At 72.6% G+C, this 457,843-nt stretch carries 444 protein-coding genes, 4 tRNA genes, 10 pseudogenes and 5 riboswitches (2 of these 463 only partly in view); of the genes and pseudogenes, 261 read left to right on the top strand and 197 right to left on the bottom strand.

The window, feature by feature from the left end:
• The 3 genes in view from OG218_RS10385 to OG218_RS10375 are tightly spaced (at most 58 nt apart) and all read right to left on the bottom strand, a layout consistent with a single transcriptional unit that may run on beyond the window.
• Nucleotides 1–110, bottom strand: partial view of an HAD family hydrolase gene (locus tag OG218_RS10385; protein ID WP_328296229.1) — the 5' portion only. It extends 595 nt beyond the left edge of the window; 110 of the gene's 705 nt are visible here — the first part of the coding sequence; the start codon lies at nt 108–110; the stop codon falls past the left edge of the window.
• 5 nt (nt 111–115) lie between these two features.
• On the bottom strand, nt 116–586 hold the full coding sequence (locus OG218_RS10380) for a DUF4383 domain-containing protein (protein ID WP_328293142.1): 471 nt from the start codon (nt 584–586) through the stop codon (nt 116–118).
• Between the two features lie 58 nt (nt 587–644).
• Nucleotides 645–1,736 carry an FUSC family protein gene (locus tag OG218_RS10375; RefSeq protein ID WP_328293141.1) on the bottom strand — a complete coding sequence of 364 codons (1,092 nt, stop codon included), beginning with the start codon at nt 1,734–1,736 and terminating at the stop codon, nt 645–647.
• Between the two features lie 61 nt (nt 1,737–1,797).
• Between OG218_RS10375 and purD the strand changes: the two genes are divergently transcribed.
• From purD to OG218_RS10350, 5 genes are read left to right on the top strand one after another with little or no spacing between them, the layout of a single operon-like run.
• Nucleotides 1,798–3,081: a phosphoribosylamine--glycine ligase gene (gene purD / locus OG218_RS10370; RefSeq protein ID WP_442906485.1), complete on the top strand. Its 1,284-nt coding sequence runs from the start codon at nt 1,798–1,800 to the stop codon at nt 3,079–3,081.
• Nucleotides 3,078–3,956, top strand: coding sequence for a phosphoribosylaminoimidazolesuccinocarboxamide synthase (locus tag OG218_RS10365; protein WP_328293139.1), 879 nt, complete (start codon nt 3,078–3,080; stop codon nt 3,954–3,956). Before purD ends, OG218_RS10365 begins: the two co-directional genes overlap by 4 nt.
• Before the next feature lie 58 nt (nt 3,957–4,014).
• On the top strand, nt 4,015–4,797 hold the full coding sequence (locus OG218_RS10360; protein ID WP_328293138.1) for a DUF4253 domain-containing protein: 783 nt from the start codon (nt 4,015–4,017) through the stop codon (nt 4,795–4,797).
• A complete protein-coding gene (locus OG218_RS10355; RefSeq protein WP_328293137.1) occupies nt 4,788–5,213 on the top strand; it encodes a CidA/LrgA family protein in 426 nt (141 codons plus the stop codon). Before OG218_RS10360 ends, OG218_RS10355 begins: the two co-directional genes overlap by 10 nt.
• Nucleotides 5,210–5,905: an LrgB family protein gene (locus OG218_RS10350; RefSeq protein WP_328293136.1), complete on the top strand. Its 696-nt coding sequence runs from the start codon at nt 5,210–5,212 to the stop codon at nt 5,903–5,905. Before OG218_RS10355 ends, OG218_RS10350 begins: the two co-directional genes overlap by 4 nt.
• Before the next feature lie 24 nt (nt 5,906–5,929).
• Here OG218_RS10350 and OG218_RS10345 read toward each other — a convergent pair whose 3' ends face one another.
• Nucleotides 5,930–6,964, bottom strand: a complete 1,035-nt coding sequence (locus OG218_RS10345; RefSeq protein WP_328293135.1) for an aminoglycoside phosphotransferase — start codon at nt 6,962–6,964, stop codon at nt 5,930–5,932.
• Nucleotides 6,965–7,024: 60 nt separating this feature from the next.
• Between OG218_RS10345 and OG218_RS10340 the strand changes: the two genes are divergently transcribed.
• Entirely contained in the window at nt 7,025–7,933 is a 909-nt protein-coding gene (locus OG218_RS10340; RefSeq protein WP_328293134.1) for an ABC transporter substrate-binding protein, read from the top strand.
• A 66-nt stretch (nt 7,934–7,999) separates the two neighbouring features.
• Here OG218_RS10340 and OG218_RS10335 read toward each other — a convergent pair whose 3' ends face one another.
• Nucleotides 8,000–9,514, bottom strand: coding sequence for an MFS transporter (locus OG218_RS10335; protein ID WP_328293133.1), 1,515 nt, complete (start codon nt 9,512–9,514; stop codon nt 8,000–8,002).
• A 139-nt stretch (nt 9,515–9,653) separates the two neighbouring features.
• Between OG218_RS10335 and OG218_RS10330 the strand changes: the two genes are divergently transcribed.
• Entirely contained in the window at nt 9,654–10,298 is a 645-nt protein-coding gene (locus tag OG218_RS10330; protein WP_328293132.1) for a TetR/AcrR family transcriptional regulator, read from the top strand.
• A 19-nt stretch (nt 10,299–10,317) separates the two neighbouring features.
• Here OG218_RS10330 and OG218_RS10325 read toward each other — a convergent pair.
• Nucleotides 10,318–10,554: pseudogene (locus OG218_RS10325) on the bottom strand (IS5/IS1182 family transposase); the annotation flags it as partial.
• Nucleotides 10,555–10,722: 168 nt separating this feature from the next.
• Here OG218_RS10325 and OG218_RS10320 point away from each other — a divergent pair.
• The 3 genes from OG218_RS10320 to OG218_RS10310 all read left to right on the top strand — a co-directional run bounded on the left by OG218_RS10320 (nt 10,723) and on the right by OG218_RS10310 (nt 11,979).
• Nucleotides 10,723–11,013 (top strand): DUF2089 family protein, encoded by a 291-nt coding sequence (locus tag OG218_RS10320; RefSeq protein WP_328293131.1) that lies wholly within the window; start codon nt 10,723–10,725, stop codon nt 11,011–11,013.
• Nucleotides 11,010–11,327, top strand: coding sequence for a hypothetical protein (locus tag OG218_RS10315; RefSeq protein WP_328293130.1), 318 nt, complete (start codon nt 11,010–11,012; stop codon nt 11,325–11,327). The genes OG218_RS10320 and OG218_RS10315 overlap by 4 nt, the downstream gene beginning before the upstream one ends.
• Nucleotides 11,328–11,508: 181 nt before the next feature.
• Complete coding sequence (locus OG218_RS10310) at nt 11,509–11,979, top strand: hypothetical protein (RefSeq protein ID WP_328293129.1); 471 nt, start codon at nt 11,509–11,511, stop codon at nt 11,977–11,979.
• On the opposite strand, the gene OG218_RS10305 is transcribed toward OG218_RS10310, so the two are convergent.
• The 8 genes from OG218_RS10305 to OG218_RS10270 form a co-directional block, all read right to left on the bottom strand.
• The gene (locus OG218_RS10305) at nt 11,939–12,388 is read right to left on the bottom strand and encodes a hypothetical protein (RefSeq protein WP_328293128.1); all 450 of its coding nucleotides are present in this window, start codon (nt 12,386–12,388) and stop codon (nt 11,939–11,941) included. The genes OG218_RS10310 and OG218_RS10305 overlap by 41 nt on opposite strands.
• 182 nt (nt 12,389–12,570) lie before the next feature.
• On the bottom strand, nt 12,571–13,200 hold the full coding sequence (locus OG218_RS10300) for a TetR/AcrR family transcriptional regulator (protein WP_328293127.1): 630 nt from the start codon (nt 13,198–13,200) through the stop codon (nt 12,571–12,573).
• An 85-nt stretch (nt 13,201–13,285) separates the two neighbouring features.
• Nucleotides 13,286–14,158, bottom strand: coding sequence for an MBL fold metallo-hydrolase (locus tag OG218_RS10295; RefSeq protein ID WP_328293126.1), 873 nt, complete (start codon nt 14,156–14,158; stop codon nt 13,286–13,288).
• The gene (locus OG218_RS10290) at nt 14,155–15,423 is read right to left on the bottom strand and encodes an MFS transporter (RefSeq protein ID WP_328293125.1); all 1,269 of its coding nucleotides are present in this window, start codon (nt 15,421–15,423) and stop codon (nt 14,155–14,157) included. The genes OG218_RS10295 and OG218_RS10290 overlap by 4 nt, the downstream gene beginning before the upstream one ends.
• A 54-nt stretch (nt 15,424–15,477) precedes the next feature.
• Complete coding sequence (locus OG218_RS10285; protein WP_328293124.1) at nt 15,478–16,224, bottom strand: SDR family NAD(P)-dependent oxidoreductase; 747 nt, start codon at nt 16,222–16,224, stop codon at nt 15,478–15,480.
• A gap of 153 nt (nt 16,225–16,377) precedes the next feature.
• Nucleotides 16,378–16,890 carry a nuclear transport factor 2 family protein gene (locus tag OG218_RS10280; protein WP_328293123.1) on the bottom strand — a complete coding sequence of 171 codons (513 nt, stop codon included), beginning with the start codon at nt 16,888–16,890 and terminating at the stop codon, nt 16,378–16,380.
• A gap of 23 nt (nt 16,891–16,913) precedes the next feature.
• Nucleotides 16,914–18,344 carry an FAD-binding oxidoreductase gene (locus tag OG218_RS10275; RefSeq protein WP_328293122.1) on the bottom strand — a complete coding sequence of 477 codons (1,431 nt, stop codon included), beginning with the start codon at nt 18,342–18,344 and terminating at the stop codon, nt 16,914–16,916.
• A 128-nt stretch (nt 18,345–18,472) separates the two neighbouring features.
• Nucleotides 18,473–19,267: an MBL fold metallo-hydrolase gene (locus OG218_RS10270; protein ID WP_328293121.1), complete on the bottom strand. Its 795-nt coding sequence runs from the start codon at nt 19,265–19,267 to the stop codon at nt 18,473–18,475.
• Nucleotides 19,268–19,574: 307 nt separating this feature from the next.
• Here OG218_RS10270 and OG218_RS10265 point away from each other — a divergent pair, with 307 nt between their 5' ends.
• Together OG218_RS10265 and OG218_RS10260 are read left to right on the top strand one after the other, a co-directional pair.
• Complete coding sequence (locus OG218_RS10265) at nt 19,575–20,891, top strand: glycosyltransferase (RefSeq protein ID WP_328293120.1); 1,317 nt, start codon at nt 19,575–19,577, stop codon at nt 20,889–20,891.
• Nucleotides 20,888–22,072, top strand: coding sequence for an acyl-CoA dehydrogenase family protein (locus tag OG218_RS10260; protein WP_328293119.1), 1,185 nt, complete (start codon nt 20,888–20,890; stop codon nt 22,070–22,072). Before OG218_RS10265 ends, OG218_RS10260 begins: the two co-directional genes overlap by 4 nt.
• A 36-nt stretch (nt 22,073–22,108) precedes the next feature.
• On the opposite strand, the gene OG218_RS10255 is transcribed toward OG218_RS10260, so the two are convergent.
• A complete protein-coding gene (locus OG218_RS10255; protein WP_328293118.1) occupies nt 22,109–23,305 on the bottom strand; it encodes a PucR family transcriptional regulator in 1,197 nt (398 codons plus the stop codon).
• A gap of 138 nt (nt 23,306–23,443) precedes the next feature.
• Here OG218_RS10255 and OG218_RS10250 point away from each other — a divergent pair, with 138 nt between their 5' ends.
• A complete protein-coding gene (locus OG218_RS10250) occupies nt 23,444–25,453 on the top strand; it encodes an AfsR/SARP family transcriptional regulator (protein WP_328293117.1) in 2,010 nt (669 codons plus the stop codon).
• A gap of 33 nt (nt 25,454–25,486) precedes the next feature.
• Here the strand turns inward: OG218_RS10250 and OG218_RS10245 are convergent, their stop codons facing one another.
• Nucleotides 25,487–25,996, bottom strand: coding sequence for an Lrp/AsnC family transcriptional regulator (locus OG218_RS10245; protein ID WP_328293116.1), 510 nt, complete (start codon nt 25,994–25,996; stop codon nt 25,487–25,489).
• 113 nt (nt 25,997–26,109) lie between these two features.
• Between OG218_RS10245 and ald the strand changes: the two genes are divergently transcribed.
• Nucleotides 26,110–27,228, top strand: coding sequence for an alanine dehydrogenase (gene ald, locus OG218_RS10240; protein WP_328293115.1), 1,119 nt, complete (start codon nt 26,110–26,112; stop codon nt 27,226–27,228).
• Nucleotides 27,229–27,237: 9 nt separating this feature from the next.
• Here ald and OG218_RS10235 read toward each other — a convergent pair whose 3' ends face one another.
• On the bottom strand, nt 27,238–28,389 hold the full coding sequence (locus OG218_RS10235) for a glutamate--cysteine ligase (RefSeq protein WP_328293114.1): 1,152 nt from the start codon (nt 28,387–28,389) through the stop codon (nt 27,238–27,240).
• 64 nt (nt 28,390–28,453) lie between these two features.
• On the opposite strand from OG218_RS10235, the gene OG218_RS10230 reads away from it, so the two are divergent.
• Nucleotides 28,454–29,872 (top strand): dihydrolipoyl dehydrogenase family protein, encoded by a 1,419-nt coding sequence (locus OG218_RS10230; protein WP_328293113.1) that lies wholly within the window; start codon nt 28,454–28,456, stop codon nt 29,870–29,872.
• 86 nt (nt 29,873–29,958) lie between these two features.
• On the opposite strand, the gene OG218_RS10225 is transcribed toward OG218_RS10230, so the two are convergent.
• Both OG218_RS10225 and OG218_RS10220 read right to left on the bottom strand, forming a co-directional pair.
• Nucleotides 29,959–30,828, bottom strand: a complete 870-nt coding sequence (locus tag OG218_RS10225; RefSeq protein ID WP_328293112.1) for an aminodeoxychorismate lyase — start codon at nt 30,826–30,828, stop codon at nt 29,959–29,961.
• 31 nt (nt 30,829–30,859) lie between these two features.
• Nucleotides 30,860–31,744, bottom strand: a complete 885-nt coding sequence (locus OG218_RS10220) for a LysR family transcriptional regulator (RefSeq protein ID WP_328293111.1) — start codon at nt 31,742–31,744, stop codon at nt 30,860–30,862.
• 95 nt (nt 31,745–31,839) lie between these two features.
• On the opposite strand from OG218_RS10220, the gene OG218_RS10215 reads away from it, so the two are divergent.
• Both OG218_RS10215 and OG218_RS10210 read left to right on the top strand, forming a co-directional pair.
• Nucleotides 31,840–32,202 (top strand): nuclear transport factor 2 family protein, encoded by a 363-nt coding sequence (locus tag OG218_RS10215; RefSeq protein ID WP_328293110.1) that lies wholly within the window; start codon nt 31,840–31,842, stop codon nt 32,200–32,202.
• Nucleotides 32,203–32,249: 47 nt separating this feature from the next.
• A complete protein-coding gene (locus tag OG218_RS10210) occupies nt 32,250–34,700 on the top strand; it encodes an excinuclease ABC subunit UvrA (protein WP_328293109.1) in 2,451 nt (816 codons plus the stop codon).
• On the opposite strand, the gene OG218_RS10205 is transcribed toward OG218_RS10210, so the two are convergent.
• On the bottom strand, nt 34,690–35,334 hold the full coding sequence (locus tag OG218_RS10205; RefSeq protein ID WP_328293108.1) for an MBL fold metallo-hydrolase: 645 nt from the start codon (nt 35,332–35,334) through the stop codon (nt 34,690–34,692). The two genes, OG218_RS10210 and OG218_RS10205, sit on opposite strands and share 11 nt — an antisense overlap.
• A gap of 124 nt (nt 35,335–35,458) precedes the next feature.
• On the opposite strand from OG218_RS10205, the gene OG218_RS10200 reads away from it, so the two are divergent.
• The 4 genes from OG218_RS10200 to allB are packed head-to-tail and all read left to right on the top strand — an operon-like array spanning nt 35,459 to nt 39,780.
• Nucleotides 35,459–36,949, top strand: a complete 1,491-nt coding sequence (locus OG218_RS10200) for an NCS1 family nucleobase:cation symporter-1 (protein ID WP_328293107.1) — start codon at nt 35,459–35,461, stop codon at nt 36,947–36,949.
• Complete coding sequence (locus tag OG218_RS10195; protein ID WP_328293106.1) at nt 36,949–37,716, top strand: aspartate/glutamate racemase family protein; 768 nt, start codon at nt 36,949–36,951, stop codon at nt 37,714–37,716. Before OG218_RS10200 ends, OG218_RS10195 begins: the two co-directional genes overlap by 1 nt.
• 13 nt (nt 37,717–37,729) lie before the next feature.
• Nucleotides 37,730–38,440, top strand: coding sequence for a GntR family transcriptional regulator (locus OG218_RS10190; RefSeq protein WP_328293105.1), 711 nt, complete (start codon nt 37,730–37,732; stop codon nt 38,438–38,440).
• A gap of 14 nt (nt 38,441–38,454) precedes the next feature.
• The gene (gene allB, locus OG218_RS10185) at nt 38,455–39,780 is read left to right on the top strand and encodes an allantoinase AllB (protein ID WP_380162374.1); all 1,326 of its coding nucleotides are present in this window, start codon (nt 38,455–38,457) and stop codon (nt 39,778–39,780) included.
• Here allB and OG218_RS10180 read toward each other — a convergent pair.
• Nucleotides 39,767–41,293, bottom strand: coding sequence for a PucR family transcriptional regulator (locus tag OG218_RS10180; RefSeq protein WP_328293103.1), 1,527 nt, complete (start codon nt 41,291–41,293; stop codon nt 39,767–39,769). The genes allB and OG218_RS10180 overlap by 14 nt on opposite strands.
• 164 nt (nt 41,294–41,457) lie before the next feature.
• Between OG218_RS10180 and OG218_RS10175 the strand changes: the two genes are divergently transcribed.
• Nucleotides 41,458–42,858, top strand: coding sequence for an aspartate aminotransferase family protein (locus OG218_RS10175; RefSeq protein ID WP_328293102.1), 1,401 nt, complete (start codon nt 41,458–41,460; stop codon nt 42,856–42,858).
• A 106-nt stretch (nt 42,859–42,964) separates the two neighbouring features.
• A complete protein-coding gene (locus OG218_RS10170) occupies nt 42,965–43,624 on the top strand; it encodes a GNAT family N-acetyltransferase (RefSeq protein ID WP_328293101.1) in 660 nt (219 codons plus the stop codon).
• On the opposite strand, the gene OG218_RS10165 is transcribed toward OG218_RS10170, so the two are convergent.
• Genes OG218_RS10165 through OG218_RS10150 form a run of 4 tightly spaced genes read right to left on the bottom strand, consistent with a single transcriptional unit; the run spans nt 43,578 to nt 48,560 of the window.
• Nucleotides 43,578–44,858: an MFS transporter gene (locus OG218_RS10165; RefSeq protein ID WP_328293100.1), complete on the bottom strand. Its 1,281-nt coding sequence runs from the start codon at nt 44,856–44,858 to the stop codon at nt 43,578–43,580. The genes OG218_RS10170 and OG218_RS10165 overlap by 47 nt on opposite strands.
• Nucleotides 44,855–46,291: an aldehyde dehydrogenase family protein gene (locus OG218_RS10160; RefSeq protein WP_328293099.1), complete on the bottom strand. Its 1,437-nt coding sequence runs from the start codon at nt 46,289–46,291 to the stop codon at nt 44,855–44,857. The genes OG218_RS10165 and OG218_RS10160 overlap by 4 nt, the downstream gene beginning before the upstream one ends.
• A complete protein-coding gene (locus OG218_RS10155) occupies nt 46,288–47,205 on the bottom strand; it encodes an SDR family NAD(P)-dependent oxidoreductase (protein WP_328293098.1) in 918 nt (305 codons plus the stop codon). Before OG218_RS10155 ends, OG218_RS10160 begins: the two co-directional genes overlap by 4 nt.
• The gene (locus tag OG218_RS10150) at nt 47,202–48,560 is read right to left on the bottom strand and encodes a flavin-containing monooxygenase (RefSeq protein ID WP_328293097.1); all 1,359 of its coding nucleotides are present in this window, start codon (nt 48,558–48,560) and stop codon (nt 47,202–47,204) included. The genes OG218_RS10155 and OG218_RS10150 overlap by 4 nt, the downstream gene beginning before the upstream one ends.
• A 141-nt stretch (nt 48,561–48,701) precedes the next feature.
• Between OG218_RS10150 and OG218_RS10145 the strand changes: the two genes are divergently transcribed.
• The gene (locus tag OG218_RS10145; RefSeq protein ID WP_328293096.1) at nt 48,702–49,328 is read left to right on the top strand and encodes a TetR/AcrR family transcriptional regulator; all 627 of its coding nucleotides are present in this window, start codon (nt 48,702–48,704) and stop codon (nt 49,326–49,328) included.
• 6 nt (nt 49,329–49,334) lie between these two features.
• Here OG218_RS10145 and OG218_RS10140 read toward each other — a convergent pair whose 3' ends face one another.
• Nucleotides 49,335–50,165, bottom strand: a complete 831-nt coding sequence (locus tag OG218_RS10140) for a PhzF family phenazine biosynthesis protein (protein ID WP_328293095.1) — start codon at nt 50,163–50,165, stop codon at nt 49,335–49,337.
• Nucleotides 50,166–50,174: 9 nt separating this feature from the next.
• A complete protein-coding gene (locus OG218_RS10135) occupies nt 50,175–51,014 on the bottom strand; it encodes a LysR family transcriptional regulator (protein WP_328293094.1) in 840 nt (279 codons plus the stop codon).
• 94 nt (nt 51,015–51,108) lie between these two features.
• Here OG218_RS10135 and OG218_RS10130 point away from each other — a divergent pair, with 94 nt between their 5' ends.
• Nucleotides 51,109–51,840: an SDR family oxidoreductase gene (locus OG218_RS10130; RefSeq protein WP_328293093.1), complete on the top strand. Its 732-nt coding sequence runs from the start codon at nt 51,109–51,111 to the stop codon at nt 51,838–51,840.
• A 6-nt stretch (nt 51,841–51,846) separates the two neighbouring features.
• On the opposite strand, the gene OG218_RS10125 is transcribed toward OG218_RS10130, so the two are convergent.
• Nucleotides 51,847–52,899: an acetamidase/formamidase family protein gene (locus tag OG218_RS10125; protein WP_328293092.1), complete on the bottom strand. Its 1,053-nt coding sequence runs from the start codon at nt 52,897–52,899 to the stop codon at nt 51,847–51,849.
• Nucleotides 52,900–53,036: 137 nt separating this feature from the next.
• On the opposite strand from OG218_RS10125, the gene OG218_RS10120 reads away from it, so the two are divergent.
• Genes OG218_RS10120 through OG218_RS10110 form a run of 3 tightly spaced genes read left to right on the top strand, consistent with a single transcriptional unit; the run spans nt 53,037 to nt 56,304 of the window.
• Nucleotides 53,037–54,230 carry a pyridoxal-phosphate-dependent aminotransferase family protein gene (locus OG218_RS10120; RefSeq protein ID WP_380162376.1) on the top strand — a complete coding sequence of 398 codons (1,194 nt, stop codon included), beginning with the start codon at nt 53,037–53,039 and terminating at the stop codon, nt 54,228–54,230.
• A gap of 17 nt (nt 54,231–54,247) precedes the next feature.
• Nucleotides 54,248–55,456, top strand: coding sequence for an allantoate amidohydrolase (locus OG218_RS10115; RefSeq protein WP_442906484.1), 1,209 nt, complete (start codon nt 54,248–54,250; stop codon nt 55,454–55,456).
• A 26-nt stretch (nt 55,457–55,482) separates the two neighbouring features.
• The gene (locus OG218_RS10110; protein ID WP_328293089.1) at nt 55,483–56,304 is read left to right on the top strand and encodes a MurR/RpiR family transcriptional regulator; all 822 of its coding nucleotides are present in this window, start codon (nt 55,483–55,485) and stop codon (nt 56,302–56,304) included.
• A gap of 134 nt (nt 56,305–56,438) precedes the next feature.
• Here OG218_RS10110 and OG218_RS10105 read toward each other — a convergent pair whose 3' ends face one another.
• Complete coding sequence (locus OG218_RS10105) at nt 56,439–57,209, bottom strand: SDR family oxidoreductase (RefSeq protein ID WP_328293088.1); 771 nt, start codon at nt 57,207–57,209, stop codon at nt 56,439–56,441.
• Between the two features lie 140 nt (nt 57,210–57,349).
• Here OG218_RS10105 and OG218_RS10100 point away from each other — a divergent pair, with 140 nt between their 5' ends.
• Nucleotides 57,350–58,783, top strand: coding sequence for a sugar porter family MFS transporter (locus OG218_RS10100; protein WP_328293087.1), 1,434 nt, complete (start codon nt 57,350–57,352; stop codon nt 58,781–58,783).
• Nucleotides 58,784–58,817: 34 nt separating this feature from the next.
• On the opposite strand, the gene OG218_RS10095 is transcribed toward OG218_RS10100, so the two are convergent.
• On the bottom strand, nt 58,818–59,705 hold the full coding sequence (locus OG218_RS10095) for an alpha/beta hydrolase (protein WP_328293086.1): 888 nt from the start codon (nt 59,703–59,705) through the stop codon (nt 58,818–58,820).
• Between the two features lie 114 nt (nt 59,706–59,819).
• Entirely contained in the window at nt 59,820–61,298 is a 1,479-nt protein-coding gene (locus OG218_RS10090; RefSeq protein ID WP_328293085.1) for a GGDEF domain-containing protein, read from the bottom strand.
• A gap of 123 nt (nt 61,299–61,421) precedes the next feature.
• Between OG218_RS10090 and purS the strand changes: the two genes are divergently transcribed.
• The 4 genes from purS to OG218_RS10070 are packed head-to-tail and all read left to right on the top strand — an operon-like array spanning nt 61,422 to nt 65,802.
• Nucleotides 61,422–61,694, top strand: a complete 273-nt coding sequence (purS, locus tag OG218_RS10085) for a phosphoribosylformylglycinamidine synthase subunit PurS (protein ID WP_328293084.1) — start codon at nt 61,422–61,424, stop codon at nt 61,692–61,694.
• The gene (gene purQ / locus OG218_RS10080) at nt 61,691–62,368 is read left to right on the top strand and encodes a phosphoribosylformylglycinamidine synthase subunit PurQ (RefSeq protein WP_328293083.1); all 678 of its coding nucleotides are present in this window, start codon (nt 61,691–61,693) and stop codon (nt 62,366–62,368) included. Before purS ends, purQ begins: the two co-directional genes overlap by 4 nt.
• A complete protein-coding gene (gene purL, locus OG218_RS10075; RefSeq protein WP_328293082.1) occupies nt 62,365–64,677 on the top strand; it encodes a phosphoribosylformylglycinamidine synthase subunit PurL in 2,313 nt (770 codons plus the stop codon). The genes purQ and purL overlap by 4 nt, the downstream gene beginning before the upstream one ends.
• A gap of 45 nt (nt 64,678–64,722) precedes the next feature.
• Complete coding sequence (locus OG218_RS10070; protein ID WP_328293081.1) at nt 64,723–65,802, top strand: Gfo/Idh/MocA family protein; 1,080 nt, start codon at nt 64,723–64,725, stop codon at nt 65,800–65,802.
• A gap of 45 nt (nt 65,803–65,847) precedes the next feature.
• Here the strand turns inward: OG218_RS10070 and OG218_RS10065 are convergent, their stop codons facing one another.
• On the bottom strand, nt 65,848–66,411 hold the full coding sequence (locus OG218_RS10065) for a TetR/AcrR family transcriptional regulator (protein ID WP_328293080.1): 564 nt from the start codon (nt 66,409–66,411) through the stop codon (nt 65,848–65,850).
• A gap of 84 nt (nt 66,412–66,495) precedes the next feature.
• On the opposite strand from OG218_RS10065, the gene OG218_RS10060 reads away from it, so the two are divergent.
• From OG218_RS10060 to OG218_RS10045, 4 genes are all read left to right on the top strand, one after another.
• Entirely contained in the window at nt 66,496–67,389 is an 894-nt protein-coding gene (locus OG218_RS10060; protein ID WP_328293079.1) for an SDR family oxidoreductase, read from the top strand.
• Nucleotides 67,390–67,408: 19 nt separating this feature from the next.
• On the top strand, nt 67,409–68,107 hold the full coding sequence (locus tag OG218_RS10055; RefSeq protein ID WP_328293078.1) for a copper homeostasis protein CutC: 699 nt from the start codon (nt 67,409–67,411) through the stop codon (nt 68,105–68,107).
• An 8-nt stretch (nt 68,108–68,115) separates the two neighbouring features.
• Complete coding sequence (locus OG218_RS10050) at nt 68,116–69,006, top strand: aminoglycoside phosphotransferase family protein (RefSeq protein WP_442906483.1); 891 nt, start codon at nt 68,116–68,118, stop codon at nt 69,004–69,006.
• Between the two features lie 225 nt (nt 69,007–69,231).
• On the top strand, nt 69,232–69,600 hold the full coding sequence (locus tag OG218_RS10045) for a hypothetical protein (RefSeq protein WP_328293076.1): 369 nt from the start codon (nt 69,232–69,234) through the stop codon (nt 69,598–69,600).
• A 16-nt stretch (nt 69,601–69,616) separates the two neighbouring features.
• Here the strand turns inward: OG218_RS10045 and OG218_RS10040 are convergent, their stop codons facing one another.
• Both OG218_RS10040 and OG218_RS10035 read right to left on the bottom strand, forming a co-directional pair.
• Complete coding sequence (locus tag OG218_RS10040; RefSeq protein WP_328293075.1) at nt 69,617–69,970, bottom strand: VOC family protein; 354 nt, start codon at nt 69,968–69,970, stop codon at nt 69,617–69,619.
• Nucleotides 69,971–70,016: 46 nt separating this feature from the next.
• Nucleotides 70,017–70,493 (bottom strand): heme-degrading domain-containing protein, encoded by a 477-nt coding sequence (locus tag OG218_RS10035; RefSeq protein ID WP_328293074.1) that lies wholly within the window; start codon nt 70,491–70,493, stop codon nt 70,017–70,019.
• 174 nt (nt 70,494–70,667) lie between these two features.
• On the opposite strand from OG218_RS10035, the gene OG218_RS10030 reads away from it, so the two are divergent.
• The gene (locus OG218_RS10030) at nt 70,668–72,140 is read left to right on the top strand and encodes a sugar porter family MFS transporter (RefSeq protein ID WP_328293073.1); all 1,473 of its coding nucleotides are present in this window, start codon (nt 70,668–70,670) and stop codon (nt 72,138–72,140) included.
• Here the strand turns inward: OG218_RS10030 and OG218_RS10025 are convergent.
• The gene (locus tag OG218_RS10025; RefSeq protein ID WP_328293072.1) at nt 72,107–72,688 is read right to left on the bottom strand and encodes a TetR/AcrR family transcriptional regulator; all 582 of its coding nucleotides are present in this window, start codon (nt 72,686–72,688) and stop codon (nt 72,107–72,109) included. The two genes, OG218_RS10030 and OG218_RS10025, sit on opposite strands and share 34 nt — an antisense overlap.
• 76 nt (nt 72,689–72,764) lie before the next feature.
• Between OG218_RS10025 and OG218_RS10020 the strand changes: the two genes are divergently transcribed.
• Nucleotides 72,765–73,793 carry a saccharopine dehydrogenase NADP-binding domain-containing protein gene (locus OG218_RS10020; RefSeq protein ID WP_328293071.1) on the top strand — a complete coding sequence of 343 codons (1,029 nt, stop codon included), beginning with the start codon at nt 72,765–72,767 and terminating at the stop codon, nt 73,791–73,793.
• Nucleotides 73,794–73,796: 3 nt separating this feature from the next.
• Here OG218_RS10020 and OG218_RS10015 read toward each other — a convergent pair whose 3' ends face one another.
• Nucleotides 73,797–74,534 carry a GntR family transcriptional regulator gene (locus OG218_RS10015; protein ID WP_380260580.1) on the bottom strand — a complete coding sequence of 246 codons (738 nt, stop codon included), beginning with the start codon at nt 74,532–74,534 and terminating at the stop codon, nt 73,797–73,799.
• Nucleotides 74,535–74,776: 242 nt separating this feature from the next.
• Between OG218_RS10015 and iolC the strand changes: the two genes are divergently transcribed.
• The 11 genes from iolC to OG218_RS09960 all read left to right on the top strand — a co-directional run bounded on the left by iolC (nt 74,777) and on the right by OG218_RS09960 (nt 86,758).
• Entirely contained in the window at nt 74,777–75,718 is a 942-nt protein-coding gene (iolC, locus tag OG218_RS10010) for a 5-dehydro-2-deoxygluconokinase (protein ID WP_380260966.1), read from the top strand.
• Nucleotides 75,711–76,595: a Cgl0159 family (beta/alpha)8-fold protein gene (locus OG218_RS10005; RefSeq protein ID WP_328293068.1), complete on the top strand. Its 885-nt coding sequence runs from the start codon at nt 75,711–75,713 to the stop codon at nt 76,593–76,595. The genes iolC and OG218_RS10005 overlap by 8 nt, the downstream gene beginning before the upstream one ends.
• A 10-nt stretch (nt 76,596–76,605) precedes the next feature.
• Nucleotides 76,606–77,523, top strand: coding sequence for a 5-deoxy-glucuronate isomerase (iolB, locus tag OG218_RS10000; protein WP_328293067.1), 918 nt, complete (start codon nt 76,606–76,608; stop codon nt 77,521–77,523).
• Between the two features lie 16 nt (nt 77,524–77,539).
• Nucleotides 77,540–79,465 (top strand): 3D-(3,5/4)-trihydroxycyclohexane-1,2-dione acylhydrolase (decyclizing), encoded by a 1,926-nt coding sequence (gene iolD, locus OG218_RS09995; RefSeq protein ID WP_328293066.1) that lies wholly within the window; start codon nt 77,540–77,542, stop codon nt 79,463–79,465.
• Between the two features lie 206 nt (nt 79,466–79,671).
• Entirely contained in the window at nt 79,672–80,574 is a 903-nt protein-coding gene (locus tag OG218_RS09990; protein WP_328293065.1) for a TIM barrel protein, read from the top strand.
• 191 nt (nt 80,575–80,765) lie between these two features.
• Nucleotides 80,766–81,746 carry an ABC transporter permease gene (locus tag OG218_RS09985; RefSeq protein WP_380162386.1) on the top strand — a complete coding sequence of 327 codons (981 nt, stop codon included), beginning with the start codon at nt 80,766–80,768 and terminating at the stop codon, nt 81,744–81,746.
• Between the two features lie 5 nt (nt 81,747–81,751).
• Nucleotides 81,752–82,579, top strand: coding sequence for an ATP-binding cassette domain-containing protein (locus OG218_RS09980; RefSeq protein ID WP_328293063.1), 828 nt, complete (start codon nt 81,752–81,754; stop codon nt 82,577–82,579).
• 41 nt (nt 82,580–82,620) lie between these two features.
• The gene (locus OG218_RS09975) at nt 82,621–83,679 is read left to right on the top strand and encodes a Gfo/Idh/MocA family protein (protein ID WP_328293062.1); all 1,059 of its coding nucleotides are present in this window, start codon (nt 82,621–82,623) and stop codon (nt 83,677–83,679) included.
• A gap of 47 nt (nt 83,680–83,726) precedes the next feature.
• Nucleotides 83,727–84,581: a sugar phosphate isomerase/epimerase family protein gene (locus OG218_RS09970; RefSeq protein WP_442906482.1), complete on the top strand. Its 855-nt coding sequence runs from the start codon at nt 83,727–83,729 to the stop codon at nt 84,579–84,581.
• A gap of 145 nt (nt 84,582–84,726) precedes the next feature.
• Complete coding sequence (locus tag OG218_RS09965; RefSeq protein WP_328293060.1) at nt 84,727–85,728, top strand: substrate-binding domain-containing protein; 1,002 nt, start codon at nt 84,727–84,729, stop codon at nt 85,726–85,728.
• 118 nt (nt 85,729–85,846) lie between these two features.
• On the top strand, nt 85,847–86,758 hold the full coding sequence (locus OG218_RS09960; RefSeq protein ID WP_328293059.1) for an NAD-dependent epimerase/dehydratase family protein: 912 nt from the start codon (nt 85,847–85,849) through the stop codon (nt 86,756–86,758).
• Between the two features lie 84 nt (nt 86,759–86,842).
• Here the strand turns inward: OG218_RS09960 and OG218_RS09955 are convergent, their stop codons facing one another.
• Nucleotides 86,843–87,583 carry an SDR family oxidoreductase gene (locus OG218_RS09955; protein WP_328293058.1) on the bottom strand — a complete coding sequence of 247 codons (741 nt, stop codon included), beginning with the start codon at nt 87,581–87,583 and terminating at the stop codon, nt 86,843–86,845.
• Between the two features lie 116 nt (nt 87,584–87,699).
• Here OG218_RS09955 and sigJ point away from each other — a divergent pair, with 116 nt between their 5' ends.
• On the top strand, nt 87,700–88,701 hold the full coding sequence (sigJ, locus tag OG218_RS09950) for an RNA polymerase sigma factor SigJ (protein WP_328293057.1): 1,002 nt from the start codon (nt 87,700–87,702) through the stop codon (nt 88,699–88,701).
• Here the strand turns inward: sigJ and OG218_RS09945 are convergent.
• Genes OG218_RS09945 through OG218_RS09930 form a run of 4 tightly spaced genes read right to left on the bottom strand, consistent with a single transcriptional unit; the run spans nt 88,594 to nt 92,298 of the window.
• On the bottom strand, nt 88,594–89,508 hold the full coding sequence (locus tag OG218_RS09945; RefSeq protein WP_328293056.1) for an NAD-dependent epimerase/dehydratase family protein: 915 nt from the start codon (nt 89,506–89,508) through the stop codon (nt 88,594–88,596). The genes sigJ and OG218_RS09945 overlap by 108 nt on opposite strands.
• 11 nt (nt 89,509–89,519) lie before the next feature.
• Nucleotides 89,520–89,960, bottom strand: coding sequence for a MerR family transcriptional regulator (locus OG218_RS09940; RefSeq protein WP_328293055.1), 441 nt, complete (start codon nt 89,958–89,960; stop codon nt 89,520–89,522).
• Nucleotides 89,961–90,003: 43 nt separating this feature from the next.
• Nucleotides 90,004–91,212, bottom strand: a complete 1,209-nt coding sequence (locus OG218_RS09935; protein WP_328293054.1) for an FAD-binding domain-containing protein — start codon at nt 91,210–91,212, stop codon at nt 90,004–90,006.
• A 48-nt stretch (nt 91,213–91,260) separates the two neighbouring features.
• A complete protein-coding gene (locus OG218_RS09930) occupies nt 91,261–92,298 on the bottom strand; it encodes a LacI family DNA-binding transcriptional regulator (RefSeq protein ID WP_328293053.1) in 1,038 nt (345 codons plus the stop codon).
• A gap of 86 nt (nt 92,299–92,384) precedes the next feature.
• On the opposite strand from OG218_RS09930, the gene OG218_RS09925 reads away from it, so the two are divergent.
• Nucleotides 92,385–93,317: a sugar phosphate isomerase/epimerase family protein gene (locus OG218_RS09925; protein WP_328293052.1), complete on the top strand. Its 933-nt coding sequence runs from the start codon at nt 92,385–92,387 to the stop codon at nt 93,315–93,317.
• A gap of 5 nt (nt 93,318–93,322) precedes the next feature.
• Nucleotides 93,323–94,321 carry a Gfo/Idh/MocA family oxidoreductase gene (locus OG218_RS09920; RefSeq protein WP_328293051.1) on the top strand — a complete coding sequence of 333 codons (999 nt, stop codon included), beginning with the start codon at nt 93,323–93,325 and terminating at the stop codon, nt 94,319–94,321.
• 89 nt (nt 94,322–94,410) lie between these two features.
• Here the strand turns inward: OG218_RS09920 and OG218_RS09915 are convergent, their stop codons facing one another.
• Nucleotides 94,411–95,409: a sugar phosphate isomerase/epimerase family protein gene (locus OG218_RS09915; protein ID WP_328293050.1), complete on the bottom strand. Its 999-nt coding sequence runs from the start codon at nt 95,407–95,409 to the stop codon at nt 94,411–94,413.
• A gap of 13 nt (nt 95,410–95,422) precedes the next feature.
• The gene (locus tag OG218_RS09910; RefSeq protein WP_328293049.1) at nt 95,423–96,643 is read right to left on the bottom strand and encodes a Gfo/Idh/MocA family protein; all 1,221 of its coding nucleotides are present in this window, start codon (nt 96,641–96,643) and stop codon (nt 95,423–95,425) included.
• A gap of 134 nt (nt 96,644–96,777) precedes the next feature.
• Here OG218_RS09910 and OG218_RS09905 point away from each other — a divergent pair, with 134 nt between their 5' ends.
• From OG218_RS09905 to OG218_RS09890, 4 genes are all read left to right on the top strand, one after another.
• The gene (locus OG218_RS09905) at nt 96,778–97,791 is read left to right on the top strand and encodes a LacI family DNA-binding transcriptional regulator (RefSeq protein WP_328293048.1); all 1,014 of its coding nucleotides are present in this window, start codon (nt 96,778–96,780) and stop codon (nt 97,789–97,791) included.
• A 25-nt stretch (nt 97,792–97,816) separates the two neighbouring features.
• Nucleotides 97,817–98,206, top strand: coding sequence for a tautomerase family protein (locus OG218_RS09900; RefSeq protein ID WP_328293047.1), 390 nt, complete (start codon nt 97,817–97,819; stop codon nt 98,204–98,206).
• Nucleotides 98,207–98,292: 86 nt separating this feature from the next.
• Nucleotides 98,293–98,387: riboswitch (glycine riboswitch) on the top strand.
• A 1-nt stretch (nt 98,388) separates the two neighbouring features.
• Nucleotides 98,389–98,478: riboswitch (glycine riboswitch) on the top strand.
• 44 nt (nt 98,479–98,522) lie between these two features.
• The gene (gcvT, locus tag OG218_RS09895) at nt 98,523–99,647 is read left to right on the top strand and encodes a glycine cleavage system aminomethyltransferase GcvT (RefSeq protein WP_328293046.1); all 1,125 of its coding nucleotides are present in this window, start codon (nt 98,523–98,525) and stop codon (nt 99,645–99,647) included.
• 30 nt (nt 99,648–99,677) lie between these two features.
• A complete protein-coding gene (locus OG218_RS09890; protein WP_442906481.1) occupies nt 99,678–101,066 on the top strand; it encodes an L-serine ammonia-lyase in 1,389 nt (462 codons plus the stop codon).
• On the opposite strand, the gene OG218_RS09885 is transcribed toward OG218_RS09890, so the two are convergent.
• A complete protein-coding gene (locus tag OG218_RS09885; protein ID WP_328293044.1) occupies nt 101,047–101,976 on the bottom strand; it encodes a LysR family transcriptional regulator in 930 nt (309 codons plus the stop codon). The genes OG218_RS09890 and OG218_RS09885 overlap by 20 nt on opposite strands.
• 87 nt (nt 101,977–102,063) lie before the next feature.
• Here OG218_RS09885 and OG218_RS09880 point away from each other — a divergent pair, with 87 nt between their 5' ends.
• The 6 genes from OG218_RS09880 (at nt 102,064) to purM (ending at nt 107,073) form a co-directional block, all read left to right on the top strand.
• Nucleotides 102,064–103,335, top strand: coding sequence for an MFS transporter (locus OG218_RS09880; RefSeq protein ID WP_328293043.1), 1,272 nt, complete (start codon nt 102,064–102,066; stop codon nt 103,333–103,335).
• A gap of 10 nt (nt 103,336–103,345) precedes the next feature.
• On the top strand, nt 103,346–103,573 hold the full coding sequence (locus OG218_RS09875) for a hypothetical protein (protein ID WP_328293042.1): 228 nt from the start codon (nt 103,346–103,348) through the stop codon (nt 103,571–103,573).
• Between the two features lie 31 nt (nt 103,574–103,604).
• Entirely contained in the window at nt 103,605–103,997 is a 393-nt protein-coding gene (locus OG218_RS09870) for a sterol carrier family protein (protein ID WP_328293041.1), read from the top strand.
• Nucleotides 103,994–104,350 carry a hypothetical protein gene (locus OG218_RS09865; RefSeq protein ID WP_328293040.1) on the top strand — a complete coding sequence of 119 codons (357 nt, stop codon included), beginning with the start codon at nt 103,994–103,996 and terminating at the stop codon, nt 104,348–104,350. The genes OG218_RS09870 and OG218_RS09865 overlap by 4 nt, the downstream gene beginning before the upstream one ends.
• Nucleotides 104,351–104,413: 63 nt before the next feature.
• Complete coding sequence (gene purF / locus OG218_RS09860; RefSeq protein ID WP_328293039.1) at nt 104,414–105,958, top strand: amidophosphoribosyltransferase; 1,545 nt, start codon at nt 104,414–104,416, stop codon at nt 105,956–105,958.
• The gene (gene purM, locus OG218_RS09855; protein ID WP_328293038.1) at nt 105,955–107,073 is read left to right on the top strand and encodes a phosphoribosylformylglycinamidine cyclo-ligase; all 1,119 of its coding nucleotides are present in this window, start codon (nt 105,955–105,957) and stop codon (nt 107,071–107,073) included. Before purF ends, purM begins: the two co-directional genes overlap by 4 nt.
• A gap of 76 nt (nt 107,074–107,149) precedes the next feature.
• Here purM and OG218_RS09850 read toward each other — a convergent pair whose 3' ends face one another.
• On the bottom strand, nt 107,150–107,410 hold the full coding sequence (locus tag OG218_RS09850) for a DUF3073 domain-containing protein (protein ID WP_328293037.1): 261 nt from the start codon (nt 107,408–107,410) through the stop codon (nt 107,150–107,152).
• 184 nt (nt 107,411–107,594) lie between these two features.
• Between OG218_RS09850 and xylB the strand changes: the two genes are divergently transcribed.
• Entirely contained in the window at nt 107,595–109,028 is a 1,434-nt protein-coding gene (gene xylB / locus OG218_RS09845; protein ID WP_328293036.1) for a xylulokinase, read from the top strand.
• 24 nt (nt 109,029–109,052) lie between these two features.
• On the opposite strand, the gene OG218_RS09840 is transcribed toward xylB, so the two are convergent.
• From OG218_RS09840 to OG218_RS09820, 5 genes are all read right to left on the bottom strand, one after another.
• Nucleotides 109,053–109,922: a GGDEF domain-containing protein gene (locus OG218_RS09840; RefSeq protein ID WP_328293035.1), complete on the bottom strand. Its 870-nt coding sequence runs from the start codon at nt 109,920–109,922 to the stop codon at nt 109,053–109,055.
• A complete protein-coding gene (locus OG218_RS09835; protein ID WP_328293034.1) occupies nt 109,919–110,239 on the bottom strand; it encodes a hypothetical protein in 321 nt (106 codons plus the stop codon). The genes OG218_RS09840 and OG218_RS09835 overlap by 4 nt, the downstream gene beginning before the upstream one ends.
• Before the next feature lie 115 nt (nt 110,240–110,354).
• A tRNA-Phe gene (locus OG218_RS09830) sits at nt 110,355–110,427 on the bottom strand.
• 29 nt (nt 110,428–110,456) lie between these two features.
• Nucleotides 110,457–110,530, bottom strand: a tRNA-Asp gene (locus OG218_RS09825).
• 111 nt (nt 110,531–110,641) lie between these two features.
• Nucleotides 110,642–110,714, bottom strand: a tRNA-Glu gene (locus OG218_RS09820).
• A 92-nt stretch (nt 110,715–110,806) separates the two neighbouring features.
• On the opposite strand from OG218_RS09820, the gene OG218_RS09815 reads away from it, so the two are divergent.
• Complete coding sequence (locus OG218_RS09815) at nt 110,807–111,892, top strand: PHP domain-containing protein (RefSeq protein WP_328293033.1); 1,086 nt, start codon at nt 110,807–110,809, stop codon at nt 111,890–111,892.
• Here the strand turns inward: OG218_RS09815 and OG218_RS09810 are convergent.
• The gene (locus tag OG218_RS09810) at nt 111,825–112,715 is read right to left on the bottom strand and encodes a helix-turn-helix transcriptional regulator (protein WP_442906378.1); all 891 of its coding nucleotides are present in this window, start codon (nt 112,713–112,715) and stop codon (nt 111,825–111,827) included. The genes OG218_RS09815 and OG218_RS09810 overlap by 68 nt on opposite strands.
• Nucleotides 112,716–112,825: 110 nt before the next feature.
• On the opposite strand from OG218_RS09810, the gene OG218_RS09805 reads away from it, so the two are divergent.
• Nucleotides 112,826–113,521 (top strand): SDR family NAD(P)-dependent oxidoreductase, encoded by a 696-nt coding sequence (locus tag OG218_RS09805; protein WP_328293031.1) that lies wholly within the window; start codon nt 112,826–112,828, stop codon nt 113,519–113,521.
• A gap of 65 nt (nt 113,522–113,586) precedes the next feature.
• Here the strand turns inward: OG218_RS09805 and OG218_RS09800 are convergent, their stop codons facing one another.
• Nucleotides 113,587–114,780 carry a phytanoyl-CoA dioxygenase family protein gene (locus tag OG218_RS09800; RefSeq protein WP_328293030.1) on the bottom strand — a complete coding sequence of 398 codons (1,194 nt, stop codon included), beginning with the start codon at nt 114,778–114,780 and terminating at the stop codon, nt 113,587–113,589.
• 124 nt (nt 114,781–114,904) lie between these two features.
• Here OG218_RS09800 and OG218_RS09795 point away from each other — a divergent pair, with 124 nt between their 5' ends.
• The gene (locus OG218_RS09795) at nt 114,905–115,939 is read left to right on the top strand and encodes a LacI family DNA-binding transcriptional regulator (protein WP_442906479.1); all 1,035 of its coding nucleotides are present in this window, start codon (nt 114,905–114,907) and stop codon (nt 115,937–115,939) included.
• Nucleotides 115,940–116,129: 190 nt separating this feature from the next.
• On the top strand, nt 116,130–117,854 hold the full coding sequence (gene argS / locus OG218_RS09790; RefSeq protein WP_328293028.1) for an arginine--tRNA ligase: 1,725 nt from the start codon (nt 116,130–116,132) through the stop codon (nt 117,852–117,854).
• Nucleotides 117,855–117,946: 92 nt separating this feature from the next.
• Here argS and OG218_RS09785 read toward each other — a convergent pair whose 3' ends face one another.
• The 5 genes from OG218_RS09785 to OG218_RS09765 form a co-directional block, all read right to left on the bottom strand.
• Nucleotides 117,947–118,189 carry a hypothetical protein gene (locus OG218_RS09785; protein WP_328293027.1) on the bottom strand — a complete coding sequence of 81 codons (243 nt, stop codon included), beginning with the start codon at nt 118,187–118,189 and terminating at the stop codon, nt 117,947–117,949.
• Nucleotides 118,190–118,227: 38 nt separating this feature from the next.
• A complete protein-coding gene (locus OG218_RS09780) occupies nt 118,228–119,277 on the bottom strand; it encodes a lipoate--protein ligase family protein (protein ID WP_328293026.1) in 1,050 nt (349 codons plus the stop codon).
• Between the two features lie 9 nt (nt 119,278–119,286).
• Nucleotides 119,287–121,611 carry a diguanylate cyclase gene (locus OG218_RS09775; protein ID WP_328293025.1) on the bottom strand — a complete coding sequence of 775 codons (2,325 nt, stop codon included), beginning with the start codon at nt 121,609–121,611 and terminating at the stop codon, nt 119,287–119,289.
• A gap of 62 nt (nt 121,612–121,673) precedes the next feature.
• The gene (locus OG218_RS09770) at nt 121,674–123,632 is read right to left on the bottom strand and encodes an acyl-CoA dehydrogenase family protein (protein ID WP_328293024.1); all 1,959 of its coding nucleotides are present in this window, start codon (nt 123,630–123,632) and stop codon (nt 121,674–121,676) included.
• Nucleotides 123,629–124,273: a TetR/AcrR family transcriptional regulator gene (locus tag OG218_RS09765; protein WP_328293023.1), complete on the bottom strand. Its 645-nt coding sequence runs from the start codon at nt 124,271–124,273 to the stop codon at nt 123,629–123,631. The genes OG218_RS09770 and OG218_RS09765 overlap by 4 nt, the downstream gene beginning before the upstream one ends.
• Nucleotides 124,274–124,335: 62 nt before the next feature.
• Here OG218_RS09765 and OG218_RS09760 point away from each other — a divergent pair, with 62 nt between their 5' ends.
• From OG218_RS09760 to OG218_RS09725, 8 genes are all read left to right on the top strand, one after another.
• A complete protein-coding gene (locus tag OG218_RS09760) occupies nt 124,336–125,589 on the top strand; it encodes an acetyl-CoA C-acetyltransferase (RefSeq protein ID WP_328293022.1) in 1,254 nt (417 codons plus the stop codon).
• Nucleotides 125,589–126,911 carry a 3-oxoacyl-ACP reductase gene (locus tag OG218_RS09755; protein ID WP_328293021.1) on the top strand — a complete coding sequence of 441 codons (1,323 nt, stop codon included), beginning with the start codon at nt 125,589–125,591 and terminating at the stop codon, nt 126,909–126,911. Before OG218_RS09760 ends, OG218_RS09755 begins: the two co-directional genes overlap by 1 nt.
• Nucleotides 126,911–127,753 (top strand): MaoC family dehydratase, encoded by an 843-nt coding sequence (locus OG218_RS09750; RefSeq protein WP_328293020.1) that lies wholly within the window; start codon nt 126,911–126,913, stop codon nt 127,751–127,753. Before OG218_RS09755 ends, OG218_RS09750 begins: the two co-directional genes overlap by 1 nt.
• A gap of 50 nt (nt 127,754–127,803) precedes the next feature.
• Nucleotides 127,804–128,034, top strand: a complete 231-nt coding sequence (locus tag OG218_RS09745) for a hypothetical protein (RefSeq protein WP_328293019.1) — start codon at nt 127,804–127,806, stop codon at nt 128,032–128,034.
• 288 nt (nt 128,035–128,322) lie between these two features.
• Nucleotides 128,323–129,237, top strand: coding sequence for an ABC transporter ATP-binding protein (locus tag OG218_RS09740; protein ID WP_328293018.1), 915 nt, complete (start codon nt 128,323–128,325; stop codon nt 129,235–129,237).
• The gene (locus OG218_RS09735; protein ID WP_328293017.1) at nt 129,237–130,040 is read left to right on the top strand and encodes an ABC transporter permease; all 804 of its coding nucleotides are present in this window, start codon (nt 129,237–129,239) and stop codon (nt 130,038–130,040) included. Before OG218_RS09740 ends, OG218_RS09735 begins: the two co-directional genes overlap by 1 nt.
• A 20-nt stretch (nt 130,041–130,060) precedes the next feature.
• Nucleotides 130,061–131,191 (top strand): sensor histidine kinase, encoded by a 1,131-nt coding sequence (locus OG218_RS09730; RefSeq protein ID WP_328293016.1) that lies wholly within the window; start codon nt 130,061–130,063, stop codon nt 131,189–131,191.
• Nucleotides 131,188–131,817, top strand: coding sequence for a response regulator transcription factor (locus tag OG218_RS09725; RefSeq protein WP_328293015.1), 630 nt, complete (start codon nt 131,188–131,190; stop codon nt 131,815–131,817). The genes OG218_RS09730 and OG218_RS09725 overlap by 4 nt, the downstream gene beginning before the upstream one ends.
• Before the next feature lie 149 nt (nt 131,818–131,966).
• On the opposite strand, the pseudogene OG218_RS26625 reads toward OG218_RS09725, so the two are convergent.
• Nucleotides 131,967–132,089 (bottom strand): annotated as a pseudogene (locus OG218_RS26625) (IS3 family transposase); the annotation flags it as partial.
• A gap of 826 nt (nt 132,090–132,915) precedes the next feature.
• On the opposite strand from OG218_RS26625, the gene OG218_RS09715 reads away from it, so the two are divergent.
• The 3 genes from OG218_RS09715 to OG218_RS09705 all read left to right on the top strand — a co-directional run bounded on the left by OG218_RS09715 (nt 132,916) and on the right by OG218_RS09705 (nt 135,041).
• Nucleotides 132,916–133,632: a signal peptidase I gene (locus OG218_RS09715; protein ID WP_328293014.1), complete on the top strand. Its 717-nt coding sequence runs from the start codon at nt 132,916–132,918 to the stop codon at nt 133,630–133,632.
• Nucleotides 133,619–134,368, top strand: coding sequence for a TasA family protein (locus OG218_RS09710; protein WP_328293013.1), 750 nt, complete (start codon nt 133,619–133,621; stop codon nt 134,366–134,368). Before OG218_RS09715 ends, OG218_RS09710 begins: the two co-directional genes overlap by 14 nt.
• A 217-nt stretch (nt 134,369–134,585) precedes the next feature.
• Nucleotides 134,586–135,041: a hypothetical protein gene (locus OG218_RS09705; RefSeq protein WP_328293012.1), complete on the top strand. Its 456-nt coding sequence runs from the start codon at nt 134,586–134,588 to the stop codon at nt 135,039–135,041.
• A gap of 258 nt (nt 135,042–135,299) precedes the next feature.
• On the opposite strand, the gene OG218_RS09700 is transcribed toward OG218_RS09705, so the two are convergent.
• Nucleotides 135,300–135,704: a transposase gene (locus tag OG218_RS09700; RefSeq protein WP_328293011.1), complete on the bottom strand. Its 405-nt coding sequence runs from the start codon at nt 135,702–135,704 to the stop codon at nt 135,300–135,302.
• Between the two features lie 97 nt (nt 135,705–135,801).
• Between OG218_RS09700 and OG218_RS09695 the strand changes: the two genes are divergently transcribed.
• From OG218_RS09695 to OG218_RS09690, 3 genes and pseudogenes are all read left to right on the top strand, one after another.
• Nucleotides 135,802–136,536, top strand: coding sequence for an SDR family NAD(P)-dependent oxidoreductase (locus OG218_RS09695; protein WP_328293010.1), 735 nt, complete (start codon nt 135,802–135,804; stop codon nt 136,534–136,536).
• A gap of 42 nt (nt 136,537–136,578) precedes the next feature.
• Nucleotides 136,579–136,870: pseudogene (locus OG218_RS26620) on the top strand (ketoacyl reductase); the annotation flags it as partial.
• A gap of 28 nt (nt 136,871–136,898) precedes the next feature.
• On the top strand, nt 136,899–138,206 hold the full coding sequence (locus OG218_RS09690; protein WP_328293009.1) for an MFS transporter: 1,308 nt from the start codon (nt 136,899–136,901) through the stop codon (nt 138,204–138,206).
• On the opposite strand, the gene OG218_RS09685 is transcribed toward OG218_RS09690, so the two are convergent.
• Both OG218_RS09685 and OG218_RS09680 read right to left on the bottom strand, forming a co-directional pair.
• Nucleotides 138,203–138,778, bottom strand: coding sequence for a hypothetical protein (locus tag OG218_RS09685; protein WP_328293008.1), 576 nt, complete (start codon nt 138,776–138,778; stop codon nt 138,203–138,205). The genes OG218_RS09690 and OG218_RS09685 overlap by 4 nt on opposite strands.
• 22 nt (nt 138,779–138,800) lie before the next feature.
• Complete coding sequence (locus OG218_RS09680; protein ID WP_328293007.1) at nt 138,801–139,142, bottom strand: nuclear transport factor 2 family protein; 342 nt, start codon at nt 139,140–139,142, stop codon at nt 138,801–138,803.
• 49 nt (nt 139,143–139,191) lie between these two features.
• Here OG218_RS09680 and OG218_RS09675 point away from each other — a divergent pair, with 49 nt between their 5' ends.
• Entirely contained in the window at nt 139,192–140,364 is a 1,173-nt protein-coding gene (locus OG218_RS09675) for a winged helix DNA-binding domain-containing protein (protein WP_328293006.1), read from the top strand.
• Nucleotide 140,365: 1 nt separating this feature from the next.
• Here OG218_RS09675 and OG218_RS09670 read toward each other — a convergent pair whose 3' ends face one another.
• Together OG218_RS09670 and OG218_RS09665 are read right to left on the bottom strand one after the other, a co-directional pair.
• Complete coding sequence (locus OG218_RS09670) at nt 140,366–140,983, bottom strand: MBL fold metallo-hydrolase (protein ID WP_328293005.1); 618 nt, start codon at nt 140,981–140,983, stop codon at nt 140,366–140,368.
• A gap of 27 nt (nt 140,984–141,010) precedes the next feature.
• Nucleotides 141,011–141,247: a hypothetical protein gene (locus OG218_RS09665; protein WP_328293004.1), complete on the bottom strand. Its 237-nt coding sequence runs from the start codon at nt 141,245–141,247 to the stop codon at nt 141,011–141,013.
• Nucleotides 141,248–141,432: 185 nt separating this feature from the next.
• On the opposite strand from OG218_RS09665, the gene OG218_RS09660 reads away from it, so the two are divergent.
• Genes OG218_RS09660 through OG218_RS09650 form a run of 3 tightly spaced genes read left to right on the top strand, consistent with a single transcriptional unit; the run spans nt 141,433 to nt 145,025 of the window.
• Nucleotides 141,433–141,603: a hypothetical protein gene (locus OG218_RS09660; RefSeq protein WP_328293003.1), complete on the top strand. Its 171-nt coding sequence runs from the start codon at nt 141,433–141,435 to the stop codon at nt 141,601–141,603.
• Nucleotides 141,604–141,641: 38 nt separating this feature from the next.
• The gene (locus OG218_RS09655) at nt 141,642–144,533 is read left to right on the top strand and encodes a helix-turn-helix transcriptional regulator (protein WP_328293002.1); all 2,892 of its coding nucleotides are present in this window, start codon (nt 141,642–141,644) and stop codon (nt 144,531–144,533) included.
• A gap of 24 nt (nt 144,534–144,557) precedes the next feature.
• Nucleotides 144,558–145,025, top strand: coding sequence for a YbaK/EbsC family protein (locus OG218_RS09650; protein WP_328293001.1), 468 nt, complete (start codon nt 144,558–144,560; stop codon nt 145,023–145,025).
• 77 nt (nt 145,026–145,102) lie between these two features.
• On the opposite strand, the gene argG is transcribed toward OG218_RS09650, so the two are convergent.
• The gene (gene argG, locus OG218_RS09645; protein WP_328293000.1) at nt 145,103–146,515 is read right to left on the bottom strand and encodes an argininosuccinate synthase; all 1,413 of its coding nucleotides are present in this window, start codon (nt 146,513–146,515) and stop codon (nt 145,103–145,105) included.
• Between the two features lie 65 nt (nt 146,516–146,580).
• Nucleotides 146,581–147,471, bottom strand: a complete 891-nt coding sequence (locus OG218_RS09640; protein ID WP_328292999.1) for an aldo/keto reductase — start codon at nt 147,469–147,471, stop codon at nt 146,581–146,583.
• 90 nt (nt 147,472–147,561) lie between these two features.
• On the opposite strand from OG218_RS09640, the gene OG218_RS09635 reads away from it, so the two are divergent.
• Entirely contained in the window at nt 147,562–148,128 is a 567-nt protein-coding gene (locus OG218_RS09635; RefSeq protein ID WP_328292998.1) for a TetR/AcrR family transcriptional regulator, read from the top strand.
• On the opposite strand, the gene OG218_RS09630 is transcribed toward OG218_RS09635, so the two are convergent.
• Together OG218_RS09630 and OG218_RS09625 are read right to left on the bottom strand one after the other, a co-directional pair.
• Nucleotides 148,129–149,448, bottom strand: a complete 1,320-nt coding sequence (locus OG218_RS09630) for an FAD-binding oxidoreductase (protein ID WP_328292997.1) — start codon at nt 149,446–149,448, stop codon at nt 148,129–148,131.
• Nucleotides 149,445–149,714 (bottom strand): helix-turn-helix domain-containing protein, encoded by a 270-nt coding sequence (locus tag OG218_RS09625; protein ID WP_328292996.1) that lies wholly within the window; start codon nt 149,712–149,714, stop codon nt 149,445–149,447. Before OG218_RS09625 ends, OG218_RS09630 begins: the two co-directional genes overlap by 4 nt.
• A gap of 57 nt (nt 149,715–149,771) precedes the next feature.
• On the opposite strand from OG218_RS09625, the gene map reads away from it, so the two are divergent.
• The 4 genes from map (at nt 149,772) to OG218_RS09605 (ending at nt 153,615) form a co-directional block, all read left to right on the top strand.
• Nucleotides 149,772–150,539 carry a type I methionyl aminopeptidase gene (gene map / locus OG218_RS09620; protein WP_328292995.1) on the top strand — a complete coding sequence of 256 codons (768 nt, stop codon included), beginning with the start codon at nt 149,772–149,774 and terminating at the stop codon, nt 150,537–150,539.
• A 102-nt stretch (nt 150,540–150,641) separates the two neighbouring features.
• Nucleotides 150,642–151,805 (top strand): enolase C-terminal domain-like protein, encoded by a 1,164-nt coding sequence (locus tag OG218_RS09615; RefSeq protein ID WP_328292994.1) that lies wholly within the window; start codon nt 150,642–150,644, stop codon nt 151,803–151,805.
• 36 nt (nt 151,806–151,841) lie between these two features.
• A complete protein-coding gene (locus OG218_RS09610) occupies nt 151,842–153,095 on the top strand; it encodes a hypothetical protein (RefSeq protein WP_328292993.1) in 1,254 nt (417 codons plus the stop codon).
• Between the two features lies 1 nt (nt 153,096).
• Complete coding sequence (locus OG218_RS09605) at nt 153,097–153,615, top strand: GNAT family N-acetyltransferase (RefSeq protein ID WP_328292992.1); 519 nt, start codon at nt 153,097–153,099, stop codon at nt 153,613–153,615.
• A gap of 24 nt (nt 153,616–153,639) precedes the next feature.
• On the opposite strand, the gene OG218_RS09600 is transcribed toward OG218_RS09605, so the two are convergent.
• On the bottom strand, nt 153,640–154,143 hold the full coding sequence (locus OG218_RS09600; protein WP_328292991.1) for an AAA family ATPase: 504 nt from the start codon (nt 154,141–154,143) through the stop codon (nt 153,640–153,642).
• A gap of 100 nt (nt 154,144–154,243) precedes the next feature.
• On the opposite strand from OG218_RS09600, the gene OG218_RS09595 reads away from it, so the two are divergent.
• Nucleotides 154,244–155,134 carry a helix-turn-helix transcriptional regulator gene (locus OG218_RS09595; protein ID WP_328292990.1) on the top strand — a complete coding sequence of 297 codons (891 nt, stop codon included), beginning with the start codon at nt 154,244–154,246 and terminating at the stop codon, nt 155,132–155,134.
• On the opposite strand, the gene OG218_RS09590 is transcribed toward OG218_RS09595, so the two are convergent.
• Nucleotides 155,074–155,997 (bottom strand): MurR/RpiR family transcriptional regulator, encoded by a 924-nt coding sequence (locus OG218_RS09590; RefSeq protein ID WP_328292989.1) that lies wholly within the window; start codon nt 155,995–155,997, stop codon nt 155,074–155,076. The two genes, OG218_RS09595 and OG218_RS09590, sit on opposite strands and share 61 nt — an antisense overlap.
• A gap of 97 nt (nt 155,998–156,094) precedes the next feature.
• Here OG218_RS09590 and OG218_RS09585 point away from each other — a divergent pair, with 97 nt between their 5' ends.
• Together OG218_RS09585 and nagA are read left to right on the top strand one after the other, a co-directional pair.
• A complete protein-coding gene (locus OG218_RS09585; RefSeq protein ID WP_328292988.1) occupies nt 156,095–157,135 on the top strand; it encodes an SIS domain-containing protein in 1,041 nt (346 codons plus the stop codon).
• Nucleotides 157,132–158,229 carry an N-acetylglucosamine-6-phosphate deacetylase gene (nagA, locus tag OG218_RS09580; RefSeq protein WP_328292987.1) on the top strand — a complete coding sequence of 366 codons (1,098 nt, stop codon included), beginning with the start codon at nt 157,132–157,134 and terminating at the stop codon, nt 158,227–158,229. Before OG218_RS09585 ends, nagA begins: the two co-directional genes overlap by 4 nt.
• Before the next feature lie 4 nt (nt 158,230–158,233).
• On the opposite strand, the gene OG218_RS09575 is transcribed toward nagA, so the two are convergent.
• A complete protein-coding gene (locus OG218_RS09575; RefSeq protein WP_328292986.1) occupies nt 158,234–159,760 on the bottom strand; it encodes an APC family permease in 1,527 nt (508 codons plus the stop codon).
• Between the two features lie 144 nt (nt 159,761–159,904).
• Here OG218_RS09575 and OG218_RS09570 point away from each other — a divergent pair, with 144 nt between their 5' ends.
• On the top strand, nt 159,905–161,866 hold the full coding sequence (locus OG218_RS09570) for a primary-amine oxidase (RefSeq protein ID WP_442906478.1): 1,962 nt from the start codon (nt 159,905–159,907) through the stop codon (nt 161,864–161,866).
• An 11-nt stretch (nt 161,867–161,877) separates the two neighbouring features.
• On the opposite strand, the gene OG218_RS09565 is transcribed toward OG218_RS09570, so the two are convergent.
• Nucleotides 161,878–163,260: an NAD(P)/FAD-dependent oxidoreductase gene (locus OG218_RS09565; protein ID WP_442906477.1), complete on the bottom strand. Its 1,383-nt coding sequence runs from the start codon at nt 163,258–163,260 to the stop codon at nt 161,878–161,880.
• A 96-nt stretch (nt 163,261–163,356) separates the two neighbouring features.
• Here OG218_RS09565 and OG218_RS09560 point away from each other — a divergent pair, with 96 nt between their 5' ends.
• The 9 genes from OG218_RS09560 (at nt 163,357) to OG218_RS09520 (ending at nt 173,537) form a co-directional block, all read left to right on the top strand.
• On the top strand, nt 163,357–163,824 hold the full coding sequence (locus OG218_RS09560; RefSeq protein WP_328292983.1) for an Lrp/AsnC family transcriptional regulator: 468 nt from the start codon (nt 163,357–163,359) through the stop codon (nt 163,822–163,824).
• 75 nt (nt 163,825–163,899) lie between these two features.
• Entirely contained in the window at nt 163,900–165,294 is a 1,395-nt protein-coding gene (locus OG218_RS09555) for an aspartate aminotransferase family protein (protein ID WP_328292982.1), read from the top strand.
• Nucleotides 165,291–166,652 carry an NAD(P)/FAD-dependent oxidoreductase gene (locus OG218_RS09550; RefSeq protein ID WP_328292981.1) on the top strand — a complete coding sequence of 454 codons (1,362 nt, stop codon included), beginning with the start codon at nt 165,291–165,293 and terminating at the stop codon, nt 166,650–166,652. Before OG218_RS09555 ends, OG218_RS09550 begins: the two co-directional genes overlap by 4 nt.
• A gap of 178 nt (nt 166,653–166,830) precedes the next feature.
• Entirely contained in the window at nt 166,831–168,516 is a 1,686-nt protein-coding gene (locus tag OG218_RS09545; protein ID WP_328292980.1) for an amidohydrolase, read from the top strand.
• Nucleotides 168,513–169,643, top strand: a complete 1,131-nt coding sequence (locus OG218_RS09540; RefSeq protein ID WP_328292979.1) for an ABC transporter ATP-binding protein — start codon at nt 168,513–168,515, stop codon at nt 169,641–169,643. Before OG218_RS09545 ends, OG218_RS09540 begins: the two co-directional genes overlap by 4 nt.
• 26 nt (nt 169,644–169,669) lie before the next feature.
• On the top strand, nt 169,670–170,845 hold the full coding sequence (locus tag OG218_RS09535) for a polyamine ABC transporter substrate-binding protein (RefSeq protein WP_328292978.1): 1,176 nt from the start codon (nt 169,670–169,672) through the stop codon (nt 170,843–170,845).
• Nucleotides 170,845–171,738, top strand: a complete 894-nt coding sequence (locus tag OG218_RS09530; protein WP_328292977.1) for an ABC transporter permease — start codon at nt 170,845–170,847, stop codon at nt 171,736–171,738. The genes OG218_RS09535 and OG218_RS09530 overlap by 1 nt, the downstream gene beginning before the upstream one ends.
• Nucleotides 171,735–172,622: an ABC transporter permease gene (locus OG218_RS09525; protein ID WP_328292976.1), complete on the top strand. Its 888-nt coding sequence runs from the start codon at nt 171,735–171,737 to the stop codon at nt 172,620–172,622. The genes OG218_RS09530 and OG218_RS09525 overlap by 4 nt, the downstream gene beginning before the upstream one ends.
• A gap of 90 nt (nt 172,623–172,712) precedes the next feature.
• Complete coding sequence (locus tag OG218_RS09520) at nt 172,713–173,537, top strand: universal stress protein (RefSeq protein ID WP_328292975.1); 825 nt, start codon at nt 172,713–172,715, stop codon at nt 173,535–173,537.
• Nucleotides 173,538–173,546: 9 nt separating this feature from the next.
• Here the strand turns inward: OG218_RS09520 and OG218_RS09515 are convergent, their stop codons facing one another.
• Nucleotides 173,547–173,942, bottom strand: a complete 396-nt coding sequence (locus tag OG218_RS09515) for an ATP-binding protein (RefSeq protein WP_328292974.1) — start codon at nt 173,940–173,942, stop codon at nt 173,547–173,549.
• 337 nt (nt 173,943–174,279) lie between these two features.
• Here OG218_RS09515 and OG218_RS09510 point away from each other — a divergent pair, with 337 nt between their 5' ends.
• From OG218_RS09510 to OG218_RS09480, 7 genes are all read left to right on the top strand, one after another.
• Nucleotides 174,280–175,323, top strand: a complete 1,044-nt coding sequence (locus OG218_RS09510; protein ID WP_328292973.1) for a LacI family DNA-binding transcriptional regulator — start codon at nt 174,280–174,282, stop codon at nt 175,321–175,323.
• 124 nt (nt 175,324–175,447) lie between these two features.
• Nucleotides 175,448–176,422: an ABC transporter substrate-binding protein gene (locus OG218_RS09505; RefSeq protein WP_328292972.1), complete on the top strand. Its 975-nt coding sequence runs from the start codon at nt 175,448–175,450 to the stop codon at nt 176,420–176,422.
• Between the two features lie 54 nt (nt 176,423–176,476).
• Nucleotides 176,477–178,027 carry a sugar ABC transporter ATP-binding protein gene (locus OG218_RS09500; protein WP_328292971.1) on the top strand — a complete coding sequence of 517 codons (1,551 nt, stop codon included), beginning with the start codon at nt 176,477–176,479 and terminating at the stop codon, nt 178,025–178,027.
• Nucleotides 178,024–179,094 (top strand): ABC transporter permease, encoded by a 1,071-nt coding sequence (locus tag OG218_RS09495; protein ID WP_328292970.1) that lies wholly within the window; start codon nt 178,024–178,026, stop codon nt 179,092–179,094. The genes OG218_RS09500 and OG218_RS09495 overlap by 4 nt, the downstream gene beginning before the upstream one ends.
• Nucleotides 179,091–180,143, top strand: a complete 1,053-nt coding sequence (locus OG218_RS09490; RefSeq protein ID WP_328292969.1) for an ABC transporter permease subunit — start codon at nt 179,091–179,093, stop codon at nt 180,141–180,143. Before OG218_RS09495 ends, OG218_RS09490 begins: the two co-directional genes overlap by 4 nt.
• 202 nt (nt 180,144–180,345) lie before the next feature.
• Nucleotides 180,346–180,642 carry a type II toxin-antitoxin system Phd/YefM family antitoxin gene (locus tag OG218_RS09485; protein WP_328292968.1) on the top strand — a complete coding sequence of 99 codons (297 nt, stop codon included), beginning with the start codon at nt 180,346–180,348 and terminating at the stop codon, nt 180,640–180,642.
• Entirely contained in the window at nt 180,639–181,022 is a 384-nt protein-coding gene (locus OG218_RS09480; protein ID WP_328292967.1) for a PIN domain-containing protein, read from the top strand. Before OG218_RS09485 ends, OG218_RS09480 begins: the two co-directional genes overlap by 4 nt.
• A 680-nt stretch (nt 181,023–181,702) precedes the next feature.
• Here the strand turns inward: OG218_RS09480 and OG218_RS09475 are convergent.
• The 5 genes from OG218_RS09475 to OG218_RS09455 form a co-directional block, all read right to left on the bottom strand.
• Nucleotides 181,703–182,029 (bottom strand): hypothetical protein, encoded by a 327-nt coding sequence (locus OG218_RS09475; RefSeq protein WP_328292966.1) that lies wholly within the window; start codon nt 182,027–182,029, stop codon nt 181,703–181,705.
• 142 nt (nt 182,030–182,171) lie between these two features.
• Entirely contained in the window at nt 182,172–182,702 is a 531-nt protein-coding gene (locus OG218_RS09470; protein WP_328292965.1) for a hypothetical protein, read from the bottom strand.
• A 315-nt stretch (nt 182,703–183,017) separates the two neighbouring features.
• A complete protein-coding gene (locus OG218_RS09465; RefSeq protein ID WP_442906476.1) occupies nt 183,018–184,238 on the bottom strand; it encodes a saccharopine dehydrogenase family protein in 1,221 nt (406 codons plus the stop codon).
• Nucleotides 184,239–184,688: 450 nt separating this feature from the next.
• Nucleotides 184,689–185,750 carry a helix-turn-helix transcriptional regulator gene (locus OG218_RS09460; protein WP_328292963.1) on the bottom strand — a complete coding sequence of 354 codons (1,062 nt, stop codon included), beginning with the start codon at nt 185,748–185,750 and terminating at the stop codon, nt 184,689–184,691.
• A gap of 79 nt (nt 185,751–185,829) precedes the next feature.
• The gene (locus tag OG218_RS09455) at nt 185,830–186,261 is read right to left on the bottom strand and encodes a VOC family protein (protein WP_328292962.1); all 432 of its coding nucleotides are present in this window, start codon (nt 186,259–186,261) and stop codon (nt 185,830–185,832) included.
• A 196-nt stretch (nt 186,262–186,457) separates the two neighbouring features.
• On the opposite strand from OG218_RS09455, the gene OG218_RS09450 reads away from it, so the two are divergent.
• On the top strand, nt 186,458–186,757 hold the full coding sequence (locus tag OG218_RS09450) for a hypothetical protein (RefSeq protein ID WP_328292961.1): 300 nt from the start codon (nt 186,458–186,460) through the stop codon (nt 186,755–186,757).
• Here the strand turns inward: OG218_RS09450 and OG218_RS09445 are convergent.
• Nucleotides 186,744–187,178, bottom strand: coding sequence for a RidA family protein (locus tag OG218_RS09445; RefSeq protein ID WP_442906377.1), 435 nt, complete (start codon nt 187,176–187,178; stop codon nt 186,744–186,746). The two genes, OG218_RS09450 and OG218_RS09445, sit on opposite strands and share 14 nt — an antisense overlap.
• Between OG218_RS09445 and OG218_RS09440 the strand changes: the two genes are divergently transcribed.
• Nucleotides 187,177–187,710 carry a cysteine hydrolase family protein gene (locus tag OG218_RS09440; protein ID WP_328292959.1) on the top strand — a complete coding sequence of 178 codons (534 nt, stop codon included), beginning with the start codon at nt 187,177–187,179 and terminating at the stop codon, nt 187,708–187,710. The two genes, OG218_RS09445 and OG218_RS09440, sit on opposite strands and share 2 nt — an antisense overlap.
• Here OG218_RS09440 and OG218_RS09435 read toward each other — a convergent pair.
• Together OG218_RS09435 and OG218_RS09430 are read right to left on the bottom strand one after the other, a co-directional pair.
• Nucleotides 187,668–188,408, bottom strand: a complete 741-nt coding sequence (locus tag OG218_RS09435; protein ID WP_328292958.1) for a FadR/GntR family transcriptional regulator — start codon at nt 188,406–188,408, stop codon at nt 187,668–187,670. The genes OG218_RS09440 and OG218_RS09435 overlap by 43 nt on opposite strands.
• Entirely contained in the window at nt 188,405–189,121 is a 717-nt protein-coding gene (locus OG218_RS09430) for an SDR family oxidoreductase (protein ID WP_328292957.1), read from the bottom strand. The genes OG218_RS09435 and OG218_RS09430 overlap by 4 nt, the downstream gene beginning before the upstream one ends.
• Before the next feature lie 63 nt (nt 189,122–189,184).
• On the opposite strand from OG218_RS09430, the gene OG218_RS09425 reads away from it, so the two are divergent.
• From OG218_RS09425 to OG218_RS09415, 3 genes are all read left to right on the top strand, one after another.
• Nucleotides 189,185–189,937 (top strand): SDR family NAD(P)-dependent oxidoreductase, encoded by a 753-nt coding sequence (locus OG218_RS09425; protein WP_328292956.1) that lies wholly within the window; start codon nt 189,185–189,187, stop codon nt 189,935–189,937.
• Between the two features lie 150 nt (nt 189,938–190,087).
• Entirely contained in the window at nt 190,088–190,633 is a 546-nt protein-coding gene (locus tag OG218_RS09420; RefSeq protein WP_328292955.1) for a hypothetical protein, read from the top strand.
• A gap of 64 nt (nt 190,634–190,697) precedes the next feature.
• Nucleotides 190,698–191,870: an MFS transporter gene (locus tag OG218_RS09415; protein WP_328292954.1), complete on the top strand. Its 1,173-nt coding sequence runs from the start codon at nt 190,698–190,700 to the stop codon at nt 191,868–191,870.
• A gap of 72 nt (nt 191,871–191,942) precedes the next feature.
• Here the strand turns inward: OG218_RS09415 and OG218_RS09410 are convergent, their stop codons facing one another.
• Complete coding sequence (locus OG218_RS09410) at nt 191,943–192,764, bottom strand: IclR family transcriptional regulator (protein WP_328292953.1); 822 nt, start codon at nt 192,762–192,764, stop codon at nt 191,943–191,945.
• Nucleotides 192,765–193,016: 252 nt separating this feature from the next.
• Nucleotides 193,017–193,946, bottom strand: a complete 930-nt coding sequence (locus OG218_RS09405) for an exopolyphosphatase (protein WP_328292952.1) — start codon at nt 193,944–193,946, stop codon at nt 193,017–193,019.
• A gap of 180 nt (nt 193,947–194,126) precedes the next feature.
• Here OG218_RS09405 and OG218_RS09400 point away from each other — a divergent pair, with 180 nt between their 5' ends.
• The 8 genes from OG218_RS09400 (at nt 194,127) to nrdF (ending at nt 202,757) form a co-directional block, all read left to right on the top strand.
• Nucleotides 194,127–194,456: an L-rhamnose mutarotase gene (locus OG218_RS09400; RefSeq protein ID WP_328292951.1), complete on the top strand. Its 330-nt coding sequence runs from the start codon at nt 194,127–194,129 to the stop codon at nt 194,454–194,456.
• A 76-nt stretch (nt 194,457–194,532) separates the two neighbouring features.
• Nucleotides 194,533–195,534: a LacI family DNA-binding transcriptional regulator gene (locus OG218_RS09395; protein ID WP_328292950.1), complete on the top strand. Its 1,002-nt coding sequence runs from the start codon at nt 194,533–194,535 to the stop codon at nt 195,532–195,534.
• A 59-nt stretch (nt 195,535–195,593) separates the two neighbouring features.
• Nucleotides 195,594–196,373, top strand: a complete 780-nt coding sequence (locus tag OG218_RS09390; RefSeq protein ID WP_328292949.1) for a carbon-nitrogen hydrolase family protein — start codon at nt 195,594–195,596, stop codon at nt 196,371–196,373.
• Between the two features lie 203 nt (nt 196,374–196,576).
• Nucleotides 196,577–198,421 carry a phosphatase PAP2 family protein gene (locus OG218_RS09385; protein ID WP_328292948.1) on the top strand — a complete coding sequence of 615 codons (1,845 nt, stop codon included), beginning with the start codon at nt 196,577–196,579 and terminating at the stop codon, nt 198,419–198,421.
• Nucleotides 198,422–198,942: 521 nt separating this feature from the next.
• Nucleotides 198,943–199,182, top strand: a complete 240-nt coding sequence (gene nrdH / locus OG218_RS09380) for a glutaredoxin-like protein NrdH (protein ID WP_328292947.1) — start codon at nt 198,943–198,945, stop codon at nt 199,180–199,182.
• Nucleotides 199,183–199,202: 20 nt separating this feature from the next.
• A complete protein-coding gene (nrdI, locus tag OG218_RS09375; protein WP_328292946.1) occupies nt 199,203–199,601 on the top strand; it encodes a class Ib ribonucleoside-diphosphate reductase assembly flavoprotein NrdI in 399 nt (132 codons plus the stop codon).
• Nucleotides 199,598–201,757: a class 1b ribonucleoside-diphosphate reductase subunit alpha gene (nrdE, locus tag OG218_RS09370; RefSeq protein WP_328292945.1), complete on the top strand. Its 2,160-nt coding sequence runs from the start codon at nt 199,598–199,600 to the stop codon at nt 201,755–201,757. The genes nrdI and nrdE overlap by 4 nt, the downstream gene beginning before the upstream one ends.
• A gap of 28 nt (nt 201,758–201,785) precedes the next feature.
• Nucleotides 201,786–202,757, top strand: coding sequence for a class 1b ribonucleoside-diphosphate reductase subunit beta (gene nrdF / locus OG218_RS09365; RefSeq protein WP_328292944.1), 972 nt, complete (start codon nt 201,786–201,788; stop codon nt 202,755–202,757).
• A gap of 64 nt (nt 202,758–202,821) precedes the next feature.
• Here nrdF and OG218_RS09360 read toward each other — a convergent pair whose 3' ends face one another.
• The 3 genes from OG218_RS09360 to OG218_RS09350 all read right to left on the bottom strand — a co-directional run bounded on the left by OG218_RS09360 (nt 202,822) and on the right by OG218_RS09350 (nt 205,487).
• On the bottom strand, nt 202,822–204,381 hold the full coding sequence (locus tag OG218_RS09360; protein WP_328292943.1) for an amidase: 1,560 nt from the start codon (nt 204,379–204,381) through the stop codon (nt 202,822–202,824).
• Nucleotides 204,378–204,677: a hypothetical protein gene (locus tag OG218_RS09355; protein WP_328292942.1), complete on the bottom strand. Its 300-nt coding sequence runs from the start codon at nt 204,675–204,677 to the stop codon at nt 204,378–204,380. Before OG218_RS09355 ends, OG218_RS09360 begins: the two co-directional genes overlap by 4 nt.
• 84 nt (nt 204,678–204,761) lie before the next feature.
• Nucleotides 204,762–205,487, bottom strand: a complete 726-nt coding sequence (locus OG218_RS09350; RefSeq protein ID WP_328296228.1) for a FadR/GntR family transcriptional regulator — start codon at nt 205,485–205,487, stop codon at nt 204,762–204,764.
• A gap of 161 nt (nt 205,488–205,648) precedes the next feature.
• Between OG218_RS09350 and OG218_RS09345 the strand changes: the two genes are divergently transcribed.
• The 3 genes from OG218_RS09345 to OG218_RS09335 all read left to right on the top strand — a co-directional run bounded on the left by OG218_RS09345 (nt 205,649) and on the right by OG218_RS09335 (nt 208,931).
• Nucleotides 205,649–206,404 (top strand): SDR family NAD(P)-dependent oxidoreductase, encoded by a 756-nt coding sequence (locus tag OG218_RS09345; protein WP_328292941.1) that lies wholly within the window; start codon nt 205,649–205,651, stop codon nt 206,402–206,404.
• The gene (locus OG218_RS09340; protein WP_328292940.1) at nt 206,401–207,726 is read left to right on the top strand and encodes a hypothetical protein; all 1,326 of its coding nucleotides are present in this window, start codon (nt 206,401–206,403) and stop codon (nt 207,724–207,726) included. The genes OG218_RS09345 and OG218_RS09340 overlap by 4 nt, the downstream gene beginning before the upstream one ends.
• Nucleotides 207,727–207,902: 176 nt before the next feature.
• Nucleotides 207,903–208,931, top strand: a complete 1,029-nt coding sequence (locus tag OG218_RS09335) for an ABC transporter substrate-binding protein (protein WP_328292939.1) — start codon at nt 207,903–207,905, stop codon at nt 208,929–208,931.
• Nucleotides 208,932–208,943: 12 nt separating this feature from the next.
• Here OG218_RS09335 and OG218_RS09330 read toward each other — a convergent pair whose 3' ends face one another.
• The 3 genes from OG218_RS09330 to OG218_RS09320 are packed head-to-tail and all read right to left on the bottom strand — an operon-like array spanning nt 208,944 to nt 211,041.
• Nucleotides 208,944–209,618: a hypothetical protein gene (locus tag OG218_RS09330; RefSeq protein ID WP_328292938.1), complete on the bottom strand. Its 675-nt coding sequence runs from the start codon at nt 209,616–209,618 to the stop codon at nt 208,944–208,946.
• Nucleotides 209,619–209,627: 9 nt separating this feature from the next.
• Nucleotides 209,628–210,200, bottom strand: a complete 573-nt coding sequence (locus OG218_RS09325) for a TetR/AcrR family transcriptional regulator (protein WP_328292937.1) — start codon at nt 210,198–210,200, stop codon at nt 209,628–209,630.
• Nucleotides 210,193–211,041, bottom strand: a complete 849-nt coding sequence (locus tag OG218_RS09320; protein ID WP_328292936.1) for an alpha/beta fold hydrolase — start codon at nt 211,039–211,041, stop codon at nt 210,193–210,195. Before OG218_RS09320 ends, OG218_RS09325 begins: the two co-directional genes overlap by 8 nt.
• Before the next feature lie 79 nt (nt 211,042–211,120).
• On the opposite strand from OG218_RS09320, the gene OG218_RS09315 reads away from it, so the two are divergent.
• Nucleotides 211,121–212,080, top strand: coding sequence for a glycoside hydrolase family 43 protein (locus OG218_RS09315; RefSeq protein ID WP_328292935.1), 960 nt, complete (start codon nt 211,121–211,123; stop codon nt 212,078–212,080).
• Here OG218_RS09315 and OG218_RS09310 read toward each other — a convergent pair.
• Nucleotides 212,068–212,985: an NmrA family NAD(P)-binding protein gene (locus tag OG218_RS09310; protein ID WP_328292934.1), complete on the bottom strand. Its 918-nt coding sequence runs from the start codon at nt 212,983–212,985 to the stop codon at nt 212,068–212,070. The genes OG218_RS09315 and OG218_RS09310 overlap by 13 nt on opposite strands.
• 10 nt (nt 212,986–212,995) lie before the next feature.
• Nucleotides 212,996–213,559, bottom strand: a complete 564-nt coding sequence (locus OG218_RS09305; protein WP_328292933.1) for a MarR family winged helix-turn-helix transcriptional regulator — start codon at nt 213,557–213,559, stop codon at nt 212,996–212,998.
• Between the two features lie 152 nt (nt 213,560–213,711).
• On the opposite strand from OG218_RS09305, the pseudogene OG218_RS09300 reads away from it, so the two are divergent.
• Nucleotides 213,712–214,436: pseudogene (locus tag OG218_RS09300) on the top strand (alpha/beta fold hydrolase).
• Here the strand turns inward: OG218_RS09300 and OG218_RS09295 are convergent.
• Nucleotides 214,427–215,383, bottom strand: coding sequence for an arginine deiminase-related protein (locus OG218_RS09295; RefSeq protein WP_328292931.1), 957 nt, complete (start codon nt 215,381–215,383; stop codon nt 214,427–214,429). The pseudogene OG218_RS09300 and the gene OG218_RS09295 sit on opposite strands and share 10 nt — an antisense overlap.
• Before the next feature lie 105 nt (nt 215,384–215,488).
• Nucleotides 215,489–216,391, bottom strand: coding sequence for a dihydrodipicolinate synthase family protein (locus tag OG218_RS09290; protein WP_328292930.1), 903 nt, complete (start codon nt 216,389–216,391; stop codon nt 215,489–215,491).
• Nucleotides 216,392–216,647: 256 nt separating this feature from the next.
• On the opposite strand from OG218_RS09290, the gene OG218_RS09285 reads away from it, so the two are divergent.
• The 4 genes from OG218_RS09285 to OG218_RS09270 all read left to right on the top strand — a co-directional run bounded on the left by OG218_RS09285 (nt 216,648) and on the right by OG218_RS09270 (nt 220,497).
• Entirely contained in the window at nt 216,648–217,385 is a 738-nt protein-coding gene (locus tag OG218_RS09285; protein ID WP_328292929.1) for a GAF and ANTAR domain-containing protein, read from the top strand.
• Between the two features lie 63 nt (nt 217,386–217,448).
• Nucleotides 217,449–218,441, top strand: a complete 993-nt coding sequence (locus tag OG218_RS09280) for a hypothetical protein (protein ID WP_328292928.1) — start codon at nt 217,449–217,451, stop codon at nt 218,439–218,441.
• Nucleotides 218,429–219,826: a PIG-L family deacetylase gene (locus tag OG218_RS09275; protein ID WP_328292927.1), complete on the top strand. Its 1,398-nt coding sequence runs from the start codon at nt 218,429–218,431 to the stop codon at nt 219,824–219,826. Before OG218_RS09280 ends, OG218_RS09275 begins: the two co-directional genes overlap by 13 nt.
• Entirely contained in the window at nt 219,823–220,497 is a 675-nt protein-coding gene (locus OG218_RS09270) for a glycosyltransferase (protein WP_328292926.1), read from the top strand. Before OG218_RS09275 ends, OG218_RS09270 begins: the two co-directional genes overlap by 4 nt.
• Before the next feature lie 139 nt (nt 220,498–220,636).
• Here the strand turns inward: OG218_RS09270 and OG218_RS09265 are convergent, their stop codons facing one another.
• The gene (locus tag OG218_RS09265) at nt 220,637–221,845 is read right to left on the bottom strand and encodes a zinc-dependent alcohol dehydrogenase (protein WP_328292925.1); all 1,209 of its coding nucleotides are present in this window, start codon (nt 221,843–221,845) and stop codon (nt 220,637–220,639) included.
• A 32-nt stretch (nt 221,846–221,877) separates the two neighbouring features.
• Nucleotides 221,878–222,762, bottom strand: a complete 885-nt coding sequence (locus OG218_RS09260; protein WP_328292924.1) for a Rieske (2Fe-2S) protein — start codon at nt 222,760–222,762, stop codon at nt 221,878–221,880.
• 173 nt (nt 222,763–222,935) lie between these two features.
• Between OG218_RS09260 and OG218_RS09255 the strand changes: the two genes are divergently transcribed.
• Nucleotides 222,936–223,976: an NAD-dependent epimerase/dehydratase family protein gene (locus OG218_RS09255; RefSeq protein WP_328292923.1), complete on the top strand. Its 1,041-nt coding sequence runs from the start codon at nt 222,936–222,938 to the stop codon at nt 223,974–223,976.
• Here the strand turns inward: OG218_RS09255 and OG218_RS09250 are convergent.
• Complete coding sequence (locus OG218_RS09250) at nt 223,862–224,650, bottom strand: sigma-70 family RNA polymerase sigma factor (RefSeq protein ID WP_328292922.1); 789 nt, start codon at nt 224,648–224,650, stop codon at nt 223,862–223,864. The two genes, OG218_RS09255 and OG218_RS09250, sit on opposite strands and share 115 nt — an antisense overlap.
• 260 nt (nt 224,651–224,910) lie before the next feature.
• On the opposite strand from OG218_RS09250, the gene OG218_RS09245 reads away from it, so the two are divergent.
• The 3 genes and pseudogenes from OG218_RS09245 to OG218_RS26615 form a co-directional block, all read left to right on the top strand.
• Nucleotides 224,911–227,043, top strand: coding sequence for a catalase (locus tag OG218_RS09245; RefSeq protein ID WP_328292921.1), 2,133 nt, complete (start codon nt 224,911–224,913; stop codon nt 227,041–227,043).
• A gap of 23 nt (nt 227,044–227,066) precedes the next feature.
• Nucleotides 227,067–227,210, top strand: a complete 144-nt coding sequence (locus OG218_RS09240) for a hypothetical protein (RefSeq protein WP_328292920.1) — start codon at nt 227,067–227,069, stop codon at nt 227,208–227,210.
• Between the two features lie 334 nt (nt 227,211–227,544).
• A pseudogene (locus OG218_RS26615) lies at nt 227,545–227,661 on the top strand (ANTAR domain-containing protein); the annotation flags it as partial.
• A 126-nt stretch (nt 227,662–227,787) separates the two neighbouring features.
• Here the strand turns inward: OG218_RS26615 and OG218_RS09235 are convergent.
• Both OG218_RS09235 and OG218_RS09230 read right to left on the bottom strand, forming a co-directional pair.
• Nucleotides 227,788–228,246, bottom strand: a complete 459-nt coding sequence (locus OG218_RS09235; RefSeq protein ID WP_328292919.1) for an SRPBCC family protein — start codon at nt 228,244–228,246, stop codon at nt 227,788–227,790.
• A gap of 142 nt (nt 228,247–228,388) precedes the next feature.
• The gene (locus OG218_RS09230; RefSeq protein WP_328292918.1) at nt 228,389–228,727 is read right to left on the bottom strand and encodes a DUF3140 domain-containing protein; all 339 of its coding nucleotides are present in this window, start codon (nt 228,725–228,727) and stop codon (nt 228,389–228,391) included.
• A gap of 94 nt (nt 228,728–228,821) precedes the next feature.
• Here OG218_RS09230 and OG218_RS09225 point away from each other — a divergent pair, with 94 nt between their 5' ends.
• Entirely contained in the window at nt 228,822–229,715 is an 894-nt protein-coding gene (locus OG218_RS09225; RefSeq protein ID WP_328292917.1) for an SDR family oxidoreductase, read from the top strand.
• 27 nt (nt 229,716–229,742) lie between these two features.
• On the opposite strand, the gene OG218_RS09220 is transcribed toward OG218_RS09225, so the two are convergent.
• The gene (locus OG218_RS09220; protein ID WP_328292916.1) at nt 229,743–230,384 is read right to left on the bottom strand and encodes a trimeric intracellular cation channel family protein; all 642 of its coding nucleotides are present in this window, start codon (nt 230,382–230,384) and stop codon (nt 229,743–229,745) included.
• Nucleotides 230,385–230,442: 58 nt separating this feature from the next.
• On the opposite strand from OG218_RS09220, the gene OG218_RS09215 reads away from it, so the two are divergent.
• From OG218_RS09215 to OG218_RS09205, 3 genes are read left to right on the top strand one after another with little or no spacing between them, the layout of a single operon-like run.
• Entirely contained in the window at nt 230,443–231,270 is an 828-nt protein-coding gene (locus OG218_RS09215) for a GAF and ANTAR domain-containing protein (protein ID WP_328292915.1), read from the top strand.
• Nucleotides 231,271–231,296: 26 nt separating this feature from the next.
• Complete coding sequence (locus OG218_RS09210; protein ID WP_328292914.1) at nt 231,297–232,340, top strand: chemotaxis protein CheB; 1,044 nt, start codon at nt 231,297–231,299, stop codon at nt 232,338–232,340.
• Nucleotides 232,337–234,205, top strand: coding sequence for a CheR family methyltransferase (locus OG218_RS09205; protein WP_328292913.1), 1,869 nt, complete (start codon nt 232,337–232,339; stop codon nt 234,203–234,205). The genes OG218_RS09210 and OG218_RS09205 overlap by 4 nt, the downstream gene beginning before the upstream one ends.
• Nucleotides 234,206–234,381: 176 nt before the next feature.
• On the opposite strand, the gene OG218_RS09200 is transcribed toward OG218_RS09205, so the two are convergent.
• The 4 genes from OG218_RS09200 to OG218_RS09185 are packed head-to-tail and all read right to left on the bottom strand — an operon-like array spanning nt 234,382 to nt 237,792.
• On the bottom strand, nt 234,382–235,257 hold the full coding sequence (locus OG218_RS09200; protein ID WP_328292912.1) for an NAD(P)-dependent oxidoreductase: 876 nt from the start codon (nt 235,255–235,257) through the stop codon (nt 234,382–234,384).
• On the bottom strand, nt 235,254–236,291 hold the full coding sequence (locus OG218_RS09195) for an alcohol dehydrogenase catalytic domain-containing protein (protein WP_328292911.1): 1,038 nt from the start codon (nt 236,289–236,291) through the stop codon (nt 235,254–235,256). The genes OG218_RS09200 and OG218_RS09195 overlap by 4 nt, the downstream gene beginning before the upstream one ends.
• 25 nt (nt 236,292–236,316) lie before the next feature.
• The gene (locus OG218_RS09190) at nt 236,317–237,105 is read right to left on the bottom strand and encodes an SDR family NAD(P)-dependent oxidoreductase (RefSeq protein WP_328292910.1); all 789 of its coding nucleotides are present in this window, start codon (nt 237,103–237,105) and stop codon (nt 236,317–236,319) included.
• Between the two features lie 30 nt (nt 237,106–237,135).
• The gene (locus OG218_RS09185; RefSeq protein ID WP_328292909.1) at nt 237,136–237,792 is read right to left on the bottom strand and encodes a TetR/AcrR family transcriptional regulator; all 657 of its coding nucleotides are present in this window, start codon (nt 237,790–237,792) and stop codon (nt 237,136–237,138) included.
• Between the two features lie 119 nt (nt 237,793–237,911).
• Between OG218_RS09185 and OG218_RS09180 the strand changes: the two genes are divergently transcribed.
• From OG218_RS09180 to OG218_RS09160, 5 genes are all read left to right on the top strand, one after another.
• A complete protein-coding gene (locus OG218_RS09180; protein WP_328292908.1) occupies nt 237,912–239,282 on the top strand; it encodes a flavin monoamine oxidase family protein in 1,371 nt (456 codons plus the stop codon).
• A complete protein-coding gene (locus OG218_RS09175) occupies nt 239,279–240,145 on the top strand; it encodes a universal stress protein (protein ID WP_328292907.1) in 867 nt (288 codons plus the stop codon). Before OG218_RS09180 ends, OG218_RS09175 begins: the two co-directional genes overlap by 4 nt.
• Entirely contained in the window at nt 240,142–241,677 is a 1,536-nt protein-coding gene (locus OG218_RS09170) for an APC family permease (RefSeq protein WP_328292906.1), read from the top strand. The genes OG218_RS09175 and OG218_RS09170 overlap by 4 nt, the downstream gene beginning before the upstream one ends.
• A gap of 17 nt (nt 241,678–241,694) precedes the next feature.
• Nucleotides 241,695–243,110 carry a gamma-aminobutyraldehyde dehydrogenase gene (locus OG218_RS09165; RefSeq protein WP_442906475.1) on the top strand — a complete coding sequence of 472 codons (1,416 nt, stop codon included), beginning with the start codon at nt 241,695–241,697 and terminating at the stop codon, nt 243,108–243,110.
• Between the two features lie 98 nt (nt 243,111–243,208).
• Nucleotides 243,209–243,281, top strand: a tRNA-Lys gene (locus OG218_RS09160).
• 24 nt (nt 243,282–243,305) lie between these two features.
• Here the strand turns inward: OG218_RS09160 and OG218_RS09155 are convergent.
• From OG218_RS09155 to OG218_RS09135, 6 genes are all read right to left on the bottom strand, one after another.
• Nucleotides 243,306–243,680: a tyrosine-type recombinase/integrase gene (locus OG218_RS09155; protein WP_328296227.1), complete on the bottom strand. Its 375-nt coding sequence runs from the start codon at nt 243,678–243,680 to the stop codon at nt 243,306–243,308.
• A gap of 78 nt (nt 243,681–243,758) precedes the next feature.
• The gene (locus OG218_RS26610; protein ID WP_442906474.1) at nt 243,759–243,917 is read right to left on the bottom strand and encodes an IS3 family transposase; all 159 of its coding nucleotides are present in this window, start codon (nt 243,915–243,917) and stop codon (nt 243,759–243,761) included.
• A gap of 223 nt (nt 243,918–244,140) precedes the next feature.
• Complete coding sequence (locus OG218_RS09150; protein WP_328292904.1) at nt 244,141–244,677, bottom strand: IS3 family transposase; 537 nt, start codon at nt 244,675–244,677, stop codon at nt 244,141–244,143.
• Nucleotides 244,674–244,868, bottom strand: coding sequence for a hypothetical protein (locus OG218_RS09145; protein WP_328292903.1), 195 nt, complete (start codon nt 244,866–244,868; stop codon nt 244,674–244,676). Before OG218_RS09145 ends, OG218_RS09150 begins: the two co-directional genes overlap by 4 nt.
• A gap of 195 nt (nt 244,869–245,063) precedes the next feature.
• Entirely contained in the window at nt 245,064–245,363 is a 300-nt protein-coding gene (locus tag OG218_RS09140; protein WP_328292902.1) for a hypothetical protein, read from the bottom strand.
• Between the two features lie 388 nt (nt 245,364–245,751).
• Nucleotides 245,752–246,282: a hypothetical protein gene (locus OG218_RS09135; protein WP_328292901.1), complete on the bottom strand. Its 531-nt coding sequence runs from the start codon at nt 246,280–246,282 to the stop codon at nt 245,752–245,754.
• Between the two features lie 288 nt (nt 246,283–246,570).
• Here OG218_RS09135 and OG218_RS09130 point away from each other — a divergent pair, with 288 nt between their 5' ends.
• Nucleotides 246,571–246,732, top strand: coding sequence for a hypothetical protein (locus OG218_RS09130; protein ID WP_328292900.1), 162 nt, complete (start codon nt 246,571–246,573; stop codon nt 246,730–246,732).
• A gap of 16 nt (nt 246,733–246,748) precedes the next feature.
• On the opposite strand, the pseudogene OG218_RS09125 reads toward OG218_RS09130, so the two are convergent.
• Nucleotides 246,749–248,014, bottom strand: a pseudogene (locus tag OG218_RS09125) (IS256 family transposase).
• A 236-nt stretch (nt 248,015–248,250) separates the two neighbouring features.
• Between OG218_RS09125 and OG218_RS09120 the strand changes: the two are divergent.
• Nucleotides 248,251–248,490 (top strand): annotated as a pseudogene (locus OG218_RS09120) (IS30 family transposase); the annotation flags it as partial.
• 62 nt (nt 248,491–248,552) lie between these two features.
• Here OG218_RS09120 and OG218_RS09115 read toward each other — a convergent pair.
• From OG218_RS09115 to hisD (OG218_RS09105), 3 genes are all read right to left on the bottom strand, one after another.
• Entirely contained in the window at nt 248,553–248,747 is a 195-nt protein-coding gene (locus tag OG218_RS09115) for a hypothetical protein (RefSeq protein WP_328292899.1), read from the bottom strand.
• Nucleotides 248,748–249,432: 685 nt separating this feature from the next.
• Nucleotides 249,433–250,248: a nitrilase-related carbon-nitrogen hydrolase gene (locus OG218_RS09110; protein WP_328292898.1), complete on the bottom strand. Its 816-nt coding sequence runs from the start codon at nt 250,246–250,248 to the stop codon at nt 249,433–249,435.
• Between the two features lie 19 nt (nt 250,249–250,267).
• Nucleotides 250,268–251,593, bottom strand: coding sequence for a histidinol dehydrogenase (gene hisD / locus OG218_RS09105; RefSeq protein WP_328292897.1), 1,326 nt, complete (start codon nt 251,591–251,593; stop codon nt 250,268–250,270).
• 79 nt (nt 251,594–251,672) lie between these two features.
• On the opposite strand from hisD (OG218_RS09105), the gene OG218_RS09100 reads away from it, so the two are divergent.
• On the top strand, nt 251,673–252,599 hold the full coding sequence (locus tag OG218_RS09100; RefSeq protein ID WP_328292896.1) for a LysR family transcriptional regulator: 927 nt from the start codon (nt 251,673–251,675) through the stop codon (nt 252,597–252,599).
• A 9-nt stretch (nt 252,600–252,608) separates the two neighbouring features.
• Here the strand turns inward: OG218_RS09100 and OG218_RS09095 are convergent, their stop codons facing one another.
• The 3 genes from OG218_RS09095 to OG218_RS09085 all read right to left on the bottom strand — a co-directional run bounded on the left by OG218_RS09095 (nt 252,609) and on the right by OG218_RS09085 (nt 255,906).
• Nucleotides 252,609–253,787 carry a cupin domain-containing protein gene (locus OG218_RS09095; RefSeq protein WP_328292895.1) on the bottom strand — a complete coding sequence of 393 codons (1,179 nt, stop codon included), beginning with the start codon at nt 253,785–253,787 and terminating at the stop codon, nt 252,609–252,611.
• A 30-nt stretch (nt 253,788–253,817) separates the two neighbouring features.
• Nucleotides 253,818–254,798 (bottom strand): ester cyclase, encoded by a 981-nt coding sequence (locus tag OG218_RS09090; RefSeq protein WP_328292894.1) that lies wholly within the window; start codon nt 254,796–254,798, stop codon nt 253,818–253,820.
• 112 nt (nt 254,799–254,910) lie between these two features.
• Nucleotides 254,911–255,906 carry a LacI family DNA-binding transcriptional regulator gene (locus OG218_RS09085; RefSeq protein ID WP_328292893.1) on the bottom strand — a complete coding sequence of 332 codons (996 nt, stop codon included), beginning with the start codon at nt 255,904–255,906 and terminating at the stop codon, nt 254,911–254,913.
• 134 nt (nt 255,907–256,040) lie between these two features.
• On the opposite strand from OG218_RS09085, the gene hisD (OG218_RS09080) reads away from it, so the two are divergent.
• The 5 genes from hisD (OG218_RS09080) to OG218_RS09060 are packed head-to-tail and all read left to right on the top strand — an operon-like array spanning nt 256,041 to nt 259,856.
• A complete protein-coding gene (gene hisD, locus OG218_RS09080) occupies nt 256,041–257,366 on the top strand; it encodes a histidinol dehydrogenase (RefSeq protein WP_328292892.1) in 1,326 nt (441 codons plus the stop codon).
• Nucleotides 257,363–258,130 (top strand): SDR family NAD(P)-dependent oxidoreductase, encoded by a 768-nt coding sequence (locus OG218_RS09075; RefSeq protein ID WP_328292891.1) that lies wholly within the window; start codon nt 257,363–257,365, stop codon nt 258,128–258,130. Before hisD (OG218_RS09080) ends, OG218_RS09075 begins: the two co-directional genes overlap by 4 nt.
• A complete protein-coding gene (locus OG218_RS09070) occupies nt 258,130–258,933 on the top strand; it encodes an HpcH/HpaI aldolase family protein (protein WP_328292890.1) in 804 nt (267 codons plus the stop codon). Before OG218_RS09075 ends, OG218_RS09070 begins: the two co-directional genes overlap by 1 nt.
• A gap of 55 nt (nt 258,934–258,988) precedes the next feature.
• Nucleotides 258,989–259,150: a hypothetical protein gene (locus OG218_RS09065; protein ID WP_328292889.1), complete on the top strand. Its 162-nt coding sequence runs from the start codon at nt 258,989–258,991 to the stop codon at nt 259,148–259,150.
• Nucleotides 259,151–259,166: 16 nt separating this feature from the next.
• Nucleotides 259,167–259,856, top strand: coding sequence for an alpha/beta fold hydrolase (locus OG218_RS09060; RefSeq protein WP_328292888.1), 690 nt, complete (start codon nt 259,167–259,169; stop codon nt 259,854–259,856).
• Between the two features lie 16 nt (nt 259,857–259,872).
• Here the strand turns inward: OG218_RS09060 and OG218_RS09055 are convergent, their stop codons facing one another.
• Nucleotides 259,873–260,124, bottom strand: coding sequence for a WhiB family transcriptional regulator (locus OG218_RS09055; protein ID WP_328292887.1), 252 nt, complete (start codon nt 260,122–260,124; stop codon nt 259,873–259,875).
• A gap of 375 nt (nt 260,125–260,499) precedes the next feature.
• Between OG218_RS09055 and OG218_RS09050 the strand changes: the two genes are divergently transcribed.
• The 5 genes from OG218_RS09050 (at nt 260,500) to OG218_RS09030 (ending at nt 267,897) form a co-directional block, all read left to right on the top strand.
• On the top strand, nt 260,500–262,098 hold the full coding sequence (locus OG218_RS09050) for an alkaline phosphatase family protein (protein WP_328292886.1): 1,599 nt from the start codon (nt 260,500–260,502) through the stop codon (nt 262,096–262,098).
• Nucleotides 262,095–262,655 carry a hypothetical protein gene (locus OG218_RS09045; protein ID WP_328292885.1) on the top strand — a complete coding sequence of 187 codons (561 nt, stop codon included), beginning with the start codon at nt 262,095–262,097 and terminating at the stop codon, nt 262,653–262,655. Before OG218_RS09050 ends, OG218_RS09045 begins: the two co-directional genes overlap by 4 nt.
• Before the next feature lie 137 nt (nt 262,656–262,792).
• Nucleotides 262,793–263,725 carry an ABC transporter ATP-binding protein gene (locus OG218_RS09040; protein ID WP_328292884.1) on the top strand — a complete coding sequence of 311 codons (933 nt, stop codon included), beginning with the start codon at nt 262,793–262,795 and terminating at the stop codon, nt 263,723–263,725.
• Entirely contained in the window at nt 263,722–265,077 is a 1,356-nt protein-coding gene (locus OG218_RS09035) for an ABC transporter permease (RefSeq protein WP_328292883.1), read from the top strand. The genes OG218_RS09040 and OG218_RS09035 overlap by 4 nt, the downstream gene beginning before the upstream one ends.
• Before the next feature lie 6 nt (nt 265,078–265,083).
• Nucleotides 265,084–267,897: a bifunctional YncE family protein/alkaline phosphatase family protein gene (locus OG218_RS09030; RefSeq protein WP_328292882.1), complete on the top strand. Its 2,814-nt coding sequence runs from the start codon at nt 265,084–265,086 to the stop codon at nt 267,895–267,897.
• 1,160 nt (nt 267,898–269,057) lie between these two features.
• Here the strand turns inward: OG218_RS09030 and OG218_RS09025 are convergent.
• From OG218_RS09025 to OG218_RS09010, 4 genes are all read right to left on the bottom strand, one after another.
• Nucleotides 269,058–270,353, bottom strand: a complete 1,296-nt coding sequence (locus tag OG218_RS09025; protein WP_328292881.1) for a Fic family protein — start codon at nt 270,351–270,353, stop codon at nt 269,058–269,060.
• A gap of 184 nt (nt 270,354–270,537) precedes the next feature.
• Nucleotides 270,538–271,155 (bottom strand): hypothetical protein, encoded by a 618-nt coding sequence (locus tag OG218_RS09020; protein ID WP_328292880.1) that lies wholly within the window; start codon nt 271,153–271,155, stop codon nt 270,538–270,540.
• 288 nt (nt 271,156–271,443) lie between these two features.
• Nucleotides 271,444–271,611: a hypothetical protein gene (locus tag OG218_RS09015; protein ID WP_328292879.1), complete on the bottom strand. Its 168-nt coding sequence runs from the start codon at nt 271,609–271,611 to the stop codon at nt 271,444–271,446.
• Nucleotides 271,612–271,681: 70 nt separating this feature from the next.
• Nucleotides 271,682–271,864, bottom strand: coding sequence for a hypothetical protein (locus OG218_RS09010; RefSeq protein ID WP_328292878.1), 183 nt, complete (start codon nt 271,862–271,864; stop codon nt 271,682–271,684).
• A gap of 17 nt (nt 271,865–271,881) precedes the next feature.
• Here OG218_RS09010 and OG218_RS09005 point away from each other — a divergent pair, with 17 nt between their 5' ends.
• Nucleotides 271,882–272,022, top strand: coding sequence for a hypothetical protein (locus tag OG218_RS09005; protein WP_328292877.1), 141 nt, complete (start codon nt 271,882–271,884; stop codon nt 272,020–272,022).
• 294 nt (nt 272,023–272,316) lie between these two features.
• Nucleotides 272,317–272,457 carry a hypothetical protein gene (locus tag OG218_RS09000; RefSeq protein WP_328292876.1) on the top strand — a complete coding sequence of 47 codons (141 nt, stop codon included), beginning with the start codon at nt 272,317–272,319 and terminating at the stop codon, nt 272,455–272,457.
• Between the two features lie 152 nt (nt 272,458–272,609).
• Here OG218_RS09000 and OG218_RS08995 read toward each other — a convergent pair whose 3' ends face one another.
• Entirely contained in the window at nt 272,610–273,806 is a 1,197-nt protein-coding gene (locus tag OG218_RS08995) for a threonine aldolase family protein (protein ID WP_442906473.1), read from the bottom strand.
• 93 nt (nt 273,807–273,899) lie between these two features.
• On the opposite strand from OG218_RS08995, the gene OG218_RS08990 reads away from it, so the two are divergent.
• Nucleotides 273,900–274,151 (top strand): type B 50S ribosomal protein L31, encoded by a 252-nt coding sequence (locus OG218_RS08990; protein ID WP_328292874.1) that lies wholly within the window; start codon nt 273,900–273,902, stop codon nt 274,149–274,151.
• Nucleotides 274,152–274,525: 374 nt separating this feature from the next.
• Entirely contained in the window at nt 274,526–276,040 is a 1,515-nt protein-coding gene (locus tag OG218_RS08985; protein ID WP_328292873.1) for a methyl-accepting chemotaxis protein, read from the top strand.
• A 43-nt stretch (nt 276,041–276,083) separates the two neighbouring features.
• Here OG218_RS08985 and OG218_RS08980 read toward each other — a convergent pair whose 3' ends face one another.
• Entirely contained in the window at nt 276,084–276,683 is a 600-nt protein-coding gene (locus OG218_RS08980) for a TetR/AcrR family transcriptional regulator (protein WP_328292872.1), read from the bottom strand.
• 80 nt (nt 276,684–276,763) lie between these two features.
• On the opposite strand from OG218_RS08980, the gene OG218_RS08975 reads away from it, so the two are divergent.
• Together OG218_RS08975 and OG218_RS08970 are read left to right on the top strand one after the other, a co-directional pair.
• Nucleotides 276,764–277,324: a hypothetical protein gene (locus tag OG218_RS08975; protein WP_328292871.1), complete on the top strand. Its 561-nt coding sequence runs from the start codon at nt 276,764–276,766 to the stop codon at nt 277,322–277,324.
• A 104-nt stretch (nt 277,325–277,428) separates the two neighbouring features.
• Nucleotides 277,429–278,225, top strand: a pseudogene (locus tag OG218_RS08970) (MBL fold metallo-hydrolase).
• Between the two features lie 21 nt (nt 278,226–278,246).
• Here the strand turns inward: OG218_RS08970 and OG218_RS08965 are convergent.
• From OG218_RS08965 to OG218_RS08925, 9 genes are all read right to left on the bottom strand, one after another.
• A complete protein-coding gene (locus OG218_RS08965) occupies nt 278,247–278,666 on the bottom strand; it encodes a hypothetical protein (protein WP_328292869.1) in 420 nt (139 codons plus the stop codon).
• A gap of 141 nt (nt 278,667–278,807) precedes the next feature.
• Nucleotides 278,808–279,536, bottom strand: a complete 729-nt coding sequence (locus OG218_RS08960; protein ID WP_328292868.1) for a cytochrome c oxidase assembly protein — start codon at nt 279,534–279,536, stop codon at nt 278,808–278,810.
• Nucleotides 279,533–279,976 (bottom strand): DUF2243 domain-containing protein, encoded by a 444-nt coding sequence (locus OG218_RS08955; RefSeq protein ID WP_328292867.1) that lies wholly within the window; start codon nt 279,974–279,976, stop codon nt 279,533–279,535. Before OG218_RS08955 ends, OG218_RS08960 begins: the two co-directional genes overlap by 4 nt.
• A 13-nt stretch (nt 279,977–279,989) precedes the next feature.
• A complete protein-coding gene (locus OG218_RS08950; RefSeq protein WP_328292866.1) occupies nt 279,990–280,493 on the bottom strand; it encodes a hypothetical protein in 504 nt (167 codons plus the stop codon).
• A 70-nt stretch (nt 280,494–280,563) separates the two neighbouring features.
• The gene (locus OG218_RS08945; protein ID WP_328292865.1) at nt 280,564–281,448 is read right to left on the bottom strand and encodes a dioxygenase family protein; all 885 of its coding nucleotides are present in this window, start codon (nt 281,446–281,448) and stop codon (nt 280,564–280,566) included.
• Nucleotides 281,445–282,110 carry an SDR family NAD(P)-dependent oxidoreductase gene (locus tag OG218_RS08940; RefSeq protein ID WP_328292864.1) on the bottom strand — a complete coding sequence of 222 codons (666 nt, stop codon included), beginning with the start codon at nt 282,108–282,110 and terminating at the stop codon, nt 281,445–281,447. Before OG218_RS08940 ends, OG218_RS08945 begins: the two co-directional genes overlap by 4 nt.
• A 70-nt stretch (nt 282,111–282,180) precedes the next feature.
• A complete protein-coding gene (locus OG218_RS08935) occupies nt 282,181–283,296 on the bottom strand; it encodes an alpha/beta hydrolase (RefSeq protein ID WP_328292863.1) in 1,116 nt (371 codons plus the stop codon).
• A 67-nt stretch (nt 283,297–283,363) separates the two neighbouring features.
• Nucleotides 283,364–283,774, bottom strand: a complete 411-nt coding sequence (locus OG218_RS08930; RefSeq protein ID WP_328292862.1) for a (R)-mandelonitrile lyase — start codon at nt 283,772–283,774, stop codon at nt 283,364–283,366.
• Nucleotides 283,775–283,803: 29 nt separating this feature from the next.
• Nucleotides 283,804–284,826, bottom strand: a complete 1,023-nt coding sequence (locus OG218_RS08925; protein ID WP_328292861.1) for a zinc-dependent alcohol dehydrogenase family protein — start codon at nt 284,824–284,826, stop codon at nt 283,804–283,806.
• A 193-nt stretch (nt 284,827–285,019) separates the two neighbouring features.
• Between OG218_RS08925 and OG218_RS08920 the strand changes: the two genes are divergently transcribed.
• Nucleotides 285,020–285,946, top strand: a complete 927-nt coding sequence (locus OG218_RS08920) for a helix-turn-helix transcriptional regulator (RefSeq protein WP_328292860.1) — start codon at nt 285,020–285,022, stop codon at nt 285,944–285,946.
• Nucleotides 285,947–286,014: 68 nt separating this feature from the next.
• On the opposite strand, the gene OG218_RS08915 is transcribed toward OG218_RS08920, so the two are convergent.
• A complete protein-coding gene (locus OG218_RS08915; RefSeq protein ID WP_328292859.1) occupies nt 286,015–287,124 on the bottom strand; it encodes an alpha/beta hydrolase in 1,110 nt (369 codons plus the stop codon).
• Nucleotides 287,125–287,311: 187 nt separating this feature from the next.
• Here OG218_RS08915 and OG218_RS08910 point away from each other — a divergent pair, with 187 nt between their 5' ends.
• Nucleotides 287,312–288,514 (top strand): MFS transporter, encoded by a 1,203-nt coding sequence (locus OG218_RS08910; protein WP_328292858.1) that lies wholly within the window; start codon nt 287,312–287,314, stop codon nt 288,512–288,514.
• A gap of 57 nt (nt 288,515–288,571) precedes the next feature.
• On the opposite strand, the gene OG218_RS08905 is transcribed toward OG218_RS08910, so the two are convergent.
• Nucleotides 288,572–289,576 (bottom strand): NAD(P)-dependent alcohol dehydrogenase, encoded by a 1,005-nt coding sequence (locus OG218_RS08905; protein ID WP_328292857.1) that lies wholly within the window; start codon nt 289,574–289,576, stop codon nt 288,572–288,574.
• Nucleotides 289,577–289,608: 32 nt separating this feature from the next.
• Nucleotides 289,609–290,376 (bottom strand): SDR family NAD(P)-dependent oxidoreductase, encoded by a 768-nt coding sequence (locus OG218_RS08900; RefSeq protein ID WP_328292856.1) that lies wholly within the window; start codon nt 290,374–290,376, stop codon nt 289,609–289,611.
• A 175-nt stretch (nt 290,377–290,551) separates the two neighbouring features.
• Here OG218_RS08900 and OG218_RS08895 point away from each other — a divergent pair, with 175 nt between their 5' ends.
• Nucleotides 290,552–291,469 (top strand): AraC family transcriptional regulator, encoded by a 918-nt coding sequence (locus OG218_RS08895; RefSeq protein WP_328292855.1) that lies wholly within the window; start codon nt 290,552–290,554, stop codon nt 291,467–291,469.
• A 115-nt stretch (nt 291,470–291,584) separates the two neighbouring features.
• Here OG218_RS08895 and OG218_RS08890 read toward each other — a convergent pair whose 3' ends face one another.
• Nucleotides 291,585–292,676, bottom strand: coding sequence for a PQQ-dependent sugar dehydrogenase (locus OG218_RS08890; protein ID WP_328292854.1), 1,092 nt, complete (start codon nt 292,674–292,676; stop codon nt 291,585–291,587).
• 254 nt (nt 292,677–292,930) lie between these two features.
• Between OG218_RS08890 and OG218_RS08885 the strand changes: the two genes are divergently transcribed.
• Entirely contained in the window at nt 292,931–293,557 is a 627-nt protein-coding gene (locus OG218_RS08885; RefSeq protein ID WP_328292853.1) for a cyclophilin-like fold protein, read from the top strand.
• Nucleotides 293,558–293,651: 94 nt separating this feature from the next.
• A complete protein-coding gene (locus OG218_RS08880; protein ID WP_328292852.1) occupies nt 293,652–294,866 on the top strand; it encodes an MFS transporter in 1,215 nt (404 codons plus the stop codon).
• A gap of 93 nt (nt 294,867–294,959) precedes the next feature.
• On the opposite strand, the gene OG218_RS08875 is transcribed toward OG218_RS08880, so the two are convergent.
• Complete coding sequence (locus OG218_RS08875; protein WP_328292851.1) at nt 294,960–295,733, bottom strand: peptidase; 774 nt, start codon at nt 295,731–295,733, stop codon at nt 294,960–294,962.
• Nucleotides 295,734–295,923: 190 nt separating this feature from the next.
• On the opposite strand from OG218_RS08875, the gene OG218_RS08870 reads away from it, so the two are divergent.
• The 6 genes from OG218_RS08870 (at nt 295,924) to OG218_RS08845 (ending at nt 301,881) form a co-directional block, all read left to right on the top strand.
• Nucleotides 295,924–296,901 carry a pyridoxal-phosphate dependent enzyme gene (locus OG218_RS08870; RefSeq protein ID WP_328292850.1) on the top strand — a complete coding sequence of 326 codons (978 nt, stop codon included), beginning with the start codon at nt 295,924–295,926 and terminating at the stop codon, nt 296,899–296,901.
• Between the two features lie 170 nt (nt 296,902–297,071).
• On the top strand, nt 297,072–298,043 hold the full coding sequence (locus OG218_RS08865; RefSeq protein WP_328292849.1) for an AAA family ATPase: 972 nt from the start codon (nt 297,072–297,074) through the stop codon (nt 298,041–298,043).
• Entirely contained in the window at nt 298,040–298,942 is a 903-nt protein-coding gene (locus tag OG218_RS08860; protein WP_328292848.1) for a DUF58 domain-containing protein, read from the top strand. Before OG218_RS08865 ends, OG218_RS08860 begins: the two co-directional genes overlap by 4 nt.
• A 1-nt stretch (nt 298,943) precedes the next feature.
• Complete coding sequence (locus tag OG218_RS08855; protein ID WP_328292847.1) at nt 298,944–299,393, top strand: hypothetical protein; 450 nt, start codon at nt 298,944–298,946, stop codon at nt 299,391–299,393.
• Nucleotides 299,390–301,240 carry a VWA domain-containing protein gene (locus tag OG218_RS08850; protein ID WP_328292846.1) on the top strand — a complete coding sequence of 617 codons (1,851 nt, stop codon included), beginning with the start codon at nt 299,390–299,392 and terminating at the stop codon, nt 301,238–301,240. Before OG218_RS08855 ends, OG218_RS08850 begins: the two co-directional genes overlap by 4 nt.
• Complete coding sequence (locus OG218_RS08845) at nt 301,237–301,881, top strand: hypothetical protein (RefSeq protein WP_328292845.1); 645 nt, start codon at nt 301,237–301,239, stop codon at nt 301,879–301,881. The genes OG218_RS08850 and OG218_RS08845 overlap by 4 nt, the downstream gene beginning before the upstream one ends.
• A 25-nt stretch (nt 301,882–301,906) precedes the next feature.
• On the opposite strand, the gene OG218_RS08840 is transcribed toward OG218_RS08845, so the two are convergent.
• A complete protein-coding gene (locus OG218_RS08840; RefSeq protein WP_328292844.1) occupies nt 301,907–302,746 on the bottom strand; it encodes a DUF4232 domain-containing protein in 840 nt (279 codons plus the stop codon).
• Nucleotides 302,747–302,871: 125 nt separating this feature from the next.
• On the opposite strand from OG218_RS08840, the gene OG218_RS08835 reads away from it, so the two are divergent.
• Nucleotides 302,872–303,579 carry a response regulator transcription factor gene (locus OG218_RS08835; RefSeq protein WP_328292843.1) on the top strand — a complete coding sequence of 236 codons (708 nt, stop codon included), beginning with the start codon at nt 302,872–302,874 and terminating at the stop codon, nt 303,577–303,579.
• Between the two features lies 1 nt (nt 303,580).
• On the top strand, nt 303,581–304,597 hold the full coding sequence (locus tag OG218_RS08830; RefSeq protein WP_328292842.1) for a sensor histidine kinase: 1,017 nt from the start codon (nt 303,581–303,583) through the stop codon (nt 304,595–304,597).
• Between the two features lie 30 nt (nt 304,598–304,627).
• On the opposite strand, the gene OG218_RS08825 is transcribed toward OG218_RS08830, so the two are convergent.
• Complete coding sequence (locus OG218_RS08825; RefSeq protein WP_328292841.1) at nt 304,628–304,912, bottom strand: KTSC domain-containing protein; 285 nt, start codon at nt 304,910–304,912, stop codon at nt 304,628–304,630.
• A gap of 332 nt (nt 304,913–305,244) precedes the next feature.
• Here OG218_RS08825 and OG218_RS08820 point away from each other — a divergent pair, with 332 nt between their 5' ends.
• The 3 genes from OG218_RS08820 (at nt 305,245) to OG218_RS08810 (ending at nt 309,409) form a co-directional block, all read left to right on the top strand.
• The gene (locus tag OG218_RS08820; protein ID WP_328292840.1) at nt 305,245–306,987 is read left to right on the top strand and encodes an ATP-binding SpoIIE family protein phosphatase; all 1,743 of its coding nucleotides are present in this window, start codon (nt 305,245–305,247) and stop codon (nt 306,985–306,987) included.
• A gap of 162 nt (nt 306,988–307,149) precedes the next feature.
• Nucleotides 307,150–308,571: an MDR family MFS transporter gene (locus tag OG218_RS08815; RefSeq protein WP_328292839.1), complete on the top strand. Its 1,422-nt coding sequence runs from the start codon at nt 307,150–307,152 to the stop codon at nt 308,569–308,571.
• Between the two features lie 40 nt (nt 308,572–308,611).
• The gene (locus OG218_RS08810) at nt 308,612–309,409 is read left to right on the top strand and encodes a thioesterase family protein (RefSeq protein WP_328292838.1); all 798 of its coding nucleotides are present in this window, start codon (nt 308,612–308,614) and stop codon (nt 309,407–309,409) included.
• A 43-nt stretch (nt 309,410–309,452) separates the two neighbouring features.
• Here OG218_RS08810 and OG218_RS08805 read toward each other — a convergent pair whose 3' ends face one another.
• Nucleotides 309,453–310,523 (bottom strand): cell wall-binding repeat-containing protein, encoded by a 1,071-nt coding sequence (locus OG218_RS08805; protein WP_328292837.1) that lies wholly within the window; start codon nt 310,521–310,523, stop codon nt 309,453–309,455.
• Between the two features lie 238 nt (nt 310,524–310,761).
• Here OG218_RS08805 and OG218_RS08800 point away from each other — a divergent pair, with 238 nt between their 5' ends.
• Nucleotides 310,762–311,961: an MFS transporter gene (locus OG218_RS08800; RefSeq protein ID WP_328292836.1), complete on the top strand. Its 1,200-nt coding sequence runs from the start codon at nt 310,762–310,764 to the stop codon at nt 311,959–311,961.
• A 19-nt stretch (nt 311,962–311,980) separates the two neighbouring features.
• Here OG218_RS08800 and OG218_RS08795 read toward each other — a convergent pair whose 3' ends face one another.
• Complete coding sequence (locus tag OG218_RS08795; protein ID WP_328292835.1) at nt 311,981–314,134, bottom strand: HD domain-containing phosphohydrolase; 2,154 nt, start codon at nt 314,132–314,134, stop codon at nt 311,981–311,983.
• 120 nt (nt 314,135–314,254) lie between these two features.
• Between OG218_RS08795 and OG218_RS08790 the strand changes: the two genes are divergently transcribed.
• The gene (locus OG218_RS08790) at nt 314,255–314,932 is read left to right on the top strand and encodes an SDR family NAD(P)-dependent oxidoreductase (RefSeq protein WP_328292834.1); all 678 of its coding nucleotides are present in this window, start codon (nt 314,255–314,257) and stop codon (nt 314,930–314,932) included.
• Between the two features lie 9 nt (nt 314,933–314,941).
• Here OG218_RS08790 and pdxY read toward each other — a convergent pair whose 3' ends face one another.
• The 3 genes from pdxY to OG218_RS08775 all read right to left on the bottom strand — a co-directional run bounded on the left by pdxY (nt 314,942) and on the right by OG218_RS08775 (nt 317,379).
• Complete coding sequence (gene pdxY / locus OG218_RS08785; protein WP_328292833.1) at nt 314,942–315,793, bottom strand: pyridoxal kinase PdxY; 852 nt, start codon at nt 315,791–315,793, stop codon at nt 314,942–314,944.
• 66 nt (nt 315,794–315,859) lie between these two features.
• Entirely contained in the window at nt 315,860–316,168 is a 309-nt protein-coding gene (locus tag OG218_RS08780; protein ID WP_328292832.1) for a hypothetical protein, read from the bottom strand.
• Between the two features lie 221 nt (nt 316,169–316,389).
• On the bottom strand, nt 316,390–317,379 hold the full coding sequence (locus OG218_RS08775) for a LacI family DNA-binding transcriptional regulator (protein ID WP_328292831.1): 990 nt from the start codon (nt 317,377–317,379) through the stop codon (nt 316,390–316,392).
• Between the two features lie 127 nt (nt 317,380–317,506).
• Here OG218_RS08775 and OG218_RS08770 point away from each other — a divergent pair, with 127 nt between their 5' ends.
• Complete coding sequence (locus OG218_RS08770) at nt 317,507–318,559, top strand: Gfo/Idh/MocA family oxidoreductase (RefSeq protein WP_328292830.1); 1,053 nt, start codon at nt 317,507–317,509, stop codon at nt 318,557–318,559.
• Nucleotides 318,556–319,344: a TIM barrel protein gene (locus tag OG218_RS08765; protein ID WP_328292829.1), complete on the top strand. Its 789-nt coding sequence runs from the start codon at nt 318,556–318,558 to the stop codon at nt 319,342–319,344. Before OG218_RS08770 ends, OG218_RS08765 begins: the two co-directional genes overlap by 4 nt.
• Nucleotides 319,345–319,368: 24 nt before the next feature.
• Here OG218_RS08765 and OG218_RS08760 read toward each other — a convergent pair whose 3' ends face one another.
• Both OG218_RS08760 and trxA read right to left on the bottom strand, forming a co-directional pair.
• Nucleotides 319,369–321,543 (bottom strand): SpoIIE family protein phosphatase, encoded by a 2,175-nt coding sequence (locus tag OG218_RS08760; protein WP_328292828.1) that lies wholly within the window; start codon nt 321,541–321,543, stop codon nt 319,369–319,371.
• Between the two features lie 150 nt (nt 321,544–321,693).
• Nucleotides 321,694–322,131 carry a thioredoxin gene (trxA, locus tag OG218_RS08755; protein ID WP_328292827.1) on the bottom strand — a complete coding sequence of 146 codons (438 nt, stop codon included), beginning with the start codon at nt 322,129–322,131 and terminating at the stop codon, nt 321,694–321,696.
• Between the two features lie 78 nt (nt 322,132–322,209).
• Between trxA and OG218_RS08750 the strand changes: the two genes are divergently transcribed.
• Nucleotides 322,210–322,932 carry an LmeA family phospholipid-binding protein gene (locus OG218_RS08750; protein WP_328292826.1) on the top strand — a complete coding sequence of 241 codons (723 nt, stop codon included), beginning with the start codon at nt 322,210–322,212 and terminating at the stop codon, nt 322,930–322,932.
• Nucleotides 322,933–322,990: 58 nt separating this feature from the next.
• Nucleotides 322,991–324,202 (top strand): D-mannonate dehydratase ManD, encoded by a 1,212-nt coding sequence (gene manD / locus OG218_RS08745; RefSeq protein ID WP_328292825.1) that lies wholly within the window; start codon nt 322,991–322,993, stop codon nt 324,200–324,202.
• Nucleotides 324,203–324,245: 43 nt separating this feature from the next.
• On the opposite strand, the gene OG218_RS08740 is transcribed toward manD, so the two are convergent.
• Nucleotides 324,246–324,959, bottom strand: coding sequence for a GntR family transcriptional regulator (locus OG218_RS08740; protein WP_328292824.1), 714 nt, complete (start codon nt 324,957–324,959; stop codon nt 324,246–324,248).
• 41 nt (nt 324,960–325,000) lie between these two features.
• On the opposite strand from OG218_RS08740, the gene mgrA reads away from it, so the two are divergent.
• The 9 genes from mgrA to OG218_RS08695 all read left to right on the top strand — a co-directional run bounded on the left by mgrA (nt 325,001) and on the right by OG218_RS08695 (nt 335,183).
• Nucleotides 325,001–326,071 (top strand): L-glyceraldehyde 3-phosphate reductase, encoded by a 1,071-nt coding sequence (gene mgrA / locus OG218_RS08735; protein WP_328292823.1) that lies wholly within the window; start codon nt 325,001–325,003, stop codon nt 326,069–326,071.
• A gap of 47 nt (nt 326,072–326,118) precedes the next feature.
• A riboswitch (TPP riboswitch) is annotated at nt 326,119–326,219 on the top strand.
• Nucleotides 326,213–327,040, top strand: a complete 828-nt coding sequence (gene thiM / locus OG218_RS08730; protein ID WP_328292822.1) for a hydroxyethylthiazole kinase — start codon at nt 326,213–326,215, stop codon at nt 327,038–327,040. Its footprint overlaps the riboswitch before it by 7 nt.
• The gene (gene thiE, locus OG218_RS08725; protein WP_328292821.1) at nt 327,037–327,663 is read left to right on the top strand and encodes a thiamine phosphate synthase; all 627 of its coding nucleotides are present in this window, start codon (nt 327,037–327,039) and stop codon (nt 327,661–327,663) included. The genes thiM and thiE overlap by 4 nt, the downstream gene beginning before the upstream one ends.
• Nucleotides 327,660–328,505: a bifunctional hydroxymethylpyrimidine kinase/phosphomethylpyrimidine kinase gene (gene thiD / locus OG218_RS08720; RefSeq protein WP_328292820.1), complete on the top strand. Its 846-nt coding sequence runs from the start codon at nt 327,660–327,662 to the stop codon at nt 328,503–328,505. Before thiE ends, thiD begins: the two co-directional genes overlap by 4 nt.
• Nucleotides 328,502–329,167 carry a TenA family protein gene (locus tag OG218_RS08715; protein WP_328292819.1) on the top strand — a complete coding sequence of 222 codons (666 nt, stop codon included), beginning with the start codon at nt 328,502–328,504 and terminating at the stop codon, nt 329,165–329,167. Before thiD ends, OG218_RS08715 begins: the two co-directional genes overlap by 4 nt.
• 54 nt (nt 329,168–329,221) lie before the next feature.
• On the top strand, nt 329,222–330,448 hold the full coding sequence (locus OG218_RS08710) for an acetate/propionate family kinase (protein WP_328292818.1): 1,227 nt from the start codon (nt 329,222–329,224) through the stop codon (nt 330,446–330,448).
• Between the two features lie 54 nt (nt 330,449–330,502).
• Nucleotides 330,503–332,602, top strand: a complete 2,100-nt coding sequence (gene pta / locus OG218_RS08705) for a phosphate acetyltransferase (protein WP_328292817.1) — start codon at nt 330,503–330,505, stop codon at nt 332,600–332,602.
• Between the two features lie 278 nt (nt 332,603–332,880).
• Nucleotides 332,881–334,584 carry a DEAD/DEAH box helicase gene (locus OG218_RS08700; protein ID WP_328292816.1) on the top strand — a complete coding sequence of 568 codons (1,704 nt, stop codon included), beginning with the start codon at nt 332,881–332,883 and terminating at the stop codon, nt 334,582–334,584.
• 158 nt (nt 334,585–334,742) lie between these two features.
• Nucleotides 334,743–335,183 (top strand): OsmC family peroxiredoxin, encoded by a 441-nt coding sequence (locus OG218_RS08695; RefSeq protein WP_328292815.1) that lies wholly within the window; start codon nt 334,743–334,745, stop codon nt 335,181–335,183.
• A 23-nt stretch (nt 335,184–335,206) separates the two neighbouring features.
• Here OG218_RS08695 and OG218_RS08690 read toward each other — a convergent pair whose 3' ends face one another.
• The gene (locus tag OG218_RS08690; RefSeq protein ID WP_328292814.1) at nt 335,207–336,571 is read right to left on the bottom strand and encodes a serine hydrolase domain-containing protein; all 1,365 of its coding nucleotides are present in this window, start codon (nt 336,569–336,571) and stop codon (nt 335,207–335,209) included.
• Nucleotides 336,572–336,705: 134 nt separating this feature from the next.
• Between OG218_RS08690 and OG218_RS08685 the strand changes: the two genes are divergently transcribed.
• On the top strand, nt 336,706–337,641 hold the full coding sequence (locus OG218_RS08685; RefSeq protein WP_328292813.1) for a TIGR03621 family F420-dependent LLM class oxidoreductase: 936 nt from the start codon (nt 336,706–336,708) through the stop codon (nt 337,639–337,641).
• 302 nt (nt 337,642–337,943) lie between these two features.
• Here the strand turns inward: OG218_RS08685 and OG218_RS08680 are convergent, their stop codons facing one another.
• From OG218_RS08680 to OG218_RS08670, 3 genes are all read right to left on the bottom strand, one after another.
• Nucleotides 337,944–338,594: an MOSC domain-containing protein gene (locus OG218_RS08680; protein ID WP_328292812.1), complete on the bottom strand. Its 651-nt coding sequence runs from the start codon at nt 338,592–338,594 to the stop codon at nt 337,944–337,946.
• 416 nt (nt 338,595–339,010) lie between these two features.
• The gene (locus OG218_RS08675) at nt 339,011–339,931 is read right to left on the bottom strand and encodes an oxygenase MpaB family protein (RefSeq protein WP_328292811.1); all 921 of its coding nucleotides are present in this window, start codon (nt 339,929–339,931) and stop codon (nt 339,011–339,013) included.
• 33 nt (nt 339,932–339,964) lie between these two features.
• Complete coding sequence (locus tag OG218_RS08670) at nt 339,965–340,822, bottom strand: NAD(P)H-binding protein (RefSeq protein WP_328292810.1); 858 nt, start codon at nt 340,820–340,822, stop codon at nt 339,965–339,967.
• Between the two features lie 94 nt (nt 340,823–340,916).
• Here OG218_RS08670 and OG218_RS08665 point away from each other — a divergent pair, with 94 nt between their 5' ends.
• The 7 genes from OG218_RS08665 (at nt 340,917) to OG218_RS08635 (ending at nt 346,727) form a co-directional block, all read left to right on the top strand.
• Nucleotides 340,917–341,294, top strand: coding sequence for a winged helix-turn-helix transcriptional regulator (locus OG218_RS08665; RefSeq protein ID WP_328292809.1), 378 nt, complete (start codon nt 340,917–340,919; stop codon nt 341,292–341,294).
• 63 nt (nt 341,295–341,357) lie between these two features.
• Nucleotides 341,358–341,606: a helix-turn-helix domain-containing protein gene (locus tag OG218_RS08660; protein ID WP_328292808.1), complete on the top strand. Its 249-nt coding sequence runs from the start codon at nt 341,358–341,360 to the stop codon at nt 341,604–341,606.
• A complete protein-coding gene (locus OG218_RS08655) occupies nt 341,603–342,841 on the top strand; it encodes a type II toxin-antitoxin system HipA family toxin (RefSeq protein WP_328292807.1) in 1,239 nt (412 codons plus the stop codon). Before OG218_RS08660 ends, OG218_RS08655 begins: the two co-directional genes overlap by 4 nt.
• 238 nt (nt 342,842–343,079) lie before the next feature.
• Nucleotides 343,080–344,723, top strand: a complete 1,644-nt coding sequence (locus OG218_RS08650; RefSeq protein WP_328292806.1) for a metallophosphoesterase family protein — start codon at nt 343,080–343,082, stop codon at nt 344,721–344,723.
• A gap of 53 nt (nt 344,724–344,776) precedes the next feature.
• Nucleotides 344,777–345,007, top strand: coding sequence for a hypothetical protein (locus OG218_RS08645; protein ID WP_328292805.1), 231 nt, complete (start codon nt 344,777–344,779; stop codon nt 345,005–345,007).
• A gap of 102 nt (nt 345,008–345,109) precedes the next feature.
• The gene (locus OG218_RS08640) at nt 345,110–345,730 is read left to right on the top strand and encodes a DUF47 domain-containing protein (RefSeq protein WP_328292804.1); all 621 of its coding nucleotides are present in this window, start codon (nt 345,110–345,112) and stop codon (nt 345,728–345,730) included.
• Nucleotides 345,731–345,734: 4 nt separating this feature from the next.
• A complete protein-coding gene (locus OG218_RS08635; RefSeq protein WP_328292803.1) occupies nt 345,735–346,727 on the top strand; it encodes an inorganic phosphate transporter in 993 nt (330 codons plus the stop codon).
• Between the two features lie 76 nt (nt 346,728–346,803).
• Here OG218_RS08635 and pstB read toward each other — a convergent pair whose 3' ends face one another.
• From pstB to OG218_RS08595, 8 genes are all read right to left on the bottom strand, one after another.
• A complete protein-coding gene (gene pstB / locus OG218_RS08630; RefSeq protein ID WP_328292802.1) occupies nt 346,804–347,580 on the bottom strand; it encodes a phosphate ABC transporter ATP-binding protein PstB in 777 nt (258 codons plus the stop codon).
• Nucleotides 347,581–347,591: 11 nt separating this feature from the next.
• A complete protein-coding gene (gene pstA, locus OG218_RS08625; protein ID WP_328292801.1) occupies nt 347,592–348,503 on the bottom strand; it encodes a phosphate ABC transporter permease PstA in 912 nt (303 codons plus the stop codon).
• Complete coding sequence (gene pstC, locus OG218_RS08620) at nt 348,500–349,486, bottom strand: phosphate ABC transporter permease subunit PstC (protein ID WP_328292800.1); 987 nt, start codon at nt 349,484–349,486, stop codon at nt 348,500–348,502. The genes pstA and pstC overlap by 4 nt, the downstream gene beginning before the upstream one ends.
• 102 nt (nt 349,487–349,588) lie before the next feature.
• Nucleotides 349,589–350,707, bottom strand: coding sequence for a phosphate ABC transporter substrate-binding protein PstS (pstS, locus tag OG218_RS08615; protein ID WP_328292799.1), 1,119 nt, complete (start codon nt 350,705–350,707; stop codon nt 349,589–349,591).
• Between the two features lie 265 nt (nt 350,708–350,972).
• Nucleotides 350,973–351,944, bottom strand: a complete 972-nt coding sequence (locus tag OG218_RS08610) for an NUDIX hydrolase (protein ID WP_328292798.1) — start codon at nt 351,942–351,944, stop codon at nt 350,973–350,975.
• Nucleotides 351,941–354,106: an RNA degradosome polyphosphate kinase gene (locus OG218_RS08605; RefSeq protein ID WP_328292797.1), complete on the bottom strand. Its 2,166-nt coding sequence runs from the start codon at nt 354,104–354,106 to the stop codon at nt 351,941–351,943. The genes OG218_RS08610 and OG218_RS08605 overlap by 4 nt, the downstream gene beginning before the upstream one ends.
• Nucleotides 354,107–354,190: 84 nt before the next feature.
• Nucleotides 354,191–355,102 (bottom strand): mycothiol synthase, encoded by a 912-nt coding sequence (gene mshD, locus OG218_RS08600; protein WP_328292796.1) that lies wholly within the window; start codon nt 355,100–355,102, stop codon nt 354,191–354,193.
• Between the two features lie 5 nt (nt 355,103–355,107).
• Nucleotides 355,108–355,947 carry a winged helix-turn-helix transcriptional regulator gene (locus OG218_RS08595; protein WP_328292795.1) on the bottom strand — a complete coding sequence of 280 codons (840 nt, stop codon included), beginning with the start codon at nt 355,945–355,947 and terminating at the stop codon, nt 355,108–355,110.
• 167 nt (nt 355,948–356,114) lie between these two features.
• Between OG218_RS08595 and OG218_RS08590 the strand changes: the two genes are divergently transcribed.
• From OG218_RS08590 to OG218_RS08570, 5 genes are all read left to right on the top strand, one after another.
• Nucleotides 356,115–356,906 (top strand): hypothetical protein, encoded by a 792-nt coding sequence (locus tag OG218_RS08590; protein ID WP_328292794.1) that lies wholly within the window; start codon nt 356,115–356,117, stop codon nt 356,904–356,906.
• 397 nt (nt 356,907–357,303) lie between these two features.
• The gene (locus OG218_RS08585; RefSeq protein WP_328292793.1) at nt 357,304–357,846 is read left to right on the top strand and encodes an FABP family protein; all 543 of its coding nucleotides are present in this window, start codon (nt 357,304–357,306) and stop codon (nt 357,844–357,846) included.
• Between the two features lie 27 nt (nt 357,847–357,873).
• Complete coding sequence (locus tag OG218_RS08580) at nt 357,874–358,296, top strand: Fur family transcriptional regulator (RefSeq protein ID WP_328292792.1); 423 nt, start codon at nt 357,874–357,876, stop codon at nt 358,294–358,296.
• Nucleotides 358,297–358,306: 10 nt separating this feature from the next.
• Entirely contained in the window at nt 358,307–359,389 is a 1,083-nt protein-coding gene (gene ygfZ, locus OG218_RS08575; protein ID WP_328292791.1) for a CAF17-like 4Fe-4S cluster assembly/insertion protein YgfZ, read from the top strand.
• Between the two features lie 114 nt (nt 359,390–359,503).
• On the top strand, nt 359,504–360,100 hold the full coding sequence (locus OG218_RS08570; RefSeq protein ID WP_328292790.1) for an RsiG family protein: 597 nt from the start codon (nt 359,504–359,506) through the stop codon (nt 360,098–360,100).
• A gap of 12 nt (nt 360,101–360,112) precedes the next feature.
• Here the strand turns inward: OG218_RS08570 and OG218_RS08565 are convergent, their stop codons facing one another.
• Nucleotides 360,113–360,625 (bottom strand): MarR family winged helix-turn-helix transcriptional regulator, encoded by a 513-nt coding sequence (locus OG218_RS08565; RefSeq protein ID WP_328292789.1) that lies wholly within the window; start codon nt 360,623–360,625, stop codon nt 360,113–360,115.
• Between the two features lie 56 nt (nt 360,626–360,681).
• Between OG218_RS08565 and OG218_RS08560 the strand changes: the two genes are divergently transcribed.
• Both OG218_RS08560 and OG218_RS08555 read left to right on the top strand, forming a co-directional pair.
• Nucleotides 360,682–362,244: an FUSC family protein gene (locus OG218_RS08560; protein ID WP_328292788.1), complete on the top strand. Its 1,563-nt coding sequence runs from the start codon at nt 360,682–360,684 to the stop codon at nt 362,242–362,244.
• A gap of 19 nt (nt 362,245–362,263) precedes the next feature.
• Nucleotides 362,264–362,605, top strand: a complete 342-nt coding sequence (locus tag OG218_RS08555) for a DUF2516 family protein (RefSeq protein ID WP_328292787.1) — start codon at nt 362,264–362,266, stop codon at nt 362,603–362,605.
• Nucleotides 362,606–362,608: 3 nt separating this feature from the next.
• Here the strand turns inward: OG218_RS08555 and OG218_RS08550 are convergent, their stop codons facing one another.
• Entirely contained in the window at nt 362,609–362,938 is a 330-nt protein-coding gene (locus tag OG218_RS08550) for a hypothetical protein (protein WP_328292786.1), read from the bottom strand.
• A 104-nt stretch (nt 362,939–363,042) separates the two neighbouring features.
• Here OG218_RS08550 and dtd point away from each other — a divergent pair, with 104 nt between their 5' ends.
• Nucleotides 363,043–363,468 (top strand): D-aminoacyl-tRNA deacylase, encoded by a 426-nt coding sequence (gene dtd, locus OG218_RS08545; protein ID WP_328292785.1) that lies wholly within the window; start codon nt 363,043–363,045, stop codon nt 363,466–363,468.
• Here the strand turns inward: dtd and OG218_RS08540 are convergent.
• On the bottom strand, nt 363,431–364,534 hold the full coding sequence (locus OG218_RS08540) for a LacI family DNA-binding transcriptional regulator (RefSeq protein ID WP_328292784.1): 1,104 nt from the start codon (nt 364,532–364,534) through the stop codon (nt 363,431–363,433). The two genes, dtd and OG218_RS08540, sit on opposite strands and share 38 nt — an antisense overlap.
• A gap of 21 nt (nt 364,535–364,555) precedes the next feature.
• On the bottom strand, nt 364,556–365,407 hold the full coding sequence (locus OG218_RS08535) for a class I SAM-dependent methyltransferase (protein WP_328292783.1): 852 nt from the start codon (nt 365,405–365,407) through the stop codon (nt 364,556–364,558).
• Nucleotides 365,408–365,440: 33 nt separating this feature from the next.
• On the opposite strand from OG218_RS08535, the gene mshA reads away from it, so the two are divergent.
• Genes mshA through OG218_RS08520 form a run of 3 tightly spaced genes read left to right on the top strand, consistent with a single transcriptional unit; the run spans nt 365,441 to nt 368,700 of the window.
• A complete protein-coding gene (mshA, locus tag OG218_RS08530) occupies nt 365,441–366,745 on the top strand; it encodes a D-inositol-3-phosphate glycosyltransferase (RefSeq protein WP_328292782.1) in 1,305 nt (434 codons plus the stop codon).
• 9 nt (nt 366,746–366,754) lie between these two features.
• Nucleotides 366,755–367,507 carry a phosphoglyceromutase gene (locus OG218_RS08525; RefSeq protein ID WP_328292781.1) on the top strand — a complete coding sequence of 251 codons (753 nt, stop codon included), beginning with the start codon at nt 366,755–366,757 and terminating at the stop codon, nt 367,505–367,507.
• An 8-nt stretch (nt 367,508–367,515) separates the two neighbouring features.
• A complete protein-coding gene (locus tag OG218_RS08520; protein WP_328292780.1) occupies nt 367,516–368,700 on the top strand; it encodes a glycosyltransferase in 1,185 nt (394 codons plus the stop codon).
• Here the strand turns inward: OG218_RS08520 and OG218_RS08515 are convergent.
• Nucleotides 368,697–369,374, bottom strand: a complete 678-nt coding sequence (locus tag OG218_RS08515; protein WP_328292779.1) for a hypothetical protein — start codon at nt 369,372–369,374, stop codon at nt 368,697–368,699. The genes OG218_RS08520 and OG218_RS08515 overlap by 4 nt on opposite strands.
• A 74-nt stretch (nt 369,375–369,448) precedes the next feature.
• Nucleotides 369,449–370,114, bottom strand: a complete 666-nt coding sequence (phoU, locus tag OG218_RS08510) for a phosphate signaling complex protein PhoU (RefSeq protein ID WP_328292778.1) — start codon at nt 370,112–370,114, stop codon at nt 369,449–369,451.
• Nucleotides 370,115–370,304: 190 nt separating this feature from the next.
• Here phoU and OG218_RS08505 point away from each other — a divergent pair, with 190 nt between their 5' ends.
• The gene (locus OG218_RS08505) at nt 370,305–371,618 is read left to right on the top strand and encodes a sensor histidine kinase (RefSeq protein WP_328292777.1); all 1,314 of its coding nucleotides are present in this window, start codon (nt 370,305–370,307) and stop codon (nt 371,616–371,618) included.
• Nucleotides 371,615–372,295 (top strand): response regulator transcription factor, encoded by a 681-nt coding sequence (locus tag OG218_RS08500; RefSeq protein WP_328292776.1) that lies wholly within the window; start codon nt 371,615–371,617, stop codon nt 372,293–372,295. Before OG218_RS08505 ends, OG218_RS08500 begins: the two co-directional genes overlap by 4 nt.
• Nucleotides 372,296–372,356: 61 nt before the next feature.
• On the opposite strand, the gene OG218_RS08495 is transcribed toward OG218_RS08500, so the two are convergent.
• Nucleotides 372,357–373,022: a hypothetical protein gene (locus OG218_RS08495; RefSeq protein ID WP_328292775.1), complete on the bottom strand. Its 666-nt coding sequence runs from the start codon at nt 373,020–373,022 to the stop codon at nt 372,357–372,359.
• A 310-nt stretch (nt 373,023–373,332) separates the two neighbouring features.
• Here OG218_RS08495 and OG218_RS08490 point away from each other — a divergent pair, with 310 nt between their 5' ends.
• Genes OG218_RS08490 through ispF form a run of 3 tightly spaced genes read left to right on the top strand, consistent with a single transcriptional unit; the run spans nt 373,333 to nt 374,968 of the window.
• Nucleotides 373,333–373,815 carry a CarD family transcriptional regulator gene (locus OG218_RS08490; protein WP_012084764.1) on the top strand — a complete coding sequence of 161 codons (483 nt, stop codon included), beginning with the start codon at nt 373,333–373,335 and terminating at the stop codon, nt 373,813–373,815.
• The gene (ispD, locus tag OG218_RS08485; RefSeq protein WP_328296226.1) at nt 373,812–374,492 is read left to right on the top strand and encodes a 2-C-methyl-D-erythritol 4-phosphate cytidylyltransferase; all 681 of its coding nucleotides are present in this window, start codon (nt 373,812–373,814) and stop codon (nt 374,490–374,492) included. The genes OG218_RS08490 and ispD overlap by 4 nt, the downstream gene beginning before the upstream one ends.
• Nucleotides 374,489–374,968, top strand: coding sequence for a 2-C-methyl-D-erythritol 2,4-cyclodiphosphate synthase (gene ispF / locus OG218_RS08480; protein WP_328292774.1), 480 nt, complete (start codon nt 374,489–374,491; stop codon nt 374,966–374,968). The genes ispD and ispF overlap by 4 nt, the downstream gene beginning before the upstream one ends.
• Nucleotides 374,969–375,114: 146 nt before the next feature.
• On the opposite strand, the gene OG218_RS08475 is transcribed toward ispF, so the two are convergent.
• A complete protein-coding gene (locus OG218_RS08475) occupies nt 375,115–376,443 on the bottom strand; it encodes an amidohydrolase family protein (RefSeq protein WP_328292773.1) in 1,329 nt (442 codons plus the stop codon).
• A gap of 113 nt (nt 376,444–376,556) precedes the next feature.
• On the opposite strand from OG218_RS08475, the gene OG218_RS08470 reads away from it, so the two are divergent.
• From OG218_RS08470 to OG218_RS08435, 8 genes are all read left to right on the top strand, one after another.
• Entirely contained in the window at nt 376,557–377,549 is a 993-nt protein-coding gene (locus OG218_RS08470) for an isopenicillin N synthase family dioxygenase (protein WP_328292772.1), read from the top strand.
• A complete protein-coding gene (locus OG218_RS08465) occupies nt 377,546–378,196 on the top strand; it encodes a GntR family transcriptional regulator (protein ID WP_328292771.1) in 651 nt (216 codons plus the stop codon). The genes OG218_RS08470 and OG218_RS08465 overlap by 4 nt, the downstream gene beginning before the upstream one ends.
• A gap of 196 nt (nt 378,197–378,392) precedes the next feature.
• Nucleotides 378,393–379,985, top strand: a complete 1,593-nt coding sequence (locus OG218_RS08460) for an APC family permease (RefSeq protein WP_328292770.1) — start codon at nt 378,393–378,395, stop codon at nt 379,983–379,985.
• A complete protein-coding gene (locus tag OG218_RS08455) occupies nt 379,982–380,809 on the top strand; it encodes an urea amidolyase associated protein UAAP1 (protein WP_328292769.1) in 828 nt (275 codons plus the stop codon). Before OG218_RS08460 ends, OG218_RS08455 begins: the two co-directional genes overlap by 4 nt.
• Nucleotides 380,806–381,465 carry an urea amidolyase associated protein UAAP2 gene (locus tag OG218_RS08450; RefSeq protein WP_328292768.1) on the top strand — a complete coding sequence of 220 codons (660 nt, stop codon included), beginning with the start codon at nt 380,806–380,808 and terminating at the stop codon, nt 381,463–381,465. The genes OG218_RS08455 and OG218_RS08450 overlap by 4 nt, the downstream gene beginning before the upstream one ends.
• On the top strand, nt 381,462–385,070 hold the full coding sequence (gene uca, locus OG218_RS08445) for an urea carboxylase (protein ID WP_328292767.1): 3,609 nt from the start codon (nt 381,462–381,464) through the stop codon (nt 385,068–385,070). Before OG218_RS08450 ends, uca begins: the two co-directional genes overlap by 4 nt.
• Nucleotides 385,067–386,752 carry an allophanate hydrolase gene (locus tag OG218_RS08440; RefSeq protein ID WP_328292766.1) on the top strand — a complete coding sequence of 562 codons (1,686 nt, stop codon included), beginning with the start codon at nt 385,067–385,069 and terminating at the stop codon, nt 386,750–386,752. The genes uca and OG218_RS08440 overlap by 4 nt, the downstream gene beginning before the upstream one ends.
• On the top strand, nt 386,749–387,417 hold the full coding sequence (locus tag OG218_RS08435) for a TetR/AcrR family transcriptional regulator (RefSeq protein ID WP_328292765.1): 669 nt from the start codon (nt 386,749–386,751) through the stop codon (nt 387,415–387,417). Before OG218_RS08440 ends, OG218_RS08435 begins: the two co-directional genes overlap by 4 nt.
• On the opposite strand, the gene OG218_RS08430 is transcribed toward OG218_RS08435, so the two are convergent.
• The 3 genes from OG218_RS08430 to OG218_RS08420 form a co-directional block, all read right to left on the bottom strand.
• The gene (locus OG218_RS08430) at nt 387,414–388,640 is read right to left on the bottom strand and encodes an AI-2E family transporter (protein ID WP_328292764.1); all 1,227 of its coding nucleotides are present in this window, start codon (nt 388,638–388,640) and stop codon (nt 387,414–387,416) included. The genes OG218_RS08435 and OG218_RS08430 overlap by 4 nt on opposite strands.
• Before the next feature lie 94 nt (nt 388,641–388,734).
• Entirely contained in the window at nt 388,735–389,361 is a 627-nt protein-coding gene (locus OG218_RS08425) for an MBL fold metallo-hydrolase (RefSeq protein WP_328292763.1), read from the bottom strand.
• Nucleotides 389,358–390,452 (bottom strand): S-(hydroxymethyl)mycothiol dehydrogenase, encoded by a 1,095-nt coding sequence (locus tag OG218_RS08420; RefSeq protein ID WP_328292762.1) that lies wholly within the window; start codon nt 390,450–390,452, stop codon nt 389,358–389,360. The genes OG218_RS08425 and OG218_RS08420 overlap by 4 nt, the downstream gene beginning before the upstream one ends.
• A gap of 57 nt (nt 390,453–390,509) precedes the next feature.
• Here OG218_RS08420 and cysS point away from each other — a divergent pair, with 57 nt between their 5' ends.
• The 3 genes from cysS to OG218_RS08405 all read left to right on the top strand — a co-directional run bounded on the left by cysS (nt 390,510) and on the right by OG218_RS08405 (nt 393,586).
• Nucleotides 390,510–391,925, top strand: a complete 1,416-nt coding sequence (gene cysS, locus OG218_RS08415) for a cysteine--tRNA ligase (RefSeq protein WP_328292761.1) — start codon at nt 390,510–390,512, stop codon at nt 391,923–391,925.
• Nucleotides 391,925–392,890, top strand: a complete 966-nt coding sequence (gene rlmB / locus OG218_RS08410) for a 23S rRNA (guanosine(2251)-2'-O)-methyltransferase RlmB (RefSeq protein WP_328292760.1) — start codon at nt 391,925–391,927, stop codon at nt 392,888–392,890. The genes cysS and rlmB overlap by 1 nt, the downstream gene beginning before the upstream one ends.
• A 195-nt stretch (nt 392,891–393,085) precedes the next feature.
• Entirely contained in the window at nt 393,086–393,586 is a 501-nt protein-coding gene (locus tag OG218_RS08405; protein ID WP_328292759.1) for a MarR family winged helix-turn-helix transcriptional regulator, read from the top strand.
• 46 nt (nt 393,587–393,632) lie between these two features.
• Here OG218_RS08405 and OG218_RS08400 read toward each other — a convergent pair whose 3' ends face one another.
• The 3 genes from OG218_RS08400 to OG218_RS08390 form a co-directional block, all read right to left on the bottom strand.
• Nucleotides 393,633–394,520 (bottom strand): NAD-dependent epimerase/dehydratase family protein, encoded by an 888-nt coding sequence (locus OG218_RS08400; RefSeq protein WP_328292758.1) that lies wholly within the window; start codon nt 394,518–394,520, stop codon nt 393,633–393,635.
• An 18-nt stretch (nt 394,521–394,538) separates the two neighbouring features.
• Nucleotides 394,539–395,798: a DUF4032 domain-containing protein gene (locus OG218_RS08395; RefSeq protein ID WP_328292757.1), complete on the bottom strand. Its 1,260-nt coding sequence runs from the start codon at nt 395,796–395,798 to the stop codon at nt 394,539–394,541.
• A gap of 96 nt (nt 395,799–395,894) precedes the next feature.
• On the bottom strand, nt 395,895–396,971 hold the full coding sequence (locus OG218_RS08390) for an ABC transporter ATP-binding protein (protein ID WP_328292756.1): 1,077 nt from the start codon (nt 396,969–396,971) through the stop codon (nt 395,895–395,897).
• Between the two features lie 290 nt (nt 396,972–397,261).
• On the opposite strand from OG218_RS08390, the gene OG218_RS08385 reads away from it, so the two are divergent.
• The 3 genes from OG218_RS08385 to OG218_RS08375 all read left to right on the top strand — a co-directional run bounded on the left by OG218_RS08385 (nt 397,262) and on the right by OG218_RS08375 (nt 399,319).
• Nucleotides 397,262–397,744: a cation:proton antiporter regulatory subunit gene (locus OG218_RS08385; RefSeq protein ID WP_328292755.1), complete on the top strand. Its 483-nt coding sequence runs from the start codon at nt 397,262–397,264 to the stop codon at nt 397,742–397,744.
• Between the two features lie 69 nt (nt 397,745–397,813).
• The gene (locus tag OG218_RS08380; RefSeq protein ID WP_328292754.1) at nt 397,814–398,998 is read left to right on the top strand and encodes a cation:proton antiporter; all 1,185 of its coding nucleotides are present in this window, start codon (nt 397,814–397,816) and stop codon (nt 398,996–398,998) included.
• A 60-nt stretch (nt 398,999–399,058) separates the two neighbouring features.
• Nucleotides 399,059–399,319 (top strand): hypothetical protein, encoded by a 261-nt coding sequence (locus OG218_RS08375; protein ID WP_328292753.1) that lies wholly within the window; start codon nt 399,059–399,061, stop codon nt 399,317–399,319.
• Between the two features lie 30 nt (nt 399,320–399,349).
• Here the strand turns inward: OG218_RS08375 and otsB are convergent, their stop codons facing one another.
• On the bottom strand, nt 399,350–400,129 hold the full coding sequence (otsB, locus tag OG218_RS08370; RefSeq protein ID WP_328292752.1) for a trehalose-phosphatase: 780 nt from the start codon (nt 400,127–400,129) through the stop codon (nt 399,350–399,352).
• Entirely contained in the window at nt 400,126–401,577 is a 1,452-nt protein-coding gene (locus tag OG218_RS08365; RefSeq protein WP_328292751.1) for an alpha,alpha-trehalose-phosphate synthase (UDP-forming), read from the bottom strand. The genes otsB and OG218_RS08365 overlap by 4 nt, the downstream gene beginning before the upstream one ends.
• 152 nt (nt 401,578–401,729) lie before the next feature.
• Here OG218_RS08365 and OG218_RS08360 point away from each other — a divergent pair, with 152 nt between their 5' ends.
• Nucleotides 401,730–403,661: a serine/threonine-protein kinase gene (locus tag OG218_RS08360; RefSeq protein WP_328292750.1), complete on the top strand. Its 1,932-nt coding sequence runs from the start codon at nt 401,730–401,732 to the stop codon at nt 403,659–403,661.
• Here OG218_RS08360 and OG218_RS08355 read toward each other — a convergent pair whose 3' ends face one another.
• Nucleotides 403,662–404,711, bottom strand: a complete 1,050-nt coding sequence (locus OG218_RS08355) for a LacI family DNA-binding transcriptional regulator (RefSeq protein ID WP_328292749.1) — start codon at nt 404,709–404,711, stop codon at nt 403,662–403,664. It abuts the gene before it with no gap.
• A gap of 153 nt (nt 404,712–404,864) precedes the next feature.
• Here OG218_RS08355 and OG218_RS08350 point away from each other — a divergent pair, with 153 nt between their 5' ends.
• From OG218_RS08350 to OG218_RS08330, 5 genes are all read left to right on the top strand, one after another.
• On the top strand, nt 404,865–405,926 hold the full coding sequence (locus OG218_RS08350; protein ID WP_328292748.1) for a Gfo/Idh/MocA family protein: 1,062 nt from the start codon (nt 404,865–404,867) through the stop codon (nt 405,924–405,926).
• Nucleotides 405,923–407,107 carry a Gfo/Idh/MocA family protein gene (locus OG218_RS08345; RefSeq protein ID WP_328292747.1) on the top strand — a complete coding sequence of 395 codons (1,185 nt, stop codon included), beginning with the start codon at nt 405,923–405,925 and terminating at the stop codon, nt 407,105–407,107. Before OG218_RS08350 ends, OG218_RS08345 begins: the two co-directional genes overlap by 4 nt.
• A gap of 87 nt (nt 407,108–407,194) precedes the next feature.
• Complete coding sequence (locus OG218_RS08340) at nt 407,195–408,160, top strand: carbohydrate ABC transporter permease (RefSeq protein ID WP_328292746.1); 966 nt, start codon at nt 407,195–407,197, stop codon at nt 408,158–408,160.
• The gene (locus tag OG218_RS08335) at nt 408,153–409,058 is read left to right on the top strand and encodes a carbohydrate ABC transporter permease (protein ID WP_328292745.1); all 906 of its coding nucleotides are present in this window, start codon (nt 408,153–408,155) and stop codon (nt 409,056–409,058) included. Before OG218_RS08340 ends, OG218_RS08335 begins: the two co-directional genes overlap by 8 nt.
• A gap of 55 nt (nt 409,059–409,113) precedes the next feature.
• The gene (locus tag OG218_RS08330) at nt 409,114–410,454 is read left to right on the top strand and encodes an ABC transporter substrate-binding protein (RefSeq protein WP_328292744.1); all 1,341 of its coding nucleotides are present in this window, start codon (nt 409,114–409,116) and stop codon (nt 410,452–410,454) included.
• Nucleotides 410,455–410,478: 24 nt separating this feature from the next.
• On the opposite strand, the gene OG218_RS08325 is transcribed toward OG218_RS08330, so the two are convergent.
• The 3 genes from OG218_RS08325 to OG218_RS08315 form a co-directional block, all read right to left on the bottom strand.
• Nucleotides 410,479–411,564 (bottom strand): LacI family DNA-binding transcriptional regulator, encoded by a 1,086-nt coding sequence (locus OG218_RS08325; RefSeq protein ID WP_328292743.1) that lies wholly within the window; start codon nt 411,562–411,564, stop codon nt 410,479–410,481.
• Between the two features lie 18 nt (nt 411,565–411,582).
• Nucleotides 411,583–411,873: a GNAT family N-acetyltransferase gene (locus tag OG218_RS08320; protein WP_328292742.1), complete on the bottom strand. Its 291-nt coding sequence runs from the start codon at nt 411,871–411,873 to the stop codon at nt 411,583–411,585.
• A 72-nt stretch (nt 411,874–411,945) separates the two neighbouring features.
• On the bottom strand, nt 411,946–413,040 hold the full coding sequence (locus tag OG218_RS08315; RefSeq protein ID WP_328292741.1) for an oxygenase MpaB family protein: 1,095 nt from the start codon (nt 413,038–413,040) through the stop codon (nt 411,946–411,948).
• 133 nt (nt 413,041–413,173) lie between these two features.
• Between OG218_RS08315 and OG218_RS08310 the strand changes: the two genes are divergently transcribed.
• Nucleotides 413,174–414,136 (top strand): ATP-grasp domain-containing protein, encoded by a 963-nt coding sequence (locus tag OG218_RS08310; protein WP_328292740.1) that lies wholly within the window; start codon nt 413,174–413,176, stop codon nt 414,134–414,136.
• On the opposite strand, the gene OG218_RS08305 is transcribed toward OG218_RS08310, so the two are convergent.
• Together OG218_RS08305 and OG218_RS08300 are read right to left on the bottom strand one after the other, a co-directional pair.
• A complete protein-coding gene (locus tag OG218_RS08305; RefSeq protein WP_328292739.1) occupies nt 414,120–415,370 on the bottom strand; it encodes an NtaA/DmoA family FMN-dependent monooxygenase in 1,251 nt (416 codons plus the stop codon). The two genes, OG218_RS08310 and OG218_RS08305, sit on opposite strands and share 17 nt — an antisense overlap.
• Nucleotides 415,371–415,378: 8 nt before the next feature.
• Nucleotides 415,379–416,422, bottom strand: a complete 1,044-nt coding sequence (locus OG218_RS08300; RefSeq protein ID WP_328292738.1) for an LLM class flavin-dependent oxidoreductase — start codon at nt 416,420–416,422, stop codon at nt 415,379–415,381.
• 77 nt (nt 416,423–416,499) lie between these two features.
• Between OG218_RS08300 and OG218_RS08295 the strand changes: the two genes are divergently transcribed.
• Entirely contained in the window at nt 416,500–416,733 is a 234-nt protein-coding gene (locus tag OG218_RS08295) for a hypothetical protein (protein ID WP_328292737.1), read from the top strand.
• Between the two features lie 26 nt (nt 416,734–416,759).
• Here OG218_RS08295 and OG218_RS08290 read toward each other — a convergent pair whose 3' ends face one another.
• Both OG218_RS08290 and OG218_RS08285 read right to left on the bottom strand, forming a co-directional pair.
• The gene (locus OG218_RS08290; RefSeq protein WP_328292736.1) at nt 416,760–417,134 is read right to left on the bottom strand and encodes a rhodanese-like domain-containing protein; all 375 of its coding nucleotides are present in this window, start codon (nt 417,132–417,134) and stop codon (nt 416,760–416,762) included.
• A gap of 83 nt (nt 417,135–417,217) precedes the next feature.
• A complete protein-coding gene (locus OG218_RS08285; protein WP_328292735.1) occupies nt 417,218–418,564 on the bottom strand; it encodes an aminotransferase class V-fold PLP-dependent enzyme in 1,347 nt (448 codons plus the stop codon).
• A 56-nt stretch (nt 418,565–418,620) separates the two neighbouring features.
• Nucleotides 418,621–418,735, bottom strand: a riboswitch (SAM riboswitch).
• Nucleotides 418,736–418,895: 160 nt separating this feature from the next.
• A riboswitch (SAM riboswitch) is annotated at nt 418,896–418,987 on the top strand.
• A 61-nt stretch (nt 418,988–419,048) separates the two neighbouring features.
• Between OG218_RS08285 and OG218_RS08280 the strand changes: the two genes are divergently transcribed.
• The 3 genes and pseudogenes from OG218_RS08280 to OG218_RS08270 all read left to right on the top strand — a co-directional run.
• A complete protein-coding gene (locus OG218_RS08280; protein ID WP_328292734.1) occupies nt 419,049–419,990 on the top strand; it encodes a methylenetetrahydrofolate reductase in 942 nt (313 codons plus the stop codon).
• On the top strand, nt 419,987–422,326 hold the full coding sequence (gene metE / locus OG218_RS08275) for a 5-methyltetrahydropteroyltriglutamate--homocysteine S-methyltransferase (protein ID WP_328292733.1): 2,340 nt from the start codon (nt 419,987–419,989) through the stop codon (nt 422,324–422,326). Before OG218_RS08280 ends, metE begins: the two co-directional genes overlap by 4 nt.
• A gap of 276 nt (nt 422,327–422,602) precedes the next feature.
• Nucleotides 422,603–422,727: pseudogene (locus OG218_RS08270) on the top strand (transposase family protein); the annotation flags it as partial.
• A 325-nt stretch (nt 422,728–423,052) separates the two neighbouring features.
• On the opposite strand, the gene OG218_RS08265 reads toward OG218_RS08270, so the two are convergent.
• Nucleotides 423,053–424,801, bottom strand: a complete 1,749-nt coding sequence (locus OG218_RS08265; RefSeq protein ID WP_328292732.1) for a sensor histidine kinase — start codon at nt 424,799–424,801, stop codon at nt 423,053–423,055.
• Complete coding sequence (locus tag OG218_RS08260; RefSeq protein ID WP_328292731.1) at nt 424,791–425,492, bottom strand: response regulator transcription factor; 702 nt, start codon at nt 425,490–425,492, stop codon at nt 424,791–424,793. Before OG218_RS08260 ends, OG218_RS08265 begins: the two co-directional genes overlap by 11 nt.
• Before the next feature lie 197 nt (nt 425,493–425,689).
• Between OG218_RS08260 and OG218_RS08255 the strand changes: the two genes are divergently transcribed.
• Nucleotides 425,690–426,283: a hypothetical protein gene (locus tag OG218_RS08255; protein ID WP_328292730.1), complete on the top strand. Its 594-nt coding sequence runs from the start codon at nt 425,690–425,692 to the stop codon at nt 426,281–426,283.
• 217 nt (nt 426,284–426,500) lie between these two features.
• Here OG218_RS08255 and OG218_RS08250 read toward each other — a convergent pair whose 3' ends face one another.
• The gene (locus tag OG218_RS08250; protein ID WP_328292729.1) at nt 426,501–426,845 is read right to left on the bottom strand and encodes a transposase; all 345 of its coding nucleotides are present in this window, start codon (nt 426,843–426,845) and stop codon (nt 426,501–426,503) included.
• Between the two features lie 413 nt (nt 426,846–427,258).
• On the opposite strand from OG218_RS08250, the pseudogene OG218_RS26605 reads away from it, so the two are divergent.
• Nucleotides 427,259–427,816, top strand: a pseudogene (locus OG218_RS26605) (cation:dicarboxylate symporter family transporter); the annotation flags it as partial.
• Nucleotides 427,817–427,901: 85 nt separating this feature from the next.
• On the opposite strand, the gene OG218_RS08240 reads toward OG218_RS26605, so the two are convergent.
• Together OG218_RS08240 and OG218_RS08235 are read right to left on the bottom strand one after the other, a co-directional pair.
• Nucleotides 427,902–429,035 (bottom strand): nucleotide disphospho-sugar-binding domain-containing protein, encoded by a 1,134-nt coding sequence (locus OG218_RS08240; RefSeq protein ID WP_328292727.1) that lies wholly within the window; start codon nt 429,033–429,035, stop codon nt 427,902–427,904.
• 697 nt (nt 429,036–429,732) lie between these two features.
• A complete protein-coding gene (locus OG218_RS08235; RefSeq protein ID WP_328292726.1) occupies nt 429,733–430,356 on the bottom strand; it encodes a TetR/AcrR family transcriptional regulator in 624 nt (207 codons plus the stop codon).
• A 778-nt stretch (nt 430,357–431,134) separates the two neighbouring features.
• On the opposite strand from OG218_RS08235, the gene OG218_RS08230 reads away from it, so the two are divergent.
• On the top strand, nt 431,135–433,348 hold the full coding sequence (locus OG218_RS08230) for an MMPL family transporter (protein ID WP_328292725.1): 2,214 nt from the start codon (nt 431,135–431,137) through the stop codon (nt 433,346–433,348).
• A 515-nt stretch (nt 433,349–433,863) separates the two neighbouring features.
• Here OG218_RS08230 and ypfJ read toward each other — a convergent pair.
• Together ypfJ and OG218_RS08220 are read right to left on the bottom strand one after the other, a co-directional pair.
• Nucleotides 433,864–434,769 carry a KPN_02809 family neutral zinc metallopeptidase gene (gene ypfJ / locus OG218_RS08225; protein ID WP_328292724.1) on the bottom strand — a complete coding sequence of 302 codons (906 nt, stop codon included), beginning with the start codon at nt 434,767–434,769 and terminating at the stop codon, nt 433,864–433,866.
• A 335-nt stretch (nt 434,770–435,104) separates the two neighbouring features.
• Nucleotides 435,105–436,289, bottom strand: coding sequence for an aminotransferase class I/II-fold pyridoxal phosphate-dependent enzyme (locus OG218_RS08220; protein WP_328292723.1), 1,185 nt, complete (start codon nt 436,287–436,289; stop codon nt 435,105–435,107).
• 129 nt (nt 436,290–436,418) lie between these two features.
• Here OG218_RS08220 and OG218_RS08215 point away from each other — a divergent pair, with 129 nt between their 5' ends.
• Genes OG218_RS08215 through OG218_RS08200 form a run of 4 tightly spaced genes read left to right on the top strand, consistent with a single transcriptional unit; the run spans nt 436,419 to nt 440,105 of the window.
• Nucleotides 436,419–437,066, top strand: a complete 648-nt coding sequence (locus OG218_RS08215; RefSeq protein WP_328292722.1) for a hypothetical protein — start codon at nt 436,419–436,421, stop codon at nt 437,064–437,066.
• A 41-nt stretch (nt 437,067–437,107) separates the two neighbouring features.
• Nucleotides 437,108–438,199: a hypothetical protein gene (locus tag OG218_RS08210; protein ID WP_328292721.1), complete on the top strand. Its 1,092-nt coding sequence runs from the start codon at nt 437,108–437,110 to the stop codon at nt 438,197–438,199.
• Nucleotides 438,196–439,176 carry a hypothetical protein gene (locus OG218_RS08205; protein ID WP_328292720.1) on the top strand — a complete coding sequence of 327 codons (981 nt, stop codon included), beginning with the start codon at nt 438,196–438,198 and terminating at the stop codon, nt 439,174–439,176. Before OG218_RS08210 ends, OG218_RS08205 begins: the two co-directional genes overlap by 4 nt.
• Nucleotides 439,173–440,105 carry a glycosyltransferase family 2 protein gene (locus OG218_RS08200; protein WP_328292719.1) on the top strand — a complete coding sequence of 311 codons (933 nt, stop codon included), beginning with the start codon at nt 439,173–439,175 and terminating at the stop codon, nt 440,103–440,105. Before OG218_RS08205 ends, OG218_RS08200 begins: the two co-directional genes overlap by 4 nt.
• Here the strand turns inward: OG218_RS08200 and OG218_RS08195 are convergent.
• Nucleotides 440,015–441,247 (bottom strand): glycosyltransferase, encoded by a 1,233-nt coding sequence (locus tag OG218_RS08195; RefSeq protein ID WP_328292718.1) that lies wholly within the window; start codon nt 441,245–441,247, stop codon nt 440,015–440,017. The genes OG218_RS08200 and OG218_RS08195 overlap by 91 nt on opposite strands.
• A gap of 74 nt (nt 441,248–441,321) precedes the next feature.
• Here OG218_RS08195 and OG218_RS08190 point away from each other — a divergent pair, with 74 nt between their 5' ends.
• The 3 genes from OG218_RS08190 to OG218_RS08180 are packed head-to-tail and all read left to right on the top strand — an operon-like array spanning nt 441,322 to nt 444,507.
• On the top strand, nt 441,322–442,218 hold the full coding sequence (locus OG218_RS08190; protein ID WP_328292717.1) for a WcbI family polysaccharide biosynthesis putative acetyltransferase: 897 nt from the start codon (nt 441,322–441,324) through the stop codon (nt 442,216–442,218).
• A 28-nt stretch (nt 442,219–442,246) separates the two neighbouring features.
• Complete coding sequence (locus OG218_RS08185; RefSeq protein ID WP_328292716.1) at nt 442,247–443,239, top strand: glycosyltransferase; 993 nt, start codon at nt 442,247–442,249, stop codon at nt 443,237–443,239.
• A complete protein-coding gene (locus tag OG218_RS08180; protein WP_328292715.1) occupies nt 443,236–444,507 on the top strand; it encodes a glycosyltransferase family 2 protein in 1,272 nt (423 codons plus the stop codon). Before OG218_RS08185 ends, OG218_RS08180 begins: the two co-directional genes overlap by 4 nt.
• On the opposite strand, the gene OG218_RS08175 is transcribed toward OG218_RS08180, so the two are convergent.
• Together OG218_RS08175 and OG218_RS08170 are read right to left on the bottom strand one after the other, a co-directional pair.
• Entirely contained in the window at nt 444,450–445,322 is an 873-nt protein-coding gene (locus OG218_RS08175; protein WP_328292714.1) for an FkbM family methyltransferase, read from the bottom strand. The genes OG218_RS08180 and OG218_RS08175 overlap by 58 nt on opposite strands.
• Nucleotides 445,323–445,474: 152 nt before the next feature.
• Nucleotides 445,475–445,714, bottom strand: a complete 240-nt coding sequence (locus tag OG218_RS08170; protein ID WP_328292713.1) for a hypothetical protein — start codon at nt 445,712–445,714, stop codon at nt 445,475–445,477.
• A 197-nt stretch (nt 445,715–445,911) separates the two neighbouring features.
• On the opposite strand from OG218_RS08170, the gene OG218_RS08165 reads away from it, so the two are divergent.
• From OG218_RS08165 to OG218_RS08155, 3 genes are read left to right on the top strand one after another with little or no spacing between them, the layout of a single operon-like run.
• Entirely contained in the window at nt 445,912–447,225 is a 1,314-nt protein-coding gene (locus tag OG218_RS08165; RefSeq protein WP_328292712.1) for an ABC transporter substrate-binding protein, read from the top strand.
• Nucleotides 447,222–448,145, top strand: coding sequence for a carbohydrate ABC transporter permease (locus OG218_RS08160; protein ID WP_328292711.1), 924 nt, complete (start codon nt 447,222–447,224; stop codon nt 448,143–448,145). Before OG218_RS08165 ends, OG218_RS08160 begins: the two co-directional genes overlap by 4 nt.
• Complete coding sequence (locus OG218_RS08155) at nt 448,142–449,017, top strand: carbohydrate ABC transporter permease (RefSeq protein ID WP_328292710.1); 876 nt, start codon at nt 448,142–448,144, stop codon at nt 449,015–449,017. Before OG218_RS08160 ends, OG218_RS08155 begins: the two co-directional genes overlap by 4 nt.
• A 20-nt stretch (nt 449,018–449,037) precedes the next feature.
• Here OG218_RS08155 and OG218_RS08150 read toward each other — a convergent pair whose 3' ends face one another.
• Together OG218_RS08150 and OG218_RS08145 are read right to left on the bottom strand one after the other, a co-directional pair.
• Entirely contained in the window at nt 449,038–450,048 is a 1,011-nt protein-coding gene (locus tag OG218_RS08150) for a hypothetical protein (protein WP_328292709.1), read from the bottom strand.
• A 24-nt stretch (nt 450,049–450,072) separates the two neighbouring features.
• Nucleotides 450,073–450,471: an OsmC family protein gene (locus OG218_RS08145; protein ID WP_328292708.1), complete on the bottom strand. Its 399-nt coding sequence runs from the start codon at nt 450,469–450,471 to the stop codon at nt 450,073–450,075.
• 84 nt (nt 450,472–450,555) lie between these two features.
• Between OG218_RS08145 and OG218_RS08140 the strand changes: the two genes are divergently transcribed.
• Nucleotides 450,556–450,735, top strand: coding sequence for a hypothetical protein (locus OG218_RS08140; RefSeq protein ID WP_328292707.1), 180 nt, complete (start codon nt 450,556–450,558; stop codon nt 450,733–450,735).
• A 58-nt stretch (nt 450,736–450,793) separates the two neighbouring features.
• On the opposite strand, the gene OG218_RS08135 is transcribed toward OG218_RS08140, so the two are convergent.
• Nucleotides 450,794–451,840 carry an NAD(P)-dependent alcohol dehydrogenase gene (locus OG218_RS08135; protein ID WP_328292706.1) on the bottom strand — a complete coding sequence of 349 codons (1,047 nt, stop codon included), beginning with the start codon at nt 451,838–451,840 and terminating at the stop codon, nt 450,794–450,796.
• A gap of 240 nt (nt 451,841–452,080) precedes the next feature.
• Here OG218_RS08135 and OG218_RS08130 point away from each other — a divergent pair, with 240 nt between their 5' ends.
• Nucleotides 452,081–454,246: a SpoIIE family protein phosphatase gene (locus tag OG218_RS08130; protein WP_328292705.1), complete on the top strand. Its 2,166-nt coding sequence runs from the start codon at nt 452,081–452,083 to the stop codon at nt 454,244–454,246.
• Nucleotides 454,247–454,258: 12 nt separating this feature from the next.
• On the opposite strand, the gene OG218_RS08125 is transcribed toward OG218_RS08130, so the two are convergent.
• Entirely contained in the window at nt 454,259–454,669 is a 411-nt protein-coding gene (locus OG218_RS08125) for an ATP-binding protein (RefSeq protein WP_328292704.1), read from the bottom strand.
• Between the two features lie 134 nt (nt 454,670–454,803).
• On the bottom strand, nt 454,804–455,892 hold the full coding sequence (locus tag OG218_RS08120; protein WP_328292703.1) for a fatty acid desaturase family protein: 1,089 nt from the start codon (nt 455,890–455,892) through the stop codon (nt 454,804–454,806).
• A 303-nt stretch (nt 455,893–456,195) separates the two neighbouring features.
• Here OG218_RS08120 and OG218_RS08115 point away from each other — a divergent pair, with 303 nt between their 5' ends.
• A protein-coding gene (locus tag OG218_RS08115; RefSeq protein ID WP_328292702.1) for a putative bifunctional diguanylate cyclase/phosphodiesterase crosses the window boundary here: on the top strand, nt 456,196–457,843 show its 5' portion. It continues 590 nt past the right edge of the window; 1,648 of the gene's 2,238 nt are visible here — the first part of the coding sequence; it begins with the start codon at nt 456,196–456,198; the stop codon falls past the right edge of the window.

Below are 457,843 nucleotides of genomic sequence, written 5' to 3'. Positions count from 1 at the left end.
GCCTCGTCGGGTTCGCGGCCCAGACTGCGGAGCCAGTCCGCCACCGCGGCGCGGGATGCGCCGCGGTGGTCGAAGAGGGTGCCGTCCAGGTCGAGGACGACGGCACGCAGGCGGATCAGAAGACGCCCAGTTCCTCGACGTGCTTGGCGCGGGTGCGTGCGGCGCCGGCCGCGATGACGATGCCCAGGGCCAGGTGCAGCCAGTTGCTCGCGACGTTCACCGGCAGGACGTCGCTGGGGGAGTTCACGACGATGCCCGCCCCCGCCAGACCGGCGACCAGGTAGGCGATGGCGACCCAGCAGACGGTCTTGTGCGCCTGGCGCGGCGACCCGGAGAACGCGAGGACCGTCAGCCCGAAGAGGATCTGCAACGACGCGCTCACGACGGACGTCGTGAACAGCCCGAAGAGGTGGGCGTCGGAACGGAAGAACCCCATCGCGTCGTAGTTCGTCGTCACCCCCGGGATCAGCCCGAGGACACCCAGGCCCAGGACGAGGACGGCCACCCCGCGGGCGTACCCCGAGACGGGACCGCCGCTGACCGGGGCTGCTTCGATGGCGGCGGGAGCCGCGGCGTGAGAGCTCATGCTCCTACTATCCCAGGTCGTTGCGGCCCGGGTCGGCGGGGCGAGGTCAGGGCGGCGGTCAGTGCGGCAGCAGTCGGTGCGCCTCAGCGGCGCTGACCCCCTGCGCCTGCAGCAGGTCCACGACCGTCGAGCGCAGCTGCGCGACCACCACCGTCGCCGACAACGACTCCGCCCCGAGCGTGCGCGGGCCCAGCGTCACCGCCAGCTCCTTCAGACCCGCCACCGAGGGCGGGACGGTCTCCCCGGCGTAGGCCGGTTCACCCAGGGAGCGCACCGACGCCGCGAGGGAGTCCAGGGCGCCGGCCAGGGAGTCGGGCATCTGCTCGCCGTACTGCAGGGCCGTCGCGACCCGCCGCAGCGCGACCCGGACGTTGCGCGTGGCCCGGTCCATCCCGGCGTGCAGCTTCTTCTGCTGCGCGATCTCGCCGCGACCGCTGCGTCGCAACGGCGACAGCCGGTGCACCTCCTGACCGGCGTTCACCGACTGCGACCAGCCCTCGAGCTCGGTCGAGGTGCTCCGGGCCCGGGCCAGCACCTCCTGGGCCTTCGCGGCGTCGTGGCTGCGGATCGCGTCGGCGCCGTCCTCCAACAGGTCCGCCAACTGTCCCGCGTAGGCCCGGGACCGGCCGCGGACGTCGCGGCGCGGGTCCGGCGGCAGCAGGGCCGCGATCGCCAGCGCGACCACCACGCCCGTCATGGCGTCCAGCCAGCGCGCGGAACCACTCCCCCCGGCCTGCGGGGGGTAGGCGACGATGAACGACGCCTGCAGCGCCGCCTGGTTGACCAGCAGGATCCCCGAGTCCAGGAACCGCGCGATGAGCATGGCCGCCGCGACGATCGCGGTGATCTGCAGCGGTCCCCGGCCGACCAGGGCGACGACGCCCGTCCCGAGCAGCACCCCGATCGTGACGCCGACCCCCAGCTCGCCGACCCTCCGGAGCCGCTGGTTGTTCTGCACCCCGAGGCAGACGACGACGGCGACGCACGCGAAGACGGGGTAGGGCTGGTCCCACAACGCCTGCGCGAGCATCCACGCCACCCCGGCGCCGAGACCGCACTGCATGATCTGCCACCACGAGCCCTGCCACCGCTGCCAGCCGGTGCGGCTGCGCCGTCGGACGGTGACGGCGAAGGGGATCGTGCGGGGCACGGGAGTGATCCTCTCCTACGACGTCGTGAAGGCCACCCCGGAACCTCTACCCTCGGTCCCCGTGGACGTCCTCGTCATCGGATCCGGTGCCCGTGAGCACGCCTTGGTGCGTGCCCTGCTCGAGGATCCCGGGGTCGACCGCGTGTTCGCGGCCCCCGGCAACGCCGGGATCGCGCTCGTCGCCCCCGTCGAACCCGTCGACGCGAGCGACCCCGACGCCGTCGCGGCGCTCGCGGTCCGCCTCGGCGCCGACCTCGTCGTCGTGGGTCCGGAGGCACCGCTCGTCGCCGGTGTCGCCGACGCCGTCCGCGCCGCCGGCATCGCCTGCTTCGGCCCGTCGGCCGAGGCCGCCCGCCTCGAGGGGTCCAAGGCCTTCGCCAAGGAGGTGATGGCCGCCGCCGCCGTCCCCACCGCGATGGCGCACCTCTGCACGACGGAGGACGAGGTCGCCGCCGCGCTGGACGCCTTCGGTGCCCCGCACGTGGTCAAGGACGACGGCCTCGCCGCCGGCAAGGGCGTCGTCGTCACCGATGACCGGGAGGCGGCCCTCGCGCACGCCCGCACCTGCCTGGCCCACGGCCCGGTCGTCGTCGAGGAGTTCCTCGACGGCCCGGAGATCAGCGTCTTCTGCCTCACCGACGGCGAGAGCGTCATCGCCCTGGCCCCCGCGCAGGACTTCAAGCGGGCCCTGGACGGCGACGAGGGCCCGAACACCGGCGGCATGGGGGCCTACTCGCCGCTGCCGTGGGCGCCGGCCGACCTCTCCGACGTGGTCGTGGAGCGCATCGCCCAGCCCGTCGTCGACGAGATGGCCCGGCGCGGCACCCCGTTCAGCGGTGTCCTCTACTGCGGCCTGGCCATGACCTCGCGCGGTGTGCGGGTCATCGAGTTCAACGCCCGCTTCGGCGACCCCGAGACCCAGGTCGTCCTCGCCCGGCTCGCGACCCCGTTGGGCGGGGTGCTGAACGCCTGCGCGACCGGTGTCCTGCGCGACCAGCCGGCGCTGCGCTGGCGCGCGGACGCGGCGGTCACCGTCGTCCTCGCGGCGCCGGGGTACCCGGAGGCCCCGGTGACGGGCGGTCTGCTGCGCGGTCTCGACGCCGCGGACGCCGTCGGCGGGGCCGCGGTGCTGCACGCGGGCACCGCCCCCGCCCCCGACGGCACCGGGATCGTGAGTTCCGGGGGGCGCGTCCTCTCGGTCGTCGGCGTCGGCGCCGACCTCGCTGCGGCGCGGGCGGTGGCCTACGAGGCCGTGGAACTGATCGACCTCGAGGGTGGCCGGTTCCGTCGCGACATCGCGCTGACGGTGGCGACCGGGTCGCGAGCGACGGACGTGATCGCATGAGCGTTCTCGAGCTGGACGGCTGGACCCACACCTACTCGGGCAAGGTCCGCGACCTCTACGTCCCGGCCGGGGGCGAGAACGGGACCGTGCTCGTGGTCGCGAGCGACCGGATCTCCGCCTACGACCACGTGCTGGCCAGCACGATCCCCGACAAGGGGAAGGTGCTGACCGCGCTGTCGTTGTGGTGGTTCGAGCAGCTGCGCGACGTCGTCCCGAACCACGTCCTCTCCACCGACGTCCCCGTCGCCGTGGCCGGACGCGCGATGGTCTGCCGCAACCTCGCCATGTTCCCCGTCGAGTGCGTGGCCCGCCGGTACCTCACGGGTTCTGGTCTGGCCGAGTACCGCGAGAGTTCCACCGTCTGCGGACTGGAACTGCCCGCGGGACTGGTCGACGGTTCCCGCCTCGACGAGCCGATCTTCACGCCCGCGACGAAGGCCGAACTCGGCGAGCACGACGAGAACGTCACCTTCGAGCACGTCGCCGCGACCATCGGCGCCGACGCCGCCGCGGAACTGCGCGACCTGACGCTCGCGGTCTACCGCCGGGCCGAGGGGATCGCGCGCGAACGCGGGATCGTGCTGGCCGACACGAAGTTCGAGTTCGGGACGGTCGATGGGGTGACGATCCTCGGGGACGAGGTCCTCACCCCCGACTCCTCGCGGTTCTGGCCCGCCGAGACCTGGGAACCCGGTCGCGCGCAGCCCAGTTTCGACAAGCAGTTCGTCCGCGACTGGCTCACCTCGCCCGCGTCGGGCTGGGACCGCCGGGGTGCCGACGCGCCGCCGGAACTGCCCGCCGAGGTCGTGGAGAAGACCCGCGACCGCTACGTCGACGCCTACGAACGGTTGACGGGTCAGACCTTCAGCGCCTGACCCCGCGATCCACGGGGGTGGTGGCCCGTTCCCGGTCGCGGTCTGCGACGGTGGTCGGGTGACCGGACGTGCAACCACCCTCGCCGAGCTCGTCGCCGCCGTCCCCGGGTTGCCGTCGGGGCGGCTGGTGTCCCCGGCGGGCTACCCCGGCGCGGAACCGCTGCTGTGGGTCTCCGCGGTGCCGGCGTCGGTCGGGGCGTGGACGGAACTGGCCGCCGCGCACGCGGTCACGGGGCTGTGGCCGGTCCTGCTCGAGGGCCTCGCGGACGACGACGTCGCCCGCCCCTGGCTGGAGGGCGAGTTCGCCCCCACCGGCTGGCGGGCCCTGGACACCGCGGCGGTGGAGGAGTTCCTCGCCGGGGACTTCGCGGACGCGTTCGACGACGACGAGTTCCCCGACGGCGCACCCGCCTGGCCCGGTCTGTCCCCGGCGCTCGCGCCCCTCGCCGACCCCGCCTCGGTCGCCGCGGTGCTCGCCGACGAGCTGCTGACCCACGGGCCCCACCGTCACCTCGGACTGGTGCAGGCCGAGCGGGGGGCCGACGTGCTCGCCGAGCTCGGCTGGCTCGGGGCGACGAACCACGACGCCGACCCGGGGACGCTGTCGTCCGTCCTGCGCAGCTGGGAGGACCGGTTCGGGGCGCGAGTGGTGGCGATGGGTTTCGACACCCTCTTCGTCAGCGTCGCGGCCCCGCCGAGCGACGCCGCGGAGGCGTTCCCCGTCGCGGCGGAGCACCTGGGGTTCTGCTACGACGCGATCTTCCAGGACGGGCCCGGGGACCTCGCCGGGTACGCGGGCGAACTCGTCGGCGTGGGGGTGTGGCGGTTCTGGTGGGACTGAACCCCGGTGCCGGCGGGCGTGACGCCCCCCGCCCGCCCGGCCGCGGCTGGGCCCCGCACGTGCCCGCCGTCCTCGCGGCGCTGGCCCTGCTCCTCGGGCTGCAACTGCTCGGTACGCTGCTCGTCGACGTCACCCACCTCCCCGTCCCCGGGGCCGTGGTCGGGCTCGTGGTGCTCCTCGTCGTCGGAGCCCGGTTCCCCGGCCTCGTGCGTCGGGCGGAACCCGCGGGCGAACCGCTGCTGAAGCACCTGCAACTGCTCTTCGTCCCGCCCGGGGTGGGGGCGCTGACGCAGTTGTCGACCCTGGTCCACTCGGCCGGGCCCCTGGCCCTCGCCGTCGGCGGTTCGTTCGCGACCGGCCTGGTCGTCGCCGGGTCGTTGCTGCAGAAGATGTTGCGCCGCAGGGAGTCGGCGTGAGCGCGCTGATCCACGCGCCCGGTTTCGGGTTGGCCCTCACGGTCGCGGCCTACCTCGGCGCCGGGGAACTGCACCGCCGGCTCGGGCGGCCCGCGCTGCTGGCTCCCGTCCTCGTCGCGATGGTCGTGGTCTCGGTGGTGCTGGAGGTCCTCGGCATCTCCTACCAGGAGTACCTGGCCTCCGTGTCGATCCTGACCCTGCTGCTCGGCCCGGCGACGGTGGCCCTCGCGCTGCCCCTGCTGCGGTCAGGTCGGGCGCTGCTCGCCGATCGGGCGGCGGTGCTCGTGACCCTCGTGGTGACGGGTGTCGTGAGCGTCGGCGTGACCGTGGCCGCGCTCCTGGCGCTGGGGGCCGACGACAGCCTCGTGCTCACGACGTTGCCCCGCTCGGTCACCACGCCCGTGGCGCTGACGGTGGGGGAGACGATCGGGGCGAACACGACGCTCGCCGTGGTCCTGACGCTGGTCTCCGGTGTCCTGGGGGCGACGGTCGGCCCGTGGCTGCTGGACCGGGTGCGCGTGTCCGACCCGCGGGCGCGCGGTTTCGCGATCGGGATGGTGTCGCACGGGATCGGCACGTCGCGGGCGCTCACCGAGTCCGACGTGACGGGTGGGTGGTCGAGCGCGGCGATGGTGCTGAACGCCCTGGCGATGACGGTCGCGCTGCCTCTGGTGGCCCGGTTCTTCTCCTGATCTCCTCCTGACGGGACCCCGTCGTCAGCCGGTCAGGTCGAGGGCTTCGTCGCACCAGCGGACCAGGTGGAACAGGACCAGACCGCGTTGCCGGTACAGGTGCCCGGCGTCGACGGGGCGGTGGTACGCGTCGTGCTCGGGTTCGGCGGCCCGTTCCAGCAGCAGCGGCAGCAGCCACGCGTACTTCACGCACGAGGCCACCACGCCCAGCCGGACGTCGCGCTCGTCCCCGTCCCACCCGCCCGCCCGCAACCCGTCGAGGTGGGCGGGCCAGCACGCGGCCTCGAGTTCCCCGAGGCGTTCCGCGGGCCAGAACAGGTCGAAGCAGGCGTCCGGCAGCCAGTTCCCCAGGTCCTCACCGACGGCACCGTCCCCGCCGGACGCCCAGTCCAGGAGGACGACCTCGCCGCTGGGCCGGCGGATCGCGTTCGCGGCCCAGGCGTCGAGGTGGCACAGCGTGCGGGGCAAACGTTCCACCACGGACACCAGGTGCTCGCGGTGGTCGAGCAGCCGGCGCCACCCGGCGCGCAGGTCGGCCGGCCAGTTGTCGCGGACGAGGGGCCGGTGCCAGGCGGCGTCGTCGTCGACGAGGCCGGGGTCGCCGGGGCGGCTGGTGGAGTACGCGCGCAGGAACCCGCGTGACGCCCAGATCGGTCGTGGCTGCGGCGGTCGGGCCTGCCAGCGTCCCAGGGCGGTCGCCGTCGCGACGTGGTCGGCGAGCGCGAAGTCGGCTCCGGCGGTGCCGGGGACGTCCTCCAGCCACAGGCTCGTCGTGTCGCCGTGGGGGACGACCTCGGCGGCGGGCAGGTCGAGGCCCGTCCCGGCCAGCGACGCGCGGAAGGCGGGGTCGGCGTACACCTCCGCCTCGCGGGCCCAGTGGTTCCAGTCCGCGGGGGTCGACGACGACCTCCAGTGCGCCGGGGTGTCGGTGCCGGTCCCGGTGCGTCGCAGTTGCTTGTGGACGCGGGTGGAGCCGTCGGGGGTGTGGACGCGTTCGACGACGTCGGTCGTGGCGTTGTCCGGGTTGAACCTCAGGGTCTCGCGTTCCGGCGAGGTCATGGCCGGATCCTCGCAGGGATTGATCCGCGAACGCCACAGGTGAGGCTAGGCTTCCCTCTTGTGCGCTCCCGACCCCTCGCCCTCGCCCTGACCGCCGGACTCCTGCTCGGTGGGTGCTCCGACGTCTCCTCGGCCGAGGAGGACACCGCCGCCGCGGCCGAGCGCAGCGTGACGCACGCCCGGGGCACGACGGAGGTTCCCGCGGAACCCCGGCGGGTCGTCGTGCTCGAACCCCTCGAACTCGACACCGCCGTGGCGCTGGGGGTGACCCCGGTCGGAGCGGCCGTCGCGAGCAACGTGGCGGGGATCCCCGCCTACCTGGGCGTCGGCGACGCCGTGAAGTCCGTCGGCACGGTCCCCGAACCGGACCTCGAGGCGATCGCGGCGCTGGAACCCGATCTCATCCTCGGGACGGACTCACGGCACAGGGACCTCTACGACGAGCTCGCCGGCATCGCACCGACGGTGTTCATGGCGACCCAGGCCGACCCCTGGCAGGACAACGTGCGGCTCGTCGGGGAGGCGCTCGGTCGGGCGCAGGAGACCGACCGGTTGCTGGCCGGGTACCGCTCGCGGTGCGAGGAGATCAAGGCCGAGCACCGGTTGACGGGGACGACGGCGAACCTCGTCCGTCCCCGGGACGAGACGACGCTGAGCCTGTACGGGCCGACGTCGTTCGCCGGGAGCGCGTTGGAGTGTGTGGGGTTCACGATCCCCGACCGCGACTGGCAGGACTCGATCCTCGTCGACGTCTCCCCGGAACGGGTTCCCGAGGCCGCCGCGGACCACGTGTTCGTCACGACCACCGACGTGGCCGACCCGGGTTCCGTCCCGACGTTGATCCGGGACAACCCCGCCGCCTTCCCGGCGGTCTCCCTCGTCGACACCTCCTACTGGGTGTCCGGGGTCGGGCCGCTGGGTGGGCAACGCGTCCTCGACGACATCGATCGGATCCTCGACGCGGGCTGACCCCGGGAACACGAACCGCGATCCCGCTGGGTTTCCCAGCAAGATCGCGGTTCGGGGTGGGGTGGGTCAGTGGGCGACGGTCGGGACCGGGATCGAGCCGATCGCGGCGAGGCGTTCCTGACGGACGGAGTGCCGGTTGATGAGGCTGCCGGAGATGACCGCGACGAGCACCAGGGCGAGCGCGCCGCAGGCGAAGGCCACGTGGTAGCCGTGCAGGACGGCGTCGACGGGGTTCCCGCCGTGAGCGGCGACGGAACTCGCGAAGATCGTCGACAGCAGCGCGGTGCCGATGGAACCGCCGACCTGCTGGAACGTGTTGACGCTGGCGCTGGCGGCGCCGGCGTCCTCGCGGGCCACACCGCTGGTCGCGGTGTTCATGGCCGAGGAGATGATCAGCCCCATGCCCAGACCGGTCACGACCAGGGCGGGCAGGATCGTTCCGGCCCAGTGGCTCTCGGTGTTGGTGCGCAGGAACAGCAGCACCCCGGTGGCGGCGACGAGCGAGCCGATGGTGATGAGCGCCTTCGGCCCGATGCGCGGCAGCAGGCGCGGCGTGATCTGCGTCGCGGCCGTCATGATCGAGAGCGGCATCGGCAGGAAGGACAGCCCGGTCTCCAGCGAGGAGAACTGCAGCGTCTGACGCAGGTAGTAGGTCAGGAACAGGAAGATGCCGAACATCGCGACCCCGACGAGGCCGATCGCGATGAGCGCTCCACCGCGGTCGCGGTCACGCACGATCCGCAGCGGCAGCAGCGGGTGCGAGACCCGGGACTCCACGACCACGAACAGGGCGACGAGGACGACGCCGGCGGCGAGGCAGGTGATGGTCACCGCGTCGGACCACCCGTTGGTCTCGGCGGAGGAGAACCCGTAGACGATCCCGACGAGGCCGGCGGTGATGGTGATGGTGCCGATCAGGTCGAGGCGGGGACGGGGTCCGCGGGTGGCCTTCGGCATGAAGAGGAGGGCACCGACGACGCCGATGGCGGCGAAGACGACGTTCACGTAGAGGCACCAGCGCCAGGTCGTGTACTCGGTGAGGACGCCACCGAGCAGGACTCCCGTGGCGGCGCCGGATCCGGCGATGGCGCCGAAGACGCCGAACGCGCGGGCCCGGTCCTTGGGATCGGTGAACGTCGTGGTCAGCAGGGCCAGGGCCGAGGGGGCCAGCAGGGCGCCGAACACGCCCTGGAGGGCGCGGGCCGCGACGAGCTGTCCGAAGTTCTCGGCGAGGCCGCCGATCACGGAGGCCCCGGCGAAACCGATGAGCCCGATGATGAAGAGGTTCTTGCGCCCGAACAGGTCGCCGAGGCGACCGCCGAGCAGGAGCAGTGACCCGAAGGCCAGGGAGTAGGCCGTGACGATCCACTGGCGCTGGTCGTCGGCGAAACCGAGGTCCGCCTGGGCCGCGGGGAGCGCGATGTTGACGATGGTCGCGTCGAGGACGACGGCCAGCTGCGCGATGCCGATGACGGCGAGGACGAACCAGCGGTGGTCCTTGGTGGCCTTGTGGGCGGGGTGCGCCGCGGCGTGCTGCCCCGCGTGCGGCGGTGTGTTGGTCGGAGCGGTGTCGGAGCTCACGAGTTCTCCAGGAGTTTCGAGGTGCCGGCGGCGATCGGAGGCCGGCGTCAAACGGACGGGTCGCGTCCACTTCCACCAGCGTACACGCAAACGGACGCGAGGCGTCCATTTGTTCCCGGCGCACGAGTACCCTGGAACCGTGAGCACGACGACCCACGACCGACCGCTGCGCGCCGACGCCGTCCGCAACCGGGCGCTCATCGTCGACGCCGCCCGCCGCCTCTTCGCCGAGCGCGGTCTGGACGTGACCCTGCACGACGTGGCCGAGGCCGCCGGGGTGGGGGTCGGGACGGTCTACCGCCGCTTCCCGGACAAGGACGCCCTGCTCGGGGGCCTCGTCGAGGCCAAGCTCGAGAACCTGCTCGCGCTGGCCGAACGCTGCGCGGACCGGCCCAGCGGCCGGGAGGGCCTGCGGTCCTACCTGCTGGGGACGATGGAGCTGCGGGCCGGGGACAAGGCGTTGTCCACCACCGTCATGCGGGCCGCCCCCGCCACGGCGGACGCCGAGCGGCTGCGGGCCGACCTGAGCGAAGCGGTGACCCGGCTCGTGGACCGCGCGCACGCGGAGGGGGCGGTCCGGGAAGGTTTCACGGCGGCCGACGTGCCGTCGGTGTCCTCGATGATCGGCTCCATCGCCGACCGGACCCGCGGTGAAGGCCCTTCCGCCTGGCGCCGGTACGGGGCCCTGCTGCTCGACGCGGTCTGCCCTCCCGAAGGGGAGCTGCCGCCCATGGAGGGCACGCCGCCCGCGTGGGTCGTCGGTCCACCGCCCGCCTGCGCTTAGAACGACCGGCAGTAGTGCGTCACCGCAGCCGGCGGGTGGTGGGGCGACCAGGCCAGCGGTAGCGGTTGCGGGCCTCGTTGATCAGGCGGCGCAAGACGGTGATCGCGGCCGCGAGGTGGGTGCAGAACTCCACCACCGGACGGGACCGGTCGGTGATCCGGCGCAGCTTGCCGTAGCCGTTGAACCAGGCGTGGGTGCGCTCCACCGGCCACCGTTTGCCGACCTGGATCGGGGCCCTCACTCCCTTCACCGCAATGCGACCCTGCAGCACGCCGAGGCGGACCTCGACGCCGATCTGCGGCTAGGTGCGACGAAAGTCTCGACCCGCCCAACGCTCGGGTGGAACCGGCAAAGGGCCTTGCCGTTCCCGTCGCCGTCTGCGTAATGTTCAAGTCAGGTTGAACATCGCGCAGGAAGGTTGGTCGTGGAACCGTGGCTTGAAGCGCTCACCGACAGCGACCGATCCTTCGTGCGCACCCTGGTCCTCACCTCCGGCTCCTTGAAGGCCGTCGCTGCCACCTACGGCGTCTCTTACCCCACCGTCCGCGCCCGCCTGGACCGCATCATCGAGAAGGTCCAGGCCGTCGAGGCCGCACCCGCTGACCCCTTCATCACCGCCATCTCCGGGATGGTCATCGACGGCAGCGTCCCCCGAGACGTCGCCGACCGCGTCATCGGCGCCTATCGGGTTGCCGCAGAGAGGCAAGCACCATGAACAGCGTCATCGATCACCTGCTGAGTGCGGCCGTGGGACTCGCCGTCCTGCTCCTGCAAAGGTTCGTGCTCTCCAACCGCCCCCAGGTATGGCTGGGCGCAATCCTGCCCGCCGTCCTGATAGCCGCCCTGATCTTCTTGGGCGTGCAGGGACGTATCAACGACGCACGCTCCTGGATCCTCTTCACCCTCGGCCTCGTGGGTTTACTCGGCATCTGGGGCGACGGTCAAGCCGCCCGCAAGAAGCGCCTTCAGCGGGAGAACGAACGCATCGACGCCATCCACGCCCAAGGCGCCGCGAACCACCAACTCTGACGCCAGAAAACTCCCCAGCACGTAGTTCCCAGGCCCACCGGAGCAGCGGTCATCCCGCCACCAGAGCGCCTCGCTGCGGCGGCGCATCAGGCGAGCGCCAACGGCAGTCGAGGGCTGCCACGTGGGTGGAGCATTCCCTCGAAGCCTCACCGGCGCCGACGTCAGGTGCGAGCATGCGGTCGTGATCACGACCGTTCACCAGCGCTTGGGCCTCGCCGCGACGGGCCTGTGCGCGCTACTGCTCACCTCGTGCGGCGGCGGGGAGCCGGACAGCTCGATCGAGGTCACCGCTTCCTTCTCGCTCTGCCACGAGGGCACCTGCCATGGGCTCCCGGCCGCGCGCGCGAACGTCTCCTTCCGCGACGGCGGGGGTCGTGAACTGTCCAGCGACACCCTCGACGACGCCGGACACATCAAGCGCTACCTGAAGGCGGGCACCTACACCGTCGAGGTGTCCCTGCCCGAGCTGGGCCTGGCCGTCAATGACGACGACACCCCCATCGTGCTGAGTGAGGGAATGGGTTTCTCCGCGCTCATGTACTTCCCCACCGACCTTGCCGTGGCAGAACAGGATCAGCCCGCGTCGGCCGCCACGAGCGAGTCCGCCTCGACTACTGAGCCTGCTGAACCTGGGGCGCCTGCTGGAGGGTGACGAGGAACTCCGACCCGCGGGCCGCGATCAGCTCCCCGGTCCACGGGGTCTCCAGGTGCCCGTCGTCCCCGTCGTCGGTGCCGCACAACGCCGAGCCGCTCGGTACCCGGGCGATTGCCTCGATCGTGCCGTCCTCGTGCACGACATGCAGGTCCGTGACCCGACCGCGCACGCGCTGGTAGACCGGAGTGCCCGCTTCCCCGATGTCGTGGCGGCCCTCGACGAGGCGCTCGCGACCGTCGGGCCCCGTCCAGGGGTAGACGCTCAGCTCGATCACCGCGTTGCGCTCGATGGCGGGACCGCAGCAGTCGTGCTCCCAGCCGCCGACCTCGACGACGAGGTCCTGCGCGTGCTCTGAACTGCCTGCGTCATCTGCTGGTCCGGCCGAGCTTGCCCTGTCGTTGCCCACCGCCCGACTCCAAGAGCGACGGCAGTCGGTCGGTTGCCCTGTTCGCTGGGCCCGGCGTGGAGCGTCCAGAGACCGCACCAGCAGCGGGCTCTCAGCTCCCAGGTCGTGCGGCATGGTCCCCCGCGTTCCGCCTATTGCCGGTCGCTCTTAGCCCCGGCGGACGCCGGGCCGGCAGCGGCGGCTCAGGACCACTCGCCCTCGCCCGTGCCGAGGTGGTCGCGGCCGAGGTCGGTGAGGGGGACGGCCGCGAGGCTGGTGAGCCCGATGTCGAGCAGCGTCGCGCGCGAGACCCCCGACCCCCCGAGCGTGGACATGCCCTCGAGGACCGCGCAGAAGTAGGCCCCGAGGGAGTCCGCGTCGGCGTCGGTCTCGATCTCACCCGCGCTCTGGGCCTCGACGATGCAGGCGGCGTAGTGCGCCCGCATGGACTCGAAGGCGGCGGCGACGGTCGCTGCGACCTCCGGGTCCTGGGCGGAGAGTTCCACGGCGGCCTTGGTGAAGAGGGACGGGGGCGCCTGCGCCGAGCCGTGCTCGACGGCCACCTTCACCAGCTGCGCGCGGATGCGGGTGATGGGGTCGTCCGAGCCGTGCCGGATCGACTCCACGGCGTCCACCGCCTCGGCGGCGTCGCTGAGGAACGCCCGCATGAAGAGGTCCCGCTTGCCGCCGAAGGTGTTGTAGAGGCTCTGGCGGGCCAGGCCCGTCGCCTCCAGCAGCGTGTCGAGCGAGGTGCCCGCGAAACCCGTCTCGGCGAACGCCTTCCGCGCGCGGGCGATGACGTCCGCCTCGTCGAACGAGCGGGGTCTGGGCATGGTCGTCCCTCCGGGGTCGTTACCTGGGCGTCGGACCATCCTGACGCACCCCGGCGAGCTGGTGCGTCGCCGACGTCCGCCGCGCCTACGGGGCGAGCGGCGTGAGCGACGGGGTCGCCGCGGGGTCGTAGCGGCGGAAGACCGCGTCCGGGAAGTGCGGCCCGACGAGGACCGCGCCGTCGCGACCGACGCGGTCGGCCAGGTCGACCCGCGTGCGGATCGCCGCCGCCGCGTCGTGGTCGCCCACCCAGGCCAGGTGCGGGTGCAGGACCTCGGCCGGGCAGTGGACGGCGTCGCCGACGACGAGCGCGTGGCCTCGGGTTCCCCGGACGGCGAAGGCGAGGTGTCCGGGGGTGTGTCCCGGGGTCGCGACGGTCCGCACCCCGACCACGGGCTCGCAGCCCTCGACCAGGGACCGGCGCCGGGCACCGATGATCTCCAGCTCATGGGGTCGCGGACCGACGGGGTCACCCCGCTGCTCGGGGCGGGTCCAGAAGTCCCACTCGTCCTCGCTGAGCCAGAGCTCCGCGTTCGGGAAGGTGGGGACGCCGTCGCCGGCCTCGTTCCCGAGCCAGCCGACGTGGTCGGCGTGCAGGTGCGTCAGGAGGACCGCGTCGACGTCACCGGGTTCGACGCCCACCTCGTGGAGGCTGTCGAGGAGCGTCCCGCCGCGCATGTAGGCGTCGCGGGTCGTCCCCGGACGGACGAGGGGGATGGTCCGGGCGCCGATGCCGGCGTCGACCAGGACGCGGCGCTCGCCTGTGCTGATGAGGACCGCGCCCACGCTGAGGACGAGCAGGCCGTCCCCGTCCACCACGTCGAGGTCGTCGGCGAACAGGTCGTCGTGACCCGCCGGGTAGGCCACACCGGGCTCGGCGCGGAACTCGCCGTCGGGCAGGTAGGTGAGGGTGGTCCCCCCGAGGTCGAGGGTGGTGGTGACGGCCGGAGAGGCGCTCACGGTGCTCCAGGTGGGATCGAACCGACGGGGGAAGGGGTCTGCGCGGCAGCGTGCGCGGTGCGCCGTGCACCGAGGACGACGAACACCAGGGCCCCGGCGAAGGCGATCGCGCCGGCGAGGCGGAAGTCCGTGTCGAGGCCGGCGGAGGTCACCACCAGACCGCCGAGGACGGAACCCGCGGCGATGGCGAGCTGGATGGTCGTCACGAACAGCGCGAGGCCGGTCTCGGCCCCGGCCGGTGACGCGGTGGACATCCACGTCTGCATCGCCAGCGGCAGGGCGCCCCACGCGAAGCCCCACACCACGACGAGCACGAGGACCCCGACGGTGCTGCGCGCCAGCAGCGGCAGCAGCACGACCGTCGCCGCGAGCACGACCTGGGCCGTCCCCGCCGTGCCCAGCACGCTGCGGCCCAGCGTCGCGCCGGCCGCGAAGTTGCCGGCGATCCCGGCCAGGCCGAACACGAGAAGCGCGCAGGTCACCGTCCCGGGGCCGACGCCGGCGCGGTCCTGCAGGAAGGGGGTGACGTAGGTGGACGCGGCGAACTGCGCGGCGAAGGCGAACGCGGCCCCGAGGAGTCCGACCCGGGCGCGGGGCACGCGGAACAGCGCGCCGAGCGCCGAGACCCGGACACGCTGCGCCGCAGGGAGACCGGGCAGGGCGATCAGTTGCAGGACGAGGGCGGCGAGGCCGACCGCACCGCCGATGACGAAGGCGAGGCGCCAGCTCGCGAACGCCGAGACCGCCGCGCCCAGCGGGAGGCTGACGACCGTGGCGACGGAGATCCCCCCGGTGATCAGGGCGGTCGCCCGGATCGTGTCCGCCGGGGCCACGAGGCGCCCGGCGATCCCGGCCCCGATCGCCCAGAACCCGCCGAGGCTGATCCCCAGGAGCACCCGGGCGAGCAGGAGGAGCGGGAAGGTCGGGGCCAGGGCGGCGAGGACGTCGGAGACGACCAGCAGTGCGCTGAGCCCGGTGAGCACGACGCGCCGGTCGAGTCCGGAGGCGGCCACCGTGACCGCGGGAGCGGCGACCGCCGCGAGGAGCCCGGTGACGACGACCATCAGTCCGGCCGTCCCGACGGGCACGTCGAGGCCGGAGGCGATGGCCGGGAGGAGTCCGACGGGGAGGAACTCCGAGAGGACGATCGCGAACGACCCGAGGGCGACGGACGCGACGCCGAGTCGTCCCCGGCGCGCGGGCGACGGTGGGGGTGCGGGTTCGCGTTCCGTCGTGGCCGGGACGGACGTGGTGCGGTCGCTCACCGGGGTCTCCTCCTCGTCGGCTGGTGTGGTGCGGGCTGGTCCGGACCGGGTGGGTCAGGCGATGGTGGAGCCGCCGTCGACGAAGACCTCGCCGCCGGTCATGCCGGAGCTCTGGTCGGAGACGAGGAAGAGGACGGTGGCGGCGACCTCCTCGGGGCGCAGGACCCGGCCGAAGGGCAGCCCGGCGGCGATGGCCGCCAGGAGACCGGCTTCGTTGCCCGGGGCCAGACCGGTCAGTCCCGGCGTCTCGGTGGGGCCGGGGACGACGGTGTTGATGCGGATCCCGCGCGGGGCGAGCTCGGCGGCCCAGGTGCGGGTCAGCGTCGCCACCGCGGCCTTCGAGGCGCCGTAGAGGCCGAAGTCCTTCTCCGTCCCCGATCCGGCGGTGGAGCCGGTCACCACGATCGCGGCGCCTTCCCCGAGGAAGGGCAGCGCGCCCTGCACGGTGAGGATCGTGCCGCGGACGTTGGTCGCGAAGGCGGTGTCGATGTCCTGCGCGCTGACCTCGGCCAGGGGCTTGAACTCCCCGCCGCCGGCGTTGACGTGGACCGCGTGCAGTCCGGTGCCGCGAGCGGCGACGGCCTCGAACAGGGCGTTCACCTGCGCCGGGTCGGAGGCGTCGGCCTGCACGGTGGTCACCGCGTCGCCGAGTTCGGCCGCGACCGCGTCGAGCTGCGTCTGGCGCCGCCCGGTCACGACGACGTGGGCCCCTTCCTCGACGAACCGGCGGACGACCGCCAGGCCGATGCCGGAGGTCCCGCCGGTCACCAGGGCCGTCTTGCCGGTGAGTGCTGCGTTCATCGTCGTGCTCCGTTCTCGTAGTGGACTGTTCGGTCTTTAACCTACGCCGTGGTGGACCGTTCAGTCAAGAACAGGTGGCTGACGACGGGCCGGGTGGGTGGCCGGGTTCGGGCGCGAGGACACCGCGCCCGTCCCGACCACCCCGCCGGGGGCTCAGACCTGGGAGACCAGGACGGTCGGGTCACCCTCGAACCAGGCGCTGTCGATGCTGAGGTGCTGGATGCGCCACGTGGCCCCGTCACGCACGAGCCGGGCGGTGTAGCGGTTCATCATCAGGGCGTGCCGGGTCTGGACGGGGTCGGGTCCCTGGCCGGGCAGGAAGTGCATGGCCTGGGCGTAGCAGGTCAGGACGGCGGTGTCGCCGGTGATCTCGCTGCGCGGGTTGGTGACGCTGTGGCTGGTGTCCAGGGGACCGACGGCGCCGACGAGAGCGCCCACGACGGTCTCCCGGGGCGTCAGGACGGGGAACTCCAGACCGATCTTCGCCGTGGCCGGGGTGAGGTCGACGGTCGCGTCCGGCGTGAGCGCCGAGGTCATGAGGTCGGCGTCGGCGAGGTCCAGGGCGCGGGTGTAGCGCAGGACGGCGTCGACGACCTCGTGGTGGTCCACGAGGTGGCTGAGTTCCGCGGACGTCGCGCTTTCGGTGGTGAGGGTTCGCGTGGTCATTCTCGTTCTCCAGGGGAGTCGCATCAGGAGCGGGGCAGGACGTTGTGGTTGAGGCGGAACAGGTTCTGCGGGTCGTAGGTCGCCTTCACCCGCTGCGCACGGGCGAAGGTCTCGGGCAGGTAGGCCCGGCGGACGTCCTCGGGGTCGGTGTCCCAGGCCGCGACGAAGTTCGCGTACGTGCCCGGCGCCGAGTGCGGTTCCAGGCGACGGAACGCCCGGTCCGTCCACGCCGACGCCGGGCCGGCCTGCGCCGGGCCGATGACGAAGACGCACAACGCGAACGCGGCGTCGTGGTGCGCTGCGGCGTAGGGCAGGTCGGGGTTCGTGGCGAGCGCACCACCGAGCTGGCGCAGTTCCACGATGTGCGCCGGGCAGTCGGAGTCGGGACCGAACAGGTCGACGAGGTCGGCCAGCGACCCGGGCGTGAACTCCCGCAGCAGCACCGTGCGCTGGACGAAGGGCGCCGGGTCGACGGGATCGTCGTGGATGGCCGCGTTCTCCCGGTAGGGGATCTCGGCGACCGTGTCCAGCACCACCGGGGCGCACCCGCGCAACGGCGCGAGCAACGCGTCGGCCGTGGCCGCGTCTCCGAGGAGGGAGAAACGCACGTGCACCGCGAACTTCCCGCTGAGGAAGTCCGGCAGGAACGGCAGCGGCGGGAAGCGCGTCAGCGCGATCGAGGTGGTGAGTTCGTCCGGGGCGTTCGCGGTCAGGTCGGCGTAGGCGGACAGCACGGCTCCGGCGTGCTCACCGGCGAAGAACAACCCCCCGGCGTGCAGGTGGGTCACGGGGAACAACCCGAACTCCAGCGCCGTGACGATCCCCACGTTGCTCTTGGAGGCCAGCAGACCCCACAACAGGTCGGCGTCGGGGGAGTCCGGCCGGTTCTCGAGGTGGTGCAGCCGCCCGTCGGCGGTCACGACGTCGAGGGCGGTGACGTGGTCGGAGGCCCAGCCGTGGGCGCGGCCCATCGTGGGACTCAACCCCCCGCCGAGGGTGTAGCCGACCACGCCGACCAGGGGCGAGGACCCGTTGAGCGGGGCGAGCCCGTGCTCGGCGGCGGCGTCCACCACCGCCTGCCAGCGGACCCCGGCCCCCACGCGCACCGTGCGCCGGACGGGGTCGACGCTCACGTCGTCCATCCGGCGGGTGGTGATCAGCACCGCACCGTCGGTGGACGGCGAACCCTGGTGACCGGTGGCCATCACGGCCACCGGCAGTCCCCGGCGGGCCGCGAAGAGCACCGCGGCCTGCACGTCGGCGGCGCTCGCGGCACCGACGACGACTGCCGGCGCGTGGGCCACGGCGAGGTTGTAGGGCGAGCACTCGGCGGCGTACCCGTCGTCGCCCGGGAGCAGGACCTGCCCGTCCACGGCACCGACCAGGGCGTCGAGGCCGTCCAGGGCGGGGGTGACCGGGGACTGCCCGGTCGCGGTGTCCACAGCGTTCTTCACAGCATCGTCTCCAGGAGGTGGAACGTGGTCGCCGCTCGTTCCGGCGTCGTGGACCACTCCACCTCCTGCCCGTCGACGACGTGTCGACGCCGCGTGGACGCCCCGTGGACGCCCGTGTCGACGTCTCGTCAGCGCGACCGCGCGGCGGCCACCGCCCGGTCCAGCGGGAACTCCAGCGGGACGCCGTGCCCGGGACCGATGACGTCCGCCGGCACCGCAGCCAGCACGTCCAGGGCCGCCGCGGTGGCCGCCGGGTCGTGGTGGAAGAAACCCCGCAGCAGTTGCGGGCCCTCGACCGCGCTGAGCGGGTGTCCCGTCACGAGGGCGTCGCCCGTCAGGACCACACCCAGGTCGGGGAGGAGGAACGCGCTGTGCCCGCTGGTGTGCCCGGGGGTCGGCACCGGCACGGGGCGGCCGGGGACGTCGAGGGCCGCGCCGGCGCGGGGGGACGGGAACGCCTGCGCGTCGGCGATCCGCACGTCCCGGGTGCCGCCGCTGCGCACCGCCCGCACGGCCCAGGCCGCGACGCGGGGACGCCACGCCTGGCGCAGCACCGTCGGGACGCCGACCTGTTCCAGGTGCTCGCGACGGGCGTGCGCGACCTCGGCGGGGTCCAGCAGCACGGGGACCCCCGGCACCGCGCGCAGCACGGCGCCCAGCCCTCCGACGTGGTCGACGTGGGCGTGGGTCACCAGGACCGCACGGACGTCGCGGGGCTGGTGCCCCAGCGCCGCGACGGAGGCCAGCACGAGTTCCCCGTGGCCGGGGTAGCCGGCGTCGATCAGGGTCAGGTCGCGCCCGTCGCGCAGCAGGTACCAGTTCGCGAGGGGCGTCCGCGCGCAGAACACCTCGGGTGCGATCTGGAGGAGTTCCCAGCCTCCCGCGGGACGACGGACGTGCACCGGTCTCCTGGAACTGTTCATGCTGGGAAACTACCGGCCGCGGGGGACCGCGCCGTCCACGGAAGGACGGGCATGAGTTCCGGCCTCGCGTCGGCCGGTCGAGAGCCGTTGTGCAGCAGAAGGTCCGCTGGTCCTCGGTTTTCCGCGTCGACGAGACGTCCACGCCACGTCGACAACCCCGTGCGGCACTGGTGCCAGCACCCGTCGAGCACGTCCCGCCCCACCGAGCACCGGAGGCAGCACCCGTGGTCACCGTCACCCGAACCCCGACCCGTGCGCGGCGGTACCGTCCGCCCGCAGCACTCCGCGGAACCGAGGTGGGCTGACCGTGCGCATCACACTCCTGGCCATGGGTTCCCGCGGCGACGTCCAGCCGGCCGCCGTCCTCGGAGCCGAACTGGTCCGCCGCGGCCACGAGGTCGTGCTGGCCACCACCGACGACCTCACCCACTTCGGTGAGGCCCTCGGCCTCCCCGTGGTCCCGTTCGGGTTCGACATGCGCGCGTTCCTCCGCTCCGACCAGGGCCAGGAGTTCCTCCGGAACTCCGACGTCCACCAGTACCTGGAGGGTTTCGTGCGGATGAAGGCCGTCCACGCGGACGTCCTGCACCCCGCGATGGTCCGGGCCTGCGAGGGCGCGGACGTCATCGTCTCGAACACCCTGCTGCTGGACGAGGCGTCGTGCCTGGCCGAGGCGTCGGGGGCCGCGGTCGTCGCGATCCACCACGCCCCCCGACGGGCGAACTCCGCCTTCCCGTCGTTCATGCTGACGCGGCGACGCGTTCCCCGGCCCCTGAACCGGGCGACCCACGCCCTGTACGCCCGGTGGGAGCAGAAGGCCACCGCGGGCTACACCAACGCCTTCCGCCGCTCCGTGGGCCTGCCCGCGATCACCGTCCCGATCGCCCGGCGCCTGGCGCAGGCCGGTGCGCTGGAACTGCAGGCCTACGGCGAGGCGCTGGTCCCGGAACTGAGATCCTGGTCGCCGCGGTTCCCGCTCACCGGGCCCGTCGTGGCGACGCCGGAGCAACGGGAGCGCTGGGGCGAGGCGACGTGGGACGCGGACCTGGAGGAGTGGCTGCGCGCGGGCGAGGCGCCGGTGTTCTTCGGGTTCGGCAGCATGCCCGTCGCCGATCCCGCCGCCCTCTTCGCCCTGGTGCAGGCCGTGTGCCGGGAACTGGGGGTCCGCGGGCTGGTGGGGGCCGGGTGGACCGACCTCGCCGCGGCGGACGCGACGGAGCGGGTCCGCGTCGTCGGGCCGGTGGACCACACGCTGCTGTTCCCGCGCTGCGCCGCCGCGGTTCACCACGGGGGCGCCGGGACGACGGCGGCCTCCGTGACCGCCGGGCTGCCGACCGTCGTCTGCGCCGTCTCCTTCGACCAGCCCTTCTGGGGCGGACGCCTGCACGACCTCGGCATCGGCGCCTGGTTCCCGTTCCGCGACCTGACGGCCCCCCGGCTGGTCGAGGCCCTCCGCGGCGTCCTGACCGAGGCGGCCGCCGGACGTGCACGCTCGATCGGTGCCGCCCTGGGGCAGGAGGACGGTGCCCGGGCCGCGGCGACGGAGATCGAGCTGGCGACCAGCGCCCGTCGCCCGCTCGGAACGGTCACGCACGCCGGAACCGACCCGAGGAGGACCCCGTGAACGACACCCGACCGGCCGCCCGCGACCACCTCGTGGCGGCCGCCTGCGATCTCGTCCCGGCGCTGCGTGCGGGGGCACCGGCGGCGGAACGGGGGCACCGCCTGACCCCGGCAGACGCGCGCTCCCTGCACGAGGCGGGGTTCTTCGCCCTGCACGCCCCCGCCGCCCTCGGTGGCCTCGGCGCCTCGATCGCGACCGCCGTGGACGTGCACGCCGAACTGGCCCGCGGGTCCGGGTCGGCCGCGTGGTGCGCGGTGATCCTCTCCGGCGCCGGCCTGCTCGCCTCCCGGTTCCCCGCGGCCGGTCGCGAGGAGCTGTGGGCCGACGACCCGCGCGCCGGCGTGTGCGGGAGCTTCTTCCCCACCGGCACCGGCCGCCGCGTCCCCGGCGGGTTGCGGGTCAGCGGACGCTGGCAGCCGATGTCGGGCATCCACCACGCGCGGTGGGCGTTGCTGCCCGTCCTCGTCCAGGACGTCCAGGACGAACGGCCCGCGGTGGAGGCGGTTCTCGTCCCCGTCGAGGCGCTGGACGTCGAACCCACCTGGGACGTCGTCGGGATGGCGGGCACGGGCAGCGACACCGCCGTCGCGCAGGACGTCCTCGTGCCGCAGCGGCGTTGCGCGCCGTTCGCGGCCCTCCTCGGGGCGGGCGCGCCGGACGCGGCCGACCCCCTGCGGTCGACGACCGCCTACTCGGCCCTGGGCGTGTGCGCCGGTGCCGTCCTGGTGGGGATGGCGCGCGCCGGTCTCGAGCTCGTGCTCGACGCCCTCGGGAAGGGCCGTCCGCTCGCCTCCTCCACCTACGCCGACGCGCGGGACGCGCCGGGCGTGCGGTTCGACGTGGCGAGCGCCGCCCGGCTGGTGGACACCGCCGGCCTGCACCTGGCCCGCGCCACCGGCGACGTCGAGCGGGGGGCGCGGGAGGGACGTCAGCTCGACGTCGCGACCCGGGCGCGCGTGCGGGCGGACCTGGCCACGATCACCGTCTCCACGCGCGCGGCGTTGGGGCACCTGCTCGACGCCGGCGGGGCCCGCTCCTTCGCCGCGGGCAACCCGCTGCAGGCCGTCTGGCGCGACGTGGAGGTCCTCTCCCGCCACCCGCTGCTCGCCCCGGGGCTCAACGTCGACGTCTACGCCCGCACCCTGCTGGGCTCGCAGGAGCAGGTGGCGGCGTTCGTCTGACCGCGGGTCGACCGCTTCGGGGCCGCTCGCTGCGGGTCACCCGTCGCGGGTCCAGTCGACCAGGAGCGTGCGGCACAACCCGTCCCACGTCGTCGGGTCCCACCCGGTCAGCGTCCGCCAGCGGTCGAGGCGGTAGCGGACGGTGTTGACGTGCACGTGCAGGGCGCTCGCCGTGGCCGACAGCGACGACCCCGCGTCGGCGAAGGCGGTGACCGTCTGGAGCAGGTGCGGGTTGTCCACGGCGGCCCGCAGGCCGGGTTCGAGCACCTGGCGCAACCGCGGGGCCTGCTCGCTCAGGCTGACCGGGAGCCACCACTGCTCGAAGGCCACGACCGGTCGGCGGGGGTCGGCGTGGGCCAGGCAGAGGACGGCGTCGCGGTAGCTGTCGACCGCCCCCGGGACGCCCGGACGGCTCAGGCCCACGCCGACCCGGGCGGCGGGGTCGACCCGGTGGACCCGGGCGACGAGCTTCGCGGGGTCCGTGCCCTGCAGGACGGCGACCATGGTCTGCCCGACGCCGGCGACCTGCAGGTGCTGCGTCGCCGGCCGCGGTACCCCGTCGCGTTCGTGCCAGCGCTGCACCTGCAGTTCCGACCAGCCGCCGACCGACCAGCACACCACCTGGAACTGCCCCGCGAGGTCGTAGCCCAGGCTGACCGCGGCGCGTTCGGCGACGTCGCGTTCGACGTCGCCCTGGCTGAGGGCCTGCACGAAGCGGTGGGTGGAGCGGATGTCGACCGCCTCCAGGGCCACGGTGGCCTCGCTGTGGGCCTGGGAGGCGGCCGCGGTGATGGCCTGCATCCAGGACCAGACGCCGTCGACGCCCGCCAGCAGGTCCAGCTGCAGCTCCTGGCGCCCGGACTCCCGGGCGAGTTCCTGCAGGTGGGCCCAGAGCCGCTGGAAACCGACCTGGAAGGCGCTGATCAGTGCGTGCAGCGGGACGCGGTCGAGGGCCCGCTGCCGGCCCAGGTCGCGAGCCGCTCCGAGTTCGCGGTCGTCGGGGCCCCGACCGCAGGCCAGCCCGGTCACCAAGTCGCGGAGCTGACCCTCGGTGTGCCCGATCTGCTGGGTCACCGTCGTCGAGCCGTACTCCACCACCCGGTCGTGGATGAGGTCGATGACCTCCAGGGTCAGGGCGGGAACGCTGTCCTGGGCGCGGGTGAAGAGTTCCGTCAGCGTCGTGATCGGGGGCCGGTCGGCCCCGCGCTCGGTCCGCTCGGACGTTCCGGTCACCGGTTCCCCCTCCAGCTGTGGACCTTGTGAGATCCACAAGGTGGGGCCGTCCATCTCTGGCGCTGCAGCTCTGTCCCCGCGGGGGCCCGAGCGCTCACCCTACGAGCACACCCACCGCGCACTCGAGAGGACCGTCCCGTGCCCCACGACGTCTCCCGGCAGGACCGGGAGCCCGCACCGGACCTCGAACTGACGGTCCTCGGTGCGGTCTCGATGCGCTGGTGCGGCACGGACGTGGACCTCGGCACCCCTCAGCAGCGGGCCCTCTGGGCGGTCCTCGTGCTGCGGTCGGAGCAGGTGGTCCCCGTCGAGGAACTCGTCGAGGCGCTCTGGGACGGCGAGGCCCCCACCGGGGCGCGCACGACGGTCCGCACCTACGTCTCCCGCCTGCGGCGGGTCCTCACCGCCTGCGGAGCCGACGGCGAGGTCCGGCTGGAGTCCCGTTCCGGGGGGTACGGCCTGTTCCTGCCGCCGGGGGTGGTGGACGTGGACCTGTTCCGCGGTGAGGTCGCCGCGGCCCGCGCCGCCGTGCGCGAGGGACGGGACTCCCTGGCGCACGAGCGGTTGCGCACGGCCCTGGCGCGGTGGACCGGTCGTGCGCTGGCCGGGGTGGACGGCCCGTACCTGACCGCTCGCCGCGCCCACCTGGAACTGCTGCACGCCGACGCGGTGGAGGACCTGTGGGCGGCCGAGCTCGAGACGGCCGGGCCCGGGCCCGGGCCCGGAACCGTCGCCGAGCTGGTGGACGCCGTGGCCGCGGAACCGCTGCGCGAACGCCGCCGGGAACTGCTGATGCTCGCCCTCTACCGCAGCGGCCGTCAGGCGGAGGCGCTCGCCACCTACCGCGAGGCGCACGAGTTCCTCGCCGCCGAACTCGGTGTCGACCCCGGTCCCGGTCTGCAGTCGTTGCACGAGAGGGTGTTGCGGGCCGACCCCGCGCTGGCGGGACGGATCGCGACCCGCCGCCCCGACGCCGACGCCCCGGGTGGGGCGCCCGCCGGAGTTCCGGCGCAGCTGCCGCCGCGGGCCGAGCCGTTCGTGGGACGGGCGGAACTCCTCGACCGGTTGGCGGCGTCCCTGCCGGACGCGGGCCGGCTCGTGGTCGAGGGTCTCACCGGGCTGGGCGGAACCGGGACGAGCGCCCTGGCCGTGCAGGTCGCGCACCGGGTGCGGGGGAGCTTCCCCGACGGTCAGCTCTACGCCGATCTCCGCGGCGGTGCGGGCCCGGTGAACGCGCACGACGTGCTGGGTGCGTTCCTGCGCGCGCTGGGGACCGCACCGCACGCGGTCCCCGAGGCGCGCGCCGAACGGATCGCGACCTGGCGCACGGTGACCGACGGACGGCGCCTCCTGCTGCTGCTGGACCACGTCACCACGGCGGAGACGGTGCGGGACCTGCTGCCCGCCGGAGCCGGCAGCGCCGTCCTGTTCACCAGCGCCCGGCGGCTGCCCGCGCTGTCCCCGGTGCGCTGGACCACCGTCGGGCCGTTGCCCGCGGAGGAGTCGCTCGAGCTGCTGGGAGCGGTGGCCGGCCACGAGCGGGTCCTCGCCGAGCGGGAGGTGTCCGAGCAGGTGGTCGCCGCGTGTTCGCACCTGCCGCTGGCGGTGCGCGTCGCGGCCGCGCGCCTGCTGGACCGGCCGGGGTGGAGCATCGCCCAGATCGCGGCCCAGCTCGCCGACGACCTGCGCGAACCGGTGGTGATGGCCGCCGACTGCGCGATCGTCGACGCGCCGCTGCGACGAGTGCAGGACAGCCTGGGACGCGAACTGGGGCAGGCGTTCTGCCTGCTCGCGGTGCCCGACTGCGCCTGGCTCGACGGCGGTGCCGCGGCCGCGGTGCTGGACGTCGCCCCGGTCCACGCCCGTGGGGTGCTGGAGGAACTGGTCGACGCCCACCTCCTGCGGGCCGAACCCGGTGGCCGCTACCGCTTCCCCGGCCTGGTCAAGGCGTTCGCCCGCCGGCAGGCCTGGGTCGCCGACCACGACCGCTGCCGCGCTGCGCTGCAACGCCTCGTCGAGCACCACGCCCAGGCGCTGCGCGAACGGGTGCCCTCCTCCGGGGCCTCGCTGCGCAGCCTGGGCACGGCTCGCCGCGACCTGCCGGTGCCGGTCCTGCAGGAGTTCCTGGCCACGCTGCCCGTCGCCTGAACCGGCGCCTGAACCAGCGGCGCGGACCCGGTCCTACCCGCGCCCCACCCCACGGGTGTGCTCGAAGATCAGGCTCGTCTCGGTGAGGCCCACGTCGGCGTCGTGGGAGAGGTGCTCGGCGACGAAGTCGCGCAGGGCCGCGGTGCTCTCCACCGCCACGTGCAGCAGGTAGTCGTCGGCCCCGGCGACGAAGTAGACGTCGAGGACCTCGGGGCGCCGCCGCATCCGGGCCACGAAGGGCCCCATGCTGCCGCGCGCGTGGGCGGCGAGCTTCACGGCGATCATCGCCTGCAGGTCCAGCCCGAGGGCCGCGGGATCGACGTCGGCGTGGAAACCCCGGATGACCCCCGACTCGCGCAGCGCCCGGACCCGCAGCAGGCAGGTCGAGGCGGCGATCCCCACCTGCTGGGCCAGGGCCGCGTTGGTGGTGCGGGCGTCCTCGGCCAGGATGCGCAGGATCGCGCGGTCGACGGGGTCCACCACCCGTTGCAGCTTCTTCGGCGACGGCGGGTCGAGGGGGCGGTCTCTCGAAGGATCTGCCACGAACCGACCCTCCCACGAATCTCCTGCAGGTTGCTTGCCGTCCCCTCGAACCCTCTTCACCCTGGACGGAGAGCGACCAACCCGTCACCACCGACCGACCTGAGGAGAGCACCATGCGCATCGGCGTCCCCCGTGAGGTGAAGAACCGCGAGTACCGCGTGGCGCTGACCCCGGCCGGGGTCCACGAACTCGTCGGTCACGGCCACGAGGTCCTCGTCGAGGCCGGTGCCGGCCTCGGCAGTTCCCTGCCCGACCAGGACTACGAGGCCGCGGGTGCGAAGGTCCTCGCCGATGTCGACGAGGTCTGGGACGGTGCCGACCTGCTGCTCAAGGTCAAGGAGCCCATCGCGCAGGAGTACCACCGCCTCCGCGCCGACCAGGTGCTGTTCACCTACCTCCACCTCGCGGCGTCGCGCGAGTGCACCGACGCGCTGCTCGCGTCCGGCACCACCGCGATCGCCTACGAGACGGTTCAGCTCGTCGACCGCTCGCTGCCGCTGCTCGCCCCCATGAGCGAGGTCGCCGGCCGTCTCGCGCCGCAGGTGGGCGCCTACTCGTTGATGCGGGCCGCTGGTGGCCGGGGCGTGCTCATGGGTGGGGTCCCCGGCGTCCGCGGGGCCGACGTCGTCGTCATCGGCGCCGGCGTCTCCGGTCAGAACGCCGCGCAGATCGCGCTCGGCATGGGGGCCGAGGTGACCGTGCTCGACCTGTCGCTGCCCAAGCTGCGCGAGGTCGACGCCCGCTTCGGGGGTGCCGTCCGCACCATCGTCTCGAACTCCTACGAACTCGCCCGCGCCGTGCGGGCCGCGGACCTGGTCATCGGTGCGGTGCTGGTCCCCGGCGCGAAGGCGCCGAAACTCGTGAGCAACGACCTCGTGGCGCAGATGCGTCCCGGGTCGGTCCTCGTCGACATCGCCATCGACCAGGGCGGCTGCTTCGAGGACTCCCGCCCCACCACCCACGACGACCCGACGTTCACCGTGCACGGGTCGGTGTTCTACTGCGTCGCCAACATGCCGGGTGCCGTCCCGCACACGTCGACGTACGCCCTGACGAACGCGACGCTGCCCTACGTCGTGAAGCTCGCCGACCGCGGCTGGAAGGCGGCGCTGACCGCGGACGCCGCGCTCGCCGGTGGGCTCTCGACCCACGCTGGTTCGCTCGCCAACGCCGAAGTCGCTGCGGCGCACGGCCTCCCGGCGATCACGGTGGCCGAGGCGCTGGCGGGCTGACGCCCACTGTCAGGCCTCGTGCATCTCCCGCACGAGGGAGTCGACGACGTCGTGCAACGGGTTCTCGGCGCCCCGCTCGCAGGCTTCCGCGAACGTGCGGCGCTGCCGCTGGTAGCTCGCGCCGCGGCGGGGGATCTCTGCGACCAGGGCGAGGTCGTCGGCGCACCCCAGCTGCCGGGCGACGGGTTCCAGGCGGTTCAGCCAGTCCGTGAGGTCGTCGGTGACCAGGCGCTCGCGGCCTGCGCCGTCGACGATGATCTCGGCGTCGAGGCCGTAGCGGGAGGCGCGCCACTTGTTCTCCTGGACGTGCCACGGCGGCATCGTCGGGAGTTCCTCACCGGCCTCGAGCCGGTCGTCGAGGTGCACGACGAGGCAGTGGATGAGCGCGGTCACGGCCCGCAGTTCCCGCATGGTCGGGGTCCCGTCGCAGACCCGGACCTCGATCGTGCCGAACTTCGGGGAGGGGCGGATGTCCCAGCGCACGTCGGAGAGACCGTCGATGACGCCGGTCACCAGCATGTCGTCGACGTAGGTCTCGAACTCGCCCCAGGCGCCGAACTGGAACGGCAGCCCCGCCGTCGGCAGCTGCTGGAACATCTGCGCGCGGTTGCTGGCGTAGCCGGTGTCGAAGCCCGTCCAGTACGGCGAACTCGCGGAGAGGGCCTGCAGGTGCGGGTAGTGGTTCAGCAGGGTGTTGAGGATCGGCAGGACCTTGTGCACCGAGTTGACGCCGACGTGGACGTGGACGCCCCAGATGAGCATCTGGCGGCCCCACCACTGGGTGCGTTCCAGCAGTTCCGCGTAGCGCTCGTCGGGGGTGACCTGCTGCTCGTCCCAGCGCGCGAAGGGGTGGGTCCCCGCGCACATCAGCTCCAGGCCCAGCGGATCGCTCACCCGGCGGATCGCCGCGATGGAACCCGAGAGGTCCTCGACGACGTCCCCGACGGTGTCGCAGACCCCGGTGACGATCTCGAGGGTGTTGCGCAGCAGTTCCTTGGTGATCCGCGGCCCCGTCGGGGAGTCCTCGCGGTCGACCGCGTCCAGCACCTCCGAGGCCCGGGAGGCGAGGTCGCGCGAGGACCGGTCGACGAGCACCATCTCCCACTCGACGCCCAGCGTCGGGCGGGGGGAGGCGTTGAACTCCACGGCACGTCGACCCACGCGACGATCACACCACACCGGGGCCCCTGTCGCCGCACGACGGGCTTGCCCTAGCGTCGCGAGCGTGAGCACTCAGCGAGAGGTCGACGTCGTGGTCATCGGAGCCGGGGCGGTGGGCGAGAACGTCGCGGACCGGGCCGGGCGGACGGGGCTGGACGTCGTGGTGGTGGAGAAGGAGCTCGTCGGCGGTGAGTGCTCGTACTGGGCGTGCATGCCGTCGAAGGCTCTGCTGCGCTCCGGGCAGGCGCTCGCCGCGGCGCAGCGGCTGAAGGGCGCGGCCGAGGCCGTGACCGGGTCCCTGGACGCGGCGAAGGTCCTGGAACGCCGGGACAGCTTCACCAGCGGCTGGGACGACAGCAGCCAGGCGAAGTGGCTGGACTCCGCGGGACTCGGTCTGGTGCGGGGGACCGCGCGGCTGACCGGGACGCGGACGGTCTCCGTCGAGACGGCCGAGGGGACGGTCGAGCTGACCGCCCGTCAGGCCGTCGTGGTGTCGACCGGTTCCGTGCCCGTCCTGCCCGACGTCCCGGGGCTCGCGGACTCCCGGGTCTGGACGAGCCGGGAGGCGACGAGCGCGAAGAGCGTGCCCGCGCGCCTGGCCGTGATCGGTGGCGGCGTCGTCGGCTGCGAACTCGCCCAGGCCTGGGCGCGTCTGGGGTCGCAGGTCACCCTCCTCGTGCGCTCCGGGCTGCTGGCCGGGCAGGAGGACTTCGCCGGCGAGATGGTCGCGGAGGCGTTGCGCGCCGACGGGATCGACGTCCGCACGGGCGCCGAGCTCGCGCGGGTCTCCCGGGACGACAGCGGCGTGCACGTGACCCTGGGTGACGGTTCGACCGTCGACGCCGACGAGTTCCTCGTCGCCACCGGACGTCGCCCCGCCACCCGCGGCATCGGGCTGGAGACCGTCGGGCTGCAGGACGGCGGATCCCTCGAGGTCGACGACACCGGACTCGTCGCCGGGGTCGAAGGCTCCTGGCTGTACGCGACGGGCGACGTGTCCGGCCGCGTGAAGCTCACCCACCAGGGCAAGTACGACGCCCGCGCCACCGGTGACGCGATCGCCGCCCGGGCCGCCGGGCCGATCGAGACGCCCCCGTGGTCGCGCTACACCGCGACGGCCGACCACCACGCCGTCCCGCAGGTCGTGTTCACCGACCCCGAGGTCGCGCAGGTCGGGTTGACCGCCGCCCAGGCCCGCGAGGAGGGCCTCGACGTCAAGGTCGTCGACTACGACCTCGGCAACGTCGCGGGTGCGTCCCTGGTCGCCGACGGCTACGCCGGGAAGGCGCGGATGGTCGTCGACGAGCAGCGCACAGTGATCGTCGGCGTGACGTTCGTCGGTCAGGACGTCGCCGAACTGCTGCACGCCGCGACGGTCGCGATCGTCGGCGAGGTGCCGTTGGAGCGCCTCTGGCACGCCGTCCCGAGCTACCCCACGGTGAGCGAGGTCTGGCTGCGGTTGCTGGAGACCTACGGCCTGTAGTCGTCCCGTGGCCGCGGTTTCGGGTCGTGGTCACCACACGCCAGTAGGTTCGGCGCGTGGTGACCACGACCCACAACCCCGGCGGCTCAGTCGTGGACGGTGAGCAGGTGCTGCAGCAGTTCGGCGGACAGCACGACGTCGACGGGGCGGGGGGTGCCGTCGACGCTGCGGACGGGGGCGCTGAGGCGGCCGCTGGAGACCAGCCACAGCGCGTCGGCTGAGTGCAGGTCCGCCAGGCCCACCCGCCCGATCTCGGTCCGGTCGCCGCGCTGCTGCGCGAAGTCGAAGGCGCGGCCCTGGGTCGTCCCCTCGAGGATGCCGAGTTCCGGTGGTGTCGTGACCCAGCGGTCGCCGAAGACGGCGACGACGGTCGAGTTCGGGCCCTCGAGGACCTCGCCGTCGGAGGCCAGGAACACGACGTCGTGGGCGCCCCGGGCGCGGGCGTGGCGCAACGCGGCCATGTTCAGCGCGTAGGACAACGTCTTGGCTCCCTGCAGCAGCCAGGGCGCCCGCGTCATCACGTCGCTGGGGTAGGCGCGTTCTAGGGCCAGGACGTCGATGCCCTCGGCCCGTTCGCGGGTGTGGTCGGCGGCGACGAAGGCGTGCACCCAGCCGGTGGGGACACCGCTGCCCTCGACCCCGCGGGTCATGATCAGCTTCACCAGCAGTTCGGGCACCGGGTCGTGCGCAGCCACGGCCTGCTTCAGCGCGACGGCCCACGCGGTCGCGTCGGGGGCGGGGAGGTCGACCATCGCGGCGGAGCGCGCGAACCGGTCGAGGTGGTGGCGCAGGCTCTGCGCGACGCCGCCGACGACGTTCACCGATTCGAAGATCCCGTCGCCGCGGGTGGCGCCGAGGTCGTCGACGCGCAGGTGCGGGGCGCTCGGGTCGGCCGGCGCGAACGCCGTCGTGCCGTCGGGGCCGGTCGACATCAGGAACAGGACGGGACTGGACACGTCACCATCCTGCCCGCCGGCGGCCGGGCCGTCAGCCGTGGGTGGTGCGCGTCACGAGCCGGGTGAACGCGCGCGTCGCGGGGGAGGGGTTCTCCCGCCGCCAGAGCACCTGCACCCGACCCACCAGCCCCGGCCGCACGATCCGCAGCGGGTGCACGGTGTCTCCCGTGGAGGAGTCCGCGAACGAGGCAGGGACGAGGGCCACGCCCAGCCCTTGTGCGGCCAGGGACGCCAGCAGGACGGGGGAGTTCGCCTCCAGGGCGATCCGGTACGTCAGGCCGTGGGCGGCGCAGGTCTCGTCCAGCACCGTGCGCAGACCCCCGCCGGGTGGGACCGACAGCAACGGTTCCCCGCACAGTTCGGCGAGGGGCACCGTGCGACGGCGGGCCCACCGGTGGTCCGTGGCGACCAGCGCGGCGAGGGGTTCGTGGGCGACGGTGACCCCGGTCAGGTCGTCGAGCTCGCGGTCCGCGGTCGCCGTCCACACGACGTCGAGCGTCCCCTCCCGCACGGCGACGAGCAGGTTCGCCGCGTCGTCCTCGGTCACCCGGAGTTCGACGGCGGGGGCGAGGTCGCGGAACTCCCGCAGGAGGGCGGGCATCTGCATCCCGCTGCTGGAGAGCAGCATCCCGACCCGCAGCGTCCCGCGCAGCAATCCGGTGAGCGCGGCGACGTCGTCGGCCACCGCGGCGGCCGAGGCCAGGGCCGCCCGGGCGTGCGGGAGCGCGACCTGCCCCGCGGCGGTGAGGGTCGCGCCGCGGGCGTGGCGTTCGAACAACGCCTGTCCCAGTTCGCGTTCGAGGTTGCGGACCTGGGAGCTGACCCCGGGTTGGGCGACCCGCAGCTTCGCCGCGGCGCGGGTGAATCCCCCCTCGTCGACGACGGCGACGAAGTGTTGCAGTGCCCTCAGCTCCATCACCGCATCGTATGGCAGCGGTCACGAACCGGTCTTGGACTTCTGGCTCGAGCCGGAGCAGGCTCGGAGGACCAGGACGACGAGAGGAGATCACGATGACCACTGCAGGGGCCACCGCACGTGAGCACGCCGAGGACTACTTCCGCGGCTGGAACGCCGGGGACGCCGAGGCCCTGCGCGGCCTGTTCGACCCGCAGGTGTCCTTCCGGGGTCCGATGGGCGTCGCGGACGGACCCGACGAGTGCGTCGCCGGGCTGCTCGGCATGCGCGAGGGCTTCCTCGAGGAGGTCGTGGTGGAGAAGCTGCTGGTCGACGGCGACGAGGTCGTCACCTGGTTCGAGATGCGGACCCGCCTCGACGGCGTCGATCCGTTCCCCGTGGTGAACCGGATGCACGTCGGCCCGGACGGGATCGACCGCATCCGGGTCGTCTTCGACCCGCGCCCGCTGCTGGGGTGACCTTCCCCCCGGGTACGACGCCGCTGCGCCGCCCCTACGGTGGACGGGTGCCCGACGACTCCCAGCGCGACGACTTCCTCCACGTCCGCGGTGCCCGCGACCACAACCTGCGCGACGTCGACGTCGACCTGCCCCGCGGTGCGGTCGTCGCGTTCACCGGGGTGTCTGGTTCGGGGAAGTCGTCGTTGGCCTTCGGCACGATCTACGCGGAGGCGCAGCGGCGCTACCTCGAGTCCGTCGCGCCGTACGCCCGGCGCCTGATCCAGCAGGTCGCGGCGCCGCACGTCGACGCCGTGACCGGCGTTCCCCCGGCGGTCGCCCTGCAGCAGAACCGGTCCGGGTCGTCGTCACGTTCCACCGTGGGCACGGTCACGACGTTGTCGAACTCGTTGCGGATGCTGCTGTCGCGGGCCGGTGACTACCCGGCGGGTGCGTCGCGGCTCGACTCCGACGCGTTCTCACCCAACACCGCGGTGGGGGCCTGCCCGCGGTGTCACGGGGTCGGCACGGAGTTCTCGGTCACCGAGGAGTCCGTCGTCCCCGACCCGTCCCTGAGCATCCGGGACGGGGCGATCGCCGCGTGGCCGCGGGCCTGGCAGGGCAAGAACTTCCGGGACGTCCTCGCGACCCTCGGCCACGACGTCGACGCCCCCTGGCGCGACCTGCCCCGCGCGGACCGCGACTGGATCCTCTTCACCGACGAGAAACCCGTCGTGACGGTGCACCCCGTGCGCGAGGCGCACCGCATCCAGCGTCCTTACCAGGGCACCTGGACCAGCGTGCGCGACCACGTCATGCACACCTTCGCGACGACGGGGTCGTCGAGCACGAAGGAACGGCTGCGGGGTTTCCTGCAGGCCACACCGTGCCCGGCGTGCGGTGGTCGCCGGTTGCGGCCGGAGGCGCTGGCGGTGACCTTCGCGGGGTACGACGTCGTCGAGCTGGCCGGGTTGCCGGTGCGGCGCCTCGTCGAGGCCCTCGGTGGCGCCGACGTCCCCGCCGACGGGCCGGCGCACGTCATCGTGCGCGACCTGCTCGCCCGTGCCGCCGCCGTGGTCGACCTGGGTCTGGGCTACCTCGCCCTCGACCGCACGGTGCCGACCCTCTCCACCGGGGAGTTGCAGCGGTTGCGGCTCGCCACGCAACTGCGGTCGGGGTTGTTCGGCGTGGTCTACGTCCTGGACGAACCCTCGGCGGGGTTGCACCCGGCGGACACCGTCGCGCTGCTGGACGTCCTCGCCGGCCTGCGCGACGCCGGGAACAGCGTGCTGGTCGTCGAGCACGACATGGCCGTCGTCCGCTCGGCGGACTGGCTCGTCGACGTGGGGCCGGGAGCGGGGTCGGCCGGTGGCCGGGTCCTGCACTCCGGCCCGGTCGCGGGTCTGCAGGACGTCGCGGAGTCGGTGACCCGGGAGTTCCTGATCCCGGGGTCCCGTCCCGAGCTGCGGAGGCCCGCGAGGACCCCGACGGGGTGGCTCGGCCTCACCGGGGCCTCCTCGCACACCGTCCGGGACCTCGACGTCGACCTCCCGCTGGGGGTGTTCACCGCGGTCTCGGGGGTGTCCGGGGCGGGGAAGTCGACGCTGGCGGGGATCGTCGCCGACGTCGTCGCGGACCACCTGGGGAGCGAGGAGCCCACCGAGTCCGACGGTTCCGACGAGGCGGACGGACCGACGGGGGAGCGCCCCGTCGTGCGCGGCGCCACCGGCCTCGACGGGGTCACCCGGCTGGTGCGCGTCGACCAGCGCCCGATCGGGCGCACCCCGCGCTCGAACCTCGCGACGTACACGGGGTTGTTCGACGCCGTCCGCGAGGCCTTCGCCCGGGAACCCGAGGCGAGGCGCCGCCGGTGGACGGCGAGCCGGTTCTCGTTCAACGTCGCCGCCGGCCGCTGTCCCACCTGCAAGGGGGAGGGGGCGCTGTCGGTGGAGCTGCTGTTCCTGCCCGGGACGTGGTCGCCCTGCCCGGACTGCCACGGCACCCGCTACGCGTCGGAGACCCTGGAGATCACCCACCGCGGCCTCACCGTCGCCGACGTCCTCGCCCTGACCGTCGACGAGGCCTGTGCGGCGCTCGACGACCTCCCCGTCGCGCTGCGCGGTCTGAACGCGCTGCGCGACATCGGGTTGGGCTACCTGCGCCTCGGGCAACCCGCGACCGAACTCTCCGGTGGGGAGGCCCAGCGCATCAAGCTCGCGACGGAACTGCAGCGCACCAGCGTGGCGGGGACGCTCTACCTGCTCGACGAACCCACCACCGGTCTGCACCCCGCGGACGTCGAACGGCTGCTGCGGCTGCTGCACGGACTCGTGGACGCGGGCAGCACCGTCGTCGTGGTGGAGCACGACGCCGCGGTGCTGCTCGGCGCCGACTGGCTGGTCGACCTCGGCCCCGGCGGTGGTGAGGACGGTGGCCGCGTGGTCGCGCAGGGAACGCCGATCGACGTCGTCGCCGCGGACGTCGGCGCCACCGCCGCCCACCTCCGGCTCAGAAGCTGAGGGGAGTCGTGCCCTCGGTGTCGCGGACGGCCAGGCCGCCGAGGTTGCGGACGTGGCCGGCGTAGGTGGCGCGCCCGGGCGGGGCGAGCAGGGCGTCGTGGATGAGCAGACCCTCCCGGGCACCGACGGCGCGGACGAAGTCGACGGTCTCCTTCGACGCGGCCCACGGGGCGTTCAACGGGACGGCGAGCACGTCGACGCCCTCCGGGACCGCCTCGTAGGAGTCGCCGGGGTGGAACAGCGTGGGCTCACCCTCGGCCGTGAAGACCAGGCCGACGTTGCCGATGCGGGCGATGTCGGCGTGGATGACGGCGTGCCGACCGCCGACCGCGGTCACCGTGACGCCCCCGATGACGACGGAGTCCCCGGGGTGCAGGGGCGAGGCCCGCAGACCCGACTCGGTGAGCGAGGCCGCCGTCGACGGTTCGGCGTGCAGCACCGCTGAATCGTTGCTGTCCAGCAACGACGGCAGGCGCTCGACGTCGACGTGGTCGGGGTGGGCGTGGGTGACGAGGACGGCGTCGAGGTCCTCGAGCTCCTCGAAACCGTGGCTGTAGGTGCCGGGGTCCACCAGGATCCGGGCGGCACCGGTCTCGACGAGCAGGCACGAGTGGCCGAAGTGCGTGACGCGCATGGTCACGGAATATATCCGCGAGGTTACAAGCGCGAAACCTGAGGTCAATAGCGTCGTTCCAGCGCCGGTCCCGCCGGTGCGCCCGAGACGGGCCCCACACGCACCACGAAGCGCAGGAGCTGCCATGACCGAGGTGACGCGAGCCGAGGTGGAACTCACCGGCCATTCGCACGCAGCAGGGGACGGCCTCATCAAGGACGGATACCACCCGCGCCTGACGAACTCCGATCTCGCCCCGTTGAAGCAGCAGAGCTGGAAGTCCTACAACTTCTTCGCCTTCTGGATGTCCGACGTGCACAGCGTCGGCGGGTACGTGACCGCCGGCAGCCTCTTCGCCCTCGGGCTCGCGGCCTGGCAGGTGCTCATCTCGCTGCTGGTCGGGATCGTCATCGTGTACTTCCTCTGCAACCTCGTCGCGCGACCCAGCCAGGCGACGGGTGTTCCCTACCCCGTGGTCTCCCGGGTCACGTTCGGGGTGCTGGGTGCCAACGTCCCCGCCGTCATCCGCGGGCTCATCGCGGTGGCCTGGTACGGCATCCAGACCTTCCTCGCCTCCAACGCCCTCGTGCTGCTCGTCCTGAAGATCGACCCGGACCTCGCGCCCTACGCCGACAAGGCCCAGCACGGGTTCGTCGGTCTCAGCACGATCGGCTGGGCCGCGTTCGGTGTCATGTGGGTCCTGCAGGCCCTCGTGTTCTGGCGGGGGATGAACGCGATCCGCAAGTTCATCGACTTCTGCGGTCCCGCCGTCTACGTGGTCATGTTCGCCCTCGCCGCCTACCTGGTGACCGAGGCCGGCCCCTCGAACGTCTCGCTGAACCTGGGCAACATCACCCACCACGGGATCGGTGCGGTGGGGATGATGATCTCGGCCATCGCGCTGGTGGTGTCCTACTTCTCCGGGCCGATGCTGAACTACGGCGACTTCGCCCGGTACGGGACGTCGATGGCCGCGGTCAAGCGGGGGAACTTCCTCGGCCTGCCGGTGAACTTCCTCGTGTTCGCCGTCCTCTGCGTCGTCACGGCCTCGGCGACGATCCCGGTCTACGGCCAGCTCATCACCGACCCGGTCGAGACCGTCTACCGCCTCGACGACATCACCGTCGCGATCCTGGGCTGCCTGACCTTCATCATCGCGACCATCGGCATCAACATCGTCGCGAACTTCGTCTCACCCGCGTTCGACTTCTCGCACGTCTCACCGCAGAAGATCTCCTGGCGCACGGGTGGGATGATCGCCGCCGTCGGTTCCGTCCTCATCACGCCGTGGAACCTCTACAACTCGGCCGAGACGATCCACTACACCCTCGACACGCTGGGTGCGTTCATCGGGCCGTTGTACGGGGTCCTCATCGCCGACTACTACCTGGTCAAGAAGCAGCAGGTCGTCGTCGACGACCTGTTCACGATGAGCCCCGAGGGCACCTACCACTACACGAAGGGCTGGAACCCCGTCGCGGTCGCAGCGACCGCGGTGGCCGCGGTCATCGGCATCGTCATCGTGTTCTTCACCAACCCGACCGCCGCGTCGTTCAGCTGGTTCATCGGGGCCGCGATCTCGTTCCTGCTCTACCTGGCCCTGAAGAACTCCATCCCGAGCCGGGAAACCGTCTGATGCCCACGATCCTGGTCGTCAACGTCAACACCTCCGAGGCGGTGACCGAGGTCATCCGGCGTTCCGCGCAGGCCGCGGTGTCGGCGACGACCAGGATCGTGGCGCTCACCCCCACCTTCGGCCCGGCCTCGGTCGAGTCGAACTTCGAGAGCTACCTCTCCGCCGTCGGTGTCCTCGACGCCGTCCAGAACCACGACGGCGAGTTCGACGCCGTCGTGCACGCCGGTTTCGGCGAGGTCGGTCGCGAGGCGTTGCAGGACGTCCTGCACGTGCCCGTCGTCGACATCACCGAGGCCGCCGCGCACACCGCGTGCCTGCTCGGGCGGACCTACGGCGTCGTGACCTCCCTCGATCGGGCCGCACCCGCCATCCACGACCGGTTGCTGCTCGCCGGCCTCGCGGGGCGCTGCGTCGGCATCCGCAGCGTCGACCTGCCCGTCCTGGAACTCGAGGCGAACCCCGAGGTCACCGCGAAGGGTTTCGTCGAGCAGGCCCGCCGCCTCGTCGAGGAGGACGGCGCCGAGGTCGTCCTGCTCGGCTGCGCGGGGATGTCCGGCGTCCACGAGACCGTCACCGCCGCGCTGGCCGTGCCGGTCGTCGACGGGGTCGCCGCCGGTGCCCGCCTCGCCGAATCGCTGGTCGCCCTGGGGCTGTCCACCTCCAAGGTCCGCAGCTACGCTCCGCCCCGAGCCAAGGACGTGCGGGGATGGCCCCTGCGCGCAGGCGCGGGTGGAGGAGGTCGGTCGTCGGGTGGTCTCGGCCGGTAGGAGCGGTCGTCCGGTGCTGGACGCCATCCGCAACGACATCGTCGAGGGGATCGTCCCACCCGGTTCGGCCCTGGAGGTCGACGTCCTCGCCACCACCCACGACGTCAGCCGCATCCCGGTGCGCGAGGCCCTCATGACGCTCGTGGGGGAGGGGCTCGTCGAGCACCAACCCCGTCGCGGGTACACCGTGACCCTGCTCGCCGAGGGGGAACTCGCCGAACTCTTCGACGTCCGCGGCACGCTGGAACTCGCGGCGCTCGCCGTCGCCGTCCGGCTCGTCCGCCCCGGCGACGTCGCCGCCGCCCGGGAGGCCCACGAGAAGCTGCAGCAGGCCGTCGCCGACGGGGACGAACGCGAGTACCACCACCAGAGCCGTGCGTTCCACGTCGCGTTGACCCGGCCGTCCGCGATGCCGCGACTGCTGGCCGTCTTCGACCGGATCTGGGACCTCACCGAGCCGTACCGGCCGATGGAGGACCTCGCCCCCGCCGAGGCCGCGCACCTGCACGCCGAGCACGCCGCCATGCTCGCGGCCTTCGCCGCGGGGGACGCGGAGGCCTTGCTGGCGACCGCCTCCGCGCACCAGGAGAACCTGACCGCGCGGGTCCGGTCCCGCCGGTCGTCCTCACCGCCGGCGGCGGCTCCGGTGCGCCGGACGCGCTACCGCACACTGGGCGGACGGGACACGGGCGGAACGGCGTCGACGGCAGAGGAGGAACGGTGAGCGAGGACGTGCGGGTGGATCTGGTGCTGCGGGCGGCACGGGCTGTCGTGGACGGTGCGCAGCGACCGGTCTCGGTCGGGGTGCAGGACGGGCTGGTCGTCGGCGTCGAGGCGTTCGACCACGTCTGGGACGCGGCCCGCGAGGTGGTCCTCGCCGACGACGAGGTGCTGCTGCCGGGCCTGGTCGACACCCACGTCCACGTCAACGAACCCGGGCGTACCGAGTGGGAGGGTTTCGCCTCGGCGACCCGCGCCGCGGCGGCCGGGGGGATCACGACGATCCTCGACATGCCGCTGAACAGCACCCCGGCGACCCTGGACCCCGAGGCGCTGGAGCTGAAGCGGACGGCTGCGCAGGGGAAGTGCGTCATCGACGTGGGTTTCTGGGGCGGCGCCGTGCCGGGCAACGCCGACCAGCTCGAACCGCTGCACGAGGCCGGGGTGTTCGGGGTGAAGTGCTTCCTGCTCGACTCCGGGATCGAGGAGTTCCAGCCCCTGGACGCCGCCGGTCTGCAGGAGGCGCTGACCGAACTCGCGCGCTTCGACGGCCTGCTGCTGGCCCACGCCGAGGACGCCGGGGAGATCGGCGCGCACGCCCACCCGGGTGGTCGCCGCTTCGCGGACTTCGTCGGATCGCGTCCGCCGGCCGCGGAGGCGCTCGCCGTGCGCTCCGTCGCCGAGGCGGCCGCCCGTGCCGGGGCCCGCGTGCACGTCGTGCACCTGTCCTCGGCGGCCGGCCTCGCCGAGGTCCGGGCGGCGAAGGCGGCCGGCACCCACCTCTCCGTCGAGACGTGCCCGCACTACCTGACCCTCGACGCCGCCGAGGTCCCCGACGGCGACACGTCGTTCAAGTGCTGCCCCCCGATCCGCGACCGCGCCGAGCAGGACGCGTTGTGGCGGGGGCTGCTGGACGGGACGATCGACTGCGTCGTCTCCGACCACTCCCCGTGCACCGCGGAGCTGAAGCGCCTGGAGGAGGGGGACTTCGGGGCCGCCTGGGGCGGCATCGCCTCGGTGCAGCTCGGCCTGCCCGCCGTGTGGACGGCCGCCCGCGGCCGCGGGGTCGCGCTGGAGACCGTCGTCGGCTGGATGTCCTCGGCCACCGCCGACCTCGCGGGGTTCACCGACCGAGGTCGGATCGCTGCCGGGAACGTCGCCGACTTCGCCGTCTTCGCCCCTGAGGAGGAGTGGATGGTGGACGCGGAGACGTTGCAGCACAAGAACAAGGTCACGCCCTACCAGGGGCGCACCTTCACCGGCGCGGTGCGCTCGACCTGGCGTCGCGGTGAACTCCTCGACCTCGGGGCGCAACCCCGCGGGGAACTCCTCACCCGTCCCTGAGCAGTCCCTGCTGGGCCCGGGTGAGCAGCGCGAGGTGCAGCGCCACCCGGGTCTCCGGGTCGTCGAGATCGCGGCCGAGGCGCTGGGCGAGCCGTTCCACCCGACCGTAGGTCGCCGGCCGGGACAGGTGCAGCCGCGCCGCGAGCGGGGTCATCGAACCGCCGACCTCGAGGTAGGCGGTGAGCAGGGCGAGGTCGGCGTCGCCACCGTCGACGGCGTCCAGCACCGAGGACAGCTGCGCCTCCGCGAACTGCGCGACCCGGTGGTCGCCGCGCAGGTGCCACAACAACCCCCGCACCCCGAGGTCGGCGGTGCGGTGGACCGCACCCGGGACCCGGCGCGGCGCGGCGGCCGCGACCTGGGCGACGTGACGGGCTTCGGCGAAACCCTCCGCCGTGGCGCTGAGCTCACCGACCACCCCGGCGGCGCCGAGGGTGGCCGCGGCGGGGAGGGCCTGCGCGAGCCGCGGCAGCAACGTCGCCGTCGCGTCCTCCCGTCCCACCAGCAGCACGCCGACGACGTCGTGGCCGAGGACGCCGGTGATGCCGACCCCGCCCACGTGGGCGAGCGTCTGCGCCACCGTGGCCCGGTCCGCGCCGCCGGGAGTGTGCACGGCCGCAGCGGCGAAACCCCCGCGGGTCGGCAACCCGAGGGCGCGGACCCGTTGGCGCAGTGCGGCTTCGTCCACGGGGCGGGCCCGCAACAGGTCCTGCACGAGGTCCGCGTGCGCGCGGTCGGCGAGGTCGCGGTCCCCCTCGGGGGACAGCAGCCGCAGCACCGTCAGGACCTCCGCGGCGCGTTCCAGGACGAGCACCGCGTCGCGGCCCCCGCTCGGGCCCGGGGCGACGAGTCGGCCCCAGCGGTTGCCCGGTGCGCCCACCGGCGCCGTCGACCACCCCTCGTGGCCGCCCTCGCGCCGCGAGCGCCGCGACCAGTCGAAGAGCACCTGCGCCGTCCCCGCCGGCCCGGCGACGTGGGCGACCGCGCGGTGGGCCACGTCCTCGAGCACCACGGGCCCGTCGAGGAGTTCCGCCGCCCGGTCCAGGACCTCCGCCGTCGTGGCCCCCGTCGTGCTCAGCCCCGCGAAGGAGGCGTGGACGCGTTCGGCGAAGCGCAGGCGCTCGTGCTGGTCCACCAGCAATCGGGCGTGCACCTGCTCGGTCACCTCGACGAACCGGACCACCCGGTGCAGTTCGACCAGCGGGAACCGGGCGGCGCGGGCGGCGCGGACCAGCGCCGGCGGCAGGGCGGCGAGGTGGTCGCCGAGTTCGACGACCAGGCCGACGGCGCCGGCGTCGACGAGGGAGGCGACGTAGCCGGCGAGGTCCACGTCGCGCAGCCCCATGCCGGTGGAGAGCAGCAGTTCGCCACCCCCCAGGAGCCCGGCGACCTCCGTCTGCTCGCTGACGTGCACCCACCGCACGCGCACCCCGAGGCGGTCCTCGCCGGAGCGCACCCGGGGGCCGCCCGCGGCCAGGACGGGCAGCGCCAGGACGTCCGCGACGGTGAGCACGGGGGCAGGCTAACGCCGACGGTTCGTCGGTGGTCCTGGCGCAGCACCGACGATGCGTCGCTGGTGCCCCTGTCATCTGCGGCGGGAGGGTGGGAGGATCGACGGGCAACCCCCGGCGGACAACCCCCGCAGACGTCGTCGTTGGAACTCGAGGAGGGTTCGGCATGACCGTGACCGAGCAGGTCGTCCAGGGTGCGGGGTCCTCCGACCTCACCACCGCCGCGCGCGACCACCTGTGGATGCACTTCGCGCGCATGGGTGCCTACCAGGACAGGCCGGCTCCCGTCATCGTCAAGGGCGAGGGTGCCTACGTCTGGGACGACCAGGGTCACAAGGTCCTCGACGGCCTCTCGGGCCTGTTCGTCGTCCAGGTCGGGCACGGTCGCGCGGAACTCGCCGAGGTCATGGCCAAGCAGGCCGAGACCCTCGCGTTCTTCCCCGTCTGGGGCTACGCCACCGAACCCGCGATCCAGCTCGCGGAACGGGTGGCGTCCTACGCCCCGGGTGACCTCAACCGGGTGTTCTTCACCACCGGGGGTGGCGAGGCCGTCGAGAGCGCCTGGAAGGTCGCCAAGCAGTACTTCAAGCTCACCGGGAAACCACTGAAGCACAAGGTCATCTCGCGGGCGACCGCCTACCACGGGACTCCGCAGGGGGCGCTGGCGATCACCGGCCTGCCGGCGATGAAGCAGGCCTTCGAACCGCTGACCCCGGGTGGTTTCCGGGTGCCGAACACGAACATCTACCGTGCCGAGCGGATGGGTGCCCCGACCGACCCGGTCGAGTTCGGCCGGTGGTCCGCGGCCCGCATCGAGGAGGCGATCCTCTTCGAGGGTCCCGACACGGTCGCGGCCGTCGTCCTCGAACCCGTGCAGAACTCCGGTGGGTGCCTCACCCCGCCGCCCGGCTACTTCCAGCTGGTGCGGGAGATCTGCGACAGGTACGACGTGCTGCTCGTCTCGGACGAGGTCATCTGCGGTTTCGGCCGCCACGGCACGATGTTCGCCTGCGAGAAGTTCGGCTACCAGCCCGACATCATCACCTGCGCGAAGGGCATGAGTTCCGGCTACGGCCCGATCGGCGCGATGATCGCCTCGGACCGCATCATGGCGCCCTTCCTCGAGGGCAAGAACTTCTTCCCCCACGGGTACACCTTCGGCGGGCACCCGGTGTCGGCGGCGGTGTCGCTGGCGAACCTCGACATCTTCGAGCGCGAGGGGTTGAACCAGAACGTCCTCGACCACGAGCAGGCCCTCGGCGACACCCTGAAGAAGCTGCTGGACCTGGACATCGTGGGCGACGTCCGGGGCGACGGGTACTTCTGGGCCGTCGAACTCGTCAAGGACAAGACGACGAAGGAGACGTTCGACCTCGGGGAGCGCGAGACGCTCATCAAGCAGTTCCTGCCGTCGGCCCTGTTCCGGAACGGTCTCTACGCCCGTCCGGACGACCGCGGCGAACCGGTCATCCAGGTGGCGCCGGCGCTGACCACCGGTCAGGCGGAGTTCGACGAGATGGAGCAGATCCTGCGGACGACCCTGATCGAGGCGATGAAGCTGGTCTGACTGCGGGGCGCGGGGCCATCTGGTCACATGAACTGGTCAAGTGACCAGATATCTGCCTACAGTGGAGGAGTCCCGGACCAGGGACCCGCCACGACCAGGAGGACCCGTGCTCCCGACCCCGCTCACCCCCCAGGACGCTGCCGCCCCGCCGGTCGTCGAGGTGCGCCCCGCCGCGCCCGGTGAGCTCGAGGTCGTCACCGACGTCCTGGCCACCGCCTTCGCCGCGGACCCCGTGATGGCGACGTTCACCGGGACCGGACCCGAGCGTCACCGGCGCACCCGCGGCTTCTTCGGGGCCGTGCTGGCGTCGGGGGCCCTGCGCCACGGTGCGGTGGACGTCGCCGTGGGTCCCGACGGGCGCGTGCTGGGTGCGGCGGCCTGGGAGGCCCCCGGGAGCGCGGGTCACCTCCCGGCGCAGGTCGCTCAGCTCCCGACCTTCTGGAAGGCGCTGGGCTGGAGGGGGATCCGTCGTGCCCTGGCCAACCAGGCCGTGCTGGCGCGGCACCGCCCGGTCCCGGAGCACTGGTACCTCACCGCGATCGGGGTGGGCGACGGCGCCCGGGGTCTCGGGGTGGGGTCGACGCTGCTGGCCTCCCGGCTGCGTCAGGTGGACGCCGCCGGGGCGGCCGCCTACCTGGAGGCGTCGACCCCCCGCAGCCGGACGCTCTACGAGTCCTTCGGGTTCCGCTTCCTGGCCACCGTCGAGGCGCTCGGGACCGTCACCGGCCCGGCCTCGATGTGGCGACCGGCGCGCCCGCTCGCCTGACCCGGCCGGGACCGCGGGGCAGGGCCACGGCGGCTGCCCCGCCGGTCAGGACCACCACCGCGGCGACGAGGAACAGCGGTGCGAACCCACCGGCCGCCGCGACCACGAGCGAGGCCAGCAGCGGGCCGAGGTTCTGGGGCAACGAGGACGCGACCCCGAGGACGGCGACGTCACGTCCCCGTCCCTCGACCCCGTCGGTGACCGTGGCCACGACGGCCTGGTCGACCGCCATGAAGGCGCCCCACCCGACCCCGATCACGACGGCGGCGGTCACGACGTCCGTCCGGGTGGGGGAGAGGGCCAGCACGAGGGCCGCCCCGGCCTGCAGCACGCCGGCGGCCACGAGGAAGACCCGCCGCGCCTGCAGCAGGTCCGACAGCGGACCGCAGACGGCGGCGGTGAGCACCGTCGCCACCACGTAGACGACGACCACCTCGACGAGGAACGTCTCGGCGTCGGGCAGGTGCAGGTCGTAGGTGAAGAAGAACAGCAGCAGGGTCGTCCCGAGCGCGTTCCCCAGGGTCAGCAGGCTCCGAGCCGTGAACGCGACCCGCAGCGGTCGTCGCGAGCGCGTCGCCGGCCCCGGTCCGCTCCCGTCCGGCGCCGCGGCGGTCGTGACGGTGTCGACCCGCGGTGGTGGCCGGGTCAGGGCGAACGGCAGGCAGGTCACCAGCACCGCCAGGGCCAGCAGCGCTCCTCCCCGCGCGAAGTCGTCCCCGCTCGCCCCGGCGAGCGCCGTTCCCAGCACGACACCAGCGGCGTTGGCCACCGCGACGGCCGTGGAGACGGTGGCCTGGTAGCGCGGCGGCACGTGGCGGGCGAGTGCGGTGGTGAGGACCACGCCGGCCGCGCACTGCCCCAGCAGGGCCACCGACCACGCCAGCGTCGCCCCCACCACCGTCGTCTGCAGGCCGAGCGCGACCAGCCCCACCACGCAGACGCCCACCGCCGTGGCGAACCACGCCCGGTGTCCGCTCCCGCTCCCGTCGGCGCGGTCCAGGGAGCGACCCACCCGCGGGACGACCACTGCGGCCACCCCGCCGGCGACGCCCGCGACCACGCCGAACACCAGGACCACCCGGATCCAGGACGTCGACGTCACCACCCGGGAGGTCAGCCCCGGCAGCAGGACCTGCAGCGGCGCGAACTGGGCGATCCACAACCCCAGCCAGGCCAGCGTGAGGGTGAGCACCCACCGCGTCGGTGGCGGGTCGGCGGCGGTGTCCCCGCTCACGCCGGTGACCCACCGGCGTGCAGCCACACGGCCTTGCGCCGGGTCCACTGGGCGAAGGCCTCCAGCGACTTCTCCGGGGCGCCGAACCCGGAGGACCCGAAACCGCCGAACGGGGTCGCGACGTCCCCCTCGCTGTAGGCGTTGATCGAGACGATCCCGGCGTCGAGGGACCGGGCGAGGCGCAGCGCGCGGTCCACGTCGCGCGTCCACACCGAGGCCGCGAGGCCGTAGCGGGTGTCGTTGGCCCGGGCCACCACCCCGCTCTCGGTCCGGAACGTGGAGACGGTGACGACGGGTCCGAAGACCTCCTCGCGTTCGATCTCGGCCCCGGCGGCCACGTCGACGAGCACCGTGGCCGGGTAGCCGAAACCCGGACCGGGGCAGGGGGTTCCGCCGGTGAGGACACGGGCCCCCGCGGCCACGGCCCGCAGCACGAGACCGTGGACGCGGTCGCGGGCCCCGGCGCTGATCAGCGGCCCGAGCCGGGTGGCCGGGTCCGCGGGGTCGCCGACGGTCAGCGTGGCCACTCGTTCCAGCAGAGCGGACAGGAGTTCCTCGGCGACGTCCTCGTGGACCAGGATCCGCGAGCCCGCGGTGCAGTTCTGGCCGCTGGAGAGGAACGCCGACTCGACCACGTGGTCCAGGAGGCGGTCGAACTCCCCGGGGCCGACTCCCCGGACCGCGTCGGGGAACACCACCTGGGGGTTCTTGCCACCCATCTCCAGCGTCACCCGCTTGAACCCGCTGTCCGCGGCCGCCCGCAGGATCGCCGCACCGGCGGTGGTGGAACCCGTGAAGGAGATCGCGTCGATGTCGGGGTGACCCGCCAGGGCCGCGCCGGTGTCGGCGCCCGTTCCGGTGAGGACGGTCAGCGCGCCGTCGGGGAGCCCGGCCTCGCGGGCGAGTTCCGCCAGGTGCAGGGCGGATCCCGGGGTCGCCTCGGCGGGTTTGAGCAGCAGGCTGTTGCCCGCGGCCAGCGCGGGCCCGACCTTCCAGGCCGCCATGGCCAGCGGGTAGTTCCACGGCAGGATCGCCGCGCCCACCCCGACGGGTTCGAGCAGGGTCAACGACAGCGCGTGCCCGGTGCCCCCGTTCGGCCCGCCGGTGACGGGGGAGGTGAGCTTGTCGACGGCACCGGCGAACCAGTGCAGCGACTCCACCGCACCCGGCAGGTCGTTCTCCCGGACCTCGGTGATCGGCCGACCCGACTGGCGGGAGTCCAGGCCCGCCAGGTGGTCCGCGTCGCGTTCCACCAGGTCCGCGAGGCGGTGCAGGACCGCGCCCCGTTCCCGGACCGGACGCGCCGACCAGATCCCCTCCCGGACCCGCTCGCGGGCGACGCGGACGGCCTTGTCCACCTCTGCCGGACCCTGGACGGGGGAGGTGCCGACGGTTTCACCGGTGGCCGGGTCGACGAGGACGATCACGCTCACCGGAGGACCAGCCGGCCGTCGACCTCGACGACGTCACCCCGCCGCTGCAGTTCCGCCAGGTAGCGGTGGCGACCCGCCTCGCCCTTGCCCTCGAAGAAGGACAGCGCCACGGGGAGCAGGTTCGGGAACGCCATCGCGGCGCGGACGAGGCGCGCCTCCCGCGGTTTCGGGTACCCCTCCAACCTCGGTCTGTGCAGCAACCGCACCACGGCGTCCACGACGTCCTCCGCGCTCTGCGGGGGTGACTGGAACTGCAGGGCGTTGCCCCCGTCGACGGCCTCCTGGCGCAGCATCCGGGTGTCGGTGGCCGAGGGCAGGACCGAGGAGACGCGGATGTGCGGCTCCAGGTCCAGGGCGATGGAGAGCATGGCTCCGCGGAGGCCGAACTTGGAGGCGCAGTAGATCGGCGTCTCCGCCTGCGGCATCATCCCGGCGAGCGAGACCGTGGAGATGATGCGCGGGTCGCTCGCTCTGCGCAGCAACGGGATCGCCGCGCGGGTGACGTAGAGGGGGGAGGTCAGGTTCACCAGGAGCTCGTGGTCGATCGACTCCAGGGACCGGTCCGCGAACCGTTCGGCACTGGTCATCCCGGTGTTGTTGACGAGCACGTCGACGTACCCGTAGACGCCGCCCACGTCGTCGAGGAGTTCACTCACCTGCGCCGGGTCGGTGAGGTCACCCACGAAACCCTCGTGGTGGGCGGTCCCCACCCGCGGGAGGTCCGCCACGACCTGCCGGCAGCGCTCGGCGTCGCGGTCGAGCACGGCGATGCTCGCCCCGTCGCGGGCCAGTCGGCGTCCGAGGGCGCTGCCGATGCCGCCGGCGCCGCCGGTGATGACGACCACCTTGCCCCGGGGGTCGAAGCCCGGGGCCCGCAGCAGTCCGGTGAGCGCCCGTGCCGCCTGCCGGATCACGACCGCACCCCGGCGAGGTCGCGGCGGGTGCCCGTCTGCAGGCGCCACCCGAACCGGCGTCCGACCGCGGCGCGGTACCGGGTCAGGGCATCGGCGTCGACGTAGCCCTGGTGGCGTGCGGAGGAGTCGAAGGAGAGCCCGCCGGTGAGGTCAGGGGTGTCGTCGGCGATGAACTGCCGGAAGCCCCGGTACTGCTCCGGCCGGTTCCGGCGGTCGTCCAGGTGGCTCGCGATCATCTGCGCCAGGGCGTCGAAGTGCTTGAACGCCCCGGAGTTCGTCTCGGTGAAACCGATGCCGAACAGGCCCTCGTACTGCCGGGAGAAGCTCGTGAGGTAGAGGTCGGGGTGCTGGTCGCTGCCCAGGAAGCGCTGGGCGTAGGGAACCGCGTGGCGGTAGCCGGTCGCGGCGATGATGGTGTCGACCTCGGCCTCCTGACCGTCGGTGAACACCACCCGGTGACCGTCCACGGAACGGATCGCGGGACGTGGTTCGACGTCCCCGTGCTGCAGGGCGAGGAACAGGTTGCTGTTCAGGACGGGGTGGGTCTCGAAGAGCCGGTGGTCGGGTTTCTGCAGGCCCCACCGTTCCGGACGACCGTTCAGCAGGTTCAGGACCCACCCGAAGACCTTCTGCTGCAACCGGACCGGCAGGTGCGGGCCGCCCGCGGCGAAGACGTCGGAGGGTCGTCCGAAGACGTGCTTGGGGATGAACCAGTACCCGCGCCGCATGCTCAGCAGCACGCGGTCGGCGGTCCGGGCCGCGTCGACGGCGATGTCGCACCCGCTGTTGCCGCCACCGACGACGAGGACCCGCCGGCCGCGGACCTCGTCGGCGCTGCGGTAGGTGTTGCTGTGCCGCAGTTCACCGGCGAACTCACCCGGCAGGTCGGGCAGCACGGGGAACCACTGGGCGCCGCTGCAGCAGACGATCCCCGCGTACTCCCGCCGACGGCCGTCGGCCAGCGTGACCCGCCAGCGGTCGCCGGACCGGTCGACGTCACGGACCTCGACCCCGGTCTCGACCCGGTCGCTGAGGTCGTAGGCGTCGGCGAAGGCGCGCAGGTACGCGAGGACCTGACGGTGGTGGGGGTAGTCCGGGTAGTCCGCGGGCATCGGGAAACCCTCGAAACCCGACAACGTGCGGCTGGAGATGAAGTGGGCGGCCTCGTACATCGGCGAACCGGGGGCGTCGATGTCCCAGATCCCGCCGACGCCGTGGCGGTCGACGTGGTCGTAGGTCAGCCCGCGGGCCCGCAGGGCCCGGGCGGCCGCGAGTCCGGCCGGTCCGGCGCCGACGACGAGCACGGCGTCACCCCGGTCCTCGAGCGGGCCGAGGGGCGGCGAGGGGGTGGACATCAGGACCTCCAGGAGGTGGGGGGGAGAGGAGTCGGGCTGTGCAGGAACACGATGCGCGCACGGTCACCTTCTGGTCAAGCGTCCAGGTCAATTGACCGGAAATTTGTCCGGTGCCGCGACGGGTGTGCGACCATCCCGGGTATGGCGCCACCGAGAACCCGTCGAGACCCGGCCGCGAAGCGGGACGAGCTCATCGCCGCCGCCGCCCGGGTGGTCGGCCGTGACGGGGTCGCCGCGACGACCACCCGCCGCATCGCCGAGGAGGCGGGGGTTCCGCTGGGCACCGTCCACTACTGGTTCGCCAGCAAGGACGAACTGGTGCAGGAGGTCGCCCTCGCCCACCTGCGCGAGGTGCAGGGCGCCGGACGCGACGTGGCCCCCGGAGTCGCCCAGGGTCCGGCGGAGGACGCGCTCCGGCGACTGCGCGCCGCCCTCGCCGCGGAGGAGTCCTTCGACCGGGGCCGCCGCCTGTCCCTCTACGAGTTGACCACCTGGTCGCTGCGGTCCGAGGGGCGGGCGGAGATCGCCCGGCAGCAGTACAGCGCGATGCGGGAGGCGGCGCGCTCGGTCACCGACCCCTGGGTGCAGGCGCACGTGCCGGACGGCAGCGGTGACGTCGACCCGGAGGTGCTCGCCGGGTTCGTCGGGGTCTTCGTCGACGGACTGGCCCTGGCCGAGCTCGCCGACCCGGAGGGCACGCCGGCCGAAGAACTCCTGCAGTTCTTCAGCAGGCTCATGGGTCTCTGGATCCGGGACCAGGAAGGCTGACCGACCTCAGGGTCGAACGACCCCGGACACCACGACGGTCGTGGCGCCGCCGACCCACACCCGGGAACCGTCCCGCTCGACGTGCACCCGTCCGCTCCGACCCATCGCCGTTCCCTGCGCCGCGACGTAGCGGGGCGGGAGGTCGGTGAGCCACTGCCCGATCCCCGCGTTCAGGCTGCCGGTGACGGGGTCCTCCGCGACTGCCCGGCCGTCGCTGAGGAACGCCCGGACCTCGACCTGCGCCTCGTGCCCGGCGGGGTGTCGCCCCACCACCCCCACGTCGAGGCCGACCAGTGGACCCGGAACCGGTACCACACCCAGAACCGTTGCCGCGTCGGTCACCTGCAGCACGACCCAGCGGGGTCCGTTGTGCAGGTGTGCGCCCGAGACGACGTCCGCGGGGGAGATCCCGAGGCCCGCCACGAGCCGTTCCAGGAGTTCCGCCTCGAGCGGGCCCTCCCGGAACAGCGGCGGTGCGGCGAAGGCGAGGTGCGGTTCCTCGACGCGCACCTCGACCAGGCCGGCCCCGCACTCCTGGACGACGGTTCCGGGCGTCTGAGGGGTCCCTCCCGCGGTCAGCCACGCCCGCGCCGAGCCGAGGGTCGGGTGCCCGGCGAACGGCAGTTCCTCCTCCGTCGTGAAGATGCGCACCCGGTAGTCGGCGTCGGAGGAACCGGGACGCAACAGGAACGTCGTCTCCGACAGGTTCGTCCAGTTCGCGAACCGCTGCATCTGCCCGCTCGTCAGGTCGTCGGCGTCGTGGACGACGGCGACCGGGTTCCCGCTGAGGGGTTCTTCGGAGAAGACGTCGACCTGGGTGAACGGCAGCGCGGGCACCTGTCGACCCTAGAGGCGGGTCGCGGTGCGGACGAGGTCGGCCACGGCGCGGGACCGGCTGCTCGGCGGCCACGCGATGACCGTCGTGACCTCCGGTGCGTCGAGGACCGGGACGGCGACGACGTCGTCGCGCAACTGCGACCGGGCCGATTCCGGGGCGACGGTGAGGGTGCGACCGAGGGCGACGAGCTGCAGCAGTTGCGCGTGGTCGCGGACCTCGGGCCCGGGCCCGTCGGGGTAGCTCCCGTCGGGCCGGGGCCAGCGGGGCATCGGCAGTCCCGCCTGCCCGTCGAGTTCCGCGAGCCGGACGGTGCGGCGGGTCGTGAGCGGGTGGCCCGCGGGGAGGATCGCGACCTGCCCCTCGGTCAGCAGTTCCTCGGTGTCGAAACCCCGGGTGTCGTCGAACGGGCGGTGCAGGATCGCGACGTCGGCGCGGCCGGTGCGCAGCAGCCGCTCCTGCTCGGCGGGACCGCAGAGCAGGACCTCGACGTGTGCGGCCCCGGGTTCGGCGGCGTAGGCGTGCAGGAGCTTCGCGAGGAGTTCGCTCGAGGCCGCGGCCTTGGTCGCGAGGACGACGGAGGGTTCGGCCGTCGCCGCGCGGCGGGTGCGCACCTCTGCCGCTTCGACGGCGTCGAGCGCGGCCCGTCCCTCGTGCAGCAGGACGCCACCCGCCTCGGTCAGCGTCACCGAGCGACTGGTCCGCAGGAGGAGGGGGGTCCCCAACCGACGTTCCAGCCGGCTGATGGCTCGGGAGAGGGGTGGTTGCGCGATGCCGAGTCGCTCCGCCGCGCGACCGAAGTGCAGCTCTTCGGCGACGGCGACGAAGTAGCGCAGTTCCCGGGTCTCCATCCGGGAAGGCTACCCCCATCGATACTCCACGGGTATCGGTCGTGACCGGGACGGTGTTGGACCCGGGAACCGTTGCGCCCGCACGATCGTCGGCATGAGTGAGCAGAAGGTCGCCCTGGTCACCGGGGCCAACAAGGGCATCGGGTTCGAGATCGCCGCCGGGTTGGGGGCGTCGGGTTTCAGCGTCGGGGTCGGAGCCCGCGACAGCCTCCGACGGGAGGAGGCGGTGTCGAGGTTGCGGGAGCGAGGGGTCGACGCGTTCGGCGTCGCGCTGGACGTCACCGACGACAGCAGCGTCGCGGCCGCGGCCGCAGCGGTCGAGGAACGCTGGGGTCGACTGGACTCGCTGGTCAACAACGCCGGCATCACCGGTGGGATGCCGCAGAACCCGATCGGGGTGGACCTGGACATCGTCCGTGCGGTCGTCGAGACCAACGTCCTGGGGGTCATCCGGGTCACCAACGCGATGCTGCCGTTGTTGCTCCGGTCCCCCTCCCCGCGCATCGTGAACCTCTCCAGCAGCGTCGGTTCGCTGACCCGCCAGGCCGGTGCGGGGAGCGCGACGACCACCGGCCCCGTCGCGGTGGCCTACGCGCCGTCGAAGACGTTCCTCAACGCCGTGATGCTGCAGTACGTCCAGGAACTCGCCGGGACGGACGTCCTCGTCAACGCGGCGTGCCCGGGTTTCGTCGCCACCGACCTCAACGGTCACCGCGGGATCCGCACCCCGGAACAGGGGGCGGCGACGGCGATCCGGTTGGCGACCCTGCCCGACGGCGGACCGACGGGTGGGTTCTTCGAGGACGACGGGGTCATCCCGTGGTGAACGACGTCAGTCGCGGAGCCGGCTGAGTTCCACCAGGTCGGCCTTGCGGATCGTCCCGTGCACGCCGCTCACCCGGTCCACGACCTGGGAGACCGCGAAGTCGCCGGCGGCGGAGAGGTAGGCCAGCGCGTGGGCGGGATCCATCCCGAGGTCGACCAGCAGGGCGATCGCGGTGCGGACCGACTTCCGCATGGCCTCGCCGAGGTCCAGGTCGATGCCGATGGGCACCAGGAGTTCCGGGGTCTCCCCCCACAGCGCGTCGCGGACCCGGACGGCGTCCGCGGGGACGAGGTCGAGGCGGAGGGTGGCGCGCAGCGGTGCCTCGAAGGCGGTCAGCGCGACCTCCCCGTCGCCCTGGGAGTAGTGCGGGTCGCCGGTGTAGAACAACGCGCCGTCGACCTGGACGGGCAGGTGCAGCGTGGAGCCGACCCCGAGCGCCGAGACGTCGACGTTCCCGCCGTGCATCCCCGGCGGGACGGAGTGCAGGTGGTCCGGGCCGGGAGTCCCCACCCCCATGAGACCGAGGAAGGGTCTCAGCGGGAACCGCACCCGGACGTCGGTGTCCGGGCCGGCGGGGAGGCTGCCGCGGCGCAGACCGGTGTCGGGGTCGGTCTCGACCCGGGCCAGCACGGAGACGACGTCGACACCACCGAGCGGGAACTCCCCGGGCAGGGCACCCCGGCCGTGCCGGTTGCTGACCACGCCGTAGTCCGCGCGCAGTTCCAGAGCCTCGACGGTCACCGACAGCACGTCGCCGGGTCGCGCGCCCCGGACGCGGACGGGGCCGGTCACGACGTGCGGGCCCTGGACGAGGGGGTCGTGCGCGACGGAACGGGCGATCTCGACGGCGTCGGCCAGGACGGCCGCCGCGTCGATCCCGCGGGCGGTGAAGAAGGCGATCGGGTCGCGGCCCTGGTCCTCGAGGATCCCCTCGTGGCTCACGGTGTCGACGACCACGACGTCGCCGGGGTCGACCTCGAGCACGGGGCGGTCCCCGGCGCAGGGCAGGTCGCCCCACCGGACGGTGCTCGGCGTGGAGGGAAGCAGGTGGACCGTCACAGGAGGCTCCTCAGGGCTGGTCTTTGGAACGATCGTTGCATAAGGTCGATGTCGTGGAACAGTCGATCCCGCTCCTGAACCCCGGCCTGCTCCGCTCCTCGGTCGGGGCGCCCGTCGCGCCGCCGCCGCGACTGCTCATGGGCCCGGGGCCGATCACCGTGGACCCGCGCATCCTGAGCGCCATGTCCGCCCAGCTCGTCGGGCAGTACGACCCGGCGATGACGGCGTACATGAACGAGACGCAGGCCCTCTACCGCGAGGTGTTCCGCACCACCAACGAGGCGACCGTCCTCGTCGACGGCACCTCGCGCGCCGGCATCGAGGCGGCGCTGGTGTCCCTCCTCTCGCCCGGCGACGTGGTCCTCGTGCCCGTCTTCGGCCGCTTCGGCCACCTGCTGCGCGAGGTCGCCGAACGCTGCGGCGCGGAGGTCCACACCATCGAGGTCCCCTGGGGTGAGGTGTTCACCCTCGAGGCCCTCGAGGCCGCCGTCCGCGAGGTGCGGCCGAAGCTCGTCGCGATGGTCCAGGGCGACACCTCGACCACCATGAACCAGCCCCTCGAAGGGGTCGGCGCGATGTGCCACCGCTACGACGCCCTGCTCTACGTCGACTGCACGGCCTCGATCGCCGGGAACCCCTTCGAGATGGACGCGTGGGAGGTCGACGCCGCCACCGCCGGTCTGCAGAAGTGCCTCGGTGGTCCCTCGGGCAGTTCCCCGGTCTCGCTGTCCCCGCGCGCCGTCGAGGTGATCCGGGCCCGGCACAGCGTGGAGGCCGGGCTGCGCGCCGACCCGGAGTCCGACGAGGACACCCTGCCGAGCCCGGCCCGCATCCGCTCGAACTACTTCGACCTCGGGATGATCCTCGACTACTGGAGCGAGAAGCGGCTGAACCACCACACCGAGGCCACCACGATGCTCTACGGCGCACGGGAGTGCGCCCGGCTGGTGCTCGAGGAGGGGCTCGAGAACGGGATCGCCCGGCACCGGCTGCACGGCGACGCCATGCTCGCCGGCGTCCGGGGTCTCGGGCTGGAGGTCTACGGCGACGTCGAGCACAAGATGCACAACGTCGTGGCCGTCCTGATCCCCGCCGGGGTCGACGGCGACGCCGTCCGCGCGGAGATGCTGAACGACTACGGCATCGAGATCGGCACGAGTTTCGGCCCGCTCGCCGGCAAGGTCTGGCGCATCGGGACGATGGGTTACAACGCCCGCAAGGACACCGTCCTCGTGACGCTCGCGTCCCTCGAACAGGTGCTCCGTGCGCACGGTGCGGACGTGGCGCCCGGCGGCGGAACCGTGGCGGCGCAGGAGGTCTACGCCCGGTGAGTGCGGCACAGCGCGCGATGGACCGCTGCGAAGAACTCGCCGCGGTCTCCGCGATCGGACACGGGATCGAACGCGTCCACCTCTCGCCCGAGCACGCCCGGGTCAACGAGATGGCCGCTGGGTGGATGGCCGGGGTCGGGATGCGGACCTGGCGCGACCAGGCGGGGAACCAGTGGGGACGCCTGGAGGGCCGCGAACCCGGGCTGCCCGCGCTCGTGCTCGGTTCGCACCTGGACACCGTGACCGACGCGGGACGCTACGACGGGATGCTCGGCGTCGTGAGTGCGATCGAGGTCGCGGCCCGACTCGTCCCGCGCGCCGCGGAACTGCCGTTCGCGCTCGAGGTGGTCGCGTTCTCCGACGAGGAGGGCACCCGGTTCTCCACCGCGCTCACGGGCAGCTTCGCGGTCGCCGGGAACTGGCACGAGGACTGGTGGGAGCGGACCGACCGCGACGGCGTCAGCGTCCGGTCGGCGGCGGAACGGTTCGGCCTCGACCCCGCCCGGATCGGCGAGGCGGCCCGGAGGCCGGAGGAACTCGTCGGGTACCTGGAACTGCACATCGAACAGGGTCCGCACCTCGAGGCCGCCGGGCGCCCCCTGGGGGTCGTCTCCTCGATCGCGGGAGCCCGGCGCTTCACCGGCCGCGTCGTCGGTGAGGCCCGCCACGCCGGGGGAACTCCCTACGGCAAGCGGAAGGACGCCCTCGTCGGTGCGTCCCAGGTGGTGCTCGCCGTCGAGCGCCTCGCCGTGGAACTCGGCGGCATCGCCACCGTCGGTCGGCTGCAGGCCTTCCCCGGTGGGGTGAACGTCGTCCCCGGTCTGGTCGAGTTCACCCTCGACGTCCGGGCCGAGCACGACGAGCAGCGCGACGTCCTGGTCGACGCGATCACCGCCTACGCGCAGGAGTTCTGCGGCCTGCGCGGACTGGGTTTCGAACTCATCGAGGTCCACGCCGCGGCGGGGGTGTACTGCGACGCCGACCTCGTGGAGTCCGTCACCGCCGGCATCGCCGCGACCGGTGACCCCGAACCCCTGACGATCTGGAGCCGGGCCGGGCACGACGCCATGGCCATCGCCGCCGTCACCCCCGTCGCCATGATCTTCGTGCGCTGCGAGGACGGCATCAGTCACGCCCCGGGGGAGAAGGTGACCCTCGAGGACGTGGCGATCGGTATCGACGCGTTCGAGGCCACCGTGCTCGACGTGGCCCGCCGACGAGCATGAGCGAACCGGGCGTGAACGAGCCGGGTGTGAGGGGCCGCATCGACGCGGTGTGGTCCGACCTCACCCCCTCCGAACGTCAGGTCGCCGAGGTGGTCCTGGAACGGGCCGACGACCTGGCCGGGTTCAGCGGCGCGGAACTGGCGGAATTCTCCGGTGCTTCGAAGGCGACGGTCAGCCGGTTCTTCCGGCGGCTCGGTTTCACTTCCTACGCCGAGGCCAGGGTGGACGCGCGGTCGTTGCGGGCCCGGGGGGTACCGACGGGCGGTCTCCCCGACGGCAGCCCAGGGCCGGTCGCGACGCACGTCGCGCACGACGTCAAGAACCTCACCCGGACCGCGGAGAACCTCTCTGCCACCGACCTGGACGGCGTCGTCACGACGTTGGCGGCGGCCCGGCGGGTTCTCGTCCTCGGCTGGCGCAACAGCTACCCGGTGGCGTTGCACCTCCGTGAACAGCTCCTCCAGGCCCGGCCTGACGTCTCCGTCGCGCCGTTGCCGGGACAGACCGTTGCCGAGGAGGTCGCGGGACTCGACGCGCGGGACCTCCTCGTCGTCGTGGGTTTCCGGCGTCGGACACCGGCGGTCCCGGCGGTGCTGGAACTGGCCGCGGAGCTCGGGATCCCGTGCGTCCTGCTCACCGATCCCGCCGCCGGGCCACCCGCGGCCCCCGTCGCGCACCGGCTCGTGGTCCCGGTCGACGGTCCGGGAGCCTTCGACAGCTACGCCGCGGTCATGACGACGGTCGCCGTGCTGGCCGAAGGTGTCCTCGCCCGACGTGGCAGTGCAGGTCGGCACCGCGTCGGTGAGGTCGCGAAGGCCCACGACGCGCTGGCCGAGCTCGAGAGCTGACCCCGCGCCCCACCCTCGCCGGATCGACTGGAGCGGAAGTCGGCTCGATCCGCTCTGCGAGAAGCTCTTCGTTCCACTCCGGCGTGACGGAACCTGAGCGACGAGGACTGTGCTCGATCGCGACGGAGTGGGGGCTAGAGGACCGCGAGCATCCCGCCGTCGACGTGCAGCGTCTGCCCGTTGACGAAACCCGAGGCGTCGGAGCACAGGAACAGCAGCGGGCCCACGAGTTCCGCGACGTCGCCCCAGCGGCCGGCGGGGGTCCGCCCGGAGACCCAGGCGGTGAACTCCTCGTCGGCCACCAGGGCCGCGGTGAGTTCGGTCGCGAAGTACCCGGGACCCAGGCCGTTCACCTGGATCCCGTACCCGCCGAGGTCGGCGCACATGCCCTTGGTCAGCATCTTCAGCCCGCCCTTGGTGGCGGCGTAGGGCGCGATCCCCGGGCGGACGACCTCGCTCTGCACGGACAGGACGTTGACGATCTTCCCCCGCCCGCGCGGGACCATCCGCCCGGCCACGGCCCGGGCCACGGTGAACGCGCTGGTGAGGTTCACGTCGAGCAGCCGCTGCCACTCGTCGTCGGTGAACTCGGTGAAGGGCTTCCGCTGCTGCATCCCGGTGTTGTTCACCAGCACGTCGATCGGCGCGACCTCCTCCAGCGCGGCGACCGCGGCGTCCACCGCGGCGGAGTCGGTGACGTCGAACGCGCAGGCGTGGGCGGTGCCCGGACCGAGCGCGCTGAGTTCGGCGGCGACCCGCTCCGCGGCCTCCGCGCTCCGTCCGTTGACGGCGACGTCGCACCCGGCCCGGACCAGACCTTCGGCCAGGGCGCGCCCGATGCCGCGGGTGGAACCGGTCACCAGGGCGAGGCGGCCGGAGACGTCGAAGAGGGAGCTGGCGGTCACGGGGTTCCTCGCAGGTCGGACGGTCCGGGGAGTGGATCGTCTCAGATCCCTCGACGGGCGGGACGCCGGGCGGAGTGCTTGTATTGGACGTTTCGCACCTGAGAACAGGAAACCGCCCACGATGACGTCGGAGGAACCCCATGACCGAGCACCACGGGTCGGATCGTGCCGCGGACGGCGGTGGTGGCCTGACCGGTGCGGTGGTGGTGGTCGCCCTGGTGTCGGCCATCTCGGGTCTGCTCTACGGCTACGACACCGGCATCATCTCCGGTGCCCTGCTGCAGATCAGTGACGACTTCGAGACCGGCAACGGCTGGGAACAGGTCATCGCCGCCTCGATCCTGGCCGGCGCGGTGGTCGGGGCCCTCACGTGCAGTCGGCTCAGCGAACGCCGGGGCCGTCGGGGAACCCTGCTCGTCGTGGCCGTGATCTTCGTGATCGGCACGCTCGGTGCCTCGCTGGCCCCCGATCCCGTGACCCTCTCCCTCGCGCGGCTCGTGCTCGGGTTCGCCGTCGGTGGCGCGACCCAGACCGCCCCCACCTACGTCGCCGAGCTGTCGCCGACGAAGTACCGCGGTCGCCTCGTCCTGTGCTTCCAGATCGCCATCGGGGTCGGCATCCTCATCGCCACGATCGTCGGAGCCAGCGAGAAGGTGGACTGGCGGATCTCGATCGGCGCGGCCTCCGTCCCGGCGGCGATCATGTTCCTGCTGATGCTCCGCCTGCCGGAGAGCCCGCGCTGGCTGCTGAAGTCGGACCAGGAGGACCGGGCCCGTGAGGCGCTCGAGCGCGTCCGTCCCGACCGCGCCGACGTGGACGGGGAACTGCGCGAGATCAGCGGGCTCGTGCACGCCGAGAGCGAGGCCAGCACCAAGGGCTGGCGGGGACTGCGCGAGGCGTGGGTGCGGCCGGCGCTGATCGTCGGCTGCGGGCTGGCGATCTTCACCCAGCTGTCCGGGATCGAGATGATCGTCTACTACTCCCCGACGATCCTCACCGACAACGGGTTCTCCGACAGCGCCGCGCTGCAGGTCTCGGTCGCCCTCGGCGCCACCTACCTGCTCACCCAGCTCATCGGCCTCGCCATCATCGACCGGGTCGGCCGGCGTCGGCTCACGCTCATCACGCTCCCGGGGGCGGCCCTGTCGCTGATCGTGCTGGGCACGTTCTTCGTCACCGGCCAGGACGGCAAGGCGCAGGTCCCGTGGATCGTGGCCACCCTCGTCGCGTTCATGGCCTTCACCGCCGGGGGGATCCAGCTCATGGGGTGGCTCACGGGTTCCGAGATCTACCCGCTCGCCACCCGGTCCGCCGGCGCCGCCGCCCAGTCGGCGTCGTTGTGGGGGACGAACCTGCTCATCACGTTGTCGTTGCTGAGCATCATCGACACGATCGGCACGGGCCAGACGTTCTGGCTCTACGCCGCGTTCAACGTCGTCTCGTTCGTCTTCCTGTACCGGAAGATGCCCGAGCTCACGGGGCACAGCCTGGAGGAGATCGAGAGCCGGTTGCACGAGGGCCGGTTCCGTCCGCGCGACTTCGCGCAGGCTCGCGAGAAGACGTCCGCACGGTGATCGTCCGCCCCGCGATCGTCCGCCCCGTGACGGTTCACGCGAGCTGCACGTCGACGAACCGCAACCACCCGGGGACCAGGCTGCGCCAGTAGCCCATGGTGTGGGCGCCGTCGCCGATCCCGCCCGCCGGGGCGGGATCGCAGGCCGCCCGGTACGCCTCGGTCTGCTCCCGGAAGGGGTCGTCGACCCCGCAGGACACCGAGAGCGCGACCGACCCCGTCGCCGGGCCGGGGACCAGGTCGCCGAACTCCCGCCAGTCGGCGGCGTCGTCGAAGGACCCCGCCGACGTCGCCCCGGCGGAGGCGAACAACGCCGGGCTCCCCGCGGCCGCGGCGACGAGTTCCCCCGACGTGGGGAACCGTCCCGCGGTGACCTCCCGGGCCAGCAGGAGGGCGCCGAAGCCACCCATCGACCACCCCGCGACCGCCCAGCGGGACAGGTCGAACCCCGTGTCGTGGAGCCGGGGGAACAGTTCCTCGCGCAGCATCGCGAGCGGGTCGTCACCGTTCGCGCGGGGGTGCCAGTAGCTCGACCCGCCGTCGACGGAGACCACCGCCAACGGGGACCCACCGCCCCCGACGTGCGCGGCGAGGAACTGGTGGACGCCCAGCTGGGTGAACGCGGCGCGCGCGTCGTCACCGCGGCCGTGCAGGACGAGGAGCACCGGCAGACCGGCCGGGGCCACGCCCGGGGGAGTCGCCCAGCCCCAGGTCACCGGGCGAGCGCGGGCCGCGGAGTCGAAGGTCGCGAAGACGGGTTCCCCGGCCCCGGCCGACGGCACGGGGTCCGCGACCTGCCCGATGCCCAGGGTCGTCCGGATCCGGCTCCGGACGGGCCGGACCTCCAGGGCCACCGCGGCCCCGCCCACGACGAGCACACCGGCACCGGTCGCGAGCACTGCCCGCCGCGTCGAGGTCGTCACTCTCCGATGGTGGCCCGGCACCCCCGTCGAGGGGTGCCGGTCACCGGATCTCCGCGAGGACTCCCCAGGACCTCGTCCCGCCTCCCGTCCCGCCTCCCGTCCCGCAGCCCGTCGTCACTCGGCGAGGACGCACCGCCCGCCGCCGGAGCGCTTGGCCGCGTACATCGCGGCGTCGGCCCGGGAGAGCAGCGAGTCGGCGTCGTCGCCGTCCTCGAAGGCGGTCAGCCCCACGCTGGCGCTGATCGTGGCCGGCCCGGCGGAGAGCAGGAACGGCGTGCGCAGCGCCACGACGACGGCCTCGGCCGTGTCGTCGGCGACCCCGGGGAAGAGGTCGGGCAGGACCAGGGCGAACTCGTCGCCCCCGAGCCGGGCGGCGAAACCGCCGGCCCCGGCCGCGCTGCGCAGCCGGTCCGCGACCTCGCAGAGCAGCTCGTCACCCGCCGCGTGCCCGAGCGTGTCGTTCACGGCCTTGAACCCGTCGAGGTCGACGAAGAGGACCGCGATGGCCGACTCCGCGCCCACGGCCTGCTCCAGCCGGCTGGTGAAGGCCCGCCGGTTCGGCAGCCCGGTCAGCGGGTCGACGAGGGCCAGCCGTTCCGCCTCCGCGGCCAGTCGCAGCCGGACCAGCGCGGCCGAGGCCAGCGAGCCCAGCGAGGCCAGGGCGACCTCGTCGAACTGCTGACCCTCCCGGTTGCTCGCCCGGGGGGCGACGATCCAGCGCAGTGGATCCTCGTCGCCGAGCTCGTACCCGACCTCGCCAGGACCGGGGGGCTGGGTCCGGACCGCGAGGCGCCCGCCGGAGACCAGCGTCGCGGGCTGTGCTTCGAGCACGGTCACGAGGTCGTCCGCGGTGGTCACCGCGTGGATGCGGACGGCGGCCTCGAACAGCTGACGCTGCTGCGCACGGCTCTGGTGGGCGCGTCGCCACGCCCACGCCGCGACAACGACGGCCATCCCGGGCACGAGGATCAGCGAGGCGATCCACGTGGGCATCGCGATGTTGACGGCCGCCGCGAGGTAGCCGAGGACGGAGACGAGCAGGAACAGCGCCCCACCGATGAGCGCGCCCGGGTCGGCCAGTTCCTCGAACAGCGTCCGGCGGTACTCGATCGCGATGGACACGGCCGAGAGCAGGGTGTCGGCGGCGAAGTAGGTCGCCGCCCCGGCCAGCACCGCGAACAGCTGCGCCGGACGGACCGGGTCGAGCGGCTGCAGCGCGGCGACGACCAGGGTCGCGAGCAGGCTGGAGACGATCGAGGAACCGGCGTTGAAGAGCCGGCTCGTCCAGGCCCGCCGGTCGACCAGGTACGCGGGCAGCGCGGTGAGCGGCCAGGCCAGCAGCGCGACGGGGGTGTCGTAGAAGGTCTGCAGGTAGAACAGCAGCACGGGGGCGAAGGGCACCTGGATGCCGGTGGCCACGCTCGTCACCATCAGCGGGAAGCGGGTGAGGACCCAGCCGACGGGGATGCAGAAGGCCAGCGCCGTGAAGACGTCCCGGTTGGCCCCGGTCGCGTGCCACCACAGGGCGGCGCCCACCAGCACGAGCAGTCCCGCCGCGAAGACACCGACGTCGAAGAGCACGGACGTGCTCACACGGCGTCGGGCGCGAGCGGTGTCCACGTCCTCTGGTCGGCAGGAGCGCGGCGGTCCTTGAGCCTCCGCGGCGGCGGTAGCCTGAGCACGCCGATCTCCCCCCTCCTCGAAGGAGCGCCGCGCATGGGCCGCGTCGTCATCGACGTCATGCCGAAACCCGAGATCCTCGACCCGCAGGGGAAGGCCGTCGTCGGCGCCCTTCCGCGCCTCGGGTTCGATCTCTTCACCAGCGTCCGTCAGGGCAAGCGCTTCGAGCTGGAGGTGGCCGGCGAGGTCACCCCCGAGGTGCTCGAGCAGGCCCGGAAGGCCGCCGAGACGCTGCTCTCGAACCCCGTGATCGAGGACGTCGTCAGCGTCCGGGACGCCTCCGGCACCCCGGCCGAGGTCACCGCGTGAAGATCGGCGTCGTGACCTTCCCCGGGTCGCTCGACGACGGCGACGCCCGTCGCGCGGTGCGTCTCGCCGGCGGCGAGGCCGTCGTGCTCTGGCACGCCGACGCCGACCTGCACGGGGTCGACGCGGTCGTCCTGCCGGGCGGGTTCTCCTACGGCGACTACCTGCGCTGCGGCGCGATCGCCCGCTTCGCGCCCGTGATGGCCGAGGTCGTCCGCGCGGCCGGGGGCGGGATGCCCGTCCTGGGCATCTGCAACGGCTTCCAGGTGCTGTGCGAGTCGCACCTGCTGCCGGGTGCGCTGGTCCGCAACGACCACCAGAAGTTCCTGTGCCGCGACCAGCGGCTGCGGGTCGAGTCGACCGCCACCGCGTGGACGTCCACGTACGCGGCGGGACAGGAGATCACGATCCCGCTGAAGAACGGCGAAGGCGGTTTCGTCGCCGACACCGCGACGCTGGACCGCCTCGAGGGGGAGGGCCGCGTGGTCTTCCGCTACCTCGACGGCAACCCCAACGGGTCGATGCGCGACATCGCCGGGATCAGCAACGAACGCGGCAACGTCGTGGGGCTCATGCCGCACCCCGAGCACGCCGTCGAGGAACTGTTCGGCCCGGGACTGGACGGCCTCGGCCTGTTCACCTCGGTGCTGAGCGCCGGACTGGAGGCACTCGCGTGAGCACGCTCACCGCCCTGGACACCGTGGGTCGTGCGGAGCAGACCCCGGACCACCCGCAGCCGTGGAAGGAACTCGGCCTCAAGGCCGACGAGTACGAGCGGATCCGCGAGATCCTGCAGCGCCGCCCCACCGGCGCCGAGCTCGCGATGTACTCGGTCATGTGGAGCGAGCACTGCTCCTACAAGAGCTCCAAGGTCCACCTCAAGACCTTCGGCGACCACCTCACCGAGGACATGAAGACGTCCCTCATGGTCGGGATCGGCGAGAACGCCGGGGTCGTCGACATCGGTCAGGGCTGGGCCGTGACCTTCAAGGTCGAGTCCCACAACCACCCCAGCTACATCGAGCCCTACCAGGGTGCGGCCACCGGCGTCGGCGGGATCATCCGCGACATCATGGCCATGGGTGCCCGCCCGATCGCCGTCATGGACTCGCTGCGGTTCGGGGCGATCGACCACCCCGACACCGCCCGCGTCGTCCCGGGCGTCGTGTCCGGGGTCGGCGGGTACGGCAACTGCATCGGGCTGCCGAACATCGGCGGCGAGGTCGTCTTCGACCCGACCTACCAGGGCAACCCCCTCGTCAACGCCCTCTGCATCGGTTCGCTGCGCCACGAGGACCTGCACCTGGCCAACGCCCGTGGCGTCGGCAACCTCGTCGTGCTCTTCGGCGCCCGCACCGGCGGCGACGGCATCGGCGGCGTCTCGGTGCTGGCCAGCGAGACGTTCGACGCGACCGGCCCCTCGAAGCGGCCGGCCGTCCAGGTCGGGGACCCGTTCCAGGAGAAGGTGCTCATCGAGTGCTGCCTGGACCTGTTCCACGCCGGTCTGGTCGAGGGCATCCAGGACCTCGGCGGGGCCGGGTTGTCCTGCGCCACGAGCGAACTGGCCTCGGCCGGTGACGGCGGGATGGTCATCCACCTCGACCGCGTCCCGCTGCGCGACCCCTCGCTCTCGCCCGAGGAGATCCTCATGAGCGAGTCCCAGGAACGCATGATGGCGATCGTCACGCCGGCGAACGTCGAGGAGTTCCTCGCGGTCACCGCGAAGTGGGACGTCGAGGCCGCCGTGCTCGGCGAGGTCACCGATGGCACCCACCTCGTCGTGCAGTGGCACGGCGAGACCGTCGTCGACGTCCCGCCGCGCACCGTCGCCCACGACGGCCCGGTCTACGAACGCCCCTACCAACGTCCCGCGTCGCAGGACGCGCTGCAGGCGAACACCCCCGACTCCCTGCCTCGTCCCGGCACCGACGTGGAACTTCGCGACACCCTGCTGCGCATGGTCGCCTCGCCGAACCTCTGCTCGCGGGCGTGGGTCACCGACCAGTACGACCGCTACGTCATGGGGGGGACGGCGCTCGCGACCCCCGACGACGCGGGTGTCGTGCGCGTCGACGAGGAGACGAACCTCGGGGTCGCGCTGAGCCTCGACGGGAACGGCCGGTTCGCGCGGCTCGACCCGCGCACCGGGGCCCAGCTCGCGCTGGCCGAGGCGTACCGGAACGTGGCCGCGGCCGGGGCGAAACCCCTCGCGGTCACCGACTGCCTGAACTTCGGCTCGCCCGAGGACTCCGGGGTCATGTGGCAGTTCGCCGAGGCCGTGCAGGGTCTGGCGCTCGCGTGCGAGGAACTCGGGGTTCCCGTCACCGGTGGCAACGTGTCGCTCTACAACCAGACCGGTGACGACGGTCTGAACTCCGCGATCCTCCCCACCCCGGTCATCGGGGTCCTGGGCGTCCTCGACGACGTCCGTCGTCGCACCCCGTCGGGGTGGAAGGAGTCCGGGCAGAACGTCTACCTGCTCGGCACCACCCGCGACGAACTCGGTGGTTCCGAGTGGGCCTGGGCCGAACACGGTCACCTCGGCGGCCTGCCGCCGGTGCTCGACCTCGCCCACGAGAAGCTCCTCGGGGACATCCTCGTGCAGTGCTCGCGCGACGGTCTGATCGACGCCGCCCACGACCTGTCCGACGGTGGCCTCGCGCAGGCCCTCGTCGAGTCCGTCCTGCGGTACGGGGTCGGCGCACGGGTGTGGCTCGACGAACTCCTCGACCGCGACGGGATCGACGCGTTCACCGCGTTGTTCTCCGAGTCGGCCGGCCGGGCGATCGTGTCCGTGCCGCGCGAGGAGGAGATCCGGTTCACCGACATGTGCACCGCGCGCGGTCTCGCGCACGTGCGCATCGGGGTGACCGACGACGGCGACGGGAGCGTGCCCGGCCTGCTCGACGTGCAGGGCCGGTTCCAGGTTCCCGTCGCGGAACTCCGCGAGGCGCACACGGGGACGCTGCCCCGGCACTTCGGCTGAGTCCCCACCCACCCACCGCCCGGTGGGACGAACGCAGGAGGAACTGTGACCCCACCCGCCCCGACCCGTTTCGCCGTCGTCGGGAGCGGGTGGAGGTCGCAGTTCTTCGTGCGCCTCGCCCGGATGGCGCCCGACCGGCTGCGGGTGACCTCGGTGGTCACCCGCACCGCCGGTCGTGCCGAGGAGATCAGCGCCGGGTGGGGGGTTCCCGCGGTGCTGACCCTGGAGGAGGCGTTGCGCGAGCGGCCCGACTTCGTCATCGCGTCGGTGCCCTGGGCCGCGATGCCGGACCTCGTCCGCGAACTCGTCGCGGCGGGCGTGCCGGTCCTGGCCGAGACGCCGCCCGCCCCGGACGTCGAGGGTCTGCGGTCGTTGTGGCACGACGTCGGCGGTTCCGGACGCGTCCAGGTGGCGGAGCAGTACCTGCTGATGCCCGGTCACGCGGCCCGGCTGGCCGTCGTCCGCGACGGGACCATCGGGGAACCGACGTCGGTGCAGATCTCCTCGACGCACATGTACCACGCGGTGTCGCTGGTCCGAGGCCTCCTCGGCGTCGGGACGGAGGACGTCGTCGTGAACGCCCGCGAGTTCACCGCCCCGCTCCTGGACCCGCTCTCGGGTGCCGGGTGGGACCCGTCGGCGCGACCCCGGGACGCGACGACGACCCTCGCGACCCTCGACTTCGGCGGCCGCACGGGGCTCTACGACTTCACCGACAACCAGTGGTGGAACCCGCTGCGGGGCCGTCGCCTCCTGGTGCGGGGAACCCGCGGTGAGATCGCGGACGACGCCGTGACGCGGCTCGTCGACCCGGTCACCCCGGTCACCTCGCTCCTCTCCTACCGGCGGCGCGGGATCGACCTGAACCTCGAGGGCGTGGACCTCGACACGATCGCCCTCGACGGCCGGGTCGTGCACCGCAACGCCTGGGCCGGGACGCGGATGAGCGACGACGACGTGGCCGTGGCCGAACTCCTGGCCCGGACGGGGGCCTGGGCGCGCGGCGAGGGGGACGAGCCGTACCCGTTGGCGCAGGCCTGCCAGGACCACGCGATCAGCCTGGCCATGGCCGAGTCGGCCCGCGCGCACGCCGACGTCCGGGTCGGCGGCGAACCCTGGAGCTGAGACCGCCCGCGCCGCGCCGGGCCGGCGGGTTCTGGTTCAGCCGGTTCAGCCGGCCAGGCTGAGGCGCAGGGCCGCGAACAGCTCCTGCTGGATCTGCGTCATCGTCCGGCCCGTGTCGTCCGCGATCCAGGTCTCGAACGCGACCCGGAACACCGTGATCGTGGAGTGCGCCAGCAGGGTCGCCGCGGGTTCGTCGACCCCGCGCTCGCGCAGGGCAGCGGCCACGGCCGTCGCCAGGGCGCTCATCTTCAGCTGTTCGCGTTCGGCGAGCGCGGGGTGGCCGAAGACGACCGCCGCGCGGCGCCGGGCCCACGGCCGGCGTTCCTCGCCGAAGAACTCGCTCGAACCGGCCAGCGCGTCCGCGGCCATCTCGGCGGGGGCGGTGGCGGCGGAGTTCGCCACGGCGAGGGTGAACTCCTCCAGCAGTCGCTCGCTGCCCGCGAACAGCACTTCGCGCTTGTCGCTGAAGCAGCGGAAGAACGTCCGCTCGGTCACCCCGGCGCGGGCCGCGATCTCGGCCACGGTGGTCCGCTCGTAGCCCTGCTCGTCGAAGAGGTCGAGGGCCGCCTGCTGCAACCGCTGCGACGAACCGGGTTCCCACCGTGCCATGTCCCCATCCTAGGTGATGACAGAACCTGACATCGAGCGCTACGGTGATGTCGCAAGCTGACATCACTACTTGAGGAGAACCACGTGCGCGTCTTCATCACCGGAGCATCGGGCTGGATCGGTTCGCACACCGTCGACGAGTTCCTCGCCCACGGGCACCAGGTCCTCGGCCTGGCGCGCTCCGACGCCTCCGCCGCCGCGCTGCAGGCCAAGGGGGCCGAGGTCCTGCGCGGCGACCTCGACGACCTCGACGCCCTGCGCCGCGGCGCGGAGTCCACCGAGGGCACCGTCCACCTCGCCAACAAGCACGACTTCGCGAACCCGGCCGTCTCCAACGCCGCCGAACGTGCTGCGGTGCAGACGATCGCGGACACCCTCGTGGGTTCCGACCGACCGTTCCTGATGGCCAGCGGCCTCGGTGGCATCGCCCGGGGCCGGGCCGGCACCGAGGACGACGTCAACCCCTCGTACGGCCTCGACTCCTTCCGGGGCGGGGCGGAGAACCTCGCCCTCGAGTACGCGCAGAAGGGGGTGCGGGTCCTGGCCGCCCGGTTCGCCCCGACCGTCCACGGCGCCGGGGACCACGGTTTCATCGCCGCCCTCGTCGCCGCCGCACGGGCGGCGGGTTCCTCCGGGTACGTCGGTGACGGCTCGAACCACTGGTCGGCGGTCCACGTCACCGACGCGGCCCGCATGGTCCGTCTCGCCGTCGAGTGTGCCCCCGCCGGCAACGTCCTGCACTCCGTCGCCGAGGAGGGGATCACCACGAAGGAGATCGCCACCGCGATCGGCGCGGGGCTCGACCTCCCCGTGGTCCCCGTCGCCCCGGAAGCGGCCACCGACCACTTCGGCTGGATCGGGACGTTCTTCGCGCTCGACCTGCAGGCTTCCAGCCTCAGGACCCGGGCCCTGCTCGGCTGGGAACCGGCCGGTCCGACGCTGGGCGAGGACCTCGCCGGGGGTGGCTACTTCGCCTGAGGCCCGACAGGGTGGGGGCGTGAGCACCGTCGTCGAAGTGGCCGTGACCGACGTCGACGGGGTGCGGGTCGCCCGCGCCGCCGGCGCGCACCGGGTGGAGTTGTGCGTGGCCCTGGAGGTCGGCGGTCTGACCCCGTCGCTCGGCCTCGTCGAACGGGCGGTCGAGGCTGCCGGACCGGTCGGGGTGCACGTCCTGCTCCGGCCCCGGCCGGGCGACTTCGTCCACGACGCGGACGACCTCGCGATCGTCCTGCGCGACGCCGGGACGGTGCTCGGGGCGGGCGCCGCGGGGATCGTCGTGGGGCCGCTGCGGTCCGACGGACGTCTCGACCTCGACGCCCTGCGTCGCCTCCGTGACGTCGCCGCGGGTGCGGAACTCACCGCCCACCGGGGTTTCGACGTGAACCCCGACGTCGAGTCCGGCGTCGAGGACCTCCTGGCCGTCGGTGCGGACCGCGTCCTCACGTCCGGGGGTGCGTCTTCCGCCCACGACGGGACCGACCGGATCGCCCGCGCCGTCGTGGCGGCGGCCGGCCGGCTCACGGTGATGGCGGGCGGCGGGGTGCGTCCCGAGCGGGTCCCGGACCTGGTGGCCGCCACCGGCGTGGGTGCCGTCCACCTCTCGGCCCGGTCGCTGCTGGCCGCCGACGCGGGGTTCGGGGCCCGGTACCGGACCGATCCGGACCTCGTCACCGCGGCCGTGGGGGCGATGTCGTGACGCTGCCGATGCACGAGGACCAGGTCGACGTGAGTGCCGAGCTGGTGAGGCGGCTCGTGGCCGGGCAGTTCCCGCGCTGGCGGGACGAACCGGTCCGCGCCCTCGACGGACCGGGGACGGTGAACGCCGTGTTCCGGCTGGGGGAGCGGTGGGTGGTGCGGTTGCCGCTGCACCCCGGAGCGGCCGGGCTCGTGCGCCGCGAGGTCGAGGCCGCCCGCGAGCTCCTCGGGGTCACCCGGTTCCCCACCCCGGAACCGGTGGCGCTCGGAGCGCCGGGGGAGGGGTACCCCTTCGAGTGGTCGGTCTTCACCTGGCTGCCGGGCACCACCGCGGACGAGGTCGACGTGGCCCACGGCGCGGAACTGGCCCGCGACCTCGCCGGGTTCGTCCGCGACGTGCGCTCCCTCCCGTTGCACGGCAGGCGCTTCACTGGTCCGGGTCGCGGGGGTGACCTGCACGCGCACGACGCGTGGATGGCCGAGTGCTTCGAGCGGAGCGAGGACCTCCGCGACCTCCTCGACGTCGCGCGGTTGCGGGCGCTGTGGTCGGGGTTCCGGCGGCTGCCGCACGTGTCGGCTGACGTCGTCGTGCACGGGGACCTCGTCCCGGGCAACGTGCTCGTCGCCGCGGGGCGCCTCGCCGGTGTCCTCGACGTCGGGGGCCTCGCGCCGGCGGACCCCGCGCTCGACCTGGTCGTCGGGTGGCACCTCTTCGACGACCCGGAGCGGGAGGAGTTCCGGACCGCGGTCGGGAGCGACGGGCTCGCCTGGGTCCGGTCGCAGGCGTGGGCGTTCCAGCAGGCGATGGGTCTCGTCTGGTACTACGAGGTCACGAACCCGCGGATGAGCGCGCTGGGGCGCTCGACGCTGGCCCGGATCGTGGCCGATCCGCTGGTCTGAGCCCGCGCCGGGCCCGGTTCCGGGGCGGTGAGGGGACCCTTCTCACCCGTCCGGCCCAGTGGGGTCTCACCCGCCCAGAAGCGGGTCGCTCTGCCACTGGGGGTAACCGCAGGGTCGCTAGTTGAACACTCACGGTCACCGCGACATGGTTGAGGTGTCGGGGCGAGCAGCCCCGCCCACCACTTCCCGGAACGCCTCGCCCCCCTCGAACCCAGGAGCACCGCTGTGAGCAACGTCAACGAAACCCTGAAGAGCGCCCTCGAGATCGAGGGTGCCATCGCGGCCCTGCTGGTCGACCACGAGTCCGGCATGACCCTGGGCTCCGCCGGGGGCGGCACCCTCGACCTCGAGGTCGCCGCCGCGGGGAACACCGACGTCGTGCGCGCCGAACTGCGCACCCTGGCCCGCCTGGGCCTGGACGACGCCCCCGAGGACATCCTCGTCACCCTCGGGACCCAGTTCCACCTGCTCCGCCTGCTGCAGAGCACGAACGGCCAGGGCCTGTTCCTCTACCTCGTGCTCGACCGCTCCCGCGCCAACCTCGCCATGGCCCGTCGCCTGCTGGCCGTCCTGGAGCGCGGCATCGAGCTCTGAGGCGGGCGACGACGGGTCAGTACTCCACGCGGAACCCGCTGATCAGCGTCACCGTGTTCCCGGCCGGGTCCCTCAGCGCGGACAACCGGACCCCCTTGCTCGCCTCGAGCACCTCACCGGGCTGCAGTCCCCGCCCCCGGAGTTCGCTGAGCGCTTCGTCGAGGTCGGCGACGGCCAGGTTGACGGTCGTCGTCCCGGGGGAGCCGCCGGTGCGGAAGACCTGCAGCCACCCCGTGTCGGTGAGCCGCCACTCGACCAGGGTCTCCATGGGGCGGTTGTCGGGGACGCGGCCGAACAGGCGCGTGTACCAGTCGGTCGCCGCCGCCAGGTCGGTGACGGGTGCGACGGCCAGGACGTGGTCGATCCTCATGCCGGTCACGACCTCCCGCCGGCCCGGAACTCATCGCCCCCGGTCGTCAGGGCCGGGTGGGGGCGAGGAACTCCGCCAGCACGCGGACCACGAACGCGTGGTCCTCGGCCTGGGGCAGCCCCGAGGCCGCGACGGATCCGACGACGCCCACCCCGCGCACCCGCAGCGGGAACGCCCCGCCGTGCGCGGCGAACTCGCGGGGGTCCAGCCGCGCGTCCACGTCGAAGTCGCCCCCGCTGAGGCGCCACCGCGTCCCCACCAGGAAGGACGAGTGGCCGAAGGCGTCCACGACGTTCATCTTGCGCTGCAGCCAGCGGTCGTTGTCCGCGGCGGAACCGGGCAGCGCGGCGTGGAAGAGGCGTTGACCGTTGCGGCGGATCGCGAGCGCCAGCGGCAGTCCCTCGGCCCGCCCGCGCTGCACGAGCAGCGAACCGAGGCGCCACGCGTCGTCCTCGTCGAACCGGTCCAGGAGCAGCTCCTCCTCGTCGGCGGTGAGGCGGGCGAGCAGGTCGGCGTCGTTCACGGGACTCCCCAGGGATCGCGGTGGCTGCGGGTACCCGGTGATCCTCTCGCGCGGCTGCGCCGGCCGCCTCGTCGGAGGGGTGGAGGGTCGCGTGAGGTTACTTTGTCTTGACATCTTGACGAGCAGCCGCTTACGGTTCCGGTCGAGGTGCATCCGGAACGAAGGAGTTCTCCCGTGTCGACCACCCAGGGCCAGTCGGTCCCGTCCGGACGAGGAGCGGGGACGGCGCTGCCGCCCCTGAGCGCAGGTCCGTACCGCCGCAGGCTCGGGGTGGTGGCCCTCGTCGCGACGTTCGGCGGCCTGCTCTTCGGCTACGACACGAGCGTCATCAACGGGGCCCTCGACCCGATGGTCGAGGAGCTCGGGCTCACCGCGTTCACCGAGGGGGTCGTCACCAGTTCGCTCCTCTTCGGCGCCGCCGTCGGTGCGATCACCGGTGGACGGCTCTCCGACGCGTGGGGTCGGCGCAAGGCCATCCTGCTGATGTCGGCGTTCTTCTTCGTCGGCGCCCTGGTCTGCGTGTTCTCGCCGACCTTCGCGGTCATGGTCGTCGGCCGCGTCCTGCTCGGCCTGGCGGTCGGGGCCGCCTCGACGGTGGTGCCGGTGTTCCTGGCCGAACTCGCGCCCTACGAGATCCGCGGGTCCCTGTCGGGACGCAACGAGATGATGATCGTCATCGGCCAGCTGGCCGCGTTCGTCGTCAACGCGATCGTCGGCAACGTGTGGGGCGAGTACGGCGGGGTCTGGCGCATCATGCTGGCCTTCGTCACCCTGCCCGCGATCGCGCTCTTCGTCGGGATGCTGCGGGTGCCGGAGTCCCCGCGCTGGCTGATCGACCACGGCAAGTTCGACGAGGCCGTCGAGGTCCTGCGCGAACTCCGTCCCGCCGGCCGGGCGGAGGCCGAGGCGCGCCAGATCGTCGACGCCACGTGGGAGGACTCCAAGCGCGTCGCCCTGGACTGGCGCCAGATCCTGTCCAACCGGTGGTTGCGGCGGATCCTGCTGATCGGCATCGGACTCGGTGTGGCGCAGCAGCTCACGGGGATCAACTCGATCATGTACTACGGCCAGGCCATCCTGAAGGAGGCCGGGTTCGACGACAGCACGGCGCTCATCGTGAACATCGCGCCCGGGATCATCGCCGTCGTCGGCGCGCTCATCGCGCTGCGGATGATGGACAGCTTCTCCCGCCGGAAGACGTTCGTCATCGGCTACACCCTGACGACCGTCTGCCACCTGTTGATCGGTGCGGCGTCGCTGGCCCTGCCGGTGGGCAACGCCCTGCGTCCGTGGGTGATCCTGTTCCTCGTGGTGGCCTTCGTCGGGTCGATGCAGACGTTCCTCAACGTGGCCACCTGGGTCACCCTGTCCGAGATCTTCCCGCAGAAGATGCGGGCGCTCGGCATGGGGACGTCGGTGTTCGTCCTGTGGCTGACCAACGCGTTCCTGGGGTTGTACTTCCCGACGCTGGTCGCGTCCGTCGGCATCACCGGGTGCTTCTTCGGTTTCGCCGTCATCAACCTGCTGGCCCTGGTGTTCGTGCACACCCAGGTCCCGGAGACCCGCGGCCGGACGCTGGAGGAACTCGAGGACGCGGTCACCTCGGGCCGGATCTACGACAAGGAGGTGCGCGACTTCGCCAGCTGATCGACGAGCTGCGAGGTCGTGCGACGCACCACGACGTCGATCGTGCCCTCCACCCCGTCGAGCCAGGCCTGGACGGCGGTGTGCATGAGGGTCGTGCTGACCCCCGCGGCCAGCGCGGCTTCCTCCCGGGCCACCCCGTGGTCCAGGAGGCCGCGCTGGACGGTCGCGGTGAGGGCGGCGCGTTTGCGCAGTTCCCGTTCGACGAGCCCCTCGTCGGAGGCCACCAGGCCGCGGCGCAGCCGGAGTTCCTCGCGGCGGTCGCCGAACATCGCCAGCGCCACGCCGGGCAGGTCGGCCAGCAGGCGGGGCAGGGCCCCGTCGGAGAGGTCGGCCGTGGCCAGGTGGCCCGCGACGGAGGCGAGGACCTCGTCCTCGCCGGCGAAGAACACCTCGCGCTTGTCGGCGTAGTGCCGGAAGAACGTCCGCGTGGTGAGGCCGGCCCGCGCGGTGATCTGCGGCACCGTCGTCTCCGCGAAACCCTGCTCGACGAAGAGCTCGAGGGCAGCGCGCTCCAGACGTTCCCGCGTCCCCGGTTCCCATCGGCCCACCCCGTCATCGTACGGGGATGACACGGCATGTCATCACGGCTATGGTCATGACACGCCATGTCATCAGGAGGAACACGTGAGTGCAGAGGTGTGGGTCCTCGGGGCCACCGGCCGGGTCGGTCGACGGGTCGCGCAGCACGTCGCGGCGACGGGGCGTCCCGTCGTCCTGGTCGGCCGCGACCGCGGTCGGTTGGAGGCGCTCGGGATCAGCGGTGACATCCGGGTCCTCGAGGCCGACACGCCCCGGGCGCTGGCGGCGATCGCCCAGGCGGGGCCGGCCGTCGTGGTGAACACCGTCGGCCCGTTCCTGGAGACCGCGGGCCCGGTGCTGGACGCCTGCCCGCCCGGCACGCACTACGTCGACGTCGGCAACGAACCCGATGCGCTGCAGGAGGTCCTGGACCGTCACGACGCCCTCGCGGCCACCGGGCGGACCGCGGTGGGCTGTGCCGGGTTCGGGGTGCTCGGCACCCAGGCCGCCCTCGGGGCGGCCCTCGCCGGACAGGAGGGGCGCGGGGTCCCGAGCCGGGTGCGGATCGACGCGATCGCCTCCGTCGCGGGTGAGGAGGGGCGGCTGGGCGAGGCGCTGGCCCGCACGATCGTCCGCGGGTTCTCCGAGGCCGGCACCCTCGGACGCGAGCCCGAACGCGTCGCCACCCCCGACGGCGACTCCGTCGTCACCGGGACCCTGCCGTCGGGGGAACTGCTCGCCGCCCGACGGCTGAGCCGTACCGACGACGTCACCGCGGCCTCGGCGCTCGTCCCCACCGGGGTCCCGGCCGGGGTGCTGCGCGCCCTCGCGCCGGTGCTGGCGACGCGGCCCGTCTCCCGGGTGGCGGCCCGTGCGCTGGCCCGGATCCGGATGAAGGCCACTCCGCGTCCGCGCGCCCACACCTGGGCCCGGGCCCGCGTCGGGTGGCCCGACGGCACGACCCGCACGGCGTGGCTGCGGGCCGAGGAGGCCATGGACTTCACGGTCGCCGCCGCGACCGAGGTCGCGCTGCGGCTCGCGGCCGGGGAAGGACGACCGGGGGCCTTCACCCCGGTCGAACTCTTCGGGACCGGACTCGCGGAGGTCGCCGGCGCGGTGCTGATCGACGGCTGAGCGTCAGCGGTCGACGAGGGTGACCTCGAACGCGTAGCGGCTGGCCCGGTAGACGTGGCGGCCGTACTCGACGACGCGGCCCGAGTCGTCGTGGGTCGTGCGTTCCATCGTCAGCAGCGGCGCACCCCGGCGCTCGTCGAGCAGCGAACACTCCTCGGCGCTGCCCCGGCGGGCCCCGATCCGTTGCCGCGCAACGCGCATCCCCACCCCGCGGCTGCGCAGCAACTGGTACATGCCGCGTTCGGTGAGGGCCTCCAGCGTCAGGTCGGTGTAGGGGGCGGGCAGCCAGTTCTCCAGCACCGCGAGGGGTTCACCGCCGGAGGTCCGCAGCCGGCGCAGGTGCAGGACGGGGGTCCCGGGGGCGATCGCGAGACTGCCGGCCACGTCGTCGGCGGCGCCGTCCATCTCGTGCAGCAGGACCTGCGTCGCCGGGTGCTGTCCCGACTGCACCAGGTCGTCGTGCAGGCTGGTCAGCTCGACGGGGCGGGTCACCTGACCGTGCACGACCTGGGTGCCGACGCCGCGCTTGCGGACCAGCAGGCCCTTGTCGACCAGTTGCTGGATCGCGCGACGCATCGTCGGGCGGGACAGCCCGAGCTGGTCGGCCAGGTGGATCTCGTTGTCGAGCCGGGAACCCGGGGGGAGCTTGCCACCCTCGATGGCCTGCTCGATCTGGCGGGCGACCTGGAAGTACAGGGGGACCGGGCTCGAGCGGTCCAGGTCGTAGAACAGATCGTTCACCACAGCTCCGAACGTCGCGATGGGCGGCGCAGCTACATCGCCGTGCCGCCGAGCCGTCATCGTAGCCGTCCGGAGGTGTGCACGTCAGGAGGTTCGTTTGTCCTGACAAAGCTTGACACGGAGGCCTTCCGCGGAGCACGCTCGTCCCTGCCACCGCGCCGCTGCGGCCCGGAACGGCACAGATCATCCGGACTGGGAGGGGACCTCGCGTGAGCAACACGGCCGCGCTGGACGTCGTGACCATGGGCAGGGTCGGCGTCGACCTCTACCCGTTGCAGGACAACACGGGCCTCGAGGACGTCGAGACCTTCGGGAAGTACCTGGGAGGCAGTGCGACCAACGTCGCCGTCGCCGCCGCCCGGCACGGTCGCGCCGCGGCCGTCATCACCCGCACGGGTCACGACGCCTTCGGGACGTTCATCCACAAGGCGCTCGCGGACTTCGGGGTCTCCGACCGGTTCGTCTCGGGGGTCGACGGGCTCAACACGCCCCTGGCGTTCTGCGAGATGTACCCGCCCGACCACTTCCCGCTGCTCTTCTACCGTCAGCCCACCGCGCCGGACCTGCAGATCCGCGCCGAGGAACTCGACCTCGACGCCGTCCGCGCGGCCGGCATCTTCTGGGCCACGGTCACGGGACTCTCCGAGGAACCCAGCCGCGGAGCGCACTTCGCCGCCTGGCAGGCCCGCGGGCGCGCCCCGCTCACCGTGCTCGACCTCGACTACCGCCCGATGTTCTGGTCCTCCGCGGCCGAGGCGACCGAACAGGTCCAGCGTGCGCTGCAGCACGTGACCGTCGCCGTCGGCAACAAGGAGGAGTGCGAGGTCGCCGTGGGCGAGACGGAACCCCGCAGGGCCGCCGAGGCGCTGCTGGCCGCCGGGGTCGAGATCGCCATCGTCAAGCAGGGACCCAAGGGCGTGCTCGGCGCGACCCGCGGCCCCAACGGGACCGAGTTCGTCGAGGTCCCGCCGACCCCGGTCGAGGTCGTCAACGGGCTCGGCGCCGGCGACGGGTTCGGCGGTGCGCTCTGCCACGGCCTGCTCTCCGGCTGGGACCTCGAGAAGGTCCTGCGCTTCGCCAACGCCGCCGGCGCCATCGTCGCCACCCGGCGCGAGTGCTCCACCGCCATGCCGTTCACCTCCGAGGTGGAGGCCCTGCTCGAGGAGGTCGCTGCCCGTGCCTGACCAGTTCGCGAAGGACTACGCCGAGGTCTCGGAGATCCGCGCGCGCCACCCCGAACGCATCCTCGAGCTCTCCCGGGCGCGGCGGCGACGTCCGGTGCTGGGGTCCGACGGTCGCCTCATGGTCATCGCCGCCGACCACCCCGCCCGCGGGGCCAACGGCGTCGGCGGCAACGCCATGGCGATGGCCGACCGGACCGAACTCCTCGACCGGTTGCAGGTGGCGCTCGCCGTCCCCGGCGTCGACGGCCTCCTCGGGTCCGCCGACATCATCGAGGACCTCACCCTCCTCGGGGCGCTGGAGGACAAGGTCGTCTTCGGGTCGATGAACCGTGGTGGCCTGCAGGGGGCCGCGTTCGAACTCGACGACCGCTTCACCGGCTACGACGCGCAGGCCATCGAGGACATGAACCTCGACGGCGGCAAGTTCCTCACCCGCATCGCCCTCGACGACGCCGGCACCCTGCCGACGCTGACGGCCTCGGCCGACGCCATCAGCGAACTCGCCGCCCGCAGGCTCATCGCGATGATCGAACCCTTCTGGTCGCGCAACGAGGGCGGCAAGGTCGTCCACGACCTCAGCGCCGAGGGGGTCATCAAGTCCGTCAACGTGGCCCAGGCCCTGGGGCGCACGACGGCGTACACCTGGCTCAAGATCCCCGTCGTCGACGACATGGAACGCGTCATGGAGTCCACCACCCTGCCGACCCTGCTGCTCGGCGGGGACCCGGCGACCTCCCCGGAGGAGACCTTCGCGACGTGGCGCAAGGCGCTCGCGCTGCCGTCGGTGCGCGGCCTCACGGTGGGCCGGACGTTGCTCTACCCGCCGGACGGTGACGTCGCCACCGCCGTCAAGACCGCCGTCTCGCTCGTCCGTTGAGGAGTCTCCCGTGACCGATCTCCACGTCCCCGCCGGTAGCGCGGGGGCCGACGGCTTCGACCTGGTCGTGACGCCGGAGTCGGCGGGCTGGGGGTTCTCCGGCCTGCGCACCCTGACCCTGGCGCCCGGCGCCCGCCACACCTTCGCCACCGGTGCGGACGAACTGCTCGTCCTGCCGCTGTCGGGTTCCTGCTCGGTGACGGTCGAGGGGGAGACGCTCGAACTCCACGGCCGCACCGGGGTCTTCGACGGGGTCAGCGACTTCGCCTACGTCGGCCGCGACAGCGCGCTGAGCGTCCACAGCGCCGCAGGCGGCGTGTTCTCGTTCCCGGGCGCACGGGCGTCACGCCGCCTGCCCTTCCGCTACGGCCCGGCCTCGGGGGTTCCCGTCGAACTGCGCGGGGCCGGGCAGTGCAGCCGTCAGGTCAACAACTTCGCCACCCCGGCGGCGTTCGAGACCGACAAGCTCATCGCCTGCGAGGTCATCACCCCCGGCGGCAACTGGTCGTCCTACCCGCCGCACCGCCACGACCGGACCAGCGACGTGGAGAGCGACCTCGAGGAGATCTACTACTACGAGTTCCGCGCGCTGGCCCCGGCCGGTGTGCCGACCGTTCCCGGCGGCGTGGGGTTCCAGCAGGTCTACGGCGACGTCGACGACCCCGCGCGACCGATCGAGGTGCTGGAGGAGGTCCGGTCCGGAGACGTCGTGCTGATCCCGCACGGCTGGCACGGGCCCTCGGTGGCCAACCCCGCCTACGACATGTACTACCTGAACGTCATGGCCGGACCGGAGACGGAACGGGCCTGGAAGATCTGCGACGATCCCGCCCACGGTTGGGTGCGATCGACCTGGGAACAGCAGCCGGTCGACCCCCGGCTGCCCTTCTACTCCACCCCGACGGGCGCCAGTCCCGTACCCCGCTGAGAACTGAGAGATCGAGATGAGTGCGGTTCCCCCCAACCCGACGGTGCAGACGGTGCGGTTGACGGTCTCGCAGGCCGTCGTGCGGTTCCTGCAGGCCCAGTTCAGCGAACGCGACGGCGTCCGTCAGCAGTTCTTCGGCGGCGTCTTCGGCATCTTCGGTCACGGCAACGTGGCCGGGATCGGGCAGGCCCTGCTGGAGGCCGAGGTCGGCACGCCGGACTGGAACCCGCCGGCGCAGCTGCGGTACATGACCGGTCGCAACGAGCAGGCCATGGTCCACGCCGCCGTGGGTTTCGCCCGCCAGCAGGACCGGCTGCAGACCCTCGCCGTGACGGCGTCGGTCGGCCCGGGGTCCACGAACATGCTGACCGGTGCCGCGCTCGCGACGGTCAACCGGATCCCCGTCCTGCTGCTGCCCAGCGACGTGTTCGCGACCCGGGTCGCCTCGCCGGTGCTGCAGGAGCTCGAACAGCCCTACGGCTACGACGTGTCGGTCAACGACGCGTTCCGACCGCTGTCGAAGTTCTTCGACCGGGTCTGGCGTCCCGAGCAGCTCCCCTCGGCGCTGCTGGGCGCGATGCGCGTGCTGACCGACCCGGCGGAGACGGGGGCGGCGACGATCTGCCTTCCCGAGGACCTGCAGGCCGAGGCCTGGGACTTCCCGGTGGAGCTGTTCCGGGAACGGACCTGGCGCATCGCCCGGCCCGTCCCGGAGAAGGTCGTGATCGCCGAGGCCGCGGAACTCATCCGCTCCGCGAAGGCGCCGCTGGTCGTCGCGGGGGGTGGGGTCGTGTACTCGCGGGCCACCGAGGCGCTCAAGGCGTTCGTGGAGGCCACCGGCATCCCCGTCGGGCAGTCGCAGGCGGGCAAGGGGGCGATCCGCTACGACCACCCGTTGTCGCTGGGGGCCATCGGGTCCACCGGGACGACGGCCGCGAACGAGATCGCCGCGGAGGCCGACGTCGTGATCGGCATCGGTACCCGCTACTCCGACTTCACGACGGCCTCCCGGACGGTGTTCCAGAACCCCGACGTGAAGTTCGTGAACGTGAACGTCGCCTCCCTCGACGCGGTCAAGCACGCCGGCCTCCCTGTCCAGGCGGACGCCCGGGAGGCCCTCGAGGCCCTCACCGCCGCGCTGGAGGACTTCTCGACCCCCGACGCCTACCGCGAGCGTGCGGCCCGGCTGAACCGGGAGTGGGACGCCGTGGTGGAGGAGTTCTTCCACTCCGGGAGAGGTGAGGAGACGGGGTTGCTGGCCCAGGCCGAGGTCATCGGCGCCGTCGACGAGGTGGCCGGGGACCGCGACGTCGTGGTGTGCGCCGCGGGTTCGCTGCCCGGTGACCTGCACTGCATGTGGCGCAGCCGCGACCCGAAGCAGTACCACGTCGAGTACGGCTTCTCCTGCATGGGCTACGAGATCCCCGGTGGGATCGGGGTGGCCCTCGCCGCGCCGGACCGGGACGTGTTCATCACGGTCGGGGACGGTTCCTACCTGATGATGCCGACCGAACTCGTGACAGCGGTCCAGGAGGACGTGAAGCTCATCGTCGTCCTGCTGCAGAACCACGGTTTCGCCTCGATCGGCGCGTTGTCCGAGCAGCACGGTTCGCAGCGCTACGGGACGAAGTACCGCCGGCGTGCGGAGTCCGGTCGTCTCGAGGGCGCGAAGCTCCCCGTGGACCTCGCGGCGAACGTCGAGAGCCTCGGGATCCGGACGCTGCGCGCCGGGACCCGCAAGGAGCTCGTGGCGGCCCTCCAGGACGCCAAGGCGTCCACGGAGTCGACCTGCGTGTACGTCGAGACCGACCTCTACTCCGAGGCCCCCGACGGGGGCGGCTGGTGGGACGTCCCGGTCTCGGAGGTGTCGCGCCTGGAGTCCACCCGCACCGCGCGCACCTGGTACGAGGGGAAGAAGGAGGCGCAACGCCCGCTCCTCTGACGTCACGTCCCCCCGGGTAAGCACTTACCCGGGGGGACGTTCGTCGTCCGGGCCCCGGTGGGGCCGGGTGCCGCTTCTCCTGAGGTCGCGGAGAGGTAAGTATGTAACGACAATCGCTTGACAGTTCGCGCGTTCACGCGCGACAGTTTCCGCAGTCGCCCTCCCCGCCGGGACGGCGACGCACGACGACGTGGAGGAACTTCCCCATGGGCCGCACCCCGACAACAGGCGCCGTGACCATCGGCACCGCTCCGGACTCCTGGGGCGTCTGGTTCGCCGAGGACCCGCTGCAGACCCCAGCCGCCCGCTTCCTCGACGAGGTCGTCGACGCCGGCTACGAGTGGATCGAGCTGGGGCCGTACGGCTACCTCCCGACCGACCCCGCCGAACTCTCCGACGAGCTCGAGAAGCGCCGGCTCAAGGTGTCCGCCGGCACGATCTTCGCCGCCCTGCACCGCCCCGACCACTACGACGAGGCGTGGGCGCAGGTCGAGCAGGTCGCCAAGCTCACCCAGGCCATGGGCGGCACCCACCTCGTGGTGATCCCCGGCCAGTGGCGCAGCGACAAGACCGGCGAGCAGATCGAACCGCGCGAACTCGACGAGGACGGCTGGGCCCGCCTCGCCGCCGGCATGGACCGCCTCGGCCGGGACGTGCGCAACGGCTACGGCCTGCAGATCGCGGTCCACTCCCACGCCGACACCCACATCGACACCCACGCCGAGGTCGACCGGTTCCTCGAACTGACCGACCCCGACGTGGTGAAGCTCTGCCTCGACACCGGGCACGTGTCGTACTCCGGTGGCGACAACCTGAAGATCATCGCCGACCACCCCGACCGGATCGCCTACGTCCACCTCAAGCAGGTGGACCCGGCGATCGTCGCCAGGGTGAAGGCCGAGGACCTCCCGTTCGGCGAGGCCGTCAAGCTGGGCGCCATGGTCGAGCCGCCGCACGGGATCCCGGCCATGCCGCCGATCCTCGAGGCGCTCGAGGGCCTCGGCCGCGACCTCTTCGCGATCGTCGAGCAGGACCTCTACCCGGTGGCCTTCGACGCACCCCTGCCGATCGCCACCCGCACCCGCACGTACCTCAACTCCTGCCGCTAGACCTTCGCCGTTCGAACGTCGGATCGGCTCGGCACACCAGAGAGGAACGGATCGATGGAGATTCGCACTGCGACGGGGAGCGTGACCCCGTGAGTCACAGCGTGCAGAGCGCCACGGGACAGGAACCCCCGACCACGCACTCGGGGGGGAAGGCCACCTCGGCCGACGACCGCGTCCAGCGCCGATCGGCGCTGGCCTCGCTGGTCTCCCGTCCCGAGATCGGGTCGCTCATCGGAGCGATCGCCCTGCTCGTGCTGTTCCTCGCCGTGGCCCCGACGCTGCGTTCGGGCGCGAGCATCTTCACCGTGCTCTACTCCAGCTCCACGATCGGCATCATGGCCGTCAGCGTGGCGCTGCTGATGATCGGCGGGGAGTTCGACCTCTCCGCCGGTGTCGCGGTGACGACGGCGTCGTTGACGGCGGCGACCACGGCCTACCAGCTGCACCTGAACATCTGGGTCGGCGTGCTGATCTCGCTCGTCGTGGCCCTGGCCGTCGGTCTCTTCAACGGCTGGCTCTTCGTGCGGACGGGGTTGCCGAGCTTCATCATCACCCTCGGGTCGTTCTTCATGCTGACCGGTCTGAACCTGGGCGTGACGAAGGTCGTCTCCGGCGGGGTGTCCTCGCCGACGATCACCGACATGGCCGGGTACTCCTCGGCCAGGGCGTTCTTCAACTACTCCCTGCCGGTGGGCAACGGGCTGCGGGTGCCGATCATCTTCTGGGTCGTCCTCGTGGTCGTGGCGACGTGGATCCTGCTGCGGACCCGGGTCGGGAACTGGATCTTCGCCGCCGGCGGGGACCCGGCCGCGGCCCGCGCGGTCGGTGTCCCGGTGAAGGCGGTGAAGATCGGCCTGTTCATGGGCGTCGGGTTCACGGCGTGGCTGCTGGGGATGCACAACCTGTTCGCCTACTCCAACGTCCAGTCGGGCAACGGCGTCGGCAACGAACTGTTCTACATCATCGCGGCCGTCGTCGGCGGTTGCCTGATGACCGGTGGGTACGGCTCCGCGATCGGTGCCGCGATCGGCGCGCTGATCTACGGGGTCGTCACCAACGGCATCGTCTACGCGGGGTGGAACGCGGACTGGAACAAGCTGTTCCTGGGCGCGATGCTCGTCATCGCGACCGTGGTCAACCTCGTGGTGAAGAACCAGGCGGCGAAGAGGTGAACGCGATGACAGGTTCCGACAGCGGCCAGCAGGCTCCCAACCAGGAGATCCTGCGCCTGGACGACGTGGGCAAGAAGTACGGCAACGTGCACGCGCTCCGGGGCGTCACGTTGTCCGTGCGCCAGGGCGAGATCACCTGCGTGCTGGGGGACAACGGCGCCGGGAAGTCCACGCTCATCAAGATCATCGCCGGGTTGCACACGCACTCCGACGGGGTCCTCACCGTGAACGGTGAGGAGGTGCACTTCTCCTCCCCGCGCGACTCGCTGGAACGGGGCATCGCGACGGTCTACCAGGACCTGGCGCTGGTGCCGCTGATGTCGATCTGGCGCAACTTCTTCCTCGGTCAGGAGATGCGCAAGGGCTGGGGTCCCTTCGCCAGCCTGGACGTGAAGTCGATGGTGCGGATCACCGGCGAGGAACTGACCAAGATGGGCATCTCGGTGCCCGACCTGGACCGGCCGGTGGGGGCGCTCTCCGGGGGGCAGCGCCAGTGCATCGCGATCGCCCGGGCGATCTACTTCGGGGCGAAGGTGCTGATCCTGGACGAGCCGACGGCCGCGCTGGGCGTCAAGCAGTCCGGGGTGGTGCTCAAGTACGTCGCGAAGGCCCGTGACGCGGGACTCGGGGTCATCTTCATCACCCACAACCCCCACCACGCGTACCTCGTCGGCAACCACTTCGTGATCCTCAACCGCGGCAACGTGTCCCTGGACTCCTCCCGCGCGGAGATCTCGCTGGACCAGCTGACCAACGAGATGGCCGGGGGCGCCGAGCTCGAAGCCCTCAGCCACGAACTGTCGGCCGTCACCGCGGCGACCGACAAGCTCTGACCCCGAACACCCCGCAGCACGAGAAGGAGAGACGACCCGTCATGAGCACCTCGACCACCACCGCCCTGGAACCGGACAGCGCCCGGGCGGGCTACGACCGGGACCGCGCCGTGCGGGTCGCCGTGCTCGGGGTCGGCATGATGGGCCAGGACCACGCCCGGCGGTTGGCGACGCTGACCGCGGGCGCGGAACTGGTCGCCGTCAGCGACGTCGACGCGGCGCGGACCGACGCCGTGGCCGCCGAGTTCGGGGTCCGGGCCATCCACGACCCGAAGGCCGCGATCCTCGACCCCGAGGTCGACGCCATCGTCATCGCCACCCCGGGTTTCACCCACGAGGACCTCGTGCTGGTGGCCCTCGAGGCCGGCAAGCCCGTCCTCTGCGAGAAGCCCCTCACGACCTCGCCGGAGACGTCGCGGCGGATCGTCGAGGCCGAGGCGGCCCTGGGTCGCCCGCTCGTGCAGGTCGGTTTCATGCGTCGCTTCGACGCCGGGTACCAGCAGCTGCGGGGGCTCGTCGAGTCCGGTGAGTACGGCCGGACGCTGTTCCTGCACTGCGCCCACCGCAACGCGACGACCCCGCCGAACTTCTCCTCCGAGATGCTCATCCTCGACTCCGTCGTGCACGAGGTCGACATCGCCCGCTACCTGACGGGGGAGGAGATCGTGGCCATCCGCGTCATCGCGCCGCGGTCGACGAGCGCCGCCCCCGAAGGGCTGCGGGACCCGCAGTTCGTCATCATGGAGACCGAGTCCGGGATCCTCGTGGACGTCGAGATCTTCGTGAACACCACCTTCGGCTACGAGGTGCGCACCGAACTCGTCGCCGAGAAGGGGCAGGCGCGCATCGGCCTGCCCGAGGGCATGGTCACCCAGTCCGGCCAGGGCTGGGGTGGCAGCATCCCCAAGGACTTCAAGGAACGGTTCGGCGCCGCCTACGACGTGGAGTTCCAGCGCTGGATCGATGCCGTCCGCTCCGGGGCGAACGTCGACGGGCCGGGTGTCTGGGACGGCTATGCGGCGGCCGCGGTGTGCGCAGCCGGGGTGGAGTCCCTGCGCACCGGGGAGCGCGTCGAGGTCGACCTGGGGGCGAAACCGTGAGCCTGGCTCCCGGGTTCGTCGCCGACGCCGTACCGCGCAACGCGGACCTGCAGATCGCGCTCGACACCTACATGTTCCGCGAGGTGCCGCTGCTGGACCTCCCCGGACTGGTCGCCGACCTCGGCTACGAGTGGATCGAGCTCTCGCCGCGCGAGGACTTCATCCCCTTCTTCCGCCACCCGCGGGTCGACCTCGCGACCGTCCGGAAGTTCCGGTCCGCCCTGGACGCGGCCGGGGTCGGGGTGGCCTCCACGCAGTTCGTCCAGCGCTGGTCCGGTCCGGGTGAGGACGAGCGCAAGCAGGCCGTGCGCAACGTGGAGCGCATCCTCGAGGTGACGAGCGAGCTCGGCGTCCCCGTGGTGCAGAGCGAGTTCAACGGTCGCCCGGAACTCCCCGAGGCCAGCGAGGCGCGGTTCTTCGACTCCCTCGAGGAACTGCTCCCGCACTTCGAGGAGAAGGGCGTCGAACTGCGCCTCGAACCGCACCCCGACGACTTCGTCGAGGACGGCTACCGGGCCGTCGACCTCGTCCGGGGTCTGGACCAGCCCTGGATCGGGTTCGTCTACTGCACCCCGCACACCTACCACCAGGGCGGCGACGGCCCGGGGATCATCCGCTACGCGGGTGACCTGGTCCGCCACGTCCACGTGGCGGACAGCTTCGACTTCCGGGCCTCCAGCGGGTTGCGCTACATCGTCAACCCGCCGGGTTCCACCGCACGGATCCACCAGCACCTGAACATCGGCGAGGGTGAGGTCGACTTCGACGGCATCTTCTCCGCTCTGGGTGAGGTCGGGTTCTCCGGAGCCCTCTGCTCCAGCGTCTTCGCCTGGGAGGAGAAGGCCGAGGAGTCCAGCCGCTCCATGCGCCAGCGGATCCAGGAGTTCGTCGACCGCTGGTGATCGACCGGTGACCCACCCACCCGGGTGGGTCACCCCACGGATGCACCGCCCGGCCCGGCCGTCGGCGCAGGTGAGCACGACCAACAGGCCGGACTGAGTCACCCGCACGGTGCGGGTGACGCCTGTCGACGAGGATGGGAACGACATGAAGACGTCTCGTGGAGGACTCCGCACCGCAGCAGTTCTGGCGGTCGCGGCGCTCGGGCTGGCGGCCTGCAGCAGCACCGGTGGAGCCGAGAAGAGCGGTGACGACGCCAGTGGCGGCGCCGTCGCCAGCACGCCGAAGTTCAAGGTCGCCCTGATCACGCACGCTTCGGCGGGTGACACCTTCTTCGACATCATCCGCAAGGGGGCCGACGCCGCCGCGGCCAAGGACAACATCACCTACCAGTACTCCAACAACGACAACGCGGCGCAGCAGGCGACGCTCATCCAGAACGCCGTCGACTCCAAGGTCGACGCCATCGCGGTCTCGATGCCGAACGCCTCGGCCCTCACGACCGCACTGGCGAACGCCAAGGCCGCGGGCATCCCCGTCGTCGCGTTCAACGCGGGGTTCAACGACTGGCAGTCCGTCGGGGCCATCGGGTACTTCGGTCAGGACGAGTCCATCGCCGGCAAGGCGGCGGGCGCGCGCCTGGGCACCGACGGCGCGAAGAAGGTCCTCTGCGTCATCCAGACCCAGGGACAGGTCCAGCTCGAGGACCGCTGCAAGGGCGTGGCCGCGGGCCTCGGTGGGGCCGGCTCGGTGGAGAACATCTACGTCAACGGCACGGACTCCTCGGCGGTGCAGACGACCCTGACCGCCAAGCTCCAGCAGGACTCGTCCATCGACCACGTCATCACCCTGGGCGCTCCGATCGCGCTGATCGCCACCCAGTCGATCGCGGAGGCGGGCAGCTCGGCCAAGCTGGCGACGTTCGACACCAACGCCGAGCTCGTCCAGGCCATCGTGGATAAGAAGGTCGAGTGGGCCGTCGACCAGCAGCCCTACCTGCAGGGGTACGAGGCGATCGACTCGCTCTGGCTGTACCTGAACAACGCCAACACCATCGGCGGTGGGCAGGCGACGCTGACCGGGCCCGCGTTCATCGACTCCAGCAACATCGACGCGGTGTCGAAGTACGCGAAGGCCGGCACGCGCTGACCTGACGCGCACCGGACCACCCGGACCCCGGCAGGGTTTCCCTGCCGGGGTCCTTCCGCGTCCGGGGTCGGCGGGAGTTCGGCCTGGCGCAACGCGAGATGGGTGGTTGGCTGGTCCCATGCGCATCTTCTTCACCGGCGGCAGTGGCAAGGCCGGACACCACGTCGCCCCGTTCCTGGCCTCCCAGGGCCACCAGGTCACCAACGCCGACCTCACCCCGCTGCGCCACCCCGACGTCACCGACCTGCGCGTCGACCTGACCGACGCCGGCCAGGTCTACTCCGCGATGGCGGGGGTGCCGACGATGGCCGACCTCGACGAGCTGGGCCCGGCCGCGGCCGAGGGTTCGGCCTACGACGCCGTCGTCCACTTCGCGGCGATCCCCGCGATCCTCATCGCCCCGGACGCCACGACGTTCGCGACGAACATCCTGGCGCACTACAACGTGCTGGAGGCCGCGACCCGGCTCGGCATCCGCAAGGTGGTCTTCGCCTCCTCGGAGACGACCTACGGCATCTGCTTCGCCCGCGGCGAGCGCAAACCGCTGTACCTGCCCGTCGACGAAGACCACCCCGTCGTCCCGGAGGACTCCTACGCGATGTCCAAGGTGGCGGGGGAGGTCGTCTCGCGCTCCTTCCAGGCCCGGACCGGCGCGGACGTCTACGGCTTCCGGATCAACAACGTCATCGAGCCCCACGAGTACGCCGAGAAGTTCCCGCCCTTCCTGGCGGACCCGGCGTTGCGCCGGCGCAACATCTTCTCCTACATCGACACCCGCGACCTGGGGCAGATGACCCTGCGCGCACTCGAGACCGACGGCCTCGGGTTCGAGGTGTTCAACGTGGCCAACGCCGACACGTCCGTCGCGGCGAGCACCCAGGAGCTCCTCGACACCTTCTACGAAGGGGTCGAGGTCCGCGGAGAACTGGGGCGGAACGAGACCCTCTACAGCATCGACAAGGCGCGCCGACTGCTCGGTTACGAGCCGCAGCACTCCTGGCGCGACGTGCTGCCCGACCCGCGGGCGTGATGCCGGGGTCAGTCCCCGTCCAACTCCTGGGAGGATTTCCACCCTTCTGAGCCGCGGGAAGGGTGGAAAGTTCCCCAGGAGTCGTCAGAGGCGGGCGATCCACTGGGTGAAGGTCTGCCGCCCCCGGTCGGCGTCGGGACCGGGCAGGATCGTCCCGTCCCGCAACGCCTTCCCGAACCCGCCCGGCAGCGGTACCGCGACCACCGGCCCCCTGCGGCCGGTGGCGCGGGCGTAGTCGCGGACCATGTCGACCATCCGCAGGACCTCCGGTCCACCGAGGTCGCGCACGCGCCCGGCGGCTCCCTTTCCCGCGAGTTCGACGAGCCGTTCACCGACCTCCCGCGCCGCGACGGGTCGTGACCGCATGACGGGGACGAGGTTCAGGGGACCGATCGTCGCCTGACCCAGGACCTGCCCGACGAACTCGTGGAACTGCGTGGCCCGCAGGACGGTCCACGGGACCCGCGCCTGCGCCAGGAGTTCCTCCTGCAGGGCCTTGCCGGTGTAGTAGCCGAACGGTGCTCGCTCGACGCCGACGATGGACAGCGCCACGTGGTGCCCGACCCCGGCGGTCTCCTCCGCACGCAGCAGGTTCCTCGTCACCGCGCCGAAGAACTGCCGCGAGGTGTCCGCGGACCGCGTCCCGACCGAGGAGACGTCGACGACGACGTCGGCCCCCTCCAGCGCGGGTCGCAGGCCCGATCCGGTGACGAGGTCGACGCCGGTGGCCCGCGACAGGACGACGGTGTCGTGCCCGTGCTCCCGGGCCACGTCCACGACGTGGCGTCCGACGGTGCCGGTTCCTCCGGCGACGGCGATCTTCACGGGCTGACCTCCTGGGACGGTGTGTTCACGTCCTCCTGACGACGCGGCGGGCCGGAGTGTGAGGTGGCCCGGCGACCGGGCAGGCTGTCCGCTCACGAGGAGCGGGAGGAGCCGGCATGGACGAGGTCCCCGGGGAGCGTCGGCGGCTGGTGTCGTTGGCCTACCGGATGCTCGGCACGATCGCGGAGGCCGAGGACGCCGTCCAGGAGACCTACGTCCGCTGGTACCACCTGGGCGACGCCGAACGGGCCGTGATCGGGAACCCGCAGGGGTGGCTGACGCGGGTCGCGAGCCGGGTGTGCCTGGACGTCCTGGGGTCCGCCCGGTACCGGCGCGAGCGCTACGTCGGCGAGTGGTTGCCGGAACCCGTTCCGGCGCAGCTCTTCCCAGGACCGAACCCCGCGACGGGCGACCCGTTGGACCGCGTCACCCTCGACGAGTCCGTCAGCACCGCTCTCCTCGTCGTCATGGAGGCCATGACCCCGGCCGAGCGGGTCGCCTTCGTCCTGCACGACGTCTTCGCGATGCCCTTCCCCGAGATCGCCCTGGTCGTCGGGCGCACGCCGGCCGCGGTGCGCCAACTCGCGTCGTCGGCCCGGCGGCGGGTGCGCGAGCACGACGCCGTCGGGGGTGACCGGCGCGAGCACGACGCCGTCGTCCGGGCCTTCGTGCGGGCGGCGGGGACCGGCGACCTCGCCATGCTCGCGGCCCTGCTCGACCCGTCCGTCGTGCTGCGCTCCGACGGCGGCGGTGTCGTCAGCGCGGCCCGACGTCCCGTGGTCGGCATCGACGCCGTCGCGCGGTTCCTGCTCGGCATCGCCCGCAAGAACCCCGGGATGGCCTTCGCCGAGGAGATCACCGGAGACGGGCTCGCCTACCGCGTCGACGACGGGCCCGGCGTCCGCGCCGTGCTGAACCTCCGGGTCCGGGTCGGGCTGGTCACCGACGTCTGGATCCAGATGAACCCCGGCAAGCTCGGAACCTGGGCGGTCCCCGCCGACGCGGGCCGACTACCGGAGGCTGTCGACGGTGTCCAGAACGGTGGCGACGCCGTCCCGCGGCTGCCAGCCGAGCACCGTGCGGGCCGCCTCGGTGGAGACGACCGGCGAACCCGGTAGGTCGAGGCCCGGTGCGGCGCGGTCGAGCACGACGCGGGTCAGCCACTCGAGCGTCACGGCCGGGCCGGCGCTCGCCAGGAACCTGCGCCCGCGCGCTGCCGGATCGTCCAGGGCGCGCACGTGCAGGTCGACGACGTCGCGCACGTCGACGATCCCGAACGCCCGTCCGGGGTCGGGCACGGACCGGCCCGCGAGCACCGCGGCGACCATCGCGACCGAGGCCGAGAGGCGCGGGGACAGCGTCGGGCCGAAGATCCCGGTCGGGTTCACCACGGCCAGTTCCGGTCCGCCGTCGGCCACGAACGCCCACGCAGCCCGTTCGGCCAGCGCCTTGGACCGGACGTAGGGCGGGGCGGTGACGTCGTCACCGTCCGTCCAGTCCGCTTCGGTGAACGGTCCCCCGCTGCTGCGGGAGTAGCCGACCGCCGCGAACGACGACGTCAGGACGACCCGGCGGACGCCCTGCGCGCGGGCGGCGCGCAGGACGCGGAGTGCGCCCTCGCGGGCCGGGCGGATGACGTCGTCAGGGTCCTCGGGTTGTTGCGACGGGAAGGGCGAGGCGTGGTGCAGGACCCCGTCCGCACCCGCCAGTGCCTCGTTCCAGCCGTCGTCGACGTCGAGGGTCGCCGTCGCGAACTCCAGCGCCGTCGCGTCGACGCCGGCCCGGTCCACCGCCGCGAGCACGACGTCCTTCCCCTCCGGGCCACGGACGAGCGCCCGGACGCGTTCGCCGTCGGCGAGCAGGCGGACGAGCGAGTGGTTCCCGACGTGACCGGTCGCCCCGGTCACCACGATGGTGCGGTCCACGGTGTTCTCCTTCAGAATCTGGTGAGGACCTCGGTCACGGCGGCGACGGCGCGCCGTTCGGCGTCGGCGTCCCCGCGCACCCGGGCGTCCCACAGGTCGGTCTTGCGGTGCAGGTACTCGGCGCGGACCCGGAGCCGGGCGATCTCGGCCTCGACGCGTGCCGCCTGCGCACTGAACAGGTCACGTTGCGCGGCAGCGGATTCCGCGTCACCACGCGCGAGCAGGTCGAGGTAGCGGCGCAGGTCGGCGACTCCGACGCCGGCCGAGCGCAGGCAGGCCAGCGCCTCGATCCGGGCGGCCGTGGCCTCGTCGTAGCGTCGGTGCCCGCTGTCGACGTCGCGCGGGACCGGGCCGAGCAGGCCGATCTTCTCGTAGTAGCGGAGCGTGGGTTCGCTGAAACCCGACCGTGCCGCCATCTCGGCGATGCCCAGGTCGTCGACTCGTGTGCGCACGAGGAGATCCTGCGCGCCCTCGAGCGCTTGAGGTCAAGCGTCCTCAGCCCGCCGAACGTGCCCACGCGCTGAACGAGCGCAAGGACCCCGAACCGGGTCGGCGCAGCCACGGCCACGGGTGGCGGGCGACGACGTCCGCCCGCGCCGACCGGCGGGCGAACCCGGGGACGGGGGCGTGGGTGACGGCCAGACGGCGTCCGGCCAGTTCCACCACGGGGTCGCCGAGGTGCACGTCGCAGCCGAGTTCCGCCAGGGTCTCGGCGAGGAAGACGAGTCGCTTGCCGGACAACCGCAGGCGGGCCAGCAACGGCTCGTCGAACACGAAGACCGCGGGGAGGTCCGGGTGGGCGAGCAGGGCCGGGTCGGTGTCCCCGAGGGACTCCGCCGTCAACCAGACCGTGTCGGGTTCCCCGGTGACCTCCGGTGACCGGGGGCCGGCGTCGGTGGGACCGCCCGCCAGCGCGTCCGGGGTCTCGGCGCGGGGACCGGCCTCGGTGTCCGGCCACTCCTGGACGGGACAGGCCCGCTGCAGGGGGCAGCTGCGGCACAGACCGGGGGCGCGCTTCTCGACCTGCCAGCGGCTGAAGCCGTAGACCTTGCCCGTCCCGGTCCCGACCGCCCACTGCCAGCCGAGACGGTTGGCGGCCTGGGAACCGTCGAGCAGGTGGCGGTACATCTCCTGCGCGCCCTCGCGCCAGTCCGCCCCGGCCCGCACCGACCACTGCGACGCCAGCCACATCCGGGTCTGGTTCACCAGCCAGCCGTCCTCGTGCAGTTCCGCGGTGGTCGCCGCGACGCAGGCCATGTCCTGCGGCCAGGGTTCACGGGGCCAGGCCTGCGCCGGGACGGGAGCCTCGAAGCGCAGGGCGTCCGCCGTCCGGTGGCCGAGGCGCGCGTAGAGGTGGCGGGCGTACTCCTGCCAGAGCAGCTCGTCGCGGAACTTCGAGCGGTCCCGGGCCGGTGCGTCGGCGGCCGCCGCCCACACGGCGGGCAGGGGGAGGAGGCCGTGGCGGATGTAGGGGGAGAGCCGCGTCGCGCCGCGGCGCTCCCGCGGGAACACCTCGTTGCGGCGGGCGGCGTAACCGGTCAGGTCCAGCGTGGCGAGGGCGGTGTCGGCGGCGGTCTGCCCGCCGCGCACCGGCGAGACCGGTACCGCCTCGTCCGGGGCCTCGCAGGTCAGGTGCCCGAGGTGGGTGGCGACCCAGGCGCGCACGGCGTCGCGCTCGGTCGGCGGGGGAGGCAGGAGGGGCACCGGCCCATCGTCGCCCCGGCGGGCGGGGTCGGCACCCGGCGCCGCGGTTCAGTCGGTGGTCGCCGGTGCGGGCCCCGTCGTCCGGCGGACCGCGAGCGTGGCGGCGACCCGGTGCACGCGGCCCCCCTGGCCGGCGCCGGCGAGGCGTTCGGTGACGAAACGTCCGCTCTGGACGCCGATGGCGAAGGTCCCGTTGTCGACCGACGTCAGGGACAGGTGGCGGATGGCGGCGAGGTAGGTGTTGTCGTAGCCGATGACCGACAGCTCCCCGGGAACGCTGAGCCCCAGGTCGTGCGCCGCCGACAGGGTGCCGATGGCCGCCAGGTCGTTGTAGGCGAAGATCGCGGTCGGGCGCTCACGGCTCTCGAGGACCCGCCGGGCGGCGGCGTACCCGCTCTCCTCGCCCGTGCCGCCGGCTACGACCACCGCCGTGAGGCCGGCATCTGCGAGGGTCCGCTCGAACCCCTGGGCGCGCAGCGAACCCACCCGTCCCGGGCCGCGCAGGTGCACGATCCGGCGGTGACCGAGGTCGAGCAGGTGCCGGGTCGCGCCGGCCGCGCCGGCCTCGTCGTCGTTGACCACCACGTCGGCGTCCAGGTCGCCCGGTTCGTAGGTCCCGGCGAGCACGATCGGCACGTCGGCGCTCGCGGCCCGGCGCAGCTCGTCGTCGTCGTCGGTGGTGCCGACGACGACGACCGCGTCGACCCGCTGCGAGCGCAGCTGGTCCACCGCCGAGCGCCCGACCCGCCGGGAGGTGAAGGAGTCGGCGAGCACGGGCGCCAGCCCGGCCCCGTCGAGGGAGGCGGTCAGACCGGCGAGGAGCTCGACGAACCAGGGGTTGCGCAGGTCGTTGAGCAGGACCCCGACCGTGCCCGACCGCGGCTGGGCCAGCGCCCGGGCCAGCCGGTTCGGGTGGTAGCCGAGCTCCTCCGCCGCCTGCCGCACCGAGGCGCGGCGGGCCTCGCTCACGCCGGGGTCCCCGCGCAGCGCCAGGGAGGCCAGCGACTTCGACACCCCGGCCTGCTCGGCCACGTCCCGGATCGTGGGCATCCGCGGTGCCGGCGTGCGTCCGTCGCGGTGTTCCACGGAGGCAGCTTAGGGGTAGGCGCCGCAATTGCTGGACGCTATTCTGGACCGGTCCACACCTGTCCAGTCGCTCAGCGAGGAGCACCGTGTCCACCTCCACGACCCGCCCGGTTCCGGCGGCACCCCCGGCGTCGTCCCCGAAGTTGTCGATGAACGTCACCACCACCTTCTTCGGCAACGTCGTCCAGGACATCGCCGTCGCCCAGCAGGCCGGGTTCGGGGGCATCGAACTGCAGAGCCCCAAGCTGTACCGCTACCTCGACGCGGGTTTCTCGGTGCACACGCTGCCGCCCCTCCTGGAGGGCCTCGAGGTGACGGGCCTCGGCGCGGTCCTCGACGTCGAACGCCAGGGCGCCGCGCGGGAGGACTTCCTCGCCGAGGTGCGCCGCATGTGCTCGATCGCCGCCACGCTCGGCGCCCCGATCGTCCAGCTGTGCACGGGTCCGGTGGACGTCGGCGTGGTCAAGGACCACCGCGCGGGCACCCTGGCCGACGACGACGCCCGCTACCGCGCGACCCTGGGGATGGACGAGGCCGAGGCCGTCGCCGTCACCGCGGCGAACGTCCGCGAGGCCGCCGACATCGCCGCCGACCACGGTCTCGAGCTCTACCTCGAACCCCTCGCCTGGGCCCGGCTCAACCGCTGTCGCCACGCGCTGCGGATCATCGAGACCGCCGGGCGGCCCAACGTCGGGATCGCGCTGGACACCTGGCACTTCTGGTCCACGGGGGACACCCTCGAGGAGGTCGCCGCCCTGCCGCCGGAACTCATCAAGGCCGTCCACCTCTCCGACGGTCTCGACCTCGACCGCGAGCACGACGTCGCCGACCAGGGCGTGCACCGCAACGTCGTCATCGGCGGGGGAGCGATCCCGTTGCAGCAGTGGGTCGACGCGATCAAGTCCACCGGGTACGACGGCTGGTGGGTCTCGGAGATGTTCTCCGACCGTGCCAACGAGCACGATCCGCTGGTGGTGGCGACGACCATGCGCAACCTGCTCGCCATCCTGGTCGGCTGAGCCCCGTGCAACGCTTCGCCCTCGTCGGTGCCGGGTTCATCGGATCCGTCCACGCCCGCAACCTCGCCGCGCACCCGGACGTCGACCTCGTCCTCGTCTACGACATCGACGAGGCCCGCGCCCACGACCTCGCCCGCCGTCACGGCTCGCGGGCCGCCGGCGATCTCGGTGAGGTCTTCGACGCCGACCACGTCGACGCGGTGTTCATCGCCTCCTCCACCGACACCCACGCCCAGCACCTGCGCGCGGCCGCCGACGCCGGCCTGGCCGTCATCTGCGAGAAACCCCTCGCGCCCGACCTCGCCGCGGCGCGCGACGTCGTCGCGCACGTCCGCCGCAGCGGGGTGCCGGCCATGCTCGACTTCAACCGCCGCTTCGACCGCGACCACGCCGCGCTCCGTCGCGTGGTGGCGGAGGGGGGCGTCGGGGAGGTCGAACTCCTGCAGCTGACGTCGCGCGGCCCCTCCCTCCCGCCCATCGAGTACCTCGAGGTCTCCGGGGGTCAGTTGCGCGACCAGACCGTGCACTTCTTCGACCTCGCGCGGTGGATCAGCGGTCAGGACCCGGTCTCGGTCTCCGTCACCGGTTCCGCCCTGGCCGATCCCCGCATCGCGCGCTTCGGCGACGTCGACACCTCGGTGGCCGTGCTGACCCTGCCCTCGGGGGCGCTCGTGCAGATCGACAGCGTCCGGCGCACCGGGTACGGCTACGACGAGCGCATCGAGGTCATGGGGTCCACGGGACTGGTGGAGTCCCGGCGTCAGCACCGGGGAAACGTCGTGCACTACGGCGTAGCCGGGGTCGTCGCCGACGCGTTGCCGCCGGGCTGGTTCGAGCGGGTCGAACCGACCTACGCCGCGACGCTGGCCGCCTTCGTCGACGCGCTGGAGCGGGGGACCACCCCGCCCGTCACGCTGGAGGACGGTCTCGTGGCGCAGGCCGTGGCCGACGCGGCCACCCGCGCCCTGGTCAGCGGGCGGACGGAGACCATCGCCTATCCGTGACGAGACGCCCTGCGCGACAGGGCGCCCCGTCCGGGCCGCCGCCTCAGACCCCGGCGGCCCGGACAGGGCGCCCCGTCCGGGCCGCCGCCTCAGACCCCGGCGGCCCGGGCGGCGTCCTTGAGGACCTCCGCCGCCACCTCCAGGCCCTCGATCCGCCCGAGGGAGGTGTCCTCGTGCTCGATGTTCACGGCCATGTCCGGGTCGACCTCGTGCAGGGCGCGCAGGAACTCGGCCCAGAACGCGGTGTCGTGGCCCCTGCCGAGGGCGACGAAGTCCCACGCGGACTCCTTCGGCCACTCGTTGACCCACTCGTCGCCCCCGAGGTTCGTGCGGTCCTCGGCGGGGTCGAGGCGACGGAACCGGTTGTCCAGCACGCCGTAGACCGCGGCGGCCGGATTGATCCGCACGTCCTTGGCCGCGGCGTGGAACACCAGTGGACCGAGGTCCCGGACGACGGCGACGGGGTCCATCTGCTGCCAGAACAGGTGCGAGGCGTCGAGTTCGACGCCGAGGTGGGTCGCCCCCGTGCGTTCCAGCAGTTCGCGCAGGTTCGCCGGGTTGAAGACGGCGTTCTGCGGGTGCAGTTCCAGGGCGACCTTGACGTCGAGTTCGCGAGCGAGGGCGTCGATCTCCTTCCAGAACGGGGCGGCCACGCTCCACTGGTGCTCGATGACGTCGAGGTCGCGGGAGTTCCAGGCGTTGACGACCCAGGTGGGGCGGGTCGCCCCGGGTTCGGCGCCGGGGAGCCCCGACATGGTGACGACGCGGTGCTGGCCCAGGCGGTTCGCCAGCCGGATCGACCGGCGGACGTCCTCGGCGTGCTGGTCGCCGATGACCGGGTTCGGGTGCAGCGGGTTGCCGTTGCAGTTCAGGCCGGCGATCGAGACCCCGGTGCCCTCGAAGGTCCCGAGGAACTCGTCACGCGCGGTGTCGCTGACCAGGATGTCGTCGAAGGTGGGGATGTGGACCGGCGGCAGGAACCCGCCGGAGTTCAGTTCGATGCCCTGCAGGCCGAGGTCGGCGACGACCTGCAGCGCCTCGGGCAGGGATCGGTCGTGCAGGATCGCGTTGTAGACGCCGAGTTTCACGGTCTGCTCTCTCTCAGTCGAGGGGGACGGGTTCGCCCGTGCCGTCGGCGGCCCGGGTGACCGCCTCGAGCACGCGCAGGTTGTGCAGGCCGTGGGCCATCGGCGGCACGACGGGGAGGTCGCCGATCGGCGAGCCGACGCCGCCGGCGACCTCGTTGAGGAACGCGCGGCACTGGAAGCTGAAGAAGTCGCTCTGCCCGTGCCCGACGCCGCCGAAGTCCATCGGGAGCCCACCGGCGACGTAGGGGTGCTCGGGGCCGACGAGGACCTGACGGTAGCCGTTGACCACGCCGGGCGCGGTCGAGTCGGCGATGGTGAACTCACCGGTGCGGTTGAGGTCGAAGGCCCCCGCGCCGTGCTCGGTGAAGATCTCGAAACCCAGTCCGTTGGGCAGGCCGTGCGCGATGCGCGAGACCGAGAACGTCCCGGTCGCTCCGTTCGTGAAGGTCGCAGTGAACGTCGCCAGGTCCTCGTTCTCGACGTCCTCGAACTCGGCGCTCACCTCGGACAGGGCGTGCCCGACGACGGCGCCGACCGGTTTCGGCCGGCGCGTCGTCACCTGCGAGAACACCGTCCCCCGCACCGACTCCAGCGGCCCGCAGAAGTACTCACCGAGGTCGACCAGGTGGCTGCCGATGTCGGCGAGCGCACCGGACCCCAGACCGCCCTGGTAGCGCCAGCTGATGGGGGCGTTCGGGTTGGCCGCGTAGTCGCACCAGTAGTGGCCGTTGAAGTGGCGGACGGTCCCGAGGTGACCGTTCAGCACCTGCTCGCGCAGGGCGTTGATCGCGGGGGAGCGGCGGAAGGTGAAACCCACCGCGGCGACGAGGTCCGGGTGCTGGGCGGCGGCCGCGACCATCGCCTCCGCGTCGGTGACCGAGGGGGCCAGCGGCTTCTCGCAGAGGACGTGCTTGCCCGCGGCCAGCAGACCCTCGACGATCTCGCGGTGCAGGTGGTTGGCGACGACGACGCTGACGGCGTCGACGTCGTCGGCCTCGGCCACGGCCTGCCAGGACGTCTCGGCGCGCTCGTAGCCGTAGCGCTGCGCCGCGGCCACGGCGAACGGTTCGTGGGCGTCGGCGACGGCGACCAGGCGGACCGGCGGCAGGCCCTCGCCGTAGGAACCACCCGCGAGGGTGGAGGCGGCGCGGTAGCCGGCGAGGTGGGCGCGGCCGGCCATCCCGGCGCCGATCACGGCGACGCCGATCGGGCGGGTGGGGGAGGTGGGGGGCATCGGGCGGGCCTCTCGGGAGGGTCGCGGGTCGGCACCGGCACTGGTGCGACGTGATTTTCAAACCGGTTTGAACGACTGCCGCTAGAATCGGTTCGACCGTCCGCCGTTGTCAAGCGGGCCAGGAAGGGAGTCCGGTGTCCGCTCGACCCACGATCAAGGACGTCGCGGCCCGGGCCGGGGTGTCGAAGGGCATGGTGTCCCTCGCCCTGCGGGGGGCGCCGGGGCCCAGCGCCGAGACGGCCGCCCGCGTGCTGCGGGCGGCCGCCGACCTCGGGTACCGCGCCGACCGCGCGGCGAGCAGCCTCGCGCTGCGGCGCACCCGCCTGCTCGGGATCACCGTGGCCGTCCGCAACGCCTTCCACGCCGAGCTCGTCGAGGAGCTGCAGGACGCCGCGGAGGAGGCCGGCTACGACGTCGTGCTCGCCGCGGTGACCCGCACGCGGGGGGAGCGGGCGGCGGTCGAGACCCTGCTCGACTCCCGCTGCGAGGCGCTGCTGCTGCTCGGGCCGGAACTGCCCGGTGCGGAGCTGATGGAGCTGCGGCGACGCGTGCCCGTCGTGGTCCTGGGGCGGCGCCCGCGCCTCGCGGACCCCGGGTCGCCAGGGCCCGACGTCGTGCGTGCCTCCGACGAGGTCGGGACGCGGCTGCTGGTCGAGCACCTGGTCGGCCTGGGTCACCGGGACCTGCTGCACGTCTCCGGCGGCGCGGGGGACATCGCCGCCGACCGCCGCGCCGGGTTCGAGGCCGCCGTCGAGGCCGCCGGGGTGCGCGGGCGGGTCGTGGAGGGGGCCTTCGACGAGGAGGGCGGGGCCGCCGCCACCCGGCGGGTCCTGGGTGGGGGGTGGACGGGGACGGCGGTGGTGGCCGCCAGTGACCGGATCGCGCTCGGCGTCCTCGACGTCCTCCTGCGGGACGGGATCGCGGTCCCCGGGCGGGTGTCGGTGACCGGCTACGACGACAGCCTCCTGGCCCGGCTGGGGCACGTGCGGCTGACGTCGGTGAGCCAGGACGCGGCGGGGCAGGCGGCGTGCGCGGTGCGGGCGGCTGTGCGGCGCCTGGACGGCGAGGACGATCCGGGCCCCGCCGACGTCGTCCTCGTCCCGCGGCTGGTGGTGCGGGACACGACCGGTCCAGTCATGTCAGAATGACAGGACAAAATATCCGGAGGTTCTCGTGCCCCTGCTCCGCTTCGACCTCGTCGCCGGCCGTCGCCCCGACGAGGTCCGTACCCTGCTCGACGCCGCCCACGCCGCCGTGGTCGAGGCGTTCGGCGTCCCCGACGGCGACCGGTACCAGGTCGTCCACCAGCACCCCGAGGATGAGCTCGTCGTCCACGACACCGGCCTCGGCATCGAGCGCACCCGCGACGTCGTCGTGCTGCAGGTGACCAGTCGCCCCCGCCCGCGCGCGCAGAAGGAGGCGTTCTACCGTCTGCTCGTCGAGCAGCTGCGCACCCGCTGCGGGACCGCACCCTCCGACGTCGTCGTCTCGGTCGTGGAGAACTCCGACGCCGACTGGTCCTTCGGTCACGGCCGCGCCCAGTTCCTCACCGGGGAGCTCTGACCCGGCGCGGCGGGACGCGGCGGCGCTGGTCCCCGGGGGCGGTCGTGTGCCACGCTGACGGCCAGCACAACTGAACACACGGCCGCTTCCCCCGGGCGGGAGAGCCCCACCGGTCCCACCGGTGGGCACCGAAGGAGCAACCACCCCGGAACCTCTCAGGTCCACGTACCGCCACGGGCAGGCCGCTCTGGAAAGCAGGACCCCTGGGTCCTCACCGACGGGGAAAGCCCTGCCCCGCAGGGTGAAGCTCTCAGGTTCCGCGACAGAGGGGGTCCAGCACGTGACCGCACCGCGCGGTCGCGACGAGAGGAGCCCGGTGAACACCCAGGTCAGCAGCGCGACGGTCAGCCCGACGAGCACGCCCCTCGCCGACGTCCACGCGGCGCTCGGCGCCTCCTTCACCGACTTCGCCGGCTGGCAGATGCCGCTGCGCTACGCCTCCGACCTCGCCGAGCACAAGGCCGTCCGCGAGCGCGCCGGGGTCTTCGACCTCTCGCACATGGGGGAGATCCGGGTCACCGGCCCCGAGGCGGGAGCGGCGCTGGACGCGGCCCTCGTCGGGCGGGCCTCGACCATGCCGATCGGCCGGGCGGCCTACGGGATGCTCGTCGACCACGAGGGCGGGATCGTCGACGACCTCGTGACCTACCGCCTCGGCGAGCAGGAGTTCCTCGTCGTCGCCAACGCCGCGAACGTCGAACCCGTCGTCGTGGCCATCGCCGACCGGTGTCGCCCCTTCGACGTCCACGTCGCCGACGAGACCGCCCGCTGGGCCCTCGTCGCGGTGCAGGGGCCGGCGTCGGTGGCGATCCTCGGACCCCTCGTGGACGTCGACCTCGACGTGCTCGGCTACTACCGCAGCGCGTCCGCCACCCTGCTGGGCGTCCCCGTGCTGCTCGCGCGCACCGGGTACACCGGGGAGGACGGTTTCGAGGTGTTCGCCCCGGTCGAGCACGCGGTCACCGTCTGGGACGCGCTGCTGTCCGCGGCCCGCGAGCACGGTGGGGTCCCCGCCGGGCTGGCCTGCCGGGACACCCTGCGCCTGGAGGCGGGGATGCCGCTCTACGGCCACGAACTGACCCGCGAGACCAGCCCGTTCGCCGCCGGCCTCGGCCGCGTCGTGAAGCTGGACAAGGACCCGGGACCGGTCGGGCTCGAGGCGCTGCGACGACTCGCCGAGGTCGCACCCGCCCGGGTGCTGGTCGGCCTGAAGGGATCGGGGCGCCGGGCTCCCCGTGCCGGCTACGCCGTCGTCGCCGACGGGAACCCGGTCGGAGAGGTCACCAGTGGCGCGTTGTCGCCCACGCTCGGCTACCCCGTCGCGATGGCCTACGTCGACGCCGCGCTCTCCGCCCCCGGCACCGCGCTGGCCGTCGACGTCCGCGGTTCCGAACTGCCCGTCGAGGTCGTCGCGCTGCCCTTCTACCGTCGGGAGCGCTGAGTCGTGAGCGCTCCGCTGTCCGTCTTCGACATGTTCTCCATCGGCATCGGCCCGTCGAGCTCGCACACGGTCGGCCCGATGCGCGCCGCCCTCGCCTTCGCCGAGCACCTCGAGGGAACCGCCGCGCTGGAACGGGTCGTCTCCGTCACCATCGATCTCTACGGATCGCTGGGGGCCACCGGGCGCGGACACGGCACCGACCGGGCCGTCGTCCTGGGACTGCTCGGTGAACGGCCCGAACTCATCGACCCCGACGCCGTGGCCGGGCTCCTCGACGAGATCCGGCGCAGCGGTGAACTGCGGGTCCTCGGCCGGCACGCGGTGGGTTTCGACCTCGACGGCGACGTCCGCCTGATCGGCCGGACCTCGCTGCCCGCCCACCCCAACGGCATGGTGTTCACGGCCCGCGACGCCGCCGGTGACGTCGTCGCCGAACGGACGTCGTACTCCGTCGGTGGGGGTTTCGTCCGCGACCACCCGCTGGACGCGAGCGAACCCGTCGTGGGGACCGGGGCAGGGTTGCCGCACGGTTTCCGCAGTGCCCAGGAACTCCTCGACCACTGCCGCTCGACCGGCCTCGGGGTCGCGGACCTGGTGCGCCGCAACGAGGAGAGCCTCCGCTCCGGGAACGACGTGGACTCCGGGCTGCTGGACATCTTCGCCGCCATGGCCGCCTGCGTCGACCACGGCCTCGTCACCGACGGAACCCTCCCCGGCGGGCTCGGCGTCCGCCGCCGCGCCCCGCGCCTGCACCGCGAACTCCTCTCCGAGGAGGGGAACACCGCCGCCGACGTCCTGCACGCGATGGACTGGGTCAGCCTCTTCGCGCTCGCGGTGAACGAGGAGAACGCCGCCGGCGGCCGGGTCGTCACGGCCCCGACGAACGGCGCCGCGGGCATCGTCCCCGCCGTGCTGCACTTCTACCGCCGTTTCGTCCGCGGCGCCGACGACGCCGGGACGGTCCGGTTCCTGCTGGCGGCCGGGGGGATCGGGATCATCCTCAAGGAGACGGGTTCCATCTCCGGCGCCGAGGTCGGGTGCCAGGGCGAGGTGGGTTCGGCCAGCGCGATGGCCGCCGCCGGTCTCGCCGAGGTCCTCGGGGGAACGCCCGAACAGGTGGAGAACGCCGCCGAGATCGCCGTCGAGCACCACCTGGGCCTCACCTGCGACCCCGTCGGCGGGCTCGTCCAGATCCCCTGCATCGAACGCAACGCCGTCGGCGCGACCACCGCGATCCACGCGGCCCGCACCGCGATGCGCGGTGACGGCAGCCACGTCGTGAGCCTGGACACCGCCATCGCGACGATGCGCCAGACCGGTGCCCACATGCGCTCGGAGTACAAGGAGACGTCCCTCGGCGGTCTCGCCCTCACCGTCATCGGCCGCCCCACCGTCGGGGTCAACGTCCCCGAGTGCTGACCCCCGGGGCCGGCGCGGAACGGCGGACGTGGCGGTCGACGGCCTCGGCGAAGGCGGTGACGGCCTTGCGCACGGGACGTTCGGGGGAGGGACGCGAGGTCGCCAGCGACAACGTCCAGCTCAGCGGCTCACCCGCGACGGGCTGCTCGTGGCAGCCGGCCCCGACGGGGACCGAACCCGGCACGAACGCCGGGCCGAGACCGGCGGCGACGTAGCGGGGGAACGTCGAGACGTCCGGCACCTCCAGGACCACCCGTCGCGTCGCGCCGACCCGCGCGAACAGCGCGTCGACCTGCAATCGGTTCGCGAAACCCGGCGGGCCGTCGATCCAGCGGTCCCCCGCGAGGTCCGCCAGTTCCACCGGGGCCGAGGAGGCCAGCGGGTGCCCGGGGGGCAGCAGCAACCGGAAGGCGGTCCGGTCGAGGTGACGCAGCACGACGCTCGCCGGCGGCCGGAACGGCCAGGACAGGAACGCGACGTCCAGCTCGCCGTCGACGAGGGCGCGCAGCAGACCCCGCGAACCGTCGGCGAAGACCCGCATCGACACCGACACCCGGGGGTTCGCCGTCGTGAACCGCTGCAGCAGCAGGGGCAGGTCCACCGGGTGCATCGTCGTCACGACGCCCACGGCCAGCGGCCCGGAGGGTCCACCGTCGGCGTCGAGCACCGCCGAGCGCGCCTCGGAGACCCCGGCGAGCACCCGTCGGGCCTCCGGCAGCAGGGCCCGGCCCGCGTCGGTGACGACGGCGCGGCGTGACGTGCGGACGAACAGGGCGACGCCCAGGTCCTCCTCCAGCGCCCGCACGACGGTGCTCACCGCGGACTGCGCGGCCCCCAGCCGCCGGGCGGCCGCGCTGATCGTCCCCGCCTCGACGACGGCGAGGAACACCTCCAGCTGACGCAGCTCCACCGCTCTCCCATCGCTGATCCCGATGGATGGTCCCACTGCCCAGCGTTGGAACGGAAGGCTTGATGCCCGCCGGTGCTTGCACGGTCCATGGGATCGAACCGCCGGCACCGTCTCGGCTTCTGGATCGTCGCCGCCGCCTTCGCGACCGCGCTGGCCTTCGCCACCGTGCCGACCCCGCTGTGGGCCCTCTACCGCCAACGCGACGGGCTGCCCACGGTCGTGGTGACCATCGCCTTCGCGGTCTACGCGGCCGGCGTCGCGATCGCCCTCTTCACCGTCGGGCACCTCTCCGACCACCTGGGCCGGCGCCGCGTCCTGGCCCCCGCCCTCGTGCTCGAGGCCGTCGCCGCGCTCGCCCTCGCGCTCACCCCGAACCTCGCCGTCCTCATCGTCGCCCGGATCGTGACCGGGCTCGCCGTCGGGGCGCTGACCCCCACCGCCACCGCGTACCTCGCCGAGCTCCACGGCCGGACCGCCTCCCGCAGGCCGGGGCTCGGCGCCGTCGTCGCCACCGCCGCCAACCTCGGCGGTCTCGGCCTCGGGGCCCTCGTCGCCGGGTTGCTCGTCGGCCACCTCGGGGACCCGCTGCGGGTCCCGCACGAGGTCTTCCTCGTCCTGCTGCTGCTCGCCGCCGCGGCCGTCGCGCTGCTCGTCCCCGAGACCGTCGAGCGCGAGCACCGGCCCTACCGCGTCCAGCGGATCGCCGTCCCGGCCGCCGCCCGGGGCCGCTACCTCGCCGCCGCCCTGGCCTCCTTCGCGCTCTTCGCCGTCCTGGGGCTCTTCACCTCCCTCGCCCCCGCCGTCCTGGCCTCCCTCGGGCACCCCGGCCCGGTGACCGGCGGGGCGAGCACCTTCGCCGTCCTGGCCGCGGCGGCGCTGAGCCAGGTCCTCCTCGTCCGCCTGCACGCCACCCACCAGGTGCGGATCGGGCTGGCCCTCACCGCCCTCGGCGTCGTCGGTCTCGGGGTCGGGGTGGTGCTCGGGCTCGTCGCGGTGTTCCTCGGCGGCGCGGTCGTGGCGGGGGCGGGCGTCGGCGTCCTGCTCAAGGGCTCGCTCACGACGGCGACCTCGCTGGCCCCCGCGGGTGCCCGCGGTGAGGCGGCCGCCGGCATCTTCCTGGCCGGCTACCTCGGGATGGCCGTCCCGGCGCTCGCCGTCGGGTTCAGCAGTTCCGCCGGGGTCGCCTACGACGTCTCGGTCCCCGTCCTCGCCGTCGTCGTGCTCGCCCTCCTGGGCACCGTCGCGGTGGCCCTGCGCCGCAACCCCGCTCCCGGTTCGGAGCCTGCTGACAGCGGCCCCGTCCAGGTGTCTACTGGTAGCGGCGACGACCGGCAGGGGGTCGTCGCCGGCCCTCGGTGAGGAGGTCCACGTGCGCACCACGAGAACCGCTGCCCCGGACCGTCTCGAGGTCGAGCACCCTCCCCACCCGCACCCCGGCCTGGCCGTCGCGCTGCTCGGGCTGGCCCTGGTCGTCGCCGTCGTCGTGGCGGTGGTCGTCGTCCTCCTCGTCCGCGCCGCCGACGGCGGAGTGCCCGCAGCACCGGGGCTGCCGGGCCACGTCCCGCAGCCCGTCCCGGGCCCGGTGGTCCCCGCCTGACCTGGAACGATCGACCTGGGACGATGACGCGGTGCCCACCCGTCGCCGCACCGACCCCACCGAAGGCCTCGCCGCCGTCCGCGCCGTGGAGGACCTCTGGGAACGGGGCGAGAAGCCCGCGCGGCCGGTGCTGGCCACCGCCGTGCGGTACTCGCTGGAGGAGCTCGCCGCCCGCTACCCCGGGGGGAGCGTCGAGGTGCGCGTGCCGCCGTTCGCGGCGGTGCAGGTCATCGAGGGCCCGCGGCACACCCGGGGGACCCCGCCGGCCGTCGTGGAGATGGACGCGACGACCTGGATCGAGCTCGCGACGGGCCGGACGGAGTTCGACGCGGCCCGGGCCGCGGGGCGGGTCCAGGCCAGCGGCAACCGCGCCGACCTCGGCGAACTGCTGCCGCTCGTCCCACCGCGTACCGTTCTCCCGTGAGCGAGCAGGCCCAGACCCCGTCCCCCGGCGACGCGCCGGGGGAGACCCCTCAGGTGTCCCCCGAGGTGTCGCCGGAGCGCGAGGGCACCGCGTTCGTCCAGGTCACCCGTCGTCGAGCGCCCCGGTTCCGCGCCTTCGTCGTCACCGGACTGGTGCTCGCCTTCGTCGTCGCCGCGATCGTCGCGGCCGTGACCCCGGCGCGCGACGGCTACTCCCAACGCGCCCTCTTCGGGTACCTGTTCTGCGCGCTGGCCCTGTTCGGGGTCCTGCTGGGCGGTCTGGTGGCCGTGCTCGTGGACCGCCGCACCGGGACCCGACCCGCCCCCCGCGTACGGCGCGGTCGCCGTCGTTGACGTGGGTCCCCGACGCCGTCGTCGACGTCGGTCCCCGACGCGGGGGTGTGACACACTTCGAGCGTGGCCCGCGGTGACGGACGTCTGAACCACGACCTGCTTCCCGGCGAGAAAGGACCTCAGGACGCTTGCGGCGTCTTCGGGGTCTGGGCTCCCGGTGAGGAAGTCTCCAAACTGACCTTCTACGGTCTCTACGCCCTGCAGCACCGGGGGCAGGAGGCGGCTGGCATCGCCGTGAGCAACGGCGAGCAGATCCTCGTCTTCAAGGACACCGGTCTCGTGTCCCAGGTCTTCGACGAGTCCGCGCTGGAGTCCCTCCAGGGGCACATCGCGGTCGGTCACGCCCGCTACTCCACGACCGGTGGCGGCGGCTGGCAGAACGCCCAGCCCACCCTCGGCGACACCGCCGGCGGGACCGTGGCGCTCGCGCACAACGGCAACCTCACGAACCTGTTCGCGCTGCGCGATCTGCAGGCCGAGCGCTACCCGAACTCCGCCCGTCCCGTGCTGCCCGGACGGCCCTCGCCCAGCGAGCTGGCCCGCGGCAACACCACGGACACCGCGATCCTCACGGCCCTCTTCGCCGGGGACCCCGACCACACGCTCGAAGCGACGGCCGCCGAGGTCCTGCCGCACGTGCAGGGCGCCTTCAGCCTCGTCTTCATGGACGAGCACACCCTCTACGCCGCCCGTGACCCCCAGGGCATCCGCCCGCTGGTCCTGGGGCGCCTGGACCGCGGTTGGGTCGTGGCTTCGGAGATCCCCGCGCTGGACATCGTCGGCGCGAGCTTCGTCCGCGAGATCGAACCCGGCGAGCTCATCGCCATCGACGCGGACGGCCTGCGCAGCACCCGCTTCGCCGAGGCCAAGCCCAAGGGCTGCGTCTTCGAGTACGTCTACCTGGCCCGCCCGGACACCGCCATCAACGGCAAGGTCGTCCAGGAGGCCCGTGTCGAGATGGGCCGGGTCCTCGCCCGCGAGCACCCCGTCGAGGCCGACCTCGTCATCCCCACCCCGGAGTCCGGGACGCCCGCCGCCATCGGCTACGCCGAGGAGTCCGGCATCCCCTACGGACAGGGGATGGTGAAGAACTCCTACGTGGGGCGCACCTTCATCCAGCCCAACCAGACGATCCGCCAGCTCGGGATCCGGTTGAAGCTGAACCCGCTCAAGCACGTCGTGGCGGGCAAGCGCCTCGTCGTCGTGGACGACTCGATCGTCCGCGGCAACACCCAGCGCGCCCTGATCCGGATGCTGCGCGAGGCCGGCGCCGCGGAGATCCACGTCCGGATCTCCTCCCCGCCGGTGAAGTGGCCGTGCTTCTACGGCATCGACTTCGCGACCCGGGCCGAGCTGATCGCCAACGGCCTCTCCGTCGAGGACATCGCCCAGAGCATCGGGGCCGACTCCCTCGGCTACATCTCGACCGAGGGCATGATCGCGGCGACCGAGCAGCCCGTCGAGCGGCTCTGCACCGCCTGCTTCTCCGGCGAGTACCCCGTCCCGCTGAACGACCTCGACCGCCTCGGCGAGCACGCGATGGACAAGCCGCGCATCCCGATCACACCGGTCTCCCGGTCCGAACCCGCCCAGGGGGCCCAGCAGTGAGTGCGACGACGACACCGGCGACGACACCCGCGGGGACGACGTACGCGGACGCGGGGGTCGACGTCGTCGCGGGGGACCGCGCCGTCGAGCTCATGAAGGCGTCCGTCGCCCGGACTCAGGGGCCCGAGGTCGTCGGCGGCTTCGGCGGCTTCGCCGGCCTCTACGACGTCTCGGTGCTCAAGGACTACCGCCGCCCGCTGCTGGCCACCAGCACCGACGGGGTCGGCACCAAGGTCGCGATCGCGCAGGCGCTCGACCGGCACGACACCATCGGCTCCGACCTCGTCGGCATGGTCGTCGACGACATCGTCGTCTGCGGTGCGACGCCGCTGTTCATGACCGACTACATCGCGTGCGGACGGGTCGTCCCCGAGCGGATGGCCGCGATCGTCGCAGGCATCGCCCGCGGCTGCGAGGAGGCGGGCGTGGCGCTGGTCGGCGGCGAGACCGCCGAGCACCCCGGTCTCCTCGGGCCGGAGGAGTACGACGTCGCCGGAGCGGTCACGGGGGTCGTCGAGGCCGACGAGCTGCTGGGCGCGGAACGCGTCGAGGTCGGCGACGTCCTCGTCGCGATGGCCAGCTCCGGGCTGCACTCCAACGGGTACTCGCTGGTCCGCCGCGTCTTCGCCGACGCCGGGTGGGCCTACGACCGGCACGTGGAGGAGTTCGGCCGCACCCTGGGCGAAGAGCTCCTCGTCCCGACCCGGATCTACGCCCGGCCCGCGCTGGCCACGTTGAGCTCCGGTGGCGTGCACGCCATGAGCCACGTGACCGGGGGCGGCCTCGCGGCCAACCTGGCGCGCTGCCTTCCGGCGGACGTGACGGCCGTGGTGGACCGCACGACCTGGACCCCGGGTGCGGTGTTCAGCCTGGTCCGCGACCTCGGCCGGGTGCCGACGGACGACCTCGAGCGCACCCTGAACCTGGGCGTGGGCATGCTGGCCGTCGTGCGTCCCGACAGCGTCGACGCCGTGGTGGCCACCCTGGAACAGGCCGGCATCCCGGCGTGGGTGTGCGGTGAGGTGCGTGGACGCAAAGAGGCGGACGGCCCCAGCAACGGCAAGGGCATCGCAGGAGGCGTGACCCTCCTCCAGGGCCGGCACCAGGGTTGGTGACGGCGGTGGAGGCGGGCACGCCTCGTGCGATGCCTCGGTCGTGCGTGCTGCGGTAGACCCGTAGCCTCCGAGCCGGTCAGGCTCGGCGCTTGGACGTCCACTCGTCGTGGTCGTCCGTCGCGGTGTACTTCGACCAGTCCTCGGCTTCGTCCTCCGAGTCGTCGTCCTCTACCACGTCAGACTCCGGCGCCTTCTGGGGCTCTGGTCGCCCGAGTTGGCGGTACGGGTCGGGCCCGTGAAGCTCACGTTGCAGAGCGTTGTAGTCGGTGTCGGGACTGAAGTACTTCAGCTCCCGAGCGACCTTCGTCTGCTTGGCCTTCTGACGGCCGCGCCCCATGGCGTCGACCCCCTCGCGCGTCGGCCGGGGCAGACAGTGCTGACCCCGGAGCAGCTGTCATCTCTCCGTGGCTCCAACGGTACATGTTCGCGAGACCTTCCGGCATCCCGGTCGGCCCCTGGACACCCCGGACGGCCCACGAGCGTGTCCCGCGCGGCTGCCGCGCATGCTGTTAGCTGTGCCCATGACCAGCGTCGGAGGCGGAACGGACCGCCGTGTCGTGGCCGGGATCGACTCCTCCACCCAGTCCTGCAAGGTCGTCGTCCGCGACGCCGGAACGGGCGAGTTGCTGCGGATCGGGCGGGCCAAGCACCCCGACGGCACCGAGATTGACCCCGCACGCTGGTGGCAGGCCCTCGAGGAGGCCGTTGCCGACGCCGGCGGCCTCGACGACGTGGACGCGCTCGCCGTCGGCGCCCAGCAGCACGGCTCGGTGCTGCTCGACGAGTCCGGCGAGGTCGTGCGGCCCGCGCTGCTCTGGAACGACGGTCGCTCCGCGCCCGCGGCCGAGGCGCTGACCGCCGAGCTGGGCGGCCCGAAGGCCTGGGCTGACCAGGTCGGCAGCGTCCTGGTGGCCTCGCTGACGATCACCAAGCTGCGCTGGATCGCCGAGCACGAGCCCGAGAACGTGGCCCGTACCGCCGCGGTCTGCCTCCCGCACGACTGGCTGACCTGGAAGCTCGCCGGTGGTCAGGGGGCGCGGCTGGTGACGGACCGCGGGGACGCGTCCGGGACGGGGTACTGGTCACCCGCCGAGGGGGGCTACCGCAGGGACCTGCTGCAGTCCGCCTTCGGCGCCTCGCCGGACCTGCCGGACGTCCTGGGGCCGGCGGAGTCCGCGGGCGTCAGCGCCGGCGCTCTCTCCCGGGGCGCCCTGATCGGGCCGGGGACCGGGGACAACATGGCCGCCGCCCTCGGGGTGGGGGCCCGGGTCGGTGACGTCGTCGTGTCGATCGGGACGTCCGGTGTCGTCAGCGTCGTCAGCGACGTCGCGACCCACGACCCGAGCGGTCTGGTCGCCGGGTTCGCCGACGCGAGCGGTCGCTACCTGCCGCTGGTCTGCACGCTCAACGCCGCACGCGTCCTGGACGCCGCCGCCCGGATGCTGGGGGTCGACCACGACGAGCTGTCCCGGCTGGCCCTCTCGGCCCCCGCCGGCAGCGGGGGACTCGTCTTCGTGCCCTACCTGGAGGGGGAGCGGACCCCGGTGAAGCCGGACTCCACCGGCGCGCTGCACGGGCTCACGCTGTCGACCTCGACCCCCGCGCACGTGGCCCGCGCCACCGTCGAGGGACTGCTCTGCGGCCTCGCGGACGGTCTGGACGCCCTGGTCGCCCAGGGGGTCGAGATCGGGCGCGTGGTGCTCGTCGGCGGCGGGGCGCGTTCGGAGGCGGTGCGGCGCCTGGCTCCCGCGGTGCTGGCCCGTCCCGTCGTCGTCCCCGAACCGGGGGAGTACGTCGCCGACGGTGCCGCGCGGCAGGCGGCGTGGGTGCTCTCCGGCGCGGAGGCCCCACCGGACTGGACGCTGAACGCGTCGCAGACCTTCGAGGCCGACCCGACCCCGCACGTGCGGGAGCGCTACGCGCAGGTGCGCGACCTGACGGCGAACAGGATCTGACGTCGAGGTCTGACGCCGCCGCGCTCAGGCGTGCGGACCGGTGCTGTGGATCCCGGGCAGGTCGACGGTGCGACCGGCGCGCTTGTCCTCGTACATGCGCGCCTCCGCCTCCGCCAGCACGGCCTCCGTGGTGCGGGTGAGGTCGTCGGCGGCCCAGCCGACCGAGAGCCGCACGTGGACGCCGGCCTGCACGACGGCGATGCTCCGGCGCAACCGGTGGGCGAGGGCCTCGACGTGGGCCGAGGGCACCGCCTCGACCAGGACCACGAACTCGTCCCCACCGAGACGGGCGACGGTGTCGCTCGGGCGGACCTCCGCGGCCAGCCGGCGGGCGACCTCGACGAGCAGGGCGTCCCCGGCCCGGTGCCCGAGCCCGTCGTTGACCTCCTTCAGCCCGTCGACGTCGCACAGGAGGACGAACGTGGCCAGGGCGGGGTCGGCCTGCACCCGGGAGCGGGAACGGCCCCAGCGGTCCGCCAGGAGCGCGCGGTTGGGCAGCCCGGTGAGGTGGTCGTGGCTCGCGCGGTGCCCGAGTTCCCGTTCCACCGCCAGCCGGTGCGAGACGTCCCAGGCCGCCACCACGAGGTGGTCGGCGGCGCGGGCCCGGGCGACGAGCTCGAGGCGCACCTCGGGACGTGCGGCGGGCCGCAGCCGCAGCGGCCCGGAACGCTGCCCCGGCTCTCGCACGGCACTCAGCGCGGCGCGGGCGCGGGGGCGGTCGGCCGCCAGGACGAGGTCCAGGGCGTCGGTGCCGACGAGGGCGGGCGGGTCGATCAGGACGAACTCCGCGAGCCCCGGCGAGGCCCACTGCACGGTGCTGCCGAGCAGGAGGGCGGTGGCGGGTGCCCCGGCGGCCAGCGCGCGCCAGTCGGGACTCGTCCCGTGGGGGGTCACGACCCGGCGCTGCCGACCCGTCCCGCGAGGCCGTCGCCCACGCCCGCCAGGACGGCGGCGGCCGCGGACGTCGTCAGCACGGCCGGCCACGGGCCCAGGCGCTGGGACAGTGGGTGCGAGACGCCCACGAGACCGACCGTGCCCAGGGCGAGGGCGGCGGCGAGGACGGGGGAGCGCTTCGTCCAACGGGGGAGGGCGAGGCCCAGACCGGCCGCGAGCGCGACCCCGGCGAGCGCGCGGTTCCCCGTCGTGCGTCCGAGGACGTACCCCCCGAGGACGGCGGGGCCGATGAGGGCGGGACTCGGGATCGCGGGCACGCCAGGAGGTTAACGGCCGGACCTCGGCGCAGCGCAGGGTGGGGCTGGAGGCCGGCTGGGAACGACGAAGGCCCCGACGCAGGTGCGTCAGGGCCTTCGGGAGGTTCTTTCCAGGTGGCCAGGAGCGGGGTCGAACCGCTGACCTTCCGATTTTCAGTCGGACGCTCTACCAACTGAGCTACCTGGCCGTGCCGGGTCGGTGAACCGACACGACGAGCGACCCCGACGGGACTCGAACCCGCGACCTCCGCCGTGACAGGGCGGCGCGCTAACCAACTGCGCTACGGGGCCTCAGAAGAGACCTTGTCTTGCTGTCGTGCTTGCTTGCAGAGAAGACCTTACCCGATGTCGGCCGGTGGTCGTGACCACCGTTCGGCACCACCTGACGGCAGGACTGCTGCGTACCCCCAACGGGATTCGAACCCGTGCTACCGCCTTGAAAGGGCGGCGTCCTAGGCCACTAAACGATGAGGGCGTGGCGCTACGACACTGGTGCCGAAGCCCGTCCAGCATAGAGGACTCGACGGGGTGCTGCTGACGGTGCCGGTGTCGCGGCGATGGGGCAGAGTGGTCCACGCTCAGCTCGACCCGGACCGGGAGGTGGCCGTGGATCCCGTGCAGGCGTTGCGGCGCACCGCTTTCCTGCTGGAACGCGAACAGGCGAGCAGCTTCCGGGTCGAAGCGTTCCGCAAGGCCGCCTCGGTCCTGCTGGCCCTGCCCGCCGAGGAGTTCGACACCCGCCTCGCCGCCGGCACGCTGACCGACCTCGCGGGGATCGGGAAGTCGTCGGCCGAGCTCGTCACCCAGGCCGCCGCCGGCCGCACCCCTGACCGCCTCCGGAAGCTCGAGGACGCAGCGGGCCCCCTCGTCGAGGGCGGGGAGGCGCTGCGCGCGCAGTTGAAGGGCGACCTGCACACCCACACCGACGCCAGCGACGGCGGCAGCCCGCTCGCCGAGATGGCCTTCACCGCCGTCGAGCTCGGTCACGACTACATCGCCGTCACCGACCACTCCGAGGGTCTCAAGGTCGCCAACGGTCTGGACCGGGGCCGCCGGGAGGACCAGCTGGCCCAGGTCGAGGCCCTCGCCGCGCCGCTGCGACCGTTCCGGCTGCTGTCCGGCATCGAGGTCGACATCGGCCGGGACGGGGTCCTGGACTGCCCGCCCGACCTGCTGGAACGCCTCGACGTCGTCGTCGCCTCGGTGCACTCCGAACTCCGCATGCCCGGCGACGCGATGACCCGCCGCATGCTCGCGGCGATCCGCTCGGGCCGGATGGACGTCCTCGGCCACTGCACGGGCCGGATGGTCAAGGGCGGCCACGGCCGGGTCGGCGAGAAGGGCCGCCCGCCCAGCGACTTCGACGCCGAGCAGGTGTTCGCGGCCTGCGTCGAGTTCGACGTCGCGGTCGAGATCAACGCCCGCCCCGAACGTCTCGACCCACCGCGGGCGCTGCTGCGCCAGGCCGTCGCGGCCGGCTGCACGTTCACCCTCTCCACCGACGCGCACGCGCCCGGCCAGCTCGACTGGCAGCCCTACGGCTGTGTGCGCGCCGAGGAGTGCGGCGTCCCGGCCGAGCGCGTCGTCACGACGTGGCCGGTCGAACGGGTGCTGGAGTGGACGGCGCGTCGCCGGCGCGCTGCCCTCGGGTGACCCGCAGGAACTCCAGCTTCTCCTCGTCCACCGAACCCGGCACCGGGGTGTAGACCACGAGCCGGACGTCGGAACCCGGAGCGGTGAGGACGTCGCAGTCGAGGGTGATGTCGCCGACGTCGGGGTGCTCGACGGTCTTGCGCGAGGAGACGTGGCGTCCCACGGTCCCCTCCCGGCAGTATCGCGCGAACTCCGGGCTCGCCGCCTTCATCTCCTCGGTCAGGGCGACCAGGCCCTCGTCGTGCGGGTAGTCGACCAGGGCCGAGCGAAGGTCCGCGACGAGCGCCGCGGGCAGGCCCACGTCGGCGTAGCGCACCGGCCAGTTCGAGAGCCCGCTGCGCCCCTCGGTGAAGACGGCGCGGATGAGGTTGAGCTCCTTCGGGGACTTCCCGCTCGGGTCGCCGATGAGCACCGCCCACGACGGGGTCCAGGTCAGCAGCGTCCAGTCCGCGGCGAACACGCCGACGGGGAAGGCCCCCAGCCGGGCCAGCATCCGTTGCACGCCGGCGGGGACGAGGTGGGAGATCGTCCCGTCCGCGGGGGGAAGCAGACCGGACAGCCGGTAGGCGTGGTCCCGCTCCTCCCGGCTCAGGTGCAGCGCACGGGCCAGGGTGGCCACGACCTGGGCCGAGGGGTTCGTGGCCCGGCCCTGCTCCAACCGCACGACGTAGTCGACGGAGAGGCCCGCGAGGTCGGCGAGCTCCTCCCGCCGCAACCCCGCCGCCCGTCGCTTCGCCCGGTGCGGCAGGCCGACGGCCTCCGGGGTCAGCCGGTCCCGCCACCGTCGCAGCGCCGTTCCGAGGTTCTCACCTTCCACCACCAAACCATCGTGCCTCCTCGCGAGGCGTCGGACGCCATCCCAGCCTGGTACTGCGCGTCCCCCTGTCGCAGCGGGCACTGGTTGAGCCCGGGGAAACGGGCGATGGTCTTCCCATGACCACCACGTTCATCACCGGAGCCAACAAGTCCCTCGGCTACGAGACGGCCCGTCGCCTCATCGCCGCCGGGCACACCGTCCTGATCGGCGCTCGCGACCCGCAGCGCGGGCAGGCCGCCGCCGAGGCCCTCGGTGCACGTTTCGTCCAGATCGACGTCACCGACGACGCGTCCGTGCAGGCCGCGGCCGACGACGTCGCCGCCCACGAGGGCACCGTCGACGTCCTCGTCAACAACGCGGGGGTCTCCGGCCCCTTCACGCCGGCCGACGAACTGACCGCCGCCGACGCCGCGGCCGTCTACGACGTCAACGTGTTCGGCATCGTGCGGGTGACCCACGCGTTCCTGCCGTTGCTGCGCAAGTCCTCCAACCCCGTCGTCGTCAACGTGTCCAGCGGCCTCGGGTCCTTCGCCGTGACCCACGACCCCGACCGCGTCGAGGGCCGGCTCGCCGCCCCGCTCTACACCTCGTCCAAGGCGGCGGTGACGATGCTGACCACGCAGTACGCCAAGGCGCTGCCCGACGTGAAGTTCAACGCCGTCGACCCCGGCTACACCGCGACGGACTTCAACGGCCACGGCGGCCCGCAGACCGTCACCGAGGGGACCGACGCGATCGTGGAACTCGCGAGCATCGGCACCGACGGCCCGACCGGTGTGTTCCGCGACCGTCACGGTGTCGTCGCCTGGTGACGACGCGCCGAGCCGAGGGCCGGTTCCTCGGACTCCAGTCGGCGCGGACGTGCTGCCGTCAGGGGTCAGATCTCGTCGGTGCGTCGCCGGGCAGCGTAGGCGTCCAGTTCCGTCGTCGCCTTCCCGACGTCCCACCCCTCGGCCAGCGCCTGGTGCAGGAGTTCCGTCTCCGACAGCGGGGTGAGTCCGTTGACGTTCGGGTCGAGGTCGAGGTTCGTGGGGAACGGGTACCCTTCGGTGGCGCTGGTCACGGCGTTCGCCAGGAACTCCTGGCTCGCACCGGAGTCCTTGCGGGACAGCAGGGCCGGGTAGACGGCCTTGGCGGTCTTCACCCGGTCCACGGTCTCCATGGCGCGACCGAACGCCGAGGAGACCTGCAGCAGGTTCGCGACCCGTTGCACGTCGCTGGAGACGTTGGTGCCGGCGCCGTGGAACAGGGCGGGGTTGAAGAACCCGGCGTCGCCCTTCTCGAGCGGCAACTGCACGTGGTGCTCGGCGAAGTACTCCTTGAACTCCGCCTGACGCCAGGCGAGGTACCCCTGCGGGTACTGGTGGGAGTAGGGCAGGTAGAGCGTCGGACCGCTCTCGAGCGGCATGTCGCTGTGCGCCACGGCGCCCTGCAGGGTGAGGACCGGGGAGAGCAGGTGGACGTGCGCGGGGTAGCGCGCGGCGACGGGGTTGGACAGGAAACCCAGGTGGTAGTCGCGGTGCGGGTCCTGCGCCCGGCCGCCGGGGCGGACGACGTTGACCTGGGAGGTGACCTGGTACCCCGGGCCCAGCCAGGCCGTCGAGACCAGGGCGAGCACGTCGTTGGCGTAGTAGTCGACGAACGCCTCGGGGTCGCGCACGGCGAGCTTCTCGAGGGCGTTCCAGACCCGGTCGTTGGCCCCGGCCTTGGCGAAGTGGTCGCCCTTCGCCGTCCCGGACGCCTTCTCGTCGGCGATGACCTGGTCGAAGACCGCAGTCACGCGGTCGACGACGGAGAGGTCGGGGAAGGCGCCCTTGAGGACGACGACCCCGGGACCGTCGGTGAGGGCCCGCACGAGTTCGCCCTCCACCTCCTCGCGGCCCGCGTCGGTCGCGACGGCGCGCCGCAGGAGCGCGGAGTCGTAGACCAGGACGTTCTGCTGGACGTCGACAGCGTGCGGGAAGTCGGCCAGGACGGTGGTCCGGTCGAGCAGCTTCGCGAACTCCGTGACGTCGCAGTCGCTCTCGCGGAACCGGATCGGGGTGTGCCGGGCGGTGGTCGGTGCGCTCATGGGGTTTCTCCTCGTCGAGAGTCGTGCGGTGGGCTGCGCGCTGGTCCAACGGTAGGACGCGCTGACGCCGCCGTGGCATCCTCGACGCATCAAGAACGCATCACACACGCATCGGGGGATGGCGATGGCGCACCCGTACCGCATCCGTGAGATCGCGCAGCAGGCCGGCCTGAGCACTGCGACGGTCGACCGCGTGCTCAACGGACGGGCCGGAGTGCGCGCGAGCACGGTCGCCGAGGTGCACCGCGCGATCGCCGACCTGGAACGGCAGGCGTCGCAGGTCCGGATCGATGGCCGCACGTTCTTCCTCGACGTGGTCGTCCTCGCGCCGGACCGCTTCTCGCGCGAAGTGCGGGTCGCCCTGGAGGCCGAGCTCCCGTCGCTGCGCCCGGCGGTGATCCGGGCGAGGTTCCACCTCCGCGAGGAGGGCAGCGCCGCGGACCTCGCGACCCAGCTCGACGCCATCGCGTGCAAGGGTTCCAGCGGTGTGCTGCTCAAGGCACCGGACGACCCGGCCGTCGTGGCGGCCGTCGCCCGGCTGGAGGACGCGGGGATCCCGGTGGTCACCTTCGTCACCGACGTGCCCACCAGCCGTCGCGTCGCCTACGTCGGGATGGACGACCGCGCGGCCGGGGCCACCGCGGCCTACCTGCTGACGGTCGTGGCCCCGGACGCGGGTGGGGTCCTGGTCTCGTTGAGCCGCAGCAGCTTCCGCGGCGAGGGAGACCGCGAACTGGGTTTCCGCACCGCGTTGCGCGACCTCGCGCCGCAGGTGCCGGTGACGGTGGTCGAGGGCACCGACGGACTCGACGCGTCGATGTTCGCGACGGTGTCGGCGGCGTTGGAACGCGACCCGGGGATCGACGCGGTGTACTCGGTCGGTGGGGGGAACCAGGCCGTCCTCGCCGCCTTCGACGCCGCCGGGCGCACCGTCCGCGCGTTCGTCGCGCACGACCTCGACGCCGAGAACCTCGTCCTGCTGCGTCGCCGCCGCCTCACCGCCGTGCTGCACCACGACCTGCGCACCGACGTGCGCCGGGTCTGCCGCGCGGTCATGCAGGCCCAGGGGGCGTTGCCGGGACGACCGGGTTCCCGACCCTCGCAGATCCAGGTGATCACGCCGTTCAACGAACCGGCGGGGTTGGTGGACGAGGTCTGAGTTCCCGTGGCATGCTCCTGGCATGTCGTCGACCCGTGCTTCCCGTCGTGACGCGCTCGCCGCGTCCCGACGACGCGCCGGGCGACGCCGACTCGCGGTCTGACCGAGCCGCAGTTCGTCGCGGGTCCTCCGGCCCCGCACGCCCGCCCGACGTCCGGGCACCCCCCTCCGGCCACGAGGAAACACCACCGTGCTCACTCCCGATCAACTCCTCACCTCCCGGTTCCGGCCGGCCCTCGAAGGGCTCGGCGCTCGTTACGCCGGGTGGGACCCCGAACTGCGACCGGCCACCCGGCCCGAGTTCGGGCACTTCCAGACCAACCTCCCGGTGCGGTTGGCGAAACCCCTGGGACTGCCGCCCCGGGAGATCGCCGACCGGCTGCTCGCCGGGTCGCACCTCGAGGACGTGTGCCTGCCGCCGACCTTCGCCGGAGCGGGGTTCCTGAACCTCACGTTGCGGCCGGAGTTCCTGGCGGGGCAGGTCAGTGCCCTCCTCGCCGATCCGCACCTCGGTGTGGCACAGGCCGATCCACCGCGACGGGTCGTCGTCGACCACTCCTCGCCGAACGTCGCGAAGCAGATGCACGTGGGGCACCTCCGCTCGACCGTCATCGGGGACGCGCTGGCCCGGGTCTTCGCCGCGGTGGGGGACGTCGTCGTGCGGCAGAACCACGTGGGCGACTGGGGGACCCAGTTCGGGATGCTGATCGAGCACCTCCTCGAGGAGGGTCACGACGGCGCCGACCTGAGCCTGTCGGCGCTGGACGGGTTCTACCGGCAGGCCCGGGAACGCTTCGACGCCGACCCGGGTTTCGCGGGCCGGGCCCGGGCCCGGGTCGTCGCCCTGCAGGGCGGCGACCCGCGGACGCACCACGTCTGGCGCGGGCTGGTCGACACGTCGATGAGGTCGTTCGCCGAGGTGTACGCCCGGTTGGGATCGGGCCTCACCCCGACCGACACCGCGGGGGAGAGCAGTTACGCCGCCGCCCTCGCCGGGGTGGTGGACGACCTCCGCACGGCGGGACTGCTCGTGGAGTCGAACGGTGCGTCGTGCGTGTTCCCCCGGGGTTTCGCGAACCGCGACGGGGAACCGTTGCCGGTGGTGGTGCGCAAGTCCGACGGGGGGTTCGGCTACGACGCGACCGACCTGGCGGCGCTGCGGCACCGGGTGACGGCGTTGCGGGCCGACCGGATCGTCTACGTGGTCGACGCCCGGCAGGCGTTGCACTTCGACCAGGTGTTCGCCGTCGCCCGGGAGGCCGGGTGGCTCCCCGAGGAGGTGACGGTGCAGCACGTCGCCTTCGGGACGGTGCTGGGGGAGGACGGTCGACCGTTCAGGACGAGGACGGGAGGCACCGTCCCGCTCAGCGCGCTGCTCGACGCGGCCGAGAGCCGGGCGGCGGAGGTGCTGGGCGGACGGGGGTCGCGCCTCGACGCGTCGGAGCGCACCGCGGTGGTGCGGGCCGTCGGGATCGGCGCCGTGAAGTACGCCGACCTCGTCAACGGCCTCGGGCGCGACTACGTGTTCTCGCTGGAGCGGATGGTCGCCATGGACGGCAACACCGGCCCCTACCTGCAGTACGCGCACGCCCGGGTGGCGTCGCTGCTGGAGCGCAGCGCGATCGTGCCCCGGGACGTGTCGGTGCTGGACCACCCCGCGGAGGTGCGGCTCGCGCTGCTCCTGACCGGCTTCCCCGGAGCCGTCGCGTCGGTGGCGGAGACGCTCGAACCGCACCGGCTGTGCGGTCACCTGCACCAGGTGGCGACGGCGCTGTCGGCGTTCTACGAGGCCTGTCCGGTGCTCTCGGCGGAGGGAGAGGTCCGGGTGAGCCGGCTCGCTCTGTGCCGGGCGACGCGGGAGGTGCTCGCGGCGGGCCTGGGCCTCCTCGGGATCGACGCTCCGGAGCGCATGTAGGGGCCTGGAACGACGAAACCTCGGTCCGGCTGATCGCCGATCCCGAGGTACGTCGTGATCCTCCCAGATTTCGTGGTGGTTGTCAATCGAGGCTACGTACCGGTCGGGTCGACGAGGAGGGAGGACCCGAGGGCGGCGAGCAGCTCCACGACCTCGGCGCGGTCGAGGCGGACGGTCGAGATGCAGGTGGAGTCCTGCCACGTCGAGAGGACGACACGACCGTCCCCCGGGGCGGCAGCGGGGTGCGCGCTGACCCGCAACGCCCGCCCGGGCCGGTCCGCGTCCCGGACGACTCCCGTGAGCACTCCCCGCTCGACCGCCGCACCGTGCTCCATCGACCGAGTCTGCGCCCCGGCCGGACGGCTGTCGAGACTCAGGGGATGCGGGCCACCCACTCGCGCGTGGCGAACTTCCGGGTGACCAGTTCCTCGGCCGCCGCGAGCTCCGCGGCGCTCAGCGCGGAGTCGGTGAGGCCGTACTGGCGGCGGAAGGTGGCGACCATCGAGTCGATGACGTCCTCGCGCGGCAGGCCCGTCTGACGGCGCAACGGGTCGACCCGCTTCGCGGCGCTGGCGAGACCCTTGCCGGACAGCTTCTCGCGGCCGATCCGCAGCACCTGCAGCATCTTCGCCGCGTCGATGTCGTAGGACATCGTCACGTGGTGCAGGACCGTCCCGTCCGCGAGGCGCTTCTGCGCCGCGCCCGCGATCTTGCCCTGCTCGGTCGCGATGTCGTTGATCGGCTGGTACCAGGCCTTGATGCCGAGGTCGCCCAGCGCGACGAGGACCCAGTCGTCGAGGAACGCGTAGGACTCGGTGAACGAGAGCCCCTCGACGAGCGAACCGGGTGCGTAGACGGAGTAGGTGATGGTGTTGCCCGGCTCCACGAACATGGCGCCACCCCCCGAGACCCGGCGCACGACCTCGACCCCGAGCCGCCTCGCCGCGTCGCCGTCGACCTCGTTCACGAGCGACTGGAAACTCCCGAGCACCACGGCCGAGCTGCCCCACTCCCACACCCGCAGGGTGGGCGGACGACGGCCGGCCGCCACCTCACGGGTCAGGACCTCGTCCAGCGCCATGTGCGTCTGCGGGGACTGGGGACCCGTGTGGACGAACTGCCAGTCGTGGTCCAGCCACCCGCTGGCCCCGCCGACGGCGCGTCGCACCGTCGTCGCGACGGCCTCGGGGGTGAAACCGAGCAGCACCGCGCCGCTCGGCAGGGCCGAGCGGACGCGGTGCGCGAGGTCGGCGGCGTCGCTGTCGGCGGGGACCCCCGTCAGCGCCGCGTCGATGGCCTCGAGCGCGTCGTCGGGTTCGAGGAAGAAGTCCCCGCTGAGGCGCACCCCGGCGAGCCGTCCCTCCACGATGTCCAGATCGACAACGACGAGCTTCCCGCCCGGGACCTTGTACTCACCATGCACTCGCGCAGGCTACGTGAGCCCCACGGCGCGAGTGGGGGCTGCTGCGGCCCCGGGCTCGGCCGTGGACGCCTGCGGCGCCCTCGCCGCCCGAGCGCGGCCCCCGGACTTCGCGAGGTAGAGGCCCCGGTCGGCCAGGTCCAGGAGTGCCAGGACACCGCCCGTGGCGGCGCCGGGGACCGCTGTCGCGATCCCGATGCTGACGCTGACCCGCCCCTCCACGCCTTGGCCGTGAGGGAAGGCCCTGCGTCGCAGTCCGTCCAGCAACCGCTCGGCGACCACCGCGGCTCCTGCGCCGTCGGTGTCGCTCAGCACGACGACGAACTCCTCTCCGCCGTAGCGGGCCACGAGGTCGGACGGTCGGCCCGGCGCCCGGCGCAGTTCCTCGGCGACCTGCTGCAGGCACCGGTCACCGGCCAGGTGACCGTAGGTGTCGTTGTAGGCCTTGAAGTGGTCGACGTCGACCATCAGCAGGCTGAGCGGACTCCCGCTCCGGTGCGCGTCCTGCCAGACGTGGGCGAGGTGCTCGTCCAGCGTCGGCCGGTTGGCCAGGCCGGTGAGGCCGTCCCGCTGCGCCGCCTCGCGCAGCCGGTCGTTGAGGGCTCGGAGTTCCTGCTGCGCGGCCCGCCGTTCGGCGATCTCGCGCCGGAGCTCCGCGGTCCGCGACGCCACCAGGTCGTGGAGCTCCCCGGCCCGGTCCGCCGCCCGCCGGGTGCGCCCGAGTCCGTCGAGGGTCGAACTCAACGCGGCCCGCAGTGGTTCCGAGACCGCGAACGCATCCGGCGCGTGGCCGGTGAGGAGGTAGCCGAACCACTGCTCCCCGGCGAACAACGGCTGCAGGACGAGGGTTCCACGGTCGAGTTCCGCGACGCGGTGCGGCGGGAGGAGCTCCCCGAGACCGTGGGTGTCCTCGAGCGCGGCGTAGGGACCCTCGACGTGGTCGACGGCCAGTCGAACCCGCACGTCGTCGGGTTCGGTGGACGGGGGCGGCCCGTCGGTGAGCAGGGACACGAAGCAGCGGCGGACCCCGACCCGGGGCAGGAACGCCGCGAGGAGGTCGCCGAGGGCGCTCGTCTCGGTGGCGGTCCCGAGGGCCCGGATGAGTTCCACCAGGACACGACCGGACCGCGCTTCGTGGGCGGCCCGCTCGACGTGGGCGCCGGCCACGGCGCGCAGCACCGTGAGCTGCATCCGGTGGACGGTGCGCAGGGCGGCGTCGAGCGCGGCTCCCACGGCACCGTTGGCCGCCACGTCGTTCTCGAGGGTGGTAAGCACCCGGTCCCACCAGGACTGCTCGGGGTGCAGCCGGACGACCTCGGCCAGTTCCGCGCACAACTGCGCCGTCCCCGCGGCGTCGAGAGTGCCCGTGACGACCTGACGGATCCAGCGTCGGCGGACCGCGGCGAGGCGCTCGGCGACGGCGACCTCGGAACCGAGGGCGACGGACGGCGCGGAGGTGGCCACCCCCGAGGCGTCGAGGACGACCCGCTCGTCGACGGGGGCCACGAGGGCGCTGGAAGCCCGCGCGACCACGTGCGGAGCGGGCGGGCCGGCGGGTACGGGATGCAAACCGCCCGACAGGTTCAGCAGGAGCGTCGCGGCCCGTCGACCGAGAGCCGTGAGGTGCTCGTCCACGGTCGTCACACCGGCCCACGCCGCCTCCGAGGAACTCGTCCCGGCGGAGCCGGTGACCGCGACGTCCTCGGGGACGCGGTAGCCCTCGCGTTCCAGCGCCTCCACGGCAGCCATCGCCAGGTCGTCGTCGCAGCAGACGACGGCGTCGACGGGACGACCGTCGTCCCGCGCTGAGGCCAGCGCGGCCGGGAGGAGGCGGTGCACGTCGACCGGGTCGACGACCCGGAGGAAGGGCGTCCCCGGGAGCTGGTGCACCTCACCGTCGGGCAGTGAGCTCACGACGAGCAGCGATCGACGACCGCCGCGGTGCAGGTGGTCGCGCTCCACGTCCAGCGCCTGCGCGCGGGGGCGGTCCACCCCGGTGGTCCCGGCAGCGCGTTCCCCGAGCGTGACCGTGGGTAGCCCGTCGGGGATGACCCCGAGGACCGCCGCCACCGCCGAGCGCCCGGACAGGTCGCGGACCGGGGTCACGACGACCCCGTCGACCCCTCCGCTGCGGCACAGGTGGGCGAACAACGTCCCCCGGCGCGGGTGGTGCGGGTGCCGGACGACCACGAGGAGCGCCGCCCCCTCGGGGTGCAGGACGCTCTCGAGGCCGTGCAGGTACTGCTGGACCTGCTCCCCGAGTCCGTCCACGACGACGGCGATGCGCCGTCGTCCCCGCTCTTCCGCCACGGCGATCACCCCCTCGGACAGAGTCATCGGGGTGCCCCGGGGGAGTCTTGAGGAACCGGGGCCCAGCTCGCCCGCTCAGCCCAGGCGGTTCACGGCACCAGGGAGGAGGCCAGCCAGGACCGCGGCGTCCCGAACCCGTCCAGCAGTTCCCCGGTCCGCGGCCGCAGCTTGCGGCACACCGCGTTCACCGCGGTCGTGACCGCCTTGGCGCGCAGCGTCGTCATCCGGCGGTGCTGGAGGTACCAGCCCTTCTCGGCCTCGAGCACCGAGAGGGCGTGCAGGTCGAAAACGTCGGACAGGAGTTCCACGACGGCCGGGTCGTCGCAGCGCGCGATGGCGGCGGCGAAGGCCTCCGCGACGACGCGCTCGACGTGCGCACGACCGGCCAGCAGCAGGTGGTCCTGCAGTTCGTCGACGGCCTCGAACCGTTCCGCCTCGGGCTTGGACCGCGCCTTGCGCATCCGCTTGGCCAGCGACTCCACGACGTGGCGCTCGCGGTCGGCGAGCATCCGCAGCTGCCAGGCCCGGTCGTGCAGCTCCTCGGGGATCCGGCCCGCTTCGACGACGTCGGCCACGAGGGAGCGGGCGGGGCTGCGGCCGGCGTAGGTGCTGACGAAGTCGCGCGTCGCGAACCGCGCCATGCCGAGGGTGTCGAGGTCGGAGAACTGCTGGGCGTACGCCGTGAGCTGGCCCTTGGCGACGAGTTGCAGCAGGACGGTGTTGTCGCCCTCGAAGGTGGTGAACACGTCCGTGTCCGCCTTCAGCTGCGGCAGGCGCGAATCGGCGAGGAACCCGTTGCCGCCACAAGCTTCGCGACAGGTCTGCAGGGTGCGGGTCGCGTGCCAGGTGGAAGCGACCTTGAGGCCCGCGGCGTGCGACTCGAACGCGCGCTGCCGGGTCGCGTCGGGCTCGTTCCCGGCGAGCTGGACGCGCAGCAGTTCGTCCATCTCGCTCAGCAGGTCGTCCTGCGCGAACGAGAGCGCGTAGGTCGTCGCGAGCGGGATCAGCAACCGTCGCTGGTGGGCCAGGTAGTCGAGCAGGACGACTTCGCCGTCGCCCCCCGGGCGCTTGAACTGGGTGCGCTGCAGGGCGTAGCGCAGCGCGATCTCGAGACCCACCTTCGTCTGCGACAGCGCACCGCCGGAGACGCTGACCCGGCCCTTGACGAGGGCACCGAGCATCGTGAAGAACCGCGAGTTGGCGCTCGCGATGGGAGAGGAGTAGCTGCCGTCCTCGGCCACGTCGGCGTAGCGGTTCAGCAGCGCGGTCCGGGGGATCCGCACCTGGTCGAAACCGAGCCGGCCGTTGTCGAGACCGTTGAGCCCCATCTTGCGGCCGTCGTCACCGCGCCAGATCCCCGGGAGGTCCACCCCGTCCTCCCGCAGCGGGACGACGAAGGCGTGGACGCCCTGCGAGGTCCCGCCCGTGACGAGCTGGGCGAACACCACAGCGACGTCGGCGTCCTCCGCCGCGCCGCCGATGTAGTCCTTGCGGCAGGAGACGTCCGGGGTGTGGACGACGAACTCCTGCGTCGTCGGGTCGTACGTCGCGGTCGTCCCGATGGAGGAGACGTCGGAACCGTGCCCGGTCTCGGTCATCCCGAAGCAGCCGACGAGTTCCAGTCGCAGGAGCGGTTCGAGCAGGGTCGAGTGGTGGCGTTCGGTGCCGAGCGCCTGGACGGCGCCGCCGAACAGACCCCACTGCACCCCCGACTTGATCATGAGGGACGCGTCGCCGAACCCCAGCATCTCGAACTGGGCGACCTGACCGCCGGGGGAGTCACCGCCCCAGGGCCGGGCGTAGCCCAGTTCGTGCCCGCCGAGTTCCGCGAGCTGCCGCAGCCGCTCCCGGGTGAGGTCCCGGTGGTCGCGGGTCGAGAGGTCGTCGGTGGGGGTGAAGAGGTCGGCGGGGGCCTCGCGGCGGAACTTCTCGCGCAGGTCGGCGAAACGGCCGTCGAGGACACGGCGCAGGACCTCGGTGTCCAGTGGCGGCGGAACCTCGACGGGCTCGTCGAGGGGGGTCTCGGGTCGCAGTTCGGTGGTGGTCACGGAACCTCCTCGGGAACGGGTGCCAGGGGTGGGGCGCTGAGAACGGTGGCGAGGCCACCCCAGGCCAGGTGGGTGAGATCGGAGACGAGCGTGGCCGCCGGCACCCGGTCGGTGCTGGAGATCCACCGGTCCGCGGCGGTGCGGATCATCGCGACGAGGCCGTGGGCGAGGGCGTCGGCGGAGGAGTCGCGGGCGCCGCCCACGCGCAGGTGGGCGGTGATGGTGCGGGCGGTCTCGTCGGCGATGGTGCCGGAGATCCGCTGCACGGGGTCGTTGCTGAGCGGCCGTTCCAGGAACGGGTGGACCACGACGAAGCGGTAGACCTCGGGATCGGCCTCGACGAGCTGGACGTAGGCGGCGATGATCCCGCTGAGGGCCTCGCGGGGGGAGTTCGAGGAGGCGACGGCCTCGCCGAGTTCGCGCAGGATCCGCGAGTTCACCCGTTCGGCGACGGCGAGGTAGAGCTCCTCCTTGTCGGCGAAGTGCCGGTAGAGCACGGTCTTGCTGGTGCCGGCGGCCGCGGCGACCTCGTCCATGCCGACGCCGGCGCCCTTGGCCGTGATCGCGCGCAGCGTCGCCGTCACGAGTTCTTCGCGACGCCGTTTCCGGTGCTCTTCCCAGCGCGTGGCGCGACCGTCCATGCCTCGACGGTACCCCGGACGACGGGTATCGGGTACCCGTAGTACCTGATAAATTCGGCCGAGTGAGCAACCGTGCTGTCCGCAACGTCGCGATCATCGGTGGCAACCGCACCCCGTTCGTCCGGGCCGGTCGTCGCTACGCCCAGGCCTCGGCCCAGGACCTGCTCGTCGCGGCCCTGGACGGGCTGGTCGCCCGCTACGGGCTCGCCGGGGAACGCCTGGGCGAGGTCGTCGCCGGGGCCGTGCTCAAGCACAGCCGCGACCTCAACCTCACCCGCGAGGCCGTCCTGTCGACCGCGCTCGACCCGAGCACCCCCGCCTACGACGTGCAGCAGGCCTGCGCCACCGGCCTGGAGGCCGCTGTCCTGTTGGGCAACAAGATCGCCCTGGGGCAGGTCGACGTCGGGATCGCCGGGGGTGCCGACTCCGCCAGTGACGCCCCCATCGCGGTCGACGACGGACTGCGGCGGGTGCTGCTGGAACTGTCGAGGGCCAGGACCGCCGGCGCCAAGCTGGCCGCACTCGCGAAGCTGCGTCCCGGTCAGCTCAGACCCGACCCGCCGCGCAACGCCGAGGTCCGCACGGGGCTGTCGATGGGGGAGCACGCGGCCCGCACGGCCCTGGAGTGGAAGGTCGGGCGCGAGGCGCAGGACGAACTCGCCCTGGCCAGCCACCGCAACCTCGCCGCCGCCTACGACCGCGGGTTCTTCGACGACCTCCTCACCCCCTACCTCGGCGTTCGACGCGACGACCTGCTGCGCCCCGACACCTCGCTGGAGAAGCTGGCGGCTCTGAAACCCGTCTTCGGTCGCGACCTCGACGGCGAGGCCACGATGACCGCCGGGAACTCGACCCCCCTGACCGACGGCGCCGCCGCCGTCCTGCTCGCCACCGACGAGTGGGCCGCCTCCCGCCGACTCCCCGTCCTGGCCCACCTGGTCGACGCCGAGACCGCCGCCGTCGACCACGTCCACGGTGCGGGGCTGCTCACCGCACCCGTCGTCGCCGTGCCGCGGTTGTTGCAGCGCAACGGGTTGACGCTGGCCGACCTCGACCTCGTCGAGATCCACGAGGCGTTCGCCTCCACCGTCCTCGCGACGACGGCCGCGTGGGCCGACGCCGGTCTGGGCACGGTGGACCCCGCGCGCCTCAACGTCACGGGCTCCTCCCTCGCGACGGGACACCCCTTCGCGGCGACCGGCACCCGCATCCTCGCGACCACCGCGAAGCTGCTGCACGAACGCGGGGGTGGCCGCGCGCTCATCTCGGTCTGCGCCGCCGGCGGGCAGGGCATCGCGGTCCTGGTGGAGGCGTGATGTCCGACCCCTACGGCGCGTTCGTCCGCACCCCGGCCGGGAAGTTCCTCGCCGCCCGGACCGGGCTGCCGCGGCCTCCGCGGCTGCGCCGGCACCAGCCCGGGCAACCGCTGCTCACCGGGCCCGTGCTGGTGATCGGCCTCGACGGCGCGAGTCGGGTCGAGGAACTCTCCGACTGGTTGCGCGCGGCCGGGGCCGCCGTGAGCGAGGGGACCGGTGAACCCCTCGGCGCCGTGATCGTCGACGCTACCGGTCTGCGTCGCGTCGCCGGCCTGGAGGAGGTGCGGCAGCGGCTCGCCCCCGCGTTCCGCCGGACCACCGGCCGCGTCCTGGTCCTCGCGGCCGATCCCGCCACCGATCCCGCCGTCTCGAGCGACCTCGAGGCCCGTGCCGTGCAGCAGGGGCTGGAGGGTCTCGTGCGCAGCCTCGCCAAGGAGGCCCGCGGCGGCACCACCGTGAACCTGCTCCGCGTTCGCCCGGGGGCCCGCACCGCGCTGCGCTCGGCGGTCGAGTTCTTCTCCTCGGCCCGTTCCGCGTTCGTCGACGGGCAACCCGTCGTGGTCGGGTCAGGAACCCCCGTCCCGGTCCGGGACCGACCGGTCGCCGTCGTCACCGGTGCGGCGCAGGGGATCGGGGCCGCGGTCGCGGACGTCCTGGCCCGCACCGGGCACCACGTCGTCTGCGTCGACATCGCCGCCTCGGGGGAGAAGCTGGCCGCCGTGGCGAACCGCGTCAAGGGGTCGACGCTGCACCTGGACGTCACGGCCGAGAACGCGGCGCAGACCCTGGCGACCCACCTGGCCGACCGGTTCGGCGGGGCCGACGTCGTCGTCCACAACGCCGGCATCACCCGCGACCGCTCCTTCGTGAACGTCGACGAGGCGGCCTGGAACTCCGTCCTCGCGGTGAACCTGCTCGCGCCGGTGCGGCTCACGACGGAACTCCTCGCACACCCCGGTGCGCTGGCGCCGGGGGCCCGGTTCGTCTACCTCTCCTCGATCAACGGGCTCGCCGGTGCGAAGGGACAGACGAACTACGCGACGAGCAAGGCGGGCCTCGTCGGCCTCGTCCAGGCCCTCGCGGAACCGTTGGCGCAGCGTGGTTTCGCGGCCAACGCCGTCGCCCCGGGTTTCATCGAGACCCCCATGACCGCGGCCATGCCGCCGGTCCCGCGCGAACTCGGCCGACGGATCGCCAGTCTGCAGCAGGGCGGGTTGCCGATCGACGTCGCCGAAGCGGTCGGCTGGCTCGCGCAACGAGACGCCGCCGGCATCGACGGTCAGGTGCTGCGGGTGTGCGGCCAGAGCCTGCTGGGGGCGTGATGACCCGGGAACTCCGGACGGCCCCGTCGCTGTCGGCGCTGTACGCGCGTTCGCTGCTGCACCGGCCCCGGCGCGCGGTGGACTTTCCCCGCACCGCGGTGTCCCTGCGGGGCAACCGCTTCGACGTCGACCGGGTGGCGGCCTTCTGCCGCAGCACCGGGTTCCCGCTCCGCGATGCCGTGCCGCTACCGTTCCCGCACCTCGTCGGTTTCGGTCTGCAGGTGGACCTCCTGGTCCGGGAGCCCTTCCCGTTCACCCTGCTGGGTCTCGTGCACCTCGCCCAGTCCTTCGAGCAGACCCGGCCGCTGTCGGTCGAGGAGAGCTTCGACGTCAGCGTCCGCGCCGTCGGGATGCACGCCCACCGCCGCGGCGCGACCGTCGACCTGGTGACGGAGGTCCGCACCGGGACCGAGAAGGTCTGGACGGGCCGCAGCCGCTACCTCGCGCGGGGGGTGTCGTGGCCCGGTCGGGCGGAGGAGCCCGCACGGCTCCCCGCACCGGAGGGGCCGGGCACCCTCTGGCGGGTCCCCGCCGACACGGGCCGCACCTACGCCGCCGTCTCCGGTGACGTCAACCCCCTCCACCTCTCCCCGGTCACCGCCCGCCTCCTGGGGTTCCGACGTGCCCTCGCGCACGGGATGTGGACGGCGTCCCGGAGCCTCTCCGCGATCGGCGGCCCCCCACCGGGTGCTGCACGGTTCGAGGTCGAGTTCGGGAAACCCCTGCTGCTCCCCGCGACCGTCCGGCACGTCGCCGTCGAGGAACCCGACGGGTGGTCCACCGCCGTTCGCAGTCGCGACGGCTCGAAGCTCCACCTCGCCGCCCGCCTCACCTCCTCGTGAGCAGGGGAACAGGACCTCGTGATCGAGGAGGCCGCGGCGGCACCCGGGCCGTGGACCTCTTCACCTCCCTCTCGGGCGGGTTTCTGCTCGTGCTCGGCGTGGTGCTCCTGGCGACCGCCGACGATGCCGGATCGGTCACCTCGAGCCTGACGTCGATCCTCCTCGGCCTCGCCGTGGTCCTCATCGCCCCCGGCCGGTCCCGACCCTGGGTGAAGGCGGTCGGCATCGCCGCCGTCGTCGTCGAGATCGCCCTCGTCGTCTACCAGTTCACCGGGTTCTGACGCGGAGGACCGTGACCGAGCACGACCCCGGAAGGCCGTCGGGTCGTCGGCGGGCCGGAACCCGACGTGTTCGGGAGCCCTCCGCGGATTCCCAGACCGGCTGAGCGGTGCTCAGGCCGGGGGAGTGCACGGAGACCACGGCGTAGGTCGTGCCCCGCAGTCCACCACCCCGCACCGGTTCCGCTCCGACGACCCGTGAGGTTCGTCAGGGGTGAGGGGTGCGGGAGGCGGCGGAAATCGTGACGGCGGACACGGGGACGACGCCCGGTCCGCCGCCACCCTGGAGACATGAGCGCAGTCGTCGTCAGGGACCTCGAACGGACCTACGCCAGCGGCACGAGAGCCGTCCGCGGCATCAGCTTCTCCGTCGAACGCGGTGAGGTGTTCGGCCTCCTCGGCACCAACGGGGCCGGCAAGACCTCCACCGTCGACGTCGTCACGGGGCTGGCGAAACCGTCCGGCGGCAGCGTCAGCGTGCTGGGGCACGACCCCGTTCGCGAGCGCCGCCAGGTCCGGCCGCGCACGGGTGTGGTCCTGCAGTCGGGCAACCTGCCCGGGGACCTGACCGTCGCGGAGTCGTTGCAGATGTGGAGCGGCACCCTCACCCGGCGGCGACCCATCGCGGAGGTCGTCGAGGTCGTGGCTCTGCACCACAAGCTCGACGCGCCGGTGAAGTCGTTGTCCGGCGGGGAGCGTCGGCGCCTCGACCTCGGGGTCGCCCTGCTCGGTCGCCCGGAGGTCCTCGTCCTCGACGAACCCACCACGGGACTCGACGCGCAGTCGCGTCGCTCGGTCTGGGAACTGGTCCGCGACCTCGTCGCGGGGGGCACGGCCGTGATGCTGACGACCCACCACCTGGAGGAGGCCGAGGAACTCTCCGACCGCCTCGCGATCATGCACCGGGGCCTGGTCGCCGCCGAGGGGACCGTCGCCGACGTCGTCGCCGGGCACCGCTCGGAGATCCGCTGGAAGGCCGACGCGGGGCGCCCCGACGTCGCGGACCTCAGTCCGGGCGACACCGTCCAGCACCACGGCCGCTACGTGGTCGTCCGGACGAACCACCTGCAGCGCAGCCTGTCCCGGGTCCTCGCCTGGGCTGACGACCACACCCTCGCCCTGTCCGAGCTGAAGGCCACCCCGGCCTCCCTCGAGACCGCCTTCCTCGAACTCGCCGGTACCCACGTCACGGAAGAGGCCGCCTGATGACCACCCTCCAGACCGCACCCGCACCCGCGGTCCAGACCACGAACCGCTTCGCCGCCAGCGCCCGCCGCACCTGGTCCCTCACCCGGGCCGAACTGCTGCTGCTGCGCCGCAACCGGACCCTGATGTCCATCACGTTGATCATGCCGATCAGCGTCATCGGCCTCTTCAGCACCCTCGACGGTGTCGGGGACGGGGGGAACGCCACGGCGCTGGCGATCGCCAGCCTGGTCGGGATGCTGTTGTTGTTCGTCGTCTACTACAACGTCCTCTCGGCCTCCGTCGCCCGCCGCGAGGAAGGGGTCCTGCAACGGTTGCGGACCGGTGAGGCGGCCGACGGCGAGATCCTCGTCGCGCTCGCCGCGCCGTCGGTGGCGATCACCCTCGTGCAGTCGCTCGTGCTGGCCGTGGCGGGTGCCGTCGTGCTCGGGTTGCCGGTCCCGCAGAACCCCGTCCTCACCCTGGCCGGGATCCTCGTCGGGTCGGCCGTCTTCACCGGGCTCGCGCTGGTGACGGCGGTGTTCTCGCCGACCCTGGAGTCGGTGCAGATGACCAGCCTGCCCGTCATCGGGATCGCCGTGCTGGGTGCCGGTCTGGCGATGCCGCTGGACGCGCTGCCCGAGAGCATCAACCGGATCGCCCAGTTCACGCCGATGAGCCCGGTGCTGGACCTCGTGAACGCCGGCTGGACCGGAGACCCCGCGGGGATGGACGTCCTGCAGGCCGCGGGGGTGGCGCTGGCCTGGATCGTCCTGACCGTCGTCGTCGTGCAGCGGCGCTTCCGGTGGTCGCCGCGGGTCTGAGCTTCTGGGAGAGTCGAGCCGTGAACCTGCTGGGACGCTGGCGCGCCGCGGACGACCCGCGGCGCGTCGAGCTGTACACCCACTGGTCGCTGGTCCCGGCGGTGTTCTGCGCGCCGGTGCTCGTGCTCGGCCTCGGGTCCGGGGCGAACGCCTCCGAGGCGTGGGTGGCGGCGCTCGCCTCGCTCGTGCAGGCCGCGGCCGTCGGGATCGCGGTCAGCCGGGTCGTGCACCGCAGGGCCTGGGGGCGCCCGGTGGTCGTCGCCTGGGTCACGGCGTCGGCCCTGGCCTACGTGGTCGGGCTCCTGATCCTGCGCGGGACCGACGCCGCCGTGGGCGTCACCGTCACCGCCGCGGTCCTCTCCGTGGTCCCGCTGGGCCGGTTCCGGTTCCGTCGCTACGCCCTCGTCGTGGTCGCCGTCGTCGGCGCGACCACCGCCCCCCTCGTCTCGCCCCCGGCGCTCGCGGTGCTGTTCGTGGTCTACGGCTGGATCCTGGCGTCCATCCTGCAGCTCTCGATGTGGCTCCTGGACGTCGTGCGGCGCCTCGCCGACGCCGAACGGGCCGGGGTCCGGCTGGCGCTCGCGGAGGAGCGGTTGCGGTTCGCCCGTGACCTGCACGACGTCGTGGGGCGCGACCTCTCCGCCATCGCGGTGACCAGCGACCTCGTCGCGGAACTGGCCCGACGGGGCCGCCCCGAGGCCGTCGACCGCGCCGAGGAGGTCCGCACGATCGCGCAGAACTCGTTGCAGCAGATCCGCGACGTCGTCCGCGGCTACCGCGCCGTCGACCTCACGACGGAACTCGAAGGGTCGGTGGCGCTGCTGCGTTCGGCGGGGGTCGAGTGCACCGTGGAGCACACCGCGAGCGACCTGCCCGTCGAGGTCCGGTCTGCGGCGGCCTGGGTCATCCGCGAGGGGGTCACCAACGTCGTGCGGCACAGCGCCGCGACGTGGTGCCGCATCACCGTCTCCCGCTCCGCCGACGAACTGGGCGTGCTGCTCGAGAACGACGGGGTGAGCTCGGCCGCCACCGGGAACGGTTCCGGCCTGGCGGGTCTGGCCGAACGGTTGCACCCCCTCGGCGGTCGCCTCGACGTCCGACGGGGCGACGGCACGTTCGTCCTCGACGCCCGGCTGGAGGTCCCCGCGTGATCAGAGTCCTGCTCGCCGACGACGAGAACCTCGTCCGCAGCGCCGTCGCCGGTCTGCTCGACCTGCAGGACGACCTCGAGGTCGTCGGCCAGGCCGCGTCCTGCGCGGAGGCGCTGGCCGTGGCGTCCAGGACGACCCCCGACGTGGCGGTCCTCGACCTGCAGATGCCGGCGGGGGATGTCCGCGCGGGGGCACCGTCGGACGGCATCGCCCTCGCCGAGCGGCTGCACGTCGAGGTTCCCGGCATCACGACCCTGCTCCTGACCAGCCACGGTCGTCCCGGTCACCTGAAACGGGCCCTGGAGGCGGGCGTGCGGGGTTTCCTGCCCAAGACGTCCTCGGGATCCGTTCTCGCCGAGGCGATCCGCACCGTGTCGTCCGGGGGTCGCTACGTCGACCCGTCGCTGGCGGCCGACGCGATCGCCGCCGGGGCCAGCCCGCTCACCGCCCGGGAGTCCGACGTGCTGGAACTCGCCGCCGACGGCGCCGGGGTCGAGGAGATCGCGGTGAAGGTGTCGCTCTCGCCCGGGACGGTCCGCAACCACCTGTCCTCCGCCTCCGGCAAGCTCGGGGCCGCCAACCGGCACGAGGCCGTCGCCCTGGCCCGGAAGGCGGGATGGATCTGAGCGCGAGGACCCCCGAGGAACGGGCCCTGGCCCGGGCGCTGACGAACCCGGCACCTGCTGTCGGGCTCCCGCTACGTCACGCGGTCAGGGCGACCGAGGAGATCGTGATGGTCTCGCACTCAACCGGGGTCGACCGAACCCGGCCCGCTCTGCCGCCGGTGATGGGTCCGCTCGATCCAGGTCACGACAGCGATCCGCAGTTCGCCGCGGGTGGCCTGTTGCCAGCGGTCCAGGACGTTGTCCTGCAACAACTCGAGGAAACTCTCCACTGCCGGATCCCTCGTCCGCGGCGGTGGCGGCCGCGAGCACGCACACGCCCTTGGCCACCGAGTGGACGTCACGACGGACGTCTTCGCTCCAGCGGTGCGCCGCACTGTCCCCGCCGCTGCGCACGTGCACACCGTGCGCGGTGAAGGCGTCGGTCTCGACGCCGCGGACGAGGTGGTCGAGGCACAACCGCCGGCACGACGATGGTGCGGAGGGGTGGGTTGGGCCGGATCCAGGGGTGGGTCACGGGTGGTCACCGGCTCGCTGTGGGCGATGTGCACGGATGGTTGAGACGGCGCTCAGGGCATCGCAGAGGGTGCGCTTTCCAGGGCCAGAGGCAGCCAGGGCCTGCTCGTGATCGCGACCATGACCCGCGACGTGAGGCTTCGTCCCCACAGCTTCAGTCCCGACGGCTTCAGCCTTGACGGTGGCTGCCGAACCGCTACGCAGTGCACGCAGCTTCCTGCTGCGGTGCACGGGCCCGTCTCCTTGTTGAGGCGGGCAAGAGACGACGGTGCCGGTTCGTGGTCACACACAGGTCGGGAGCGGGTCGTCGAGGGAGCCTTTCGGCTCACCGACTGCGGAACGAGCTCGCAGAAGACTTGCGAAGTGAGCCTTCAGATACCTAGCTACTAGTCGATGAAGTACTAGTAGTCGGCGACCAGGAGGGGCGCACATGTCTCGTTTCGTGATCACGGCCTTTGGAGGCCGCGGTGGTCGACACCAGCGTGGACGCGCCGTCGGTGCTCACGCGTCCTCCCCGACGGACGTGGCGCCTGACGTGGCGCCCGACGTGAGAACGGGTGTAATGACACCGCGCGGGACGCAGGCATGACCAACCGCCGCTTCCTGGGCATCCTGCTCTCCAGTCTCGGACTGTTCATCGCCGCCGGTCTGCTACTGGCCCACTTCGGCCTCGGCTTGAGCACGCACACGGTGCTCAGCAACAGCATGCGTCCCGCCTTCGCCGCGGGTGATCAGATCCTTACCCTCGACATCACACCCCAGCAGGTCCACCGCGGCCAGGTCGTCATCGTCCAAACCCCGGACATGCCCGCCCCGATCGCGCACCGCGTCGCAGACGTGAAGATGATCGCCGATGCGGTGAGCGTGCGGACCAAGGGTGACGCCAACGCCAGCCCTGACGTCTGGACGAACCTGCTTCCTGGGGCGCAGATCCCCGTCGTGGTCGCCGTCGTCCCGGGTGTGCCGGGATGGCTGGAGCACGGTCCGAGTACGTGGGGCATCGGCCTACAGGTCCTGATCATCGCCGGGTTGGGTGTGGTCGCGACGGTGATCACCGTGGCTCTGCAGTGGCGGGGTCGCCATTGCGACTGCCTGGACTGCGCTGAGAGCACGGCCGCGGATGACGGCGCAGATCACCGTGACGGCGGTGGCGACGCCTCGGCCCCGCACTGCCCGTCCTGCAGCGAAGAAGTCCCCGCCGCAGAAACCTCCAACGGGAGCAGTCCCGCCGCTTCCTCGCCCGATCCGGAACCCACCGCGCCCGACCAGGACCACCAGGAGGTTCACCATGCCCGCAGCTGAGAACAACACCGGGCCCGCCCCGGTCGCCGACCGCGCCCAGCGCCACACCCACTCCAGGAGTCGACGAACGCGTCACGGGGCCCGGCGTACTTCCCTGCAGGTCGCTGGCATCGCCGCGACGATCGCGGCGGGGGTGGCCATCACCTCCGGCGGGGTTTACGCCGCCCTGACCGCCGAAGCGTTCAACGCCAGCGCGCAGAACGTCGGCAGCGGAACTCTCATGCTCACGCTGAACAACACCACCGGCAGCGTGGGGTTTGGCTCTCCCATCGCCAACATCGCCCCCGGCGACGTCGTCAACCGCTACGTCCAGGTGCGCAACACCGGCACACTGACCGGGCAGAACCTCACCCTGGGACTAGCGGACAGCACCCCCACTCTGCTGACCACCAGCACCACCAAGGGCCTGACCGTCGCGGTGAGCGAGTGCTCGGTGGCATGGACGATGCCCGGGGGAACGTGTAGCGGCACGAGCACCGCCGCACTCACCCTCACCCCCGCCGCCACGGTGATCTCCAGCGGGGGATCGACACCCGTGACCCTCGCAGCGCCGGCGTTCACCTCCTCCACCGACCGTTACTTCCGTGTGTCGGTGACCCTTCCTGACCTCGCCAACGCGGAGGTGTCGACCAACGGGGCCCTGCCTGCGGTAGGAACCACCATCCAGGGCTTGGCCGCGAACCTGACGTGGAAATTCACCCTGGCGCAGCGGACCCCCACCACCACGAACACCTGAGCGGACTCCAGCGCTGAGGTGGCAGCGTGGCTGCTCCCATGGTGAATGATTCGTTGCGCGACCTGCCCAGTGACCTGTCGGACAACCCACTGAGCAGCCCGTCCAGGTGGTCTGTCACGCGCAGCGCCGGCGGGGCGGGAGGGGGAGGATCGCGATGTCGAAGCCTGGTCGCGGATGGAGCCTAGGTGTGCGCTTGGGGGCGGCGATCACGGCGTGCGTGACGTGGTCGGCTCCCGTTGCGCACGCCGCGTCCTCGAGCGCGGCGACGTCCACCGCGGACCTGACGTCGGCGAGCTGGGGGGTCGTGATCACCCAGTCGAGCACACCGCCCTACGTTCCCGGACCAGCGGTCACCATCTCGGCATCAGTTGTGGGGGCGCGCTACTACACCGTCGCCAACACCGGTAGCCGGTTGCCGGGAAGCATCACCTACCGCCTGAACTCATCCCTGGGTCTGTCGGTCACCCTGGAGACGTGCCCGACGCCCTGGTCGGGACTGGGGTTGTGCGCCACCACCCCCACCCCGGTGACGGCGAACACCGCCCAGAGCGCGGCGTCGGGGATGCCGCCGGTTGGAGGTGTTCTGTACCTGAAGGTCCTGGTGCTGGTTGCCGGGAGCGCAACCCTGTACGTGGAGGCGACCCGCCCCGATCCGGTGGTGGTGAATGCCTGATCGCGGTGTGGTCGCCAGGAAGAACACGAGCTCGTCAAGTCCTCTCCTCCCCTCCGCCGGAGATCCGCCACCAAAGCACGATGATGGCGATGCCTCGAACTGGACGCCCCAAGGCCGAGCTCGTACTCACCGACGACGAACGCGACCAACTGCAACGCTGGACCCGACGCCACACCTCAGTCCAGGCCCTGGCAGGCCACCACCTCAGGAGGGTCGGTCTGAACGGTCGGCTGGAGCAGTCCGCAAGGGTGCTCGATGTCACTGTCGTGGCGCGTCCAGGACGGCGACGGTGGGGGCGGGGCCACGGCCGTCGGCGATGCGCAGGCGGTCGCGCAGGGTCTCGTGGACGTCGTGCCAGACCCCGGCGGCGGTCCAGTGCTCGAACCAGCGGTAGGCCACGTTCCCGGGGACGAGGTCTTGGGGCAATATCCGCCACGCGCACCCGGTGCGCAGGACGGAGAGGATCGAGTCGATCACGAGCCGGGTCGGGTAGGTGCCCGGACGGCCACCCCGCCGTGGATCTGGTTGCGGTACGGGCGGTCGCAGGACCTCCCTCTGCCTGTCGGTGAGGGAGGAGTCGTGGCGCAGAGGAGAGACCGCTTCGGCGTTGGTGGGGCAGGAGCAGGCGCACAGTCGCGTGATCTTGGAGATGACGGCATGCATGGCTCATGCGACTCGTCACTCCACCGTTTCCATGATCACGATCCGTCAACGGAGGTAACCCAACACGCCGCTGAGGCGGACACGGCAGGATGGCGGGATGAACCCCGTCCTGCTCCTCGGTGGCCGCAGCGAGATCGGACTCGAGGTGGCCGAACGGCTCGTCCGGGCCGGGGCGCGGACGGTGGTCCTGGCGGCCCGCCGTTCCGGGGAACTGCAGGAGGAATCGGCCCGGCTCAGCGCCCTGGGCGCGAGCGTGGAGACGGTCGAGTTCGACGCCGACGACGTCAGCTCGCACGGACCGCTGCTGAGCGACGTCGTCGCCCGGCACGGCGCGGTCGACGCCGTCGTCGCGTTCGGGATCCTCGGTGACCAGGCGCGGGCCGAGACCGACGTCGCGCACGCCCTCGCCGTCCTGCACACCGACTTCGTCGCCCAGGTCAGCGTCCTGTCGCACCTGGCGAACCTGCTGCGGCCGTTGCGGTCCGGGCGGATCGTCGTGTTCTCCTCGATCGCCGGGGCGCGGGTGCGCCGGGCGAACTACGTCTACGGGTCCGCGAAGGCCGGACTCGACGGTTTCGCCTCCGGACTCGCCGACGCGTTGCACGGCAGCGGGGTCCGCCTGCTGCTGGCCCGGCCGGGTTTCGTGGTCGGGCGGATGAGCGCGGGGATGTCGCCCGCGCCGCTGGCCAGCGATCCCGCGCAGGTGGCCGACGCCGTGGTGGCCGGTCTGGCCGCCGGGCGCGACGTCGTCTGGGTTCCCGGCACCCTGCGCGCCCTGGCCGCCGCGATGACGGTCACGCCGCGCGCCGTGTGGCGCCGGGCGCCCCGGTAGTCCACCGGGCGGCCTCGCCCGGCCGTGCCCGGCGTGACCGGCATGGACCTGCAGATCACCGCCGCCGTCCGGGTGGTGCGGACGTTCCTGGACGGCGTGCGGCAAAGGATGGGGACGCATCGTCCTGCTGGTCTCCGAGGACGCCGTGGAACTCGGCACGAGCGTCGAGGCGGCGATCATCAGTTTCCTCGACGAGGAACGGCCGTTCACGGAGCTGAAACGGCGAGGGGAACCCGAGGAGTTCGCCGCGCCCATCGCGTTCCTGGGGTCCGAGCGCGCGAGTTTCGTCGACGGCAGCAACCACCGCGTGGACTCCGGGAGCGTCGCGACCGTCCAGAGCCCAGCACCTAGGCTTGGCGAACGTGAGCGCACCCACGACCGTCTCGCAACGCCTCGACACGTTGCCCTTCACCCGCCGCCACCGGCGCCTGCTCGTCGGCTCCGGGGTCGGCTGGGCGCTCGACGCCTTCGACGTCGGCCTCGTCGCCTACGTGCTCGTCGCGCTCAAGGCGCAGTGGCACCTGGACGCGACGCAGTTGTCGTGGATCGCGTCGATCGGGTTCGCCGGGATGGCTCTCGGTGCCACGTTCGGCGGCCTGCTCGCCGACCGGATCGGGCGACGCCAGGTCTTCGCGGTGACGTTGTTCGTCTACGGGATCGCCACCGGCGCCGCGGCGTTGTCGTGGTCGCTGGGAGCCCTGCTGGTCTTCCGCTTCCTCGTCGGCCTCGGGCTGGGCGCGGAACTACCCGTCGCCTCGACCCTGGTCAGCGAGTTCGCACCGCGTCGGATTCGCGGTCGGGTCGTCGTGGCGCTGGAGGCGTTCTGGGCGCTGGGCTGGACCCTCGCCGCCCTGGTCGGGTACCTCCTGGTCCCGGCGTCGGAGGACGGGTGGCGCTGGGCGCTCGCGCTCGGGGCGCTGCCGGCCGTCTACGCCGTCGTCGTGCGCCGCGGGCTGCCGGAGTCCGTGCGGTTCCTGCTCTCGAAGGGTCGCACCGCGGAGGCGACCGCGGTCGTCGAGGAGTTCGAGGCCGCCGCCGGGGTCCGGCCCGCCGGGGACCTCGTGCCCGATCCGCGACCGGTCGGCGGGCACGGGATCTGGCACCCGACGTTGCGTCGCCGCACGCTGGGCCTGTGGCTGGTCTGGTTCTTCGTGAACTTCAGCTACTACGGCGCGTTCACCTGGATCCCCAGCCTGCTCGTCGAGGACGGGTTCACCGTGATCCGGTCGTTGCAGTTCACGCTGATCATCACGCTCGCCCAGTTGCCGGGGTACGCGGTCGCGGCCGTGCTGGTCGAGACGTGGGGGCGGCGGCGGACCCTGGCGCTGTTCCTCGTCGGCTCGGCCCTCTCCGCCCTGGGTTACGCCGCAGCCGGTTCCACGACGACGATCCTCGCGGCCGGGATGGCCCTGTCGTTCTTCAACCTGGGGGCGTGGGGTGCGCTGTACGCCGTGACGCCCGAGGTCTACCCGACGGCCGTGCGCGGGCGGGGCACCGGGTCGGCGGCGGGTTTCGGCCGGATCGCCTCGATCCTGGCCCCGCTGAGCGTCCCGGTGCTCCTGGGCACCGGGGGCAGCGCGGTCGTGTTCGTGGTGTTCGCGCTGGCCTTCGCGATCGCCGCGTCGGCGAGCTTCCTGCTCCCCGAGACCCGCGGGACGGCACTGGACTAACGGCTCCGCGCCGCCTCGGCCTCGAGGGCGGCGAGGTCCACGAGCATGCTCGCGGCCCCGTGCAGCCCGGCGCTGAGCGCGTCCATCCCGGGGGAGAGGATCGTCAGGTCACCGCGCTCGGCGAGTTCGGCGAAGATCCCGTCGTTGCTCACCACGAGGAACTCGACCGGGTCCGCCACCTTCGCGGCCGCGGCCAGCAGCGCGTAGTCGGCCACGTCGGCGCCCTGCGGGACGGCCTTGGCCCGGTCGGCGAACTCCTCGAGCCACGGCCTGGAGCGGGCCACCGCCCCCACCTGCCCGGCGAGCGCCACGTGGTCGGCCTGGCGGGCGAGCTCGACGACGACGGCGAGCCGGGCGCGCAACCGGCTGGGGGAGGCCCGCAGGTTGTCGAGGTCGACGAGCAGGACCCGCTGGGCACCCTGCTGGGCCCACACGGGGTAGTCCCGCACGAGCAGGCGCAGCGCGTCGCTGGCCGGGTCCGGGCCGACGCGGACGACCTCGGGGGCGGGGACGTCCTCGAGCCTGAACCACTCGTAGTCGGCCCACTCGTCCGGCGCTCCACCCAGTCCCATGGCCCAAGACTCCCACCGATGATCAGCAGAGCGTGCCCTGGTGGTGCCGCAACTTCCAGCCGTCCGGGGTCCGGCGCCACAGCGAGGACCGGTGGGCGCGGCGACCGGTCGGGTCGGAGACGTAGGTGAGGAGCACGACGCCCGGGGCCAGGACCTCCCCGGTGAGCTCGGCGTGCGGGAGCGGCTCGGTCCGGTCCTCGCCCGCCAGCAGCTCGATCGTCTCGGCGCGCGACCAGACCCGACCGGAGGCGCCGATCTCGCGGAAGTCCGCGTCGAGCAGCTGCCCCAACCGCTCCGGGGAGCGTCGGGCGGTGGGGGAGAGCAGTTCGACCTCGAGGTCCCGGACCACGTCCACGTCGTTCACGACCCGATCCTGGCAGCGCCGGCCCCGCGCCGCGGTGGAGGATGGCGTCGTGCGCCACGTGACCGACGCCGAACGCCGTGCCCGGATCGCGTGGCGGCACGCCCTGGCGCCGGCGGCGCGGCTGGACGGCCCGGAGGCCGTCACCCGGGCGATGACGGTCCTGCACTCCACGGAACCGGCGACGGTGCACCTCTCCTGCTGGGCGCGGGGACGGGACCTGCAGGTCGCCGACGTCGAACGGGCGCTCCACGTCGACCGCACCCTGGTCAAGCAGCTCGCGATGCGGCGCACGCTGTTCGTGTTCCCGCGGGAACTGCTGCCCCACGTCTGGCCGAGCGCGTCGGCGCGGGTCGCGGGCACCGAACGCGCGACGATCGCGAAGGACGTCGTGAAGGCGGACCTCGCGCAGGACGGCCACGAGTGGCTGGACCGCGCCCGCCGGGAGGTCCTCGCCGTCCTCGCCGACGCGCCGGAAGGCCTGACGGCGCAACAGGTCCGGCTCGCGGTGCCGATGATCGACGTCAAGGTCTCGGTCTCACCGGGGTCGTCGTGGTCGGCCTCGCGGATCCTCACCCACCTCGGGCTGACGGGACACGTGGTGCGGGGCGTCAACACCGGGCACTGGCGGACGTCGCGGCCCCGGTGGACGCTGACCCCGGACTGGCTGGGCGAGGTTCCCGCACCCACCTCGGCGCAGGCGGGCTACCGGGAACTCGTCCGGCGCTGGCTGGGGACGTTCGGGCCCGGGACCGAGGACGACGTCGTCTGGTGGCTGGGCGCGACCAAGACCATCGTGCGTGCGGCGCTGCGCGAACTCGACGCCGTCGAGGTCTCGCTGGACGGCGGATCGCTCGGGTACCTCCTGCCCGACGACGTCGAGGAGACGCCCGACCCGGGCGCCTGGGTGTCGCTGCTGCCGGTGCTGGACCCGACCGTGATGGGCTGGAAGGCGCGGGAGTTCCACCTCGGCCCGCACCGCGAGCAGCTCTTCGACCGCAACGGCAACGCCGGCACGACCGTCTGGGTCGACGGGCGCGTCGTGGGCTGCTGGGTGCAGGACGAGGCGGGTGTGGTGCACCTGCGGCTGCTGGAGCAGGTCGGCGCCCGCGCCCGGAAGGCGCTGCGGGCCGAGGCCGCGCGTCTGACGTCCTGGCTCGGCGGGGTGCGCGTCGGGACGGTCTACCCGTCCGCGGCGATGCGGGAGCCGATCGTCCCGCCGTGACCTACCAGCCGCGTTCGCGCCACTGCGCCAGGTGCGGGCGTTCGGTGCCGATCGTCGTGGGAGCCCCGTGGCCGGGGTGCACGACGGTGTCGTCGTCGAGGACGTCGAACAACCTCGTGCTGACGTCGTCGAGGAGCCGGGCGAAGTCGGCGACGTCGCCGCGGGTGTTGCCGACGCCACCGGGGAACAGCGAGTCGCCCGTGAAGACCTGGTCGGGACCGTCGGCGTCGCGCAGGACGAGGGCGACGGACCCGGGGGTGTGCCCGCGCAGGTGCACGACCTCGAGGACCACGTCACCGACGCGGACGACGTCGCCGTGCGTGAGGCGCTGCTGCACGGGGAGGGGCAGGTGGTCGGCGTCGTCCTCGCCCGCGGCGGTGGTGGCGCCCGTGGCCTCGACGAGCGCGGCGAGGGCCCCGACGTGGTCGTGGTGGCGGTGGGTGGTGACGATCAGGTCCAGCGGGCCGCCGACGAACTCCAGCAGCTTCGCGGGCTCGGCGGCCGCGTCGACCAGCAGGCGGCGGCCGGTGCTGCGGCAGGTCACGAGGTAGGCGACGTTGTCCATGTCCCCGACGTGGACGGAGTCGACCTCGGCGGAGCTGGTGGTGGTGGCGCTCATGTCCCGACCGTAGCGACCGCGGGCGGCTCAGCGCGGGCGGGCCACCGGGTGGAGGGCCGGTGTCGCGGCGTTCTCGCGCAGGTCGATGACGTGGTCGTGCGCGGTCCGGCGCTGGGCCAGGCCGATGGCGAAGGTCATGGTCAGCAGGCCGTAGAAGACGGCTCGGGCGACCTCGCCGTCGGCGGCGAACCCGCCGGTCAGGGCGAGGCACCCCAGCGCACCGATGAGGTGCACGAGGTCCATGAAGGACTTCCAGACGGCCACCTCACGATGGTGGCCCGGCGTCGGGTTCGATGCACGGTCGAGCGTCGAAGTCGACCGGGCCGGTCCACGCCTCAGGACACTGCGTTCCACCTCATGAACTGTAAGTAACTAAGGCGCGGAGTGCGCGCCGAGGCGACGTGAACGCCGGACGACCACCCCCGGGCCTCAGCAGGAACGTCGTCCGCATGAACCTCACCGCCCTGGAGTGGGAACTGCACGGAGGACTCGACCAGCGCCGGAAGGAGGCCGAAGCCCTCGCCGCCCGCGAGCACCTCGTGCGGGTGCTGCGCACCGCCCGCCGCGCCGCGGGCCCGCCGCAGCGACGTCACTGGTGGACGCGACGGCTCCGGCGCTGACCGGCCCCGCGTCCCCTCTCGGTGCCACGATGTCCGGCGTGCCCGCGCTGCCGCCCGACCCGACCCGCCTCGTGGGGCGCGCCCGGGAACTCGACGTGCTCGAGGGAGCCCTCGGCGCGGCCCGCGCGGGAGCCTCCGGGGCCGTCCTGGTCGAGGCCGACGCCGGGGTCGGCAAGTCCCGGCTCGTCGCCGAACTCGCCCACCGCGCGCGCGGGAACGGGGACACCGTCCTCCTCGGCCACTGCGCCTCCGCCGGTGGTGAGGCCCTGCCCTACCTGCCCTTCGTCGAAGCCCTGGAACCGTTGCGCGGCGACGACCCCGACCGGTGGTTCGGTGACCGCCCGGGCCCGACCCGTTCCGACCTGTCCCCGCTGCAGCTCTTCGACGCGGTCACCGCCACCCTCGCCGCCGCCGCCCGGGACCGGCCGGTCGTGCTCGTCCTCGAGGACCTGCACTGGGCCGACAGCGCCAGCCGCGACCTGCTGACCTACCTGCTGCGCCGGGTGCGGGAGGAACGACTCCTCGTCGTCGCCACCGTCCGCACCGACGACCTGCACCGGCGTCACCCGCTGCGGCCCGTCCTCGCCGAACTCGGTCGGCTGGCCTCCGTGCGGCGCCTCGCCCTCGAACCCTTCACGGGTGAGGAGATGCGTCAGTTCCTGCGCGACCTCCTCGGGCGCGACGTCGACGCCACGACGGCGAGCCGCATCCACCAGCGCGCCGAGGGGAACGCCTACTACGCGGCGGAACTCCTGCTCGCCGCGCCGGTGCGCGGTGGCCGCCTGCCGACCGCCCTCGCCGACGTCGTCCTCGCCCGGGTCGAGACGCTGCCACCCGAGGTGGCCGACCTCGTCCGGGCCGCCTCCGTCGGCGGCCGCCGCGTGCGGCACGACCTGCTGCGGGCCGCGACGGGAACCTCCGACGACGACCTCGACGCACGGGTGCGGACGGCCGTCGCCCTCCGGGTGCTCGACGTCGACGGCCAGGACGGCTACGCCTTCCGGCACGCCCTGCTGCAGGAAGCCGTCTACGAGGACCTGCTGCCCGGTGAACGGGTCCGGCTGCACGCCGCCTACGCCCGCGCCATCACCGGCTCCGCCGCCGCGACACACTCCTTCGCCTCCGCTGCTGAACTCGCCCACCACGCCCGCCGCAGCAACGACCTCGCCGGGGCGCTCGTCGCGGGTGTCGCCGCCGCCGACGAGGCCGAACGGTTGCGCGCCCCGGCCGAGGCCTGGCGACACCTCGAAGAGGTCCTCCCGCTCTTCGACGCCGTACCCGACGCCGCCCGACGGTCCGGGACGACCCTCCTCGAACTCACCACGCGTGCCTCCGACCTCGCGATGGTCTCGGGGGATCCCGGACGGTCCGCCCTGCTCGCCCGCGCCGCGGTCGAGCTCCTGCCCGACGACGCCGCGCCCGCGCTGGCCGCCGAGGTCCACCGGCAGTGCGCCACCGCGCTCTGGGGGTGCGGGCAGCAGGAACGGGCCATCACCCAGGCCCGCGAGGCGCAACGCCGGGGCGGCGACGATCCCGCTGCGGCGCACGCGGTCTGCTGGGCCACCGCCGTGATCGCCCGGTGCTACCTGAACCTCGACCGGTTCTCCGAGTGCCGGCGGGAAGCCGAACGCGCGCTCGCCCTGGTCGCCACGTCGGGCGACCTCGCGGGGGCCGAGGCCGACGTCCTCATCACCCTCGGCGGTCTCGACAACCTCGACGGCGCGCTCGCCGACGCCGACGCGCTCTTCGCCCGCGCCGCCCGCACGGCCGAGGAGGCCGGCCACCTCGGCACCGCCCTGCGGGCCCGGTACAACCTGGCCGTCGAACGCTACGACCGGGGAGACCTCGCGGGTGCGGCGGAGGTCCTCGACGACTCCTGCGCCTGGGCCGCCTCGGTCGGGCTGTCCTGGGCGCCCTACGGCCTGCAACTGCTCTGGCTGCAGGTCACGACGAGCTTCGTCACCGGGGAGTTCGACCGCGCGCTGCGCCAGGCCCGGGCGATCGGGCCGCAGGCCCCCCACCTGGCCGCCGCGGCCGTCGGCGTCGTCCAGGCGCAGGTCCTCGCCGCGCGCGGAGCCTTCGACGAGGTCGCCGCCCTGCTCGACCCAGCCTGGTCCGACGACCCCGAGGAAGGCCTCTCCGTCACCGTCGTGCAGGCCGAGGTGCTGAGCTGGCGCGGGGATCCGGCCGGTGCCGCCCGGCTGCTGACCGAGGCCCTCTTCAGCTTCGAGGGCATCGAGAACCCCGCCCACCTGCGCGGTCTGCGCCTGGGAGCCCAGGCCGTCGCGGCGCTCGCGGACGCCCGTTCCACCGACGACGCGCTGGTGCAGCGCATCCACGACCGCGTGCTGCACCTCGTCGAGGTGGGACAACCGCGCGCGGGGACGATGGGCCCGGAAGGTCGCGCCTGGCTCGCGACGTCGCACGCCGAGGTGGCCCGGTTCCGCGGGAGCGACCCGGTGGAGCAGGTGCGGGCCTGGCGCCTCGCGGTCGAGGAGTTCTCCTACGGCGACGTCCACGACCTGGCCCGGGCGCGGCGTCGTCTGGCCGAGGCGTGCAGCGCGGCCGGTCTGCGCGAGGAGGGGTTGCTCGCCCTCGACGAGGCGCGTCGGGCGGCGTCGGCGATGCGCGCCGTGCCGTTGTCGGCGGCGCTGGAGGACCTGGCCCGCCGGATGCGCGCCACGGCCGCTCCCGGGCGCGGCCCGCTGACCGCACGGGAGTTGCAGGTCCTGGACCTGCTCGCCGCCGGCCGCACCAACCGGCAGGTGGGGGAGGAGTTGTTCATGGCCGAGAAGACCGCCAGCGTGCACGTCTCCCGGATCTTCGCCAAGCTCGGGGCATCCTCCCGTGCCGAAGCGGTGTTGATCGGGTTGCGCGGCGGCTTGCTCTCCCGATCCGCTCCGGGTGAGGATCGACAGGAGTCCCACTAGCTCCACCCGAGCCCAGGAGTTCGCGTGCACCGCAACGCCGAAGTCGTGTCGCAAGCCCTGCACGCGGCCGGGGCGGGTGGTGAGGTCGTGGAACTGACGACGTCGGCCCGCACGGCCGCTGACGCCGCCGGTGCCCTGGGGTGTTCGGTGGGGGCGATCGCCAACAGCTTGGTGTTCCTCGCCGACGGTGAGCCGGTCCTCGTCCTCACCAGCGGTGGGCACCGCGTGGACCCGGAGCACACCGCGGCCGCCCTCGGGGTGGAGAAGCTGACCCGCCCGAACGCGGCGACGGTCCGGGCCGCGACGGGGCAGCCCATCGGTGGGGTCGCACCGCTCGGGCACCCGGCCCACCTGCGGACGGTGATCGACGTCGACCTGCTGCGCTACGACGTCGTCTGGGCCGCCGCGGGAACCCCGCACACGGTCTTCCCGACGACGTACTCCGAGCTGCTGCGCATCTGCGACGCCGAACCGGTGACCGTCGCGCCGTGACGGTCTGACCCCCGGAGACGGTCAGTCGGTGCCGGTCAGTCGGTGCCGGTCAGTCGGTGCCGGTCAGTCGGTGCGGGTCAGTCGGTGCCGGCCTCCATGGCCGCCCGGTCGAGGAGTTCGTCGCCGCTGCCCGTGCCGCGGGACGCGATCGCCTCCGCGCCACCGGCCTCCAGGGCCCCGATGAGGCTGACCTGGGAACTGCCGACCATGCCCATGCCCGCGTACTGCTCGAGCTTGGCGCGGGAGTCGGCGATGTCGAGGTTGCGCATGGTCAGCTGCCCGATGCGGTCGACGGGACCGAAGGCGGAGTCCTCGGTGCGTTCCATCGACAGCTTGTCCGGGTGGTAGCTGAAGGCGGGTCCCTGGGTGTCGAGGATCGAGTAGTCCTCGCCGCGACGCAGTCGCAGGCTGACGGAACCGGTGACGGCGTTGCCGACCCAGCGCTGCAGCGACTCCCTCAGCATGAGGGCCTGCGGGTCCAGCCAGCGGCCCTCGTACATGAGGCGACCGAGGCGACGACCCTCGTTGTGGTAGCTCGCGACGGTGTCCTCGTTGTGGACGGCGTTGACGAGGCGTTCGTAGGCCGCGTGCAGCAGGGCCATGCCCGGCGCCTCGTAGATCCCGCGGGACTTGGCCTCGATGATCCGGTTCTCGATCTGGTCGGACATGCCGAGCCCGTGCCGGCCACCGATGGCGTTCGCGGCCAGGACGAGGTCCACGGCGTTCTCGAACGTCTCACCGTTGATCGAGACGGGGCGGCCCTGTTCGAAGCCGATCGTCACGTCCTCGGCCGCGATCTCGACGGCGGGGTCCCAGAACCGGACGCCCATGATGGGTTCGACCAGTTCGACGCCGACGTCGAGGTGTTCGAGGCGCTTGGCCTCGTGGGTGGCGCCCCAGATGTTCGCGTCGGTGGAGTACGCCTTCTCGGTGCTCGCGCGGTAGGGGAGGTCGCGGGCCTGCAGCCACTCCGACATCTCCTTGCGCCCGCCGAGTTCGGTGACGAAGTCGGCGTCCAGCCACGGTTTGTAGATCCGCAGCGAGGGGTTGGCGAGCAGGCCGTAGCGGTAGAACCGCTCGATGTCGTTGCCCTTGTAGGTGGAGCCGTCGCCCCAGATCTGGACGTCGTCCGCGAGCATCGCGCGCACCAGCAGCGTGCCGGTGACGGCCCGGCCCAGCGGGGTGGTGTTGAAGTAGCTGCGGCCGCCGGAGCGGATGTGGAAGGCGCCCGTGGTCAGGGCGGCGAGGCCCTCCTCGACCAGCGCGGCCCGGCAGTCGACGAGGCGCGCGAGTTCGGCGCCGTAGGCCGAGGCCCGTCCCGGCACGGAGTCGATGTCGGGTTCGTCGTACTGCCCGATGTCGGCGGTGTAGGTGCAGGGAACCGCGCCCTTCTCGCGCATCCACGCGACGGCCACCGACGTGTCGAGACCGCCCGAGAAGGCGATGCCGACGCGTTCGCCGGCGGGCAGGGACGTGAGCACCTTGGACATGCGGAACATTATGCACAAGAGTGCATGTTCATGCAAACGTCAGCCGACCGACGGACAGGACCGTCTCACGGCGCGGCGATGTCACCGGAGCGGGACGGGACGGCGTCGAGCGCGGCCAGGGTCGCGGCGTCCAGCGTGATCCCGCCGACGGCGAGGTTCGCCTCGAGGTGGGCGAGGTCCGCCGTGCCCGGGATGAGGTGGGTGGTGGCGGTGTGGGCCAGCAGCCAGGCGAGACCGACCTGGGCGGGAGTGACCCCGAGGGCCTGTGCCGCAGCCCGAACCGCCGGTTCGTCGATCACCTTCGGCAGGCCCGGGAACGCCCCGCCGAGAGGGAAGTACGGCACCCACGCGATGTCCTCCGTCGTGCAGAGGTCGAGGAGGTCCTCGCTGCCGCGGCTCACCAGGCTGTAGGAGTTCTGCACGCAGGCGATCCCGACGGGCAGTGCCCGTCGCAGGTCGGACAGGGTGACGTTGCTCAGGCCGATCGCCCCGACCTTCCCGGCGTCCCGCAGTTCCGTCAGGACGGCGAGCTGGTCGTCGAGGTCGACGACCTGGTCGCCTTCGGCGATGAGGCCCGGTCCGACCTCGGCCCGGCGCAGGTTCACCAGAGGGAGCCGGTCGAGGCGGAGGCTCGTCAGGTTCGCCTCGACGCTCGCCCGGAGCTGCTCGGGACGCTGGGCCAGTCGCAACGCGATCGCGCCGCCGGGGTTGGGTTCGCCGCCGACCTTGGTCGCGACCAGGACGTCGTCGTCGCGGCGCAGTGCGTCGCGCAGCACGCCGTTGACGAAACCGTCGCCGTAGAACTGCGCCGTGTCGACGTGGTCGACGCCGCGGTCGAAGGCGTGGCGCATCAGGGTGATCGCGGCTTCGCGGTCGGTGTGGAGCCGCTCGAGCTGCATGGCGCCGTAGCCGATGCGGTGGACGGTGCGGCTCGCGAGCGTGGCGGTGCTGGTCATCGTGGGATCCCTCTCGGCGTGGGATGATGATCTGAAGCGGAGGAGCCTCCGCAGCGACGACGTTAGCACTGAACCGGAGGAACCTCCGCTTTGTCTGCCGCTCCTCGTCGTCCGCGCGCCGACGTCGCCCGCAACCGCGAGCTGCTGCTGAGCGCCGCCCGGGCGGCCTTCGCCGGTGGCGAGGCCGTCGCGCTCGAGGCCATCGCCCGTGACGCCGGGGTCGGGATCGGGACGCTCTACCGGCACTTCCCGACCCGGGACGCGCTGGTGGAAGCCGTCTACGGCGCGGAGCTCGACGGCGTCGTCGAGGCCGCGTCCGGGGTGCTGGCCGAGCTTGCGCCGGACCTCGCCCTGCGGGCCTGGCTGGCCCGCTACGCCGAGTTCGTCGCCACCAAGCGCGCGATGATGGACACGTTGCGGGCCGGCTGGGCCTCGGGTCGGATCACCACCCCGGCGACGCGGGAACGCATCACCGCGGTCCTGGCGACGTTCCTCGCGGAGGGGGCGAGGACCGGCACGTTGCGCGCCGACGTCGAACCCGACGACGTGGCCGCGATGCTGCTCGGGGTGTTCCTCTCCACCGCCGGCGGGCCGCCCGGACAACCCGTCCGCCTGCTCGACCTGCTCGTCGACGCCCTCCGCGCTGCCCCGCGGTGATCAGACGGCCTTGCCGGGGTTGAGGATCCCCAGCGGGTCGAACACCGCCTTGATGCTGCGCTGCAACGAGAGCGAGTCGTCGCCGAGTTCCCGGCGCAACCAGGTGCGTTTCAGCAACCCGACGCCGTGCTCACCCGTGAGGGTTCCGCCGAGCGCCAGGGCGAGGTCGAAAACCGCGCAGGCCGCGTCCCACGGCGGGCCCTCCGTGACCGTCCCGCCGCGTTCCACGACGATGATCGGGTGCAGGTTCCCGTCGCCGGCGTGGGCGATCGTCGCGATCCGCACCCCGGTGCGGGCGGAGATCTCCTGGATGCCGGCGACGGCCGCGGCCAGCTGCGACCGCGGCACGGCCACGTCCTCGATGAACACGTCGCCCGTGCGTTCCAGGGCGGGCAGCCCGGCCCGGCGGGCGGCCAGCAGTTCCTCGGCCTCGACGGGGTCGCTGGTCGAACGCCACGACGACGCGAACGGCGCCACGACCGCGGCGACGGCGTCGATCTCGGCCCGGGCGCTGAGTCCGTCGCACTGCACGACGAGGACGGCGGCGCCCAGGGCGCGCAACGAGGAACCCCGGGCCGCGTCGACGGCCTCGAGGGTGACGCTGTCCACGAGTTCCAGGACGGAGGGTTGCAGGCGGGCCGTCGTGATCGCCGAGGCGGCGGCCGCCGCGGCCACGAGGTCGTCGAAGTGCGCCGCCAGCGTGGCGATCGCGGCCGGTCGCGGCCGCAGCCGCAGGGTCGCGCCCACGACGACGGCGAGGGTCCCCTCCGAACCCACGACGAGGCTGGTGAGGTCGTAGCCGGCGACGCCCTTGACGGTCTGGCGCCCCGTCGAGACCTTCCGGCCGTCGGCGAGCACGAGGTCCAGACCGAGGACGGCGTCACGGGTCACGCCGTACTTCGCGCAGCGCAGCCCGCCCGCGTTGGTGGCGATGTTCCCGCCGATCGAGGAGATCGCGGAACTGGCCGGGTCGGGCGCGTAGAACAGCCCGTGCTCACCGGCCGCGGCGTCCAGGTCGGCGGTGAGGACGCCGGGTTCGACGACGGCGACCTGGTCGTCAGGGCGGATCGCGACGATGCGGTCCATCCCGGAGAGGTCCAGGACGATCTCGCCCGCCTGGGCGCTCGACCCGGCGGCGAGGCCCGTCCCGGCGCCGCGGGTGACGACCGGGGTGCGGTGCTCGGTGGCCCAGCGGAGGGTCTCGACGACGTCGTCGACGGTGGCCGCGCGCACGACCCCGTCGGGCAGGGTCGCCGGCAGGTGGCCGGAGCGGTCGGTGGCGACGGCGCGCCGGGACTCCTCGTCGGTGAACAGCTTCACGCGACCCCCTCGGCCCGGGGAGCCGGTGCGGCGCAGTGGGTCACGAGGTCCGCCAGGGGCAGGTCCAGGGCATCCGCGAGGGCCACGACGGTGAAGAACGCGGGGGTCGGGATGCGACCGGACTCGATCTTGCGCAGCGTCTCGGCCGGGACGCCGGAGGCGGCGGAGATCTGCGGGACGGTGCGCTCGCCGCGCGCGGAGCGGAGCAGTTCGCCCAGGAGACGACCTCGGGCGCGGACTTCCTCGGGCAGCGGCGGACGGACCATGGAGTGATACTAATACCGGGATAGGAATACCAGGTCCGTGACGAGCAGGAGGTCGACGTGGTCGAGCTGAAGACACCCCGCGAGATCGAGGGGATGCGGGCCGCCGGTCGGGTCGTCGGCGCCGCCCTGGCCGCGGTGAAGGAGCACGCGGCCGTCGGGATGCGCCTCGACGAACTCGACGCCGTCGCCCGTGAGGTGATCTTCGGAGCCGGCGCGACCTCCCCGTTCCTCGGCTACCAGCCCGGGTTCGCCGACTCGCCCTTCCCCGGGGTCATCTGCACCTCGGTGAACGACGCGGTGCTGCACGGGATCCCCGGCCGCTACGTCCTGCGCGACGGTGACCTGCTGAGCGTCGACTGCGGTGCGGTCCTCGACGGCTGGGCCGGTGACTCCGCCACGACCTTCAGCGTCGGCACCCCCCGCCCCGGTGACGCGGAACTCGTCGCGGCGACCAGGGAGGCGCTCGCGGCCGGGATCGCCGCCGCCGTCGTCGGGAACCGGATCGGTGACGTCTCCGCCGCGATCGGCGCCGTCGGCCGGGCGCACGGGTGCGGGGTCAACACCACCTTCGGCGGTCACGGCGTCGGGCATACGATGCACGAGGACCCGTCGGTCCCCAACGACGGCCGCGCCGGTCGCGGGCTCGTCCTCAAGCCCGGGCTGGTCGTCGCCATCGAACCCTGGTTCATGGCCGGTGGGAGCCCCGAGTTCACGACCGACGACGACGGGTGGACGATGCGCAGCGTCGACGGGAGTTCCGGGGCGCACGAGGAGCACACCGTGGCGATCACCTCCGACGGCCCGGTCGTCCTCACCCTGCCCTGACCCGGTCCCGTCGACGGGGAGTTGCGCGGAGGGGGTTTCGTTGACACCCCTCCGCCCGCTGCCTAGGGTCGGTCGCACACGCTGCGAGGAGGCAGACACCCCGTGCCCACGAGCATCACCGACGTCTCGGTCCGGGTCTTCGAGACCGAGACCCGGCTGCACGTCGACAGCGACGGTCACGCCCACCCCGGCCCCGGGCGCACGACGACGGCCGCGCTGCTGACGGTCCGGGACGGCGACGGGGTCGAAGGCCGTTGTCTCGCAGCTCCTTCCCACGCGGTCGAACGTTCCCTGGTCGAGCAGCACGTCCGGCCCGTCCTGCTCGGGGCGGATCCGTACCAGCGCGACCGGCTCTGGTACGAGCTGGCGAAACGTCGACGCGGTACCCACGGCGCACTGCTGGACCGGACCCTCAGCACCGTCGACCAGGCGTTGTGGGACCTGCTCGGACGGCGGACCGGGATGCCCGTGTGGCGGTTGCTCGGCGGGGTGCGCGACCGGGTTCCCGCCTACGGCAGCACGATGTGCGGCGACGACGTCCCCGGCGGGCTGAGTTCCCCGCAGGAGTACGGGGAGTTCGCGGTGCAGCTCCTGGACCAGGGGTACCCGGCGATCAAACTCCACACCTGGATGCCGCCCGTCCCCGGGGCTCCCGACGTCCGGCGGGACATCGCCGCCTGCATCGCCGTCCGCGACGCGGTGGGGCCGGACGTCCCCCTGATGCTCGACGCCAACCACTGGTACTCCCGGGTGGAGGCGCTCACCCTGGGCCGGGCCATCCAGGAGCTGGGTTTCGCCTGGTACGAGGAACCCATGGAGGAGTCCTCGATGCAGTCCTACCGCTGGCTCGCCGACCAGTTGGAGATCCCGGTCGTCGGGCCCGAGACGGCGTTCGGGACGTTCCACGTCCGTGCGGAGTGGGCGGTCGCCGGGGCGTGCGACATCCTTCGGGTGGGGGCCTCCAACGGGGCCGGCATCGGTGCGGCGATGAAGGCCGTGCACGTCGCCGAGGCGTTCGGGATGGACTGCGAGATCCACGGGCCGGGATCGGCGAACCTGGCCCTGCTCGGCGCGATGGGCAACGGTCGCTGGTACGAGCGCGGGTTGCTGCACCCGCACCTGGACTACGACCGGGTCCCACCGCACCTGAACTCGATCGTCGACACGATGGACGCCGACGGGTTCGTGGCCATGCCCGAAACCCCTGGGCTCGGCGACGACCTGGACCTGGAGCACGTGGAACGGCACACCGTCGCCACGTGGTGAGCAGGGACGGTCGGAAGAGCGTGGGGGGAGGTTGCGGTGTGGGAGGACGAGGACGAGTTCGCCTGCCCCAGTGGGCTTCCGCCCGAGGAACTCGGTGGGGTCCTGGTCCGGGCCCACGACGAGGTCGGGGGCGGGCGGCAGGCGGCCGTGGAACTGCTGCGACGCCGCACCGGGTGGTTGGCGTCGATGGACGCCGCGGGGTTCATCGCGATCGGAGCGCCTTCCCCGCGCGACCCCGACCAGCGACCCCGCGCGGTCGTCCGGTGGGCCGAGGCCGTCGCCGCGACGGAGTACGGCGGTGTGCTGCACGACGAGGTCCGCCACCCCGGGAAGGACCCGCGACTCCTCAGGATCGCCGCCGGTCTCGCCGGCGCCGGCCCCGTCGACCTCGCCGACGTCCTCAGCGGCCTCGACCACGAGACCACCCGTTACGTCCTGGCTGCCGTGGAGTCCAGCACCCAGGCCCACGTCCAGTACTACTCGCCGCGGTTGCCCGACGGTCGCGACGGGTTCTACGGCATGGGTGGGGTTCCGATGCCGCGCATCGTCGAGTGGCCGCTCGCGGAGCCGAGCACCTGGCAGCAGCCGGAACTGGCCCTGTGGCCGGCCCGGGTGGCCGAGGAGGCCGCCGCCGCGTGGGCCGTGGCGAACCCCGAACCCGAGGTCTCCCTCCCGCTGGCGGCGGAGGTCGTCGAGGTCCTGCGACACCTGCGGCGTCCCGGGGGGATGCGTGGCGGTGGACTGGGGCTGTGGGGACGCGGCGCGATCGCGCAGGAACTGCGCCGCCGGACCTCCCGGGAGCTCGCGGACCGGCTCGGTCTCCCCGTCCCGGAACTGAGCGCGCTGACCGAGGCCGGGTACCGGCGGGAGTGCTTCAGCTGGGAGGCCGGGGAACTTCCCGACCGTGCGGTTCCGCTCCTGCGGGAGGAGGAACACCGGCCGGTGTTCGTGTGCTGGGTGCCGCCCGGTGTCTCCCTCGACGAGGTGCCGTTCCACCAGGAGGTGGGATCCGGAGTGGCGACGCTCACGATCGTCGTCCGGCGTCGCGACGCCGACCACACCGACCCGGGACCGACGACCGACCTGCACTCCGCGGCGGGCGGGCGCACCCTGGTCCGCGTCGGCGGCCACCGGGTCGGGATCCAGCGTTCGGGCCGCACGTCCACCCGGTTGGGCTGGCGCCGCGACCTCGGGGACGAGACGGCCCACCTGGTTCTCGAGGTGCCCCTGCGACCGGTCGAGGCGTTGGACGTGCTGCTGCGCAGCGGGATCCCGTCGGCGAGGGGTTGACGTGGCGAAACCCTGGGATGCGGCGCTGCACGGCGACCCGCGCCGGTCGCACCCGCGGGCGCTCGGCGTGGGCGGTGAGGGGTTGCGGCTCAGCACGTCCGAGGACGCCGAACTCATCACCGGGTGGTTGGCCGACCCCCGTGTCCACCGCTGGTGGGGCGGCGAACCGGTGCCGCTCGCGGAGGTCCGGCGCAAGTACACCGGAGCGCGCGCCCCCGACGTCGTCGTCCACCTCGTGCTGCGGGACGGCGAGCCGGTCGGGTTGCTGCAGGCCTGGCGCGACCCCGACGGCACTGCCGGCCTCGACATGTTCCTGGCCGCGCACGCGCAGGGTCGGGGGACGGGCCCCCGGGTCGCTCGGGCCCTGGCCGAGGAGCTGACCCGTTCCGGCTGGGGGACCCTCACCGTCGACCCCGGGGTGGACAACGCCCGGGCGATCGCCGCCTGGCAGCGGGCGGGTTTCGTGCCCACGGGGGAGCGCGGTGAGGACGAGACCCTCCTGATGGTCTTCCGCCCCTGAGGACGGAAGACGTTCCTCCACCCGTCACGGTCGGGTCGACCCCTCGAGCACGCGTTCGACGGCCGCGGCGACCGCCTCCGTCGCGGTGTCGACCACCAGCCGGTTCCCGTCCCACGGCTCGAACTCCACGGCCTGCACGTCCTCCCAGGTGGGCAGCGGCAACCCCGCGATGTCACCGACGCGCTCGCGCACCCGCCGTTCGTGCTGCGCGACGTCGGAACACACGACCTCGACCTCGCGGAACCCCACGCCGGCCTCGCGCGCGACCTCTCGCCACGTCTCCCGCGTGATCGTCAACGGGTTCACGCTGTCGGCGACCACGGTGTGTCCCTGGCGCAGCAGGTCGCCCGCCAGGGCGCGCAGGACGTAGTACCCGGCGGGGCTCACGGGGTGGGTCTCGTGGCCGGAGTCGACGAGGGCCTGCTCCACGGTGTCCATCCGCAGGTGCACCGCGCCCGCGCGGGCGGTCAGTGCCCGGGCCACGGTCGTCTTCCCGCTGCCGGGCAGGCCGGACAGGACGATCAGCATCGTTTCCTCCTCAGGTTCCCGGACCCAGTCCACCTCTCCCCGGGACGGAGCGACAGGTTCCCGGTGCTCACGGGCATGTTCCGGCGTCTACGGTGCAGGGGTGCTCGGTGATCTGCTCGGCGGGAGGGTCCGCACGCACGTCTCGCTCTCCTACCTGGCGCAACCGTGGGGGATGCGGTTCGTCGGCGACGCGGGACTGACCGTCCACGTGCTCGTCCGCGGTGCGGCCGGGTGCGCCGGGGAGGTCGTCGAACCGGGCGACGTGCTGCTCGTCCGCGGCCCGCACGAACTCCGGGACGCCCGGGGAACCCTGCCCGGGGTCGTCGTCGAGGGTCCGGGGCGGAGTCGGGAACCCGGTGAACCCGCGGTCGCGGCGGGCGACCGGTGGCGCCTGGACCAGGCCCGCAGCTACGGGACCGCGCTGGGGGCGGAGACCCTCGTCGTCCACGCCACCTACCCGACGGGTGACGTCCTCGACCGGCGTGTCCTCGCCGCCCTCCCCGCGGTCGTGCGGGCTCCCGCACCACCGGCGCTGCGGGAACTCCTGACCACGGAGTCGGTGCGGGAAGGGGCGTGGCAGCACGCTGTCCTCGACCGTCTCGTGGACCTCCTCGTCATCACGGTGCTCCGGTCGCGCGACGACACCGGGTGGCTCGCGGCGGTGGCCGATCCCGTGGTGGGTCCGGTGCTGGAACTCCTGCACGGCGATCCCGCCCGGCAGTGGAGCGTCGGGGAGCTCGCGGGTCGGGTGGGCGTCTCCCGGGCGTCCCTCGCGCGGCGTTTCCCCGGTCTCACGGGGGAGCCGGTGATCGCCTACCTCCGGGCCCACCGCCTCGACCTCGCCGCCGAACTGCTGCGGACCGGCGACCGGACGATCGCCGCCATCGCCCGCGAGGTCGGCTACGCCGACGCGTTCAGCCTGAGCGCCGCCTACCGGCGACGGACCGGTCGCCCGCCCTCGGCCGACCGCGGTCCCTCGACGGCGCGGTAGGTCCGTTGCAGCGCAGCGGTGGCGGAACTCCCGAGTCGCTGCACGACCGCCACGTACAGGCAGTCGAGGACGAGCAGGGAACTCGCGCGGCTCGCCATCGCCCCCGCGCGGTAGGCCGTCTCCCGCCCGGTCGCGACCAGCGTGTGGTCCGCGTACCCGGCCAGCGGCGAACCCGCCGAACTCGTCACCGCGACGACGGTGGCTCCCCGGTCCCGCGCCTGCCGGGCGGCGGTCACGACGTCGACCGTCCGCCCCGAGTGGCTGACGACGAGGGCCGTGTCGCCGGGTTCCAGCAGGGCGGAACTGACGAGGGCGCCGTGCCCCTCGGTGCGCAGCCGGGTGAGGAGACCGACCCGGGCGGCCTTGTGGTCGAAGTCCGCGGCCAGCAGGCCCGAGGCGCCGATGCCGTAGCAGTCGACGACCCGCGCGGTGTGGACCGCGTCGGCGGCTGCGGCGAGGGCGACGACGTCCAGCGTGCGGGCGGTCGCGGTGATCGCCTCGGTCTCGACGGCGGCCAGCGTCGCGACGACGGTGGCGAGGTCGGCGGAGTCCTCGAGCGAACCGGTCAGCAGGGCGGCGGGTTCGTGGGCGGCGCCGGAAGCAGCGAGGGCGAGGCGCAGCTGCGGGTAACCGGGGAAACCCAGGGACCGTGCGGTACGCACCACGGTCGCCTCGCTCGTGGCGGCCCGGCGGGCGAGCTCGGTGACGGTCAGCTGGGCGGCGCCCGCGGGGTCGTCGAGCAGTTCCCGCAGGACGCGCGCCGCGGACGCCGTGGCCGAGGGCAGCGCGGAGAGCAGGCGAGCGTGCAGCGTCGTCGCGTCGTGCGTCGGGTCGGTCGTCGGGGCGTGCGCGGGGTCGGTCACGGAGCTCCGTCCAGCAGGGGTCTGGCACTGACTTTCACGAACGGCTACGGTCGTGTCAACTTCCTTCATCGTCAGCACCACGGAACTGGAGCAGCGCGTGAGCACCCCCCGGGGACACCTCGTCCGATCCGAGATCGCCGAACAGCCGGCCGTCGCCGACCGGATCCTCTCCAGCGCAACGGGGGAGATCGCGCGCCTCGCGGGCCTCATCCGCGAGGCGGCCCCGCGGGCCGTGCTGCTGACCGCGCGCGGCACCAGTGACCACGCCGCCCTCTACGCGAAGTACCTCGTCGAGGTCGGGCTCGGGCTGCCCTGCGGGCTGACCTCCACCTCGACGCTCACCGTCTACGGCGCGACCCCCGACCTGCGCGGGGTGCTGTGGATCAGCATCAGCCAGTCCGGCGGGTCACCGGACCTCGTCGAGTCGACCGCCGCGGCCCGTCGGGCCGGCGCGATCACCCTCGCCGTCACCAACAACCCGTCCTCCCCGCTGGCCGCCGCCGCCGAGCACCACCTCGACGTCCACGCCGGACCGGAACTCGCCGTCGCCGCGACCAAGAGCTACACCGCCCAGCTCCTCACGCTGTGGCTGCTGATCACGACCTGGCGCGGGGGCGACCTCACGCCCGCGAAGGCGTTGCCGCAGTTCCTGGAACGAGCCGTCTCCAGCCCGGACGTCCCCGAGGTCGCCGCGCGCTACCGCTTCGTCGACCGGCTCGTGGTCACCGCCCGCGGGTACTCCTACCCGACGGCGCGCGAGGCCGCGCTGAAGCTCATGGAGACGAGCTACCTCTCCGCCCAGGCGTTCTCCGCCGCCGACCTCATGCACGGCCCGCTGGCGATGGTCGACGCGGACCGGCCCGTCATCGCGATCGTGGCCGAAGGTCCCGGCGGGGACGCCATGGCGCCGGTCCTCGACGCCCTGAAGGACCGCGGAGCCGACGTCTGCGCGGTCGCCCCCGCCGGCCGCGCCCCGGACGCGACCGTCCGGCTCGACCTGCCGACCGGGATGCCCGAGGACCTCGCTCCCGTGGTGCAGATCGTTCCGCTGCAACGCCTCGCCCTCGAGATGGCGGTCGCCCGCGGTCTCGACCCGGACGCGCCGCGCGGGCTGCGCAAGGTGACGGAGACCCGGTGAGCACCGTCCTCGCGCGGGGGACGGTCCACACCGGGGGACGGGTCGTCCCCGACGGGTGGGTGCTGCTGCGGGCGGGGGAGGTCGTGGCCGCCGGGACGGGTCCCGCGCCCGCGGCGGACGAGGTCGTCACCGGCGCGCACGTCGTCCCCGGTTTCGTCGACGTCCACTGCCACGGCGGGGGCGGGGCGAGCTTCGGGGGTTCGCTCGAGGACGCCCGCACCGTCGCCGCCGTGCACCGCGCGCACGGCACCACGACGCTGGTCGCCAGCCTCGTGACCCGTCCGATCGACGACCTCGCCGCCACCCTCGACGCCTACGCCGACCTCGTCACCGACGGGGTGCTGGCCGGGGTCCACCTCGAGGGGCCGTGGCTCAGCCCGCTGCACCAGGGGGCGCACGACCCGTCGCTGCTGCGGGAGCCCGAGCCGGGCGACCTCGACCGCCTGCTCGGCACGGGGCTGGTCCGCGTCGTCACCCTCGCCCCCGAACTGCCGGGTGGACTGGCTGCCGTGCAACGGATCGTCGCGGCCGGAGCGGTCGCGGCCATCGGCCACACCGACGCCGACGCCGCCACCGCGCGACGGGCCGTCGACGCCGGGGTCAGCCTCGCCACGCACCTCTTCAACGCGATGCCGCCGTTGCACCACCGTGCCCCCGGCCCGGTCGGGGCGCTGCTGGACGACGACCGCGTCACCGTCGAACTCATCGCCGACGGGGTGCACCTCGACCCGCTCGTCGTGTCGCTGGCCGCCCGCCGGGCCGGCCGGGGCCGCGTCGCCCTGGTCACCGACGCCATGGCGGCGACGGGTTCCGCGGACGGCCGCTACCTGCTGGGAGACCTCGAGGTCGACGTCGTCGACGGGGTCGCGCGTCTCGTCGAGGGGGGCTCGATCGCCGGCAGCACGCTGACCCTCGACCACGCGCTGCGCTTCGCGGTGCAGACCGCCGGGATCGACCTCGACGACGCCCTCGCCGCCCTGACCTCCACCCCCGCCCGGGTGCTGGGCCGCACCGACGTCGGGCACCTGGAACCCGGTGCCCGCGGGGGAGCCGTCGTCCTCGACGCCGACCTGACCCTCCAGCGCGTGCTCTGAGTCCTCAGAGGCCGCCGATGGGGGGCTCCCCGGTCTCCGGGACGAGGATCGGGGTGTCCGCGTCGAGGGTCTCGCCCCGGAAGAACGCGCGCAGCCGTGTCGCGCAGAGCAGCATCAGCGGGACGCCCAGCACGAGCATGCCGACGCCGATGACGAACACCCCGCCGAGCGGGCCGAACTGGGTGTAGCCGTAGTCCGGGGCGAGCATGTCCACGCAGCTCTGGACGAAGGCCCAGAGCATCGCGATCCCGCCGAGCGCGGGCAGCAGACCCCGCAGCAGGAAGTCCCGGGCGGACCGGTTCAGGGTGCGGCGGAAGTACCAGACGCAGGCGAACGCCGTGATGCCGTAGTAGAAGGCGACGGCCAGCCCCAGCGAGGCTATCGAGTCCTGCAGGGCGTTCTGGCTCACCAGGCTGAGGACGAGGTAGAACGCGACGGCCGCGGCCCCCATCACCACCGTCCCGAAGGACGGCGTCCTGAACTTCGGGTGCACCTTCGCGAACCGTTGCGGTAGAGCGCCGTAGACGGCCATCGACAACGTCCCGCGCGCCGTCGGCAGGATGGTCGTCTGGGTCGAGGAGGCCGCCGAGATCGCGACCGTGAACAGCAGCAACCCCGACATCACCGCCCCGCCGACCGGGTCGCCGAGCAGGGTGAGGACGTCGTCGGCGTTCTCCTCGTTCGCCAGCCCGATGCCGCTCGTCCCGAAACCGGCGTAGGCCTGCACCGCCACGGCCACCAGGACGTAGGTCACGACGAGGATCACCGTCGCGAGCAGCGCCGCCCGTCCGGGGGTCCGGTCGGCGTCCTTCGTCTCCTCGCTCACCGCGAGGCAGGCGTCCCAGCCCCAGTAGATGAAGATGCAGAGGATCACGGCTTCGGCCAGCGCCGAACCGCTCACGCCGAAGGGGCTGAACCAGTCCCACGACGGGTGCACCGCCTGGGCGCCCGCCCCGCCGGAGTAGACCAGGTACAGGGCGCCGATCGAGATGATCCCCAGCACCGCGAACTGCACGAGGATCAGCACGTTCTGGATCCGCTCGGAGATGGTGATCCCGCGGTAGCTGACCCAGGTCATCCCGACGATGAACGCCAGGCCGAGGCCGACCCGGACGAACAGGTTCTCCGACGCGGCGTCCAGGCCGAGCAGGCGCAGCGTGTAGACCGCGGAGATCTCCGCGACGTTGGCGAGCACGATGATCGCGGACACCGCGACCCCCCAGCCGCCCATCCACCCGACCCACGGCCCGAACGCCTTGGTGCCCCAGGTGAACGTCGTCCCGCAGTCCGGAGCGGCGCGGTTCAGCTCGCGGTAGGCGATCGCGACCAGCAGCATCGGGACGAACGCGACCAGGAACATCGCCGGGGCCTTGTCGTGCACCGCGAGCACCACGTACCCCAGCGTCGCCGCCAGGCTGTAGGCCGGTGCCGTCGCGCCGAGGCCGATGACGGTGTTGCCCCACAACCCCAGGGCGCCGGACTGCAGGCCCTTCCCGGAGGGTGCGGCGGTGGGGTGGTCGGTTGCTGCCACGGGGGCTCCTTGCGGGCTTTCAGGGTCGAGAACCCGGAGACACTAGCAGTCCCAGGGGGTCTCACCACGGAATCCGTGGTGAACCGGGAGGCACGCGACGGAGAACGCCGGTCGAGCTTGTAGGGGGTGCGGGATGCGGTCACACTGTGGCTCCGACGCCCCGCCCAGGAGGACCCCGACGTGCCTGCGCACCCGCTCACCCCCCTCCGCGAGGAGGAGTTCCGCCGCAACCTCGACGTGCTCCGCGCCGAGAGCCGCCTGACCCCCTCGATGCGCTTCGCCGGGGTCGTGCTGGCGGAACCGCCGAAGGAACGGGTGCTGGCCTGGGAGCCCGGTGACCCCGTCGAGCGCCGGGCGCGCTCCACGGTCTGGGACCGCGCCGACAACCGCACCTACGACGTGCTGGTCGAGCTCGAGGGCGGGGTGGTCGAACGGTTCGAGCCCCTGCCCGGGATCACGCCGAACTTCACCCTCGACGAGTTCCACGAGGTCGCCGAGGCGCTCATCGCGGAACCCCGCGTGATCGCGGCGCTCGCGGCGCGGGGCATCACCGACCTGTCCCTGGTCCTGCTCGACACCTGGACCTACGGCGCGGCCGTCATGCCCCCGCAGTGGCGCGACCGCCGCCTCGGGTGGGTCGACGTCTGGGTGCGCGAGACCCCGAACGGGAACCCCTACGCCCACCCCGTGAGCGGGCTCAAGTTCGTCGTCGACGTGAACACGTTCGAACTGCTGTCCGTCGACGAGGACGTCGCGGCGCCGGCGGCCCCCGTGATGGGGGAGTACGTGCCCGAACTCGTCCCCGGACTCGTCCCGCGGGAACCGTTGCAGCCCCTGGAGATCACCCAACCGGACGGCCCGTCGTTCACGATCTCCGACGACGGGGAGCTCCGCTGGGCGCAGTGGTCGTTGCGGCTCGGCTTCACCCACCGCGAGGGGCTCGTCCTGCACCAGCTCGCCTGGGACGACGGCAGCGGGCGACGCGAGATCGGCTACCGCCTGTCCTTCGCCGAGATGGTCGTGCCCTACCGCGACGCGAGCTTCGACCACCGCCGCCGCACGGCCTACGACATCGGCGAGTGGGGCCTCGGGTACATGACGACCTCGCTCGAACTGGGCTGCGACTGCCTCGGGGAGATCCGCTACCTCGACGCGGTCCTCTCCGACTCCCGGGGGGAGCCGTACTCCGTGCCGCAGGCGATCTGCCTGCACGAGGAGGACGACGGCGTCCTGTGGAAGCACGTCGACGAGAACGCCGGCGCGGAGGTCCGCCGGTCGCGACGGATGGTCGTCTCCTTCCACGCGACCGTCGCGAACTACGAGTACCTCGTCTACTGGCGGCTCTACCTCGACGGCACGATCGAGTGCGAGGTGCGAGCGACCGGGATCATGGTGACGACCCCGTTGCCGGAGGGGGCCGCCACCCCGTCGACGGGAACCCTCGTCGACCAGCGGACCTACGCCCCGATCCACCAGCACTTCCTCGTCGCCCGCCTCGACCTCGACGTCGACGGCCGGCGGAACACGGTGCACGAGGTCGACACCCACGTCGTGGCGACCGGCCCGGACAACCCGCACGGGCTCGCGCTCGCGACGACCGCGACACCGGTCCGTTCCGAGCGCGAGGCGGGCCGCGACGTCGACTGGCAGCGCCAGCGGGTCTGGAAGGTCGTGAGTTCCGACCGGCGGAACTCCCTGGGGACCCCGACGGCTTACGCCCTGCACACCCCGAACGCGTTGCCGCACCTGTTCGCACCCGATGCGCCGCAGTTCCTGCGGGCCCCCGTCATCGGGCACGACGTGTGGGTCACCCGCCACCACGACGACGAGCTGTGGCCGGCCGGTGACCACCCGACGCAGAGTTCCGAGGACCTCGGGATGACCCGCTGGACCGCCGACGACGAACCGCTGGTGGACACCGACGTCGTGCTCTGGCACGTCTTCGGCATCCACCACGTTCCCCGTCCCGAGGACTGGCCGGTCATGCCCGTGGACGTCGTCTCGTTCTCGCTGACCCCGTCGGGGTTCTTCGACCGCAACCCCACCCTCGACCTGCCGCGGAGCCCGTCCGGGCACTGCCACCCGCCCGCCACCGGCAAACCCTGAGCCGTCGGGGTTCAGGAGTCGAAGCCGAGACCGAACCGGTCGAGGGCCCGCAACCACACGTTGCGCTGACCCTCGTGCCGGTCGGCGTGGGCCAACGACAGGGTCGTCGCCTCCACCCCGGCCCAGGCGAGGGGTTCCGGCGGGAACGGGACGGGCGTGCGCCGGACGAGTTCGAGTTCGGTGAGCTCGGTGGGGCCCTGCTCGTCGGCGGCGAGCAGGTCGAGCAGGACGTCCGCGGCGAACCGCGTCATGCCGACCCCGAGGCCCGTGTAGCCGGCGACGTGCGCGACGCGGCCGTCGTGGGCCGTGCCGAAGAACGGGAAGAACCGCGTGCAGGTGTCGATCGCCCCACCCCAGGCGTGGGTGAACCCCAGCCCCTCGAGCTGCGGGAACGTCTGCTGGAAGTGCGAGGCCAGCGTCCGGAACGACTCCGGGTTCTGGTCGTGCTCCGAGGACAGCGACCGTCCGTAGTGGTAGACGGCGTCGAAACCGCCGAACAGGATGCGGTCGTCGGCGGTCAACCGGTAGTAGTGGAACCGGTTGCCGAGGTCGTCGATGCCCTGCCGGTTCTGCCAGCCGATCTCCGCGAGCTGGGCGGTGGAGAGGGGTTCGGTGACCAGGGCGTAGTCGTAGACCGGGATGGTGTGCAGCCGGTAGCGCCGGAGCAGGGCCGGGAAGACGTTGGTGGCCAACGCCACCCGGCGGGCCCGCACGGTTCCCGACGTCGTCTGAACCGACACCCCCGACCGGTTGGAGCGGATCGCCCGCACCGGGGTGTTCTCGGCGATCCGGACCCCGAGGTCGAGGCAGGTCCGCTTCAGCTCCCAGACCAGGCGGGCCGGGTTCACCAGGGCGGTGTCCTCGGGGGTCCAGACCCCGGCCAGGTAGGTGGGGGAGTTCACCTGGTCCCGGACGGCCGCGGTGTCGAGGAAACCGTCCTGCCCCCGCAGCTCGTCGACCTGGTACGGCTCGGTCGCCACCGACAGGCCACCGGTGCGTTCGTAGTCGCAGACCCAGCCGTACTGTGCGACGGACTTGCCGAGGGCGTCGAGGTTCGCGAGCCCGAGTTCGTCGAGCCGGTCCACCTCGTCGGGCAGGTGGAGTTCCCCGTTGCTGCGCCCGTGGGTGAGGCTCGCCGAGACGAACCCGCCGTTGCGACCCGACGCCGCCCAGCCCGTCCACGCCCCTTCCAGGAGCAGCACGTTGCGGTCGGGGTCGCGTTCCTTGGCGCGCAACGCCGTCCACAGCCCGGTGAAGCCGCCGCCGACGACGACGAGTTCGGCCGTCGAGTTCCCGCGCAGGGCGGGTTCCGGGTCCGGGCGACCGGGGTCGTCCAGCCAGAAGGGGGTGCTCGCGGCGTGGCGCAGAGCGTCGTCGACGGCCGGGGAACTCATCGAGAGGAACGGCACCTCGGGAGTTCTACCGTTCCCCGGCCGGTCGGACAAGGGGGAACCCCTGACCGTGCAGGGTGTGGCCCGTAGACTCACCCGGTGTCCAGCCGCCTTCCCGCCCCCGCTCTCGACGACGTCTCCAAGCGGATCATCGAGGTCCTGCAGGAGGACGGACGGATGTCCTACGCGGCGATCGGGAAGGCCGTGGGGTTGTCCGAGGCGGCGGTGCGTCAGCGGGTGCAGCGCCTCCTCGACGGTGGGGTCATGCAGATCGTCGCCGTCACCGACCCGGTCCAGGTCGGTTTCGCCCGGCAGGCGATGATCGGCATCCGCGCCGAGGGGGACACCCGCGTCGTCGCGGACCGCCTCGCCGAGCTGGCCCAGATCGACTACGTCGTGGTGACGGCCGGCTCCTTCGACATCCTCGTCGAGGTCGTCTGCGAGGACGACGACGGCCTGCTCGAGCTCATCAACGCCAAGATCCGGGCCATCCCCGGCGTGGTCGCGACCGAGACCTTCGTCTACCTCAAGCTGCGCAAACAGCTCTACAACTGGGGTACTCGCTGACGGGATCCGTCGCTCATCTCCGATTCGACGACTGAATCCCTTGTCGGAGCCGGGCTGAGCGCCTAGTCTCCGGGCATGTCCAGCCTCCCCGCGACGACCCCGCGCGGCACGGAGCGCTCCGCCGCCGCCCGCGACCACCTGTGGATGCACTTCACCCGCCACGCCCCCTACGAGCGGGGCGAGGAGGTTCCGATGATCGTCCGCGGCGAGGGCGCGCGGATCTGGGACCAGCACGGCCGCGAGTACATCGACGGCCTCGCCGGGTTGTTCACCGTCCAGGTCGGGCACGGTCGCACCGAACTCGCCGAGGCCGCCGCCCGGCAGGCCTCGACGCTGGGTTTCTTCCCGCTGTGGTCCTACGCGCACCCGGCGGCCGTCGACCTCGCCGAGCGCCTGGCCCACGAGGCACCCGGTGACCTCGACCGGGTGTTCTTCACCACGTCCGGCAGCGAGGCCGTCGAGACGGCCTGGAAACTGGCCAAGGCCTACTTCAAACGCGTCGGCAAGCCCGGCAAGCACAAGGTCGTCAGCCGTTCGATCGCCTACCACGGCACCACGCACGGCGCGCTGTCCATCACGGGGATCCCGGGGGTGAAGGCGGAGTTCGAACCCCTGGTGCCCGGCACCTTCCGGGTGCCGAACACGAACTCCTACCGGGCTCCGGAGCACCTGCGCGACGATGCGAAGGCGTTCGGGCGCTGGGCCGCCGACCGGGTGGGGGAGGCCATCGAGTTCGAGGGCCCCGACACCGTCGCCGCGGTGTTCGTGGAACCCGTGCAGAACGCCGGTGGGTGCTTCCCGCCGCCACCCGGGTACTTCGAGCGTCTGCGTGAGATCTGCGACGAGCACGACGTCCTGCTGGTCAGCGACGAGACGATCTGCGCGTTCGGCCGGATCGGGGAGTTGTTCGCCTGCAAGGACTTCGACTACGTCCCCGACATGATCACTTGTGCCAAGGGACTCACCAGCGGGTACTCCCCGCTGGGGGCGGTCATCGCCTCGGACCGCATCTTCGAACCCTTCCGCCGCGACGAGGACAGCTTCGCCCACGGCTACACCTTCGGTGGGCACCCGGTGTCGGCGGCCGTCGCGATGGCCAACCTCGACATCTTCGAACGCGAGGGACTCGTCCAGCACGTCCACGAGAACGCACCGCTCTTCCGCTCCACCCTGGAGAAGCTGCTGGACCTGCCGATCGTGGGGGACGTGCGCGGGGCAGGGTTCTTCTACGGGATCGAGCTGGTGAAGGACCGCCAGACCCGGGAGACGTTCGACGACGCCGAGGCCGAGCGGTTGCTGCGGGGGTTCATCTCCCCCTCGTTGTGGGAGGCCGGCCTCTACTGCCGGGCCGACGACCGCGGCGACCCCGTCATCCAGCTGGCGCCCCCGCTGATCATCGGTCCGAGCGACTTCGACGAGATCGAGCGGCGCCTGCGCTCGGTCCTCGACGAGGCGGGGAAGCGCCTGTGAGGGTCCGCTCGCTCTGGGCCGACACCGCCCCGGAGGCCCCGGAACGGCCCCCGTTGGACGGGGACACCGAGGTCGACGTGTGCGTCGTGGGCGCGGGGTACACCGGCCTGTGGACCGCCTACTACCTGCTGCGCCGCGACCCGACCCTGCAGGTCCTCGTCGTGGAGGCCGAGACGGTGGCGTTCGGGGCCAGCGGTCGCAACGGCGGCTGGTGTTCCGCCCTGTTGCCGCAGGGCGTCGAGCGGATGACCCGTGACCACGGACCGGTCGCGGCGCAGGCGATGCGCACCGCGATGCGCGGAACCCTCGACGAGGTCGAGCGGGTCGTGCGGGAGGAGGGGATCGACTGCCACTGGCGGCGCGGAGGGACCGTCGTCGTCGCCCGCAGCGCTCCGCAGCTCGCCCGCGCCACGGCCGAGGTCGCCGAGGACGAGGCCGGCGGGTCGCCCGAGGGCCTGCGCCTGCTCGACGCGGAGGAGACCCGCAAGACCGTCGGCATGACCCGCGCCCTCGGAGCGACGCACACCCCCGACTGCGCCCGCATCCACCCGTTGCGACTGGCCCGCGGCCTGGCCGCGGCGCTCGAACGCCGCGGCGGGCGCATCGTCGAGCACACCCGGGCCCTCGACCTCTCGCCCGGTGCGGTCCGCACCGACCGCGGGGTCGTCCGGGCGCGGCACGTGCTGCGCGCGACGGAGGGGTGGACCCCGCGACTGCCGGGGGCGGCCCGCGAGGTCGTCCCGGTGTACTCGCTCATGGTGGCGACGGAACCGCTGCCCGCACCGTTCTGGGACGAGGTCGGACTGTCCGGCGGGGAGACCTTCTCCGACTTCCGCCACGTGATCGTCTACGGCCAGCGCACCGCCGACGACCGGCTGGTGTTCGGCGGACGGGGTGCGCCGTACCACTTCGGTTCCTCCGTGCGCCCGGAGTTCGACGGGGACGAGACCGTGTTCCGGAGGCTGCGGAGCACGCTCGCCGACATGTTCCCCGCCGTGGCCGGGGCGCGCTTCACCCACGCCTGGGGCGGCCCGCTCGGGATCTCCCGGGACTGGCACGCCGCGGTCCGCCACGACCCGGCCTCCGGGCTCGGGAGTGCCGGCGGGTACGTCGGCGACGGGGTCGCGACGACGAACCTCGCGGGGCGGACGCTCGCCGACGCCGTGACCGGGACCGGTTCCGACCTCGTGCGGTTGCCCTGGTTCAACCACACCTCGCCACGGTGGGAACCGGAACCCCTGCGTTGGCTCGGCGTGAACGCCGGCCTGCTCGTCGCGCGCGCCGCCGACGCCGCGGAGAACGTCCTGAACCGTCCCACACCGCTCTCCGGCGCCCTGGCCCGCCTCACCGCGCACTGACGCCTCCGCGCAACCTTCGTCCGAGGTCCGCCACGGAAGTCCGTCGACGGCGAGGTGAAACTCCGCCCGGTGTCGGCGAGTTCCCGATCGCGACGAGGGGAGCAGAATCCGTGGTGGCAACACGATCGAAACATCGAATCCGTTGTCACAGCGACGAGTTGCTTGTACGTTCCGGTTCATGAGGGACAGCGCAGAACTCGTCCTGCACTCGGGCCGGGTCTTCACCGGGACCGGGCTCCACGAGACGGCCACTGCGGTAGCCGTCTCGGGGGGACGGGTCGTCGCCGTCGGCAGCGACGCCGACGTGCGGGCGGCGGTCGGAGCGGCGGCGGAAACCCTCGACCTCGCGGGGCGGCTCGTCCTGCCCGGTTTCACCGACGCCCACGTCCACCCCGTCATGGGCGGGCTGGAACGGCTGGGGTGCGACCTGACGACGACGTCGGGACCGGACGGCGCGTTGCGGCGGGTCGCCGATTTCGCCGCGCAGAACCCGGGGGAGTGGATCTCCGGCGGGGGCTGGGCGATGGCCGACTTCCCCGGCGGGACCCCGCGGCGCGAGGACCTCGACCGGGTGGTGCCCGACCGGCCCGTGTTCCTGCTGAACCGCGACCACCACGGGGCCTGGGTGAACTCGCGGGCCCTCGAACTGGCCGGTGTCGACGCCCACACCCCCGACCCGACCGACGGTCGGATCGAACGCGACCCGGACGGTACTCCGACGGGAACCCTGCACGAGGGCGCGATGGACCTCGTCTCCCGGCACCTGTCCCCGGTGACCCGCGACCAGCTCGCTGCCGGCCTCGCGGAGGGCCAGCGCTACCTCCACTCCGTCGGCGTGACCGGGTGGCAGGACGCCATCGTCGGTGCCTACGCCGGCCACGAGGACACGACTCCCGTCTACCTCGACGCCGTGGCCGCCGGAACCCTGACGGCCCGTGTCGTGGGGGCGCTCTGGTGGCCCCGCGGGCACACCGTCGCCGACGTCGACGCCCTGGTCGCGGGGTTCGCCGCCCACCGCGAGGCCGTCGCCGCGCGGACGGCGGAACTCGGGTCGGACCGGTTCGTCACCACGAGCATCAAGATCATGCTGGACGGCGTCGCGGAGAACCGCACGGCCTCGATGCTGGCGCCCTACCTCGACGGGTGCGGCTGCAGCACCGGTGAACAGGGGTTGTCCTACCTCGACCGGGACCTCCTGCTGGCCGCCGTCCCGGCGCTCGACGCCGCGGGTTTCGACGTCCACGTGCACGTCATCGGCGACCGGGCCGTGCGCGACGCCCTCGACGCGGTCGACGCGGCCCGCCGGGCCGCGGGCACCGGTCGCCACCACCTCGCGCACCTGCAGGTCGTCCACCCCGACGACGTCGCGCGGTTCGCCGCGCTCGACGTCGCCGCCAACGCGCAGGCCCTCTGGGCCTGCGACGACGCGCAGATGTCGGAACTCACCGTCCCCTTCCTGGGCCCCGAACGCAGTTCCTGGCAGTACCCCTTCGCGGGGTTCCTGCAGGCCGGGGCGCGGTTGGTCATGGGCTCGGACTGGCCCGTGTCCACCCCCGATCCCTGGCAGGCGATCCACGTCGCCGTGAACCGCACCCCACCGGGGGAACCGGGGGAACCGTTCCTGCCCGACCAGGCCCTCACCCTCACGCAGGCCCTCACCGCCTACACCGCCGGATCGGCGTGGATCAACCGCCACACCGGAGCCGGGTCGATCGCACCGGGTGCGGTGGCGGACCTCGCCGTCTGCAGCACCGACCCCTTCGCCGTCGACGCCGTCGACCTCTGGGAGGTCGCCGTCGACCACACCTTCGTCGGGGGCCGTCCCGTGCACGAGAAGAACCTGACCAGCGGAGGAGTCCTGTGAGCGTCCTGGCCCCGGACACGGCGTCCCTCACGGGGGTCGGCGGAGGATCCGTCACCCTCACCGGCATCGTCAAGCGCTTCGGCACCGCGACCGCCGTCGCCGGGGTCGACCTGGCCGTGGAGTCGGGGGAGTTCCTCTCGCTGCTGGGGCCCTCCGGGTGCGGGAAGACGACCCTGCTGCGGATGCTCGCCGGTTTCGAGGACCCCGACGAGGGGGACATCGCCATCGCCGGGTCGTCCGTGCTGGGGCTCCCCGCGCACCGGCGACCCGTCAACACCGTGTTCCAGGCCTACGCGCTGTTCCCGCACATGAGCGTCGCCGAGAACGTCGCCTACGGGCTGCGTCAGCGCCGGGCGGGCGGCCGAGCCGGCCGGGCCGGCAAGGACGAGATCAGCCGCCGCGTCGGCGAGGCGCTGGAGATGGTGCGCATGAGCGCCTTCGCCACCCGGGCCCCGGCCGCGCTCTCCGGCGGGCAGCAGCAGCGGGTCGCCCTCGCCCGGGCCCTGGTCAACCGGCCGCAGGTGCTGCTGCTGGACGAACCCCTCTCGGCGCTGGACCGCAAGCTGCGGGAGGAGATGCAGGTCGAGCTGAAGCTCCTGCAGAGCTCGCTGGGGACGACGTTCGTGTTCGTCACCCACGACCAGGAGGAGGCGCTCTCGATGAGCGACCGCATCGCGGTCATGCTCGACGGGCGCATCCAGCAGTTCGGGGCACCCGAGGACATCTACGCCGAACCGGTGAGCGCCTTCGTCGCCGGGTTCATCGGCAAGCAGAACTTCCTGCCCGCGACGGTCGTCCAGCCCGGCGTCCTGCACTGCGCCGACGCGACGCTGTCGAGCTCCCGCGCGGGCGACCTCGCCGCCGGGACGGCGGTGCTGGCCGCGGTGCGGCCGGAGTCGCTGCACGTCGGCACCACCGAGCCGGTCACGACCCCGAACCGGGTCCGTGGGCGCCTGGCCGGGGTCGCCCACCTCGGCGACGTGGTCCAGCGCGTCGTCGTGACCGCTTCGGGGATCGAGCTCCTCGCGCGTGCTCCCCGCGGGGCTGACGGACCCGCCACCGCCGAGGTCGGGGTCGAGGTGTGGTGCGGTTTCGCGCCCGAGAACGTCCACGTCTTCCCCGCCTGAGACCGATCCCAGAACCTGGAGCCCCCGTGTCCCGCACCGATCGACCTGCCGCGTCCGTCCTCGTCCCGACCGCGACCGCGGAACGCGTCGGGCGGACCCTCGCCCGCCGCCGCAGCGTCCTGACCGCGCTGGCGTCGAGCGCCGCCCTGGCCGCCTGCGGTGGGAACAGTTCCGGCAGTGCCGGCACCTCGGTCGACGGGAAGGTCGAGGACAGCCTGAACGTCTACAGCTGGGCGGACTACGACGATCCGGACGTCCTGAAGGCCTTCGGGGAGACCGGTCCGCGATTGCAGGTCGACAGCTACGGGTCCAACGAGGAGATGCTCGCGAAGCTGGTCGCCGCCAACGGGGCCAGCGGGTACGACATTGTCGTGCCGACGGGGGTCTACATCCCGCAGATGTCCAGCAACGGCCTGCTGGCCGAACTCGACCACGGCAAGCTGAAGAACTTCGGCAACCTCGACCCGGCCTACCTCGGGCAGAGCTGGGACCCGGACAACAAGTACTCGGTGCCGAAGGACTGGGGCACCACGGGGTTCGTCTACGACACCAGCGTGATCAGCCGGGACCTCGTCTCCTGGGCCGACTTCCTCGACGCCGCGCAGAAGGAGGGCAAGGGGAACACCTCCATCCTCGAGGACCCCTGGGAGGTCACCTCGATGTACTTCGCGGCGAACGGGATCGACCCGAACACCACCGACGACGCGGAGATCGCGGCCTGCAAGGAGTGGATGGTCGCGAACCTGGCCCCGAACCTCAAGGGTTTCGAGTCCAACCCCGGTGGCAGCGCGATCGCCCAGTCGACGTACGCCCTCATGCAGTGCTGGAACGGTGACGCCCGCCTGGGCATGGACGGTTCCGAGGAGCCGGACAAGTGGAAGTTCGTGTACGCGACGCCGACGGCGAACCTCTGGATGGACAACTGGTGCATCACGGCCGGGGCGGAGCACCCCGACGCGGCCTACGCCTTCATCGACTTCATGCTCGACGTCGACAACTCCGTCAAGGACGTCCTCTACATCGGCTACAACACCGCGCTCACCGACATCGAGGCCAAGGCCACGGCGGCCGGGCTCGACCGTCCGGAACTCGTCTTCCCCAGCCAGGACGTCGTGGACCGGTTGACGGCGAGCCGGATCACCGAGAAGCACGACAGCATCGTCGCCATCCTCGACGCGATCCGCGCGGCGGCCGGGTCCTGATGCTGCGCCGGCTCCGGGCCCCCCACGGGGCGCTGGCCCTGCCTGCCTGGGTGTTCCTGCTCGGGTTCTTCGTCGCGCCCGTCGCCCTGGTCGTCTGGTACAGCTTCGGCTACAAACCCGGGCTGTTCGGAACCCACGCCAACGACGTCCTGTCCCTCGACCGCTACGGCGAGGCGCTGGGCGGGTCGTTCCTGCGGACGTTCTGGAACACCCTGCGCATCGGTGTCGTCGGCACGCTGATCTGCCTCGTCGTCGCGCTGCCGTTCGCGTACTGGCTCGCGGTGAAGGTCCCCGCCCGCTGGCGCGGTCTGCTGCTGGCGCTCGTCCTGGTGCCGTTCTGGACGAACTTCCTCGTCCGGACGTTGGGGTGGCAGATCGCGCTCTCCCCGGAAGGACCGTTCTCGACCGCGCTGCAGGCGATCGGCGGTGGTCCGCTGGACGTCCTCTACACCCGCGGCGCCGTCCAGCTGGGGGTCGTCTACAACTACCTGCCGCTCATGCTGCTGCCCGTCTACGTCGCCCTGGAGCGGACGAGTCAGGCCCTGCGCGAGGCGAGCCGGGACCTCGGGGCCGGGCGGTGGCGCACGTTCGCCGACGTCACCCTGCCCCTGGCGTTCCCCGGGATCGCGTCGGGTTGCCTGCTGGTGTTCGTCCCGCTGATGGGTGACTACGTCACCGCGACCGTCCTGGGCGGGGCGAAGGGGAACATGGTCGGGCAGCTGGTCGCGAGCCAGTTCCAGACCGCGCAGAACTGGGCCCTCGGGTCGGCGATGGCCGTGGTCCTCGTGCTGTTCACGGGGGGCACCGTCCTCCTGACGGCGGCCGTGCTGCTCGTGGTGCGCCGCGTCGTGCGCGCCTCGCGCCGGGTCGACCTCGAGGGGGTGACGGCGTGATCGACGAGCGGCCGGCGGAGGTCGGGGTTCCTCCCTCGCGGCGGCGGCGCCGGTCGGGGTCGGCGACGGTGCTGGGGATCTGGGGCGTGCTCGTCCTGGCGTTTCTGTTCCTGCCGATCGTCGTCATCGTCGTCTACTCCTTCAACACCGGGCGGTTGCTGACCTCCTGGCAGGGGGCGGGGTTCGACGCCTACGTCGCGGGACTGGACCGCCCGGTGATCCGGGCCGCCGTCGTGACGTCGCTGGAGTCGGCGCTGGGCGCCGCGGTGCTGTCGGCGGTCATCGGATCGCTGGCGGGCCTCGCGCTGGCGCGTCGTGCGGGGCGCTGGACGGCGCTGCTCACCCTGTTGCTGGGCCTCACCCTCGTGACCCCCGAGATCATGGACGCGATCTCCTTGCTGGGGTGGTTCGTCTCGCTGAACACCGAGGCCGGGTTGCCGTTGTTCGGCGACGGGATAGCCCGGCTCGTCATCGCGCACTCGGTGCTCTCCACGGCCGTCGTCACCTTCATCGTGCGGGCCCGGGTCTCGGGGCTGGACTCCCGGCTGGAGGAGGCCGCCGCGGACCTCTACGCCACCCCGTGGCGCAGGTTCCGCGACGTCACGCTGCCGCTGGCCGCACCGGGGGTCCTCGCGGGTGGGTTGATGGCCTTCACGTTGAGCCTCGACAACACGATCGTCGCCAGCTTCGTGTCGCTGCCCGGGGCGAGTCCGTGGCCGGTCTACGTGTTCTCGGCCCTGCGGGCCGGTCTCCGACCGGAGATCGCCGCCGTCTCCACCCTGTTGCTGCTGCTGACCCTGGTGGCCCTGGGCGTCGTGGCGTTGGTCCTGCGCCGATCGGGTGACTCCGCCTCCGACATCGCCCGCACGATGGCGGGTGGGTGAGTGGTCACACGTTGTGCGCACGGGCTCACCGGGGCACCATCGGGGGTGGAACCGCACTGACGTCGCGGTCCGACCGCGAGGAGGCGGCGCATGCGCACGACGGTGGGTTTCTCCGGGTCCGGCGCGTCCCGGCGGGCGCTGCGCTGGGCGGTCCAGGACTGCGCGGCGACCGCGCACCCGCTGCACGTCGTGCTGGCCTCCGGAGCCGCGGCCGGACCGGGTGAACTGGACGCCCTCCTCGCCGAGGAGCTGAGCCGGGTCCCGGGCCGGGAACCGGAGGTGGACGTCACCGTCACGACCGGCGACCCGGCGAGCGCCCTCCTGCGGGCGGCGGCCGACAGCGCGGAACTGGTCCTCGGGTGCGGGCGGAAGGTGGCCCCGATCGGCCCCGGGACGGGGAAGGTCCTCAGCGTGGTCCTGCCGCGCAGCCCCGCCGCCGTCGTCCTCGTCGGCCCGCAGGCCGTCCTCACGGCCCCCCGGCGGCTGCTGATCGTCTCCTCGACGGACGCCGCCGTGAGCGAGTGGGCGCTGGAGCGGGGCGGTGACCTCCCGCTGCGCCTGCTGACGACGTGGCAGGCCCGCTCCGTCGCGACCCGGCCCAGCGACGCCGAACGACGTCGTGCCCACCTCGTCGCCGTGGCGCGCCACCAGGCCGTCCGCTCGGTGCTGTCCGCCGCCACGGCCCGTCCCGTGCGGGCCGACGTGACCGAGGGGTCGGTGGGGGAGGTCGTCCCGCAGCGCCTCACCGTGGGCGACCTCGTCGTGGTCGCGGCGGCGAGCGTACGGGCGATGCCGATCAGGACGTTGCGCTCGCCGGTGGTGCTCGTCCCGGCGAGCGAGCGGCGCGTCGAACTGCCCGCGCCGGACGTCGTGGACCTGCGGGACGACGTCCGGCAGGGCCTGCAGCGCAGCTGAGAGCGCGCCTCAGGTCGGCCACTCGGCGTCGGTGGCCACGTCGAACCAGACGGTCTTCCCGTCCTCGGGCTCCTCCTCCACGCCCCAGCCGGTGGCGAGCTGGTCGATCAGCGCGACACCGCGACCGCCGGTGGCCATCGCATCGACGTGGCGCAGGACGGGGTGGTCGGGGCAGGTGTCGTGCACGGTGACGTGCACACCCCGGCCGAGGGTGTCGACCTCGACGGTGATGGGTCCGCTGCCGTGTTCCACCGCGTTGGCCACGGCTTCGGTCACGAGCAGCTGGAGGACCCCGAGCGCCTCGGTGGGCAGGCCCTGCCCGCTGCAGACCTCCGAGGCCCAGTGCCGCGCGAGAGGGACGGCCGAGGTCTCGGCGTCGAGGACCAGGCGTCGGGGTTCACGCACGAGGGGTCCGGGCATCGTGGACGAACAGCGGCACGGTGCCTCCTCCCGGGTCGGGCGGAGACTACCCAACCGCGAACCCGTGGAACCAGGAGCGTCCCCGCGAAGGTGGTGGTCACCCCGGCACGGGTCAGGTCAGGGTTTTGCGCACCTGCTGCGTGGTCACGGTGCAGCCGGCGCTGCGGTGGAGGTGGACGGCGCGGGTGTTCGCCCCGGACACGTCGAGTTCCCGGGCGCCCCTGGAAACAGCGGGAGGCTTCCCTGCGCTCGCCTGCCACCCTAGGATGTGAACGCTCTCAACGGTGAAGGGGTCCCATGCGCACTGTCCGGATGTCCCGCCGTGTCTGAAACGATCCGCGGGAACGTCGACGGTGCCCGGCCCCCGGCGATGAGCGACGTGGCCAAGCTCGCGGGGGTCTCCCACCAGACGGTGTCGCGGGTCCTCAACGACCACCCCAACGTCAAGGACGAGACGCGGGCGCGGGTGCGCTCGGCGATCGCGGAGCTCGGCTACCGGCGCAACGAGGCCGCCCGGGCCCTCGTGACGCGCCGCACCGGGGCGATCGGCGTCATCACCGAGGACTCCCCGCTCTACGGGCCGACCATGACGCTGATCGCCATCGAGGGCGCGGCCCGCAGTCAGGGCACCTACGTCTCGGTCGCCACGGTCACCCGCTGGGAGGTGGCGACGGTCCAGGCGACCCTGGAGCACTTCCTGGACCAGGGCGTGGACGGCGTCGTCGTCATCGCCTCGCACGACGAGGCCGTGCGGGCGGTGAAGGACTACAGCCGACGGTTGCCCGTCGTCATGGTGGGGCCCACGCGCGTCAACGGGGACATCCACACCGTGGCCGTGAACCAGTACGCCGGAGCGGGTCTCGCGGTGGGCCACCTCCTGGACCTGGGGCACACCGAGATCCTGCACGTCAGCGGGCCGTCGATGTGGCTGGACGCGCGGGCGCGGGAACGCGGGTGGCTCGACGCGATGCTGCAGTCCGGAGCGGTGCCGCGCGATCCGGTTCCGGGGGACTGGACGGCGTCCTCGGGTTTCGCCATCGGGCGGTCCCTGCTCGGACAGCGGGACGACCGGGCTCTGCCCACGGCCGTTTTCACCGCCAACGACCAACTCGCCCTCGGCCTGCTGCACGCCTTCGCCGACGCCGGCGTCAGCGTCCCGCGGGAGGTGTCCGTGGTGGGTTTCGACGACGTCGAGGGGTCCGAGCACTTCTTCCCGCCGTTGACCACCGTGACGCCGGACTGGGCCGCGCTCGGGGCCCGCTGCCTGGAACGCATGACGGCGGCCATCGACCACCTGCCCGCCGAGGGGGCCCTCGTCGGTGCGCGGTTGACCGTGCGGGCCAGCAGCGGTCCACCGCGTCGCTGAGTTCCAGGGTGGCGACTCGGTCGTGACTCGGCCGTGACCGGGAACCGCTTGACCCCCGTGGTTGTGAGCGCTCACAATCCAAGTCGGCCCGACACAGCAGTCGGCCACGCTCTAGGAGGAGCCCATGTCCACGTTCCCTTCCCCCTCTCGCCGCTCGTTCGTCGCCGCCGGTCTCGCCGCCGCCGTCTGGGGGCTCAGCGCCTGCGGTGCGGACGAGTCCACCGGGACCGCCGCGGCCGGCGACGCCGTCAGCGTCGGCTTCTCCCAGCTGGGGGCCGAGAGTGGTTGGCGCACGGCGAACACCGAGTCGGTCAAGGCCAGCCTCACGACGGCCAAGGGGTTCGACCTGAAGTTCGTCGACGCCCAACAGAAGCAGGAGAACCAGATCAAGGCGCTGCGCGACTTCATCGCCCAGGACGTCGACGTCATCGCCTTCTCCCCGGTCATCGAGACCGGCTGGGACGAGGTCCTGCAGGAGATCAAGGACGCCGGGATCCCCGTCGTCCTCGTCGACCGCACGGTCGACACCTCGGTCGAGGACCCCTACACCACCTGGATCGGCGCGGACTTCGAGCAGGAGGGCAAGACCGCGGGGGAGTGGGTCGCCAAGAACGCCCCGGGCGCCAAGGTCTTCGAACTCCAGGGAACCCTCGGCTCCGGTGCGCAGGTCGACCGCGAGAAGGGTTTCAACGCGATCGCCGGGAACCAGGTGGTCGGCAAGGCCAGCGGGAACTTCACCCGGGCCGAGGGCAAGACCGCCGTCGAGGCCGCGTTGCAGACCTACCCCGAGACCACCCTCATCTTCACCCACAACGACGACATGGGGCTGGGCGCGATCGAGGCCGTCGAGGCCGCGGGCAAGACCCCCGGCAAGGACGTGCAGATCGTCTCCGTCGACGGCGTCCGCGACGGCCTGCAGGCCCTGGTGGACGGCAAGTTCAACTACGTCGTGGAGTGCAACCCGGTGTTCGGGACCCAGCTCGCGGAACTGGTCAAGAAGGTGGCGGCCGGCGAGGACGTTCCCAAGGAGACCATCGTCAAGGACGAGGCGTTCGACCAGACCACCACCCAGGCCACCGTGGACGCCCGGGCCTACTGAGGCGGTCCCGGAACCCCGGGTCCCTGGAACCCTGACGGCCCAGAGAGGGCGTTGATGTCGAACACGCGAACCACGGCGGGGGAAACCGTCGTCCGGATGACGGGGATCACGATCAGCTTCCCCGGGGTCAAGGCCCTCGACGGGGTCGACCTCACCCTGCGCCGGGGTGAGGTGCACGCTCTCATGGGCGAGAACGGCGCCGGGAAGTCCACGCTCATCAAGGCGTTGACGGGGGTGAACCGCATCGACCACGGCGGGATGACGGTCGAGGGGCGCGACGTGCGCTTCACCGGTCCCAGCCAGGCCCAGACCGCCGGGATCGCCACCGTCTACCAGGAGGTGAACCTCTGCCCGAACCTCACGGTGGCCGAGAACGTCATGCTCGGCCACGAGATCCGGCGCGGTCCGTTCATCGACTGGGCGGCCACCCGCCGGGCCGCGCGTGGTTACCTGCAGCGGCTCAACCTCGACGTCGACGTCCGCTCCCAGCTCTCCGCGCACAGCATCGCCGTCCAGCAGTTGTGCGCCATCGCCCGGGCCCTGGTCGTGGACTCCAGGGTCCTCATCCTCGACGAGCCCACCTCCAGCCTGGACCGCGCGGAGGTCGCGGAACTGTTCCGCGTCATCCGTCAGCTGCGCGACGCGGGGGTCGCGATCCTCTTCGTCTCCCACTTCCTGGAGCAGGTGTACGACCTCTCCGACCGCATGACGGTGCTGCGCAACGGCCGTTTCGTCGGAGAGTTCCTCACCGCGGAACTGCCTCGGCGCGAACTGATCTCGCACATGATCGGCCGGTCGGGGGAGGCGCTGGCCGGCATCGAGGAACAGGCCCGCGCCGCCGTGACCACCCACTCCGCCCGCGAGACCCCGCTCATGACGGGCCTCGGGATCGGGCGCTCCGGCGTGGTGGAACCCTTCGACCTCGACCTCTACCCCGGGGAGATCGTGGGTTTCGCCGGTCTGCTGGGATCAGGCCGTTCCGAGGCGGCCCGGCTCCTGGTCGGAGCGGACCGCCCCGACCAGGGGACGCTCACGCTGGACGCCCGCCCCGTGAAGCTGCCCACCCCGCTGGCAGCCCTGCGCCGCCACATCGCCATGTCCAGCGAGGACCGCAAGAAGGAGGGGATCATCGGCGACCTCACGGTCCGGGAGAACATCGCACTGGCCCTGCAGGCCGGCCGCGGTACCTGGCGGCGCATCCCCGCGCGTGAACTCGACGAGATCGTCCAGAAGTACATGGTCGTCCTCAACATCAACCCGCCCAACCCCAACGCGCTCATCCGCAACCTCTCCGGGGGCAACCAGCAGAAGGTCCTGCTGGCGCGTTGGCTGGCCACCGCCCCCCGGCTGATGGTCCTGGACGAACCCACCCGGGGCATCGACATCGGGGCCAAGACCGAGATCCAGCGCCTCGTCGCCGACCTCGCCGCCGACGGGATGTCCATCGTCTTCATCTCCTCCGAACTGGAGGAGGTGCTGCGCCTGAGCCAGCGCATCGTCGTGATGCGCGACCGGCAGAAGATCGCCGAGATCACCAACGACGCCTCGGTCACCACCGACACCATCCTCGAAACCATCGCCGACACGGAGGTGAGGGCGTCGTGAGCGGCACCCCGAAGAACGCGAACCCGTCCGCGGTGCTGCAACGGGTCTCCCAGCACGGTCTGCTCTGGCCGGTCCTGGCCCTGGTCGTCCTGCTCCTGGCCTGCGGTCTGAAGAGCCCGGGGTTCCTCGACGTCGCCACCCGTGACGGCAACCTCTACGGCCAGCTCATCGACCTGCTGCGCAACAGCGCGACGCCCCTGCTGCTGGCGCTGGGCATGTGCCTGGTCATCGCCACCGGCGGCATCGACCTCTCCGTCGGAGCGGTGATGGCGATCTCGCTGGCCGTCTCCCTCACCTACCTCGCCGGAGCCTCCGACCCCGGTTCCCCCGGGACGGTCGTGATCGCGGTCGTGCTCGGTCTCGCGCTGGGTCTGGTGGTCGGCGCCTTCAACGGGTTCATGGTGACCTCGCTGGGGATCCAGCCCTTCATCGCGACGATGATCCTCATGGTCGCCGGGCGCGGCATCGCCATGCTCATCACCAAGGGGCAGATCACCACCGTCACCAGCGCGCCGTTCAAGTTCCTGGGTTCCGGCTTCGTCCTGGGCGTCCCCGTCCCCGTTCTCATCGCCGCCGTGGTCTTCGTCCTCGTCGCCCTCACCGTGCGCCGCACCGCGCTCGGCATGTTCCTGGAGTCCATCGGCATCAACCGCGAGGCCAGCCGGCTCGCCGGGGTGAAGGCCCGCTCGACGACCTGGACGGTCTACGTCCTGGCCGGGGTGCTCGCCGCTCTGGCCGGGATCGTCTACGGCGCACCGACGATGGCCGCCGACGCCAACAACATCGGGCTCCTCAAGGAACTCGACGCGATCATGGTGGTCGTTCTCGGTGGTACCCGGCTGGACGGTGGGCGTTTCCACCTCGGTGGTCTCGTCGTCGGCGCTCTGCTGCTCTCGACCCTGGAGCGCGCGGTCATCGTCTTCGAGCTCCCCAGCCAGACGACACCCCTGTTCAAGGCCCTCGTGCTCATCGCGGTCTGCGTCGCGGCGTCGCCGTACCTGCGGTCGCGTCTGCACCGGTCCGCATCCCGGCCCCAGCGATCGATCCCCACGGAGGTGGCGGCATGAGCACCGAACTGTCCCCTGCGCCCCCGAGTGCCACCCGCCGCCCGCGCGAGCACCGCGTCCGCCGGGTCCTGGACCGCCTCGACCGTCGGTTCCTCCCCGTCGTCGGCACGGTCCTGACCCTGGTCGTCATGCTCGGGGTGGGTCAGCAGCGGTACAGCACCGCACGCGCCGACTTCCTCAGCATGCGACTGCTCTCCAACCTGCTCCTGGACAACTCCTACCTCCTCGTCCTGGCCGTCGGCATGACCTTCGTCATCCTCGCGGGCGGGATCGACCTGTCCGTGGGAGCGGTGGTCGCTCTCGTCGGACTCATCACCGCCAAGTTGTTCACCGCCGGGGCGCCGTTGCCGGTGGTGCTGGTGGTGGGGGTCCTCATCGGAACCTGTTGCGGGCTCCTGATCGGGGTCATGGTCCAGGTCTTCGACATCCAGCCGTTCATCGCGTCGCTGGCCGTCATGTTCCTGGCCCGCGGCCTGGCCAACGTGGTCAGCACCAATTCCCTCGTCATCGACGACCCCTCCTTCTCCGCTCTGGCGTCGTGGAGCATCAAGTTCGGTGAGGGCCGGGGGACGTGGCGGATCAACGCCAGCATGGTGATCGCCGTCGCCGTGCTGCTGCTCGCGGTCTACGTCCTGCACTACACCCGCTTCGGGCGCAGCGTGTACGGCCTCGGTGCCGGGGACCGCGGCGTCGCGGTCGAACTCATGGGCCTGCGTCCGGCCCGCACCCGCATCGGGGTCTACGTCATCTCCGGCACCTGCGCGGGCATCGCGGGGATCCTCTTCGCGCTGTACACGAAGTCCGGGTTCAACCTCACCGGGATCGGCATGGAGCTCGACGCCATCGCCGCCGTCGTCATCGGCGGGACCCTGCTCTCGGGGGGTGTCGGGTTCGTCCTCGGCACCGGGGCCGGGGTTCTCGTCTACGGCCTGATCCAGGTCCTCATCGCCCGCGAGGGGCTGGACTCCTGGTACACCCGCGTCTTCATCGGCGCCGTGCTGCTGGCCTTCGTCGTCCTGCAGAAGGTCGTCACCGCGCGCCGGACCTGAGCGCGGCGGCCGCACCGTCGGCGGGCCGGCACGGCAGTGGTGGAGCGGCGGACCGAGACCGGTGCAGTCCGACGGCGAGCTCGTGAGGCGGCCGCTGCTGCGGCCGAGGCCACCGTCGTGAACGTCCTCCGAATCCGTGCTCCGAGGATCTTCGACCTCGTGGTCTCGGCCGCGTGTAGCAGATCGATGCTACGGTTGTCCCGTGAGGACGATCAGTCAGCGGGAGCTCCGCAACGACAGCGGGAAGATCCTCCGCGAGCTGCGCGACGGGGAGGAGTTCGAGGTCACCATCAACGGGGAGAGCTTCGGCATCCTGCGGATGACCCCACTCCCTGCCAGGCCCCAACGGTTCGTCAGCGCCGACGCCCTTCGAGCTCTGTACGCCGAGGCACCGTTGAGCACCGAACAGGTCGAGGCCTGGAAGCGGGACGTCCGCGACGTCGTCGACGACGAGCTCGACGACCCGTACCTCCGAGCCACCCTCCGCGGGGAACGGTGAACTCCGACGCAGCCGTTCTCATCGACACCAACGTGCTCATCGACGGGATCGTCGTCGACGGTGCCGCCATCTCCATCCTGACGATGTTCGAGCTGGCCGGAGGGATCAACAGCATCGCCGACCCGGCGGTGAGGGCGGCCCGCAAGCGGCGCTACGACGTCGCCGCCTCGGTCTTCGACCCCTTCCCGGTGTCCGGACGGGTTCTCGAGGCCTACCCCGACATCGACGCTGCCGTGGTGGCCATCGGTCGCAAGCCGAGGCCTCGGCGACTGGACTTGATGATCGCGGCGACCGCTCGAGCACACGAGCTTCCGCTGGTGACTTCCAACCTCGACGACTACCGAGGGCTGGAAGCGCTGCTCGACCTGCGAAGCCCTTGACGCGAGGCGGGTGAGCCATCGAGAACCGCACGCGCGAACGCGAGGACCCTCCCGGTCAGGCCGCCCGCTCTCCGATCCGCGCGTGCCGCAACGACCGACGGGGCTCGCGCGGTGGGCCCTGACCTGGCGTCCAACGCCCGGCGGGAACGTGAGGTACGTCGGCACCGGTAGGCGCCGGGACGTCGGTTCCTCGACCTCTCGGCACGAGAGTGTCACCGACGTCCTGTGACAGGACACGTCGCTTGACGCAGGATGTCGTCTTCCTGGTCGAGCTGCTTCGCTCGTCCGCGCAGCTCACGGTTCTCCGCCTCGAGATCCACGCTGACCGCGGGGCGGAGTCGGACGCACCCTCGTCGTGATGGGCGGTCTCCGACCAGCGTCCGAGGCAGGACCCGGAGATGTCGACGTTGTGGGCGGTGTCAGCTCGGGAGGGGCTGCCGTGGCGGGCGACGGCGATCACGTCGCGGCAGAACTCCGCCGGAACGGCGCGGGCACGGGGTCATCGCTTCCGGGTCATCGCTTCCAGCGAGGACCATGGTCCTCGGAGGTCAGCAGCGAACCAGAGCGGTGCCAGACCCGGGGCGCCGCTCGGGTGGACTCCGTGTGGGTGCGCCCCGCGGGCGGCGGCGGAGCTGTTCCGGCCGTACCCCCCTGCCCTGTCCGTCGTGCCCGTGAGGTGGTCAGGCGGCTTGGACCTCGGCGGCGTAGATGAGGTCGGCGGTGTGGAGGAGGGGAGCGAGGTCGAGGTCGCAGGTGTTGCAGAGGTGGTGGATGTCGGTGAGCAGTTCGATGAGGGCCTGCTGCACGTCCTCGGCGTCGCTGGCACTGGCGCGGGTGTGGTGGTGGAGGGCCTGGGCGGCGTAACCGGCACGTTGTGCGTTGTTGTGGCGGGTCCGGGCAGCGCGGGTGGCGGGGTCTTCACCCTCGTGGTTGAGGACGACGACGTCAGCATCGCCATCAGCGCCTGCACGGGTGCTGGTGGGCTCGTGACTGGGGATCTGGGTCATGGCGGGTCCTTCGGTGTGGTCCTGGGATGGGAGGTGCCAGCGATCTGCGGACAGCCCTGCTGCTCAGGGCCCGTGCACGGCGTACGGCTGTGTCGGTGCGGCCCTCAGCGGAGCAGGTGCTCGAACTGAGTCGGGCCGGGTCTCAGCTGGTGAGGTGCCGATCGGGATGGGTGACGATGAGGGTGAGGTGGGGGCTGCTCTCGTCGAGCCCGCCAGGAGCGGCGTCAGCCGGTGCGTCGGGGGTCGCGACGGCTCCGCGGCTGGACGCGTCCACCAGGTGGAGCCCGGGCCGGAGCTGGTCTGCCGGGGGTCGGGCCAGGGCGGCGAGGTGGCCACCCCCGATGGGTGAACCGGTCCCGGGGCCGGGGACGGGCTCGCTGACCACGGTGACCACCGGCGCAGCCGGCTGGGCGGTGACGGCGGCACTGCGTTGTGCGGCCTGCAGCTGATCGATGTGCTGCTGGATCTCCTGCAGCCGCTCGTCGTGGGAGTGGGGGCCCGTCGCAGCGGTGTGGCCGGCGAGGTAGCCGAGGAGCACGGCAGCCGGGACGGCGGCGAGCAGCAGGAGCACCCGTTCGCTGGGCTTGGCCGGGGCCAGGAGGGGAAGGAGGGTGAGGGTGGCGAAGGAGGTCAGGGCGACGGTGCCGGCGCGGCGCATGGTGGTGCGGGGCACGTCATCACTCCTGCCTGCTGCAGATGTCGGTTCACCGGTGTGTTCCTCGACCCAGGTGGCGACGACACCTCCGGTGGAGGCGACGTCGTCGGTCTACAACGTCATCGGGTCGAGGGGTTGTTCCGTTTCACTGCGGGTCCACCGTGTCGTCGTCCTGGAGTGAGCCTGCCACATCGACGCACCAACAGCCCAGGGGTGCAAGGCACGGTCAGGTTCCGGGCCCCGCCCGTCCCGGCCGGCCGCAGCGCCGTCGCGAGCACCGGGGAGTCCAGGCTCACCGTCGTCAACGGTGGGCGCGCTCGACGCCCCGGGGCGTCAGTCCGCGACGTCGAGCGTGAAACCCCTGCGGCGCAGACGATCCACGAGCGGGAGCCCGATGCCCGTGGCGGGGGTCAAGACCCCCGCGCGGGCAGGTAGGCGGTCGCCGTCGAGCGCGAGGGCCAGGGCGCTCTCGCCGAGCATGACCGCGGTCGCGGCGTAGCCCGGGTCGCCCTGGGCGGCGACGGTCACGGTGGTGCGGCGGCCGGACTGCGTGCGCGCGTCGAGGCGCAGGTGGAAGCGGCCCGTGCGGCGGGTGTGCTCGCTGGGGCCGGTGCCGGGGGAGGGCAGCAGACGGTCGAGCAGCGGCCGCAGGGGCTGGACGGCCAGCAGGCCGGTCAGCCCGGCCAGCACCCCCGTGACGGCGGTCGCCCGCAGGGCCGCGGTGCGCCCGGAGAACGCCATGACCTCCGCGTAGCGCAGGCGCGGGCCGTAGGCGTGGTCGAGGAGGGCGTTGCTGCGTCGTACCACCCGGGTGTTGTAGGAGGCCATGACGAAGGGGGCCACCCAGTCGCCCGTCACCCCGCGTCGGTGGGGGCCGAACGCGTCGGGCTGGCGGCCCAGGTCGGGTTCGCTCGCGCGCTCGGGGCTCAGGGCGTACGGGTCGGCCACCAGCCGTCGGGCCTGCGGGTCGCGGCGCGCGGTGTCCAGCTGCAGGCGCAGCGAGTCGACCGTGCCGCCGCTGAAGCCGCCGCGCGCCGAGACGACCTCGAGCGTCGCGCTGGCGAGCGGTCCGGCGTCGTGGATCCGTGCCCAGTCGTGGGCGAGCAGCACGGCCAGGTCGGAGGGGACGGAGTCGAAGCCGCAGGAGTGCACGATCCGGGCTCCGCTGGCGCGGGCCGTCTCGTGGGCGGTGTCGATGCTGCGGCGTGCGAACAGGACCTCGCCGGTCAGGTCGGCGTAGTGGGTGCCGGCGCGGGCGCACGCCTGCACGAGCGGCAGCCCGTGCCTCAGGTAGGGGCCGACGGTCGAGACCACGACGTGGGTCGACTCGGCGAGCGTGCGCAGGGACGCCTCGTCGGAGGCGTCGGCCACCACGAGCGGCCAGTTCGCGGCGGCGGGTCCCAGGTCGCGGGCCACGGCCGTCAGCCGTTCGCGCGAGCGGCCGGCCAGGGCGATCCGCGTCCCGGTGGGGGCGTGCGTGGCGAGGTGCGCCGCGGTGAGGCGCCCGACGAAGCCGGAGGCGCCGAAAAGCACGATGTCGATGTCGCGAGCCAGGCCGTCACGCTAACCCGCCGGCCCCGGTCCTGGTCCCCTGCCCTCACCGCCGGGCTGTCGACCACGGCCATCGAGCAGGTCTCGGCAGGGCGGGACCGTCGGCTGCTGGATCCGGCCGGGGCGCCGTGGGAGTTTCCTCCACGAGGGGGAGTTTCCCAACGCGATGCTCGTCGTCGGACCCGTGAACCTGGTGCTGCTCGATCGTGCTTGCACCCTGGCGGAGATCAGCAGCAGGACCGGCGACCGTGGAACGAGCCGGGTCGGCCTCTGTGCGGGCGGAGTTCCTCCGATAGAAGATCGGTGTCAAGTACATTGCAGCACAGAAGCTTGAGAACGACGCAGTGTTCTCCTTCCCGGAACCACCAGGAGGTTTCCGGGCCGGTCCACACCGGTCTGAACACCGACGTCGAACGTCGGGTCTCAGCGATCCTCCGGTGCCGGCGGACGAGGTCAGGAGGGAACTTCTCCCGGCTGATCCGCCTGCCGGAGTTCTGCGGGTCGTGGAACGACGGCCGCAGCCCGTCCTGCCCGTTCGGCGAGGCGGGTGAAGGCGTCCCGCAACTCCTGGGGTTCGACGACCTCGACGTCCTCGTCCAGACGGGCCAGAGAGGCCGCCAGCCCGGTCCAGGACCAGGATCCCAGCACGAGACGACAGCGTCGCGGACCGATGCTCTCGAGGGTTCCGTCCCCGACGAACGGTGACAGCTCAGCGGCGGACGCGTGCACGACGACCACCCCCGTGCACGGCCACGCGTCGCCCGCGGGCGAACCCTTGAACCGGCCCGCGACGAGGGCGGCCGCGTCACCACCGGGGATCTCGCGCGGGGTGAAGCGGGCCCCGCCGGGTACCCGCAGTCGCACCCGGTCGACGCGGTAGGTCCGCCAGTCCTCCTTCCGGGGTTCCCAGGCGAGCAGGTACCACCGGCCGGCGCGCAGGACCAGCCGGTGGGGGTGGACCTCCCGGGCCGCCGCCGGTCCGGTCGGGGGGACGGTGTCGTGCTCGTCCGCCGGGGGCACGCCGTAGTCGAAGCGCAGCCCTTCGCTGCGCTGCACGGCCTGGGCGATGGCGAGCAGCACGTCGACGTCGACCTGCTCGCCACCTCCTCCCGCGGTCCGCTCCACCACGACCGGGCGGAACCCCTCGACGCGTCGGGTGAGGTGGGAGGGGAGGACCTGCGAGACGGTGCCGAGCGCTCGGGCGGCGGCTTCCGCGATCCCGGCACCGGTGACGACGGCGAGTTGCAGGGCCACCGTCAGGGCGACGGCCTGCTCGTCGTCGAACAGCAATGGCGGCAGTCGGGCACCGGCCTCCAGCCGGTACCCGCCGTCGGGTCCCTTGACCGCGTTGATCGGGTAGCCGAGTTCCCGCAGACGGTCCACGTCACGGCGGACGGTCCGCTCGCTGATGTCCAGCCTCCGGGCCAGCACGGACCCGGGCCAGTCGCGTCGGGACTGCAGCAGGGACAGCAGCGACAGGAGGCGCGAGGACGTGGCGGAGGCGGGAAGAGCCATGGCGACAGCGTGCCCTCTCGGTGGTCAGCGGGTGTCCGCACGTCCGGACGACCTCGAGGCGCCGCCCCACGACCGGGGCTCACTCGGCCGGGGACCAGGGGACGATCACGTCGATGATCCAGGTGACCCCGAACTGGTCGGTGAGCTTGCCGTAGAGCGGGCTGAAGATCGACGGGCCCAGTTCCACCTCGACGTCGACGGCGCTGGGGCGCATGCCGTTCCAGTACCGGGTGATCTCCTCGGCGTCGGTGCTGCGCAGGGACAGGTAGTAGGGGTTCCGGCCCTGGTCGTAGGGCTTGGACCCCTGCACGTCGTAGGCCATGACGTGGAACCCGCTGGGCGAGACCACCTGACCCCAGGCGATCTGCTCGGCCTGGTCCGGTTCCTGGCCGGCGGGGGCGCTGCCGTAGGGGATGGCGACGACGTCGCCACCGAACACGGACCGGTAGAACTCCAGGGCCTGCTTGGCGTTGCCGCGCAGGTTGACGTGCAGGGTGCTGGTGACGCTCACGGTGGTCCTCCTCCGACCTGAGCGGGCCGTCCGCTCGGGTGTGGAAGAACCATCTCGGGAGAAGAGGTCAGGGGCTGTCCTGCACCAGTGCGCAGTTCTCCGCGGTTCCGCCGTTCGGGGAGCGGTGCGCGCGCAGACGACCGGGACCCCGCGCGAGGGTTCGTACAGGTGTTCGAAGCTGTGCGATGCTCGCGGGGTGTCCGGGGGTCAGTCGCGCAGGAACGGGCAGCGCCCGCTCTACGAGCTGGTGCGCGAACACCAGGCCCGTCGCGAGGCCGGGGAGCGCCCCGCCGTCCGGCACTGCTGGGTGCGACCGGCCGACGGCGGGGCGGAGCCGTGGCCGGGGATCGTCGTCGCCTGGTCGAGGGGACCCCGGGGGTGGCGTGGCCGGGTGGTCTACGTCGTGCCGGGTCCGGAACCCGTCGTCGTCGAGGCGTGGGTCGAGGCGGTGAACCTGCGTGCGGCCGGAGCCGGCGGTGACCCTAGCGCTGGATGATCGCGTCGACCTCGACCTCGACCAGCAGGTCCGGTTCGATGAGCGCGCGGACCTCGACCATCGTCGTGGCCGGCCGCACGTGGCCGAAGAACTCGGCGTGGACGCGTCCGACCTCCTCCCAGCGGGAGATGTCGGTGACGAACATCCGGGTGCGCACGACGTCCTCCAGGGTCGCGCCGGCCTCGATCAGCGCCGCGCGGATCCGCGTCAGGCAGGTGCGGGTCTGCTCGCCGACGTCGTCGCCCCCGACGGGACCGTCCGGGGTCGCGGCGGTGGTGCCCGAGACGCTCACGTGGTCGCCGACGCGCAGCGCCCGCGAGTAGCCCACGATCGGCTCCCAGGTCCCGCCGCTGGAGATCGACTGTCGAGTGCTCACGGGGAGACTGTGCCACCAGGGCCCGGCCGGTAGCGTCCGCACCATGGTGCCCGCCCCCTGGCTCGTCCTCATCGACCTGCAACGCATCTTCGGCGCCCCGGAGAGCCCGTGGGCCGCGCCCCGGTTCGACGCTGCCGCGCGCGTCTGCGCAGAACTCCTCGAGCGCTACGCGCCGCGGGTCGTGCTCACCCGGTTCGTCGCCCCGGCGCAACCGCGGGGGGCGTGGAAGCCCTACTACGAACAGTTCCCCTTCGCCCTCGTCCCCGACGAGGACCCGCTCTACGCCCTCGTCGACGGGTTCTCCGGGCGCGGGATGCCCGTCCTGACCCGCACCACGTTCGGCAAGTGGGGTCCGGAACTCGCGCAGATCGTCGGGGACGCCCCCGTCGTGGTCGGCGGGGTGTCCACCGACTGCTGCGTCCTGTCGACGGTCCTGGCCGCGGCCGACGACGGAGTTCCCGTGACGGTGGTCGCCGACGCCTGCGCCGGCGCGAGCGACGTCGACCACGAGCGGGCGCTCGACGCCCTGCGCCTCTACGCGCCCCTCGTCTCGGTCGTGACCTCGCGCGACCTCTGACCCGCCTGCGCGGCCGGTCGCCGCACCCTCGGCCGGTCCCGGGTGCGGGCGACGAGTTCATCCATCGCGGCCCCCGCGGTGGTGTCGTCGCCGGCGGCGACGGCGCGGGCCAGCGTCGTGTGGAGTTCCACGTCGCGGGCGACCGGGGCGATCTCGGCGCGTTCCTCGAGAGCTTGCGAGACCACCGCACCCAACCGGACGAACATCGCGTTCCCGGAGGCCTCCAGCACGGCGGAGTGCAGTTCCTCGTCGGCGGCCAGGAAGCGGGTGGGGTCGGCCAGGACGGCCGGGTCCTCCAGAGCCGTTGCCGCGTCGAGCAGGCGCTGGGCCATCCCCGAGCGGGAGATCCGCCGGGCGGCGGCCACCGCGGCGGCGGGTTCCACGGCCGCCCGCAGTTCCCGCAGTTCCTCCAGCTGCGTGTCGCGGTCCGGGCCCTGCAGTCGCCACCGGATGACTTCGGGGTCCAGCAGGTTCCACGCCGGGCGCGGACGCACCACGAGCCCGACGCGCGGCGACGCCGTCAGCATCCCGAGGGCGGCCAGGACCCGGGTCGCCTCGCGGACGATGCTGCGGGAGGTCAGGGTCCGCGCGGTCAGCGTCTCCACCGACGTGGTGTGGCCCGGTGGGAACTCCCCGGCCACGACGGCCCGGCCGAGGTCGTCGAGCACGCGGCGGAACGCGGGACTGCGGCTGCTCACGCCTGGGAGACGGGGGAGACGACCAGTTCGTCGATGCGCACGTGGGCGGGGGAGTCCAGGACGAACTGCACCGTCCGGGCGACGTCCTCCGGGGTCAGCATCCGGGCCCGGGCGGCGGCGTCGGGAACGTTCGGGCGCTGGTCGAGGAAGTCGGTCGCGACGTCACCGGGGCAGAGGTGCGTCGCGCGGACCCCGGACGCCGCCTCGTGGGCGTTCAACGTGCGGACCAGGGAACCCAGGGCGGTCTTGCTCGCCGAGTACGCCACCCCGGCGCCGGGGTGGAACGACCAGCCCGCGTAGGAAGAGATCACCACCACGACGCCACCGGTCTTCCGCAGGTCCGGCAGGGCCGCGTCGACCGTGGTCGCGACCGCACCCAGGTTCGTCGCCACGACGTCGTGGAAGGTCGCGATCTCCTGGTCGTCCCAGCGACGCTTCGGGGTGTTCACGCCGGCGGCGAGGACGATGCCGTCGAGGTGATCGAACTCGGCCACGATCCGGGCCCGGGCCGCGGCGACCGCCGCGCCGTCCTGGACGTCGAGGGGAAGTGCGAACGCGGTCCCGCCGGACCTCGAGATGGTGGAGGCGGTGTCCTGCAGCGGTTCCGCGCGACGACCGCTGAGGGCGACCGTCCACCCGGCAGCGGCGGCGGACAGAGCGACGGCCCGTCCCATTCCCGATCCGGCACCGGTGATCCAGAGCACTCGTTGCACGTGGGGCCTCCTCGACCGTAGGTTCTCCGACGACAATAGTATGTCCAATGGGAGGAGAACCCCGTGCACCTCGACGTCGCAGGCCGGGTGGTCGTCGTCACCGGAGCAGGACGGGGGATCGGGCACACCCTCGCCCGCCGCTTCGTCGCGGAGGGCGCGCAGGTCGTCGGTCTCGACCGCGCCTTCGAACCCCAGGACGGGGTGACCGAGATCGTCTGCGACGTGACCGACCCCGCCTCCGTGACCGCCGCGGTCGAGGAGGTCGTGCGCCGTTCCGGGACGATCGACGTCCTCGTGAACAACGCCGGGATCAACGTCGACGGCCGGGTCGCGGACCTCACCTGGGACGGTTGGCGGCGCTGCTTCGACGTCAACGTCGGCGGGGTTTTCCTCGTCAGCCAGGCGGTCGCCGAGGTCATGAAACGCGCCGGGAAGGGGCGGATCATCAACGCCGCCTCCTTCGCGGCCATCGTGCCGAGCGTCGGCAGTGCCGCCTACGCGGCGTCCAAGGCGGCCGTCGTGCAGTTCACCCGCGTCCTGGCCTCAGAACTCGGGCCGTGGAACATCACCGTGAACGCCTACGCACCGGGGATGATCCCGACCGCGATGAACGGTTTCGCCGAACTCCCGCCCGAGAAGGCCGACGAACTGCTCGACACGTTGTCCCTGCGCCGCTGGGAGAGCGCCGACGACGTCGCCGACCTGCTCGTCTTCCTCGCCAGCGACGCGGCCGGCTACATCACCGGCACCCTCGTCGACGTCTCCGGGGGAAAGCTCGCCACCCAGATCCCGCGACGGGCCTACGAGGGTCTCTGACGACCGGGCGCCGGGGGGCCCGGGTGGAGACCGTCTCCACCCGGGTTCCACCCCGGATCGGTTCGGCGGTGGACGACGTGGGGCGCCCCACCGGGCGAACCTCGAGGTGTTGCAGGAAACACCGAAGAACACCCCACGGAAGGCCGGACCATGTCTCTCACCACCGCCCTCGTCATCGCCCTCGTCATGATCGTCTCGACGCTCCTCTTCGACCGCGGCGTCCGCCCGGTGGACCGGAGGCGGGTGCTGCGCCCCCTGCTCGTGGGCGTCCCGATCACCCTGTTCTTCACGGCACACCTCGTCACCGGTGGCACCGGACTCGCCGTCGAGGCGGCCGGCGCGGTCCTCGGTCTCCTCGTGGGGACCGGCGCTGCACTGCTCGCCCGGGTCGGCCGGGACGAGACGACCGGGCAGGCCGTCACCCGCGCCGGTACCGCCTACTTCGCCTTCTGGATCGCCGCCTGCGCCGCCCGCTTCGCCTTCAGCTACGGCGCGCAGCACTGGTTCGGGCAGGACATGGGCACCTGGCTCTACGGGCACGGTGTCGCGCTGGACGACATCACCGCCGTCATCACCAACGGGATCGTCTTCTCGGTGCTGGGGATGCTCCTCGGCCGTGCCGCCGGGATGCTGGTCCGCGCCGGCACCGTCACCCGCGAGGCCACGGTGCTCGGTTCCCGCACCCCCGCGCTCTGATCCGCCCGACCCCTCCCCGGAGGGGCGGGCGGGGTGGTGGGCAGCCGTCTGGGATCGTTGCCGGATGCCGAGCCGCGAGGTCCCCTGGCGTTCGCTCGCGGCGATCTACGCCCCGGCTGCGTTGTTCAGCACCAGTCAGGGGGCCGTCCTCCCCGTCCTGCCCCTCACCGCCCGCGACCTCGGCGCCTCCGTCGCGGTGTCGGCCTTCCTCGTCGCGCTCCTCGGGGTCGGACAGGTCGCGGGGGCGCTGCCGGCCGGGGCGTTGGTCGCCCGGTCCGGGGAACGGACCGCGATGCTGCTGGCCGCTCTCGTCTCCGCCGCCGCGCTCACCGGGGCGGTGTTCGCCCCCGGTGAGGCTGTGCTCGCGCTCTGCGTCCTCGCCCTCGGGTTGGCCGCCGCCGTCTGGAGCCTCGCCCGGCAGTCCTTCCTGACCGCGGCCGCGCCCGTCCACCTGCGGGCGCGGGCGTTGTCGACGCTCGGCGGGGTGGGCCGGATCGGGACCTTCGTCGGACCGTTCCTCGGCGCCGGTGGGAGCGCGCTGTTCGGGCTCCGGGGTTCCTACGTCGTCGCCGGCATCGCCGTCCTGCTGGCCGCCGGAGTCGTCCTGCTGCTGCCGGACCCGGAACTCCAGGATTCCCAGCACGGACCGGCCCCGACGCTGCGCGAGGTCCTGCGTTCCCACGCGAGGGTCCTCGCCACCCTCGGCGTCGCGGCGCTCGCCGTCCAGGCCGTGCGCCAGTCGCGCCAGACCGTGCTGCCCCTGTGGTGCGACCACATCGGCCTCGACGCCACCACGACCAGCCTCGTCGCGGGAGTGTCCGGTGCCGTCGACATGCTGCTCTTCTACCCGGCGGGTTCGGTGATGGACCGCTTCGGCCGGGCGGCCGTGGGAGTTCCCTCGATGCTCGTCCTCGCGCTCGGGCACGTGCTGCTCCCGTTCACGCACACCGCCTGGACGGTGGCCCTGGTCGGGGTGGTCCTCGGCTTCGGCAACGGCATGGGCGCCGGGTTGGTGATGACGCTGGGCGCCGACGCGGCCCCTCCGGGGGGACGGGCCGTGTTCCTCGGGGCCTGGCGACTGGTGACCGACGCGGGTGCCGCCTCCGGCCCGTTGCTGGTGGGGGTCCTGGCCGGTGCGGGGAGCCTCGTCGTGGCGACCGGAGGCGTTGCGGTGCTGGCGGTCGGGGCCGCCGCCGGGTTGTTCAGGTTCGTGCCGCGACACCGACCCGGGCCGTGAGTTCCCCGGTCGTGGCGAGTCGCCGCCGAACCCCGGTCCGGGTGGGTCGGCCACCACCCGGGGGTTGCGGCGTCAGCGGATCCCGACGGAGCGGAGGTGCCGGGCGAGCTCGCCGGCGTGCCGGGTGAGGATCTCCGCGACCCGCTCGATCTCCTCCTCCGTCGCGATCTCGGCGGGCAGGCTGCAGCTGATCGCGTCGGTCGCGGGGATGCGGTACTCGACGCGGACCCCGACGCAGACCGTCCCGGGCAGGTTCTGCCCCCGTTCCACGGCCCAACCGCGACCGCGGACGGCGGCGAGTTCCTCGTCGAGCGCGGCCCGGCTCGACACCGTGTCCGGGGTGAGCGGGGGCAGGACGTCACCGGGGAGCAGGGCGTCGAGTTCCGCGGCGCTCCGTTCGGCGAGCAGCGCCTTGCCCAGCGACGTCGCGTAGGCGGGCAGGAAACGGCCCACCCGGGAGTGTCCGCGGTGGGCGTCGGCGGCCTCGCGGGTCGCGAGGTACACGACGCTGCCCCCCTCGAGACGCGCGATGTGGGTCGTGCACCGGCTCTCGTCCCGGACGGCCTCGATGGCGGCGATGGCCGGTGGCAGCGCCGGGTCGCGGTCCAGGTAGGCGGTGCCGGTCAGCAGGGCCTGCGCGCCGATCCCGTACCCGCCCGTCCCCGTCGCGCCCCCCGTGGGCGTCTCGATCCAGTCGAGGTCGACGAGCGTCCGCAGCAGCGCGTGCAGGCTGGAGCGCGGGTAGCCCGTGCGTTCCTGCAGCTGCGCGACGGTCAGCACGTACGGCGGTTCGGCGAGGGCCTGCAGGATCCGGACCGTCCGCTCGGCGGACTTCACCGGCCCGCGCCCTGCGTCGGACTCCTGCTGTTCGGCCTCGGTGTCCTGCGTCGTCACCGGTCCCACCTCCAGACCGCGAGTCTAGAGGGGTGGCAGCCGGCGGTCCGGGAGGACCGCCGGCTGCTCGGCGTTCACCAGCGTGGACGGGGACCAGGTACGGGGCGGACGGTGGGGCCGGGTTCGCGTGACCGGTGGACAGGTGTCACCCCGGGAGTTCCACCGCGTCGGACGTGACCGCCCCGCTCGCCCCTCCAGACGCCCGACCCCACCGCACGACGTGTCTACCCCACATCGTGATCACGGCAAACCTCAGCGCTCGGCGCGGAGCTTCCCCACCAGTTCGTCGAGGACGCGGACGGAGTCGGTGTGCGGGACCTGGCAGGTCCCCGCCGCCAGGTGACCGCCGCCCCCGTACTCCAGGCACACGGCGCCGACGTCGACGGGGGAGGTGCGGTCGACGATCGACTTGCCGATCGCGAAGACGGTGTTCATCTTCGCCTTGCCCCACAGCACGTGCATCGAGACCCGCGCCTGCGGGTACATCGCGTAGACGAAGAACCGGTTCCCGGCGTGGATCGTCTCCTCCTCGCGCAGGTCCAGGACGGCGACGTCGCCGTGCAGGGTCGTGACGCGTTCCAGCTGGGCCTCGAACAGCTCGGCCTGGGCGTGGAACAGCTCGACCCGCTCCGCGACGTCGGGCAGCGCGAGGATCTCCTCGACGTCCTGGTACTCGATGCAGATGTCGATGAGCTGCATCATCAACTGGTAGTTGGAGATCCGGAAGTCGCGGAAACGGCCCAGACCGGTGCGCGAGTCCATGAGGAAGTTCAGCAGGGTCCAGCCGGTCGGCTGGAGGATCTCCTCGACGGAGTACTGCGCCGAGTCGGCCTGGTCGACGGCGCGCATCAACTCGTCCGAGATCTTCGGGAAGCGGTCCGCGCCGCCATAGTGGTCGAAGACCACCCGGGCCGCCGACGGTGCGTCCGCGTCGATGACGTGGTTGGCGCGTTCGCCGTTGCGCAGCGTCTCGGAGTGGTGGTGGTCGAACACCAGGTGCGCGCGCGGGTCGTAGGGCAGGTTCGTGAGGATGTCCCGGCTCGAGATCTCGACGACCCCGTCCTGCACGTCCTTGGGGTGCACGAAGGTGATCTCGTCGACGAGGTCGAGCTGGCGCAGCAGGACGGCGCAGACCAGCCCGTCGAAGTCGCTGCGGGTCACGAGGCGGAAGGTGTCGCTCACGGTTCAGTGATCGGCTGCCCCGGGGCCGGGCTTGACCCCTCGTCGGGACGGATCGCGGACCGCCCGGCCACCCACCGGCGGCTTGACGGTCCGGGAGGGCTCGCCCACACTGCCGGAGCCCTGTCGTGAATCGTGTCAACGAGTCCGGTCACCGTCGACCGCTCCTCCGGAGGAACCCGCGTGAGTGAACGAGCCTGCTTCCTGCTGCACCTGCGGCCGGAGACGTTGCCGGAGTACCTGGAGGTCCACCGCGAGGTGTGGCCGGAGGTGCTCGAGGCGTTGACCCGGACCGGATGGCGCAACTACTCCCTCTTCCTCCGCGAGGCCGACGGCCTGGTCGTGGGGTACTGCGAGACCGACGACTTCGCGGCGACGACGGCGGCGATGGACCGCGAGGACGTGTCGGCCCGCTGGGAGCAGGCGATGGGGAGGTACTTCCAGCCCAGCGCCGCGGCCACCGGGGAGGACCGGCCCCGGGAGCGGCTCGTGGAGTACTTCCACCTGGACTGACCCGCGGAGGACGAGGAGCGCGCCACGCCCGCGGTCCTGTGCCGAGCGCCGGCCGCGGAGGTGACATCCTGCCCGGATGGCGACGGTCAAGGAGGTCGCCCGGCGCGCCGGGGTGTCGCTGGGGACGGTGAGCAACGTCCTCAACCGACCCGAGGTCGTCTCCGAGGGACTCCGCACCCGGGTCCTCGACGCGATCGCCGAACTCGGCTTCGTCCGCAACGAGTCCGCCCGCCAGCTGCGGGCCGGGGTCAGCCGGACGATCGCGATGGTCGTGCTCGACGTCGCCAACCCCTTCTTCACCGACGTCATCGCCGGCGCCGAGGAGCTCGCCGAACGGCACGACTCGCTGGTCGTCATGTGCAACAGCGCGAACTCCGCCGACCGGGAGGCGCGTCACCTGCGCCGCCTCGACCAGCAGCGGGTGCTCGGGGTGCTGCTGACCCCCGTCCACGACGCACCGAGCGCAGCTCTCTCGGAGGTCCGTGACCACGGCACGCCCGTCGTGCTCGTCGACCGGGGGGCCGCCAGCTCGGGACAGTCCTCGGTGGCCGTCGACGACGTCCTCGGCGGGCGGCTCGCGGGGGAGCACCTCGTCGGTGCGGGGCACCGCCACATCGCCTACGTGGGGGTCGCGACACCGCTGCGCCAGGTCGAGGAACGACTGCGCGGGGTGCGGGAGGCCGTCGGTGCGGCGGGGACCGTCGAGGTCGTCAACGCCACGGGGCTCTCGGTCCGGGCGGGTTCGCAGGCCGCCGCGCAGATCCTCGCCTCCCCGCCCGGGGAACGGGCCACCGCCGTGTTCTGCACCAACGACCTGATGGCCCTCGGGGTCCTCAACGAGTGCGTGCGGCGGGGAGTCCGGGTTCCCGACGAACTCGCCCTCGTGGGCTACGACGACATCGGTTTCGCGGCGACCGCCAGCGTTCCGCTGACCTCGGTGCGCCAACCCCGGGAACTCCTCGGGCGCACGGCCGTGGAACTGCTGCTGGCCCAGGTGGAAGGTCGGCCGGCCCAGCAGATCGTCTTCGAGCCGGAACTCGTCGTGCGGCGCTCGACGGCTCGACGCGTCACCCCCTGAGTTCCTCCCCCTGATCTCCCCGGTTCCCACTGCGACCGTCCGTGCGGCAGGGTTGGGGCGTGCGCATCGCCCTGGCTCAGATCTCCAGCTCCGCCGATCCCGCCGCGAACCTCGAACTGGTCCGCGAGGAGGTGGCGGCCGCCGCGTCGGCCGGCGCCCGGTTGCTCGTCCTCCCGGAGGCGACGATGTGCCGGTTCGGGGTTCCGCTGGCGCCGGTGGCCCAGCCCGCCGACGGACCGTGGGCGAGCGCGTTGACGGAGCTCGCCGACGCGGCCGGCCTCACCGTCGTCGCGGGTGGTTTCACCCCCGGTTCGCGGGGGCGGGTGCGCAACACCCTCTTCGCCCGGGGCGGCGGGGTCCACGCCGACTACGACAAGGTCCACCTCTACGACGCGTTCGGCTTCGCCGAGTCCGACAGCGTCGAACCGGGGGCGGAACCCGTCCTGCTCGACGTCGACGGGGTCGGCGTCGGGCTGACCACCTGCTACGACCTGCGCTTCCCGGGGTTGTTCACGCACCTCGCCGGGTCCGGGGCCCGGATCGTCGTGGTCTCGGCCTCCTGGGGGGCCGGGCCCGGCAAGGTCGAGCAGTGGCGACTGCTCGCCCGCGCCCGGGCGCTCGACTCGACCTCCTTCGTGGTGGCCTGCGGGCAGGCGCTGGCCACCGAGGACCACGGTGGGGCGCCGACCGGCGTGGGGCACAGCCTCGTCGTCGCCCCGGACGGTGAGCTCCTCGCCGAGCTGGGGGAGGAACCGGGTCGCCTCGTCGTCGACCTCGATCCGGCGCTCGCCGACGACGTCCGCGCGGTCCTCCCGGTCCTGCTCAACCGACGGTTCTGACCGCTCGGCCCGGACGGCGGGCCAGGACGGCGAGGCCGACGGCGATCACCGGCAGGGCGGCGACGGGTGCGGTGAACCGGTGTGCGGGGACCTTGTCCACCGTTCGGGAAACCGCTTACCATCCGCAACGGCAGCGTGGCCGGAGATCGCGTGCTCCGCCTCGCTGCGCCTGGTCCGAGTCCGCGCTCCACCCCGGAGGTCCCGTGCCCGTCGTCGCCCCCACCCGTCGCAGCCTCCTCGCCGTCGGCCTCGCCGCGCCCGTCGCCCTGCTCGCACCGGCCCGCGCCACCCAGGCCGCGCCGGCAGCGTCCCCGTCCGCGTTCGTCGACAGCTACCGCACCAACGTCCCGGAGAACACGACCGCCGCCACGAACGCGGCGGTGCGGATCCTCTCCGACCTGGGCCGGTACTGGGGGACGGGCCCGACGTGGGACACCGGCCGGGTCCTCGACCCCGCGGTGCTGCGCCGCAACGTCCGCTACTGCGTCCGCACCACGGCCTCGCGCACCGCCGAGCAGGCGGCGGAGGCCTTCGTCGCCGACCGGCAGGACCAGAGCTACGCCCTCATCGCGGCCCTCGGTCCACTGGCCGAGTCGTACCTGGCCGGCAGCCTCGCGGTCACGAGCATCACCGCCGCGCCGGCGACCACCCCGCCCACGAAGGTCGAGGACGAGGTCCCCGAGGGTGCTCCGGCAGGAGCGGCGACCGGGGCCGGCTCGCCCGACTCCGACCTCGGCGACGTCGTCCGGCTCGTCCGGACCGTCCGCGGGCCGTTCGCCTCGGGCAACCCCAGCAAGAACGCCCTGCAGTACCCGCGGCCGTGGCGGCTGGCCCCCGACAGCACCGTGCGGCCCACGGGCCGCACCGACGCCCTCGGCTACCCCGTGTACCGCTCGGACGTGGCCGTCGTGCCGACGCTCCTGCGGCAGCGCTCGAGCACCCCCGAGACCGACGGCGGTTTCCCCAGCGGGCACACGAACGCCTTCCACCTCGCCGCCCTCGCCTTCGCCCACGCCGTGCCGGAGCGCTACCAGGCGCTCGTCGCCCGGGCGGTCGAGCGCTCGCACCTGCGGATCGTCGCGGGCATGCACTCACCGCTGGACGTGCTCGGTGGGCGGGTGCTCGCCACCGCCCTGGCCGCCGCGACCCTGGCCGATCCCGCGAACGCGGCGCTGAAGCGGGCGGCCCGTGCGAGCGCGCTGGCCCACTTCGAGGACGCCACCGGCCGGGACGCGACCGGGCTGGTGGAGTTCGCCGTCTCCGACCGCGACGCCGTGCGCGCCCAGGTGCTGGACCACCTGACCCTCGGCTTCCCGCGCACCGGTCGCCACCGCGCGATGGTCGTGCCGAAGGGCGCCGAGCTGCTCCTGGAGACCCGCCACCCGTACCTGGACGCCGCCCAGCGCCGTGAGGTGCTGCGCACGACCGCACTGCCCGCGGGCTACCCCGTCCTGGACGGCCCGGAACTCTGGGGACGGTTGAACCTCTTCGACGCCGCCGACGGCTACGGCCGCTTCGACACGACCGTCGACGTGGTGCTCGACGCCGCGGCCGGCGGGTTCTGCGCCACCGACGCGTGGCGCAACGACGTCGACGGTGCGGGTGGGCTCGTCAAGCGCGGGTCCGGCCGCCTGGCCCTCACGGGCCGCAACACCTTCCGCGGCGGTGTGCGCGTCGAGGCGGGCACGCTGCTCGCGGGGTCCGCGACGGCCCTGGGGTGCGGCGACGTCGACCTGCGCGGGGGCACGCTGACGCTCACGACCGACCTGCGACTGGCCGGCGACCTCACGCAGGCGGCCGGCGCCGTCCTGCACGTGCCGGTCGGGGGCCACCGGGCTCCGCTGACGGTCTCCGGGACGGCGACGCTCGCGCCCGGCAGCCGCCTCGAGGTCGACCTGGGCGAGGACTGCCGGGTGGGAGAGGTCCGGCCCGTGCTGGCCGCCCGTTCGGTGCGCGGCGGGTTCGGTGCGGTGTCGGTGCTCGGGGGCGGCCGGGCGGAACTGGTGGCGACCCGCCAGGGCGTCGGCGTCCGGCGGCTCGCGGGCTGAGCTCCCGCGCTGCGGCGGGCGCTGGGGGAGGCCGGCTGGATCCGTGCCGCGATCGTCGTGGGCGGCTCCAGAACCGCTCGAGCAGGCGTTCACCGCCATCAGGCCACCCCCACATCTGGGGCGGAAAGGGTTCGGCGCCCCCAGGTGTTGTGGATGAGTGTGTGGACGTCATGGGGACGGAGGTGTGGACGCCTGTGGAGGACACGCCGACGCAGATCGACACGCCGCTCACGCTGCGTGCATCTCTACTGACGACGCGTGCCCGCCAGACGGGTGGCGCAGGGGTAGAACCGCAGGTCAGAGGCTTGCGACGGTCGGTGGCCGTCCGCTCCGGCCGATGGGGTGAATAACATCCTTGTCACACACCATCTTGTGGTGGTTTGCCATCCGGCCCCCTAGGGGTAGTGTCTGAGAGACCCCAGCAGCACGGGACGCGTCGTCCAGCCGACACGGATTCCACGCTCCACCTGGTGCCGATCAGCTGGACCCGCACGACACCACCCGAGGGAAGGACCACCCCGATGACCACCACCGTCTACAGCACGCCGTCCTGCGTGCAGTGCAAGGCCACCTACCGCGCGCTCGACCGCAAGGGCATCGCCTACGAGGTCGTCGACGTGACGCAGGACGCCGATGCGCTGGCGCTGGTGCGCTCCCTCGGGTACGTCCAGGCGCCCGTCGTCGTGGCCGGCGAGGACCACTGGTCGGGCTTCCGTCCCGACCGCATCGACGCTCTGGCTCGCGCCACCGCCTCGGTCTGAGCACGTCCGGAGGAACGGCCGTGAAGCCCGGCGTCGTCTACTTCTCGAGCGTCTCAGGCAACACGCACCGCTTCGTCGACAAGCTCCAGCTGGAGCGGCCGGCCCTGCGGATCCCGCTGCACTCGCGTGACGAACCCCTCGTCGTCACCGACCCCTACGTCCTCATCCTCCCCACCTACGGTGGCGGCGGTGGGGTGGGAGCGGTCCCCAAGCAGGTCATCCGCTTCCTCAACGACCCCGTGAACCGTGGCCTCGTCCGAGGCGTGATCGGCGCGGGCAACACCAACTTCGGGGAGCACTACGCCGCTGCCGGTGACGTCGTCGCCGTCAAGTGCAAGGTGCCCCACCTGTACCGCTTCGAACTCTTCGGGACTCCCGACGACGTGCGCCGTGTGCGCGACGGATTGGACTCGCTGTGACCCTCACCTCCGACGCCCCCGAGCTGGAGACCGTTCCCGCTCCCACCTCCCCCGGGTACCACACGCTCAACGCGATGCTGAACCTCTGGGACGAGGACGGGAAGATCCAGTTCGAGGCCGACGTCGAGGCGGCGCGGCAGTACTTCCTGCAGCACGTCAACCCGCGCACCCGGAAGTTCCCGACCTTCGAGGCGCGTCTCGCGCACATGGTCGACAACGGCTACTACGAGCAGCACGTGCTCGACCAGTACTCCCCGGAGTTCGTGCGGTCGCTGACCGACCACGCGCACGCCGCGAAGTTCCGGTTCGCCACCTTCCTCGGGGCCTTCAAGTACTACACGAGCTACGCGCTCAAGAGCTTCGACGGCAAGGAGTACCTCGAGAACTTCGAGGACCGCGCCGTCATGACCGCCCTCACCCTCGCCGTCGGTGACGAGGCGCTGGCCACCGCGATCGTCGACGAGGTCATCGCGGGCCGCTTCCAGCCCGCCACCCCGACGTTCCTCAACGCTGGCAAGTCCTCCCGCGGCGAGCTCGTCTCGTGCTTCCTGCTGCGCATCGAGGACGACATGGAGTCGATCGGCCGCAGCATCAACTCCGCCCTGCAGCTGTCCAAGCGCGGGGGTGGCGTCGCCCTGCTGCTGAGCAACATCCGCGAGTACGGCGCGCCGATCAAGCGCATCGAGAACCAGTCCTCCGGGGTCATCCCCGTGATGAAGCTCCTCGAGGACTCCTTCTCCTACGCCAACCAGCTCGGTGCGCGTCAGGGCGCGGGTGCGGTGTACCTCTCCGCGCACCACCCGGACATCCTGCGGTTCCTCGACACCAAGCGCGAGAACGCCGACGAGAAGATCCGCATCAAGACCCTGAGCCTCGGGGTCGTCGTCCCGGACATCACGTTCGAGCTCGCGAAGAACAACGAGCCGATGCACCTGTTCTCGCCGTACGACGTGGAGCGCGTGTACGGCAAGCCCTTCGGTGACGTCCCCGTCAGCGAGAACTACCGCGAGATGGTCGCCGACGACCGCATCCGCAAGACGCAGATCAACGCCCGCGAGTTCTTCCAGACCCTCGCGGAACTGCAGTTCGAGTCGGGCTACCCCTACATCGTGTTCGAGGACACGGTGAACAAGGCCAACCCGATCGCCGGCCGCATCAACATGTCGAACCTCTGCTCCGAGATCCTCCAGGTCAACACACCCAGCACGCTGGCCGAGGACCTGACCTACGCCGAGATCGGCAAGGACATCTCCTGCAACCTGGGCTCGCTGAACATCGCCCTAGCCATGGACGGCGGGAACCTCGGCCGCTCGGTCGAGACGGCCGTCCGTGCGCTGACCGCCGTGTCGATCGCCAGCGACATCCAGTCGGTGCCCTCGATCGCGTACGGCAACTCGAAGTCGCACGCCATCGGCCTCGGCCAGATGAACCTGCACGGCTACCTCGCCCGCGAGCGCGTCCACTACGGCAGCGAGGAGGGCCTGGACTTCACCAACGTGTACTTCGCGGCGGTGCTGTTCCACGCCCTGCGCGCCAGCAACCGGATCGCCATCGAACGCGGCGAGACCTTCGAGGGCTTCGAGAACTCGAAGTACGCCGACGGCACCTTCTTCGACACGTACCTCGAGACCGACTTCCTGCCGGCCACCGAGCGCGTCGCGGAGCTGTTCTCCCGGGCGGGCATCGCGCTGCCGACCCGGGCGGAGTGGGCCGAGCTGAAGGCCTCCGTCGTCGAGCACGGCATCTTCAACCAGAACCTCCAGGCCGTGCCGCCGACGGGTTCGATCAGCTACATCAACAACTCGACCTCCTCGATCCACCCGATCGCCTCCAAGATCGAGATCCGCAAGGAGGGCAAGCTCGGCCGCGTGTACTACCCGGCGCCGTTCATGACGAACGACAACCTGGAGTACTACGCCGACGCCTACGAGATCGGCCCCGAGAAGATCATCGACACCTACGCCGCGGCGACGCAGCACGTCGACCAGGGTCTGTCCCTGACGCTGTTCTTCAAGGACACCGCCAGCACCCGTGACATCAACCGTGCTCAGATCTACGCGTGGCGCAAGGGCATCAAGACGATCTACTACATCCGGATCCGGCAGATGGCCCTCGAGGGCACCGAGGTCGAGGGCTGCGTCAGCTGCATGCTCTGAGCAGCTGCAGCCGCGAGAAGAGGGAACGATGGAAAAGCTGAAGCTCGTCGACCGCGTCAACGCGATCAACTGGAACCGCCTCCAGGACGACAAGGACCTGGAGATCTGGAACCGCCTCACGAGCAACTTCTGGTTGCCGGAGAAGGTCCCGTTGTCCAACGACGTCCAGTCGTGGCAGAACCTCAGCCCCGAGGAGCGCACGCTGACGCTGCGCGTCTTCACCGGTCTGACCCTGCTGGACACGATCCAGGGCACCGTCGGGGCGGTCTCGCTGATCCCCGACTCCCTCACCCCGCACGAGGAAGCCGTCTACACGAACATCTCGTTCATGGAGTCGGTCCACGCGCGCAGCTACTCCTCGATCTTCTCGACGCTGGCCACCACCCGCGAGATCGACGAGGCGTTCGGCTGGTCCGAGGACAACGAGGCGTTGCAGCGCAAGGCCTCCATCGTCATGGAGTACTACCGCGGTGAGGACCCGCTGAAGCGGAAGGTCGCCTCCACCCTGCTGGAGTCCTTCCTCTTCTACTCGGGCTTCTTCCTGCCGATGCACTTCTCGTCCCGCGCGCAGCTGACCAACACCGCCGACCTCATCCGGTTGATCATCCGGGACGAGGCCGTGCACGGGTACTACATCGGCTACAAGTTCCAGTGCGGTCTGGAACTCGTCGACCAGGCCAGGCGGGACGAGATCAAGGACTACGCCTTCGAGCTGCTCTACGAGCTCTACGACAACGAGTGCAAGTACACCGCCGACCTCTACGACGGTGTCGGCCTCACCGAGGACGTCAAGACGTTCCTGCACTACAACGCCAACAAGGCGCTGATGAACCTCGGCTACGAGGGGATGTTCCCCTCCGACATGACGAAGGTCGACCCGTCGATCCTCTCGGCCCTGTCGCCCAACGCCGACGAGAACCACGACTTCTTCTCGGGTTCCGGTTCCAGCTACGTCATCGGCAAGGCCGTCGCCACCGAGGACGCCGACTGGGAGTTCTGACCTCCTCACACCCCTGACCCCGCGGTGGTCGAGCACTCGACGTGCTCGACCACCGCGGGGTTCGTCATTGGGCGGTGCGGGCGACGGTGGCCGCGTCCAGCTGCAGCGCAGCCGAACTGAGCAGTCGCGCCGGTGCCGGGTCGGCGGGGCGGCGCAGGTGGAAGTCCGAGACCGCCTGGTGCGCGGCGGCGACCTGCAGCAACCGGTCCTCCTCGTAGGGCTGGCCGCCGAGGATGACGCCGACCGGGGCGAGCGGCCCGCTGTCGTAGGCCGGAGCCTCGCCGATCGGGAACGCGATCTCGGGCAGGCCGAGGATGTCGAAGGGCACCGGTGAGGTCTGCAGCACCACGTCGCACTGCGTGAACAACCCCGAGAACAGTTCCTGCAACAGCCACGTCTTGGCGCGCTGCCCGGTGATCCACTCGTCCCCGGAGAGCAGCAGGCCCTGCAGCCAGGACAGCGAACTCACCCCGAACAGCGACAGGTCCTGGCGCAGCCAGTGCCGGAACGGCTCGGTGCGCTCGGAGAGCCGGATCGCGTTGAAGGCTCCCGTGAGCAGTTCCCAGTCGGTCGGGTACGTGACGTCCACGAGGGTGACTCCGGGGACGGCCGCGAGGCGGTCGAGGAAGCTCTGGCGGGCGGCGGCGACCTCCGGGGTGAGGTCGGTGAAGAAGTCGCCCGGAACCCCGATCCGGGTGGCCCGGCGCAGCTCGACCCCCCTGGCGCCGTAGACGGGCGTCGCCGCCGTGACGAGGTCGGGGACCTTCGGCAACCCCAGCGTCCGCGGGTCCAGCGGGTCCGGGCCGGCCAGCACCGACAGCACGATCGCCGCGTCCATGGCGTCCCGGGCCAGCGGGCCGGAGTGGTCGCGGGTGAAGGACAACGGGATGATCCCGTGGATCGAGGTGCGGCCCATCGTCGGTTTGAGACCCGTGAGGTTCTGCTGGCGCGACGGTTCGGTGATGCTCCCGCCGGTCTGGGTCCCGATGGAACTCGTCGCCAGCCGGCCCGCCACCGAGGTCGCGGGTCCGGTCGAGGAACCGCCCGGGTCCACGGTGACGTCCTCGGGGGTCCAGGCGTTGACCGTCGTGACGACTCCGGCGGGGGTCGTCGCGCGGGTCGTGGCGAGCGGGCCCATCTGTCCCTTGCCGAGGACGATCCCGCCGGCCGCGGTCAGTCGGGACACCGCCGTCGCGTCGGTGTCGGGGACGAAGTCGGCGAAGATCCGGGAGTTCGCGGTGGTCCGCACGCCGGCGGTCCAGTAGTTGTCCTTGATGCACAGCGGGATCCCGGACAACGCCCGGCGCACGTCGCCCCGGGCGTCCACCTCGGCGGCCTTCGTCAGTGCGCTGTCGGCGGTCACGGTGTTGAACGCCTGGTAGGTGCCGTCGAACCGGTTGATCCGGTCGAGGTGGGTCTGGACGAGTTCGGTCGCGGACAGGGTGCCGGCCCGCAGCATCGTCAGGGCTTCGGCGATGGTCGCCTCGGTGGGGTCGTCCACGGCGGCCGCGCGCAACGTCACGTCGGGCGCGGCCTGGGCGGTGGGGGACACCGCGGCAGCGGCTGCGAACGTGGCCCCGCCGGAGGCGGCGAGGAACGTCCGGCGGTTCAGGGCGCGGCTCACGCGGCACCCCCTTCCGACCCGGGGGCCCAGGCCGTCGCGATCGAGGGGTAGAGCAGTGGCGCGGCGGCCTGCTGCGCGGCCTCGGGGGAGGCGACGGGCGGTTCCCAGGCGTTGAGCTGCGGCACGGTCTGGACGAGGAACGCGCGCAGCGACTCCAGGGCCGCGGCGCGGGTCGGGACCCCGGTCGCCGGGTCGGCGACCTCGGGGAGTTGCGCCAGGTCGACACCGGCCAGGGCGAGCCGGGTGGTGATGAGGGTGTCGAGAGCTTCTTCGCTCAGAGTTGCCAGGTCGATCACGAGGTTCCTCCGCATCAGGATGGGTCACCTGTGACTGTGGTGACTCCTGAGGCGGGGGGAAAGACCTCCCGTGTTACCTGCCGGTTACGTCTGTGCGTCGGAGGGGGTGGCGTTGTCCTCGTCGGAGTGCTCGACCCGGCTGCCGGCGGTGCGCATGTGCGTCCGCATCGCCGCTTCCGCGCGGTGCGCGTCGTGGGCCGCGACGGCCTCGTAGACGGCGCGGTGCTCCACGCAGGCGGTCTCGGCCTGTTCCCGGCGGCGCAGCCCGCGGTCCACCCACAGCCGCAGCAGGCTGCGCGTCGTCTGCAGGAGATCGCCCAGGACGTCGTTGCCGGAGGAGCGGGCGATGGTGACGTGGAACAGCGCGTCGGCCTCCACGAAGGCCGGGAGGTCGTCGAGGTTCGCCTCCATCTGCCCCAGCGAGGTGCGCAGGGTCTCGACGCCGCCGTCGTCGATGCGCTCCGCGGCGAGCGCCGCCGCGTGCACCTCGAGGGCGCTGCGCACCTCGGAGAGCTGCGAGGTGTGCTTGGCCGAGAGCATGAGTCCCCAGCTCAGCGTGGTCGGCAGGAGTTCGGACATGCTGTCGCGCAGGTAGGTCCCCGAGCCCGGACGCACGGTGACGATGCCGAGGACGTCGAGAGCGGCCAGCGCCTCGCGGACGGCGGAGCGGCCGACGCCGAGTTCCTCGGCGAGCTGGCGCTCGGGGGGCAGACGGGAACCGGGGGCGAACTGACCGGAGGACAGCAGACCCGTCAGCTGGCGGACGACCTCCGACACGGCGCTGCCGCGGGGGACGGCCTTGAGTTCCATCTGCACGAGCGCAGGGTCGTCTCTGCGGTAGGCCGGCACGCCGTCAAGGTACCCGACAGTGGGGAGGGGCACCGGTCAACCGGTTGACACACAGACGGGTGCCGCGCACGATGCGGAGCCGGACCGGTCCGCGACGCAGTGGTCGGAGTCAGGGGAGACGCGTGAGCGAGCGACTGCAGGGCAAGACCATCCTCGTCACCGGGGCCGCCTCCGGCATCGGCCGGGCGGTGGCCGAGGGGTTCGTCGCCGAGGGGGCGCGGGTCGCCTTCACCGACCGCGACGGTGCCGGCGCCGCCGAGGCGGCGCGCGCGGCGGGTGGCGGATCGTTCGGCCTCACCCTCGACATCGCCGACGAGAGTTCCGTCGAGGCCGCGTTCGCCGCGGTGCTCGAACGCGGGTCCACCCTCGACGTCGTCGTGGCCAACGCCGGGGTGCAGTTGTTCGGCCAGGACGCCCCGATCGCCGACCTCGACCTGGCCGTCTGGGAACGCACGGTGGCCGTGAACCTCACGGGAACCTTCCTGACCGTGAAGCACGCCGTGCGCGCGATGCTGGCGACCGGTGGGTCCATCGTCCTCACCGGTTCCCCGACGGGCTTGAACGGCGAGGGCCGGGACTTCACCGCCTACTCCAGCACCAAGGCCGGGATCCACGGCCTGGCCCGGACCGTGGCCGCCGCCTACGCCGACCGCGGGATCCGGGTGAACACCGTCGTCCCCGGGTACACCGAGACACCCCTGGTGACCTCGATCTCCGGCGACGCCGGGTCCCGGGCCGCCATCGTCGCCCGGACCCCGCTGGGTCGCCCCGGCCGCCCCGCCGACGTCGTCGGCATCATGGTCTACCTGGCCAGCGACGAGTCCTCCTTCGCCACCGGCAGCCTGTTCCGGGTCGACGGGGGGATGACGACGTTGTGAACTCCCTCGACCTCGGCGGGATCTGGCGCGACGAGGAACCCGGACCCCGCCGGGTCGACCTGGGGCCGTGGTCGCTGGAACTGCGCCGGGGCGGGTCGTTGTCGAACCTGACCTTCTCCGGGGTCCCGGTGCTGCGGGCCGTCCGCGGGGTCCTGCGCGACCGCGACTGGCGGACCGCGCCGGCCACCGTCCTCGACGTCACCACGCGCGACGGGGAACTCCGGTTCCAGGGCCCGTTCCACGACGAGGGGGGTGAGGACGTCGTCGACGCGACGTGGGAGATCGGCGCCCGCGCCGACGCCGGGACGCCCCTGCGGGTTCGGCACCCGGACGGCGCGTGGACGGCGTCGGAGTTCCCGGTCGCCATCGCCCCGCACCAGCCGGCCCGCGACGTCGCGGAACTGCGGTGGAGCCGCCCCGGGGTCGACGTCGCGGTCGAGTTCCGTGGCGACGTGTTCGAGTTGGAGGACCAGCGCAACTGGAGCGACGCGTCGTTCAAGACGTACAGCACCCCGTTGTCCGAACCGTTCCCCGTGCGGCTGGAACCGGGGGCGGTCGTGCGCCAGCAGGTCGTGGTCCGCTGCGCACCCAACGCCCTCCCGGCGCCCGTCCCCGCCCGGCCCACCCACGTCGACCTGGTGGTCACCGACGAACCGTTGCCGCAGTGGGGGACCACGTCGGACTTCGAGGGTTTCGCCGGGCCGCTGCTCGTCGAACTGGTCACCGCGGACCCGGAGTGGCCCGGGGTGCTGGAACGCGCCCGGCGCTGCGCACGCCCCCTCGACGTCCGCATCGTCACCGACGATCCGGCCGAGGTCGGGGCCGTGGTGAACGCGACGCACGGCGTCGAGGTGCTCCGGTTCGGCGTTCACTCGCGCACGACGCACGTCAGCACCCCGGAACTCTGGGCCGCCCTGCGCGCGGCCTGCGCGGGGCTCACCGCCGACCTCGTCGCCGGCGCCCGGTCGCACTTCACCGAACTGAACCGGACGGTGGAGGTGGTGCCCGCGGACGCCGCCGGGGTGGTCTTCGCCAGCACGCCGCAGATGCACGACACCGGTCGCGATCAGGTCCTCGAGGCCCTCACCGTCCAGGAGCTCACCGCCCGGCAGGCGGTGGCGATCCCCCTCGTGGCTCGAAGGGTTTCGCGGCCTGGGTGGTCGCGAGCGCCGCCGCCTTCGCCGTTCCCGGGGTCGCGAGCGTCAGCTTCGGCGACGTCGACGGCTCCACGGCCGCCGGCGTGCGGCTGCTGGCCGGGCTCGACGGGTCGCGGCGGTTGCGGCTCGCGCCGGGATGCGTTCTGCCGCAGGGGGTCCACCTGATCGGCGGTGCTGGGGCGGGCGGTAGCGCGGTCCTGGTCGTCGACCTCGCCGACGACGTCCGGGTCGTCGATCTCGCCGGAACGGACCTCGTCCTCGCACCCGGTGAGGTCCGCCGCCACGTGGGCTGACCGGCCGCGGTGCGAGAACTGGAGGTGAGGGTAGGCTAGCCTTGACGGGTGCACCGTCGATCCGTCCTCGCCGCGCTGGCTGCTTCCGGCGCCCTCACCACCCTCGCCGCCTGCGGAGGCGGTGACGACTCCACCACCCCGGGGTCGGCGTCCTCGCAGACCACCTCCTCCGCCGGTGACGGCGCCTTCCCCGTCACCATCCAGCACAAGCTGGGTTCCACGACGATCGAAGCGGCCCCCACCAAGGTCGTCACCGTCGGCTACAACGAGGAGGACTTCGTCCTCGCCCTCGGCGTCATCCCCGTGGGGGCCCGCACCCCGCTGGGCAGCTACGACGCCTCGAAGCGCCCGTGGGCCGTGGACCTGCTCCCGGCCGGCGGGATCACCTCGGTCGGGCAGGCGGAGCTGAACTTCGAGACGATCGCCTCGCTCGAACCCGACCTCATCATCGGGGCCTACGCCTACCTCGAGCAGGCCGACTACGACAAGCTCTCCCAGATCGCTCCGACCATCGGCGACCTCGTCCCCGCGGGGCAGGCCGCGAACTCGACGGCGGCCGCGAGCTGGCAGGAGGAGCTCGCCGCCATCGGGAAGGCGCTGGGCAAGGCCGACGAGGCGAGTTCACTGACCGACGAGGTCGAGGGCCACTTCCAGACCGCCGCCGACGCGCACCCCGAGTTCACGGGCAAGACCGTCAGCGTGCTGCTCTTCAACGAGGGCTACTACCCCCTCGACTCCACCGACCCCCGCGGGAACTTCTTCCTGCAGTTCGGTTTCGACGAGAACACCGCCGTGGACCCGAAGGGCCTCAGCGAGGAACAGGTCGGGTTGCTGGACACCGACGTGCTCGTGGTCCTCGGGCGCAGCGCGGCGGAGTTCGCGAGCAACCCGGCCGCCGCCGCCCTGGCCGTCGTGACGCAGGGCCGCACCGTCTACGTGCCGACCTTCGACAGCGACTTCGCCGGCGCGCTGGGCAGTTCCAGCCCGCTCTCGTTGCCGTACGCGATCGAGCAGGCCGTCCCGGCGCTCGCCGCTGCGGCCGACGGCGACCCCGGCACGGTTCCCGGCACGCTCTGAGCGTCGGCGGGGTCAGAACGAACCCTGCACCCCGCCGAGCACCACCATCGAGAGGACGAACGCCCAGCCGCCCCGCAGCCGCCGGGAACTCGTGCGTTCCGTGGGGCGGCCCGGTAGCGGCCCGCTGAGCAGCAGGAACGCGGTCACGCCGAAGGGCAGGGAGAACAACCAGAACCACGCCCAGCGGGTCGCGCGCCAGGGCGGGGCGGCGTTGACCAGGACCACCAGCCCGCCGAAGCCCTGCACCAGGGTGAGGACGCCGACCCAGGTGGGGACCCCGAGACCCAGGACGTCCCACGTGGGCCCGGAGCCCCAGGGGACGGTCTCGACCGGGACGCTGCGGTCCCAGGACGCCACGAGCACCCTGACGTCCGGCGCGGTGCTCGTCCCGCCGAGGACCTGGCGGTTCTCGGTGCGGTGGCGCTGCCGGCCTTCGCGCCAGGAGACCTGCTGGGTGGCCTCACCGCTGGTCGCCTCCGGCGGTAGCCCGCCGGAGACCTGCACGCTCGACACCCGGCCCGCGAGCACCGCTCCTTCGAGGTCGGCGACGGTGGACTCCCGCACTCCCAGCAGCAGGGCCCCGAGCACGGTCACGGCGGTGAGCACCAGCAACGCCGCCCGGACCGCGGCCCAGCCCCGCCACGTCGCCCGGGTCGGGGGCAGGAACTCCGTCGGGGCACTGATCACGACGCGAAGCTACCGTTCCGCGTTCGCCCGCAGACCCCGATCGAGGAACTCGATGAGCCAGTCGAAGCTCTCGTCGACGTCGGTGGCCATCTGGAAACCGTCGGAGGCCTCCAGGGTGGCGAACCCGTGCAGCACGCTGCGCAGCATCCGCAGGGCGTGGACCTCGTCGGCGGGGTCGAGGCGGTAGCCGTGCAGCACGGCGGAGAGGGACGCGAGGGTCCGCAGCGAGGCGGCGACGAACGGGTCGTCCGATCCGCTCGCGCGGACGCCGACGGTCGCCGCGTAGCGGCCGGGGTGGGCCTTCACGTAGCGCCGCAGCGCCTGCGCCGCACCGGCCAGCGCCTCGCCCCCGGCGCGGCCCTGGGTGGCGTCGCGCAGCGCGTCGCCGACCTCGGTGGCGGCCAGGACCGCGATGCGGTGGGTGAGGTCGGCGAGGCCGTCGACGTGCTTGTAGAGCGAGGGGGTCTTCACGCCGAGCCGTTCGGCGAGGCCCCCCATGCTGAGCTGGGCGATGCCGATCTCGTCCGCGAGCGCGGCGCCGGCCTCGGTGACGGTGGCGGGGTCCAGTCCGGCTCTAGGCACGGGCGGCGTCCTGGGGGAGGGACCGGGCGAGGAAGGGCAGGACGAGGGCGAGTAGTGCGTCGGGGGTCTGGGTGTGCGGGTAGTGCCCGGCACCGTCGATGACGGCGAGTTCGCCGAGACCGGCGGGCAGGTCGGCGACGATGCGTTCCCCCTCGGCGCGGGGGTCGGCCCAGTCGGGGTCGAGACCACCCTCGACGACGAGGACGGGGCAGCGGACGTTGGCCAGCTGGGCGCCGGCGTCGACGGGGGAGGTCTTCGTCATGCCGCGCAGGGCGGCCATCCGCTCGGGCCGGGCGAGGGTGTCCTGGATGCGGGCACGTTCGGTGTCCCAGTCGGCGGGCTTGGTGGGGAAGGCCAGGTCGAGGTAGGCCAGCCAGCCCTTGAGGCTGCCGGTGGTCATGACCTTGCCGAGCTGGAGCGCCCCGCTGCGGTGGTTCTTGTTGCGCAGCAGGCCGACGAGGTCGACGGACTGCTTGCGGGTGAAGGGGGCGAGCTCGACCACGGCGGAGATCGCGTCGGGTGCGGTGGCGGCGGCGATGGTCGCGGCGCCGCCGCTGATCGACTGGCCGACGATCACGGCGGGGCCGCCGAGGTGGCGGACGAGGGCGACGAGGTCGCCGGCGATGTCGGTGCGGCTGTAGCTCGCCCAGGTCGGGCTGGAGTCTCCGCAGCCGCGGAGGTCGACGTTGGCGACGCGGTAGCCGGCGGCGACCAGGGCCGGGGCGACGAAGCGGTAGGAGTGCCGGCTGTCGCCCATCCCGTGGGCGAGGACGACGAGCGGTCCCGTGCCGGTCAGGTCGTAGGCGAGGGTGCCCTCGTCGGTGGTGAGGTGCTGGAGCATGTCGTCCTCCGGGCTAGTGGCTAATTGCGTTAGCTAAAAGCTAAGGCCATTAGCCGTAGTTGTCAACTAGCCTGCGGACGTGACCTCAGCGGACGAGTTCGGCTACCTCTTCGTCCACCACGTCGAGGACCCCGACGGGCACGGCGAGCAGGTGTTCTTCTCCCTCAGTGACGGCGACGACCCGAGGTTCTGGCGCCGGCTCAACGGGGGAGCGCCTGTCCTGCGGCCGACGCTGGGCACCGGCGGCATCCGCGACCCCTTCCTCGTGCGGGGGGACGGGGAGTTCTTCGTCCTCGCCACCGACCTGCGGATCTACGGCGGCGACGACCGCGGTTGGGACGCCTGGACGCGCCACGGTGCGCGCAGCATCGTGGTGTGGCGCTCCGTCGACCTGCTCACCTGGTCGGACCCGTGGCTGCTCGAGGTCGCCCCGCCCGAGGCCGGGATGGCCTGGGCCCCGGAGGCGAGCTTCGACCCCGGCAGCGGGGAGTTCACCCTCGTCTGGTCCTCGGCCCTCTACGACCCCGCCGACGTCGAGCACGCGGGCGACAGCTACAGCCGCGTCCTCACCGCCAGGACGCGGGACTTCCGCAGCGTCGAGGGGGTGGAGGTCCTCATCGACCGCGGGGTCGCGGTCATCGACACCACCGTCCACCGGTTCCCCGGTGCCGTGCTCCGGGTGTCCAAGGACGACTCCCGGCTGCCGGGTTCGCGCAAGCTCTTCGCCGAGGTCGACACCGGTGACGGTTTCCGCGTCGTGGCCGAGCGGATCGCCGACGACCTCTACGCCGACGTCGAGGCCCCCGTGCTGGTGCACGACGCGCGGCGCGACCGGTGGTTCCTCTTCGTCGACCAGTTCTCGGTGCGCCCGCAGGGCTACCTGGTCCTCACCAGCGACGACCCGCTCCGGGGCGGGTGGTACCCGTTGCCGCCCGGGGAGTTCCACGTCCCCGCGAACACCAAGCACGGCGGGATCCTCCCGCTGCGGGCGGGGGAGTTCGAGCGCGTCGAGGCCCGGTTCGGCGCTCAGCGGCCCTGAACCGGTGCACCCCCGACGTGGTCGCCCAGGACGTCGCGGACGCTGGTCCACGCGTGGGGGCCGTAGCGGTCGTTGTCGACGTGGCGCAGCTGCGCGTGACCGCTGAACATGCTGGCGAAGTACTGCATGCCCTGCCAGGCCGGGAAGGTCTCGTCGGGGTCGCGGGACAGTGATCTGGCGACCTTGCTCATGGCTGAGAGGGTTCCCGTCGTACCGGCCCACTGCAGCCGGAAGGGGGTTCCTGTCAGTTCCGTCATCGTCCGGGCGACGTCCCGGGCGCAGACCCGCGAACCCGCGACCTCGAGGACGCGCGGGGTGTCCGGGTCCAGGACGGCGAGCGCGGTGAAGCGGGCGACGTCGTCCTTCGTCGTGAAGTCGAGCACCTGGTCGGGCGAGGACCAGAACAGGACCCGACGGCGGCCGAAGAGGATCATCGGCGCCTCACCCGTGAGCAGGTCGGTGAACATCCCGTTGAGGATCGACGTCGCGCGGACCGGTGCGGCGTCGACGTCGGCGGCGAACTCCCGCCGGAGTTCGAAGTTGCGGTTGCTGCCCGGGGCGATGCTGCGGTAGTCCGCGGAGTAGTCCGAGGGGACGAACCGCGCGACGCCGGCGGCGACCGTGGCCGCGAGCAGGGCGCGCTGGGCGTCCACGATCACGGGACGGGTGCCGCTGACCGCGGAGACGACCACGTCGACCCCCGTCGCGGCCGCGGTCAGAGCGGCGTGGTCGGAGTAGTCGGCGACGACCACCTCGACGCGGGGTTCGGCACCGAACGACGTGGTGGCCGTCGTGCTGCCGGGGCGGGTCAGGACCCGCAGCCGGAGGTCGTGCCGCAGGAGTTCGCGGACGATGCGGTGGCCGAGGTCGCCGGTGGCGCCGGCGACGAGGACGGTGGTGGTCACGGGGTTCGTCTCACTTCTTCTCGGGAGCAGTGGTCGGTCGACGTGATCGACCGGGGACGGCCAGGGGGACGTCGGGAACGGCCGGCGTGCCGGGCGCGACGTCGACGGCCGTGAGGGCGACCCGGGCCAGGAGGTGTCGCAGCCGGGTCCGTTCGGCCTCGCTCAGGTGCCGCATCAGGTCCGCCTCCGCCGCGCGCAGGGCGGTGCGGGCCGCGGCGAGCGCTGTCCGACCCGCCGGTGTCGGGTGCACCTGGCGGACGCGCCGGTCGGCGGGGTCCGGGCGTCGTTCGACGAGCGCTGCCGCTTCGAGCGCGTCGACGACGTAGGTCATCTGCGTCTTGTCGATGCCGAGACGGTGGGCCAGCGCGAGCTGCGAGGAGGGTTCCTCGGTGGTGATCGCCACGAGCACCTGGTACCCCCGGGGCCCGGCCGGCAGGTCGGCGACCGCGGTCGTCCCGGCGCGCGAGAAACCCTGCTGCACCGCGGCCAGCCCCCAGCCCAGTTCGGTCTCGATCCCGCCGGCGTCCCAGTCGATCTCGGGCAGGGGATCTACCGCTCGCAGAGAACTCGTCACCCCAGGACTGTACGTCGTACAGAACGTCATGTCCAAGGATCATCTTTCATGGAGATGATTAAGTCTGCGAGCGCACGGGAGACCACGCCACGACCGACGCCACGGCCGTCGTCCCCTTCACCCTCGACGTCGCCCAGGCCGACCTCGACGACCTGCAGCGTCGCCTCGTGAACACCCGGTGGCCCCGGCTGGGGGCAGTTCACGACCCGAGTCGACGGCCCAGGCCTTCGCGGGCCGGGAACGCCTTCCACCTCGTGATCCCCAGCCTGCCCGGGTTCGGCTTCTCCGGGAAACCCACCACGACCGGCTGGACCCTCGGCCGGACCGCGAAGGCCTGGACCGTCCTGATGCAGCGTCTCGGGTACCCGAGGTGGTTCGCCCAGGGAGGCGACCTCGGCGCCTCGGTCACCGCCGAACTCGCCGCCCTCGAGGCCACCGCCACCATCGGCCTCGCCGGCGTCCACCTCACCACGGCCCTGTTCACACCCACCGACGAGGAGGTCCGGGCGACGACCCCCGAGGAACGGACGATGCTGGAGGGGTCCGGCTACCACTGGCGGGTGCTGTCGGCGTACTCGCAGGAGGTGTCGACCCGACCCCGGACCATCGGGTACTCCCTGACCGACTCCCCGGACTGGCGTCCTGGATCGACGCGATGTTCCAGGACGTCGGAGTTCCCGCTCGAGGACCCCCTGACCGTCCCGGTCGGGCTCAGCGTCATGCCGGGCGAGTACGTCCGGCGGTCCCGGCGGCGGGCGAACGTCGCTACCCGAACCTCGTCCACTTCGGTGAGGTCGCCCGCGGTGGCCACTTCGCACTGCTGGAACAGCCGGAACTCCTCGTCGAGGAGATCCGGACGACGTTCCGTCACCTCTGACGGTCCGACCCACTCCTCGGCGTGAGGTGGATCCCGCCCAACGTGCAGCGGACGGAACCCCCGGCGAGTTCCAGGGTGGGGACGGGGACGGGCAGCAACCGCACGTGGTTCTCCACGACCGCGCGGACCCGGTCCGGGAGAGCCCGTTCGGCGCGTTCGGAGAGGGCGAGCAGGCGTTGCGAACCCTGGAGTTCCAGGCAGTTCCCGGCGAAGTTCCGGATCGCCTCCCGGGGCAGGTCGACGACCTCGCGGCCGGAACCCTCGAGGGCGGCGACCAGCCGGCGGCGCTGGCCCGCGTCGGTGAGGAGCCCGGTACCGACGAGCGCGACGTCCGTGCCGACGGACATCAGCACGTTCGTGTGGTAGACGGGAACCCCGTCGTCCTCGGCGTCGACGACCACGGGCTCGAACTCCAGTTCCCGGCAGAAACGCTGCAGGAGAGCCGGGTCGGTGCGGCGGGAACGGCACACGAACGCGGTGCGCGAACGGTGGTCCAGGACCATCGCGCCCGTCCCCTCCAGGGCCGTCCCGGGGGTGACCCCCGCGCCCAGGTCGAGGGTCCGGGTGACGACGTAGTCACGGGCGAGGAGTTCCAGGACGTCGGCGCGACGTTCTCCCCGTCGGTTCTCGGCGTGCATCGGGTAGACCACGACCGTGCCGTCGGGGTGGGTGGAGAACCAGTTGTTGCAGAAGACGCTGTCCGGGGTGGTGTGCCCGGTGTCCTCGACGAGGTGCACCCGGACCCCGTGCGCCTCCAGGGTGGCCGCCAGGGTGGTGACCTCGGCGTGGGCCGGGCCCGCGGTGTCCCCTCCCCGCGCGGGCCGCTGGAAGCTGTTGTCCGCGACCGTCTCCGGGTTCGGACGGAAGTGGTGCGGCCGCACCAGCACCACCGCGGCCGGGGCCTGGGCGGTCCCGGTGGACGTGGGCGTGTCGAGGGTGGCGGTCACCCCACGACGGTAGGCAGCGGCGGTGCGCGCAGACCAGCGGCGAGCTGCACCGTTCGTGGCCCCACGCTGCGCGGAGCGCGCAGTTGCGACCGACGATGTGCGGGGTCAGGCCAGCGGACCGCTCGCCGAGACCAGGGCGAGCGCCTCCTGCACCTGACGGCGCGCCGCCTCGGGCAGCGGCAGCAGGGGCCGGGGCGGGGTGGCGGCCGGGACGCAGCCGAGCGCCTCGACCACCGCCGAGACGACCCGCAGTCCGCCGTACCCGGCGAAGAGGTCCCACAGCGGCAGCAACTGGTCGGAGAGTTCCCGTGCGCGGTGACCGTCGCCGGCGGCGAGGGCGTCCACGACCGCGCGGCAGCGACCGGGGAGGGCCCCCGCCAGCACCGAGTACCAGAGGTCGCAGCCGGCCCCCAGACCGGTCACGGCGTGCACGTCGCCGGAGACGCCGACGCTGACCCCGGCCGGGAGGACGGCCCGCAGCCGGGCGACCCGCTCGGTGGCCTGGGCGGGATCGCCCGGGACACCGGGGATCTTCACCGACACCACGTGCGGCAACGCGGCGACCCGTCCCAGCAGTTCGTCGCCGAAGCGGAACCGCGTCGTCGTCGGGTTGTCGTAGACGCACAACGGGACCGACAGTTCCCCGGTCACGTCCTCGTACAACGCGAAGACCTCGTCGTCGGTCAGCGGCTGGTAGCTCAACGGCGCCAGCAGGACGCCCGCCACCCCTGCGGCCTGCGCGTCCTCGACGTGCTCCAGCACCTCGCGCGTCGACAGCGCCCCGACACCCACGAGCACCGGGACCGGGCCCGCGGCCTCGACGCTGAGTTCCGCGACCCGCCGGCGGTCGGCCCGGCTCAGGTAGGGGTAGCCACCGGTGGAACCGAGGGCACCGATGGAGTCGGCGCCACCCCGCGCTGCCCTGCTCACCAGGGTGTGGACGCCCCGCGCGTCGACGCGGCCGTCGTCCAGCGGCGTGACGGGGAACGCGCTCAGCGGCCCGAACACGTCAGGAGACCCGTCCCTCGGAGGTGACCGTGCGCTGGATCCGCGTCATCGTTGCGCCTGCCCCGTCGTGCGTGGTGGTCGTGGCGGTCCTCGTCGCGGGACCCCGGTGATCGTAGCCTCGTGATCACCACCCGGACCCGGTGTCGCCCAGGACGCGTGGTCGTGAAGAATGGACGGGCACGTGCAGCCCGGGGCGTGCCGACGAGGTGTGGCGGGACGACCAGCCGGCAGAACGCCGGCTTCGTGGAGGACTGGCGTGGACGTACGCGCCGATGCGGTCGCCGCGGCGGTCAACGACGTCGCCCAGGTGCTCGCCGACCACGGTGAGGCGCTGGACCTCGCCCACCGCCTCGTGCACCACTGCGCCCGGCTGCTGTCGGCCAGCGCGGTCGGTCTGGTCGTCGAGGACGGCGACGGGCACCTGCAACCGCTGGCCGCCACGTCCGACGACGTCCGCGGCGTCGAAGTCGTGCAGCTGCAGACGGGCCAGGGCCCCTGCCTGGACGCCTACCGCACGGGGCAGGTCGTCTCGGTCCCCACCGCGGCCGAGCTCACCGCCCGCTGGCCCGAGTTCGCCCGCAGCGCCCGCGAGGCCGGGGTGATGGCGGTCCACAGCGTTCCGGTCGGGAGCGGCGGTCGGACCATCGGGGCCCTGAACCTCTTCCGCGACCACGAGGGTCCCTACTCGGCGGTCGAGTCCGACGTCGCCCACGCGATGGCCTCGTTCGGGGCCATCGGCCTCACTCAGCTCGAGCACGTCGCCGAAGGGGCGCGGGTGCGGGCCCAGCTGCAGGAGGCCCTCGACAGCCGGATCGTGCTGGAACAGGCCAAGGGTGCGCTCGCGGAGCGCTACCGCTGCCACCCCGACGAGGCGTTCCAGCGGCTCCGGGCCCGGGCCCGGGCCGAGCGACGGCGACTGCGCGACGTCGCCCAGGAGATCGTCGACGACCTGGACCCGGTGGACGGTGTGCTCCGACGCGCCGGGCAGGTCTGACGGGGTTACGTTCCAGCTGGTCGTGAAGCCCTCCGCGACACCGAGATCCGGAGGTTCCCGCACGTGCCCATCCAGCAGGCGCTCGCCGTGGCGAGCAGTTCCTCGGCGACCGTGCCGCTGCCCGGATCCGGCGACACGTTGCGTCGCTGGCGGTTCCTCGCCGCGTCGGCCGCGGAGGACCTGACGACGGCCCGGATCCTCGAGGCCCACCTCGACGCGGTCGCCATCCTGGCCGAAGCCGGGCAGGCCCTTCCCCCGGGAAGCACCTGGGGGGTCTTCGCCGCCGAGTCGGGCACCGTCCGGCTGGACGCCCGCACCGCGGCGGGGCGGTGGGTCCTGGAGGGCACCAAACCCTGGTGCTCGCTCGCCGGCGACCTCTCCCACGCCCTCGTCACCGCCCACACGCCGTCCGGTCGCCGGCTGTTCGCCGTCGACCTCGCGGCGGGCCGGGAGAGCGGGGCCGTCGAGGTCGAGGCCGGCGCCTGGCACAGCCGGGGTCTCGTCGAGGTCCCCAGCGGACCCGTGCACCTGCACTGCGCACCCGCCGAGCCCGTCGGTGAGGCCGGCTGGTACCTGCGGCGACCCGGTTTCGCCCACGGCGGCATCGGGGTCGCGGCCTGCTGGTTCGGGGGTGCCGTGGGCGTCGCCCGCGCCCTGCGGCACGGGACCCGGGACGACCAGCTCGCCCGGTACCACCGTGGGATCGTCGACCTGCGGCTGCGCAACGCCCGGCTGGCGCTCGAGGCGGCCGCCGTCGACGTCGACGCCGGAAGGGCCACCGGACGGGCCGGTGAGGTGCTGGCCGCGCGGACCCGCGCGATCGTCGCGGAAGCGGCCGAGGACGTCCTGCGGACCGTGGGTCACGCCCTCGGGCCGGCGCCGCTGACCTTCGATGCCGCCCACGCGGCCCGGGTCGCCGACCTCACCGTGTACCTGCGCCAGGACCACGCCGAACGCGACGTCGCCGCCCTCGGCGAGATGCTCGAGGAACCCGACGAAGAACCCGGCGAGACAGCAGACCAGGAGACCGAGGAGGGGACGGCATGGCCGTCGTGAACGAGGGACCCGTCGAGTTCACCCACGACGGCGACGGGACACCCGAAGCGGACTGGCTGGCGTGGCCCGGCCTGCGCGACCTCCCGCGGTTGTCCTGGGACGGCGTCGCGCACGTGCTCGTCGTCGCCGCCCACCCCGACGACGAGACCCTCGGCGCCGGCGGGCTCCTCGCCACCGCCGCCGCCCGCGGCCTGCCCCTGGACGTCCTGGTCCTCACCGACGGCGAGGCGTCGCACCCCGCGTCGTCCACCACGACCCCCGACCGCCTCGCCGAGGTCCGTGCCGTGGAGGTCGCCCGCGCCGTCGCCCTGACCGCGCCGGACGCCCGGGTGCACCGGGCGCAGATCCCCGACGGGACGCTGACGGCAGCCCCCGCTCGCGTGCGCGACGCGGTGCACCACCTGCTCCGGCCCGGAACCCTGCTGATCAGCCCGTGGTCCGGGGACGCCCACCCCGACCACGACACCGCCGGCCTGGTCTGCGCGGAACTGGCCGTCACCGCCGGCGTCCGCTGCCTGCAGTACCCGGTGTGGGCGTGGCACTGGGCGCACCCCGGTGACCACCGGATCCCGTGGACGGCCGGTGTCCGCCTCGACCTCGACCCCGTCGCCCGCGGGCAGAAGGGCGCCGCCCTCGCCGAGCACGTCTCGCAGACACGACCGTTGTCCGAACTCCCGGGGGACGAGGTCCTGCTGCCGCCCGCCGTCCAGCAGCACTTCGACCGGGACGTCGAGGTCTTCCTGGTCCCCGACGGGCAGGAACGCACCGGGAGCCTCGGCGTGGAGTTCTTCGACGGCTTCTACACCGAGAACGGCGACGACCCCTGGGGTTTCGAGGACCGCTGGTACGAGCAGCGCAAACGTGCCCTCACCGCTGCGGTGCTGCCCCGGCGGAGGTTCACGTCCGTCCTCGAGATCGGCTGCAGCGCAGGGGTCTTCAGCGTCGACCTCGCCGCCCGGTGCGACCGGCTCCTCGCCCTCGACATCGCTGCGTCCGCCGTCCGGCAGGCCCGGGACCGCGTCACCGCCGCGGGTTTCGGTGACACCGTCGAGACCAGGGTGGCCCGGGTCCCGCAGGAGTTCCCCGCCGGGGAGTTCGACCTCGTCGTCCTGTCCGAGGTCGCCTACTACTGCGGACCGGCCGACCTCGCCGACCTCCTCGCCCGCGCCACGGCCGCGTTGAGCGCGGACGGGGTGCTCGTCGCCTGCCACTGGCGACACCTCGTCCAGGGTTACCCGCTGACCGGCGACGAGGTCCACCGCGTGCTGCGCGCCACCCCGGAACTCACCGTCCTCGCCCACCACGAGGAGGAGGACTTCCTGCTCGACGTCCTCGTCCGACCCCCCGCGACCTCCGTCGCCCGGGCCGGTGGACTGACCCCGTGACCGCCCTCGAGCGGATGGTCGTCGTCGTGCCCGCCCGCGACGAGGAGACGACGATCGCCGCTGCCGTCACCTCGGTCCTCCTTTCGGCCGGCCGTCTCGGGATCCCCGTCGACCTCGTCGTCGTGGCGGACCTCTGCCGCGACGCGACCGCCGAGACCGCGGTCGCCGCAGGCGCTCACGTGATCCGCTCCCGGGCCGGCAACGTCGGTGCGGCCCGGGCCGCGGGAGTCGACGAGGCGCTCGCGGGCCGCTCGGCCCGGGAACTCCGTTCGACCTGGATCGCCTGCACCGACGCGGACTCGGTCGTGCCCGGGCAGTGGTTGCCGCACCACCGGCGCGCGGGCGACGCGGGGATCGACCTGCTGCTCGGAACCGTCCGACTCGCAGGGCCCGCCACGCTCCACACCGAGTGGCGGAGACGGTACGCCGCAGGCACCTGCGCCGCGGGCCACCGCCACGTGCACGGCGCGAACCTCGGCGTGCGCGCCTCGACGTACCGGGCCGCCGGTGGGTTCCCGTCCCGGCCGGCGCACGAGGACCGGGAGTTCGTCGACCGGGTCCGGGCGTTGCCGGGGGCGAACGTCCTGAGTTCCACCGCGCACCCCGTCCTCACCAGCGACCGGCTCCTGGGACGGACCCCCGCCGGTGTCGCCCACGACCTCAGCGCCTGACGCCGCTCACGGGTGGGGACCAGGGCCCCGTCACTCCTCGGCGACCGCGGGACGACACCGCGCCCGCCACGATCCCGGCGAGGGGCGCGGCGAGCGCGGTCCGCAGCGCGAGACCGCGGCGCGGGTGGTGCAGCAGGCGTCAGGGTTTGAGGACGACCTTGATGCACCCGTCACGCTTGGTCTGGAACATCTCGTACGCGTCCGGGGCGTCTTCGAGCGGGACCCGGTGAGTGGTGAGGTCGTCGATGCCGAGCGGGTCGGTCGGGTCCTCCACGATGGGCAGCAGGTCCTCGATCCAGCTCTTCACGTTGCACTGGCCCATGCGGAACTGCAGCTGCTTGTCGAACATCGTCATCATCGGCATCGGGTCCGCCTCGCCGCCGTAGACGCCCGACAACGACACGGTGCCCCCGCGACGGACGGCGTCGACGGCCGTCCGCACGGCCCACAACCGGTCGATCCCGCCGGTCTCCATGACCTTCTGGGCGAGCTTGTCCGGCAGCAGACCGACGGCGGTCTGGGCCGCCTTGGCCACGGCCCCCTCCGTCCCGCCGTGAGCCTCCATGCCGACGGCGTCGAGGACGGCGTCCGGGCCGCGGCCGTCGGTGCGTTCACGCAGCTGCGTGACGACGTCGGAACCGCTGCCGTCGGTGAAGTCGATCGCCGTCACCCCGTTGCGGTGGGCCATCTGGCGACGTTCCTCGACCGGGTCCACGGCGATGACCTCGTACCCGAGGTGTCGGCCGATGCGGGCCGCGAACTGACCGACCGGCCCCAGGCCCAGCACCGCGAGGGTGCCGCCCTCGGGGACGTCGGCGTACTGCACGCCCTGCCAGGCGGTGGGGAGGATGTCGGAGAGGAACAGGTACCGCTCGTCCGGAAGTCCGTTGTCGCCCTCCCGGCCGACCTTGATCGGGCCGAAGTCGGCGTGCGGGACGCGCAGGTACTGCGCCTGGCCGCCGGGGACGGAGCCGTAGAGGGAGCTGAACCCGAAGAGGGCCGCCCCAGAGCCCTTCTCCCGCACCTGGGTGGTCTCGCACTGCGACATCAACCCGCGGTCGCACATGAAGCAGTGGCCGCAGGAGATGTTGAACGGGATGACGACCCGGTCGCCCGGGCTCAGGTTCGTGACGGCGGACCCCACCGCTTCGACGATGCCCATCGGCTCGTGACCCAGGACGTCACCCTTGGCCATGTAGGGGGCCAGGACCTCGTAGAGGTGCAGGTCGGAACCGCAGATCGCCGTCGAGGTGATCCGCACGACCGCGTCCGTCGGCTCGACGACCTGCGGGTCCGGTACGTCCTCGACGCTGACCGAACGCTTCCCCTGCCACGTCAGTGCTCGCACGCTGTTCTCCTTCTCCTCGGGTGTTCTCGAACTCAGAGGGGCGGTCCGACGACGCGCGCCATGACGCGCCCCGCCTCCACCCGGGTCTCGACGACCGGCTGCGGAGCGGTGGCCGGACCGTCGACCACCTCACCGTCGGCGAAGCGGAACTCGCTCGCGTGCCAGGGGCAGGTGATGGTCGTCGCGGAACCCGTCCCCGTGACCTCGCCGTCGTGCAACGGGGCGCCGAGGTGGGTGCAGGTGTCGGTGAGGGCCATGACGGAACCGCCTCGGCGCAGGACGCACAACGGCGCGTCCCCGATCCACCGCTGCTCCGGACGGCCCTCGGCCAGGTCGTCGAGCGTCCCGATGTCGGAGAACTCCTGCCCGTCGCCGGCCAGGTGGACCAGGTGCTCGGCGTGGTTCACTCCCGCCGACCAGCGGTAGGCCAGGTGGCCGCCCAGGGCTCCGGCCGCCCCGGCGGCCAGGGTTCCTGCGGTCCGCAGCAGCCGGGCCCGTCGACCGGCGAACAACGACGCCGTCCACAGCGTGGCCGCGACCGCGTTGCCCGCCGCGTGCACGATCGCGGTGCGCTGCTGGTCGGGGTGCAGGTCGACGTAGTCGGCCCAGCCGGCGACAGCGGTCGGCGCGACGGTGGCGACGCTCGCGGCAGCGAGCAGCCGCGCGGGGGCGCCCAGAGCCTGCCCTCCCGGGAGCAGCACCGCGGCGGCGTCGAGGACGAACGCCGAGACGGAGGTGCCCACGGGGACCATCGCCATCGCCGGGTGGACGGGATGGCCCGCCGGGCGGCCGTGCAGCAGACCTCGCAGCGAACCACCGGGCAGCAGACGGTCGGCGGTGTCCTTGGCCCGTGCGGCCACCGGGTCGAGGACCGTCCACCGCGAGGGAGCGTCGAACAGGGAACGCATCAGGGGCATGCGACGGTCCTACGCCCTCCGCCGAGGTTGCGCGAGGTGGAACGAACGATGTTTCGGGGGGTCCGTGAGGGGGTAGCGGAAACTCGTGAGCCCCTCCTCCGCCCCTCGTCGTCGACGTCCCGCGTGCGATGACGTCCGGTTGCCGGACCGGAACCCGATGGGAGCGTGGTGACATGCGCATCGCCATCACCGGAGCCACCGGCAACGTCGGAACCGCCCTGCTGCGTCGCCTCGCCGCGGAGGACGTCGAGGTCGTCGGGATCTGCCGACGGCTGCCCGACCCGGTCGGGGTCTACGCCGGGGTCCGGTGGGAGAGCCTCGACGTCGCCGGACCCGCTGCGCTGGAACGGCTGATCGAGGTCTTCGCCGACGTCGACGCGGTGATCCACACCGCGTGGCTCATCCAGCCGGCCCGGGATTCCCGGGAGATGACCCGGGTCAACGTCACGGGGAGCCGGCAGGTGGTGCACGCGGCGCTGCGGGCGGGGGTCCCGCACCTCGTCCACGTCTCCTCCGTCGGTGCCTACACGACCCACCCGAGCGACGACGAACCCGTCCAGGAGTCCTGGCCCGCCACCGGGATCCCGTCCTCGCAGTACTCCCGCGAGAAGGCCTTCGTGGAGACCCAGCTGGACGACGTGGAGCGCGAGCACCCGGAACTCGTCGTGACGCGCATCCGTCCGGCCCTGGTGTTCCAGCGGGACGCGGGCAGCGAGATCGCCCGCTACTTCGCCGGTGGGTTCGCACCGACCCGGGCCATCCGGCGGATCCCGCTGCCGACCCTCCCGCTCCCGACGGGTCTGCGTTTCCAGGTGGTCCACGCCGACGACCTCGCCGACGCCATCACCCGTGCGGTGCAGCGGGTTCCCGGTGGAGCGTTCAACGTCGCCGACGACCCGGTGCTCACGGCGGACGACCTGGCCCGGGCGTTCAAGGCGCCCCGCCACGTGGCGCTGAACCGCAGGCTCGTGCGAGCGGCGGTCGACGTCAGCTACCGCGCCCACGTGCACCCGGTCCAGCCGGGGTGGCTGGATCTCGGCCTGGGAGTGCCGGTGATGGACACCACCCGCGCGCGCGAGGTGCTGGACTGGAGGCCCGTTCACGCCGCCCGGGACGTGCTGACCGAACTCCTCGACGGCATGCGCGACCACGCAGGGGTGGCCACGGGGCCGCTCCGCCCTCGTTCGGCGGTGAGTTCGCGGACGGGTACCTGATCCTCGAGGAGAGCGCGCATCCGTCGGAACAAGGTGTTCAGCAGCCGCGAGACCTGCATCTGACTGACCCCGAGTTCAGCCGCGATCTCAGACTGCGTGGCGTCCTCGTAGAAGCGCAGGTGCAGGATCCGGCGGTCCCGGTCGTCGAGGTCCGCTGCGATGCGGCGCAGGGAGAGGAGGTCGTCGACGGTGGCGACGTCGTCGGAACCGTCGGCGAGAAGCTCGGTCAGCGGTGCGTCGTCGGAGTCCCAGGAAGCGTCGAGGGGTACGGCGGAGTAGGCGTTGGAGGCCTCCCGTGCGGCCCTGACGTCGGCCACGCTGGCTCCCAGGCGGGCGGCGAGGACCTCGTCCGGGCCGGCCTCCTCGGCCTGCAGGCGCAACCGCAGTTCCTGCAGACTGCGCGGGGGGCGGACGAACCACCCGTGGTCGCGGAAGTGGCGGCGGATCTCGCCGATGATCGTGGGGGTGGCGTAGGAGGCGAACCGGTAGCCGGTGGTGGGGTCGTAGCGCTGCGCCGCCTTGACCAGCGCGAGGCTCGCGACCTGAACCAGGTCGTCGTAGGGCTCGCCGCGGTTGCGGTAGTGCGCAGCGAGCGACCTCGCCAGGCTCAGGTGCGTCAGCACCAGCTGGTCGACAGCGGGATCATCGACCACCGTCGCGGTGGGTGGTTCCATCAGCAGCCTCCGAAGCCGTTTCCACGGTCGTCAGGGCGGCCTGCTGCACCCGGTGAGGTTCACTCCAGCACCCACCGTCGACGTCGGCAAGCGGAGGCCTCGGGGAGCCGCACGCTCCGGGTCGGGGTGCGCCCTGGACAGTTGCGGGGCCAGGGCCTTGAACGAGCGACCCGCGCAACCCGGGCCTACGGTCGATCCGCAGGACCAGCAGTCGAAAGCGTCGCGCAGGCGGCGGAGCGGTTCACCAGGAAGGCCCACCCATGACCACCGAGTCCGAACAGCCCATCCGTCGACGTGCGGACCAGTCGGCGCCCCGGTCGGTGAGTCCGACCGGCGTGACCTACCAGGGCCCCCGCGCGGGCCGCGATCCCCGGGCGCAGGGAGGGGAGCGGCTCACCAGCCCCCAAGGCGTCCGGATCTCCGACACCGACCACTCCCTCAAGGCCGGACCACGTGGACCCGTCCTGCTCGAGGACTTCCACCTGCGCGAGAAGATCATGCACTTCGACCACGAGCGCATCCCCGAGCGCGTGGTCCACGCGCGGGGTGCCGGGGCCCACGGGGTGTTCACCGCCTACGGCAACGCCGCGTCGGTCACCCGGGCGCAGGTGCTGGCCCAGGAAGGCCTGCAGACGCCCGTCTTCGTGCGCTTCTCCACCGTCCTCGGGTCGCGGGGATCGGCCGACACCTCCCGCGACACCCGCGGGTTCGCCGTGAAGTTCTACAGCGGCGAAGGGGTCTGGGACCTCGTCGGCAACAACATGCCGGTCTTCTTCATCCAGGACGCCATCAAGTTCCCGGACATCATCCACGCCGGGAAGCCCAGCCCGGACACCGAGATCCCCCAGGCGCAGTCCGCGCACGACTCGTTCTGGGACTTCGTCTCCCTGCACACCGAGGCGACCCACCACACGATCTGGAACATGAGCGACCGGGGGATCCCGCGCTCCTACCGGACCATGGAGGGTTTCGGGGTCCACACCTTCCGGTTGGTCAACGCCGACGGCGGGACCAGCCTGGTGAAGTTCCACTGGAAGCCCGTCCTCGGGGTCCACTCCCTGACCTGGGAGGAGGCACAGATCGCGATGGGTGTCGACCCGGACTTCCACCGGCGCGACCTTTCCGAGGCCATCGCCGCGGGCGCCTTCCCGGAGTGGGAACTCGGGCTGCAGGTCATGCCCGACACCGACGAGGAGACGTTCGAGGGGATCGACCTGCTCGACCCGACGAAGCTCGTCCCCGAGGAACTCTGCCCGGTGCAGAAGGTCGGCCGGTTGACGCTGAACGCCAACCCCACGAACTACTTCGCCGAGACCGAACAGGTCGCCTTCCACACGGGGCACGTCGTCCCGGGCATCGAGTTCACCAACGACCCGCTGCTGCAGGGCCGGAACTTCTCCTACCTCGACACCCAGCTCACCCGCCTCGGTGGGCCGAACTTCGCGCAGATCCCCATCAACCGTCCGCACGCGCCGGTCAACGACAACGTGCGTGACGGGTTCCACCAGCACGCCGTCCACGAGGGCGTCGCTCCCTACACGCCCAACACCCTCGACGGCGGTGCGCCGTTCCCCTCCAGCGCGGAGGAGGGCGGTTACGTCAACGTCCCGCGACGGGTCGAGGGCGAGGTCGTCCGTGGGGCACCCGCCTCTTTCGACGACCACTTCACGCAGCCGGCGATGTTCTACGCCAGCCTGTCGCCGGTGGAGCGGACGCACGTCACGGAGGCCTACACCTTCGAACTCGGCAAGGTCCGCGAACAGAGCATCAAGGAACGCACGCTCGCCGTCCTCGCCAAGATCGACACCGACCTCGCCGCGACCGTCGCCGCCGGACTCGGGCTGCCCGCCCCGGCGCAGGACGCCGTGGACCACCTCCCGCCCTCGCCGGCTCTCGCCCAGATCACGGGGGAGACCTACCCGGTCGCCGGCCGGATCGTGGGGGTCGTCGCCGGTCCGGACGCGGACCTCGCCGGCATCGCCACCCTTCGCGCGGCCCTGCTCGCCGAAGGCGTGCAGCTCAAGGTGATCGCCCCTGTCGGCGGTGTGCTCGGCGCTGGGAGCGAGGCGGAACAGGTCGTGGAGCGCACCTACGTGACGGCCCGGTCCATCGAGTTCGACGCCGTCGTCGTCGCGGACGGCGCACCGACCGGAGCCGACGTCAAGGCCGTCGTGCTCCTGCAGGAGGCCTACCGGCAGTTGAAGGCGTTCGGCACCTGGGGCAGCGGGGACGCGGTCCTCGCCGGCGCCGGCATCGGCGCCGGCGGGCCCGGGGTCCTGGTGGCCGCCGACGCCACGCAGCTCGCTCCGTCGCTGCTCGCCGCTCTCGGCACGCACCGCGTCTGGGACCGAGCCGACCTCGTGACCGCCTCCGCCGTCCCGCCCGTCCAGTGAGTCCCACCGAGGAGAGGATCGACGTGTCCACACAACCCGAGGAAACGCCCGGCACCGACGAGGCCGCCGAGTCGCCGACGTTGGACGGCTACGGCAACGACACGGGCTTCGCGCAGGAGGCCGAGGAGGCCGACGAGCGCACCCACGAGGATCCCGAACCGACCTGACCTCCTGTGACCGGGGCCGGGCGTCGTCGTGCAGGTTCTTCCGCGGGTTGAACCTCCAGCCACACGCACGACCGCTCGGCCCTGGTCGCGTCCACACCGTCGACCGCGACGAACGGCAGTGCTCACTGGGGTTCGGACCCTGCCTGGCTGCGGCGCAGGCGGACACCACCCTCCGGATCGAGGACACCAGCACCGTCGAGGCCTTCCCGGACTTCTCCTCGGCGACGAGACGGATCAGTCCCTGTGGCTGTTCGCGCAGTACGCGGGCGTGGCTCTGGGCAACGCCGCGCCGCCGGCCGAGTCCGACGGCCGGGCGGACAACCTGGTGGTCGCCATGCAGCCCCGGGCTGTCATCGAGCAGGCCGAGGGTGTGCTCATCGCCCGGCACGGCATCACGCCCGACGTGGCGTTCGGACTCCTCACGTCGCGGTCCCAGAACCAGAAACTCCACTCGATCGCCAGGAGGTCGTGGCGACGGCCGTCGGACGCACCGCGGCCGTCTCCAGTGCCCACCCTGCGACCCGGGGTACGCGAACGGCCCGGCACCTCGAGGGTGCCGGGCCGTTGCGCGCGCACGTCAGGTCGCGGGGGTGACGTCTCCGCGCCAGGCGCCGGTCTCGCCGCCGCGGGACTCGATGAACGCCTTGAAGCGCTTGAGGTCCGCCTTGATCTGACGGTCGTCGGCGCCGATCGCGGCGCCTGCCTTCTCGATGAGACCCTCGGTCTCCCAATCGAGCTGCACGGTGACGCGCGTCTCGTTGTCACCGAGGCGGTGGAAGGTCACGACACCGGCGTGCTCCTTGCCGTCGACGCTCTTCCAGGCGACCCGCTCGTCGGGGTGCTGCTCGGTGATCTCCGCGTCGAACTCGCGCTCGACCCCGGCGATCTTCGTCACCCAGTGGGTGTGCGTGGAGTCCGTCTGAGTGATGCGCTCCACGCCGCCCATGAACTCGGGGAAGGACTCGAACTGGGTCCACTGGTTGTACGCGGTGTGGACCGGGACCGAGACGTCGACGGTTTCGATGACACTGCTCATGCGGTGCTCCTCCTGCGGCGTCGCGGGACGCCGACTGGATCGAGGTCTTCTCTGTGGTGCGCCCTGAACTGCGGGCGCCTGTGTCCACAGTGCCCACGACCGCGCCGCCCCGCATCCTGAACCGGCCGTGTTCTCCGGATCTTCACTTCAGCGGGTCGTTGCCCCAGTTCATGAGGGAGTAGCGCCACTTCGTGTCCGTGACGTCGCCGTCGGGGCGCTGCTTCGAGTGCCGGGCGACGTAACCGGCCACCTTGCGCATGTGCTCGGCGTCGGCGTCGGCGTCGGCGTCGGTACGGTCCCCCTTCTTCCCGCGGAGGATCTCGACGATGCGCCGGCCCGAGTGGTGCCCGACCGATTCTCCCTCACCCACCCCGACGGACTTCGACTCCTCGGTGGCGAGCCAGTCCTCGAGTTCCTTCGGGGTCATGTTCACGGCGTCGTCGAAGTGCTGCGCGACGTCCTCCTCCTCGTCGTCGTCCATGCCACCAGCGTGAGGTTCCCCCGCCCCGGTCGCACGCCGACGGGCCGTGCGACCCGGCGAGCGGGGTTCCTCCGTCCTGCCTACCGTGGAACCCATGACCGACCAGTACACCTTCAGTGACCCCGTGACCCGTTACCACCAGGGCGGTTTCGACCCCCAGCCGCAGGACGGCCCGGGACTCGCCGCCGAGCAGTCCCCGAAACCCGACCACGGGGAGTCGACGTACCGGGGGACCGGTCGGCTGTCGGGTCGCAAGGCCCTGGTGACCGGGGCGGACTCCGGCATCGGGCGGGCCGCGGCGATCGCCTTCGCGCGCGAAGGTGCCGACGTCGTCCTCAACTACCTGCCGGAGGAGCAGGTCGACGCCGAGGAGGTCGCGAAACTCGTGACCGAGGCCGGGCGCAAGGCCGTGCTGGCCCCCGGCGACCTGGTCGACGAGCAGTTCGCCCGTGGCCTCGTCGCCACGACGGTGCGCGAGCTGGGTGGCATCGACCTCGTCGCCAACGTCGCCGGCAAGCAGCAGCACGTCGAGGAGATCGCCGACCTCACGTCGCATCAGTTCGAGGAGACGATGCGCACGAACTTGAACTCGCTCTTCTGGATCGTGCAGGAGGCCGTCCCGCACCTGCCGCCGGGGTCCACGATCATCAACACCGCCTCGGTGCAGGGTTACCAGCCCTCCCCGAACCTCGTCGACTACGCGACGACCAAGTCGGGGATCATCGCCATGTCGCAGGCCCTGGCCCAGCAGCTCGCCCCCAAGGGCATCCGCGTCAACGTGGTCGCACCGGGCCCGGTCTGGACGCCGCTGCAGATCGCGGGCGGGCAGCCGGACGACGCGATGCCGGAGTTCGGCACGTCGACGCCGCTCGGTCGCGCGGGTCAGCCCGCCGAGGTCGCCCCCGCGTACGTGTTCCTGGCCTCCGCGGAGTCCAGCTACGTCGTGGGTGCGGTGATCAACGTCAACGGCGGCATGCCGACGCCGTGACGGGCTCGCCGTGACCAGGGTGGCGGGTCACTCCCCGGAGGCGTCGCGTGCGGACCGGGGTGCGCTGGGGGCCCGCCACCCGCCCAGCACCCCACCGACGCGCAGCCCGGCGCAGACGACACCCCCGGCGAAGGCGGCCACCCCCGATTCCAGACCGACCAGGGGACCCACGACGGCCACGGACGAACCCACCAGCGCCGGGACCGCGTAGAGGCCGCCCGTGAGGATGGTCGGGACCTTCAGGACCAGGACGTCGCGCAGGGTGCCGCCACCCACGCCGGTCAGCCCCCCCAGGAGGATGGCCTGGCCCGCCCCGAGTCCCGAGTGCACGGCGAGCTGCGCGCCGGTCACGGCGAACAGGGACAGTCCGATCGTGTCGAAGACCAGGATGGGGCGGGACATGCGGCCCACGAGGCGGTGTCCCCAGAAGGCGACGAGAGCGCCGACCGTCGCGGTCGTCAGGTAGTACCAGGTGCGGAACGTGGCGGGCGGGAGTTCCCCGAGCAGCAGGTCCCGCAGGATCCCGCCCCCCAGCGCCGTCACGATGCCCAGGGTCACGACCCCGAACAGGTCGAGGTGGGCGGCCCGCATGGCGGACAACGCACCGTCGAGGGCGAAGGCGAAGACCCCGACGAGTTCGAGCAGCAGCAGGAAGCCTTGAGCGGTCACCGCACGATCCTCCCGTCTCGACGGTGCGGGACCGGCCCGCAGCCGCCACGATGGACCCATGAGCGCCGCGTCCTCCCGCGAGGTGCTGGGCCAGGCGGCCCAGGTGATGGCCCGAGCCCGACGGACCGACGAGCGGCTGCGGTGGGCCAACCGGCAGCTGGCCGGACGCCTGGGCGGTCGCCCCTCGCCCGGTGATGACCCGCGGCCGCCGCGGCTCTCGGAGACCTCGCCCGAGCTCGCGTTGTGCCTCGAGACCGCCCGCGTCGTGCCCTTCGACCGTGCCGCCGTCAGCCTGGTCTCGGCCGGCGTGCCGGTCGCTCCGCTGGCGGGCTCCGACCCGGGGCTCGTCCTGTTCGTCGACCAGCAGCACTCGGTCCAGGAGGGACCCGAGGTCGAGGCGCTCCGGACCGGACGCCCCGTGCTCGTCGCCGATCTCGCCTCGCAGCACGGGCGCTGGCCCTACCTCGCGGGTCTCGGGCGGTGGGCGTCCTTCCGTTCCCTCGCGGCGCTGCCCGTCGCCTCCCCCGGAACGGGCACGGTGGGGGTCCTGACCGTCGCCCGCGACCTGCCGCGGGCCTTCGACCGCCAGGACGAGTTCGTCCTCACCCGCCTCGCCGACCTCCTGCTGGCGTTGCTGCTGACGCGCACGGCCCCGCCCACCGCGAGCGGGTCGTCGGCGGCCGGGGAGACGGTCCCGTACCTGCGTCCCGACACCGTGTCGACGGCTCTCGGGGTCCTCCGGCAACGGCACGGGGTTCAGGTCGACGAAATCGTGAGCCGGTTGCAGGCCGTCGCCTTCGTCACCGGCCGAACGGTCCACGAACTCGCCGAGGCCGTCGTTCAGGGCCGGTGGGACCCCCTGCTCGACGACGCCGGCGGGGTGTGACCCGTCGTCACGGCTAGGCTCGCGAGGTGAGCACCCGGGACGTCGTGCTCGTCGGTGCCAGTGCCGGCGGGGTGGAGTCGTTGCGCGAGTTCGTCGCCGGTCTACCGGCCGACTTCCCCGCGACGGTGCTCGTCGTGCTGCACGTGTCGGCGAGCGGGACCGGGGCGCTCGCGGCCATCCTGGACCGGTGCACGCCGCTTCCCGTCCGCTCTGCGGTCCCGGGAGAGGCCCTGCCGCGGTCCACGGTGCTCGTCGCCACCCCCGACCGGCACCTGATGCTCACCGACGACCACGTCGCGCTCTCCGCGGGGCCGCACGAGAACGGTCACCGTCCCTCGATCGACACCCTCTTCCGTTCTGCCGCAAAGGCCGTGGGACCGCGTGCGATCGGGGTCGTCCTCTCGGGAACGCTGGACGACGGTTCCGCCGGCCTCGTCGCCCTCCGGGCCCGCGGCGGGATCGGGGTCGTGCAGGAACCCTCGGACGCCCTCTACGCGGCGATGCCGCTGAACGCGATCGCCGCCGCGGACCCCGAACACGTCCTGCCGTTGGCGGAGATCCCGGCCCTGCTCGGGAAGCTGGTGCGCGAGACGGCGCCGGAGGCGCCGGTGGGGACCGGCGCCGAACTCGACGCGGAGATCGCCGAAGCGGGTTTCGACCTCGGGGTCATGGCCGCTGACGACCACCCCGGAACGCCGTCCGGTTTCTCCTGCCCCGACTGCGCCGGGGTGCTCTGGCGCATCGAGGACCACGGGTTCCTGCGGTTCCGGTGCCGGGTGGGGCACGCCTGGTCGGCCGAGAGCCTGTTGCAGGAGCAGTCGGCCGCCCTCGACCGCGCGTTGTGGATGGCTCTGCGCAGTCTCGAGGAGCGTTCCGCGCTGAACCGCGAACTCGGCCGGCGCGCCGAGGAGTCGGGTCGCCGCATCAGCGCGACGCGCTTCGACGAACGCGCTGCGGAGACCGCCGAGGCCGCGCACCTCATCCGCCACCTGCTGGTGGGGCGGGAACGGGGCGACACCACGACCCCGCCACCGGGTGAGCCGGACGAGCGGAGCGGGGTGGCCGGATGAGCACCGAGGAGGGAGCGGCGGGCGTCCAGGAGGGCGCGGAGTTCGAGGACTTCCTGCACCACCTGCGCTCCGTCCGCGGGCTGGACCTGACGGGGTACAAACGGGCGAGCCTGCTGCGCCGGGTGCGCCGCCGCATGAGCGACGTCGGGGTCGCCTCCTTCGCCGAGTACCGCGACGTCCTCGAGGTGGAGGCCGAGGAGTTCGCGGCCCTGTTCGACACGATCCTCATCAACGTCACGTCGTTCTTCCGCGATCCCGAGGCGTGGGCGGTGCTGCGCGACGTCCTGCTCCCGGAGGTCCTCACCCGGCGATCCGAGGGGACGTTGCGGGTCTGGAGCGCCGGGTGCGCCTCGGGTCAGGAGGCGTACACCGTCGCGATGGTCCTCGCGGAACTGCTGGGCCCGGACGAGTTCCGGAGCCGGGTGAAGATCTACGCCACCGACGCCGACGAGGCGGCGCTGGCGCAGGCCCGGACGGCCACCTACTCCGAACGCGAGGTCGAGGGGATCCCCGAGGAACTCCTCGCCCGGTACTTCGAGCGACGCGGCGGTCAGTTCACGTTCCGGCAGGACCTGCGGCGCTCGGTCATCTTCGGCCGCGCCGACCTCGTCCAGGACGCGCCGATCTCGCACCTTGACCTCCTGGTGTGCCGCAACACCCTGATGTACCTGACCGCGGAGACCCAGACGCACATCGCGGGACGTCTGCACTACGCCCTGCGACCCCACGGGATCCTGTTCCTCGGCAAGGCGGAGATGCTCCTGGGTCACTCGGCCCTGTTCAAACCCGCGGACCTGAAGAACCGGCTGTTCCGCCGGGTGGAGGGTCTGCGCGAGGCCGGGAGCCGGACGTCGCTGCACGAGCGTGGGGACCAGGCCTCCGACCACGACGTGCTGCGTTCGGCGGCGCTCGCCGCGAGTCCGGTGGCCCAGCTGGTGCTGGACGCCGACGGTCGCGTCGTGACCTCCAACCAGCGTGCCGACCTCTCGTTCGGGTTGTCCGCCGCCGACGTCGGCCGCCCGTTCCAGGACCTGGAGGTCTCCTACCGCCCGCTGGAGCTGCGGTCGGCGGTGGAGGAGGCGCACGCGCACCGGCGGACGGTCTGGATCCGGGACGTGGAGTGGTCACGCGCCCGCCAGGACGTCCAGTGGGTCGACGTCCAGGTCGTTCCGCTGGTCGGCCCCCAGGGGGCCACGCTGGGTACCGCGGTGAGCTTCGTGGAGGTGACCCGGACCCACCGGCTGCAGGTCGAGCTGGAGGCCACGCACCGCCAGCTCGAGACCGCCTACGAGGAACTGCAGTCGACCAACGAGGAACTCGAGACGACGAACGAGGAGCTGCAGTCGACCGTCGAGGAGCTCGAGACGACGAACGAGGAACTGCACTCGACCAACGAGGAACTCGAGACGATGAACGAGGAGCTGCAGTCGATGAACGACGAGCTGCAGATCTTCAACACCCAGCTGCGCGACCGGACCGACGAGGTCGACGCCCTGAACTCCTACATGGAGAGCGTCTTCGCCAGTCTGCAGGTCGGGGTGGCCGTGGTGGGTGCGGACCTGGGCGTGCGGATCTGGAACTCCTGGGCCGCGGACCTCTGGGGGGTGCGCAGCGACGAGGTCGTGGGAGCGCACCTGCTGACCCTCGACATCGGCCTCCCGCTGGAACGCATCGGACCGGCCGTCCGGGCTGCCGTCGCCGACGGTGTGTCCTCGACGTTGCTCGTGCCCTCGGTCAACCGGCGGGGGCGCCCGGTGACGGTGCAGGTGACCGTCAGCTCGCTGCAGGGCGAGGGCGACGCGGGAGCCGTGGTGATCATGGAGCAGGTCGACCCGCGCGACGCGCCGGAGCGTCCGGAGTCCTGAGTCGTCTCGTCGTCTGCCCCCGGGTCCCCCGGGACAGGACGGGGGCGTGAGCCGGAACCTGTTCTCGTCGCGCGTCACTGCAGCGCAGCACCTGTCGCTCATCGTGGGCGTGCTCGCCCGCACCGGGGCGCGCCGCGACCCTCGACCCTCGACCGCGGAACTCGACCGAGGGGCGTTCACCCGCCCGTGTCGCCCGGTGGCCGGTCGGCGGAGACGACGCGGTGGACGGCCGTGTGGTCGAGACCACCCAGACCGCGTTCCACGGCCTCGACGAAGAGTTCCGCGGTGCGGCGGGCCTGACGCAGAGGGGCTCCGGTCTGGTCCGCCAGTTCCGCGGCGTAGCGCAGGTCCTTGACCTGGTTGTCGATGCTGCCGCCGAGGCTGTGGTCGCCGGTCAGCATCCGGTCGGCCTTGCTGTCCAGGAACACGCCCCCGGCGAGACCGCCGCGCAGCACCCGCAACAACTGCTCCCCGTCGACCCCGGCGCGCCGGGCGAGGTCGAGGGCCTCGGCGACGGCGGCGACGGTGGCCGCGACGACGACCTGGTTCGCGAGCTTCGCGGCGGTTCCGGTCCCGACCGGTCCGAGGTGCTCCACCGTGGTCGCGAAGCTGCGCAGCAGGGGTTCCACGGTGGCGAACGACTCGGGGCTGCCGCCGACCATCAGGCTGAGGGCGCCCGCCCGCGCGCCCGCGTCGCCACCGCTCATCGGAGCGTCGACGAGGGCGATCCCGTGCCCCTGCAACCGGTCCTGGAGAGCGGTGACCTTGTCGCGCGAGGTGGTGCTGAGCACCACGACGTGGCGGGTGCCGTGCCCGGCCCAGGTGCGCACCACGTCGTCGGGGGCGACGTCGTCGAACTGGTCGACGTCGGGCAGGGCGGAGAACACGACCTCGGCGCGGACCTCGGACGGTCTCCCGACGGCGCGGTCGCCGAAGGCGGCGGCGACGGACGCCGTGCGGTTCCAGACCCGGAGGTCGACCCCGTGGTCCAGGAGGTGCCCGGCGATCGGGCGCCCCATCGGGCCGAGCCCGAGAACCGCGGCGCTGCTCACGCGTCCGGGTCGGGGCTGACGGCCAGGACGGTCTTCGACGACTGCGCGGAGTCCGCCGCCCGGGCGAATGCGGCTGCCGCGTCGCCGATCTCGTACACGTCGGTGACGACGGCCGCCAACCCGGGTTCGGCGGCGAGGAGGGCCACGGCGGCGTCGAGCTCGACGTCGAAGCGCTGGGTCCCGAACAACGCGACCTCCTTGCCGACGAGTTCGGACACGGGGATCGGCTGCGGCCCGGCCGGCAGGATGCCCAGTTGCAGGATCGCGCCGCCCGGCCGGACGGCCCGGATCGCCGCGACGAGGGAGGGGACGACACCGGCCGCCTCGACGACGACGTCGAACTCCGCCTCGGGGAGCCCGCCGGTCGAGAGGTTCACTGTCGCGTCGGCGCCGACGGCGGAGGCGACCCGCAACGGGAGTTCCTGCAGGTCGGCGGCCGTGACGTGCTCGGCACCGGCGTGGCGCAGGGCCGCGACCGCGAGGGCGCCGATGGGCCCGGCCCCGCTGACCAGCACCCGCGCGCCGCGGACCCGGTCCCCGAGGCGGGAGACGCCGTGCAGGACGACGGCCAGCGGTTCGGCCAGCACGGCCCGGCGCAGCGGCAGACCGTCGGGGAGGACCCGCAACCGGTCGACGCCCACGCGGAGCAGTTCGACGAAACCGCCCTGCGTGTGGGGCTGCGTCGACGCGCTGCCCAGGTACGTCCCGCCGCGCTGCAGGTGCAGGCCGGTCGCTCCGGTCGCGCCGGCGGGTGCGGAGGGCGTCGCGGGGTGGATCGCGACGCGGGTTCCGACCGGTGGCGCTGCGGGGGTGTCCGCCCCGACGTCCGAGACGACACCGACGACCTCGTGTCCCAGGACGAGGGGTTCCAGGACGCGGTAGTTCCCGTTCCGGGCGTCCTGGGCGTAGTGCAGGTCCGACCCGCAGATCCCGCCGTAGACGATGCGCACGAGGACCTCGCCGCGGGCCGGTTCGGGGGTCGGGAACTCCTCGACCCGCAGGTCACCCGGGGCGTGCACGGTCACGGCTCTCACGTCGTCACTCCTCGATCGGTCGTGCTCAGGCGATGTGCGATCCGCCGTTGACGTCGTACGTGACGCCGGTCAGGTACCCCGCGTCCTCGCTGAGCAGGAACGCGATGACCGCCGCCACGTCCTGCACCGTACCGATGCGTCCCACCGGCAGCTCCCGCAGCAGGAACTCCTTGCGCTCGTCGGTGAGCGGGCCGCCCATGATGTCGGTGTCGATGGAGCCGGGCGAGACCGAGTTCGCCGTCACACCGTAGGGCCCGAGCTCGCGGGCCAGGGTCCGGGCCAGACCCAGCAGGGCGGCCTTGGAGGCGGAGTAGGCGGCCCGGCCGTACACCCCGCCGCCGCGTTGGGCCGAGGCGGAGGACACGTTGACGATCCGTCCGAGGCGGTGGGCGACCATCACCCGCGCGGCCTCCTGGGTGACGTGGAACGTGCCGTGCAGGTTCACGTCGACGACCCGTCGCCACTCCTCGTCGGTGACCTCGAGGAACGGGACCGGTGAACTCACGCCCGCGTTGTTGACCAGCGCGACGAGCTGCGGGAGTTCGGCGACCACCGTCGCGACGGCGTCCCGCACGCTCGGCCGGTCGCTGATGTCCACCCCCAGGCCCAGGCAGGGGACGCCGTGGAGTTCCTGCAGCTCCGCGGCGACGGCGGAGCTGGCGGTCGGGTCGAGGTCCAGGACCGCCACCGACCACCCGCGGGAGGCCAGCCGGCCGGCGGTGGCCCGGCCGATCCCGCGCGGGGAGGCCGCGCCGGTGACGATCGCGGTGCGCTGCAGGGGGAAGGGGCTGGCCGGGTACGGCGGCAGGGCCATGGCGGTTCCTGTTCTCCTCGGTGAGTCCCCTCATCCTCCTCGACGTGCGGGGAGGAGGGCGCGCAGGCCCGCGAGGAGGGCGCCGAGGCCGAGGTCGAAGGCGGCGAGGGCGGTGTCACCGCCGGGCCGGGCACGGGTGGCGGCGGTGAACACCGGGGCCGAGTCCTCGAGGTCGCCGGGGTCGAAGATGTCCGCCGGCGCCTGGGTGTCCAGCGCGGAGCCGAGGACGAAGGACTCGACGGCGACGACGACGTCGGTCAGCAGGTGCTCGGGCCAGCCGCCCGCGAGCAGCCCGGCCGTGACGCGTTCGTACATGGCGACGGTGTGCGGGGCGCTGCGGACCGGGGTGATCGCGATGACGGGCACGAGGGCGGGGTGTCGGGCGTAGGCGTCGCGGTAGGACCGGGCCCACGCGGCGAGCGCCCCGTCCCAGGGCAGCGTCTCGAAGGCCGAGCAGTCGATGCGGGCGTTCACGTGGTCCTGCACCGCGCGCAGCACGTCCTGCTTGTCGGTGACGTGGTTGTAGAGCGCGGAGGGCGCCACACCGAGCCTGCGGGCCAGCGCCGCCATCGTCAGCCCGTCCTGCCCGCGTTCCTCGAGCAGCGCGACGGCGGCGGTGGTGATGCCGTCGACGGTCAGCAGCGGGTTGCTGGGCCGGCCGCGGGGACGGCGGGGTGGGACGATCACCGGGTCATCCTGACGCACTCGAATCCTTCCGCAACCCTTGACAGCACCGTTCCGCAGGTCATTAATGAAGCCCAATCACTTTAGGTGGTGCCTGGCCGACGACGACCTCAGGAGGACCCGTGGAGTCCGCAACACCCCCCGAACCGATCGCCGACGTCGTGGTCGTGGGCGCCGGCCCCGCCGGCCTCAACGCCGCGCGCCACCTCACCCGGGCCGGCTTCGACGTCGTCGTCCTGGAAGCGCGGGACCGCGTGGGCGGGCGCACCTGGACCGACGAGGTCGAGGGCGCCACCCTCGAGATCGGCGGCCAGTGGGTCTCCCCGGACCAGACCGAACTCCTCGGCCTCCTCGCCGAACTCGGCATGGACACCTACTCGCGCTACCGCGACGGTGAGAACGTCTTCATCGGCGCCGACGGCGTCCGCTCCCGCTACCGCGGCGACACGTTCCCCGTCTCCGACGCCACGGCCAAGGAGATCCACCGCCTCACCGAGCTGATGGACGACCTCGCCGCCTCCGTCGGGGCGCACGCACCGTGGGCCCACCCCCGTGCCCGGGAACTCGACACCGTCTCGTTCGAGCACTGGCTGCACCAGCAGTCCGACGACGAGGAGGCCCGGACCGCCGTCGCGCTGTTCATCGCCGGGGCCATGCTGACGAAACCGGCCCACGCGTTTTCGACGCTGCAGGCCGTGCTGATGGCCGCCTCGGCCGGCTCGTTCACGAACCTCACCGACGAGTCCTTCATCCTCGACAAGCGCGTCGTCGGCGGGATGCAGTCGGTCTCCGAGCGCCTCGCCGCCGACCTCGGCGACCGGGTGCACCTCTCGACGCCGGTCCGCACGATCCGCCACTCCGACTCCGGCGTCGTCGTCGAGTCCGACCGGGTCACGGTGCGCGCCCGCCGCGTCGTCGTCGCCGTCCCGCCGCCGCTGTTCTCCCGCATCAGCTACGACCCGCCGCTGCCGCGTCGTCAGCACCAGATGCACCAGCACCTCTCCATGGGCCTCGTCATCAAGGTCCACGCCGTCTACCCGACGCCGTTCTGGCGCGCGGACGGCCTGTCCGGCACCGCGTTCGGCACCTCCACGCTGGTCCAGGAGGTCTACGACAACACCCTGCACGGCGACGACCGCGGCACCCTCGTCGCGTTCGTCTCCGACGAGAAGGCCGACGAGCTGCACGCCCTGACCGAGGGCGAGCGCCGCGCGCGCATCCTCGCCTCCATCGCGGAGTTCCTCGGCGACCGCGCCCTGGAACCCGACGTGTACTTCGAGTCCGACTGGGGCAGCGAGGAGTGGACCCGCGGGGCCTACGCCGCCAGCTTCGACCTCGGCGGCCTCTCCCGCTACGGCGCCGACCAGCGCCGCCCCGTCGGGCCGATCCACTGGGCCTGCTCCGACCTCGCCGCCGAGGGGTACCAGCACGTCGACGGCGCCCTGCGCAGCGGACGGGACGCCGCGGCCGACGTCACCGCAGCGCTGTCGTGACCCCCGTCGATCGGGTCCTCCGGTACTCCCACCCGTCCTACGTCGTCGCCTTCGACGGCGGTGACCGCGGCCAGGACGCGCTGAGCTGGGCCGCGGTGTTCGCCCGCTCCCTCGACGTCACCCTCGACGTGGTCTCCGTCGTCAAGACCGACGACCCGTTCGGCGGTCCGTACCCGCCGGTCGGGGACGTCACCGGCCTCATCACCGCACAGGCCGAGAGCTGGCTGGCCGAGGCCGTCGCGCAACTGCCCGACGACGTCGAGCTGCGCACCCACGTCCGCACCGCCGGCTCCGTCCCGGAGGGGTTGCTCGATGCCGCCGCGGAGTTCGGCGCGTCCGCCGTCGTCGTCGGCGCCGGCGGGGGAGCGATCCCGTTCGGCGTCGGCCCCGCGGCGCGTGCCCTCTTGCACTCCGCACCGCTGCCCGTGATGCTCGTGCCCCGACGGGAACCCCCGGCGGGCATCGATCAGCTCTACGTCGCGGTCGGCACCCGCCAGGGTGCACCGACCGTGCTGGAGGAAGCGTGGGAAGCGGCCGCCCGCACCGGGTTGCCGTTGCACGTCGTCAGCCTCGTCGAACTCGACGAGAACGCCGGCGCGGACCGCGAGGCCGTCGCCACGGTGCAGCACCTGGTCGACGACGTCGCGAGCCGCTCCCGCGGGGTGGACGTCACCGTGGAGATGGGGCGAGGACGCACGATGGCTGAAGCAGTCGGCTCGATCAACTGGGCCGCAGGAGGTCTGCTGCTCCTGGGCTCCTCCCGCCTGGCCCAGGGCCGCCAGACGTTCCTCGGGCCCACCGCGGCGCGGATCCTGCGCCACGTCCCCGTCCCCGTCGTCGTCGTGCCCCGGGGTGACTCGTGACCGCCGCACCGGAACGACAGGTCAGCGAGTCCAAGGGACTCGGTGACGGCCGGGTCGGGCTGCTCGGTGCCGTCGTCATCGGCATCTCCACCATCGCCCCCGCCTACACCCTGACCGGCGCCCTCGGTCCGACCGCCTCCGCGGTCGGCGAGCACCTGCCCGCCATCTTCCTGGTCGGCTTCGTCCCCATGCTGCTCGTCGCCCTCGGCTACCGCGCCCTCAACAGCGCCATGCCGGACGCGGGGACGACGTTCACCTGGAGTTCCCGCGCCTTCGGCCCCTGGATCGGCTGGATGGGCGGCTGGGGCCTCCTCGCCGCGACCGTGCTCGTCCTGTCCAACCTCGCCGGCATCGCCGTCGACTTCTTCTACCTGATGCTCTCCCAGGTGACCGGCCGGGACTCGATCGCCGACCTCTCGACGAACGTCGTCGTCAACGTCGCCACCTGCCTGGTGTTCATGGCGCTCGCGTGCTGGATCTCCTACCGCGGGCTCGAGGCGACGAAGGTCGTCCAGTACGTCCTCGTCGCGTTCCAGGTGGTCGTGCTGCTCTGGTTCGCGATCGCCGCGTTCGTCCACGTCGTCGACGGTTCCGCGCCGGCCGGTCTCGCGATCGACCCGGAGTGGTTCAACCCCCTCGGCGTCGGGTCGTTCTCCGCCTTCGCCACCGGGATCTCGCTGTCGGTCTTCATCTACTGGGGCTGGGACGTCGTCCTCACCATGAACGAGGAGACCTCCGGCGCCCGCAGCACCCCCGGACGCGCGGCGCTCGCGACCATCGCCGCGATCGTCGTGCTCTACCTGACGATCGCCCTCGCCGTGCTGTCGTTCTCCGGGACGGGATCCGACGGTCTCGGCCTGGGCAACGCCGACATCCAGGAGAACATCTTCGCCGCCCTCGCCGGCCCCGTCATGGGCCCCGTGGCCGTGCTGATGTCGCTGTCGGTGCTCGCGTCCTCGGCCGCGTCGCTGCAGTCGACGTTCATCTCCCCGGCCCGCACGATGCTCGCCATGGGCCACTACGGCGCGCTGCCGCCGGCCTACGCCCGGGTCAGCCGCACGTTCCAGTCGCCCGGGTACGCGACGATCGTCTCCGCCGCCGTCGCCTCGGCGTTCTACGCCGCGATGCGTGTCGTGTCCGAGGACGTCCTGTGGGACACCATCTCCGCACTGGGGATGATGGTCTGCTTCTACTACGGCGTCACGGCGCTCGCCTGCGTCTGGTACTTCCGCGGCAGCTGGGCCGGTGACGTGAAGGCGTTCCTGTCCCGCTGCCTCGCGCCGCTGGTCGGTGGGGTGCTGCTGCTGGTGTTCTTCGTGCAGACCGCGGTCGACTCGATGGACCCCGACTACGGTTCGGGGTCGCAGGTGTTCGGCATCGGGCTGGTGTTCCTGCTCGGGGTGGGGGTGCTCGCTCTCGGTGTCGTCGTGATGTTCTTCCAGTACCGGGCCCGCCCGGGGTTCTTCCGGGGCGAGACGATCGTCCGTGGCCGCAGCAGTTCCGCCGACCTCGAAGGAGAAGTCCAGTCGTGAAGCAGTTCCAGAACGTCATCGCCGGTGAATCGCGGGACGCGCTCGACGGTGCGACCAGCGAGGTCGTGAACCCCTCCACCGGACAGGCCTACGCGACGGCTCCCGTCTCGGGTGCCGCCGACGTCGACGCGGCGTACCAGGCCGCGTCGAAGGCCTTCTCCACCTGGGGGCGCACGACCCCCTCGGAACGGCAGAAGTTCCTGCTGGACCTCGCCGACGCGATCGAGGAACGTGCCGAGGAGTTCATCGCCGCCGAGGTGGAGAACACCGGGAAGCCGATCGCGCTGACCCGCAGCGAGGAACTACCGCCCGCGGTGGACCAGCTGCGGTTCTTCGCCGGTGCCGCGCGGGTCCTGGAGGGCCGGGCGGCGGGGGAGTACCTCGCGGGTCACACCTCGTGGGTGCGCCGGGAACCGATCGGTGTCGTCGGTCAGGTGACGCCGTGGAACTACCCGCTGATGATGGCGATCTGGAAGATCGGCCCCGCCCTGGCCGCCGGGAACACCATCGTCCTGAAGCCGTCCGACACGACGCCCGCGTCGTCGGTGCTGCTGGCGCAGGTCGCGAACGAGGTGCTCCCGCCGGGGGTCCTCAACGTCGTCTGCGGTGACCGCGGGACGGGACGCGCGCTCGTCGAGCACCCGACCCCGCAGCTCGTCGCCATCACCGGTTCCATCCGCGCGGGCATGCAGGTCGCGGAGTCGGCGTCGAAGGACGTGAAGCGCGTCCACCTGGAACTCGGCGGCAAGGCACCCGTCGTGGTGTTCGACGACGCCGACGTCGCCGCGGCCGCCGAGGCGATCGCGGGCGCCGGCTACTTCAACGCCGGCCAGGACTGCACCGCCGCGACCCGCGTCCTCGTCGCGCCGCGGTTGCACGACGACTTCGTCGCCGCCCTGTCGGAGCAGGCGAAGAACACCAAGGTGGGTCTCCCCGACGACGCCGACGCCGCCCTCGGCCCGGTCAACAACGCCAACCAGCTGGCCCACGTCTCGGGGTTCGTCGACCGCCTGCCCGACCACGCCCTCCTCGGGGCCGGTGGCGCGCGTTCCGTCGGCGACCTGGCCCGCGGTTTCTACTACGAACCCACCGTCGTGTCCGGCCTGACCCAGGACGACGAGGCCGTGCAGAACGAGATCTTCGGCCCCGTCATCACCGTCCAGCGCTTCACCGACGAGGACGAGGCGATCCGCTGGGCCAACGGCACGAAGTACGGCCTCGCCTCCAGCGTGTGGACGAAGGACTTCGGCCGCGCCATGCGCGTCTCCGCGGCCCTCGACTTCGGCTGCGTGTGGATCAACACCCACATCCCGCTCGTCGCCGAGATGCCGCACGGCGGGTTCAAGCAGTCCGGCTACGGCAAGGACCTGTCGATGTACGGCATGGAGGACTACACGCGCATCAAGCACGTGATGGCCAACCTCGACTCCTGACCCGTCTCCTCGTGACCGGGCACGTCGCCGTCGGGGCGTGCTCGGTCGCGGGGGAGAGGGCAGGTCTGCGATGATGGCCGCGGACCTTCCGGGGTCCGGGGCCTCTAGCTCAATTGGCAGAGCAGCGGACTTTTAATCCGCGGGTTGTCGGTTCGATCCCGACGGGGCCCACCCCCTCTGACCGGCGGAAACGCCCTAGGCAAGGCGGCTCACCGTTGCCTCAGTCCGCAGCTGGTCCGCACGAGCGATCCGAGCGGCCTCAGCAGCCGCATCCAGCCGGTCCGCAACGGCGTCCAGGTCATCGTCGAAGAGGTGCTGGTAGGTCGACAGCGTCAGCACCGGCGAAGCGTGACCCAGCAGGGCCTGGACGTGTCGCACGCTGGCGCCGGCAGACGCCGCTAGGGACGCCGCAGTGTGCCTGAGCCCATGAGGCGTTAGCCCCTCCAGCCCTGCCTTCTTGATGGCGTGCTTGAAGACCTTGGCCCGCCAATTGCGCAGTAGCAGCAACCCGCCCCTGGGTGCTGTGAAGACGAGGTCGTCCGGCCCCTTGCCCGCGACCTCGGCCGCCAGCTCGTCGATGAGGCTCCGCGGGACCGCGATGACGCGCGTGGAGCTTGACCCGGTTTCCCGGGCAGGTGGGTGGCTTGATCATGCCGCAGCAGTCGCTGCGGTGTGAAGGGCTTCGTACTCGACGAGGCTGAGGTAGCCGATACCGAAGTGACGCCGGCGCGGGTTGTGGAACGCCTCAATCCACTCGAACACCGCCGAGCTCAGCTCCGCCCTGGTGGCCCAGGCGCGGCAGTCCAGCAGCTCGCGCTACATCGTCGACCAGAAAATCTCTATCAGCCCGTTGTCGACGCTGGAGGCGACCCGGCCCATCGAACCCAGCAGACCAGCCGCCCGCAGCCGGTGCCGAAAACTCAGGAGGTGTACTGGGCGGGTTCAATCGGCCTGGACGATGATTCCCGGCTGCGGACGACGTCGCCAACAGGCCATCTCGAGGGCATCGACAACGAGTTCAGCAACGAGTTCAGCGCGGATGTGATCGGCGACGGACCAGCCCACCACCATCCGACTGAACACATCGACTGAACACGTCGACCATGGCGGTGCAGTAGACCTTGCCTTCGCTCGTGGGGTGCTCGGTGATGTCCGAGACCCAGAGGCGGTTGGGTTCCTCGGCGATGAACCGGCGCCGCACCAGGTCTTCGTGCGGGGCCGGTAGTGGCTTGGCGCCGGAGCGTTTGCGGCGGTGACAGACCCCGACCAGGCCGGCCGCGCGCATCAGCCGGGCGATGCGCTTGCGTCCGCAGGCGATACCCAGGTCCAGGTCCAGGTCCAGGCCCAGGCGCAGCTCGGCGGGCACCCGCGGCGCGCCGTAGGTGGCCCGAGAGGAGGCGTGGACCTCGACGATCGTCTGGGTCAGTGCCGCATCCGCCCTCAAGCGGTCCGACGCGGGATGGTCGCGCCACTCGTGGTAGCCCGAGCGAGAGACGCCCAGCACCCGCCAGGTCACCGCGACGGGTAGACCGTCGCCGGCAAGGTCGTGGACCAGCGGGAAGATCATTTTGGGTCCGGCAGCACGTCCCGGGCGAAGTAGGCGCTGGCCCGCTTGAGGATGTCGATCTCCATCGCCTGCACCCGCGTCCTACGGCGCAGCTCGATCAGCTCAGCGTGTTCGCCGGCGTCGAGCGCGGCAGCGGTGTCTGACCCGGCGCGACCGCCGGCGCTCCTGCTGCCGCCTTCGGCCAGGCGCACCCAGCGTCGCAGGCAGACTCGCTGACGCCGAGGTCAGCGGTGATCTTGGCGATCGGCTGCTCACGCAGCTGGGCCAGCTGCACGGCGCGTTGACGGAACTCCGGCGGGTGGGGTCGGGGCATCGTAGGACTCCTCTCTGGGCGACATCATCACCTCAGGTTGGTGTCCGGAAAACCGGGTCAAGCTCCGGCCGTGTTAGTCCTGGTCGTCCCGTTTCTGGATGAGGATCTTCAATCCGAGGTCGTGGGCTTCATCGGCCGCGCTCAGGCTTGCCCGGAGTGCGTCCTCTGCGGCCTTCATCTCGTTGATGGCGACCTGCGCGTTGACGGCTATGTGATCAAGTCCCATCGCTTTGGCCTTCTCCTGCAGTTCGACCATCTTCTGCAGCATCGCAGCGCGTCGAAGGTCGTCAAGATCGGCCTGACCGCCTGCGCTACTCGCTTTCGCCTCTTGCAGGACACGTTGGAGGTGTTCCCGGGTCGGCTTGTCGCTCATGCATCGATGCTCGCAGGTCAGGCCGGGGAAGTTCCCCCTACGGCCCAGCCCGCTCAACCTCGCCCGGCCACCGTGCCGCATCCTGGGCCCATGCCCGCGCTCTTCGATGCCACCCGGATGACTGGTGGGCCGGGCACGACTGGGGGCACTGGTGGGCGCGACTCACCGACGGGGACCGGGCCCGGCTCCTCGAGCTCGGGTGGGGCGAGGAGCCGGCGCCACTGCTGGGTGTCATCCTCACGTCACTGCGGGGGACCACGGTTCCCGTCGTCGAGGAGCACCCGCCTGCCCAGCCGTGGGACCTGCCCCGCCAGGTCACGACGTACCGGGCTACCGACGAGTTCCGCATCTGGCTCGAGGAGAAGCGCGCTGACCGGGACCGCTGAGGTCACTGCAGGACGAAGTCCTCGCAGCCACTGACGGAGAACACCTTGTCCTTGGCGGAGACGGTGATGATGGTCGGGCCTTCAGGGGTGACCTCCTGCTGGTTGATGTTCCCGTTCCCGTCGCTGGTGTCGGCGTAGCAGAGGCTGCCGTCGACTCCGGAGGACTTGTAGGTCCCCGGCTCCACGTCGCTACCCACGAGCCAGTCGCCGTTCCCGACGCTCTTTCCGCTGGCCTGCTGGACAGCGGCGGGGGCCGGCGCTGGCGCGTCTGCGGTGACGGTCACGGTTGCAGCGGGCGCGGTCACAGTTGCAGCGGCTACGGGCTCGGCGGCCGAAGAGGCGGTCACCGTAACGGTGGCGGTCGGAGCGCTACCTGCCACATCGGCGGAAGCGTCGTCGCTTCCGCCGCCGCCAGCTGCGGCACCGACGCAGAACGCTATGAAAATTCCAGCGCCGATGAGGATCCGCTTGTTCGTGCGCTTGCGCTTCGCAGCCTGCTCGACGGTGAGCGGCGCCTTGGGGGTCTTCGACACGGGGGCTCCTGGGTAGTTGGACTGCCACTGAGCGTTGCAGGTACATCGGTGCAAGGTGACGAAACGTCACAACCTGCGTCACCCCCTTCCGGGGGGCGCCCAGCGCCGCCAGCGCGAAGATCAACTTCACCATCGGGAGACAAACCACGGACCTCGACGTCCGCGGCAAGTCTTGACGCACTGCAGTCGGCCTCTGCCGAACGCGGCGTGTCACGGCGACACCAATACGGGCAGTACAGGATCTTCCGCGTTGTGACTGCGCCCTATGACGGCTACCAGCGGGACCCCGTGCTGGTTCTGACCGAGCACGTCGCGCGCCTCACGGAGCAGGTGTCCGCACTCGTCGAGCACCTGGGCGGCGCGCCGGCTCCAACCCTGATGACCTGCGCGCAGGTCGCTGAACTGCTTGGCGTCACCGAGAGCTGGGAGCCTGTCAAGACTTCTGTGTAAGTGACTGTTGAGTTCGTCAGTTGATGTGACCATCGAGACGGTCGGGGAACATGAGTTCGAGCTGGTTCAGCGCGATCTTCCAGCCGTGGGTGCCGGCACCCTCGATCAGTTTCGCTGGCCCTGAGCGCTGGTTGGCGGGCTTGCCGCGGTCCTTCTCCCGCGCCCGGGCCCGCTTGTCCTCGATATCGCGGATCGCCAGCCACAACAGCTTCACCGCCGCGTCGTCGGAGGGGAAGTGACCCCGATTCTTGATGATCTTGCGGAGCTGGTAGTTCAACGACTCGATCGAGTTCGTCGTGTAGATGACGCGACGGACGGCTGGTGGGAAGTCCAGGAACGGGGTGAACCGTTCCCACGCCCGCTCTCACACCGCTATCGCCGCCGGGTACTTCCGGCCCAACGCGGACTCGGTGAACTCCTCGAACGCGATCCGCGCCGAGGCCGCGTCAGCAGCGGTGTAGACGGTCTTCAGCCCCGCGGAGAACGCTCTGCGGTCCTTGTCAGCGACGTAGCGGTTCGCGGCCCGGATCAAGTGCACCACGCACGTCTGCACCACCGCCTTCGGCCAGGTCGCCTCGATGGCCTCCGGAAGACCCACGAGCCCGTCGCAGCAGGCGATCAGGACGTCACGCACGCCCCGATTCGCCAGCTGCGCACACACCCCGGCCCAGAATTTCGCACCTTCGTTGGCATCGACCCAGATCCCCAGGACGTGCTTCACACCATCGGTGTCGACACCGATCACGATGTGCGCATGACGGTTACGGACTTGGCCACCGTCACGGACCTTCACGACGATGGCGTCCAGGAACAGCACCGGCCACACCTCATCCAAAGGGCGCGACTGCCAGGCTTTCACTTCCTCCAGGACCGCGTCGGTGACGTTCGCGATCGTCTCGTGTGAGAGGTCGGTGCCCAGGGTCCGGTTGAAGTGGGCCTGGATGTCGCGGACCGTCATCCCACCGGCGTAGAGGGAGATGATCTGTTCTTCGAGCCCACCCAGACGCCGGGCGCCCTTCGGCACCAACCGCGGTTCGAACGTCCCCGCCCGGTCCCGAGGGGTCGCCAACGCGACGTCCCCGACCTCGGTGGCCACCGTCTTCGGTGTCGAGCCGTTGCGGGAGTTCGCCGTCCCCCGACCGGCGGGGTCGCCCTTCTCATAGCCGAGGTGGTCATCGAGTTCGACGGCCATCCCGCGTTCGAGGACACGGCGGATCAGCTCGGGCAGGAACCCGCCCTCGCCGGTCAACGCGACACCGCCCTGACCGGCCTGGGCGATCATCTGATCGATGACGTCGTCGCCGAGGAACTCCCGCCGCAACGCGGCGGCAGGCGTCGCCTCGCGGGGGTCGGGTCGGCGTTTGGGCACGGCCTCAGGCTGCAACTGTTGCTCGGCCCTGTCCAGGGCTCGTGCCAGGCGTCCTGCGGTGTTGGTGCTGGTGCTCATCGAGGTCTCCTCTCGCCGGCTTCACGCCAGCGTGTTGGCAACGCCTCTTACACAGACCATCTGACACGCTCTTCAGTCTCGCCACCGGGGTGCCGGTCTACTTCTGCGATCCGCACTCGCCGTGGCAACGCGGGTCGAACGAGAACACCAACGGCCTGCTGCGCCAGTACTTCCCCAAGGGGACCGACCTGTCGCTACACACTGCCGCAGACCTCGAGCACGTCGCACAACAGCTCAACGGCCGCCCACGCAAAACGCTCGGCTGGGAGAACCCAGCCGAGCGTCTGCGTGATCTACTGACGACCGTCTAACCATACGGTGTTGCGAGGACCACAAGAATCCGCCGATACACCACCTGGGGCTTCTGTGCGTCTCAGCGCTGACGCCAGGCCAGTCCACCGATGAACACGTTGACCGCGATCAGCCACGCAGCCGGCAGCCACACCGCGTCGGCCACAATGGCCTGCGCCAATAGCCACAGGCTCGCCAGGCGGCCCACGCCAGCGCAGACGAGGGCGAGAGTGAACCACCCGCTGCCACGTCGCTCCGGGGCCTGCAGGGCGCTCATCGCGCACCTCGGGCCGGCTCGACGGACCAGTGCGCCTCCAAGGCTGCGGGCAGCTCCTCAAGGCGGTCAAAAGATCGAGGAGATCGCCGAACTCGCAGTTTGATCCCGTGCCTACGAATCCGGGAACAGTCCATTGTTCCTCGGCAACGGCGGGGGACTGCTCGGCCTGCCCACGCGAGCGCTCGGCCAGTGCGCGGGATTCCTCGGCTTGGGTGCGGGCCGTTCGGCTTGTCCTCGGGCGGCTTCGGCCTGCCGTCGGGCGGTCTCAGCTTGCGTTCGTGCGCGGTGGGCGACCTCGCGCGCGGCGTCGGCTTGGGCCCGGGCGGCATCAGCCTGGGCCCGTGCGCTCTTCTCAGCGGCGAGGGCGGCATCTCGGGCTTCATCTGCGGCGACTCGGCCGCTGGCGTCGGTCTGGATGCCGACGAAGTGGGTCAGTTCGCCGCCCGGACCGAAGATGGGACTCACCGCGACCTGGTTCTAGAACGCCAGGCCGTCCTTGCGGTAGTTGAGCAGGGTGGGTCAGGTCCTCGGGACGGTCGTCGTGACCTGCCTCCACCGTCTCGCCCAGCGCCGCCGCCGGCAGCGTTCGAGGTCCTGCTGCTCGCCGCGGTGGGCCTCCCGGTCGGCTCCGACGTCGGCAAGGGCGCAGGTCCCCGTCGAGTCGGGGACGTGACCCAGGGGGACATCACGCCGGGTAGACGTCCGGTCGTCGGTCGTCGAACAGGTGGGCCCGAGGGGTCAGCTGCTTGTCGCGCGTCGGCGCCAGGTCGACGTCGACGAGCAGCAGACCCTCGTGGTCGCGCGACGCCACCGGCCACCCGTCGGCCCCCACGACCGTCGTTCCCGCCGTCCACTCCTGGCCTCGTTCGGTCCCGGTGCGGTCGCAGCACGCGACGACGACCCGGTTGACCCGGGCCGTGGCCATGGCGATGACGACCTCGGGCGGACGTTCATCGGCCGGGCGCGGGACGAGGGGCCAGTTCGTCGGGACGGCCAGCAGTTCCGCGCCGGCCAGCGCGAGGGCGCGAGTGAACTCGGGGAACTCCAGGTCGTAGCAGACCAGCGGGGCGATCGCGCCGACCCGCGTCGTCAGCACGGGCGGCAGGGCGTTGCCGGGCCGGAAGAACCGCTTCTCCTCGTCCCACAGGTGGACCTTGCGGTACACGGCCAGGACACCGGACGCGTCGACGACGGCGGCGCTGTTGTACAGACCGTCCTCCCCGCGTTCGCAGAAACCCCCGACGACGACCGCGTCCCCGCGCGCCGCCTCCTCGGCCCAGCCGGCGAACACCTCGTCGTCGCGGGTGATCGCCACCCCCGCCGCCTCCTCGGGCGAGGCGAACACGTACCCGGACGTGACGAGCTCGGGCAGGACGACGAGGTCGGCCCCGGCGTCCACCGCCGCGCGGACGGCGGCCCGCGCGTCCCGGGTGTTGGCGGCCAGGTCGGCGATGCGGGGGGCGGAGCTGTGGCAGGCGATCCGGACCACGGAGGTGGTCATGCGCGCTCCGTGCACCGCGTCACCGCCAGCGGGCGGTGCGCAGGGTGGCGGTGGCGCTGTGCGCGGCCATGCCTTCGGAGTCGGAGATCACCTGGACCGCCGTCGCGAGGTCGGGCGTGGCTTCGCGCGAGATCCGCTGGTACGTCAGCGGTTTCAGGTAGCGCGCGACGGACAGCCCGGCACTGTGCCGGGCGCCGCCAGCCGTCGGCAACGTGTGGTTGGTCCCGGCCATGCCCTTGTCGGAGTAGGCGACCGTCGACCACTCCCCGAGGAAGAGCGAGCCGTAGTTCGTCAGTCGGTCGTGGTACCAGTCGTCCTCGGTCGTCAGCACCTCGAGGTGTTCCGGGGCCAGGTCGTCCATGAGCGTCGCGGCCGTCTCGCGGTCCGCGGCCCAGGTCACGCTGCCGTGGTCGCGCCAGGCGGCACCGGCGATGTCGCGCGTCGCGAGCCCCCCGAGCTGCCGGTCGACCTCGGTGACGACGGCCTGCGCGAGTTCCCGTGACGTCGTCACCAATGCCGCGGGGGAGTTCGGACCGTGCTCGGCCTGCCCGAGCAGGTCGGCCGCGACGAGGACCGGGTCGGCGCTGTCGTCGGCCAGCACCGCGACCTCCGAGGGACCGGCGAGGAGATCGATCGCGACGGTGCCGAACAGCTGGCGCTTGGCCTCCGCGACGAACGCGTTGCCGGCTCCCACGAGCATGTCGACGGGGCCCTCGCCGACGAGGCCGAAGGCCATCGCGGCCAGGGCCTGCACCCCGCCGAGGACGAACACCCGGTCGACCCCGGAGACCGCCGCGGCGTACAGCACGGCGTCGTTGGCGCCGCCGTGGGGTTGCGGCGGGGTGCAGGCCACGACGGAGGGAACCCCGGCGACCTTGGCGACGCCCACCGTCATGAACGCGCTCGCCGTCAGCGGGAACCGCCCGGCCGGCAGGTAGGCCCCCACCCGGCCCACGGGCACGTAGCGCTGGCCCACGAGCAGGCCCGGGGTCAGCTCCACGGAGAAGTCGCTCAGGTGCGCGCGCTGGGCCGCGGCGAAGGCCCGGGTGCGTTCACCACCGAGTTCGATCGCCTCGCGCAGCTCGGGGGGCAGGCGCTCGCCGCTGCGGGCGATGGTGTCGGCGTCGAGTTCCACGGCGCTGCCGTCGCTGCCGTCGTAGCCGTCGAGTTCCGCGGCGTAGCGCAGGACGGCGTCGAGCCCGCCCTCCTCGATGTCGGCGAGCATCCCGGACACGCGCGCGGCGACCGCGGGGTCGCGCTGGGCGGGCGGGGTCTGGACGGCGGGAACCTTCACCGGCGAGAACCGGCCGGCGAGGGCGGAGAGGACGGCGGGGGTGAACTGCATGCGGGAAGGCTAGGAACTGCGCGACCCTCAGGACAAGACCCGGAGATCCTCCGGTACCCGCAGGACTACCCTGTCGATCGTGACGCTGAACCAGCTCCGGGCCTTCCTCGCGGCCGCCCGGGCGGGATCGTTCACCGCGGCGGCCGTGGACCTGGAGATCGCCTCGGCCTCGGCCTCCGAACTCGTCCGGCGGCTCGAGGAGGAGCACGGGATCGCGTTGTTCACACGCGGGCCGAGGCGGCTCGTCCTCACGGGCGCGGGTGAGCAGCTCCTGCCCTTCGCGGAGCAGTCCGTCTCCGCGGCCGACGCCGGGAGCGACGCCGTGCGGGCGTTGCGCAGTCTGGGCGGCGGGGTCGCCACGTTCGGGGTCCTGCGCAACGCCGACTACTACCTGCTCTCCGACCTCGTCGCGGAGTTCCACCGGCGCCACCCCGCGGTCCGGGTGCGGCTGGTGGGGCTGAATTCGGTGGCGGTGGCGGCCGCCGTGGCCGCGGGGGAGATCGAGGCGGGCCTGGTCGTCCTGCCCGTCGACGACGCCGGGCTGACGGTCACCCCCGTCCTGCGGGACGAGGTCCGCTACGTCAGCGCGGACCCGGCCCGACTGCGGCGTCCGGTGACGATGGCCGACCTGGCCGCCGCGCCGCTGGTCCTCTACGACGCCCACCACGGCTGGCGGGACCCGACGCGTCGCCAGCTCGCCGACCGCGCGCGGCTGGAGGGCGTCCGGCTGGAACCCCTCATCGAGGTCGAGCACGTCGAGGCGGCGCTCGGCCTCGTGGCGCGGGGGATCGGCGACACCTTCGTCAGCCGGGCCGTGGTGGACAGCGCGGCGTTCCCCCCGGGGCTCGGGACGGTGGGTTTCGAAACCCCGCTGCACGACGTCGTGGCCCTGGTGCAGCGTGAGGGGATCGCCCTGTCGCCGGCCACGCGCGAACTCGTCCGGCTGGCCCGTCAACGCCTGCTCGCGCACGACGCCGACGGGGCCGGCGAGGCCTGGCCCGGCTGAACGGGGCGGTCAGTCGTCCTCGGTGGCGGTGACCATGACGCCGACCGGCGCGAGGTAGCCGTTGGGGTCGATCATCCGATCGGTGCGGCGGGCGGCGTAGACGACCTCGGGAGCCCATTCCAGGTAGACGCGGTCGTCACCGGAGTTGATGACCAGCAGTTCACCCGGGCCGTCCGGACCTTCCTGCACGCAGCGGAACGCGCGCCAGGCCCCCGGCGGGACCGAGAACGAGTCGCCCACGCCGAGTTCCATCGCCGTGGCCGGATCGCCGTTGAGGGTCACCGACCAGCGACCGGACTTCACCAGCAGGGCCTGGTTGCGGTCGTGGCGGTGCAGCAGCAGACCCTCCTCCGCCACGGCCCGGACCCAGGCGAGGTTGAACGAGTGCGGTTCGGTGATCGACGGGGTCTGGCGACGGTCCTGCGTCATGCCGTACCCGATGACCAGGGCCAGTTCGGCCGCCCCGCCGGGCAACGTCGCGCACAGCAACGCGTTTCGGCTGTAGACGCGGTCGCCGGGCTGCACGACGCGACGGCGCATCTCCTCGACGGAGTAGGACGTCAGCTCGTCGATGTAGCGCGTCTTCATCGGGGTGATCAGGGCGACGCCCTCGGGCAGCGCGTCGCCCGCGACGGTGTCGATCAGCCGGTTGTCGGCCGTCAGGTGCAGGCCGTGGGACTCGGCCTCCTCCAGCACCGAGGGACCCCAGATGATCCCGCCGGTCACGTCGCGGCCCAGCACGGTGTAGAGGATCCCGTCGTCCGGTCCCTCGTTGGTGAACCCGCGGAAGATCCAGGTCGGGACCGAGACGACGTCGCCGTCGGTGCTGACGTACTCGCCCTGCTGCCCATCGACACCCCAGCGCAGGCGGAACTCGCCGCCGAGGTTGACGAACACCTCTGCGGTGAAGTGCAGGTGCAGGTTGTTGGAGATGCCGTTCGGCATCCCCGCGGCCCCGGTGTTGAAACCGTGCGGCTCGGTGAGGTTGATGAACTGGGAGGCGTTCTGCGAGACGCCGCCGCCGATGAAGGCGTAGTTCTCCTTGCGGTCGGAGCCGGGCGTGCGGCAGTCGATGAAGGCCGCGTTGCAGGGGACCCAGTCGCTCTTGCGGACGGTGCGGCGCTGGATCTCCGCAGCCCCGACGGTGACGTCGCTCAGTTCCGGGCGCACGTGCTCGGTGGTGGTCATGCGTTCCTCCTCCAGAGGGAGTACGGATTCTCAGTAGATGTTGACGGGTACGGTGTCGCCGTCGCCGCGGGCGGCCGCGATCTGGGTGCGCAGGGCGATGTCGTCGTACAGGCGCACCTCCTTGACGAGAGCGCCGCGGTGGAACGTGAACTGCGAGATCCCGAGCACGTCGACGGGTTTCCCCGTGCGCGGACCGTAGGTGGGGGCGCCGGTGTAGTCGCCGACGAACTTCCACGTCACCGCGACCCGCAGCCCGGCGTAGCGGACGTCGTCGTTGGTCTGGACGTCGCGGACCTCGAACTGCCCCGCCGGGAAGCACTCCAGGAACCGCAGCAGGGCCCGGCGGTACCCCTCGGGACGGATGACGACCTGGTTGCCGACGGTCAGCAGGACGAGGTCGCGTGCGAAGAACGCCTCCACCTTCTGCAGGTCGCGGTCGTTCCAGACCGTCCGGATCATCTCCAGGACGCGTTCGACCTCGGGGCGGTGCTCGTCCGGACGGGGGCCGGAGTCGCCCGCGGCGACGACGTCGACCGGTGCGGGCTGGGTCCAGGAACCCGTGTACCCGCGGAAGGTCTGGGCCCGGGCGAGCTCGTCGAGGTCCAGCCCCAGGTCCAGCGCGCCGGCGAGGGAGTCGCGCACGACCCACTCCTCGACCATGCGGCCGCGTCGGTAGAGGCAGTTGGCGATGGTGCGGCTGTGCGCGGAGGTGTGCAGGTGCCCCGACAGCACGAGGTGGGAGCTGAGGAACGCGTCCTGGCCCCGCGCCTCCCACACCACGTCCTCGGCCTGGCCGGTCCGGTCCGGGTCCGCCGAGATGCGCTGCAGCGTCCCCTCGATCACCTCCTGCCGTGTGGTGGAAGTCCCGTAGGCGCCGTGGACGATCGAGTCCGGTTCGTAGTTCTCGCGGATGAAGCTGATGGAGCGGTCGACCCAGATGAGGTCGGTCACCTCGCGGATGAAGTCGTCGGGATCCGCGTACGGCGCGTACGCGACCGGATCGAGAGCCACTGGGGAGCATCCCTTCGTCGGTGGTCGCGGTGGGCTGCTGCGCCCACCACGACGCTGAGCGTATGCGTATGCACAAACCGGTGCAAGGGGTTGCGCACGGTGGCTCGGGGGGTCAGCCCGTGGTTCCGAGGGTTCCGCGCTCGACGAAGGTGGTGGTGAACGTGGTGTGGGACAGGGGGGCTCCTGGATCCTCGATGCGGCGCACGGCGAGCCGGGCCGCCTCGCGGGCCATCTGCTCGAAGTCGTAGGCGATGGTCGAGAGCTGCACGATCGGCCAGGCGGCGGGCGGGAGGTCGTCGAAACCCACGATCGAGACCTCCCGGGGGACGTGCACGCCGGTGCGGCCGGCGGCGTTGAGGGCGCCGTAGGCGACCACGTCGTTGCCGCAGAAGATCAGCGTGGGAGGTTCGGGCAGTTCCAGCAGTTCGCTCACCGCGGCGTCGCCGACGGCGGTGTCGTAGGGGCCGCGGCGCACGTACCGCGTTTCCAGGGGCAGGCCGTGGTCGGCCAGGGCCGAGCGCAGCGCGAGTTCCCGGCTCTGTCCCGTGCTGGTGTTGGTCGGTCCGAGCACGGCGCCCACCCGGCGGTGGCCGAACTCGACCGCGCGGCGGACGGCAGCCGTGAAGCCCGGCACGGGATCCACGACCGTGGCGTCGGCGTCGACCTGGGTGCTGGTGCGGTTGAGGTAGACGAACGGCAGCCCCCGGTCGCGCAACCGCAGGGGGGCGGTGGAGTCGATCGTGGTCGTGGCCAGGACGACCCCGTCCATCCCGTTCGCCAGCAGGCGGTCCACCACGCTCCCGTTGTCGTCGGACTCGGTGTGCAGCAGGAGCTGGTACCCGCGGCTCTCGAGTTCGTGGTGCACCGGCGCGATGATGTGGTGGTAGAACTCGTTGTTCAGGTCGGTGACGAGCAACCCGATGCGCCGGGTGCGCCCGGAGGACAGGGCCCGGCCGGCGTCGCTGAGCACGTACCCGAGCAGTTGGGCGGCCTCGCGGACGCGCTGCTTCGTGGCGTTCGAGAGCCGGGGGTCGTCCCGCAGGGCCCGGGAGACCGTGGGCTGGGAGACGCCGGCCACACGGGCGACGTCGCGGCTCGTGACTGCCATGGGTGAACCCTTCCGCGACCCGCTGCGACCGCTGGAGTCTAGCCGACGGGTGCCTCGGTCCGGTATACGTAGACGCAGTTCGAGCATACGTATACGCAAACCCCTGCACACCACGACGGAACGAGGGTCCGACGATGCCCCTGCAGCTCAAGAGCGCCCCCACGAAGTCCTTCGCGGACACGGCCCAGGCCGACGTCGCCGAGCGGGTGGGGACGATCGTCGCCGCTGTCCGTCGCGAGGGCGACGACGCGGTCCGCCGCTACGCCGAGCAGTTCGACGGCTGGACGCGACCCTCCCGGCTCGACGACGACCAGGTCGAGGAGATCGTGGCCGGCCTCGACCCCCAGGTGATCGAGGACATCCGGTTCGTCCAGGACCAGGTGCGCACCTTCGCCCAGGCCCAGCGCGACTCCCTCGTCGACCTCGAGGTCGAGACCCTGCCCGGAGTGCGGCTCGGACAGAAGCACGTGCCCGTGCAGGCGGTCGGCGCCTACGTCCCCGGGGGGAAGTACCCGCTGACGGCGTCCGCGCACATGACGATCGTCACCGCCAAGGTGGCGGGCGTGCCCCGCGTCGTGGCCTGCACCCCACCCATCCGGGGTGAGGTCCCGGCCGCCACCGTCGCGGCCATGAAACTCGCCGGGGCCGACGAGATCCACGTCCTCGGTGGGGTGCAGGCGATCGCGGCCATGGCCCTGGGCACGGAGAGCATCGCCCCGGTGAACCTCCTGGCCGGTCCCGGCAACGCCTACGTCGCCGAGGCGAAGCGGCAGCTGTTCGGGGAGGTCGGCATCGACCTGTTCGCCGGACCCACCGAGATCCTCGTCGTCGCCGACGACTCCGCCGACCCCTTCCTCGTCGCGGTCGACCTGCTCTCGCAGGCCGAGCACGGTCCCGAGTCGCCCGCGGTGCTCATCACCACCTCGCGCGCGCTGGGCGAGCGGGTGCTCGAGCACGTCGAACGGCTGCTGCCCGGCCTGCCGACCGCCGACTACGCAGGACCGGCCTGGCGCGACTGGGGTCAGGTGCTGGTGGTGGACGACCTCGACGAGGCGTATGCGCTGGCGGACTCCTTCGCCTTCGAGCACGTGCAGGTCTTCACCCGCGCACCGCGCGAGGCGCTGGTGAAGATGCACGACTACGGCGCGCTGTTCCTCGGGGAGAACACCTGCGTCTCCTACGGCGACAAGGTGATCGGCACCAACCACGTACTGCCCACGCTGGGCGCGGCCCGCTACACGGGAGGTCTGTGGGTCGGCAAGTACCTGCGCACGGTCACCTACCAGGAGATCAGCGACCCAGCGTCCTCGGCCCGGCTGGGGGAGGTCTGCGGCCGTGCCGCGCGGGTGGAGCTCTTCGAGGGACACGCCCGCTCCGGCGACGTCCGGGCCTGGAAGCACACCGGCCGCCGCTTCGACTGGATCGAGGACGCGCTCGCGGTCGGGACGGGGACGCCGTGACCGACCTCACCGACCTCACCGGCCGGACCGCGCTGGTCACCGGCGGCGGGAGCGGTCTCGGGGCCGCCATCGCGACCGCGCTGCACGGGGCCGGCGCGCGCGTCGTGCTGGTGGGACGCGACCGCGGCCGGTTGGCCGAGGTCGCCGGGCGGCTGGGGGAGCGCACCCGCACCGCGTCCTGCGACGTCGCCGACGAGTCCGCGGTCGAGCGCCTGCGGACCGAACTGGCGGAGGAGGAGATCTCGGTCCTGGTGAACAACGCCGGGGTCCCCGGGCCGGTGGCCCCCCTGACGGAGATCTCCGTCGACGACTGGGACGCGGTGTTCGACGTCAACGTGCGGGGAACGTTCCTGCTGTGCCGCGCCTTCCTGCCGGCGATGGTCGCGCGGGGGGCCGGGGACGTCGTCAACCTCGCGTCGGTCTCGGGCAAGCGCCCGCTCGCGAACCGCACCCCGTACTGCGCGTCGAAGATGGCCGTCCTCGGACTCACCTCGACGTTGGCCTTCGAGGTCGGTCCGGCGGGGGTGAGCGTGAACTCCCTCTCGCCCGGGCCCGTGCTCGGACCGCGGATGGAACGCAACCTCCGGCTCGAGGCGCAACGTCGGGGGGTCCCGGTCGAGGTCGCGGAGGAGGCGTTCGTCTCGCGCGCGGCCCTGGGGCGCATGGTCACCGAGGAGGAGGTCGGACGGGCCGTGCTCGCCATGCTCGCGATGCCCGGCATGTGCGGGGCCGACGTCGACCTCTCCGCCGGGATGGTGGCGTGATGGCGGCGCTGCGCGACACGTCGTTGCGCGAGCGCGCCGACACGTCGTTGCGCGAGCGCGCCGACACGTCGTTGCGCGAGCGCGCACAGGCCGGCGAACGTCTGCTCGGGGTGCTGCTGCGGATGCCCGCGGAGGAACTCGTGGAGATGGTCTGCGTGGCCGGTCACGACTTCGTGCTGATCGACTGTGAGCACGGCCCAGCCGACGTGCTGGCGCTGCGCCAGCACATCGCCTGCGCCGCGCTGCACGGGGTTCCCGTCCTGGTGCGGGTCGGCAGCGACGACCCGGGAATGGTCCTGCGGGTCCTCGACCAGGGGGCCGAGGGCATCCTCGCCCCGCACGTCGACAGCGCCGACGAGGCGGCCGCGGTGGTCGCCGCCGCGCACTACCCACCGGTAGGTCGGCGGGGTTTCGCGACGTACGGGCGGGCCGGGCGGTTCGGCACCACGGACGCCCGGACGCACCTGGCAGACCTGTTGCGCCGCACCCTGGTCCTGGGCATGGTCGAGTCCCCCGCCGGGGTCGGTGCGGTCGAGGAGATCGTCGCGACCCCGGGGTTGGACGGCATCATGGTGGGACCCGCCGACCTCGCCGCGGCCACCGGTCCGGACGACCTGCCGGTCCCCGCGGCGATCGCCCGGGTCAACGCGGCCGTCGCGGCCGGCGGGAAACTCCGGGTGGACATCGTCGGGAGTTCCCAGCGGGCGTCGGCGGCGTTCGAGGACGGTGCGCAGATCGTGGTCTACAACCTCGCGCACGCCCTCATGGCGCACCTCACGGAACTCCTCGTCCCGCACGCCTGACGCCGGGAACGGAGTTCAGACCGATGTCACCAGGAACCCTTCCCCCGGAGCGCAGATGACCGACGACACCGCTGCCACGGCCATCGTGGTCTCGGGCCGGATGAACGACCTCACGCTGCCCACCACCAGCGACCTCTCGGAGAACTCCGCGTGCTTCGCCGAGATGCCCCGGGAGCTCCACGAGGCGACCACGACCGACGGGGCGGTCGAGGGCTGAACGGGGGGCCGGTGGGGTGACGCGCTGGGTGCTGCTGGCGGGGATGAACTGCTCCGAGGACCTGTGGAGCGGGTGTGGGGTGGACGACGCCCTCACCCCGCCGCTGGACCGGGAGAGCGTGGACGAGCAGGTCGGGCACCTGCTGCGCACGCTGCCGCCGCGCTTCCTCCTGGGGGGTTCGTCCCTGGGGGCCGTCGTCGCGACGGCCCTGGCCCTGCGCGCCCCCGAACGCGTCGCGGGGCTGCTGCTGACGGCGACGAACGCCCGGGCGCCCACGGACGGGCAACGCCGCGGGTGGGGGGAGTGGCGACGGCGGCTGGACGCGGGCGTCCCGCCGCGCGTCCTGCAGGAGGAGATCCTGCCCCTGCTGCTCGCCCCGTCCACGGCGGTCGCCCGCCCGGACCTGGTCGAACGGACCCTGGCGATGGCGGACGCCGTCGGAGCGGCGGTGCTGCGTCGTCAACTGGCGCTGCAGGACAGCCGACAGGACCTGCTCGGCCGCCTGCCGACGCTCACCGTGCCCGTCCGGGTGGTCTCCGGGATCCACGACGCCCTCTGTCCGCCCGAGTTCCACACGGCGATCGCGGCGGCCGTCCCGGGGGCGGAGCTCACCACGACGGCGACGGGTCACCTGGGACCGCTGGAGGACCCCCGGGCGTTCGCGGCGCTGCTGCACCAGGCGGGACCCGGCTCCACCCCCCGGTGACCTGCCCCGCTCCGCGTCACGCGCTCTGCCGGGCCAGGTGACTCCGCTGGGCGGGCATGAGGCCGGCCCGCATCCCGAAGCGGGTGGTGGCCGTCTCGACGGCCAGCGCCTCCCGCAGGCAGTCGCGCCGCACGGGACAGGTCTGGCAGACCTCGGCGGCGAGACCGTGGTGGCGGGCACTGGTGCGGGTCGTGGAGTCGAAGGTCTGGTCGAAGACCTCGACGTAGTCGCGGCAGCTCGCGCGCTGCTCCCAGTCGGTGCCGGGCATGGTCGTGCCTCTCGTCGCCGTGGTGCTCCCCGCCTGGTGGGGGCGGCAGAACAGGTATCGGCAACGGTTGCTCCACGGCACAGGCGCCGTACGGGTGACCGCCCGCGGAGGAGGGGAGGAAGAGCGGGTCCCAGGGCTTGAACCTGGCCCTCTCCGGTGGAACCGGAGCGCGTCACCACGGACACCTGACCCGCACGAAGCACCGCCCTCACGGGCGCAGCTCGTGTCACGACCATACCCCGGGTAGCGCCCGTGTCCCCGACTCCCGCAACCCGTCCGGCCCAGTCCGTGCCGGGGGACGCGAGGTCAGGTGTTCACAGACTGATCGCTCGAAGCAACTACCGCGAACGGCCAGGAACTGCTTGGGTGTGGCCCGTGGATCCCACCGGACGTTCTACCCGGCCTCGACGCCGGTCCAGCGCGGCGTTCGTCTCGATCGTCGTCCTCGTCGCCGGCTTCCTCGTCGCCGGCAGCACCGCGGCCGCCCAGGCCCACTCCGGCCCGTCCTGGACGCCGCCGAAGATCAAGCACGTGTGGACGATCGTCCTCGAGAACAAGTCGTACGAGGCGTCGTTCACCGGCCTGAACCAGAACTCCTACCTCTGGAAGACGCTCCCGTCCTACGGCGTCCTCGCCCGCCAGTACTACGGCACCGGCCACTTCAGCGAGGACAACTACCTCTCGCTCGTCAGCGGTCAGGCGCCGTCGCCGGGTCCGCAGGCCGACTGCCCCTACTACAACGAGACCGGCCCGGTCCAGGAGGTCGCGGACGGGCAGTTCAAGATCCTCGACGACACCCAGCGTCCGGACGGCACCTACCACGACGGGTCCACCCAGCCGGGCTGCGTCTTCCCCCGGCAGGTCAAGACGTTGTTCAACCAGTTCGACGCCCAGCACGTCAGCTACAAGGGCTACATGCAGGACATGGGCAACGACCCCGCACGCGAGGCGACGACCTGCGGCAACCCGCTGCCGGGTCCGGGTCCCGCCGTGGTCGACCCGGGTGCCGCCGAGGGGCCCTACGCCTCCCCGGGGAGCCTGGCCGCGCCGAGCACCACCGTCGACGACCAGTACGTCCCCAAGCACAACCCCTTCGCGTGGTTCCACTCGCTGCTCGACAACGGCGACTGCGCCCGGCACGTCGTGCCGCTGGCGAAGAACCTGCTGGCGGACCTCAAGAGCGAGAAGACCACCCCCGCCTTCTCCTGGATCAGTCCGGACAACTGCAGCGACGCGCACGACGCCACCTGCAAGGGGGACAACCTCTCCGGCGGCTCGAACGTGCTGACCGGCGACCGCAAGACCCCGGCCAACACCCAGGGCGGCCTGTACGCCGCTGACCTGTTCCTGGAACAGGTCGTCCCGGCGATCATGCGCAGCCCCGCCTACCAGGACGGCGGGCTCATCGACATCACCTTCGACGAGGGGTTCCCGCCCTACAAGGTCTACGGGAACTCCATCGCGGACAAGAACTACACGCCCGACGCGGGGCTGGGCACCGTGACGGGTGCGGCCAGTGCTGCGAACAACGGCAGCAGCGTCGAGAGCCAGGCGAACACCGCCCAGTCCGTCGTCGCCTGCTGCAACGAGCTGCCCGGCCCGAACACCGACCAGCCCGGCGACCGGGCGTTCAACCAGGACACCACCCCCGGCGGCGGGATCACCGGTTCCGTCCTCATCAGCCCCTACGTGACCCCGGGGTCGGTGACCGACCAGCCGTACAACCACTACAGCTGGCTGCGGTCGATGGAGGACCTGTTCCAGGTCGACCGCGGCGGTTCCGACGGCCAGGGCCACCTCGGCTACGCCGGGGCGGACGGCTTGCGACCGTTCGGACCCGACGTCTACAACAACCCGAAGGCGAAGGTCCTGGCGCCGAGACCGTCCGGCGAGGGCGGGATCTACGCGGCCGTCGCCCGCCTCGACGAGGTCCAGGAACCCGTCAGCCACCAGCCCCTGGACCAGGTGAAGTGAGACACCGCTCGAACGCACGGCGCCCCGCGGCGCTCGCGCGGACCGTCGCGGCCGGCACCCTGGTGCTGGTCGCGACGGCCGGGTGCGCGGACGCCGCCCCGGGCGCGGGTTCCTACCCCGTGGCCACGCCGCAGACCCAGGTCCTCGCGACCCCGACCGCCTCGGCGGGCGGCTACCAGCTCGTGGCCGCGGGAGACCCGGTCCGCGTCGTCCTGCCCGGCGCCGACGTGACCGCGCAGGTGTCGGGGCCGGACGTCGAGGTGCCGACGCCCGCTCCCGGCCAACCGCTGTCCGCGGTGTCGGCGCCGGGAGTGCTGACCGTCACCTTCACCGCGACCTCGGGCCACCTCGACGTCGCGGCGGCCGGTTTCCTGGGGCTCGACGAGAAGCAGGACCCGGAGGCGCTCACCGCCGACGCCCCGTCGGTGACGGTCGAACCGGGCCACCCGGCGACGCTGCACCTGTCGTCCACGTTCGCGACGGGTCACACCACCCTGACGTGGCAACCCCTCGGGACGCCGCTGGTGACGTGGGACTTCGTCGTCGAGATCGACTGACCCGAGTTCCCCGGGTACGGCAGCGCGGGCGGTACCGATTGCCTCCGGCAACGTTCATCCGCTGTTTCCCTGGTGTCGGCCACCCTCACCCGAACGGCCCCTAGCCTCTCGCTCTGAGCGAGGTTGAGGAGCTACCCGTGGAACAGGTGAGGCCGGTACGGGCGCGTGGCGTCCACAAGAACTTCGGGGACGTCATCGCCCTCGACGGCGTCGACCTCGACGTGGGCGAGGGGCAGGTCCACGGGCTGGTCGGTCCCAACGGGGCGGGCAAGACGACCCTCCTCGGCCTGCTGCTCGGTCTCTCCGTCGCCGACCGCGGCAGCGTGGAACTCCTGGGCACCCCGCTGCGGCACGGGAGCGCGGTCCCCGACGGCGTCGCGGGTTTCGTCGACGGCCCGGGTCTCTACCCCCAGCTCACCGCGCGCCAGAACCTGACCGCCGTCGCCGACCTGCGTCGCCGCGACCGCCGCGGGGTCGACGACGCGCTCGAGCAGGTCGGCCTGGGCGACGTCGCCGAGGACCGCGTCCGCGGGTTCTCCCTCGGCATGCGTCAACGGCTCGGGCTGGCCGCCGCCCTCGTGGTGCACCCGCGCGTGCTCGTCCTGGACGAACCCTCCAACGGCCTCGACCCCGCCGGCGCCCGCCACGTCCAGCGGGTCCTTGACCGGCTCGCCGCCGCGGGAACGTCCGTGATCCTCTCCAGCCACCGCATGGACGACCTCGCGGCGCTGTGCAGCGAGGTCAGCGTCCTGGCCGCGGGACGGGTCGTCTTCACCGGACCGCTGGCCAAGTTGGCCGCCGAGTCCGGCGAACTGGACCACCGGCTGCGGACCTCCCGGCCCGAGGAGGCGCGGCGGGTCGCGGCGTCCTCGCCGGGGGTGCGGTTGCTGCCGGCCGACGACCTCGCGCAACAGCGCGACGCGGACGCGCTGCTCGTGCGGGGGGCCGTCCCGGCGCTGGAGGAACTCGTCGCCCGGCTCGTCCACGCCGGGGTGGCCGTGCGCGAGGTCGCGCCCGTCGTCTCCCCCCTGGAAGCGGCGTTCCTGGCCCTGACCGAGGACGTGCGGTGAGCGCCGTCGAGGCACGCCCCGCCCCGCTGACCCGTCCCGCGCCGGCCCTGCCCGGGTACCGGTTCGAACTCCTCAAGCTGACCGCGCAGTGGCGCACCCGCCTGCTGCTCCTGGTGTGCTGGGTGGGGCCCGGCGCCTTCGTGGCCGCCATCAGCCGCCAGAGCACCCTGCCGACCGACACCGTCTTCGGACGCTGGATGGGCCAGACCGGCTGGGCCGGGCCGCTCGTGGTGCTGTCGTTCTGCTGCAGCTGGTTCCTGCCCCTGCTCACCTCCCTCGTGGCCGGAGACGTCTTCGCCGCCGAGGACCGGCTCGGGACCTGGCGGCACCTCCTGACCTCCGTCGGCTCACCCCGGCGCATCTTCGTCACCAAGGCCCTCGCCGCCCTCACCGTGCTGCTGGTCCTGGTGGCGGGGCTGGCCCTCTCCAGCACCGCCGGTGGCCTGCTGGCCGTGGGTTCCCACCCGCTGGTGGGTCTCGACGGGCACCTGCTCAGCCCCGGCCGCGCGGCCCTGACGGTGCTGCTGGCCTGGGCCGCCGCCCTGGCCCCGACGCTGGCCTTCGCCGCGGTGGGGCTGCTCGGTTCCGTCGCGTTCGGGCGCTCGCCGGTGGGCCTGCTCCTACCCGCTCTGCTGGCCCTCGTTCTGCAGCTCGTGCAACTGCTGCCCGTGCCGACCGTGGTGCGGGTGGCGCTGCCGGGGTACGCCTTCACCGCCTGGCGGGGTCTGTCGACCGCACCGGCCCGGACCGCGCCGCTGCTGCTCGGCGTCCTCGTGAGCCTCGCCTGGGCGGTGGTGGCGACGGCCCTGGCGCGGCGGCTGTTCCTGCGCCGCGACTTCACCGGTCCGGGTCACGACGGGTCCCCGCGGCTCGTCCTCGGCCACGCGGTGCTGCCGTTGGCCGGGTTGCTCGCCCTCACCGTCGGGGTCGTCGCGGCGGCCACGCCGGTCAGCGGTTCCGGCGTCGACCGGGAGAAGCTGCAGACGTCGCTGGCGACCGCCTACGCGCACCTGTACCGGCTGCAGGCGCGCGAACTGTCCCGCCCGGACGTGACCGAGGCGCAGCTGCGCACCGACGCGACCTGTGACAAGGGTGGCGACCGGGTCGAGGACACCGGGCCCGGCAACGACTGGCGCTGCGTCGTGACCTGGCACATCCCCGGCGCCACCGCCGTCGGTTCGGCGATCTACCAGCTGGACGTCACCGCGGACGGGCGCTACGTCGCCGACGGGGACGGACCGCAGGAGGTCAACGGTTTCTTCCCGGTCCAGGCCGCCACCGGCCAGGCCCCCAACCCCTTGTGGCAGTTCGACGGTTCCGTCGACCTGCTCACCGCCACGACGAGAGGCTGAACCCCGATGAACCCCGTCACCCGACGCCGCACGACCCCGAAGGCGCGGATCGAACTCCTGCAGCGCCTCGGTCGGCGGCCGTTGCAGGTCGCCGCCGCCGGAACCGCCGTCCTGGTCGTCGTGGGGGGAGGGGTGGCCTACGCCGGCACCACGGGCTTCGACCACCACCAGGTCGGCACCCTCTACCCCGAGGGCCTGCAGGTCTCCGACGACCAGGTCCTCAAACCCATCGGCGACCGACTGGTCACCGACAACGGCAAGATCATGGGCTCGACCGTCAGCCCCGACGGCCGGTTCCTGGCCGCCGCGAGCACCGACAAGTCGATCGTCCTGCAGGTCTTCGACCTGAAGACGTACGAACTCGTCTGGACGGTCGGGACGGCGGCCACGGCCGACCTGAAGGTGACCGACGGCAGCGTCGGGCAGGAGGCCCCGACGTTCTCCCCGGACGGCAAGTGGCTGTGGCTGTCCCAGGCCGACGCGCTGACCCGGTTCCCGGTGAACCCCGACGGAACCCTGGGTGCCGGCACGACGATCGCGCTGCCGCAGCTGAACGGTCAGTCGGCGTTGCCGGGCAGGTCGGTGTACTCCCCGGACCACTCCACCCTCTACGTGCCGCTGAACGGGCAGAACACCGTGGCTGCCCTCGACGCCGCCGGCGGACGGGTCCTGCGCACCTGGGCCGTGGGAACCGCCCCCCGCGAGATCGCCGTCGTCGCCGGCAAGCTCTACGTCAGCGACGAGGGCGGCCGCCCGGCCCGCCCGGGTGAGGCGGCGATCAACTCCTACGGCACCCAGGTGCCCGCCGACCCGTACCTGGGCACGTCCACCACCGGCACGGTCAGCGTCATCGACCCCGCCCGTCCCGACGCCGCGGTCGGTTCCATCGACGTCGGGTTGCACCCCACCGCGCTGCACGTCCGCGCCGGTGCGCTGTTCGTGGCCAACACGAACTCCGACACCGTCTCGGTGATCGACACCCGCAAGGACAAGGTGGTGCAGACCATCTCCACCAAACCCTGGGCGTCCTCGGCGGTGGGGTACCAGCCCACCGCCGTCACCACCACGAAGGACGGCCACCTCCTCGTCACCCTGGGCCGGGCCAACGCCGTCGCCGTCTACCGCTACGCGGGACGGCCCCAGGAACCCGTGGGCTACGTCGGGCTGCTGCCCACCGACTACTACCCGGCCGACGTGGCCACCGTCGGCGACCAGGTCGTGGTCACCAACACCCGCGGCATCGACGCCCGCGGTCCGGAACTCACGTTCCAGGAGGGGACGGGCACGGTCCCGGCGACGGGCCACGGCACGCACAGCACGACGGCGTCCCTGACCCGCTTCCGTCTCCCCACGGACCAGCAGATCCGCCGGGACACCGCGACGGTGTTCGCCCAGAACGGCTGGGGCCAGGACGACGTCGCCCAGGCCGGCCGCCACCCGGCGGCCCCGGTCGCGGTGCCGGAACGGGTCGGCGACCCCTCCACCATCAAGCACGTGTTCCTCCTGGTGAAGGAGAACCGCACCTACGACCAGATCTACGGCGACGACCCCCGCGGCAACGGCGACCCCGCGCTGGCCCAGTTCGGTCAGCAGGTGACCCCCAACCAGCACGCCCTGGCCCAGCAGTTCGGCCTCTACGACAACCTCTACGACGTCGGCACGAACTCCGCCGAGGGCCACAACTGGCTGATGCAGGGCGACAACCCCGAGTACAGCGAGTCCTCCGCGGGGGAGTACGTCCGCAGCTATGACACCGAGGACGACGTCCTGGGCCACCAGCGTTCCGGGTTCCTGTGGACCGCGGCGGAATCGGCCGGGAAGTCGGCGCGCAACTTCGGCGAGTTCACCCAGTTCGAGACGAAACCCCCCACGGCCACCTGGCAGTCGTACTACTGCGCCGCGACGGGTGTGGAACAGGGCGCCGACCCCGCCACCCTGTTCGACCCCGCGATCCGGACGGACACCCAGTCCCCGATCCCCTCGCTGAACGCGATCACCGACCACGCCTACCCGAAGTTCGACACCGACATCCCCGACCTCTACCGCTACCAGGTCTGGAAGCAGGACTTCGAGAAGAACGGCCCCGCGGCGCTGAACACGTTCTGGCTCTCCAGCGACCACACCGGCGGCACCCCCGACCCCGAGGCGCAGGTCGCCGACAACGACCTCGCGGTCGGGAAGATGGTCGACGAGATCTCCCACAGCCCGTACTGGAAGGACTCCGCCATCTTCGTGGTCGAGGACGACAGCCAGGCCGGCGCCGACCACGTCGACGGCCACCGCGCCCCCGTGCAGATCATCAGTCCCTGGGCCCAGCGCGGGAAGGTGGACAGCACCTACTACTCCCAGCTCACGGTGGTGCGCACGATCGAGCAGATCCTCGGCGCCCAACCCCTGAACCAGAAGCTGGCCGCGGCCACGCCCATGTTCAGCGCCTTCACCGCCCAGCCCGACAACACCCCCTTCACCGCGCTGCCCAACCAGGTGCCGCTGACCGAAGGGGTCGCGACCGCACCGAACTGCGGCACGGACACCCTGGGGCGGACCGGGAAGGCGGCGCAGCTGCTCAGCGCCGAGGTGCAGCAGAAGCTCACCGTCCCCGACGAGCAGACGGACGTCGCCGGGCAGTGGACGACCTGGGCGAAGGACCAGCGCTTCACCGGGACCAACGCCGTCGCCGACCACGCGAACCCCGAGCAGATGAACCGCTACACCTGGTACCGCACCCACGGCTGGAAGGTGCCCTACCCCGGCGACTCGGTGATCTACGCCCCGTCGCAGGTCCCCGGCGCCTACGTCCCCAGCGCCGACGCGGACTGAACGAGCACTGAACCTGGATCCACCGCCGGATGACCGGTGAGCTCGTGGTGACCTGCCGGATGACCGGTCACCACGAGCAGGGCATGAGGCAGCCGCCGACCGGGTGCCGGCTCTTCCACCGCGATTCCTGGTCGTGCCCTCTCGGGCGGTGGGCGTCGGGCAGTGCTCAGGTCCGGCGGGTCACGACCGGCTGGGGTCGGACGATCTGACCGATGGCGGCCAACACGTTCTCCGAGCCGGACGGCCAGGGCCAGCCGGACGGGTCGTGCAGCCGCAGCCGTCGGGCCGAGAACGCGACTCGCGCCGGCAAGCTGATCGGCTTGCACCCAATCGTCCTGGCCCGTTCGAGACGGGTGGGTGGTCCCGGCCAACGCGGCAATGGCGCCGGTCACGTTGTGCGCGATCGCAGCCAACGCGGTGATCCTTCTCCGCGACAGCATCGGCAGCGGGGAGTCGGTGAACACCGCGTCGTACCGGTAGGCAACGTCGTGCACGATCGTGGCTCCAGGATCGACGTCACCGAAGCCTGCAGGTCGTCGACGTCTCCTCCTCCACGGTCGACGTCCATGGCGACGCGGTACGAGTGAGGCCGGGTGTCGTTGGTTCCGGATGACGACTCGCGCCTGGGCGAAACCGGAGATCAGGGGAGTCGGCGTGACGGCGGTGTGGTCCTCACACCACCACACCGCAACGTCGGGTGCAGCGGGTCCCTCGCCGAGGCGCTGGAGTTCCGCGCCGGCTTCCAAGACTTCAGCCATCTGATCCGCCTGTGGTTCAGGTCCGGTCTCGGGAGAGGAGGCGCCGTTGGTGAGGTCGTACCCGGTCACGGTGGTGATCAACAGGATCACGGCTGGAACACCCAGGGGGATGTGGCCGGAGGCATCGCGCCAGAAGACGCGCAGGAAACGTTTGCGTCCGATGGCGCGGTTCGCGGACCTCGACCTGAGGTCCCCGTCGGGGCCTCGGGAGGGTCGTCGAGGCGGACGGGGGAGTGCGGCGCGGCCCGCGGGCGGTGTTCGACGGCTCGTCGGCCATCTCCCGCTCCAGCGTCCGCCCACGCAACGTAGCCAGGCAGTGGGGTGTTCGGGGCACTTCGCCCACCGTGGTGCCGGTGGAGCGCCGAGCGGCACCGACGGGGTGGGCCCCGCGGGCCCTGTGGCTCAGGATCGGGGGCGGTAGGGCACCGGGCGTGAGGGCCGTTGCTGGGAGGTGTCCCACTGGGTGCTCGCGAGCTGACGCTCGACGCTGGTGATGAGATCGAAGACGTCCAACGCCAGGTAGTAGTTGGTCTTCTGGTCGTACTTCTTGCGGGTCAAGATGCCCGCCTCGGTGAGTTCGTCGAGGGCGTCCCGTGCTGCCGGTGCGGAGGCGCCGTAGGTGTCCATCACGGTGGTCGTGGTGAGCACGGGGGTCTCCTGCAAGCCCAGCAGGACGTTCGCGGCGGCGGAGCCGGCGCGAGGTTGAGGACGCAGGCCCTTGCGGGAGCGGTGGGCTGCGAGCGCAGTGGTCCACTCGGTGCGCAGGTTCTCCAGCTCGGCGGCGAAGGTGGCGGCCTGCTCGACGGCGGTGTGGGTGGCGGTGAGGAAGGTGCGCAGCCACTGCGAGACGCCCTCGGACGCCTGGGGGCTGGTGGGGGCGCCGTCGTAGCGGTAGGCGGTGAGGGCTTGCACGTAGTCCCGGGAGCGGGTGAAGAGGACCTGGCTGATGGGCAGGACGGCGGTTCGGGTGAGGCCGCGGCGTACGAGGACGGCGTGGATGATGGCGCGCCCGACGCGGCCGTTGCCGTCGGGGAAGGGATGGATCGTCTCGAACTGGGCGTGGGCGATACCAGCCTGGACGAGGGGCGCGTGGGCGCCGCCGTTGAGGTAGGTGATCAGGTCCTGCATGAGGTCGGGCACGTCGTCCGGGACGGGCGGTACGAAGTCGGCGGCGACGGGGTTGTAGCCGTTGCCGCCGATCCAGTTCTGGGTCTGGCGTACGCCGTGGGCCTCGGGTTCGCCGTCGAGCAGGGTGCGCTGGACGGCTTCGATGGCGCCGAGGGTGATGGAGTCCATGTCCGCGACGGTCGTGGCGGCTTGCTGCACGGCCGTGATGTTCGCGGCGACGCGTCGCGCAGTCGCTGATGCTTTGCGGTGCAGGCCCTCGATGGAGAAGAGTTCGGCGATGCCGACCTGCTGGGGCGAGACTTCCAGGCCTTCGATGCGGGAGGAGGCGATGGCTTCGGAGCGCAGGAGGAAGCGGGAGAGTCCTTCCAGTCCGCGCGAGCCGGGGTGGTCCACGAGGCGGCGCACGCTGGTCTCGGTGCGGGCGGCGAGGGCATCGACGTCGGGGTCGAGGATGAGGGGGCGGCTCGTGAGCCGGTCTGGGGTGTAGACGCGGTAGGGCCCGCCCTTGCGGCCGATGCGGCTGGCCGCGTCGGGCTGGCCCTCCCAGTGCGTCTCGTGCGTGCCAGCCACGGATTCATCCTTTCCCGTCCACCCCGGATGCGCAAGGATAGTCCATAAACCAGCGCATCTGAGGTGAACGTGAAAGGTTGGGCGGCTTCACCGCGCGCCCGCGGTCGGTCCTCGACTGCTCACGCTGTCCATGTCCTACGCAGCCACGACCCCGCCGTCACTCCACGACCGGGCGGGGAGCCGCTCAGGCGCTGTCCTTGCGCGGTCGCCGGGTGAACCACTCCCTGCCTCGCACCGGCCGCTGCGGCGGCCCCGGCGGGACCTCCGTGCTCGCGGGTCGCTGCTGCACGACCAGGTCCACCAGCACGCCGTCGTCGTGATCGTGGCTGACGTCCCCGTGCAGAGCCTGCGCAGGTGCACAGTGCTGCTCGAAGTCCCACGCAGGGCCGGTGACCTCACGCAGGCGCAAGCTCTCCGGGACCGGCACCCACACGTCCGCTGGTTCGTAGCCCTCCTGCAGGACCTGGGAGACCAGGACGCGATCGAGGACGACGATGCGGGTGCGCACGACGGTGCCGTAGATGGCGGGGACAGTCTCGGAGGTGGTGTGGAACTCCCCGATCAGGTGCCCGCGCCGGACCCGTCGACCCGTCGCACCCGGGGTCACCTCATCCATGTCTGCCGGGTAGAAGACCTCTTCGGGGAGAGCATCGAGATCGACGTCCTCGTCCAAGCCGGACCACCCGGCGTTGTCGGGACCGGCGGGGGAGAAGAACAGTCGGTAGGTGTCCAGGGGTTGACCGACGATCGGGCGCGGGCTGCAGCACCCGATCTCCCAGTCCGCGATGTGGAACCGGACCACTTGCGCGCGTGCGCCTACCTGGGCCTGGTCTGGGACATCATCCGGGACCGGCGTGGTGGGTGGCCGAATGAACGGAGTCTGGCTGGAACTGCTCATCTTCAAGACCCGCGTGCTGGACGATCCGGGGCACGAAGGCTCCGGCCGCGGGGTACCCGACGTCATCGACGGTAGCACCAGTCCCTGCCCGCGGGGGAGAACTCGACGTTCGTCCTGCTCGCAGCCCACCACCGCGCGCTCGTGACGCCCGAACGCGACCGGGGAACGAACTCGCACACAGTTCGATCGTGGTCAGGACGTTCTCGAACCCGTCTGCCACCGCCACCAGGCAGGGGTGTGCAACCGCAACCGGCGGGCCGAGGGCACGACCCGGGCCGGGACCTGGACGAGTTCACGGCGGATCCTCGCCGCCCCCTCCCGCCGATGCCCGTCACCGGCGACCGCGGCGAACACCCTCATCAGGTCGTGGGTGATCATCACCAACGCCGACCACGCCGCGTCCGCCTGGAACTTCCCGAAGGCAGGTGCGTCAACGCCCGCCCTCGACGTCGCTGATCACCGACTCGATGACCGCGTGCGCGCGGTGGTCCTTCTCCGCCTCCACCATCGACAGCGGGGAGTCGGTGAACACCGCGTGGTACCGGTAGGTGCCGAACGACTCACCCTGCCCCGCGGCCGCCGCGGCGAGGTTCGGGCGCCGGATCCGCCGCACCAGGAGGCGGCAGTGAGGTGCTCGATCTCACGGCAGCCGGTGAAGGTGGCGCACTCGATCTCGGCGACCTCGGCGTCGGACACCCACCGCTGATCCTCCTCGTTCCAGACCTCCTCCACGTACTCGATGCCGATCCGCGCCTCCTCGAGGATCGATGAGCTACCTTGCCGCACAGAGGTATTCGTCCGGGTGTCGATCGAGAACCGCGCCCCGGCCCGGCGGGCCATGGTCACGACTGAGTGGTCGTAGTGCGCCGAACCGGCCCGGACGACGACCAGTTCGTCCTGGCCTGCGTTCCGACCGGCGTGCCGGTGCAGCGTGTGAGGGGGCCAGCCCGTCTCCCGAGAGTTTCCCGGCTCGCCCGCGTCGGGCAGCGCTGGCGCCCCGACCGTCGTCGAAAACGCCTGCAAGTTCGCCAGCAGGCGGGATTGCACCGCGTCCGGTTGGCGCGCGTGGCCACGGGTGAACGAGCGGACGTCGACCACCAGGCCGGCATCACCGCCGCGGTCGAGGAACAGACGGCGACGACCGGTGAACTGGCCCGCACCGTGGCGGCGCCGCGAACGGCACCCACGAGATCGCCGGGGTACTGACCGCCGCGGCCGGGGCCAGCGCCGCAGGCCGTTCCGGTCTGGAGCAGGTGCGCGCCTCCGTGGAGTCGTCGCGGGAGACGTCGCTGCGGTTGCGTCGGGCGGTGGACACCTTCCGCCTCTGAGTGCGCCGCGGTGGTGGAGACGACCGCCGTTCAGGCGCCCGCGTCGAGGAACTCCAGGAACTCGTGCAGGGCGCTGCGCACGTCGTCGGCGCTCCAGGCGAGCCCGGCCTCCGCGACGGTGATCTCGGTGAAGGAGAACCCCGGGGGCAGTCCGGGTTCGCGCCAGGGGTTAGCGAACAGTGCGGTGCCGGTCCGTTCGGCCTGCCGGGTGGCGGCCTCGTTCAGCCGGTCGGCGGACCCGGGGAACCAGAACTGGAACTGGTGGGTGTGCGGGACGGCGGGGTGGACCGCGGCCCCGGGGGAACCGGTGGATCCCCGGTCGGGTCGCTCGGCGAGTTCTCGGGTGAGGGCTTCGGCGACGACACGGGCGTGGGCGACGTGGTCGGGCAACCGGGGGAGTTCGCGGTGCAGGCCGTGCAGTGCGGTGAGGGCGGCCGGGAACTGCTGGAAGACGTTGCTGCCGTAGCGGTGCCGTTCGAGGCGGGTCTCCTCGACGAAGTCGGCGGGTCCCGCCAGGGCGGCCCCGGAGAGGCCGCGCAGGGACTTGTAGAAGGAGACGTAGACGCTGTCCGCCAGGGCCGCGATCTCGGGGAGGGGACGGCCGAAGTGGGTGGTGGTCTCCCAGAGGCGGGCGCCGTCGAAGTGGACGGACGCGCCGCGCGTCCGGGCCGCGGCGGTGACGTCCACCAGTTCCTCGAAGGAGGGCAGGACGAACCCGGCGTCGCGCAGGGGGAGTTCGAGGACCAGGGTGGCGAACGGTTCGGCGACGGCGCGGACGTCCTCGGCGCTGGTGGGTCGCGGTGCGGTGGTGAGGGGGACGGTGTGCAGGCCGGCGAGGCGGGTGAGGGCCTCGGACTCGTGCAGGCGGGGGTGGGACAGGGCGTGCAGGGCGACACCGTCCGACCCTCCGCGGCGGGCCCAGCACCGCAGTGCCGCCTGCTGGGCCATCGTTCCGGTGGGGAAGAACGCGGCGTCCTCCTTCCCCAGGAGGTCCGCCACCCGCCGCTCCAGGACGGTGACGACGCCGTCGCCGTAGAGGTCGGTGGGGGAGTCGAGGTCGAGACCCGCGTCGGTGGCGAGGTCGGTCGCCGCCTCGGTCAGGTCGTGCAGGCGCTGCCCCAGGCGGGCGGTGGTGGCGGGGCGGTCCAGCACGCGGGTGGCGTGCTGCACGGCGCGGACCGCGCGTTCGCTGCGTCCGGATCTCCTGCTGCTGTTCACCCGCGCCAGCGTAGGTGTGCGCGGGCCCGGGGACGGGAACAACCCTTCATTGAGAAGAGTTCTCATGAGGGAAGGTCAGAACAGCCCCATCCGGAGGTCATCGTGAAGCTCCACACCCACCCCGCCTACGACGACGTCGTGTTCCGCGACAAGTCCGCCGGCACCGCGTTCCTGTCGCGTTCCACGCTGACCGCGCGCGCCGGCCTGCCCACCGTGGAGTGGGAGGGCGCCACCTACCCGGTCGTCGACGTCGACGTCTCCTCCGCCAGCCACCCGTTCTGGACCGGCAACGCCCGCGTCCTGGACACCGAGGGACGTGTCGAGAAGTTCCGTCGCCGGTACGGCCGCAGCTGAGGGTCCTGCGTACGGTCCGTTCCCCGGACCGGCTGCAGCGCAGTGACACTCCGTGGACCCCGGCCGGGGCAGCGCCCCCGCCGGGGCCCACGGGTGGAAGTCGCAGCGCACTGCCCCTCCAGATCCCCGCCCACCTGCCGATGTGGTGGGGGCGTGGTCCCGGAACCCCCCGGGCGTGCGCCGTCGAACAACGCTTCTGCGCTCTCGACGAGATTACCCACCAGGTCGAGCAGCCGGCCCCGGGTACCAGCACGGCTCCTCGGTCGAGCTCCGTCAGGACTCGCCGCGCCGCGCCCCCGGACCTCGTGACCGGAAGGACGTGCCCGCACGTGCTCGGACGCCGCAACTCCCGTCCTGCCCACCACGCGCAGCCGATGCCGCGTGACGTGGAAGCCCTCGAAGCGGTGCTCGCCGCCCTGTCCGGTGGCGTCGAGGACGAGGTCGACGCGCACCGTGCGGTCGTCGTGGCCCTCTCGAAGGCGCTGGGGCTGGGCTACGGGGCGGTGTGGTTGCCCGCCCCCGGAGGTTCGACCGGGGTCGGTCACCCCTTCCGCCTGGTCGCGGAGACCGGAGCGTTCAGCGAAGTGCTCGGGCGCAGTGGCAGCGACACGATCACCTTGAACCCCGACCAGCTGCAGTGGGCCGCCACCCACACCATGGCCGTGCTGGACGAGTCCTCCACCGCCGAGGTGCCCACCTACCAGCGCTGGACCGTCGCCGCGCGTGCGGGTGCGGGTCAGGGCGCGATCCTCCCCGTCGTCGTGGGCGGTCGCGTCGTGGCGCTGCACGAGTACTACGGCAGCGCCCCGCTGCCCTTCTTCGGGGTCCGCACGGAGAAGTGGAAGGCCATCAGCCGCGTCGTGGCCTACGGCGTGCAGCACGCGCTGTCCGCCGCGGCGCTCGCGGAGACCCTCCACGACCGCCAGGCCGTGACGACCGTCATCGCCCGGGTCGGGGAGGCACCGGACGCCGCGAGCGCCCTGCGCACCGCGTTGGAGACGGTCCGCAGCGCGTTCGGCTGGGCCTACGGCTCGTTCTGGGCCCTGGACGAGTCGGACCGGACGCTGAAGTTCCAGCTGGAGTCCGGCTCGGCCGGGCAGGAGTTCCGGGACGTCACCCTGCGCGCCTCCTTCGCCGAGGGGGTGGGCCTGTCGGGCCGGGCGTGGAAGGCGCGTGACCTGGTCTTCGTCGCGGACCTGGCGGAGATGACCGACTGCGTGCGCGCACCGGCGGCTCAGCGGGCCGGGGTGCGCTCCGGCGTCTGCTTCCCCCTGCTCAGCGGGGGTGAGGTCGTGGGGACGATGGACTTCTTCACCACCGACACCATCCAGCTGTCCGCCACGCGGGCTGAGGCGCTGCGCAACGTCGCGCAGCTGCTGTCCCAGCGTCTGGAGATGCTGCACCGCGCGGAGCAGGACGCCTCCTCGGCACGGTCGCTCATGGACACGGTGTCGCGGCTGCGTCAGGCCACCTACAACTCCGACCGGGTGGCGGGGGCCGCGCGCGACCAGGCCAGCGCCATGGTGCAGGAGGTGGAAGCGCTGGAGCAGGTCACCACGTCCGTCGGCGACGTCATCAAGATCATCTCCTCGATCGCGGGACAGACGAACCTGCTGGCGCTGAACGCCACCATCGAGGCCGCTCGTGCCGGCGAGGCGGGGAAGGGCTTCGCGGTGGTGGCGGGAGAGGTGAAGGAGTTGGCGCGGGCGACGGCGGAGGCCACCCAGCGGGTCGGTGAGCAGATCGCGGACATCCAGGCCAGCAGCCGCAGCGTCGCGGCGGGGATCGGTGAGACGGGCCGGGTGATCGGTGAGCTGGACGTCGTCCAGGCGGACATCGCGGCGGTCCTGTCCGAGCAGGAGCAGTTGGCCGGCGACTACGGGCACTGACGGTCGCCACCGGCGCCTTCCGGGGCGGGCCTGTCCCGGACCGTCACGCCCCCGAGTTCCGCGAACCGCCGCCGTCGGGGTGGAGGTCGGCGAGTTGTCGCCGCAGGACCTCCACCGCCCAGTCGGTCGACTCGTCCTTCCCCTGACGGATCAGGTGCAGGGCGAGACCGTCGAGGAGGGCGTGCAACGTCGCGGTGGTGCGTTCCGTCCGCGGCGGTGTCGTGAGGACCCGTGCGACGAGACGGCAGGCGTGGGCGACGTCCCGGTGCGCGGCGTCGGCCACGGTCCTCAGCGACGGGTCGGCCAGGGCTGCGGTTCCGAGGGAGAACTGCACCTCCGCCTCCAGGCGACGTTCCTCGTCGAGGGGTAGCAGTTCCTCGAGCACCGCGGCGGCGGACGCCGTGTCGGTGATCTCGGCCAGCGCGGTGATGCGGGCCGTTGCGCGCCGACGGATGAGGTCGAGGCAGTAGGCCAGGAGCGCGGCCTGGGTGGGGAAGGCCCGTCGCAGCGAGGCGGGGGCGAGGCCGGCCTCGGCGGCCACGGAGCGCACCGACACCCCGCGGACGCCGTCACGCGCGGCGACCCGCCAGGCGGCTTCGGCGACCTCGATCTCGCGGGCCGTGTGGTCGATGAGCTTGGGCACGAGGGAACCCTACGTTGCTGGTACGACCGTGCTAACTTGCTTGTTAGTACGATCGTACTCGCAAAGGAGGGGTTCTTGTGGTGCTGCTCATCGCGGCCTGCGAGGTGGGTTTCTGGCTGCTGGTCGTGGCGGGTCTGCTGGCTCGCTACCCGCTGCGGGCACCAGCGGTCGGTGCCGTGCTGTTGTCGGCCGTTCCGCTGGTCGACCTCGTCCTGCTCGTCGCGACCGCCGCGCACCTGCGAGCCGGCGCGCAGGCGAGCTGGGCGCACGGTCTCGCCGCGGTCTACCTGGGGTTCACGCTCGCCTACGGCCGCCGGCTGGTGGCCTGGGCCGACCTCCGCTTCGCCCACCGCTTCGCGGGCGGTCCCGCGCCGGTGGCGCTGTACCGCTGGGACTACGCGCGCCACTGCTGGGCCGACGTGCTGCGCACCGCGGCCGGAGCCCTCGTGGCGACCGCGCTCCTCCTGGGGGTTCGCGCCTGGATCGACGACCCTTCCCGGACCGCTGCGCTGGAGCAGTTCCACCCCGTGCTCGGGGTGGTGGTGGCGGTCGAGGTCCTGTGGGCGGTCGGGTACACGGTGTGGCCGCGATCAGCGCCGGGCGGTGGCCCGGTGACCGCCGGCGGCCGGGGGAGGGAGTGAACCCGGCCTGGCGACGTCACCCCTCGGGACGGGTTCGCGCTCCGCTGGTGGGTCACCTGCGAGTGGTCACGAGTGTCCGGCCCGCAGCTGGGTAGCTGCACGGTGTGGACCGACCTCTCTCGCTGACGTTCGTCGGCACCGCCACCGTCCTCCTCCGGTGGGGGCCCTGACCGTGCTGACCGACCCGAACTTCCTGCACCGGGGCCAGTTCGCCTACCTCGGCAAGGGGCTCCTGTCCCGCCGTCTCACCGAACCCGCGCTGTCCGTGGCGGAACTGCCACCGCTCAGCGGGGTGGTGCTCTCGCACCTGCACGGCGACCACTTCGACCGGGTGGCCCGGCGGGGCCTCGACCACGGGGTGCCCATCGTCACGACCCCGCACGCGCGTCGACGGCTCGCGGGCCGTCACGGTTTCGGTGACGTCCGTGGCCTGTTCACGTGGGAGTCGAGCACGCTCACCACCGGGTCGGACCAGGTCGTCGTCACCGCGACCCCGGCTCGGCACGCCCTCGGGGCGGTGGAGTCCCTCCTGCCCCCCGTCATGGGCAGCGTGCTGGAGTTCTCCCGGGTGGGGGGAGCGGTGGAGCGCCGGGTCTGGTTGTCGGGCGACACGTTGAACGTCCCGGAGTTGCGGCAGATCCCCACGCGCTACCCCGACGTCGACCTCGCCGTCCTGCACCTCGGCGGCACCACGCTGCCGGGGGGCGTGGTGGTCACCCTGGACGGTGTGGCCGGAGCCGACGTCCTCGAGCTGGTGCGTCCGGCGCAGGCCGTGCCCGTGCACCACGACGACTACGGGGTCTTCCGTTCGCCGTTGTCCGACTTCCGGGCCGAGGTCGAACGCCGCGGGCTCGGACCGGTGGTGCGCTACGTCGCCCGGGGCGAGACGGCGGAGTTCTGACGGGGCGGTCCGGTCCGGCGGTCAGTGCACCTCGGCGCCCCGTCCCGAGGAGAACATCGACGCACCTTCCTCCTGGCTCAGTCGGACGTCGAGCACGAGGGGCACGTCCCCGGCCAGCGCCTCGATGACCGCGCCGGCGATCTCGGAGGGGTGGTGCACCTCGACCACGTCGGTGTCGTCGGGGAGCTGGATCACGGAACGGGACTGACCCGTCGGGGTGTCCGTCACGTCGCAGACGACCAGGACACCTCCACCGTCGTGCGCCTCCTCCACGGCGTGGGCGAGGGGGCCCTCCAGGGCGGACCGTGCGCAGACCCCGACGGCGATCGGACCCGGGAACCCCGGGACCCGCGACGACCAGGCGGAGAGCTCGCCGTCCTGCTGCGGGAGCAGCACGGCGCCTTCGGGGTACTGGTCGAGGACGTCCCGCAGGTGCAGCACGAGGGACCGGGTGAGGTGTTCGAGACGCTCTTGCGAGGTGGGCTGCTGCAGGGCTGCTCCTGGGCTCGGACGACGGCCCCGGCTCGACCTCCCGCCACGATGACCCCGACCGGGCGCGCCCGCAAGTGCTCCGTGCCGGGTTCAGCGCGTGGCGCGGTCCCGGACGGCACCGGGACGTGGCGGACGGCCGACCGGACGGGGGCGGGACCGTCGGTACCACCGGCCGAACAGCGCCACCGCGGTCAGGAGTTCGACGACGTCACCGCCGTAGAACAGGAGTTCGGCGGCTGCTCCGCCCCCGCGGGCGTGGAGCAGCTTGGCCAGGACGTCGTGGGCGGCGAAGACGGTCAGCAGCGCCACCGCCCGGGCCGCGAGGACCGGCCGGTGGGGCACGGGGTCGGGACCCACGAGGACCGTCGCGAACAGCCACCCCGCCGCCACCATGTGGACCATCAGCAGGCCGTGCACCGCGGGCGGGACCGGGACCAGGTAGTACAGGTAGAGACCGCCGACCTCGAGGGCGGTCGCGACCGGCAGCCAGGTGACCACCCGCGACCAGTGCAGGTGCAGCGCCCGGACGAGCAGTCCGCGCAGCCGGGGCGGGACGGTCCGCAGGGCGAGGCTCACGGGGGCCGACAACGCCAGCAGCACGGGCGCCGCCATCGTCACCAGCAGGTGGACGACGACGTCGTCGACGGCCCCGCGGACCGGCCACAACCCGGCGACCGCCCACGCCACCGCCGCGGCGACGGCGGCACCCGTCCGCGGGACCGGCCACCGGTCACCCCGCCGGTGCAGACCGCCCTCCGCCACCAGGTACGACGCCAGGAGCACCCCCGCCGCGAGCAGGAGCACCCAGCCGGGGATCACGCGTCCCGCCGCCGCCCGCGCCGACGTCCCACCAGCAGGACGACGGTGCCGGCCGCCAACCCGGCCAGCGCGGCCAGGTTCCACGCCACGTCGTAGGGCCACAGGTCGACGCCGTAGCGGATCTGGTGCAGGCCGAACACCTTGTGCTGCAGGAGCCCGTCATAGAGCTGGAACCCGCCCCAGCCGAAGAGGCCGCCAGCCAGCACGCGGTGGCCCACGACGGCCCGACGCCGCTGGAGGTCCGCGAAGAGGAACAGGCCGGCGACGACGGCGATCCAGCTGCCGGCGTGGAACCAGCCGTCGGAGACGAGACCGACCGTCGACGTGGAGCGGTCGTAGAAGTGGTGCCAGTGCAGGAGCTGGTGGAACACCGTCTCGTCCAGGAACCCCGCGACCCCGATCCCGACGAGGACCCCCACGGGCAGCGAGCGTCGCGCCACGACCACCGGAGCCTCAGCCCCCCAGGACGTCGCGGACCGCAGCGCGCCGCAGCCGTTCCAGCTCGGCGGCCTGACGGTCGGCGCGCTGGACCAGTTCCTCCAGGGCCTCGGCGTCCAGGCGCTCGTCGGTCAGGGCCAGCTCCCGCAGGCTGCGCCACCCGGCGGCCTTGCCCTGGACCCCCAGCAGCAGACCCTCCAGTTCGATGACCGTCCGCAGCGGTGAGGGCCGCACGAGGTGCCCGTTCGGTTTGAGCGCTCCCAGCGCCTCCCCGACCCGGCCGGCGTACTGCAACGGGCGCTCCACGGGGACGCCGAGGACCCGCATCCAGTGCAGCAGGCTCTGCCGGTCCTCGACGATCTCGTGGTGCAGGTGGTCCAGCGCGCGCCCGGTCTCGGTCCCCCGGTGGGCCCGGGCGCTGCGGGCGCTGCGGGCGAAGCGGGCCCGGCCCGCCGTCGCCCCGGCGAGGTGGTCGTTGAGGTAGACGGTCAGGTAGCGCCGGCGATCGTGATCGTTCACACCGGGGAGCTACCCGTGCAGGGTGGGCGGAAACCGAGGGGGGCCGCCGGACCCGGGACCTGCAGACCCGTCAGCGTCCGACCCCGACGGTCAGGGTGGCGGTGCAGCCCGCCGCCACGTCCCCGGGGTCCCCGGGGTCCCCGGTGACGGTGGCCAGCTGCCGCACGCCCAGGTCGTCGCGGAAGACGAGGTCGTCCGCGAGGGTGACGCCGGCCAGTTCGACGGCCGACCGCTCGTACCCGGTGGTGGCGTAGACGGCGGTGCAGTCGGCCTCGGGCAGCGCGAGCTGCGACGTGGTGAGGGCGTCGGCTGAGTCGTCGATCGCGGCGAGGTCGGCGTAGACCTCGAAGTGGACGTGGGGCCACCGTCCCGTGTAGCACCCGGGGAAGACGGAGGTGAAGGTCACCGTTCCGTCCGCGGCGGCCACCTGAACCCCGCGGAGGTAGTTCTCGCCCTTCAACTCCGGGGAGTACAGGGAGTAGCGGCCTTCCCGGTCGCACTGCCAGGCGTACACGGCGGCCCCGGCGAACGGAACCCCGCCCCGGGTCAGGTCGAGGACGGTCAGGGTGAGCGTCAGGGGGATCCCCGGCGCGGTCGTCGCGCTGATCTCGAAGCTCGACCGGATGTCACCGCGCACGACTCCGCTGCGCTGCAGCACGTTCAGCCCGTTCGACCCGTCACCGGGGAACGGTCCGGCGATCTCCGCGGGGATCTCGGCGATCGTGGCGGACGTCCCGCCCGCCCCACGACCGGTGGCCGGCGCAGCAGCGAGTTCGTCGTCGGAGCACGCCACCAACCCGGTCCCCGACAGTCCGAGCCCCAGGACCCCCAGGGCACGCCGACGGGTGAGCACGGTCACGACGTCGAAACCCAGGCCCTGCTCGTCCAGGTCGTCCTGGGGTCGCGGCAGGGTCCTGCCCTCGAACTCCGGCGGGTTCCGCGGCACGTCGGTCACGAGTCCATCGCCTCGGCGAACTCGCGGAACCGCTCACGTCCGGCGTGCATCGACCACAACCGCGTGGCGAGGACGTCGGGATCGTGCGTCGGGTGACCGGGGGTGATTGCACCCGGGACGATCAGCTGACCCACGTGGACGCCGTCGGCCGCCAGACCCTCGTGCAGCAGTGCCCCGTAGGTGCTCTCCGCGGCGAAGGCCACCGACGTCCCCGTGACCGCGAGCCGGGGACGGACGGCGCTGCCACCGTTGACGAGGAGGATCGACCCGCGGCCCAGGGCGCGCATGCCCGGCAGCACCGCCTCGACGCTCGTCGCGAGCCCGACCACCGAGAAGGCGACGGCCTCGGCGAGGTCGGCGCTCGTGGTCTCACCCACGGCACGCAGGTAGTTCTGCGCCGGGATCGGGCTGTACTGCAGCACTTCCACCGGACCCAGTTCCTCGTGGGCCGCCCGCAGCGCCACCGTCAGGGACGCGGTGTCCCGGACGTCGGCCTCGAACCCGCTCGCCGCGGTCCCACCGCTGCGCAGCCCGGCCGCCAGCTCCTCGACGTGGGCGAGGGTCCGGGAGACGAGGGCGACGGCGAACCCCTCGGCCCCGAACCTCCGCGCGACCGCGGCTCCGAGGCCGTTACCTGCTCCGACGACGGCGATGGTGGTCACGGTGTTCCTCCAGGAGGGTGCTCGAGCGGTGGGGACGGGGAACCCGTCGGCGGACGGTAGCGCGTGGTGCTCAGCCGGCCAGGTGCTGGTCGAAGAACTCTCCCAGCAGGTCGAAGGGGATCAGGTCCACCCGGTCGTAGAGGTCGACGTGCCCGGCCCCGCGGACCCAGTGCAACGTCTTGGGCTCGGCCGCGCGCCGGTAGGCGTCCTCGCTGAACCGCCGGGAGTGCGCCTGGTCCCCGGCGACGAACAGCAGCGGCCGCGACGAGATCGTCTCGAGGTCGTCGAAGGGGTGGAAGTTCGCGAACCTCGCCTCCTGCGTGATCGGCCGCATCGTCGTGCGGTCCGGGGAGGCGCCGGCGGGGGTGAACTCGCCGCGCGGGGTCCGGTAGAAGTCGAAGAACTCACGCTCGATGTCGGTGGAATCGGCCGTCAGCTCCAGCGGGGTGCCGTAGCCCCACTCGACGTCGTCGCCGTCGACCTGGGCGTAGCGCTGTTCGGCGGCGTCCGCGAGCCAGCTCTGGCGGGCCTGTGCCGACTGCGTGCCGTCGAGGCCGTCGCGGTGCAGGCCGCCCATGTCGTACATGCTCACGGTGGCGATCGCCCGCATCCGCGGGTCCAGCTTGGCGGCGCTGAGGACGAAACCCCCGCTGCCGCAGACGCCGATCGCCCCGATGCGTCCGCGGTCGACGGGAGCCCGGGTTCCGAGGAAGTCCACCGCGGCGCTGAAGGCCTCCGCGTAGAGGTCGGGGGACACCGACTGCCGCGGCCACCCGTCGCTCTCGCCCCAGAAGGGCAGGTCGAACGACATCGTGACGTAGCCCCGCTCCGCCATCTTCGTGGCGTAGAGGTTCGCGCTCTGCTCCTTCACGGCCCCCATGGGGTGACCCACCACCAGCGCGGGCGCGGCGGCGTCCTCCGGCAGGTCCACGGGGGTGAACAGGTTGCCCGCCAACGTCATGTCGTACTGGTTGAGGAACGTCACGCGGCGGACCGTCACGCGGTCGCTGGTGTGGAAGTTGTCCGCACCCGTGACGTGCTCCGCCTCGCTCGCCACGGCGTCGTCCTGCGGGCCGACGGCGACGGCGGCGGTCGCGAGCGTGCCGACGCCGGCCGCGGCCAGCACACCCCGTCGGCTCGGGGGTCGGCGGTCGGAGCGGGCGGTGGGCGTGGTCTCGATCGACATGCGTCATCTCCTGGGGAAGGTCGGGTGTCGTTCTCCGGGCGCTCGCGCGAGCACCGGGCCGATCGGTTCAGGCCTGGGCGCGTGCGTAGTCCTCGTCGGTCACCGGTTCGAGCCAGGTGACGGGGCTCGTCCCACCGCCGTCGGTGTCGGCGGCCTCGTGGATGGCCAGGTGGGCGGCGAAGGAGTCGGCGGTGGCGCCGTGCCAGTGCTCCTCGCCCGGGGAGCAGACCACGGTGTCCCCGGCCCGGGCCCGCAGCACCGACCCGTCCCGGGTACCCACCAGGGCGGTGCCGTCGGTGACGTGCAGGACCTGGCCCATCGGGTGGACGTGCCAGTGGGTGCGTGCGCCGGGGGTGAACCGCACGTGGGCGACTCCCACCCGGGAGGGCGCCTCGCCCGCGGCCAGCGGGGTCATCAGCACCTCGCCGGTGAACGTGGCCGTCACCCTCTGGGTCGCCGCGGGGGTGCTGAGCTGCATGGTTCTTCCTTCCTGGTGGGGTGGGGGTGTCAGGGCCGCAGGAGCACCTTGGTCGCGCGGCGCTCGTCCATCGCCCGGTAGGCCTCGGCGGCGTCGTCGAGCGGGAGCTCGAGGTCGAAGACCTTGCCGGGGTCGATCTTCCGGTCCCAGATGAGCTGGATCAGGTCGGGCAGGAACCGGCGCACGGGAGCCGGTCCGCCGTGGAGGTGGACGTGGGTCATGAAGATGTCGTCGCCGGTGATGGCGACGTCGTGCAGGACGCCGACGAAGCCGACGTGCCCACCGGCGCGGGTGGCCCCGATGGCCTGGTGCATCGACTCGTGGGTCCCCACCGCCTCGACCGCGGAGTGCGCCCCCAACCCGCCGGTGAGTTCCTTCACCGCGGCGACGAACTCCTCGCCGCGCTCGGCGAGGACGTCGGTGGCGCCGAACTCGCGGGCCAGGGCCTGCCGGTCGGCGTGACGGCTCGAGATGATGATCCGCTCCGCGCCGAGCTGGCGGGCCGCGAGGACCGCGCACAGGCCCACGGCGCCGTCCCCGACGACGGCGACGGTCTTGCCGGGGCCGACCTCGGCCGCGACCGCCCCGAACCACCCGGTGCCGAGGACGTCGGAGGCGGCCAGCAGAGACGGGACGAGGTCGGCGTCCGGCTGGCCCGGGGTGGCGACCAGGGTGCCGTCGGCGAGGGCGATGCGGGCGTACTCCGCCTGGGCGCCGCTGGGGGCACCGGGCTGACGGTGGACGCAGCCGGTCTGGTAGCCGGCCAGGCAGATCTCGCAGGTGTTGTCGGAGGCGAAGAACGACCCGACGACGAAGTCGCCGACCGCCACGTTCCGGACGTCGGCGCCGACCTCCTCGACGACCCCGCAGTACTCGTGGCCCATCGGCTGCGGCGTCGTCACCTCGTCGGAGCCGCGGTAGGGCCACAGGTCGGACCCGCAGACGCAGGTCGCGGTCAGGCGGATGATCGCGTCCGTGGGTTCCACGATCGTGGGGCGGTCGACGTCCTCGACACGGACGTCTCCGGGGGCGTGCATCACGACAGCGCGCACAGGGGTTCTCCTCGGTTCGGTCGGCCTGCACGGTCTCGTCAGGCCGGGTTGGGACACCTCGATGGTGGCCCCGTCCCGGTCCCCGCACCGCCCGGGAGCGGTGCCCTGGTGAGGGGTTCACCGGCAGTACACCCCTCGCCAGGGTGCGCCTGCGGGGTGTCCGCGAACGCCGGGAGCACCTACCGTCGCCACCATGGACAACCGCGCCGAGGTCCGCGACTTCCTCACCACCCGCCGGGCCAAGGTCACCCCGGCCCAGGTCGGTCTGCCCGACGCCGGTCAGCGCCGGGTTCCCGGGCTGCGGCGGGCCGAGGTGGCGTCCCTGGCCGGGGTCAGCGTCGAGTACTACGCGAAGCTCGAGCGCGGTGCGCTCGGCGGGGTGTCCGCCTCGGTGCTCGAGGGGCTGGCCCGGGCGCTGCGGCTGGACGACGCCGAACGCACGCACCTGTTCGCCCTGGCCCAGGCCGCCGACGGAACCTCCGCGCTGGCTCGTCCGCGGCGACGGTCCACGACGCGCTGGACGCCGCGTCCCAGTCTGCAGTGGACGCTGGAGGCGATCACCGTGCCGGCGATCGTGGTCAGCGGGCGGATGGACCTGCTGGCGGCGAACACGGTCGGCGCGGCCATGCACTCCTCGGTGTACGAGTCCGTCCACGCCTCGGTCGCCGGCGCGTCCCCGAACTTCGCCCGCTACACCTTCCTCGATCCCGATTCCCACCGCTTCTACCCGCACTGGGACGTCGCCGCCGCGATCGCGGTCGCCATCCTGCGCACCACCGCCGGGGCCGATCCCCGCGACAAGGAGATGCACGACCTGGTGGGGGAGTTGTCCACCCGCAGCGAGGAGTTCCGTCGGCTCTGGGGGACCCACGACGTCCGCCACCACGGTTCGGGGACGAAGACCTTCAACCACACAGCCGTCGGTGACCTCGAACTGGCCTACGAGTCCACCTCGATGGTCTCCGAACCGGGTCTCACCCTGACCATCTACGCGGCGGAGCCGAGCAGCGTCACCGCGGAACGGCTGCAGCTCCTCGGGTCGTGGGCCGCGACCCGCCTCGAAGCCCGGGAACCCGCCTCCGCCCGGCACGAGGCGTCGCAGAGCCTCGAGCAGCGGTAGACCGACCCGGACGGGCTCACGTTCCCCGTCGTCCCCCCGGCCGTGGCCCCAGGGGGAGGACGTGGGGATCAGAGGTGTTCGTGGAAGAACCCCGCGAGCCTGTCCCAGGGGATCAGGTCGACCCGGTCGTAGAGGTCGACGTGCCCGGCGCCGGGGACGATGAGCAGTTCCCTGGGTTCCGGGGCCTGCGCGTAGGCGTCCTCGGTGTAGTAGCGCGAGTGCGCGTGCTCGCCGGCGACGAGCAGCAGGGGACGGGGTGCGGTGAGTTCGAGCTGGGCCAGCGGCACGAAGCCGGTGATCGCGCCGAGACTGGTGAGGGACAGCGCGTGCGAACGCGGGTGGGCACCCCGCGGCGTCGTGTAGTAGGCGGCGAACTCGTCGGCCGCCGCCTGCTGGGAGGGTTTCAGCGCCACGGCGTCGCCGCCTCCGTAGCGCACCTCGGCGCCCTCGTGCTCCGCCCACCGCTGTTCGGCGGCCTCGGCGAGGGCGAGCTGCCGTTCCTCGACGGTGTTGACCTCGCTCGGGACCGGTGCGTACCCCAGACCGTCCCGGTAGGCGCGGCCCATGTCGTACATGCTCACGGTGGCGACCGCCTTGAGGCGCGGGTCGACCTGAGCTGCGGAGAGGGCGAAACCTCCGCTGGCGCAGACACCGAGGACGCCGATCCGGTCCCGGTCCACGTAGGGGCGGGTACCGAGGTGGTCGACGGCCGCGCTGAAGTCCTCGACGAAGGCCTCGAGGGAGGCGATGTGGCGCGGCCACCCGCTGCTCTCACCGTTGTAGGAGGCGTCGTGGGCGAGCGTGACGAAACCACGTTCGGCCATGGTCTGCGCGTACAGCCCGGAGGTCTGCTCCTTCACCCCGCCGAAGGGATGCCCCACCACGAGGGCCGGCGCCGGCCCGACGAGGTCCAGGGGACGGTAGAGGTCGGCGACCAGTTCGATGCCGATCCGGTTGGTGAAGGTCACCTTCTGGTGGTCGACGGCCGCGCTCCGGGGGAACGTCTTGTCCCACGTGTCCTCCGGCGCGGGTTCCTCGGCGTGGGCCGCGGTCGAACTCGGAACCGTCGCGAGCGTTCCGGCCGCGGCGGCCACGCCGCTCATCGTCAGGACGCGGCGACGGGAGAAACCCGGCGGGAGCAGTTCGGCGGTGTCGGACTCGTGGGACGTCGAGGTCATGATGGCCTTCCTGGAGTTCGCGGAGCGTCGAGCTCCCATCGAAGGTCGGTCGCGGTCGCGGGAGAAGTCCCTGCGGGTAGAGGTACTGCTGGGGTACCCCTGGTGGGGCGCGCCGGGACGCCGGATGCGCTTGGATCGTGGGGATGCCCGTCCGGTCGTGCTAGCCCACCAGTTCCCTTGGAGTCCCGTGCCGACACCGTCACCCGTCTCGACCCCCGTCGAACGGCCCTTCCCCCGGGCGGCTCTCGGCGTGCTGGCTCTGCTGGGTTTCACCCTCATCTCGACCGAGACCATGCCGGCCGGTGTCCTGCACCAGATCGCCTCCGGGATGGGAACCTCCGAGGGGGTCGTGGGTCAGTTCGTCAGCGCCTACGCGTTGGGAACCGTGCTGCTCACCGTTCCCGCGATCGCGCTGACCCGCTCCTGGCCCCGCAAGCGCCTGCTGATCACGGGGATCCTCGCCTTCCTCCTCGCGAACACGGTCACGGCCCTCTCCGGTGGAGTGACGCTTTCCCTGGTCTCGCGGTTCGTCGCGGGGGGTTGCTCGGGGACGTTGTGGGGGATGCTGGCCGGGTACGCGTTGCGCATCGCCCCGCCCGCGGCGGCCGGCCGGGCCCTCTCGCTGATCTCGGTGGGCGCTCCCGTGGGGATCGCGTTCGGAACGCCACTGGGGACGTGGCTCGGGACCACGTTCGGCTGGCGCTGGTCCTTCGCCGGACTCAGCGTCCTGGCCGTGGTCGTCCTGGTCCTGGTCGTCGCCGTGGTGCCCGCCGCCGACGGGCAGTCCACCGCGTCGCACCGGCCCGCGTCGCAGGTCGTCCGGATCCCCGCGGTCGCCCTCACCCTCGTCGTGATCGTCCTGTGGATGCTGGGGAACACCACGACGTACACCTACATCGCCCCCTTCCTCCGCGCCGGTGGTTCGACGGTTCCCCTGGAGGGGTTGCTGCTGGTCTTCGGCCTCGCCTCGATCGTCGGGATCGCCCTGACCGCGGCGCTCATCGACCGGGCGCCCCGGGCGCTGGTCCTGGGCTGCGCCGGCGCGTTCGCGCTGTCCGGGGTGGTGCTCGTGCTCTTCCCGCACTCCCCGGTCGTGGTCCACGGCGCGGTCGCCGTGTGGGGCGTCGCCTTCGGCGGGGCCTCCCCGCAGTTGCAGCGTCCGCTGGCCGCCGCGGGCGGGGAGGACGCGGACGTGGCGAACTCCTTCCTCCCCGTCGCCTTCAACGTCGCGATCTTCGCAGCGGGCGTGCTGGGGGCGCTGGTGCTCGCCTCGGGCGGCGACCGACTGCTCCCCCTGGCCATGACCGTGGGCGGCGGGGCCGCGTTCGCCGTCCTGGTCCTCGGCCTCCGCACCGTCTACCCGCAGCACGCTCCGGCGAGGACGGCCTGAAGGCCGGGAACTTCCCGACGGCCAGGAACAGGTGCACGGGTTCCCCTCGAGGTGGGTTCAGGCCGAGTGGGGCTCGACGACGGCCTTCAGCGACCGGGCGTCGCGGCGGGCGAGGGTCAGCGCCGCTTCGGTCTCCGCGAGCGGGAACCGGTGGGTGATGAGCGGGGTGGTGTCGACGGCGCCGGAGGCGATGAGGGACAGCGCCGTGGGGTAGGTGTTGGCGTAGCGGAAGATCCCGGTGATGGTGAGTTCCCGGCCCTGGACGAGCGGAACCGGGAGGGGTAGTTCGTCGGCGCCCATGCCCACCAGGACGGCCCGGCCGGCCGGGGCGAGGACCTCCACCGCGGAGCGCCACGCGGCCGCGGCGCCGGAGCACTCCAGGAGGACGTCGAAGGTTCCCGTGAGGGGTTCCGTGGCCGGGAGCGCGGTGAACCCGAGGCCCCGCGCCACCTCCAGGCGGAACTCGCTGACGTCGGTCAGCGTCACCGAGGTCGCTCCGAAACCCCGTGCCACCTGGGCGGTGAACAACCCGATGGGTCCGGCGCCGGTGATGAGGACGCGGTCGCCGGGCGTGATGCCGCCGCGGCGTGCGGCCCAGACTCCCACGGACACGGGTTCGGCCATGGCGGCCTGTTCGGCGCTGAGCCCCGCGGGTGCGGGGTGCGCGAACGCCGCGTCGAGGGTGACGAACTGCGCGATGGCCCCGTTCACGGGTGGGGTGGCGAAGAAGACCACCGCGGGGCAGAGGTTGTAGCGACCGGCCAGGCACTGCTCGCAGGTGCGGTCGGGAACTCCCGGTTCGAGGGCGACGAGTTCCCCGAGGCGGCCGCGGTCCACGTCGGCACCCACCTCCACGACGGTCCCGGCGGCCTCGTGGCCGACGACCATGGGGGTCTCGACGACGTAGCCGCCGATCCGGCCGTGCTCGTAGTAGTGCACGTCGGACCCGCAGATGCCGACGGCCTCGACGCGGACGAGCACCTCGTGGGCGGCGGGGACGGGTCGCTCGCGCTGTTCGATGACCAGGGACCGGGGTGCGTGCAGGACGGCGCTGGTGTTCACGGGTTCTCCAGGGGTCGGTCGTGGTGTCGGGGTCAGCAGGTGGTGTAGCCGCCGTCGGCGACGAGGACCGTCCCGGTGGTGAAGGAGGAGGCGTCGCTGGCGAGGAACACGACGGCCGGGGTGATCTCCTCGAGGGTGGCGATGCGTTCCATCGGGGTGTCCTCCAGGACGTGGCGGCGGGTCCGCGGGTCCTCGACGGCGGCTCCGTCGGCGGCGACGTGACCCGGGGCGAAGGCGTTGACGCGCACCCCGAACGGGGCCCACTCGGCGGCGAGGCTGCGGGTCAGGTGGTGGACGGCCGCCTTGGACGCCGCCGCGGCGTGGTCCCAGTGCGGTCGGCCGGCGATGATCCCGGCGGTCGAACCGATGTTCACGATCACGCCGGCGCGCTGGGCGACGAACGCCCGCCCGAAGGTCTGGCACCACAGCCAGACGGTGTCCAGGTTGCCGTCGACGACCCGTCGCCAGTCGGGCGCGGTGACGTCGAGCGCCGCGGACGGGGCGCGCACGTCCACGGCGTTGACCAGGACGTCGACCCGGCCGTACCGGTCCACGGCCGTGCTCAACGTCCGCTCGACGTCGTGGACGTCGGTGACCTCGACGTGCAGGAACTCCGCCGCGATGTCGTCGGCGCGCATGGCCTTGACGAGGTGCTCGCCCTCCTCGGTGTCACCACCGGCCAGGAGGACGCGGGCGCCGGCCAGTCCGAGCGCGTGCGCGCAGCCGCCGGCCACGCCCCCCGTCCCGGTGGTGACGACGGCCGTGCGACCCGTGAGATCGAACCTGTCGGACAGCCTCAAGATCGTCGTCCATCCTCCGGTCGTCCTCGTCCGAGCCGCGCCACCCCGCGCCCGCACGGCGAGCGTAGGTGTCCACGGGTCGTGCGACTAGCGACTCGGACGCTCGATCCTGGTACTTTCCTGCACCAGGAAGCCGCAACACCGGGCCGACGCTGCCGATCGGAGGAAGATCAGTATGACCCCGTCGGAACCTCACGCCCAGGTCGGTCGGCGCTGGGGCAGCGCCCGCGCCGTCCGCGAGGTGGTTCCCCCGGATCCGCGGCTGTCGGCCCGCTGGCACGTCCACGACTACCCGGGACCCTTCGCGCGGTGGAACCACCACCCGGAGTACGAGATCCACCTGGCCCGGTCCGGGCCGGGGCGGTTCATCGTCGGGGACCACGTGGGCCGGTTCGGTGCCGGTCACCTCGCCCTCGTCGGCCCGGAGGTTCCGCACGACTGGATGAGCGACCTCGGACCGGGGGAGGTGATCGAGGGACGCGACGTCGTGTTCCAGTTCCACGGCCGCTGGCTGGAGCAGTGCGAGGAGCTGCTGCCGGAGTTGCGGACGCTGGCGCCGCTGTGGGCGCGCTCGCGGTCCGGCGTGGAGTTCAGCGGCCGGACCGCCGAGGCGGGCGCGCTGGCGCTGGAGAGCATCGGCCTCACGCGGGGCGCGGACCGGCTCGCCCACGTCTTCTCCCTCTTCCACCTGCTGAACACCGCGCCCGAGGACGAGTACCGCCTGATCTCCGGCGTGTGGGAACCCCAGGTGAACGACCCCCGGGCCGAGGAGGTGATCGGCGAGGCTCTGGCCTACGTGCTGGACAACCTCACGGGTGACGTGCGGTTGCCCGTGGCCGCCGCGCACGCGGGCATGAGCGAGTCGGCGTTCTCGCGCTACTTCAAGCGGGCCAGCGGGCTGACGTTCACCGAGATGGTCGGCAAGCTGCGCCTGACCCAGGCGGCGGCCCTGCTGGTCGACACCGACCGGCCGGTGCACGCGATCGCGACCGACGTGGGGTACGCGAACCTCTCGAACTTCAACCGCCGCTTCCTCGACGGTTTCGGCCTCACCCCCACCGCCTACCGGAAGCAGAACCGCCGGGCCGGCTGACGTCCCCCACCTCCCCACCGATCGCCGCGGATGCCCCGACGAGGCGGAACTGGCGGCCCACGCCGCTCGAGCGGCGGGAGGGCCCAGGGAGTTCGGGATCGCACCGCGCCGCGGGTCAGCCACCGCTCACGCGCAGGACGCGGTCGTCGCCCGCCGACGGCCGTCCGCGGCCGTCGGTGTTGTTCGTGAGCATCCACAGGCTCCCGTCGGGGGCGACGACGACGTCACGCAGGCGGCCGAACTCTCCAGCGAAGCGTTCCGTGGCGTTCCCGAGGTCGTCCAGCGCGACGTCGCGCAGCCGCTGACCACGCAGGTTGGCGATGTGGATCGCGCCGTCGGAGACGGCGATGCCGCTGGGGCTGGCCTCCTCGGGTGCCCACTGCTGCACCGGGTCGACGAAACCCTCCTGTCCGGCCACGCCCTCGACGGTCGGCCAGCCGTAGTTCCCGCCGGCCCGGACGACGTTGAGTTCGTCCCAGGCGTCCTGCCCGAACTCGCTGGCGTAGAGGGTTCCGTCCTCGTCCCAGGCGATGCCCTGCGGGTTGCGGTGGCCGTAGCTCCACACCGCGGACCCCGCGAACGGGTTGTCGACCGGGATCGAACCGTCCGGGGCGATGCGCAGGATCTTGCCCGAGAGGGAGTTCAGGTCCTGGGCGCTGCTCCGGTCACCCGCGTCCCCCACGGTGACGTAGAGCATCCCGTCGGGGCCGAACGCGATGCGGCCCCCGTTGTGGTAGCCCGCGGCGTCGAGCCCCGCGAGGATCGTCTCGCCCTCCCCGAGGGAGAGGTTCCCGGGCTCCCCGGTGAGTTCGTAGCGTTCGACCCGGTTCTCCCCCTCGCCCGTGGAGTACGCGAAGAGGTCCCCGTCCAGGACGGCGATGCCGAGCAGCCCGCCCTCGCCGCTGCCCCCGACGCCGTCGACGACTCCGACCTCGCGGGTGGTCCCGTCGTCCGCGATCTCCAGGACCCGGGCACTGTCGCGTTCGGTGACCAGCGCGGTCCGCTCGTGGAACGCCAGGGACCACGGTGCCTCGAGGTCGGTGCTGACGACCTCGACACCGCTCGCTGCGGTCCCGGCCGTCGACGGCGGGCCGGCGGGAGTCGCGCTGGTGCAGGCCGTCAGCCCGAGGAAGGCCGCGGCACCGACCGCCGCGAGGGCGCGCAGGCCGGAGCCGGCGATCGGTTCGTGGGCAGGAGGTTTCGCCACGTTCGTCCTTCTTCCGATGAGGGGGACCGGGGCCGGGACCCTCGCGGCCCGGACCTCACGCTACGACGCCGACCGGGGGAGCCGGGGGTTCCTGGGGTGCCCTGTCAGTGCGCCTCAGAGGAGGAACTCCTCGGGGGACGTGGTCGTGGTGAGGGGTGTGGCCGGATCCGGTCCGGGCGGAGGGTTTCCGGTCGAACGGTTCCCGGAACCGTCGGGCACGACGGTGGCGAGGGACGACGAAGGGGAGACGACAGGTGAGCACGCGGATCGACGACCAGCGGACCGGGACGACCGGGGCCGCTCGCGGCGGCGGAGCGTCTGCCGTGACGGGCCCGCGGGCCCTGCTGATCGCGGCGGTCCTCCTGACCGCTGTGGCGGTGACCTCCTGCAGTTCGTCGCCGACCGCCGCCCCGGCCGGCGATCCGGTCACCGGACCGCCCAGCAGTTCGGCGGGCAGTTCGGCGGGCAGTTCGGCGGGTGAGGCCGCCACCGTGACGCTTCCCGCCACGACCGACGTGGTGGGCACGGTCGTGCGCTTCACCTCCCCGCGGACGAGCGTCGACGTGACGATCGGGGAGGACAGCCCCGCGACCCGGGACTTCCTCTCGATGCTGCCGTTGACGCTCCCGGTGGAGGACCTCGCGGGCCGGGAGAAGATCAGCTACCTCCCCCGGGAGCTGGACCACGCCGGGTCCCCGGGGTCCGATCCCGAGGACGGCGATCTCATCTACTTCACCCCCTGGGGGAACCTCGGGTTCTACTACGACGCCTCCGGCATCGAGTACGCCGACGACACGCTGCACCTCGGGACCTACCAAGCCTCGGCCGAACAGCTCGAACTGCTGGAGGGCGGTGCGGTGAGCGTCGACGTCGTGCCGTGACCTGCACCACCGGGCCGGTGTCGCCCCCTGAGGTGCCCTGACAGGGAACCCCGGAGCGCGGTGGACGCCGGACGTCCGCGGCTACGGTGGGTCCGTGCCTCGACTGCGAACCCGCGGAGCCCGACGGAGTTCCCCGGCGGCGACGACCCCTGCGGAGGGTTTCCCCCTGACGGCGCTCCTGGTGATGGCGGTGACGGGTTTCCTGCTCATCGCCACCGAGACGATGCCCGCCGGGCTGCTCCCGGAGATCGCCGCGGGGATGGGGGTCAGCGAGGGACTGGCGGGGCAGTACGTCAGCAGCTACGCCCTGGGAACCGTCGTCTGCGCCGTCCCGGCCGCTGCGCTGACCCGGGGCGTCGGACGCCGGAAGGTGCTGCTGGTCACGGTCGGGGTGTTCCTGCTGGCCAACTCCGTCGTCGCGGTGTCCAGCGACCTCGTCCTGACCCTGGTGATGCGTTTCGTGTGCGGGGCGTGTTCGGGTCTGCTGTGGGGGATGCTGGCCGGCTACGCCCGGCGGATCTCCTCGCCCGCCTCGGCGGGCCGGGCCCTGTCGATCGCCTCCCTGGGAACTCCGGTCGGTCTGGCCGTCGGTACCCCGTTCGGTTCCTGGCTGGGCGCTTCGTTCGGCTGGCGGTGGTCGTTCCTGCTCGCGTCCGCGCTGGCCCTGGTGATCGTGGTGGTGGGTCGGTTCGTCCTGCCCGACGCGCCCGGTGGGCGACCCGAGGCGCAGCTGCCGTTGCGCCGGGTTCTGCGCATCCCGGGGGTCGCGCCGATCCTGGTCGTCATCCCCCTGTGGATGCTCGCGCACAACACGATGTACACCTACGTGTCCGCCTACCTGCGGGCGGTCTCCGTGCCGTTGCCGGTGGACCGGGTGCTGGTCCTCTTCGGGGTCTGCGCCCTCGTCGGTCTCCTCGTGACGGGCGCACTCATCGACCGGTCGCTGCGGTCGCTGGTCCTGGGCAGCCTCGTGACGTTCCTCCTCGCCGGAGGTGTCTTCCTCGTGGCCGGGGGTTCCCGGGCCGCGGTGCTCGCCGCCGTCGTCGCCTGGGGTCTCGCCTTCGGCGGCGCGGCCGCTCAGCTGCAGACGGCGATGGCCCACGCGGCGGGGGAGAACGCCGACGTCGCGAACTCCTTCATCGGGGTGGCCTTCAACCTCGCCATCGCCGGCGCCGGGGTCTTCGGCGCGGTGCTCATCGGCGGTGGCTCGGCCGGTTCCACCCTGCCCCTGCTCATGGTCGTCCTCGCGGGCGCGGCGCTGCTCGTCGTGGCGCTCGCGCGCCGGCACGCCTTCCCGGCGCGGGGTTGACGCGACGACAGCCGACCCCCTGAGCGCCGCCGGTTCCGCGCGTCCCCTCCGGCGCGCGGACCCGACGGTGCTCCGGTCGGCCGGAGCGGGAGGTCAGCCCCGGGGGATGGAGAGCGACAGGGTGTAGGTGGCACCCGACGGGATCTGCAGGTCGAGGCGGTAGGAACCCGTCTGCGGCAGGGTGATCGTCGCGTGGCCCTGCTCCTCGCTCATGCTGGTGTGCAGCGGCGACCCGTCAGGAGCGACCAGGGACCAGGTCCCCTTCCCGGAGATGTCCTGGAACGTCACGACCGAGCGCTGACCGGCGGTGGCGTCGAAGTGGAAGTGCGCGGCACCGGTCGTGCCGACCCCACCGGTGATGGTCGTCGACGTCGCACCGGGGGCGAAGCGGATCTTCTCGCCCGCGGCGGTCTGGGTGGCGCTCGTCGCGGCCGTACCCGACGCCGCACCACCCGACGCCGCTGCCGGGATCGCGACCGACAGGTCGTAGCTGGCGGAGCGGGTGGAGACGATGTCGACGTAGTACGTGCCGCTCTCGGGCAGGCGGTAGGTGAAGTCGCTCTGGCGCGGGCTGTGCGCGTTGTGCACCGAGGGCCCGGTCGGCCCCACCAGGGTCCAGGTCATGGCCGAGGTGCTGCGGGAGAGGTGGAACGTCGCCGTCTGCCCGGCGCGGGCCTGGAAGGTGTAGCGGCGGTCGCCGTTCGCGGCGACGTGACCGCTGACGTGGGCCGAGGTCGCGCCGTGGGCGAAGTGGATGGGCGTGGCCGTGGGAACGGCCGGGGTGGAGGACGCGGACGCAGCGCCGGCGCCGGCGATCCCGGCGGCGGCGACGAGTGCGGCGGCGGCGACGGTGATCTTCGTACGCATGGTGTTTCTCCTAGGACGGTTCGGTCCGAGGACCGGTGTCGTGGTCGCCGTTGCGGCCACACCCAGAACGCTAGAGATCCGGTGTGGCACCGTGGTGTCGGCGCCGACACCGTTCCGGCACTGCGTGTGTCGAGTTCGACACACGGCCCACGAGGTCGACGACCGCGCAGGTCGTCACGGAGGAGACGCGGTGCCCGAGCACCTTCCCGCCCCGGTCCACCAGCCGGTCGTCCTGGGGTCCTGGCCGACCCCGTTGGAACCCGCGCCGCGCCTCGCGCAGGCCCTGGGTCTCGGACCGGAGGACCTCTGGGTGAAGCGCGACGACCTCATCGGGCTCGGGGGCGGCGGCAACAAGGTCCGCAAGCTGGAACACACCCTGGGCGCCGCCCTGGCGGCCGGGGCCGGGGCGGTCGTCACCAGCGGAGCTCCGCAGAGCAACCACGCCCGGCTGACCGCGGCCGCAGCATCGCGCCTGGGTCTGCAGGCGGTGCTCGTCCTCGAGGGCGACGAACCGGCGGAGGCGCGCGGGAACCTCCTGCTCGACGCCCTGCTGGGCGCGCGCATCGTCTGGGCGGGCGAGGTCGACCCGACGACGCTGGCCGCCCGCGTGGAGCGGGAGGCAGAATCGTTGCGCGAGAACGGCACCCCGGCCGAGGTCATCCCCTTCGGAGGATCGAGCGTGGTCGGGGCCCGCGGCTACGTCGCCGCCGGGGCGGAACTGCTGACCCAGGCGCCCGACCTGACCACCGTCGTCACCGCGATCGGTTCCGGAGGCACCATGGCCGGGCTGGTGCACGCCCTCGGTGTCGACCGCGTGCTCGGGGTCGACACGGGAGCGGTCCAGGACGCGCAGGCCCGGGTCTCCGACCTGGCCCGCGGGTTGGCGCGGGAGGCGGGGACCGCGGACCCGGGTCGGCCCCGGGTGCGCCACGACCAGGTCGGCGAGGGCTACGGCGTGCTCACACCGGCTGTCGCGGAGGCCGTCGCGCTCGTCGCGCGGACCGAGGGCATCGTGCTCGACCCCGTCTACACCGGACGCGCCGCCGCGGGTCTCGTCGCCGCCGTGCGGGCCGGAGACGTCGGGGCGGGCGAGCGCACCGTGCTCCTGCACAGCGGGGGCCTCCCGGGACTGTTCGGTCATCCGCAGGCCCCGGAACTGGTGCGCTGAACCGGGTCCACCGGACCGCGCGCGTGACGCCTGCGAAACTCGTGCCGGTCCGGGGCAACCCGCGAGCCCGTCCTGACGTCGTCTCGAACGGGTCACCCGTCAACCGCCCGGGCCGGACGACCCACGCTGGTCGACGGCCGCGACAGCGTTGAGCACCAGCGAGGAGCGCAGTGACCGCCGTACCGAACGATGCACCGAACGACGCCGAGCTCGACCGGGCGGCGGCGGTCCTCACCGAACTGCGACGTGCGTTCTCCGCCCGGATCGTGGGGCAGCACCGCCTGTTCGAGACGCTCGTCGCCACCCTGGTCGCCGGTGGGCACGTCCTCCTGGAGAGCATGCCCGGTCTGGCCAAGACGACGGCCGCGTCGACGATCGCGAACGCCCTCGGCGGTAGTTTCCGACGGGTTCAGTGCACCCCCGACCTGCTGCCCAGCGACATCGTCGGGACGCAGGTCTACGACGCCGTCCGCGCGGAGTTCACCACCCGCCTGGGTCCGGTCCACGCCAACGTGGTGCTCCTGGACGAGATCAACCGCTCCAGCGCCAAGACCCAGAGCGCGATGCTGGAGGCGATGCAGGAGCACCAGGTCACCATCGCCGGCGTCACCCACCCGCTGCCGCAGCCGTTCTTCGTCGTCGCGACCCAGAACCCTGTGGAGAGCGAGGGGACCTACCCGCTCCCGGAGGCCCAGCTCGACCGGTTCCTGCTGCACGACGTCCTCGACTACCCCAGCGCGGCGGAGGAGGAGGAGATCGTCCGGGCCCACCGGACCGGGTCGGCGCCCGACCTCCAGCCGTCCTCGGTCTCCCTCGACGACGTCCGCCTCCTGCAGGACCTCGCCCGCCGCGTGCACGTCGACGTCTCGCTGGTCGGCTACGTCGTGGCGCTCGTGCGCGCCTCCCGGGCGGACCCCGCCACGGAGTTCGGGGCCAGCCCCCGGGCCAGCATCGCCCTCACCAGCGCGGCGCAGGTCCGCGCCCTGATGCAGGGCCGCGACCACGTGCTGCCGGCCGACGTCCGGGCCCTCGCCCACCGGGCGCTGCGCCACCGGATGGGCCTGACCTTCGAGGCCCTCGCCGAGGACGTCCGCGCCGACGACGTCGTCGACCGCCTCCTCGAGCAGGTCCCCGCGCCGTGACCGCCCGTCCTCCCGCCGGACGGGGGCCCGGGCAGGTCTCCCCCCGTCTCGCCGCCCTGCTGGCCATCCCGGCGCACCGGCGCAGCCACGGCCAGCTCGACGGCGACTGGGCGGCGGTCTTCCCCGGTCGCAGCCACGACTTCGACGACCTGCGGCCCTACGTCGAGGGCGACGACGTCCGCGACATCGACTGGTCGGCCACGGCGCGCAACCCCGTGCCCCTGGTCAAGCGCTACGTCGCCCGGCGCGACCAGACCGTCCTCTTCCTCGTCCCCACCGGTGCGGAACTCGCCGCGGCCGGTGTCGGCGGGGAACCCAAGCTCGTCGCCGTCCGCCTCGTCGTCGAGGTCCTCGCGGGGGTCGCCGAGGCCCGGGGCGACCGCGTCGCGCTGGTCGCCGGACGTCCCGACGCGCTCACCGTCCTTCCCGCGCGGAGGGGGGCCGCCCACCGCGCCCGGGTGGTCTCGTCGCTGACCGCGGCGATCGGCGACCCACCCGTCGACGTGGGGACCCTGCTGGAGCGGGCGGCCCGCTACCAGCGGCGACGTGCCGTCGTGGTCGTGGTCGCGGACGACGTCGACGTCGACGCCGGGCTCCAGCAGGCCGTCCGGCGACTCGCGATCCGCCACGACGTCCTCTGGGTGACGATCTCCGACGTCGACCCCACCGGGGTGGAGGGAACCCTGGGAGCCCTCGGCGGTCCGCGCCTCCTCCCGGGCCGGGTCCGGCGGGTGGCCCGGGTGCGCGCCGCCCACCTGGCCGCCGACCGCGAGCGCCGCCGCCGTGCCGTGAGCCTGTTGCGCCGCAACGGGGTGAGCGTGGGACGCGTCGACGGTCCCCACGGCGTCATGGCGGGTCTGCACGCCCTGGTGCGCGAGCACGCCCGGGCCCGGGGCTGACGTGCTGACCCTCGACGCGGGTTCCGGAGTGGTGCCGGGTGCCGGGGAACTGCACGCCCCGGTCCCGTTCTGGGGCGGCTGGGCCGTGGTCGGGGTGGGGTTGCTGCTCCTCGCCGTCGTGGTCCTCGCCTGGGCCGTGCGCCGGCGCCGCCCCCGACCGGCCCCACCCGAGGACACCGCCACCCGCGACGCCCCCGCCGGGTCCGTGGAGGACCGGCACCGCACGGCCCGGGAGGCCCTGGCCCGGATCGAGGAGGGGTTCCGGACCGGCACGCTCTCGGCCCGAGACGTGGGCCACCGCACCGCGGCGGTCCTCCGCTCGCTCGAGGTCCCCGCCGACTCCCCGGCGCTGACCGCCTGCCTGCCGTTCCAGTTCGCGCCCCGGCCCCCGGACGACCCTGAGCTCCTGCTGCGGGCCGCCCGGGCCGCGGCCGAGGAGGGCGGGCCGTGACCGAACTGCTGCACCCGTGGGTCCTCGCGGTCGCGCTCCTGCCGGTCGCAGTCCTCTGCGCCGTCGTCGTGCGCCGGGACCGGCGGTCGCGCCGATCCGTGCCCGTGCTCGCCCACGCCGACCGCCTGACGGCGCTGCCGGCCTACCGCCGCGCCCGCCGACGGCACCGCACCGCGCTGGCGGTGGCGACGGTCGCGGCCGTCGTCGCCGTCGTCGGCTGCGCCGTGCTCACCGCCCGCCCGGTCACCGTGGTGGCGGTGGACCAGGACAGCCGCAGCCGCGACGTCGTCCTCTGCCTGGACGTCTCCTCCTCGATGGCCCCCACCGACGCCGCCGTGCTCGACGCCTTCGCCCGCATCGCCCGGGACAGTCCCGGCGACCGCATCGGCCTCGTCCTCTTCGACAGCCGCCCGGTCCAGGTGTTCCCCCTCACCGACGACGCCGACTACGTCTCCACGCAACTGGCGAAGGTCCGCGCCGCCTACGACACGGCCAACGTCGGCTCACCCGCGTGGGCGGGGACCACGGGCGGGGAGGGGACCTCCGTCATCGGCGACGGCGCCGCGACCTGCGTCGGCGCCTTCGACCGGCTCGACTCACCGCGGTCGCGCTCGGTCGTGCTGGCCACCGACGACATCGCCGGCGGCCCTCAGCGCGTGACGCTGGACGACGTCGGCCACCTCGCGCTGGCTCGTGGTGTCCGCCTCTACGGCCTCAACCCCGCCGCGCCGACGACGGACACGGCCCGCGCGGCCGCGCAGCAGTTCCAGACCGCGGTCACCCTCTCGGGCGGGACGTACGCGGAGGTGACCTCGCCCGGCGCCGTCCCGGGCGTCGTCACCGGCCTCCGGGCCCGGGAGGCGGCCCGCGCCACCGGGACCCCGCGCCTCGTGCCGGTCGACGCGTCGCGGAGCGTGGGCGTCGTCGTCGGCGCGGCCGTGCTCGTGCTGCTGGTCGCGCGGGCGCTCGCAGGCGGCCGACCAGCTCGCCGGGGAGTCGTCGTCACGGTCGTACTGGTCGGGCTGTCGGGCGTGCTGGTCTGGGCGCCGACCGTGCCGGGCGGGACCTCGGCGCTGCGCAGCCGTGACGTCGACGTGTACCTCGTCGTGGACGGGACGCTCAGCATGGCGGCGGAGGACGGCGCGGGCGGTCGTACCCGGTTGAGCGAGGTGCAGGCCGACGTGGGGGAACTGACGCGTCGCTACGCGGGGGCGAGGTTCTCCACCATCGTGTCGAGCAGCACCGCGCTGCAGACGATGCCGCTGACGACCGACACCGCGGCCGCCCTCACGTCGGTCGCGTCGCTGGTCCCCTCCAGCGCGGGGTCCGCGCAGGGCGGCGACCCCCGACAGGCCTCGGCGTTGCTGTACCGCCTGCTGAGCGCCGGGGCCCGCCAGGCGCCGGGCCGGGCGCAGCTGGTCTTCTACTTCGGGGACGGTGAGGCGACCCGGCCGGCGTCCGCGGGCAGGTTCAGCGCCGACGGGGCCGGCGGCGGGGCGGTCCTGGGCTACGGGACCGCGTCGGGTGGCCCCATGCGGGACGCCCCGCTGGTGGGGGGAGAGTCGACGTACGTGCGGGACACCCGACCCGGGCACCTGGGGAACGCGATCTCGCGGGAGGACCGGAAGACGCTGCAGGGCATCGCCGACGAGCTGGGCGTCCCGTTCGTGCAGCGGACCGGGAGCACCGGGTTCGACGCCGTCGTCGCCGACGCCGTCCCCGGCCGGTTGCGACCGGTGCGGGCGGCGCTGGGCAGCGCGACGCCGTTGAGCTGGATCGTGGCGGGGGTGCTGCTGGTCGTCCTGGCCGCGGACGGGCTGCACTGGTGGACCAGGAGGCGCTCGTGAGGTCCGGTCCCCGGCGACGGGTCCTGCTCGCCGCACCGCTCGCGGTGGTGTTCCTGCTCGGCGCGGGGAAGGCGCTGAGCCTGAACGCGGCCCTGCACCACCGCCCCGAACTCCTCGCCGTGCTCGACGTCGTCGAACCCTGGAAGTCGAGCCTGGCCCGCGGTGACCGCCACTTCGCCGACGGGGACCTCGGGGCCGCGGAGGAGCAGTTCGGCACGGCGCTGGACCGCGCGCCGGACGACGGTGCCCGCTGCCTGGTCCGGGTCAACCTCGCTCTGACGCAGTTCCTGCACGGGCAGGGGACCGTCGGGACGGACCGCCACCAGGGTTTCCGCTCGCTGGCCCAGGCGGTGCAGACGGCCGAGAGCGGAGGAGGTGAGACCTGTGCCGGCACCGACGCGCAGACCCTGGAGGACATCTCCGCGGCGGCGCAGCAGGCGCAGGTCGACGCGCTGGTCGTCGCCCCCTCCGGGGGCACCCCGGTGCCGAGCGACCAACCGCAGCAGGCTGTCCCGCCGGACCAGGACGCCCTCGACGCCATCGCCCGCACCGCGCAGCAGTCCGCCGCAGAACGGGCGGCCCAGGCGGCCCGGGACCAGTTCAACGCCGAGGACCAGGAGTCCTCGAGCACCCCCTGGTGAGGCCCCACCGCTGCGGAGGAGGACCTCAGGCGCCCGTGTAGGGGGACTGGGTGAGCGTCCCCTGGTCGCAGACCGGTCCGGCCGACCACGGGACGGCGATCTCGGCGATCTGGTCCGGGGGGATGACGCGCAACGAGGTCGGGACGGCCTCGCAGTCGCCGACCGCGGGTTCTCCCACGGCGGTGTTCGCCGTGGTGGACCAGCTGATCGTCGACCGGGCGGAACGTCCGGGCGTCAGGGTGACCGTCGAGGTGGCCGTACCGGAACGGACCTGGCGGGACAGGACGGGGACACCGTCGCTGCGGCTCAGGGAGATCCCGCCGAAACCCCGGACGCGGCAGGTCAGCCCGCTCGTGTTCGTGAGGACAACGGTCGCCGTGGAGGTCCCGGGGCCGGCGGTGACGTCGGACACCTCCCCGACGAGCTGGGCGGTCGTGCACGAGGTCACGGGTGCAGACGCCGTGGGCGAAGGACTCGGGACCGAGGGCGGGGTGGACCCGGTGGGGCCGGGACGCGTCGGAACGGGTTGCGACGCAGAGGGTTGCGTCGGAACGGTCTGCGACGGAACGGGTCGCGTCGGGACGGGTGTCGTCGGACCGGGGTTCGTCGGGGACGCCGCGGTGGGGGCCGGCGTGACCGGCGGGGTCGTCGTGGGCGCCGCGGTCGCCGTCGAGCCGCTCGTCGGTGCCGGTCCCGCCACGACGGGACCTCCACCGCCCCGGGGTTGCTCGATGGCCACCCCCACCTCCGGGGCGTGCCGGGAACCGGCCGGCTCCACCGTGAGGTCCACCCCGGCCGAGCACCCCGCGAGCGCCGTCACCACGGTGAGGCCGAGGAGGACCGGGAAGGAGGAGGAGCGCCGCACGTCGCCATCCTAGGAACCGCGGGGACGGCACGGGAGCGTGTGTCAGGACGGACACACCCGCCACGACCTGGACACACGTCGTCCCGGTCGCCGTCGGGGCCCTCGCGACACGGCATCATCGGGGGGTGCCGACCATCCTGCTCGCGGACGACGAGACGGCCATCACGGACAACCTCGCGCCGCTGCTGCGGCGGGCGGGTTTCGAGGTGGTCGTCGCCCACGACGGGGAGGAGGCGTTGAACCGCCTGCGCGCCGGTGCCCCCGACCTCGTGGTCCTCGACGTGATGATGCCCCGCCTGGACGGGCGGGCCGTCCTGCGCCGGTTGCGCGAGGAGCGGTTCGCGACGCCGGTCATCCTGCTCACCCAGGTCGGGGAGTCCAGCGAGCGGGCGATGGCCCTGGAGGAGGGCGCCGACGACTACCTCAACAAGCCGTTCGACCCTCAGGAACTCATGGCCCGCATCCGTGCGGTGCTGCGCCGCCGGGAGGGAGGGGGAGGTGGCGGTCTCGGGCAGTTCCAGCGTCTGCGCAGCGGCAGCGTCCTCCTCGACCGGGTGTCCCAGCGCGTGTGGAAGGACGGCCGGGAGGTCGTGCTCACCCCCCGCGCGACGGCCCTGCTCGCCTACCTCATGACCCACCCCGACGAGGTGATGACCCGCGAGCGGCTGCTGGAGGCCGTGTGGGGGTGGAGCTTCCAGACGTCCACCCGGTCCGTGGACACCCGCATCGCCGAACTCCGGCGCGAACTCGAGGACGATTCCTCCGCCCCGAAACTCATCAGCACCGTCCTGGGCACCGGCTACCGGTTCTCCGGACACGTCGAGAAGGCCTGACGTGATCTCTGCACCACCCGTCCGCACGTCCCGGAGGGAACGGGTCCTGCGGTTCCTGCCGGCCCTCGTCCCGTTGGCGCTGGGTGGTCTGGCCCGGCTCGCCTGGGCCGTCGGGTGGTTCTCGGGCGGGGACGACCGCGTCGTGGTCCGGGCCGGTGCGCGACCCGGTGACTGGTCGCTCTTCCTGGGTGTGGTCCTGTCCGCCCTGCTGCTCCTCCTCCTCCGGGGGGCGCACCGGCAACGGGTCGCCGTCCTCCGCGCCGCGGAACGCGAGGGGGCCCGCGTCGCGGCCCAGGCCACCCGGGACCGACAACTGCTGCTGGGGCGTCTCGACCATGAGCTCAAGAACCCGCTGACGGCCATCCGGTTGGCGCTGGCGAACGTGAGTGCGGACGATTCCTCTGCGCCGCAACGGGACCGGGGGCTGGGGAGCATCGACGAGCAGGTCCTGCGCCTGAGTCGCCTGACGGCCGACCTGCGCAAGATCGCGGACGTGGAGACCAGCCCGCTGGCCCGTCGTCCCGTCGACCTGACGGCGCTGCTGGAGGAGGCGGTCGAGGTGGTCGGGGAACAACCCCGCGCCGAGGGGCACCGCATCAGCCTGGACCTGCCGCGGGCCCCGTGGCCGCTGCCCCTGGTCCCCGGTGACGAGGACCTGATCTCGTTGGCGTTGGTGAACCTCGTCGACAACGCCGTCAAGTACACGCCCGTCGGTGGGCGCGTGGAGGTCCGGGGTCGCGAGACCCCGGAGGGGGTTCTGGTGGAGGTGGCGGACACCGGGCAGGGGATTCCCGCGGCGGACCTGCCCCACGTGTGGGACGAGTTGTTCCGCAGTCCCTCCGCCCGGGTGGTGGCGGGCAGCGGGTTGGGGTTGCCGTTGGTCCGGGCGGTCGTGGAACGTCACGGGGGCACCGTGTCGGCGCAGAGCCGGGAGGGGGAGGGGACCGTCGTGCGGATCCTGTTCCCCGTCGCCGAGAACCAGGTGGTCGCACCCACGCGGAACTCCGTGGAGGGCTGACGCGGAACCCTCGGACGTCAGGACCGGACGTCAGGGCTGGGCGACGGGGGTGCTGTCGTGGGCGGTGACGAGGACGCCGACCCGGCTCCAGGGGTTCGGGTCGAGCATCGCGCGGAACAACGCCGTCGGGACGTCGTGGTAGTCGTGGAGTTCGCCGGTGTGGAAGGCGACGCGCAGCGTCTGGGTCGCGGGGTCGTAGCCGACGGTGTGGACGGTGTCGCAGACCACGTCGTGCACCTGCGGTGCGTCGCCGTGGAGGGCGTCGTGGGTGAGCATCGTCGTCTCCTCGGGAGTTCCGGCCGAACGGAGGGACACTAACGGTCATCGTCCGCGTGGATGACCTGGTTGACAAAACTTATGCACTCGGTACCGTTTGGCTCGACCCGGGCGGGAGAGCTCGCGCTTCTCCTTCGGGGGATGGGGATGCCGCGAGAGCTCTCGCGCCCGGGTCGAACGCCCCTGCCGGGGAACCGATGCCGCGGGCCTCCCCGGCGGACCGGTCCGTCCACGCCGCCGCAGCCGTTGCTGCCGAGTGGTCGGTGTGCTGGAGTGGTGGCCGCGCGGATACCTCGGCCCGCGCCCGGGCCTGGGAGTGGATGATGTCTGACGGGCAGTCCGAGCAGCCGGGACCAGGGTTCTGGTCCGCGGTGGCGAGACTCGGTCTGGTCCTCAGCGTCGCGTCCACCGTCGAGCAGGTCGTGACCTCCCTCGTCGACCTCGGCGTCCCGGCGTTGTCGGCGGCCGGTCTCGGGATCATCACCCGTGCCCAGGACGGTGGCTGGCAGTTGGGGGCCAGCACGTCCTTCGGACCCGTGCTGCGCGCCCGGTTCGACTACGAGCCGTACGACAGCCCGCTGCCCGCGTGTCGCGCGGCCCGGGAGGACGTGGACTTCTTCCTGCCCGACCGGGCGAGCGCCGTCGAGGTCCACCCGCGGATGGCCGAGGTGGTCGACCTCAGCGGACGGCCGCGGTGGGCGCTCCTGCCGCTGCGGGTCGGTGCGGAGGTGGTCGGCGCCTTGGCCGTCTCCTGGACCTCGCCCGCCCCGTTCACGGAGGACGAGGAGGCGGCACTGCGCACCTTCGCCGCCCACTGCGCCCCCAGCGTCGAACGGGTCCTCGCCGGCGAGGTGCAGCGGCGCTCGAACCGGGCGACGGAACGGCTCGCCACGGCCCTGCAGCGAGGGGTCGTCACCCAGCTCCCCACCCTCGACGGGCTGGAACTGGCCGTCAGCTACCGGCCCTCCGCCGACGGTGCCGCCATCGGGGGGGACTGGTACGACGTCTTCGCCCGGCGCAACGGCGACGTGGTCGTCGTGGTGGGCGACGTCGCCGGTCACGACCAGGTGGCGGCGTCGACCATGATCCAGCTGCGCGCCATGCTGCGGGGGATCGCCTGGGACAGCGACGACGGCCCGGCGCCCCTGCTGGACCGCCTCGACCGGTCGACGGCCGCCCTCGAACCGGGCACCACCGCCACGGCCGTCCTGCTCACCCTGACCCGCCGGGCGGACGCGGGTTTCGACGTGCGCTGGGCGAGCGCAGGTCACCCGCCCCTGCTGCTGCGCCGCCCTGAGGGCGTGGTCGAGGTCCTCGGGGGCCACGACGATCCTCTGCTCGGTGTCGACTGGCCGTCGCCGCGCCGGGGGCACCGTCGGCTGCTGTCACCGGGGACGACCCTCGTCGCGGTCACCGACGGAGCCCTGGAGACGCGCGACCACACCCTGGCCGTGGGGGTCGACCACCTCGCGGCTGCTCTGGGCACCGCCGCGGACGTCGGCGCAGGGCCCGGCACCGTGGCGGAACGGACGCGCGACCACCTCGAGGACTCGACGACCTCCCCGCGTCCGCCCGGGGGGCCGGAACCGCGGGACGGCTCGTTCGACCCCGTGGACGACCGGACGCTGCTGGTGGTCCGCGCCCTCCCGACGGCGGTCGTCCCGGGGAGTTCCGGGCACGGCGACACCTCCCGCGCCGGGGGTTCCGGCGTGGACGGGGGCAGGACGAGCCGGGTCGTGCTGCTCCGGCCCGAGGCCGCGTCGGCACCGGTGGCACGTGCCCTCGTCCGGTCGCTGGCCACGACGGGAGGGTGGGGCGAGGACGACGTGGACACGGCGGAACTCCTGGTCAGCGAACTGGTGGCCAACGCCGTCATCCACGGCCGCAGCGACCTGCGGCTGACCGCCTCGACGACGGCCCACCGGTTGCTGGTCGAGGTCGAGGACGGCAACGAACGGATGCCGGTGCTGCTGCCCGACGACGCGGCCGCCCTCTCCGGCCGCGGTCTGCACCTGGTGCAGAACGCCTCGGACGAGTGGGGTTGCCGTCCGGTCGAGGGCCACGGGCCCGCCGGGAAGGTCGTCTGGTTCGCGCTGGACCGGGGGACGCGGTGACGGTCCCCCGCTGAGGAGCCGGGAACGTCGACACCTTCCTGCCCGACACCGTCCCACCCGCCACCGGGCCAGACGCCGCCGCACCTCGTACGGTTGCCCCCGGTACCCGTCGTCCGGCGGGCCGGGGCGGTGACGACCCGGGCCGGACGGAGGAGGAGCTGGATGACGTCGGCGACAGCGGCGGGTGTGGGTTTCCGCTCCGAACGGGGACCGGTGCTCATCGCGGTCATGCTCTCGACCGCCCTCGTGGCGATCGACTCGACCATCATCGCGACCGCCGTCCCCTCGATCGTGCGCAGCATTGGGGGTTTCGCGCAGTTCCCCTGGCTGTTCTCGATCTACCTGCTGGCGCAGGCGGTCACGGTTCCCGTCTACGGCAAGCTAGCCGACCTCTTCGGCCGCAAACCGGTCATGCTCTTCGGGATCGGGTTGTTCCTGCTGGGGTCCGTGCTCTGCGGATTCGCCTGGAACATCGGGGCACTCATCGCGTTCCGGGCCCTGCAGGGTGTCGGAGCCGGTGCGGTGCAACCGATGTCGTTGACGATCGTGGGTGACCTCTACACGCTCGCCGAGCGGGCCAAGGTCCAGGGCTACCTGGCCGGGGTGTGGGCGGTCAGTTCGGTCGTGGGGCCGACGCTGGGTGGGGTCTTCTCCGAGTACGTCAGCTGGCGCTGGATCTTCTTCGTGAACGTCCCGCTCTGCCTCCTCGCCGGAACCGTGGTGTGGCGGCGGTTCCACGAGACCGTCCGGCGCAGCCGGCCGCAGGTCGACTACCTCGGAGCCGCCGTGCTCACCGTCGGCCTCACCCTGCTCGTGCTCGGCCTGCTCGAGGGCGGCCAGGCGTGGGCGTGGGACGCGCCGCCGAGCCTGCTGGTGCTCGGCCTCGGCGCGGTGTTCCTCGTGGTCTTCGTGCAGGTCGAGCGGCGTGCCGCCGAGCCGGTGCTCCCGCTCGATCTGTTGCGGCACCGGTTGATCACCGCGACCAGCCTGGTCTCGGCCTGCGTGGGCGCCGTGCTGCTGGGCCTCACGACCTACGTCCCCACCTACGTCCAGGACGCGCTGGGGGCCGGCCCTCTCGTGGCCGGGTTCGCGCTGGCCGCCCTGACCATCGGGTGGCCGATCTCCGCCTCGCAGGCCGGTCGGCTCTACCTGCGCATCGGGATCCGGGCCACCGCGCTGATCGGGTCGCTCGTCGTGCTCGCCGCCTCGTCGTCGTTGCTGCTGCTGGAGGCCACCTCCAGCATCCTCCAGGTCGCCCTGACCTGCTTCGCCATCGGACTGGGGATGGGCGTCACCGCCGCCCCCACGCTCATCGCCGCGCAGTCGGCGGTCGGCTGGGAGCAGCGCGGCGTCGTGACGGGGGTCAACATGTTCTTCCGTTCGCTGGGCAGCGCGGTCGGCGTCGCGACGTTCGGCGCGGTCGTGAACGCCACCCTCGGGGTGGCCTCCCTCGAGGGTTCCGGGGTCGGGGCGGGCCCGTTGACGCAGGCCGTGCACCACGTCTTCCTCGCGACGGTGGCCGTGGCCGTGCTCCTCCTGGTCGCGGTCGTCTGCATGCCGCGCGGAGACCGTCGGCCCGGCTGAGCCGGGTCGGGTTCCGCTGCGGGGTCTACGATCCGTCGTCGTGACCACCGCACCGGGGACCCCCGCCTACTTCGAGAGGGTCGGCGCGGCAGCGTTCCGGGCGACCGAGCACGTCGGTGGCGGGTGGCAGGAGCACGAGCAGCACATCGCCGCGGCGCTGGGGTTGTCCGTGCACGTCGTCGAACTCGACCGCGACACCCGGCGGGACGACGGCCTGGTCCTCGGCCGGCTCTCCTTCGACATCCTCGGCACGGTGCCCGTCGACGTCGTCGACGCGAGGGTCAGCGTTCTCCGGCCGGGTCGGACGATCGAACTCGTCGAGGCGTGCCTGGCCCACGACGGCCGGGACTTCCTCCGGCTGCGGGCGTGGCTCCTGCGACCGGGCGACACCGCGGAACTCGGGGGAACCCCTCTGCCGCGGATCCCGTCCCCCGAGGAGACGCCGCCCTGGGACGTCACCTCGGTGTGGCCCGGTGGTCTCGTCGCGTCGCTGGAGGTGCGCCGTCGACAACTGGAACCCGGCCGGGCGAGTTCCTGGGTGCGGACCGCGACGGCGCTCGTGGCCGGTGAGGAGGTCAGCGCCCTGGCCGCCACCGCGGGGTTGTTCGACGTCGCGAACGGCATGACCGTGCGGGCGGACCCGCGTGACGTCGCCTTCCCCAACATCGACCTCACCGCGCACCTGTTCAGGGTTCCGCAGCGTGGGTGGCTGGGTTTCGACACCTCGGTGTCGTTCGGCGCCCAGGGCATCGGACTGACCAGCAGCGTCCTGCACGACGAACTGGGGCCCTTCGGAACCCTGGCCCAGGCCCTCACGGTGCGGCCCCACCACGGCTGAGCCGCGGCGGCGGGGTGGCCCCGGTCGGGGCCACCCCGGTGGGTCAGGAGCAGTTGGTCAGGAGCGATTCCGGGGTCACCGAGGTGGGGCCACCCAGGACGATCTCGCTGCTGATCTGGCTCGTGGAGACGTAGTCGTACAGGGACACCGGGGTGCACGCCTGCGGCAGCAGCAGCATCGGGGCCTGGTTCAGGGCCGCGACCGGAACTCCGGCGAGCGCGTCCGGGAAGTTCTCCCCGGTGGCGATGACCGCGGTGGTGGCGTCGGGGAAGACGCTCGCGGCGACGGCCGCGGCCGTGTCGTAGCGGTCGGCCCCGGCGAGGCGGGTCATCGCGGTGGCGTCGCTGACGTGCGCGGCGAGCTGCGTGGCCACGCTCTCGCTGACCGACGTGGGGCCCCCGACGACGACGGCGGCCTGGAACGTCTGCCCGTTCAACCACGAGGCCACGGGGTCCGGCAGGGTCCCGGGCTCGGTGATCATGAGGGGGACTCCGGCGGCGGCCGCCGCGGCTCCGCCGGAGAGCGCGTCCGGGAACGTGTCGCCCCGGGTGAGGACCACGCCCTTCGCCGCGGGGAAGAACTTCTCCGCGAGGTCGACGGCCGTGTCGTACCGGGTCGCACCGGCGATGCGTTCGACGGTGGCTCCCGGGGAGGCCGCGGTGATCGCGGCGAGGGTCGTGTCGGAGATGCGGTCGGTGCCGCCGACGACGTAGACCTTCGCCGGGGTGAGGCGCGTGAGTTCCGCGGCGGTCGCCGCGGGGAGGGAACCGGCCTGGGTCAGCAGCAGCGGCGCGTCCAGGGAGGCCGCGGCGGGTCCTGCGGTCAGGGCGTCGGCGGGGGCCTCACCGCTGGTGACGAAGACGGCCGAACCGGCCGAGGGCTGGAAGGAACCACGGGCGATGACGGCGGCGGTCTCGTAGCGGTCGGCGCCGGCTGCGCGGACGAGGCCCACGTAGGGGAACGGGGTGCCGACCTTCGGGACGGCCGTGTGCGTGGCGCCCGAGACGCCGGGCTCCGGAGCGGCGGCCTGGGCCGCGGTCCCCGTGAAGGTGCAGGCTCCGAGGAGCGCCGCCCCGGTGAGGGCGGTGAGGGTGAGGCGACGCGCGAGGCGCATGGGGTTTCTTCCTTCGTTCGCGACCGAGCCGGGGGCGACCTCGCCCCCGGTTGATCGCGAAACTAGGACACGGTCCCGCTGAGTTGCTCGAGGAAACCGGATGTTCACCCGGTCAGCGGAACGGGTGGGTGCAGCCCCAGGGCGGTGCAGCCGGGTGCGGACGCAGCGGTCGACGGAGGCCCGGATTAGGCTCGCGTCGGTCACGCTGACGACGGCGGACCAGGAGGAGCAACGCCCCGTGCCCGCAACGCCCCCGACCACCGTGAGCCCGCTGCGTGCCCGGAGTGCCGTGGTCACGCTGTTCCTCATCGCCGGCGCGGTCATGGGTGGCTGGTCCGGGCGGATCCCGACGATCAAGCACCAGCTCGGTCTCAGCGACGCGGGGTGGGGACTCGTGGTGCTGGCTCAACCGGCGGGGACGTTGCTCGCCCTGCTGGTGCTGACCCGGGTCATCTCCCGCACCGGCCCGCGTGCGCTGGCCCTGCCCGGGGCCGTGCTGCTGCTCGTCGTGGTCCCGCTGGCCGCGGCCTCACCGTCGCCGGCGTTCCTGGTCCCCGCGCTGGCGCTGCAGGGGTTGGCGACGGGTCTGCTGTTCAGCCCGATGAACGCCCTCGCCGTCACCGTCGAGCGCCGCTACGGCCGCAGCATCATGTCCTCCTTCCACGCCTGGTTCAGCGTCGGGCAGCTGGGGGGTGGTCTCGCCGGGGCCCTCGCCGGGCACCTCGGGACCGATCCGTGGGTGCAGATCGCGATCTGCGACCTGGTCCTCGCCGTCGTCCTCTGCGTCACGGCGACGGCCCTGCCCCGGGGGGCCGAGGCTCCCCTCGCCGGGGGATCCGGACCGGCCCCCCGGCGGGCACGGCCGACCCGGCAGATCGTCCTGCTGGCGGGCCTCGCCCTCCTCGCCGCCGTCACCGAAGGCTCTGCGGTGCAGTGGAGCGCCCAGTACTCCGTCTCGCTGGGCGCCACCGTCGCCACGGGTTCCCTGACCCTGGTGTGCTACTCGCTGGCGATCGCGCTGACGCGGTCGTTCGGGGACCGCCTCGTCGACCGCTTCGGCCGGGTGCGGTTCATCCGGTTCTCGGCGACGGTGACCGCGACGGGGGTGCTGCTGGCCGTCCTGACCGGCTCGGTCCCCCTGGCCCTCGTGGGTTTCGCCCTCGTCGGCCTGGGGTGCGCCTGCGTGTTCCCGACCATCATGGGTCTGGCCGGGAACCAGCCCGACGTGCCCGCCGGACGAGCCGTCGCGCTGGTCAACCTGGGCGAGTGGCCGGCGTTCTTCCTCGGGCCGCCGGTCATCGGCCTCGTCGCCGAACTGTCCTCCCTGCGGTTCGCGCTGGGCCTCCTCGTCGTGACGTCGGCGTTCGTCGCCGTCCTGGCCGGACGGATCCGTGTCCCCGAGCCCGCCCACGCGGGTGGAGTTCCCCGGGAGCGGTGACGCCGGCGTCCCCGGTGCCCTACATCCCGGTGACGCCGACCAGGACGGCTCCGTCGAAGGTGTGCGCGTCCCACTTCGCCTGGGTGAGGTCCACCCCCGTCAGGACCGCGCCGCGGAAGCTGGTGCCCCGCAGGTCCGCGTGGGAGAGGTCGACCGCGACGAGCCGGGTGAGGTCGAGGTCGGCCGTCCGGAGGTCGGTGTGGCTCAGGTCGAGGTTGAGCAGCGTGGCGCCGGTGAGGTTCGCCCCCTGGAGCTTCGCCCCGCGCCAGTTCCCGGTGAGGGTCTGCAGCTGCAGGTCGCACCCGCGCAGGTCCTTGTCCTCGAGCCGGGTGGCGCCGTGGTGGGCCGCGGAGCAGGAATCCGTCGTGGTGGGCGTGGGCACCGGGGTCGTGGTCGGCGTGGAACTGGTGGGCGTGGAACCGGTGGGCGGGGAACTGGTGGGCGGGGAACTGGTGGGCGGGGAACTGGTGGGCGGGGAACTGGTGGGCGGGGAACTGGTGGGCGGGGAACTGGTGGGCGCTGCGGTCGCCGTGGTGGTCGGTGCCGCGGTCGGCGTTGCGGTCGGCATGGTGGTCGGCACTGCGGTCGCCGTGGTGGTCGGTGTTGCGGTCGCCGTGGTGGTCGGTGCCGCGGTCGCCGTGGTGGTCGCCGTGGCGGTGACGGGGTTCCCTGTGGTCGGGGTCGGAGGGGTCGTCGCCACGGCCGAGGGGACCGCGGTCGCGGTCGGCACGGCCTGCGTCGGGCGGGCGGTCGCCCCCGGGGAGGTCGAGGATCGGGTGGCCGTGGGCGTGGCCGTGAGGGTGGAGGTCTCCGGGCGTGAGGCCGTCGCGGCGAGGGCCACCGGAGCTGCGGTGGAACCGGGTACGGAGCGCTCCGGCGTCCGCGCGGAGAGCGGCTCGATCGGGGTGAAGGGGTCGGCCCCCCGCGCCGGGAAGGTCACGAGGTCGCTCGGGCTGGTGGTGGGGGTTCCGGACGGGCTCGGGACCGCGGCCGCGGCGGGGGAGTTCTCGCTCACGTCGGAGAACGGCGCGGCGGCCACGACGGGAACGGGGTCCGCCGCGGCGGCGTCGGTCGCGACGAAACCCGCTCCGACCCCGACCCCGGCCGTGAGGACGGCGCCGAGGACCTGCCCGCCGACGGTGTGGGCCACGGCGGAGACGTTCGACACGGCCTGCGCCGGGAGGGAACCCACCCCGGGCAACGCGGCGAGCAGGGTCGCCGGACCGGCGATGAGCCGCAGCCGTCCGACGCCGACGGTGAGGAACGCACGGACGACGTCGGGGTCGAACTGCGCTCCGGCGCAGCGGGTGATCTCGGCTCTGGCCTGTTCGGCGGACAGCGGCTTCTTGTAGGAGCGGGCCGAGGTGATGACGTCGTAGGTGTCGGCGACGGCGATGACGCGCGCCGCCAGCGAGATGTCCGTCCCGTGCAGACCGCGGGGGTAGCCGGCACCGTCGAAGCGTTCGTGGTGCTGCTCCACCCCGTCCAGCCACGGACCCAGCCAGCCACGCAGGGGTTCGACGAGGCGCCCGCCGTGGGCGGGGTGCTGCTGGAGCGAGGCCCACTCCTCGTCGTCGGGGCGGCCCTTCTTGTTGATGACCTCGACGGGGACGTGGACCTTGCCGACGTCGTGCAGCAGTGCCGCCCAGCTCAGCCGGTCGACGTCCTCGTGCGGCAGCCCGAGTTCGGCGCCGATGAGGGCCGCGTAGGCCTGGACGCGCTCCCCGTGCGCACGAGTGCGCGCGTCGTGCTCGGCGAGGCTCCCGACGAGGGCCAGCAACCAGTCGACGGGTCCGTCGTGCTCCGGGGGCCCGGCCTGCTGCAGTCGGGACGGGGACCAGGTGCGGCGCGCCACGTCGAAGCGGCTGGGCACGCGGTCGGGCAGGACGAGGCTCAGCCGGAGCAGGGCCGAGAGCGGGACGAGCCGCCGTGTGAGGTGGGAGACGAGGACGAGCACGAGGGAGGAGAGCACCACGACGAGGAGCAGCCAGACCGTGCCCGGCACGCCGATCCGGGACGCCGGGGCCCAGCGCGCGGCGACTGCGCCGACGGCCAGGGCGAACAGCACGGGCCCGAACGACGCGGCGGCGCGGACCAGACGCGCGAGGACGGGCCGAGGGCGCCACCCCAGCGCCTCGGCGCCGTCGTAGTTCTGGGTCGGTCCACTCGCCACGAATCCCTGATCGGGTCACCGGAAGGGGACGTTGAGCGCTCGGCCGCCGGTTCACCCGCCCGGTCGCGCGGCTCCACCCGAACGGGGGAGCAGGGACGGAGCCGGGGATACCGTGCCCCCATGGATCTCCAGTTCCGCGACCGCGTCGTCCTCGTCGTCGGGGGGAGGGGCCTCATCGGTGCGGCCCTCACCGACCGGCTCCGCACGGAGGGGGCCACGGTCGTCGTCGCCTCCCGCAACCCCGGCGAGGGGGTGGTGCTGGACGGCACCGACGACGCGTCCGTGCAGGCGGGGGTGGAGGAGGTGCTGCGGACCCACGGCCGCATCGACGCCGTCATCGTGACCGCCGCCCCCTCCGCGCGGACCCTCGACCCCGAGCGCCGGTCCGACCCGGCGCAGGTCCTGGAGGCGTTCGACGGCAAGGCGATGGTCTTCCTCCGGATCGCCAACGCGGTGGTCCCGTCGATGCGTGCGGCGGGGTTCGGCCGCATCGTCGTGGTGAGCGGGCAGAACGCCCTGCTCACCGGCAACATCACCGGTTCGGTGCGCAACGCCGCCACGATCGTGGTGGCCAAGAACCTCGCGGACGACCTGGCGGGGACCGGGATCTCGGTGAACGCCGTCAACCCGGGCCTGGTGACCGCCCACCCAGACCCGGCCGTGGCGGTCGGCGCCCCTGGGGAGTCGACGCCGGCGCAGGTCGCCGACCTGCTCGCGTTCCTCGCCTCCCCGCTCAACGCGGTGACCGGCGAGTCCATCGCCGTCGGTCACCGCGTCCGCGGGGTCACCTCGTTCTGAGCCGGGGCGTCAGCGCAGACGTTCCGCGCGGAACTGCAGGCGGGGTTCGGCGAAGAACTGCTGGGCCTGGACGATGAGGAGTTCCCGGGATCCCGCGGTGTAGGTCGCCTCGATGAGGTCGAACACCGACGAGGCGGTCCGTTCGAGGGCGAGGGCGGCGTCACCGGTGGCGCGGTGGTGCGCGGCGAACAGCGCGGCGGTGACGTCACCGGAACCGTTGGCCTTGAACGGCAACCGCGGGGTCTGCACGATCCACGCCCCCTGCTCGTCCACGACCGCCATCTCGAGGGTGCCCTCCTCGGCGTCGGGACGTTCGACGCTGGTGATGAGCACCGTGGACGGGCCCATCGCCCGGGCCAGGTCGGCGGAGGCGAGGGTGCTCTCGATGGTGGAGGGCTCGGTGCCGGTGAGGTAGCCCAGTTCGAACTGGTTCGGGGTGATGAGGTCAGCCGCCGGGACGACGCGGTCGCGCAGCAGTTCGGGGATCTCCGGGGCGACGAAGCAGCCCGACCTGGCGTTGCCCATCACCGGGTCGCAGGCGTAGATCGCCGTCGGGTTCGCGGCCTTGACCCGGCGCACGGCGTCGACGATCACGTCACCGATGCCCGTGCCGCCCTGGTACCCGGAGAGGACGACGTCGATCTCGGGGAACACTCCGCGTTCCTCGATGCCGGTGATCACGTCCGCCACGTCCTGGGCCGACATGACCGGACCCCGCCAGGCGCCGTACCCGGTGTGGTTGGAGAAGTTCACGGTGTACACCGGCAGGACCTCGACACCGATGCGCTGCAGCGGGAAGACCGCTGCGGAGTTGCCGACGTGGCCGTGGGCGACGGCGGACTGGATGGAGAGCACCTTCATGCTCTCCATCCTCGCGCATCCGGGGGTGATGGGCTCAGCGGCTGCCGTACCCGCTGTCGACGGTGCTCAGCCCGTGGGCGGGACGTGACGGGCCAGGAACCCGTCCGCACCCGGTGCGACGTGCCAGACGCGGACGTCGCGCCCGCCCGCGTCGCCCATCTTCTCGTGCACGAGCGCGATGTCCCCCGTGAGGTTTCCCACGCCCACCACCTCGTGGTGGTGCGGGCCGTGGGAGACCTGGAAGCACACGTCACCGCAGAACTCGTCCAGGGAACTCGGTGCCTTGGAGGAACCCGCGTGGACGATCTCGTCCACGGCGTAGTCCTGCCCGGAGATCACGGCCTCGGAACGGGAGGTGGAGCTCGACTGGTCCATGGGGTGAGCCTGCCTTCGTCGGCCGTTCTCCGGGGTCCCGGCGTCGGTCCCAGTGTGGCCCACGGAACCCCTCGGCGGTAGAGGTCGTACCAGTCCCCACGGCCGGTCGTCCCAGGCCGAGCGTCGCAGCAGGCGGAGCCCGTTCAGCGCCACGATCACGGTCTACCCCTCGGGTCGGTGCGTGGTCTCGGCGAGCAGCGAGAAGACCCCGGCGGCGAGGGTCACGTACCGGCCGTCGTCCCCCGGACGACGAGGCGGGGCGTGACGACCACCTCGCGACGGACCTCGGCGGCCCCCTCCACCCGGGCGATGGCCTGCTCCACCGCGTGCCGCGCGAGGGTGGCGGGGTCCTGCCCCACGGTCGTGAGCGACACCGTCGAGAGGGCCGCCACAGCGCTGTCGTCGAAGCCGACGATCGAGACGGCGCCCGGGACGGCGACCCCGGCGGCGCGCAGGGCGTGCAGCAGCCCGGCGGCGAACTCGTCGTTGAAGGCGAGGACGGCGTCGGGCACCCCGTCGCGCAGCAGGTCCGCGGCCGCGGCCTCGCCGCTCGCGCCGTCCGCTCCGCCCGGGCGGAGGTCGGCGGGAAGCCCCGCGGACTGCACCGCCCGGCGGTACCCGGCGCGGCGTTCGGTCGCCCCCGGCGCCCGGCCGCCGTGCAGGTGCACGATCCGGCGGTGCCCGAGCCCGACCAGGTGCTCCACGGCGAGTCGGGCGCCGGTCTCGTCGTCGGTGCGGACGACCCCGGCGTCCACCTGGCGCAGGGCCCGGGCCAGGACGACGACCGGGAGCCGCGCGGCGAGTTCCTGCAGTTCGCTCCGCCCGGCGCCCGGGCCGAGGAGGACCAGGGCCTCGACCCGCTGGTCGAGCAGGGCCCGTACGGCCGCGGCCTCGGTGCGGGAGCGCCCGCGCGGTTCGAGCCTGAGGCGCCAGGGCGAATCGGCGACGGCGTCGTAGAGCGCCTCCACCAGTTCGCCGTGGAAGGGGACGTGCAGGCCGTGGACGACTCCGAGCGTCCGGCTGCGACCGGAGCCGAGCAGGCGGGCGCGTTCGTCGGGGTGGTAGTCGAGTTCGGCTGCGGCCCTCAGCACCCGTTCCCGGTTGGCGGCGCTCGCCCCGGGAACTCCGCGGAACACGATGGACACCAGGGCCCGGGAGACCCCCGCCCGGGCGGCGACGTCGGCCATGGTCACCGGCTGCGGACGCGTCACCCACCGCACCCTAACGGCCCGACCGCTTGACGTCCGGCCCGTGCCCGGTCACCCTGGACCGATCTAGACCTAGAGCGCTCTAGGGTGAGGCCGGGTCGCAAGACCCGGCGGGACGAGAGGCGAACGCATGTCCGACGTCGACGGCGACGTGAGAAGCACCGGGATCGGCCTGATCGGGGCCGGCCGCATCGGCAGTTCGCACGCCCGGCTGGTGGCGACCAGGGTTCCCGGCGCACGGCTCGCGGCCGTCGCCGACCCGCGACCCGGCGTCGCCGCGGCGCTGGCCGGACCCCTGGGTGCGGTCGGGCTCACCGACCCCGCGGAACTCCTCGCGCGCCCCGACGTGGACGCGGTCGTCGTGACGGCCAGCACCGAGGCGCACGCGGACCTCGTCGAGGCCGCCGCCCGGGCCGGGAAACCCGTGTTCTGCGAGAAACCCGCCGGACTCTCGATGGCCGAGCTCGACCGCGGCATCGCGGCCACCGACGCCGCGGGCGTCGCGTTCCAGGTGGGGTTCAACCGCCGGTTCGCCCCCGGGTTCGCCGCCGCCCGCGCCGCGATCGACGCGGGCCGCATCGGTCGCCCGCAGCTGCTGCGGTCCCTCACCCGCGACCCGGGCCTGCCGAACCCCGCCGTGGTCCCGGCCTGGGCGGTGTTCGTCCTCACGCTCATCCACGACTTCGACACCCTGCTCTGGTTGAACCCCGGTGCGGAACCGGTCTCCGTCTACGCCGTGGCCGACGCCCTGATCGCCCCGGACTTCAAGGACGCCGGGTTGCTCGACACCGCGGTCGTCACGATCCGGTTCGACAACGGCGCGATCGCCGTCGCCGAGGCCAACTTCTCGGCCAGCTACGGCTACGACGTCCGGGGCGAGGTCTTCGGGTCCGCGGGGATGCTGAGCATCGGTGAGGGGCCACGATCGGCCCTGCAGGTCCTCGACGCCGACGGCCGGCACAGCCCCACCCCGCGCTCCGACGTCGAACTCTTCGCCGACGCCTACACCGGTGAACTCACCGAGTTCGTCGCCGCCGTCCGCGAGGGTCGAACTCCCTCCGTCACCGGTCGCGACGCCCGGCGTGCGCTGTCGATCGCTCTGTCCTGCATCGCCTCGGTGCGCAGCGGCGGTCCCGTCGACCCGGCCGTCGTGGCCGCGACGGTGGACGCGAGGACCCGGTGAGCGGTTTCACGCTGGCGGTCTGCGCCGAGATGGTGTTCCGGGACCTGCCCCTGCCGGACCGGGTGCGGACGCTGCACGACGCGGGTTTCGCGGTCGAGATCTGGGACTGGACCACGAAGGACCTGTTCGCGCTCGCGGCCACCGGGGCGCGGTTCACCTCGATGACCGGCTACGTCGACGGGGAACTCGTCGACCCCGACGGTGCGGACCGGCTGCTGGCGAGCGCCGAGCGCTCGATCGCGGCGGCGGAGGCGCTCAGCGGCGGGGGCCGTCCGAACCTCAACCTGCACGGCACCGGCCTGGACGGGAGGGGGCTGCCCGTGCGTCCGGTGGCCGAGGTCACGGGGGCCATGTGGCTCGCGGCGCAGCGCACCCTGGTCCGGATCGCGGAACTCGGGGAACGCCACGACGTGGTGTTCACGCTGGAGAACCTGAACGTCGCGGTGGACCACCCGGGCACCCCGTTCGCGTCGGCGGCGGACACCCGCGCGCTCGTCGCTGCGGTCGCCAGTCCGCACCTGCGGATGAACCTGGATCTCTACCACGCCCAGATCGGGGAGGGGAACCTCGTGGAACTCCTCCGGGGCTGCGTGGACCTGATCGGGGAGGTCCAGGTCGCCGACGTCCCGGGCCGGTGCGAGCCGGGGACGGGCGAGATCAACCACCCCGTCGTCGCGGCCGCGCTGGCCGGTGCGGGGTACCGCGGGACGGTGGGGATGGAGGCGTTCGCCTCGGGGGACAGCCGGGCGGCGGTCGAGGCGTTCCGGAGCGCGTTCACGCTGTGAACCCGGCTCCCGGGGTCAGCGGGGTCAGACCGCGTCGAGGGTGAACCAGACCACCTTGCCGATGTCGGCGTCGTCGACGCCCCACCGACTGGCGGAGGTCTCGAGCATGCTGAGGCCCCGTCCGGAGAGGGCGTCGTCGTCGGGGGCCTGCAGCAGCGGGCGGCGGTCGTTGTCGTCGGAGACCTCGACGTGCACGAGGTCGGGGGTGGCGGTGATCCGGACCCGGGTGTCGCTGCGGCCGTGGACGATCGCGTTGGTGACGAGTTCGCTGGTCAGCAGTTCGGCGGTCTCGGCGACGGAGTCGGGCAGACCCGAGCGGTGGCAGCACCGGCGGGCGAGGCGGCGGGCGTCGCGCACCGAGCGCGGATCGGCGGGCAGCACGATCTCCTGGGGGTCCCCGGCGGGGGAGCGCAGGGTGTCGGGGCTCGTGTCGGTCTCGATCCGGACGACGAGCAGCGCGGTGTCGTCGGCGGTCCCGGCCGGGCCGAGGGTTCCCAGCAGGAAGTCCGCCCAGGCGCCGGCGGTCACACCGTCGGGGGCGGCGAGGGCGTCGGCGACGGTCGCGATGCCGTCGTCGAGGTCGCCGTCGCGGCGTTCGACCAGTCCGTCGGTGTAGAGGACCAGGACGTCGCCGGGGACGAGGGTGACGGTGTGCTCACGGCGCACGGTCGTGGGGTCGAGGCCGAGGAGGAGGTCCCCGCTCGGCCCGAGCCGTTCGACCCGGCCGTCGGGGTGGCGCAGCAGGGGCGGCAGGTGCCCCGCGTTGGCCCAGCGCAGCCGACGACCGGCGACCCCGTTGACGGGGGCGTCGAGGACGGCGAGCACGGCGGTCGTGAGGGTCTCCAGGCCCAGCCCCGCCATCGCCTGGTCGAGCCGGGCCAGCAGGTTCGCGGGTCGGTCGTCGCCGTCGTAGCTGATGCCGCGGACGAGGTTGCGCACCTGGCTCATGGCGGCCGCCGCGGTCTGGTCGTGACCGCTGACGTCGCCGACGACGAGCACCGTGCCGCCGGAGCGGGTGGGGAAGGCGTCGAACCAGTCGCCACCGACCTGCGCCCCGCGGGCGGCGGGCTGGTAGCGCGTCGCCAGCTGGAGCCCTTCGCGCAGTGGCGGCTGCGTCAACAGGCTGCGCTGCAGCGTTTCCGCCATGCGTCGCACGGCCCGGACCTCGTCCTCGGCGACGCGTTCGCTGCCGATCCGCTCGACGGCCTGCGCGCACTGCGCGGCGAAACCCTCCAGGAGTTCCAGTTCGTCCGCGCTGCAGGTGTGGTCCTGCGTCCAGGCCACGGCCAGCGCCCCGAGCACCCCGCCGCCGACGACGAGCGGGAACAGCGCCCAGGCGTTGCGTCCGCTCTGCTCCCGCACCGCGGGCATCACCGGGTGGTAGGCGTCGGCGGTGGCGGCGTCCGGCAGCAGCAGGCGCTCCCCGGTGCGGGCGCTGTGGCAGACCGGGAGCGGGCTGTCGTGCGGGACGTGTTCCCACCGCGCGCGGTAGTCGTCGTCGAACGCGTTGCTGCCGACGAGGCGCCACCCCCCGTCCTCGGCCGGGACGGCGATCCCGCTGCCGTCCGCACCCAGGGTGGTCAGCCCCTGGGAGACGACGCGGACGACGTCGTCGAGGGTTCGCGCAGCGCTGAGGCGGAGCCCCACGTCGGCCAGTGCGGAGACCTCGCGCGAGTCCTGCACCCGGGACCGGAGGGACGTGCCGAGCGCCGTCCGGAGGGACGTGTCGAGCGCCGTCCGGAGGGACGTGTCGAGCGCCGCGTGGTGCCCGGTGAGTCCCGTCCGTCGGTGCTCCAGCACGGACGCGGTGACGTCCTGCGCGCCGCCGACCACGGCCTGAACCCGTCCGTCGGCGTCCAGGACGGGCGTCGCCGTCAGCGACCACCAGCGTTCGGCCGGTTCGGGCGCGTCCTCGTGCCGGAGGTCGTGCGGGAGGTCGTGGCGCACCAGCGGGACGGCGTCGGGGAGGCGGTGGGCCAGGACCCGTTCGCACAGCTCGTGGAGGCTCCCCGGTCCCGGCGGGAAGACCTCGGACTGCGGACGGCCGACGAGGTCCGCGCGGTGACGCCCGACCAGGCGCAGGAACTCGTCCGTGGCGTCGAGCACGATCTGCTCGGGGCCGAGGACCACGTAGCCGGCCGGCAGCGCGCGGAAGACGGCGGCCCTGACGGCGTCGGGCACCTGCCCTGCGGAGCGCACGGGGACCTCCTGCCGGCCGGGGACGCAGCGGTGTCATCGAACCACCTGCGACCACCTCGCGCAGGGTTTCTCCTCGACCTCCTCCTGTGCGTAGACGCAGAACACCCCGCCCCCCTGGTGGGGGACGGGGTGACGGTGGATCGTCTGCGCTCAGAAGGCCGCCGGGTCGGTGCCCGCGCGGACGCCTTCGCGGGACGGCTGCGCGGCCTGGGTCTGCTGGCGGGCCTGCTCCTGCACGGCCTGCGCGTACTGCTCCTTCACCTGGTCCATGTCCAGGGAGCGGACCTGCTCGATCAGCTGCTCGAGGGCGGGCGCCGGGAGCGCACCGGGCTGACCGAACACGGGGATGCCGTCGCGGTAGGCGACGAGCGTCGGGATCGAGGTGATGCCGTAGCGGGCGGCGAGCTGCTGCTGGTCCTCGGTGTCCACCTTGGTGAAGGTGATGTCCCCGTGCGACTCCGACGCCTTCTCGAAGACCGGGGCGAACTGCTTGCACGGACCGCACCAGTCAGCCCAGAAGTCGATCAGGACGATCCCGTCCTTGACGGTGTCGTCGTGGGTCTCCAGGGTCAGGGCCTGAGTGCTCATGCCTCTCCCAACCACGAGGACCCGTGAAGACTTCCCGCTCCGTCCTCCCCGTCCAGGGCCGTCAGGCACAGTGAGCGGGTGGCCCGCTCCCGTCTGATCCGTCTGCTGGTGACCGTCGTCGCGCTCGGGGTGATCCTCGTCGCGGGCGACCTCGCCGCCCGCAGCTACGCGACCGGACGGTTCGCCGGGGAGCTGCGGACGACGTACGACCTGCCCGCCGACCCCACGGTGACCGTGGCGGGCGGGTCGTTCCTGTGGCAGGCGGTGCGGGGACGCTTCGACGACGTCACCGTCGACGTCGGGCAGATGCCCGCGGGGAAGGTGACGCTGCGCGACGTGCGGGTGCGCATCCCCGAGGTCGACGTCCCGCTCGGGGTCCTCGTCGGCGGGTCCGGGACGGTCGACCTGGCGGCCGGGACCGTCCGGGGACAGGTGTCCTACGCCGACCTCGCGCAGCAGGTGTCCCCGGGTGGTCTGCGGGTGGCCCTGGCGCGTGCCGGGGACGCGATCCGGGCGACGACGACGGTCCGCGTCTTCACCCTCGGGGTGGAGCTGGCCGTGACGGTCCGTCCGGAACTCGACGGCGCGTCCGTGACGCTGGATCCGGTGAGCGCCGAGGTGGCGGGGGCGGAGGTACCCCTGAGTCGGGCGGAACGACTGCTCGAGGCGGCCGGGTTCGGCGGCTGGTCGATCGCGTTGTCCGACGTGCCGCCCCAGGTCGACCTCGACGCGTTCCAGGTCGCCGACTCCGGCGTCCTCGTCAGCGGGACCCTCGGGGCGAGCGCGGTGGACGTCGGCTGACCCTCGCCCGCCTGGTGCTGGTGCACTAGTGTGGCAGTAGTCCACCGCGGAGGGTCCGATGAAGATCACCGATGCCCGGGTCGTCGTCTCGTCGCCGGGACGCAACTACGTCACGCTCGTGCTCGAGACCTCCGACGGTGTCGTCGGGGTCGGCGACGCCACCCTGAACGGCCGGGAGCTCGCCGTCGCGTCCTACCTGCGCGACCACGTCTGCCCGCTGCTGATCGGCCGGGACCCGGCTCGCATCGAGGACACCTGGCAGTACCTCTACAAGGGGGCCTACTGGCGGCGGGGACCCGTCGGCATGACCGCGATCGCGGCCGTCGACGTCGCGCTGTGGGACGTCAAGGGCAAGGTCGCCGGACTGCCCGTCTACGAGCTCCTGGGCGGCGCCTCCCGCTCGGGGGTCATGGTCTACGGGCACGCCGACGGCCACGACGTCCCCGAACTCCTCGACCGCTTCGCCGAGTACCTCGAGCAGGGCTACAAGGCCGTCCGCATCCAGGCCGCGGTACCGGGGGTCGCCAAGACGTACGGCGTCTCCGTCCACGACGGACGCATCTACGAACCCGCGAACTCCGACCGCCCCGAGGAGGGGTCCTGGGAGAGTTCGGCCTACCTCGACTTCGCTCCGACCGTCTTCGAGGCCGTCCGGGAACGCTTCGGGTTCGGGGTGCACCTGCTGCACGACGTCCACCACCGGTTGACGCCCATCGAGGCCGCGCGCCTCGGCCGCGCGCTGGAACCGTACCGGCCGTTCTGGATCGAGGACGCGACCCCGGCCGAGGACCAGTCGGCGTTCCGCACGATCCGCGCCCACACCACCACCCCGCTCGCGGTGGGGGAGGTCCTGAACTCCATCTGGGACGTCCAGACCCTCATCACCGAACGCCTCATCGACTACGTCCGGATGTCGGTGTCGCACAGCGGCGGGATCTCGCACCTGCGCAAGGTGTACGCCCTCGCGGAGTTGTTCGGCGTCCGTTCCGGCGCCCACGGCGCGGGTGACCTCTCGCCGATCGCGCACGCCGCCGCGCTGCACCTGGACCTGGCCATCCCGAACTTCGGCATCCAGGAGTACATGGGGCACCGCGATCCCGCGGGGGAGGTGTTCCGCTCCACCTACTCCTTCGCCGACGGGTACATGCACCCCGGGGACGTCCCCGGGATCGGCGTCGAGTTCGACGAGGCGGCGGCCGCGCGGTTCCCCTACGAACCCCGCTACCTGCCGGTGAACCGTCGCCTCGACGGGAGCATGCACGACTGGTGAGCGACTCCGACGATCACCGGGCCGTGCGGCTCGGTGATCGTCCTCAGCGGTCGTCGGAGAAGAACTCCGGGTGCTCGGCCCGGACGACGGCGATGTCGTCGAACACCTTGCGCAGGTGGCTCCGCAGGGCGGTCGCGGCGGCGTCCGCGTCGTGCGCGGCCACCGCGTCCACCACGGCCTCGTGCTGGTCGATCAGCACGTCCAGCTGGTCCGGCAGCGGCAGCGACAACCGGCGGGCCCGGTCCAGGTGGACCTTGGCCCGGCTCACCGAACGCCAGGCCGCGGCGTGCCCCGAGACGGCCAGCAGGCGGAGGTGGAACTCCTCGTCCAGGGCGAAGAACCGGTCGTGCTCGCCCCGGCCCGCCGCACGGCGCTGATCCTCCAGCGAGCGGTGCAGGTCCTCGACGTCGTCCTCGCCCACCTGCGGGACCGCCTGTTCCAGCGAGGCCAGTTCGAGGGCCTCGCGGACGAACTGCGCGGTGGCGATGTCGCTCTCGCGCAGGGGGGAGACGAACGTCCCGACCTGGGGGACGACGTTCACCAGACCGTCCTCCACGAGGAGGATGAGGCTCTCGCGCACCGGGGTCCGGCTGACCCCCAGCGCGGCCGCGAGTTCGTTCTCGGACAACGAGGTGCCCGGCGGGTACTCCAGTCCGACGATGCGGCGGCGCAGCTCGTCCAGGACCAGCGCGCGAGCTCCCCGCGGACTCCCCGCGCGCTGCGCGGGGCGGGACGTCCGGGCGGGGGGCGGGCTCACGGGACCAGTCTCGCAGGGAGGCCCGATGTGCTCGCCCGGCAGTGCCTCCTGCGGGGTGGTCGTGGCAGGATCGGCGGGTAACGTACACCGCAGACGCTGGACGCTACGAGTCCATGCCCTTCCGCCGCTGCGGCCGCAGCGGGATCGAACTGCCGGCCCTCTCGCTGGGGTTCTGGCACAACTTCGGCGACGACAAGCCGTTCCAGACCCAGCGCGACATCGCCCGCCGCGCCTTCGACCTGGGGATCACCCACTTCGACCTCGCCAACAACTACGGCCCGCCCTACGGCTCGGCGGAGACGAACTTCGGCCGGCTCTTCGCGGAGGACTTCAAGCCCTACCGCGACGAACTGCTGATCTCCTCCAAGGCCGGCTGGGACATGTGGCCCGGTCCCTACGGCGACCACGGTTCCCGCAAGTACCTCACGGCGTCGCTGGACCGGTCGCTGCAGCGCATGGGGCTCGACTACGTCGACGTCTTCTACCACCACCGTCCGGACCCGGACACCCCGCTCGAGGAGACGATGGGGGCGCTCGACGCGATCGTCCGCTCCGGCAAGGCGCTCCACGTCGGGATCTCCTCCTACGGTCCCGAGCGCACGTTGCAGGCCTCGCGGATCCTGCGCGACCTCGGCACCCCGCTGCTGATCCACCAGCCCTCGTACTCGATGTTCAACCGCTGGATCGAGTCCGGGTTGCTCGACGTCCTCGAGGCGGAGGGGGTCGGCTGCATCCCGTTCACCGCGCTGGCGCAGGGTCTGCTGACCAACCGCTACCTCAACGGCATCCCCGAGGACTCCCGTGCGGCGCAGGGGAAGTCCCTCGACCCCTCGATCCTGGGCGGCGACACCCTGGCCCGCATCCGCGGCCTGCAGGAGATCGCCGACGGTCGTGGTCAGACCCTCGCGCAGCTCGCGCTGGCCTGGGTGCTGCGCGACCGTCGCGTCACGACGACGCTCATCGGGGCGAGTTCCGTCCAGCAGGTCGAGGACAACGTCGCCGCCGTGTCGAACCTCGAGTTCAGCGACGAGGAACTGAAGGCCATCGACGTCTTCGCCGTCGACTCCGGCGTCGACCTGTGGGCCCAGGCACGCGCGGGCGGGGAGAACTGACCCAGCGCCGACCCGGCGTTTGACCTTGGCCTGACGGTGCTACTGTCGGCCGCGACACGGGGTGCTCCGCGCAGATCACGGAGCTGAGAACACACCCGTCGAACCTGACGCAGGTAATGCTGACGAAGGGATGTCGCGGCCATGACCGCCGTTGCACCAGAACACGTCCGTCCCGAGCAGGTCGTGGCGGCGCGCGCCGCGCTGAGCGAGCGCGCCCCGCTCGTGCAGTGCCTCACCAACTCCGTCGTGCAGACGATCACCGCGAACGTCCTGTTGGCGGCCGGTGCCTCCCCGGCCATGGTGGACAACGTCCACGAGTCGGCGACGTTCGCGCAGCTCGCCTCCGCCGTGCTCGTCAACGTCGGCACCCTCGACGACGAGAAGGCCCGGGCGATGTCGCTGGCGGCGGAGTCCGCCCACCGGAACGGAACCCCCTGGGTCCTCGACCCCGTCGCCGTGGGTGGGCTGGAGTTCCGCACCCGCGTCGCCCGCGAGCTGCTCCAGCACGCCCCGACCGTGGTGCGGGGCAACGCCTCCGAGGTCCTCGGGTTGGCCGGCGCGGGAGCCGGCGGTCGCGGGGTCGACTCCACCGACGGCGTCGAGAAGGCCCTGGTGGCCGCCCGCGAGATCGCCGACCGCACCGGGGGAGCCGTGGCGGTCTCCGGGGTCGTCGACGTCGTCGTCCAGGGTGGACGCACGGTCCGGGTGAGTGGTGGCCACCCGCTGCTGACCCGCACGACCGGGGCGGGGTGTTCCCTCGGGGCCCTCGTCGCCGCCTACGCCGCCGTCGCCGAGGACCCCCTGGTCGCGGCCGTCGCCGCTCACGTCCACGTCGCCGTCGCCGCGGAACGCGCGGCTGCGCAGGGGGTCGGGCCGGGGACCTTCGCGATCCGCTGGCTGGACGAACTCGACGCCGTCGACGCCGACGCGGTCCGCGACGACCTCGCGCGCTCCGGGCGGATCGCGTGAGACGGGGTTTCGACCCCACGCTCTACCTCGTCACCGACACCGCCCAGTGCGGACCCCGCGGAGTTCCCGCGGTGGTCCGTGCGGCCGTCGCCGGCGGGGTGACCGCCGTGCAGGTGCGGGCCAAGGACGGTGGCGACCGCGAACGCCTCGCGCTCGTGCTGGCCGTGCAGGAGGCGTTGCGGGGAAGCGGTGTCCCGTTGTTCGTCAACGACGCCGTCGACATCGCCCTCATCGCCGGCGTCGACGGGGTCCACCTCGGGCAGTCCGACCTGCCGGTCGAGGAGGTCCGGCGGATCGCCCCCGGGATGCTGCTCGGGGTGTCGGTCTCGACGACCGAGGAGGTCGCCGCGATCGACCCGGGCGTCGTGGACTACCTCGGGGTCGGACCGGTCTGGGCGACCCCGACGAAACCCGACGCCGCCGCGCCGCTCGGCCCCGCAGGTCTCGCGACCGTGGTGGGGGCTTCTCCCGTGCCCTGCGTCGCGATCGGCGGAATCCACCCCGAGAACCTGGAGCAGCTGCACGGCACGGGGATCGCGGGTTTCTGCGTCGTGTCCGAGATCTGCGCCGCCGAGGACCCCGAGGTCGCCGCCCGGTCGTTGCGGACCCGGTGGGGATCGTGAGCGCACCCGTTCCCCCTCCCGTCCGCGTAGCTCTCACCATCGCGGGCAGCGACTCCGGCGGGGGAGCGGGGATCCAGGCGGACCTCAAGACGTTCGCCGCGCACGGGGTCTACGGGGCGAGCGTCGTCACCGCGCTGACGGCGCAGAACACCCACGGGGTGCGGGGGATCCTCGCGGTCCCCGCGGAGTTCGTCCGCCTGCAGCTGGACACCGTCCTGGACGACATCACCGTCCACGCCACCAAGATCGGCATGCTCGCCGGGGCCGACGTCGTCCTCGCCGTCGCCGAGGTGCTCCGCTCCCGCGCGCTCGGACCGGTCGTCCTCGACCCCGTCATGGTCGCGACCAGCGGCGACGCGCTGCTCGACCCCGACGCCGTCGCCGCGGTGCGCGACGTGCTGCTGCCGCTGGCCGACCTCGTCACCCCCAACGTCCCCGAGGCGGCGGCCCTGCTGGGCGTGGACGCCGCGACCTCCGTGGCGCAGTGCCGGGACCAGGCGCAGGAACTGGCGCGGCGCAGCGGCACCGCCGTCCTGCTCAAGGGTGGGCACCTCAGCGGGCAGGCCAGCGTCGACGTGCTCGCGAGTCCCGGGAGCCCCGAGACCACCGTGCTCGTCCGGCGCGACCGGGTCGACACCACCGCCACCCACGGCACCGGCTGCACGCTGTCCTCGGCGCTGGCCGCCCAGGTCGCCCTGCACCCCGGAACCGGCTGGGACGTCCTCGTGGAACCCGCCCGCGACTACCTGCAGGCCGCCCTCCTCGCCGGAGCCCGCCTCGACGTCGGGTCCGGGCACGGACCGCTGGACCACGCCCACGCCCTCCGGGAGGACCGCTCGTGAGCTTCACCGACGACACCTGGACCCGCACCGCCGGCCTGCGCACGGCGGTCGAGAACTCCGCGTTCCTCGCCGAACTCGGCGCCGGGTCGCTGGACCCCGCGACGTTCCGGCACTACCTGGAACAGGACACGATCTACCTCGCCGGCTACGCCCGGGCGCTGTCCCTGCTCGCGGCCCGCGCGCCGGGATCCGACAGCGCGGGGTTCTGGGCCGGTTCCGCGCACGGCGCCGCGAGCGTCGAGGTGTCCCTGCACGCCGACCTCCTCGCCGGCGGCCGGTTGCCGGAACCGACGGGACCGGTCCTCGCGTCCCCGACGACGCTCGGCTACGTCTCCTACCTCGTCGCCGCCGCGGCGACCGCCCCCTACGCCGTCGCCGCCGCCGCGGTGCTGCCCTGCTTCTGGATCTACGCCGACGCCGGGCGACGACTGGCCGCCCACGCGGACCTCGTCGCCGACCACCCCTACGCGCGGTGGGTCGCGGCCTACGACGCCCCCGAGTTCCACCTCGCCGTGGAGCGGGCCCGGCGGTTCGTGGACGAGGCGGCGCTCGCCGCCCCGGGTGACGTCGAGGCGATGCACGAGGCGTTCGCGACCGCGACGCGCTACGAGTGGATGTTCTGGGAGACCGCCCACGCCCGTGAGGGCTGGCCCGCTGCGTGAGAGGGTCGATCCGGGGTTCCGCACGGGCGGGACGAGCACCGTGAGGAGATCAGCGTGTCGACCAGTCAGGGTTCCGTCGTCGTCGTGAACTGCGGCAGTTCCTCGGTGAAGCTGGCGCTCGTGGACCCGGTGACGGGGGAGCGGGCGCTCAGCTGCCTCGGGGAGCGGATCGGGTCCCCGGACGCAGTGGTCCACATGACGACCGCCGTTGACGGTGAGCTGAGAACGCGCACGATCACCCCGGCCGCCACCACCCACCGCGGGGCCCTCGCGCACGTCCTGCAGCGCCTGCTCGACCTCGACCTGCCGCCGCTGCTCGGCGTCGGGCACCGCGTCGTCCAGGGTGGCGCCGTGTTCCGCGGTTCCGTCCGCGTCGACGACCGGGTGCTGGCGCAGATCCACGAACTGTCGGCCCTCGCCCCCCTGCACAACCCGGCCAACGCCTCCGGCATCGAAGCCGCCCGGGCCGTCCTGCCCGACCTGGAGCACGTCGCCGTCTTCGACACCGCCTTCCACCAGACGATGCCCGAGGTGAACTACCGCTACGCGGTGCCGACGCAGTGGTACGAGGAGTTCGGCGTCCGCCGCTACGGCATGCACGGGACCAGCCACCGCTACGTCAGCCAGCGCGCCACCGAGCTGCTGCAGGCCTCCGGGCGGGACCCGCGCGGGCTGAAGCTCGTCGTGGCTCACCTCGGGAACGGGTGCAGCGCAACGGCTGTCCTCGACGGTCGCTCCGTCGACACCACCATGGGCCTCACCCCGCTGGAAGGCCTGGTGATGGGCACCCGCTCGGGTGACGTGGACCCGGCGGTCGTCGAACTCGTCGTCGCCCGGACCGGGATGAGCGTCACCGAGGTGGTGAAGCAGCTGAACTCGAACTCGGGGCTGCTGGCGCTGTCGGGGCTCTCCAACGACGTCCGGACGCTGTCCGGCCAGGCCGCGGAAGGCCACGCCGGGGCCAAGCTGGCCTTGGAGGTCTTCGTGCACCGGGCGGCCAAGCACGTCGCCGCGCTGACGGTGTCCCTGGGCGGGCTGGACGCCCTCGTCCTGACCGGCGGGATCGGCGAGAACGCCAAGAACGTCCGCTCGATGCTGCTGGCCAAGCTGGCGCACCTCGGGCTCGTCGAGGACCCCGCCGCCAACGACGAGCACGGCCGCTCCGCGACACCGACCGGGTGCATCACCGTCCCCGGCGGAGGACCGCTGGCCATGGTCGTCCCCACGGACGAGGAGCTGCTCATCGCGCGGGACACGGTCGCCCTCGTCGAGCACCGCTGAACCCCCGCAGGGGCTGCCGTCGCCCCCCGGGGCGGCGTGGGGGAAGGTGAAGCCATGGCCCGCGTGCTGCTCGTCGTCCCCACCGGCCACGGTGCCGGCCTCACCTCGACCTGCCTCGGGCTGGTCCGGGCCCTCGACGCCCGCGGGGTCGCCGTCGGGTTCCACAAACCGCTGGCGCAGGCGACCCGTGGGTCCGAGGCCGACCGCTCCGTCGCGCTCGTACGGCTCACCACCACGCTGGACCCCTCCGAACCCATCCCGGCCTCCCGCGTCGTCGAACGCCTCTCCCGCGGCGACATCGACGACCTGATGGAGGAGGTCGTCGCCGCCGCCGAGAAGGTCCTCGCCGCCCACGACGTCGTCGTCGTCGAAGGCCTCGCCCCCTCCGCCGACCAGGTGTTCTCCGGCCGGGTCAACCAGGCGCTCGCGACGGCGCTCGACGCCGACGTGCTGCTCGTCGGGTCCGCCGGCGTCGACGGCACCGACCCCGGCGCACCCGAACGCATCGCCGAGGACATGGCCGTCACCGCCGGGACCTACCGGACCGGCGAGGCGCTGCGCGTCATCGGCGGGGTCGTCTCGCGCTGGCCCGTCCCGGAGGACCCCGAGACCGCCGTGGCCCGGATCTCCGCACTGCGCGGCGCGCTGGAGCACCACGAGATCCCCCTCGTGGGGGCCGTGCCCTTCCGCGGTGACCTCACCTGGGCGCGGGTGCGCGACCTCGTCCACGACCTCGACGTCGAGGTGCTCACCCACGGCGACCAGGGCCGGCGCATCAAGGAGGTCGTCGTCGCGGCGCAGGCCGTCCCGGGGATGCTCCCGCTGCTGCGCGAGGGTCGCCTCATCCTCGTCCCCGGCGACCGCCACGACGTCGTCATGGCCACCTGCCTCGCCGCGCTCAACGGCAACCGCCTCGCCGGTCTGCTGCTGACCGCCGGCGTCGGCATGGACCCCCGCGTGCAGGAGCTCACCGCGGCCGCGGCCGCCACCGGGCTGCCGATCCTGCGCTCCGACCGCTCCACCTACGCCACGGCCACGGCCGTCAACCGGCTCGACCCCGAGGTGCCCGCCGACGACGCGGAACGGGCGCTCGCGGTCTCCTCGACGGTCGCCGACGCCCTCGACCCCGGCTGGCTGGCCCAGCTGCCGACGGCCTCGCACACCCCACGCCTCTCGCCCGCGGCCTTCCGGCGTCGCCTCACCACGCTGGCCGCCGAACGCCGGCAGCGGATCGTCCTGCCCGAGGGCGCCGAACCGCGCACGATCCAGGCCGCGGTCATCTGCGCGCAGCGCGGGATCGCCCGACCCGTGCTGCTGGCCGACCCCGACGAGGTCGCCTCGGTGGCGGCCGGGCTGGGGCTGACGATCCCCGAGGGGGTCGAGGTGCTCGACCCGGCCGGTCTGGTCGAGACCTACGTCGACGTGCTCGTCGAAGCCCGCAAGCACAAGGGCATGACCGTCGACGTCGCCCGCGACTCCCTCGCCGACCCGATCTGGCTGGGGACGGCGATGCTGCAGGCGGGAGCCGTCGACGGTCTCGTCGCCGGTGCCGTGCACACCACCGCCGCGACGGTTCGCCCTGCGCTGCAGATCATCCGGACGAAACCGGGGGCCCGGTTGGTGTCCAGCGTGTTCTTCATGTGCCTGCCCGACGACGTCGTCATCTACGGCGACTGCGCGGTGAACCCCGACCCCGGGGCCGAGGACCTGGCCGACATCGCCCTGCAGTCCGCGGCGTCGGCGCGCGCGTTCGGGATCGAACCCCGGGTCGCGATGATCTCGTTCTCCACCGGCTCCTCGGGCTCCGGCACCAGCGTGGACAAGGTGGCCGAGGCGACCCGCATCGCCCGCGAGCGCGAACCCGACCTCATCATCGACGGGCCGCTGCAGTACGACGCCGCCGCCGTCGCCTCCGTCGCGGCCTCGAAGGCGCCGAACTCACCCGTCGCCGGCCGCGCCACCGTGTTCGTCTTCCCGGACCTGAACACCGGCAACACGACGTACAAGGCGGTGCAGCGCAACGCAGGGGTCATCTCGGTGGGGCCGATGCTGCAGGGGTTGGCCAAGCCCGTGAACGACCTCTCGCGCGGCGCGCTCGTCGACGACATCGTCTACACGATCGCGCTCACCGCGATCCAGGCCTCGCGCGGCTGAACCCGTTGCGGCGCACGGCCTCGGGATCGTTGCCTCCCTGAGGTCGTCCAGTGACCCCGGGGAGGCAACGATCCCACCGCGGAGCTGCCGGGGTGACGCCGGGAAGGGTTGAGCGCTCAAGCCTGTTACTCTTCTCAGGACGGTGTCGATGCCGTCATCTCAGCGGGCGAGCCGCCCGCGAGGTCGCTTGAGTCCCATACCTCAGCATCTGTGCGCTACCGCGCGCCCTGGGGGCGGACCGCCGTGCGGCCGACGAGCCCACGTGGAGTTCTTCTTCCATGCCCCAGTACGAAGACCGTTCGTACCGTTCCAGCCGTCCCTCGCGTTCTGACGAGGGCGGGTTCCAGCGCCGCGATTCCCGTGGCTACCGCACGGAGGACCGCCCGTCCTCCGACCGCTCCTTCGACCGGGACGACCGTCCCCGTTCGAGCGGTTACCAGGGTGGCGGTGGCGGCAGCTACCAGAGCCGTGGCGGCTCGTCCTCCGGTGGGTACCAGGGCGGCAGCAGCAGCCGCGGTGGTTTCTCCTCCGGTGGCGGCAGCCGCAGTGGCTACCAGGGTGGCGGCAACCGCCGCAACAGCACCCCGCGCAGCCCGCGCTCCTTCGCCCCCTCGGCGACCGAGCAGGCCCTCACCGCGGCCGAGCTGATCGAGGTCGCCGAGTCGACCTTCGCCGAGCTCGGTCTGCCCGACGAGCTGGTGCAGGCGCTCGAGCGTCGCGGGATGACCGCGCCGTTCGCGATCCAGTCGCGCACCCTGCCCGACGGCATCGCCGGCCGCGACATCCTCGGCCGTGCCCGCACCGGCTCCGGCAAGACCCTCGGGTTCGGCCTGCCGATGCTCGCGCGTCTCGCCTCGCAGAAGCGGGCCCGCATCACCGGTGCACCGCGCGGTCTGGTCCTCGTGCCGACCCGCGAGCTCGCGATGCAGGTCGCCGACGCGTTGCGTCCCCTCGGTGACTCCCTCGACCTGCGGCTGTCCGTGGTCGTCGGCGGCGTCCCCTACGGCCGTCAGATCTCCGCTCTCCAGCGCGGGATCGACATCCTCATCGCCACGCCGGGTCGACTCGTCGACCTGATCGAGCGCGACGCCGTCTCCCTCGCCGAGGTCGACATCGCCGTCCTCGACGAAGCCGACCACATGGCCGACCTGGGCTTCCTGCCCAACGTCCGGGCCATCCTCGAGGGCACCAAGCCCGGCGGGCAGCGGATGTTCTTCTCCGCCACCCTCGACCGCGGTGTCGAAGCCCTCGTGAACGACTTCCTGACCGACCCGGCGTTCCACGCCGCGCCGGCCGACCCCGACGACGTCGGGCACATGGAGCACCGGGTCTTCGCGGTCCGGCCGCACGACAAGCTGTCGATCCTCACGGAGATCAGCAAGCGTCCGGCGCGTTCCATCTTCTTCGTGCGCACCAAGCTCGGCGCCCAGCGCCTGGCCGACCAGCTGCGCGAAGCCGGTGCGCCGGCCGAGGCGATCCACGGGGACCTGCGCCAGTCGCAGCGTTCCAAGGCGATCGACGCCTTCTCGGCCGGGGAGACCCGTGTCCTCGTCGCGACCGACGTCGCCGCCCGCGGCATCCACGTCGACGACGTGGACCTCGTCGTGCACGTCGACCCGCCGAACGACCACAAGGACTACCTGCACCGCTCCGGCCGCACCGCGCGCGCCGGTGCGACCGGGACCGTCCTCGCGATCGCTCTGCCCGACCAGGTCCGCCGTTACGGCTGGCTGCACCGGGACGCGGGTGTCGAGGCCAAGAACGTCGAGAACGTCAACGCCGGGGACGAGACCGTCCGCGCCGTCGCCGAGTCCGGCGAGATCGTGGTCATCAAGCCCCGTCGCACCGAGACCCGCGAAGGTGGTGCTCGTGGCCCGCGCCGCGGCCCGCGTCGTGAGGGCGGCTTCCGTGGCGGTCCCCGCCGCGAAGGCCAGGGTGGCGCTCCTCGCGGTCCGCGTCGCGAGAGCGCTCCGCGCGACTGACGCACGACCGATGCACGACTGACTGACGACAGGGCCCGTGGGGATCTCCCCACGGGCCCTGTCGTCGTTCTCCGCCCCCGAGGAACGGCTCGGGGTGGCGGGCTGCGGGTGAGGTGGCGAGGATGGGGTCGCCAGACGTCCCGAACAGCGGAGGAACCATGCCCACCCGTACCGCACGCACCGCCTGGAACGGCACCCTCGAGACCGGCTCCGGCCAGGTCGAGCTGTCCAGCTCCAAGGTCGGCACCTACGACGTCTCCTTCCCCAAGCGCGCGGCCGACGACGCCGGCGGCACCACGAGCCCCGAGGAGCTCATCGCCGCCGCCCACTCCTCCTGCTACGCCATGCAGTTCTCGGCGCTGCTGGCCGAGGCCGGCGGCACGCCGGAGAGCCTCGAGGTCACCGCCGACGTCTCCCTCGGCCCGGACGCCGCCGGTGGTTTCAAGCTGACCGGCATCGTGTTGAAGGTCACCGGTGAGGTCAGCGGGATCGACAACGACACCTTCGTCAAGACCGCGCAGGCGGCCAAGGAGACCTGCCCGGTCTCCAAGGCCCTCACCGGCGTCGAGATCACCCTCGAGGCCTCGCTCGACGCCTGACGCGAGACGTCGCCGTCGAGACGTCAGACCGGCGCGTAGCGGTCCAGCGGCACCATCGTGATGCCGCTGTGGCCGCGCAGCGTCGGGGTACCGTCCGCACGCCGGCCCAACGTCCAGTCCTCCCCGAACGACCCGAAACCGCCGTCCCGCACGACCTTCAGGGTCTGCCCGTCGAGCACGTCGAACGTCACGGGGTTCGCCGCGGGGTCCACCGTGTCGGGGTCGAAGGAGATCAGTGCGGAACCCGCTCGCACGACGTCCTGCGGACCCCACAGGTTGGCCCACCGGCCGCAGAACGCGTCGAGGTCGACGGCGGGTTCCTCGGTCCCCCACTCGGCGAGGAACAGGTCGACGAGCTTCACGACCCCGACCGCGAGTTCCGACGCCGGGCCGTCGACGCTGTTGGTGAGCACGCTCAGCGCGAGACCCGACTCCGGGTCCAGGAGGCTCTTCGTGATGTGGCCGGGGAACCCGCCGGAGTGCCCGACCAGTTGTCGTGCACCGACCTTCTCGCCGATGAACCCCAGACCGTAGAACCGGTCGGTCCCCTCCGTCGGCCACTCGGCGCGCTGCGCCAGCCGTTTCGCGTGCTCGCTCAGCAGCTCGGTGCGTCCGTGGCGGTGCGCGGAGAACCACGCCGTGAGGTCCTCGGCCGTGGAGCAGAAACCGGTCGCCGCGGCCATCCCGGCGGTCGAGGGGTGCGGGAGCGGACGTCGCGGCCCGGTCGAGGCGGGGGAGTACCCCGTCACGAGCTCGCCCGCCGCCGGCAGGTCCGGAGTCGTGCGCGCCAGACCCAGCGGGGCGACGAGTTCGCTCGCGACGAACTCGCCGTAGGGGGTGCCCGTCACCGCCTCCACGACGAGGCCGAGCAGCGAGTACCCGATGTTGGAGTACTTGAACCGCGAGGAGCGGGGGATCACCGAACCCCCGGACCGCACGGCGGCCCGCAGCCCGTCGACGTCGAGGAACCCGTGCTCCAGTTGCCAGAAGTCGCCGTCGAGGCCGTCGCGGGTGAGGCCCGCGGCGTGGCCGAGGAGTTCACGCAGGCTCGCCCGGGCCAGTTCGGCGTCCTCCTCGGCGACCCACGGCACGTGGGTGGCGAGGGTGTCGTCGAGCCGGAGCCGGCCCTGTTCGGCCAGGCGCAGCACGGCCGTCGCGGTGAAGGTCTTGGAGTGCGAGGCCACCCGGAACACGTGCTCGGGGGTGAGGGCGACGTCACCCTCGCGGTCGGCGTGGCCGTGGGCGCTGGAGTGCACCAGGTCGTCGTTCAACCGGACGGCGAACTGGACACCGGGAACGTCGAGACGCCGACGACGGAACTCGATCCAGTCGGCGGCGACGGCGGCCGCAGCGGCGACGACCTCGGGCGTGAGGGTGGGAGCAGGCACGGGCTCACGGTAGGACACCGGCCACGCGGGGTCAGCACGGTTTCGGTCGTGCCGACGTCCGCCACGTCACCGTTCGCCCTCGGCGCACGTCGCGGGGCTGGGCACCCGGGTGATCCGGACACCACAGTGACGACGTGAGCGAGCACCCGATCCACGTCTCCCTGCAGGCCTCGCCCCAGGACGCCTCGTCCTGGGTCGACCTCGCCCGCCGCTGCGAGGACGCCGGGTTCCGCGCCCTCCTGGTCTCCGACCACCCCGGCAGCGGCCCCTCCCCCTTCACCGCCCTCGCCGCAGCAGCCACCGCCACCACCACCCTGCGACTCGGCACCTACGTCCTGAACGCCGGCATCCGCGACGCCCTGCTCATCGCCGCCGACACCGCCACCCTCGACGTCGTCTCCGACGGCCGCGCCGACGTCGGCATCGGAGCCGGTCACACCCCCGCGGAGTGGGAGATGACCGGGCGCACCCGCCCAGACGCCGCCGGTCGCATCCGGCACCTGATCGACGTCGCCGGCGCCGTGCGCACCCTGCTGGACGGCGAGACGGTCCCCGCCGCCGACGTCGGCGCCGTTCGCGACGTGGTCCTGTCCGGCCCGCGGCCGGTGCAGGAGCGGGTGCCGTTGCTCGTCGGGGGCAACCACCCCGACCTGCTGACCTGGGCCGGCGCCCACGCCGACGCGGTGGGCCTGTCCGGGCTGGGGCGCACCTTGCCCGACGGGCACTCCCACACCGTGTCCTGGACGCCGGCGCGGATCGAGGCGAGCATCGCCGCGGTGCGCGCCGGCGCCGGAGCGGTCGGTCGTGAGGTGCCGCCCCTGGAGGCGCTGGTGCAGGTGGTCACGGTGACCGATGACCGACGTGGCGCCGTCACCGACATGGCGCAGGAGACCGGGACGGACGTCGAAGACCTGCTGGCCGCGCCCTACCTGTGGGTCGGCACCACCGAGGAGATCGTCGAGCAGGTGCGGGCGGCTCGTCAGCGGTGGGGCATCAGTCGTTGGGTCGTACGCGCCGGAGCCTTCGACACCGCAGGTGAGGTCATCGCCCGCCTCGCAGAGAACTCGTGACCGTCCGAGGATTCGTCGAGAACACCACCTGCACCTGCACCTCCCACGCCGCCCCGGACAACTCAGGAGCGAGCTCTGGGCAGGTTCCCGTCCCGCCGACGTAGCCGCGAACTGGGCCACGGCCAGAGCGAGAGCAGTGGGGGTGTGGAGCTGGGCTCCCGCAAGAGCGCAGCAGCCTCGGAGCGACTCGAGTTCACGATCGTCTCGCGATGTGGTCGTCACCCGAGCAGTGCCCGGCCGGCCCGAGCACGCCCGTGACACCCTCGTGGCGCATGGCCCGATGGCTGCTCCCCGAGCGCCTGTCAGTGCTGAGCGAGGCGACGAGCGACTACCTCGGAATCCTCCGGGGGTAGTTCCGGGACGCCGCTCAGCAGCGGCAGCAGATCCGGCTGCGTGGTGAACGCCGCGAAGGCCGTCGCCACGCTCACCCCGTGCGCCGGCACGTCCAGAACCCTGACCTGCATGCCGGCGCTGAGCGTTCCCGGCGTCAGCACCCTCAGGTAGGCCCCGGGAACACGCGCTCGGGTGAATCGCGGCAACCACCGCTGCTCTCCCAACCACACCGCGAACGTCACGCACGGGATCCGCGGGCAGGAAACCTGCAGGACCACCTCACCGATGGACCACCGTTCGCCGATGACCGCTTCGTTCACGGCCAACCCCGAGGTGGTGAGGTTCTCCCCGAAGACGCCGTTGGAGAGCGGACGGCCCAGTTCGCCCTCCCACCGGTCCAGGTCCTCGCGGGCGTAGGCGTAGACGGCCTGGTGGTCGCCGCCGTGGTTCTTGGTGTCGCTGATGTGATCACCGTCCAGGCCGCTGCCACCTTCGCCCTTGGGGCCGGGCGCTCGCACCGCTACCGGGCCGACGACCGGGCGTTTGTCGATGCCACTGGTCCCCGACTTCGCCGCGATGGGTCGCTGCCGGCCGACGTTGACGCTCGAGATGACGGCCACGCGGCCACCCTAGGAGCTGCCGCGTCCGGCGGACAGCGACTTTCCCGCCTCGCCGGATGCTGGATCCTTCGAGGATCGGCTGGTGCTGGTCGTCGCCGAAGAACGCGGTGACGTTCGCCCGCACGTCGGCGTCGTCTCCGTCCTCGTCGACGACGACCCCGGTGACGACGTGCTGGAGGACGGGGATCGGTTCGTGGATGGCCTGCACGGTCGACAGCAGCTGTGCACGGCCGGAGAGGTGTCCGACCGCGGTCGTCGCGCGTATCAGCCGGAGGGAAGCGGAAACCTGCCGAACGCCCTGGAACGGCTGCAGGCGTGGTCCACCGTGAACTGCGACGACGAGTCGGGGCACGGTGAGGGCATCTCGGGTCGAGACCCTCGACGACTTCGGCCGGCGCGCTGTCCCGACTTCACGGTCATCCCGCGGTCCCGTCGGGTCCGACGGACGTCCGGGAGGGCGACGCCCGGACGCGTCGCCGGGACACCTCGGCGTGCGGCCACTCGGCGAGGCGTTGCGGCAGCACGGGTCTCGCGGCCCGCAACCCGGTGCGGAGGAGGCCGGCGGCGGTGCGTCGTCCCCGCGTCGGGGCGATGCCGTAGTCGAGCGCCAACCGCAGCGGCAGCAGGTCGGCCGTGATGCTGCGGGCCAGCGCCGCCACGCCGGGCAACGGGGGAGCGGTCCGCTGGGTGAGGACGTCGCCCGCCACCCGCCGGGCCGCGTCGGTCACGACCAGTCCGGCGACGGTCCGCTCGACGTAGGCGTCGAACTCCTCGACGCTGCCGGGCAGGGCACGGTCGGGGACGGCGAAGAGCCGCGCGAACGGTTTCGACTCCTGCCAGTGCCGTTCGCGCTGCTCGGGGCTGAGGACGAGACCGACGTAGCGTTCCGCGACGCGTCGGGCGGTCCACACCAGCGTCGCGTGGACCCAGAGCGCGAGGTCGGGGTCGTTGGCGCGGTAGGGGGTCCCGGCCGGGGTGCCGGGGGCGTCGGTGCGGGTGGTCCCGCGGACCCGGGCGTGCTGCGCGCCGACGTGGCGGGCGATCGCGTGCGCCTGCTCGGTGTCCCCGAAGGCGATGGTCAGCGCGGCCTGCAACGTGCCCAGCAGCCGGTGCGCCGGACCGGAGGTGTAGTCGCTGTGCACCGCGACGCCTTCGGCGACGAGGGGGTGCGCGACCTGGAGCAGGATCGCCGCCGGTCCGCCGAGGACGACGGCCCGTTCGGCGCTGACCCGCTGGAACTCACCACCGGGGACGCAGACCCCGGGGTCGCCCACCACCCCCGCGGACGGGGGCGGTGGGAGGACCGCGGTCAGGGGCAGTCGCGGGAGCCGGGGCACGCCCGTGATGCTGCCACGGCTAACCGCCCGGGCTCAGGCCCGAGCGGCCCGGACGGCCTCGGCCAGCGTGGTGGCCGGGCGCCCGGTGAGTTCCACCAGGTCGGTGCGGTCGGTGGCGAGCTGGCCCTGCGCGATGGAGGTGTCGAGCGCAGCGACGAACCCGGCGGTGCCGGCGTCGAGGCCGAAGCCCTGCAGCGCGGCGACGTGCTCCTCGGTGGAGACGTCGGTGGAGACGACCGTGGTGCCGGTGACCTCGGTGATCGTGGCGGCCAGTTCGGCGAAGTCGAAGCTGTCCCCGGCGAGCTCGTAGACCTGCGCGGGGTCCTCGGCCAGGAGCGCGGCGACGGCGGCCTCGGCGTAGTCGACGCGGGCGGCGGCGCTGACCCGTCCACCGTGGGTGGAGCCGAGCACGGCCCCGGCGGCGAGGTACTGACCGAGCTGCTCGGTGTAGTTCTCGAGGTACCACGAGTTGCGCAGCACCGTGAAGGGGACACCGGCGCGCGACAGCAGGTCCTCGGTGGCCCGGTGGTCGGGGGCCAGCGGGCTCGTGGAGGTGTCGGCGCGCAGGATCGAGGTGTAGGCGATCCGGCTCACGTCGGCGGTCTTCGCGGCCTCGACGACGTTGGTGTGCTGGGCGATCCGCGCGCCGGGTTCGCTGCCGGAGACGAACAGCAGGCGGTCGACACCGACGAACGCGGCGTCCAGGGAGGCGCGGTCGGCGTAGTCGCCGGCGCGGACGACGACACCACGGGCGGCGAGGTCGGCGACCTTCGCGGGGGTGCGGACGACCGCGACGACGTCGCCGGCGGGGACGCCCTTCGCGAGCAGCGCCTCGACGGCGAGGCGGCCGAGCTTGCCGCTGGCGGCGGTGACTGCGTAGGTCGTGGACATGGGGTTCTCCTCCGGACGGGGCACTGCGTTGTCGATGGCACTAACTATTCCACAGTGCCAGGCATTCCCGCGGTGCCGGGCGTATCCTCGGACCATGAGCGCAGGGCCCACCCAGGAGTTCGTCGTCGACGTGTTCGCCCGCGGGTGCACGTCGCGCGCGGCCTTCGAGGACGTCACCGGCCGCTGGCCCTCGCTCGTCCTGATCGCCCTGGGGGAGGGGTCCTTCCGCTTCAACGCGTTGCGCCGCAAGGTGGACGGGGTCAGCGAGAAGATGCTGGCGCAGACCCTGCAGACGCTGGAACGCGACGGGATGGTCACCCGCGAGGTCGTCACCGCGATCCCGCCGCGCGTCGAGTACGAACTCACCCCGATGGGTGCGCAGGTGGCCGAGAAGCTGCGCGCGCTCGCCGACCTGCTCGAGGCCTCGGCTCTCCGGGTCGGTGTCGCCCAGGCGGAGTACGACGCCCGCTGACCGCCGTGCATTACCCTGGCGGATGACTGTGGATATCCACCAGTGTCATGAAAGGGCGTCCGCATGACCGACGCCGTGCCGTCCCCGGGGGCCGACGGGGTCACCTTCACCACGGGCGCCCAGGTGGGCCGGTGGTTGCGCGGGCTGCGTCTGCAGGCGGGGTTGACCCAGGACCAGCTCTCCGAGCGGACCGGTGTCTCCCAGCGCTACATCTCCGAACTCGAACGGGGTCGGACGAACGTGACGCTGTCCCGCTTGTTCCTCGTGGCCTCTGCCCTGGGCGCCTCCCTCAGCGGTCACGCGCCGCGGTGACGACCCTCGACGTCCGGTTGCAGGGCGACCTCGTCGCCCGGGTCGACGACGCCGGCGCTCGACTGCGGCTCACCTGGTCGGCGGACCTCCTCGACCGTCGACCGCTCGGCGCACCCGTGCTCTCGGTCCGGCTCGACGCCCAACCGCCGACGGTGCACCCGCCTGCGGCTCTCGTCCGGGCCTGGCTCGGGGGTCTCCTCCCGGAGGTCGGGACGAGCTCCCGATCTCGACTGGCCCGGCGCGCCGGTGCGAACAGCGCCGACGTCCTGGCCCTCCTCGCGAGCGCAGGCGGGGACGTTCCGGGAGCGGCCACCTTCACCCTCGCGGGGCAGTCGCCGGGAGAGGGACGTCTCGACCTCCTGCCGGACCCGCGGGCCGTCCGGGAACACCTCGAGCGCACCCGCAGCGACGACCACGTGGGGGTGGGTGACTCCTCCCTGCCCGGCGTCCAACCGAAGGCGGCGCTCACCCTGGTGGCCGGGCGCTGGTTCGTGCCACGAGCCGGGGCGCCGAGCACCCACATCCTCAAACCCCAGCTGCCGGAGCGTCCCGCCCTCGTCCACGACGAGGCGCTCGGTTCCCTCGCGGCCCGGGCGGTCGGGCTCCGCTCGGCGGTCTCGCACGTGGAGCACTTCGACGGGTCGGCCGCGCTCGTCGTCCCCCGGTTCGACCGGTCGGTGGACGCCGCCGATCCCGGTGTCGTGACCCGGGTGCACCAGGAGGACGCCGCCCAGGCGCTCGGCCTCAGCAGCGACGACATCGAGGCGAAGTTCGGGTGGCACCGGCCCGCGGCGAACCTCCGCTCCATCGGGTCGTTGCTCCTCGACAACGGTGGGGACGTGAGCGAGCTCCTGAGGCTGACCACGCTCAACGTCCTGCTCGGCAACACCGACGCGCACGCGAAGAACATCTCGCTCGTGCACTCCACCGACGGTCGGGTGGGGCTCGCGCCCAGCTACGACGTCTCCCCGCACGCCCAGTACGGGCGGACCCGCCTGGCGTTGAGCGTCAACGGCGAGTTCGAACTGCCCGCGGTCGGGCTGGAGGACCTCGTCGCCGAGGGTCGCTCCTGGCGGCTGACCGCGCGCACGGCGCGCTCGGTGGTGCACGACGTCCGGGAACGCCTCGACACGTGGGTGCGGGACCTCGTCGACGTGGACCCGCTCTCGGAACCGGCGATCGCGTGGGTGCGCACCTCGCTCGACGGCCGACGACCGGCGGGAACGCACGCCTGACCGTCGCGGTCGCGCCCACGACCCCACCGTCTCGTCGCCGGTGCACGAGACCGCGGTCACCCTGCGTCAGCTCGGATCGCGGTGGCCGCCACGCCGGTCTGGACCCTGGATCGCGGGCTCCCGGAGCAGCTGCGACGCAACGGCATCCGTCGCCCGCCTCGTCTCCTGGGGGTCCCGCCGGGGACCGGCCCCGCCGCCGAGGCGGCGTGCGCGCCGGCGCTGCGCGAAGATCGACGTGATGTCTCCCAGGATCCGCCGCCCCTCGCGTCCCCTCGTCCCGCGCCTGCCCGAGCGGTGGGGCGCGGCCTGGCGCGGCTTCTGGGCCCGTCGGGCACCCCGCTTCGCGCGCCGGCACGTCCTCCCCTGGTTCGGCATCCTCGTCGTCGCGGGCGTGGGGGCCGCGATCGGTTTCGCCCTCGCCCCCGGCTCCAGCACCTACGTCGGCCCGCTGCAGACCGAGGTCCGCGTGCGGCCCAGCCTCAGCCCGGGTGTAGAGGTCGACCTGCCGCCCGTCGGGAAGGTCACCTTCGACACCCACCGGGCGCCGATCATCGTCACCGCCAACATCGAGAGCGTCGACGTCGACGCCGCCGCCCGCCTCGTCCGCTCGCCCCAGCAGTTGCTCGCGCTCGAGCTCACCGCCGCCGACACCGTGCGCTCCGCGGTGGTCCGGGCCGCCGCCTACAGCCTCGCCTGCGGGTTCGGGGGAGCGGTGCTGGCCGCCGTCGTGGTCTACCGCGGCCGACGTCGGACCCTGCAGACCGGCGCGGCCCTGCTCGTCGTCGTCGTCGCCGCCGGGGCGGGGACCGCCCTCACCTTCGACGCCGGCGCGTTGCGCCAGCCCCGGTTCACCGGTCTGCTCTCCCGCGCGCCCTACGTCGTCTCGAGCACGCAGAACGCCCTGGACCGCCTCGAGAGCTACCGCAGCGGCCTGTCCGACATCGTCCGCAGCGTCTCCACGCTCTACGCCGCGGCGGCCAACCTGCCGGTCCTCGGCGACGAGCAGAGCGGGTCCACGGGGCTGGGGGAGGACGTCACCACCGTCCTGCACATCTCCGACCTGCACCTCAACCCCCTCGGCTACGACCTCACCGACAACCTCGTGAAGCAGTTCGGGGTCGACGCCGTCGTCGACACCGGCGACACCACCACCTGGGGCACCGGGGCGGAGGCCAGCTTCCTGGGCCGCATCGGCGGCATCGGCGTCCCCTACGTCTGGGTGCGCGGCAACCACGACTCCACCGACACCCAGGCCCAGGTCGCCGCCCAGGGCGCGATCGTCCTCGACCAGGGCGCGACGACGGAGGTCGCCGGGCTGGTCCTCGCGGGCCAGGGGGACCCCGTCTTCACCCCCGACGGCGAGGGCAAGGCCGCCACCGGCAGCGCCGAGCAGATCCAGGAGAGCGCCAACGAGACCCTCGCGGCGGGCATCGAGACCTGGGACGACGCCCACGCCGACGACCCCGTCGACATCGCCCTCGTCCACGACCCCAGCGGTCTGCAGCCCCTCTACGGCCGGGTCCCGCTCGTCCTCGCCGGTCACCTGCACAAGCGGTCCGTGACGCTGGACTCCTCCGGCACCCGGATCATGGTCGAGGGGACCACCGGCGGGGCCGGGGTCACCTCCGCCGGCCTGAACCGCCTCGCCGACGGCGCGCCGCTGCCGCTGTCGGCCACGCTGCTCTACTTCGGGAAGACCGGGCCGGACGCGGGCAGGCTGCTCGCCTATGACGAGGTGACCGTCGGCGGGCTGGGCCTGGCCGAGGTCAACCTGCAGCGGACCGTGCTGAGCGACGAGGACCGGCCCGCGCTGAGCGTCCCGACCCCCACTGGTTCCGCCTCCGGCTCGTCCTCGGGCTCCGTGACGTCGTCGTCGGGGTGATGCTTCCCGACTGCCCCCCGTCGGGGTGCCAGTCGGCGTACGGTGGCCTCACCATGACGCACTCGCTCGATCCGCAGCCGGGTGACGACTTCGACTCGTCACCAGACCAGGTCCCCGGGGTCGGTCCTGGTGGTCCCAGCGCCCCCCTCGCCGACGTCGTGCTGGCCGAGGAGATCGAGCTCTACACCGATGTCGTCGTCGCCGCGTCCGAGAGCGACGGGCCGCTGCCCGAGGTCGAACTTGACCGTGTCCTGGGTGTCGAGGGCGGCTCCACCGGGTCGTGAGTGAGCGGGTGCTGTCGGCCCCCGCCACCCGCCTCGCCTAGAGTCGCGGATCGGGTCGGGAGACACCTCCCCCGACGAACCGAGCCTTCCCGGAGCATGGACGTGCGTTTCCGACTGACCCCTCAGGACAACTCGTTCTTCGAGCTGTTCGCCGGTACCGGCAAGATCCTCGTCGAGGCCACCACCGTCCTCACCGAGGCGATCGGCAGTGACCAGGCCCGTCGGGTCGAGCTCGGCGCCCTCATGGAGGAGATCGAGCACCGCGGCGACGAATCGGCCCACGCGGTCCTGCGGCGGGTGAACTCCTCGTTCGTCACCCCCTTCGACCGCGAGGACATCTACCAGCTGACCTCGCGCCTGGACGACTGCCTCGACCTCATGCAGGCCGCGGTCGACCTGATGGTGCTCTACAAGGTCGGCGAGATGCTCCCCGGCGTGAGCGAGATCGTCCAGGTCCTCACCCGCCAGGCCGAGCTGACCGCCGAGGCGATGCCCCGGCTGCGCTCGCTCTCGGACCTCTCCGACTACTGGGTCGAGATCAACCGCCTCGAGAACCAGGCGGACCAGATCCACCGCCGCCTCGTCGCGACGCTCTTCGACGGCGGCTACGACGCCATCGCGATCATGAAGCACAAGGAGATCATCGAGACGCTCGAGGAGGCCGCGGACGCGTTCGAGCACGTCGCGCACACGGTCGAGACGATCGCCGTCAAGGAATCCTGAACCGGTGGAGCTCGCCCTCGTCCTCGTCGTGATCGTCGTCGCCCTCAGCTTCGACTTCACCAACGGCTTCCACGACGCCGCCAACGCGATCGCGACGTCCGTCTCCACCCGGGCGCTCACCCCCCGGATCGCGCTGGGGATGGCCGCGGTCTTCAACCTCATCGGGGCCTTCCTCGGCACCGGCGTCGCCGAGACGATCGGCTCGAACATCGTGAAGGTGGACCTCGGCATCCACGGCATGACCGTGGTCCTGGCCGCCCTGCTCGGTGCCATCGCCTGGAACCTCATCACCTGGCGCCTCGGGCTGCCGTCCTCGAGCTCGCACGCCCTCATCGGCGCCCTCGCCGGGGCGGGGATCGCGTCCAGCTCGACCATCGAGTGGAGCGTCATCCTCGACAAGGTCGTCGTCCCGATGGTGGTCTCGCCGCTGTCCGGGTTCGTCCTCGGCTACCTCGTCATGGTGGCGATCCTGTGGATCGTGCGGCACAAGGCGCCCGCTCCGACCCACCGGCGCTTCCGCATCGCCCAGACCGTCTCGGCCGCCGCCATGTCCCTCGGTCACGGGCTGCAGGACGCGCAGAAGACGATGGGCGTCATCGTCCTGGCCCTGGTCGCGGGCGGGTTCCACACCGGGACGAGCATCCCCGTCTGGGTGAAGCTCTGCGCGGCGCTCGCGATCAGCGCCGGCACCTACTCGGGTGGGTGGCGGATCATGCGGACGCTGGGGCGCCGGATCATCCACCTCGACCCCGCCCGCGGGTTCGCCGCCGAGGCGGTGTCGGCCGTGGTGCTCTACGTGGCGGCCCTGCAGTTCCACGCCCCCGTCTCCACCACCCACACCATCTCGTCCGCGATCATGGGCGTGGGGGCCACGAAGCGGCTCTCCGCCGTGCGCTGGGGCGTGGCGCGGTCGATGGTCGCCGCCTGGGTGCTGACCCTGCCGGCCGCCGGCCTCTTCGCCGCGGCCCTCTACTTCGTCCTGCACCTCTTCCTGTAACGACTTCTGGGGAGCTCTCCACCCTTCCCGACGAGCGGAAGGGTGGAGAGCTCCCCAGAAGTTGGGTGGCGGGGGCTCAGCCGAAGCGGCCCGAGATGTAGTCCTCGGTCGCCTTCTGCGTCGGGTTGCTGAAGATCGTCGCGGTGTCGTCGATCTCGATCAGACGGCCGGGCTTGCCCGTGGCGGCGAGGTTGAAGAACGCCGTCTTGTCGCTGACGCGGGCCGCCTGCTGCATGTTGTGCGTGACGATGACGATGGTGAAGGAGCTCTTCAGCTCACCGATCAGGTCCTCGATGGCGAGCGTCGAGATCGGGTCGAGCGCGGAGCACGGCTCGTCCATCAGCAGCACCTGCGGCTTCACCGCGATGGCGCGGGCGATGCAGAGGCGCTGCTGCTGGCCACCGGAGAGGCCGGCGCCGGGCTTGTCGAGGCGGTCCTTGACCTCGTTCCACAGGTTCGCCCCGCGCAGCGAGCTCTCGACGGCTTCGGTCAGCACCTTCTTGCTGCGGACGCCGTTGAGGCGCATGCCGGCCGCGACGTTGTCGAAGATCGACATCGTCGGGAACGGGTTGGGACGCTGGAAGACCATGCCGACGGTGCGGCGGACGTTCACCGGGTCGATCTTGGAGCCGTAGAGGTCGTCGTCGTCGAGCATGACGCTGCCCTCGACGCGACCGCCGGGGATGACCTCGTGCATGCGGTTGAGCGTGCGGAGGAAGGTCGACTTCCCGCAGCCGGACGGGCCGATGAAGGCCGTCACGGAGCGGGGCTCCACGGTCATCGAGACGTCCTCGACGGCCTTGAAGTTGCCGTAGTAGACGTTGAGGTCCTTGACGTCGATGCGCTTGGCCATGACGGGTTCTCCTACTTCTTGAGCGAACTGAAGCGGGCGATGGCCCGACCGGCGATGTTGAGCACCAGCACGATGAGCACCAGTGTGAGGGCGGCCGCCCAGACGCGCTCCACCGCGGGAGCCAGCGCCTGCTGACGGTCGTTGTTGATCATGAGCGGGAGGGCCGCCATGTTGCCGCTGAAGAGGTTGGTGTTGATCGACTGCGAGTAGCCGACCAGGATCAGCAGCGGAGCGGTCTCACCCATGACGCGGGCCAGACCGAGCAGGACACCGGTGAGGATCCCCGAGAAGGCCGTCGGCAGGACGATCCGCACGATGGTCTTCCACTTCGGCACGCCCAGGGCGTAGGAGGCCTCGCGGAGCTCGTTGGGGACGAGCTTCAGCATCTCCTCGGTGGAGCGGACCACGACCGGAACCATGAGCAGCACCAGGGCCAGCGACACCGCGAAACCGGAGCGCGAGAAGCCCAGGGTGGTGATCCAGAAGGCGTAGATGAAGAGCGCCGCGACGATCGAGGGCAACCCCGAGAGGATGTCGACGGTGAAGCTCACGACGCGGGCGATGCGGCTCGCGCCGTACTCGACCAGCAGGATCGCGGCCATGATGCCGAGCGGGACGGCGATGACCGCCGTGGCCAGCGCCTCGAGCAGCGTACCGACGATCGCGTGGTAGGCGCCACCACCGGCGATGCGCGGGGTGATCCCGCGCTGGGAGTTGAGCCACCAGGAGGAGTCGGGCAGCAGCCCGGCGCCCTTCTGGATGACGGTCCAGAGGATCCAGACCAGCGGGATGACGGCGATGACGAAGGCCAGCACCATGACCGTCGTCGCCAGGGCGTTGCGGACCTTGCGCCCGGTCTGACCGCGGGAGTCCTCCAGAGCGGCCGGGAGCTCCTGGGCCGGGGCGGTGTCGACGGCGCTCATACGAAGGCCTTCCGGCGGTTGATGATCACGCGGGCGATGGCGTTGACCACGAAGGTCAGGATGAAGAGGACCAGGCCGGCGGCGATGTAGGCGCCCGTCGACTCGGGGTTGTTGAACTCCGCGGCGTTGTTGGCGATCTTCGAGGCGAAGGTCTCACCACCCTGGAGCCAGGAGCCGAAGAAGTCGGTGCCGGGGGCGACGCTCGAGACGATGATCGTGATGGCGATCGTCTCACCCAGCGCGCGGCCCAGACCCAGCATCGAGGCGGAGATGACACCGGCGCGGCCGAAGGGCAGCACGGAGGTCCGGATCATCTCCCACTTCGTGGCGCCGAGGGCGAGCGCGCCCTCCTTGTTCGCCGCGGGGGTCTGCGCGAACACCTCACGGGACATCGCGGTGATGATCGGGAGGACCATGACGGCCAGGACGATGCCGGCGATGAAGACCGTGCCGGTGCTGACCGGTCCGCCGAAGAGCGGGAACCAGCCGAGCGCGTCGTTGAGGAAGGTCTGCAGACCCGTCACGTGCGGGGCGAAGATCTGGATGCCCCAGAGGCCGTAGACGATCGAGGGGATCGCGGCCAGCAGGTCGATGACGCTCGCCGCGGGGCGGGCCAGCCACTTCGGCGCGTACTGGGTCAGGAAGAGGGCGTTGGCGACGCCCAGCGGGACGGCGATGATCATCGCGATGACGGAGATCGAGACCGTCGTCCAGAGGATCTGCAGGATGCCGAAGCGCAGGTCGCCCGGCGTGGCCTGCCACTCGGTGGAGGTCAGGAAGTTGACCTTGTCGTCCAGCACGGACGGGACGGCGCTGATGGCGAGGAAGATCCCGGTGAAGGCGACGATGGCGATGACGATGATGCCGGCCAGACCGGCTCCGCCGCCGAAGAGGGTGTCACCGAGGCGTCGTCCGCCGCGCGCTTTGTCACCCGAGGGGCCTGGGCCCTGCTCGACGGCCGAGCGGCCGGTGATCGAGGACATCGTGCTCCTGCACTGTGCGAAGGGGATGTGTGGTGCGGGTCGGTCGTACGGGCGGGGGCGGACACCGTTCGTGCTGGTGTCCGCCCCCGTTCGACGATCAGGTCAGGCGATGGCCGCGATCGCGGTGCGGACCTTGGCGGAGACCTCGGCCGGGAGCGGCGCGTAGCCGATGTCGGCGAGGCCGGCCTGGGTGTCGTCCTCGGCGTAGTACGTGAGGAAGGACTTCAGCAGGGCGGTCTTGTCCGCGGTCAGACCCTTGGAGCAGACGATCTCGTAGGTGACGAGGACGATCGGGTACGCGCCGGCTTCCTTGGTCGCGTAGTCGATCTTCAGCGACAGGTCGTTGCCGGTGCCGACCTGGGTGGCGGTGGCGACGGTCTTGCCGGCCGACTCGCCGGACAGCTCGACGGCGCCCGAGCCGTTGTCGATCTGGGCGACGGAGAGCTTGTTGTCCTGCGCGAAGGACCACTCGACGTAGGTGATGGCACCGGGGGCGCCGGCGACGGCCTGCGCGACACCGGCGGAGCCCTCGCGGCCCTCGCCCTTGCCGGACCACTCCTGGTTGCCCTCCGCGGTCCACGCGTCGGGGGCGGCGGCGTGCAGGTACTTGGTGAAGTTCTCGGTGGTGCCCGAGGTGCCGGTGCGGAAGAACACGCTGATGGCGGTGCTCGGCAGGGTGGCCTTCGGGTTCAGCGCGGCGATGGCCGGGTCGTTCCAGGTGGTGATGGCGCCGGAGAAGATCTTGGCGGACACCTCGGCGTTGAGGACCAGGTCCTTGACGCCCTCGACGTTGTAGGCGATCGCGATGGGGCCGGCGACCATGGGCAGGTCCCACGCCGGGTTGTTCTGGCAGCGCGCGGTGGCCGCGGTCTGCTCCTCGGGCTTGAGGGCGGCGTCGGAACCGGCCCAGTCGACCTGGCCGGAGGTGAACTGCTTGCGGCCGGCGCCGGAACCGGTCGCGTTGTAGTTGATGGTCGCGTCGGTGCACTGCGACTGGTAGCCCGCCTGGATGACCTGGTCGATGGCGTTCTTCTGCGCGCTCGAACCCTCACCGTTCAGGGTGCCGGGCTTGCAGTCGATGGCGGCGGCGGAGGCCGACGAAGAGCTGGCGCCGGCTGCCGGCGAGCCGGTGTTGGTGTTGTCGTCGGAGCCGCATCCGGCGAGGGCGAGAACACCAACGGCAGCGATGCCGAAGAGGCGGGAGGTCTTCCAGAACGTCACAGTCCGGTCCCTTTCGAGGATCGTCACGGCCGGTACCCCCGGCCACGGTTGACCGTGGCGGATCGCGCCCCGGTTCGTTCCGGACGGTAGGCAGGGCAGGTGACGGGGTTGCTCGGTGCAGGTGAACGGACGGTGAACCGCGCCCGTCCGGTCGCCGGACGATCTTCGACGGACGGGCGTCGGGCAGGTGAAGCGCCCCGAACGGGGGGAGACCGTTGCTGCAGGTCACAGCCCCGTCACGGGGTTGCCGGCCGGTCCGCCCCGTTCAGACCCCGTGACGCTCGACGGCGACCACCCGGGCGGTCGAACCGCGCTGGACCAGGTGGGCGATCACGACGTCACCCTTGCCGAGCCGCTCCTCGACCCGTCCCCGCAGGGCGGGGTCCCCGGCGTGCTCGCCGACGACCGACTGCAGGGTCGGCAGGACCGGCCCGTGCGAGCAGAGCGCGACCCCGGACCCCTCGGCGAGGAGTTCGCCGACGAGCTTCCGCGCGCCTGCGGGGTCGAGGTCGTGACCGTCCTCGGTGATCGCGTCCTCCTCGGTGAGGGGGAGGCCGAGCAGTTCCGCCGACGGCAGCAGGGTCTGCACGCAGCGGGTCCACGGCGAGGTGACGAGGTGGCGCAGGTCGAAGCAGGCGAGCAGCGGGGCGAGGTCGCGGGACTGGGCGTGCCCGCGGTCCAGCAGGGGGCGTTCGTCCTCGGAGCCGTCCCAGTCGGTGCGCTTCACGGCCCGCGCGTGGCGGACCACGGCGAGCGGCCACGTGGGCCCGGGGAGGGCGTCCCCGGGCAGGGCCACGTCGAGGAGCTCCACGTCGGCGGGGTAGCTCAGCAGGTCCCGCGCCCCGGCCGGGGAGACCCAGGCGGAGTCGTCGATCTCGTCGGGGTCGGCGGCCTCGACCACGGCCGGGTCGGCCGGCGCCGCGGGGCGGGCCAGCCAGTAGCGGACCCGTTTGCGCAGGCCCCCGGCGACCTCGTAGCGCTGCTCGGGCAACGGGGTCCCCAGGTGCACCCGCACGCCGCTCTCCTCGGCGGTCTCGCGGACCGCCGCGACGGCGGGGTGCTCACCGGGCTCGAGCTTGCCCTTGGGCCAGGACCAGTCGGCCGCGCGGACGGCCGTGGTGGGGCGGTGCACCAGCAGCACCTCGACACCCTGCTCCCCGGTGCGCACGACGACGCACCCCGCGGCCTCGACGTCCACCTGCGGGTCGCGTTCCGAGGCCGCGGTCGGCGGGGTCACCGTCGGCGGCGGGTGCTCGGACGCCGACCCGGACGGGTGGCGATGATGTGTTCCTGCAGGTCCGTGAGCGGGTTGCCGTCGGCGTCGCGGTGGTGACGCGTCCACGTGCCGTCCGGACCGAGGTGCCAGGAACTCGTCGTGTCGGCCATGCAGTCGTCGAGCACCTGCGAGACCTCGCGCACGTGGCGCGGGTCGCTCAGGCGCACCACGGCCTCGACGCGGCGATCCAGGTTGCGGTGCATCATGTCCGCGCTGCCGATCATGACGACGGGATCGCCGGCGGAGGCGAACCAGAAGAGTCTGCTGTGCTCGAGGAAGCGACCCAGGATGCTGCGGACCCGGATGTTCTCGCTGAGGCCGGGAACCCCCGGTCTGAGCGCGCAGATCCCGCGGACGCTGACGTCGACGGGGACCCCGGCGTTCGAGGCCCGGTAGAGGGCGTCGATGATCCCCTCGTCGACGATCGAGTTCACCTTGATCCGGACCCCCGAGGGCAGGCCCTGGCGGTGGTTCTCGATCTCGCGGTCGACGCGGTCGACCAGGCCGGTGCGCAGCGAGCGCGGGGCGACGAGCAGGCGCTTGTAGGCCGTCTTCGGGGCGTAGCCGGAGAGCTGGTTGAACAACCGGGTCAGGTCCTCGCCGACCTGCGCGTCGTCGGTGAGCAGACCCATGTCCTCGTACATCCGCGCGGTCTTGGGGTTGTAGTTCCCCGTCCCGATGTGGCAGTAGCGACGCAGCCCGCCCTGTTCCTGGCGCACGACGAGGCTGAGCTTGGCGTGGGTCTTCAGCCCGACGAGGCCGTAGACGACGTGCACCCCGGCCTGTTCGAGCTTGCGGGCCCAGGTGATGTTCGCCTGCTCGTCGAAGCGGGCCTTGATCTCGACCAGCGCGAGGACCTGCTTGCCCGCCTCGGCGGCGTCGATGAGGGCGTCGACGATGGGGGAGTCGCCCGAGGTGCGGTACAGCGTCTGCTTGATGGCCAGGACCTTCGGGTCGGCCGCGGCCTGTTCGAGGAACGCCTGGACGCTGGTGGAGAACGAGTCGTAGGGGTGGTGCAGCAGGACGTCGCGGTTGCGGATCGCCGCGAACACGTCGGAGGGTTTCGCCGTCTCGGCACCGTCGGTGAGGTCGCGGTGGGTGCGGGCCACGAACTTCGGGAACTTCAGCTCCGGGCGGTCGATGTCGGCGATGTCGCCGAGCCCGCGCAGGTCGAGGGGTTCCGGGAGTTCGTAGACCTCCTGCTCGGTGACGCCGAGTTCGCGCACCAGCAGTTCGCGGACCTTCTGGTCGATGTCGGAGGCGACCTCGAGGCGGACGGCGGGCCCGAACCGGCGGCGCAGGAGCTCCTTCTCCAGAGCCTGCAGCAGGTTCTCCGCGTCGTCTTCCTCGACCTCGAGGTCCTCGTTGCGGGTGACCCGGAAGGTGTGGTGCTGCACGACCTCCATGCCGGGGAACAACTGGTCGAGGTGGACGCCGACGACGTCCTCGAGCGGGACGAACCGCGCCGCGCGCGGGTCCTCGCCCTCGGCCGGTTCCACCGCGACGAACCGCGGCAGCAGCGGCGGCACCTTCACCCGGGCGAAGTGCTCCTTGTCCGTCGTCGGGTTGCGCACGACGACGGCGAGGTTCAGGGAGAGACCCGAGATGTAGGGGAAGGGGTGGGCCGGGTCGACGGCCAGCGGGGTCAGGACCGGGAACACCATGTCCCGGAAGAACCCGTGCAGGCGCACCTGCTCACCGGGGGCGAGTTCGTCCCAGCGCACGATCGTGATGCCGGCCTCGGCCAGCGCCGGACGCACCGAGCCGAGGAACGCGGCGGCGTGCCGTTCGGTGAGTTCGTGGGCGCGCACGGCGATCGCGTCGAGGACCTCGCGCGGCTCGAGGCCGCTGGCGGCGGTGACGGCCAGCCCGGTGGCGATGCGGCGCTTCAGGCCCGCGACGCGGACCATGAAGAACTCGTCGAGGTTGTTCGCGAAGATGGAGAGGAAGCGGGCCCGCTCCAGCAGGTGGACGTCGGGGTCCTCGGCCATCTGCAGGACGCGTTCGTTGAAGGCCAGCCAGGAGACCTCGCGGTCGGCGAAGCGGTCCTCGGGCAGCTCGGCGGGCTCCTCGACCGGACTCACGGCAGGCAGGGGAGCGGAAGCGCGTGTCGTGGCGGTCATGTGGTCAGTCTGCCACCGGCGCCGGTGCCCACCGGTGTGGCCGGCGGCGGGGAGGTGGCGCTCAGCCCAACAGCGGGTGAACGCTCACGCGCGGGGGGAGGCGTACTGCACGTCGATCGAGGCGCGCAGGAAGCCGAGACCGGTGTAGAGCCGGACGGCGGGGACGTTGTCCCCGTCGACGTAGAGGTCGACGGTCCGCGCACGGCCGGCGACCGCGGCGAGACCCCGGACGAGCAGCGCCTTGCCCAGTCCGGCCCCGGCGCGACCCGGCGCGACCCCGAGGACGTACAGCTCGGCGAGGTCGTCCTCGACCTTCATCCAGCAGAACGCCGCCAGGCCCACCGGGGTGTCGGCCAGCAGTAGCAGCGAGGCGTCGAACCACGGCTCGGCGAGCCGGGAGCGCAGGTCCTCGACGCTCCAGCGGCCCTGCTCGGGGTGGGTGGCGAAGGCCTCGGCGTTGAGCGCGACCCAGGCCTCGTCGTCGGCGCCGGGGACGAAGGCGCGCACGCTCACGCCGGCGGGCAGGGCGGGGACGGGCAGCTCGGCCAACCCGGCGACCGGCCGTTCCAGCCGCAGCAGTTCCCGGACGCGCGACCAGCCGGTCCGTGCGGCGAGCGCCGCCGCACCCGGGGTGTCGCCGTGCGACCAGAGCCGGACGTCGGCCCCGGTGGCGCGGGCGCTCACCTCCCGCAGCAGGGCCGCGCCGTGACCCCGGCGCCGGTGCGCCGGGTCGACGAGGAGTTCGCCCTCGAGGCCCGACCCCGCGCCGACGAGCTGGGCGTAGCCGACGAGGGCGCCGTCGGCGTGCCGCATGAGGTGGCGCACGGAACCGTCCTCGGCCCGCAGGCGCAGGACGGCGTCCTCGGACAGCGACGTTGCGTCGTCCGCCTGCGAGGCCGCGACGCCCAGGGCGAGGACGGCCTGCCGGTCGTGTTCGGGCAGGGCGGACGTGGTCGTGGTGCTGGTGCCGGTCGTGCCGCTGGGCGGGGTGCTCACGGTGTTCAGCGGCGCGGGAAGCCGGTGCGGGGCAGTTCGGCACTCGGTCCGGCCGGCGCTGCCGGCGCGTCGAGGTCGGCCTCGGGGCGCGGGACGGCGGGGAGGTCCCCGTCCAGGTCCTCGGCGATCTCGTCCTCGAGCCCGAGGTCGTCGTCGAGGCCGCGACCGGAGGAGACGAAGCGGTAGCCGACGTTGCGGACCGTGCCGATCGCGTTCTCGTGCTCTGCGCCGAGCTTGGCGCGCAGGCGCCGGACGTGGACGTCGACGGTGCGGGTGCCGCCGAAGTAGTCGTAGCCCCACACCTCCTGCAGCAGCTGGGCGCGGGTGAAGACGCGTCCCGGGTGCTGCGCGAGGTGCTTGAGGAGTTCGAACTCCTTGTAGGTCAGGTCGAGCTGGCGGCCGCGGACGCGGGCGGAGTAGGCGGCCTCGTCGATGACGACGTCCCCGGCGCGGATCTCGTTCGGGGTGCCGCCCTCGGGGTCCTCGGCCGGTCGTCGCACGCGGCCCGCGGCGAGGCGCAGGCGGGCGTCCAGCTCCGCGGGGCCGCAGGTGTCGAGCAGGATGTCGTCGGCACCCCAGTCGGCGGCGACCGCGGCCATCCCGCCTTCGGTGACGACGAGCAGCAACGGCTGCGAGAGACCGGTCGTGCGCAGGAGACGGCACAGGGAGCGGGCGGCGGCGAGTTCGCGACGGCCGTCGACGAGCACGGCGTCGGAGGTCGGTTCGTCGACGAGGACGGAGGCTTCCGCCGGCAGGACCCGGACGCTGTGCGGCAGCAGTCCGAGGGCGGGGAGGACCTCCGTCGAAGGGGCGAGCGCGTTGGTCAGCACGAGGATCTGGGCCACTCGGCGTCCTGCCCTCCGTCTCCAGTCAGGAACCGCGGGTAGCGCGTCGCCGCACGGGCGGGCGCATCCCACGAGGTGTGCAGGATAACGGGGCGAAGCCTACGCGTGTCGCCGAAGCGACGGAGAGCGCCCCCGCCGCGGTGGTGCGCCTCTGCGAGGATCACCCGGTGAGTTCCTCGGCGACCGCGACGACCACCCTCGCTCTGGCGGGTCTGGTGGGTCTCGCCTCCTTCGGGCCGACGTGGGTCCTGGGGCTCGCCGTGCTGTTCGTGGGCGCGTTCGTCGCGGTCGGCTGGCCGGACCTGCTGGACCTGCCGACGCGGCGCGGGAGCACCGCCGTCGTGGTGGTCGCGGCGCTCGCCGCGGTGGTCGTGGCCGCCGTCGCCGCCCTCGACGCGCGGGACCTGGGCACGCAGGTCGCGGGGGTCCTCGGGCAGCTGCCCGTGGTGGCCGCGCTGGCGCTGCTGCTGGCCTTCGTGCACCAGCTGCTGCGCCGCGACGGGCGTCCGCGGCTCGTGGAGTCGGTCACCGCGGTGGTGGCCGGGCAGGCCGTCGTCGTGCTCGCCGCGGCGTGGGTGGCCGTCCCCACGACCTACGCCGGCGCCCAGCTCGCCCCCGTCGTCCTCGCGGCCGTCGTCGCCACCAGCGCGGTGTCGGCCACCACGTGGCCGCTGCGCGTCGTCGGGCCGGTGAACCTGCTGGTGGGTGCCGCGACCGGCTACCTCGCCGGTGCGGTGACGGTCCTGCTGGGCGGTCGCGGGGTCGTGAGCGAGCTCCGCTGGGCCGTCGCCGGGATCGTCGCCGGTCTCGGGGTCGGCCTGCTCGTCTCGGCCTGGCGCGCCCTCACCGCCCGCCTCCCCGGCGTCCACTCCCTCCCCGCCGCCCTCGCCGTCGCCGCCGTCCCCGTCGCCGCCTCCGGCGCCGCCGCCTACCTCGTCGGCCGCCTCGTCCTGCTCTGACCCGCCCCCGCTGAGGACCACTGCCGCGTCCAGCCCACCCGCACCCTCCGCAGCGGGACCTTGCCGTGTGGGAGGCCACGCGCGAGGCGACACCGAAGGGTGCTGCGGTGGTGGGGTCGCCGGATGTCCGAAGTGAGCGCTTCCACGCCCCCGTGACGTGCGCGGCCCCCCGCGCGAACGGAGTATCCGGCGACCCCACCACCTCAGCGCCCGGCGCCACACCCGACCGACGTGACCCCCCACACGTCGACGGTCCAGCCCCGCGCGGCGCGGGTAGGCTCGACTCGTGCATGGTCTCGAAGTCTTCTTCCTCGTCCTGCTGATCGTCGTCTCGATCGTGATCATGTGGTTCGCCGGGTACGTGGTGTACCGCCTCTTCCAGGGTCAGCGCTGACCCGTGGTCCTCCCCCTGCGCACCGACACCCCGCTCGCCCTCGTCCCGCTCTCCTGGCTGCTCGGCCGCTGGGAGGGGGCCGGTGTCCTCGGCCACCCGGCCGTCGGTGAGGCCGACACCCGCTTCGGGCAGGTCGTCGAGTTCGGCCACGACGGTCGCGACTTCCTGACCTACTCCTCGACGACGTGGGCCCTGGACGAGGAGGGGAACACCACCGAACCCCTCGACGTGGAGACGGGCTACTGGCGCCCGCTGGCCGTCGACCTGGGCAGCCCCGCGCCGGCCGAGGGGCCGCGTCCCGTGGAGCTCGAGGTGCTGCTCGCGCACCCGACGGGTGTGGTCGAGGTGCTCGTCGGCACCGCCCGCGGTCCGCGCATCGACCTCTCCACCGACGTGGTGGCCCGCACGACGACGGCGCACGAGTACACCGCGGCGAGGCGCATGTACGGGATGGTCGAGGGTGACCTGCTGTGGGCGCTGGACGTCACGCTCGAGGGGCACCCGATGCGCAGCTACGCCTCGGCCCGGCTCAAGCGCGTCTCCTGAGCCGGACGGGTCCCCGGTGAGCCACGGGTGAGCGCCGACCTGGGGTCCGCGCTGCACGCTCGCGGGCTGCGGCTCACCCCGCAGCGCCGTCGGGTCCTGGACGCCGTCCGGGCCCTGGGGCACGCGGGGGCCGACGACGTCGCGGAACACCTGGCCCGCGAACCGGGTTCGTCACCGGTGGACCCGTCGACCGTCTACCGGGCGCTCGCGGTCCTCGAGGAGGTCGGGCTGCTGGCCCGCACCCAGCTGGACCGCAGGGGTCCCTCGTTCCACGCCGTGGAGCACGGTGGGCACCTGCACCTGGTCTGCGAGGGGTGTGGGCAGGTGAGTGAGGCTCCCTCGGTGCTCGCCGCGTCCCTGGCCGCGGACATCCTGTCCCACAACGACTTCGCCGTCGACACCGGGCACCTGGCCCTTCGCGGGCGGTGCGCCGCGTGTCGCGAGCAGTAGGAGGAACCCCGTGAGCGCAGCCACGCAGGCGCGCAGGTCGCCGCTGTTGGACACCCCCGGGGCGGTCGCCGCGGAGGGGCCCGACGCCGGTGTCGCCTGGCACTACGGCGACCCGCACGGCGAGCAGCGGGCCCTGGTGCGCGGGGAGGCCGTGGCCGACCTCTCCCACCGCGGGGTCCTGCGGTTGTCCGGGCCGGACCGGTTGAGCTGGCTGCACTCCATCACCACCCAGGCGCTGACGGGGTTGGCCCCGGGGGTCTCGACGGAGACGCTCGTCCTGAGCCCGCAGGGCCGCATCGAGCACTCGCTGCACCTCGTCGACGACGGTGAGGCCCTCTGGATCACCGTCGAGCCGGGTCAGGTCGACGCGCTGCGGACGTGGCTGGAGCGGATGCGCTTCATGCTGCGGGTCGAGATCGCCGACGTCAGCGCGGACGTCGCCGTGCTCGGCGAGCCGAGCCGGGACGCGGACTCCCCGCTCGGCACGGTGTGGGTCGACCCGTGGCCGGGTGCGACCCCCGCGAACGAGGGCGGCAGCGCGGACACGGCGAGCTACTCCGCGGTCTCCACGCTCGAGCACCCCGGCGCCGAGCGTCCCTGGCGCGAGGTCCTCGTGCCGCGGGCGGACCTGCTCGCCGCGGTCGGGGGTCGACGGCTCGCCGGGACCTGGGCGAGCGAGGCGTTGCGCGTGGAGGCGTGGCGTCCGCGGTTGGGCCTGGACACCGACGAGCGCTCCCTCCCGCACGAGCTGGACTGGTTGCGCACGGCGGTCCACCTGCACAAGGGCTGCTACCGCGGGCAGGAGACCGTCGCGAAGGTCCACAACCTGGGCCGGCCGCCGCGCCGGTTGGCCCTGCTGCACCTGGACGGTTCCTCCCACGACCTGCCGGCCCACGGCGACGACGTGGTGCTGGGGGAGAAGAAGGTCGGGGTCGTCACGACGGCCGCCCGTCACCACGAGCTGGGGCCGGTGGCGCTGGCGGTGCTGAAGCGTTCGCTGCCCGTCGACGCCGAGCTGTTCGCCGTGGCCGGGTCCGCGAAGGGGGAGAGCCGTCCGCTGGCCGCGGCCCAGGAGGTCGTCGTCGCGCCCTGAGGCGCCTTCCCCTCCCGCTCCCGCGGCCGGTGGGTCATACTCGGGTTCAGCACGCTCTGTGGTGCAGGTGTTGCGCAGGGTGTTGAAGCGGTTCCGATCGAGGGGGAGACGGTCATGACGGGGGACAACGTCAGCGGGTACCAGGCGGGGGGCCGACGGGCTCTGGACCGGGTGCTCGCGCCCGACTTCCTCGAGAACCTGCAGGGGATGGACCTGCCGACGCTGCGCGAACACCGCACCGTCGCGGAGCAGGAGGAGGCCGACCTCTCCTACGCGCGACGTCTGCTGCAGGGCCGCCTGGACCTGCTCGGGGCCGAGGAGGCCCGCCGGGTCGGTGCCGACGGCGCCCCCGCGGCGGTCACCCGCGTCCGCACCGACGCCGAGCTCGTCGCCTCGTTGACCGACGTGCTGGCCGACCCGCGGCGCACCGACCACGGCATGGGCCGCTACACCTCCGTCGAGCCGAGCCGGGTGGGGGAGCACCGTCGTCGCGCGGAGCTCGCCGTCGCCGACCCGACGATGTCGAACCTCACCGCCATGGACGACGACCAGCTCGCCGCGGCGCGCGGGCGGCTCGAGGACCTCGAGCAGGAACTGTCGGCCGACCGCCACCGCGTGCAGGTCGCCATGGACGCGTGCACCGAGGAGATCACCCGCCGCTACCGCGACGGCGTGGTCACCATCGACGACGCCCTGCGCGCGACGCGCTGAACGAGTCGCCTCTCAGAAGCCGTTGCTGCGCAACAGGACGCGCAGACCGGAGGCGAGGTCGCGCTGCCGGTCCTCGTCGAGGTCGGCGGCGAAGCGGTGCTCGGCGGCGAGGACCTGCGGCAACAGGCGGTCGATGAGCTCGGCCCCCGCGGGGGTCAGGGACAGCCGGGTCACCCGGCCGTCGCGTTCGTCCGGGGTCCGTTGCAGGTAGCCGACGCCCGTCAGGTGGTCGAGACGCTTGGTCGTCGCCGCCCCGGAGGACAGGGTCGCGGCGGCGATGCCGGTGGGGGTCAGCGGGACGCGTCCGCGGCGCACGGCGCTCAGCACGTCGAACTCGGGGCGGGTCAGGCCCTCGGCCCGCACGGTCGGTTCGGTGGCGCGGGCCAGGGCCGCCGCGACCATGCGCAGCCGTCCGGAGACGTCCATCGGGGTGGTGTCGAGGTCGGGGTGGACCCGGGCCCACTCCTGTCGGGCCACATCGATGGCGTCGATGGCGTCGGTCGGCTCGTCCCGGCGGGTGCTCACGGGGACAGCCTAGTCTCAACTGCTTCGCGAGTGAAACACCTGCTAACGTCTTCCGGGTGCTCCTCCGACACCTCGGCTCCTCCGTCCACGGGTGGCAGCGGATCGCCCCCGGACCGCACCCGTGGTGGGCCGCCGGTGTGGCGACCGCGGCCCTGGGGCTCCCCCTCGCCGTCACCCTCGCCGCCGGGCAGCCCCTGCTCGCCGCACCCGCCACCTTCGGGGCCCTCGCCAACCTCTACGGCCGCACCGAGCCCTACGCCCGCCGCTGGCGGACCCAGGCCTGGACCGGTCTCGGGCTGACGGGGGCCGTGCTCCTCGGTGGCGTCGCCGCCGCCCTGCCGCTCACGGGCTGGCTCGACGTCCTCGTCCCCGCCCTGGCCGTCGCGGTCGTCGCCGTGGTCGCCAAGTTCGTCACCGACGCCGTGCGCACCGGCCCGCCCGGCGGGCTCATCCCCGTCTTCGCCGCCGGCACCCTCACCGTCGAACCGCTGGGCTTCCCCGACCTGCCGCTGGTCGCCGTCGTCACCCTGACCTGCGCGGCGCTCGCGGTCGCCCTGAGCTGCGCGGCCGGGGTGCTGCGCCCGGACGGCCCGGAGCGCAACGCCGTGGCCCGGGCGCTGCGCTCGGTGCTGGTGGCCCTCGCCGACCCGCGGCTGCGACCGCGCGCCTCCGCGGACCTGCACGCCGCCTGGGGCGTGCTCTCGCTCAGCGCCCTCGGCTGCGGGGGCCGGCACGGGGGCTGGCTCGCCCACGCCGAGCGGGCGCTCGACGCGGGCGCCGACCCCCGTCCGCTCTCGTCCGCCCTGAGCGCGCTGGAGGGTCGGGGGAGCCTCCCGTCGGCGCCGCTGACCCGGGGCGTCCGGGCGGAGCTGCTGGGTCGGGAGAGCGCCCTGCCGCGCTGGCGGGCCGTCCGGGCGCTGCGCACCGACCGCGTGCTGGTCGTCCCCGCGCTGCGCGTCGGGATCGCCTGCACCGCGGCCGTCGTCGTGGCCTCGGCCCTCGGCCTCGGGCACACCTACTGGGCCGCCGTGGGCGCGGCCGCGGCCCTGCAGTCGCAGTCGAGCCGGAACACCGCCCAGCGCGCCCTGCAACGCTCGGCCGGGACGCTGCTCGGGGTCGGCGTGGCCGCCGTCCTCGTCCCGCTCGCCACCGACGACGTCCGGCTCTGGCTGCTCACCGTCGTCTGCATGTTCGGCGTCGAGTTCTGCATGCCCCGCAACTACGCCCTCGGCTCGGTCTCCATCACGGCCCTCTCGCTGCTGCTGACCCGGCTGGGGACGAGCGGGACGGGGGTCTCGACGCTCATCGCGGACCGGGTCGCCGACACCGGCGTCGGTGTCCTCCTGGGGGTCCTGGTCGCCGTCCTGGTGCGCAACCGGCACGCCGGCGCGGCGCTCGAGGACGCCGCCGGGGCGCTCCACCGCTCCAGCGCCGGGCACGACCCGCAGGCCCTGCGCCGTGACCTGCTCGGCCTGCGGGAGGCGCGGACGCGGCTCTGCGAGGACGACTGGCGCCTCCCCGGACCGCGCGCGGCCCTCGACGAGGCCGAGGAGGTCGGCTACCGCCGGTTGGGGGACCTCCTGCGGCGCTCCGGTGAAGGCCGGAACCTCTCGGCGTGATCACACGTAGAGTTCCAGTGTGGAGACGCTGAACACCCTGCAGAACGGCGTGCTGCTGATCCTCGGGATCGCGGCCTTCGCCCTCGAGGTCTGGGCGCTGGTCGACGTGCTGCGCCGGCCGGCGGGCGCGTTCGTCGCCGCGGGCAAGCGGACGAAGACGTTTTGGACGGTGATCGTGGTCGTCGCCGCCGCGGTCGGGTTCGTCTCGATCTTCTCGGTCCTCGGCATCTTCGGGGTCATCGCCGTCGTCGGTGCCGCGGTCTACCTCGCCGACGTCCGTCCCGCCGTGCGCCAGTACGGCGGCGGTCCGCGGGGCGGCGGCCGGGGCGGCAGCAACCAGGGGCCCTACGGCCCCTGGTGACCTTCAGCGCGCTGCGACGACCGTGCCGTCGGCGTCGCGGCGGCGGGTGGAGCGGCGCACCAGTCGGTAGGCGCAGCGCAGCAGCGTGATCCCCGCGACGAGCAGCGCGGCCACCGAGAGCAGGTCCGCCTCGGTGAAACCTCGGTCCGCGGTCCAGGTGTGCAGGACCCGCCCCTCCACGGGAGTGTTGACCCGGCTCCAGATCGCGGCCAGCAGGCCCAGCACGAGCGCGACGTCGACCCGCGGGCGGATCAGGGCCCCCAGGGCGCAGACCCCCACCGCCAGCAGGGTCACGGGGATGACCACGGGGCCGTCGATGAGGGTCTGGAGCACCCGCCGATCGTAAGCTCGCAACCTTCACGTCGGGTGAGGTTCAGCCCGGGTCCACCGGATCGTCACCATCCGTCCACCCGGACGGAGCAACCGAGGAGCAACCCGTGCGGGCAGTCGTCCAGCGCGTCACCCGTGCCAGTGTCACCGTCGACGGCGAGGTCGTCGGCGCCCTCGACCGTCCCGGTCTGCTCGTCCTGCTCGGCGTGACCCACGACGACGGACCGGCCCAGGTCGAGCTCGTCGCGCGCAAGGTCGCGCAGCTGCGCATCCTGCGCGGTGAGCAGGCCGCCGCGGACGCCGGCGCCCCGGTGCTCCTCGTCAGCCAGTTCACCCTCTACGCCGACACCCGCAAGGGCCGCCGTCCCACCTGGAACGCCGCGGCTCCGGGACCGGTCGCCGAGCCCCTCGTCGACGCCGTCGCGCAGGCCCTGCGGGGGCACGGGCTGCAGGTCGAGACCGGCCGGTTCGGCGCCGACATGGCGGTCGAACTCGTCAACGACGGGCCGACGACGATCCTCCTGGAGGCGTGAGACCCGTTTCCCCGGAGCCCTGGGAACTGGCGCGCACCACGAGCCGCCGGGGTTCACCGACCGTCGCCGTCGACGGGTGGCCGCCCAGGACGTCCAGCAGCAACCGCGCGGTCCGGGCCCCGTCGGCCACGACGTCGCGCTGCAACGACGTGATCGCCGGGCTCGCGAGCCGGCACAGCATCGAGTCCTCACCGGCGACGACGGCGAGGTCCTCCGGGATCCGCAGGCCCAGCGCGCGCCGCTCGGCGACGACGGCCGCGGCCATGACGTCGTTGTCGTAGACCACCGCCGTCGGCGGGACCGTGCGAGCCAGCAGTTCCCGGGTGCGCGCCAACCCGCCCTGGGAGGTGTAGTCCGAGACCACGACCGGTTGCGGCGCACCGAGGACGGCCGTCGTCACCTCGTCCCAGACGACGTCGCGACGACGGGTGTGCAGGAACTCCCGCGGCCCGCTGATCCGGGCGACGTCGCGGTGGCCCTGCTCAGCCAGGTGGGCGACCACCGCGGAGAACGACTCGCGTTCGGCCTCCAGCGTCAACGCGAGGTGCCCGCCCGCGGGCAACCGGTCGTCGATGCCGCCGCGGAACGCGCAGGGGATCCCGAGGGCGGTGACCAGCGCGAGGCGGGGGTCGTCGACGAGCAGGTCCGTGAGGATCACCCCGTCCACCCGGCGTTCGGCCCACCAGTCGCGCAGCACCTCCACGGCCGTCGCGGCGTCCGGGACGACGCTCAGCAGCAGCGAGAACCCCTCCCGGGCCAGGACGCTCTCGATCCCCGCGAGCAGCCGCATGTAGTACGGCTCCTCCTCGAAGAGCCGCACGTCGCGCGCGATGGCCAGACCGATGGCCCCCGCCCGCGCGTTGGAGAGCGACCGCGCCGCGGCGCTGGGACGCCAGCCGAGCCGGCCGGCCGCGGCCCGGATGCGCTCCCGGGTCTGCTCCGAGACCCCCGGCAGGTCGTTGAGGGCGTAGGAGACCGAGGCCTTGGAGACGCCCGCGAGCCGGGCGATGTCGTTGATCGTGGGGCGGGCGGGGACCCCCGCGGGCGGCTCCACCGGTCCCGTCACGACGGCATCCTCCCCGACGCCTCACCCACGCGGCACGACGCACTCCCACGCCACGCTCAGCTCGCCCAGGCGCCAGCGCGCGACGGAGTCGAGGACCGGCCAGTCCCGCGCCAGGTCGCGGCACGTCGCGATCCAGCGCTGACGCACCCCGAACGTCCCCGCCGGCGCCGCCCGGGCCCACGCCGCGTCCGCCGCCCGCAGCAGGTCGTGGACCCCCTCACCCGCGACGTTGCGGTGGATGAGCACCTTCGGCAGGCGCTCGGCGACCACCGAGGGCTGCGGAAGACCCGCCAGGCGCACCGAGATCGTCAGCGACACCGGACCGGCGTCGCGGTCCAGGGCCACCCAGCAGGCCCGCCGCCCCAGTTCGTCACAGGTCCCGTCGACGGCGAGACCGCCCGGCGCCAACCGCGAGCGCATCAGGTCCCAGGTGGCCAGGACCTCCGCGGTCTCGTACTGCCGCAACACGTTGAAGGCCCGCACCAGCACCGGTGCACCACCCCCGGGGACGCCGAGCTCGAAGCCGCCGACCGCGAACTCGGGCGCCCCGGCGACCCCTGCGGTCCCCGCCCGCGCGAACTCGACGCGTTCGGGGGATATCTCCAGGCCCACCACCCGCACGTCGGGGCGGACCCGGCGCAACCAGCGCTGCAGGTCGGTCACGGTGACCGGCGACGCCCCGTACCCGAGGTCCACGACCAAGGGCGTCCGGGCCCGGCGCAACCGCCCGTCCTGGGTCTGCGCGAGCCAGCGCTCCACGCGGCGCAGGCGGTCCGGACCGGTGGTCCCGCGCGTCACCGCACCGACGGGGGAGCCGGCGAGGTGCACCCCGGAGGCGTCCACGCGGACGCGGGAGGCAGACTGCCGGGGCACGTCGGAAGACTATTTCAGCCGGGAGGACCACGGGTGCGTGCCACGTCGCAGGTCCAGCGGGTCGCCCTCGTGTCCGTGCACACCTCCCCGCTCGCCCAGCCCGGCACCGGTGACGCGGGGGGCATGAACGTCTACGTCGTCGAGGTCGCCCGCCAGCTCGCCCGGCGCGGGATCGAGGTCGACGTCTTCACCCGTCGCACCTCCTCCGACCAGCCGCCCGTCGTCGAACTGGCCGACGGCCTGCGCTGCCGCCACGTCGACGCCGGACCCTACGAAGGGCTCGACAAGGCCGACCTCCCCGGCCAGCTCTGCGCCTTCACCGCCGGGATGCTGCACGCCGAGGCCCGCCACGCCGAGCACCACTACGACCTCGTGCACTCCCACTACTGGCTCTCCGGCCAGGTCGGCTGGCTCACCGCCGACCGCTGGGACGTCCCGCTGGTCCACTCCATGCACACCATGGCCAAGGTCAAGAACGCCGCGCTCGCCGAGGGGGACACCCCCGAACCGGCCGGCCGGGTCATCGGCGAGCAGCAGGTCGTCGACGCCGCCGACCGCCTCGTCGCCAACACCGACGCCGAACGCCAGGACCTGCTCGACCTCTACGGCGCCGACCCCGCGAAGGTCGTCGTCGTCCCGCCGGGGGTCGACCTCACGACGTTCACGGCGCAGCCCGGCCGCGCTGCCGCGCGTCGTCGCCTCGGGCTGCCCGAGGACGCCGAGGTGCTGCTCTTCGTCGGCCGCATCCAGCCCTTGAAGGCCCCGGACCTGCTCGTGCGGGCGAGCGCCGAGCTGCTGCGCGAACAGCCCTGGCGGCGCTCGCGGCTGAAGGTCGTCGTCCTGGGTGGCCCGAGCGGTTCGGGGACGGCGCACCCCGACTCCCTCGCCGAACTCGTGCGCTCCCTCGGGCTGGAGGACGTCGTCCGCCTCGCCGCGCCGGTGCCCCCGGGGGAACTGGCCGACCACTACCGGGCCGCCGACGTCGTCACGGTGCCGTCCTACAACGAGTCCTTCGGCCTGGTCGCCCTGGAGGCCCAGGCCTGCGCGACCCCCGTCGTCGCCGCGGCCGTCGGCGGGCTGCGCACGGCGGTGCGCGACGACCGCGGCGAGGACGAGGGCCGGGGCACGGGGCTCCTCGTCCCCGACCACGACCCGCGCACGTGGGCCCACGCCCTGCGGACGCTGCTGGAGGACCCGGCCCGACGCACGGCCATGGGCGAACGGGCCGCGCGCCGGGCCCAGGGGTTCGGCTGGGGCGCCACCGCGGAGGCGACGCTCGAGGTGTACCGGCGGGCCGCGCGGGAGAGGGCGCTCGAACGGGCCCGCGGCGCTCGGTAGGCTCGTCCCATGACTGAAGCGGCGCACACCCTCGTCCTCCTGCGGCACGGCGAGAGCGAGTGGAACGCCCTGAACCTCTTCACCGGCTGGGTCGACGTGGCCCTCTCGGAGAAGGGGCGGGCCGAGGCCGCCGCGGGCGGGCGGATGCTCGTCGAGAACGACGTCCTGCCCGACGTCGTGCACACCTCGCTGCTGCGCCGGGCCATCACCACGGCGTTCCTCGCCCTCGACGCGGCCGACCGGCACTGGATCGAGACGAAGCGTTCCTGGCGCCTCAACGAGCGCCACTACGGTGCGCTGCAGGGCAAGGACAAGAAGCAGACGCTGGCCGAGTTCGGCGAGGAGCAGTTCATGCTCTGGCGCCGGTCCTACGACACCCCGCCGCCCGCCATCGAGGCCGGCTCGGAGTTCTCCCAGGACGCCGACCTGCGCTACGCCGACCTCGGCGCCGACGCGCCGCTCACCGAGTGCCTGGCCGACGTCGTCGCGCGGATGCTGCCCTACTGGAGCGAGCAGGTCGTCCCGGACCTGCAGGCCGGCAAGACCGTCCTGCTCGCGGCCCACGGCAACTCGCTGCGCGCGCTCGTGAAGCACCTCGACGGCATCTCCGACGCCGACATCGCCGGGCTGAACATCCCCACCGGCATCCCGCTGGTCTACCGCCTCGACGCGGACCTGAAGCCGCTCGTCCCGGGCGGGGAGTACCTCGACCCGGCTGCCGCCGCCGCGGCCGTCGCCGCGGTCGCGAACCAGGGTCGCTGAGCCGCCCGGTGACGGAGACCTCGCCGACCTCGGGGGCCGCGCCGGCCTCGGGGACCCCGGGGCCCGGTCCGCGGGTCCTGCTGATCGAGGGTGCGCTGCGGGACAACGGCGGCCTCCGGGTCTCCCTCGACCTGGCCCGTCGCTGGCAGGCGATGGGGGCCCGCGTCCGGTTCCTGGTCCTCGAGAACGTCGAGCCGGACGGGCCCATGCTCCAGCCCGATCCCGCGCTCGACACCCGCTGGGGCAGTGCGCAGGTGCGCCGCTTCCGCAGCGCGGTCCCGCGGATCGTCGCCACCACGGTGCGCCACGCCCGCCGGGCCGACGTCGTCGTGTCCGGCAGCGAGGTCGGCTACGGCCTGCTGATCGGTTGGGCCGCAGCGAAGATCGCCGGGAAGCCGTTCGTCGTGCTGGTGCAGAGCTCGCTGCCGCGCGCGGTGGCGGCCTGGACCCCGGCGCGGCTGCGCCCCCTGCTGACGTCGGTGCACCAACGGGTCGACGCGGCGGTCTGCGTCTCGCCGGGCCTCGTCGACGACGTCGTGGAGGTCGGGTTGCCGGCCGAGCGCATCCACGTCGCCGACATCGGCATCGACGTGGCCGCCACCCGGCAGGCCGCGCTCGACCAGGGTGGCCCTCGTCGTCCGACGTCGGGCCGCACCCGGTTCGTCGCCGCGGGCCGGCTCGCGCAGCAGAAGGGTTTCGACGTCCTGCTCGAGGCGGTGGCCCGGGTCGTCGCCGCGGGGGACGACGTCGAGCTGGAGATCGTCGGTGCGGGGGAGCTCGACGCCGACCTGAAGGCGCAGGCCGAGCTGCTCGGTCTCGGGGACCGGGTGGAGTTCCCCGGTCACGTCGGGGACCTCCAGGCCCGTCTCGCCGGCGCCGACGCGTTCGTCCTGTCCTCGCGCTACGAGGGCAACGGGAGCCTGGTCCTGCTCGAGGCCCTGGCCCACGGCCGTCCGGTGATCGCCACCGACTGCCCCACGGGACCCCGCTTCGTCCTGCGGGACGGGGAACTCGGCGACCTGGTGCCGACCGAGGACGTGACCGCCCTCGCCGACGCGCTGTCGGCCTTCGTCCGTGACCCGGAGCCGTTGCTTCGCAAGGCTTCCGGTGCAGTGAACCGGGCGTGGGACTTCGACCAGGACGCCGCGGCGCTGGAGGTCGCGACCATCCTCGCCGGACTCGTCCGGCGCTAGCCGCTCGTGGAACTCGCAGAACTCGTCGGGCTCGCGGGTCCCGAGGGACTCGGCGAGCTCGACGGGTTGGCGTTCGAGCCGCCCGAGCAGGCGGCCTCGACGGCGGCCTGCAACCGTTCCTGGGCGGACACGACCTGGGCGGCCGAGTTCGCGTCGGGGCTCACCGCCAGGGTCGCGTCGTCGAGGCGGTCCATGGCCGCGGCCAGGTCCTCCGCCGATCCGCTGCCCGCGGTGAGGTCACCCGCCTGGGTGGCGAGCCGCTGGTAGTAGTCCAGGACGAGCTGGGCGTCCTGCGACTCCTCCGGCGGGGAGGCCGCCAGGACGGCGGCGTAGTAGCCCGGTCCCTCGGTCGTCGTGACCAGGGTGAGCACGGACTGCGCCTGGGAGTCGCCGCGGCGGATGCCCAGTCGGCTCAGCTCGGCCGCGTAGGCGTCGTCGAGGGTCTTCTGGGCCGCGTCGACGGAGGCGCAGTCGAAGGTCGGGCCGCTGCTGGTGGGGCTCCCGGTCACGGCGCTGGAGGGGGACGTCGTCGTCTCGGTCGGGCTGCGCGTGGTGGTGGTGGGGGCCGGATCGGGACTGTCGGACCCGCCGCACCCGGCCAGGACCGCGCCGCTGGAGAGGACACCGCAGACCAGCCCCAGCAGGGACCGCCGTGCGCCCCGCCGCGTGATCACGGCATCGACGCTACACCCCGGTGGGGTGGTGGGCGCGTCCGAGCCCGCCGCGGCGTCGCGGCGGGCTGGGACGGTCAGACCGTCTGCGGCGCAACGTCCTCCTCGCGCGTGCCGGTCACCATGAACAGGACCGACTTGGCCACGGAGACGGCGTGGTCGGCGAAGCGCTCGTAGTAGCGGCTGCACAGCGTGAGGTCGACGGCCACCTCGGTGGGGTGGTCCCAGGTGCGGGAGAGCAACTGCTCGAAGACCTGGCGGTGCAGGCGGTCCATCTCGTCGTCGTCGACCTCCATCTGGGCGGCCATGGCGACGTCTCGGGTGGCGATGACGCTGCCGGCCTTCGCGACGATCCGTTCGGCGACCTGACCCATCTCGAGGACGGTGGCCCGCAGTTCCGGCGGGACGACGGGCTCGGGGTGACGCAGCCGAGCCAGCTTGGCGACGTGGCGGGCGAGGTCGCCCATCCGCTCAAGGCTGGAGCTCATCCGCAGTGCGGTGACGACGACGCGCAGGTCGGTCGCGACGGGGGACTGGCGGGCGAGGACGTCGACGGCCCGCTCCTCGAGGTCGCGCTGGAGCTGGTCGATGCGCTTGTCGGCGGAGATCACCGTCTCGGCGAGTTCGCGGTCGGCGTCGAGCAGGGCGCTGGTCGCGCGGGTCATGGCTGATTCGGCGAGCTGGGTCATCTCGACGAGCGTCTCGACGAGACCTGCCAGCTCGTCGTGGTACACGTTGCGCACGGCAAGGTCCTCCGGGGTTTCGTGACGGCCGGTCGTCCCGTGCTCTGGAGACGCCTCGGTCAATGGTGACCCGGGCAGGCTCGCAGGGCCCGGTGAACGAGCGGCTCCCCGTGGGTGAACATCTGCGTGGCCGGCCGCGTCCGGGCGTCGACGGCTCGGGGTGGGCCCCCGGTCACCGTAGGCTTGCGGGGTGCTGGGCGATGTCTCCGTGTCGATCGCCGCGGTGGTCGGTGTGCTGACCGGCGCGGCCGGGGTGCTGGCCTTCCGCGTCTCCGAACGCCTCCAGCACCCGCCCGTGCCCCCCGCCCCGCCGGCGAGCGGGCTGCCCCCGGGGGTCAGCGACGTCCTGATGGCGCTGCGTTCCTCCGCCGTGGTCCTCTCCGCCGACGACCAGGTGGTGAAGGCCAGTGCCGCCTCCTACGCCACGGGTGTCGTGAGCGGCAACGAGCTCACCGACGCGCAGTTGCGCGACATGGTGCGCAACTGCCGACGGGACGGCCGGGTCCGCGAGGTCGAGACGGACCTGGGTGCGGGGCTGGGCCGCCCGCCCGCGGTCGTGCTGGCCCGGGTCACGCCGTTGGGTCCGCACCACGTCCTCCTGCTGCTCGAGGACCGGACGGAGTCGCGGCGCATCGAGGCCGTGCGGCGGGACTTCGTCGCCAACGTCAGCCACGAGCTGAAGACCCCGGTGGGTGCGTTGATGTTGTTGTCGGAGGCCGTCGAGGACGCCGCCGACGACCCGGACGCCGTCCGGCACTTCTCCCGCCGGATGCGCCGCGAGGCCAAGCGCCTGACGGCCCTGGTGCAGGAGATCATCGACCTCTCGCGCCTGCAGGCCGCCGAGAACGTGGTGCAGCCGGAGGTCATGGACGTCGACGGCCTCGTCGCCGAGGCCGTGGACCGGGTGGGCACCCTGGCCCAGGGGCGTGGGTCGGAGGTCGTCGTCGCCGGTGTCCGCGGACTGCAGCTGCGGGGTGACCGTGAACTCCTCGTCACGGCGCTGCGCAACCTCGTGCACAACGCCCTGGCGTACTCCCCGGAACGCAGCCGGGTGGTCGTCGAGGTGCGCAGGGGTTCCGGCGGGATCGCCGGGAAGCTCGCGGGACAGCAGCTCTCGACGGTGGACATCGCGGTCTCCGACCGCGGGGTCGGGATCAGCGCCGCCGACCTCGACCGCATCTTCGAACGGTTCTACCGCGTCGACCCCGCGCGTTCGCGCTCGACGGGCGGCACCGGACTCGGGTTGTCGATCGTCAAGCACGTGGCCGGCAACCACGGTGGTGAGGTCAAGGTCTGGAGCGCCGAGGGGGAGGGGTCGACCTTCACGCTGCGACTGCCGGGCCCGCCGCCGACGGAGACGGCCGACGCCGGCCCCACGTCCACGACGGCCGGCGCCGTCGGGGACGCCGCCCCGCACGCCCCGAAGGCCCACCCGCAACCGCACCCGCAGCAACACACGGCGCAGAACCCCTCGCCGCACTCGCAACTGGAGGTCCGACCGTGACGCGCATCCTGGTGGTGGAGGACGAGGAGTCCTTCTCCGACCCGCTGTCCTACCTGTTGCGGCGGGAGGGCTACGACGTGGCCGTCACCGAGAACGGCAACGACGCGCTCGAGGAGTTCGACAAGGCCGGTGCCGACCTCGTGCTGCTCGACCTCATGCTGCCCGGCCTGCCCGGGACCGAGGTCTGCCGCCAGCTGCGGACGCGCTCCAGCGTCCCGGTCATCATGCTGACCGCGAAGGACTCCGAGATCGACAAGGTGGTCGGCCTGGAGATCGGTGCCGACGACTACGTCACCAAGCCGTACTCCTCCCGCGAGCTGCTGGCCCGGGTGCGCGCCGTGCTGCGTCGTGGCGCCGAACCCGAGGACCTCGTGCAGACGACGGTCGAGGCCGGTGGCGTCCGGATGGACGTCGACCGCCACGTCGTGACCGTGCGGGGCGAGCGGGTCCCGTTGCCGCTCAAGGAGTTCGAGCTGCTGGAGCTGCTGCTGCGCAACGCCGGGCGGGTCCTGACGCGGGTGCAGCTCATCGACCGCGTCTGGGGTTCGGACTACGTGGGGGACACCAAGACCCTCGACGTCCACGTGAAGCGGCTGCGGGCCAAGATCGAACCGGACCCCGCGAACCCCCGGCACCTGGTGACGGTGCGCGGGCTGGGCTACAAGTTCGAGGGCTGAGCCCGGACGCGCGAGAGGGGGCGGCCCACCGGGCCACCCCCTCTCCTGCGTGACGCGGAGGTCAGCCCTCGGTGGCCGACGGCTCCTCGCCCACGGCCGGGCCGCAGGTGACGGACGGGGACGGCGTCGCCGAGGCGCTCGCGGTGTCCGTCGGGGTGTCGGCGGCTGCGGTCGGCGTGATCACCGCGTACTCGAAGCACGGGAGCACGACCGGCGCCTGGACGGCCTGCGCCTGCCCGTCCACGCGGAAGGTGACGGGGACGGTCTCGCCCGGGGTGACGGGGACCTGCGGGACCTGGACCCAGCCGACCTGGGACTGCGTGCCCGAGTCGTCGTCGGTCGCGGCGGCGTCGTCCGCGACGGCGGAGGGGTCACCCAGGTGCAGGGACGAACCGGGCGCGAGGAAGAACGACTGCGCCGCGGGTGCGCCGGCGTCGACGTCGACCGACACCGAGACGGTGGCGGGGTCCGGACCGGGGTTCACCAGCACGACGGACAGCACGCCCGGCTCGTCGACCCCGGAGGAGACGACGAGGGTGTTGCGGACGGTCACACCGCCCACGGTCGTGCCCGTCCCGTCGCTGGGCTCGTACGGCTTGAGCACCGTGGCGGGCGAGAAGACCGCACAGCCGGCCACACCCATCGTGGCGGCGAGGGTCACGACCGCGAAGGCGGAGCGCTGGGCCACGGGGCGGCGCGAGGAGGTTCGGCGCAGGCGGAGCTTCACACGTTCAGACTACCGGCAGTCGTAGCCGTGTTCGCAGCGGAGCGGGGCGTCGCGCCCGATGACGGGGTGCGATCCGGTCACGTGCCGATCACGCTCCCGTCACGACGTGGGGCCTGCGGCGGACGTGCCGAGAGTGTCTCGACGATCACCCTGGGCGAGGGGTGATCCGGTGCGCGAAGCATGCGATGCGGGGTCTGTCAAGCCCCCGACCGCCGACCGTGAGCCTCTGACCTGCGCAAACGCTCCGATCGAGACTGTCCACAACCCGATCGCCGTGGTAATCTGGAACCAGGGAAAGGGGTCAATTTCTATGGCTTTCACGGTCGGCGAAACGGTTGTCTACCCCCACCACGGGGCGGCACTGATCGAAGAGATCAAGACCCGGACCATCAAGGGCGAGGACAAGCTCTACCTCGTGCTGAAGGTGGCCCAGGGCGATCTCACCATCGAAGTTCCTGCGGACAACGTCGACCTCGTCGGCGTTCGTGACGTCGTGGGTCGCGAGGGGCTGGACCGGGTGTTCTCGGTCCTGCGCACGCCGTACGCGGAGGAACCGACCAACTGGTCCCGCCGCTACAAGGCGAACCTCGAGAAGCTCGCGTCCGGTGATGTGGTCAAGGTGGCGGAGGTCGTGCGCGACCTCTGGCGACGTGACCAGGACCGCGGTCTCTCCGCCGGGGAGAAGCGCATGCTGGCGAAGGCGCGGCAGATCCTGGTCTCCGAACTCGCGTTGGCGGAGAACACCAACGAGGACAAGGCCGAGTCGCTGCTTGACGAGGTCCTGGCCTCCTGAGATCCGCGCTCGTCGTCCCGGCCGCAGGCCGGGGCGACCGCCTCGGGGCCTCGCGTCCCAAGGCTCTCGTTCCACTGGCGGGTGAACCGCTGCTCGTGCACGCGGTGCGGCGCGCTGCGGCCTCCGGCGTCATCGACGTCGTGGTCGCAGTCGCGCCCGCCGCCGCGTGCGACGAGGTCATGTCCCTGCTCACCCCCCTGCACGGCGACGTCATCGTCGTCGCCGGCGGGGCAGAGCGGCAGGACTCGGTCCGGCTGGGCCTCGAAGCGCTCGCCGAGGACGTCGACGTCGTCCTCGTCCACGACGCGGCCCGCTGCCTCACCCCTCCCCACGTCTTCACGGCCGTCGTCGAGGCCGTGCGCGCCGGCGCGCCCGCGGTGATCCCGGTGCTCCCGGTGTCGGACACGATCAAACGGGTCGCGGGTCACCTCGTGGTCGAGACCGTCGACCGCAGCGAGCTCGTCGCCGTGCAGACCCCGCAGGGTTTCGCGGCCGGCCCCCTGCGCGCTGCGCACGCCGCCGCGCTCCCCGGTGCCGCCGCGACCGACGACGCCGGGATGCTCGAATCCCTGGGTCATCCCGTGCGGACGGTGCCCGGCCACGAGCACGCGTTCAAGGTCACCCGCCCGGTCGACCTCGTCCTCGCCCACGCGCTGCTGGCCCAGGAGGCCCCGTGACCACCCTGCCCCGCGTCGGGACCGGCGTCGACGTGCACCAGCTGGTCGCCGGTCGTCCGTGCTGGATCGCCGGTGTGCTCTGGGAGGGCGAGGAGTTCGGCCCGGAGGGTCACTCCGACGGGGACGTCGCCGCGCACGCCTGCTGCGACGCGTTGTTCGCGGCGGCCGGTCTCGGCGACCTCGGCGCCCACTTCGGGACCGCCCGTCCCGAGTTCGCCGGTTCCTCCGGGGCACGGTTGCTGGCGGAGGCCGCCCGCCTCGTGCGGGCGGCCGGTTTCGAGATCGGCAACGTCTCGGTCCAGGTGATCGGCAACCGGCCGAAGATCGGCCGTCGCCGCCCCGAGGCCGAGGCCGCGCTCGGCACCGCCTGCGGCGCGCCCGTCTCCGTCGCCGGGACGACGACGGACGCCCTCGGCCTGACCGGGCGGGGCGAGGGCATCGCGGCGATCGCCACCGCCCTCGTCGCCCTGCGCTGACCGCCCTGCGCTGACCGGCCTGCGCTGACCGGCCCGCGCTGACCGGCCTGCGCTGACCGGCCCGCGCTGACCGGCCCGCGCTGACCGGCCCGCGCTGACCGGCCCGCGCTGACCGGCCCGCGCTGACCGGCCCGCGCTGACCGGTCTCACGCCAGCAGCGCCGCGACGAGCTCCTCCTCGTCGATGCGGGTGCTGCGACCGTCGGAGACCACGACCTCCCCGTCCACCAGGACGGTGTCGACGATCCGCGGGGTTCCCGTGGTGAGCAGACCGGCCCCCGGGTCCAGGACGGGCAGGCACCCGAAGTCGCGGTCGAAGCGCACCAGGGTGAGGTCCGCCGGGGTGCCCACGGTGACGCCCCCGCCGGGCCGCTGCGCCAGGCCCAGCACCGAGGAGGCCCCGTCGACCGCGAGGGCGACCACGTCGGCGAAGCCCAGCAGGTCCGCGCGGCGGTGGGTGGCCCGCTGCAGGTAGGCGGCGGTGCGCATCGTCTCCAGCATGTCCTGCCGGTCGTTGGAGGCCGCACCGTCGACGCCCAACCCCACCGCGACACCGGCGGCGAGCAGGTCGGGGACGGGGGCGACCCCGGAACCCAGCCGCATGTTCGAGACCGGGTTGTGCGAGACCGCGCACCCCGCCGCCGCCAGCGCCGCGACGTCGCTGGCGGTGAGGGCGACGCCGTGCACGGCGAGGAGCCGGTCGCTGAGGAACCCGGCGTCCGAGAGGTACTGCAGCGCACCGACTCCGGCGTGCTCGCGGCACATGTCCTCGTCGGTGCTCGTCTCCAGCAGGTGGATCGAGATCCGCAGGTCGCGCTCGAGCGCGAAGGCGTGGACCGTGCGCAGACCCTCCGGGGTGAGGCTGCGCGGGTTCGGCACCGCGAGGGCAGGGGTGACCCGCGTCCCCCGGGTGGCGCCCGCCAACCGCTCCACGTGGTCGAGGGCGGTGTCCAGGGGCTGCATGAGCCGGGGGTCGAAACCCCACCTCCGGGTGGGGTCGGGGCGGTCGGCGACACCGCGGCCGAGCAGCGCGCGCACCCCGACGTCCGCCAGGGCCTGCAGCACGGCCGCGTGGACCTCCTCCGAGGGGTGCGGCCACATGTGCTCGACGAGGGTGGTGGACCCGCTGCGCAGACCGTCGAGGGCGCCGGCGACGGCGGCGAGGTAGGCCGACTCGGGGGTGACGGCGGCCATGTGCTGCCCGACGGCCAGCAGCCAGGACAGCAACGGCTGCCCCTCGCCGACCCCGCGACACGTCGCCTGCTGCAGGTGGGTGTGGGTGTTGACGAACCCCGGGAGCAGGTGGGCGCCGGTGCCGTCGAGACCCTCGGTGCCGTTCTCGTGCGGGCGGATCGCCACGACCGCTCCGTCGCGCAGGAGTACGTCCTGGTGCTCCCGCCAGGTCCCGCCGTCCCAGACGGTGACGTCGGTGACGGCGGTGGGGAACGTGCTGGGGGCGTTCGTCGTGAGGTTCACCCCCGAACTCTGACCGAGGAGCGTGGCCCGCGGAAGACCCCGGGATCACATGCAACACGATGTTCACACGGCGGCTCTTGCGTCGGATTGCATGCAGCCGACACGGTGGGGTCATGACCGCGCCCCAGCAGATGACCGAGCTCGACCGCGAGTCCCGCATGGGCGACCCCGGGACGGAACGCGACCGGGCCATCCCGCAGATCGACCTCTCCGACTTCGAGGCCCGCCGCAGCGAGATCACCGAGCAGCTGTGGTCCGCGGCGACCGAGGTCGGCTTCTTCCAGATCGTGAACCACGGCATCGAGGCGGCCGCCGTCGACCGGGCGTTCGCGATGGCGAAGGCGTTCTTCGACCTCCCCGTCGAGGTGAAGCAGCAGTACCCCCTCGACCGGCCCAGGAACTCCGGCTGGGAGTCGGGGACCCAGGTCCGTCCCTCGGTGGGGACCCCGGACCGCAAGGAGTCCTACCAGATCACCCGTCCGCACATGGGCCCGCTCTTCCCCTCCGACGCGGAACTCCCGGAGTTCCGCGAGTTCATGCTCGGGTTCGAGACGCGGTGCTGGGAACTCGCGATGCGGGTGCTGTCCTGCTTCGCGGAGAAGCTCGGCTTCGCGCGCGAGTTCTTCACCAACGCCCACGACCCCTCCGCCGACACCTACCAGTCGACCCTGCGGATCCTGCACTACCCGGAACTCCCCGGCGACGTCGCCGTGGAACCCGGGGTCTGGCGGGCCGGAGCGCACACCGACTTCGACTGCCTCACGTTGCTGTTCCAACGCACCGGTCAGGGCGGACTGCAGGTCTGCCCGGGCCGGGACCTCGACGCGCCGGAGTGGACGTCGGTCGTGCCCTCCGACGAGGCCATCACCTGCAACATCGGGGACATGCTGATGCGGTGGAGCGACGACCAGTTGCGGTCCACCTTCCACCGCGTGCGGATGCCCGGGGCGGGGGAGTACACCGGAGCGCGCTACAGCATGCCGTTCTTCGCCCAGGCCAACCGCGAGGTCCTCATCGAGACCCCCGGTGGCAGCTACCCGCCGATCACCGCCGCCGACTACATCGCCGAGCGGATCCGCGCGAACTACGGCACCCCCGCGGCGTGAGCGTCGAACTGCTGGGCGACACCGTCCACACCGCGCTGCTCGCCCGCATCCTCGACGGTCGCCTGGGCCCCGGGACGTCGTTGAGCGTTCCCGCGCTCGCGGCGGAACTCGGCGTGAGCCGGAGTCCCGTGCGCGACTCGGTGCAACGGCTGGTCGCCGAGGGGATCGCGGTGTCCACCCCGCACGCCGGCGCGAGGGTCGCGACGGTGACGGCCGAGGACCTGTCCGAGGTGTTCCGCGTCCGCGAGGTCCTCGACGGCCTCGCCGCGGCGGAGGCGACGGAGCGCGTGGACCGGGAGGGGCTGGCCCGGCTCGCGGAACTCGTCGACGCCGAGGAGGCCGCGTCGGCCGAGACCCCGGAACCCGCGCGTGACGCCGGGCTGGACCTGGAGTTCCACGCGGCGATGCGGGAACTGTCCGGCAACGCGACCCTGGCCGACACCCTGCGCCGCCTCGAGGTCCGTGCCCACCTGTCCGGAGCCGGGCTGTGGGCCGAGCAGCGGCACCGCGAACTCGCCGTCGCCGAGCACCGTCGCATCCTCGCGGCGGTGGAGGCCGGCGACGTGGCGGCGGCCCGCCTCGCCGCGAGTGCCCACGTCGCCGCGATCGGCGTGCGCCTCCGCCGCGCCCAGCTCACCCTCGCCTGACCAACTCCTGGGGACTTCTCCACCCTTCCCGAGCCAGGGAAGGGTGGAGAAGTCCCCAGGAGTTGGGTCGGGGGGAGCCGCAACACAGGTTTCACGACGGGGAAACACGCTCGAAACACGGCTCCGGCCAGACTCGTCCCCATACCTGTCACCCGACAGGTAGAGGTGGTGAGTCACCGAGCGGAAGGCCCGACTGATGACCGTTCCCGCACCACGCACGCACCCCGGCGCCGGCGACGGTCGGGGTTCCGAGACCGGTGACCTCGGCCGGTTCGGCTACGGCCAGCAGCTGCACCGCAGCGTCGGACCGTTCGCCTCGTTCGCCGCCGGTTTCTCCTTCGTGTCGATCCTCACGACGGTGTTCCAGCTGTTCGGTCTCGGTTTCAGCTTCGGCGGGGCGGGTTTCTTCTGGACCTGGCCGACGGTGTTCGCCGGTCAACTCCTCGTCGCCCTCTGCTTCGCGGAACTCGCTGCGCGGTACCCGATCTCGGGTGCGGTGTTCCAGTGGTCGAGCCGGTTGGCGGGCACCGACTTCGGCTGGTTCACCGGGTGGGTCATGGTCGTCGGCCAGGTCCTCACGGTGGCCACCGCCGCCATCGCGCTGCAGGCCGTCCTGCCGAGCGTCTGGTCCGGGTTCCAGCTCGTCGGCGGTCCCGGTGCGGACTCCGCGCCGACGTCCGCGACAGGGGCGCAGAACGCGGTCGTCCTCGGCCTCCTGCTCCTGGTCGTCACCACCGCGATCAACGTCATCGGGGTCCGGCTGATGGCCGTCATCACCTCCGCCGGCGTCGCCATCGAGATCGTCGGCGTCATCGCCCTGGTCGTCGCGCTCTTCGCCCACGCCGAACGCGGCCCGGCGGTCGTCACCACCACGACGGGTGCGGCGGACGGCCCCTACCTCTCGATGTGGCTCGCGAGTTCCCTCATGGCCGCCTACGTCATGGTCGGTTTCGACTCCGCCGGGGAACTCTCCGAGGAGACCCACGCCCCGCGGGCCACGACGCCCCGGACGATCGTGCGGGCCCTGGTCGTCTCCGGCGTCGGTGGGGCGCTGCTGCTGATCGCCGGACTCGTCGCCGCCCCCAGCCTCACCGACGGGACCCTCGCCTCGCAGGGCCTCGCCTACGTCCTCACCTCCCGCCTCGGCGACGTCGGCGGCCGGCTCCTCCTCGTCTGCGTCGCGATCGCCGTCGCGGTCTGCACCCTGGCCGTCCAGACCTCCGGGTCGCGGATGGTCTACTCGATGGCGAGGGAGCGGGCGTTCCCCTTCGCGAACGTGCTGGGTCGCGTGTCGCCGCGCACCGGCACCCCCATCGGCGCCTCGGTGCTCGTCGGGGCCGGGGCGGCGATCGCGCTGGCCGTGAACTGGCACCAGAGCGCCGTCTTCACCGCTCTCGCCAGCCTCTGCATCGCGATGCTCTACCTGGCCTACCTCGGGGTGACGGTGCCGCTCCTCGTGCGCCGGTTCCGGGGCGGCCTGCCCGACGGGGTCGACGAGTTCGGCCGGCCGCTGTTCTCCCTCGGCCGGTTCGGGATCGTCGTCAACGTCCTGGCCGTCGCCTACCAGGTCGTCATGGTCGTGAACCTCGCCTGGCCGCGCGCCGCCGTCTACGACCTCACCGACGGCACCTGGTGGCTGCAGTACAGCGCGCTGCTCTTCATCGCCACCACCCTGGTGGTCGGGTTCTTCGTCCACCGTCGCAACCGGGTCCGCCACCAGGGGCCCATCGTCCTGGGCGCCCGGCAGGTCGCCGGCGCCCGCCCCCACCCCGTGGAGGAACCCGCGTGATCCGCGACACCTCGACCGTGCTGGCCGCCCGCGGTGACGCGCGCGCCCAGGCCGGCGCCACCGCCGAGTGGATGCCCTACCTGCCCGCCTCGAGCTCACCGTTCGCCCCCGACGACGTCGACCCCGCGGACCTCACGTGGGCCGAGACCGTCGCGCCGGGTGGCTACACCTCCAAGGTGCTGGCCCGCGGGACCCGGATCCGTCTCACCGACGTCACCGGCGACGCCTGCGCGAACGTCGTGCTGCTCTCGGCCCTGTCCCCGTGGGAACGGCTGAACGTCGCCGACACCCAGAAGATCCCGTGGCAGGCCTACCTCGGTGCCGGACACCCGTTGCTCTCCGGTGACGGCCGGGTCCTCGCGACCGTCGTCGCCGACTCCGCCGGCCGGCACGACGCGTTCTGCGGCACCACCTCCGACGCCTGGAACGTGCGGAAGTACGGCGACGCGGCTCCGGAGGGACCGAGCCCCTCCGGCCGCGGTCTGCTCACCCTGGCCGCGAGCAAGCAGGGCCTCGGCCCGCGCGACCTGCCCCCCTCGGTGTCGTTCTTCCAGGGCGTGCGGGTCGAGGAGGACGGGAGCTTCCGCTGGCTGGGTTCCGCCGGTCCGGGGACCTCCCTCGACCTGCTGGCCGAGATGCCGCTGACCGTCCTCGTCGCGAACACCGCGCACCCGCTGGACCCGCGCCCGGAGTTCACCGTGGGCCCGCTGCGGGTGCACGCGTGGCGCAGCACCCCCACCGGCCCGGCCGACGCGCGGTTCACCGCGACGCCGGAACTGCACCGCGCGTACCTGAACACCCTGGACCACGTGGAGGCACGATGACCGTCACGACGCGAACCCGCTGGGACTGGGGTTCCCCGCTGGTGGAGGGCGAGGTCGTCCGCGACGACCGGGTCGCCGCCCGTGCCCCGTGGTCGGCCGTCGTGCGCGCCGGGCACGTGCTCACGATCGTCGACGTCGGTGGCAACCAGTCCGCGGACTGCCTGGTCTTCGCCGACGCCGACCGGTCCGAGCGCTACAGCGTTCCCGACACCCTGGCCTGGCAGGGCAACGCCTACGTCCGGACCGGCACCGTGCTGCGCAGCCAGTACGGGAACCCGCTGATGACGGTCGTCGGCAACGAGGTGGAACGCCAGGACACCATCGGCGGCGCCTGCGGCAAGGAGTCCAACACCCTGCGCTACGGCCACCACACGGCCCACCAGCACGGGTGCCGGGAGAACTTCCTCGCCGAGGGTGCCCGCAACGGCCTCGACGCGCGGGACCTGGTGTCGAACCTCAACTGGTTCATGAACGTCCCGGTCGAGGCCGACGGTTCCCTCGGGATCGTCGACGGGATCTCCGGTCCGGGCAAGCGCGTCGCCGTGCGGGCCGAGGTCGACGTCCTCGTCGTGGTGTCCAACTGCCCCCAGGTCAACAACCCCTGCAACGACTTCGACCCCACGCCCCTGCGCATGATCGTGACGGTTCCCTCGTGAGCTTCGACACCCTGCTGATCGCCAACCGCGGCGAGATCGCCCGCCGGATCCAGCGCTCCGCCCGCGCCCTCGGGCTGCGCACCGTCGCGGTGTTCTCCGACGCCGACCGGGCCGCGCCGCACGTCCGCGAGGCCGACACGGCCGTCCGCCTCGGGCCCGCGCCGGCGCGGGAGTCCTACCTGCGCACCGACGCGATCCTGCAGGCCGCCCTCGGCACCGGCGCCGGAGCCGTGCACCCCGGGTACGGGTTCCTCTCCGAGAACGTCGGGTTCGCCCGGGCCTGCGAGGACGCGGGGCTGGCGTTCGTCGGACCCACCCCGGACCAGATCACGAAGTTCGGCAGCAAGCACACTGCCCGGGAACTCGCCGCGGCCGCCGGAGTCCCGCTGCTCGCCGGGACGGGGCTGCTGGCTTCGGTCGAGGAGGCCGTCGCCGCGGCCGAGACCGTCGGCCTGCCGGTCATGCTCAAGGCCACCGGTGGTGGCGGCGGGATCGGCATGCAGGCCTGCGCCACCGTCGAGGAGGTGCGCGACGCCTACGACCGCGTCGTCCGGCAGGCGACGGCGAGTTTCGGCTCGGCCGGGGTGTTCCTCGAACGCCTGGTCCGCCCGGCCCGCCACGTCGAGGTCCAGGTGTTCGGCGACGGTCAGGGCCGGATCGCCGTCATCGGTGACCGCGACTGCTCGTTGCAGCGTCGCAACCAGAAGGTGATCGAGGAGGCTCCCGCCCCCGCGCTGCCCGCCGCGGTCCGCGCCGAGATCGCCACCACGGCCGCCGGGCTCATGGCCTCGGTGCGCTACCGCTCCGCCGGGACCGTGGAGTTCGTCTACGACCCGGTGCGCGAGGAGGCGGCGTTCCTCGAGGTCAACACCCGGCTGCAGGTCGAGCACCCCGTGACCGAACTCGCCTACGGCGTCAACCTCGTCGACCTCATGCTCCGCCTCGCCCGCGACGGTCACACCGACCCCGCCGTGACCGACGTGTTCGAGCGCGAGTGGGCACCGCGGGGCGTCGCGGTCGAGGCCCGCGTCTACGCCGAGGACCCGGCGAAGCAGAACGCCCCCAGCCCGGGTCTGGTGACGCGGGCGGAGTTCCCGGAACTGTCCGGGGTGCGGGTCGACGGCTGGATCGAGACCGGGCTGGAGGTGACCCCGTTCTACGACCCGATGCTGGCGAAGGTGATCGCCTCCGCCCCCGGCCGCGACGCGGCCCTCGACCTGCTGGGTGAGGCGTTGCAGGGCAGTCGGATCGACGGCGTCGTCACCAACCTCGGCCTGCTGCGTCACCTCGTGGACGAGTTGCCGCTGCGCTGCGCCGCGCACTCCACCTCGACCCTCGACGTCACCGAGGACCCGGACCCGCGCATCGACGTCCTCGCCCCCGGGGCCATGACCACGGTCCAGGACCTGCCGGGCCGGCTCGGGCACTGGCAGGTCGGGGTCCCGCCGTCGGGGCCCATGGACCCGCTCTCACTGCGCGAGGCGAACCTCGCGGTCGGGAACCCCGTGGGTGCACCCGGTCTCGAGATCACCGCCACCGGCCCGACGTTGCGGTTCTCCACCGCGTCGGTCGTGTGCGTGACCGGGGCTCCCGCGCCGGTGAGCGTCGACGGCGTCGAGGTCGCGATGTGGGAACCCCTCGAGGTGGCCGCCGGTTCGGTGCTGAGCGTCGGCACGGCGGCGGGTCCGGGGTTGCGCCTGGCCCTCGCGGTCCGGGGCGGTCTCGACGTGCCGCAGTACCTGGGCAGTTCCTCGACGTTCACGCTCGGGGGTTTCGGTGGCCACGGCGGCCGTGCGCTGCAGGCCGGCGACGTCCTGCGTCCCGGGGTTCCCGAGGGGACCGGGTTCTCCCGGATCGCCGGCCCGGTCCCGCTCGAGCGCCGCCCCGAGTACACGGGGGAGTGGCGGATCGCGGTCACCGAAGGCCCGCACGCCGCCCCGGAGTTCTTCACCCGCGCCGACCTCGACGAGTTCTACGCCACCGACTACGAGGTGCACCTGAACTCCGCGCGCACGGGGGTCCGGCTCATCGGGCCACGCCCGCGCTGGGCCCGCAGCGACGGCGGCGAGGCGGGGCTGCACCCCTCCAACATCCACGACACCCCCTACGCCGTCGGTGCCGTCGACTTCACCGGGGACACCCCGATCCTGCTCGGCCCCGACGGACCCTCGCTGGGGGGTTTCGTGTGCCCCGCCGTCGTGGCCTCGGGGGACCTGTGGAAGCTGGGGCAACTGCGACCGGGGGACCGCGTGCGCTTCCACCCCGTCCGCGAGGTGGACGCCGCCCGGCCCCGGCTGCAGCGCAACGACCTGCGTGACCTCGCGGGCGACGGGGACGACGGTGTCCTGGCCCGGGTTCCGGCCGCCCCCGGGCGTCCCGCGGTGACCTACCGCCGCGACGGCGACGACAACCTGCTCGTGGAGTTCGGCGAGCAGGTGCTCGACCTCGGGTTGCGGATGCGGGTGCACGCGCTCATGCGGGTTTTCGACGCCCACCGCCCCGCCGGGATCCTCGACGTGACGCCGGGGATCCGCTCGCTGCAGGTCCACACCGACGCCTCGGTGCTGCGGGCCTCGCAGCTCGTCGGGCTGCTGCGGGAACTCGACGACGCCCTCCCCGCGACCCACGACCTCGTCGTCCCCTCGCGCCGGGTCCGGCTGCCGCTGTCCTGGGACGACCCCGCGACGAAGCTCGCGATCGAGCGGTACATGACGGGGGTCCGCGACGACGCCCCGTGGACCCCGTCGAACCTCGAGTTCATCGCCCGGATGAACGGTCTCGGCTCCGTCGACGACGTCTTCCGGACGGTCTTCGACGCGCAGTACCTGGTGCTCGGCCTGGGGGACGTCTACCTCGGCGCCCCGGTGGCGACCCCGCTCGACCCGCGGCACCGCCTCGTCACGACCAAGTACAACCCCGCGCGGACGTGGACGGCGGAGAACTCCGTCGGCATCGGCGGGGCCTACCTCTGCGTCTACGGCATGGAGGGACCCGGCGGTTACCAGTTCGTGGGCCGCACGGTCCAGGTCTGGAACCGGTTCCGGCGCGGTGGGTTGTTCCAGGACGCCCCCTGGGCACTCCGGTTCTTCGACCGCATCGAGTGGTACCCGGTGTCCGCCGAGGAACTGCTCGAACTGCGGGCGGAGACCGACGCCGGCCGGGGGGAGTTCGAGACGGAGGAGGGCGAGTTCTCCCTCGCCGAGCACGAACGCTTCCTCGCCGAGAACGCGGGCGAGATCGAGGTCTTCCGCGCCCAGCAGGCCGCCGCGTTCGCGGCCGAGAAGGAACGCTGGCGCGCCTCGGGGGAGTTCGACGTCCGCCCCGAACCCGCTCCCGCCGTCGCGGCCGGGCCGGTCGACCTCCCCGCCGGTGCGGTGGGGGTGCCGGCCCCGTTCGCCGCGACCGTCTGGCAGGTGTCCGCCGAACCCGGCGCGACCCTCACCGACGGGGACCGCGTCCTCGCCCTGGAGGCCATGAAGATGGAGACCGCCGTGACCGCACCCGCCGACGGGGAACTGCTCGAGATCTACGTGAGACCCGGGGAGGCCGTCACCGCCGGCCAGGTCCTCTTCGCCGTCCGTCCCGCCCAGGAGGTCGCCGCGTGAACCTCGAGCAGAAGGTGCGTGACGCCTACGCCCGCATCGCCGCCGTCGACCGCCCGGAGGTCTGGATCAGCCTGCGCCCGCTCGAGGACGTGCTCGCGGAGGCCGCCGGCGTCGACCGGGACGCGCCGCTGGCCGGCGTCCTCGTCGCGGTGAAGGACAACATCGACGTCGCCGGTCTGGCGACCACCGCAGGAGCCCCGTCCTTCGCCTACGCCCCGTCGGGCGACGCCACGGCCGTCGCCCGGCTGCGGGCCGCGGGGGCCCTCGTCCTGGGCAAGACCAACCTCGACCAGTTCGCGACCGGCCTCGTGGGGACCCGCAGCCCGCACGGGGCGGTCCGGCACGCCTTCGCCCCGGACCGGATCTCCGGCGGGTCGAGCTCGGGTTCCGCCGTGGCCGTCGCCCTGGGGCTGGTCGACGTCGCCCTGGGCACCGACACCGCGGGGTCGGGACGGGTCCCCGCCGCGTTGCACGGGATCGTCGGGGTGAAACCGACCCGCGGTCTGGTCCCCACGACCGGGGTGGTCCCGGCGTGCCGGAGCATCGACTGCGTCACCGTCTTCGCCCGCGACCTCGACCTGGCCCGGCGCACGGCGGAACTCCTCACGGGACCCGACGGCCTCGACCCCCTGGCCCGGGTGGACGAACCGCTGCCCGCCCCACCCGCACGACCGCGGATCGCCGTCCCCACCCCGGAGCACCTGGCGGGGCTGGCCGAGGGGTGGGCCGAGGCGTTCGCGACCTGCGTCGCGGGGGTCCGCGCGAGCGGCGCCGAGGTCGTGGAACTGGACATCGCCCCGCTGCTCGAGGTCGCGGGCCTGCTCTACGGCGGTGCGTTCGTCGCCGAGCGGACGGCGGCCGTGGGCGCGCACGTCGCGGCCCACCCCGAACTCGTCGGCACCGACCTCGACCCCACCGTCGCGGCGATCGTGGCGGCCGGGGAGTCGGTGAGCGCCGTCGAGGTCTTCCGCGACCGCGAGCGCCTCGACGTCCTCGCGGCCCGTTCCCGCGAGCTCCTGGCGGGGTTCGACGCCCTGCTCACCCCGACGACGACGTGGCACCCCACCCTGGCGGAGGTGGCGGCCGACCCGGTGGGGGCGAACTCCCGGATGGGGCGGTTCACGAACTTCGCGAACCTGCTCGACCTGGCCTCCCTCGCCGTCCCGGCGGGGACCGTGGACGGGTTGCCGTTCGGGGTCATGCTCACCGGTCCGGCGTTCAGCGACCGCTCGCTCGCGGTCCTGGCGGCGCGGTGGGCGAACCCGTCGGTGGACCTGCTGGTGGTCGGGGCGCACCTGTCGGGGCACCCGCTGAACCACCAGCTCGTCGCCGCGGGCGCCACCCTGGTCCGCGCCGTGCGGACGGCCCCGCAGTACCGGCTCTTCGCCCTCGACACCGCCCCGCCGAAGCCGGGCATGGTGCGCGACGCCGACGGGGCCTCGATCGCCGGGGAGGTGTGGCGCCTGCCCGCGGCCGGGTTCGGGACGTTCGTGGCGGGGCTGCCGCAACCGATGACGATCGGGACGGTGACCCTCGAGGACGCCTCGACCGTGCGCGGGTTCCTGGCCGAACCCGCGGCGCTGCAGGGCGCGGAGGAGATCACCGGGTTCGGGTCCTGGCCCGCGGCGCAGCACGCCCGGGGCCCGGCGTCGCGGGCGGTGGTGGCAGCATCGGCGCCGTGAGCAGCGGTGCGGGTCGGGTGGGTCGTCCGCGCACCCGCGCGGGGGACGGTTCCGGTCGCTCGGCGCGCCAGGAGATCCTGGACGCGGCGGCGGCGTTGTTCGGGGAGTCCGGCTACGCGGCGACGTCGACGCGGGCGATCGCCGACCGGGTGGGGATCCGGCAGGCGTCGCTGTACTACCACTTCGCCGGCAAGGACGAGATCCTGCTGGAACTGCTGGAGGCCTCGGTCCGCCCGACCCTGGACGTCGTCGACGCGTTGCGTTCGGCGGCCCCGGACCCGGCGGCGGCGCTGCACGCCCTCGTCGTCGTCGACGTCGCGACGTTGCTGGCGGGACCGTTGGGGATCGCGGCGCTCTACGTCGCGCCGGAGGTGCAGCAGCCCCGGTTCGAGGAGTTCCGCGAGCACCGCCGGCAGCTGCTGGCGGTCTACTGCGACCTGGCGCGGGAGCTCCTGCCCGCCGGCCACCCGGTGTCGGCGGAGGTGGCCGGCCACGCCTGCCTGCACCTGGTGGAGATGGTGGCGACGCTGCCCCCGACGCCGGGTCTCGCGGAGCAGGTCGCGCTCACCTGCCTCGGCGCTCTGGGCCTGCACGGCGAACGCGCCGCGGCCGCCGCTCGGGGCGGCGACCGGGCGCGTTCGGGGCTGGCCGGCTCGCTGCGCTAAGCGGGGTCGGGTTCCGTCGGGGTGGTCGCCTCGGTGGGGGCGTCGTCCGGCGACGGGACGCGACGTCGTCGCTTCCTCGAGCCCTCGTGGACGTTCGGGTTCTCCGGCTCGTCGGGGACGAGCTCGTGGTGCACGTAGCGCAGGACCACGGTCACGATGGCCGCGACCGGTACGGCGAGGAAGGCCCCCGTGATGCTGAACAGGGTCCCGCCGACGGTCACCGACCCGATGACCACCGCCGGGTGCAGCGCGAGCGAACGGCCGACCAGCAGCGGCTGCAGGACGTTGCCCTCCAGCTGCTGGACCAGCAGGACGATCCCGAGGACGATCAGCGCCTGCACCCAGCCGAGGGTGACCAGGGCGACGAGCACGGCCAGCACGCCCGTCGCGACGGCGCCGACGATGGGGATGAACGCGGCGAAGAAGATCGCGACGGCCAGCGGCAGGGCGAACGGCACCCCGACGATGGCCATCCCGACGCCGATGAACACGGCGTCCACGAGGGCCACGGCCGCCTGGGACAGGATGTAACCGCGGATCGCCGCCCACACCCGGCCGCCCAGCGCGGTGACGTGGCGGTGCGCGCCCTCGCTCAGCCACCGACGCGACCACGGCAGCAGCCGGTCGCCGTCGGAGAGGCAGAAGAACGCGAGGACGAGGACGAGCAGGAACGTCACCAGCCCGGACCCGACGCTCGCCCCGATGGTGCCGACACCGCCGACGACGCTGAGCGCGATGCTCTGCGCGTTGGTCTGCAGCTCGGTGATGCCCTGGTCGATGAGGTTGCCGATCTGGTCGTCGCCCAGGTTCAGCGGGGGTCCGGTGACCCAGACCTGCACCTTGTCCAACCCGGCGACCGCGGAGTCGGCGACGTCCCCGGCCTGACCGGCGACGTTGGGGATGAGCGCGGCGAAGATCCCGACCACCACGGCGATGAGCAGCACGATCGAGACGAGAGCGGCCAGCGAGCGCGGCATCACCGCGCGCAGCACCTGGGCCAGCGGCCACAGGATCGCGCTGAGCAGGATCGCGAGCAGCAGCGGCAGCAGCAGCGACCACCCCTTGCCGAGCAGCCAGATCAGGCCGGCGAACCCGATGCCCAGGATCAGCAGGCGCAACGCCCAGCGCGACGCCTCGTTGATCCCTCGTTCGACGACCCGGGTCGGGCGCTCCCGCGGACCGCGCGAGGAGGCGGTGGGCGGGCTGTCCTGCTGATCACTCACCCGGGGATGCTCTCAGGAGAAGCACGGTTGGGCACCCCGCACCTCCCGACCTGCGATCGTGCCGGGTCCTCGGCACGATCGCAGGCCGGAGGGGTCAGTGGCCGCGGGTGATCCACTCCTGCAGGTGCGGGGACTCGTCGCCGATGGTCGTGTCGTCGCCGTGGCCGGTGTGGACGCGGGTGTCGGCAGGGAGTTCGAAGAGCACGTCGCGGATCGAGTCGATGATCGTGGCGAAGCTCGAGAACGACCGTCCGGTCGCCCCCGGGCCGCCCGCGAAGAGGGTGTCGCCCGTGAAGACCGTCGACAGCTCGGGTGCGTAGACGCTCACCGCCCCCGGGGTGTGCCCGGGGGTGTGCAGGACGTGCAGCTCGGTCCCGGCGACGGTGACGATCTCCCCGTTGGACAGGTCGGTCGTGGGGACGCCCGGGTGGGTGAGTTCCCAGACCTCGCGGTCGGCGGGGTGCAGCAGGATCGGCGCACCGAAGCGTTGCGCGAGAGCCGGTGCCTGCCGGACGTGGTCGTCGTGAGCGTGCGTGCACAGCACCGCGAGGACCGTGCGCTCGCCCACGGCGGCCGCGATGGCGTCCGGGTCGTGGGGGGCGTCCAGGACGACGACCTCGCGGTCGTCGCCGAGGATCCACACGTTGTTGTCCACGTCGAAGGTCTGCCCGTCGAGGGAGAACGTCCCGGACGTGACGAGGTGCTCGATCCGCGCGCTCACAGGATCACGACCGAGCGGAGCACGTCACCGGACTTCATGGTCGCGAAGGCCTCCTCGACGTCGCCGAGCCCGATCCGCTCGGACACGAACGCGTCCAGCGGCAGCCGGCCGTTCGCGTGCAGCTCCAGCAGCTGCGGGAAGTCCCGCTCGGGCAGGCAGTCGCCGTACCAGGACGACTTCAGCGCCCCGCCGCGACCGAACACGTCCAGCAGCGGCACCTCGAGCTGCATCTCCGGCGTCGGGACGCCGACGAGCACGACGGTGCCGGCGAGGTCGCGGGCGTAGAACGCCTGCCGCCACGTCTCCGGGCGGCCCACGGCGTCGATGACGACGTCCGCGCCGAAGGAGTCGGTGAGGTCCTGCACGGCCGTGACGACCTCGTCCTCGGAGAGCCCCCGCGAGTTCACGGTGTGCGTCGCGCCGAGCTGCTGCGCCCACCCGAGCTTCTTGTCGTCGAGGTCGACGGCGATGACCCGACGGGCCCCGGCCAGGACGGCGCCCGCGATCGCCGCGCACCCCACCCCGCCGCAGCCGATGACGGCGACGGTGTCGCCGCGCTGGACGGGGGCGGTGTTGACCGCCGCGCCGATCCCGGCCATGACCCCGCAGCCCAGCAGCCCCGCGACGGCGGGATCGATCCCGGCGTCGACCTTGGTGGCCTGACCGGCCGCGACGAGGGTCTTGGGGGTGAAGGCGCCGATGCCCAGCGCGGGGGAGAGCGGGGTCCCGTCGGTCAGCGTCATCTTCTGCGACGCGTTGTGGGTGGCGAAGCAGTACTGCGGCCGGCCCCGCTTGCAGGCGCGGCACTGCCCGCACACCGCACGCCAGTTGAGGACGACGGTGTCGCCGATCGTGACGTTCGTGACGCCCTCGCCGATCGCGGAGACGGTGCCGGCGGCCTCGTGGCCTAGCAGGAACGGGTAGTCGTCGTTGATCCCGCCCTCGCGGTAATGCAGGTCGGTGTGGCAGACCCCGCACGCCGCGACGTCGACGACGACCTCACCGGCGATCGGGTCGGGTACCACGATGTTGACGGTCTCGACGGGGGCGCCCTTGGCGCGCGAGATCACTCCGGGAACGGTCCAAGCCATGGGAAGGACACTAACGACGGGCTCGGAGACAGCGCGAGCCCCGGTATCCTGGAGTCCGTGACCCTCCACCTGCACGACAGCGCCGCCGGCGCGGTGCGCGAGTTCGCGCCGCTCGTCCCCGGGCAGGTCGGCATCTACGTCTGCGGCGCGACGCCGCAGGGGTCACCCCACCTCGGCCACGTCCGCGCCCAGGTCGCCTTCGACGTCCTGCGCCGGTGGCTGACCCGCAGCGGCTACGCCGTGACGATGGTCCGCAACGTCACCGACATCGACGACAAGATCCTCACCAAGGCCGCCGAGGCGGGGACGGAGTGGTGGGCCCACGCGTACCGCTTCGAGCGCGAGTTCGGCGCCGCCTACGACGCCCTCGGCGTCCTGCCCGCCACGGTCGAGCCCCGCGCCACCGGCCACGTCACCGAGATGGTCGAGCTGATCGGGCGCCTGATCGAGCGTGGTCACGCCTACGCCGCGGGCGACGGTTCGGGCGACGTCTACTTCGACGTGCGCTCCTGGCCGCACTACGGCGAGCTCACCCACCAGAAGCTCGACGACATGGAACCGGCCGGCGACGCCGACCCCCGCGGCAAGCGCGACGCCCGCGACTTCGCCCTCTGGAAGGGACGCAAGGACGGCGAACCCGCGACGGCGTCCTGGCCGACGCCGTGGGGCCCGGGCCGGCCCGGCTGGCACCTGGAGTGCTCGGCCATGGCCGGGCGCTACCTCGGCCCCCGCTTCGACATCCACGGCGGCGGCCTCGACCTGCGCTTCCCGCACCACGAGAACGAGCAGGCCCAGTCGCGTGCCGCCGGCGACGGGTTCGCGAACTACTGGCTGCACAACTACTTCGTCACGATGTCCGGCGAGAAGATGAGCAAGTCGCTCGGCAACGTCCTCGGCGTCCCGCACCTGCTGGCGACCCACCGCGCGGTCGTGCTGCGCTACTACCTCGTCGCCGGGCACTACCGCACGCACCTGGAGTACTCCGAGAACTCCCTCGTGGAGGCCGAGGCCGCCTACTCGCGGCTGGAGGGTTTCGTGCGCCGGGCCGCCGAACGCCTCGGCCGGACCGCCGTCGCGAACGTCTCCGCCGGGTTCGCCGCGGCGATGGACGACGACATGGCGACCCCCGCGGCGCTCGCGGTCCTGCACGACACGGCGCGGGCGGGCAACTCCGCCCTCGCGGCGGGTGACGACGCGGCGCTGAGGAGCGCCTACGAACAGGTCCGGGCCGGCCTGGACGTGCTGGGCCTGGACCCGTTCGCGGAACCGTGGGCCTCGCAGGCAGGCGGAACGGACACCGCGCGCACCGCACTGGACGTGCTGGTGCGCGCACGGCTCGACGACCGGGCAACCGCCCGTGCCGCACGGGACTTCGCCACCGCCGACGCGGTGCGCGATTCCCTGAAGGATGCGGGCATCGTGATCGAGGACACCCCCACCGGGGCTCGGTGGGTTCTGGAGGGTGAGCACTAGTGGCAGGGAACTCTCAGCGTCGCGGCGCTGTCAGCAAGGGCAAGAAGGGTCCGACCGGGGGCTCCGGGGGCAAGAACCGCCGAAGCCTCGAGGGGAGGGGGCCGACGCCGAAGGCGACCGAGCGTCCCTACCACCCGGCGGCGAAGGCGGCCGGCAAGGCGGCCCACCGGGCGGCGACGACGAACGCCCGTCCCGGCGGTCGTCCGCCGACGCGGCGCAAACCCTCCGGCGAGACGGAGTGGATCGCGGGCCGCAACTCCATCGTCGAGGCGCTGCGCGCGGAACTGCCGATCACCGGCATCTACGTGGCGTCCGGGGTCGAGTCGGACGAGCGGATCAAGGAGATCCTCTCCACCGCCGGGAACAAGGGCATCCCCCTGCTCGAGGCGTCGCGTCAGGAACTCGACCGCCACACCGAGAACGCCGTCCACCAGGGCGTGGCGGCCACGGTCCCGCCGTACAACTACAAGCACCCGATGGACCTGCTGGACCGGGCCTCGCACTCGGGACGTCCCGCGTTGATCGTCGCGCTCGACGGCGTGACCGACCCCCGCAACCTCGGGGCCGTCGTCCGTTCCGTCGCCGCGTTCGGCGGTCACGGTGTCGTCGTCCCCGAACGTCGGGCGGCCGGCATGACCGCCTCGGCGTGGAAGACGTCGGCCGGTGCCGCGGCCCGCACCCCCGTCGCGCGGGCGACGAACCTCGTCCGCGCGATCGAGGAGTACCAGAAGGCCGGTCTGTTCGTCGTCGGTCTCGACGCCGAGGGTGACGTCCTGCTGCCCCAGCTGAAGCTGGCCGACGGCCCGATCGTCCTCGTCGTCGGCGCCGAGGGCGCCGGGTTGTCGCGCCTCGTGCGCGAGAAGTGCGACCAGGTCGTCAGCATCCCGATGGCCGGCGCCTTCGAGTCGCTCAACGCCGGTGTCGCCGCCGGTATCGCCCTCTACGAGGTCGCGCGCCACCGCTGATCCTCCTCCGGGGTGGAGAGGACACTCTCCGCCCCGGAGCCGCGCTGCGGGACACCGCCGTCGGCCCGGCCGGGTCGTCGGGACGACGTGCGGTTCGTCCGTCCGGGGTGTTCACTGGGTCAGATCCCGCCGTGAACGACCGGGACCTCATCGTCTGAGTTAGTTGAAGATGAAACTATCTGCTACGATGGCCGGATGACCGAGCAGACGCCTCGCTGGCTCTCCACCGACGAACGCCGGGTGTGGCTGCGGCTCAGCGCGCTCATGGAACTACTGCCCGCCGCCCTCGACGCTCAGCTGCAACGCGACGCGGACCTCACCAAGACGGCCTACCTCACGCTGGCGATGCTGTCGGAGGAACCGGGGCGCAGCCTGCGGATGAGCGAACTCGGCGCCCGCTCCAACGCGAGCCCCTCCCGGATCTCCCACGTGGTGAGCCGGCTGGAGAAGGACGGCTGGGTCCGCCGCGAGAAGAGCCCCAACGACGGCCGCGGTCAGGTCGCCGTCCTCACCGACGCCGGCTTCCAGAAGGTCGTCACCGCCGCGCCCGGACACGTCGAGCGGGTCCGTCAGCTGGTCTTCGACCCGCTCGACGAGCGCGACCTCGCCACGCTCGACGAGGTGATGGTAAAGCTGCTCGACATCCTCGACCCCGACGCGAAGTTCGCCGCGACGGCTCTCGCCCGCCAGACCTGACCGAACCGTGATCTTGCTGGGTCTCCCAGCAAGATCACGGACGGGGTCAGACGTGGTCGCGCCAGGAGTGCTCGGGTTCGTAGCCGAGCACCCGGCGGGCCTTGTCGATCGAGAGCAGCGTCTCGTGGTCACCGAGCTCGTGACGGACCTCGACCCCCGGGTAGACCTCCGCCATCAACTCCGCCGACGTGCGCGACATGACGGTGTCGGCGTTCGCGACGATGCACACCTCGACGCCGGGACCCTTGCGCTGCAACGACAGGCGCACGGCCTGGGCGCCGTCGCGGGCGTCGATGTAGCCCCAGAGGTTCCACTTGCGCAGCGTCGCGTCGGCGTCGAAGGACGGGAACTGGGCGTAGTCCTCGACGTGCATGACGTTGGAGAAGCGCAGACCGGTCATCGTCAGCGACGGGTTCCAGCGGCAGAAGTGGTGCGCCATTTCCTCCTCGAGCGCCTTCACCAACGAGTACGTCGACTCCGGCCGGACGCGGTACTCCTCGTCGAGGGGGGCGTAGGGCGGGGGAGCGGCGTCGAAGGGCAGACCCAGGACGGTCTCGCTCGAGGCCCACACGACGTTGTCGATGCCCGCGACGCGCGCCGCGTCGAAGACGTTCCACGTCGCGGCGGAGTTGTTGCGGAACGTCGCGGCGTTGGACGCGAGACCGGGGGCGGGGATGGCCCCCAGGTGCACGACCCCGGCGAAGGGGCCGGGGCGTTCCTCGATCCGGCCGGTCAGCGCCTCCACGACCTGGCCGTGGTCGGCGAGGTCGACCTTGACGAACTGCCCGTCGTCCCCCGCGAGCAGGCTCGCGGGGCGCACCTGGTCCAGGGCGAGGACGGAGTATCCGTGGTCGAGCAGATCGCGCAAGACGACCCGCCCGAGTTTGCCGGCCGCGCCGGTGAGTGCAACGCGGGGTTTCTCGGCAGCAGGCACGAGGGTCCTTCCAGAGCTTCAGTCGGCGATGACCCGGAACGACTGGGTGTCCACACCCAGCACGGCCCGTTCGTCGGGTTTCTGCGGCAGCACCCCCACCACGTAGGAGTTCACCGCCTCCTCGAGGCCGACGTCGCGGCCGGCCCGTTCGGAGAGGTACCAGCGGTGTTCCAGCACCTCGTGGAACAGTTCAGCAGCCTCGAGCTTGCCCCGCATCTCGCGGGGGACGGCCCGCTGCACGGGTTCGAAGACGTCGGCCATCCAGTCGTGCGCGACGATCTCCTCGTCCTCGCCCTGGCGGGCGGTGGCCGCGGCGTAGGAGTCGAGGTCGTTGAGCAGTCGACGCGCCTGGTTCTCCTCCGCGTCCAGACCGGTGAGGCGCAGCAGACGCCGGGAGTGGTGACCGGCGTCGACGACCTTCGGCTCGATGCGCACCGACGTCCCGTCGATGTCGGTCGTGATCGCCAGTTCCCCGACGTCGAACCCGAGGTCGTTGAGGCGCCGGATGCGGGCCTCGACGCGCCAGCGGTCACCCCGTTCGAAGGACTCCGCCTCGGTGAGCTCCACCCACAGGGCGCGGTAACGCGACACGATCCGGTCCGCGATCGCGATGACCTCGTCCATGTCGGCGTCCAGCGCCTCGGAGGCCACGACGTCCATGAGTTCGCCGGCGATGTTGGTGCGGGCGAGGTCGAGGTCGTACTCGCGCTGACCGGTGGAGAGCTCGTCGTAGAGCTCACCCGTCTCGGCGTCGACGAGGTAGGCGGCGAACGCCCCCGCGTCGCGGCGGAAGAGGGTGTTCGACAACGAGACGTCGCCCCAGTAGAAGCCCAGCAGGTGCAGCTTCACCAGGAGCACCGCGAGGGCGTCGACGGCGCGCTTGGCGGTGTCGGGCCGCAGGGTCTGGCTGTAGAGGGCGCGGTAGGGCAGCGAGTACTGCAGGTGGCGGGTGACGAGCACCGCGTTCAGCGGCTCGCCGTCGGCGTCGACGCGGCCGGTGATGACGGCCACCGGGGCCACGGAGGGGACGTCGAGCCGGTTGAGCATGCGCAGCATCCGGTACTCGCGGTGCGCGATGTCGGCGTTGGTCTCCTTCACCGCGATGACGCGGCCCCCGATCCGCACGAAGCGGACGATGTGGCGGGAGATGCCTCGGGGAAGGGCCGCGAGGTGCTCCTCGGGCCACTCCTCCAGCGGGATCTCCCAGGGGAGGTCGAGGAGTCCGGGGTACGGGCGGGCGGCCGTGATCTGCAGGGACGCCGCCGTCGGGGTGCTCACGTGCTCATCCTCTCAACATCGGGACCGTTCCGCGCCACCCACGACGGAGGGCCGTCACTCCCGCAGGAGTGACGGCCCCCGTGTGGACGTCGGACGTCAGTTCTCGATGCGCAGACCGGACTGGTGGTCGAACAGGTGCACGTGCCCCTGCTTGGGGGTGAAGTACACCGTCGAGCCCTTCTCCGGGGGACGGCGACCGTCGACGCGCGCGATGACCTGGTGCGCCTCGGTGCCCGCCTGGGCCAGCGAACCGTAGATGTAGGCGTCGGCGCCGAGCTCCTCGACGACCTCGACCTGCACGGGCAGACCCGAGGTCCCGATCTCCAGGTCCTCGGGACGCACGCCGAGCGTCATCTTGTCGCCGGCGTTGGTGAGCAGGTGACGCTCGACCGGGTGGATGGTGTCACCGAACTTCACGCCACCGTCGGCGACGTCGAGGGTGAGCAGGTTCATGGCGGGGGAGCCGATGAACCCGGCGACGAAGACGTTGTTCGGGTGGTCGTACATGCGACGCGGGGTGTCGACCTGCTGGAGCAGACCGTCCTTGAGGACCGCGACGCGGTCGCCCATCGTCATGGCCTCGACCTGGTCGTGGGTCACGTAGACGGTGGTGACGGCGAGGCGACGCTGCAGCGACGCGATCTGGGTGCGGGTCTGCACGCGCAGCTTGGCGTCGAGGTTCGACAGCGGCTCGTCCATGAGGAAGACCTGCGGCTGACGGACGATCGCACGGCCCATGGCGACACGCTGACGCTGACCACCGGAGAGGGCCTTCGGCTTGCGGGTCAGGTACGCCTCGAGGTCGAGGATCTTGGCGGCTTCCTGCACACGACGCTTGATCTCGTCCTTGGGGGTGCCGGCGATCTTGAGCGCGAAGCCCATGTTGTCGGCGACCGTCATGTGCGGGTACAGCGCATAGTTCTGGAACACCATCGCGATGTCGCGGTCCTTCGGGGGAACCGTCGTGACGTCGCGGTCACCGATGAGGATGCGTCCACCGTTGACGTCCTCGAGACCGGCGAGCATGCGCAGGGAGGTCGACTTGCCGCAGCCGGAGGGGCCGACGAGGACGAGGAACTCGCCGTCCTCGACGTGCAGGTCCAGGGCGTCCACGGCGGGCTTGTCGCCCCCGGGGTAGATGCGCGTCGCCTTGTCGAACGTGACCGTAGCCATCGTGTCAATCCTTCCACCGGCAGGTACGTGCCGGACGATCCGTTGTGGAACGAGGTGTTCAGTTGTCCGCGGCGTCACTGCCGGGTCCAAGGAGGAAGGGGTCGCTCCGTCGCGGTGCTCGGATCATGCACGACGAACCGGGAGAGGGCAAGGGCCGCGCGCCCGAACGTCGCGGGATGTTCTGGACGTCACACGGTGTTGTGAGAGCAGGACGTCGCGACGGCGTGGCGTCCGGGGGACAGCTGGCGCCCTGGTCGTCGGCTCCCGCGATCGTGGAGGACACTGAGATCGTGGACCTGGAAGAGACCAAGTTGCCGGGCGTGGGCCTGCGGCACGACTTCACCACCGCTCGCGGTCGGCGCATCGGCGTCATCTCGACCCGCGGTGGCGAGCGCGAGCTGCTCGTCTACTCCCAGGACGACCCCGACGCCTGCCACGCCGTGATCGACCTCGACGGCGACGAGGCCGAGGTGCTGGCGGAGCTGCTCGGGCAGCCGCGGGTCATCGAGCGACTGGCCCGGCTGCGCGAGCAGATCGAAGGCCTCGCCACCGAGGGCATCTACCTCGAGGACGGTTCGCCCTACGTGGGCAAGACGTTGGCCGACGCCGCGATCCGCAGTCGCACCGGCGCCTCCGTCGTCGCCCTCGTGCGCAACGGCGAGGTGACGCCGTCGCCGGCGCCGTCCCAGGCGTTCCTCTCCGGTGACAAGATCGTGGTCGTCGGGACCCAGGAAGGGGTCCGGGCGACCGCCGAACTGCTGCACCAGGGCTGACGCGGCCCGGACGACCCCGCGCCCTCCCGGTGCGGACGACGCGATCTGAGGAAGGACGGAACTCGACAGGTGCACACCGCTGCTCTGCTCATCGAGCTCGGTGCGGTCATCTTCGGGCTCGGTCTCGTCGGTCGCCTCGCCGGACGCCTGGGGATCTCCCCGGTCCCGCTCTACCTGCTGGCCGGGTTGGCGTTCGGGGCCGGCGGTGTCATCCCGCTGAACGCGCCCGACGCGTTCCTCGACGCCGCCTCCGAGATCGGCGTCGTCATGCTGCTGCTGCTCCTGGGGCTGGAGTACTCCGCCGGGGACCTGCTCGGCAACCTCCGCCGACAGGCACCCGTCGGCGTCCTCGACCTGTTCCTCAACGGCCTGCCGGGCGCCGCGTTCGGGTTGCTCCTCGGCTTCGGGCCCGTCGGGGCGCTCGCCATGTTCGGCATCACGGCCGTCAGCTCCTCCGGCATCGTCGCCAAGGTGCTCGCCGACCTGGGCCGCCTCGGCAACCGCGAGACGCCCTCGATCCTCGGCATTCTCGTCCTCGAGGACCTCGGCATGGCGGTCTACCTGCCGATCCTCACCGCCGTGCTCGCCGCGTCCGGGGTCTGGGAGGCGACGGGCTCCGTCCTCATCGCGCTGGCCTGTCTCGCCGTCGCTCTCGTCGTCGCGCTGCGCTGGGGTTCGCTCATCTCGAAGTTCGTCTCGGCGGGCTCCAGCGAGGTGACGCTGCTGCGCGTCCTCGGCCTCGCGCTGCTCGTCGCGGGGGTCGCCGAACAGCTGCACGTCTCCGCCGCCGTGGGTGCGTTCCTGCTGGGGATCAGCCTCTCCAGCGACCTCGAGCAGGAGACCCACCAGCGCCTCGAACCCCTGCGCGACCTCTTCGCCGCGGTGTTCTTCGTGTCCTTCGGCCTCTCGACCGATCCGAGCAGCCTGCCGCCCGTGCTGCTGCCGGCTCTCGCCCTCGTCGTCGTCGGGGTCCTGACCAAGCTCGTCACCGGGTGGGTCGCGGCCAAGCGCGCCGGCATCGCGATCCCGGGTCGGATCCGGGCCGGGGCCGCGCTGATCCCCCGGGGCGAGTTCTCGATCGTCATCGCCGGTCTCGCCACGGCCGCCGGGGTCGACCCCCGGCTCGCGGCGCTCGCCGCGGCCTACGTGCTGGCGATGGCGGTCCTCGGACCGGTGCTCGCCCGCTTCGCCGACCCGTGGGCCCGCGCCTACGTGCGTCGCCAGCGCGAACGCGCCGCCACCACCGCCCGCTGACCCTGCCAGAACGGCTCCGGGGGACTGTCCGCGACGTCCGCGCGGTGGGAGGGTGGTCGGGTGAACCCCGCGACCGAGACCTTCGTGCGTCTGCTGACCGCGGCTGCGCAGGCGGCGCAGACCTGGGCCCCCGGGGACGGGGACAACCCCGGGGTGACCATCCACACCGTGAGCGGTGACAAGGTCCAGGGCCTCGTCCTCGGCGTCGAGGGCGGGATCGTCACGGTGCGCGGATCGCTGCGGGAGAACGAACCCGTGCACCACGTGGACGTCTCGCGCATCGAGTCCCTCAACGCCTTCGCGAGCGTCGTCGAGGGCTGAGCGCCCGGGGAGCCGTCGAGCGCCGGGCGCTCAGGGACGCAGGTCCGCCAGCGCGTTCAGGAGCTCGGCCACCTCGACCGGCGAGCCCACCCGCAGGACCGCGGCGGTCTCGCCGTCACCGACCTTGACCGTGAGGTCCCCGCCCTCGGGGGAGAGGGCCGTGAACGCGTTCTCGTCCGTCACGTCGTCGCCCGCGAACAGCACCGCCTCGACCGCGGGGCCCTCGCCGGTGAGCCGCTCGCGCAACCGCAGCAGCCCCGCGCCCTTGCCCAGCTCCACCGCCCCGAGCTCGACGACCTCCTTGCCGCGCAACGCGTGCACGCCGTCCCACGTCGCCGGGCCGGCCAGGGCCGCCTGCGTCGCGGACTCGGCGTCGGGCCGGGAGGCGCGCCGGGTGTGCAGCACCGCCGACATCGGTTTCCGTTCGACGTGCACCCCGTCGCGCCCGGCGGCGATCTCGTCGAGCGCGGCCCCGAGACGCTGCAGCAGATCGGTCTCCGCCCCGCTCAGGCTCTGACCGCCGGCGGCACCCTCGAGGGAGCTCTGGGTCCCGTGACCCCCGACGAGGACCACCCCGGCCGGCGGGTTCGCGCACGCCCGCAGGTCGTCCAGGTCGCGACCGGAGACCAGCGCGACGTCCGTGCTCGCGACGAGTCGTTCCAGCGCGGCGCTCGCCTCCGGCAACGGCCGCGCGGCCGACGGGTCGTCGACGAGGGGGGAGAGCACCCCGTCGAAGTCCAGGGCCACCAGCACGCGCCCGCGGGCGGCGAACTCCCGCAGCGACGTCAGGACCTCGGGGGAGGGACTCACGACACCGCCCCCTCGGCCGCCGCGGCGACCGACTCCGACGCCTCGGTGGTGCGGTGCTCGGCCAGCGCCTGCAGGAACGACGCCGCCCAGCGCTGCACGTCGTGGTCCCCGACCCGACGGCGCAACGCCCGCATCCGGCGACCCGCCTCCCGCGGCGACATCCGCAACGCCCGCACGATCGCGTCCTTCAGACCGTCGATGTCGTGCGGGTTCACCATCAACGCCTGCCCGAGCTCGTCGGCCGCGCCGGTGAACTCGCTCAGCACCAGCACCCCGCGCTCGTCGTGGCGGGCGGCCACGTACTCCTTCGCGACGAGGTTCATGCCGTCGCGCAACGCCGTGATGAGCATGACGTCCGCCGCCAGGAACAGGGCCGCCATCTCCTCCCGGCCGTAGGAGTGGTGCAGGTAGTGCACCGCGGTGTTCTTGATGGTCCCGTGCGTGCCGTTGATGCGCCCGACGGTGACCTCGACGTCCTGGCGCAGCTGGATGTACTGCTCGACGCGTTCGCGCGACGGCGTCGCCACCTGGATGAGCGAGGCCTCCTCCACGCTGACCCCGCCGTCGTCCAGGAGCTCCTCGAACGCCTTGAGGCGGTGCAGGATCCCCTTGGTGTAGTCGAGGCGGTCCACCCCCAGCAGGACGTGCTCGGGGTTGCCGAGGTCACGGCGGATCTCCGCGGCCCGCGCCTTCACGTCCTCGCGCTGGGCGAGTTCGTCCAGGGCGTTGAAGTCGATGGAGATGGGGAACGACGCCGCCCGCACCTCGCGCCCGCCCTCCGCGTCGAGCCGGATCCGGCCCGAACGCGCCGGCAGGTTGGAGGCGCGACGGCAGGCCCGGGTGAAGTTGTTCGCGTCCGCCGCCCGCTGGAAGCCGATGAGGTCGGCGCCGAGCAGGCCGTCGATGATCGCCTTGCGCCACGGCAGCTGCGCGAAGATCTCGAAGGGCGGGAACGGGATGTGGTTGAAGAACCCGATGGACAGGTCCGGGCGACGTCGCCGCAGCATCCGGGGGACGAGCTGCAGCTGGTAGTCCTGGACCCAGACCGTCGCACCCTCCGCGGCCTGCGCCGCGGTGGCCTCCGCGAAGCGCTCGTTGACGCGCACGTAAGCCTCCCACCAGCTGCGGTGGTAGCCCGGCGCGACGATGACGTCGTGGTAGAGCGGCCACAGCGTGCCGTTGGAGAAGCCCTCGTAGTAGTCCTGGACCTCCTCGGCCGACAGGCCGATCGGCACGCAACGCACCCCCTCGGCGTCGAAGGGCTCCGGTGGGTCCCCGGGCGTCCCCGCCCAGCCCACCCAGGCGCCGTCCTCACGCCTCATCACGGGTTCCAGGGCGGTCACCAGACCGCCGGGGCTGCGGCGCCACGACGTCGAGCCGTCCGGTTCCTCCACACGGTCGACGGGAAGCCGGTTGGCCACCACCACCAGGTCGTAATCGCCGGCCATGGGGTGATCCTCCTCGTGGGTTGCTCTCCGCCGGACCCTACCGGGACCCGGGCCGGAACACCCGTCGTGATCGCGATCACCGGCCGGTCACCACCGTGTGGAGGAGCGGTGCACACCCTGGCCGGAGCCCGTCCCTGCCGTACCGTGGGGACGTGGTCACCCCCTACCCGCACTCCTCCGGCGACGCGCGGACCCGCGCCGTCGGGCCCGGCGCGGGTGGCCCCGACGGCGCGGTCGAGGGGCTCCGCGTCGAGCACACCCCTCAGCAGACCCCCCAGCAGACGTGGCGTCCGCACGCCTACGCACCCTCACCCGGGGACAAGCTCGGCCGGTACCGCCTCGACCGCGAGATCGGCCAGGGCGGCATGGGGATCGTCTACCTCGGACTCGACGACGAGCACCGCGCCGTGGCGCTGAAGGTCCTCAAACCCCACATCGCCGCCGATCCGCAGGCCCGACAGCGCCTCGCCCGCGAGGTGTCCACCCTCGAACGCGTCCGCTCGCCGCGGGTCGCGGAGGTGCTCTCCGCCGACGTCGACGGGCAGTGGCCGCACCTGGTCACCCGCTACGTGCCCGGCCCCTCCCTCGAGCACGTCGTCCAGACCCGGGGACCGTTGCAGGGCAGCCGGTTGCGCGACCTCGGCCACGGCCTCGCCGAAGCCCTGCACGCCATCCACGCGGCCGGCGTCGTGCACCGCGACCTCAAGCCCAGCAACGTCCTCCTCCTCGACGGCCTCCCCGTCGTCATCGACTTCGGCATCGCCCACGTCGCCGACGACGTCCGGCTCACCTCCACCGGCCTCGTCATGGGGACCCCCGGCTACCTCTCGCCCGAGGTCGTCGCCGGTGGACTCGTCTCCCCGGCCACCGACTGGTGGGGCTGGGCCGCCACCGTCGCCTACGCCGCCAGCGGTCGCCCGCCCTACGGGTCCGGCCCGATGGAGGTCGTCCTCGACCGCGTCCGCCGCGCCGACGTCGACCTCTCCGCCGTGCCCGCCGACCTGCGCGGCCCGATCCTCGCGGCGCTCGCGGTCAACCCCGCCCACCGGCCGCACCCGGACGCGCTGCTGCGCGCGCTCGACGGCGCGACGACGGGCAGCCAGGGCCGCGTCGATCCGGTCGCGGCCACCACGGCCGTCCCCGCTCCCGACCCCTCCCGCCCGGCGGCGCCGCCGTCGCGGTTCGAGTCGCTGATCGCCGACGAGACCGCGGCCCTGCCGCGCGTGCAGGCCCCGGCGCCGCACCGGGAGGCGCCCGCGGAGTCCACGACCGTCCTGCCGCCGCAGCAGCCCGCACCGCCGACGGCGCCCTTCGCCCACCCGCCCGCGCCGACCTACCCGCCGGCGCAGCAGGCCCCGCCCGGGTGGATCCCCACCGTGCCCGGTCCCGGGGTCCTCAACCGCCAGCCGTACCCGAACCAGCCGTTCCCGAACCAGCCGTACCCGAACCAGCCGTACCCGAACGCGCAGCCCGCCGCGCAGGCGCCGACGGGGACGAACGGTCAGCCCGCGCGCCCGCAACGTTCGTGGACGATCTTCGCCGCGCTGCTCGCCCTCGTCGGCGTGTTCGCGGTCGCGCCCGCCACGGCCGTGGTCGTCTCGCTGGTGGGCGGCACGGTCGCCCGCACCGTGGACCGCGCGGCGGCGGGGTTGTTCCGTCGTCGGTGGGAGGCGGGCCCCCGGGCGACCGACGCCCTCGCCGTCGGTGCGGCCACCCCGTGGCACGCGTTCCGCGCGGCCGTCTCCACGGTGTTCTCGGCGATCATCCCGCTGCTGGTGGGCATCAGCGTCGTCTTCATCGTCGGGACCTTCGGGCGGGGAGCGGCCCTGGACTACCAGAGCTCCTGGACCCTCGCCCTCGGTGGTCTCGCCGGGACGCTGGTGGCCTGGCACGGCCCCGGTGGCCGGTCGTTGCAGCGCGGCGCGCGCAAGGCCGTCCGCAGCACCCTGCGCGGGGAGCGCGAGACGGGCGTCGCCATCGGCGTGCTGCTGCTCATCGCCTTCGCCGCGGCCCTGATGGTCCTCGGTGGCGGGGCGCCGGACTGGCGCCCGTTGTCCTCCTCGCCCCTCGACTGGTTCAACTGATCAGGAGCGCGGGACGGCGCGGAGGCGGGGACGTCTCGTCGGCGCCACCCCGACGGACTCGCGCGGCAGGACCCGGTGCAGCGACCGGGGGTCCGCTGCCGGGGGTTCTTCGTGGCGCATCAGGGCGATCAACCGCTCCATGGCCTCCCGGCCCTGCCGCTCGAGGTCGTTCGCGACGGTCGAGAGGGTCGGCGTGCAGAACCGGCCCAGCCCGTTGTCGTCCCAGCCGAACACGCTGAGGTCGCGGTGGACCCGCCACCCCCGTTGCGTCGCAGCGCGGATGGCGCCCATGGCGGAGTAGTCGTTGCCCGCCACGACGGCGGTGACGGGGCTGTCGCGGGGGAGGGTGGCGATGGCCTCGTAGCCCGACTCGCCCTGCCAGTCGCCCAGGAAGACGGTGGCTTCGACCCCGAGCTCGGCGGTGACGTCCAGGAAGGTCTGGCGGCGGTTGCGCGCCGAGGTGTAGGTGAGCGGGCCGCTGACGTGCAGGAAGTGCCGGTGTCCCAGACCCACCAGCATCCGCACGATCTCCCCGCAGGCGGTGCCGTCGGCGAGGGCACCCGTGCCGCGCAGTTCCGCGTCGTAGGTCGACATAGTCACGACGGGGGTGGCCGACGTGGGCGTGGGCGCCTGCGTTCCCGTGCCGAGGGCGAGGATCCCTTCGAACTCGCCGGAGTCGGCGATCTCCTGGACCCGCTCGCTCTGCTCGCCCGCCGACCCCTCACGACCGATGAGGTCGATGGTGTAGCCGGCGCCGTGGGCCACGCCCACCGCTTCGGAGATCAGCCGCAGCGGGAGGGCGGGGGTGGCCGTGGTCGTCGGCAGCAGGAACGCGACCCGTCCCGTCCGGCGGGTCCGCATCGAGCGGGCGATGAGGTTGGGGCGGTAGTTGAGTTCCTGGATGGCCGCCGCGACCTTCTCCGTCGTCGTGGGTTTCAGGCCGCCGTTGTTGCGCAGGTAGCGCGACACCGTCTGGTGCGAGACGCCGGCCAGGGCCGCGACTTCGTAGATGGTCGCCCGCTTGCGCACCGGCGAGATCTCCTGGGTCATGGTCAGCCTCTCGGGAGGTGCTGCGGATCGAGTGGTCGATCCGTCGAGCGTCATCGTTGACACCCGAAGTGATCGATAACTACAGTACTCGAAGTCAACGAAGATTATCGATCACTTTCGTGGTCCGCACTGCTTCCACAGATGAGGTCAACGGTGAGCACATCTCTTGAAGACCGGCCCGTGCGCTTCGCGGCCGTCGGGCTCGACCACGCCCACGCGTTCGGTCAGATCGCGGGCCTGCTCGCGCAGGGCTGCGAACTCGTGGGTCTCGCCACGGACGACCGCGACGCCGCGATCGCCCGCGGCGTCGCGGAACGCTGGCCCGACGTCCCCTGGGCCGAGCACCCCGATCAGCTCCTGACCGACCCCTCGGTCGACCTGATCGTCACCGCCGCCGTCCCGGACCGGCGGGGGCCGATCGCCGTGACGGCCCTGCGCAACGGCAAGGACGTCGTGGCCGACAAACCCGGCTGCATCTCCCTCGAACAGCTCGACGAGGTCGAGAAGGCGGTGGCGGAGTCCGGCCGGTTCTGGTCGGTCACGTTCTCGGAACGCTTCGAGGTCCGCTGCGCGGTGAAGGCCGGCGAACTCGTCCAGGCGGGTCGCATCGGCCAGGTCGTGCAGACCATCGGGCTGGGTCCGCACCGCGAGGGGGACCGCGCCCACCTCGCCGGGGGCGCGGGGCGGCCGGCGTGGTTCTACGACCGGGTCCGCACGGGCGGGATCCTCACCGACATCGCCAGCCACCAGATCGACCAGTTCCTCTTCTACACGGGGTCCGAGACCGCCGAGGTGGTGGCGAGCACCGTCGCGAACTACACCCACGAGGACTCGCCCCGGATGCAGGACTTCGGCGAGCTGACCCTGGCCGCCGAACGGGCCCACGGTTACGTGCGCGTCGACTGGTACACGCCCCAGGGTCTGCCCACCTGGGGGGACGGGCGCACGACGATCCTCGGAACCGAGGGGTTCATCGAACTCCGCAAGTACGTCGACCTCGCCGGGCGCGAAGGGGGCGACCACCTCTTCCTCGTCGACGGGAGCACGACCGAACGCATCGACTGCTCCGACGTCGAACTCCCGTACTACCCGGCCCTCGTGCACGACGTGCGCCACCGCACCGAGACGGCCTGCCCGCAGCGGCACACGTTCGAGGTGATGCGTCTCGCGATCACGGCGCAGCAGAACGCCACGCTGAAGGGGTTCGCGGCGTGAGCGCCGTTCCGGGAGCCCTGCGGGTCGGTGTCGTGGGCTGCGGGGGCATCGCCCGCTCGCACGGGCGGGCCTACGCGGCCAACCCCCGGGTGCAGCTCGTGGCGGCCCACGACGTGAACCCCGCGTCGGCGAAGGGCTTCGCCGAGGAGTTCGGCGCTGCCGCGTGCGACAGCCTGGCCGACCTCGTCGCCCAGGACGTGCAGCTCGTCTCCGTCTGCACGCCACCGGGTTCGCATACGGCGACGACCGTGGCCCTGCTCGAACTCGGGGTCTCCGTCCTCCTCGAGAAGCCGCCGACGGTCAACCTGGCCGACATGGACCTCATCGCGCAGGCCGAGGCGGCCAGCACGGGATCGGTCTACGTCGTCTTCCAGCACCGGCACGGGTCCGGGGCCGAGCGGGCGCACCGCCTGCTGGCCGACGGCTCGCTGGGGGTTCCGCGCGTCGCCGTGTGCGAGACGCTCTGGTACCGCCCGGAGAGCTACTTCGACCCCGAGTGGCGGGGGAACTGGGCCGGCGAGGGGGGTGGCCCCACCCTCGGGCACGGCATCCACCAGATCGACCTGCTCCTGCACCTCATGGGGGAGTGGACGACGCTGAACGCCACGGCCGCCCGCATCGCCCGTCCGGTCGAGTTCGAGGACGTGGCGATGGCGACGGTCACCTTCGCCAACGGTGCGCGGGCCTCGGTCGTGACGAGCCTGCTCTCGCCCAAGGAGGTCAGCCGCATCCGGATCGACACCACCGCCGGGACCCTCGAGGTCGACCACCTCTACGGCTACTCCGACGCGGACTGGTCCTGGTTCCCGCTGCCGGGCGCCGACCGGGTCGCCGCCAACGGGAGCGATCCGGAACTTGCCGGTGGGAACTCCGCCGGGGGCGACGGGGGCACCGACGTGTGGACGGCGTCGGCGGGGGTGGACCGGCCCTCGCAGCACGCGGCGCAGATCGACGAACTCGTGAACGACCTGCTCGCGGGTCGCCCGCACGCCACGACCCTGGCCAGCACGCGGCCGACGATGGAGTTCGTGACGGCGCTCTACGCGTCGGCTCTCGGGGGCACCAGCATCGCCCGCCAGGACCTGACCCCCGACCTGGAGTTCTACCGCAGCCTCGACGGAGGACTTCCCGCGCAGCAGGTCTCGGCGCGGCTGGGTTCCGGCCGGTCCGCTCCGGCGTAGTCTCCACCCGCAACACCCCCTCGACTCAACGACGACCGAGAAGGTGGTTCCCATGTTCGATGGACCCCACGGCGGAAGGCCGCCGCGGTGAGCGCGATCTCCGAACTCTCCAACATCCGGACCGCCCGGGGCGACCGTCCCCGGACCCGTGAGGAGAAGGCCGCCCTGCGGCGCGAGAACGGCCGCGACAACAAGGCCGCGTACCTGTTCCTGGCCCCGTGGTTCCTGGGCCTGGTGGTCATCACCATCGGCCCGATGCTGGCCAGCCTGTACCTCTCGTTCACGAAGTACAGCCTGCTGCAGCCTCCGGAGTGGATCGGCGTGCAGAACTACGTCGACATGCTCACCGACTCGCGTCTGCACCACTCGCTGAAGGTCACGTTGATCTACGTGGTCGTCGGGGTGCCGTTGCAGCTGGGGTTCGCCCTGGCCGTGGCGATCGTCCTGGACCGCGGGATGCGCGGTCTGGCGCTGTACCGCTCCATCTTCTACCTGCCCTCGATGCTGGGTGGCTCCGTCGCCATCGCCCTGCTGTGGCGCCAGATGTTCGGCACCGAGGGCCTGGTCAACCAGATCCTGGGGGCCGTGGGCATCCAGTCCACGACGGGCTGGGTCTCCGACCCGAGCTACGCGCTGTGGACGATCATCCTGCTGCACGTCTGGACGTTCGGTTCGCCGATGGTCATCTTCCTGGCCGGCCTGCGCCAGATCCCCGTCATGTACCACGAGGCCGCCGCTGTCGACGGTGCCAGCCGCTGGACCCGGTTCCGGCGGATCACCCTTCCGCTGTTGTCGCCGATCGTGTTCTTCAACCTGGTGCTGCAGCTGATCAACGCGTTCCAGTCGTTCACCCAGGCCTTCGTGGTCTCCGGTGGCACCGGGGGTCCGGCGGACTCCACGCTGTTCTACTCGTTGTACCTGTACCAGAAGGGTTTCGGTCAGTTCCAGATGGGCTACGCCGCGGCGATGGCGTGGTTGCTGGTCCTCATCATCGGTGTCCTGACCGCCGTCAACTTCCTCCTCTCGAAGTTCTGGGTGTTCTACGATGACTGAACTGCAGGAGACCGCCTCTCCCGAGGTCGCGACCCACGGGCCGAAGCCCGTGGAAGGTGCGGGACGTGCGTCCCGCAACGCCCGCTCGGTGGTGAAGCACCTGGTGCTGATCGCCGTGAGCGTCATCATGATCTACCCGTTGCTGTGGCTGCTGGTGTCCTCGTTCCGGCCCACGGACGTCATCTTCCGGACCCCCGGGCTGTGGCTCAACGACCTGATCACCAGCAACTACACGGGCGGCTGGACGGCCCTCGCGCAGCCCTTCGGTCACTACATCGTGAACTCCGCGATCGTGGTCGTCGGGGCCGTCGCGGGGAACCTCTTCGCCTGCTCCATGGCCGCCTACGCCTTCGCCCGCTGCCGGTTCCGGTTCAAGACGCTGTGGTTCGCCGTCATGCTCATCACCGTGATGGTCCCGGTCCACGTCGTCCTGGTGCCGCAGTACATCCTGTTCAACAACCTCGGCTGGGTGAACACGTTCGTCCCGCTGATCCTGCCGAAGTTCCTGGCCACCGACTCGTTCTTCATCTTCCTCATGGTGCAGTTCATCCGCGGCATCCCGCGGGAGCTCGACGAGGCGGCCCGCATCGACGGCTGCGGACACGGCCGCATCTTCCTGCGCGTGATGATCCCGCTGATGGGGCCGGCGTTGGCCACCACCGCCATCTTCACGTTCATCTGGACCTGGTCCGACTTCTTCACCCCCCTGATCTACCTGACCGACCCGAACGCCTACACCGTTCCGGTCGCGCTCAAGCAGTTCCTCGACGCCACCAGCGGCAGCAACTGGGGAGCGATGTTCGCGATGTCCATCGTGACCCTCGTCCCGCTGTTCGTGGTGTTCCTCTTCGGTCAGCGCTTCCTCGTCAAGGGGATCTCCACCACCGGTGGCAAGTGACCGTCCGCACGACCGCTCCTACCCGCGCACCTTCGACGAGAATGGCCTCGCTGACATGAACCACGCGGACACCAACACCTCTCCCACCCCGCACCGGGGTCCGTCCCGGCGCCAGGCCGTCACCGGCCTCGCCGCCGTCGGGTCGCTGGCCGCCCTCGCCGCCTGCGCGCCCGGTAGTTCCGGCGGTTCGCAGGCCTCCGGGGGCGGCGGCACCCTGCGCGTCTCGACCTGGGGCAACGACTCCCGGCTCAAGCTCACCCAGCAGGCGGTGGCGGAGTTCGAGAAGGCCAACCCGGGCATCAAGGTCACCGTCGAGAACTCCGAGTGGACCTCGTACTGGGACAAGCTCGCCACCGGCACCGCCGCGAACGACTCGCCCGACGTCATCCAGATGGACGAGTCCTACATCGCCGCCTACGGGACGCGGGGCGCCCTGCTCGACCTCGGCTCCGTCTCCGGTCAGCTCGACCTGTCGGCGATGGACGAGAAGGTGCGCGACACCGGCATGGTGGACAAGACGTTCGTCGGTGCTCCCATCGGCACCGGAAACTACTCCTTCGGGGTCAACCCGAAGCTGCTGGAGCAGGCCGGCGTGGCGATGCCGGACGACACCAAGTGGACCTGGGACGAGTTCGCCGACCTCGCCACCCAGATCTCCTCGAAGCTGAGCGCCCAGGGCGTCTTCGGCTTCGACGGGTTCGGGGTGGGCACCAACGAGGTGGCCGTCTGGGCCCGCCAGCGCGGCCAGGAGGTCTTCCCCCGCGACGACGAGAAGCCCGCCGACGAGGCGACCGTCACCAACTTCTTCGAGTACGCCGACGCCCTCATCGCCTCCGGGGCGACGCCGCCGGCCGCGATGCAGAGCGAGAACTCGACCGCCGCGCTCGACGCCTCGCTGTTCGCCACCAACCGGGCGGCGTTCCACCTGCTCTTCCACACGCAGATCTCGGCGTTCGCAGCGGCCAGCGGCAACGAGTTGAAGCTGCTGCGGCTGCCCGCCAAGGCAGCGGGGGAGTCCCCGAAGATGGTGAACAAGGCGTCGATGTACTGGTCGATCTCCGCGCGCTCGAAGCAGAGCGAGAACGCGGCGAAGTTCGTCTCCTTCGTGCTCACCAACCCCGCCGCGACGAAGATCCTCACCACCGAGCGGGGGGTCCCGGCGATCCCGTCCGTGCAGGAGGACATCAAGCCGGTCCTGGACCCGCAGGCCAAGATCGCCCTGGAGTTCACCCAGGCGATCACCCCGGAACTGGTCGACCCGCCGCAGGTGACCCCGGCCAACGCGTCGTCGTGGAGCACCGACTACTCCACGATCGCGACCGAGCAGATCTTCGGGCGGAGCACCCCGGCCGACGCCGCCAAGAAGGTCGTGTCCGCCGCGGCGGGCATGCTCTGAGGGCCGGTCCGTGCCGGCACACCGTCACGTCTGTGGCGGTGTGCTGGCGCGGACGAGCACCTCGCCCTCGAACCGTTCCCGGCGCAGCGGCCCGTCCCCGTCGGCGACGACGAGGTCGAAGACGGCCTCGCCGATGCCCCGCAACGGCAAGCGGACGGTGGTGAGGGCGGGGGCGACGTCGCGCAGGGTGGGGATGTCGTCGAAGCCCGAGATCGCGAGGTCCGCGGGGACGTCGACGCCGGCGTCGCGGGCGGCCGCGAGGGCACCGACGGCCATCACGTCGTTCGCGGCCATCAGGAGCGGACGACGCCCCTCCACCCGGGGGAGCGGACCGCGGGCCAGGAACTCCTCGGTGCTCGCGTAGGCCCCGTCGCGGGTGAACGGGCCCGCCAGGTGCGCGACGGGTTCGATCCCGTGCGCTCTCAGCCCGGCCAGGAACCCCGCCGTCCGCTCCCGTGCGGTCAGCAGGTCCTCGGGGCCCTCCAGCAGCACGAACTCGCGGTAGCCGATCCCGACCATGGCCTCGCTCAGACGTCGCGCCGCGCCGACGTTGTCGATGAGGACGGTGTCGACCCCCAGCACGTCCTGGGTGACGGCCGCCACCTGCCCGCCGCTGGCGCGGAACGCGTCGAGTTCGGCGCGCAGGGCGTCCGTCGACTCCTCGTCGGCCCAGCGCGACCCGGCCAGCAGCACGGCCCGGACGCGCTGCCGGCGCAGCGTCGCGACGTGCTGCAGTTCTCGCACGGGATCGCCTCCCGTCACGGCGAGGGTGACGATGACGTCGGACGCCTCGGCCCGGGCCGTCACCCCGGCGGCGAGGGAGGAGAAGTACGGGTCGGCGATGTCGTGGACGACGAGACCGACGACTCCCGAGCGGCCCCGGGCCATCGCCTGCGCCTGCGCGTTGGCGCTGTAGTCCAGCTGCGCGGCCGCGGCGTGCACGCGTTCGCGCAGCGCCTCACCGACGACCCGGGAACTGCCGTTGAGGACGCGTGAGGCCGTCGCCAACGAGACCCCGGCCTCGCGGGCCACGTCGTCGAGGGTCACGGGCCCGTCGGGACGGGACCTGCGGGCACGTCGACGGGGCGCATCGGGGGTCACGGGCCACATCCTCCCGTGCGGGGGGCCTCAGAGGATGTCGGCGTACTCCTCGGCGTGCCGCCGCACGTGCAGGCGGACGAAGGAACAGGCCGGGACGACGCGCAACCCGCGCGCCCGGACGTCGACCAACGCGGCGTCGACGACCTTCGTCGCCAGTCCCTCGTTCTCGTGGGCCGGGACGACCTCGGTGTGGACCATCGCGATCGACGAGCCCTGCGGGACGTAGTCGGCCAACGCCACGACCTGGCCGTCGAGGCGGCCCTCCCAGCGGTGGGCCTGCTCGTCGTGGGTGACGACGAGGTCGTCGACGGTTGCCACGGTGTCCTCCTGTGCTCGGTGGTCGTGCTCGTTCCCGTGGTGCGAACGTCACCGCGCCCGCGGCGCTTCCCGTCACCCGGCGTCGAGGAACTCCCGGTTGGCGGCGGTGTTTCGCGCGATGGCCGCGGCCCACGCCGTGGGGTTGCGCCGCAGCCGGTCGCGACGGGCCCGCTGCACGGCGGCGACGACCGGCACCGCCCGGCTCAGCAGCGGGTGCCGCGGGATGCCCAGCGCGTCCGCGAGCGGGTCGCCCTGCATGGCCCGGGAGACCACCTCGACGAGGGGGGTCGCCACGAGCGCCGGGATCGGGGTGAGTTCGGCCAGCGTGGTGGCCAGCACGGTCAGGCCCGAGGCCGTGAGGGCGCGGGCGTCGTCGTTGGGCGCCGCGGTGCGGGCGTCGATCCGGTCGTGCAGGGTGCGCGCACCGGCCAGGTCGACCACTCCCGCCGTGAGGCCCGGTTCGACCCCCAGCAGCGTTCCGAGGTGGCGCCAGAAGCGGAGGAAGCGCGCGTACTCGGCAGGGGTGAGGTCGATGCCCAGCACCGCGGCGGACTGCGGCGCGACGTAGGTGAAGTCGAGCCAGGTGCGGAGCTGGTCCAGCTGGCTGATCGGGACGGTCCCGTCCGCGGGCGGGTCCTCGCGCTGGACGCGGCGCCGGACGACGGCGTGGCCGAGGCGCACGTGGGCGGTGGAGACGAAACCCCGCCGGCCGGGGCGGGTCCCGCCGGGCAGCGACGCGGCCGTCAGCCACTGCGCCGTCTCCAGCAGCCGGGCGTGGGCGTTCTCCCCCAGGAGCCGCCCCGTCCGGACCAGGATCGTGGACGTCGTCGGCGGCCGGTAGGAACTGATGAGCGCTCCCGCCCCGACGTCGAAGACGTGGACGCCCATCGACGCCGTGAAGGTCGGTTCGGCCGCCGCGTCCAGGACCTCGTCGTCGGCTGCGGCGCAGGTGCGTTCGAGGTCGAGCACCAGGTCGTGCACAGCCGGGTCCACGGCGCTGTCGGCGCCGTGGCGCAACGCCTCGTCGAAGCGTCGCCAGCCGGTGGGATCGGCGAGGACCCGGTCGGCGAGGGCGTCCGCGAGCGGGTCGGAACGGTGCGCCGCGACGGCGAGGTCCGCCTCGGTGGGGAGGGCGGGGGAGGTCGGCGGAGTGCTGGAGGTCCTCACCCCGCTGACTCTGCCTCCTGAACGCCTCCTGCGCCCGCCGGCCCTCGTCGTACCGTTGCCGCAGCAGCACGGCTCGTTCCGGACACGCCGCCGGGACACCGGGCCGACCGCCCACGAGTGCAGGAGGACGCCCATGTCCACCGTGACCGAGACCACCAGCGCCTGGACCTCCACGGCCGACACCGGGCCACGCGTCCACGTGGTGCACGAGAACCCAGGGTGGTTCCCGCCCTTCGAGGCCGCCTTCCGCGCCGAGGGCGTGCCGTTCCAGGAGGTCCTGCTGACCGACGGGTCCCTGGACCTCGACGCCGAACCGGCCCCGGGCGTCTACTGGTCGCGGCTCAGCGCGTCCGCGCACACCCGAGGTCACGGGCAGACCAAGGAGTTCACCCGGGCCTTCTTCGCCTGGCTCGAGGGCTGGGGACGCCGGGTCGTCGGGGGGACCCACGTCGTCGAGCTCGAGGTGAGCAAGGTCGCCCAGCACGCGCTGTTGCGCCGCAACGGGTTCGACGTACCCCGGACCTTGGCCGTCTTCGGCCGCGGGGACCTGGCGGCACGCTCCCGGGAACTGCAGGTGCCGTTCATCACCAAGCACAACCAGGGCGGCAAGGGCCTCGGTGTCCGGCGCTTCGACTCCCACGAGGACTTCGACGCCCACGTGGCCTCGCCGGAGTTCGAGGAACCGGTCGACGGGATCACCCTGCTCCAGGAGTTCCTCCGCTCGGCCGAACCGTTCGTCACCCGGGCCGAGTTCGTGGGCGGGCGCTTCGTCTACGCGGTGCGCGTGGACACCTCCGCGGGCAGCTTCGAACTGTGCCCTGCCGACGCGTGCGAGGTGCCGGGCGTGGTCCCGTTCGCGCTGCGCACGGAGATCACCGGAGACCACCCGCTCGTCCGCCGCTACGAGGACCTGCTGCGGACGGCCGGCGTCGAGATCGCCGGCATCGAGTTCCTCGAGACGGCGGACGGGCGGACGGTCACCTACGACATCAACACCAACACCAACTACAACCCCGCGGTCGAGGCCGTCGCCCCCGTGTCGGGTCCCGGCGCCATCGCCCGCTACCTCGGCGGGCTTCTCAGCGGCGACGCGTGAGCGGAGGTCGCAGACCCAGGTGCTCGCGCAGCGTGGTCCCGACGTACGCGGTCGGGTAGGCGTCCCGTTCCTGCAGGGCCGGGACGAGCTGGTCCACGATGTCGTCCAGGCCGCTGGGGACGAGGAACGGCGTGACGTTGAACCCGCTGCTGGCGCCGCTGCGTACCCAGAGGGTCAGTTCGTCGGCCAACTGCGAGGCCGTACCGGCGAAACCGCGCCGGGCCGAGGTGTGCAGCACGAGTTCGCGCAGCGAGAACTTGTTCTCCTCCGCCACCCGGCGCCACTCCTGGGCGATCGCCCGGGGGTCGTGACCCTGTCGCGCGGCGCCCCGGGTCCCGTCGATGTCCGCGATGACGGGGTCGTGCGCGGGCGCGGGGGTCACCTGCTGCTCCAGGACCCAACGGGCCTTCTCCTCCACCTCGCCCTCGGTGTCGGCGACGACGATCTGGGTCCCCGGGAAGGTGAGGACGTCGTCCTCGGGGCGACCCGCCGCCACGACGCGGCGGCGGACGTCGTCGGCGAACGCCAGCGCGTCGTGGCGGTCGCTCCCGTGCGCGGAGAAGATCACGTCGGCCGAGCGGGCGGCGAAGTCGCGGCCGGTGGGTGAGTCGCCGGCCTGGAAGATCACGGGATGACCCTGCGGGCTGCGGGGGACGGTGGGGGCGATCTCGACGTCGAAGAAGCCGTCGTCGGAGTCCACGGGAGCGAACTCCGACCCGTCCCAGCTGTCCCAGACCCGTCGGGCCAGGTTCACGAAGCGTTCGGCCCGCTCGTAGCGGTCGGCGTGGTCGAGGTAGCCGCCCCGGCGGAAGTTCGCCCCGGTCCAGGCGTTGTCCGTCGTGACGACGTTCCACGCGGCGCGACCACCGGAGAGGACGTCCAGGGACGCGAGACGGCGGGCCAGGTCGGCGGGGTCGTTGTAGGTGGTGTTCTGGGTGGCGACCAGACCGATGCGGTCGGTCAGACCCGCCAGCGTGGCGAGTTCGGTCAGCGCGTCGGGTCGCCCGACGACGTCGAGGTCGTGGATCCTGCCCCGCTGTTCGCGCAGGCGGAGGCCCTCGCCGAGGAAGAACGCGTCGAGCAGTCCGCGTTCGGCGGTCCGGATCAGCTGCGTGAAGGTGGAGTGGTTCATCTGGGAACCGCTGCGGGGGTCCGACCAGATGGTGCTGTGGTTGACGCCCTGGAAGAAGACGCCGAAGTGGACGACGGCGTTCGGGTAGCGCAGGTCGGTCACGGGACTCCTCAGGCCGTCGCGAACTGGTTGACCGGCCGGGGACGGCCGAGGGTGGTGCGCAACGTCGCACCGGCGGCGGGTGGTCGCAGCAGCCGGGCGACGCGCAGGGCGGGGAACGTGGTGCGCAGCAGCGTGCGGAGGTCCTCGTCGAGGACGGCGGCGTGCAGCCGGACACCGTCGACGGAACCCGCGAGACCGGAGAGGTACCGCGCGAAGCCTTCACCGGACCCCGTCCAGCGCAGCCGGCCCCGTGCGGGAGCCGGGGCGTCGGCGTCGAGCGCCTCGACCCGCTGCGCACCCGAGGCGGCCGCGGTGTCGAGGGCGAACTCGACCTCGAGCACGACCAGCGGACCACCGGCGCTGCGCCGGGTCCGCTCGCTGCCCGTGAGGACGACGTCGACCACGCCCGGGTCGAGGAGGTCGCGTTCGTGGGCGGCCACGACCGGCTGCCCCTGCGGGGGACGGGGCACGGTGAGCGGGCCCTTGACCGAGAAGTTGGTGGCGACGACGTCGACGTGGTGCAACCGGTCGCGGTCGACGTAGCGTCCCGTGGCGACGTCGCGGACCACCGCGTCGTCCTCCCAGGAGTCCCACAACCTCCGTACGGCCCCGACCACGTCGGTGAGTTCCGCCTGCGGGTCGTCGAGCACGGGGAGGTTCACCGTCCGGGCCACGGCGGGGGTGGACGTCGTCGCGATCCAGCCGGCTCGGCCGGCGCTGGAGTGGTCCAGCGACGCGATCTGCGCCGCCACGTGGAACGGTTCGGAGTAGGTGGTCGCGGCGACCGGCAGCAGACCGATCGTGTCGGTGGTCCCGGCGAGGAAGGCCGCCCGCTGCACCGCGTCCAGGTGTCCGTGGGGGTTGCGGGGGTCCGGCAGCGTGGAGTCCTCGAAGGTGAGTCCCGTGAGGCCCTGGGCCTGCGCGGTGACGGCGAACTCCTTCAACCGCGCGGGGGAGAACACGGCGTCGGGGGAGACCCGGGAGCGGCGCCAGGCCGCGGGGTGCCACCCGCCGCCGTCGACGTCGAGGAACACGTGGAAGGGGGGCGGCACGGAAATCTCCTGAGTGGTGGGTACGGCAGCCGTCGTCTGTGTCACAGTGCTCTCCACCGATCGACGAGGAGGCGACCATGCGTGACCGGGTACGAGAACTGTTGGCGCACTGGGTGTCGTCGATCGTGGCCGGACTGGCCATCGCGGGGCAGGGGCAGTGGGGGTACGCCTGGTCGCCGCTGGACGACGAGCCGGCCCCCGGTGAGCTGAGCTGGCCGCAGTTCGAGGGGGAGCTGCGCGCGCTCTTCGCCGAGGCCGAACGTGGTGGGATCGGCGACGGGTCCCGGCCCAGCAGCGAGCCGATGCCCTGACGTCCCGTCCCGTCGACCGGGGTGGATCAGGTCTGGGCGGGTTCGCCCACGGTCAGGCCCGCGGCCTTCCAGGCCGGGAAACCGCCGTCGACCTGCACGACGTCGGTGAAGCCGGCCGCCAGCAGTTCGGCAGTGACGGGGCCGGAGCCCGCGGGGGAACCGCAGATCACGACGATCTCCTGGTCCTTCCCGGTGAGTTCCGCCAGCGCGGTGTCGGAACCGAGGGCGAACTTCTCCGCCACCTGGGTCTTGGCCACGACGACGGCCTGCGGCAGGTCGCCGGCGGCGGCCCGCCCGGCGTCGCTGCGGACGTCGACGAACAGCGCACCGGCGGCGACGGCGCGCCCGGCGGTCTCCGCGTCGACGAGCGGTGCCTGGGGTGCTGCGGGGGTGTCGCTCACGTCGTGTCTCCTCGGTTCGTGCGGTCGGCCCCGGCGATCGCGCGAGTCCGTCGTCGCTGCTGGCTGAGGCGTCGGCGAGGTGCTCACCCCAGGTCCGCGTCCGCACCGGGCGCGGGCAGGAAGGACGCGGGTTCCGGGCGAGCGTCGGTCGTGGGACCCCAGTGCCCCGCGACGATCCCGTACTCGAGCTCCGGCCCGGCACCGACGAACTGCTCGACCGCGGCCAGCAGCCGTTCGACCTCGGCCGATCCCGTTCCGACCCCGGTGGAGACCCTCAGACCGCCGTCGGCCAGACCGAGGGAGTCGGCGAACCGGTGGGCGCAGAACCGTCCGTCGCGCACACCGATCCCGTGCTCGGCCGAGAGGAAGGCCGCGACCTCGGAGACCGAGCGACCGGGGACGGTGAAGGTCACGACCCCCACGGCGTCGTCGGGGTGCGGGCGCACGACCTCGACGCCGGCCAGCGCCGTCAGCCCGCCGACGAGCCGTTCGCGCAGCGCCTCCTCGTGCGCTTCGAGCGCTCCGGGGGCCAGCGTCGCGAGCGTGCTGCAGGCCTGGGCGAGGGCGACGGCGCCGAGCACGTTCGGGGAACCCGCCTCGTGGCGGTCGGGCCCGGTGGCCCACCGCACCGCGTCGTGGCGCACGTCGAGGGTGGCGCCCCCACCCGCGAGGTAGGGATCAGCGGCGTCGAGCCAGTCGCGACGACCGACGAGCGCGCCCGCTCCGTAGGGGGCGTAGAGCTTGTGCCCGGACAGCGCGATCCAGTCGATCCCGTCGCGACCGAGGTCCACCCGGCGGTGGGGGAGCAGCTGCGCCCCGTCGACGGCGATGCGGGCGCCGGCCGCGTGCGCGGCCCGGGCCAGCCGACGCAGCGGCAGCACCTCACCGGTCACGTTGGAGGCACCGGCGACGGCCAGCAGCGCGTACCCGCCGCGGGCGAGCTCGGCCTCCAGCAGCGTCGCGGTCTCCTCCGCGTCCGACCCGCCGCGCAGGACCGTGGTCAGGGCTGAGCGCTGCCACGACAACAGGTTCGCGTGGTGCTCGACGTCGGCCACCAGGACCCTGGAGCCCTGCGGGACCGCCCGGGCGAGCAGGTCGAGCGCGTCGGTCGTGCTCCGGGTGAAGACGACGACGTCGTCGGGGCGTGCCCCCAGGAAGGTCCCGACCTCGGCCCGGGCCTGCTCGAACAGGGCGGTGGAGACGCGCGAGAGGTACCCGGCGCCGCGGTGGACGCTGGCGTAGTGGGGGAGGACCTGGGCGACGCGGGTGGCGACCGAGGTGAGGGCGGGTGCGCTGGCGGCGTTGTCCAGGTTCGCGTAGGTGGTCGACCCGCCCTGGGCGAGCGGGACGCGGGTGTCCCGGCCGACCACGGGCAGCAGCGGCGCGACGGGCGCCGGGCAGCGGAGGGGGGAGAGGGTGCTGAGCGTCACGAGGAGTCTCCTGGAGGAACTGGACCCTGCCGGGAGGACCGGGATCGCCCCGGCGAGGTCCGCGCTTGCCGGCGCCACTGCGGCGTCGACCAGGTCGTCACCCGGGGCACCCCGCCGCGGAGGGAGGGTTGCCGGCCAGCGAGCCGGGGCTTGTCGCTGGCGCTCATGACCTGCGCTGAGGTTGTCACGTCGGACCCCGCTGAGCAAGATCGGCGTGTCGCGAACCCGTCGGAACTCCCTCCAGAACCCCACGTGTCGGGTAGTTCCTCCGTTCGGGGGAACCCCGGAACAGCACTTGTGGATCGCGTCGACCCCGGTCTACATTCGGTGAACACCATCCAGAGCGGCCGAGAGTCCTGGCTCGACGACGCCGCAGCAACCCCCCGAGCCCGGGCGAGGGTGCTAAAGCCAGGCCGATGGAGTTCGTGATGCGCCCCACCGATGTTCCTGACGCGTACCCGGTTCCGGACCGGGGCCGGCCGCGATGACGCTGGCTCCCCTCGTCGCCGCCGCGACCGGGAGGCCCACCGTCAGTTTCGAACTCTTCCCGCCCCGTTCCGAGATCGGGCGGGAGTCGTTGTGGCGCAGGCTCTCCGATCTCCTCGACACGCACCCCGACTTCGTCTCGGTCACCTTCGGGGCGGCCGGCGCGACGAGGGGACCGAGTCGGGAACTGCTGGCCCACGTCCTGGGTTCGACGGCCGTGCCGGCGATGGCCCACCTGACGTGCGTGGGGTCCTCGCGACGTGAGGTGGTGGAACTCGCCGGCGAGTTCCTCGACGCCGGTGTCCGCAACGTCCTCGCGCTGCGGGGCGACCCGCCGGTCGGGAGCGCGGACTGGACCCCGCACCCCGACGGTCTGGCGACCGCGCGGGACCTGGTCGAACTGCTCCAGGTCGCCGACCGGCGGCGCTCCGCGCTGCGGGGCGGCCGCGTCCCCGTCGACGAGGGTCCCCTGACCCTCGCCGTGGCGGCCTTCCCCCGCGGTCGCGACGCGGAACTGGCGGCCCTGCGCGCCAAGCAGGACGCCGGTGCGCACTTCGCGATCTGCCAGGTGACGTTCTCGGCGGAGGAGTACGCGACCTTCGTGCGCCGGGCGCGCGCCGCCGGGGTGAGCATCCCGCTGCTGCCCGGCATCGCCGTGACGGACGACGCCCGCCGGTTGCAGCGCATCGGCGAGCTGGCCGGTGTCCCGGCCCCGGAACAGCTGCTCGCGGCGCTCGACACCGACGACACCGCCCAGCGCCGCCGGGCGTCGACGGCGTTCTCGTCGGGACTCGCGGCGGGACTGCTCGACGCCGGCGCCCCCGGACTGCACCTCTACACGTTCAACGCGGCGGAACCCGCGCTCGACCTGCTCGACCACCTGAACCTGCCCCGATCCATCCAGAGCCGCATCGCTGCGGTAGGAGGTCCCACCCCGTGAGCACCGAGAACTTCCCCACCTGGACCGCCACCGTCCTCGGCTACCCCCGCATCGGCGCCGACCGCGAGGCCAAGAAGGCCCTCGAGGCCCTGTGGGCCGGTCGCGCCGACCGCGACACCACCGAGGCCGCCCTGGCCAGGGTCCGTGCCGCCACGGTCCGCCGGCTGAACTCCCTCGGCCTGCCGGCGCACGACGCGTCGATCCCGTGCGCGTTCTCGGCCTACGACCAGGTGCTCGACGCCGCCGTCGCCCTCGGCGCCGTCCCGCCGCGCTTCGCCGACGTCGTGGGCGAGGACGGCCGCGTCGACCTCGTGGGGTACTCCACGATCGCCCGCGGTCGCGGTGCGGACGCCCCGCTGGAGATGACGAAGTGGTTCGACACCAACTACCACTACCTCGTCCCCGAGATCTCCCCGTCGACGGCCTTCCGGTTCGCCGACGACCGTGGGGTGCGGGAGTTCGCCGAGGCGCTCTCCGACGGGTTCCTGACCCGTCCCGTCGTGGTCGGGCCCGTGACGTTCCTGCTGCTGGCCAAGGCGACCGACGACGCCCCGGCGGGTTTCGCCCCGATCTCCCGGCTCGACGACCTGCTCGGCGCCTACGAGGAACTCCTCGCCGCCTACGCGGCAGCGGGGGCGGAGTGGGTGCAGCTGGACGAACCGGCGCTCGTCAGCGACTCCGCGACGAACGGCGTCGAAGGTCTCGCCGACCTCGTCCGCCGCGCCTACGACCGCCTCGCGGCGCTCGAGGGCCGTCCGCGTCTGCTGGTCGCGACGCCCTACGGCGACCCGGGTGATCTCCTGGAACCCCTGGTCGCCACGGCGGTCGAGGGTCTCGCCCTCGACCTCGTCCGCGGCGCGACGCCGGCGCGTCCGGAACTGCTGCACGGCAAGACGGTCGTCGGCGGCGTCGTCGACGGGCACAACGTCTGGCGCGCCGATCTCGTCGAGGCGCTGGCCCGGCTGCGGACCCTCGAGGGTTCCGCCGCCCACGTCGTCGCCGGGACGTCGACCTCCCTGCTGCACGTCCCGCACGACGTGACCCGCGAGACCACCCTCGACGAGCGCCTGCGCGGCTGGCTCGCCTTCGCCGACCAGAAGGTCGCCGAGGTCGTCGTCCTGGGCAAGGCGCTGGGGGACGCGGCGTCCGTCCAGACGGAGCTCACCGCGTCGGCGCAGGCCCGGGCCGACCGCGTCGGTGCCCCCGGCGTCGTCCGTCCCGAGGTGCGCGACCGGCTCGCAGCGCTCACCCCGGAGGCCTTCGGCCGCAGCGACTACGCCGTGCGCCGCCTCGCGCAGGAGCAGGCGCTGGGTCTGCCGGCGCTGCCGACGACGACGATCGGCTCGTTCCCGCAGACGAGCGAGATCCGCAGGGCGCGGGCCGCGTGGACGCGGGGGGAGCTCACGGAGGCCGCCTACGAGGAGTTCCTCAAGGCGGAGATCGACCGCGTCGTGGACCTGCAGGAGGAACTCGGGCTCGACGTCGTCGTGCACGGGGAACCCGAGCGCAACGACATGGTCCAGTACTTCGCCGAGCAGCTCGACGGTTTCGCCGTCACCGCCCACGGCTGGGTCCAGTCCTACGGGTCGCGCTGCGTGCGCCCGCCCATCCTCTGGGGTGACGTCGTCCGTCCGGCGCCGATCACCGTGCCCTGGAGCCGGTACACGAAGACGCGCACGACGAAGCCCGTCAAGGGCATGCTGACCGGCCCGGTGACGATCCTCGCCTGGTCCTTCGTCCGCGACGACCAGCCGCTGGGCGACACCGCCCGCCAGGTCGCCCTGGCGCTGCGCGACGAGGTCAGCGACCTCGAGGCCGCCGGCATCGGGATCGTCCAGGTCGACGAACCCGCGCTGCGGGAGCTGCTGCCCCTGCGCACCCAGGACCAGCCCGCCTACCTGGACTGGTCGGTGAACTCGTTCCACCTGGCGACGGCCGGTGCCGCCGACGCGACGCAGATCCACACCCACCTCTGCTACTCGGAGTTCGGCGAGGTCATCGACGCGATCGACGGCCTCGACGCGGACGTCACGAGCATCGAGGCGGTACGCTCGCGCATGGAGGTCCTCGGCGACATCGCGCGGGCCGGTTTCGCGCGGGGCATCGGGCCGGGGGTCTACGACATCCACTCGCCGCGCGTTCCCTCGACCGAGGAGGTCGCCGGGTTGCTGCGCGCCGCCGTCGCCGCGGTCCCGGCGCGTCAGGTCTGGGTGAACCCGGACTGCGGCCTCAAGACCCGTGGCTACGCCGAGACCACCGAGTCGCTGCGCAACCTCGTCGAGGCCGCCCGCACCGTCCGCGCGGAACTCCCCGCGCACGCCGTCGCGACGAGCTGACGTGCCCGTTCGTACGGCAGGTGTTCCCGCCGACCTGCCGAGCCGGGTCGTGGTTCTGGCGGGGGGCCTTCTGCTTCCAGTAGAACACCGTCCAGAGCGGCTGAGCGACCTGGCTCGACGACGCCGCAGCCCCCTCCCCGGCCACGGGCGCGGGTGCCTCGGCCAGGCTCCATCGTGTTGTTCTTGTCACCTGCACCGCCGTCCTGCCCACCTCCCGGATGGTGAACCTGAACCGCCACGACGGCATCGGAGTGTCCACCCGCTCACGGGGGAGGGTGGTCAGGCGAGCACCACCGCCACGGCGGGAACGTTCGCGTTCTCACCGCTCCTGACGTTGGCCGATCCGGGTTTCACGCGTCCGGCCCGGACGGGAGCAGGACACCACCTGCGCCCGGAACCACCTCGACCTCTTGTCCGCGCTGCGGGAGTTCATCGACGCCGGCCACGAGGTTCTCGCTGACCCGGGTCGTGGGTGACTGACGTCACCGTCTCACCTGCCCGCACGGGATCTCCGAGCACGACCGCACAACGCGATGACCGGGCCGCTGCGGAGGAGGGCTCGGTGTGGTTGCGGAGCCTCAACAGGTGGTTTCGCCAACAGGTCCAGGTCGGATACCTGCCTCGGCTCAGGGCACATCAGCTCGGTTCGTCGATCCGTGCAGCAGATCCGCTCATGTCGACCACCCGAGCCGAAGATCGCGTGAACGATCGAGGCTAGCTGCAGTTTCAGTTCCTGGCGTTGATGGGAAGACGCATCGTGAAGACGGCACCGTGGGGGGATGCCGCCGAAACCGTGAGTTGTCCACCATGCAGTTCGACGAGCCGTCGTGAGATCGTCAGTCCGAGTCCGTGCCCGCCGGTGGTCCGACTTCGTACCGGATCGGCTCGCCACAACCTGTCGAACATCCGCGCGGCCATTTCCGGCGGTAGACCGGCGCCGTCGTCCGCGACGTCCACGCGTACGCGATCACGTTCCGGCGTGAGTCGGACGATGACGGCCGAAGCCTCTGCGTGGACGTCGGCGTTGGTAAGGAGGTTGTCGACGACCTGGCGGAGCTGCCCACGGTCGCCGGTGACCCAGAACGAGCCTGGTCCCTCGTAGACGAATCGCGGGTGGTCGGTTCGCCGTGCTGCGACGACGGTGCGAAGCATCGAGGCGAGGTCGAACAGCTCCGGGTTCATCGAGAGTTCGCGCGCGTCGGTGAGGGCCACGGTCTGCAGGTCGGTGACGAGTCGTTGAAGGTGCTCCGCCTCACTGTCGACGATGTCGAGCACTTCGGACTCGTGTCGAGCGACACCATCACGCCACGCCTCGATCCAACCGCGGATGTTCGTCAGAGGCGTTCGGAGGTCGTGGGCGATGTCGGCGGTGAACTGGTCGCGCTGGCGCTGCACGTGCTGCAACTGATCGGCGAGCTGGTTGATGGCTGAACCGAGCTGCGCAATCTCATCGTGCCCGTCCTCCACGGCCCTCGTCGCCTGATGCCCTCGCCGCAGACGGTCGGTGACTGCCTGGAGCGTCCGGATCCGCCGGACAGCGCGCCAGCTGAACACCAGGACGAGCATGCTGCTGAGGACGATGAGCCCAAGGACGACCGCGGCGATCCGTGCGAGTGAATCGGTCGTCAGCGATGCGAGAGATGGGCGGTCACCCTGCAGGTCGGTCGTGATGAGGTAGGCGCGCGGTGGTACGAGGTTCTCGTTCAGCGCGAGCCAGGCGTCGGTCACACAGGTTCGCGTCAGCTGAGCCGCCTGCACCGCTACCGGGTGATCGTCGCCGACCAGACGCAGGGAGATTCCAGCGGCGGCACCGGCCGAGGTCGTATCGAGTTCGATCGAACTGAGCGTCTCGAGCGACTTCGCCTGCAGGCAGGTGTTGGTCATCCGGGTCAGCGTGTCGAGGGCCAGTTGCTCGGACGGGAAGGGGGCCCCGTCGTTCCTCCCCTGGCACTCACCGGGCACGTTCGGCAGGACGACGCGGCCGTTCGGCCACGTCCGCAGATCCTGGGGTCTGCCCGCCGAGCATGCGAGGGCAGCCTCGGCCCGTGCTCTGGACTGTGCCCGTTCGGCGGGTGTGAGCGCGAAGGCGCCAGAGACTGTCGTACTGATCGGGCTCAAAGTGTCGGCGTAGGTCTGAGTGAGCGGATCGACCGGCACGCCGGGACTCTGTGGGGGCGGTAGGTCGCGATCGGTGTCGGCGAGCACCCGTCCGTTCTCGTCCATGAGCGCGATGCGCCGGTGATCTTCCTCAGAGAGCCGAATGAGCAGCGGTGTGACACCGTCCCACGATCGCTCACCGCCGGCCCACTGCTGCACCGCGGTCACGATGCGCTGATCGGTCCTGGCGTTGCCGTCGATCCGCAAGGCGTCGCGTCGGGAGACCGCGCTGGTGACGATCCAGGCCGTGCCCGCGATCGACGCTGTCACGATGACGATCGCGATGACGAGGAAGCGGACGAGGAGGCTACGACGCATCCGCGCCGTCGACGAACCCGTCGAAGCGGTATCCGACGCCGTAGACGGTCTGGACGTATCGCGGCCGGCGCGGATCGTCCTCCAGCTTCGTGCGCAGGTTCTTGACGTGTGCGTCCACGGTGCGTTCCGTGATGAAGCGTCCGTCGCCGTGCACGCCTTCGAGCAGCTGCTGACGACTGAGAACGATGCCGCGGTTGCGCAGGAGGGTGTGCAGGAGTGCGAACTCGGCTCGGGTCAGGTCGAGCACCCGACCACGCAGGAGGGCCTCGTGACGTTGCGCGTCCACCACGACGTCACCGGCGCGCAACTGCCTCTCCTGGCGTCGTGCGGCGGTGCGACGGAGTTGGGTCCTCGTGCGCGCCACGAGCTCGCGAGGCCGGTAGGGCTTGATGACGTAGTCGTCGGCGCCGACGTCCAGCCCGATGAGGACATCGGCCTCGCTCGATCGCGCGGTGAGCATGATGACCGGCAGCTCGGACCCCTCCTCCCGGAGCCGGCTGCACACTTGCAGCCCGTCCAGCCCGGGCAGCATGACATCGAGCACCAGCAGCGCCGTGTCGGCCTCACGGGCCTGCGCGAGGGCGCTGGGGCCGTCGGAAGCAATGACGACGTCGTGGCCTTCGCGGGTGAGGTAGCGGTGGAGGAGCTCCTGTTGGAGGGCGTCGTCCTCGGCGACAACGATCCTGGCCATGTCCTGACCCTAGAGCAGCCGTATCCGGTCGGGTCCGCGAATGCGTTCCCCGCGCAGGGTCCGCATTCCGATCGCACTGGTTCTTCACGATGACCCGTCACCGTGGGAGTTCCACCAACGCAGAGGAGAGGCACATGAATCGCAGATCCATCACCACCGTCACGGCCACTGGTGGCCTGCTGAGCATCGGACTCGCCGTGGGCGTCTTCGCCTCGGTCGCGAACGCCGACACGGGGACCTCCCACCCGACGACGGCTTCCAGCTCGGTGAGTACCTCCGCCGTGGCCCGTGGGGCCGTGCACGCACCGATCCCGACGCAGAACACGCAGACGGCGCCGGAGGCAACGACGGCGCCCGCTCTTCAGCGCTATGGCACCCCGCAGCGCGAGACCCTCGGCTTGCAGCCTGCGCAGGACCCGGCGAACGCGCTGCTCGACCGCTGCATCAGTGATCAGGCTGGTCCGGCGACGAGCGTCACCGCCGGGCAGCCACTCACACGCGCCGCATCGCCGGCCGAAGCGGCGCGTGCGGACGCAATCGAGCGCTACTGCGCGCCACTGGTGCCGAAGCCCGCCTGGGAGCTGGACCGGGCCAACCCCGACGGGCTGGCCTTCGCGGAGGCGGTCGTCGCACGCCTGAAGGCCGAAGGCGTCACGGAGGTCGCCCTCGCCTCGGACGAGGGTGACGGCCGGATCGGCTTCGCGTTCGGCGGAGCCTCGAACGACGCGAAGTCGATCCAGCTCGGCATGCAGCTGCTCCCTGCAGTCGAGCTCGCCGTCGCCGGTCGCTGACGGAGAAGCTCGAACAGGACCGAGCCGCGCCGACAACAGGCTCTTCCGTACGACGTTGCCGGGGGTGGTGCAACTCTGCAGACGTGAAGCGCTGCGAATTCGGACTGCCCCGTGAGCGTTGTGGCCGTGTCGAGGGCGGCGGAAGCGTGGAGGGTGGCGGTCGTGTCGACGTCTGCGCACAGCGCGGACGTCGACACGACGGTCGGCTTTGGCGGGGTCAGCGATGCCCTCGACGACTACGAGAGGAACACCGTCCCCTGGACTGCCACTCGTCGTGCGTCTCGATGAGCACGCAGTTGCCCAGGCGGAGCAAGGCCTTGGCGTGGGGGAGATCCCAACCACCAACCACGTCGGTCCGGTGCTTGACCACCCGGTTCGCCCGTTCAGGCGGATGCAGTGACCAGATCTTCCTCCCACGCTCCCCAGGAAGGAGGGTGAAGGCCGTCACATCCGGCCCAGCCTCATTCAGCAGGCTCGCGAGGGCGGAGAACTCAGCGGGGAGGCTTTCGGCGACCACCGGTACCTGCTCGCCGACGGCCGCGGCGAGAGGCTGGGTGAACATGATGCGACCATCACCGCGACCGCCTTCGCCTCGACCTTGGCGACACGCGACAACACGTTGCGCATGAAGTGGACCAAGCAGCGCCACCAGGTCCCCCCGGCCGTTCTCTGCTCGAGGGCCGACCAGGCCTTCACCTGCCTCCAGGGCGCTCCTCACACCAACCGCGCCTACGCCGATGACCGCGCGTGTTGTGCTTGGAGTTCTGCCACTGGGCCCCGTGACGCTGGGATGAGGCGGTCATGTCGGACCTGGCCGCGTTGTCCACCTGCCTACGCGGCAGATCCCTCGACCGCGCTCAGGTACCGGGGTCGCAGTCATCGCGAGTCTCGATGGGGTCCATCGATGGGTTGATCTCCCCACATCGTGCGTTCATCTTCGTTCAATCCCGCGTTACCTGTGGGGCCCGATGACTGATGGACGTTCAGGGCAGGCGCAGACCCGGCAGAACGGCCCCGCCCGCACGCCGGGCCCGGTGGAAGCAGCTCTACGTGTGGGTGGCCGTCGGCATGGTGCTAGGCGCGGCCACCGGACTTCTCGCCCCCGACGTCGGCGTGGCTCTGCGCCCCCTGGGTGACACCTTCGTCAGCCTGCTGACGATGGTGCTCGACCCCATCGTCTTCTGCATGGTCGTAGCAGGTATCGCCTCGATCGCCGACCTCCGCGGCATCGGCAAGGTGGCCCTCCGGTCGATCGTGTACTTCGAGGTGGTCACCACCGCGGCTCTGGTCCTGGGTCTCGTCGTGGTCAACGTCGTGGGCCCGGGTCGTGGCGTCGGGGCCGACCCCGCAGAGCTGACCCTCAGCGGTTCTGCGGCCGAGGGAGCCGATGCTGGAGCGGCCCTGGAGTGGCACGACCACCTCACCCAAGTCTTCCCGTCCACCATCGTGCAGAGCTTCGCAGAGGGGGCGGTGCTGCCGATCCTGTTGTTTGCCATCCTCTTCGGGATCGCCCTCGTCGTCATCGGTGAACGGGCCCGGTCGGTCGCGGCCGCCGTTGAGACGGTCGGCGCGGTGCTGTTCACTGTCGTCCGGGTCGGAACGTGGGCACAGTCGGGGATTACCCGAAGAAGTGTGCAACAGCCTGTTCGAAGGTTGCGGCTGCGGCGATCCTGGCCGCTACGGCTTGGGCGCCGTCTCGGTAGGTCGCTTCGGTCAGAACGGACTTCACAGCTACCTGGAGGTCATCCGGAGTGGTCAACACCACGCCTGCTGAGGCGGAGGCAACGCTCGCGGCGATGCGCGGTTGGTCTGCGCCTTGGGGCCACAGTACGAGGGGTAGGCCCCGGCTGAGGGCGGCGAGAACTGTTCCCGCGCCACCGACGCTGACAACGGCGGAGACGCCGTCGAGCAGGGACGCGATGGGCGTGAACGGGACCCAGGTCACGTGGGGATGGTTCTGGTCGCGCTGTGCCTCTACTACCTCGGTGACACCGAGAAGCATTCCGCGAGTGGCGATGACTTCCACCTCGGTGGCGGCGACCTCGTGCACGAATCGCTCGAGAAGTCCGGCGTCGGAGAACGTCGTGCCGAGGGTGACGAGCACTCGGGGCCGATCTGGGAATGCTTGGACTCGAGGCCCCTCTTCATGAACTCGGCCACCGTGGGCTTCGGCCTGAACCTGCAACGTCGGCGGTTGCTGCGATGTGGGGGCCTCCTCACCGGGATCCGCAAGCTCTGCCGGCCAGATGTCGAACGTTCCGGCGGGGGGTACAGTCGTCAGACCGTGCTGGGTCAGGCGTAGGTCTCGAGCGGACTGGATGGCTGCGGACCATTCAGGCGGCAAAGGAACAGACATCACGAAGCGGTACCAGGGGATGTCGAGGGCGGCGCCGAGAAACTCACCCAGGGTGCTGTACATGTCCGCGATGACGGCTTGAGCACCCCACTCGCGGGCGGCCGGTAGGGCTTGTTCGATCGAGAGGTCGAGGAGAACGCCGCCGAAGGTCTCACCGATCCCGGCAATGGTGGGCTGCATGACGTCGCCGCCGGTGCGACGAGCAGCCTCAGTCGCCAGCTGCAGGGGCATCGGGCCGGCGGGGAGAAACTCGACACCGTCGGGAAGTTCCGTGCGAACCGTGTCGCTGAGATCGACGCTGACCATGACGGCAACCTGGTGGTCGGCGTCGAGGGCGGCCTGCATGAGTGGCGCCAGGGGGAGCAGGTGCCCGTGTGCGGAGACGCTGGTGAACAAGAGACGCATAGTCATCCTCCAAGATCGGACTGGTTCGAAAAGTACGATACCCAAAAGTATCGAAATGTTCAAGGGACAGCCGTCTCGTGGGGTGCGCGTCACATCGGGGCCCGTCCGTCCCCACCTGTCGATCGGGCCCAGCTGCTGCTGTGCGACGCACACTTCAACGCCCACAGGTCGCCGCGTTGAGGATCGTCGGCCACTAGCGCGAGCTGACTGCGGCAGCTCACGATGCAGATCGGCGATGACCTCGTGGCAGATCCGTCAGGGCCCACTTCGACGTGACCGGTGAGGGTGCGGCTCCTGGGTCCTTCACGTGCGCCCCGGGCCCGATCTGCGAACCATCCCGCGACGGGCGCTGCACGGGACAGTGCCAGGGCATCGCAGCGCCCAGCGGCGGACGTCGTCGTCGTGGTCCGGCTGGTATCCCGGCGTAGGAGAGATGGTTCGAGTTCAGCGGGAACGGCCGCGGACACCACGCTCTGCGGGACTCGTGTCGACCACGAGAGTTGGCTGACGTCGTGGTGGTCACATCTGATGAGGGCGAACGCCAGCGTTGGGGGGACCAGTTCGTCGGACGTCGTCATACTGATCCCCAGTATCCCGAGAGAACCGTTCGTGTCCACGACAAGCAACCGTCGTGTTCAAGAGCGTGTCAGCACGGTTGCCCCGTCCAGTCCGCTTGGCGGGCCGCGGCTCACTCGGGACGGTGCACCAGGGAGCGCAGCACAGCGGTGAAGACTGCGGTCACGGTCTGTTCATCCACTTCTTGCGGATCGGTACCGTGCTCCACCGTCAGCCCTAGGGTCAAGGACTGCAACGTCAGGGACAACTGCTCTGGGGTCACCACGGACCGCAACCCCAGCGCGGCGAAGGCGCGCGACAGCACGTCGGTCAGGTCTTGGCGCAACTGCCGCCTCACGTTGACGTAGAGCGCCTGCACTTCCTCGTCCTGGGCGGCCTGCTGGCCGATCTCGACCAACAGGCGAGTCCATACCTGCTGGTGGACGACCGCGTGGGCGAAGGCCGCAGCTGCATCCTCCAGGACGTGAACCGGACGTCTCTGGCTGCGAATCGAGCGAACCTGCTCCGCGGAGTACTCGCGCACCCGCTCCTGGATGAGGTGGGCCAACAGTGCGTGCTTGCTGCTGAAGTTGGAGTACACGGCTCCTTTGGTAAACCCTGCAGCGTAGGCGATCTCGTCCAAGCGGGCGTTGGCGTAACCCTTGGTGGCGAAGACCTGCCAGGCCGCCTCCAGCAGGCGTCGCCGGACCTCCTCGCGGGGTACGCGAGGAACGGGGCCGGCGGGTGGAGTGTTCATCTCGTCATGCTACCGCGGGAATCGAAAGCCTGGAGTATTGAAAACCTTGCGGTATCGAATACCCAAGGGTATGTTGGCTGCATGCCTCGCTCGACAACTGCACCTCTGACATCACCCTGGACCCGGGGCACCCGCCGAGGCCTCCGCATCCCGCACGTCTGGCTACCTCACGCCGCCATCATCGCCAGACAGCGCTGCGGCCCCTCCCGACCACGAGCTAGTCACGTCGGGAGAGCATGGATTCTCCGGTGACGGAGACGACTCATCGAGTGCTACCCCGAGCTGAGCGTCGCCGGACAAGAGTCCGCAGGACATCGCCCATCCCGCGCCCATGAGGCGGTGGGAGACGACCGCTGCCTCCGAGCCGCGTCACACCCTGACTCCCGTGACGGGACACTCATCGCCCGGTGAGGCTTCCGGGTCCCTGGCCATGGACGACGAGTAGGGGACTACCTCGTCGACACGCCAGAGAACCGCCACTGCGTGCGCGAAGAGCACTCGACAACCGGCGACGACAGTCGGCTGATTCCCATCGCCGTCATCGCCCTCCTCGGAGTATCGCGAACTCGACACGACGTGCCTGCTGTTCCCGATGTGACGCCGACCGCACCGGGACGGGCGCTGATGTGCACGACTGCCGAGGTGATCACGACGATCGCCGCCGTTCCGTTCCTGGCTCCAGGCTGCGCCTTCCCCTTCCTCTCGAACTCCCAGCTCGCGAACTTCAGTTCCTGGCCTCTCTGCTTCTGGCCTCCCACCCTGATCAAAGGTTTCTGCCGTGGCTCTCGTACTATCTCGACTCGGCGGCTTCTGCAGCCGCCACCACAAACTGGTCCTTCTCGTCTCGCTGCTGCTCGTCGTGGGCCTGGGGCTAGGTGCTGCGCGTACCGGAACCGCCTACGACGACGAGTTCAGCATTCCCGGCTCGGAGTCGTCCACAGCCCGAGAAGTTGTACGAGACCAGTTCCCCCAAGCCGGCGGGGTCAGTGCGCAGATCGTCTTCCAGGCCCCTGAGGGGCAGACGGTGACCGACCCCCGCTACCAAACGGCCATCGCCGCCAGCGTGCAGGCCGTCCTCGATGTTCAACAGGTCGACGGCGTGTCGGATCCGAAGAAGAACATCAGTCACGACGGAGCGGCGGCTCTGGCCACCGCCGCTCTCCCCGTATCCCGATCGGACCTCGACCCTGACACCTTGACTGACATCGAGGATGCCCTCGACCCCGCCCGTGGCGCCGGATTGACCGTCGAGGTCGGCGGCAGTGCCTACGACACCACCGGGGAGTCAGCACACGCCGCCGAGATCGCCGGGATCCTGCTCGCTCTGCTCATCCTCGTCCTCACCTTTGGATCCGCGCTGGCCGCCGGCATTCCGCTGCTGACCGCGCTACTCGGTATCGGGATCACCATCTCGGCCGTGGGCCTGCTGTCACACACGATCACGATCTCCAGCACGGCACCCTCCCTGGCCCTGATGATCGGCCTGGCCGTCGGCATCGACTACGCCCTCTTCGTGGTGTCCCGGTTCCGCTCCGAACTAGCAACCGGTTCCGGAGTCGAGGAGGCAGTGGCCCGTGCCAACGGCACCGCCGGCACCGCCGTGGTCTTCGCCGGTGTCACGGTCATCATCGCCCTGTTGGGTCTGGCAGTCGTGAAGATTCCCTTCCTGTCGACAATGGGAATCGCCGGTGCCGGCGCGGTGGCCATCGCCGTCCTGGGAGCGGTCACGGTGCTGCCGGCCGTCCTGCGCCTGAGCGGGGAACGCCTGCGTCCCACACCGCGTCCAGCTACCAGGGGTGTGCGCAATGTCACCGCCAGAGGCGAGGCTGCGAAAGCTCACCGTCGGCCTCGGCCCTCGTGGGGAGAACGGTGGGTCCGGTGGGCCAGCACCCACCCCGTCCGCGTGCTGAGTGCAGCTCTCCTGCTGCTGGGCGCGCTGGCCGTACCCGCCACCCAGCTGCAACTGGCGCTTCCCACGAATGCCATGAGCGCGGAAGGGTCGACGCAGCGCGAGGCGTATGAACTGATCGAGGCGAACTTCGGCGCCGGGGTCAACGGACCACTCCTCGTGGTCGCCGACGTCACTACCACCAGCGATCCGCAGGGAGCAGCCGTCGAGGTCCGACAAGCTCTGGCCGCGACGAAGGGCGTTGCCACGGTCGGTGCACCGCAGGTGTCAGCGGATGGGAGCACTGCCCTCATCCAGGTCGTTCCCACCACTGGCCCCTCGGATGTCGCGACAGCCGACCTCGTGCGCGACGTGCGGGAGCAGGAGGGCGCCATCGCCGAGGCTACCGGAGCGCAGATCGCGGTCACGGGTACGACGGCTGTTCAGATCGACGTGTCCGACACCCTGAGCGCGGCCTTGGTGCCTTACGCCATGGTCGTGGTCGGGCTCTCCGTCATCCTCCTGATCGCCGTCTTCCGTTCCATCGCCGTCCCGCTCAAGGCGGCCGCGGGTTTCGTCCTGTCTGTGGCGGCAGCCCTCGGCGCAACCGTCGCCGTCTTCCAATGGGGGTGGCTATCCGATCTCATCGGGGTGAGCGCGGTAGGTCCCATCGTGAGCTTCGTCCCCATCATGCTGCTAGCGATCTTGTTCGGGCTGGCGATGGACTACGAGGTCTTCCTCGTCTCGCGCATCCGCGAAGCGGTGGCCCACGGTACTGAGGCCCGTGAAGCCATCGGCATCGGCGCCCGGCACGCCGCGCGAGTCGTGGTCGCCGCCGGCCTCATCATGGTCGGTGTCTTCGTGGCCTTCAGCCTCAGCCCCAACCCGACGTTGCAACCCATCGCCTTCTCGCTGGCAGTAGGCGTGCTGGTGGATGCCTTCATCGTGCGCATGACCCTCGTGCCAGCGGTGCTGGGTCTGCTGGGGCGGCACGCCTGGTGGCTCCCGCGGTGGCTGGATCGAATCCTGCCTGCTTTGGACATCGAGGGTGAAGCGATGACGAGACGCCCGGTTGAATCTGAGCCCCTACCTGAACCGGTGTAGCAAGTCCTTCGCGGCCAAGAACTCGTCATGCTTCGAACCGCACGGTGAGAGGTATCCCTGTGTCCTGCCGGTGCTGGTTGCACCACGAAGGACCACGACTGGCGATCGTCATCTGGATCGAGGGGACTTGTCACCGCCGGCGTCGTCAGCAGGCTAGGTCGACTGACACCGATCGGGTACGAGACACTGATCCAAGCCGCTCATGCGGCCTGACCACCCCTACCCACCAGGCTCCACCGAAGTAGGGACAGGCCCGTTCCAGTTCGGTTGCTCACTCCGACCCAGAGCCCGTCGGCTCGGTTCGTCGAATGAGTGCAGCGAGTTCGTCGTTCTCGGCGTTGTGCGCGATCGGCTGCGCACGATGAACGAGCAGGTTGGTCTGAGCCGTCCGTTCATCTCCCACGACCCGGCCGTCGTTCGCCGGGCCTGCGACCGGGTCGAGGTGGTGCGCCGGGGCGACCTCGTCGAGTTCGACGTCACCGTGGACCCGGAGACCGTCGGAGTGGTGCCGTCGTTCAGAGCGTCGTCGTCGCGAACGTGTCGCACTGCGCCGGGTCCCCACCCCGGAAACCCGTGGTGAACCAGCGTTGCCGCTGCTCCGAGGTGCCGTGCGTGTAGGAGCCGGGGTCGGTGCTGCCGTCGCCGAGGTTCGTCTGGATGAAGTCGTCGCCGATGCGTGCCGCCGTGTCCAGGGCGCGGGCGACGTCGTCGTCGGTGAGTTCCTCGATGAGCGGGCCGCCCGAGTCGTCCGGCACCGTCGTCGCGTGGTTGGCCCACGTCCCCGCGTAGCAGTCCGCCTGCAGCTCCAGCCGGACGCTGCCGCTGTCCGGTCCGCTCACCCCGGCCTGGACGGAGTCGCTGGTGCCCAGCAGGTCCTGCACGTGGTGCCCGTACTCGTGGGCGAGGACGTAGGCGTTCACGAACGTCCCGCCTTCGGCGCCGAACCGGGTCCGCAGTTCGTCGAAGAAGGACAGGTCCACGTAGACGAGCCGGTCGGCCGGGCAGTAGAACGGGCCGGTCCCCGAGGACGCCGCCCCGCACCCCGTCGAGACGGACCCGGAGAAGAACACGGTGTCGGTCTCCGTGTAGTTGCCGCCCAGCACCCCGCCCCAGTAGGTCTGGATCGAGTCGATGTCGGCGACGAGGGCACACTCCTCCTTCTGGTTCGCGTCCTCGCCGGTGCGGCAGGACGCCGCGAGCTCGGACCCGTCGGCGCTCTGCCCCGACCCGAGCCCGTCCAGCACGCTCGCCGACTGCGGCGACGAGCCGCCCTGCCCGCCGAGGACCTGGAACAGGACGAGGACGAGGACGCCCACGATCCCCAGCCCACCCCCACCCAGGGCGACGGCCCGCCCGCCCCCGCCGCCGCGGCGGTCCTGCACGTTGCCGGTGTCGAGGCGGGCGTCGCCGCGGTACCTCACGGGAGCATCACAGGGTTCGTCACGGGATCGAGCATGCTGTGCCCCCGGGCGGCGCACCACTCCAGAGGTGTTCGTCGCGTTCCGTGACCGGGCTGGTACGCAGGAGCGTTCGGCCTGCGGCAGAGCCGAAGTCGTCCTACCGTTCGGTGACCACGCCCGACCGCACCTGTGGAGAACGATGCTGACGATCCCGCCCCCGCCGGACCCCGGGAGGGCCGTGCGGCGTGCGTTGCTCCTCGCCGAGCGCGAGGCGGCAGCCCGGCAACGCCGGGTGCGCGGGACCCAGCCCCGGCGGTTCCCGGTCCCGCCCCTCGGCAGTGGGCTGGACCCGGTGGTCAGGAGGCGTCGCCGAGGAGACCCAGGAACCGTCCCAGTCGGCTGATGCCCTCACGGAGTTCTTCGCGCGAGGCGGCGTAGGACAACCGGACGTGGGTCTCGGCGGTCGCCTCCCCGAAGTCACGACCCGGCGTCAGCGCCACGTGCGCCCGCTGCAGGGCCTGCTCGCAGAACTCCCAGGCGCCCAGGCCGGTCCCGCTGACGTCGAAGTAGACGTAGAACGCGCCGTCGGGTTCGACGGGGACGGGGAGCCCGATCCCGGCCAGCCCGGTCAGCACGATCCGGCGGCGCTCCCCGAGCTCGAGGCGTCGCTCCTCGCACAGGGCCAGGGTCTCCGGGGTGAAGCAGGCGAGCGCCGCCTGCTGCGCGGGTGCGGAGGCGCAGAGGAAGTAGTTCATCGCGAGCTTCTCGACCGCGGGGACGAGCCCGGCCGGCAGGACCGCCCAGCCCAGCCGCCAACCGGTCATGCCGAAGTACTTGGAGAAGCTGTTGACGACGATCGCGTCCGGGTCGACGGAGAGCACCGTCCGCGGCGCCGCGCCGTCGGGCGCCGGGTCGGAGAGGTCGAGGTAGATCTCGTCGACGATCCGCCAGGCCCCCCGGGCCCGCGCCTGCTCGCAGATCTCGCTCAACTGCGCGAACGGGATCGACGTCCCCGTCGGGTTGGACGGCGTGGCGACCATGACGCTGCGGGTGCGCTCGGTCCACGCCCGCTCGACGCCGCCCGGGTCGAGCTGGTAGCGCGACGCCGCGGTGGTGGGCACCGTGACGACGACCCCGCCGAAGGTCTCCACCATCTGCCGGTTGCAGGGGTAGGACGGGTCGGCCATCACGACCTCGGACCCCGGGTCGGTCGTCGCGGCCAGCACCAGCAGCAGGGCGCTGGACGCGCCGGAGGTGACGACGATCCGCGCGGGGTCCACCTCGACGCCGTGCCGGTCCCGGTAGAAGCCCGCGATCGCCCGGCGCAGCGCGGGAGAACCCATCGACGGGGTGTAGGGGAGAGGACGGCCGTCCATCACCTGCCGCATGGCCTCGCGCACGGCCGGCGGGGCCCCGAAGTCCGGTTCCCCGATGCTGAGCCGCACCACGTGGTGGCCCTGCGCCTCGAGGACCGCCGCCTGCTCGCCGAAGGCCAGGGCGTGGAACGGCTGGACGGTCTCGGCGCGTTGCGCGAGTTGCACTGGTTCCCCTCGAGCCGCGGACTGGTGGCGCGAGGCTACCGCTCGCCCCGTCCCCGGCCCGCCCTGCGCGCGCCGCCGGACGCGTGAGTCGTGGGTGCGGCCGGTCCGGGCGGAGGTTAGGTTGACTTCGTGCCGATCCGGATCCCGCCGACCTACCGCGCGGCCTGGGTCCCCTTCCGCGAGGCCGGGCCACGGGACGCCGCCGCGGACGCGGCGATCGCCTGGATCGAGCAGCGCGGCGCCGAGTCCGGTGCGCGGAGCCTGCTCGTGACCAACGACAAGGTCACGGTGACGGTCAACCAGCGTCTGCTCGCCTTCGCCCGGCGGCACACCGCGGCGACGCCGCGGATGAGCACCGGTGGGGCCCGGGGGGTGCCGGTCCTCGCCTACTGCCCCGACCCGGCCGCCCTGCACCTGGCCGTCCAGCGGGCCCACGGCGCGTCGCTGGTCGTCGTCGAGGGTGCCGCGGGACAGCTGCGCGGCTGGGCCTCGGTGGTGGCGCCCCTGGACCTCGGCGACCCCGGAGCACCCGCCGGGCGCACGGAACCCGCCGACGAGCCGTGGCTGGACACCGTCGCGCTGCTCGCCTCCGAGGAGCACGGTCTGCTCGCGGCACCGGAGCACACCCTCGCGGTCCTGGAGCGCATCGCCCCGGAGCGCCGGACCCTGCTGCCGACGGCGCTCCTCGCGCACGGCGTGACGCTGCACCACGTCCGCCGCATCAGCAAGCTGATCGACGCTCTGTCCTCCTGTCCCGCACCCTGCCGCACCGCCTGACGAGCTCGCGCGAGCGCCCGGGAACCCGCACCATGACTGCCGTGGAGATCAACGAGGCGACGACCGCGCGGGCCGTCCGGGTGCTGCACGTCCCGGGTGGGCACGGTTACGTCGCCAACGTGCAGGACGCACGGGTCCCGGACGTCACCGTGGTACCGGAACCCGCGCCGTCGGGCGTCTGGGCACCGTCGCGGGCGCTCGACGCCGCGTGGGTGGTCGGGCACGCCGAGGAGTTCGACGTCCTGCACCTGCACTTCGGGTTCGAGTCGCGCACCCCGGCGCAGCTCCAGGACCTGGTGGACGCGCTGCGGGGCACCGGGAAGGCCCTCGTCCTCACCGTGCACGACCTGGAGAACCCGCACCTCCTGGACCAGTCCGGGTACCACCGCCTGCTCGACGTCCTGGTCCCGGCCGCCGACGGTGTCCTGACGTTGACGCCCGGTGCGGCGCAGGCGGTCCAGGACCGGTGGGGTCGCACGCCGGTGGTCGTCCCGCACCCGCACCTCGCGCCGCCGGAACGCATCGGGACCCCGCGTCCCGCCCACCCCGCACCCGTGGTCGGGCTGCACCTCAAGAGCCTGCGGGCGAACCTGCTGGCCCTGCCCGCGGTGCGGACCCTGGCCGACGCGGTGGCCCGGGTTCCCGGGGCCCGGTTGCGCGTCGACGTCCACGACGAGGCGCTGCGCCCCGACTTCCCCCGCCACGACGCGGAACTCACGGCGTGGTTGCGGGCCGCCGCGGAGCAGGGACGCATCGACCTGCGGGTGCACGGACGCTTCGACGACGAGGAACTCCTCGACTACCTGCTCGACCTCGACGTCTCGGTCGTCGCCTACGGCCACGGGACCCATTCGGGCTGGCTGGAACTCTGCCACGACCTCGGGGTCGCCGTCCTGGCCGGCCGAGCGGGTTTCCTCGCCGAGCAGCACCCGCTGGAGCAGGTGGACCTGCACGACGTGGAGTCCGTGCTGACGGGGTTGCGGCGCGCGCTCGCGGGCGTTCCCGGGGCCACCGCGGCGGGTCGGTCGGCGCAGCGGCTGGAGATCGCACGCGCGCACCGGGACCTGTACCGGGCCGTCCGGGAGCGTGTCACGAGTGGGGTCGTCGAGGGTGGGGTCGGGGTGACGCGGTGATCGGCTGGTACGCCCACCACCAGGGTTCCGGCCACGTGCAGCGGCTGCGGGCGGTCGCCGGGCACCTGCGCACCCCGGTGACGGCGCTCTCCTCGGCCCCGCGGCCGGCGGACTGGGACGGGGAGTGGGTGCAGCTCGAACGGGACGACACCGAACCCCTCGACCGCAGCCGCGTCGACGCCGGGGGGCGGTTGCACTGGGTTCCCGCGCACCACCCGGGGCTGGCCGCGCGCACCGCCCGCATCGCGACGTGGATCGCGACGGCCCGGCCGGCGCTCGTGGTCGTCGACGTCTCCGTCGAGGTGGCGCTGCTGGCCCGGTTGTGCGGGGTCCCCGTCGTCGTGGCGGCGATGCTGGGGGACCGTGACGACCCCGCGCACCGGCTGGGCCGCGACGTCGCCCGGGCCCTGCTGGCCCCGTGGCCGGAACCCGCGGACCCGTCCCCGGGGTCGGGGACCCCGGTCGTGCACGTGGGCGCGTTCTCGCGCTTCGACGGGCGCCCCACCGTCGAACCCGTTCCGGGCACCGTGCTCGTCCTCTGGGGCAGCGGAGGCCGCGACGTCAGCGACGACGACTTCCGGCGCGCCCGCGAGGCGACGCCGGGCTGGACCTGGGAGTACCTCGTCCCCGGTCGTGGGGACCGGCCGGTCGACGTCTGGGACGCGTTGCAGCGCAACGAGGTCGTCGTCGTCCACGGCGGTCACAACGCGGTGGCGGAGGTCGCGGCCGCGCGGCGGGCGGCCGTCGTCGTGGCCCAGGAACGTCCCTTCGGTGAACAGCGCCGCCGGGCGGCACTCCTGCGCGCCGAAGGGATCACGGCCCTCGACGAGTGGCCGGAACCCCGAGCCTGGCCGGAACTCCTGGTCGAGGCCCGCGCCGTCGGCGCGGGACCCTGGAAGCGCTGGGCGCCCGGCGACGGGGCGGCCCGGGCGGCGCGGTTCCTCGACGACCTCGCGGACCGGGAGGGTGGCGCGTGAACGCCACCGCCGTCCTGGCCACCGCGGTCCTCACGATCGTCGCGGGTCGCCACGACCACCTCCGCGGTCAGCTGATCGGGTTGCAGCGCAGCACCTCCACGCCGCGCTGGCACGTCGTCGCGGCCATGGGTGACCCGGCCGTGGGCGAGGTCGTCGCCGAGTTCGACCGGCCCGGGACCTGCGAGGTCGTCGTCGTCGACGTCCCCGTCGGGCCGGACGGGGAACTCCCGCTGGCCCGGGCGCGGAACGCCGCCGCGGCCGAGGCCGTCCGTCGGGGTGCGGAACTCCTGGTCCTGCTGGACGTCGACTGCGTCCCGGCGCCCGGCACTCTCGCCGCCTACGAACGGGCGGTCGCCCGCGGCGCAGCCGACGCGGGGCCCGCGTTGTGGTGCGGGACCGTCGCCTACCTCCCGCCCGGTGTCGTGGTGCGGTCCGTCCGCGACCTCGAAGGCCTCTCCGCCGCAGCCGATCCGCACCCGGCGCGACCCGTCCCGGCGGCCGGTGAGGTGGTCCTCGCCGACGAGTCGCAGTGGTGGTTGTTCTGGTCGCTCTCCTTCGCCACGACGGCGGCGGACTGGCGCCGGTTCGGGGGTTTCTGCGAGGAGTTCCGCGGCTACGGCGGTGAGGACACCGACGTCGCCGCGACGGTGCGGTCGATGGGCGGCGCGCTGCACTGGGTGGGCGGGGCGCAGGCCTACCACCAGCACCACCCCACGCAGCGACCACCGGTCCAGCACCTGGAGGCCGTCCTGCGCAACGCCGCGGTGTTCCACCGGCGGTGGGGGTGGTTCCCGATGGAGGGCTGGCTGGCGGAGTTCCAGGAGAGGGGACTGGCCGCCTACGACGCGGCGACCTCGACCTGGTCCTCGACCCGGCCCTCGACCCGGCCCTCGGTGGTGTCCGACCAGCGTCCGAGCACCCTCGCGTAGAGGCGCTCGTAGGCGTCGACCACCCCGTCGAAGGACAGGTGCTCCAGCGCGTGGCGCCGGACCTCACGTCGGTCCAGCACCAGGACGTCGTCGACGGCCGCGGCCAGCGCGGCCACGTCGTCGGCCGGCACGACGCGACCCATCGCGGTCGTTCCGCCCGGGCTCAGCACCTCACGGATCCCACCCCGGTCGAAGGCCACCACCGGCGTCCCCGACATGGCCGCCTCCGCGCAGACCAGCCCGAACGGCTCGTCCCAGACCGGGGTCACCAGGACCGCCGAGGCGTTGCCGACCGCCCGGCTGAGGTCGTGACCGCCCAGGTGCCCCCGGTAGGTGGCGTCCGGGCCCAGCAGGGGTTCCACCTCGGCGGCGAAGTACGCGGGGTCGGCGACGGGTCCGACGAGGTCCAGGTGCCGGCCGGCGAGCGCCGCGGCCCGCAGGGCGAGGTGCGGGGCCTTCTCGGGCACGATCCGGCCGAACCAGAGGAGTCCACCGCGTCCCGGACCGAGTCGCCAACGGCGGGGGACGACCCCGTTCGGGACGACCTGCACCGACGGGACGTGCGGTGACCACTGGGCGGCGGTGAAACCGCTGACGCAGGTGAACGCGGCCGATCCGCCGCCCGCGGCCAGCGCGGACGTGAGCCACGGCGTCGGCGGGGTGTGCAGGCTCGTCACGACCGGTACCGGCAGCGTGTCGGCCAGGGCGAGGGGGAGGTAGTGCAGCGAGTTGTTGTGCACGACGTCGACGTGACCGGCGTAGGTCGTGCGCAGGGCGGTCATGACGCGGAGGTGGTCGTGGTGCTCGGTCATGAACTCCGCGGCCGGCATCGACGAGTCGGTGCGGGCGAGGTCGTCCGCCGCCCACGACCCACCCCCGAGGACCTCGGGCTGGACCCCCGGTGAGCCGGCGCCCGCGAAGAGGATGACCTGGTGACCCCGGGCGCGCAACCCGTCGACGAGCGTGCCCACGAAGGACTCGAGCCCGCCCGCGTACGGCTCGGCGACGGGGTGACGGCTCGGTCCGAGCACGGCGATCCGCAGCGGCTCCGAGGGTCCGCGCCGTGCCTGCGCCGTCCGACGCGCCGGGTGACGGGTCAGTCCTCCCGGGAACCGGTGGGAGGAGGCGTGGGTGTCGAGCACAGGAGGATGACAGCACGCCCAGCGCGGTTCCGCTTCCGGGGGCCCCCGGGGGCTGGTCCCTCTATTGTCAACCCGTGACGAGGGAGGAGCACTACGGAGGGTTCTACGGGCTGGTGCCCCTGCCCGTCCACGACGGCCGACCGCTGGTGCTCGTCCACGGCAACTGCCAGGCGGAGTCCCTGCGGGTCCTGCTGGGAACGCCCTCCTCCCCGGTCCGCACCGTGCGGGTGCCGCCGGTCCACGAGCTGACCGCCGCGGACCTGCCCCACCTGGACCGGCTGCTGGCTCACGTCGACGTCCTCGTGTCGCAACCGGTGCGCGACGGCTACCGCGACCTGCCGCTGGGCACGGCGCAGCTGGCCGCGCGTGCCCCGCGCACCCCGCGGGTGGTGGTCGTACCGGTGCTGAGGTGGGCTGCGCTGCACCCGTTCCAGGTGATCGTGCGCAGTCCGGAGTCCGGTGAACCACCGGTCGTGCCCTACCACGACCTGCGTTCCCTGACGCTGGCCGCCGGGCGTCCACCGCTGCCCGAGGTCCCCTCGCCCGAGGCGGTGCGGGAGGTGCGCGCGGTGTCGGTGCGGGAACTGCAGGAGCGTTGCGCCCGGCACGGGGCGCTCGAGGTCGCGGACCTGCTGCTCGCCGCCGGCGCCCGCGCGACGCAGACGATCAACCACCCCGGCAACGACGTCCTTCGCGGTCTGGCCGAACGGGTCCTGCGGGCCTGCGGGCTGCCCGCCGCGGTCGACGATCCGGGCCGCACCCTGCTGGACAGCGTCCACGCCCCGGTGCTGCCGGAGGTCCTGTCCGCCCTGGGGCTGGCGGGGAGCGGGCGGCCGGGCTGGACCGTGGCCGGGCGCGAGGTCGCTGACGCGGAGGTCCGCGAAGCCCACCTGCGCTGGTACCGGGAGCACCCGGGGGTGGCGGAGGCGGGGTTGGCCCGGCACGCGGAGGTCGCGGCGGTGCTGTCGTGACGGTGCTGTCTGTCGTGAGGGTGCTGTCGTGACGGTGTCCCTGGTCGTCGGCCCGGCCGAGCACGGGGTGACGGCGGCGGCGCTGGCCCAGTGGGGGGTCGTGGGCGGCGATCCCGGCCGTCGGCTCGTGCGGCGGGGGGGACGTCCCGACCTCCCCGACGTCCTGCGGGAGCTGGACGGGGTGGGGCCCGGACCCGTCCTGGTGCACGTCACCGACCGGCTCTTCGGCCGGGACGCCGACGAGGCGGCCGCGTTCGTCGAGGGGCTGGCGTCGGCGCGGGACCTGCTGGTGACCCTGCACGACCTGCCGCAACCCAGCGACGGTCCGGTCAACCACCCCCGCCGGGCGCGGGCCTACCGGCGGATGGCGGAGGCGGCCTCCGCCGTGGTGGTGTCCAGCCGGCACGAGCAGCGCCTGCTCGCGGCCTGCGGGGTCAGCCGGCTGGCCGACGTGGTGCCGCTGCCCGTTCCGCGGTTCGCCCCCTCGCCCGCGGCGGACCCGTGGGCGCGACCCGTGGCCGTGGCCGTCCTGGGTTTCCTCTACCCCGGGAAGGGGCACGAACTCGTCCTGGACGCCCTCGACGGCCTGCCCGCCGGGGTCGGGCTGTCCGCCCTCGGCCGGCCCTCCGACGGGCACGAGGACCTCGTGGCGGAACTCACCCGCCGGGCCCACGCGAAGGGACGCAGCTTCGAGGTCACCGGGTACGTGCCCGACGCGGAGCTCCCCGCGCTGCTGCGTTCCGCGGTGGTTCCGGTCGCCCCGCACGAGCACCTCTCCGCCTCGGGTTCCATCAACGCCTGGATCGGGGCCGGGCGACGTCCGCTGGTGCCGCGCAGCGACTACGTCACGGAACTGCTGGAGCGTCACCCCGACTGCGTCCGGGTCTACGACGACCTGGCGAGCGCCCTGCTCGAGGTCTGGTCGACACCGGAACTCAGCTGGGCCGACGGCCCGGGCGGACCGACGCTGGAGGAGACCGTCCAAGAACTGCTGGCGATCGCGGACCGGTTGCCCGCGTGAGGATCCCGCTCGTCACGGTCGTGGTGCCCTACTTCGAGGACCCGCACGGTCTGGACCTCGTGCTGACCGCGCTGGAACTCCAGGACCACCCCTCCCTCGAGGTCGTCGTCGCCGACGACGGTTCCCGGGTGGAGCCGCAGCCCGGGCCACGTCCCTACCCGGTGCGGGTCGTGTCCCAGCCGGACCGGGGTTTCCGGGCCGCGGCCGCCCGCAACCTCGGGGCGGCGGCCGGTCGGGGTTCGCTGTTCTGCTTCCTCGACGCCGACACCGTGCCGGAACCCGGGTACGTCTCGGCCGTGGTGCGTGCGGTGGCCGGCGGTGCCGACCTCGTGGTGGGGCGTCGACGCCACGCCGACCTCGCGTCGACGACCCCGGGCGAGCTCCGCGCCTGGTTCGCGACGGGCGTCCCGGCCGCGCGGGAGTTCCCCGAACCCGCCTGGCTGGTCGAGGCCTACGAACGCACCGACGACCTGCGCGCCGCCGGGGACGACGCCTACCGGTTCGTCATCTCCGCGGTGCTCAGCGTCACGCGGGAACTGTTCGAGGAGGTCTCCGGGTTCGAGGAGGCGTTCACCGCCTACGGGGGCGAGGACTGGGAGTTCGCCCACCGCTGCTGGGTCGCGGGCGCCGGGTTCGTGCACGCCCGTGACGCCGTGGCCTGGCACGACGGCCCGGACTTCGCCGGGCGGACCGACGAGGCGCAGGCGCGGTCCTCGCGCAACCTCGAGGGTCTGACGCTCGCCCGGTTCGTCCCCGACCCCGCGGCCCGCGGGGAGGGCCTGATTTGGTCCCACCCCGACGTCGTCGTCACCCTCGAGGACCGCGGCCGCGAACCGGCGGACGTCGTGGCGTCGGTCCGTTCGCTGCTGCGGGATTCCGACGCCGGGGTCTGGCTGGTCTCGGGGGAGGCGGCGGACCTGCTGGACGACCCGCGCGTCCACCGCGGCCGCCCGCCGTGGGACGTGCTGCGCCGCTGCCGGTTCCGGGTCGACCTCGACGTCCCCGTCCTGCTGTCGGGGAGCACCCTGCGCGACCTCGCGGACGTGGCCCCCGCGCGGGTCGGGGAGCACCTCGTGGTCCGGCGCAGCCGGGACCTGGCCCGCGGCGAGGGGGCCGAGGTCCTCGACGTCCCCGGCGTCACGGCGGCCGAGGCGGTCGACAGCGACCTGCAGCGGACGTGGGGCCGCGAGGACCACCGGCGTCCCCGCCCTCACACGTCGCTGCGGACCCCGTTCGTGCCCAGCGACACCCCGAGCTCGCGGCCGTAGGCCGGCACGACCTCACCGTCCACGTCACCCCGGCCCACCAGTTCCACCAGGCAGCGCACCACCAGGTCGGGCGAGGCGTAGACGTGGTGGGCGAGCAGCGCGAGGTGGGTGAGCTGTTGCGTCGAGAGCTCCCCGAGCTGGCCGAAGTCCTTGACGTAGGCGACGTCGGCCTCGAGGAGCTGCTGGTGGGTCGCGAAGATGTTCCCGTCCAGGACCCCGGGGGAGATCGGCCAGCGCTTGACGGCGGCGAAGGCGTGCGGCAGGAAACCCTGGGCGCGCAGTTCCGCGTCGACGTCGGCGAACAACGGCTGGTCCTGGTAGAGCGGGACGAAGGAGACCTCGGTGTGCACCGCGACGGCGTCGGCGAGGGTCCTCCGGCCGTTCTGGAACACCATGAGCTCCGAACCCTGGACGTCGATCTTGAGCAGGTCCAGCGGTCCGAGGTCGGGGACGTCGTCGAGTCGCGTCGTCGCGACCGGGATGCGCTCCAGCACCTGGCCGTAGCGGGCGAACTCATTCAGGGCCGACAGGCGGGCGACGTCCGGCTCGAAGAGACTGGTCATCCCGTTCATCCAGGTGACCTTGAGCTCGTGGCCGCCACCGTCACCGACCGCGTGCTGCAGGTAGCGCTCGTGGGGACCGGCCGCCGCGTGCAACTTCGCCAGCGCGTCGGCCTGAGGTTCGAACCCGACCACGGTGCACAACCCCGCGGCCAGCATCGGGGCGTAGGGCGGGTCACCGTCGATGGGGTTCGCCCCGATGTCGACCACCGCCGTCCGCCGGGTCGCTGCGAGGAGTTCGATCCACGACTGCACGTTGCACCTTCCTGACGACGGCCCGGGTGGCGCCGATGTGCAGGTGAGGCTACGGGAGCGGCGCGAACGCGCGAGGCGAAGCCTCCTGCGCCCCGGGTGGGACCGTCCGGTGCGGTGAGGGCGTCACCCGGGGACCGGGTGACGCCCGCGGATCACTTCTCGTACGTGTGCAGGGCCAGCCCGACGCCGAAGAAGGTGGGGGCCCAGTGGCCGACGAAGATGCCCCAACGGTCGGCGCGGTCGGTCCCGGCGTCCTCCGCCTGACGGGAGATCCCCCAGGCCAGGAACGAGAGGCCGATGCTCGCGAAACCGGCGGTGTAGGCCCAGTCGGACTTCACACCGGCGTCGTGCAGGTACTTGATCACAGGATTCTCCTCGTCGTCGGTGGGCACGGCGCTGACCGGGCGGGGATTCGCCCGCGCGAGCCCTACCCCGCCATCGGACCGCGAGACGGCCGGCGTCGCATCTCGAAACTCCTGTGGGTTTGACCGCGCCCGGCCGAGGGCACGCCGATACGGTGACGCCACCCTTCCCCCCGCTGCCTCACCCAGCGAGTGCCCCAGCGCCCGCGCAGCCCCCCGGAGTCCTGATGTCGCGTTCCACCACTCCCACCCGACGGCCCACCCGACGGTCGGTCCTGGCTGCCGGCGCCGGCACCGCCGGCGCCCTCGGCCTCAGCGCCTGCGGCGGGTTCTCGACCGGTTCCGACGACCCGCCCTCGGGCGGGGACGACAGCACCCTGACGATGATCACGTGGGCCGGTGACGCCGAGCTCAAGGCGTTCCAGACCCTCGCCGACGGGTTCGAGGCCCAGGGCGGTCCGACCGTGAAGCTGCAGGTCGTGCCGTACTCGGAGGTCCTGACCGCCGTCGACACCGGCCTGCGCACCGACAGTCCGCCGGACCTCTTCCGGGTCAGCTACACCGACGTCGCGGCCTACCGGGCGCAGAACGTGCTGGCCGACCTGAAGGACGCGTCCAGCCTGGAGAAGTCGTTCCTCCCGGCGTTCTGGAGCGCCGTCAGCGACGACGACGGCACGTTCGGCGTCCCGCACCACACCGACACCTCCATGGTCCTGGTGAACACCGCCGCGGTCGCCTCGGCCGGGCTCGGGACGCTGCCGAGCACGCTGGACACCGCGTGGACGTGGGAGCAGTTCCTCGACGCCGCCGGCCGGGTGCAGCCCTCGCGCGCGGACACCTACGCCTTCGCGGTGAACTGGCAGAACGCCGGCGCCTACCGCTGGCTGAACTTCGTCGACCAGGCCGGGGGCCGGCTGCTGACCGAGGACCTGAAGGGCGTCGCGCCCGACGACCCCGGGATGCTGAAGGCCCTCACCCACACCCGGGACTTCTTCCGCCGGGGCCTCGTCCCGCAGGCCTCGTCCTCCCGTGGGCAGCCGGCCAGCGACCTCTTCGTGAACCAGACCGTCGCCATGGTCTTCGCCGGGGACTTCCTGCTGGAGGAGATCGACGGCGCCGGGTTCGACTACCAGGCGACGTTCCTGCCCCGCGACGTCAACGCCTCCGCCGACCTCGGCGGGAACGCCCTCGTCGCGGTCGAGGCGAGCCCGCGCAAGGACGCGGCCCTGGACTTCCTGGCCTACTGCGCGGGTGCGGAGCAGATGGGTGCGTTCTGCGCCGCCGCGACCGTCCTGCCCACCCGGACCGACGTGGACCCGGCCACCCTCGACTACACGGTCCGCCCCGACCTGATGCCGCTGTTCGTGGAGCAGGCGACCACCATCCGCGAGCAGCTCGTCCAGCAGGTCGTCGTCCCCGACTTCAGCGCGATCAACGGCCAGCTCGCCGACCGCCTCGACGCCGTCTTCCTCGGCAGCGACGACGACCGGGCGGCCCTGGCGCAGCTCGTCGCCGGCGTGCAGTCGGTCCTCACGTCGTGAGCCAGAGCGTCGCTCCGCTCGCGGTCCGGCCGGCGGGCGGGCGCCGGGCGGCCGCCGTCCGGCGCTGGGGGGTCTCCTACGCGCTGCTCACGCCGGCGCTCGTCCTGTTCGGTCTGTTCGTGCTCTGGCCGTTGGTGCAGGCCGTGCGGATCTCGCTCACGAACTCGACGGGCATCGGCACCGCCGACTTCGTCGGCCTGCAGAACTACACCCGGATGGTGGGCGACCCGTCGTTCTGGCGGGCCGCGGGCAACACCGGTCTGCTCGCGCTCGTCTCGGTGCCGACGAGCATCGCGGCCGGGTTCGGCATCGCGCTGCTGCTGCGGGACCGGTTGCCGGCCCGCGGGATCTTCCGCGCGCTGTTCCTCGCCCCCTACGTGATCTCGGGGGTCGTGGTCGCGATGGCCGGGCGCTGGATCTTCGACGAGAACGTCGGCATCGTCGACCGCACCCTCTCCGGCTGGGGTTTGCCCGCCCCGGACTGGCAGTCGGGCGGGACCGCCGCGGCGGTCTCGGTGTTCGTGATGCTCTTCTGGGCGCGCACCGGACTCGTCGTGGTCCTCTACCTCAGCGCTCTGCAGGGCATCGACGGGGACCTCCTGGAGGCCGCGGAACTCGACGGAGCCTCCCGGTGGCAACGGATCCGGTTCGTGAGCTGGCCGCTGCTGCGCCCCACCACGTTCTTCGTCACGGTCCTCATGGTGATCGAGGTGTTCCAGGTGTTCGACGTCGTCCGCGTCATGACCGGGGGTGGGCCGGCGGGAGCGACGGACATCCTCGTCACCTACGCCTACACCCAGGGTTTCCAGGCCCGTCGTCAGGGCTACGGCTCCGCGATCGGGGTCGTCGTCTTCCTCGTGATCCTGCTCGCCACCCTGCTGTGGTGGCGGATCCAGGCCCGGAGCGAGGAGGAGTCGTGAGCACCTCCACGCGCACCCACGACCTGCGGGTCCAGCGCTCGGCCACGACGACCGCGCGGGGACCGGCCAGGCGGTGGCCGCGGTTCGTCGTCGTCCTCGTCCTGGCCCTGGTGTGGGTCTTCCCGCTGTACTGGATGGTCGTCACGGCCCTCTCCTCCCGCGCCGACCTCGTCGCCGGCCGCGTCTCCCTGCTGCCGCACGGCGTCGACCTCGGGGGTTTCCGCCGGGCGCTGACGGACTTCCCCGTCCTGCAGTGGTTGCAGAACTCGTTCGCGATCGCCGTGGTGGCTGTCGTGATCACCATCGTCGTGGACGTCACAGCCGGGTACGTGCTGGCCAAGCACCGGTTCCCCGGCCGCTCGGTGGTGTTCTTCCTGATCCTCGCGACCCTGATGATCCCCATCCAGACGTTGCTCATCCCGCAGTTCGACCTGGTCAACGACCTGGGCTGGATCAACTCCTACTGGGCCGTCATCGTCCCGCGGTCCGCGGAGGCCTTCGGGGTGTTCCTGGCCCGGCAGTACTTCCTGTCGCTGCCGGACGAACTGCTCGAGGCGGCGCAGCTGGACGGGGCGGGACAGTTCCGCACGTTGTGGTCGATCGTGCTGCCGTTGTCGCGGCCGCTGATCGCGGTGCTGCTGGTCATGACGTTCATGTACCGGTGGAACGAGTTCGCCTGGCCGCTGGTCGCGTTGCGCGACCCCGACCTGTACACGTTGCCGGTGGGGTTGTCGTTCCTGCAGGGGCAGTACACGACGGACTACCCGGCGCTGATGGCCGGCGCGCTGGTCTCGATCCTGCCCGTGCTCGTCCTCTTCGGCGTCGCCCAACGGCAGTTCGTGGCCGGCATCTCCCGCAGCGGGCTGAAGTGAACCCTCCGGTCGTCCGGCCGTCAGGACGGTAGGCGTTCCAGCGTCGTGTTCGAGGTCAGCAACGGGATCCCCGCGGCCAGCACCGCGCGGTCCCCGGGCGCACCGGGGTCGAAGGGGGTACCGCCCAGCCAGGCCCACGCCGCGGGCGTCCGCCCGCAGACCTCGGTGAGCCGACGGACAGGTTCACGCACCTGCCGGTCGACGTCGTCGTCGCTCACCACGTCGGGCGACGCCGCGTGGGTGGCCGTGTGCCCGCACACCTCGTGGTCCTCGGCGAGGTGGGCGAGTTCGTCCCAGGTCATGGCGAGCCGGTCCCCGGGGTTTTCGAGCACGCCGTAGTCGTGGGTACGGGCGAACTCCTGCTGGTCGCCCGGGCGCACGTCCAGGAACTCCGTGGGCGGGTAGAACCAGCCGGTCAGTCCCGTCTCGGCCAGCAGCGGGGCAGCGCAGCGCACCGCGCTGGCGAAACCGTCGAAGAACGCCGGGACGATCCCCGGTCGCCCGGTGCGCCACCGTCCGGTGGCGAAGAACTCGAGGACGTCGGCGGCGGACACGGGATCGAAGCGGGCGGCGTAGCCCTGGAGCTCCACCCGGAACTCCTCCTGCCGCGAGAGCGGGGTGTCGTGGTAGTTCACGACGCGCAGGAGGCGCCCCCCGACGAGGGCGTCCCGGACCCGGGCCGCCTCGGCGTCGCGTTCGGCCCGGGGAGGTGTCCGCCACCCCTCGGGACGCCACGCGGCCAACCGCCCCGGGACCTCGTTCCCCGCCCGGGCGCGGACGGGCCGGAACTCCAGGTCGGCGAGCACCGCGAGGGCGTCCTGCACGGTGACGTCGGGATCCGCCGCGGCCAGGACGTCCCAGACGACGCCGAGGCGACGACCGAGGTCCACGTCGGCGTGCGCCGGGTCGTCGCGACGGGGCGGTGGGGGCTGCAACCCGAGGAACATCGCCACCCCGGCCCGTTCCTCGTCCTCGGCCGCGATCGCGGCGGCGGCCCGGCGGACCTCCCCGGGATCGAGCACGTCAGACATCGAGCGCGTCAGGCGTCGAACGCGTCAGACGAGGTGCACGTCGAGGCTCGTCGCGTCGATCGTCTTCGTGAAGGGGCAGATCGAGAGGGCCTGCTGCAGGACGTCGTCCGGCTCGGCGCCCGCGTCGGGGAGGGTGACCAGGAGTTCGTAGCGGGCCGAGTACCCGGGGCCGTCGTCCTGGGCCAGCGTGACCCGGGAACGCACCTGAGCGCCCTCGGTGCTGCCCCCGGCGGTGCTGGTGGCGATCTTCAGGGATTCCAGCAGGCACGTGCTCAGCGCCGCGGCCATCAGCTGTTCGGGGTTCGTGGCGCCGGAGTCGTCGCTCGACGTCGCCTCGCGGACGTCGAGTTCCAGCAGACCGTCGTCGGAGCGGGCGGTTCCGGCGGACGCCGTGACGTCGGCCGTGTACAGGTCGGTGGGCATGGTGGCGACGCTACGAGCCGGTGACCGGGGCCGCGCGTTGGAGTTCCCCGCGCGCCGGGACCGTGCGCGGCGCACAGTGGGGCCATGCAGGAACCAGGAGAGAACCCGGAAGTGCCGGACGCCGACGCGGACCCGGGGATGCTGAACCCCCGCGACCTCCGGGACGAGGAGTCCGGCGACGGAGCGCGCGACGACGAGGGCTCGGAGGATCAGGACCAGGACGGCGATCCGGCGTCCCTCAACCCGCGGGACGATCAGGGCTGATCGACGCGACGACGGCCGGCCCTCCCGCGGGAGGACCGGCCGTCCGCACGTCGGTGCGTCAGTCCAGCGTGCTGACGTCGATGACGAACCGGTAGCGGACGTCGGAGGCCAGCACGCGTTCGTAGGCCTCGTTCACCTGCTCCGCGCCGATGACCTCGATCTCGGCGCCGAGGTGGTGCTCGGCGCAGAAGTCGAGCATCTCCTGGGTCTCGCGGATCCCGCCGATGGGGGAACCGGCGAGCGAACGCCGCGCCATGATGAGCGAGAACACCGCGAGCGACAACGGCTTCTCCGGCGCCCCGACGTTCACCATCGTGCCGCCCACGCGCAGCAGCGAGAGGTAGGCGTCGAGGTCGACGACGGCGCTGACCGTGTTCACGATGAGGTCGAAGGAACTCGCGAGGTCCTGGAACGTCGACTCATCGGACGTCGCGTGGTAGTGCGTGGCGCCCAGGCGCAGCCCGTCCTCCTGCTTCTTCAGCGACTGCGACAGGACGGTGACCTCCGCGCCCATGGCGGCGGCGATCTTGACGGCCATGTGGCCGAGCCCGCCGAGGCCGACGACGGCGACCTTCTTGCCGGGGCCCGCGTTCCAGTGGCGCAGCGGGGAGTACGTGGTGATCCCGGCGCACAGCAGCGGCGCGGCCTCGTCGAGCTCGATGCCCTCGGGGATCCGGAGCACGAAGTCCTCGGTCACGACGATGGCCTGGGCGTAGCCGCCCTGGGTGGGCTCGCCGTCCTTGCCGACACCGGCGTAGGTGCCGACGTTGCCCTTGACGCAGAACTGCTCCTCGCCGCCCGTGCAGTACTCGCACTCCCCGCAGGAGTCGACCATGCAGCCGACGCCGACGCGGTCGCCGACGGAGTGCTTGGTGACCTCGGAGCCGACCTCGGCGACGATGCCGGCGATCTCGTGGCCGACGACGACCGGGTAGTTCGTGGCGCCCCACTCGCTGCGGGCGGTGTGGATGTCGGAGTGGCAGATGCCGGCGAACTTGATGTCGATCAGGACGTCGTGCGGCCCGACGTCGCGACGCTCGATGGTGGTCGGGGTCAGCGGCTGGTCGGCGGCGGTGGCCGCGTAGGCCTTCACGGTCGTGGTCATGCGGTGCGTTCTCCTCGCGGACGAAAGGGTGGTGGGGTCCGGGTATCGACTACGTGATCGACTCCGGGACCGACGCCAGTCGAACACGACCGGGGCGGTCGGGGACTGCCGGAACGGCCCTCCCGGGGGGCCCTGTCACACCCTCCCTCGCCGGCAGCGGTCGAGCCGGTCCAGCGCGTCGGGCGGCCCCGGCGGCCTGCGGCGGCGCCGGCCGGGGCGCGACGCTCGTAAGCTCCCACCGTGAGTCATCAGCCTGCGGGTGCGTTGCCGGACGGTGTCGGGCAACTCCCCGCCGTGGTGCACGACTACCCGGCGGCGGTCCTGCTCGTCGACACCGAGTCGACCAAGGTCGTCTACGTCAACGACCTGGCCCGCCAGCTGGCCCCGGACGTGCGGCTGCCCCTCGACGTCGAGGACTGGTCGCGCGCGGCGGGACTCGAGGTCGACCCGGGAAGCCCGCTGAGCGCGAGCAGCACCCCGCTCACCCGGGTCGCCGCGGGTGATCCCGACACCGGCCGCCAGGTCAGCGCGGCGTTGCGGTCGGAGGCGACCGAGGCCCGGGAGGCGCTGTGGGCCATCGGGATGCCGTTGCACGACGCGCCGCTGCCGTTGCGGGCGCGCTCGCTGCTGGTGCTGCTGCCGGTGCGCTTCCCCGACGCCGTGGCCGGGGTCCGGGCCGCCGCCGTGGTCGACCGGGCCCACCGCTCGGTGCTCTCCAGCGGTCTCGCGATGGCCATCAGCGACCCGGCCGCGCCGGACGAACCGCTCGTCTGGGTCAGCCGGAACTTCGAGCAGCTCACCGGCTGGGACGCCGCGGAGGTGCTGGGGCGCAACTGCCGCTTCCTGCAGGGGCCGGACACCGACCCCGAGGCCGTCGCGAACCTGCGCGCCGGCATCGCCGCCGGGAGGACGGTGAGCCAGGTCCTGCTGAACTACCGCCAGGACGGGTCGGCGTTCTACAACAACGTGGTCGTGTCCCCGGTCTTCGACGCCGAGGGCCGCCTCATCCACCGGGTCAGCGTCCAGAGCGACGTGACCGGCCAGGTGGTGGCCGCGAAGCAGCGCGACGCGGCCCTCGCCGAGGCCGCCGCCGCGCGCGCGGCCCAGGCCGCCGCCGAGGACGCGGGCCGCTTCGGGCGGCTGCTGCTCACGCTGAGCGAAGCTCTGACCGCGACGATCACCGTGGACCAGGTCGCCGCCACGATCACCGACGTCGTGGCCGCGGAACTCGGAGCCGCGGGCGGTGGGCTGCTGCTGGCGGACGCGGCCCGCACGCACCTCCGGTTCAGCTCGCTGGAGCACATGCCGGCCGGCATGAACCCCTCCTGGGCCCGGGTCGCCTGGGACGAGGACTCACCGGTGGCCGCCGCGGTCCGCACCCGGCGAGCGGTCTTCCACCGGGACCGCGAGCAGTTGCTCGCGGTGCACCCGGACCTCCCGGCCCGCGCCGTCCTGCCCTCCCTGGGGGCGACGGTGAACCTCCCGCTCGTCGTCGGGCGCGACGTCGTGGGCGCCGTCTTCCTCTACTGGGACCAGGCTCAGGACTTCTCCGCGGAGCAGCGGGCGGCGCTGCAGGCGCTGGCCGGCTACACCGCCCAGGCCGTGCAGCGCGCGACCCTCATCAGCGAACGCCGCAGCGCCGCGGAGATCCTCCAGCAGTCGATGCTGACCCGGTTGCCCGAGCCGGACCACCTCGAGATCCGCGCCCGCTACGTCCCCGCTGCGGTGGGGGAGTACGTGGGCGGGGACTGGTACGACGCCGTCGTCCTCCCCGACGGGGCCACCACCGTCGTCATCGGCGACGTCACCGGCCACGACATGACCGCCGCGGGGCACATGGGGCAGCTGCGAGGTCTGTTGCGCGCGTTCGCCTTCGACCGCCTGGAACCTCCGTCGGAGGTCGTGTCCCGCCTCGACCGGGCGCTCGCGGGTCTGCACGTCGAGGGCCTCGCGACCCTCGTCCTGGCGCGCATCGAGCAGACCGAGGAGGACGCCGCGGAGGGGCTGCGCAGGCTCCGCTGGACGAACGCCGGCCATCCTCCGCCGGTCGTCCTGACCGCCGACGGTGGCACGGAGGTCATGGAGTCCGAGCCGGAACTGCTCATCGGGCTGATCCCGGAGACCGTCCGCACCGACCAGGTGCACCTCCTGCCGCCGGGCAGCACGGTGCTCCTCTACACCGACGGCCTCATCGAGCACCGCGGCCGGAGCCTGGACGATGGCCTCGCCGACCTCCGCCGGGTCCTGGGCCGCTGCGGCGGCCTCACCCTGGAGGAACTGCTGGACCGGCTCGTGGTGGAACTCGTCGGCGATTCGCCCGAGGACGATTGCGCGATCCTCGCCGTCCGGGCCCACCCGGAGGACCGACCGCGTCCGCCCGAGGCGGGTCCCGGTCGGATCTCCTGAGGCGTCGCAGGTTCAGGCGTCGCCGCCGACCTGGAACCACACCTGCTTCCCGGTGACCGCCCGGACGCTGCCCCAGCTGTCGGCGAGGACGTCGACCAGGGCCATGCCCCGACCGCTCGTCGCGTCGGCGTCGACGTGGCGCACGACCGGCTCGGCGGGGTTGTCGTCGGAACACGTGACCCGCACCCCGCCCACCGAGCAGTCCACCGTCACCCGCACCCGGTCCCCGCCGCCGTGCCGGACGGCGTTGGCGACGAGTTCGGTGGTCAGCAGGGCCACGACCTGCAACAGGTCGACGCCGGGCGCCGCGGTCCCACCGCGGGTGGAGGCGGCGGCGCAGTCGTCACCGACGCAGTACTCGTGCACGCGGTGACGGGCCAGCGACACCGACCGGGTCTCGGTGGGGAGTTCGAGCTGGAGCACCTGCTGATCCGTCCCTCGTCGGAGCGCCGGCCCGGGGGAGCGCGATCACCTCGGACCCGACCGGGTCCGTGCCCACTGTGGGGCCGCTCGCACGGAGGCGCCACCGCACGCACCCGCCGGGTCGCCCGGCGGCCTCAGCTGCGCAGCTGTGCCGCCAGCGGGCAGGAGTTCTGCCGACGCCCGGCGAGGCCCACGGTGTTGAGGTGCGTGACGACGGCCGCGAAGGCGCCGGTGACGCTGGTCTGGGTGTAGGGGATGCCGACCTCGGCGCAGTGCGCGCGCACCAGGGGCTGCACGAGGCGCAGGTTCGGCCGCGGCATGCTCGGGAAGAGGTGGTGCTCGACCTGGCGGTTCAGCCCGCCCATGAAGAAGTCGACGAGGCGGCCGCCCCCCACGTTGCGCGAGGACAGGACCTGGCGGTTGAGGAAGTCGAGCTTCGCGCCCCGCGCCAGCAACGGCATCCCCGTGTGGTTGGGGGCGAAGGCCCCGCCCAGCAGGACCCCGAAGACGGACACCTCGATCGCGACGAAGGCGGCGGCCTTCCCCGGGGAGACCGCGAGCAGCAGGATCGTGGCGTAGACCGCCCACCGGCCCAGGACCATGAGGACGTCGACGTGGGTGCGCTTCATCGCACCCCGTCGCAACAGGGCCGAGGCGCTGTCGACGTGCAGGTTGAAGCCCTCGAGCATCAGCAGCGGGAAGAACCAGAAACCCTGGTGCGTCAGCAGCCAGCGGTGGGTGCGGCCCATCCCCTCCAGCGCCTCCGGGTGGAAGGCGAGGACCTTGGAGTTGATGTCGGTGTCGCGCCCGACCTGGTTCGGCGCGGCGTGGTGGAGGTTGTGCTTGCCCAGCCACCAGCCGTGGCTGAGCCCGCCGAGCAGGCTGGCCAGGCACCGGGAGGCGAGGGCGTTCCACTTCGGGGTGCTGAAGATCTGCTGGTGCGCGGCGTCGTGGCCCAGGAAGGCGACCTGGCTCAACGTCAGCGACACGACCGGGGCGAGCAGCAGCACCCACCAGGTGTCGCCGATGAACTGCAGGGACGTCGCCAGGACGGCCAGCACGACGACGAGGGTGGTGATGCGGCGCCAGTAGTAGCCCAGGCGGCGTCGCATGAGCCCCGCCTCGCGCACGCGCTGCGCGAGCGCCGTGTACGTGCTGGTGCTGCGGTGGGCCGCTCGCGCGGTGCGCGTCGCGCCCGCCGTCGGGGACTGCTCGAGTGCCATGGCCGTTCCTGTCGTCCGCGTCGTGACCGACGCGCCACCAGGGTTCGGGGCAACACATCGCTGTAGAGGTCACAACACCACCTGCGGGCGAGCAGGGCAAGCGGGGTGGATTCCGCACCACGTCACCGGTTCGGGCGCTCCACCTGCGGAGATGGTTCGCCGATGACACCAGGGTTCCTCCAACAGGCCGGGGATCATCACGATCGAGTCGGTGAGGTTCCCGTGCGCCACCCCAGCAGCCCGTCCGCGTCGCCGCGACCCACCGGTGCGCGCCGCCCGGCGTTGCTCCGTTCCGTGCTGCTCGTGAGCGCTGTCCTCGTCCTGCTCCCCGCGACGGCTGTCGCCGGGGAGATCGTCTCCGCCGGTCTGCGCCTGGTCGGGGTGGGCCTCGCCGTCGTGGTGCTGCGTCACAAGGCGGGGACGACCGACGACGAGCGCGCGGTGTGGCGGTGGCTCGCGCGGGCCACCGCGGTGGTGTGCGCGGGAGCGCTCGCGCAGTTCGGACTGAGCGCCCTGGCCGGGGCGAGCGGCCGGGCGGGCCTCGAGCTGCCCGGGGACGTCGTGCTGAGCGCGTCGTGCCTGCTCGCGTGCGTGCTGGTGTACCAGGGGCTCATCGTCTGGAACCGGACCAGCACGAGGCTCGCCGACCCGGGGGACTGGCTGAACGGGATCAGTGCGAGCCTGGCCGTCTCGGCGCTGCTCCACCTCGTGATCGCCTGGCGCGCCGGAGGTCGCGAGCAGTTGCTGCCCTGGTGGGTCCTCGACCTGTCGGTGGCCCGTTCCTCCGCCCTCTTCATCGTCCTGGGGACGACCCTGACCGTCGCGATCATGGCCGGCCTGGTCCGGGACCCGCGGATCTGGGTGATCGCCCTCGGCGTGGTGTTCCTCATGGCGGTGGAGGTGGCGACGGCGTTCGACCTCCTGCACGGCGCGTGGTCGTCGTCGGGGTGGGGGCTGTTCTGCGTCGTCGTGGCCTGGGCCTCGACGGTGCGGGCGCGGCCGGTGCGGCCCCAGGAGGCCACGACCCAGTCGCTCACCGTCGGCACGTTCGTCGTGCTGCTGGCCAGCGTCGCGATCATCCTGCTCGCCACCCGGCTGCCCCCGCAGTCCACGGGCGTCGCCGTGATCTGCGGAGGGCTGGCCGTGGTCGGGGTCAGCACCCGTGTGGTGCGGCTCGTCTCGGACCTCTCGACGTTGGCGCAGACGCGGCAGGACGCCCTCACCGACGACCTCACCGGTCTGGCGAACCGGCGCGCCTTCGGCCAGCAGCTGGACCGCGCCGCGGAGGGCGGCGACGACGTCGCCGTCTACCTCCTGGACCTCGACCGGTTCAAGGAGGTCAACGACCGGTTCGGCCACGCGGTCGGCGACCGGCTGCTGCAGCGCACGGCGGGCCGGTTGGCGGCCGTCGTCCCGGCGGGCGCGGTGCTGGCGCGTCTCGGCGGGGACGAGTTCGCCCTGCTCCTGCCCGGTGCGGACGCGGTGGGTGCCGTGCGCTTCGCGCACGAGCTGGCGGCCGCCGTGCAGGGTGCCGGTGGGGTCGAGGGCACCGGTCAGGTGTCCGCGAGCGTCGGGATCGCCCTCCCGACCCGCGCCGAGGACCCGGCGGGGACGCTGGACGGGGGCGAGCTGCTGCGCCGCGCCGACGCCGCCATGTACCAGGCGAAGTCGACGGGGGAGGTCGTGCGCCTCTACGACGACGTCATCGACCGCGCCGGCCGCGAGGAGGCCCTGATGGCCGACGAGCTGTCCTGCGCCTTCGACACCGGGGACGCCGGCCGGCAGTTCCGGGTGCACTACCAGCCGCAGCTCGACCTCGCGTCCGGAGCGGTCGCCGGGGTCGAGGCCCTCGTGCGCTGGCAGCACCCCCGCCTCGGTCTGCTCGCGCCGGCCGCCTTCCTCGACCTCGTCGAGCGCGGAGGTCACATGGCCGACCTCACCGAGTTCGTGC

It is taken from the genome of Kineococcus sp. NBC_00420, from assembly GCF_036021035.1.
Taxonomy (GTDB): Bacteria; Actinomycetota; Actinomycetes; order Actinomycetales; family Kineococcaceae; genus Kineococcus.
The sequence above is the reverse complement of the archived record's forward strand: the minus strand, read 5'-3'. Positions and strand labels throughout refer to the sequence as shown.

Coding starts and splice junctions, on each gene's coding strand:
- OG218_RS10380 (WP_328293142.1), bottom strand. CDS start 586: ATGAGCTCTCACGCCGCGGCTCCCGCCGCCATCGAAGCAGCCCCGGTC.
- OG218_RS10365 (WP_328293139.1), top strand. CDS start 3,078: ATGAGCGTTCTCGAGCTGGACGGCTGGACCCACACCTACTCGGGCAAG.
- OG218_RS10345 (WP_328293135.1), bottom strand. CDS start 6,964: ATGACCTCGCCGGAACGCGAGACCCTGAGGTTCAACCCGGACAACGCC.
- OG218_RS10315 (WP_328293130.1), top strand. CDS start 11,010: ATGAACAGCGTCATCGATCACCTGCTGAGTGCGGCCGTGGGACTCGCC.
- OG218_RS10300 (WP_328293127.1), bottom strand. CDS start 13,200: ATGCCCAGACCCCGCTCGTTCGACGAGGCGGACGTCATCGCCCGCGCG.
- OG218_RS10285 (WP_328293124.1), bottom strand. CDS start 16,224: ATGAACGCAGCACTCACCGGCAAGACGGCCCTGGTGACCGGCGGGACC.
- OG218_RS10280 (WP_328293123.1), bottom strand. CDS start 16,890: ATGACCACGCGAACCCTCACCACCGAAAGCGCGACGTCCGCGGAACTC.
- OG218_RS10270 (WP_328293121.1), bottom strand. CDS start 19,267: ATGAACAGTTCCAGGAGACCGGTGCACGTCCGTCGTCCCGCGGGAGGC.
- ald (WP_328293115.1), top strand. CDS start 26,110: ATGCGCATCGGCGTCCCCCGTGAGGTGAAGAACCGCGAGTACCGCGTG.
- OG218_RS10220 (WP_328293111.1), bottom strand. CDS start 31,744: ATGGAGCTGAGGGCACTGCAACACTTCGTCGCCGTCGTCGACGAGGGG.
- OG218_RS10215 (WP_328293110.1), top strand. CDS start 31,840: ATGACCACTGCAGGGGCCACCGCACGTGAGCACGCCGAGGACTACTTC.
- OG218_RS10205 (WP_328293108.1), bottom strand. CDS start 35,334: ATGCGCGTCACGCACTTCGGCCACTCGTGCCTGCTCGTCGAGACCGGT.
- OG218_RS10200 (WP_328293107.1), top strand. CDS start 35,459: ATGACCGAGGTGACGCGAGCCGAGGTGGAACTCACCGGCCATTCGCAC.
- OG218_RS10195 (WP_328293106.1), top strand. CDS start 36,949: ATGCCCACGATCCTGGTCGTCAACGTCAACACCTCCGAGGCGGTGACC.
- OG218_RS10175 (WP_328293102.1), top strand. CDS start 41,458: ATGACCGTGACCGAGCAGGTCGTCCAGGGTGCGGGGTCCTCCGACCTC.
- OG218_RS10150 (WP_328293097.1), bottom strand. CDS start 48,560: ATGTCCACCCCCTCGCCGCCCCTCGGCCCGCTCGAGGACCGGGGTGAC.
- OG218_RS10145 (WP_328293096.1), top strand. CDS start 48,702: ATGGCGCCACCGAGAACCCGTCGAGACCCGGCCGCGAAGCGGGACGAG.
- OG218_RS10135 (WP_328293094.1), bottom strand. CDS start 51,014: ATGGAGACCCGGGAACTGCGCTACTTCGTCGCCGTCGCCGAAGAGCTG.
- OG218_RS10130 (WP_328293093.1), top strand. CDS start 51,109: ATGAGTGAGCAGAAGGTCGCCCTGGTCACCGGGGCCAACAAGGGCATC.
- OG218_RS10120 (WP_380162376.1), top strand. CDS start 53,037: ATGGGCCCGGGGCCGATCACCGTGGACCCGCGCATCCTGAGCGCCATG.
- OG218_RS10115 (WP_442906484.1), top strand. CDS start 54,248: ATGGACCGCTGCGAAGAACTCGCCGCGGTCTCCGCGATCGGACACGGG.
- OG218_RS10100 (WP_328293087.1), top strand. CDS start 57,350: ATGACCGAGCACCACGGGTCGGATCGTGCCGCGGACGGCGGTGGTGGC.
- purS (WP_328293084.1), top strand. CDS start 61,422: ATGGGCCGCGTCGTCATCGACGTCATGCCGAAACCCGAGATCCTCGAC.
- OG218_RS10065 (WP_328293080.1), bottom strand. CDS start 66,411: ATGGCACGGTGGGAACCCGGTTCGTCGCAGCGGTTGCAGCAGGCGGCC.
- OG218_RS10050 (WP_442906483.1), top strand. CDS start 68,116: ATGCACGAGGACCAGGTCGACGTGAGTGCCGAGCTGGTGAGGCGGCTC.
- OG218_RS10040 (WP_328293075.1), bottom strand. CDS start 69,970: ATGAGGATCGACCACGTCCTGGCCGTCGCACCCGTCACCGACCTGGCG.
- iolC (WP_380260966.1), top strand. CDS start 74,777: ATGGGCAGGGTCGGCGTCGACCTCTACCCGTTGCAGGACAACACGGGC.
- iolD (WP_328293066.1), top strand. CDS start 77,540: ATGAGTGCGGTTCCCCCCAACCCGACGGTGCAGACGGTGCGGTTGACG.
- OG218_RS09990 (WP_328293065.1), top strand. CDS start 79,672: ATGGGCCGCACCCCGACAACAGGCGCCGTGACCATCGGCACCGCTCCG.
- OG218_RS09980 (WP_328293063.1), top strand. CDS start 81,752: ATGACAGGTTCCGACAGCGGCCAGCAGGCTCCCAACCAGGAGATCCTG.
- OG218_RS09975 (WP_328293062.1), top strand. CDS start 82,621: ATGAGCACCTCGACCACCACCGCCCTGGAACCGGACAGCGCCCGGGCG.
- OG218_RS09965 (WP_328293060.1), top strand. CDS start 84,727: ATGAAGACGTCTCGTGGAGGACTCCGCACCGCAGCAGTTCTGGCGGTC.
- OG218_RS09960 (WP_328293059.1), top strand. CDS start 85,847: ATGCGCATCTTCTTCACCGGCGGCAGTGGCAAGGCCGGACACCACGTC.
- sigJ (WP_328293057.1), top strand. CDS start 87,700: ATGGACGAGGTCCCCGGGGAGCGTCGGCGGCTGGTGTCGTTGGCCTAC.
- OG218_RS09910 (WP_328293049.1), bottom strand. CDS start 96,643: ATGCCCCCCACCTCCCCCACCCGCCCGATCGGCGTCGCCGTGATCGGC.
- OG218_RS09890 (WP_442906481.1), top strand. CDS start 99,678: ATGTTCTCCATCGGCATCGGCCCGTCGAGCTCGCACACGGTCGGCCCG.
- OG218_RS09880 (WP_328293043.1), top strand. CDS start 102,064: ATGGGATCGAACCGCCGGCACCGTCTCGGCTTCTGGATCGTCGCCGCC.
- OG218_RS09850 (WP_328293037.1), bottom strand. CDS start 107,410: ATGGGGCGCGGCCGTCAGAAGGCCAAGCAGACGAAGGTCGCTCGGGAG.
- xylB (WP_328293036.1), top strand. CDS start 107,595: ATGACCAGCGTCGGAGGCGGAACGGACCGCCGTGTCGTGGCCGGGATC.
- OG218_RS09805 (WP_328293031.1), top strand. CDS start 112,826: ATGACCACCACGTTCATCACCGGAGCCAACAAGTCCCTCGGCTACGAG.
- OG218_RS09800 (WP_328293030.1), bottom strand. CDS start 114,780: ATGAGCGCACCGACCACCGCCCGGCACACCCCGATCCGGTTCCGCGAG.
- OG218_RS09795 (WP_442906479.1), top strand. CDS start 114,905: ATGGCGCACCCGTACCGCATCCGTGAGATCGCGCAGCAGGCCGGCCTG.
- OG218_RS09785 (WP_328293027.1), bottom strand. CDS start 118,189: ATGGAGCACGGTGCGGCGGTCGAGCGGGGAGTGCTCACGGGAGTCGTC.
- OG218_RS09775 (WP_328293025.1), bottom strand. CDS start 121,611: ATGACTCTGTCCGAGGGGGTGATCGCCGTGGCGGAAGAGCGGGGACGA.
- OG218_RS09765 (WP_328293023.1), bottom strand. CDS start 124,273: ATGGACGGTCGCGCCACGCGCTGGGAAGAGCACCGGAAACGGCGTCGC.
- OG218_RS09755 (WP_328293021.1), top strand. CDS start 125,589: ATGTCCGACCCCTACGGCGCGTTCGTCCGCACCCCGGCCGGGAAGTTC.
- OG218_RS09750 (WP_328293020.1), top strand. CDS start 126,911: ATGACCCGGGAACTCCGGACGGCCCCGTCGCTGTCGGCGCTGTACGCG.
- OG218_RS09740 (WP_328293018.1), top strand. CDS start 128,323: ATGAGCGCAGTCGTCGTCAGGGACCTCGAACGGACCTACGCCAGCGGC.
- OG218_RS09735 (WP_328293017.1), top strand. CDS start 129,237: ATGACCACCCTCCAGACCGCACCCGCACCCGCGGTCCAGACCACGAAC.
- OG218_RS09715 (WP_328293014.1), top strand. CDS start 132,916: ATGACCAACCGCCGCTTCCTGGGCATCCTGCTCTCCAGTCTCGGACTG.
- OG218_RS09710 (WP_328293013.1), top strand. CDS start 133,619: ATGCCCGCAGCTGAGAACAACACCGGGCCCGCCCCGGTCGCCGACCGC.
- OG218_RS09700 (WP_328293011.1), bottom strand. CDS start 135,704: ATGCATGCCGTCATCTCCAAGATCACGCGACTGTGCGCCTGCTCCTGC.
- OG218_RS09695 (WP_328293010.1), top strand. CDS start 135,802: ATGAACCCCGTCCTGCTCCTCGGTGGCCGCAGCGAGATCGGACTCGAG.
- OG218_RS09685 (WP_328293008.1), bottom strand. CDS start 138,778: ATGGGACTGGGTGGAGCGCCGGACGAGTGGGCCGACTACGAGTGGTTC.
- OG218_RS09670 (WP_328293005.1), bottom strand. CDS start 140,983: ATGAGCGCCACCACCACCAGCTCCGCCGAGGTCGACTCCGTCCACGTC.
- OG218_RS09660 (WP_328293003.1), top strand. CDS start 141,433: ATGAACCTCACCGCCCTGGAGTGGGAACTGCACGGAGGACTCGACCAG.
- argG (WP_328293000.1), bottom strand. CDS start 146,515: ATGTCCAAGGTGCTCACGTCCCTGCCCGCCGGCGAACGCGTCGGCATC.
- OG218_RS09640 (WP_328292999.1), bottom strand. CDS start 147,471: ATGACCAGCACCGCCACGCTCGCGAGCCGCACCGTCCACCGCATCGGC.
- OG218_RS09625 (WP_328292996.1), bottom strand. CDS start 149,714: ATGGTCCGTCCGCCGCTGCCCGAGGAAGTCCGCGCCCGAGGTCGTCTC.
- OG218_RS09600 (WP_328292991.1), bottom strand. CDS start 154,143: ATGCTGATCGTCCTGTCCGGCCTGCCCGGCAGCGGGAAGACGACCGTG.
- OG218_RS09565 (WP_442906477.1), bottom strand. CDS start 163,260: ATGAGTTCCCCGGCCGTCGACGACGCTCTGCGCCACGCCGCGAGCACC.
- OG218_RS09555 (WP_328292982.1), top strand. CDS start 163,900: ATGTCCAGCCTCCCCGCGACGACCCCGCGCGGCACGGAGCGCTCCGCC.
- OG218_RS09545 (WP_328292980.1), top strand. CDS start 166,831: ATGAGGGACAGCGCAGAACTCGTCCTGCACTCGGGCCGGGTCTTCACC.
- OG218_RS09530 (WP_328292977.1), top strand. CDS start 170,845: ATGCTGCGCCGGCTCCGGGCCCCCCACGGGGCGCTGGCCCTGCCTGCC.
- OG218_RS09520 (WP_328292975.1), top strand. CDS start 172,713: ATGCGCACGACGGTGGGTTTCTCCGGGTCCGGCGCGTCCCGGCGGGCG.
- OG218_RS09505 (WP_328292972.1), top strand. CDS start 175,448: ATGTCCACGTTCCCTTCCCCCTCTCGCCGCTCGTTCGTCGCCGCCGGT.
- OG218_RS09500 (WP_328292971.1), top strand. CDS start 176,477: ATGTCGAACACGCGAACCACGGCGGGGGAAACCGTCGTCCGGATGACG.
- OG218_RS09490 (WP_328292969.1), top strand. CDS start 179,091: ATGAGCACCGAACTGTCCCCTGCGCCCCCGAGTGCCACCCGCCGCCCG.
- OG218_RS09475 (WP_328292966.1), bottom strand. CDS start 182,029: ATGACCCAGATCCCCAGTCACGAGCCCACCAGCACCCGTGCAGGCGCT.
- OG218_RS09460 (WP_328292963.1), bottom strand. CDS start 185,750: ATGGCTCTTCCCGCCTCCGCCACGTCCTCGCGCCTCCTGTCGCTGCTG.
- OG218_RS09440 (WP_328292959.1), top strand. CDS start 187,177: ATGGTGCCCGCCCCCTGGCTCGTCCTCATCGACCTGCAACGCATCTTC.
- OG218_RS09445 (WP_442906377.1), bottom strand. CDS start 187,178: ATGGTGCGGACGCTACCGGCCGGGCCCTGGTGGCACAGTCTCCCCGTG.
- OG218_RS09420 (WP_328292955.1), top strand. CDS start 190,088: ATGTCTCTCACCACCGCCCTCGTCATCGCCCTCGTCATGATCGTCTCG.
- OG218_RS09415 (WP_328292954.1), top strand. CDS start 190,698: ATGCCGAGCCGCGAGGTCCCCTGGCGTTCGCTCGCGGCGATCTACGCC.
- OG218_RS09395 (WP_328292950.1), top strand. CDS start 194,533: ATGGCGACGGTCAAGGAGGTCGCCCGGCGCGCCGGGGTGTCGCTGGGG.
- nrdH (WP_328292947.1), top strand. CDS start 198,943: ATGACCACCACCGTCTACAGCACGCCGTCCTGCGTGCAGTGCAAGGCC.
- nrdF (WP_328292944.1), top strand. CDS start 201,786: ATGGAAAAGCTGAAGCTCGTCGACCGCGTCAACGCGATCAACTGGAAC.
- OG218_RS09350 (WP_328296228.1), bottom strand. CDS start 205,487: ATGGAACTCAAGGCCGTCCCCCGCGGCAGCGCCGTGTCGGAGGTCGTC.
- OG218_RS09320 (WP_328292936.1), bottom strand. CDS start 211,041: ATGCTCCAGCACCTCACCACCGACGAGGGCACCCTCGCCTACGACCTG.
- OG218_RS09275 (WP_328292927.1), top strand. CDS start 218,429: ATGGCCGTCGTGAACGAGGGACCCGTCGAGTTCACCCACGACGGCGAC.
- OG218_RS09260 (WP_328292924.1), bottom strand. CDS start 222,762: ATGCCCCTGATGCGTTCCCTGTTCGACGCTCCCTCGCGGTGGACGGTC.
- OG218_RS09255 (WP_328292923.1), top strand. CDS start 222,936: ATGCGCATCGCCATCACCGGAGCCACCGGCAACGTCGGAACCGCCCTG.
- OG218_RS09250 (WP_328292922.1), bottom strand. CDS start 224,650: ATGGAACCACCCACCGCGACGGTGGTCGATGATCCCGCTGTCGACCAG.
- OG218_RS09245 (WP_328292921.1), top strand. CDS start 224,911: ATGACCACCGAGTCCGAACAGCCCATCCGTCGACGTGCGGACCAGTCG.
- OG218_RS09235 (WP_328292919.1), bottom strand. CDS start 228,246: ATGAGCAGTGTCATCGAAACCGTCGACGTCTCGGTCCCGGTCCACACC.
- OG218_RS09230 (WP_328292918.1), bottom strand. CDS start 228,727: ATGGACGACGACGAGGAGGAGGACGTCGCGCAGCACTTCGACGACGCC.
- OG218_RS09225 (WP_328292917.1), top strand. CDS start 228,822: ATGACCGACCAGTACACCTTCAGTGACCCCGTGACCCGTTACCACCAG.
- OG218_RS09215 (WP_328292915.1), top strand. CDS start 230,443: ATGAGCGCCGCGTCCTCCCGCGAGGTGCTGGGCCAGGCGGCCCAGGTG.
- OG218_RS09205 (WP_328292913.1), top strand. CDS start 232,337: ATGAGCACCGAGGAGGGAGCGGCGGGCGTCCAGGAGGGCGCGGAGTTC.
- OG218_RS09190 (WP_328292910.1), bottom strand. CDS start 237,105: ATGGCCCTGCCGCCGTACCCGGCCAGCCCCTTCCCCCTGCAGCGCACC.
- OG218_RS09150 (WP_328292904.1), bottom strand. CDS start 244,677: ATGATCTTCCCGCTGGTCCACGACCTTGCCGGCGACGGTCTACCCGTC.
- OG218_RS09140 (WP_328292902.1), bottom strand. CDS start 245,363: ATGAGCGACAAGCCGACCCGGGAACACCTCCAACGTGTCCTGCAAGAG.
- OG218_RS09115 (WP_328292899.1), bottom strand. CDS start 248,747: ATGAGCGCCCTGCAGGCCCCGGAGCGACGTGGCAGCGGGTGGTTCACT.
- OG218_RS09110 (WP_328292898.1), bottom strand. CDS start 250,248: ATGACCACCTCCGTGGTCCGGATCGCCTGCCACAGCTCCGCCCCCCGC.
- hisD (WP_328292897.1), bottom strand. CDS start 251,593: ATGCAGTTCACCCCCGCCGTCCTCTCCGCCCTCGCCGGCCGGTTCTCG.
- OG218_RS09095 (WP_328292895.1), bottom strand. CDS start 253,787: ATGACCACCACCGAGCACGTGCGCCCGGAACTGAGCGACGTCACCGTC.
- OG218_RS09085 (WP_328292893.1), bottom strand. CDS start 255,906: ATGGCAGTCACGAGCCGCGACGTCGCCCGTGTGGCCGGCGTCTCCCAG.
- hisD (WP_328292892.1), top strand. CDS start 256,041: ATGCCCCTGCAGCTCAAGAGCGCCCCCACGAAGTCCTTCGCGGACACG.
- OG218_RS09070 (WP_328292890.1), top strand. CDS start 258,130: ATGGCGGCGCTGCGCGACACGTCGTTGCGCGAGCGCGCCGACACGTCG.
- OG218_RS09065 (WP_328292889.1), top strand. CDS start 258,989: ATGACCGACGACACCGCTGCCACGGCCATCGTGGTCTCGGGCCGGATG.
- OG218_RS09055 (WP_328292887.1), bottom strand. CDS start 260,124: ATGCCCGGCACCGACTGGGAGCAGCGCGCGAGCTGCCGCGACTACGTC.
- OG218_RS09030 (WP_328292882.1), top strand. CDS start 265,084: ATGAACCCCGTCACCCGACGCCGCACGACCCCGAAGGCGCGGATCGAA.
- OG218_RS09015 (WP_328292879.1), bottom strand. CDS start 271,611: ATGAGGGTGTTCGCCGCGGTCGCCGGTGACGGGCATCGGCGGGAGGGG.
- OG218_RS08985 (WP_328292873.1), top strand. CDS start 274,526: ATGCCGCGTGACGTGGAAGCCCTCGAAGCGGTGCTCGCCGCCCTGTCC.
- OG218_RS08935 (WP_328292863.1), bottom strand. CDS start 283,296: ATGTCGATCGAGACCACGCCCACCGCCCGCTCCGACCGCCGACCCCCG.
- OG218_RS08930 (WP_328292862.1), bottom strand. CDS start 283,774: ATGCAGCTCAGCACCCCCGCGGCGACCCAGAGGGTGACGGCCACGTTC.
- OG218_RS08920 (WP_328292860.1), top strand. CDS start 285,020: ATGGACAACCGCGCCGAGGTCCGCGACTTCCTCACCACCCGCCGGGCC.
- OG218_RS08915 (WP_328292859.1), bottom strand. CDS start 287,124: ATGACCTCGACGTCCCACGAGTCCGACACCGCCGAACTGCTCCCGCCG.
- OG218_RS08895 (WP_328292855.1), top strand. CDS start 290,552: ATGACCCCGTCGGAACCTCACGCCCAGGTCGGTCGGCGCTGGGGCAGC.
- OG218_RS08875 (WP_328292851.1), bottom strand. CDS start 295,733: ATGCGTACGAAGATCACCGTCGCCGCCGCCGCACTCGTCGCCGCCGCC.
- OG218_RS08815 (WP_328292839.1), top strand. CDS start 307,150: ATGACGTCGGCGACAGCGGCGGGTGTGGGTTTCCGCTCCGAACGGGGA.
- OG218_RS08805 (WP_328292837.1), bottom strand. CDS start 310,523: ATGCGCCTCGCGCGTCGCCTCACCCTCACCGCCCTCACCGGGGCGGCG.
- OG218_RS08790 (WP_328292834.1), top strand. CDS start 314,255: ATGGATCTCCAGTTCCGCGACCGCGTCGTCCTCGTCGTCGGGGGGAGG.
- pdxY (WP_328292833.1), bottom strand. CDS start 315,793: ATGAAGGTGCTCTCCATCCAGTCCGCCGTCGCCCACGGCCACGTCGGC.
- OG218_RS08780 (WP_328292832.1), bottom strand. CDS start 316,168: ATGGACCAGTCGAGCTCCACCTCCCGTTCCGAGGCCGTGATCTCCGGG.
- OG218_RS08770 (WP_328292830.1), top strand. CDS start 317,507: ATGTCCGACGTCGACGGCGACGTGAGAAGCACCGGGATCGGCCTGATC.
- trxA (WP_328292827.1), bottom strand. CDS start 322,131: ATGAGCACTCAGGCCCTGACCCTGGAGACCCACGACGACACCGTCAAG.
- manD (WP_328292825.1), top strand. CDS start 322,991: ATGAAGATCACCGATGCCCGGGTCGTCGTCTCGTCGCCGGGACGCAAC.
- thiM (WP_328292822.1), top strand. CDS start 326,213: ATGACCGCCGTTGCACCAGAACACGTCCGTCCCGAGCAGGTCGTGGCG.
- pta (WP_328292817.1), top strand. CDS start 330,503: ATGGCCCGCGTGCTGCTCGTCGTCCCCACCGGCCACGGTGCCGGCCTC.
- OG218_RS08700 (WP_328292816.1), top strand. CDS start 332,881: ATGCCCCAGTACGAAGACCGTTCGTACCGTTCCAGCCGTCCCTCGCGT.
- OG218_RS08695 (WP_328292815.1), top strand. CDS start 334,743: ATGCCCACCCGTACCGCACGCACCGCCTGGAACGGCACCCTCGAGACC.
- OG218_RS08670 (WP_328292810.1), bottom strand. CDS start 340,822: ATGTCCACGACCTACGCAGTCACCGCCGCCAGCGGCAAGCTCGGCCGC.
- OG218_RS08665 (WP_328292809.1), top strand. CDS start 340,917: ATGAGCGCAGGGCCCACCCAGGAGTTCGTCGTCGACGTGTTCGCCCGC.
- OG218_RS08660 (WP_328292808.1), top strand. CDS start 341,358: ATGACCGACGCCGTGCCGTCCCCGGGGGCCGACGGGGTCACCTTCACC.
- OG218_RS08650 (WP_328292806.1), top strand. CDS start 343,080: ATGTCTCCCAGGATCCGCCGCCCCTCGCGTCCCCTCGTCCCGCGCCTG.
- OG218_RS08645 (WP_328292805.1), top strand. CDS start 344,777: ATGACGCACTCGCTCGATCCGCAGCCGGGTGACGACTTCGACTCGTCA.
- pstB (WP_328292802.1), bottom strand. CDS start 347,580: ATGGCCAAGCGCATCGACGTCAAGGACCTCAACGTCTACTACGGCAAC.
- pstA (WP_328292801.1), bottom strand. CDS start 348,503: ATGAGCGCCGTCGACACCGCCCCGGCCCAGGAGCTCCCGGCCGCTCTG.
- pstC (WP_328292800.1), bottom strand. CDS start 349,486: ATGTCCTCGATCACCGGCCGCTCGGCCGTCGAGCAGGGCCCAGGCCCC.
- OG218_RS08605 (WP_328292797.1), bottom strand. CDS start 354,106: ATGACCGCCACGACACGCGCTTCCGCTCCCCTGCCTGCCGTGAGTCCG.
- OG218_RS08570 (WP_328292790.1), top strand. CDS start 359,504: ATGACGGGGGACAACGTCAGCGGGTACCAGGCGGGGGGCCGACGGGCT.
- OG218_RS08525 (WP_328292781.1), top strand. CDS start 366,755: ATGACTGAAGCGGCGCACACCCTCGTCCTCCTGCGGCACGGCGAGAGC.
- OG218_RS08490 (WP_012084764.1), top strand. CDS start 373,333: ATGGCTTTCACGGTCGGCGAAACGGTTGTCTACCCCCACCACGGGGCG.
- OG218_RS08470 (WP_328292772.1), top strand. CDS start 376,557: ATGACCGCGCCCCAGCAGATGACCGAGCTCGACCGCGAGTCCCGCATG.
- OG218_RS08460 (WP_328292770.1), top strand. CDS start 378,393: ATGACCGTTCCCGCACCACGCACGCACCCCGGCGCCGGCGACGGTCGG.
- OG218_RS08450 (WP_328292768.1), top strand. CDS start 380,806: ATGACCGTCACGACGCGAACCCGCTGGGACTGGGGTTCCCCGCTGGTG.
- OG218_RS08420 (WP_328292762.1), bottom strand. CDS start 390,452: ATGGCTTGGACCGTTCCCGGAGTGATCTCGCGCGCCAAGGGCGCCCCC.
- OG218_RS08405 (WP_328292759.1), top strand. CDS start 393,086: ATGACCGAGCAGACGCCTCGCTGGCTCTCCACCGACGAACGCCGGGTG.
- OG218_RS08390 (WP_328292756.1), bottom strand. CDS start 396,971: ATGGCTACGGTCACGTTCGACAAGGCGACGCGCATCTACCCCGGGGGC.
- OG218_RS08365 (WP_328292751.1), bottom strand. CDS start 401,577: ATGGCCGGCGATTACGACCTGGTGGTGGTGGCCAACCGGCTTCCCGTC.
- OG218_RS08355 (WP_328292749.1), bottom strand. CDS start 404,711: ATGACCCAGGAGATCTCGCCGGTGCGCAAGCGGGCGACCATCTACGAA.
- OG218_RS08335 (WP_328292745.1), top strand. CDS start 408,153: ATGACTGAACTGCAGGAGACCGCCTCTCCCGAGGTCGCGACCCACGGG.
- OG218_RS08330 (WP_328292744.1), top strand. CDS start 409,114: ATGAACCACGCGGACACCAACACCTCTCCCACCCCGCACCGGGGTCCG.
- OG218_RS08325 (WP_328292743.1), bottom strand. CDS start 411,564: ATGTGGCCCGTGACCCCCGATGCGCCCCGTCGACGTGCCCGCAGGTCC.
- OG218_RS08310 (WP_328292740.1), top strand. CDS start 413,174: ATGTCCACCGTGACCGAGACCACCAGCGCCTGGACCTCCACGGCCGAC.
- OG218_RS08295 (WP_328292737.1), top strand. CDS start 416,500: ATGCGTGACCGGGTACGAGAACTGTTGGCGCACTGGGTGTCGTCGATC.
- OG218_RS08280 (WP_328292734.1), top strand. CDS start 419,049: ATGACGCTGGCTCCCCTCGTCGCCGCCGCGACCGGGAGGCCCACCGTC.
- OG218_RS08265 (WP_328292732.1), bottom strand. CDS start 424,801: ATGCGTCGTAGCCTCCTCGTCCGCTTCCTCGTCATCGCGATCGTCATC.
- OG218_RS08260 (WP_328292731.1), bottom strand. CDS start 425,492: ATGGCCAGGATCGTTGTCGCCGAGGACGACGCCCTCCAACAGGAGCTC.
- OG218_RS08250 (WP_328292729.1), bottom strand. CDS start 426,845: ATGTTCACCCAGCCTCTCGCCGCGGCCGTCGGCGAGCAGGTACCGGTG.
- OG218_RS08235 (WP_328292726.1), bottom strand. CDS start 430,356: ATGAACACTCCACCCGCCGGCCCCGTTCCTCGCGTACCCCGCGAGGAG.
- OG218_RS08165 (WP_328292712.1), top strand. CDS start 445,912: ATGTCGCGTTCCACCACTCCCACCCGACGGCCCACCCGACGGTCGGTC.
- OG218_RS08150 (WP_328292709.1), bottom strand. CDS start 450,048: ATGTCTGACGTGCTCGATCCCGGGGAGGTCCGCCGGGCCGCCGCCGCG.
- OG218_RS08145 (WP_328292708.1), bottom strand. CDS start 450,471: ATGCCCACCGACCTGTACACGGCCGACGTCACGGCGTCCGCCGGAACC.
- OG218_RS08140 (WP_328292707.1), top strand. CDS start 450,556: ATGCAGGAACCAGGAGAGAACCCGGAAGTGCCGGACGCCGACGCGGAC.
- OG218_RS08135 (WP_328292706.1), bottom strand. CDS start 451,840: ATGACCACGACCGTGAAGGCCTACGCGGCCACCGCCGCCGACCAGCCG.
- OG218_RS08120 (WP_328292703.1), bottom strand. CDS start 455,892: ATGGCACTCGAGCAGTCCCCGACGGCGGGCGCGACGCGCACCGCGCGA.